Origin of the sequence: Bradyrhizobium sp. CCBAU 11434 (genome assembly GCF_028128895.1) — a bacterium.
GTDB classification, from domain to species: Bacteria; Pseudomonadota; Alphaproteobacteria; order Rhizobiales; family Xanthobacteraceae; genus Bradyrhizobium; species Bradyrhizobium zhengyangense.
This window is the reverse complement of the sequence record NZ_LBJX01000011.1, coordinates 1-461,373: the sequence shown is the minus strand read 5'-3', so window position 1 is coordinate 461,373 and position 461,373 is coordinate 1. Positions and strand designations below refer to the sequence as shown.

The 461,373-nt window shown below is 63.8% G+C and carries 398 protein-coding genes, 5 pseudogenes and 2 riboswitches (1 of these 405 only partly in view); of the genes and pseudogenes, 158 read left to right on the top strand and 245 right to left on the bottom strand.

All coding sequences use genetic code 11. The features are described from left to right. Nucleotides 1–184 carry the 3' portion of a branched-chain amino acid ABC transporter ATP-binding protein/permease gene (locus XI06_RS09620; protein ID WP_271605150.1) on the top strand. The gene continues 2,357 nt to the left of window position 1, outside the view, so 184 of the gene's 2,541 nt are visible here — the last part of the coding sequence; the start codon falls outside the window, past its left edge; its stop codon occupies nt 182–184. A gap of 169 nt (nt 185–353) precedes the next feature. Here XI06_RS09620 and XI06_RS09615 read toward each other — a convergent pair whose 3' ends face one another. The 8 genes from XI06_RS09615 to XI06_RS09580 all read right to left on the bottom strand — a co-directional run bounded on the left by XI06_RS09615 (nt 354) and on the right by XI06_RS09580 (nt 8,869). Next, nucleotides 354–1,091 (bottom strand): ABC transporter ATP-binding protein, encoded by a 738-nt coding sequence (locus tag XI06_RS09615; protein ID WP_237858877.1) that lies wholly within the window; start codon nt 1,089–1,091, stop codon nt 354–356. Then, on the bottom strand, nt 1,081–1,821 hold the full coding sequence (locus tag XI06_RS09610) for an ABC transporter ATP-binding protein (protein WP_237858878.1): 741 nt from the start codon (nt 1,819–1,821) through the stop codon (nt 1,081–1,083). The genes XI06_RS09615 and XI06_RS09610 overlap by 11 nt, the downstream gene beginning before the upstream one ends. Beyond that, nucleotides 1,818–2,777, bottom strand: coding sequence for a branched-chain amino acid ABC transporter permease (locus tag XI06_RS09605; protein ID WP_237858879.1), 960 nt, complete (start codon nt 2,775–2,777; stop codon nt 1,818–1,820). Before XI06_RS09605 ends, XI06_RS09610 begins: the two co-directional genes overlap by 4 nt. After that, on the bottom strand, nt 2,774–3,655 hold the full coding sequence (locus XI06_RS09600; RefSeq protein ID WP_271605149.1) for a branched-chain amino acid ABC transporter permease: 882 nt from the start codon (nt 3,653–3,655) through the stop codon (nt 2,774–2,776). The genes XI06_RS09605 and XI06_RS09600 overlap by 4 nt, the downstream gene beginning before the upstream one ends. Nucleotides 3,656–3,767: 112 nt before the next feature. Further along, complete coding sequence (locus XI06_RS09595) at nt 3,768–5,051, bottom strand: amino acid ABC transporter substrate-binding protein (RefSeq protein ID WP_271605148.1); 1,284 nt, start codon at nt 5,049–5,051, stop codon at nt 3,768–3,770. Between the two features lie 64 nt (nt 5,052–5,115). Then, the gene (locus tag XI06_RS09590) at nt 5,116–7,509 is read right to left on the bottom strand and encodes a xanthine dehydrogenase family protein molybdopterin-binding subunit (RefSeq protein ID WP_271605147.1); all 2,394 of its coding nucleotides are present in this window, start codon (nt 7,507–7,509) and stop codon (nt 5,116–5,118) included. Next, a complete protein-coding gene (locus XI06_RS09585) occupies nt 7,506–7,991 on the bottom strand; it encodes a (2Fe-2S)-binding protein (protein ID WP_271605146.1) in 486 nt (161 codons plus the stop codon). The genes XI06_RS09590 and XI06_RS09585 overlap by 4 nt, the downstream gene beginning before the upstream one ends. Next, nucleotides 7,988–8,869 carry an FAD binding domain-containing protein gene (locus tag XI06_RS09580; protein ID WP_271605145.1) on the bottom strand — a complete coding sequence of 294 codons (882 nt, stop codon included), beginning with the start codon at nt 8,867–8,869 and terminating at the stop codon, nt 7,988–7,990. The genes XI06_RS09585 and XI06_RS09580 overlap by 4 nt, the downstream gene beginning before the upstream one ends. Before the next feature lie 171 nt (nt 8,870–9,040). Here XI06_RS09580 and XI06_RS09575 point away from each other — a divergent pair, with 171 nt between their 5' ends. Further along, entirely contained in the window at nt 9,041–10,147 is a 1,107-nt protein-coding gene (locus XI06_RS09575; RefSeq protein ID WP_271605144.1) for an LLM class flavin-dependent oxidoreductase, read from the top strand. A 5-nt stretch (nt 10,148–10,152) separates the two neighbouring features. Then, a complete protein-coding gene (locus tag XI06_RS09570) occupies nt 10,153–11,028 on the top strand; it encodes a polysaccharide deacetylase family protein (RefSeq protein WP_237858887.1) in 876 nt (291 codons plus the stop codon). A 58-nt stretch (nt 11,029–11,086) separates the two neighbouring features. On the opposite strand, the gene XI06_RS09565 is transcribed toward XI06_RS09570, so the two are convergent. The 7 genes and pseudogenes from XI06_RS09565 to XI06_RS09535 form a co-directional block, all read right to left on the bottom strand. Further along, nucleotides 11,087–12,085, bottom strand: coding sequence for an FAD:protein FMN transferase (locus tag XI06_RS09565; protein ID WP_237859423.1), 999 nt, complete (start codon nt 12,083–12,085; stop codon nt 11,087–11,089). Between the two features lie 11 nt (nt 12,086–12,096). Continuing rightward, on the bottom strand, nt 12,097–12,624 hold the full coding sequence (locus XI06_RS09560) for a nitrous oxide reductase accessory protein NosL (RefSeq protein WP_377802685.1): 528 nt from the start codon (nt 12,622–12,624) through the stop codon (nt 12,097–12,099). Between the two features lie 20 nt (nt 12,625–12,644). Beyond that, nucleotides 12,645–13,472 (bottom strand): ABC transporter permease subunit, encoded by an 828-nt coding sequence (locus tag XI06_RS09555; RefSeq protein WP_237858891.1) that lies wholly within the window; start codon nt 13,470–13,472, stop codon nt 12,645–12,647. Continuing rightward, nucleotides 13,469–14,380, bottom strand: coding sequence for an ABC transporter ATP-binding protein (locus XI06_RS09550; RefSeq protein ID WP_237858892.1), 912 nt, complete (start codon nt 14,378–14,380; stop codon nt 13,469–13,471). Before XI06_RS09550 ends, XI06_RS09555 begins: the two co-directional genes overlap by 4 nt. Continuing rightward, nucleotides 14,377–15,738, bottom strand: coding sequence for a nitrous oxide reductase family maturation protein NosD (locus XI06_RS09545; RefSeq protein WP_237858893.1), 1,362 nt, complete (start codon nt 15,736–15,738; stop codon nt 14,377–14,379). The genes XI06_RS09550 and XI06_RS09545 overlap by 4 nt, the downstream gene beginning before the upstream one ends. A 13-nt stretch (nt 15,739–15,751) precedes the next feature. Next, nucleotides 15,752–17,702: pseudogene (gene nosZ, locus XI06_RS09540) on the bottom strand (TAT-dependent nitrous-oxide reductase). Nucleotides 17,703–17,719: 17 nt separating this feature from the next. Beyond that, the gene (locus tag XI06_RS09535) at nt 17,720–19,981 is read right to left on the bottom strand and encodes a NosR/NirI family protein (protein WP_271605448.1); all 2,262 of its coding nucleotides are present in this window, start codon (nt 19,979–19,981) and stop codon (nt 17,720–17,722) included. 164 nt (nt 19,982–20,145) lie between these two features. Between XI06_RS09535 and XI06_RS09530 the strand changes: the two genes are divergently transcribed. After that, a complete protein-coding gene (locus tag XI06_RS09530) occupies nt 20,146–21,021 on the top strand; it encodes a hypothetical protein (RefSeq protein ID WP_271605143.1) in 876 nt (291 codons plus the stop codon). A gap of 169 nt (nt 21,022–21,190) precedes the next feature. Here XI06_RS09530 and XI06_RS09525 read toward each other — a convergent pair whose 3' ends face one another. Together XI06_RS09525 and XI06_RS09520 are read right to left on the bottom strand one after the other, a co-directional pair. Next, the gene (locus XI06_RS09525; protein WP_271605142.1) at nt 21,191–21,403 is read right to left on the bottom strand and encodes a DUF6894 family protein; all 213 of its coding nucleotides are present in this window, start codon (nt 21,401–21,403) and stop codon (nt 21,191–21,193) included. A gap of 186 nt (nt 21,404–21,589) precedes the next feature. Beyond that, complete coding sequence (locus XI06_RS09520) at nt 21,590–21,769, bottom strand: hypothetical protein (RefSeq protein WP_237858897.1); 180 nt, start codon at nt 21,767–21,769, stop codon at nt 21,590–21,592. A 176-nt stretch (nt 21,770–21,945) separates the two neighbouring features. Between XI06_RS09520 and XI06_RS09515 the strand changes: the two genes are divergently transcribed. Beyond that, nucleotides 21,946–22,284, top strand: a complete 339-nt coding sequence (locus tag XI06_RS09515; RefSeq protein ID WP_271605141.1) for a hypothetical protein — start codon at nt 21,946–21,948, stop codon at nt 22,282–22,284. A gap of 77 nt (nt 22,285–22,361) precedes the next feature. Here XI06_RS09515 and ftsH read toward each other — a convergent pair whose 3' ends face one another. Then, the gene (gene ftsH / locus XI06_RS09510; protein ID WP_271605140.1) at nt 22,362–24,164 is read right to left on the bottom strand and encodes an ATP-dependent zinc metalloprotease FtsH; all 1,803 of its coding nucleotides are present in this window, start codon (nt 24,162–24,164) and stop codon (nt 22,362–22,364) included. Nucleotides 24,165–24,411: 247 nt separating this feature from the next. Between ftsH and groL the strand changes: the two genes are divergently transcribed. Further along, nucleotides 24,412–26,034 carry a chaperonin GroEL gene (gene groL / locus XI06_RS09505; protein WP_271605447.1) on the top strand — a complete coding sequence of 541 codons (1,623 nt, stop codon included), beginning with the start codon at nt 24,412–24,414 and terminating at the stop codon, nt 26,032–26,034. Nucleotides 26,035–26,200: 166 nt separating this feature from the next. Continuing rightward, nucleotides 26,201–26,722 (top strand): Hsp20/alpha crystallin family protein, encoded by a 522-nt coding sequence (locus XI06_RS09500; RefSeq protein ID WP_237858905.1) that lies wholly within the window; start codon nt 26,201–26,203, stop codon nt 26,720–26,722. Between the two features lie 215 nt (nt 26,723–26,937). Here XI06_RS09500 and XI06_RS09495 read toward each other — a convergent pair whose 3' ends face one another. Both XI06_RS09495 and XI06_RS09490 read right to left on the bottom strand, forming a co-directional pair. After that, nucleotides 26,938–27,120, bottom strand: a complete 183-nt coding sequence (locus tag XI06_RS09495) for a hypothetical protein (RefSeq protein WP_237858907.1) — start codon at nt 27,118–27,120, stop codon at nt 26,938–26,940. A gap of 25 nt (nt 27,121–27,145) precedes the next feature. After that, entirely contained in the window at nt 27,146–27,967 is an 822-nt protein-coding gene (locus XI06_RS09490; RefSeq protein WP_271605139.1) for a universal stress protein, read from the bottom strand. A gap of 229 nt (nt 27,968–28,196) precedes the next feature. On the opposite strand from XI06_RS09490, the gene XI06_RS09485 reads away from it, so the two are divergent. Then, a complete protein-coding gene (locus tag XI06_RS09485; RefSeq protein WP_237858910.1) occupies nt 28,197–28,883 on the top strand; it encodes a CBS domain-containing protein in 687 nt (228 codons plus the stop codon). Nucleotides 28,884–28,944: 61 nt separating this feature from the next. Continuing rightward, on the top strand, nt 28,945–31,356 hold the full coding sequence (gene ppsA / locus XI06_RS09480) for a phosphoenolpyruvate synthase (RefSeq protein WP_271605138.1): 2,412 nt from the start codon (nt 28,945–28,947) through the stop codon (nt 31,354–31,356). A 16-nt stretch (nt 31,357–31,372) separates the two neighbouring features. On the opposite strand, the gene XI06_RS09475 is transcribed toward ppsA, so the two are convergent. After that, nucleotides 31,373–32,713 (bottom strand): agarase, encoded by a 1,341-nt coding sequence (locus tag XI06_RS09475; protein ID WP_237858912.1) that lies wholly within the window; start codon nt 32,711–32,713, stop codon nt 31,373–31,375. 185 nt (nt 32,714–32,898) lie between these two features. Between XI06_RS09475 and XI06_RS09470 the strand changes: the two genes are divergently transcribed. The 4 genes from XI06_RS09470 to XI06_RS09455 are packed head-to-tail and all read left to right on the top strand — an operon-like array spanning nt 32,899 to nt 37,264. After that, complete coding sequence (locus tag XI06_RS09470; protein ID WP_271605137.1) at nt 32,899–34,233, top strand: GH1 family beta-glucosidase; 1,335 nt, start codon at nt 32,899–32,901, stop codon at nt 34,231–34,233. Then, nucleotides 34,230–35,204: a glucokinase gene (gene glk, locus XI06_RS09465; protein WP_237858914.1), complete on the top strand. Its 975-nt coding sequence runs from the start codon at nt 34,230–34,232 to the stop codon at nt 35,202–35,204. The genes XI06_RS09470 and glk overlap by 4 nt, the downstream gene beginning before the upstream one ends. A gap of 1 nt (nt 35,205) precedes the next feature. Next, a complete protein-coding gene (locus tag XI06_RS09460) occupies nt 35,206–36,156 on the top strand; it encodes a 1-phosphofructokinase family hexose kinase (RefSeq protein ID WP_237859427.1) in 951 nt (316 codons plus the stop codon). After that, nucleotides 36,149–37,264: an SbmA/BacA-like family transporter gene (locus XI06_RS09455; RefSeq protein ID WP_271605136.1), complete on the top strand. Its 1,116-nt coding sequence runs from the start codon at nt 36,149–36,151 to the stop codon at nt 37,262–37,264. The genes XI06_RS09460 and XI06_RS09455 overlap by 8 nt, the downstream gene beginning before the upstream one ends. Nucleotides 37,265–37,317: 53 nt before the next feature. Here the strand turns inward: XI06_RS09455 and rhaI are convergent, their stop codons facing one another. Together rhaI and XI06_RS09445 are read right to left on the bottom strand one after the other, a co-directional pair. Continuing rightward, a complete protein-coding gene (rhaI, locus tag XI06_RS09450; RefSeq protein ID WP_271605135.1) occupies nt 37,318–38,616 on the bottom strand; it encodes an L-rhamnose catabolism isomerase in 1,299 nt (432 codons plus the stop codon). Beyond that, on the bottom strand, nt 38,613–40,709 hold the full coding sequence (locus XI06_RS09445; RefSeq protein ID WP_271605134.1) for a bifunctional rhamnulose-1-phosphate aldolase/short-chain dehydrogenase: 2,097 nt from the start codon (nt 40,707–40,709) through the stop codon (nt 38,613–38,615). Before XI06_RS09445 ends, rhaI begins: the two co-directional genes overlap by 4 nt. A gap of 184 nt (nt 40,710–40,893) precedes the next feature. Here XI06_RS09445 and XI06_RS09440 point away from each other — a divergent pair, with 184 nt between their 5' ends. The 6 genes from XI06_RS09440 to XI06_RS09415 all read left to right on the top strand — a co-directional run bounded on the left by XI06_RS09440 (nt 40,894) and on the right by XI06_RS09415 (nt 47,825). After that, entirely contained in the window at nt 40,894–41,706 is an 813-nt protein-coding gene (locus tag XI06_RS09440; RefSeq protein ID WP_237858918.1) for a DeoR/GlpR family DNA-binding transcription regulator, read from the top strand. A 2-nt stretch (nt 41,707–41,708) separates the two neighbouring features. Further along, nucleotides 41,709–43,250, top strand: coding sequence for a sugar ABC transporter ATP-binding protein (locus XI06_RS09435; protein ID WP_271605133.1), 1,542 nt, complete (start codon nt 41,709–41,711; stop codon nt 43,248–43,250). 5 nt (nt 43,251–43,255) lie between these two features. Continuing rightward, nucleotides 43,256–44,233, top strand: a complete 978-nt coding sequence (locus XI06_RS09430; protein WP_442869423.1) for an ABC transporter permease — start codon at nt 43,256–43,258, stop codon at nt 44,231–44,233. Continuing rightward, entirely contained in the window at nt 44,230–45,222 is a 993-nt protein-coding gene (locus XI06_RS09425) for an ABC transporter permease (RefSeq protein WP_237869677.1), read from the top strand. Before XI06_RS09430 ends, XI06_RS09425 begins: the two co-directional genes overlap by 4 nt. Nucleotides 45,223–45,271: 49 nt before the next feature. After that, a complete protein-coding gene (locus tag XI06_RS09420) occupies nt 45,272–46,387 on the top strand; it encodes an autoinducer 2 ABC transporter substrate-binding protein (protein WP_271605131.1) in 1,116 nt (371 codons plus the stop codon). 76 nt (nt 46,388–46,463) lie between these two features. Further along, nucleotides 46,464–47,825 carry an FGGY-family carbohydrate kinase gene (locus XI06_RS09415; RefSeq protein ID WP_271605130.1) on the top strand — a complete coding sequence of 454 codons (1,362 nt, stop codon included), beginning with the start codon at nt 46,464–46,466 and terminating at the stop codon, nt 47,823–47,825. Nucleotides 47,826–48,717: 892 nt separating this feature from the next. Here XI06_RS09415 and XI06_RS09410 read toward each other — a convergent pair. From XI06_RS09410 to XI06_RS09385, 6 genes are all read right to left on the bottom strand, one after another. After that, nucleotides 48,718–49,296 carry a histidine phosphatase family protein gene (locus XI06_RS09410; RefSeq protein WP_237858925.1) on the bottom strand — a complete coding sequence of 193 codons (579 nt, stop codon included), beginning with the start codon at nt 49,294–49,296 and terminating at the stop codon, nt 48,718–48,720. A gap of 10 nt (nt 49,297–49,306) precedes the next feature. After that, a complete protein-coding gene (locus XI06_RS09405) occupies nt 49,307–50,395 on the bottom strand; it encodes an ABC transporter ATP-binding protein (RefSeq protein WP_271605129.1) in 1,089 nt (362 codons plus the stop codon). 9 nt (nt 50,396–50,404) lie between these two features. Next, nucleotides 50,405–51,238: a carbohydrate ABC transporter permease gene (locus XI06_RS09400; RefSeq protein WP_237858929.1), complete on the bottom strand. Its 834-nt coding sequence runs from the start codon at nt 51,236–51,238 to the stop codon at nt 50,405–50,407. Between the two features lie 9 nt (nt 51,239–51,247). Next, nucleotides 51,248–52,165 carry a carbohydrate ABC transporter permease gene (locus XI06_RS09395; RefSeq protein ID WP_271605446.1) on the bottom strand — a complete coding sequence of 306 codons (918 nt, stop codon included), beginning with the start codon at nt 52,163–52,165 and terminating at the stop codon, nt 51,248–51,250. 165 nt (nt 52,166–52,330) lie between these two features. Next, nucleotides 52,331–53,593, bottom strand: a complete 1,263-nt coding sequence (locus tag XI06_RS09390) for an ABC transporter substrate-binding protein (protein WP_237858931.1) — start codon at nt 53,591–53,593, stop codon at nt 52,331–52,333. 1 nt (nt 53,594) lies between these two features. Then, complete coding sequence (locus XI06_RS09385; protein WP_271605128.1) at nt 53,595–54,539, bottom strand: N-acetylmuramic acid 6-phosphate etherase; 945 nt, start codon at nt 54,537–54,539, stop codon at nt 53,595–53,597. Nucleotides 54,540–54,632: 93 nt separating this feature from the next. Between XI06_RS09385 and XI06_RS09380 the strand changes: the two genes are divergently transcribed. The 5 genes from XI06_RS09380 to XI06_RS09360 are packed head-to-tail and all read left to right on the top strand — an operon-like array spanning nt 54,633 to nt 59,530. Continuing rightward, nucleotides 54,633–55,511: a BadF/BadG/BcrA/BcrD ATPase family protein gene (locus XI06_RS09380; RefSeq protein ID WP_237858935.1), complete on the top strand. Its 879-nt coding sequence runs from the start codon at nt 54,633–54,635 to the stop codon at nt 55,509–55,511. Further along, nucleotides 55,502–56,257 (top strand): GntR family transcriptional regulator, encoded by a 756-nt coding sequence (locus XI06_RS09375; RefSeq protein ID WP_237858937.1) that lies wholly within the window; start codon nt 55,502–55,504, stop codon nt 56,255–56,257. Before XI06_RS09380 ends, XI06_RS09375 begins: the two co-directional genes overlap by 10 nt. Beyond that, nucleotides 56,254–57,279 (top strand): SIS domain-containing protein, encoded by a 1,026-nt coding sequence (locus tag XI06_RS09370; RefSeq protein ID WP_271605127.1) that lies wholly within the window; start codon nt 56,254–56,256, stop codon nt 57,277–57,279. The genes XI06_RS09375 and XI06_RS09370 overlap by 4 nt, the downstream gene beginning before the upstream one ends. Next, complete coding sequence (gene nagA / locus XI06_RS09365; protein WP_271605126.1) at nt 57,279–58,412, top strand: N-acetylglucosamine-6-phosphate deacetylase; 1,134 nt, start codon at nt 57,279–57,281, stop codon at nt 58,410–58,412. The genes XI06_RS09370 and nagA overlap by 1 nt, the downstream gene beginning before the upstream one ends. Nucleotides 58,413–58,432: 20 nt before the next feature. Continuing rightward, nucleotides 58,433–59,530 (top strand): Gfo/Idh/MocA family protein, encoded by a 1,098-nt coding sequence (locus XI06_RS09360; protein ID WP_237858943.1) that lies wholly within the window; start codon nt 58,433–58,435, stop codon nt 59,528–59,530. A gap of 28 nt (nt 59,531–59,558) precedes the next feature. Here XI06_RS09360 and XI06_RS09355 read toward each other — a convergent pair whose 3' ends face one another. Together XI06_RS09355 and XI06_RS09350 are read right to left on the bottom strand one after the other, a co-directional pair. Next, a complete protein-coding gene (locus XI06_RS09355) occupies nt 59,559–60,335 on the bottom strand; it encodes a cyclase family protein (RefSeq protein ID WP_237858945.1) in 777 nt (258 codons plus the stop codon). 37 nt (nt 60,336–60,372) lie between these two features. Further along, nucleotides 60,373–61,362, bottom strand: a complete 990-nt coding sequence (locus XI06_RS09350; RefSeq protein ID WP_271605445.1) for a fumarylacetoacetate hydrolase family protein — start codon at nt 61,360–61,362, stop codon at nt 60,373–60,375. Nucleotides 61,363–61,500: 138 nt separating this feature from the next. On the opposite strand from XI06_RS09350, the gene XI06_RS09345 reads away from it, so the two are divergent. The 5 genes from XI06_RS09345 to XI06_RS09325 are packed head-to-tail and all read left to right on the top strand — an operon-like array spanning nt 61,501 to nt 65,438. Then, entirely contained in the window at nt 61,501–62,397 is an 897-nt protein-coding gene (locus tag XI06_RS09345) for an ABC transporter substrate-binding protein (protein ID WP_333909318.1), read from the top strand. Nucleotides 62,398–62,408: 11 nt separating this feature from the next. Then, entirely contained in the window at nt 62,409–63,113 is a 705-nt protein-coding gene (locus XI06_RS09340; protein ID WP_237858948.1) for a GntR family transcriptional regulator, read from the top strand. Further along, entirely contained in the window at nt 63,110–63,916 is an 807-nt protein-coding gene (locus XI06_RS09335) for an ABC transporter ATP-binding protein (RefSeq protein ID WP_271605124.1), read from the top strand. The genes XI06_RS09340 and XI06_RS09335 overlap by 4 nt, the downstream gene beginning before the upstream one ends. Further along, the gene (locus XI06_RS09330; RefSeq protein ID WP_271605123.1) at nt 63,913–64,677 is read left to right on the top strand and encodes an ABC transporter permease; all 765 of its coding nucleotides are present in this window, start codon (nt 63,913–63,915) and stop codon (nt 64,675–64,677) included. Before XI06_RS09335 ends, XI06_RS09330 begins: the two co-directional genes overlap by 4 nt. Further along, complete coding sequence (locus XI06_RS09325) at nt 64,674–65,438, top strand: ABC transporter permease (protein WP_237858951.1); 765 nt, start codon at nt 64,674–64,676, stop codon at nt 65,436–65,438. The genes XI06_RS09330 and XI06_RS09325 overlap by 4 nt, the downstream gene beginning before the upstream one ends. Here the strand turns inward: XI06_RS09325 and XI06_RS09320 are convergent, their stop codons facing one another. Genes XI06_RS09320 through XI06_RS09305 form a run of 4 tightly spaced genes read right to left on the bottom strand, consistent with a single transcriptional unit; the run spans nt 65,439 to nt 69,608 of the window. Beyond that, nucleotides 65,439–65,867: a RidA family protein gene (locus XI06_RS09320; RefSeq protein WP_271605122.1), complete on the bottom strand. Its 429-nt coding sequence runs from the start codon at nt 65,865–65,867 to the stop codon at nt 65,439–65,441. Nucleotides 65,868–65,885: 18 nt separating this feature from the next. Beyond that, complete coding sequence (locus tag XI06_RS09315; protein WP_271605121.1) at nt 65,886–67,064, bottom strand: acyl-CoA dehydrogenase family protein; 1,179 nt, start codon at nt 67,062–67,064, stop codon at nt 65,886–65,888. Nucleotides 67,065–67,080: 16 nt separating this feature from the next. Continuing rightward, a complete protein-coding gene (locus XI06_RS09310) occupies nt 67,081–69,399 on the bottom strand; it encodes a bifunctional salicylyl-CoA 5-hydroxylase/oxidoreductase (RefSeq protein ID WP_271605120.1) in 2,319 nt (772 codons plus the stop codon). Between the two features lie 53 nt (nt 69,400–69,452). Then, entirely contained in the window at nt 69,453–69,608 is a 156-nt protein-coding gene (locus XI06_RS09305; RefSeq protein ID WP_271605119.1) for a hypothetical protein, read from the bottom strand. Between the two features lie 47 nt (nt 69,609–69,655). Between XI06_RS09305 and XI06_RS09300 the strand changes: the two genes are divergently transcribed. Further along, entirely contained in the window at nt 69,656–70,162 is a 507-nt protein-coding gene (locus XI06_RS09300; RefSeq protein WP_237858955.1) for a MarR family winged helix-turn-helix transcriptional regulator, read from the top strand. Between the two features lie 12 nt (nt 70,163–70,174). Here the strand turns inward: XI06_RS09300 and XI06_RS09295 are convergent, their stop codons facing one another. From XI06_RS09295 to XI06_RS09265, 7 genes are read right to left on the bottom strand one after another with little or no spacing between them, the layout of a single operon-like run. Continuing rightward, on the bottom strand, nt 70,175–71,830 hold the full coding sequence (locus XI06_RS09295) for an ATP-dependent acyl-CoA ligase (RefSeq protein WP_442869416.1): 1,656 nt from the start codon (nt 71,828–71,830) through the stop codon (nt 70,175–70,177). 14 nt (nt 71,831–71,844) lie between these two features. Next, nucleotides 71,845–73,002, bottom strand: coding sequence for an ABC transporter substrate-binding protein (locus tag XI06_RS09290; protein ID WP_271605117.1), 1,158 nt, complete (start codon nt 73,000–73,002; stop codon nt 71,845–71,847). Nucleotides 73,003–73,059: 57 nt separating this feature from the next. After that, on the bottom strand, nt 73,060–73,842 hold the full coding sequence (locus tag XI06_RS09285; RefSeq protein WP_271605116.1) for a cyclase family protein: 783 nt from the start codon (nt 73,840–73,842) through the stop codon (nt 73,060–73,062). A gap of 35 nt (nt 73,843–73,877) precedes the next feature. Beyond that, nucleotides 73,878–75,119, bottom strand: coding sequence for an SDR family NAD(P)-dependent oxidoreductase (locus XI06_RS09280; RefSeq protein WP_271605115.1), 1,242 nt, complete (start codon nt 75,117–75,119; stop codon nt 73,878–73,880). Then, the gene (locus XI06_RS09275; RefSeq protein ID WP_271605114.1) at nt 75,116–76,294 is read right to left on the bottom strand and encodes a thiolase family protein; all 1,179 of its coding nucleotides are present in this window, start codon (nt 76,292–76,294) and stop codon (nt 75,116–75,118) included. Before XI06_RS09275 ends, XI06_RS09280 begins: the two co-directional genes overlap by 4 nt. Nucleotides 76,295–76,316: 22 nt before the next feature. Further along, on the bottom strand, nt 76,317–76,742 hold the full coding sequence (locus tag XI06_RS09270) for an organic hydroperoxide resistance protein (RefSeq protein ID WP_237859433.1): 426 nt from the start codon (nt 76,740–76,742) through the stop codon (nt 76,317–76,319). A gap of 20 nt (nt 76,743–76,762) precedes the next feature. Continuing rightward, on the bottom strand, nt 76,763–77,545 hold the full coding sequence (locus XI06_RS09265; protein WP_237858962.1) for an aspartate/glutamate racemase family protein: 783 nt from the start codon (nt 77,543–77,545) through the stop codon (nt 76,763–76,765). Nucleotides 77,546–78,180: 635 nt separating this feature from the next. Here XI06_RS09265 and XI06_RS09260 point away from each other — a divergent pair. The 7 genes from XI06_RS09260 (at nt 78,181) to XI06_RS09230 (ending at nt 85,658) form a co-directional block, all read left to right on the top strand. Then, nucleotides 78,181–79,329, top strand: coding sequence for an ABC transporter substrate-binding protein (locus XI06_RS09260; protein WP_237858963.1), 1,149 nt, complete (start codon nt 78,181–78,183; stop codon nt 79,327–79,329). A 43-nt stretch (nt 79,330–79,372) separates the two neighbouring features. Further along, nucleotides 79,373–80,416, top strand: coding sequence for a branched-chain amino acid ABC transporter permease (locus XI06_RS09255; protein ID WP_271605113.1), 1,044 nt, complete (start codon nt 79,373–79,375; stop codon nt 80,414–80,416). Then, complete coding sequence (locus tag XI06_RS09250) at nt 80,413–82,182, top strand: branched-chain amino acid ABC transporter ATP-binding protein/permease (RefSeq protein ID WP_271605112.1); 1,770 nt, start codon at nt 80,413–80,415, stop codon at nt 82,180–82,182. The genes XI06_RS09255 and XI06_RS09250 overlap by 4 nt, the downstream gene beginning before the upstream one ends. Then, the gene (locus tag XI06_RS09245; protein WP_271605111.1) at nt 82,179–82,892 is read left to right on the top strand and encodes an ABC transporter ATP-binding protein; all 714 of its coding nucleotides are present in this window, start codon (nt 82,179–82,181) and stop codon (nt 82,890–82,892) included. Before XI06_RS09250 ends, XI06_RS09245 begins: the two co-directional genes overlap by 4 nt. Nucleotides 82,893–83,395: 503 nt before the next feature. Beyond that, entirely contained in the window at nt 83,396–84,565 is a 1,170-nt protein-coding gene (locus tag XI06_RS09240; protein ID WP_271605110.1) for a hypothetical protein, read from the top strand. Between the two features lie 12 nt (nt 84,566–84,577). Next, entirely contained in the window at nt 84,578–85,318 is a 741-nt protein-coding gene (locus tag XI06_RS09235; protein ID WP_271605109.1) for a hypothetical protein, read from the top strand. Further along, a complete protein-coding gene (locus XI06_RS09230) occupies nt 85,311–85,658 on the top strand; it encodes a hypothetical protein (RefSeq protein ID WP_237858972.1) in 348 nt (115 codons plus the stop codon). The genes XI06_RS09235 and XI06_RS09230 overlap by 8 nt, the downstream gene beginning before the upstream one ends. Nucleotides 85,659–85,780: 122 nt before the next feature. On the opposite strand, the gene XI06_RS09225 is transcribed toward XI06_RS09230, so the two are convergent. Then, the gene (locus XI06_RS09225; protein ID WP_271605108.1) at nt 85,781–86,449 is read right to left on the bottom strand and encodes an NAD(P)-dependent oxidoreductase; all 669 of its coding nucleotides are present in this window, start codon (nt 86,447–86,449) and stop codon (nt 85,781–85,783) included. 58 nt (nt 86,450–86,507) lie between these two features. Beyond that, nucleotides 86,508–86,980: pseudogene (locus tag XI06_RS09220) on the bottom strand (SRPBCC family protein). A gap of 348 nt (nt 86,981–87,328) precedes the next feature. Here XI06_RS09220 and XI06_RS09215 point away from each other — a divergent pair. Then, a complete protein-coding gene (locus XI06_RS09215) occupies nt 87,329–87,682 on the top strand; it encodes a cupin domain-containing protein (protein WP_036024830.1) in 354 nt (117 codons plus the stop codon). Here the strand turns inward: XI06_RS09215 and XI06_RS09210 are convergent, their stop codons facing one another. Further along, nucleotides 87,683–88,063: a DUF4267 domain-containing protein gene (locus XI06_RS09210; protein ID WP_237858975.1), complete on the bottom strand. Its 381-nt coding sequence runs from the start codon at nt 88,061–88,063 to the stop codon at nt 87,683–87,685. A gap of 94 nt (nt 88,064–88,157) precedes the next feature. Here XI06_RS09210 and XI06_RS09205 point away from each other — a divergent pair, with 94 nt between their 5' ends. Next, nucleotides 88,158–88,727, top strand: a complete 570-nt coding sequence (locus XI06_RS09205; protein WP_237858976.1) for a TetR/AcrR family transcriptional regulator — start codon at nt 88,158–88,160, stop codon at nt 88,725–88,727. Nucleotides 88,728–88,808: 81 nt separating this feature from the next. After that, nucleotides 88,809–89,699 (top strand): LysR family transcriptional regulator, encoded by an 891-nt coding sequence (locus XI06_RS09200; RefSeq protein WP_271605107.1) that lies wholly within the window; start codon nt 88,809–88,811, stop codon nt 89,697–89,699. 9 nt (nt 89,700–89,708) lie between these two features. Here XI06_RS09200 and XI06_RS09195 read toward each other — a convergent pair whose 3' ends face one another. The 5 genes from XI06_RS09195 to XI06_RS09175 all read right to left on the bottom strand — a co-directional run bounded on the left by XI06_RS09195 (nt 89,709) and on the right by XI06_RS09175 (nt 93,942). Next, entirely contained in the window at nt 89,709–90,317 is a 609-nt protein-coding gene (locus XI06_RS09195; protein WP_271605106.1) for a hypothetical protein, read from the bottom strand. 98 nt (nt 90,318–90,415) lie between these two features. Next, nucleotides 90,416–90,853, bottom strand: a complete 438-nt coding sequence (locus tag XI06_RS09190) for an acyl-CoA thioesterase (RefSeq protein ID WP_271605105.1) — start codon at nt 90,851–90,853, stop codon at nt 90,416–90,418. After that, nucleotides 90,853–91,761, bottom strand: a complete 909-nt coding sequence (locus XI06_RS09185; protein ID WP_237869692.1) for a fumarylacetoacetate hydrolase family protein — start codon at nt 91,759–91,761, stop codon at nt 90,853–90,855. Before XI06_RS09185 ends, XI06_RS09190 begins: the two co-directional genes overlap by 1 nt. A gap of 45 nt (nt 91,762–91,806) precedes the next feature. Then, the gene (locus XI06_RS09180) at nt 91,807–92,913 is read right to left on the bottom strand and encodes a cupin domain-containing protein (protein ID WP_271605104.1); all 1,107 of its coding nucleotides are present in this window, start codon (nt 92,911–92,913) and stop codon (nt 91,807–91,809) included. Between the two features lie 15 nt (nt 92,914–92,928). Further along, nucleotides 92,929–93,942, bottom strand: a complete 1,014-nt coding sequence (locus tag XI06_RS09175) for a carbon-nitrogen hydrolase family protein (protein ID WP_237869694.1) — start codon at nt 93,940–93,942, stop codon at nt 92,929–92,931. Nucleotides 93,943–94,071: 129 nt separating this feature from the next. Between XI06_RS09175 and XI06_RS09170 the strand changes: the two genes are divergently transcribed. Genes XI06_RS09170 through XI06_RS09155 form a run of 4 tightly spaced genes read left to right on the top strand, consistent with a single transcriptional unit; the run spans nt 94,072 to nt 98,787 of the window. Then, the gene (locus XI06_RS09170) at nt 94,072–96,231 is read left to right on the top strand and encodes a thiamine pyrophosphate-dependent enzyme (RefSeq protein ID WP_237869695.1); all 2,160 of its coding nucleotides are present in this window, start codon (nt 94,072–94,074) and stop codon (nt 96,229–96,231) included. Further along, complete coding sequence (locus XI06_RS09165; protein WP_271605103.1) at nt 96,228–97,793, top strand: indolepyruvate oxidoreductase subunit beta family protein; 1,566 nt, start codon at nt 96,228–96,230, stop codon at nt 97,791–97,793. The genes XI06_RS09170 and XI06_RS09165 overlap by 4 nt, the downstream gene beginning before the upstream one ends. A 17-nt stretch (nt 97,794–97,810) precedes the next feature. After that, nucleotides 97,811–98,305, top strand: coding sequence for a MarR family winged helix-turn-helix transcriptional regulator (locus tag XI06_RS09160; RefSeq protein WP_237858987.1), 495 nt, complete (start codon nt 97,811–97,813; stop codon nt 98,303–98,305). 56 nt (nt 98,306–98,361) lie between these two features. Then, the gene (locus tag XI06_RS09155) at nt 98,362–98,787 is read left to right on the top strand and encodes a MarR family winged helix-turn-helix transcriptional regulator (RefSeq protein ID WP_237858988.1); all 426 of its coding nucleotides are present in this window, start codon (nt 98,362–98,364) and stop codon (nt 98,785–98,787) included. On the opposite strand, the gene XI06_RS09150 is transcribed toward XI06_RS09155, so the two are convergent. From XI06_RS09150 to XI06_RS09100, 11 genes are all read right to left on the bottom strand, one after another. Continuing rightward, nucleotides 98,784–99,512 (bottom strand): SDR family NAD(P)-dependent oxidoreductase, encoded by a 729-nt coding sequence (locus XI06_RS09150; RefSeq protein ID WP_271605102.1) that lies wholly within the window; start codon nt 99,510–99,512, stop codon nt 98,784–98,786. The genes XI06_RS09155 and XI06_RS09150 overlap by 4 nt on opposite strands. A 15-nt stretch (nt 99,513–99,527) precedes the next feature. Then, nucleotides 99,528–101,144, bottom strand: coding sequence for an ATP-dependent acyl-CoA ligase (locus tag XI06_RS09145; protein ID WP_271605101.1), 1,617 nt, complete (start codon nt 101,142–101,144; stop codon nt 99,528–99,530). A gap of 7 nt (nt 101,145–101,151) precedes the next feature. Continuing rightward, nucleotides 101,152–101,628 carry an aromatic-ring-hydroxylating dioxygenase subunit beta gene (locus tag XI06_RS09140; protein WP_237858995.1) on the bottom strand — a complete coding sequence of 159 codons (477 nt, stop codon included), beginning with the start codon at nt 101,626–101,628 and terminating at the stop codon, nt 101,152–101,154. Further along, nucleotides 101,625–102,965 carry a Rieske 2Fe-2S domain-containing protein gene (locus XI06_RS09135; protein ID WP_237858997.1) on the bottom strand — a complete coding sequence of 447 codons (1,341 nt, stop codon included), beginning with the start codon at nt 102,963–102,965 and terminating at the stop codon, nt 101,625–101,627. Before XI06_RS09135 ends, XI06_RS09140 begins: the two co-directional genes overlap by 4 nt. An 18-nt stretch (nt 102,966–102,983) precedes the next feature. Continuing rightward, entirely contained in the window at nt 102,984–103,934 is a 951-nt protein-coding gene (locus XI06_RS09130) for a PDR/VanB family oxidoreductase (RefSeq protein ID WP_271605100.1), read from the bottom strand. Between the two features lie 192 nt (nt 103,935–104,126). Beyond that, a complete protein-coding gene (locus XI06_RS09125; protein ID WP_271605099.1) occupies nt 104,127–105,176 on the bottom strand; it encodes a LacI family DNA-binding transcriptional regulator in 1,050 nt (349 codons plus the stop codon). Continuing rightward, the gene (locus tag XI06_RS09120) at nt 105,173–105,817 is read right to left on the bottom strand and encodes a ThuA domain-containing protein (protein ID WP_237859003.1); all 645 of its coding nucleotides are present in this window, start codon (nt 105,815–105,817) and stop codon (nt 105,173–105,175) included. The genes XI06_RS09125 and XI06_RS09120 overlap by 4 nt, the downstream gene beginning before the upstream one ends. 10 nt (nt 105,818–105,827) lie before the next feature. Beyond that, entirely contained in the window at nt 105,828–106,925 is a 1,098-nt protein-coding gene (locus XI06_RS09115) for a Gfo/Idh/MocA family protein (protein WP_271605098.1), read from the bottom strand. Nucleotides 106,926–106,947: 22 nt separating this feature from the next. Then, on the bottom strand, nt 106,948–107,796 hold the full coding sequence (locus XI06_RS09110; protein WP_237859005.1) for a carbohydrate ABC transporter permease: 849 nt from the start codon (nt 107,794–107,796) through the stop codon (nt 106,948–106,950). Next, the gene (locus XI06_RS09105) at nt 107,789–108,718 is read right to left on the bottom strand and encodes a carbohydrate ABC transporter permease (RefSeq protein WP_249798035.1); all 930 of its coding nucleotides are present in this window, start codon (nt 108,716–108,718) and stop codon (nt 107,789–107,791) included. Before XI06_RS09105 ends, XI06_RS09110 begins: the two co-directional genes overlap by 8 nt. Nucleotides 108,719–108,732: 14 nt before the next feature. Further along, nucleotides 108,733–109,992: an ABC transporter substrate-binding protein gene (locus XI06_RS09100; protein ID WP_271605096.1), complete on the bottom strand. Its 1,260-nt coding sequence runs from the start codon at nt 109,990–109,992 to the stop codon at nt 108,733–108,735. 164 nt (nt 109,993–110,156) lie between these two features. Between XI06_RS09100 and XI06_RS09095 the strand changes: the two genes are divergently transcribed. Beyond that, nucleotides 110,157–110,915: an SDR family NAD(P)-dependent oxidoreductase gene (locus tag XI06_RS09095; protein ID WP_237859008.1), complete on the top strand. Its 759-nt coding sequence runs from the start codon at nt 110,157–110,159 to the stop codon at nt 110,913–110,915. A 39-nt stretch (nt 110,916–110,954) separates the two neighbouring features. Here the strand turns inward: XI06_RS09095 and XI06_RS09090 are convergent, their stop codons facing one another. The 3 genes from XI06_RS09090 to iolD are packed head-to-tail and all read right to left on the bottom strand — an operon-like array spanning nt 110,955 to nt 114,529. Further along, nucleotides 110,955–111,728 carry an SDR family NAD(P)-dependent oxidoreductase gene (locus XI06_RS09090; protein WP_271605095.1) on the bottom strand — a complete coding sequence of 258 codons (774 nt, stop codon included), beginning with the start codon at nt 111,726–111,728 and terminating at the stop codon, nt 110,955–110,957. Nucleotides 111,729–111,772: 44 nt separating this feature from the next. After that, complete coding sequence (gene iolE / locus XI06_RS09085) at nt 111,773–112,672, bottom strand: myo-inosose-2 dehydratase (RefSeq protein ID WP_271605094.1); 900 nt, start codon at nt 112,670–112,672, stop codon at nt 111,773–111,775. A 15-nt stretch (nt 112,673–112,687) separates the two neighbouring features. Next, the gene (iolD, locus tag XI06_RS09080) at nt 112,688–114,529 is read right to left on the bottom strand and encodes a 3D-(3,5/4)-trihydroxycyclohexane-1,2-dione acylhydrolase (decyclizing) (protein WP_271605093.1); all 1,842 of its coding nucleotides are present in this window, start codon (nt 114,527–114,529) and stop codon (nt 112,688–112,690) included. 227 nt (nt 114,530–114,756) lie between these two features. Between iolD and iolG the strand changes: the two genes are divergently transcribed. From iolG to dinB, 6 genes are all read left to right on the top strand, one after another. Next, nucleotides 114,757–115,749: an inositol 2-dehydrogenase gene (iolG, locus tag XI06_RS09075; RefSeq protein WP_271605092.1), complete on the top strand. Its 993-nt coding sequence runs from the start codon at nt 114,757–114,759 to the stop codon at nt 115,747–115,749. Nucleotides 115,750–115,751: 2 nt separating this feature from the next. Further along, complete coding sequence (locus XI06_RS09070) at nt 115,752–116,534, top strand: inositol monophosphatase family protein (protein ID WP_271605091.1); 783 nt, start codon at nt 115,752–115,754, stop codon at nt 116,532–116,534. A gap of 93 nt (nt 116,535–116,627) precedes the next feature. Beyond that, the gene (locus tag XI06_RS09065) at nt 116,628–117,662 is read left to right on the top strand and encodes an ABC transporter substrate-binding protein (RefSeq protein ID WP_377802676.1); all 1,035 of its coding nucleotides are present in this window, start codon (nt 116,628–116,630) and stop codon (nt 117,660–117,662) included. 23 nt (nt 117,663–117,685) lie between these two features. Then, the gene (locus tag XI06_RS09060) at nt 117,686–119,866 is read left to right on the top strand and encodes an ABC transporter permease (protein ID WP_271605090.1); all 2,181 of its coding nucleotides are present in this window, start codon (nt 117,686–117,688) and stop codon (nt 119,864–119,866) included. Between the two features lie 8 nt (nt 119,867–119,874). Beyond that, the gene (locus tag XI06_RS09055) at nt 119,875–120,921 is read left to right on the top strand and encodes an ABC transporter ATP-binding protein (protein ID WP_271605089.1); all 1,047 of its coding nucleotides are present in this window, start codon (nt 119,875–119,877) and stop codon (nt 120,919–120,921) included. Nucleotides 120,922–120,979: 58 nt separating this feature from the next. After that, nucleotides 120,980–122,080, top strand: a complete 1,101-nt coding sequence (gene dinB, locus XI06_RS09050; RefSeq protein WP_237859021.1) for a DNA polymerase IV — start codon at nt 120,980–120,982, stop codon at nt 122,078–122,080. A 23-nt stretch (nt 122,081–122,103) separates the two neighbouring features. On the opposite strand, the gene XI06_RS09045 is transcribed toward dinB, so the two are convergent. Further along, entirely contained in the window at nt 122,104–124,263 is a 2,160-nt protein-coding gene (locus XI06_RS09045; RefSeq protein WP_271605088.1) for an exonuclease domain-containing protein, read from the bottom strand. A 397-nt stretch (nt 124,264–124,660) separates the two neighbouring features. On the opposite strand from XI06_RS09045, the gene XI06_RS09040 reads away from it, so the two are divergent. From XI06_RS09040 to XI06_RS08945, 20 genes are all read left to right on the top strand, one after another. Further along, nucleotides 124,661–125,911 carry an ABC transporter substrate-binding protein gene (locus XI06_RS09040; protein WP_237859024.1) on the top strand — a complete coding sequence of 417 codons (1,251 nt, stop codon included), beginning with the start codon at nt 124,661–124,663 and terminating at the stop codon, nt 125,909–125,911. A 131-nt stretch (nt 125,912–126,042) separates the two neighbouring features. Continuing rightward, complete coding sequence (locus XI06_RS09035; RefSeq protein WP_237859025.1) at nt 126,043–126,870, top strand: helix-turn-helix transcriptional regulator; 828 nt, start codon at nt 126,043–126,045, stop codon at nt 126,868–126,870. A 196-nt stretch (nt 126,871–127,066) separates the two neighbouring features. Next, nucleotides 127,067–128,077 carry a branched-chain amino acid ABC transporter permease gene (locus XI06_RS09030; protein ID WP_271605087.1) on the top strand — a complete coding sequence of 337 codons (1,011 nt, stop codon included), beginning with the start codon at nt 127,067–127,069 and terminating at the stop codon, nt 128,075–128,077. Nucleotide 128,078: 1 nt separating this feature from the next. Beyond that, nucleotides 128,079–129,167 carry a branched-chain amino acid ABC transporter permease gene (locus tag XI06_RS09025; RefSeq protein WP_271605086.1) on the top strand — a complete coding sequence of 363 codons (1,089 nt, stop codon included), beginning with the start codon at nt 128,079–128,081 and terminating at the stop codon, nt 129,165–129,167. Further along, the gene (locus tag XI06_RS09020; RefSeq protein WP_237859028.1) at nt 129,160–129,942 is read left to right on the top strand and encodes an ABC transporter ATP-binding protein; all 783 of its coding nucleotides are present in this window, start codon (nt 129,160–129,162) and stop codon (nt 129,940–129,942) included. The genes XI06_RS09025 and XI06_RS09020 overlap by 8 nt, the downstream gene beginning before the upstream one ends. Continuing rightward, complete coding sequence (locus tag XI06_RS09015; protein ID WP_237869716.1) at nt 129,935–132,151, top strand: ABC transporter permease; 2,217 nt, start codon at nt 129,935–129,937, stop codon at nt 132,149–132,151. Before XI06_RS09020 ends, XI06_RS09015 begins: the two co-directional genes overlap by 8 nt. Nucleotides 132,152–132,154: 3 nt before the next feature. Continuing rightward, on the top strand, nt 132,155–132,988 hold the full coding sequence (locus tag XI06_RS09010; protein WP_237859031.1) for a phosphoenolpyruvate hydrolase family protein: 834 nt from the start codon (nt 132,155–132,157) through the stop codon (nt 132,986–132,988). Nucleotides 132,989–133,014: 26 nt separating this feature from the next. Then, entirely contained in the window at nt 133,015–135,921 is a 2,907-nt protein-coding gene (locus tag XI06_RS09005) for a flotillin family protein (RefSeq protein WP_237859032.1), read from the top strand. 10 nt (nt 135,922–135,931) lie between these two features. After that, a complete protein-coding gene (locus XI06_RS09000; RefSeq protein WP_015686997.1) occupies nt 135,932–136,369 on the top strand; it encodes an SRPBCC family protein in 438 nt (145 codons plus the stop codon). A 5-nt stretch (nt 136,370–136,374) separates the two neighbouring features. Next, nucleotides 136,375–136,818 carry an SRPBCC family protein gene (locus XI06_RS08995; RefSeq protein WP_271605085.1) on the top strand — a complete coding sequence of 148 codons (444 nt, stop codon included), beginning with the start codon at nt 136,375–136,377 and terminating at the stop codon, nt 136,816–136,818. Continuing rightward, nucleotides 136,819–137,637, top strand: coding sequence for an FAD binding domain-containing protein (locus XI06_RS08990; RefSeq protein WP_271605084.1), 819 nt, complete (start codon nt 136,819–136,821; stop codon nt 137,635–137,637). Between the two features lie 5 nt (nt 137,638–137,642). Further along, nucleotides 137,643–138,119: a (2Fe-2S)-binding protein gene (locus XI06_RS08985; protein WP_183243641.1), complete on the top strand. Its 477-nt coding sequence runs from the start codon at nt 137,643–137,645 to the stop codon at nt 138,117–138,119. An 11-nt stretch (nt 138,120–138,130) separates the two neighbouring features. Continuing rightward, nucleotides 138,131–139,726 carry a xanthine dehydrogenase family protein molybdopterin-binding subunit gene (locus XI06_RS08980; protein WP_271605083.1) on the top strand — a complete coding sequence of 532 codons (1,596 nt, stop codon included), beginning with the start codon at nt 138,131–138,133 and terminating at the stop codon, nt 139,724–139,726. Then, nucleotides 139,727–140,749 carry a xanthine dehydrogenase family protein molybdopterin-binding subunit gene (locus XI06_RS08975; protein ID WP_237869719.1) on the top strand — a complete coding sequence of 341 codons (1,023 nt, stop codon included), beginning with the start codon at nt 139,727–139,729 and terminating at the stop codon, nt 140,747–140,749. It begins immediately after the preceding gene. A 12-nt stretch (nt 140,750–140,761) separates the two neighbouring features. Further along, a complete protein-coding gene (locus XI06_RS08970; protein ID WP_271605082.1) occupies nt 140,762–141,643 on the top strand; it encodes an AAA family ATPase in 882 nt (293 codons plus the stop codon). After that, the gene (locus XI06_RS08965; RefSeq protein ID WP_271605081.1) at nt 141,640–142,761 is read left to right on the top strand and encodes a vWA domain-containing protein; all 1,122 of its coding nucleotides are present in this window, start codon (nt 141,640–141,642) and stop codon (nt 142,759–142,761) included. Before XI06_RS08970 ends, XI06_RS08965 begins: the two co-directional genes overlap by 4 nt. After that, nucleotides 142,758–143,642, top strand: coding sequence for an amidohydrolase family protein (locus XI06_RS08960; protein WP_271605080.1), 885 nt, complete (start codon nt 142,758–142,760; stop codon nt 143,640–143,642). The genes XI06_RS08965 and XI06_RS08960 overlap by 4 nt, the downstream gene beginning before the upstream one ends. 31 nt (nt 143,643–143,673) lie before the next feature. Continuing rightward, on the top strand, nt 143,674–144,522 hold the full coding sequence (locus XI06_RS08955) for an MBL fold metallo-hydrolase (protein ID WP_057758792.1): 849 nt from the start codon (nt 143,674–143,676) through the stop codon (nt 144,520–144,522). 20 nt (nt 144,523–144,542) lie between these two features. Further along, a complete protein-coding gene (locus XI06_RS08950; protein ID WP_237859041.1) occupies nt 144,543–146,120 on the top strand; it encodes an isochorismatase family protein in 1,578 nt (525 codons plus the stop codon). 3 nt (nt 146,121–146,123) lie between these two features. Beyond that, nucleotides 146,124–146,750, top strand: coding sequence for an FMN-dependent NADH-azoreductase (locus XI06_RS08945; protein WP_237869725.1), 627 nt, complete (start codon nt 146,124–146,126; stop codon nt 146,748–146,750). Nucleotides 146,751–146,759: 9 nt separating this feature from the next. Here XI06_RS08945 and XI06_RS08940 read toward each other — a convergent pair whose 3' ends face one another. From XI06_RS08940 to deoC, 8 genes are all read right to left on the bottom strand, one after another. Continuing rightward, nucleotides 146,760–147,851 carry an ABC transporter ATP-binding protein gene (locus tag XI06_RS08940; RefSeq protein WP_237859043.1) on the bottom strand — a complete coding sequence of 364 codons (1,092 nt, stop codon included), beginning with the start codon at nt 147,849–147,851 and terminating at the stop codon, nt 146,760–146,762. Between the two features lie 122 nt (nt 147,852–147,973). Then, nucleotides 147,974–149,413, bottom strand: a complete 1,440-nt coding sequence (locus XI06_RS08935) for an extracellular solute-binding protein (RefSeq protein WP_271605444.1) — start codon at nt 149,411–149,413, stop codon at nt 147,974–147,976. A 49-nt stretch (nt 149,414–149,462) separates the two neighbouring features. Continuing rightward, a complete protein-coding gene (locus XI06_RS08930) occupies nt 149,463–150,500 on the bottom strand; it encodes a carbohydrate ABC transporter permease (protein ID WP_237859044.1) in 1,038 nt (345 codons plus the stop codon). Continuing rightward, a complete protein-coding gene (locus XI06_RS08925) occupies nt 150,497–151,372 on the bottom strand; it encodes a carbohydrate ABC transporter permease (protein WP_237859045.1) in 876 nt (291 codons plus the stop codon). Before XI06_RS08925 ends, XI06_RS08930 begins: the two co-directional genes overlap by 4 nt. A 7-nt stretch (nt 151,373–151,379) precedes the next feature. Further along, nucleotides 151,380–152,303 (bottom strand): ribokinase, encoded by a 924-nt coding sequence (gene rbsK, locus XI06_RS08920; protein WP_237859046.1) that lies wholly within the window; start codon nt 152,301–152,303, stop codon nt 151,380–151,382. Nucleotides 152,304–152,308: 5 nt separating this feature from the next. After that, nucleotides 152,309–152,764 (bottom strand): RbsD/FucU family protein, encoded by a 456-nt coding sequence (locus XI06_RS08915; RefSeq protein ID WP_237859047.1) that lies wholly within the window; start codon nt 152,762–152,764, stop codon nt 152,309–152,311. 78 nt (nt 152,765–152,842) lie between these two features. Beyond that, nucleotides 152,843–155,230: an aldehyde dehydrogenase family protein gene (locus XI06_RS08910; protein WP_271605079.1), complete on the bottom strand. Its 2,388-nt coding sequence runs from the start codon at nt 155,228–155,230 to the stop codon at nt 152,843–152,845. A 2-nt stretch (nt 155,231–155,232) separates the two neighbouring features. After that, the gene (gene deoC, locus XI06_RS08905; RefSeq protein ID WP_271605443.1) at nt 155,233–156,150 is read right to left on the bottom strand and encodes a deoxyribose-phosphate aldolase; all 918 of its coding nucleotides are present in this window, start codon (nt 156,148–156,150) and stop codon (nt 155,233–155,235) included. Between the two features lie 334 nt (nt 156,151–156,484). On the opposite strand from deoC, the gene XI06_RS08900 reads away from it, so the two are divergent. Then, complete coding sequence (locus tag XI06_RS08900) at nt 156,485–157,279, top strand: DeoR/GlpR family DNA-binding transcription regulator (RefSeq protein ID WP_237859049.1); 795 nt, start codon at nt 156,485–156,487, stop codon at nt 157,277–157,279. Between the two features lie 81 nt (nt 157,280–157,360). On the opposite strand, the gene XI06_RS08895 is transcribed toward XI06_RS08900, so the two are convergent. From XI06_RS08895 to XI06_RS08820, 16 genes are all read right to left on the bottom strand, one after another. Next, nucleotides 157,361–158,512 carry a substrate-binding domain-containing protein gene (locus tag XI06_RS08895; RefSeq protein ID WP_237859050.1) on the bottom strand — a complete coding sequence of 384 codons (1,152 nt, stop codon included), beginning with the start codon at nt 158,510–158,512 and terminating at the stop codon, nt 157,361–157,363. A gap of 103 nt (nt 158,513–158,615) precedes the next feature. Further along, complete coding sequence (locus tag XI06_RS08890; protein ID WP_271605078.1) at nt 158,616–159,608, bottom strand: ABC transporter permease; 993 nt, start codon at nt 159,606–159,608, stop codon at nt 158,616–158,618. After that, nucleotides 159,605–161,185, bottom strand: a complete 1,581-nt coding sequence (locus XI06_RS08885; RefSeq protein ID WP_237859052.1) for a sugar ABC transporter ATP-binding protein — start codon at nt 161,183–161,185, stop codon at nt 159,605–159,607. The genes XI06_RS08890 and XI06_RS08885 overlap by 4 nt, the downstream gene beginning before the upstream one ends. Before the next feature lie 470 nt (nt 161,186–161,655). Beyond that, nucleotides 161,656–162,645, bottom strand: a complete 990-nt coding sequence (gene dhaK, locus XI06_RS08880) for a dihydroxyacetone kinase subunit DhaK (RefSeq protein WP_271605077.1) — start codon at nt 162,643–162,645, stop codon at nt 161,656–161,658. Between the two features lie 36 nt (nt 162,646–162,681). Continuing rightward, on the bottom strand, nt 162,682–163,113 hold the full coding sequence (locus XI06_RS08875; RefSeq protein WP_237859054.1) for a hypothetical protein: 432 nt from the start codon (nt 163,111–163,113) through the stop codon (nt 162,682–162,684). Next, a complete protein-coding gene (ptsP, locus tag XI06_RS08870) occupies nt 163,110–164,708 on the bottom strand; it encodes a phosphoenolpyruvate--protein phosphotransferase (protein WP_271605076.1) in 1,599 nt (532 codons plus the stop codon). Before ptsP ends, XI06_RS08875 begins: the two co-directional genes overlap by 4 nt. 3 nt (nt 164,709–164,711) lie before the next feature. Then, nucleotides 164,712–165,026, bottom strand: a complete 315-nt coding sequence (locus XI06_RS08865; protein ID WP_237859056.1) for an HPr family phosphocarrier protein — start codon at nt 165,024–165,026, stop codon at nt 164,712–164,714. Then, nucleotides 165,019–165,405, bottom strand: a complete 387-nt coding sequence (gene dhaM, locus XI06_RS08860; protein WP_237869733.1) for a dihydroxyacetone kinase phosphoryl donor subunit DhaM — start codon at nt 165,403–165,405, stop codon at nt 165,019–165,021. Before dhaM ends, XI06_RS08865 begins: the two co-directional genes overlap by 8 nt. After that, on the bottom strand, nt 165,402–166,016 hold the full coding sequence (gene dhaL, locus XI06_RS08855) for a dihydroxyacetone kinase subunit DhaL (protein ID WP_237859061.1): 615 nt from the start codon (nt 166,014–166,016) through the stop codon (nt 165,402–165,404). Before dhaL ends, dhaM begins: the two co-directional genes overlap by 4 nt. Next, entirely contained in the window at nt 166,013–167,020 is a 1,008-nt protein-coding gene (locus XI06_RS08850; RefSeq protein WP_237859062.1) for an ABC transporter ATP-binding protein, read from the bottom strand. Before XI06_RS08850 ends, dhaL begins: the two co-directional genes overlap by 4 nt. Next, nucleotides 167,013–168,110 (bottom strand): ABC transporter ATP-binding protein, encoded by a 1,098-nt coding sequence (locus XI06_RS08845; RefSeq protein ID WP_271605075.1) that lies wholly within the window; start codon nt 168,108–168,110, stop codon nt 167,013–167,015. The genes XI06_RS08850 and XI06_RS08845 overlap by 8 nt, the downstream gene beginning before the upstream one ends. Nucleotides 168,111–168,116: 6 nt before the next feature. Further along, nucleotides 168,117–168,329, bottom strand: a complete 213-nt coding sequence (locus XI06_RS08840) for a hypothetical protein (protein WP_237859064.1) — start codon at nt 168,327–168,329, stop codon at nt 168,117–168,119. After that, entirely contained in the window at nt 168,326–169,279 is a 954-nt protein-coding gene (locus XI06_RS08835; RefSeq protein WP_271605074.1) for a carbohydrate ABC transporter permease, read from the bottom strand. Before XI06_RS08835 ends, XI06_RS08840 begins: the two co-directional genes overlap by 4 nt. Continuing rightward, entirely contained in the window at nt 169,276–170,235 is a 960-nt protein-coding gene (locus XI06_RS08830; RefSeq protein ID WP_237859066.1) for a carbohydrate ABC transporter permease, read from the bottom strand. The genes XI06_RS08835 and XI06_RS08830 overlap by 4 nt, the downstream gene beginning before the upstream one ends. Nucleotides 170,236–170,337: 102 nt before the next feature. Continuing rightward, nucleotides 170,338–171,681, bottom strand: coding sequence for an ABC transporter substrate-binding protein (locus XI06_RS08825; protein WP_237859067.1), 1,344 nt, complete (start codon nt 171,679–171,681; stop codon nt 170,338–170,340). 265 nt (nt 171,682–171,946) lie between these two features. Beyond that, nucleotides 171,947–172,936: a Bug family tripartite tricarboxylate transporter substrate binding protein gene (locus XI06_RS08820; protein ID WP_237859068.1), complete on the bottom strand. Its 990-nt coding sequence runs from the start codon at nt 172,934–172,936 to the stop codon at nt 171,947–171,949. Between the two features lie 376 nt (nt 172,937–173,312). On the opposite strand from XI06_RS08820, the gene XI06_RS08815 reads away from it, so the two are divergent. After that, nucleotides 173,313–176,150: an ATP-binding protein gene (locus tag XI06_RS08815; protein WP_271605073.1), complete on the top strand. Its 2,838-nt coding sequence runs from the start codon at nt 173,313–173,315 to the stop codon at nt 176,148–176,150. Between the two features lie 83 nt (nt 176,151–176,233). Here the strand turns inward: XI06_RS08815 and XI06_RS08810 are convergent, their stop codons facing one another. The 3 genes from XI06_RS08810 to XI06_RS08800 form a co-directional block, all read right to left on the bottom strand. Further along, nucleotides 176,234–177,172, bottom strand: a complete 939-nt coding sequence (locus tag XI06_RS08810; protein ID WP_271605072.1) for an aldo/keto reductase — start codon at nt 177,170–177,172, stop codon at nt 176,234–176,236. A gap of 93 nt (nt 177,173–177,265) precedes the next feature. After that, complete coding sequence (locus XI06_RS08805) at nt 177,266–178,762, bottom strand: MDR family MFS transporter (RefSeq protein ID WP_271605071.1); 1,497 nt, start codon at nt 178,760–178,762, stop codon at nt 177,266–177,268. After that, entirely contained in the window at nt 178,759–179,817 is a 1,059-nt protein-coding gene (locus XI06_RS08800; RefSeq protein ID WP_237869747.1) for an HlyD family secretion protein, read from the bottom strand. The genes XI06_RS08805 and XI06_RS08800 overlap by 4 nt, the downstream gene beginning before the upstream one ends. 227 nt (nt 179,818–180,044) lie before the next feature. Here XI06_RS08800 and XI06_RS08795 point away from each other — a divergent pair, with 227 nt between their 5' ends. Then, nucleotides 180,045–180,704 carry a TetR/AcrR family transcriptional regulator gene (locus tag XI06_RS08795; protein ID WP_271605070.1) on the top strand — a complete coding sequence of 220 codons (660 nt, stop codon included), beginning with the start codon at nt 180,045–180,047 and terminating at the stop codon, nt 180,702–180,704. 158 nt (nt 180,705–180,862) lie between these two features. Here XI06_RS08795 and XI06_RS08790 read toward each other — a convergent pair whose 3' ends face one another. The 6 genes from XI06_RS08790 to XI06_RS08765 form a co-directional block, all read right to left on the bottom strand. Continuing rightward, nucleotides 180,863–181,156 carry a DUF1330 domain-containing protein gene (locus tag XI06_RS08790; protein ID WP_237869749.1) on the bottom strand — a complete coding sequence of 98 codons (294 nt, stop codon included), beginning with the start codon at nt 181,154–181,156 and terminating at the stop codon, nt 180,863–180,865. A gap of 2 nt (nt 181,157–181,158) precedes the next feature. Next, nucleotides 181,159–181,674, bottom strand: coding sequence for a peptide-methionine (S)-S-oxide reductase MsrA (msrA, locus tag XI06_RS08785; protein WP_237859076.1), 516 nt, complete (start codon nt 181,672–181,674; stop codon nt 181,159–181,161). 88 nt (nt 181,675–181,762) lie between these two features. Next, nucleotides 181,763–182,185 (bottom strand): OsmC family protein, encoded by a 423-nt coding sequence (locus tag XI06_RS08780; protein ID WP_128952631.1) that lies wholly within the window; start codon nt 182,183–182,185, stop codon nt 181,763–181,765. 162 nt (nt 182,186–182,347) lie between these two features. Then, nucleotides 182,348–183,661, bottom strand: coding sequence for an epoxide hydrolase family protein (locus tag XI06_RS08775; RefSeq protein ID WP_271605069.1), 1,314 nt, complete (start codon nt 183,659–183,661; stop codon nt 182,348–182,350). 258 nt (nt 183,662–183,919) lie between these two features. Continuing rightward, nucleotides 183,920–184,609, bottom strand: a complete 690-nt coding sequence (locus XI06_RS08770; protein ID WP_271605068.1) for a VOC family protein — start codon at nt 184,607–184,609, stop codon at nt 183,920–183,922. A gap of 129 nt (nt 184,610–184,738) precedes the next feature. Then, on the bottom strand, nt 184,739–185,410 hold the full coding sequence (locus XI06_RS08765; RefSeq protein WP_271605067.1) for a sensor histidine kinase: 672 nt from the start codon (nt 185,408–185,410) through the stop codon (nt 184,739–184,741). Between the two features lie 337 nt (nt 185,411–185,747). Between XI06_RS08765 and XI06_RS08760 the strand changes: the two genes are divergently transcribed. From XI06_RS08760 to XI06_RS08750, 3 genes are all read left to right on the top strand, one after another. Further along, the gene (locus XI06_RS08760; protein ID WP_271605066.1) at nt 185,748–188,585 is read left to right on the top strand and encodes an ATP-binding protein; all 2,838 of its coding nucleotides are present in this window, start codon (nt 185,748–185,750) and stop codon (nt 188,583–188,585) included. A gap of 118 nt (nt 188,586–188,703) precedes the next feature. After that, nucleotides 188,704–189,411 (top strand): hypothetical protein, encoded by a 708-nt coding sequence (locus tag XI06_RS08755; protein WP_237859085.1) that lies wholly within the window; start codon nt 188,704–188,706, stop codon nt 189,409–189,411. A gap of 199 nt (nt 189,412–189,610) precedes the next feature. Continuing rightward, nucleotides 189,611–190,603, top strand: coding sequence for a helix-turn-helix domain-containing protein (locus XI06_RS08750; RefSeq protein WP_271605065.1), 993 nt, complete (start codon nt 189,611–189,613; stop codon nt 190,601–190,603). A 152-nt stretch (nt 190,604–190,755) separates the two neighbouring features. Here XI06_RS08750 and XI06_RS08745 read toward each other — a convergent pair whose 3' ends face one another. The 7 genes from XI06_RS08745 to XI06_RS08715 form a co-directional block, all read right to left on the bottom strand. Next, nucleotides 190,756–191,736: an ABC transporter ATP-binding protein gene (locus XI06_RS08745; RefSeq protein WP_271605064.1), complete on the bottom strand. Its 981-nt coding sequence runs from the start codon at nt 191,734–191,736 to the stop codon at nt 190,756–190,758. Then, a complete protein-coding gene (locus tag XI06_RS08740; RefSeq protein ID WP_271605063.1) occupies nt 191,733–192,722 on the bottom strand; it encodes an ABC transporter ATP-binding protein in 990 nt (329 codons plus the stop codon). The genes XI06_RS08745 and XI06_RS08740 overlap by 4 nt, the downstream gene beginning before the upstream one ends. A 15-nt stretch (nt 192,723–192,737) precedes the next feature. Then, nucleotides 192,738–193,661 (bottom strand): ABC transporter permease, encoded by a 924-nt coding sequence (locus XI06_RS08735; protein WP_271605062.1) that lies wholly within the window; start codon nt 193,659–193,661, stop codon nt 192,738–192,740. Continuing rightward, a complete protein-coding gene (locus tag XI06_RS08730; RefSeq protein ID WP_271605061.1) occupies nt 193,658–194,599 on the bottom strand; it encodes an ABC transporter permease in 942 nt (313 codons plus the stop codon). Before XI06_RS08730 ends, XI06_RS08735 begins: the two co-directional genes overlap by 4 nt. A 17-nt stretch (nt 194,600–194,616) precedes the next feature. After that, nucleotides 194,617–196,221 carry an ABC transporter substrate-binding protein gene (locus tag XI06_RS08725; protein WP_271605060.1) on the bottom strand — a complete coding sequence of 535 codons (1,605 nt, stop codon included), beginning with the start codon at nt 196,219–196,221 and terminating at the stop codon, nt 194,617–194,619. Nucleotides 196,222–196,400: 179 nt separating this feature from the next. Beyond that, a complete protein-coding gene (gene hydA / locus XI06_RS08720; protein ID WP_271605059.1) occupies nt 196,401–197,870 on the bottom strand; it encodes a dihydropyrimidinase in 1,470 nt (489 codons plus the stop codon). A 45-nt stretch (nt 197,871–197,915) separates the two neighbouring features. Continuing rightward, nucleotides 197,916–198,848, bottom strand: a complete 933-nt coding sequence (locus XI06_RS08715; protein ID WP_237869764.1) for an N-carbamoyl-D-amino-acid hydrolase — start codon at nt 198,846–198,848, stop codon at nt 197,916–197,918. A 679-nt stretch (nt 198,849–199,527) separates the two neighbouring features. Here XI06_RS08715 and XI06_RS08710 point away from each other — a divergent pair. After that, nucleotides 199,528–200,664 carry an MFS transporter gene (locus XI06_RS08710; protein ID WP_271605058.1) on the top strand — a complete coding sequence of 379 codons (1,137 nt, stop codon included), beginning with the start codon at nt 199,528–199,530 and terminating at the stop codon, nt 200,662–200,664. Nucleotides 200,665–200,671: 7 nt separating this feature from the next. On the opposite strand, the gene XI06_RS08705 is transcribed toward XI06_RS08710, so the two are convergent. Both XI06_RS08705 and XI06_RS08700 read right to left on the bottom strand, forming a co-directional pair. After that, nucleotides 200,672–202,114 (bottom strand): PepSY domain-containing protein, encoded by a 1,443-nt coding sequence (locus XI06_RS08705; RefSeq protein WP_271605057.1) that lies wholly within the window; start codon nt 202,112–202,114, stop codon nt 200,672–200,674. A 12-nt stretch (nt 202,115–202,126) separates the two neighbouring features. Next, nucleotides 202,127–204,484, bottom strand: coding sequence for a TonB-dependent receptor (locus XI06_RS08700; RefSeq protein WP_271605056.1), 2,358 nt, complete (start codon nt 204,482–204,484; stop codon nt 202,127–202,129). A 116-nt stretch (nt 204,485–204,600) separates the two neighbouring features. After that, nucleotides 204,601–204,802, bottom strand: a riboswitch (cobalamin riboswitch). 72 nt (nt 204,803–204,874) lie between these two features. Between XI06_RS08700 and XI06_RS08695 the strand changes: the two genes are divergently transcribed. After that, a complete protein-coding gene (locus XI06_RS08695) occupies nt 204,875–205,447 on the top strand; it encodes a histidine phosphatase family protein (RefSeq protein WP_271605055.1) in 573 nt (190 codons plus the stop codon). On the opposite strand, the gene cobT is transcribed toward XI06_RS08695, so the two are convergent. Genes cobT through cbiE form a run of 7 tightly spaced genes read right to left on the bottom strand, consistent with a single transcriptional unit; the run spans nt 205,440 to nt 211,612 of the window. Continuing rightward, a complete protein-coding gene (gene cobT, locus XI06_RS08690; protein ID WP_237859104.1) occupies nt 205,440–206,492 on the bottom strand; it encodes a nicotinate-nucleotide--dimethylbenzimidazole phosphoribosyltransferase in 1,053 nt (350 codons plus the stop codon). The two genes, XI06_RS08695 and cobT, sit on opposite strands and share 8 nt — an antisense overlap. 10 nt (nt 206,493–206,502) lie before the next feature. Then, nucleotides 206,503–207,252, bottom strand: a complete 750-nt coding sequence (gene cobF / locus XI06_RS08685) for a precorrin-6A synthase (deacetylating) (protein WP_237869776.1) — start codon at nt 207,250–207,252, stop codon at nt 206,503–206,505. Next, nucleotides 207,249–207,980, bottom strand: a complete 732-nt coding sequence (gene cobA, locus XI06_RS08680; RefSeq protein WP_237859106.1) for a uroporphyrinogen-III C-methyltransferase — start codon at nt 207,978–207,980, stop codon at nt 207,249–207,251. The genes cobF and cobA overlap by 4 nt, the downstream gene beginning before the upstream one ends. Next, nucleotides 207,977–209,287: a cobyrinate a,c-diamide synthase gene (locus XI06_RS08675; RefSeq protein ID WP_237889740.1), complete on the bottom strand. Its 1,311-nt coding sequence runs from the start codon at nt 209,285–209,287 to the stop codon at nt 207,977–207,979. Before XI06_RS08675 ends, cobA begins: the two co-directional genes overlap by 4 nt. Beyond that, complete coding sequence (gene cobM, locus XI06_RS08670; protein ID WP_237859108.1) at nt 209,287–210,069, bottom strand: precorrin-4 C(11)-methyltransferase; 783 nt, start codon at nt 210,067–210,069, stop codon at nt 209,287–209,289. The genes XI06_RS08675 and cobM overlap by 1 nt, the downstream gene beginning before the upstream one ends. Beyond that, on the bottom strand, nt 210,066–210,434 hold the full coding sequence (locus tag XI06_RS08665) for a cobalamin biosynthesis protein (RefSeq protein WP_237859109.1): 369 nt from the start codon (nt 210,432–210,434) through the stop codon (nt 210,066–210,068). The genes cobM and XI06_RS08665 overlap by 4 nt, the downstream gene beginning before the upstream one ends. Then, nucleotides 210,431–211,612 (bottom strand): precorrin-6y C5,15-methyltransferase (decarboxylating) subunit CbiE, encoded by a 1,182-nt coding sequence (gene cbiE, locus XI06_RS08660; RefSeq protein WP_271605442.1) that lies wholly within the window; start codon nt 211,610–211,612, stop codon nt 210,431–210,433. The genes XI06_RS08665 and cbiE overlap by 4 nt, the downstream gene beginning before the upstream one ends. 10 nt (nt 211,613–211,622) lie before the next feature. Between cbiE and XI06_RS08655 the strand changes: the two genes are divergently transcribed. Continuing rightward, nucleotides 211,623–212,369, top strand: coding sequence for a cobalt-precorrin-6A reductase (locus tag XI06_RS08655; protein WP_237859110.1), 747 nt, complete (start codon nt 211,623–211,625; stop codon nt 212,367–212,369). On the opposite strand, the gene cobJ is transcribed toward XI06_RS08655, so the two are convergent. Genes cobJ through XI06_RS08620 form a run of 7 tightly spaced genes read right to left on the bottom strand, consistent with a single transcriptional unit; the run spans nt 212,345 to nt 220,249 of the window. After that, nucleotides 212,345–213,079, bottom strand: coding sequence for a precorrin-3B C(17)-methyltransferase (gene cobJ / locus XI06_RS08650; protein ID WP_271605054.1), 735 nt, complete (start codon nt 213,077–213,079; stop codon nt 212,345–212,347). The genes XI06_RS08655 and cobJ overlap by 25 nt on opposite strands. Then, nucleotides 213,076–213,807: a precorrin-2 C(20)-methyltransferase gene (locus XI06_RS08645; protein ID WP_237859112.1), complete on the bottom strand. Its 732-nt coding sequence runs from the start codon at nt 213,805–213,807 to the stop codon at nt 213,076–213,078. Before XI06_RS08645 ends, cobJ begins: the two co-directional genes overlap by 4 nt. 2 nt (nt 213,808–213,809) lie before the next feature. Continuing rightward, nucleotides 213,810–214,439: a precorrin-8X methylmutase gene (locus XI06_RS08640; RefSeq protein ID WP_237869786.1), complete on the bottom strand. Its 630-nt coding sequence runs from the start codon at nt 214,437–214,439 to the stop codon at nt 213,810–213,812. Then, nucleotides 214,439–215,599 (bottom strand): precorrin-3B synthase, encoded by a 1,161-nt coding sequence (gene cobG / locus XI06_RS08635; RefSeq protein ID WP_271605053.1) that lies wholly within the window; start codon nt 215,597–215,599, stop codon nt 214,439–214,441. The genes XI06_RS08640 and cobG overlap by 1 nt, the downstream gene beginning before the upstream one ends. Continuing rightward, entirely contained in the window at nt 215,596–218,844 is a 3,249-nt protein-coding gene (cobN, locus tag XI06_RS08630; RefSeq protein ID WP_271605052.1) for a cobaltochelatase subunit CobN, read from the bottom strand. The genes cobG and cobN overlap by 4 nt, the downstream gene beginning before the upstream one ends. Next, complete coding sequence (gene cobW / locus XI06_RS08625) at nt 218,844–219,878, bottom strand: cobalamin biosynthesis protein CobW (protein WP_271605051.1); 1,035 nt, start codon at nt 219,876–219,878, stop codon at nt 218,844–218,846. The genes cobN and cobW overlap by 1 nt, the downstream gene beginning before the upstream one ends. Next, nucleotides 219,875–220,249, bottom strand: a complete 375-nt coding sequence (locus tag XI06_RS08620) for a DUF1636 domain-containing protein (RefSeq protein ID WP_271605050.1) — start codon at nt 220,247–220,249, stop codon at nt 219,875–219,877. Before XI06_RS08620 ends, cobW begins: the two co-directional genes overlap by 4 nt. Before the next feature lie 96 nt (nt 220,250–220,345). Further along, nucleotides 220,346–220,563, bottom strand: a riboswitch (cobalamin riboswitch). Between the two features lie 40 nt (nt 220,564–220,603). Between XI06_RS08620 and cobO the strand changes: the two genes are divergently transcribed. Together cobO and XI06_RS08610 are read left to right on the top strand one after the other, a co-directional pair. Further along, the gene (cobO, locus tag XI06_RS08615) at nt 220,604–221,263 is read left to right on the top strand and encodes a cob(I)yrinic acid a,c-diamide adenosyltransferase (RefSeq protein ID WP_271605049.1); all 660 of its coding nucleotides are present in this window, start codon (nt 220,604–220,606) and stop codon (nt 221,261–221,263) included. Nucleotides 221,264–221,268: 5 nt separating this feature from the next. Continuing rightward, nucleotides 221,269–222,717: a cobyric acid synthase gene (locus XI06_RS08610; protein WP_271605048.1), complete on the top strand. Its 1,449-nt coding sequence runs from the start codon at nt 221,269–221,271 to the stop codon at nt 222,715–222,717. Here XI06_RS08610 and cobD read toward each other — a convergent pair. Both cobD and cbiB read right to left on the bottom strand, forming a co-directional pair. Further along, nucleotides 222,706–223,671 carry a threonine-phosphate decarboxylase CobD gene (cobD, locus tag XI06_RS08605; RefSeq protein ID WP_271605047.1) on the bottom strand — a complete coding sequence of 322 codons (966 nt, stop codon included), beginning with the start codon at nt 223,669–223,671 and terminating at the stop codon, nt 222,706–222,708. The genes XI06_RS08610 and cobD overlap by 12 nt on opposite strands. Before the next feature lie 11 nt (nt 223,672–223,682). Next, nucleotides 223,683–224,624: an adenosylcobinamide-phosphate synthase CbiB gene (gene cbiB / locus XI06_RS08600; RefSeq protein WP_237859127.1), complete on the bottom strand. Its 942-nt coding sequence runs from the start codon at nt 224,622–224,624 to the stop codon at nt 223,683–223,685. A 121-nt stretch (nt 224,625–224,745) separates the two neighbouring features. Between cbiB and cobU the strand changes: the two genes are divergently transcribed. The 3 genes from cobU to bluB are packed head-to-tail and all read left to right on the top strand — an operon-like array spanning nt 224,746 to nt 226,667. Next, complete coding sequence (gene cobU, locus XI06_RS08595) at nt 224,746–225,249, top strand: bifunctional adenosylcobinamide kinase/adenosylcobinamide-phosphate guanylyltransferase (protein WP_237859128.1); 504 nt, start codon at nt 224,746–224,748, stop codon at nt 225,247–225,249. Next, the gene (gene cobS / locus XI06_RS08590; protein ID WP_271605046.1) at nt 225,246–226,031 is read left to right on the top strand and encodes an adenosylcobinamide-GDP ribazoletransferase; all 786 of its coding nucleotides are present in this window, start codon (nt 225,246–225,248) and stop codon (nt 226,029–226,031) included. Before cobU ends, cobS begins: the two co-directional genes overlap by 4 nt. 3 nt (nt 226,032–226,034) lie before the next feature. After that, the gene (bluB, locus tag XI06_RS08585) at nt 226,035–226,667 is read left to right on the top strand and encodes a 5,6-dimethylbenzimidazole synthase (RefSeq protein ID WP_237859130.1); all 633 of its coding nucleotides are present in this window, start codon (nt 226,035–226,037) and stop codon (nt 226,665–226,667) included. Between the two features lie 7 nt (nt 226,668–226,674). On the opposite strand, the gene XI06_RS08580 is transcribed toward bluB, so the two are convergent. The 3 genes from XI06_RS08580 to XI06_RS08570 all read right to left on the bottom strand — a co-directional run bounded on the left by XI06_RS08580 (nt 226,675) and on the right by XI06_RS08570 (nt 254,064). Beyond that, nucleotides 226,675–228,369 carry a ShlB/FhaC/HecB family hemolysin secretion/activation protein gene (locus XI06_RS08580; protein WP_271605045.1) on the bottom strand — a complete coding sequence of 565 codons (1,695 nt, stop codon included), beginning with the start codon at nt 228,367–228,369 and terminating at the stop codon, nt 226,675–226,677. Between the two features lie 7 nt (nt 228,370–228,376). Then, complete coding sequence (locus XI06_RS08575) at nt 228,377–253,231, bottom strand: leukotoxin LktA family filamentous adhesin (protein ID WP_271605044.1); 24,855 nt, start codon at nt 253,229–253,231, stop codon at nt 228,377–228,379. 71 nt (nt 253,232–253,302) lie between these two features. Beyond that, nucleotides 253,303–254,064 carry a hypothetical protein gene (locus XI06_RS08570; RefSeq protein WP_237859135.1) on the bottom strand — a complete coding sequence of 254 codons (762 nt, stop codon included), beginning with the start codon at nt 254,062–254,064 and terminating at the stop codon, nt 253,303–253,305. Nucleotides 254,065–254,351: 287 nt separating this feature from the next. On the opposite strand from XI06_RS08570, the gene XI06_RS08565 reads away from it, so the two are divergent. Next, entirely contained in the window at nt 254,352–255,395 is a 1,044-nt protein-coding gene (locus XI06_RS08565; RefSeq protein ID WP_271605043.1) for an ABC transporter substrate-binding protein, read from the top strand. Next, the gene (locus XI06_RS08560) at nt 255,392–258,094 is read left to right on the top strand and encodes a hybrid sensor histidine kinase/response regulator (protein ID WP_271605042.1); all 2,703 of its coding nucleotides are present in this window, start codon (nt 255,392–255,394) and stop codon (nt 258,092–258,094) included. Before XI06_RS08565 ends, XI06_RS08560 begins: the two co-directional genes overlap by 4 nt. A gap of 643 nt (nt 258,095–258,737) precedes the next feature. On the opposite strand, the gene XI06_RS08555 is transcribed toward XI06_RS08560, so the two are convergent. The 3 genes from XI06_RS08555 to XI06_RS08550 form a co-directional block, all read right to left on the bottom strand. Beyond that, nucleotides 258,738–259,196 (bottom strand): hypothetical protein, encoded by a 459-nt coding sequence (locus XI06_RS08555; protein ID WP_237859139.1) that lies wholly within the window; start codon nt 259,194–259,196, stop codon nt 258,738–258,740. 189 nt (nt 259,197–259,385) lie between these two features. Then, nucleotides 259,386–259,670: a CPCC family cysteine-rich protein gene (locus XI06_RS43705; protein WP_442869415.1), complete on the bottom strand. Its 285-nt coding sequence runs from the start codon at nt 259,668–259,670 to the stop codon at nt 259,386–259,388. Nucleotides 259,671–259,701: 31 nt separating this feature from the next. After that, a complete protein-coding gene (locus XI06_RS08550) occupies nt 259,702–260,589 on the bottom strand; it encodes a LysR family transcriptional regulator (protein ID WP_271605041.1) in 888 nt (295 codons plus the stop codon). Between the two features lie 130 nt (nt 260,590–260,719). Here XI06_RS08550 and XI06_RS08545 point away from each other — a divergent pair, with 130 nt between their 5' ends. Both XI06_RS08545 and XI06_RS08540 read left to right on the top strand, forming a co-directional pair. Continuing rightward, on the top strand, nt 260,720–261,658 hold the full coding sequence (locus XI06_RS08545) for a ring-cleaving dioxygenase (protein ID WP_237859141.1): 939 nt from the start codon (nt 260,720–260,722) through the stop codon (nt 261,656–261,658). Beyond that, the gene (locus XI06_RS08540; protein WP_237869818.1) at nt 261,655–262,275 is read left to right on the top strand and encodes an alpha/beta hydrolase; all 621 of its coding nucleotides are present in this window, start codon (nt 261,655–261,657) and stop codon (nt 262,273–262,275) included. The genes XI06_RS08545 and XI06_RS08540 overlap by 4 nt, the downstream gene beginning before the upstream one ends. Before the next feature lie 146 nt (nt 262,276–262,421). Here XI06_RS08540 and XI06_RS08535 read toward each other — a convergent pair whose 3' ends face one another. Together XI06_RS08535 and XI06_RS08530 are read right to left on the bottom strand one after the other, a co-directional pair. Beyond that, entirely contained in the window at nt 262,422–263,399 is a 978-nt protein-coding gene (locus tag XI06_RS08535) for an ABC transporter substrate-binding protein (RefSeq protein WP_271605040.1), read from the bottom strand. A 529-nt stretch (nt 263,400–263,928) separates the two neighbouring features. Continuing rightward, on the bottom strand, nt 263,929–264,864 hold the full coding sequence (locus XI06_RS08530; protein WP_271605039.1) for a LysR family transcriptional regulator: 936 nt from the start codon (nt 264,862–264,864) through the stop codon (nt 263,929–263,931). Between the two features lie 107 nt (nt 264,865–264,971). On the opposite strand from XI06_RS08530, the gene XI06_RS08525 reads away from it, so the two are divergent. Then, nucleotides 264,972–265,385 (top strand): hypothetical protein, encoded by a 414-nt coding sequence (locus XI06_RS08525; protein ID WP_271605038.1) that lies wholly within the window; start codon nt 264,972–264,974, stop codon nt 265,383–265,385. Nucleotides 265,386–265,447: 62 nt separating this feature from the next. On the opposite strand, the gene XI06_RS08520 is transcribed toward XI06_RS08525, so the two are convergent. From XI06_RS08520 to XI06_RS08480, 9 genes are all read right to left on the bottom strand, one after another. Beyond that, a complete protein-coding gene (locus XI06_RS08520; RefSeq protein ID WP_271605037.1) occupies nt 265,448–267,109 on the bottom strand; it encodes a methyl-accepting chemotaxis protein in 1,662 nt (553 codons plus the stop codon). A gap of 80 nt (nt 267,110–267,189) precedes the next feature. Continuing rightward, nucleotides 267,190–267,510, bottom strand: a complete 321-nt coding sequence (locus XI06_RS08515; protein ID WP_237859148.1) for a plastocyanin/azurin family copper-binding protein — start codon at nt 267,508–267,510, stop codon at nt 267,190–267,192. Between the two features lie 19 nt (nt 267,511–267,529). Further along, nucleotides 267,530–268,615: a cytochrome-c peroxidase gene (locus XI06_RS08510; RefSeq protein ID WP_237859149.1), complete on the bottom strand. Its 1,086-nt coding sequence runs from the start codon at nt 268,613–268,615 to the stop codon at nt 267,530–267,532. Nucleotides 268,616–269,084: 469 nt separating this feature from the next. After that, complete coding sequence (locus XI06_RS08505) at nt 269,085–270,578, bottom strand: ABC transporter substrate-binding protein (protein ID WP_237859150.1); 1,494 nt, start codon at nt 270,576–270,578, stop codon at nt 269,085–269,087. A gap of 58 nt (nt 270,579–270,636) precedes the next feature. Then, nucleotides 270,637–271,644: an ABC transporter ATP-binding protein gene (locus XI06_RS08500; protein ID WP_271605036.1), complete on the bottom strand. Its 1,008-nt coding sequence runs from the start codon at nt 271,642–271,644 to the stop codon at nt 270,637–270,639. Next, nucleotides 271,641–272,648 carry an ABC transporter ATP-binding protein gene (locus XI06_RS08495; RefSeq protein WP_237859154.1) on the bottom strand — a complete coding sequence of 336 codons (1,008 nt, stop codon included), beginning with the start codon at nt 272,646–272,648 and terminating at the stop codon, nt 271,641–271,643. Before XI06_RS08495 ends, XI06_RS08500 begins: the two co-directional genes overlap by 4 nt. A gap of 2 nt (nt 272,649–272,650) precedes the next feature. After that, nucleotides 272,651–273,544, bottom strand: a complete 894-nt coding sequence (locus tag XI06_RS08490; RefSeq protein WP_237889750.1) for an ABC transporter permease — start codon at nt 273,542–273,544, stop codon at nt 272,651–272,653. Then, nucleotides 273,541–274,491 (bottom strand): ABC transporter permease, encoded by a 951-nt coding sequence (locus XI06_RS08485; protein WP_237859157.1) that lies wholly within the window; start codon nt 274,489–274,491, stop codon nt 273,541–273,543. Before XI06_RS08485 ends, XI06_RS08490 begins: the two co-directional genes overlap by 4 nt. Nucleotides 274,492–274,579: 88 nt before the next feature. Continuing rightward, nucleotides 274,580–276,001 (bottom strand): amidase, encoded by a 1,422-nt coding sequence (locus tag XI06_RS08480; RefSeq protein ID WP_271605441.1) that lies wholly within the window; start codon nt 275,999–276,001, stop codon nt 274,580–274,582. Between the two features lie 123 nt (nt 276,002–276,124). On the opposite strand from XI06_RS08480, the gene XI06_RS08475 reads away from it, so the two are divergent. After that, nucleotides 276,125–277,012 (top strand): LysR family transcriptional regulator, encoded by an 888-nt coding sequence (locus XI06_RS08475; RefSeq protein WP_237859448.1) that lies wholly within the window; start codon nt 276,125–276,127, stop codon nt 277,010–277,012. A 10-nt stretch (nt 277,013–277,022) separates the two neighbouring features. On the opposite strand, the gene XI06_RS08470 is transcribed toward XI06_RS08475, so the two are convergent. From XI06_RS08470 to XI06_RS08400, 15 genes are all read right to left on the bottom strand, one after another. Continuing rightward, nucleotides 277,023–277,955: a carbohydrate kinase family protein gene (locus XI06_RS08470; RefSeq protein ID WP_271605035.1), complete on the bottom strand. Its 933-nt coding sequence runs from the start codon at nt 277,953–277,955 to the stop codon at nt 277,023–277,025. A gap of 18 nt (nt 277,956–277,973) precedes the next feature. After that, nucleotides 277,974–279,620, bottom strand: a complete 1,647-nt coding sequence (locus XI06_RS08465) for an FGGY-family carbohydrate kinase (RefSeq protein WP_271605034.1) — start codon at nt 279,618–279,620, stop codon at nt 277,974–277,976. Nucleotides 279,621–279,659: 39 nt separating this feature from the next. Beyond that, nucleotides 279,660–280,433, bottom strand: coding sequence for an SDR family NAD(P)-dependent oxidoreductase (locus tag XI06_RS08460; RefSeq protein ID WP_271605033.1), 774 nt, complete (start codon nt 280,431–280,433; stop codon nt 279,660–279,662). A gap of 20 nt (nt 280,434–280,453) precedes the next feature. Further along, complete coding sequence (locus XI06_RS08455) at nt 280,454–281,461, bottom strand: ABC transporter ATP-binding protein (protein WP_237859161.1); 1,008 nt, start codon at nt 281,459–281,461, stop codon at nt 280,454–280,456. Between the two features lie 15 nt (nt 281,462–281,476). Beyond that, on the bottom strand, nt 281,477–282,307 hold the full coding sequence (locus tag XI06_RS08450) for a carbohydrate ABC transporter permease (RefSeq protein ID WP_237859162.1): 831 nt from the start codon (nt 282,305–282,307) through the stop codon (nt 281,477–281,479). A 4-nt stretch (nt 282,308–282,311) separates the two neighbouring features. Then, nucleotides 282,312–283,184 (bottom strand): carbohydrate ABC transporter permease, encoded by an 873-nt coding sequence (locus XI06_RS08445; protein ID WP_237859163.1) that lies wholly within the window; start codon nt 283,182–283,184, stop codon nt 282,312–282,314. A 149-nt stretch (nt 283,185–283,333) separates the two neighbouring features. Further along, nucleotides 283,334–284,587: an ABC transporter substrate-binding protein gene (locus tag XI06_RS08440; protein ID WP_237859450.1), complete on the bottom strand. Its 1,254-nt coding sequence runs from the start codon at nt 284,585–284,587 to the stop codon at nt 283,334–283,336. A gap of 324 nt (nt 284,588–284,911) precedes the next feature. Beyond that, on the bottom strand, nt 284,912–285,862 hold the full coding sequence (locus XI06_RS08435; protein ID WP_237869839.1) for a sugar-binding transcriptional regulator: 951 nt from the start codon (nt 285,860–285,862) through the stop codon (nt 284,912–284,914). Between the two features lie 15 nt (nt 285,863–285,877). Continuing rightward, complete coding sequence (locus XI06_RS08430; RefSeq protein ID WP_237859166.1) at nt 285,878–286,531, bottom strand: HAD family hydrolase; 654 nt, start codon at nt 286,529–286,531, stop codon at nt 285,878–285,880. Nucleotides 286,532–286,611: 80 nt separating this feature from the next. Next, complete coding sequence (locus XI06_RS08425; protein WP_271605032.1) at nt 286,612–288,531, bottom strand: nitric oxide reductase activation protein NorD; 1,920 nt, start codon at nt 288,529–288,531, stop codon at nt 286,612–286,614. A 3-nt stretch (nt 288,532–288,534) separates the two neighbouring features. Next, complete coding sequence (locus XI06_RS08420) at nt 288,535–289,344, bottom strand: CbbQ/NirQ/NorQ/GpvN family protein (protein ID WP_271605031.1); 810 nt, start codon at nt 289,342–289,344, stop codon at nt 288,535–288,537. A 63-nt stretch (nt 289,345–289,407) separates the two neighbouring features. Further along, nucleotides 289,408–290,754, bottom strand: a complete 1,347-nt coding sequence (locus XI06_RS08415) for a cbb3-type cytochrome c oxidase subunit I (protein WP_237859169.1) — start codon at nt 290,752–290,754, stop codon at nt 289,408–289,410. A gap of 38 nt (nt 290,755–290,792) precedes the next feature. Then, nucleotides 290,793–291,245: a c-type cytochrome gene (locus XI06_RS08410; protein WP_237869843.1), complete on the bottom strand. Its 453-nt coding sequence runs from the start codon at nt 291,243–291,245 to the stop codon at nt 290,793–290,795. 114 nt (nt 291,246–291,359) lie between these two features. Next, complete coding sequence (locus tag XI06_RS08405) at nt 291,360–291,620, bottom strand: cytochrome C oxidase subunit IV family protein (protein WP_237859452.1); 261 nt, start codon at nt 291,618–291,620, stop codon at nt 291,360–291,362. After that, nucleotides 291,620–292,198, bottom strand: a complete 579-nt coding sequence (locus tag XI06_RS08400) for a cytochrome c oxidase subunit 3 family protein (RefSeq protein WP_271605030.1) — start codon at nt 292,196–292,198, stop codon at nt 291,620–291,622. The genes XI06_RS08405 and XI06_RS08400 overlap by 1 nt, the downstream gene beginning before the upstream one ends. 173 nt (nt 292,199–292,371) lie before the next feature. Here XI06_RS08400 and XI06_RS08395 point away from each other — a divergent pair, with 173 nt between their 5' ends. After that, complete coding sequence (locus tag XI06_RS08395; protein ID WP_271605029.1) at nt 292,372–292,527, top strand: hypothetical protein; 156 nt, start codon at nt 292,372–292,374, stop codon at nt 292,525–292,527. On the opposite strand, the gene XI06_RS08390 is transcribed toward XI06_RS08395, so the two are convergent. The 17 genes from XI06_RS08390 to XI06_RS08310 all read right to left on the bottom strand — a co-directional run bounded on the left by XI06_RS08390 (nt 292,453) and on the right by XI06_RS08310 (nt 310,894). Beyond that, entirely contained in the window at nt 292,453–292,872 is a 420-nt protein-coding gene (locus XI06_RS08390; RefSeq protein ID WP_271605028.1) for a sensor histidine kinase, read from the bottom strand. The genes XI06_RS08395 and XI06_RS08390 overlap by 75 nt on opposite strands. Before the next feature lie 328 nt (nt 292,873–293,200). Continuing rightward, complete coding sequence (gene mmsB / locus XI06_RS08385; RefSeq protein WP_237859178.1) at nt 293,201–294,391, bottom strand: multiple monosaccharide ABC transporter permease; 1,191 nt, start codon at nt 294,389–294,391, stop codon at nt 293,201–293,203. Then, nucleotides 294,388–295,965: a multiple monosaccharide ABC transporter ATP-binding protein gene (gene mmsA, locus XI06_RS08380; protein ID WP_237859455.1), complete on the bottom strand. Its 1,578-nt coding sequence runs from the start codon at nt 295,963–295,965 to the stop codon at nt 294,388–294,390. Before mmsA ends, mmsB begins: the two co-directional genes overlap by 4 nt. A 63-nt stretch (nt 295,966–296,028) precedes the next feature. Beyond that, the gene (gene chvE / locus XI06_RS08375; protein ID WP_271605027.1) at nt 296,029–297,102 is read right to left on the bottom strand and encodes a multiple monosaccharide ABC transporter substrate-binding protein; all 1,074 of its coding nucleotides are present in this window, start codon (nt 297,100–297,102) and stop codon (nt 296,029–296,031) included. 74 nt (nt 297,103–297,176) lie between these two features. Continuing rightward, on the bottom strand, nt 297,177–298,055 hold the full coding sequence (locus XI06_RS08370) for an SMP-30/gluconolactonase/LRE family protein (RefSeq protein WP_237859458.1): 879 nt from the start codon (nt 298,053–298,055) through the stop codon (nt 297,177–297,179). After that, nucleotides 298,055–299,131: an aldose epimerase family protein gene (locus XI06_RS08365; RefSeq protein WP_237859179.1), complete on the bottom strand. Its 1,077-nt coding sequence runs from the start codon at nt 299,129–299,131 to the stop codon at nt 298,055–298,057. Before XI06_RS08365 ends, XI06_RS08370 begins: the two co-directional genes overlap by 1 nt. Before the next feature lie 2 nt (nt 299,132–299,133). After that, nucleotides 299,134–300,060: a Gfo/Idh/MocA family protein gene (locus tag XI06_RS08360; protein WP_237859180.1), complete on the bottom strand. Its 927-nt coding sequence runs from the start codon at nt 300,058–300,060 to the stop codon at nt 299,134–299,136. Next, a complete protein-coding gene (locus XI06_RS08355) occupies nt 300,057–300,824 on the bottom strand; it encodes a FadR/GntR family transcriptional regulator (protein WP_237859181.1) in 768 nt (255 codons plus the stop codon). The genes XI06_RS08360 and XI06_RS08355 overlap by 4 nt, the downstream gene beginning before the upstream one ends. Continuing rightward, nucleotides 300,821–301,801, bottom strand: coding sequence for a galactofuranose ABC transporter, permease protein YjfF (gene yjfF, locus XI06_RS08350; RefSeq protein WP_271605026.1), 981 nt, complete (start codon nt 301,799–301,801; stop codon nt 300,821–300,823). The genes XI06_RS08355 and yjfF overlap by 4 nt, the downstream gene beginning before the upstream one ends. After that, on the bottom strand, nt 301,798–302,790 hold the full coding sequence (locus tag XI06_RS08345) for an ABC transporter permease (RefSeq protein ID WP_237859183.1): 993 nt from the start codon (nt 302,788–302,790) through the stop codon (nt 301,798–301,800). The genes yjfF and XI06_RS08345 overlap by 4 nt, the downstream gene beginning before the upstream one ends. Beyond that, on the bottom strand, nt 302,787–304,328 hold the full coding sequence (locus tag XI06_RS08340) for a sugar ABC transporter ATP-binding protein (protein ID WP_237859184.1): 1,542 nt from the start codon (nt 304,326–304,328) through the stop codon (nt 302,787–302,789). Before XI06_RS08340 ends, XI06_RS08345 begins: the two co-directional genes overlap by 4 nt. Before the next feature lie 117 nt (nt 304,329–304,445). Further along, complete coding sequence (ytfQ, locus tag XI06_RS08335) at nt 304,446–305,411, bottom strand: galactofuranose ABC transporter, galactofuranose-binding protein YtfQ (protein WP_237859186.1); 966 nt, start codon at nt 305,409–305,411, stop codon at nt 304,446–304,448. 313 nt (nt 305,412–305,724) lie between these two features. Continuing rightward, nucleotides 305,725–306,897, bottom strand: coding sequence for a fumarylacetoacetate hydrolase family protein (locus tag XI06_RS08330; RefSeq protein ID WP_271605025.1), 1,173 nt, complete (start codon nt 306,895–306,897; stop codon nt 305,725–305,727). 133 nt (nt 306,898–307,030) lie between these two features. Next, the gene (locus XI06_RS08325) at nt 307,031–308,008 is read right to left on the bottom strand and encodes a HEAT repeat domain-containing protein (protein ID WP_237859189.1); all 978 of its coding nucleotides are present in this window, start codon (nt 308,006–308,008) and stop codon (nt 307,031–307,033) included. A gap of 2 nt (nt 308,009–308,010) precedes the next feature. Then, on the bottom strand, nt 308,011–308,244 hold the full coding sequence (locus tag XI06_RS08320; RefSeq protein WP_008141081.1) for a 4Fe-4S dicluster domain-containing protein: 234 nt from the start codon (nt 308,242–308,244) through the stop codon (nt 308,011–308,013). Nucleotides 308,245–308,275: 31 nt separating this feature from the next. Further along, the gene (locus XI06_RS08315) at nt 308,276–310,018 is read right to left on the bottom strand and encodes a fumarate reductase/succinate dehydrogenase flavoprotein subunit (protein ID WP_271605024.1); all 1,743 of its coding nucleotides are present in this window, start codon (nt 310,016–310,018) and stop codon (nt 308,276–308,278) included. Nucleotides 310,019–310,120: 102 nt separating this feature from the next. Then, the gene (locus XI06_RS08310; protein ID WP_237859191.1) at nt 310,121–310,894 is read right to left on the bottom strand and encodes a ferredoxin--NADP reductase; all 774 of its coding nucleotides are present in this window, start codon (nt 310,892–310,894) and stop codon (nt 310,121–310,123) included. Nucleotides 310,895–311,093: 199 nt separating this feature from the next. Between XI06_RS08310 and XI06_RS08305 the strand changes: the two genes are divergently transcribed. The 5 genes from XI06_RS08305 (at nt 311,094) to XI06_RS08285 (ending at nt 315,616) form a co-directional block, all read left to right on the top strand. Beyond that, nucleotides 311,094–311,390: a gamma-butyrobetaine hydroxylase-like domain-containing protein gene (locus tag XI06_RS08305; protein ID WP_237859460.1), complete on the top strand. Its 297-nt coding sequence runs from the start codon at nt 311,094–311,096 to the stop codon at nt 311,388–311,390. A 72-nt stretch (nt 311,391–311,462) separates the two neighbouring features. Further along, the gene (locus XI06_RS08300; RefSeq protein ID WP_237859192.1) at nt 311,463–312,236 is read left to right on the top strand and encodes a Crp/Fnr family transcriptional regulator; all 774 of its coding nucleotides are present in this window, start codon (nt 311,463–311,465) and stop codon (nt 312,234–312,236) included. A gap of 181 nt (nt 312,237–312,417) precedes the next feature. Further along, entirely contained in the window at nt 312,418–313,839 is a 1,422-nt protein-coding gene (locus XI06_RS08295; protein ID WP_237869861.1) for an ABC transporter substrate-binding protein, read from the top strand. After that, nucleotides 313,836–314,747 carry an ABC transporter permease gene (locus XI06_RS08290; RefSeq protein ID WP_271605023.1) on the top strand — a complete coding sequence of 304 codons (912 nt, stop codon included), beginning with the start codon at nt 313,836–313,838 and terminating at the stop codon, nt 314,745–314,747. The genes XI06_RS08295 and XI06_RS08290 overlap by 4 nt, the downstream gene beginning before the upstream one ends. Then, nucleotides 314,744–315,616, top strand: coding sequence for an ABC transporter ATP-binding protein (locus XI06_RS08285; protein WP_237859196.1), 873 nt, complete (start codon nt 314,744–314,746; stop codon nt 315,614–315,616). Before XI06_RS08290 ends, XI06_RS08285 begins: the two co-directional genes overlap by 4 nt. Before the next feature lie 139 nt (nt 315,617–315,755). Here the strand turns inward: XI06_RS08285 and XI06_RS08280 are convergent, their stop codons facing one another. Next, nucleotides 315,756–316,814, bottom strand: coding sequence for a YeiH family protein (locus XI06_RS08280; protein WP_271605022.1), 1,059 nt, complete (start codon nt 316,812–316,814; stop codon nt 315,756–315,758). A 130-nt stretch (nt 316,815–316,944) separates the two neighbouring features. Then, entirely contained in the window at nt 316,945–317,163 is a 219-nt protein-coding gene (locus XI06_RS08275; protein WP_237859198.1) for a hypothetical protein, read from the bottom strand. A 259-nt stretch (nt 317,164–317,422) separates the two neighbouring features. On the opposite strand from XI06_RS08275, the gene XI06_RS08270 reads away from it, so the two are divergent. Next, on the top strand, nt 317,423–319,333 hold the full coding sequence (locus XI06_RS08270) for a flavin-containing monooxygenase (protein ID WP_271605021.1): 1,911 nt from the start codon (nt 317,423–317,425) through the stop codon (nt 319,331–319,333). A 10-nt stretch (nt 319,334–319,343) separates the two neighbouring features. Here XI06_RS08270 and ald read toward each other — a convergent pair whose 3' ends face one another. Further along, the gene (gene ald, locus XI06_RS08265; RefSeq protein WP_237859200.1) at nt 319,344–320,459 is read right to left on the bottom strand and encodes an alanine dehydrogenase; all 1,116 of its coding nucleotides are present in this window, start codon (nt 320,457–320,459) and stop codon (nt 319,344–319,346) included. Nucleotides 320,460–320,595: 136 nt separating this feature from the next. On the opposite strand from ald, the gene XI06_RS08260 reads away from it, so the two are divergent. The 3 genes from XI06_RS08260 to XI06_RS08250 all read left to right on the top strand — a co-directional run bounded on the left by XI06_RS08260 (nt 320,596) and on the right by XI06_RS08250 (nt 324,107). Next, nucleotides 320,596–321,075, top strand: a complete 480-nt coding sequence (locus XI06_RS08260) for an Lrp/AsnC family transcriptional regulator (protein WP_237859201.1) — start codon at nt 320,596–320,598, stop codon at nt 321,073–321,075. A gap of 90 nt (nt 321,076–321,165) precedes the next feature. Next, the gene (locus XI06_RS08255; protein ID WP_237859202.1) at nt 321,166–323,532 is read left to right on the top strand and encodes an Orn/Lys/Arg decarboxylase N-terminal domain-containing protein; all 2,367 of its coding nucleotides are present in this window, start codon (nt 321,166–321,168) and stop codon (nt 323,530–323,532) included. Further along, complete coding sequence (locus XI06_RS08250; RefSeq protein WP_237859203.1) at nt 323,529–324,107, top strand: GNAT family N-acetyltransferase; 579 nt, start codon at nt 323,529–323,531, stop codon at nt 324,105–324,107. The genes XI06_RS08255 and XI06_RS08250 overlap by 4 nt, the downstream gene beginning before the upstream one ends. Before the next feature lie 3 nt (nt 324,108–324,110). Here XI06_RS08250 and XI06_RS08245 read toward each other — a convergent pair whose 3' ends face one another. The 3 genes from XI06_RS08245 to XI06_RS08235 form a co-directional block, all read right to left on the bottom strand. Beyond that, nucleotides 324,111–324,323, bottom strand: a complete 213-nt coding sequence (locus tag XI06_RS08245) for a hypothetical protein (RefSeq protein ID WP_237869869.1) — start codon at nt 324,321–324,323, stop codon at nt 324,111–324,113. Between the two features lie 130 nt (nt 324,324–324,453). Further along, entirely contained in the window at nt 324,454–324,894 is a 441-nt protein-coding gene (locus XI06_RS08240; protein WP_237869871.1) for a flagellar basal body rod protein FlgC, read from the bottom strand. A gap of 107 nt (nt 324,895–325,001) precedes the next feature. Then, the gene (locus XI06_RS08235) at nt 325,002–326,051 is read right to left on the bottom strand and encodes a hydroxyacid dehydrogenase (protein ID WP_237859209.1); all 1,050 of its coding nucleotides are present in this window, start codon (nt 326,049–326,051) and stop codon (nt 325,002–325,004) included. Nucleotides 326,052–326,291: 240 nt separating this feature from the next. Between XI06_RS08235 and XI06_RS08230 the strand changes: the two genes are divergently transcribed. The 3 genes from XI06_RS08230 (at nt 326,292) to XI06_RS08220 (ending at nt 327,894) form a co-directional block, all read left to right on the top strand. Beyond that, nucleotides 326,292–326,849, top strand: coding sequence for a thiamine pyrophosphate-binding protein (locus XI06_RS08230; protein ID WP_237859211.1), 558 nt, complete (start codon nt 326,292–326,294; stop codon nt 326,847–326,849). Nucleotides 326,850–326,857: 8 nt separating this feature from the next. Next, on the top strand, nt 326,858–327,454 hold the full coding sequence (locus XI06_RS08225) for a thiamine pyrophosphate-dependent enzyme (protein ID WP_237869873.1): 597 nt from the start codon (nt 326,858–326,860) through the stop codon (nt 327,452–327,454). Nucleotides 327,455–327,531: 77 nt separating this feature from the next. Beyond that, nucleotides 327,532–327,894, top strand: a complete 363-nt coding sequence (locus XI06_RS08220; RefSeq protein WP_237859215.1) for a VanZ family protein — start codon at nt 327,532–327,534, stop codon at nt 327,892–327,894. A 57-nt stretch (nt 327,895–327,951) separates the two neighbouring features. Here the strand turns inward: XI06_RS08220 and XI06_RS08215 are convergent, their stop codons facing one another. The 8 genes from XI06_RS08215 to XI06_RS08180 form a co-directional block, all read right to left on the bottom strand. Continuing rightward, complete coding sequence (locus XI06_RS08215; RefSeq protein WP_128952734.1) at nt 327,952–328,335, bottom strand: DUF1236 domain-containing protein; 384 nt, start codon at nt 328,333–328,335, stop codon at nt 327,952–327,954. A 111-nt stretch (nt 328,336–328,446) separates the two neighbouring features. After that, nucleotides 328,447–329,334: a 2-hydroxy-3-oxopropionate reductase gene (locus tag XI06_RS08210; protein ID WP_237859216.1), complete on the bottom strand. Its 888-nt coding sequence runs from the start codon at nt 329,332–329,334 to the stop codon at nt 328,447–328,449. A gap of 12 nt (nt 329,335–329,346) precedes the next feature. After that, nucleotides 329,347–330,132: a hydroxypyruvate isomerase gene (gene hyi, locus XI06_RS08205; protein WP_237859217.1), complete on the bottom strand. Its 786-nt coding sequence runs from the start codon at nt 330,130–330,132 to the stop codon at nt 329,347–329,349. Between the two features lie 11 nt (nt 330,133–330,143). Then, nucleotides 330,144–331,934: a glyoxylate carboligase gene (gene gcl / locus XI06_RS08200; RefSeq protein ID WP_271605020.1), complete on the bottom strand. Its 1,791-nt coding sequence runs from the start codon at nt 331,932–331,934 to the stop codon at nt 330,144–330,146. 152 nt (nt 331,935–332,086) lie between these two features. Further along, nucleotides 332,087–333,889 (bottom strand): adenine deaminase C-terminal domain-containing protein, encoded by a 1,803-nt coding sequence (locus tag XI06_RS08195; RefSeq protein ID WP_237859219.1) that lies wholly within the window; start codon nt 333,887–333,889, stop codon nt 332,087–332,089. Between the two features lie 85 nt (nt 333,890–333,974). Continuing rightward, the gene (locus XI06_RS08190) at nt 333,975–334,775 is read right to left on the bottom strand and encodes an NYN domain-containing protein (RefSeq protein WP_237859220.1); all 801 of its coding nucleotides are present in this window, start codon (nt 334,773–334,775) and stop codon (nt 333,975–333,977) included. A 107-nt stretch (nt 334,776–334,882) separates the two neighbouring features. Continuing rightward, nucleotides 334,883–335,731: an IclR family transcriptional regulator gene (locus XI06_RS08185; RefSeq protein WP_237859222.1), complete on the bottom strand. Its 849-nt coding sequence runs from the start codon at nt 335,729–335,731 to the stop codon at nt 334,883–334,885. A 194-nt stretch (nt 335,732–335,925) separates the two neighbouring features. Then, nucleotides 335,926–338,055 carry an acetate--CoA ligase family protein gene (locus XI06_RS08180; protein WP_237859224.1) on the bottom strand — a complete coding sequence of 710 codons (2,130 nt, stop codon included), beginning with the start codon at nt 338,053–338,055 and terminating at the stop codon, nt 335,926–335,928. Nucleotides 338,056–338,399: 344 nt separating this feature from the next. Here XI06_RS08180 and XI06_RS08175 point away from each other — a divergent pair, with 344 nt between their 5' ends. The 3 genes from XI06_RS08175 to frc all read left to right on the top strand — a co-directional run bounded on the left by XI06_RS08175 (nt 338,400) and on the right by frc (nt 342,236). After that, nucleotides 338,400–339,095 (top strand): GntR family transcriptional regulator, encoded by a 696-nt coding sequence (locus tag XI06_RS08175; protein WP_164933761.1) that lies wholly within the window; start codon nt 338,400–338,402, stop codon nt 339,093–339,095. A gap of 63 nt (nt 339,096–339,158) precedes the next feature. After that, entirely contained in the window at nt 339,159–340,892 is a 1,734-nt protein-coding gene (gene oxc, locus XI06_RS08170) for an oxalyl-CoA decarboxylase (protein ID WP_237859226.1), read from the top strand. 66 nt (nt 340,893–340,958) lie between these two features. Then, complete coding sequence (frc, locus tag XI06_RS08165; protein WP_237859228.1) at nt 340,959–342,236, top strand: formyl-CoA transferase; 1,278 nt, start codon at nt 340,959–340,961, stop codon at nt 342,234–342,236. Nucleotides 342,237–342,514: 278 nt separating this feature from the next. On the opposite strand, the gene XI06_RS08160 is transcribed toward frc, so the two are convergent. The 7 genes from XI06_RS08160 to XI06_RS08130 all read right to left on the bottom strand — a co-directional run bounded on the left by XI06_RS08160 (nt 342,515) and on the right by XI06_RS08130 (nt 351,978). Further along, on the bottom strand, nt 342,515–344,920 hold the full coding sequence (locus XI06_RS08160) for a tetratricopeptide repeat protein (protein WP_271605019.1): 2,406 nt from the start codon (nt 344,918–344,920) through the stop codon (nt 342,515–342,517). Nucleotides 344,921–344,953: 33 nt separating this feature from the next. After that, on the bottom strand, nt 344,954–345,406 hold the full coding sequence (locus XI06_RS08155; protein ID WP_237859232.1) for a DUF2721 domain-containing protein: 453 nt from the start codon (nt 345,404–345,406) through the stop codon (nt 344,954–344,956). Between the two features lie 34 nt (nt 345,407–345,440). Continuing rightward, nucleotides 345,441–346,814 carry a DUF1254 domain-containing protein gene (locus XI06_RS08150; protein ID WP_442869422.1) on the bottom strand — a complete coding sequence of 458 codons (1,374 nt, stop codon included), beginning with the start codon at nt 346,812–346,814 and terminating at the stop codon, nt 345,441–345,443. A 113-nt stretch (nt 346,815–346,927) separates the two neighbouring features. Continuing rightward, the gene (locus XI06_RS08145) at nt 346,928–347,146 is read right to left on the bottom strand and encodes a hypothetical protein (RefSeq protein WP_237859235.1); all 219 of its coding nucleotides are present in this window, start codon (nt 347,144–347,146) and stop codon (nt 346,928–346,930) included. Between the two features lie 81 nt (nt 347,147–347,227). After that, nucleotides 347,228–348,706: a DUF1254 domain-containing protein gene (locus XI06_RS08140; protein ID WP_271605017.1), complete on the bottom strand. Its 1,479-nt coding sequence runs from the start codon at nt 348,704–348,706 to the stop codon at nt 347,228–347,230. A gap of 219 nt (nt 348,707–348,925) precedes the next feature. Continuing rightward, nucleotides 348,926–349,207, bottom strand: a complete 282-nt coding sequence (locus XI06_RS08135) for a hypothetical protein (RefSeq protein ID WP_271605016.1) — start codon at nt 349,205–349,207, stop codon at nt 348,926–348,928. A gap of 80 nt (nt 349,208–349,287) precedes the next feature. Next, nucleotides 349,288–351,978: an arylsulfatase gene (locus XI06_RS08130; protein ID WP_271605015.1), complete on the bottom strand. Its 2,691-nt coding sequence runs from the start codon at nt 351,976–351,978 to the stop codon at nt 349,288–349,290. An 878-nt stretch (nt 351,979–352,856) separates the two neighbouring features. Here XI06_RS08130 and XI06_RS08125 point away from each other — a divergent pair. The 3 genes from XI06_RS08125 (at nt 352,857) to XI06_RS08115 (ending at nt 356,189) form a co-directional block, all read left to right on the top strand. Further along, nucleotides 352,857–353,906, top strand: a complete 1,050-nt coding sequence (locus XI06_RS08125) for a SphA family protein (RefSeq protein ID WP_271605014.1) — start codon at nt 352,857–352,859, stop codon at nt 353,904–353,906. Nucleotides 353,907–354,321: 415 nt separating this feature from the next. Beyond that, the gene (locus XI06_RS08120) at nt 354,322–354,693 is read left to right on the top strand and encodes a hypothetical protein (protein WP_237859239.1); all 372 of its coding nucleotides are present in this window, start codon (nt 354,322–354,324) and stop codon (nt 354,691–354,693) included. A gap of 218 nt (nt 354,694–354,911) precedes the next feature. Then, nucleotides 354,912–356,189, top strand: a complete 1,278-nt coding sequence (locus tag XI06_RS08115; protein WP_237889768.1) for an MFS transporter — start codon at nt 354,912–354,914, stop codon at nt 356,187–356,189. Nucleotides 356,190–356,249: 60 nt separating this feature from the next. Here XI06_RS08115 and XI06_RS08110 read toward each other — a convergent pair whose 3' ends face one another. Further along, nucleotides 356,250–356,951: an alpha/beta fold hydrolase gene (locus tag XI06_RS08110; protein WP_271605013.1), complete on the bottom strand. Its 702-nt coding sequence runs from the start codon at nt 356,949–356,951 to the stop codon at nt 356,250–356,252. Here XI06_RS08110 and XI06_RS08105 point away from each other — a divergent pair. The 3 genes from XI06_RS08105 to XI06_RS08095 are packed head-to-tail and all read left to right on the top strand — an operon-like array spanning nt 356,934 to nt 358,798. Next, complete coding sequence (locus tag XI06_RS08105; protein ID WP_271605012.1) at nt 356,934–357,476, top strand: hypothetical protein; 543 nt, start codon at nt 356,934–356,936, stop codon at nt 357,474–357,476. The two genes, XI06_RS08110 and XI06_RS08105, sit on opposite strands and share 18 nt — an antisense overlap. 33 nt (nt 357,477–357,509) lie before the next feature. Further along, entirely contained in the window at nt 357,510–357,899 is a 390-nt protein-coding gene (locus XI06_RS08100) for a GntR family transcriptional regulator (protein WP_237859245.1), read from the top strand. A gap of 5 nt (nt 357,900–357,904) precedes the next feature. Then, nucleotides 357,905–358,798: a slipin family protein gene (locus tag XI06_RS08095; RefSeq protein ID WP_237859247.1), complete on the top strand. Its 894-nt coding sequence runs from the start codon at nt 357,905–357,907 to the stop codon at nt 358,796–358,798. A 103-nt stretch (nt 358,799–358,901) separates the two neighbouring features. On the opposite strand, the gene XI06_RS08090 is transcribed toward XI06_RS08095, so the two are convergent. The 3 genes from XI06_RS08090 to XI06_RS08080 form a co-directional block, all read right to left on the bottom strand. Continuing rightward, nucleotides 358,902–360,206, bottom strand: coding sequence for a TAXI family TRAP transporter solute-binding subunit (locus tag XI06_RS08090; protein WP_237859249.1), 1,305 nt, complete (start codon nt 360,204–360,206; stop codon nt 358,902–358,904). Nucleotides 360,207–360,578: 372 nt separating this feature from the next. After that, a complete protein-coding gene (locus XI06_RS08085; protein WP_271605011.1) occupies nt 360,579–361,709 on the bottom strand; it encodes an alpha/beta hydrolase family protein in 1,131 nt (376 codons plus the stop codon). A gap of 25 nt (nt 361,710–361,734) precedes the next feature. Next, nucleotides 361,735–362,568: an alpha/beta hydrolase family protein gene (locus XI06_RS08080; protein WP_237859251.1), complete on the bottom strand. Its 834-nt coding sequence runs from the start codon at nt 362,566–362,568 to the stop codon at nt 361,735–361,737. 374 nt (nt 362,569–362,942) lie between these two features. Between XI06_RS08080 and XI06_RS08075 the strand changes: the two genes are divergently transcribed. Further along, complete coding sequence (locus XI06_RS08075; protein WP_237859252.1) at nt 362,943–363,386, top strand: SRPBCC family protein; 444 nt, start codon at nt 362,943–362,945, stop codon at nt 363,384–363,386. Between the two features lie 80 nt (nt 363,387–363,466). Here XI06_RS08075 and XI06_RS08070 read toward each other — a convergent pair whose 3' ends face one another. The 6 genes from XI06_RS08070 to XI06_RS08045 all read right to left on the bottom strand — a co-directional run bounded on the left by XI06_RS08070 (nt 363,467) and on the right by XI06_RS08045 (nt 368,696). Then, nucleotides 363,467–363,715 carry a DUF3551 domain-containing protein gene (locus XI06_RS08070; protein WP_237870035.1) on the bottom strand — a complete coding sequence of 83 codons (249 nt, stop codon included), beginning with the start codon at nt 363,713–363,715 and terminating at the stop codon, nt 363,467–363,469. A 75-nt stretch (nt 363,716–363,790) separates the two neighbouring features. Next, nucleotides 363,791–364,150 (bottom strand): hypothetical protein, encoded by a 360-nt coding sequence (locus XI06_RS08065; protein ID WP_237859253.1) that lies wholly within the window; start codon nt 364,148–364,150, stop codon nt 363,791–363,793. 91 nt (nt 364,151–364,241) lie between these two features. Beyond that, on the bottom strand, nt 364,242–365,567 hold the full coding sequence (locus tag XI06_RS08060; protein WP_237889780.1) for an Hsp70 family protein: 1,326 nt from the start codon (nt 365,565–365,567) through the stop codon (nt 364,242–364,244). A 101-nt stretch (nt 365,568–365,668) separates the two neighbouring features. After that, entirely contained in the window at nt 365,669–366,154 is a 486-nt protein-coding gene (locus XI06_RS08055) for a flavin reductase family protein (RefSeq protein ID WP_271605010.1), read from the bottom strand. Between the two features lie 5 nt (nt 366,155–366,159). Beyond that, nucleotides 366,160–367,749, bottom strand: coding sequence for a 4-hydroxyphenylacetate 3-hydroxylase N-terminal domain-containing protein (locus XI06_RS08050; RefSeq protein ID WP_237859256.1), 1,590 nt, complete (start codon nt 367,747–367,749; stop codon nt 366,160–366,162). Between the two features lie 116 nt (nt 367,750–367,865). Next, entirely contained in the window at nt 367,866–368,696 is an 831-nt protein-coding gene (locus tag XI06_RS08045) for an IclR family transcriptional regulator domain-containing protein (RefSeq protein WP_271605009.1), read from the bottom strand. A gap of 134 nt (nt 368,697–368,830) precedes the next feature. Here XI06_RS08045 and XI06_RS08040 point away from each other — a divergent pair, with 134 nt between their 5' ends. The 19 genes from XI06_RS08040 (at nt 368,831) to XI06_RS07950 (ending at nt 389,436) form a co-directional block, all read left to right on the top strand. After that, nucleotides 368,831–370,159: an ABC transporter substrate-binding protein gene (locus XI06_RS08040; RefSeq protein WP_237869921.1), complete on the top strand. Its 1,329-nt coding sequence runs from the start codon at nt 368,831–368,833 to the stop codon at nt 370,157–370,159. Nucleotides 370,160–370,181: 22 nt separating this feature from the next. Continuing rightward, a complete protein-coding gene (locus tag XI06_RS08035) occupies nt 370,182–370,898 on the top strand; it encodes an ABC transporter ATP-binding protein (protein ID WP_237859260.1) in 717 nt (238 codons plus the stop codon). Between the two features lie 3 nt (nt 370,899–370,901). Then, a complete protein-coding gene (locus tag XI06_RS08030) occupies nt 370,902–371,600 on the top strand; it encodes an ABC transporter ATP-binding protein (RefSeq protein WP_237869925.1) in 699 nt (232 codons plus the stop codon). Nucleotides 371,601–371,607: 7 nt separating this feature from the next. After that, nucleotides 371,608–372,474, top strand: a complete 867-nt coding sequence (locus XI06_RS08025) for a branched-chain amino acid ABC transporter permease (RefSeq protein WP_237859466.1) — start codon at nt 371,608–371,610, stop codon at nt 372,472–372,474. An 8-nt stretch (nt 372,475–372,482) separates the two neighbouring features. Further along, the gene (locus XI06_RS08020) at nt 372,483–373,556 is read left to right on the top strand and encodes a branched-chain amino acid ABC transporter permease (protein ID WP_271605008.1); all 1,074 of its coding nucleotides are present in this window, start codon (nt 372,483–372,485) and stop codon (nt 373,554–373,556) included. A gap of 171 nt (nt 373,557–373,727) precedes the next feature. Next, nucleotides 373,728–373,865 carry a hypothetical protein gene (locus tag XI06_RS08015; RefSeq protein WP_237859263.1) on the top strand — a complete coding sequence of 46 codons (138 nt, stop codon included), beginning with the start codon at nt 373,728–373,730 and terminating at the stop codon, nt 373,863–373,865. Between the two features lie 247 nt (nt 373,866–374,112). Then, nucleotides 374,113–375,402 (top strand): oxalate/formate MFS antiporter, encoded by a 1,290-nt coding sequence (gene oxlT / locus XI06_RS08010; protein WP_237859264.1) that lies wholly within the window; start codon nt 374,113–374,115, stop codon nt 375,400–375,402. A 261-nt stretch (nt 375,403–375,663) separates the two neighbouring features. Next, complete coding sequence (gene oxlT, locus XI06_RS08005; RefSeq protein ID WP_237859265.1) at nt 375,664–376,995, top strand: oxalate/formate MFS antiporter; 1,332 nt, start codon at nt 375,664–375,666, stop codon at nt 376,993–376,995. Between the two features lie 194 nt (nt 376,996–377,189). Then, complete coding sequence (locus XI06_RS08000; RefSeq protein WP_237859266.1) at nt 377,190–377,618, top strand: CBS domain-containing protein; 429 nt, start codon at nt 377,190–377,192, stop codon at nt 377,616–377,618. Between the two features lie 98 nt (nt 377,619–377,716). Continuing rightward, nucleotides 377,717–378,736 (top strand): 2-dehydropantoate 2-reductase, encoded by a 1,020-nt coding sequence (locus XI06_RS07995; RefSeq protein WP_271605007.1) that lies wholly within the window; start codon nt 377,717–377,719, stop codon nt 378,734–378,736. Further along, nucleotides 378,736–379,521 (top strand): fumarylacetoacetate hydrolase family protein, encoded by a 786-nt coding sequence (locus XI06_RS07990; RefSeq protein WP_271605006.1) that lies wholly within the window; start codon nt 378,736–378,738, stop codon nt 379,519–379,521. Before XI06_RS07995 ends, XI06_RS07990 begins: the two co-directional genes overlap by 1 nt. Before the next feature lie 225 nt (nt 379,522–379,746). Next, a complete protein-coding gene (locus XI06_RS07985) occupies nt 379,747–381,144 on the top strand; it encodes a hypothetical protein (RefSeq protein ID WP_271605005.1) in 1,398 nt (465 codons plus the stop codon). A gap of 57 nt (nt 381,145–381,201) precedes the next feature. Next, on the top strand, nt 381,202–381,918 hold the full coding sequence (locus XI06_RS07980; RefSeq protein ID WP_271605004.1) for a hypothetical protein: 717 nt from the start codon (nt 381,202–381,204) through the stop codon (nt 381,916–381,918). Between the two features lie 171 nt (nt 381,919–382,089). Beyond that, on the top strand, nt 382,090–382,293 hold the full coding sequence (locus XI06_RS07975) for a hypothetical protein (RefSeq protein WP_057753092.1): 204 nt from the start codon (nt 382,090–382,092) through the stop codon (nt 382,291–382,293). A gap of 60 nt (nt 382,294–382,353) precedes the next feature. Then, nucleotides 382,354–383,016, top strand: coding sequence for a hypothetical protein (locus XI06_RS07970; RefSeq protein ID WP_271605003.1), 663 nt, complete (start codon nt 382,354–382,356; stop codon nt 383,014–383,016). A 322-nt stretch (nt 383,017–383,338) separates the two neighbouring features. Further along, entirely contained in the window at nt 383,339–384,334 is a 996-nt protein-coding gene (locus tag XI06_RS07965; protein ID WP_237859273.1) for an NAD(P)H-dependent flavin oxidoreductase, read from the top strand. 25 nt (nt 384,335–384,359) lie between these two features. Further along, the gene (locus tag XI06_RS07960; protein ID WP_271605002.1) at nt 384,360–385,328 is read left to right on the top strand and encodes a quinone oxidoreductase family protein; all 969 of its coding nucleotides are present in this window, start codon (nt 384,360–384,362) and stop codon (nt 385,326–385,328) included. A gap of 177 nt (nt 385,329–385,505) precedes the next feature. Beyond that, complete coding sequence (locus tag XI06_RS07955) at nt 385,506–386,879, top strand: cation-efflux pump (protein ID WP_237859276.1); 1,374 nt, start codon at nt 385,506–385,508, stop codon at nt 386,877–386,879. 226 nt (nt 386,880–387,105) lie between these two features. After that, nucleotides 387,106–389,436 carry a PAS domain-containing sensor histidine kinase gene (locus XI06_RS07950; protein ID WP_237859277.1) on the top strand — a complete coding sequence of 777 codons (2,331 nt, stop codon included), beginning with the start codon at nt 387,106–387,108 and terminating at the stop codon, nt 389,434–389,436. A gap of 3 nt (nt 389,437–389,439) precedes the next feature. On the opposite strand, the gene XI06_RS07945 is transcribed toward XI06_RS07950, so the two are convergent. Beyond that, nucleotides 389,440–390,333, bottom strand: a complete 894-nt coding sequence (locus XI06_RS07945) for a LysR family transcriptional regulator (protein ID WP_237889789.1) — start codon at nt 390,331–390,333, stop codon at nt 389,440–389,442. A gap of 224 nt (nt 390,334–390,557) precedes the next feature. On the opposite strand from XI06_RS07945, the gene XI06_RS07940 reads away from it, so the two are divergent. Genes XI06_RS07940 through XI06_RS07920 form a run of 5 tightly spaced genes read left to right on the top strand, consistent with a single transcriptional unit; the run spans nt 390,558 to nt 396,529 of the window. Further along, nucleotides 390,558–391,034: a formate dehydrogenase subunit gamma gene (locus XI06_RS07940; protein WP_237859279.1), complete on the top strand. Its 477-nt coding sequence runs from the start codon at nt 390,558–390,560 to the stop codon at nt 391,032–391,034. After that, the gene (locus XI06_RS07935) at nt 391,031–392,587 is read left to right on the top strand and encodes a formate dehydrogenase beta subunit (RefSeq protein WP_271605001.1); all 1,557 of its coding nucleotides are present in this window, start codon (nt 391,031–391,033) and stop codon (nt 392,585–392,587) included. The genes XI06_RS07940 and XI06_RS07935 overlap by 4 nt, the downstream gene beginning before the upstream one ends. A gap of 10 nt (nt 392,588–392,597) precedes the next feature. After that, nucleotides 392,598–395,471 (top strand): formate dehydrogenase subunit alpha, encoded by a 2,874-nt coding sequence (gene fdhF, locus XI06_RS07930; protein WP_271605000.1) that lies wholly within the window; start codon nt 392,598–392,600, stop codon nt 395,469–395,471. Between the two features lie 4 nt (nt 395,472–395,475). Continuing rightward, nucleotides 395,476–396,306 carry a formate dehydrogenase accessory sulfurtransferase FdhD gene (gene fdhD / locus XI06_RS07925; RefSeq protein WP_271604999.1) on the top strand — a complete coding sequence of 277 codons (831 nt, stop codon included), beginning with the start codon at nt 395,476–395,478 and terminating at the stop codon, nt 396,304–396,306. Beyond that, on the top strand, nt 396,293–396,529 hold the full coding sequence (locus tag XI06_RS07920) for a formate dehydrogenase subunit delta (protein WP_237859283.1): 237 nt from the start codon (nt 396,293–396,295) through the stop codon (nt 396,527–396,529). The genes fdhD and XI06_RS07920 overlap by 14 nt, the downstream gene beginning before the upstream one ends. Here XI06_RS07920 and XI06_RS07915 read toward each other — a convergent pair. The 16 genes from XI06_RS07915 to XI06_RS07840 all read right to left on the bottom strand — a co-directional run bounded on the left by XI06_RS07915 (nt 396,495) and on the right by XI06_RS07840 (nt 416,849). Then, complete coding sequence (locus tag XI06_RS07915; protein WP_237859284.1) at nt 396,495–399,473, bottom strand: bifunctional [glutamine synthetase] adenylyltransferase/[glutamine synthetase]-adenylyl-L-tyrosine phosphorylase; 2,979 nt, start codon at nt 399,471–399,473, stop codon at nt 396,495–396,497. The two genes, XI06_RS07920 and XI06_RS07915, sit on opposite strands and share 35 nt — an antisense overlap. After that, nucleotides 399,470–400,930 carry a sensor histidine kinase gene (locus tag XI06_RS07910; protein WP_237859285.1) on the bottom strand — a complete coding sequence of 487 codons (1,461 nt, stop codon included), beginning with the start codon at nt 400,928–400,930 and terminating at the stop codon, nt 399,470–399,472. Before XI06_RS07910 ends, XI06_RS07915 begins: the two co-directional genes overlap by 4 nt. A gap of 338 nt (nt 400,931–401,268) precedes the next feature. Next, a complete protein-coding gene (locus XI06_RS07905) occupies nt 401,269–402,783 on the bottom strand; it encodes a S8 family serine peptidase (protein ID WP_237859286.1) in 1,515 nt (504 codons plus the stop codon). Between the two features lie 230 nt (nt 402,784–403,013). Continuing rightward, nucleotides 403,014–403,595: a hypothetical protein gene (locus XI06_RS07900; RefSeq protein ID WP_271604998.1), complete on the bottom strand. Its 582-nt coding sequence runs from the start codon at nt 403,593–403,595 to the stop codon at nt 403,014–403,016. Nucleotides 403,596–403,937: 342 nt separating this feature from the next. Further along, complete coding sequence (locus XI06_RS07895) at nt 403,938–404,618, bottom strand: response regulator transcription factor (protein ID WP_188099318.1); 681 nt, start codon at nt 404,616–404,618, stop codon at nt 403,938–403,940. A 283-nt stretch (nt 404,619–404,901) separates the two neighbouring features. Continuing rightward, the gene (locus tag XI06_RS07890; protein ID WP_271604997.1) at nt 404,902–406,482 is read right to left on the bottom strand and encodes a Do family serine endopeptidase; all 1,581 of its coding nucleotides are present in this window, start codon (nt 406,480–406,482) and stop codon (nt 404,902–404,904) included. A gap of 210 nt (nt 406,483–406,692) precedes the next feature. Beyond that, complete coding sequence (locus tag XI06_RS07885; protein ID WP_237859289.1) at nt 406,693–408,036, bottom strand: methyl-accepting chemotaxis protein; 1,344 nt, start codon at nt 408,034–408,036, stop codon at nt 406,693–406,695. Between the two features lie 109 nt (nt 408,037–408,145). Next, complete coding sequence (locus XI06_RS07880) at nt 408,146–408,628, bottom strand: cytochrome c-type biogenesis protein (RefSeq protein WP_237859290.1); 483 nt, start codon at nt 408,626–408,628, stop codon at nt 408,146–408,148. A gap of 3 nt (nt 408,629–408,631) precedes the next feature. Beyond that, nucleotides 408,632–410,614 (bottom strand): heme lyase CcmF/NrfE family subunit, encoded by a 1,983-nt coding sequence (locus XI06_RS07875; RefSeq protein ID WP_237859292.1) that lies wholly within the window; start codon nt 410,612–410,614, stop codon nt 408,632–408,634. Next, entirely contained in the window at nt 410,611–411,102 is a 492-nt protein-coding gene (gene ccmE, locus XI06_RS07870) for a cytochrome c maturation protein CcmE (RefSeq protein ID WP_237869947.1), read from the bottom strand. The genes XI06_RS07875 and ccmE overlap by 4 nt, the downstream gene beginning before the upstream one ends. Nucleotides 411,103–411,139: 37 nt before the next feature. After that, complete coding sequence (gene ccmI, locus XI06_RS07865) at nt 411,140–412,255, bottom strand: c-type cytochrome biogenesis protein CcmI (RefSeq protein ID WP_237859295.1); 1,116 nt, start codon at nt 412,253–412,255, stop codon at nt 411,140–411,142. A 131-nt stretch (nt 412,256–412,386) separates the two neighbouring features. Further along, nucleotides 412,387–412,656 (bottom strand): hypothetical protein, encoded by a 270-nt coding sequence (locus tag XI06_RS07860; protein ID WP_237859298.1) that lies wholly within the window; start codon nt 412,654–412,656, stop codon nt 412,387–412,389. A 99-nt stretch (nt 412,657–412,755) separates the two neighbouring features. Then, on the bottom strand, nt 412,756–414,159 hold the full coding sequence (locus tag XI06_RS07855) for a hypothetical protein (protein WP_237859300.1): 1,404 nt from the start codon (nt 414,157–414,159) through the stop codon (nt 412,756–412,758). A 148-nt stretch (nt 414,160–414,307) separates the two neighbouring features. Further along, nucleotides 414,308–415,684, bottom strand: coding sequence for a sensor histidine kinase (locus XI06_RS07850; protein WP_237859302.1), 1,377 nt, complete (start codon nt 415,682–415,684; stop codon nt 414,308–414,310). A 94-nt stretch (nt 415,685–415,778) separates the two neighbouring features. Continuing rightward, the gene (locus tag XI06_RS07845; protein WP_014496705.1) at nt 415,779–416,453 is read right to left on the bottom strand and encodes a response regulator transcription factor; all 675 of its coding nucleotides are present in this window, start codon (nt 416,451–416,453) and stop codon (nt 415,779–415,781) included. Between the two features lie 240 nt (nt 416,454–416,693). After that, nucleotides 416,694–416,849 (bottom strand): hypothetical protein, encoded by a 156-nt coding sequence (locus tag XI06_RS07840; protein WP_200299342.1) that lies wholly within the window; start codon nt 416,847–416,849, stop codon nt 416,694–416,696. Nucleotides 416,850–417,083: 234 nt separating this feature from the next. Between XI06_RS07840 and ku the strand changes: the two genes are divergently transcribed. The 7 genes from ku (at nt 417,084) to XI06_RS07805 (ending at nt 423,313) form a co-directional block, all read left to right on the top strand. Beyond that, entirely contained in the window at nt 417,084–418,073 is a 990-nt protein-coding gene (gene ku / locus XI06_RS07835; RefSeq protein WP_237859305.1) for a non-homologous end joining protein Ku, read from the top strand. Nucleotides 418,074–418,131: 58 nt separating this feature from the next. Further along, entirely contained in the window at nt 418,132–418,368 is a 237-nt protein-coding gene (locus XI06_RS07830; protein WP_237859307.1) for a hypothetical protein, read from the top strand. A gap of 187 nt (nt 418,369–418,555) precedes the next feature. After that, the gene (locus XI06_RS07825; protein WP_237859309.1) at nt 418,556–418,738 is read left to right on the top strand and encodes a hypothetical protein; all 183 of its coding nucleotides are present in this window, start codon (nt 418,556–418,558) and stop codon (nt 418,736–418,738) included. A gap of 185 nt (nt 418,739–418,923) precedes the next feature. Then, nucleotides 418,924–419,088, top strand: coding sequence for a Flp family type IVb pilin (locus XI06_RS07820; protein WP_237859468.1), 165 nt, complete (start codon nt 418,924–418,926; stop codon nt 419,086–419,088). A 162-nt stretch (nt 419,089–419,250) separates the two neighbouring features. Then, entirely contained in the window at nt 419,251–420,792 is a 1,542-nt protein-coding gene (locus XI06_RS07815; protein ID WP_237859470.1) for a thymidine phosphorylase family protein, read from the top strand. Beyond that, nucleotides 420,789–421,721 (top strand): ribose-phosphate pyrophosphokinase, encoded by a 933-nt coding sequence (locus tag XI06_RS07810; protein ID WP_237859310.1) that lies wholly within the window; start codon nt 420,789–420,791, stop codon nt 421,719–421,721. The genes XI06_RS07815 and XI06_RS07810 overlap by 4 nt, the downstream gene beginning before the upstream one ends. Further along, a complete protein-coding gene (locus XI06_RS07805) occupies nt 421,718–423,313 on the top strand; it encodes an MBL fold metallo-hydrolase (RefSeq protein WP_237859312.1) in 1,596 nt (531 codons plus the stop codon). Before XI06_RS07810 ends, XI06_RS07805 begins: the two co-directional genes overlap by 4 nt. 28 nt (nt 423,314–423,341) lie before the next feature. Here XI06_RS07805 and XI06_RS07800 read toward each other — a convergent pair whose 3' ends face one another. Continuing rightward, nucleotides 423,342–425,870 (bottom strand): cation-translocating P-type ATPase, encoded by a 2,529-nt coding sequence (locus tag XI06_RS07800; protein ID WP_237859314.1) that lies wholly within the window; start codon nt 425,868–425,870, stop codon nt 423,342–423,344. 446 nt (nt 425,871–426,316) lie between these two features. On the opposite strand from XI06_RS07800, the gene XI06_RS43455 reads away from it, so the two are divergent. From XI06_RS43455 to XI06_RS07785, 3 genes and pseudogenes are all read left to right on the top strand, one after another. Then, the gene (locus XI06_RS43455; RefSeq protein WP_333909316.1) at nt 426,317–426,505 is read left to right on the top strand and encodes a hypothetical protein; all 189 of its coding nucleotides are present in this window, start codon (nt 426,317–426,319) and stop codon (nt 426,503–426,505) included. 141 nt (nt 426,506–426,646) lie between these two features. Further along, nucleotides 426,647–428,290: pseudogene (locus XI06_RS07790) on the top strand (thiamine pyrophosphate-requiring protein); the annotation flags it as partial. A 17-nt stretch (nt 428,291–428,307) separates the two neighbouring features. After that, nucleotides 428,308–429,996: an alpha/beta hydrolase gene (locus XI06_RS07785; RefSeq protein WP_271604996.1), complete on the top strand. Its 1,689-nt coding sequence runs from the start codon at nt 428,308–428,310 to the stop codon at nt 429,994–429,996. A gap of 5 nt (nt 429,997–430,001) precedes the next feature. Here XI06_RS07785 and XI06_RS07780 read toward each other — a convergent pair whose 3' ends face one another. Together XI06_RS07780 and XI06_RS07775 are read right to left on the bottom strand one after the other, a co-directional pair. After that, nucleotides 430,002–431,591, bottom strand: coding sequence for an MDR family MFS transporter (locus XI06_RS07780; protein ID WP_237859321.1), 1,590 nt, complete (start codon nt 431,589–431,591; stop codon nt 430,002–430,004). A 162-nt stretch (nt 431,592–431,753) separates the two neighbouring features. Further along, nucleotides 431,754–432,269, bottom strand: coding sequence for a YcgN family cysteine cluster protein (locus XI06_RS07775; protein ID WP_237859324.1), 516 nt, complete (start codon nt 432,267–432,269; stop codon nt 431,754–431,756). Nucleotides 432,270–432,563: 294 nt separating this feature from the next. On the opposite strand from XI06_RS07775, the gene XI06_RS07770 reads away from it, so the two are divergent. Genes XI06_RS07770 through XI06_RS07760 form a run of 3 tightly spaced genes read left to right on the top strand, consistent with a single transcriptional unit; the run spans nt 432,564 to nt 436,024 of the window. Beyond that, nucleotides 432,564–434,855 (top strand): transglycosylase domain-containing protein, encoded by a 2,292-nt coding sequence (locus XI06_RS07770; protein ID WP_237859326.1) that lies wholly within the window; start codon nt 432,564–432,566, stop codon nt 434,853–434,855. A gap of 9 nt (nt 434,856–434,864) precedes the next feature. After that, entirely contained in the window at nt 434,865–435,443 is a 579-nt protein-coding gene (locus XI06_RS07765; protein WP_237859327.1) for a DUF1214 domain-containing protein, read from the top strand. Beyond that, nucleotides 435,440–436,024 (top strand): DUF1254 domain-containing protein, encoded by a 585-nt coding sequence (locus tag XI06_RS07760; RefSeq protein ID WP_237859329.1) that lies wholly within the window; start codon nt 435,440–435,442, stop codon nt 436,022–436,024. Before XI06_RS07765 ends, XI06_RS07760 begins: the two co-directional genes overlap by 4 nt. 284 nt (nt 436,025–436,308) lie before the next feature. Here the strand turns inward: XI06_RS07760 and XI06_RS07755 are convergent, their stop codons facing one another. From XI06_RS07755 to XI06_RS07715, 9 genes are all read right to left on the bottom strand, one after another. Further along, nucleotides 436,309–437,289, bottom strand: coding sequence for an alpha/beta hydrolase (locus XI06_RS07755; protein WP_271604995.1), 981 nt, complete (start codon nt 437,287–437,289; stop codon nt 436,309–436,311). Nucleotides 437,290–437,626: 337 nt separating this feature from the next. Beyond that, nucleotides 437,627–437,962 carry a helix-turn-helix domain-containing protein gene (locus tag XI06_RS07750; RefSeq protein WP_271605440.1) on the bottom strand — a complete coding sequence of 112 codons (336 nt, stop codon included), beginning with the start codon at nt 437,960–437,962 and terminating at the stop codon, nt 437,627–437,629. Nucleotides 437,963–438,650: 688 nt separating this feature from the next. Beyond that, the gene (locus XI06_RS07745) at nt 438,651–439,829 is read right to left on the bottom strand and encodes an MFS transporter (protein WP_271604994.1); all 1,179 of its coding nucleotides are present in this window, start codon (nt 439,827–439,829) and stop codon (nt 438,651–438,653) included. Between the two features lie 85 nt (nt 439,830–439,914). Further along, nucleotides 439,915–441,270, bottom strand: coding sequence for an NAD(P)-binding domain-containing protein (locus XI06_RS07740; RefSeq protein WP_271604993.1), 1,356 nt, complete (start codon nt 441,268–441,270; stop codon nt 439,915–439,917). A 48-nt stretch (nt 441,271–441,318) separates the two neighbouring features. Then, nucleotides 441,319–441,636 (bottom strand): ArsR/SmtB family transcription factor, encoded by a 318-nt coding sequence (locus XI06_RS07735; RefSeq protein WP_237870039.1) that lies wholly within the window; start codon nt 441,634–441,636, stop codon nt 441,319–441,321. A gap of 391 nt (nt 441,637–442,027) precedes the next feature. Continuing rightward, on the bottom strand, nt 442,028–442,453 hold the full coding sequence (locus XI06_RS07730; RefSeq protein WP_237869972.1) for a hypothetical protein: 426 nt from the start codon (nt 442,451–442,453) through the stop codon (nt 442,028–442,030). Between the two features lie 235 nt (nt 442,454–442,688). Continuing rightward, nucleotides 442,689–442,970 carry a hypothetical protein gene (locus XI06_RS07725; RefSeq protein ID WP_271605439.1) on the bottom strand — a complete coding sequence of 94 codons (282 nt, stop codon included), beginning with the start codon at nt 442,968–442,970 and terminating at the stop codon, nt 442,689–442,691. A gap of 130 nt (nt 442,971–443,100) precedes the next feature. Beyond that, on the bottom strand, nt 443,101–443,577 hold the full coding sequence (locus XI06_RS07720) for a hypothetical protein (protein WP_271604992.1): 477 nt from the start codon (nt 443,575–443,577) through the stop codon (nt 443,101–443,103). Next, on the bottom strand, nt 443,578–444,204 hold the full coding sequence (locus tag XI06_RS07715) for a LysR family transcriptional regulator (RefSeq protein WP_237873614.1): 627 nt from the start codon (nt 444,202–444,204) through the stop codon (nt 443,578–443,580). Between the two features lie 143 nt (nt 444,205–444,347). Here XI06_RS07715 and XI06_RS07710 point away from each other — a divergent pair, with 143 nt between their 5' ends. Then, on the top strand, nt 444,348–444,740 hold the full coding sequence (locus XI06_RS07710; RefSeq protein WP_237892172.1) for a RidA family protein: 393 nt from the start codon (nt 444,348–444,350) through the stop codon (nt 444,738–444,740). A gap of 39 nt (nt 444,741–444,779) precedes the next feature. Then, entirely contained in the window at nt 444,780–445,472 is a 693-nt protein-coding gene (locus XI06_RS07705; protein WP_271604991.1) for an L-2-amino-thiazoline-4-carboxylic acid hydrolase, read from the top strand. A gap of 32 nt (nt 445,473–445,504) precedes the next feature. Here the strand turns inward: XI06_RS07705 and XI06_RS07700 are convergent, their stop codons facing one another. Then, on the bottom strand, nt 445,505–446,332 hold the full coding sequence (locus XI06_RS07700; RefSeq protein WP_271604990.1) for an MBL fold metallo-hydrolase: 828 nt from the start codon (nt 446,330–446,332) through the stop codon (nt 445,505–445,507). A 94-nt stretch (nt 446,333–446,426) separates the two neighbouring features. Between XI06_RS07700 and XI06_RS07695 the strand changes: the two genes are divergently transcribed. Beyond that, on the top strand, nt 446,427–447,278 hold the full coding sequence (locus XI06_RS07695) for a LysR family transcriptional regulator (protein WP_271604989.1): 852 nt from the start codon (nt 446,427–446,429) through the stop codon (nt 447,276–447,278). Nucleotides 447,279–447,285: 7 nt separating this feature from the next. Here the strand turns inward: XI06_RS07695 and XI06_RS07690 are convergent, their stop codons facing one another. Genes XI06_RS07690 through XI06_RS07675 form a run of 4 tightly spaced genes read right to left on the bottom strand, consistent with a single transcriptional unit; the run spans nt 447,286 to nt 452,135 of the window. Further along, on the bottom strand, nt 447,286–448,050 hold the full coding sequence (locus XI06_RS07690; RefSeq protein ID WP_271604988.1) for a hypothetical protein: 765 nt from the start codon (nt 448,048–448,050) through the stop codon (nt 447,286–447,288). Between the two features lie 2 nt (nt 448,051–448,052). Continuing rightward, a complete protein-coding gene (locus XI06_RS07685; protein ID WP_237859476.1) occupies nt 448,053–448,247 on the bottom strand; it encodes a hypothetical protein in 195 nt (64 codons plus the stop codon). Continuing rightward, entirely contained in the window at nt 448,247–448,690 is a 444-nt protein-coding gene (locus XI06_RS07680) for an Ig domain-containing protein (RefSeq protein WP_237859356.1), read from the bottom strand. Before XI06_RS07680 ends, XI06_RS07685 begins: the two co-directional genes overlap by 1 nt. A 25-nt stretch (nt 448,691–448,715) precedes the next feature. Continuing rightward, a complete protein-coding gene (locus tag XI06_RS07675; protein WP_237873621.1) occupies nt 448,716–452,135 on the bottom strand; it encodes a CHAT domain-containing protein in 3,420 nt (1,139 codons plus the stop codon). A gap of 94 nt (nt 452,136–452,229) precedes the next feature. On the opposite strand from XI06_RS07675, the gene XI06_RS07670 reads away from it, so the two are divergent. Next, nucleotides 452,230–453,204 carry a dienelactone hydrolase family protein gene (locus tag XI06_RS07670; protein WP_271604987.1) on the top strand — a complete coding sequence of 325 codons (975 nt, stop codon included), beginning with the start codon at nt 452,230–452,232 and terminating at the stop codon, nt 453,202–453,204. Between the two features lie 9 nt (nt 453,205–453,213). Here XI06_RS07670 and XI06_RS07665 read toward each other — a convergent pair whose 3' ends face one another. Further along, complete coding sequence (locus XI06_RS07665) at nt 453,214–453,975, bottom strand: hypothetical protein (RefSeq protein WP_237859359.1); 762 nt, start codon at nt 453,973–453,975, stop codon at nt 453,214–453,216. 15 nt (nt 453,976–453,990) lie between these two features. Beyond that, nucleotides 453,991–454,179: a hypothetical protein gene (locus XI06_RS07660; RefSeq protein WP_100177693.1), complete on the bottom strand. Its 189-nt coding sequence runs from the start codon at nt 454,177–454,179 to the stop codon at nt 453,991–453,993. 255 nt (nt 454,180–454,434) lie between these two features. Here XI06_RS07660 and XI06_RS07655 point away from each other — a divergent pair, with 255 nt between their 5' ends. After that, complete coding sequence (locus XI06_RS07655) at nt 454,435–455,412, top strand: DUF2336 domain-containing protein (protein ID WP_271604986.1); 978 nt, start codon at nt 454,435–454,437, stop codon at nt 455,410–455,412. A 97-nt stretch (nt 455,413–455,509) separates the two neighbouring features. Here XI06_RS07655 and XI06_RS07650 read toward each other — a convergent pair whose 3' ends face one another. The 4 genes and pseudogenes from XI06_RS07650 to XI06_RS07635 form a co-directional block, all read right to left on the bottom strand. Beyond that, nucleotides 455,510–455,854, bottom strand: a complete 345-nt coding sequence (locus XI06_RS07650) for a DUF1491 family protein (protein ID WP_237863871.1) — start codon at nt 455,852–455,854, stop codon at nt 455,510–455,512. A gap of 53 nt (nt 455,855–455,907) precedes the next feature. Continuing rightward, nucleotides 455,908–456,117 carry a hypothetical protein gene (locus XI06_RS07645; RefSeq protein ID WP_237873625.1) on the bottom strand — a complete coding sequence of 70 codons (210 nt, stop codon included), beginning with the start codon at nt 456,115–456,117 and terminating at the stop codon, nt 455,908–455,910. 153 nt (nt 456,118–456,270) lie between these two features. Further along, a pseudogene (locus XI06_RS07640) lies at nt 456,271–457,016 on the bottom strand (peptidoglycan-binding protein). Continuing rightward, entirely contained in the window at nt 457,009–458,874 is a 1,866-nt protein-coding gene (locus XI06_RS07635) for a PAS domain-containing sensor histidine kinase (protein WP_237873628.1), read from the bottom strand. Before XI06_RS07635 ends, XI06_RS07640 begins: the two are co-directional and overlap by 8 nt. A gap of 387 nt (nt 458,875–459,261) precedes the next feature. Between XI06_RS07635 and XI06_RS07630 the strand changes: the two genes are divergently transcribed. Beyond that, nucleotides 459,262–459,708 carry a DUF5330 domain-containing protein gene (locus XI06_RS07630; protein WP_271604985.1) on the top strand — a complete coding sequence of 149 codons (447 nt, stop codon included), beginning with the start codon at nt 459,262–459,264 and terminating at the stop codon, nt 459,706–459,708. A 69-nt stretch (nt 459,709–459,777) separates the two neighbouring features. Next, nucleotides 459,778–460,206: a SufE family protein gene (locus XI06_RS07625; protein WP_237863866.1), complete on the top strand. Its 429-nt coding sequence runs from the start codon at nt 459,778–459,780 to the stop codon at nt 460,204–460,206. A gap of 119 nt (nt 460,207–460,325) precedes the next feature. Here the strand turns inward: XI06_RS07625 and XI06_RS07620 are convergent, their stop codons facing one another. Next, nucleotides 460,326–460,742, bottom strand: a complete 417-nt coding sequence (locus XI06_RS07620; protein ID WP_237863865.1) for a MucR family transcriptional regulator — start codon at nt 460,740–460,742, stop codon at nt 460,326–460,328. Nucleotides 460,743–460,905: 163 nt separating this feature from the next. Beyond that, nucleotides 460,906–461,373, bottom strand: a pseudogene (locus tag XI06_RS07615) (DUF308 domain-containing protein); the annotation flags it as partial.

The window sequence follows — 461,373 nt, the reverse complement described above, 5'->3', positions numbered from 1 at the left end:
GTTCAAAGTTTTCGACCAGCTCCGCCGACAGATGTCGATTGTGATCGTCGAGCACAATCTCGATCTCGTGCTCGCACTAGCCGACCGCGTCTTCGCGCTGGAACACGGCGCGGTGTTCCACCAGGGCCCCGCTGCGCCGCTGCTCACCGATCTGAGCTACCGCAAGCAAATCCTGTGGCTGTGAGGGCTTACTCCTAGTTGACTTCGACACTAATTGCCGCTGCGCAAACTCCTCATCTTCCCTTGATTCCGGCGCATATCGAACCCCACCTTCGACTTTACTGCGTGGTAGGGCCCGGGACGCGATGCTGCGCGCAAAAACGGCGCGTGAGTTTGCCTCGATCAAGCAACAATCACGCGGCGCCGCTAAGATAGAGCCGCTTGACGATATCGTTGCCCCGCAATTCGTCCACCGAGCCGGCCGACACAACGATCTCACCATGGACAATGATATAGCCACGGCTGGCGATCCGGATCGCCTGATTGAAGTTCTGCTCCGCCATCAGCACCGTCAGGCCGAGATGCTGATTGAGCTCACCTATCTTGGTGATCGTCTGCGAGACCAGGAGCGGTGAGAGACCCACCGAAGGTTCGTCGACCAATAACAACCGTGGTGATGACATCAGGGCACGTGCAATCGCCAGCATCTGCTGTTGCCCGCCCGACATGGTGCCCGCCAGTTGCCCTTGCCGCTCCTTGAGAACGGGAAACGTCTCGAAAGCGACCGCCAGGTTGCGGTCGATATTGCGCCTGGCGGCCTTGCGGAACGCACCGAGCATCAGGTTTTCCAGCACGGTCAACCGAGGGAACAACCGCCGGCCTTCTGGAACCATCGCTACGCCGAGGTCGACGATGTCTTCGGTCGAAAGACGGGACAGATCGTGCGCGGCTCCGTCAATCGTCAATGAGATGACGCCACGTTGCGACCGCACCAGGCCCGCGATGCACTTCATGAGCGTGCTCTTGCCGTTGCCGTTGGTGCCGAGCAAGGCAACGGTTTCGCCGGCCTCAACATGGAGCGAAACGCCGCGCAGCGCCTTCACAGCGCCGTAACCCGCATCGAGGTCATTGATGGCAAGGCTAAGTGCCAAGATAGGCCTCCTGCACCCGTTTGTCGGCCATGACTTCGGACGGCGCTCCGATTGCGATGATCCGGCCGGCATCAAGACACATGACACGCTCAGAGAAGCGCATCACTGCCTGCATGATGTGCTCAATCATGATGATGGTGATGTCCCGGCTTGCAAGGCTCAACAGCAGGTCCAACACCTCGTCGACTTCCGAGCTGGAAAGACCCGCCATGGCCTCGTCCGAAATCAGCAGCTTGGGGTGCGTTGCCATCGCACGCGCGAGCTCCATCTTGCGCAATTCCACCTGACTGAGCTGCGTGGCCAAGACGTTGACCTTCGACCCTAGCCCCATTTGATCCAGGATCGACATCATGGTGTCCCGGCGCTGCGTCACAGACACGTGCTCGTGCGCGGCGAAGTCGAGTGCGACCATGAGATTTTCGGCAACCGTCATGCTCCGGAACGGCCGCGGAATCTGGAAGCTGCGGGCAATCCCGCGGCGCGTGCGCAGGTGCGGCTGGAGCGGCGTAATGTCCTCATCGCGAAACAGGATGGTGCCGGGTTCAGTGCGAAACGCCCCGGAAATGCAGTTGATCAGGGTTGTCTTGCCCGAACCATTCGGACCGATCAGGCCGAACCGCTCGCCGGGCCGAATATCGACGCTGACACGGTGGAGCGCTGTGAACCCGCCAAAGCGCTTCGTGAGCGCGCAAATCCGTAGCAGCGGCGCCTGGGTCTCGGAGAGGGTCATATCTCACCCTCCTTTCGGTGGCCGCGCAGCTTATTGATCAGGCCGACGATACCCTCCGGGGCGCCCACGACGAACAGGACCAGCATCAAGCCAAGCACCAGCAAATTAACTTCCGACGAGATTGTGACGGTCAGCACTTGCTGCGTCGTGCCTAGCAGGATCGCACCGATGATGGGTCCTGCCCAATGCGCGGTTCCACCGATCAGCGACATCGCCAACGTCGTGACGGAGTAATTGAGATTGAACGCCGACCCGGGGTCCGCGTATTGCAGGTACATCGCGGCGGGGGCGCCGATGGCGCACATCAGCGCCCCTGAGATCACGCAGGCGAGCAGCTTCAACCGCAAGGTCGGCACGCCCGAGCATTCGGCCGCAAGTTCGTCGTCCCTGAGCGCCTGCAAGCCGCGGCCGATCCACGAGTTCTGGATGTAGCGCGAGATCGCAACCGCCAGGACCACGAGGACGGCTTGGACGAAGAATAGCATCTGCACATAGCTGTCGAACGGCGAAGTCACCGCTGGCCGCTGGATCTGAATACCCGCCGCTCCACCGACATATCGCCAGTTCGTGATCGTCGTCTCGATGACGATCGTCAGCGCAATCGTCGCGATCGAGAAGAAGATGCCCTGCATGCGAAGCGTCAGAAGACCGAGCGCGAGCCCCATGAGCGCGCCGACCGCGGCCCCCGTCAGGATCTGAAGGGGAAGCGGCGCGCCAAAGGCACTCACCATAAACACCGAAGCATAGACACCAACGCCGTAAAACGCGCTAGTGCCGAAATTCACATAACCCGCATAACCGCCAAGGATACTCCAAGCGACGGCGAGCGCGATGGACTGCAGGATGACGTAGCCCGCGAAGAACGGATATTGGTTTGCGACGACCTGCGTCATCACAAGGACGGCAGCGAGAAAGACGACCGCTCCGATCCAGAAAGCAATGTCGTTGCGTTTCATGATCGCCTGCCAAACAGGCCCTGTGGCCGTACAGCCAGAATGCCAAGCAACATTGCAAAGGATATCGCCGGAGCCCAGGAGGCGCCGAACAGGGTAAGGACAATCGACTCGGCAACGCCCAGAATGATGGCGGCGACGAGTGTGCCTCCGAGGCTGCCGAGCCCCGCCATCACCACGACGCAGAATGTTCGTCCGATATAGGCGCGGTCGAGCGTCGGATCGACAGGAGCGACGATGATGAGCAACGCACCGGCGATCCCGAGCACGGCCGTGGCGATGCCGAAGGCCCACTGCTTGACCTTGATCGGGTTGGCGCCCATCAACCGCAGCGCCTCCTGATCTTGCGCCACCGCGCGGATGGCGCGGCCCATGAAGGTCCGCGACAGATATAACGTGAGCAACATGGTCAATGCAGTCGCGACAGCGAAGGCAACGAGAAGCCGGTACGGAACGCGGATATCACCGAGCCGCCATGCCTTGCCGATATAGCTGGCGGTGACGGAGCGTTGATCGACGCCGAATTGCAGAATGATCAGCACTTCGATGATGAAGGCGATGCCGAAGAAGAAGGCAATGCCGCGCACGCTGGCGTCGCTGCCCCGCTTCTCGAACGTCTCGTAGTACAGGCGATACGCCGCAAGCCCTAGCAGGAAGAATATCGGCGTGATCAGCAGCCCGGCAACCAGTGGATCAACCGCATAGCTCTCGTTTAGGAAATACACCGCATAGGACGCCAGCACCAGAAACGCCGGATGCGCGACATGGGGAACATCGAGCAATCCAAACGATACGGACAGCCCGAGGCTGACCGCTCCGTAAAAGCAGCCGAGCAGCACCCCGATCACCACCGCATCGAGCAGCAGATCCAGTGAAAACAATTGCGGTCCCCCTTAGCCCGGCTCAAGAAGCGCTCCCGAACGGCCCGCGCTGGAGTATTCGAACTTACGAGCCCGGGACGACATTTTCCCGGGCAGCCTCGACATGCGTCGCCTATGTCCGCGCCGCCTCAAACGGAGCCACCAGCTCGCCGGACTTTAGATTGTCAGGAAACAGGATCACCTGTTTGCCCGCGCTACGAAACTGTTCGATGTTCTTGTCCACGATGCCACGGAACTGAGCCTGCAGCACTGCTGTTTCCTTACGCTCGCCATCGGCCGAAAACGCGATCGGACCGACGATGGTCTTGTGTGTGTTTTCGCGCAGATGCTTTGCGAGTGCTTTTTGATCCAGCGATCCCACGGCACTGATGGCCTGCTCGGTGAGCTGGCCGCTGGCATAGCCGAACGGCGCCAGATAATAGCCGAGCGGGTCGATCTTCGCTTCCACAGCCCGCTTGGTGTACTTGTCGAAGAACTCCTTGGTTCCCTCAAAGTACATGCTTTTCTCGGGAAGCCAGGTGTTGTAGTTGACAACGCCGTTGAGCAGCGAGCCCATATTCTCCATCACGGCGCCAAACTGAAGGCCGACCATGCCGCCGCCGAAAACCTTGACGCTGTCGCCGATGCCGATCTCGTTGACGGCACGCAGGATGCCGGTCGAGTCCGGCGGATAGGACGCGACGTAAACGATGTCGGGCTTGGTCGCCTTGAGCGCGCGGATGATGCTGGAAAACTCAACCGTGTTTGGCGGATAGGCCTGGTCGAACACAATCGGCAAGTTGCGCTTGGTCGCGACCTCGCGCGCGGTCTTCGCCAGATTCTGCGCGAATTCCTGGTCAGCCGAAAGCAGCGCCATGGATTTGCCGCCGGCCTTCTGGCCGATATCGAGATACGAGGTCGCCCAGCTGTCAGCTGGTCCCCACGGGGCATTGTTGAACCACATATCGTGGCCGACCTTGCTGTTGACCTGGAAAGAGAAGTTGCCGATCAGCAGAAGCCCACGCTGTTTGACCATCGGCATGATCGGCGCCGTCGGTACCGTCGCGTAGGGCGCGAACAAGAGATCGACCTTGTCGATATCGATCAGCTTCGAATAGATCGCTGGCGTCTCCGAGGCGCTCGACTTGTCGTCATAGACCACCAACTCCACCTTGCGGCCGCCAAGCAGCCCACCTTTGGCGTTGACGTCGTCCCGCCAGATCTCGATGCCGAGCAGCGACGCCTTGCCGCCGCCCGCGAGGCCACCGGTTTGCGGCATGCTCATGCCAATCTTGATCGGAGCCGCTTGCGCCTGCAACAGGTTTGCACCGAGCGGCGAAGCAGCAATCGCTGCACCCGCGGACGCCAACAGGCGACGACGCGAGATCGATCCTGGCTTGGACACCTTCTTCGACATAAGCAGTTTCCTCCCTGGTATATTGTTGTTTGGCGTGATCCTGTTTGGCCAGCAGCGCCCCTCGTCAGATTTTCTTCAGAGCCGTCAGGATAACCTGCGGTGTCAGGGGAATCTCGGTAATTATTGTTTCGAACGGTGTGAGCGCGTCGTTGACCGCGTTGGTCACCGCCGCTGCCGCCCCGGCGGTGCCCGCCTCGCCCGCGCCCTTGGCGCCGAGCTCGGACTCGCGCGTCGGCGAGACCACATGGCCGACGTCGATATCGGGCATTTCGCCGGACATCGGCACCAGATAATCGGCCATGTTGGCATTGGTGAGCTGTCCGCGATCGTCATAGATGCATTTTTCAAACAGCGCCGCGCCGAGCCCCTGCACCACTCCGCCCCTGATCTGCTCGTCGACCAGTTGCGGGTTGATGATGGTGCCGCAATCCTCGACCACCCAATGCCTCAGCAATTTGACGAAGCCGGTGTCGGTATCGACCTCGACCCAGGCTGCCTGAACGCCGTTGGTGAAGGCAAACGGATACTCCCGGGGAACGAAGTGCCTCGTCGCCATCAGTTCGGGCTGGATGCCTGGCGGCAAGGTGTCGGGACGGAAATAGACGATGCGCGCGAGCTCGTTCAAATCGATGCGCGGCGTACCGTCGCTAGCGCTAACTACTACATTGTTCACGATATCGAGCTCGGCCGGGCTCGCTTGCAGGATGGCGGCGGCCACATCGAGGATATTTTGGCGCAGGACCTTTGTCGCCTGCAACGCCGCCTCGCCGCCAATGCCGGCACCGCGCGACGCCCAGGTGCCGCCGCCGTAAGGCGTCATGTCGGTATCACCGAGGACGACGCGGACGCGGTCCATGGAAACGCCGAGTACACTGCCCACGATTTGCGCCGTGAGCGACTCCGAGCCCTGCCCCTGTTCGGTGATGCTAGTCAGGCAGATCACCGAGCCTTGTGCATCTAACCGCACCGCGACGCCGTCCTGGGATGATATCCTGGCTCCGCCAACCCCGTAGAACGCAGCGCTCGGATTGGTCACCTCAATGAAGCTCGCTATGCCGATGCCGCGAAAGATGCCGTCCTTGCGCAACCTGGCCTGCTCGGACCGCAGCGCCTGGTAGTCCATCATCTCGACGATCTTGGTCAGCGACGCGTGATGCGACAACTGCTCGAACCGCAGCCCCGATGGCGAGGTACAGGGGTAAGCGTCGTCAGCGATCAGATTGCGGCGGCGGATCTCCACCGGGTCCATGCCGATTTCCAGCGCGGCAAGATCGACCAGCCCCTCCGTCACCGAACAGGCAATGGGATGGCCGACCGCACGGTACTGGCACATCACATTCTTGTTCTGAAATACCACCCGCGCCCGCGCTCGATAATTCTTGTTGCTGTAGGGGCCGCCGACGAGGTTAACGACCTGGTTGGCCTCGATGGCGCTGGTGCGCGGATACATCGAATAGGGACCGATCCCGGTCAAATCGTCGATCTCGAACGCCGTGATGGTACCGTCGCGCTTAATTCCGATCTTGCCCTTACAGCGATGATCGCGGGCGTGGATGTCGATATTGAAGCTCTCGACGCGATCAGCCACGAATTTGACGGGGCGACGTAGCATCTTCGCCAGCGCATAGGTCGCCATCTCGTCGGCGTAGATGTGCACCTTGATGCCGAAGGAGCCGCCGACATCCTTGCAGACGACGCGAACCTGAGAATCCCGCAGCCCCAGATGCAGCGCCGCGATGTTCTGCACCATGTGCGGGGCCTGGGTGCCCTGATGGATCGTGAGCCGCGCTTCGGCGGCATTCCAACTGGCAACGACGGACCGCGGCTCCAGTGTCACGCCGGTGTGCCGGCCGAAGACGAAATCGGCTTCCACCACCGCATCGGATTCGGCAAAGGCCTGATCCACGGCGCCTGCCTCGTGAATACGCTCGAACGCGAGATTGTCGCCGAGCGAAGCATGAATGATCGGTGTCGCCGGATCCAGCGCCGTGCGCATGTCGGTGGCAGCTTCGAGCTCCTCGTACTGGACCGCAACATGTTCCGCGGCATCCTCGGCCGCCGCGCGGCTCGTCGCCACGATGGCCGCCACCGCCTCACCCTGCCAGCAGACCCGACCGACGGCGATCGCCGATTGCGGCGCGGATTTCAGGCCCTTGAGATGCGAGAGAACGCCGACCCAAGGCGTGATGACGGCGGCAAGCTCCTCGCCCGTCACGACCGCGATCACGCCCGACATCTGCTTGGCCGGGGCGACATCGATGTTTACGATCTTCGCATGTGCATGCGGCGAGCGCAGGAACACGACATGCGCCATTCGCGGCAGCTCGAGATCGCTGACATAGCTGCCGCGTCCCTGCAGAAGCCGGTCGAGATTCGGCCGCGGCACCGTCTTGCCGATATAGGAGTTCGGCCGGTCCAGCACCGACAGCCTTTCGGGATTGGTGCGGATCGAGCTCATACCTTCAGCTCCATCCGCATCTGCGCCGCCGTTTCGACTGCGTCGATGATAGCCTGGTAACCGGTGCAGCGGCAGTAATTGCCCGAAAGATGCTCACGGATTTCGTCGCGTGCGGGCATCCGCTTCTCGCGCAACAGATCCTGCGCCGCCATCAGCATGCCCGGCGTGCAAAAGCCGCACTGCAGTGCATTGCGGTCGCGAAACGCCGCCTGCAGATCGGCGATCTCGCCGGAATCGGACAAGCCCTCGATCGTCTCGACTACGGTGTCGTTCGCTTGCACCGCCAGCATCAGACAGGAACGCACGATCTCGCCGCCGACGCGGACCGTGCAGGCGCCGCACACACCATGCTCGCATCCGAGATGCGTGCCCGTCAGTTTGAGATGCTCGCGCAGGAAATCCGCAAGGTTGAGCCGCGACGGGACATGCGCTTCGACGCGCTCGCCGTTCACCGAGAGCGAGATCGCTACGGGAGCCGTCACGCAACGCCTCCAATTTGGAGATCCGGACGTTTCAGCAGCGAAGCCACACACCGCGTCAGCAATATTCGTGCGAGATGCCGGCGCATGGCCGGCGTCGCCTGCTGATCCTCATGCGGATCAAGCTCGTCTGAAAGCGCATCGGAGGCCTCAGCCAGTAGCGCCGGCGTGACGGTAACACCAGTCAGTTTGCCAGCGGCCTCCGCCAGAACGGGCCTGTCGCCGACGGCGAAATAGCCGAGCCGGAGGGCGGCGAACCGGTCGCCCTCCAGCACAGCCTGCGCCGCAAGGCCCGTGATCGCATAGTCGCCGTGCCGCCGGGCAAACTCCTGGAAGAAATGCGCCGAGCCACTGTCGGCCACCGGCAGTTCTACGGCGACCAGCAGGTCCTGCGGGGCGAGCTGCGTCTCGTAAATCCCTCTGAAAAACTCCTCCGCGGCCATCCGCCGCTCGCCGCCGGGACCGCGCACCACGATGGAGGCGCCCAGCGTCAGCATGCAGGCGGGCAGCTCGGATGCCGGATCGGCCTGCGCAAGGCTGCCGCCAATGGTCCCCCGGTTGCGAATTGCGGGGTGCGCGATATGCGCCACCGCGGCGGCGAGAAGCGGCGCGCATTTCACAATGTCGGATGATTTCAGGAGGTCGGCATGGCGGGTCAGCGCGCCGATGACGAGCGTCTCGCCCTCGATCACGATCCCGCGCAATTCGGCGAGTCCGCCGATATCGACAATCACCTCCGGCGCGACCAGCCGCAGATTCATTGCGGGAATCAGGCTTTGCCCGCCCGAAAGCACCCTCGCCTTCTCACCGTGGACGGCAAGCAGCTCCAGCGCATTAGCAACACTGGTCGCGCGTGCGTATGCGAAAGCCGAGGCTTTCATTCAGGCAAGTCCCTCCCCGGCCCTGCTCTTCTGCTTTTCACGAATTAGAGGGTCGGACTTTACAAAGGTCAAGCTACTTGATTTTGCAGTCCTATCGACTTTCGGACTTGCCCTGTTCGAGCTGCCGACGCACGCTCACGCCAAACAAGAATGTCGGGGAGCCGCAGAAACATGAAACTCGGGTTCTTCACGATGCCGATCCATCCCCTGGACAAGGATTGGCGGCAATCCTTGCAGGAGGACCGGGAAGCCTTCCTGCTGGCAGATGAGCTCGGATTTTCGGAAGCCTATGTCGGCGAGCACGTCACCGATCGCGCCGAAAACATCACGTCTTGCATCGCTTTCATCGCCTGGCTTGCCGCCGCCACCAAGCAGATCAAGCTCGGCACCGGCACGGTCAACATGCCGAACAGCCATCCGGCCGCAATTGCCGCCTCCATCGCGATGCTCGACCACATGCTTGACGGCAGGCTGATCTTCGGCATCAGCCCGGGCGGCCTGCTGTCGGACGCCGAGCTGTTCGGTAATCTCGAGGCCGATCGCAATGCGATGTTCTTAGAGGCGATCAACCAGGTGCTGGCGATCTGGGACAGCAAGCCACCCTATAATCTCGCGGGGAAATACTGGAACATCTCGGTCGAAAAAACCCTGATCGAGGACATCGGCCAGGGCTTTATCGCAAAGCCACTGCAGCGCCCGCATCCGCCGATCATGGTCACGGCCGTCGCGCCCTTCTCCAAAGGCGTCACCGAAGCGGCAGCACGCGGCTGGGAACCGATTTCCGCCAACTTCCTGATGCCGGCCTGGGTGAAGAGCCACTGGCCGAAATATATCGAGGGCTGCGAGCGCGTCGGCCGTCCGGCCGATCCCGCCAACTGGCGCGTGGCCAAAAGCGTCTTCGTCGCCAAGGACGCCGCGACCGCCAAGGCTTATGCCACTGATCCGAACGGACCTTACGTCTATTACTATCGCTCGCTCTTTACCAAGCTGAAGCGAAATGGGCGCATCGAGCTGTTCAAGACCCGGCGCGACCAGCCCGACGACGAAGTGACGCTGGAGAGCATCTGCGAAAAACTCATTATCTACGGCACACCGGAGAGCGTCGCCGATCAATTGCTGGATTTCCAGGAAGAAGTCGGCAGCTTCGGCACATTCCTCTACGCCGGCAAGGACTGGCGCGACCGCGAGCTCGGCCGCCGCTCCATGATCCTGATGGCAGAGCAAGTCATGCCGCGCGTCAACGCCGCCTGCGCCCGAAGCCGCGACGCCGCAGGTTGAGCGCAATGGCTATCACCGATCGGATCCCCTATCTGGCGCAGGTCGATCGCCCGAAACTCAAGTTGCCCGGCGGTAAGCGGCTCGCCGTCTGGGTCATCCTCAATGTCGAGGAATGGCGGATCGAAAACGCCATGCCTCGTACTGTGCTGTCACCACCCATGGGGCAGCCGCTGTTGCCCGATGTGCCGAACTGGTCTTGGCACGAATACGGCATGCGCGCGGGTTTCTGGCGCCAGTTCAAGGCGCTCACCGAGCGTAATATCCCGGTAACGCTCGCCATCAACGGCAATGTCTGCAACTCCTACCCCCGTATCGCCGGCGCCGCGCTGGAAGCAGGCTTCGAGTTCATGGGCCATGGCTTCCTGCAGGGGCCGATGCACAAGCTCGACGACCAGGCCGACGCGATCAAGCGTGCGGTCGATACCATCTCCAAGTTCGCCGGCAAGCCGCCGCGCTCATGGGAGAGCCCGGGCCTCACTGAGACCGAGGCAACGCTCGACCTGCTCCGCCTTAACGGCATCGAATACGTCGCGGACTGGGTGATCGACGATCTGCCGCAGGAAATCGCCACTCCACACGGCACGATCACAACCATCCCCTATTCGGTGGAGACCAACGACATTGTCATTCATGCGCTACAGCATTTGCCGTCCGAGCAGTTTTTGAAACGCTGCACCGACCAGTTCGATCGCCTTTATCTCGAGGGCGCCGAGAATGCACGGGTGATGGCGATCTCGATCCATCCTTACATCACCGGCGTGCCACACCGGATCAAATATCTGGAGGCGCTGCTCGACCATGTCATCCGCCATGATGGCGTAGCCCTGATGACCGCAAGTGAAATCGGCGACTGGTACCGCGCCGAGATGGCGAGGACATAGCGCTGGTCGAGTTCGACTGGCTCGGATCCGGGGTCGTTCCGTGGCCTGAAACGATGTCTCACGCGCCACATACGGTCATACGACCATCTGCATCGATCAGGCGCGCCTGGACATTCGGACGGGCCGCGACGATATCCATAATTCGAGGAATGGCCATCAGACTAAACGCGGTCGAGAGGGCGTCTGCTTCGGTTGCGCTCGGCGCAACCACGCTGACCGTTCGATAGAGGGACGGACTGCATCCCGTTTTTGGGTCGAAGAGGTGCGTAAACCGACCGGCGATGTCGAACCGGAATCCAGCGCCGGCCGTTGTCGCGACGGCGCGGTCGACGAGATCAATCGTCTCAGTGAGCGCGCCAGGTCGGTCCGGGTCTGCGAGACCAACACGCCACGGCGCGCCCTCGGGTCGCCGCCCGATTGCGCGTATTTCTCCCATATTGACGAGGGTCGTCGACAAGCCCGCCATTCGCAGTTTCTCGACGACTTTGTCGGTCGCAAATCCCTGCGCGATGCCGTTCAGAGTAACCGCAGCGCCACGTTGCGTCAGAGCAATGCGATCTGGCCTCACCAGCAGCCCGCGGTGGCCGACCCTTGCCATCACTTCAGCAAGCTTCTCCTGCGGCGGGCCGCTCGGATCCGAATGCTCCGAAGAAAAATGGTCGGCATAGAGCCGCCATAGCGGTTGAACGGTTGGATCGAATGCGCCGCCGGTCAACTCGCCAAAGGCCAACGACGCATCCAGCAAAGCTACCATGTCCGGATCCGGCGCGACGAGAATGCCGGTGCGGTTGAGCGTGCATATCGCGGAGTCTTGACGATACAAGCTGAATTGCTGCTCCAGCCGGCGCACGTCGAGAAGACAGCTTTCGACCAATCGCGCGGCTTCGACACGGTCCGGATGATATATCTCCATCGAGACTTGAGCCCCGAGCGCCGAACCGTGCCAGCTGACCGCCTCTCCTGCTCGAGCGGTGCGGGAGCCGCTCACGAAAGCCGAACCGAGCGCCGTCGCCGTGATTGCTATCATCCGCCGCCGCGTGAGACCTGGATTGTGCATCATCGAGATCCTCAGTTGAGCCTGACATCGCCGCGATCATGTTCGACGGAGCCGCCCACTGTGTCACTCCCCAGCACGTAGGCGCCAGGAATTTCAGCGAGCGTCACCACTCGCCCACCATTGTCGGCAGCGAACCCATCGGCTGCCGAACGGTTGCCGAACGGCACCGCCTCCGCCGCACCCATGCCGCCTTGCTTGTGGCTTTGGATCACGAAAAACGCTTTCCGCGCGTCGATCCAGTTCGTCGCGCCGGGGTCGTCCCAACTCGCCGCGTGGCCCATGTCCGAGACGTAGATCGCCCGGATGTCACGCGGCTGATCCGGCATCAACGTGAACGCCACGGTATCGCGAACGGAGGTGAACCAAAACGGATCGATGCGACCCGCCGTGATGATCTGCCCCTTAGGTCCGGGATGCTCCATCAGGTTCATGCCGCAAAAGACGCCCATCGCATCACGGGTCAGGGGGAATGGTGCCGGCATGCTGGTGTTGCCCGCGTCCCGATTGCAGCCAACGAGAAGCAGCGCAGCGACGATCATCGCACCCACGGATCTTCGGGTCATAATTCCCTCCGTGCGAAGAAGGTTGTCGCAAGTCCGAGCGGCGCCACGATCCAGACCAGCAGCCCGAGCAACAGCGCCGTAATGCCGGTAGTCGCCGATCCAGACAGCCCGGCCATGCCGGAAAACTGGCTCACATTGAAGCCGGTGAGATTCGCCAGACGATAAAGATCAGTAGGATTGAGAAACAGAAGCCATTCCAGGACCGTTGCCGAGATACTCTGTCCCTGGTCGATCACCAGGATGCCAAGCAGCGCCATGTCGAACACCAACACCATCAAAAGCCAGATTCCGACCGACAGGCCCGCGGCGGTGCCGCGGTCACGGACCAGACTGCTGATCAGATATCCTATCGCCACGAATACGGCCCCAAGCATGATCGATGTTCCAAGCATCGAAGCGAAGGCGTACCAGCTTGCCGCTAGTACAGAGGCGCCGGTGATCGCGAGCGCGGCTGCGGCCGCGCCGTAACCGAGGATCGTCGCGAAGGCGAGGATCAGAACATGGCCGCAGAATTTGCCGAGAATGACCTGGCCGCGACCTACCGGGTAGCTCAGCAGCAGGATCATCGTGCCCCGCTCCATTTCGCCGACCACTGCATCGTGCGAGATTAGAAGTGCGATAAGCGGCAACAGAAAGATCGTCAGGCTGGACAGGCTGACAACCACCACGTCGAGGGCGCCGGCGCCTACATTGCCGGTCGGAGCGCTGCCGAGAAACGTCAGCGATAAGGCAAGAGCGGCCAGTAGCAGCGTGGTCGCCAATACCCAGCGGTTCCGCAGGCCTTCCTGGATCTCCTTGAAAGCGATGATTGCGACCGTCCTCATGCGGCCCGCTCCTGCGTCTTGAGAAAGTGTGCGTAGAGATCATCGAGGGTCGGCACCGCAATTTCGATATCTTTGACACGAGGATCGTTCGCAACCGCGCGCAACAGATCCATCTTCCCCTTTTCGTCAGCCACCAGCACGGTCCTGCGGCCCGCGGCTGAAATGGTTTTGTCCCCAATCGGAGCGGCAATTGCGTTATCGGTGCCGGCTGCTAGATCGAGCGAGACCCGGATCGGCAACTGCGAGAGCGAGCGAAGCTCCGCCAATGTGCCTTGCACGACCAGCCGGCCGCGGTTCATGATTAGAACATGCTCCGCGCGATCTTCGAGTTCGTTGAGCGCATGAGACGAAATCAGGACGGTGGCGCCCCCGTCCCGCAATTCGCTCAGAATCTCGTAAAATGTCTGCCGCAGTGCCGGATCGAGCCCCGTGGTCGGCTCATCGAGCAGCAGCACGCGTGGCTGCCCGAGCAGCGCTTGGGCCAGACCTAATCGCTGCCGCATGCCCTTAGAATAGGTTCCGACACGACGATCGGCGGCATCACTCAATCCGACGCGGTCGAGCAGCGCCCATGCCGAGGCCGGCCTGATCCGCTTCAGACGCGCATAGAACGCCAGCGTCTCGCGCCCCGTGAGGGCCGCGTTGAACGCGACGTTCTCAGGAAGATAGCCTAGAAGCTGGCGTGCCGAAAACTCGCCCGCCGCTGGATCCTGCCCCATCACGCGAATTTCGCCGCGGTCGGAGCGGATCAAACCGAGCATCAATTTGATCAGCGTGGTCTTGCCAGCGCCGTTGTGGCCCACAAGCGCACTCAGCCGCCCGGGGACGAGAGCGAACGAGACGTCGCGGAGCGCACGCACGTTGCGATAGCTTTTGTCGACACCGGTCACCGACACGGTAGCGGTCATCTGGGACTCCGTTCGGGCGAGGGCTTCGGTGGCGGCGCGACCAGCGGATGGCTATCGACGACACCGCCGGGATAAAGGGCCGGGAACTGCGCCTGCGCCCAGCGCAAGACCTGCACCGCCGGGCTGTTGATCAAGACTTTGGCGGACGGCGCCGTCCACAGCACGCGATCGACCAGATCATTGGGCCGATAAGCGGTGTCGGCAATCCCGTCACCGTTCAGGTCGAACGCCGGGTTGTCGCTCCAGTAATTGCCGCGACCACCCTTTGACCAGTCGAGATCGCGCGTACCGACGTATTTCACCTGGTTGCGATTGCCGACGAAGGCATTGCCGGAAATCTCGTTACCTTCCGAGCCGGCGGTGAAGTGGACGCCGATGCCGCAGTGTTCGAACCAGTTATTGCGGAACTTGTTGTGGTTGGTGTTGTAGATGAACACACACTTTTCCGGCCCGCTGCGGACGTCACGCGTCGGCGTTATGTCGAGGACCATCTCCTTTTCATCTGGCGCACCTTCGCTGCTGACTGCAACATTATTTTCCAGCGGTCCGCCAACGACTCGGTTGCCGTCGATCTCGGCGTAGTTGGCGTAGTTGAACAGTATCCCGTAGTCCCGGTCGCGATCCGAGATGTTGTTCCGGATCACCAGTCGGTTCGAATACATGATGGCATAGCCCACGGTATTACGGATGGAAACGTTGCCGAGGACCTCGCTGTCGTTGGTGTACATGTAGTGCACCGCGAAGCGCACCTGCTCGAAACGGTTGTTGATGAAATGGTCCTTGCGGCTGCTGATCGTGAAGATGCCGTCTCGGCCATAACGGAAGGTGTTTTCCGCGATGGTGACGTCAGGCGCGTTCCAGAGCGACACGCCATTCCCGCTCTCGCTGCGGCGGCCCTCGCGCAATCCTTCGATGACGTTGCGCTCGACGCGAGAGCCTGCTGCGCCGTGAACATAGATGCCGAACAGGTTTCCTTCCAGGCGGTTGTTTTCGATCACCGCACGCTCTGCGGTCTTCTCGAGAAATATCCCTGAATTCATGGCCTGAAGATCGCGGCCGGAGTCCCTGATGGTGATGCCGCGGATGGTGACTTCCGGTGCGGCCACAGTAATGACATTGCCGGAACCGACACCACTGAGTACGGCATCAGATCCTCCAGTCAAGACGAGCCGACGGTCAATCGTGATCCCACCCTTGTAAAGGCCGGGCTCTAGCTTGACGACGTCGCCTTCCTGCGCGCGGTCCAGCACCGCCTGGAGCGGCTGGTCCGCGACAGCTTTCAGCTCCGCCGCGGTGGCGGAACCAAGAACCCCGGCGGCAACGATAGCCGCCGGAATGAGTCGTTGCAGGAGGCGCACGTTCTGTCCTCGTTCAGACCATCTTGGGTTCGACAAACATCCGGCCCTTCATCTCCATATGCATGGCATGACAGAACCAGGAGCAGTAATACCAGTACACGCCGGGCCTATCCGCGGTTGAACGAGACCGAGGCTGTCGCCATCGGCGCAACCTCCATCTGGATGCCGTAGTTCACGATGCAGAAGCCGTGAGTCAGGTCCTCTACGGCGTCGATGTTGGTGACATAGACGGTCACCTGATCGCCCTGCTTGACCTGGAAGGTCTCGAGGCCGAACGCGGGCGCGGTCGACGTCATGTAGATACGGACCTTGTTGCCGTCGCGGACCACCTTGGAGTCAGCTTCGAGATCGACCCCGTCGGCCTTCGCCTGCTTCACCGCATCCGCGAACATCGGATCGGCTCGGTCCCAGATCGAGATCGGGTTGATCTTGGAGCGATGAACGATCGTTGCATCGTGCGGCTCGGCGAAGCTCGGACCGTCGTGGACGAGAATCATCTTGTCACCCGATATGTCGATCAGCTGATCGTTCTCCGGCTTCAGCGGACCGACATTGAGAAAGCGGTCCTTGGAGAACTTGTTCAGGGAGATGAGCCACTTTCCGTCGGCTTCCTTGGTCTGGCCCATGGAGGAGTGGTTGTGGCCAGGCTGATAGTGAACGTCGAGCTTCTGGATGATGGGATCGACCTTCTCGCCCTTGAAGGCGCGTTTTGCGAGGTCGATGTTCCACTTGCAGACTTGGCTGTCGAGGAACAGCGTCGTGTAGGCGTTGCCTTTGCCATCATAGGCGGTATGCAGTGGTCCGAGGCCAAGTTCTGGTTCGGCCACGACGACGTCGCGCGGCTTGATCTTGTCGTCGAACAACTGATCGAACAGCCGGACGTCCATCACCGTGACGGTCGGCGACAGCTTTCCAGCCGCGACGATATGGATACCATCGGGCGCGGTGTTCATGCCGTGCGGATTGTTCGAGACCGGGACGTAGCGCGTGTAGGGCGAGCCCTTGCGGCCATCGAGCACCGGAACGCCGTTCATTTCCTTGAAGTCGCCCTTTTTTACGCCCTCTTCGATCCGCTTGAGGTTGAAGATAACGACCCAATCCTGCTCCTTGGCCGTCATCTCGGCCAGATTCACGCCTTCCTCCGAATTGTAGCAAGTCGAGAATGCGTATTTGCCCTGGTAGTCGGCATCGACGTTGTCGAGATTGCCGTCGACGATCACCTGCCAGGCCACTTTCATGGTATCGCCGTCCAGAGCCGTGAAGATCGCATGGTATTCCTTCGGCTTGTCGAGCACCTTGCCGTCGTTCGGGAGCGGTACGCCGTCCTCACCGTTGCAGAACACGTATCCTGTGCGGGGATACTTTTGCACTCGAAGACCATGGACGGTATGCTGGTTAGGCAGCTCAATGATTTTGTCGCACTTCATCACGTCAAGGCGCACACGCGCGACCCGGGTATTGGCCTTGTCGTTCATAAAGGCGTATCGGCCGTCATAGGTACCATCGGTAAACGAGATATGCGGGTGATGCAGATCGCCGTTCATGAACGTGCCGCCGCGGTTCTTGAGCAATTCGCGGGTCGTTGGCTGCAACCCTTCAGTCAGCACCTTCAGACTTTCATTGGTCAGTCCCCATCCCGTAGCGCTGCAGCGATTGAACACGGGAACGCGCATCAGTTCGCGCATCGAGGGCAAGCCAACGATGCGCATTTCGCCGGATTGGCCGCTGGAAAAGAACACGTAGTATTCGTCCAATTCGCCTGGCGCCACCTCGGTCTTTTGCACCGCGGTCCGCGCCGCCGGCGCCCTTGGTGCCGCGTTGGTCTGCGCGTCCGCAGCCGCAACGAGGCCGCGGCCGTCGCTCGACAGGCCGACCCCGCCTGCAATGCCTACACCGGCAGCCGCAGCCGTGGTCCCCAACAACGTGCGTCGGCTGACGGATTTTCCATTCTTGTTCTCACTCATGATAGCCTCCTGGGTCATCAAGTTGGCGGTGGGGTGATAGCTTCCACGCGCGGCAGCTCGACCGGCTTGCCGCCCGCGGTGATGATCGTGCTCGGGCCTTTGCCGCCACTGCGCATCGACTGAGACGAGAGTGCTTCGCGCTTCTCGCGCTTCAGCCGCACCTGGATCATGTGCGGGCAGCGGTGGTCGTCGAAGTAGAGTTCCTGGCAGTGCATGCAGTAGATGCATTCATTGACGTTGATATGCCCTTCAGGATGGATCGCCTGCACCGGGCAGTCGTTGGCGCAGCGCTGACAGGGCGAGCCGCATTCAGGCCAGCGGCGCAGCCATTCGAACATGCGGATACGCCCCGGAATCGCCAGTGCCGCACCAAGCGGGCACATGTAGCGGCAGAAAAAGCGCTCGACGAACAATCCGGCCGACAGAAGTGTCAGGGCGTAGATGACGAACGGCCATTCGCGCGCGAACTTCAGGATGATCGCCGTCTTGAAGGGCTCGACCTCCGCAAGCTGCTCGGCGAATGCGGTCGAATACAACGACATGCCGAAAAGGGCGAGGAAGATGATGTACTTGAGTGGCCACAGCCGCTCATGAAGACCCCATGGCAATCGATATTGCGGTATCTTCAGCGCTTGTGCGACGTTGTTGATTAGTTCCTGCAACGCGCCGAACGGACACAGCCAGCCACAGAATGGACCGCGCCCCCAGAACAGAAGGCCGGCAGCGACCGAGCACCACAGCAGGAAGATCAGCGGTGCGGAGAGGAAGTATTCCCAGCTGAAGCCTGTCAACAGTGAATTGGCGAACGTCAGAACGTTGACAACCGACAGCTGAGCATTCGCATACCAGCCCAGCCAAACCAGGATGAACGCGAGGTAGGCCCGGCGCACCCAGGTGTAGACGTTTGGGCGCCGCACGAGTTGATTCTGAAAGAAGAAGATCAGCGTGAGCGCGCCCAGTGCGAAGACCGTCACGCCGATCTTGACGATGTTGCCTCGCCAGATCTTCATCCACAGCGGCTCGTCTTCGGCAGGCGGAGGAGCAGCACCGCGCCGATTTGCAGTCGCTTCCGGTATCTTTGCCGGCGATGCGGCGGGCGGTTGCGCCACCGGCTCGCGCTTTACGTAGGCGTCGGGCAGCGCATATCCCAGTTCAAAGGTTACCCATGCCTTGTCACGCGTGCCCACCACGCGCTGCACGAGCAGTTGCAGCGTCCATGGTTCGGTTGGATCGAAATTGAACTCAGCCGGCACGACGAAAAGGGCGATCTCCGGAAGGTCGGGTGCGCCCTCGGCTTCGAGGCTCCCCAGCCGGGTGTGGTCGCGATCGCGAAATCGGGTGCTGTTGGTCTCCTGGATCAACTCGATCCGATCGAATATCCCACCGCGCACGTAGGCGGCTCCCTTGAAGGAGTAGCGGCCTGTCCCAGCAACGACGAGAGCCTGCTGGCCCGGCTTGAGCCTTGCAGTCAGGCGCTCGTATCCATCTTTGCCGAGCAGGCTGCGGCCGATCGTCGGCACCGCGACGTCGGCAACATAGAGGTCGATGAAGATGTTGCCAGGATCTCCCTCTTCGGGATGGGCCACCGCGCCCGCGTTGCCGGATTTCTCGAAGGCCTGGTTGACATCGGCAAGGGTCAGGGTCAGGCGGCGAACTGAGCCGTCACCGAGCAAGCCTTGCCAGTCTCGGGTCTCGCTCTTACCGGGATCAATCGTCTTGGTAGACTGGGGCGCAGTGCCGGCCTGCGCATTGCCTTGTGTACCGAGACGACCGCTCTTGATGAGCTTCGTCGCGGAGCGGACGATGCTGTCCCCCATCACCAGAACAGTGACCGTCGCGCCACTCACAATATCGACCTGCGGCGCGGGGACCGCCCCGCGCACGACAGGTTCCATGTCGGTGCCGATCAATTTGTTGACGGCTTCCAGGATGCGCTTTTCCGGAATGCCCACCAGGACGATGGGCTCCTTGTGCTCAACCAGCTTCAGGCCGGTCAGCACACCCCTCGGGTTGATCCCGATCAGGAGCTGAATCGGTTTGCCGGAATACCCGATTGCGTTGGCGAAGTCCGAATTCAGGTAGACGAACCCGAGAAGCTGGTCATCTTTGTATGCCGGTGCGATCGCCGGATCGCCCTGCATCGCTCCCAGCCTGTTCGCACCGGGAACCAGTTCGCCCGGCTGCGCCTTCGACAGATAGTCGCTCAACCTACCAGCGGCGTGAGCCGGACAGCCGAAGCCGATCCAGCCAACAATGGCCAAGGCAAACCCTAAGAACAGACGGATGTTGAAGAATTCACGCAAGGGCGCTGCTTTCAGTTAGCAGAACGCCGTTGTTCTGAGTCCCACTCCTTCTAACAAGCGCGACTGGGCTCGATTTTGAGCTATCTCAAACTGACGCGATCCAGATCAGGTCAAACTTTACAATCTGATTGGAACTGAAGATGCGCAGCGAACCCCTATTGGCAATAGAACCGCCCGCTCCCGTCCGGAACATCGGCGAACTCTATGCGATCGCACTTACACTGACCGAAAGAGCTGCGCAGCGTTATGGCAAGCTCGCCGCAGCCAGCGACGAGGCCTTCGCGCCCGTCCGTCGCGTGTTCGAAGCGTTGAGTCAACGCGAAGAGGAACGCGCCGAAGCAATCGAAAAAGCCTGTATCGCGGCTATCGGACGCGCGCCGGCTCAGGCCGATCTCCGCTGGATGCCGATGGAGCTGGTTCTCGCGGAAGAGCTTTCAGACATCGAGAACTCGCTTCTCTCGGCCACCTATGGCGCATGGGCCCTGGCGGTCCGGCACCGCGAACGTGCCTTCATATTTTGGACTTATATTGCAGCACGCGCTGACATCGGAATCGTACGTACCGCCGCTGAGAGTATGGCTCGCGAGGCGCTGCGCGATGGTAATCTGCTTCGACGCGAACGCCGATTGGCATGGCGGGCTGAGCGAAGAGACGCTCTTGCGGGAGACGCGCCCGGAGCCACCGAGCTGTCTTCGGCGGCGCTGCTTGAAAGCCTTCTTCTCAAGGACATCTTTCGATGGTCGCAGGACGCACCCGCGCCGCAGCGAAGACACCTCCTGTCCCTGATTGGGGACGGCTCACAGATGTCCGAGGAAAACGACGCATTGCCGCGCGCTGAAGCGTTCGACGAGATCAAGCGTCGCGCGCTTCGCCGCGCGGAGCAATTGTCCTCGATTTATCTGGATGAGGCCGACAAAGCCGTCGACCCGTCGCGATTGGAGCTGGCCCAGCAGCTTGCGGCCCACTCCATCGCTCGGCTGGCAGACCTTCGGACCATCGCATCAACACCTGAATGATAGAGAACGAACATCTCCGCAGTGCGCTAGCTATTCGGAGTCTCGACGTAGTCGAAAAAAGACGGCGGTCTCCACCCATCAGAAGTGATCGTGGCCATTGGTAGCGCACAGCGTCTCGAACCCTCGACCAAAATCTTCTGATGAGCCACGGCCGCAACAGTCGCACTGGTCACCGCGGATAGACGTGTTCGCGGTGGACCTCTCGGCCGCTTTCATCGATAACGACAATCCGAAGATCCGGATTCCCTAAGGGTTTTTCTTTGCGCACCTTGTCCGCAAGACACTTGCTGTGTGCAATGGCCGCGCCATCACTCACCAGCGCCAGGCCGGCTTCGTCCCGAACCGGAACGCCGTCCTTCATGTCGAAGTAGTACATGCGCATTATATCAGTCCTGCGGCTGACGGCGAAACGGGTTATCCCATCCCAAGAAGCAAAAAGGCCGCCGAGAGCCTTGGGGAATGGGCCTCGGCGGCGGCTTGGAGGCGTAGTCGTGGGCCAGTTACGCCAGAAGATACTAGGCACCTCTCCCAGGCTCGGCTTGATCGGGATCAACGGACATCTCGATCATCATCTGCTCCGGACATCGCGCGACAATTCACCTGTCGACACATTGATCAAATGAATCCGCGCGCAAGCCGGGCAATCCACGACCGCGACCGCGCCGGCGGACGTGCCTGAGGCGGGCTCACTGATGGGACGTTGAACGTTCATGCCCGTATTGGGGCAGCGAAACAGGATGTTGGACATGGAAGCTCCGTTACACAGACCTGTCTCTCCCCCGCCCGAACATCAACTCAGGAAGATCACGTAGGTTGCCGGAGCCAATTCCGCATCATAATACCGCCATCTACACCTGATCCGATTTAGCCGCCCCATCCGTTGGTGGTAACATTTAACAGTTGCGCGTAGCGGGGGAGCACACCATGCATAGGTACGTCGCCCGGGCAAACGTCGATCACTACCTGGAGATTTTGAAAGACACGAACCTCACGACGCAGCGCCGAAGTACCACTATCGCACTGCTTATCGCTGAGTTCGACAAGCTCGGCGAGGACGGCGAACATCTGGAGTTTGCAGAAACCAAAGTTGCAGGGAGCCGCCAATTGGTCGCACAAGCAGCCTCCCGCCGCGATTCTCTCGCCCTCGGCACGTCAGAGCGGGAAGACGCGGAAAGACGCCTGATCCACCTTGAGAATGTTCACACGGTACTGGATGATTTCTGCCACCGCCTTCGCCACAGAATCGGATCACGGCCCGCTTGAGAGGGGACGGAAGTCGCGCTGGCAACGTGACACCAAGCTGCGAACTGCTGAGTAGATGGTGGCCGGGTCGGTTGCGATCAGGCAGCGATGGATTCGTTCTTTTCGATGCTCTTGCCGAGTAGCGGCGTAAACTGCTCTGCGGTCACGGTTTCATTTGTAATCAACAGTTCGACACCGGCGTCAAGGTCGGCGCGGCGTCGCTGCAGGATATCGCGGGCACGACGATCACCATCCTCGATCAAATTGCGCACAGCAAGATCGATCTCGCGGCCGGTGGCTTCAGCGGCAGTAACGACCGCATCCTGGGCCGCGAGAAATGCCTGGGGTTTGGGGGCATAGGTGCGCTGCCCGACCGTCTCGTCCATGCCGTATTTGGTCACCATCTCAATGGCCACCTCGGTCGCACGTTGAAGATCGTCGGCGGCCCCGGTCGAAATCGCACCATCGAAATTCAGGCGCTCCGACGCACGTCCACCCATCAGCACCGCGATACGGTTCTTCAGCTCTTCAATCGTCAGCAAGAACCTGTCTTCGGTGGGACGTTGAATGGTGTAGCCCAGCGCACCGATTCCGCGCGGGATGATCGATACTTTCTGCACCGGATCGACCCCCGGCAGGCTCGCTGCCACGAGAGCATGGCCCATCTCGTGATATGCGACCCTACGCCGCTCCTCCTTGCCGAGCACCCTGCTCTTCTTTTCCACTCCGGCGACGATCCGCTCGATCGCGGCGACGAAATCAACGAAAGAGACCTCGGCGGCGCCCCGCCGGGTCGCAGCTATCGCGGCTTCATTGACGAGATTGGCAAGATCAGCTCCGGTAAAGCCGGTTGTGAGGCCGGCCACTTTCTCCAGATCGACTTCCTCGCCCATCCGGATCTTGCGGACGTGCACCCTGAGAATGGCAATGCGCCCCGTCTTGTCCGGCCGGTCGACGAGGACCTGCCGGTCGAACCGTCCTGCCCGTAGCAGTGCGGGATCCAGGATTTCGGGACGATTGGTCGCTGCCAGCAGGATCACGCCGACGCTCGGATCGAAGCCGTCAAGCTCTGACAGGAGCTGGTTGAGGGTCTGTTCCTTCTCATCGTGGCTCGAGAACGACAGCAGCCCGCGGCTACGTCCAAGCGCGTCGAGCTCGTCGACGAAGATGATGCATGGGGCAGCCTTACGGGCTTGCTCGAACAGGTCCCGCACGCGCGCGGCGCCCACGCCGACGAACATCTCAACGAATTCGGAGCCCGAAATCGAGAAGAACGGAACGCCAGCTTCGCCCGCAACAGCGCGGGCCAGTAACGTCTTGCCGGTTCCAGGCGGTCCCACCAGCAGAATGCCCTTCGGCACATGCGCACCCAAGCGGCCGTAGCTCCCGGGATCCCTGAGGAACGAAACCACCTCCTGAAGCTCGAACTTCGCGTCATCAACCCCGGCGACGTCGGCGAAGGTCACCTTGATGTCCTTCTCGGCATAGACTTTGGCGCGCGATTTACCGATCGCCATGAGTCCGCCGAACCCTTGCCGGCCGGTCATGCCGCGTCCGATCCAGTACCAGATCACGACAAAGACGACGACCGGGAAGATCCAGGACAACAGGCTTTGCAATGCTCCGCTGCCGGGAACGCCAGTGACGCTCACGCCCTTCTGCGCCAACTTATCTGCCAGGGACATATCAACTCGCGCCGTGACGAACGCGGACTTTCCGCTCGCGAGCTGCTCCTTCAGTTTTCCCTGGATGGTATCCGGCCCCACGGATACCTCGGCGATCTTCTCCTGGGCGAGCAGCTGCTCAAACTGGCTGTAGGGAATAGTCTCGATCGAATTATAGGTTGCGAAAAGGAATTGCAGGGCAACGAGCAACATGCTGCCGGCGAAGATGATGGCCATCGCGACGGTCTGCTTCCGCGACCCTTGACCTGACTCCAACTGTCCCTCCCGTCAACATCAGCTCACACTCAATTGGTAATGGGAGACGGCTGCGTCGGATTGATTCAGGTCAACTCGGTCACCAACACGGGTGGAAACCACAACATCGACATTGCCCCCTGTTGACCGAGATCAATCGCTGCCAAATACAGTCGTACACACTGTGCCGCGAAATATCCGCAAACCGCAGCACACCCGAGGCATTTCAATGGCACACAAACAAGTTCTGTTCCATTCAGCCGCGCGCGAGAAGGTCCTGCGCGGCGCTTCCCTCCTCGCGGACGCGGTGCGCGTTACGCTCGGCCCGAAGTCAAAATCTGTTCTGATCCAGAAAGGATGGGGAGCGCCGATCGTCTGCAACGATGGCGTCACCATCGCGAAGGAGTTCGATCTCAAGGACGCCGAGGAGAACCTTGGCGCCCAGGTTCTTCGCCAGGCCGCCGAAAAGACGGGTGATGTCGTCGGAGATGGCACCAGCACCTCGACCATCCTTGCGCATGCGATCTTGTCGGATGGAGTTCGTAACGTTGTTGCCGGCGCGAGCGCGATCGACCTGAAGCGTGGCCTGGATCGAGGCACACAGGCCGCGATCGCGGCGCTGCGCGCGATGGCAAAGCCGGTGAAGACGAGAGCCGAAAGGGCTCAGGTCGCGACGATTTCGGCCCACAACGATACCTCCATCGGTGAGCTGGTCGCCGACGCGATCGAAAAGGTTGGCGGTGATGGTGTAATTTCGGTGGAAGAATCCAAGACAACCGAAACCCTCCTCGACGTCGTCGAAGGGATGAAATTCGATCGTGGCTTCCTGTCCCCTTACTTCGTCACCGATGCCGACCGGATGGAATCGGTGCTGGAGGATCCGTACGTCCTACTCTGCGACCACAAGATCGGAGCACTGCGCGACCTCGTTCCCGTCCTCGAGCAAGTTGCCAAGAGCGGCCGATCGCTCCTGATCATCGCCGAAGACATCGAGGGCGAAGCTCTGGCGACTCTCATCGTCAACCAGCTACGTGGCGTGCTCAAGGCCTGCGCGGTCAAGGCACCTGGGTTCGGCGATCGGCGCAAAGCCATGCTGGAAGACATAGCGATTCTAACCGGCGCACAAGTGATCTCGGAAGAGATCGGCTTGAAGCTCGAAAGTGCTACCCTGCAGCAGCTCGGCCGCGCCTCGCGCGTGGTTGCCGACAAGGAGAACACCACCCTGATCGGCAGCGGCGGCGATCGTTCGCGCATCGACGCGCGGGTTGCGCAGATTCGGGTCGAAATTGAGAAGACCACCAGCGACTACGACCGGGAGAAGCTCGAGGAACGTTTGGCCCGGCTGTCCGGCGGCGTCGCCGTGATCCGGGTCGGGGCACCGACCGAAGCCGAGATGAAGGCGAAGAAGGAGGCCCTCGACGATGCCATCAGCTCCACCAAGGCAGCGGTTGCAGAAGGCATCGTACCTGGCGGCGGACTTGCGCTGCTTCGAACGGTTGCGGCCATAGCCAAGGAAGAAGCTGCTTGCGAGGGAGACGAACGCACTGGTGTTCAAATCCTGAGGCGAGCACTCGAAGCACCGGCCCGTCAGATTGCCGAGAATTCTGCTACCGACGGCGGCGTCGTGGTCGCGCGGATGCTCGGCAGCGAGGGAAATTTCGGTTTCGATGCTGCCCGCAAGGTCTATGTCGATCTCGTCGAATTCGGCATTGTCGACCCCGTCAAAGTCGTACGGACCGCGCTTGAAAACGCCGTCTCGGTGGCAAGCGTCCTGCTTCTGACGGAAGCGACGATGACGGAACTTCCGGAACCGAAGCGTGAGCGCTTGGCAGAGCACGACATGGCGATGTAGGGCACGCCCCAGCTACATCATTTTTCAACGCCGGAAGATCGACAATACGATCATCTGGAACTTGCCGGAATTGCTGTAGACTTTTGAGGGAAATCAACCAGCGCGCCACAGCCATGACTATTCTTTCCGGTGACCGATATGGTCAACCTCTCAGGAGAAGATGATCATGGCAACCGAGACCAAGCTACCCGTCACCAAGACATCCACTGCGCCCGCAGCTGCTGGCACGGCATGGCAGCCGTTTCAGGCGCTGAGAAACGAAATCGATCAGATCTTCGACGACTTCGGCAACGGCTTCTGGAAGCGGCCATTCCCGTCGCTCGCTCGGCTGGAGCGTGATCTGTCCAAGAACTTCAACGCACCAGCCGTCGATATTGCCGAGAGCGACAAGGCTTACGAGATCACGGCGGAGCTTCCCGGTCTCGACGAGAAGAACATCGACGTCAAGCTCGTCAATGGCGGTCTCACCATCCGCGGCGAAAAGAAGGAAGAGACTGAAGAGAAGAAGAAGGACTATTACGTCTCCGAGCGCCGCTATGGCTCCTTCGAGCGTTACTTCGCACTGCCGGACGGCGTCAATGCCGACAAGATCGAGGCGACGTTCAAGAACGGCGTGCTCAAGGTTGTCTTGCCGAAGACCGAAGAAGCCCAGAAGCCGGCCAAGACCATCAATGTAAAAGCCGCCTGAACGCCTCCGCCGAGGTGAGGCTGCGACTGTCGCAGCCTCGCCGACGGTGATGAGCACGAGCGGGTCACACGCGCGGTCAACGCCACCGACAGGCGGCCGATCGGAATTGAATGCACATCCGCAGCCTCGAGGCGACCACGCTTGGATGGCTCGTGCAACGACCGCTTTCTTCGAAGGGCATTTTCGACGCGTTCTCTCGGGGCTGCGGTCGCGGCCTACAGATGCTTGCCCCGGTTATACAGCTTCAGCATTTCACGCACCTCGTCGTCTTCCAGGGCTTCCTTGATCGCGCGATCCTCCTGCCCAGTTACGATCACCTGCTCATCACGATTGGATGCGGGTAGCTCTGGTTTCTGCTCAGCCGCGCTTTCCTGCGCCGTTTGACGATTCTTGTTCATCACGCACTCCCCTGTTGCGCTGGTCTCAATGCGACATCAGCAGGCAGACCGGCGCCTGTTGCAACAGGCTCAGTGTCATGCCTCCAAAGATCCATTCTCCCAATCGACTATGTCCATAGCCGCCGGTGACAATAAGGTCGGCGCCAAGCTCGGACGCCAACCGAACGAGATAGCCTCCGTCCGGCTCCGCCGTATGAACACGAATCTCGTGCTGGCACTGCACTCCATGCCGCTGAAGATAACCAGCCACGTCGCGTACGCGCTTACGAGCCGCATCCTGATCGCTCGGCGTGCAGATTTCCGCGATTGTGACCTGCGAAGCCCTGGTCAGAAATGGCATCGCGTCGCGAACAGCGAGGCGCGCCTCCCGTGTATCCTTCCAACCGACCACGATGCGGTCACCGGACAACTCCGTTACGCTTTCCGGCACCCATAACGTCGGTCGTCCCATCCGTAGCATGGCGCCGGCGGGATCGAAAAAATGAGAGTGGCTTGACGTGTGCGGCCTGCGCTTGAGGATCACCAGGTCCGCCGCGCGGGCCTGCTCGACCAAAAAGTCGGTCGGATAATCGAGCGCCCAGCGCCATTCGGCCGTCTCACCCGCCGTGCCGAGCACCCTCTTGAACCAAGCCTCTTTTGCGGAAAGCGTTGCTTTTATGCGCTTGATGTCTTCCTCGGCGGTCTGCTCGATGATGACACCTTCCGCCACAAAGGGAGGCTCCACAGCCACCGCGGAAACACCCAGGACGGCCGCTTCGAACGTCCTCGCGATACCCCTCGCAACGGCGACTTGTCCTGCCTCCTGCTGTTCCGAATCGACGTAGACCATGACGCTTGCGACAGACATGATAATGCTCCGGCAAAGTATGCGACGCCCCTTTATCGGCCCATGATCGGCGAGACGATTGACTGAAATCAAACAAGCCGGTTTCGCCTGCCGCCGATGTGACAGGCGACGGGGGTGGTCGTCTCCGCTCCTTTCGCCTGGCAGGCTGCGCCGCTTGATCCCGATCAAACCAGGCGACTCGCGATCCGACAAGATCGTCCAGACCTGTACGGCGATATGGAGGTTTGCCATGCAAGCACGAGACGTGATGGTATCACCGGTAATTACCGTGGGACCGACCGCAACCGTCCGCCAAGTCGCGCAAATGCTGCTGGAGCGTCGGATCAGCGCCGTACCGGTCGTCGATGCCGACAACAAGGTTCTCGGAATCGTGAGCGAAGGCGATTTGCTGCACAGGGCCGAGAGCGCGACCGAACGCTCTTCCTCCTGGTGGTTGCGCCTGTTGATCGGCGACGCCCAACTCGCGACCGACTATGTCAAATCGCACTCGATCAAGGTACAGGATATCATGACGCAGGATATAGCGACTGCTGCACCCGAGACGCCCTTGTATGAGATCGCGATGCTTCTCGAAGAGCGTAAGATCAAACGCGTTCCTATCGTCAACGGGGAAGGCCAGCTTATCGGAATCGTCAGCCGAGCCAACTTGCTCCAGGCGGTCGCAAGCGCCAGGCCAAAGCTCGAAATATCGCTGCCGGATTCAGCCATCCGAAAGCGATTCTTCGAGGAAATCAGGAAGCAGCCATGGGCACATACATTCAATTTGAATGCGACCGTGCAGAATGGTGTGATCGATATTTGGGGCTTCGCGCCATCGCTCGCCGAACGTACGGCCGTTCGCGTTGCCGCAGAGGCGATCCCAGGCGTGGTGGCGGTGAATGACCACCTGCTGGAAACTCCCGCCTTCGTCTATTGACCTGCGGGGACAACTTGACTTGGCTCAAGCCCGGAATGCTGCGACATGATCTGCTGCCTTCATGACCGGGTATATCAGATCGTTTCATGAGATCGGCTTGGCCGACGTGGGCTTGGTCGGAGGCAAGACCGCCTCCCTGGGCGAACTGTACTCGGCGCTCTCGTCCCAGGGAATTGCGGTCCCGAACGGCTTCGCGATCACCGCCGACGCCTATCGCGAAGCGCTGGCGCGCGACAACGTTGCCGGCGATCTGCATCGGCTCCTCGATGCGATCGACAAGAGCAACATCAGACAGCTCACCAAAAACGCGGCGAAGGCTCGTGCGCTCATATACGAGGCGATGGACACACCCCTCCTTCGCAAGCAGGTCGTGGACGCCTACCAGCAGCTCGAGCGCGAAGCCGGGGCGGAAATTGCCGTCGCCGTGCGCAGTTCTGCGACCGCCGAGGACCTGCCGACAGCGAGCTTTGCAGGGCAGCATGAAAGCTTTCTCAATGTACGCGGGCCAGACGACTTGTTCGAAGCTTGCCGCCGCTGCTTCGCCTCCATCTTCACCGATCGCGCGATCTCTTACCGGATCGACAACGGATTCGATCATTTCAAGGTCGCGCTTTCGGTCGCCGTGATGAAGATGGTTCGATCCGATCTGGCGGCCAGCGGCGTAATCTTCACGCTCGATACCGAATCCGGATTTCGTGACGTCGTCTTCGTCACGGGCTGTTACGGTCTCGGCGAGACCATCGTGCAGGGCCAGGTCGATCCGGACGAATTTTACGTCCACAAGCCGACGCTACGCGAGGGATACCGCCACGTGCTGCGGCGCCGGCTCGGAGCCAAGCAGATTCGCATGATCTACGGCAAACGGGGCGCTGATCATGCAACCCTCACCCGCAAAGTTTCGCAATCTGAGCGCCAAAAGTTCTGCATCTCCGACCCGGAAGTGCTCAGCCTTGCCGAGATCGCCGTCCGGATCGAGGCCCACTACTCCGAACACGCCGGCGCGGCGATGCCGATGGATATCGAATGGGCTAAGGATGGCGCTGACGGAAAGCTTTATATCATTCAGGCGCGACCTGAGACCGTTGCCTCGCGGCGTTCGGCGGACGTGTACGAGATTTATAATCTGAGGGAACGCGGCTCGGTCATCGTCGAGGGGCGAGCGGTCGGAGAGAAAATCGCTTCAGGACGTACACGCCGCGTCGTGTCTGCGCGCGATCTCGCTGCCTTCAGGCCGGGCGAAATCCTGGTGGCGTCCGCCACCAGTCCCGATTGGGAGCCGGTCATGAAGATTGCGGCCGGAATCATTACCGATAAGGGCGGACGGACCTGCCATGCGGCGATCATCGCCCGGGAACTGGGCATTCCCGCCGTGGTAGGAGCCACTCTCGCGACAGAAAGGATCAAGAGCGGAACCGAGGTTACGATCTGCTGCTCCGAAGGCGATGTGGGACGCGTCTATCAGGGAAAGGTTGCGTTTGACGTGACCAAGACGTCCGTGAGCGAGCTTCGGCAACCGCGCACGGCCATCATGGTGAATGTCGGAACGCCTGAGATGGCGTTCCGCACGGCGATGCAGCCACAGGCAGGAGTTGGCCTCGCCCGGATGGAGTTCATCATCAGCGCGCATATCGGCGTCCACCCCATGGCATTGCTCAAGCCGGACAAGATAAAATCAGCCAAGGCGCGGGCCGAGATCGTGCGCCTTGTCAGGGGTTTCAAGACTCCGGCGGACTTTTTTGTTCAGCGCTTGGCGGAAGGCATCGGTACCATCGCCGCAGCCTTCTATCCCAAGCCGGTGATCGTACGGCTTTCCGATTTCAAGACCAACGAATACGCCAGGCTGCTTGGCGGGGACAATTTCGAGCCCAGGGAGGAAAACCCCATGCTGGGCTTCCGGGGGGCCTCCCGCTACAGTCATCCCGCCTATCTCGAAGGTTTTGCCTTGGAGTGCGCCGCGCTGCGCCTCTTGCGCAAAGAGATGGGCCTTTCCAATCTCCGCGTGATGGTGCCGTTCTGCCGAACCGTCCAGGAGGGCGAACGCGTGATCGCGACGATGGCTGTCAACGGACTGAAGCGCGGTGAAGACGGTCTCGAGATTTACGTTATGTGCGAGATCCCAAATAATGTCATCCAGATCGACGCGTTTTCCCGGTTGTTCGACGGCTTTTCGATCGGCTCCAACGACCTCACCCAGCTCACGCTGGGGGTGGACCGGGATTCCGATATCGTGGCCTTCGACTTCGACGAACGCGATCCCGGAATGCTGGAGATGTTCCGGCTGGCGATAGTCGGCGCGAAACGCAACGGTCGCCATATCGGGATTTGCGGCGAAGCGCCTGCGAACTATCCGGAGATCGCGAGATATTTGACCCGGCTTGGGGTCGATTCGATCAGCGTCAATCCTTCGAGCGTGTTTCGCACCATGGCTGTGGTGGCGGACGCCGAAGCCAATCCGCCAAAATCCGCGACGTGACGCATCGCCGGGCGGTTCAGACCACGGCCGGAACGGCAGCGGAATGAATACGCTCTGCGGCAGCGTTCACCTCGATCATCGTCTTCGTCAGCTCGTCATAGACTTGGTCGTCGATGGTCACCGTTCCGAAATTCGAATCCTCACCATCAAAGCGCCCTTGTGCCGGCTGATCGGCATGCTCGAACCAGTGATAGCCGACCACATTCGGCTTGCTGAGGGCGGCCGCAACGTAGCCCTCGAAAGCCCGGGACCGATCGAGCTGAGTAGCGAGCCTTGGCCCCGCCCCTTTGGTATTTGGCAGGCCCGCGTCATCACCCCGGAAGGAGAATTCGGAGATCAGGCATGGCTTGCCGGTGGCAGCATAGGCGTCAACGAGCGGTCCGGGGTCGAGCTCGTAGCAATTGAAGGAGATCACGTCGAGATGGCGGCCGGCTGCTGCAATAACGCCAGCCGGCGGTTGATAGCCGAATCGGGATCCGAGCACGAGATGATTGGGGTCGGCCGTTTTGATTGCCGAGACGCACAGTTCGAAATACTTGTCCGCCACGACGGCCACGAAGGCATCGCAATCCGCTGAGAATGCCTCGCGGGCAGGATCTGCCAGATTGGCCTTCGTCTCGAGCGCGTCGTTCAGGACGCCGGGTCGAAGCCTGACGAACGGCGCCACAACATGTTCGATCCGGTCGAGCTCGTCCCATGATCGCGCCTGCGTACGCCATATCGCATTGAACTGAGCAAAATCCCGATAATGCGCGTGCAGAGCCGAGATGGCGGCGACCCGGCCTGGTCGGCGAAACGGCAGGTTCAGGAACAGCGTCAGGAGCTCGTCTGTGCCTCGCCAATCGGGCGACCAGTAGAGTTCGTTGTCGATGAAGGTGCCGAGCAAGCCGGGATCATTGCGCCGGTGCCTGCAACGAAGATCGGCGCTTGCGTGGATATGCGCCGAAAACTCCGCATCGAAGACATCCGGAAAGATCTGATCGCGACGATGCAGGCGAAAGGATGCGCCGAGCTCCGCGGTCGGCGTGGTCGCCAGCAATTGCGATCCCGAACTGGCGACGAGTTCGTCTGACCAGCAGCCGACCGTGTTGAATCTCCAGCTTGCCAACCGATCAGACACAGCGGCGCGCCAGATCTGCAGGCTGCCATACTTGGCGCGACAAGCCTCGGCGTAAGGCACGCGGTCGGTGCGGCCGATGCGATCCTGATCGAAACGGACTGTATTGACCCCCTTTGAGAGGAAGCGACCGCCGTCAGGATCGACGAGCCAGAATACGCCACCACGCTCGACCACGCGGAAGAAGCCGTTTCCGCTGAGATCGTCGTCGATGACCCCTCCCCATCTTGTTCTTTGCAAGCGCGCCCCCGCAACGGTCCAAGAGCTCAAACCCATCGCACAGTCCGGGCGAGGCTACTTGAGCTATCTCAATACCGCCCCGAACCGGCGCGGTACCAATGTCGCAGGGGAGCAACCCGCCCGAGCGGTGGCTGGCGAGGCAGCATAGTCCCGTCGCCAATCTTGCAGGGCCAAGCAGGTCGTTCATGCCGACAACTCAATTGCCGAACACCTCTTGTCTGCGCCCCGATTTCATCTGGGGCGTTTCGACCTCCAGCTTCCAGATCGAAGGTGCAACGCAGGAGGATGGGCGCGGACCAAGCATCTGGGACGTCTATTGTCGGTCCGGTGAAATCAGAACTCACGATACCGGTGACGTCGCCTGCGACCACTATCATCGCTACCGAGAGGACGTCGGCCTCATGAAGACGCTCGGCGTACAGGCGTACCGGTTCTCGGTCGCCTGGCCGCGCGTCCTACCGCTCGGACGCGGGTCCGCCAATGAAGCCGGCCTCTCATTCTATGACCGGCTGATCGACAAGCTCCTGACCGCCGGTATCGAACCGTGGCTGTGCTTGTATCATTGGGACCTTCCGCAGGCTCTGGAGGAGCATGGCGGCTGGCTCAATCGGGACTCGGTCTTCTGGTTCGCCAACTATGCGAGTCTGATCGCCAGGCGACTTGGCGACCGGGTCAAGCGCTTTGCGACATTCAACGAGCCGTCGATGTTCAGCCTGTTCAGCCGTTCACTCGGCAAGCCGGATCGCGGCTGCGAGGATAAGCTCCACCTCATGATCCATAACGTCAATCTCGCGCACGGAGCGGCAGTGGATGCGCTCCGCGCCAACGTGATCGACGCCTCGATTGGCTGTATCCACAATCGACAGCCATGCCGGCCTTCCAGCGCAAGCGAAGCCGACGCAGCGGCTGCGCGACGCCTGGATGTGTACTGGAATGCGGCCTTTCCGGATCCGCAATGCCGTGGCACATATCCAATATCGATGCGAGGGGCGATCGAACCGCATATGCAGCCAGGCGACCTGGCGCGGATTTGCCGTCCGCTCGATTGGTTTGGACTGAACCACTACAGCCCGGTCTACGTGAAGGCGCGACCGGATTCGATGCTCGGCTACGATTTTGGCGACAAGCCGCCCGCCGTTCCTTTGACCCCGATCGGATGGCCGATCGAGCCCGACGCGTTCCGTAAGACGCTGCAGGAGGCCCACACAAATTATGGCCTGCCCATCTACGTGCTCGAGAATGGCTACGGCGATTTCGGCCAGCCTGACCAGACCGGCGCGGTGGTCGACCCGGGGCGGATAGATTTTTTGAGGGCCTATATCGACGCGATGAACGATGCCGCTTCCAGCGGCGTCGACGTTCGCGGCTATTTCGTCTGGTCGCTGCTCGACAATTTCGAATGGGACTTCGGGTACAGCAACAGGTTCGGCCTGACATACGTCGACTATGCTTCGCTTCGGCGAACCCCGAAATCGTCTTTCGGCTGGTATGCCGGGCTGATCAAGGCGACGCGGCCATGATGAAAGCAACCACGCCAGGCCGAGTTCTGCTTGCAGATGTTGGAGGGACCAATGCCCGCTTCGCGCAGCAAACTGACGGCGAGCTCAGCGCGATCACTCACATGGCCGTTAGCGACTACGACACCTTTCAGGAGGCGCTCGCTACCTACCTCGGCGCTGTGGCAACGGCCGAACGACCGGTTCACGTAATCCTTGCCGCCTCCGGTGTGGTTCATAATGGGCGCTGCGCGCTCACGAACAATTCCTGGGTGGTCGATGCAGAGGAACTGCGCCGAGTCCATGAATTCTCGACCGTACGCCTGATCAACGACTTCGAAGCGGTCGCGTGGGCCCTGCCTCGCCTTGGCCCGAGCAGTCTGCTGCAGCTGGGGGGACAGCAGCGCCAACCGGGAGCGCCTCTCGCTGCAATCGGCCCCGGCACTGGCTTGGGAATGGCCATCAGCATACCGCACCCCGGCGGGCAAATCGTATTATCCAGCGAGGGAGGCCATTCCACGATGGCAAGCGGCTCTTTGCGCGAGGATGCCGTTATCGAGCACTTGCGCCGCCGCTTCGGACATGTGTCTGCCGAACGCATCTTGTCGGGCGCAGGGCTGGAAAACCTCCATGACGCCCTGGCCACGATCGAGGGCGCGAGCCTGCCAAAGCGTCGGGCCGCCGACATCACACGGGCCGCCATTGAGGGGACTTGTGCGATCAGCCACAGCGCCGTTGACATGTTTTGCGCGATGCTGGGGTCCGTCGCAGGCAGCCTGGCGCTCGCGCTGAACGCGCGAGGCGGGATATTCATCGGCGGCGGCATTTTGCGCCACATGCCCGACTATCTCGCCGCTTCCCAGTTTCGCCGACGCTTCGAGGAGAAGGGGCGGCTCCGAACATTCCTCAAACCGATCCCGGCCTATCTGATCCTTGACGACGACGTCGCATTCGTCGGCCTTCGTAACCTGATGGAGGTGGAAGGCCTTGTCTGACATGCCGCACATCGTGACCTTGACGATCAACCCGGCGGTCGATCTGTCGACCTCGGTCAAGAAGATGGTGCCCTACACGAAGATGCGCTGCGCCGAACCTCAGCGCGATCCCGGCGGTGGTGGAATCAATGTCGCCCGGGTCCTGAAACGGCTCGGCCTTGACGCAACCGCAGTCTATCCCGCTGGGGGTACAACCGGGCAAACCCTGACGGCACTGGTTGAACGCGAGGCCGTGCGCAGCATCGTGATCCCGATATCGAACGATACGCGCGAAGACATCACCGTTTTCGACGAAACCAGCAGGGAGCAATTCAGGCTGGTGTTTCCGGGCGCTTGCCTGAGCGATTTTGAATGGCAGCAATGTCTCGACGCAATTGCGCGTCTCAGTCCACAAGTTGCGTTTGTCATCGCGAGCGGGAGCCTGCCGCCCGGCGCACCGGCCGATTTCTACGGCAGAGTAGTCCGGGCATCGAAAGGGGCCGCCAAGGTCATTGTGGATACGTCCGGCGCATCGCTCAAACCAGCGCTGGAAGCCGGCGTCTATCTCATCAAGCCCAACCTTCGGGAGTTTCAGGAGCTTGCCGGGATCAGCCGCACCGACGAGCTCTCGCTGGTGGATGCGGGCCGCCGCCTGCTCCAAGGCTATCGAATCGAGATCATTGCTCTCTCGATGGGCCCCAGCGGGGCCCTGCTCATCTCGCGCGACGTCGTCTTGCGTGCGAACGGCCTTGTTATGGAGCCCGTCAGCGTGTCCGGAGCAGGTGACAGCTTCCTTGGGGCGATGGTGTCGCGCCTCGCAAACGGCGACAAGCTCGATAGCGCGCTGCGCTATGGCGTTGCCGGCGGTTCGGCGGCGCTGCTCAGCCCCGGAACAGGACTTTGTCTTGGTGCGGACGTTCATCGTCTCGCAGCCAGCGTGAACGTCGCAAGCGTTGCTGGCTATCATGCCTAGCAACGTGGCACGCCACTCGCCGGGTGAACAGCAGTTGCTGGTGCGCTTCTGGAAAAGTGCCCGCGGCTTTTGGGCTGGCCGGTCGGCGGGTTGGGCCTGGCTGCTCACCGTGTCGCTCATTGCAACGGTTCTCCTGCAACTGCTGACCCAGTATTCGCTGAACTTCTGGAACCGCGATTTCTTCAACGCGATCGAACGCAGGGACGGAAAGGAGCTTCTAAGCCAGGCGATACGATTCATCCCCCTTGCCGCGGCCAGCCTGTCGCTCGTCGTTTTCTCGGTCTGGGGCCGGATGACACTGCAGCGGATGTGGAGAGCATGGCTCAGCGACGAACTTTACTGGTACTGGCTGGAGCGGAATCGCTTCGTGCGACTGAACTCCGTGACAGGAGATTATCAGGCTCCTGAATATCGGATCGCCGAGGACGGCAGGCTGGCGACGGACCTTCCGGTCGACCTCGTTCTAGGGCTTATTGCCTCACTCCTGACAGGGACGACCTTCATCGGGATCCTCTGGGTGGTTGGAGGCAGCCTCGCAATCGACGTGGGGACCTTCGTTGTGACCATTCCCGGATATCTCGTCGTCGCCGTCATTATCTATTCGATTGTCGTGGCAGCCATGACGATACTGATCGGTCAGCGGCTGACGCACGTACTTGAGGAGAACAAGCGGGCTGAGGCGCAATTGAGGGCCATCGGGACTCATGTGCGCGAACGCGGAGAGGGCGTGGCGTCCGAAACCGAAGGCGAGGATGGACTCCGCGCCATTCGCCTTGCCCTCAAGGCGGTGATCGCCGCGTGGCTGGATTATTGCTGGCAGCTCATGCGCCTGACAGTCATAACCCACACAAACTCTCTGGTGACGCCAGTCATTGGATTGTTGCTCTGCACGCCGAAATACGTTGCCGGCACGATGCTCCTCGGCGAGGTCGTTCAGGCTGCTGCGGCGTTCGTCGTGGTCCAAAGCGCCTGCAGTTGGTTCACGGACAACTATCCGCGTCTGGCAGAATGGGCCGCGTCGGCCAACCGCGTTGCGTCGCTGCTGCTCGCGCTGGACAAGATCGATCAGTGTCATAGACACGACGAGTCAGCGCGCACAGGCAGTTGATCGGAGCGCGCAGGAACGTAGCCACAATTCTGGCAAGACGAGAGACCACCTTCCTAGACGATGCCAGCCGAAGTCCCACCGACGATGGGACGTTCCCTCGCCTTTCGCGCCCGGTAGCCGGATGCGCGATAGGCAGCAATTGGGGCGATGGCCCCGCCGGCCCGCATGCGGGCGACGGCAAGGAGCGGCGAGACATCTGTGGTGAAGGCGCGTTTCAATTCGAGATGAGCACCGAGCGCGTCGTTCGCGTCCTGCGCCGCTTCGATGGCGGCGCGATCGACGATCAGAGCCTGCGCATAAGCGCGCTGCAGCTCGATCGCCGATTGCATCAGACTCTCGATAGGATCGGTCACGTTGTGCGACTGGTCGATCATATAGGCAGGCGCGAAACCTTCCACTCTGCGACGCTCGGCGTCGATCAGCTCGTTGAAGACGAGAAACAGTCGGAACGGCTCGACTGAGCCACTGTCGAGATCGTCATCGCCGTATTTTGAATCATTGAAATGAAAGCCGGCGAGCTTGTTGAAGCGAACGAGCCGAGCCACGATCTGCTCGATATTCACGTTCGGCGCGTGGTGGCCGAGATCGACGAGGCAATGCGCCTTGGGCCCGAGCTCCTGCGCGACCGCAAAACTCGTGCCCCAATCCGAGAGCACGGTCGAGTAGAACGCCGGTTCGTACAGCTTATGCTCGAGGAACACCCGCCAGTCGGCAGGTAGTGCCGCGACGATCTCACGCATCGCGTCGATGTAGCGGTCGAGCGCCCTGGTCAGATTCGACTGGCCGGCAAAATTCGAGCCGTCGGCGATCCAGACGGTCAGGGCCTTCGAGCCGAGCTTGCGGCCGATCTCGATACATTCGACGTTATGGGCGATGGCCTGCGCGCGCACCCCCGCATCGGTATGCGACAGCGAGCCGAACTTGTACGAAAGCTCTTGGCCCGGCTGATCCTGGAAGGTGTTCGAGTTGACTGCGTCGAAGGCCAGGCCGTGACCCGCGGCCTGTTCGCGCAAGGCGGCATAATCGTCGACCTTGTCCCACGGGAAGTGCGGCGAGATCGTCGGGGTTGCCCGGGCCAGCCGCTGGATCACGGCGCAATCGTCGATCTTCTCGACAACATTGCGCGGCTCGCCCGGCCCCGGAAATCGCGCGAACCGCGTGCCCCCTGTGCCAACGCCCCAGGTCGGAATGGCGACGCTAAAGGCCATGACCTTCTGCACCAGGGCGTCCGCGTCGATGCCATGCCGCGCCAGCGCGCGCTTCAGGGCGTCATAGTCTTCGCTGATCGCACCTTCGAGCCGCGCATTGTGCTCGGCGACGAACTCCGCACTGATCGAGAACGAGGGGCTCATCGCGTGAAGGCCTGGGCGTTGCCGGCATCGACATTGAGAATGTTGCCGGTCGACTTGGCCGAAAGGTCGGACGCGAAGAAGTAGATACCCTCGGCGATATCCTCAGGAAAGACCGACAATTTTAGCATCGAGCGCTGGCGGTAGACTTCCTCGAGTTGGTCCTCCGCAACCTTGTTGGACGCCGCACGCTGCTGGCGCCACTCGCCCTCCCAGATCTTCGAGCCGCGCAACACCGCGTCCGGATTGACCGTGTTGACGCGGATGCCATGCACTGCGCCTTCCAGCGCGAGGCAGCGGGCGAGATGGATCTCCGAGGCCTTGGCGGCGCAATAAGCCGAGGCGCCGGCCGAAGCGGCAAGGCCGTTCTTCGAGGCCACGAAGATGATGGCGCCGCCGATGTTTTGGCGCTGCATCAGCCGGAATGCCTCGCGCGAGACGAGGAAATAGCCGGTGGCGAGAATGTCCATGTTCTTCTGCCAGAGCCCAAGACTCGTATCCTCGACAGGCGAGGCCGAGGCGATCCCGGCATTCGAGACGACGATGTCAACGCCGCCAAAGGCGCGCGCGGCCTCTTCGAACGACGCCACCACGGCCGCCTCGTCGGTCACATCGAGCTTCACGCCGATCGCAGCATCCCGGCCATGGCGCTTCGTGATCGCCGCAACCCGCTCGCTGAGCGCCTTCTCGTCGATGTCGGCAATGACGAGGCAGGCACCCTCGCCGAGCAGCCGCAGTGCGGTTGCCCCGCCAATGCCGCCGGCGCCGCCTGTGACATAGGCGATACGCCCCGCAAGCGATTTCGGCTTGGGCATGCGCTGGAGCTTGGCCTCCTCCAGCAGCCAGTATTCGATATTGAAGGCCTCCTGCTCGGCAAGGCCGACATAGGCGCTGACGCCTGAGGCGCCGCGCATGACGTTGATCGCGTTGACGTAGAACTCGGCCGCGACGCGCGCCGTCGCCTTGTCCTTGGCAAAGGTGAACATGCCGACCCCCGGCACGAGATACACGACCGCATTGGGATCGCGCATGGCCGGCGAGTCAGGGTGCTTGCAGCGCTCGTAATAGGCGGCGTAGTCGTGCCGATAAGCGGCGAGGACGTCGTCGAGACCGGCGACCACCTCATCAAGATTGTCGCGCCCGGGATCGTAGGGCAACAACAACGGACGGATCTTGGTCCGAAGAAAATGATCCGGACACGAGGTGCCGAGCGGCGCCAGCTTCGTAAGCGCGTTCGAGTTGACGAACTCCAGCACCTCGGGCGCATCGGTGAAATGGCCGATCTTGCGCTCATCCGCAGAGATCTTGCCACGGATCAGCGGCATCAGCCTCGCCGCGATCGCGCGGCGCCTGTCCGGTGCGGCCGTCTGGACCTTGGCGCCGCCGAAGGCCGGCTTCTGCTCATGTGCGGCAAGCCAATCCGCGGCCTGCTGAATCACCCGTAAGGTCATCTCGTAACAGGCCTTCGACGTCTCGGCCCAGGTGAAGAGCCCGTGCCCGCCGAGGACCACGCCGACATAGTCGGGATGACGCGCCGCCATCTCGCCCAGCTTCAGGCCGAGATCGAAGCCGGGCCGCTGCCACGGCAGGAAGCCGAGCTTGCCGCCGAACACCTCGCGAGTCAGACGCTCGGCGTCTTCTGAGGCAGCGATGGCGATCACCGCATCGGCATGGACGTGGTCGACGTGCCGGTGCGGCACAAAGGCATGCAAGGGCGTATCGATCGACGTCGCGCGCGGATTGAGATCGAAGGTACAATGATTGAACAAGGCGACCATCTCGTCCTCATGAGCGAGGCCGCGATAGAGGCTTTTCAGGCCCTCCAGCTTGTCGAGGTACAGCGTCGAAAAGCCGTCGCGCTTCATCGAGCCGATGTCGCCGCCTGAGCCCTTGACCCAGAGCACGCGCACGCTCTCGCGCGTCAGCGGATCCTTCATCTCGATCTTGGCCGAGGTGTTGCCGCCGCCGAAATTGGTGATGCGCAGATCGGCCCCGAGCAGGTTCGAGCGGTAGAGCAATTGACCGGCCTCATCGAGCCCGGCGGCGCGCGCGTCGTCCCACAGATTTGGCAGGGGCGTGGCCGCAACCTCGCTCATGACGCATCCTCCCTGTGCTGGATCTTCGAGCAGCTTAGGCCGGGGATTCAATCAAGGTCAATCACTCACACTCACAACCGCGACGCAATATGATTGATGCAGCGCGATATTGAGCGAATATGACGGTTTGCAGTTGACCGTCGCGCGAGAGCGTGACCTATTTACCGGCAAAAGGGAGGGCGACGTGCACGAGCGGGAACGCTGGCAGGTCATCAAGGCACTGTTGCGCGAGCGGTCGCTGGTGCGCATCGCCGACGCTTGTCGCGCGACCGGCGTCTCCGAAGCCTCGATCCGGCGCGACTTTGCCAGGCTCGCCGAGCAAGGTGTCGCGATCAGAGTGCACGGCGGGCTCGAAGCCCTGCCGGAAACCGCCAACGCACCGGGCGACGTCGTTTCCCTTGCCACGCGCTCCTTCGACGTCAGCCAGACACTCAACATCGACGCCAAGCGTGCCATCGCGAAAGCGGCCGTCGCCCTCTGCGCCGACGGCGACACCATCATCATCAACGGTGGCACGACCACCTATCAGATGGGCGAGTATCTGCGCGAGCGTCGCCTGAAGGTGTTGACCAATTCCTATCTCCTCGCCGACGCGCTGATCCACACATCGAAATGCCGCGTCGCCTTGCCGGGCGGCGAGGTCTACCGGGAGCAGGGTATGATCGTCTCGCCTTTCGACGAGGATGCGATTCAGCACTATTCGGCGACGCGGATGTTCATGAGTGCGATCTCGATCGGACCTCTCGGTGTAATCGAAGGCGATCCCCTGCTGGCGCGCGCCGAATCCAAGCTGCTGAAGCGTGCCGACAAGCTGATCGTGCTTGCCGATTCCTCGAAATTCGTCTCGCGCGGCAGCCTTGTCGTCTGTCCACTCTCGCGCATCGACACGCTGATCACCGATGCCGACGCGCCAAACGACGCACTCGACATGCTGCGCGGACACGGTGTCCGCGTCGTTGTTGTCGATGCGAGCGCTCAAACCACTGCGGCGGCGTGACCATGACAACGGACACGCATCGTGAAACGCCAACAGCACCGCTCCTGTCGGTGCACGCGATCGAAAAGTCTTTTCCAGGCGTGCGGGCCCTGTCCGGCGTCTCGTTCGAGGCTGCCAGGGGTGAGGTCCACGCCTTGCTCGGCGAGAATGGCGCCGGCAAGTCGACACTGATCAAGATCGTCTCCGGCGTGTTCCCGCCCGACCGCGGCGAGGTGCTCGTGGACGGCAGGCCGGTCGACCTCGCGCGGCCGGACGATGCCAGGCGCGCCGGCATCGCCACGATCTATCAGGAGCTGCTGCTGTTTCCGGAGCTCACGGTCGCCGAGAATATCTTCATGGGGCATGCGCCGCGCGCTCGCCTTGGCCGGATCGACTGGCGGGCGATGCGCGAGAAGACCAATGCCCTGCTTGCTTCGCTAGAGATACATGATCTGCAAGCCGACCGTATCGTCGGCTCCCTCAGCGTCGGCAATCGCCAACGTGTCGAAATCCTGCGCGCGCTGTCACAGGATGCGCGCATCCTGATCATGGACGAGCCGACCGCGGCCCTGACCGAATACGACGTGACGCGGCTGTTCGATATCGTGCGCAAGCTCAAAGCCCGCGGCGTCGCCGTGATCTATATCAGCCATCGGCTCGATGAGATCTTTGCGATCGCCGATCGGGTCACCGTGCTGCGCGATGGCGCCCATGTCGCAACCAGGCGCGTCGCGGATACGGACGCAGCCGGGCTCGTGCAATTGATGGTCGGCCGCAGGATCGAAAGCCTGTTCCCGAAGGTCACGGTTCCGATCGGCAAGCCGGTGCTCGAGGTGAAGGGCCTCGAACGACGGCCGCTGACAAGGAGCGTCTCGCTCACGGTGCGCGCTGGCGAGATCGTCGGCCTCGCCGGCCTCGTCGGCTCGGGCCGCAGCGAGCTCGCGCAAACCATTTTCGGCGTCACACCGGCCGATGGCGGCGAGATCCGGATCGACGGGCAGCAAGCCGACATTCGCTCACCCGCCCAGGCGCGGTCTTTGGGCGTCGCCTACGTTCCTGAAGATCGCGGCACGCAAGGCCTGGTGCGGCCGATGACGGTGCGCGAGAACTTCAGCCTCGCCGCGCTGGGCAAGGTCGCATTCGGCGGCTTCATCGATCGCGGCGCCGAACGCAAGCTCGCCGGCGATGGCGTCAAGCGCTTTGCCGTCAAGACGAGCTCGCTCGAGCAGATCGCGGGCAAGCTCTCCGGCGGCAATCAACAGAAGATCGTGCTTGGCAAATGGCTCGCCAATGGGCCGAAACTGTTGATCCTCGACGAGCCGACGCGCGGCATCGATGTCGGTGCCAAGGCGGAGATCCATCGGTTGATGGGCGAGCTTGCGGCCCAAGGGCTCGCTATCTTGATGATTTCGAGCGAACTGCCGGAGGTGCTCGGCATGAGCGACCGCGTGCTGGTGATGCGCGAAGGCCGTATCGTTGCCGAATTTCCGCGCGAAGAGGCAACCCCGGAGTCGGTTGGCGCAGCAATGATGGGCAGCCATGAAAGCGCGGAGAAAGCGGCATGATGGCGATGACCTTGGCCGGTGCCGGGGCTGATCCGCGATGGCGGCTGAAGGTGCTTGCCTCGCAGGAGGCTTTGCTCGCGATCGCTGTGATCGGCCTTGCCATCGCCGTCGGGCTTTACAATCCGCGCTTTCTGGCGGCACGCAATCTTGCCGACGTGCTGCTAGGCAACGCCTATATTGCCGTCGCCGCAGTCGGCATGTCGATGGTGATCGTATCCGGCAACATCGATATTTCCGTCGGCGCGCTGATCGGCGTCCTGGCGACGTTCAGTGGCACTTTGGCCGTGAATGGCGCACCGATCGTGGTCGCCTGGCTGGCAGCACTCGTTGCCGGCGTTGTGGTGATGGCCTTGCAGGGCGTCATTATTGCCTATCTGCGCATTCCGGCGATCGTGGTGACGCTCGGTATGTTGTCGATCCTCAAAGGCGGCCTGATAAGCGTCACCGGAGGCAAATGGATCACCGATCTGCCCGACAGTTTCCATCTCGCCGATATCGAGCTATTCGGCCTACTGCCGTTCCCGGTCTTTCTCATGATCCTGGTGACGATCCTGGCCGCGTTGTGGATGCGCTATTCGGCCTCGGGCCGTGCGATCTATGCCGTCGGAGGCAACGCCGAAGCGGCACGGCTCTGCGGCATCTCGCAACCGCGCACGATCGTCATGGTCTTCGCGCTCCACGGACTCTTTGCCGGAGCGGCCGCCCTGCTCTACGCAACGCAACTGCGCGTCATCCAGTCGACCGTACCGCCCAATCTCGAATTGACAATCATCACTGCGTCGGTCGTCGGTGGCGTCAGCATTCTTGGCGGCGTCGGCACAGTCGTCGGCTCGACCCTTGCGGCCGTCCTGATCGCCGAGATTGCCAGCGCGCTCGTCTTCATCGACGTCTCGCCCTACTGGATCCGCGCGGTGCAAGGCGTTCTCATCCTCGTGACCGTGATCGCCGACATCTTGCGGCGCCGGCGCATGGCCGGAGCATGAGCGCCATGAGCGAGATCCCTCTCCCCCAGGTCGCCAAGCGCGTCGTGCCCTGGTGGCTGCTGCGCCACGAAACCATGCTCGCGGTGATCCTGCTCGTCGCATTGATCGTGCTCGGGGGCTTGAACAGCCGTTTCCTCACGCTCGACAATCTGCTCAACCAGGGCCGGCTGACGACCGAGGTCGGGCTCATCGCGCTGCCCATGACCTTTATCATCATCACCGGTGGCATTGATCTCTCGGTGGGCTCGATCGTCGGCCTCTGCGCGATCCTGCTCGGCTATTCCTGGAAGGTTTTCGGCCTTCCTCTGCCGCTGGCAATCTGCTTCTCGTTGTTCGTCGGTGCAGCAGCGGGGTTCCTAAACGGAATCGTCATCACCCGAGTGAAAGTGCCGCCGCTGATCATGACCATCGCGACGCTCGCCCTCTACCGCGGCCTCGCCGAGGGGATCAGCCAGGCGCGTTCGGTGCGCGGCTACCCTGAATGGTTCTATTTCGTCGGACAGGAAAACCTCTTCGGTGTCCCGGCGCAGCTCTGGCTCTTGCTGATTGCGATCGTGGTCACGGCCATCGTTCTTGACCGCACCACTTTCGGCCGGACGCTTTATGCGATCGGCAACAACGAGACTGCGGCACGCTTTTCCGGCTTGCCGGTCGATCGCGTCAAGCTGATCATCTACACGCTATCGGGCCTGATGGCCGGCCTTTCCGCCTGTGTTCTGGTCTCGCGCGTGACCACCACCCGCTCGGACATGGGGATCGGCTATGAGTTGGACGTGATCGCGGCGGTCGTGCTCGGTGGCACCAGCATATTCGGCGGCGTCGGCACCATCTGGGGTACCGTGGTCGGCCTCGCGATGATCCAGCTGTTGAAAAACGGGCTGGCCCTGACCGGCGTCAAGGGTGACGCGACAATCGTCGTCATCGGCACGGTTCTCATCCTTTCAACTCTTGTGGCGAGTTCGCTCCAGCGGAGACGCGAGGGCGTTTGACGGCGTGTCTAGCCGCAAGAAAGCGGCATCAACATGGGAGGAAAACAAAATGAAGCTCGGATTAGCTGCTGCATTCCTCGGCGCGACGCTGCTGGCCGGAACGGCCTCGGCGGCGGACAAGAGATGGGACGGCGCGGACGACCTGCCGGTCAATCCGCTGGCCTGTTCGGCTGGCGAGGCGAACGCCGCGCCCGCGGCCAAGCCTTATGATGGTGGCAAGCCGGCAAATGCGACCGACAAGGCCGGCAAATCGATCACACTGGTCGACGTGCCGAAGCTGATTGGCATCGGCTATTTCAATGCGACCTCGAAAGGCATGCAGGAGGCCGCCAAAGCGCTCGGCAACGTCACGGTAAAGACCGACGGCCCGACCGAGGCCAAGATCGACGAACAGATCAAGTTCATCGACAATTACATCACCAGCGGCGTCGACGGCATTCTCTTCGCCGCCAACGATCCGGTGGCGATCGCGCCGGTGCTAAAGAAGGCGCTGTCGAAGGGCATCCATGTCGTTGGCTACGACGCCAACTCGTCGCCGGACGCGCGCGAATGGTTCGTCAACCAGGCCGAGTTCAACGGTATCGCCAAGTCGATGGTCGACTCCATGGCCAAGGAGGCCGGCGAGGACAAGAGCTTTGCGATCGTCACCTCGACCTTCACGACGCCGAACCAGGCACGCTGGATCGCCGAAATGTGGGCCTATGCGCAAAAGTGCCATCCCAAGCTGAAATGGCTCGAAACGGTCGAGGCGCAGGAGGACAACAACCTGTCCTTCAACCAGGCGACGACGCTGATCAACAAGCATGGCGACAAGCTCGCGGGCTTGTTCGGCATGACGTCGGTCGCGACGCCCGCTTCGGCGGAAGCCGTCACCAAGGCCAAGCTCTGCGGCAAGGTGGCGGTGGTCGGCCTCGCGACGCCGAACGCGATGAAGCCGTATGTCAACGCGGACTGCGTCAAGTCGGTCGTGCTGTGGAATCCGGTCGATCTCGGCTATGCCGCAACCTACGTGATGCGTGCCGTGGTCGACGGCAGCCTGAAGCCGGGCGCGACCTCGGTCGACGCGGGCAAGCTCGGTAAGCTGAACGTGGTCAATGGCAGCGAGATCCTGCTTGGTTCTCCCTTTGTTTTCACCAAGCAGAACATCAAGGACTTCGATTTCTGATCTGAACTCGTCGCCCGGCCGCCGAGCGCGGTCGGGCGACGCTTATCGAAATCGCCCTCTTGCCGTGAGCTTGACGATGAGCCAGACGGTCGCGGTGCTCGACATTGGCAAGACAAATGTAAAGCTTGCCTTGTTCGACGAAGGCCGCCTTCTCTGGGAAAAGTCGGCGCCCAATCGCGTTCTGCCGGGACCGCCATATCCGCACGAAGACGTCGAGAGCGCATGGAGCTTCTTCCTCGATGCGCTTCGCGAGGCCGCACGCACGCATCGGATCGGCACGATTGTTCCGACCGCGCATGGCGCAGCCGGCGCGTTGATCGGCGAGAGCAACCTCGCGGCTCCGGTCATGGACTACGAGTTCACAGGCATAGACGAGATCGAGCCCGACTACGCCAAGCTGCGACCACCTTTTTCGCAGAGCCTGTCTCCGAAACTGCCCGCTGGCCTCAATCTTGGGCGGCAGCTGGCCTATCAGAAATGGCGCTGTCCGGATCTCTTCGCCAAAGCGAAGCATTTCGTTGGCTATCCACAATATTGGACCTGGCGCTTGAGCGGCATCGCGGTCTCGGAAGTCACCACGCTCGGCGCCCATGGTGATCTCTGGCTACCGCGGCAGGGACAGGTCTCGAGCCTCGTCGGCGCCCTCGACGTCGGCCACTTGCTGCCGCCGATGCGCCGCGCCTTCGACCCGCTTGGTCCGATTCAGCCTGACATCGCTGCCGCGGCCGGGCTCGCGCCCGAAACTCCGGTCTTTTGCGGAATCCACGATTCCAACGCTTCACTTCTGCCCTACCTCGTCTCGCGCCAGGCGCCGTTCACGGTGCTGTCGACGGGCACCTGGGTGATCCTGATGAGCGTGGGCCTTTCGCTCGACCAGCTCGATCCTCGCGACGACACGCTCGCCAACGTCGACGTGCTGGGTCGTCCGATCGCCTGCGGACGCTTCATGGGCGGACGCGAATACGCCGTCATCGCAGGCGGGGGTGGCAACCCGGATATCGACGCGATCGAGCGCGTGATCGCCTCGGGCACGATAGCCCTGCCCTGCTTCTCCGGTCAGGGCGGGCCTTATGCGACGACCGAGGGCGTGGTCCGCGGCGAGGTCGCAGCGCGAGATCGGGCCGCACTTGCGACCCTCTATTGCGCGCTGGTCAGCGATCTGATGCTGACACGCATGGGAGCGACCATCGGCGATCTCATCGTCGAAGGAACCTTCGCTCGTAATCGTCCCTTCTGTCAGACTCTTGGCGCGCTACGACCGACGCAGCGTGTCTTCGGGGCTGAGGATGCCGCGGGCACGGCACGCGGCGCGGCAATGCTCGCGCAATGGCCGCCCTCTTACCTTATTGCGGAGCCGAGCCCGATCGCTCCGATTTCGATTTCCGGCCTGGATTCTTATCGCAAGGCCTGGACGGCAACAGTCGACAGGATCGTATGACCGGGCCAACCCGAGAGGCCGCGGTGCAGTTCCTCCGCGAATCTCCGCCAATCCAACCCCCACGCTCAGGACTCGCGTTCGCATTCTCGCGGCGCAGTGCGCCCGAGCTTTGCATCGTTCTCACCCTCCTCTGAAAGAGGGCGCAGGGAAGACCGGGTGCCAGGCTGGCACCCGCGGTCCACTGTGCGATATCTGCGCTATAACAGGCTGCGCAGCGGCATACAGGTGAAGCCGAAACATCCGGCCTTCCCTGCGTAGTGGTTGAGGGCTTATGTCGTGATCTCCCCGGGGAGCGATGCACTATTGCCCCGTCGTCTCGCAGATGACTGATGTGCACGCCCGGTTGGACATCGCACATCACCACGAGCCTTGGCGCACAGGCTCCGGGCGCCAGGACCACACGGTTTTGCCCTACGCGGATCACACCGGTCGTTTGCGCGAGGTCTTCGCTCACGGTTGCCCGCCTTGCAAAGCCCTTCGCGCCGATGTGATCCACGCCCGCCGCCGTCCGGCCCGCGTCGTGACGATCGCGATACGCCCTCTTCCTGGGGCCAGGTTGCGTAACGCATACGCCATTTCCGAATTTCGGCAAAGTGGAATCCTTTTGATGGCGGATATTGCCCCACACCTCGCGTGTTTTGCCCGTCGGGCGACGCGAGGTCTTGTAGCCCGTCCATCGAACCAAAACCGCCTGATGGCGTTAACCCCGGCACCGCCGGGTGACAACCGGACAAAACAGGGAACGATGGACGTGGCGCATTTTTCCGGTTTCTGCCCACGACATCAACGTATCGGTACGCGCTGACATCTAACCTGTTCCCGGCGCGTGCAGCCTTTCCGCCGCACGCGCCAACCAGCCCTCGCTATTGCCTCGCCGTGCCTGCTAGGACAATCACAGCTCTTCGAGGCGGCGCCAGCCATGCAGCACGCGGCGTCCATGCGAAGTGAATGCGAAGCAGCAGCCGCCGCCAGCAAGCTGGTCATGGACGCGATCAATCGCCAAACCGGAGTAATGGCAAAATAAGAGAGTCCCAACGCCACCGTGGCCGACAAAGAGCACGTCGCCAGGCGTGCCGCGAGCCAGCACATGCTCGACCTCGCCGACGATGCGCAGTTGGGCGTCAACCGCGCGTTCCCAGCCACGAATGCTGACGTGGGGTTGCCCGAAAAACTGATTGGCCATCGCCTCGAACTCGTCGGGAACGAGGAAGCCTGTGGCCGATCGATCGTTCTCGTGCATTGCTTCGCGCACCTCCACGTCGATCCCCAGCTTTGCCGCGATGATCTCAGCGGTCTCGATCGCCTTTCGCTCTCCACTGGAGATGACCTGCGTGGTACCTGACAGCGGCCCAGTGGCCATCACGGTTTCCGTACGCGCTCTGCCGACCTCACTCAGGCCCCAACGCGGAACGGGAATCGACGGATCGATATTGACCTGAGGATGGGTCAGATAGCGGACGACATTCGTCATGGGTGAATGATCACCGGGTTTCTGTCGCAACACGCAGGCCAGAGGCATCGAAGACGTGGACATCGGGACTCGCAGCAACGAGTGTCACCGTCTCGCCCGGCGCCGGCGTCTGGCGGCCACGAACCTCCGCAACGAACATCTTGCCGTCGACGCGGCGCAGATAGGCGAAGGAGGCCTCGCCGAGCCGTTCGACCAGCTCGACGATGCCTTCGGCGGTGAAAGCACCGGCTTCTCCCCGGACAAGATGCTCCGGGCGGACGCCGACCGTCAGCCTGTCGCCGACCTTCAGCGATGCCGCTGATATGTCAAGGGTGCGAAATGCGGCACCGGTGACGCGCGCTCGTCCGCCCTCGATGCCTTCGACCTCAGCTTCGAAGAAATTCATCGCAGGCGAGCCTATGAAGCCGGCAACGAACAGATTGGCGGGTTCATAATAGAGGTCGAGTGGCTTGCCGACCTGCTCGATGCAGCCCTTGTTCATCACGACGATGCGGTCGGCAAGCGTCATCGCCTCGACCTGATCGTGCGTGACATAGACGATCGTCGATTTCAGCAGCCTGTGCAAATTCGCGATCTCGACGCGGGTCGAGACACGCAGGGCCGCGTCGAGATTGGAGAGCGGCTCGTCGAACAGGAACACTTCAGGCTCGCGCACGATCGCGCGGCCGATCGCAACCCGCTGACGCTGGCCGCCGGAGAGATCGCGGGGATAGCGCTCGAGCAGCTCCTCGAGCCGCAGCATGCGCGCCGCTTCCGTGACGCGCCGCTCGCGCTCGGTCGGCTGCACGCCAGTGAACTTCAAGCCGAACGTCATGTTCTTGCGCACATTCATGTGCGGATACAGCGCGTAGGACTGGAACACCATCGCGATGCCGCGTTCGGCCGGCGCGAGCGTATTGACAAGCTTGCCGGCGATATGGATGTCCCCGCCCGATGCACCATCGAGCCCGGCAATCATCCGCAGCAGGGTCGACTTGCCGCAGCCCGAGGGACCAACGAGAACGACGAATTCGCCGTCCTCGATGCTCAAATTGACGTCGTTGAGCACCGTCGTCGCGCCATAGCGCTTGTTGAGGTGCTCGATGCTCAGATTGGCCATTCTGACAACCTATTTGACCGCGCCGGAGGTGAGGCCTGCGATGAGTTGGCGCGAGAGGATGACGTAGATCACGACGACCGGCAGGATCGCCATCGACAGTGCGGCGAGCACGGAATTCCAGTCGGTAATGTACTGGCCGAGAAACTGCTGCACGCCGAGCGTCACCGTATGGGTTGAATCGCTCGAGGTCAGGATCAAGGGAAACCAGAGGTCGTTCCAGATCGGCACGATAGTGAAGACAGCGACCGTGGCAATGGCCGGTCGCAGCAGCGGGGCGACCACCTCGAAGAAGATGCGGGTTTCCGGCACGCCGTCGCAGCGCGCGGCGTCGCGCAAATCCTTGGGAATCTGCTGGATGAACTCGCTCAATATGAAGATCGACATCGGCAGGCCCTGCGCGACATAGACCAGGACCAGGGCCGTCAGCGTGTCGTTGAGGCCGGCGGACCGCATCATGTTCAGGATTGCGACGGAGCCAAGCCGGATCGGCACCATGATGCCGATCGACAGGAACAGCGCCAGCGCCGTCGAACCCCGGAAACGGTACTCGGTCAGCGCCCAGGCCGCCATTGCCCCGAACAGCAGGACGAGCGCCATGCTGACGAGAGTCACGATCAGCGAGTTCGAATAGTACAAAAGGATATGCGATGACCGGAACACCTTCTCGTAGCCGATCAGGCTGAAGGTTGATGCGTCCGGCGGCGTCAGCGGACTGCCGAATATGGCGCTGCGCACCTTGAACGAATTCATCACGACGAGCAGGATCGGACCTACCGCCAGAAGGCTATAGGCAATCAGGACGAGATGGACACCGATGCTCCTTGCGCGCTGATCCCTAGTCATGCCTCCCCCTCAGAATGCGTAACGGCGAATGCGCCGCTGCACGAGGAAGAGATAGAGGCAGAGGCCGAGAAGGATGATGAAGAACATCACGGTCGCGACCGCAGCGCCCATCGTCGGATTGCCGAGCTGGAGCTGATTACCGAAGAAGGTGCGGTAGAAAAACGTGCCAAGGATGTCGGTGGCGAAATTCGGCCCCGCAAGCGCGCCCTTGACCGAGTAGATCAGATCGAAAGCGTTGAAATTGGCGACGAAAGTCAGGACCGAGACCAGGCTGATCGTCGGCAGCACGAGCGGCAGCTTGATGTGGAAGAAAATGCGGAACTGTCCGAGCCCATCGACCCGTGCCGCGTCGATTAGCTCTTCGGGGATGTTGAGCAGCGCGGCGTAGATCAACATCATCGGGATGCCGACGAATTGCCAGACTGAAATGAGGGACAGGGTGACGAGCGCGCTCGATTCGAGCCCGAGCCAGGGGGCAAAGAGCGAGCCCAATCCGACCGCCTTCAGGGCGCCGGAGGCCACGCCCCAGAGGGGCGAAAGGATCAGATTCCAGGAGAAGCCGACAATGACAACCGACAACATCGTCGGGAGAAACACCACGGTGCGATAAAAGCCTTTGAGCCTCACATCCGGCAGGCTGAGCAATCCAGCGAGCGCAATACCGACCGGATTCTGCACGCACATATGCACGACGAAGAATATCAGGTTGTTGCCGAGCGCATTCCAGAATGGCTTCGACCAAAGCGCATCGCCGAGCAGCGTTTGGAAATTGGCGAGGCCGACGAAAGATCGGGCTCCGGACGTATCGCTCGTATAAGTCGAGAGCGCCATCGTCGCGACGAGCGGGTAGATCGAAAACAGGGTGTAGATCACGACCGCAGGCCCGAGAAAGAACAGCAGAAGGCCCGCGAGCTTTACGCGGGGCATCTGGGCCGTGACGTGCGAGACCGGTTCAGCCATGACGGGGAAAGAACAAACCTAACATGCGTTATCGCCGCTGTTTGCTGGTGCCATCTCCTGGCGAAGCGTGCAGCAACTATCGACCAAGAACGGTCCCTCTCCCCGCAAAAGCGGGGAGAGGGAGACCTCATATCACTTGGCGGGCTTGTACCACTTGTCGAGACCATCCTGGAGCTGCTTGCCGGCAGCTTCGGGCGTCAGCTTGCCGTTGACCACCTGCGCGGATACGTTCCAGAGTTCGTTTTCGAGATTCGGCGTTCCGCGCGACAGGATCTGATACGAATTGCGGATCGTCGACTTGCAGGTCTGCCGCCATCCGACCATCGTTGCAGCGACGTCGTCCTCGACCTTCACCGGAGTCTTGGCGAGGGGGAAGAAGCCGGGAAGCGCGTTGGCGTAGATCGTTGCGAATTCCGGCGTCGTCAGCCATTCCAGGAATTTCTTGGCATCCTCCTTGTTCTTCGAGGCTGCGTTGATGCCCATCGCGATGTCGGTGTGATCGGAGATATAGCAATCCGTCGTGCCGGCGGGTTGCGGCGGCGGGAAAGCACCCATGGCGAATTTCGCCTGGCCCCTGAACGTCGAGATGTCCCACGAGCCGGCGGCATAGATCGCGCCCTTGCCGAGCGAGAACAGGTTCTGACTGTCGGCGTAGGTCTGCGCCTGGAAGCCCGATCCGAGATAGGGTGCCCAGCTTGCGATCTCCTTGAAGGCCGCGACGTATTGCGGGTCGGTGAGCTTCTCCTTGCCGGCAATCAGATTGGCCCGCCCTGCCTCGCCTTTCCAATAGTCGGGACCGATGTTCTGGAAGCCCATGGTTGCGGCCTCCCACTGGTCGGCCGTGCCCATCACCAGCGGGACATAGGTCCCGTCCTTCTTGAACTTCTCGAGCACGGCGTGCAATTCGTCGAGCGTCTTCGGCTCGGTCACGCCGACCTTGGCGAAGGCTTCCTTGTTGTAGATGAACCCGGCGATGACGGAGGCGATCGGAACACAGAAAGTGGTCTTGCCGTCGTCGGTTTGCCACGCGGCCTTTGCGACATCGGAGAAATTGTCCATGCCCTTGATGGCGTCGACGCTATCGAGCTGATGCTTCTGATAGAGCGCGAGCGAGGCGTCGAACGGACGGCAGGTGATGAGGTCGCCGGCGGTCCCGCCATCGAGCCGCGCATTGAGGGCGGCATTGTATTCCTTGGGCGCCGAGGGCGCGAATTCGATCTTGATGTCGGGATAGTGCTTGTTGAAGGCGGGAATGATCTTGGAGTTCCAGATGTCGGCGTCGTCATTGCGCCAGCTCTCGATCTTCAACGAGCCCGCCTGGGCCGACGCCAGCCCCGCGAGCAACGCCAACGCGGCAACCTCAGCTCCCAATCCGGCCTTGAATGTCCGTCTCATGCTACGCTCCCTTGTTCGGGCCTTCGCCCTTGATTCCGTTACCCCTTGCGCGGCGCAATGCGTCGTCGATGCGGCCTTCAGCAGCGGCGAGCCAATTGACGGCTTCACTCATGCTGGGGATGCCGCACGCAATCAACACCGCCGGCTTGACGTGTCCGTCAGCCTCACGCAACGCCGCTGCCGCTTTGGCATCGCTGACATCAGCAATCGCCGCGACGATCCCGCGCGCCCGCTCGCGCAACTTGGCGTTATCGGCCTTCAGATTGACCATCAGCCCTTGATGGATGTGACCGAGCTCGAGTCCCATCAAAGATGAGAGCATGCCAAGCGCGGCCTTCTGCGCGGCTCCGGCCGCGAGCCGCGTCGAGCCCCGCAGCGCTTCCTCCCCGCTTTCGAGCAGGATCGACGCGTCGGCGCCAACGAGCAATTGCGAGGCGGGACGATGCGCGATGCCAATCACGAAGGCGCCGCGGCGACGCGCCTCTGCGGCCGCGGCCACAGTGAACGGCGTCGAGCCGCTCGCCGATACAGCGATCACGGCGTCGCCGGAGAGATCACCAAGCTCGGCTATCGAACGCTCACCGGCTGCAGCATCGTCCTCGGCCGCGCCGTCGATGCGAAATGGCTCAACGGCTCCGCCAGGCAGGACAATCGCGATACGGCTCTGGTCAAGGCCGAACGTCCCGGGAAGCTCGGCGGCATCTTCGGCCGCCGCAAGGCCCGACGACCCCGCGCCGGCATAGACCAGACGTCCGCCGGCTCGCCAAACGGCGGCGAGCCGAAGTGCCGCCATACGGATATCACTGGAAACAGCCGCGACCGAAGCAATCGCTCGGCGATAGGAGGCGAGCATTGCCTCCGCAAACATCGCCTCATCGGTCGTCACGACGTCGGCGGTGTCGCCGCACCTCTCTCCGACCGTCTCTCCACTCGGCAGTACCAGCATCGTGAATACCAATGGTAGATACCTCTTGTATTCGTTTTAGACACGTGACATACCACTTGTCTAGAGCCGTTAAGAATTTTTTTAGGAGGCCCCTTGGCGACAGCCCGGTTCTTTCTCGGAGTAGACGGCGGCGCCACCCGTTGCCGCGCGAGATTGCGGGACTCGTCCGGCCGCGAACTCGGGCGCGCCGTAGGGCCGGCTTCGAACATCTATCTCGACTTCGACGAGGCGATGCTGGTCGTGCGCGACACCATCGAATCCGCGATCAGCGCCGGCGCACCGCGGCAGGAGATCGCCCTCGGCCTCAGCCTTGCCGGTCTTTCGGACGACAATGAAGCGGAGCGTGTCTCCGCCGCCCTGCCCGGCTTCGGGCGGGTCGTCGCCGTCAATGATGCTGTCGCCGCTTGCGTCGGCGCCAACGGCGTCGGCGATGGCGGCCTGATCATCGCGGGCACGGGCTCGGCGGGCATCGCGCGCGTAGGGACCCGAACGACGATCATCGGCGGACGCGGCTTCTGGCTCGGCGACGACGGATCCGCCGCGCGCCTCGGCGAATCCGCGCTGCGCGCGACGCTGCGTGCGATCGACGGCCTGGAGCCGATGAGCGGACTGGCACAGGCGCTCGGTCGACATTTTGATGACGATCCATTGCGGATGAGCCGCTGGGCAGCGGACGCCAGACCCAGAGACTACGGAGCCTTCGCGCCCCAGATCCTTGACGTCGCAAGGTCCGGAGATATGCGCGCGCGCGAAATCGTCGCGGAAGCAGCGTCCGCGATAGCGGCTCTCGCGAACGCGCTGAACGCGCTCGGCGCCGAGCGCATTGCGCTGGCGGGCGGCTTCGGAGAGCCCTTGCGCCCCTTCCTGCCGCCCGATGTGGCCAAGCGTCTCGCCCAGCCGCGACGCGACGCCGTCGACGGTGCGATCCTTCTTGCCGGCGGAACGCTCGCGGAGGACGCGGCATGTCCATGACGGTCGAGACGGCGCCCGGCCAAAAGCTCTATCGTGCCGTGGTCGATGCGCTTCGGCGCGAGATCGAGACCGGACGCTTCGCGGAGACGCAGCTGCTTCCGGCCGAGCGCGTGTTGTGCGAGCTGCTCGAGGTATCGCGCACGACGCTGCGCAAGGCGATCGCTGATCTGATCGCCGAAGGCGTGCTGTTTCACCGTCACGGCGCCGGCACCTTCATCCATCGTGCAACGCCGCGGGTCGAACAGCCCTCCTCGCGTTTGACGAGCTTCACCGAAGACATGCGGCTGCGCGGATTGGAGGCGAGCTCGCGCGAGCTTGAACGCGGCGTCTTCCTGCCGACGCCGGAAGAGGCGATGATGCTCGGTGTACGGCCGAACGACCGCGTGTTCCGGCTCGGACGCCTGCGCCTGGCCGACGGTTCGCCCATGGCGATCGAACGCGCTGCCGTGCCGATACGCTTTCTTCCTGAGCAGGAATCGGTCGGCGATTCGCTCTACGAGGCGCTCTCCGCAAGGGGCTTCAGACCAACCCGGGGCCTGCAGCGCTTGCGTGCGACCCTCCTCGATCATGCGGATGCCGAACTGCTTGGCGTCGCGCCTGACAGCCCCGCGCTCTACATCCAGCGCATCGCCTACCTCGCCGACGGGTCCTGCGTCGAGTTCACGAAGTCCTGGTACCGCGCCGACGCCTATGACTTCGTCTCCGAACTCACGCTGTCGCCCCCGGCCCGAAAGACGCAGCGATGACGACCCACATGCTTCAGGAGATCGGCGAGGCGGGTGAAGCGGCTGCGCGCCAGCTTGGTCAGAATGCTGATCGGCTTGCTGAAGTCGGCGCCCGTCTGCGCGCGCTCGATCCGCCGCTCGTTGCAACCATCGGCCGCGGCTCGTCGGATTGCTGCGCGCTCTATCTGAAATATCTCGTCGAGATTCTATCGGGGGTGCCTTGCGCCTCGATCGGCCCCTCCATTGCGACGCTTTACCGGACGCCGATGCGGCTCAAAGGCAGCGTTTCCGTCGCGATCTCGCAATCGGGGCGCAGCCCTGACATTGTGGAAATGCAGCGCGCCGCGCGCAGCGGCGGTGCGCTGGCCCTCGCATTGGTCAATGACGTCGCCTCGCCACTCGCGCAAGAGGCTGAAATCCTGCTGCCGCTCTGCGCCGGGACGGAACGTTCCGTCGCCGCGACCAAGTCGATGGTGGCCGGTCTTGTCGCCGGGGCAAGCCTCGTCGCCGCCTGGCGCGAGGATCGGCAGCTCGCAGACGCCCTCGCCGGCCTCCCGGACGTCCTGCGCGCCCAGGCAACGCCGCCGCCCGCGGCGATGCTGGACAGACTTGCAAATGCCCGCAGCGCTTTCGTGCTCGGTCGCGGCGCGACGCTTGCGATCGCCGCGGAAGCGGCGCTCAAGCTCAAGGAAACGTGCGCGATTCACGCCGAGGCCTACTCCGCGGCCGAGGTGTTGCACGGCCCGGCCGAACTCGTTGCTTCGGGCTTCCCTATCATCGCCTTCCTGCCGTCCGATCCGGCGCGCGAAGGCATGCTGCCGGCGCTCGCGGCGCTGGCCGACGCCGGCGCGACGGTAATCGCAATCGAAGCCGGCGGCGACGATGAGCCGGATCGACTCGCGACCGCACGAGTCGAGGCGCCCCTGTTGGAGCCCATCGTCATGATCCACCGCTTCTACCGGCTTGCCGAAGCGCTCGCGCTCCGGCTCGGGCGCGATCCCGACCGCCCGCGCAATCTGCGCAAGGTAACGGAGACCGTCTGATGATCGTTCTGTCCGGCGCGCGGATCTTCGATGGCGAACGCTTTCTCGATGACCATGCGGTCGTCGTCGACGGCGCGCGCATTGCCGCAATCGTTCCCCACTCGCAGAGACCTGACGGCGCCGTGCGGGATCTCGGCGGCGGCCTGCTTGCGCCCGGCTATGTCGACGTTCAGGTCAATGGCGGCGGCGGCGTCCTGTTCAACGAGGACCCGACGCCCGAAGGCATCGCCCGCATCGCGGCCGCGCACCGTGACCATGGGACCATCGGGCTGCTGCCGACGCTGGTGACCGACACGCCGCAGGTGATGGCCACCGCGATCGCAGCGACGCGCGAGGCGCGGCGTCTGACCCCTGCGGCACTTGGCATTCACCTGGAAGGCCCTTTCCTGGATCCGCGCCGCAGGGGCGCGCATGAACTCAACTACATCCGCAATCTCGAACCCGACGACATCGCGACAATCGCCAAGGCGGAATGTGGCGCGATCATGCTGACGCTCGCGCCCAACCGGGTCGGAGCCGAGAGCATCGCCGAGCTCACGCGGCAGGGCGTGCTTGTCTCGCTGGGCCATTCCGACGCAACCTACCAGGAGGCGCGCCGGGCCGTGGAAGCAGGCGCGCGCGCATTCACCCATTTGTTCAACGCGATGAGCCCGCCGACGGGACGCGAGCCGGGCATGGTCGGTGCCGCACTCGATCTGGACGATGTGTTCGTCGGCCTCATCGCCGACGGTCATCACGTCCACGAGGCGAATTTGCGCGTTGCGCTGGCCGCCAAGCGGCACGATCGTTTCATGCTGATTACCGACGCGATGCCGCCGGCGGCCGGCGGCCCCGATCATTTCGATCTTCAGGGCCGGCGCGTGACGTCCGTTGACGGTTGCCTGCGGCTCGACGACGGGACGCTCGCCGGCTCGGTTCTGACCATGGATGAGGCGGTGCGCTATGCCGTCAACGTCCTCAGGCTTCCGCTCGCCAATGCCCTCGCAATGGCGTCGCGCATTCCGGCGACGTTTCTCCGGCGCGATACTGACCTCGGCCGTATCGCACCAGGCTATCTCGCCAGCCTCGTGCATCTCGACGACGAGCTGCGCGTGCAGGAAACCTGGATCGAGGGCTGCCCCCTTAACACCTGATTGAAGGACGCGATCGAGCCATGTCCTCGCTCTCCGTTTCGTCCCCACAGAAGATCCGCGTTCTCGTGGTTGGCCTCGGCACCATGGGAACAAGCCATGCCCGCGCCTACAGATCGATCGAGGGTTTCGAGCTCGTTGGTCTTTGCACCTCTCGCGCGGCCGATCGCGACGATCTCGAGGCCGAGTTTCCTGCTCTTCCGCGCTTCGAAAGCTACGAGGAGGCGCTCACAAATTTGCGTCCCGATGCGGTCGCGATCTGCACTTACACCGAGCATCACGCCGCCATGGCGTTGCGGGCTTTCGCCGCCGGCGCGCATGTTTTCTGCGAAAAGCCGCTGGCCGATACGCTGGATGCCGCGCGGCACGTCGTGAGCGCTGCACACGCGGCCGGAAAGGCGCTGCTGGTCGGCTATATCCTGCGCGTCCATCCCGCATGGTCGCGGTTCGTCGAAATCGGGCGAACGCTCGGAAAACCGCTCGTGATGCGCATGAATCTCAACCAGCAGTCTGCGGGCTCCTTCTGGGAGGTGCACAAGAGACTCATGCGGTCGACCTCACCGATCGTCGATTGCGGCGTCCATTACGTCGACATCATGTGCCAGGTGACGCGAGCCCGCCCCGTCGCGGTTCACGCAGTCGGGGCGCGACTGACGAGCGAGATCGCGCCGGCCATGTACAATTACGGCCATCTCCACATCATGTTCGACGACGGCTCGGTCGGCTGGTACGAGGTCGGCTGGGGTCCGATGATGAGCGAGACCGCCCATTTCGTGAAAGACATGATCGGCCCTGATGGCAGCGTGTCGATCGTCGCGAAAGAGAGCGGCGATGCGGGCGCCGGTTCGGCGGAACATGACTCGCATACACGCACCAACGCGCTTCGCGTCCATCACGCGGCGCGTGACAGCGAAGACCGCTTTGCCAAGCCGGACGAAATAATCTCGACCGCCGATGAGCCCGGCCATCAGGAACTCTGCGAACGCGAGCAGCTGATGTTTCTGAGTGCGATCCGTGGCGAAATCGATCTGTCCGAGCATCACGAGGACGCGATCAACTCGCTCCGCATCGTCTTTGCCGCCGACGAGAGCGTTCGAACGGGGGAAGTCGTACGCCTGTAGATCCACACCGATCGAACGCTTGCGACCTCTAGCCGTCAACGATGGCCACCGCCCGCGTCCAGCCCGCGGATGCCCGCTCGATCTTCACCGGGAAGCACGACACCATGAAGCCGGTCGAGGGCAGAAGCTCGAGATTGTGCAGCTTCTCGATGTGGCAATAGCCGATGTGGCGTCCGGCCTTGTGACCCTCCCAGATCAAACTGGCATCCCTGGTCTCGGCATATTTCTTCGCGGTGTAGACAAAGGGCGCGTCCCAGCTCCAGCCATCGATCCCGGTCAGCCGCACGCCGCGTTCGAGCAGATACATGGTCGCCTCATAGCCCATCCCGCAGCCCGAGGTGACGTAGTCCTGCCGCCCGTATTTGGCGCCGGCGCTGGTATTGACGACGACGATCTCTAGCGGCGACAGCGTATGCCCGATCCGCTTCAGCTCCGCCTCGACATCGCCTGCAGTCGCCACATATCCGTCGGGCAAATGGCGGAAGTCGAGCTTCACGCCGGGCTGGAAGCACCATTCCAGCGGCACCTCGTCGATCGTCCAGGCGCGCTCGCCACGGTTCATCGTGGGATGGAAGTGCCAGGGAGCATCGAGATGGGTGCCGTTATGGGTGGACAGATTGACCATTTCCACCGCCCAGCCCTGACCGTCGGGCAGATCCTCCGCCTTCAGCCCATCGAAGAACTGGAGCATGCGCGGCAGGCCCTGTTGATGATCGATGTATTGAATGGTCGGGTGGTTGCCCGGCGGATCGGCCGGCACGTCGTTTTGCAGCGGTACGGAGATATCGATCAGTTTGCGCGCCATGGTGTTTCCTCGTTGATTTTTTCTGTCCGTTGCGAGCTCAGGCGTCCTGCCGCTCGACCCTGTTCCTCAAGACGCCGATCTTCTCGACTTCGAGCTCGACGGTGTCGCCATGCTCGAGATACCAGCCGAGCTCGAGTCCACAGCCATTGCCCACCGTGCCTGAACCGATGAATTCACCCGGCATCAGCGTCTCGTCCTGCGTGACATGGGCGATGATCTCTTCGAACGAGAACAGCATCCCGTCTGAGACGCCGGTTGAACGGGTCTCGCCGTTGACACGCGCTTCCATCTTCAACTTGTAGGGATCGCCGATCTCATCCGGCGTCACGATCCACGGCCCCATCACATTGCCACCATCGAAGCTCTTGCCCTTGGCGGGGCCAAGCCGTCCTTCCATCTCGATGCGCTGCGCGTCGCGCGCCGAGAAATCGTTGAAGATGGTGTAGCCGAAGATGTGATCCCTCGCCTTCGCCGCAGGGATATTCGCGCCCCTGTTCTTGGTGATGATGCCGAATTCGAGCTCGTAGTCCATCACCTTGCTATAGCGCGGCCATTTGACGGTGGTGTTGGTGCCGCGAACGCTGAAGCGGTTGGTGATGTAGAAGATCGGTTGCTTGCGATAGACCTCGGGCAATTCGCCGAGCGGCTCGGCGTCGACCCGCGCCAGCTCCTCCATGTCGCCTTTGGCGCGCGCCGCGAGCTTGCGCTGCCCGCGCGGCGCCTGGAGGATGTGCAGCGGGAACGACATGCCGTCGCGCATCTGCCGGGGCTCCGGCACCGGCGCGAGGATGTCCACCGCTGATGTCGCCGAGGACAGCGCCGGATCCGCGCCGTGCTTCTCGAACAGCGCCGCCGCCTGCTCCAGCGCGCCGGGCCCCGCGTCGATCAGCGCCAGCATCGAGGCGAAGGCCGGATGATCCTGACCATCGCGCGCAGCGGACGCGGCGATGTCGAATATCCGACCGTCCTTGGAATGCACGATGCCGATCTTGTCCTGACCAGCCGACCTGAATGTAGCGAGTTTCACCTTGGACACCCCTTGCTCTGATTGAAAATATATGATCGAATAAAATATCGATAATCAAGATAAAAAAATGCGCCTTGGGAGGATAGTTTGAAGAGGCAGTTGGCAAGATTGGCGATCACGCTCGGAATTTCGCTTCAGATGGCTTGCGCATTGGCGGGCTCGGCGGCGGCACAAGCGAAAATCCAGATCGGTTGCACGGCCACCTCCGACTGTGCGTCCGCCATGGTCGCGGTCGACGAAGGCATTTTCAAAAAGCACGGGCTCGACGTCGAGATGACGCCGATCGCCATCAACTCGAACATCCCTGCCGCGATCCTGTCGAACTCCATCCAGATTGGCGGGCCGACCTCGACCGTCTTCCTCCAGGCGGTTGACGGCGGCCTCGATCTGGTCGGCATCGCAGGCGCCTCCGTGATGAACACGACGTCGAACAACGCCATCACGGCTTTCGTCCGGAACGGCATCACCATCAACGAGCCCAAGGATTTCGTTGGCAAGAAAGTCGGCGCACCGGGACTGAACGCCTTCCTGCATGTGCTGTTCGTGAAGTGGCTGGTGGAGAAAGGCGTCGATCCCAAGAGCGTCAAGTTCGTCGAGGTGACCTTCCCGACGATGGCCGACATCATCAAGTCCGGCGGCGTCGATGCCGTTCTCACCGCCGAGCCATTTGTCACCCGCATGACCAATGCGGGCCTCGGCTCGGTCGGCGCACGCTACGCCGTCGAGCTCGCCCGCACCGACCCGATCATCTTCTACGCGGCCTCGCGCGAATGGGCGGAGAAGAACGCCGCGACCGTGACCAAGTTTCGCGATGCGATCGCGGAAGCGGCCGTGATCGTAAACTCCGACCGCGAGAAGGCCTCCGCTTCGATCGCAAAGTTCACCAAACAGCCGCTCGATCTCGTCAAGGCGACGCCTCCGAACCGGTCCGAGCCGCGCCTGAAGCCGGAGAACCTCATTTGGTGGATCGAGGTGATGTCGTCGCAGAAGATGCTGCAATCAAAGCTCGATACAAGCAAACTGGTGCTGAACTGAGGACCCCTGCGATGCCGGCTTCCGAACGCCCTGTCGAACGTCCGAACGGCGAAGCCGGCACCTTGAGCGAGCGCGCGGCTACCCTCCTCGAGCAAGACATTCTCGCCGGACGCCTGGCGCCGGGGTCGCGGCTTGGCATCGTCGATCTCGTGCAGCGCTATGAAATCGGCGCCACGCCGCTCCGCGAGGGTCTATCGCGCCTGATGTCACGCGGATTGATCGTAGGCATCGGCCAACGTGGCTTTCGCGTCGCCGACGTCAGCCGCGAAGACCTGGCCGACATCACCTGCATGCGCACCGCCGTCGAGAAGGAGGCAATCCGGCTGGCCATCATCCATGGGGATGACGCATGGGAGGCCGGCATCGTCAGCGCGCTGCACCAGATGCGTCGCCACATCGAGCGCACCGGCAACGAATTCCGCGAGGGTGCCGCCGATTTCGACCGCCTGCACAAGGGCTTTCACACCGCCCTCCTCGCGGCTTGCGGTTCGGGGCGGATGCTCGGCGCGCATTCCGACCTCTACGACCAGGCTTATCGCTACCGCCGCGTGATGATGAGCGGAATTGACAGCGGTGCGGACTTCATCCGTAGCCATCAAATGCTTGCCGACCGCGTGCTGGCGCGAGACGTGCCAGGTGCACAAAAGATGCTGGAAGCACACCTACACTCGACCATCAACTTCGTCTATCCGCCCGCCAGCGAGAGCAACCGATGATCCTTCTTGCAAGACTTGACGACGCAAAGGCGGCGCGGCAGCAAAAGCCATTGATCAGCTTCAATGGCGCAACGCTCCGGCTTGGCGGCAAGACCATTATCGAAAATCTCGATCTCACGGTGCGTCCCGGCGAATTCCTCTGCATTGTCGGTGCCTCCGGTTGCGGCAAGACCACTGCATTGCGGCTCGCGGCGGGCCTCTATCGTCCGACGGGCGGCGCCGTCACCTTCGATGGCCGGCCGATGCTCGAACCGCGCCGCGAGGTCGCGATCGTATTCCAGGACTACGGCAAGGCGCTGCTGCCCTGGCGAACCGCAGCCGGCAACATCTCGCTTGCGCTGGAGGCCTCTAGGATTCCCGCGCGCGAGCGACCCGACCGGATCGCGGCGTTGCTGCGCAAGGTCGGCCTGCCCACCCATGCCGAGAAATATCCGGCGGAAATGTCCGGCGGCATGCAGCAGCGACTGCAGATCGCGCGCTGTCTCGCACAGGAGCCGACCACGCTGTTGATGGACGAGCCGTTCGGCGCGCTGGATGCGATGACGCGGCAAGGTCTGCAAGACGAGGTGCTGTCGTTGACGTCGGCGAGCAACACGACCGTCATCTTCGTGACCCACGATCTCGACGAGGCGATCTATCTCGGCGACCGGGTCATCGGCCTGCTGCCGCATCCGGGGCGGATCGGAATCGAGCTGGACGTGAACCTGTCGCGCCCGCGCGACCAGCTTGCCACCCGCGAGCACCCGGAATTCCTGCGGCTGCGCCGGCAACTCTTCGACTTCATCAAGGCGACCGAACATTGAGCCTCGCGCGCACCAAGCCGCTGTTGCTGCCGCTGGCGGCACTTCTCGCCTTCGAGCTCTGGATCCGCCTTGCCCATTTGCAGAGCGACAGCTTGGCGCCTCCGAGTGCGGTCCTCGCCGCTCTGGTCGCAGCACTCGCCGACCTCACGATCCCGATTGCCACCCGTGACACTCTGCTGGCGGCGTTTGCGGGGCTCGCGATCGGCAGCATCATCGGGCTCGGGCTCGGGATCGCTTTCGGCGTTTCGAGCATGCTCGATCGTCTCATGGAAGTGACCGTCGAGGCGATCCGGCCGATTCCGTCGATCGCGCTGCTGCCGATCGCACTGATCGCGCTCGGCTTCGGCTATCGCATGGAGATCGTGATTGTCACCTTTGCCTGCGTCTGGCCGATGTTGATCCTGAGCCGCACCGCCGTCCGCGGCATCGAGCCACGGTTGATGGAAGTGTCACGCGCGCTGCGCCTGACGCCGGTGCAGCGGACCATCAAGATCATCATTCCGGCCGCGCTGCCGCGGATCTTCGTCGCGTTCCGGCTGTCCGCCGGTATTGCACTGATCGTCGCGGTGACGGTCGAGATCGCGATCAATCCGCTCGGCCTCGGCGCCGGCATCATGCTGGCCCAGCAGGCGCTGCGACCCGATTTGATGCTCGCTTATCTCGTCTGGATTGGTACCATTGGCTATGGACTCAACCTCGCTTTGATCGTCGTCCAGCACCGCTTGTTCGGCCGTGCAGCGACCGCCGGAGCCGGGTCATGAGCGCCACCGCAATGATCTGGCGCATGGCAAGCTTTGCGGTCGCCGCCGGCTTTGTCGGTCTTTGGCAGCTCATCGCCAATCTCAAGCTGGTCTCGCCTGTGTTTCTGCCCGGCCCGGACCGCGCCTGGACCGCGCTAGTACGTGGCTTTGCGAGCGGCGATCTCGCAAGCAAGCTCGTCGGCACGCTGGAGCACATGGCCTATGGCTGGCTCGCCGCCTCGATCGCGGGCATCGCGCTCGGCGCTCTGATCGGATCGTCTCGCCTGATGCGCACCTACATCGCGCCATCGCTGGAATTTCTGCGCCCGCTGCCGGTCTCCGCGATCATCCCCGTCGCGATCGCGCTGTTCGGCCTGACGGAGGGCATGGCCCTGTTCGTGATCGCCTTCGGTGCGATCTGGCCAATCATGCTTGCGACCATTCACGGTTTTGCCGCCGTCGAGCCGCGCCTCTACGAAGTCGCGCGCGCGTTGCAGATGTCGCGGCCCGCGGTCGTCTTCAAGATCGCGTTGCCGTCAGCCCTGCCCGACATCCTCGCCGGCATGCGGCTGAGCCTCACCGTCGCGCTGATCCTCTCGGTGGTGTGCGAGGTGCTGGCCGGGCTCGACGGCCTCGGCCATTGGGTGTTGCTGTCAGCGCGCGCATTCCGCTCGGCTGATCTTTTTGCCGGCGTGATCCTGCTCGGGGCAATGGGCTATGTGACGTCGGTTGCCATGTCCCTGGCTGAGCGCAGGCTCTTGGCCTGGCAGTCGATGCGCTGATCAGCGCGAGACGACGGCGGTCGCTTCGATCTCGAGGCGCGCCGAGGGCTCGACGAGACGCACGACCTGCACCAGCGCCATGCTTGGATAGTGGGTGCCGATCACCTCGCGATAGGCCTTCCCAAGCGCCTTCAGATTCGTGACGTACTCGTCCATGTCGACGACGTACCAGGTCAGGCGCACGAGATGGTGTGGCTGCGCGCCACCCTCGGCCAGGATCGCGACGATGTTTTCGAGCGTCTGGCGAACCTGCGCGACGAACCCGTCGGCAAACCGCCCCGCGACATCCCAACCGACGACACCACCCGTCACGACAAGGCGTCCCTCGGCCATGATGCCGTTGGCATATCCCTTCGGTTGCGGCCAGCCGCTGGGCTGGAGCACTTGCAGACCGGTCGCGACAGCTTCCGGTTTTCTCATCGTACTCATGCGGAACTCTCTATCTTCTCAGCGCGGCTTCAACAGCTCGCGAGCGACAATCAGCTTCTGGACCTCGGTCGCGCCCTCGTAGATGCGCAGCGCCCGGATTTCGCGGTAGAGGCTTTCGACGACCTCTCCTTTGCGCACGCCGCGACCGCCGAACATCTGGACAGCGCGATCGATGACGCGCTGCGCGGTCTCGGTCGCGGTCAGCTTCGCCATGGCGGCTTCGCGCGTCGTCGGAAGTTTCTGGACGTCGCGGCGCCAGGCCCCGCGGTAGGTCAGCAGTGCGGCGGCATCGGTGTCGGTTGCCATGTCGCCGAGCGCGGCCTGGGTCAGCTGGAGATCCCCCAAGGTCGCACCGAACATGTGCCGGCTGCGCGCGTGCCACAGGGCTTCGTCGAGCGCCCGCCGGGCGAAACCGAGAGCCGCGGCCGCGACCGAGGCGCGGAAAATATCCAGCGTCTGCATCGCAAGCTTGAACCCGCCGCCGGGCGCGCCGAGCCGACGGCTCGCCGGAATCCGGCAATTGGTGAAGCGCAGCGTGGCCAAAGGATGCGGCGCGATGACATCGATGCGCTCGGCGATGCCGAAGCCGGGATCGTCGGGAAAGACGACGAAGGCCGAGATGCCGCGGGCGCCCGGCGCCTCGCCGGTTCGGGCAAACAGCGTGTAGACGTCGGCAATGCCGCCGTTGGAGATCCAGGTCTTCTCGCCGTCGATGACATAATCGTCGCCGTCGGCGCGCGCGGTGCAGGACATCGCCGCGACGTCAGACCCCGCCTCCTTCTCGGACAGCGCGAAGGCCGCGAGCCATTCGCCGGAGCGAACTTTTGGCAGCACTTGCTTGCGCAGCTCAACTGAGCCGCCGAGCGCAATCGCGCCGGAGCCGAGCCCCTGCATGGCGAAGGCGAAATCGGCAAGGCCATCGGCATAGGCGAGCGACTCGCGCGACAGGCAGATTGAACGCGAATCGATCGTGGTCGCATCGCCATCGGGTGGCGCGACCGCGCAATCGAGCAGCCCCGCCTCGCCCATCGCGCGCACGAGGCTGCGGCAGGCGCCGTCGACATCATCGTGGTCGACCGTGTCGAGCGCCCCCGATTGCACGAAGCGATCGAGCTTCTCGCCGATCGTGTGGTGGCGCTGTTCGAAGAACGGCCAGTCCAGCCAGTCGCGCCTGATGACCTTCGCAACGGAGCTCATTTGTCATCTCCTCCGTTCACGGGGCGGCCGCCGCGGCGGCGCGTGCCAGGTTGGTTTCGTACTGCCCCTTGGCGGACAGATATTGCTTCGGCCAGCTCACCGCGGTGATGCCGATACGCGCGGCTTCGTGCAGCGTCCAGGCCGGATCGGCAAGATGCGGCCGCGCAATCGCGCAGAGATCGGCACGGCCGGCAGCTAGGATCGAGTTGGCGTGATCGGCCTCGGAGATCGCACCGACGGCGATCGTCTCGATGCCGACCTCGTTGCGGATCAGATCGGCGAAGGGCGTCTGGAACAGGCGTCCATAGATCGGCCGCTCCTCCTTCCAGACCTGCCCCGAGGAACAATCGATCACGTCCACCCCCGCTTCCTTGAACATCGCGGCGAAGATCGCCGCGTCGGCCGGAATGTTGCCGCCGTCGGTCCAGTCATGGCACGACAGACGCACCGACATCGGCCGATCGGAGGGCCACGCCGCGCGCATGGCCTTGAACACCTCCAGTGGAAAGCGCGCCCGGTTCTCGTGACTGCCGCCGTAGTCGTCCGTGCGGCGGTTGGTCAGCGGCGAGAGGAAGCTCGACAGCAGATAGCCGTGGGCGCAATGCAGCTCGAGCCACTCGACGCCGGCGGCAGCGGCACGATGTGTCGCTGCGACAAAATCGTCGCGCACACGGTCCATGTCGCTGCGGTCCATCGCCCGCGGCAACTGGCTGTTGGGCAGATACGGCAAGGCCGAGGCCGACATCAGGGGCCAATCTCCTGATGCCAGCGGCTGATCGATTCCTTCCCACGGCACTCGGGTCGCGCCCTTGCGCCCGGCATGGCCGAGCTGAATCCCGACCTTCGCATGTCCAACACTGTGGACGAGCTCAACCAGGCGGCGCCATTGCTCAGCCTGCGCATCGTTCCAGAGCCCGAGACATCCCGGCGTGATCCGCGCATCCGGCGAGACGCAGGTCATCTCGGCAAAGATCAGCGCCGCGCCGCCCATGGCGCGCGCGCCGAGATGGGCGATGTGGAAGTCGTTGATGAGCCCGTCCTGCGCCGAATACATCGCCATCGGCGAGACCATGATGCGGTTCGCCAGCGACAGGCCGCGCACGCGGTGCGGCGTCAGCATCGGCGGCGGCACCCGTTCGCCGTCCTTGAGTGCGATCCCTGCGCGCGCAGCAAACCAGCGCTCAAAGCCTTCCAGCCAGGTGCGGTCGCGCAGACGCAGGTTTTCGTGGCTGATGCGCTGCGAGCGCGTCAGCATCGAATAGAAGAATTGCGGCGGCTCGAGCGTGTCGGCATAGCGCCGGCCGACCACCTCGAACCATTCCATGGCGTTGCGCGCAGCATTCTGGATGCGCGCGACATCGACGCGGCGCACCTCTTCATAGGCCTCCAGAACAGTCGGGATGCCCTCGCGACCCTGACCATGGCGGTCGAACTGATTGGCGAGCTCGATGGCGTCGTCGAGCGCGAGCTTGGTGCCCGAGCCGATGGCAAAATGCGCGGTGTGCGCGGCATCGCCCATCAGAACGACATGCGACTTGCCATTGAAGACGCTCCATTTGCCGCAGATCAGGCGGCTGAAATTCAGCCAGGCCGAGCCGCGCAGATGGCGTGCGTTGGTCAGGAGTTTTGCACCGTCGAGCGTCCCGGCGAAGATCTTCTCACAGAACTCGATCGACCCCTGCTGATCGAGTTCGCCAAGCCCGTGGGCGTTGTAGGTCTCTTCCGTGGTCTCGACGATGAAGGTCGAGGTCTCCGCATCGAACTTGTAGATGTGCGCCTGGAACCAGCCATGCTCGGTCCTCTGGAAATCGAACGTGAAGGCGTCGAACGCCTTCTTGGTGCCGAGCCAGATGAAGCGGTTCGGCCGGATCACCATGTCTGGCTGGAATTGCTCGGCATAGCGGGCACGAATCCTGGAATTGACGCCGTCACAGGCAACGATCAAATCGGCGTCAGGAAATTCGAGATCGGACTCGACCTCGCGCTCGAACACGAGCTCGACACCCAGCGCCTCACAGCGCCTCTGGAGAATGTTGAGCAGGTGCTTGCGGCCAATGCCGATGAAGCCATGGCCACTGGTACGCTGGCGAGTCCCCTTGAAGACCAGCTCGATGTCGTCCCAGTGATTGAAGGCATCCTCGATCTCGGCGGCGCTCTCGGGATCGGCAACGCGCATCGCCAACATCATGGCGTCGGAGAACACGACCCCCCAGCCGAACGTGTCGTAGGGCTTGTTGCGCTCGACGACCGTGATGACGTGCTCTGGATGCCGACGCTTCATCAGCAGGCCCAGATAAAGGCCGGCCGGGCCGCCGCCGATACAGACTATGCGCATGATCCCTCGCTTTCGCGCGTCGCGCCGTGTGTCGAGCTCTCACTCAAATTATTTTAAGCATAAAGTATTTCGTCGGCGCGTGCATTGTCAAGGCGGTTCTGCGATGACCCGACGCGGCAGCTCAAAGCCGCAGCAGCGGCGCCGATTCCGAGACCCTCGGGCTCCGCCTTGAATTTACTTTTGGCACGAACTATCTTGCCCATGTCCATGAGAGCTGCTCCAGCTTTCAAATGGCCACGAAGCCCGGGAGATTCGATTGGCACTCGCGAAGGAGCCCACGCCTGTTTCGGCCAAGAATGGGGCGGATCAGGAAGCCGAGTACAGGGCTCAAACGCGAGTTTGGCTCCGGCTGCTCGCCTGCACGACTCTGATCGAGGGCGAGCTGCGGCGCCGGTTTCGCGAAGAGTTCGATTTCACGATGCCGCGCTTCGATGTTCTCGCCCAACTCGACCGTGAGCCGAGCGGGCTTGTGCTGGGAGAGCTGCCCAAGCGCCTGATGGTCTCGGCCGGGAACCTGACGCCGATCGTGGACCGACTGGTCGCGGATGGATACATCACCCGCACGCCGTCAAACCTCGACCGCCGCGTACAGATTGTCTGCATGACGGTCGAAGGCCGCAAGACCTTCAGGCGAATGGCCAAGAGCCACGGCGCATGGCTTGCCGAACTGCTGGCGGATTTCCCGGCGGACCGGTTCGACGGATTGATCGGCGAGCTCGACGAGCTCAAGAGCGCCGTCAGGGACGCGCTACAGAAGCCCTGAGCCGGCCGATGCTCAACGCCGCAACTTCACGCCGGCCGCCTCGCGATCCCATGTATCCGCGGTGACGCCCTCATCGCGCAGCACGCCCTTCTTGATCTTGCCGTTTTCCGTCAGCGGCAGCTGGCTCAGAATGCGCACATAGCGCGGGATGGCGAAATAGGCGATATGGCCTTCGCAGTGCCTGACAATATCGACGGGCTCCAGCGATCGGCCCGGCTCGAGCAGGATCGCCGCCGCAACTTCGTCCTCTCCCAATTCCGACGGCAGCGGGTAGATCGCGCAAGCGGCGACCGCGGGATGGGACTGGATGGTCTGCTCGACCTCCCATGAAGATACGTTCTCGCCACGCCTGCGGATCGAATCCTTCATGCGATCGATGAAGCGATAGTGTCCGTCAGCATCCCGGACCACCCGATCGCCAGAGTGGAACCACAGGTTGCGCCAGGCCTCGACCGTCTTCTCCGGCATGCCGAAATAGCCGGTGGCGAAAGCAAAGGGCTCGCTGGCGCGAAGCACGAGCTCGCCGGCCTCGCCATCAGGAAGTGCGGAATCATTCTCGTCGACGATCCGCGCTTCGATGCCGTCGGCCAGATAGCCCATCGTCCCCGGACGATCGGACGGGATGGTGCCGGCGAACACGAAATTAGTCTCGGTCGACCCGTAGCCGTCGACCAGCGGCACGCCAAACCGCTGCAGGAACGGAGCGTGGATCTGCGGCGGCACGCCGCCGCCAAGCGCGACACGAAGCCGATGCGTCTTGTCGTTCGTCGTCTCCGGCTGCGCCAGAAGCATCGATGCCATCGCACCGAGTAGATAGCCGACCGTTGCCTTATGCCGTTGCGCGGCGGTCCAGAAGCCAGAGGCGGAGAATTTCGGCTCCAGCACGTAGGTGCAGCCGTTCAGCAGCGCCTGATAGAACGCGTTCAGCGCGTTGGTGTGGAACAAGGGCAGTGTCGTGAACAGCACATCGCCTTCGCGGATGCCCAGCGCCCGCGCCGAATAGATGCCCCACCAGAACAATTGCGCCTGCGGACAGCACACCCCCTTTGCCGGCCCCGTAGTGCCTGACGTGTAGAGGATCGCAACGGTGTCGCCGGGACGCACGGCGCCGGCCGGCGCGGAAGCGCCAAACGCCGGCAACGGCACCGCGGACAGCCTGGCATCGAATGCTTCGTCGGCTGCTCCGATGATCCAGGTTCGGGGCGGCAGCTCGACACCGGCCTCGACGCTGTCGATCGCGCCAGCGAACTGAGCCTCAACGACAAGAAGCGCGGGACGCGAGTTGCGGAAGATGTGGGAGAGCTGGAAGCCACGCAGCGCCGTGTTGATCGGGACCGCGATGGCGCCGAGCCAGGCACAGCCGAGATAGACCTGCAAGAACTCCGGACGGTTCGAGCACATCAACGCGACCCGATCGCCCGGCTTGATGCCGGCATCGACAAGCGCCTGGGCCGAGGCAGCCGCGATCGCCGCGGCCTGCGCAAAGGTCCAGCGCGTCTCGCCCGCGACCAGCAGGACGCGGTCGCCATAGCGCTCGGCCTGTCGCGTGAGGATGGTGGACAGAATCCGGTCCGACGGCGGAAACAACGTTACCACGCGCGCCCAGGCCGGCGTGGGACTACCGTCCCCGACCGCGCCACCGCTCTGCGCATGCACGCTGCCCTCCATCGCTCTTGCCTCGCTCAGGGCAACAGCTTGTATTTGCCGTCCTCGATCCGGACCATGATGCGCGAGCGGTCGTCGACGCCATGTCGATCCGCCGGCGTATAGGTGTAAACGCCCTGGGTCCCCACAACCTCCTTGGTGGCGAACAGCGCCCGGCGAAGCGCGATACGGAATTCCGGCGAGCCGGGCTTGGCGCCTGATGCCATCGCACGCTTGGCGGCATCGGCGAGCACCAGCCAGCCGTCGAAGGAGTAGGACGAAAACGAATCCGTCGGCGCCTCGCCGTTCGCCTTCTCGAAGGCCGCGCGGAAATCCAGCGCCACCTTCTGGATCGGATTGCTGGCCGGAAGCTGCTCCGCCGCGGTCACGGGTCCGGTCGGGCAGATGATGCCGTTGGCCGCCTTGCCGGCGAGGCGCAGGAAGTCGGCGCTGATCATGCCGTGATTGCCGTAGAGGGGCCCCTTGTAGCCGCGCTCGGACAGCGCGATCACCGGCAGCGCACCGGGCGTTCCCGTTCCACCCAGCATGATCGCATCGGGATGCGCGGCGACGACGCGTAGCACCTGCGCTGTGACGGAAGAGTCCGAGCGCGCGAAGCGCTCATTGGCAATGATCTTGATGTCGACCGTCTTCGCACTTTGTTCGAGCGCGTTGTACATGAGGTCGCCGAACGCATCGGAGAACCCGATGAAGGCAACGGTCTTCAGACCTTTCGCCTTCATATTGTCAACGATCCCTTGCACCAGCAGCGGCGTCGGTTGGGGCGTCTGGACGACCCATGGGCCACCATCGCCTGATGGCACCGGCGCGATCGGCGACACTGCGATCATCGGAATCTTCATCTCGATCGCCGCCGTCGCCATCGCGAGCGTCTGGGGTGCGCCGGACGTGCCCATCAGGACATCGACTTTCTCCTGCTCGACCAGCTTGCGCGCATTGCGAGCGGACGCGGTTGGATCAGAGCCATCATCCAGCTGGATGACCCGGACCTTCTCGCCGCCGATCTCGCCGAGATAGGCTTGGCCCGCCGCAATCCCCTTCGCGTTGGGAATTCCAATCGACGACACCGGCCCGCTGAGGCCGGTGACGAATCCGACGAGAATCTCGGCCTGCGCTGCTTGCGGGATGGCAAGCAGCACTGCAGCGGAAGCGAGCAAACTCTTGATCAAGTTCATGGCACCTGTCTTTCGTGAGAATTTCTTGTTCTGATTGGCAAGTGCCATGAATAGGGCTCAGGTCGACGCAACCAGCGCGATGACGCGAAGCGGACTGCCGGAGCCGTTCTGAATCTTAAGTGGCGAGGCCACAATGACGGCGCCGGTGGGTGGCAACTGATCCAGGTTGCACAGGCATTGCAGACCATAGCGCCCTGCGCCGTGCAGGAAGTGATGCGCCGGATAAGGCGGATCGAAATGCCCGGCCTGCCCCGCATCGGTTCCGATGGTCTCGGTGCCAAACCCGATGACGCCGCGCTCCTCCACCAGCCATTTCATCACGGCCGGATTCGGGCCCGGCGTATGCGCGCCGTCATCCCTGAGATTCGCGTAGTCGCGCCACCCCTTCTTCGACCAATCGGTGCGCAACAGAACCCAGTGACGAGCGGGGATCCGTCCGTGCTTCGTCTCCCATGCTTCGACGAGCGGGACGGTCAGGACGAAGTCCGGATCCTGCGCGGCCTGTGCTGAGCAATCGATGACGCAAGCCGGCGCGATCATGTCTTTCGGCGGCATCGTGTCGACGGCATTGTTTGGCAGATCCTTGCCGGTGAACCAATGAATCGGCGCGTCGAAATGCGTGCCGGTGTGCTCGCCGAAGGTGACGTTGTTCCAGTACCAGGCCGGACCGCGACCGTCATATCGCGAGATTTCCTGGATACGGACAGGAGCTGCCTGACCGAATTCGGGCGGAAGGACGATGACCGGAAAATCCGGACTGAGCGTAAAGGTCAGGTCGACGACGCGCACAGCGCCGGAAGAAATCGCACTCGCCAGCTCCAGGAGATTCTTGCTTTGCATTGTCACGTCCTCCAGCTTGGTTGAATTGCCGCTTCTTACCTGTCGAGTTCGCGCTCCAGCGCTTTTGGATTGGCCGCGAGACGCTGCCGAATCTCTTCGGCGACGTCTCCGACATACATCTCCTCGAGCCCAGCCTTAAGCCCGGATACGATCGCCTGCGCGATCGCGCGCGGCGCGACCTTCGGCGGTGGGACGGTCTGGAACCATTCGGTGTCGACGGGCCCAGTGAACAGATTCATCACCTTGACGCCGCCCGGCCGCAGCTCGGCGCGCAGACAATGCGAAAGCGACAGGCACGCTGCTTGCGAGGCCGAGTAGGCGCCAAACGCAGGCCAGTTCGCCAGTGCATAGACCGAGAGAATATTGACCCATGCGCTACTGCTATTGATGCCGTCGGCACCTCGCATTCGCATCGCAGGCCCAAAGGCCTGCGCGAGATTGATGAAGCCGAGATAGGCCTGGTCGATCTCATCGCGTGCAATGCTCGTGCCCCTGCGATCGAGCAGACCGCCCGGCCGCACATATTCCGTCGTGTTGACGAGGATATCGACCTTGCCGCCGACATCGGCGGCAAGGTCGGTGGCCGATTTCTCGTCGGCGGCATCGAGGGTCACGATCTCGATCCCATCCTGACCGCGCAACAGATTCTCGCCGGCGAACGGCCGCCACGGTTCGGCGACGCCGACGAACACGGTCTTGGCGCCTGCCGCCTTCAAGGCCGCGACGGCTTCCTGGCCGATCACAGTGCGGCCATTGGTCACGAGCACCCGCCGGAATTTCGGATCGGCCGTCATTTCCCGGTACTGTTTGTCGTCCGACATGTTCGGAGTCTCCCCCTCGGGATGGGCAAAGGCCACCGCCTGCCCGCTCTTGTCGAGTTGCAACGACATGCGGACGGCTGCGCCCTCTACGCAATCGCCATGAAGATGCGCGACAATTGTCGGACCGCAGTCCATCTTGACGAGGCCGATACGCCACGGCGCACGTTCGCGGAAATAGACATCGCTCGGCACGCGTGCCGTCGTCTCGGCGAGCAGCAGGCCTCGGCGCGGCGCATCGACGAAGGGAAGGTCGGACGACAAGCAGGACGGACATGCCTCACGCGCTGGATAAGCAAAAGAGCCGCAGGCGTCGCAGCGTTGCAGCATGAAGCGGCCTTCGGCGGCGGCCCGCGTGAATCCGTGCGACGTCCTGCTGCGCGCTCGCGGGGGCGACGCGGGCAGCCGCGTCCGCAGCAGCGGGTTCTTGCGCCGGGGCGGCTTGATCGGGTCAATCATCGCGAAGGCCCTGCAAGAATCGCGGCGCCAGAGGCGAGACCACGATCATAGTTGATCATCCCGAACCCCGAGGCCAGAGCGAGGCTCGCATTCCTGACCTGCGTGGGACCCGCAGTGCCCAGAACCTGCCGCAGCCCCTCGACGAGACCCAGATAAGCGCCGGCGGCGCCGGCCTGCCCAACCGAGAGTTGTCCGCCCGACGTGTTGTGGGGGAAGTCGCCGTCAATGGTGAGATCGTGCTGGCGCACGAATGCGGCACCTTCGCCCTTCCTGCAGAAGCCGAGATCCTCGAACTGCATCATGGTGATGATCGGATAGTCGTCATAGGTCTGCACGACATCCAGATCGTCAGGCTTCACGCCGGCCATCGCGTAGAGTTCGCCCACGTCCATCGCCCAGCCACCGCGCACCTGCATCGGATCGTCGGCAAAGGCATTGTGCCGCTCGATCGTCGACAGCAACCGCGCCGCAGGTAGACCCAGCGATGCCGCAGTCTCGTCGCGCATCACGAGGAACGCTTCCGCGCCGGCGCATGGCATCACGCAATCGAACAGATGAATGGGATCGGAGATCGGGCGGGCGGCCAGATATTGCTCCATCGTCAGCGGCACCTTCATCAGCGCGTGCGGATTGCGCAAGGCATTGGCGCGCTGGGCGACGGCGATCTTGCCGACATCCTCACGCGTGACCCCAAAGGTCCGCATGTAGTTGCGTGCAATCAGCGCAAAACTCGAATTGGCCCCGCCTGCGCCATAGGGATAGACGGCATCCTGGTTGAAGCGCGAGAAGTTCTCGAGCGTCAGCCTGAACGAATCGACGTGATTGGTGTCGCCGGCGACGCACGCCACGATGTCGGCGTCGCGCGCCTGAACCGCGCGCGCCGCCTTGCGCAGGCCTGCGATGGCGCTCGCGCCGCCGAGCGGGATCGTGTCGAGCCACCGGACGCACAGTCCGAAATGCTGCGTCAATCCAACTCCGCTGTCAGTCCCCATGGTGAAGCTGGAGACGCACAAGCCGTCGATGTCGGAGGCCTTGATGCCGGCCTGCGCAACGAGCGCATTCAGGGCACGGCCGATCCACCATTGCGCGCTCTCGATGGAGTAGCGCACATAGGGGATTGTGACGGGAGCCGCAATTACGACGCCGTCATACGGTGCGCGCAAGGAATTGGTCACCGACCGCCCTCGTTCATCCGCCTCAGACCACCGTCAGTTTCACGGCAATATTGCCGCGGGTTGCGTTCGAATAGGGGCAGCGCTCATGCGCGCCGGCAACGACCTGTTCCGCCACCGCCTTCTCGACGCCGGGCAGATTGACCTTCAGCTCGACAGCCAGCGCGTATCCGACCGGCACGGGCCCCATCGCAACCTTCGCAGTCACTGACGGCTCGGCAGAGGGCACCACCTTCCGCGTACGCGCGACGAGCTTGACCGCACCGAGAAAGCAGGCGGCATAGCCGGCAGCAAAAAGCTGCTCGGGATTGGTGCCTTCGCCCCCGGGGCCACCTAGCCCTTTCGGCACCGACAGCGACACCGACAACAGACCGTCGGTGCTGGCGGCCTTGCCATCCCGACCTCCGGTCGCCGTCACCTCGGTCTCGTACAGGATCTTTTCGGGAGTCATCACGATGGGTTCTCCAGGATTTAGCGGCTGTCACGGGCCAGCATTGCGCGGAAATCGATGCGCGCCTGGGCGCTGGCACGCTTGAAGCTCGGCCCGCGGCTGGGCTCGGTGCCGTTGAGCCTGCGGAGCTGCACCCACATCTCGGCGCTCTTCAGCGCCACGGCCGCACAGTTGACCACCGGCGCATGACCGACCTTCAGGCCATGCTCCTTCCCGACCAGAAGGCCCGGCAGCACGCCGGCCGGGATCACGACATCTGCGCCGCGCTCGACCAGCGGAAGGGCGCAGGCGACGAAATCCTTGATCATGCGGGCTTGCGCGGCGGCGTCGCCAGCGAATGCATCGGCAAAATCCTCCGGCTTGCAGCCGAGGCCGGTCACGTGGACGATGCGATCTCCGAGGCCGTAGCGCTCGGCTTGCTCATAATGCCAGACCTCGAAGACGGGATCGAGCGTCACAAGACCGAGACGCCGGCCGAGCTGCGAGGCCGCCAGCAACGTCGCCTCGCCGGTCCCGATCACGGGAATGTCGAGCGCTGAGCGCAGCTCGTAGAGGCCCGGATCCTGAAAATGCCCCATGACGAAGGCATCGAAGCCGCCCTCCTCCGCCGCGATGCCGTTGTCGATCGCCTGGACTGCGCAGCGTAGTTCCGCAAGCCGGCCGAACTCGCGGTCCGGCGGGCTGATGCCCTCGACGTGAACCGTCGTGCCTGGTGCAGCGATGTTGTTGAGGTATTCCGACAGCCGCGCCATGTAGGGCGCGTTCGCGCTCGCATCAACGAAGCTCTGCCAGAAGATGCGCATCGTCCTTCTCCTCAAACGTTGATCGGAGGATCGGTCGTCGGCTGCCGATGAATATATTTCAATCATAAACTAATTCGCGCGTCAAATGCGCGCGACGGCGACCTCAAGGCTCGCCTTTCAGAACCAGGCCGCACGACCTTTTTGCTCAACCGGACCGTCAAGAAGCGCCGCACACTGACGAAATTGTATGCAACAACATTTTTTTCTGACAGCCCCATGACACGTGTTGACGGCGCCACAGACGATACTTTAGGCTTTAAGTAATTCATCGCCGGCCAGAGACCGGCGGCCATGACAATGAATGTTGCAGGGCACCGATTTTGAGAGACTCGATCGTGTGGACAGTCGCCGGGCTCGAACAGCCGGCCGTAGCAGCAGCATCGCCGGCCGCGCATCGCGGCCGCACCGACGACCTTTCATCGCTCCGCAAAAGGCCCGCTTGCATCCGCCGGTGGGTTCGACGTTCACGCGACAAGCATCACCATGACTGCTGAGCGCCGGGGCGAACAAACTCTCTTCGGTCGCGCCCGGGATTTGGCGCCGCAGCAATGTTTTCAATCGATAGTTCGTCGTTCGGGGTCCCCGCGCGGCAGCTTCACGGCATTCCTATCCAGCATCAACGGAGGAGAACGCATATGCGCAAGACTCTGAGCTTCCTTGCATTCGCCGTCGGCATCGTCGCCGCCCCGGCTGCGCATGCCGACATCACGATCGGTTTCGTCACCTCGCTCAGCGGCAACGGCTCGTCGATCGGCATCCCCTACGGGCGCGGCATCAATGCGGCCTATGAATACAAGAAGACCATCAACGGCGAGACCATCCGCCTGATCCAGCTGGATGACGGCTCCGACCCATCGGCCGCGACCCGCAACGCACGCAAGCTGGTGGAAGAAGAGAAGGTGGACCTCCTGATCGGCACGGCTACTGCGCCCTCGACCATCGCCATGGCGGCGGTGGCGAGCGAGTTGAAGGTGCCGATGATCGCGGTCTCGCCGATCGGCAAGCTGCCTGATACGCCCGAGCAATGGGTGGTGTCCGTGCCGCAGCCGGCCTCCCTCCTCGTCAAGATCGTCGCCGATCGCATGAAACGCGATGGCATGAAGAACATCGGCTATATCGGCTTCTCCGACGCCTGGGGCGATCTCGTCTATAACGGTGCCAAGGCGGCCGAAGCCGCTGGCGACATCAAGATCCAAAGCAACGAGCGCTATGCCCGTACCGACACCTCGGTGACCGCGCAGATCCTCAAGGTCCTGGCCGCGCGGCCGGACGCCGTGCTGGACGGCGGCTCGGGAACGCAGGGCGCGCTGCCTCTCCTCAGCCTCGCCGACCGCGGCTTCAAGGGAAACACCTACGGCACGGTGGCTCTGGTCAATCCGGACTTCGTGAATGTCGGCGGCAAGGCGGCCGACGGCATCCAGGTTTCCGCAGGTCCCGTGATCGTCGCCGAGCAGCTGCCTGACGACCACTTCGCCAAGAAGATCGCGCTGGAATTCCGCAGTGTCTACCAGAAGGTCCACAACATCCCGACCACCGACGGCTTTTCCGCCTATTCCTTCGACGCCTGGCTGATCTTCGCCAACGCCGCGGAGCGTGCGCTGAAGACCGCGAAACCGGGCACAGTGGAATTCCGCGCGGCGCTGCGAGACGCGATCCTCAGCACCAAGGAGCTGGCCGGCGTGCATGCCGTCTATAACTTCAAGCCAGGTTCGGTGACCGGCGTCGACGAGCGTTCGCTCGTCGTGGTGCGCCTGAACGGCGGCGCCTGGAAGTACGCGCCGTAGCCGGACGGCGGCTGGCCAGCACAACAAGGGGACGGCGTTCTCAATGACGAGCGACATCGCAGCCATTCTTGCGATCGACGGGATCGCCACCGGCGCGGTCTATGCGCTGGTGGCGATCGGAACCGTCCTCATCTTCACGGTGACACGGGTCATCTTCATCCCCTTTGGCGACATCGCTGCCTTTACGGCGCTGACGCTGGCCGCCCTCGATGCGAAGCGCTTTCCGGGCACGGGCGCGTTGGTCGTGATCCTGGCGTGCCTCGCGACCCTGATGGAGATCATCTCGCTGGTGCGCGCGGGCGAGCTTCGGCTGCTTCCGCGGGCGCTGTTTTTCTATCTCGTTCTGCCGCTGGCCGTGGTTGGCATTGCCTGGCTGACGATGCGCGCCGATCCTCCTCTCGCCGTCAGGCTCTTGCTCGCCTTGATGCTGATCACGCCGATTGCCCCGCTCTTGGACCGGATCGTCTTTCGTCCCATCGCGGACGGAACCGTGCTGTTGCTGCTAACCGTCTCGGTCGCGCTACACTTCGCGCTGGTCGGCCTCGGGCTCCTCTTCTTCGGCCCCGAAGGTGTGCGAACCGAACCGCTGACCTCGTTCTCCACCGAATTCGCCGGCGTGTTGATCTCGGGCCAGACCATGCTGATCGTGATTGCTGCCCTCGTCTTCTCCGGCCTGCTCTATCTCTTCTTCGACTTCACGCTGGTCGGCAAATCGTTGCGCGCCACCGCGGTGAACCGGACCGGCTCGCGCCTGATGGGCATCCGCCCCGCCCGCGCCGGCACCATCGCTTATCTCCTGGGCTCGCTGATGGCCGGCGTCTCCGGCATCCTGATCGCACCTGTCAACACCGTATTCTATGATTCCGGCTTCCTGATCGGCCTCAAGGCCTTTGTCGGCGCCATCGTCGGCGGCATGACCAGCTATCCCGGAGCCGCAATCGGCGCCGTCGGCGTCGGCATCCTCGAAAGCTTCGCCTCCTTCCAGAGCAGCGCGCTGAAGGATGTCATCGTATTCTCGCTGCTGATCCCGATCCTGATCTGGCGATCGCTCGCCTCGCTGCATTCCGAGGAGGAGATCGAGGAATGACGCGCCTTCACGTTCAGCTCGCGGCTGTGGCGGCCGTTGTATGTCTCGCGCTCGCGCCGCTGGTGCTCAGCCCGTTCAGCATCACGCTGATGAACTATATCGGCATCTATTCGCTGGTCGCGATCGGCCTTGCGCTCCTCACCGGCGTCGGCGGCATCGTGTCGTTTGGACAGGCCGCTTTCGTCGGTGTCGCCGCCTATGCCACCGCCTGGGTCTCCGCGCTGAACGGATACTCGCCGTGGCTCGGCCTCGTCTTCGGCGTGGCGCTGACCTGCTGCGTCGCTGGCATCCTTGGTGTAGTCACCTTGCGGCTGCAGGGCCATTTCCTGTCGCTCTCGACTGTCGCCTGGGGCCTCGCCATCGGCTTCCTGTTCGGCAATGTCGACGGGCTCGGCCGCTTCAACGGCATCTCGTCGATCCCGCCGATCAGCGTCGGATCATTCGCGCTTGTGTCCAGCGTCCAGATCTATTTCCTGATCTGGGGCATCGTCGCCGTGGTCCTCTTCCTCGGCTACAACCTCTTGGACTCCCGGCTCGGCCGCGCCATGCGCGCGCTGCGCGGCGGCAACATCCTGGTCGAGAGCCTCGGCATCAATGCCTTCCGGATCAAGCTCGTCACCTTCGTGATCGCGGCGTTCCTCGCCTCGCTCTCCGGCTGGCTTTACGCCCATATGAGCCGCTTCATCAGCCCGGGGCCGTTCGACGCCGGCATGGGCATAGAATATCTGATGATGTCGATGGTCGGCGGCGCCGGCAGCTTGCTTGGCGGCGTCGTGGGGGCTGCCATCGTCACGCTTCTGAAGAACAGCGTGCAGGACTATCTGCCACTGATCGCCAAGGGCGCATCCGGCCAGCTCGAGATCGTCGCCTTCTCCGCGCTGTTCATCCTGTTCCTGCAATGGGCCCGCCAAGGCATCGTGCCGTTCGTCGCGCGCTATCTGCCGAAGATCAAGCGCGAGCGGCCGCCGGCCGCGCCACCCCTGCCCCGCCGCCCGCAGCCGACACCGGGCGAGTTGCTTCTGAAAGTCGACGGTGCCGAGCGCCGGTTCGGCGGCCTCGTCGCGGTGAACAATGTCAGCTTCGAAGTCCGCTCCGGCGAGATCCTCGCCGTCATCGGCCCGAACGGCGCCGGCAAGAGCACGATGTTCAATTGCCTGACCGGCGCGCTTCGCGTGAACAAGGGCGAGATCGTCTTTGCCGGGCGCCCGATCACGCGCGATCCGCAGTCCCGCATCGCCAAGGCCGGCGTCGCCAGGACGTTCCAGCATGTGAAGCTGCGGCCGCGCATGAGCCTGCTCGAGAACGTCATGCTCGGCACCTATGCGCGCACCCGCGCCGGCCTGTTCGCCGGCGCCTTCCGCCTCAACCGGCGCGAGGAGGCGAGCATCCGGCACGAGGCCTTGATGCAGCTCGAACGCGTCGGGCTCGGCGACAAGCCGTTCGAGCTTGCCGGCAATCTTCCGCTCGGCAACCAGCGCATCCTCGAGATCGCCCGCGCGCTCGCCGCGGATCCGGCGCTGCTGGTGCTCGACGAGCCGGCCGCCGGCCTGCGCCGCCAGGAGAAGCTGCGGCTGGCCGAGCTGCTACGGTCACTGCGATCGGACCATCTCACCATCCTGATCGTCGAGCACGACATGGAGTTCGTGATGTCGCTGGTCGACCGCATCGTGGTGCTCGATTTCGGCTCGAAACTTTGCGAAGGCGCGCCCGCCGCGATCCGCAGCGACGAGCGCGTGCAAGAGGCCTATCTCGGAGGCGTCGCGTGACCGAGATGTTTTCGATGACTGACGTCACCGTCTGCTACGACAATGTCGAAGCGGTGCGCAACGTTTCGCTGTCGGTCGAGGAAGGGCAGATTGTCACCGTGATCGGCCCGAACGGTGCCGGCAAGACCACGCTCTTGATGGCAGCGATCGGCCTGCTCGCTTCGCGCGGCCGCCTCGTCTTTCAGGGCAATGACATCGGCAGGATGTCGGTCGAGGATCGCGTCGAGCGCCGGCTGTGCCTGGTGCCGGAAAAGCGCGAGCTGTTCTCCGACATGTCGGTCGCCGACAATCTCCTGCTCGGCTCCTACAGCCTGCGCGATCGCTCCGGCGTGCAGAAGACGCTCCACGAGGTCTACGACCGCTTCCCGCGCCTGAAGGAGCGGCAGCGCCAGGCCGCCGGCACCCTCTCCGGCGGCGAGCGCCAGATGCTCGCGCTCGGCCGCGCGCTGATGGCGAAGCCCAAGCTGCTGATGCTGGACGAGCCGAGCCTCGGCCTTGCGCCGCTGATCGTGCGCGAGATCTTCCGCACCATCGCCTCGCTGCGCGATCTCGGCGTCTCCATCCTGCTGGTCGAGCAGAACGCCCGCGCCGCGCTGGAGACCGCCGACTACGGCTACGTGCTGGAGACCGGCGAGATCGTGCAGTCGGGTCCCGCGAAGGATCTGATCCACGATAAGAGGCTGATCACGGCCTATCTCGGCGGGCATTGAGGCCGGTCCGACCAGAACAGCCGAAAACAACCCCATGCACAGTAGCCGGTAGCATCGACGTCAATGGCTTAGTCCTCTCTTGCGGATTTTGCGAAATTCGCTTGTTCCGTCGGGCAAAACAGTGGCATAGTGTCATCATCCCGCTCGTGACCCAAGCGCTAACACTTGCGTCCCGGGCGCGCACGCAAAGGCGAATGCCGGGTTCGGACGGCCACGCGGAAGTCTCAAGGTCAGCCAAAGCGTTATGCGCGCCCCCCCCGGGGGCCGGCGTCGTTCAAGCCAGAGGCATGCCGAATCCGGTTTTGATAGCGGATTGAACCGACGGCAATTCACCTCACTGCTTTACCTAGCATAGTGTGAAGTACATCATATTAAACCCCTGCGTGCAGTGCTCTACTTAGCGAATATTCGACTGCACGACGATCAATTCGAAATGAAGCCCATGCTCGTCGACACCAAAGGCTCGCGAGCTAAGCCATGTCCTGCCGAGGGAGGCTAACTCCATGGTGTGGCTACTGATCGGTTGGAAGAAATATTATGAGACACCAGTTGACGAGTCCGGCGCCGCGGTCGGTCCCGCGCGACTCGTTCGCGAGGAACCAATCTACGCAGATTTATCTCCTCAAGAGCTAGAGCGATACCACGCCTTATCCGACGACCAAGAACGACAGAAATTTTTAGAGGGCGTCACCACCACCACTTCCAAGCCTCCGGACTATGAGCCTTCTGTTGAGTCCTTGCGGGACTTGACGCGCGAACTTTCTGACCTGGCAACAAAGATCCAGGTCCGTTCAGAAGGCAGTCGTGCACATAATCGCGCCGCTGCGGAGACGAGCGTCAATGCACAGGATAGTTCTGCTGAACCAACCGGTCGAGTGACGTCCAATCGCGCCGCTGGGGCGCGTCCCCGAACAACGTCCGAGAATCGTTCAACAGATGGAGCAACTGGCGGCGCCATCAAAGCCTTGGGGAGACTCATTCGCGATCGCGCCTCGAGAAGCGGCGCAGAAATCACGGCCAGCCCGGAGGCTGAAACGGATGCCGCAAGCGCTGACCCGGATCCATTTCAATCTCCGTTTTCATGTAACGTGGTCGCGACTTTTGACGAATTTTGCAAAAAGGCGAACTTCAACCCTCCTACTCCCCTCGCCTTCGACACGCTGCGCCTCTTCAAGGAGTTCGAAAAGGAAAAACAGCCGCAGTTACCAACTGAAATGCGGCTAGCGCTATCAGCGGAACGAAGGAGATTGGAGAGCACGATTGCCCAACATCAGTGGCGATTGGAGGCCGTCAAAGGAAAGCTCGGTACATTGCCTTGGCGCGCACTGGCGATCTCTTCGTCTGGACTGAAGCGAAAGAGAAGGAAGAGCCGTGAGCTGTTGCTCCTCGACGAGCTCAACGTGCGGGGTGCTGCCTGGACAAAATTGGGCCAAGCGAAGGTCAGTTTTGACCCCGACCCGATTGGTAAAGCTACAAGACAAAAGATCAACCAGGCTGCGCGCCTTCTCGCTTCGGATTGGTCGGACAAGATACGTGTAGAAGATCAAGGCGTATTCTCTGTCTACCAGGACACTGAAGAGGGCCAGACAATTATTCAATTCGCATCGGGACAAGCGGGCAGTGTTTTCGTTACCTTGCCGGGCCTTCTCGATCCGACAGACGTCGCAAGATAGGTCTTGGAGGCAATGCGAGGCGCGCTGGCCGATGGACTTAATCCATCGGATCCGGTGGTCGTTCTAAATGGTGCGTTCCCAGAAATAAACATGAAGGAAATAATATCCGGGCGAGTTGTCGTGAGATCGCGATCCGATCAGGCCGAGCCGATAATGCAACGGATTGGGATGCTCTATGACAGGGCTCCACTCACACCAGAGAACACGTCAATTCTTTCGGCAATGCCAGAATCGGCGGAGGACCTCGCCCGCTTAGGTCTCGATTCTGCGGATTTTGATCTTTGGGAAGCATTACCTCAAGCCTACGGGCAAACGATAGCTGACCGCGGTTTCTCGCCTGCCTCTACCACACATGCGACAGCGTCAGAGTTCTCCCGCGCGCTGCGGAGCAAGGAGAACGTGATCGTCCTGGTTGCTCACGCAGAGAGCGACTGTCTCTATTTCCCGGACGGATCGCAAGTGCGGCCTGCCGATATCGAAGCGATGCGCGACGAGATCGATCGCAACAAGCCGGTTGTCTATCTCTTTTGTTGCGAGACGGCACAATACTCAATGGTGGAGTCCATTTCTCAAACCCTGTTGCGGTGTGGTGCGGCGGCCGTAGTGGCCCCTCAGGAAACCATTCGGCCGGATCTATCGCGACCGTTGTTCTCCAACTTCCTTGCGCTGGCCTCGGGACAGCCCCCAATTACGGGTCTTCGTGACGCTGAAAATGCTACCGGCAATTACAGTATGGAGACGTGGCTTGGCTAACATCATCAACTACTTTTCACTTTGGACTACGGTCCCCGAACTCGGCGGTTCGAGCGGTCAAAGCCGTGTGCGACAACCCTTGATCCTCTTGGGTGTCTTGCTCGGCGCGTTGGCCAAGGTCGTCTACGACTGGCTGACTTCTCAGGCATCCGCTTCGCTCAGTTGGTCATCTTTTGCTGTGGCGGCGATTGCCGGGCTCGTTGCCTTTCCTTACCTATACGAGAAGGCTGGTCTCAACCGCGGGCAGCTCACTTTGGCTAAGTGGTTAGTAGCATTTCAAAATGGCTTCTTCTGGAGCGTTGCAATGGATGCGATATCCAAGCTCCACGGGCACGGTTGAAAGCGCGGGCTCGGCCCTATGATTTTGGAGTCATCTTTCCAATTTGCAAACACACCCGGCGAGATTCTCGCGCCGTTTCCATCCACCATCGCCCTCACGGGAGGAAGCAGAGGCCTCGCCCCTCACCCCGTGATCAACGGAGCACGATGCAGCCAATCATCGCTGCGCAGTTGATCAAGAACGAATGTCGCGACGTCCTGTCGGGAGATGCTGCCGCCGTGCAAATCAGAGAGATCCGTCAGGGCCCGTACCGAGCCGCGGCCTGGCTTGTCGTTCAGAACAGTGGGACGAATGAGGACCCAGTCGAGCCCGCTCTCCCTCACGATGGCTTCCTGCCTGTCCTTGTCGGCATACACCTTATTCAAAAGCAGCGGGAAGATCAGGCGATCGAAGAGGAAGCCGCCGTGCCCGCGGCTGTCGCCGGCGCCCATCCCCGTGATGGCCACCAGACGAGAGACGCGCTCGGCCGTCATCGCCTGGACGAGCGCGCGCGTCGCGGTCGTGAGCAGCGTCACCTCGCGGAAGGGACTTGCCGGCGTGCCGAGCGCGCTGACGACGGCGTCCTGTCCCCTGAGCACTTCGCGAAGCACCTTCTCGTCGCGCACGTCGCCGACAACGAGCCGGGCGCCGTTCAGATCGCCGGCCTTTTCCGGTGACCGCGCCAGCGCGGTGACCTGATGGCCGCGAGCCAGCGCCTGCTTGACGATCTGGCGACCGGTGCCGCCGGTTGCGCCAAGAACCAGGATATTCGTTGCGGATGTCTTCGCGTTGTTGTCCGTGAGCGTGTTCATTGTTGCCTCCATGAATGAGAGTGATCAGGGACCAGATTGCTCGGCGTAATGGGATTGGTCAGAGCGTGCCGTCGGCCAGCAGCTCGCGGGTGCGCTTGAGCGTCGACAGCAGCGCGGCCCTGTAGCCCTTGTCGCTGTCGGACTGCGCCGCTCGGCCCGCTCCTCGGGACCATCAGGCCGCTTTCCGCGCAGGCCGACGTAGCAGTAGAACCTGAGCTGCAGCTCGCCGGCGTCGTTCTCGACGATCTCGTTGACGATGACGCCTTCGCGCGGGCCGGTGGCCTGGAAGAACGTGACCTTGCTCTGAGCTTCGAGCGTGATGATCTCGCGCAGATCCGCGCCGGCGATCGTGGCTTCGCGCACCAGGTGCGTTGCGCTCCCCTCGACGACGTCGCAGCGCGTGCAGAGGCCGGGCGGCAGAAAAAGGCGGGCGTCGCGCGCCTTGAGCTCCAGCCCTTTCCAGACCTGCTCGCGGGTCAGCGTGGCTTCGCCCTCAGGGTTCACGGGGACGGTGGCGGTCGAATAGATCATGACGATCGTCCTTGTCGCTGTGGTTGACGTTCGGCCGCGTCAGCGGTGTCGACCGAGTTCGTAGCCACGAAACTAGCGATCCAAATCAATCACGATAGCCGACGATTTTGGACAGTTCGTCTCACTGGTGGAACGGTCGCTTCCGAGAGCGAGCGGCCGTCAGGCCGGGCGCCCGCAATCGCTTGAGCACCGGCAGGCTCGTCATGGTTCCGGCTATGGCGATGCGGAACTCGTGCGCCTCTCGGCCATGCCTAAGTCGCAGCAGTCTCGTTCCGTGATTGAGCTCGTGCTAACCAGCACGCCCCCGTCTTGCAAACGTGGACCAGACCGCTCGCTCAAGGAAACGCCATGAAAGCACCCGCAAATCTCGCCGAGAAGCTCGCAACATTCACCGACCGTTTCTCTCCGCGCACGGTCGCGACTTACAACGACAATGACATTATGGTGGCCAAGCTCGAGGGGCCCTTTCATTGGCACAAGCACGAGGATACGGACGACTTTTTTCTCGTGCTCAGCGGGACGCTCGACATCGAACTTCGGGATCGCACGGTCACACTCAACCCGGGCGAGGTTTTTGTCGTCCCCAAGGGCGTTGAGCACAGGCCCGTGGCGCGGGGCGAAGTGCACATCCTCTTGATCGAACCGACGGGGACGCCGAATTCGGGTGACAAGGCCACCGCGGCGCCTCGTATCCTCGTCTGATCAACCCGCGTTCGCGATCAGAGGGATCGCCGCCAGGATCATCAGCGCCGCGGTGAGGCCATGGACACCCAACGCCCTCGCCGTCGAGCCCTTCGCGGCGAGGATGAGCGACATGTCACCCACGGGGATGATCGCTTCGATCAGCAGCACCACGCCGAGCATCCGCGGGCCGCCCCACGCCATCAAGGCGAGCACGACCAGTCCCGAGACGACGTCGCGCACGCCCTTGAGCCGCAGCCACCAGGCGACGTTCGGCCCCTGCTCGGGAAGCGGCAGGCCAAAGCTCTGCGTCGCGGCCCGCGGGTTGGTCAGGTACATGACTCCGATGGCGATGATGCCGAGGGCCGCTAGCCACGCCACAGCGATTGAAAACCAGGACATAGACGTCTCCTTCTTTCGTTGCTAACTATTCTAGCATTGCTAGATTATCAAGTATCGCTATTATGTCTGATCATCACGGTTTGGAGATCAGGTCTTGGGTGTCGCCGAGAGGAAAACCAGGGAGCGGGCCGACCGGGAGCACCGCATCACGGCGGCAGCTCGGCTGATTGCCGAGCGGGAGGGATGGCCTGCCGTCACGATCCGGCGGCTTGCCGACGAGATCGAATACAGCCAGCCTGTGGTCTATTCTCACTTCGAGAACAGGGACGCGATCGTGACAGCGGTCGCGCTCGAAGGGTTCGGCGAACTCGCCAAAGCGCTTCGAAAGGCCGCGCACCGATCGGGAGATCGAGGAAAAGCGATCGAGAACGTCGCAATGGCGTATCTCACCTTTGCGCGCCAGCACCCGGCGCTCTATGAGGCGATGTTCACTCTGCCGACCAGCCTCCGCTTCGCGGAAGCCGACACCAAGCCGGAGTTGAAGGACGGTTTTGCGGCGCTGGCTTCCGTGGTCGCGCCGTCGAGAGGCGACGTCGAGGTCGCGACCGAGACATTCTGGGCGGCTCTTCACGGATTGGCCGAGCTCGAGCGCTCCGGTCGGATCAGGAAGAGTGCGCGAGATCAGCGAATAGCGTTGGTGGTGCGCGGACTTCTTGACTCCTGAGCAAGACAAGACGACCGCGCAGTCAACCGCGATCAGCCCGGCGGCGCGGCCGGGTCGCTCACCAAATCACAGGTGGACCGTATGGATTTGCTTGCCCTCACCGATTTCAACCTGGTTGCACGACATGGAGGCTTCGGGAAAGCCGCCCGAGCCTCTGGACGGCCGAAGGCAACGCTCTCTCGCCGGGTCTCCGAGTTGGAGAGCAGCCTTGATCTGCGCCTGTTCGAGCGCGGCGCGCGGACCGTCAAGCTCACCCAGGAAGGACGAGCGCTTCACGAGCGGACGGCGGCACTCCTCACTGATCTCGAACAGACAGCAGTGGCGATTGCGTCCGGCGGCGACAAGCCGCGCGGAAGGTTGCGGGTCAGCGCACCGCTAGTGTTTTCGCAGACCGCGATGGGAAAGCTGGCTGCCGGCTTCGCGCTGAAATATCCTGAGGTCCGCCTCGAGATCACGACGGAAGACCGTTCCGTCGACATGATCGAGGAAGGCTATGATCTCGTGATCAGGGTCAATCCGGATCCGGATGAAACGCTGGTCGGACGAATTCTGATGCGCGATCGGCTGGTGGTGGTGGCGAGCCCCGACCTGAAGCGTCCGAAAAGCGATCGCGCCGTTCCGACCGTGGTACGGGGCGCGGGCGATCTGGGCCCTGGCTGGGACGTGACTGCACGCGGCCGGAAAATTCGGATCCCGACCGATCCGGTGCTTCGCCTGTCATCGCTCATCATGGTCCGCGACGCCGTCCGCGCCGGCGTGGGTGCCGCGCGCCTTCCCGTGTCGCTCGTCAGTCACGATCTCAGTGCCGGCAAGCTCGTCCATTGGGGCGATGTCGACGGGCCGCCGATCGCGCTCTGGGCACTCTATCCATCGCGCAGATTGCTGAGTGCCCGGGTATCGGCCTTCCTGGATTTCCTCAAGGCAGCCTTCCCCTCGGGTACGCCTGAGGAACTCGCCGCCTTCATCGATTAGGCGACCGCCTCATATCCTGTCTTTCCTCACCACCCGCGTCAGCATCGGAAAATGCTTGTTGCCGCCTGCGAATGGCGGGAATTTCACGAAGTCGGCGCGCATGTGCTTGATCACGTCGGAGCCGAGCGCGTGCGCGAGGGCCTGCGGGCTGTCGAACACCAGCTTGTTGCGCTGCATGTGCTCGACGCGCTGCGACGGCAGGCGGTCGATCCAATCAATGCGGGTGTAGATCTCGATCTGGCGGACATCAGGGAAGGTCCGCATGATCGATGGGTGATGCTCGAGATAATGCAGGTTCCAGGCGTTCATGTCCTCGGCCGGGCCGGGATAGTGGACGAGGTAGCTGCACGGCGTTGTCGTCCCTGCCGGATGATCCGCGACATCGACGGGGAATGCGCGTGTCAGCATCACCTGGTGCGTAACGTCGAGCCCGGTGAGGCCGGCGTGTCCGGCCCCTATCGCGAGGCAGGCAAGGATGCTGCCGCCGTCCATCGCCGCCTCGCAGGCGAACAGGTCGGGAAAGCGCAGTTGAAGCGCAAACACGGGGCCTGAGCCGTCGGCCTTGTAGGGATGATCGACCGACTGTTCGAGCGGCGTGAACAGCAGGGCCTCGGTCATGTCAGGGATCGATCCGACCAAGTCCGCCGCGGCGTCCACCTCGTCAGGGCGTACTCGCCGTTGACCCGTGGAATCGGAGAATGTCATGAACAGCGAGATCATGCCGGTGTTGCCTCGGTCCCCTCACCCGCGGTCACATGGGCCATGAGCGCAGCTCTGATGTCGTCGGGCCATGGGATCGCATGATGATCGACCAGCGAGGTCGCGGCCAGGATCTGGCGCGCGCGCCAACGCGGGCCGTTCGCGCCTGATATGACATGATCCAGATGGAGCGAGGAACCGCCGACCTTGATGATACGCAGATTGAAGATCAAGAGATCGCCGAACATCGACGGACGCGAAAAGTCGCAGGCGAGATGCACCGTCGGCGTCCCGATCTTCCTGATGGTGATCAGCTCCGGCCATGGAAAGCCGACTTCAACCCAGAAGTCCTCGACGACACCGTTGAGGATGTTCAGATAGGACGGGAAGTACGCGATGCCCGAGGGGTCGCAGTCTCCGAACCTGAGCTCGCGATCGAACGAGAAGACCGTCATCAGATCGCAACGACGGGATGCCTGAGGACGCCGACGCCGTCGACCCCGGCCTCGACCACGTCGCCCGGCCACAGCCATTCCTGCGGGCTCATGCCGGCGCCGACGCCTTCAGGCGTCCCTGTCGCGATGATGTCGCCCGGCTCGAGCGTCATGCCCGACGAAATGTCCGAGATCAGCACCGGGATGTCGAAGATCATGTATTTGGTGTTGGAGTCCTGCTTCATGACGCCGTTCTTGGTCAACCACAGCCTGAGATCGTGCGGATCGGGAATCTCGTCCGCGGTGACGATGCAGGGGCCGAACGGCGCATAGGTGTCCATGCCCTTGGAGAATATCCACTGCCCGGCGCGGCGGTTGTCGCGCGCGGAAATGTCGATCATCACGGAATAGCCGAACACGTGGTCCATCGCCTTGTCGGTGGAGATGCGCGTTGCGGTCTTGCCGATGATGACGGCGAGCTCGACCTCCCAGTCGAGCTGCTGCGTCATCTTGGCATTGTGATGGATCGCACCGCCCGGTCCGACGACCGATGTCGGCGGCTTGGAGAAGACGACCGGCTGCTTCGGCAGGTCCTTGCTGGTGTCGAGGCTCTTGGCCGACTCCGCCACGTGCGCGCGGTAGTTCAGCCCGATGCCGAAGATGTTTTTGCGCGGACGCGGGATCGGAGCTTGCAGCCTGACGTCCTCGACTGCGACGGCAGAGCCAGCCGGAAAGCGGCCATTGGCGTCCTCCAGTGCCTCCTTAAGCGCAGGCAGCAGGGTCACGCTGTTGTCGATGAACGACAGCATATCATCGGGCCATGTCACGCCGCTGGACGCACCGAGGTGCTCGACATCGACGACCAGTCCGCCCGCAAGAGCTCCAAGACGGGCACCGCTGTTGCCCAAGGTGTAGGTGACGAGACGCATGAAAGGCTTTACCCGGCTGTTCTGGTTGAATTTTGCAAAGAGATATCAGGCCGCGACCGATTGGTAGCCGCCATTGTCGCCATAAGCCTCTTCCCGGTAGAGCCCGAGGCCTTCGATGACAGGCAGATCGTTGAAGCAGAACAGGCAGGCATCCTCGCTCGCGGAGGCATTGCCGTGCTCGTGCCAGGCCCAGGAGGGAACGCAGAAGATGTCGCGCTCCTCCCATTCGAGCCGCTTGCCGCCGATGATCGAATAGCCGCGCCCCCTGGCGACCTGGTAGAGAAAGCTGCCGGTGTGCCGGTGCGATTTTGTTTTTTCGCCGGGCCGCAGCAATTGCATGCTGGCGCCGATCGTCTGCATGACGTGACCGCCGGTGATCGGATTGACGTAGTTCATGAGCGTGCCGTCGTAAGGCGAGCCGTCCGTCGCCGCGGCGTATTTCTGCAAGGACTCGTAGGTCGGCTCCCACTCATATTTGAACATGGGGGAATAGCCCTTCGCCCATTTCGAGCCGGCTGGACGAAGACCGGGATTGCCCCAGGTCTTGGTCATGTCGTCGACGGGATAGCCTGACGGCTCCTGCTGGAGCTTTGGATGCACGACGAAGAAATTGGCTTCCAGCGCATTGACCAGCGGAATGTCGAGGCCATCCTGCCAGATGCACACCGAGCCGTTGCCCTCGACGCCGTGCTCGTGCCAGGTGCCGTTCGGCGTCAGCACGAAATCCCGCGCGCCCAGCGTCATCTTGTGGCCGTCGACGACGGTGTAGGCGCCCGCGCCTTCCATGATGAAGCGCAGGGCCGAGGCCGAATGGGCATGGGCCGTGGCGACCTCGCCGGGATGCATGACCTGCAATCCCGAATAGAGCCAGCCGACCGCGGCGGACACATCGCGCCTTCCAGGATTGTTGAGATAGATCACCCGCCGCCCGGCCTTCTCCGGCGAGACCAGCTCGACCGAGCGCAGCACATGCTCGCGCAGATCCTTGTAGCGCCAGAGCACGGGGACTGAGGCAGATTGCGGCGCCCACGGCTCGATCTTGTTGGCGACAGTCCAGAGCGCGCCGGCCTCGTACTTTTCGAGATCCTTGTAATAGGCCTTGAGCTCGGGCGTATCCTCGACATTGGCCCGACCGATCACGTTCTCGCGCATGCTGTCCTCCAAAGTCTATTCCGATCTCAGCGGGATCGGCGTAAAGCTCTGCTCCGCGGCGTCGCCCTCGCCTGCGATGCCCAGCGGCGCCAGGGGACGCCTGTTGACCCGCAAATCAAAGACGTCGAACCGGTTGTAGTGACCGACGATGTCGTGCATCTGCTTCGGCTGAATGCAGCGCTCGAGATCGATGTCGGCATAGACGATTCCTTCGTCGTCGATCAGCGATGCGCCGACCACGCGCCCGTCGGGGCCGATGATGCCGGAGAATGCGCTCGATTTGCGCTGCAGCCGTGCACGCGCGTCGGGAACGATGGTCTCCATCGCGGTGATGATCTCCTCCGAAACGGTCGAGCAGGAGACGATGGTAAAGATCTTGCCTTCGAAGGAATGGGCGATGGCGCGCAGCTTGATCGCCTCCGCCATGTCATAGTCCGGCGGCGCGACGGGAAGCGAGATGTAGCTGGCGACGTGCACGAGCTCACCCTGGCCGAGCAGCGCAAAGCGCGCGAGCGTGTTGGTGTTCTCGCCGCAGGCAAGGCCGCCGAGACGCCCGATCTCGGTATCATAGACGCGCAGGCTCGATCCGTCACCGCCGGTCCAGGTCAGCTTCTCTGCCCAGGTCGGCACCAGCTTGCGATGCTTGCCGAGCAGTGCGCCATCCGGCCCGATGAAAACAAGCGTATTGTAGATCGCGCCGAGCGAGACCGGGCTGCGCTCGTTCACGCCGAGCACAACATAGCAACTGCAATCGCGCGCGGCCTTCCTGACGACGTCGACCTCCGGGCCCGGCACCAGCACCGAGACCTTTGCGAGCTTCTCGAACCACGCGCTGCCGGTGACGGGATCGGTGATCCAGTTCCAATAGGGGTAACCGGGCACGAATACTTCGGGGAACGCGACGAGTTTCGCGCCGTTGGCCGCGGCCTCACGCACCAGTGAGGCGGCTTTGTCGGCGGTCGCGCTCGCGTTGAGATAGACTGGTGAAGCCTGGACGGCGGCGGCTCTAAAGCGAGGCAGCTTCAGCATCGGCCCTACCCTGTCGGCTCGCTCATGACCGCCTTGCCGAAAGAGACCATCCGCAGGCGTGATAGCATGGCGCGGCGTTGACTTACTTCACATGTAAACGTATGCTATCGCATATTTCTGGAGGGTGCAATGGCTGAACGTTCCTTTGCTCGTGAGGTCGAGGATCTCCGGCTCGGCGACGGCGACACCTTCCGCGGCGAAGGCATCCTCGCCATCACCAAGGCGCTGCTGCAATCCGGCGTCGCCTATGTCGGCGGCTACCAGGGCTCGCCGATCTCGCATCTGATGGACGTGCTCGCCGACGCCAAGGACGTGCTCGACGATCTCGGCGTCGTGTTCCAGAGCTCCGCCAACGAAGCGGCCGCCGCGGCGATGCTGTCGGCCTCGGTGATGTATCCCCTGCGCGGCGCGGTGGCGTGGAAATCCACCGTCGGCACCAACGTCGCCTCCGACGCGCTCGCCAATCTCGCCTCGGGCGGCGTCACCGGCGGCACCATGATCATCGTCGGCGAGGATTATGGCGAGGGCTCCTCCATCATGCAGGAGCGCACGCATGCGTTTGCGATGAAGTCACAGATGTGGCTGCTCGATCCTCGTCCCGAGCATGAATGCATCGTCAATCTCATCGAGAAGGGCTTTGAGCTCTCCGAGTTCTCCAACACGCCCGTCATGCTCGAGGTGCGCGTGCGCGCCTGTCACATGCACGGCAGCTTTGCCTGCAAGGACAACCGCAAGCCGGCGCACACCATCAAGGACGCGCTGAACAATCCCAAGCGTGACGTCAACCGCATCGTGCTGCCACCGGCGGCCTATGAGCACGAGCAGGAGAAAATCAAGACGCGGATGCCCGCGGCCATCGGCTTCATCCGCGACAACAAGCTGAACGAATGGATGGGACCGACGCAGGGCAAGGTCGGCATCATCATGCAAGGCGGCATGTACAACAATGTCATCCGCGCGCTGCAATATCTTGGGCTGTCAGACGCCTACGGCAACACGCAAGTGGCGCTCTACGTCATGAACGTCACCTACCCCGTGATCGACACCGAGGTCGCGGAGTTCTGCGCCGGCAAGGACGCCGTGCTCATCGTCGAAGAGGGACAGCCGGAATATCTGGAGCAGGCCATCAACACGGTGCTGCGCCGCAAGGACATTCAGGCGCGCGTTCACGGCAAGGATGTGCTGCCGATGGGCGGCGACTATACCGCGCAAGTGCTGCTCGGCGGCGTCAGGGAATTTCTGGAGAAGACCGAGCCGCGGCTGCTCGGCAACCGGCCGCCGGCGCCGGATGCCGCGCCCGTGCTCAATCACCCCGCGGTCGAGAAGCTCAAGCAGGTGGTGCCGGCGCGCCCGCCCGGGCTCTGCACCGGCTGCCCGGAACGGCCGATCTTCGCCGCCATGAAGCTGGTCGAGGAAGAGCTCGGCCAGCACCACGTCTCCGCCGACATCGGCTGCCATCTGTTCTCGATCCTGCCGCCGTTCAACATCGGAGCAACCACGATGGGCTTCGGCCTCGGCCCGGCCTCGACCTCGGCCTTCAACGTCAAGGCCGACAAGCGCTCGATCGCGGTGATGGGCGATGGCGGCTTCTGGCACAACGGATTGACCAGCGGCATCGGCAATGCCGTGTTCAACAAGCATGACGGTGTCTTCGTCATCGTCGACAATTTCTACACTTCGGCGACCGGCGGTCAGGACATCCTGTCCTCGCGCGCGATCAACAAGCGGCGCGACACCAACAATTCGATCGTCAAGGCGGTGAAGGGCATCGGCGGGCAATGGGTGCGCCAGCTCGACCGCACCTACGACGTCGCCAAGATGCGCGACATTCTGAAGGAGGCGCTGACGACCAAGGACGAAGGCCCCAAGGTCATTGTCGCCTCCTCCGAATGCATGCTGAACAAGCAGCGCCGCGTGAAGCCGCAGATCAACAAGGCGATCAAGGACGGCGTGCGCATCGTCAAGGAGCGCTTTGGCGTCGACGAGGATGTCTGCACCGGCGACCACGCCTGCATCCGCCTCTCCGGCTGCCCGTCGCTGTCGGTGAAGCAGCTCGACGATCCCCTGCGCGACGATCCCGTCGCGGCGATCGACAATTCCTGCGTCGGTTGCGGCAATTGCGGCGAGGTCTCGGAGGCCGCCGTGCTCTGCCCCTCGTTCTACCGCGCCGACGTGATTCACAATCCGACCGGCTGGGACAAGTTCAAATCGAAGATCGCGATGAACGTGATCGGCTGGCTGCAGCGGCGGCGCGACCGCCGCCGGCCGGCGCTCGAGGCACTGGCATGAGGGACGAGACGGTCCGGCTGGCCCTGCCCGCTTCAGGCGAAGCGACCGAGCGGCCGATCTCGATCGCGATCGTCGCGATGGGCGGCCAGGGCGGCGGCGTGCTGACAGACTGGATCGTGCAGCTCGCCGAGAACCACGGCTGGGTCGCGCAATCGACCTCCGTGCCCGGCGTTGCCCAGCGTACCGGCGCCACGATCTATTACATCGAGGCGATGCCGCCGCTTGACGGCCGCAAGCCGATCCTGTCGCTGATGCCGACGCCCGGCGATGTCGACGTGGTGATGGCGGCGGAGTTCATGGAGGCCGGCCGCTCGATCCTGCGCGGCCTGGTGACGCCTGACCGTACCACGCTGATCGCGTCCAATCACCGCTCGTTCGCGGTTGGCGAGAAGATCGCGCCGGGCAACGGTATCGCCGACAGCGGCGCCGTCACCGGCGCCATTGGCATTGCGGCGAAGACCGAGATTATCTTCGATCTGAATGCGCTCGCGATCGCGCATGGCAGCGTCATCTCGGCCGCGATGTTCGGCGCGCTCGCCGCGGCCGGTGTGCTGCCGTTCAGCCGCGACAGCTATCTCGACGTGATTCGCGCCGGCGGCAAAGGCGCCAAGGCCAGCGTCGAGACGTTCGAGGCTGCCTTCGCGCGGGTCAAATCCGGTCCGGCCGAGGTTGCAGCCCCGACGCAAGCGATACCGGTCAGCAAGATCCCCTCGTCCGCAATCTCAGATCCGCAGCTCAGCGCACTGATCGCAAGATTGAACCAGGAACTGCCCGCGCCTGCGCTTGCCATGGCGCGCGCGGGCTTGCGCAAGGTTGTCGACTTCCAGGACGTCGCCTATGGCGGCGAATATCTCGATATCCTCAAGGTCCTGCACGCGGCCGACCGAAGCGCTGGCGGCGGCGCGCACGCCTATGCCTTCACGGAGGTCGCGGCAAAGTACCTCGCCAACGCCATGAGCTATGACGACGTGATCCGCGTCGCCGACCTCAAGACCCGCGCCGGTCGCCGCACGCGCATCGAGAACGAGCTCGAGATGTCGGACGGAGAGGTGCTGCAGACCACGGAATTCATGCATCCGCGCATGGAGGAAGTGATGGGCATGCTGCCCGTGGGCGTCAGCCGCTGGCTTGGCGCGCGACCGCGCCTGCTCGGCTGGCTCGATCGGCGTGTCAACAAAGGGCGCCGAGTGAAGACCTATTCGCTGCCCTGGTTCCTGGCGCTCTATGTCGTCGGCGGGATGCGCGGCTTGCGCCGCCGCTCGCTCCGTCACGCCGTCGAGACGGCGCACCGGGATGCCTGGCTCAGGGCCGCGACCGACGCTGTCGCCAACAGTTACCAGCTCGGCGTCGAAATCCTGCAATGCCGCCGCCTCGTCAAAGGCTATTCCGATACCCACAGCCGCGGCTTGTCGAAATTCGACAGGACGCTCGCTGCGATCAAGCTGGTCGAACGCCGCGAGGATGCCGCCGACTGGGCGCGCCGATTGCGCGAGGCCGCGCTGAAGGACAGCGCTGGCACGGCACTCGACGGCGTAATCCAGACCATCAAGACTTTCGCATGATTCAAACGGACTGGGCGATGCCGGCAGCACTCAAAGAGAACGTTGTTCCCGTGCCCGGGCAGATCGAAACCCGGCTCTGGCTGCAATTGCTGTCGTTGCATGGCGAACTCTTCGCCTCGCTCAATTCGATGCTGAACTCCGAGTTCGGCCTGTCGCTGGCAAAATTCGACGTGCTGGCCCAGCTCGATCGTTACAGGGATGGTCTCGCGCTCGGCCAATTGTCGCAAAACCTGAAGGTCACCGGCGGCAATGTCTCCGGCCTAGTGCAGCGCCTGCTCGCCGACGATCTCATCAGCCGGGAGATGTCGAGCGAGGACCGGCGGTCCTTCATCGTCCGCCTGACGCCGAAGGGCGAAGCACTTTTCAGGAAGGCGGCCGAAATCCACAAGAAACATCTCGCCAAACGGTTCGAGAACGTCCCGGCCCGGGATCTGGACAGCGCGCTGTCCGTGCTGAAATCGCTGTCCTCAAATGATCATACCGAGAGCAAGAAGCAAAGTCGCAAGAGATAATGGCCAGAGAATCCAAGAGCAGATGGAAATCGGGTCCGCCGCGGACGCGGGACCAGTTGCAAACCTACATACCGTATCTGTTCAACCGGCTCGCCAATCGCTGGAACCTCGATCAGAACCGCGACCTCAGCGAGCACGGCATCAACAATGTCGTGTTCCGGACACTGTCGGTGCTGTTCATCTACAAGACCCTGACAGTCAACGAGGTCGCCGTGCTCGCGGTGACCGAGCAGTCGACGGCAAGCCGCATGGTCGAGTCCATGGTGTCATCGGGCCTCGTCAAGCGCGAGATCGCCGAGGAGGACCAGCGCCGCCGCGTCGTCGGGCTGACACCTGACGGAGAGGCGCTGCTGCGCAAGATCTGGCCGATCATGGCGAACAATTACGACAGGCTGATCGAAGGCATCGACCCTGACGACATCGAGGTCTGCGCGCGCGTGCTGGCCAAGATGGTCGAGAATATCAGGCAGAACCAGATTTAGGGGCCAAGGCCGACGAGGCTGGTGCCGCCGCAGACATAGAGCACCTGGCCGGTGACGAAGTCCGAGCGCTCGTCGAGGAAGAACGAGATCGCGTGCGCGACATCCTCGCGCGAGCCGAGCCGGCCGACCGGGACGTTGCGCGCCATCCGCTCCTGCTGCTCGGAGCCTTTCGGGATGATGCCCCAAAAATTGTCGGTCAGGATCGGCCCGGGCGCGACGACGTTCACGGTGATGCCGCTCGCGGCGAGCTCCAGCGCCCAGGTCCGCGCCATGCCGTGCACGCCGGCCTTGGTGGCCGAATAGGCCGATCGCGTCGCCGCCCCCATCGCGGCACGCGACGAGACGAACACGATACGCCCGAAGCGACGCGCGAGCATCCCGTCCAGCGCCGCCTGGGTCAGCAGCATCGGGGCGCCCAGATGCAGCTGCGCCAACATCAGGATGTCTTCCGGCCTGGCATCGGGCAGCAGGTTCGGCAGGATCACGCCGGCATTGTGCACGAGGCGATCGATGGCATGGTCGCGGCAAATCTCCTGCGAGATGGCGCGTGTCTCCTCAAGGTTGGAGAGATCGGCGCAATAGGCTGCGAGCAGTTCGTGCGTCCAGCTCGGCTTCTCCAGCCCGACCGAGACCACGCGCTCCCCGCGCGCGACGAGCTTCTTCGCCAGTGCCTCGCCGATCCCCGAATTGCCGCCGGTGATGAGTGTGGTGCGGATCTCGACCATGATCAGACTCCTCGATCAGACTTGCCGCTTCTTGAGGTCGCGCAGGTCGAAGAACGCACCGTCATGCATCAGCTTGATGACGAAGTCTTTCAGGCCGCCGCGCTGGATCTTCTCGGTTGCCGTCAGCGGCAGGCTGTCGACGAAAGCGATCCAGCCCGGCGCCTTGTAATAGGCCATCTGCTCCAGGCTCCAGCGCACGATCTCCTCGGCGAGCGCACGATCGGCGCCAGCTTGTTCGGCGATGATGACAGCTGCAACCTCATCGCCACGCACCTGATCGGGCGTCGCCGCAACCGCGGCCTGCCGGATCGCAGGATGGCGGTTGAGGACGGATTCGACTTCGACCGCGGCGATGTTCTCGCCGGAGCGACGGATCACGTTCTTCTTGCGGTCGACGAAATGCAGGTCGCCATCGGCATCGCGCGAGACGATATCGCCGGTGTGCAGCCAGCCACCGGCCCACGCCTCGGCGGTGGCGGCCTCGTTCTTGAGATACTCGCGGAAGAAGCCGTATCGCGGGTCCGCGCCGGCGCGCCGCACCAGCAGCTCGCCGGGCGTGTCGCTGGGGGCGTCATTGCCGGCATCATCAACAATACGCACCTCGACCTCGGTGGCCGGGCGGCCGAAACAAGACGTGCCGACCTTGCGCGGCTCGACATTGGCGGCGATGACGCCGCCGCTGCCCGTTTCTGTCATCGCCCAGGCCTCGAGCAGCGGAAAACCGAAGCGCGCCTCGAACGGTGCATGGAGCAGCTTGTCGACACCCGCGCCGAAGCCGAAGCGAACGCTGTGCGCGCGATCTTGCGCCGAAGGCGGTGCGCTCATCAGCATCGAGGGCATCACGCCGAGATAGTGCAGGCAGGTCGCGCGGCTGTCGCGCACCGACGCCCACCAGCTGCGCGGATGGAAGCGATCAAGCATGGTCAGGCAGCCGCCGACCGACAGCATCGCCATCAGCGATACCGCCATCGCATTCATGTGGAACAGCGGCAGCGGCGTGATCATGCGCTCGCCGTCGCCCTTGAGATCGATCAGCCCGCCGACATCGCGATACCAGTTGCCGGAATGCAGGAAATAGCTGTTGGTGAGCACGCAGCCCTTGGGCTGCCCCGTCGTCCCCGAGGTATAGAGCAGCGCGCATTCGCTCGCCTCGGTTCCGGCCGTCGCCGGCCGCACGCCGCCGAAGGGCGCGGGAACGTCGCTCTCGTCCGTCACGACTGGAATCGGCCGGCCGGCCCGACGCGCCGCCGTCTCGACTTCCTCGCGCCGATCGGCAAGGACAAAGGCCGCATTCATCTCAGAATGCGCGATGATGTATTCGAGCTCGCTGAGTCGCAAATCCGGATTGATCGGCACCACGGAGACGCCGAGCGCGTTGAGCGCGAACCACAGCTCGACGAAGACGGGCCTGTTCTGGAGCAGCAATCCGACCCGGTGGCCCTCGCCGTATCCGCGCTCTGCGAACGCCGCGCGCCAGCGTTCGACCCGATCCAGCATGGCGCGGTAGGTGATCTCTCCGGCGGCGATGCCGTAGATCCCGGCGGTTTCCGGCAGCACGTTGAGGAAACCCGCCTCGCCCCGGCGGAGCGCGGTCTCGCGAAAGCGGTCGTAGACTGTGGTCGCAGTAGTCAAAGCAGTCTCACATGAAAAGCTGGATATTGCCGAACGGCGCGTCGAAATTGACGAGATCGACGCGCTTGAGCTTGATCTTCAGGGCATCGCCGACCCGGACAAGATCATGCGAGGCCCAGCCCGAATACCGCTCCAGATTATCGCCGCGCGTCTCGGTGTAGATATAGGACGTCCGCGCCTTGAACACGCCGGCAGCCGGGTCGCACGCCACGATCCGGGGCGACTGGAGCAGATGATGGCAGCGGCTCTTCGGCTTCTGGCTGAAGGTGCGCTCGCCGGCGAGCCGCTCGACCCGGACCTTCAACAGCAGCAGGTCCTCATACATCAAGGACGGCTGCAGCACCGGGTCCTGCTGCTGCCATTCCAACGGCATCCAGTAGCGCCCCTCCGGGTGAAACAGATCGAGCCAAGCCTGCCACTGCATCGTGTCAAGCAGCTCGGCCTCTTCGTAAATGAAGTCCGTGATGGTCTTCTCGCTGATCATTCCGCCGCCTCGATGCGCTTGTCCATGTCCATGGTCATGAATTTCGCCCAGGCGTGGAACTGGTTTCGCATCTGCCGTTCGGACGTGCCGTTGATCACGGCCGTCACGTCCTGCTCTTCATGGCCGTCGTAGAGCCGCCGCAGATTGACCCATTGATTGCCGTTTGACTTCAGCCCTTCCTGGGCCCGCTCGTACATTTCGAGATCGTCGTGCCCGACAATCGAGGTCGGCGCATTGATGAAGCGGTTGTACATCAACGCGCGCTCGTAGAGCTTGTCGGGCGCGCCAACCAGGCGATAGACCCAGCTTTCGACCAGCGTCTTGTCGACCGCTACAGGGATGAAATTGCGCAGGATCTGCACCGCGCCCTTCACCATGATGTTCGGGAAGTACACCGTGTTGTGTCTGACCTCGCCGAGGATCTCGTGGGCCCGCTGCTCGCCATAGGCCGCGACCATCTGGTCGAGATATCCAGGGATATCCTGATAGTTCGAATGGATCGAGTTGGCGACGCCGGTGTGGCCGTGGCCGTTCGGCCAGATCCTGATGCCGCTCTGCTCGTAGAACTCGTACGGGCTCATGAAGGGACCGTAGAGCTGCACCGCCATCGGCGTCTCCGTGGCATCGCCCTGCTCGCGCTTCCAGACCTTGACGGCGGTGCCGGCCGAGCTCTCATGCGCGACCATGGGATGGCAGGTGTCGGTCTGGTTCTCGACCAGCATCTTCCAATTGCAGGTGTGCATGTAGCGGATCGGCGTCGCCTGGACTGCGAGTTTCCCCTCCGGCGAGCGGTCGACCATGTTGTCGATGGTCGAAAGGCTCTCGCCGAAATAATCCTCGAAGGACACGCCTGAATCGCTGAGGCGGGCGAAGATGAAATCGCGGTAGATGACGACGTTCCTGACCTTCGACAGCCCCTCATTCGCCTGGGTGTCGCCGAAGCCGGTGCCCTCATAGCCCTTCTTCAAGGGGATCGCGAGCAGCGAGCCGTCGGTCTTGAACGACCAGGCGTGATAGGGGCAGCGGAAGAACTTTCCGGTGTTGCCGCAGGGTTCCGAGGCAATCTTCACGCCCTTGTGCGGGCAGCGGTTGTAGAAAACGTGGATGGAGCCGTCGGTGTGGCGGCTGGCCATGACGGGCTGCCGGCCGATATTGGCGGTGATGAAGTCGCCTGGCTTTGCCAGCTGGCTCGCATGCCCGACATAGATCCAGCTGTTCGGGAACAGATGCTCCATCTCGAGCTCGAAAATCTCGGGATCGACATAGACGTCGCGGTGCACCTCGGCCTCGCGCACCAGCGCCGCAATCGCCCCGGCATTGCCTCCGTATTTGTTCATGGCGTCCTTCGCCTCCCCCTAGAGATCCAGCACCAGACGTTCCGACTTGGCGCGTGACACGCAGATCTGCATGACCTTGTTGGACGCCTTCTCGTCGTCACTGAGGATGACGTCGCGATGATCAGGCACTCCTTCGATCACCCCGCATTGGCAGATGCCGCAATCGCCACGCTGGCAGTCGTAGAGGACGTCGAGCCCGGCCGCTTCCAGCGCCTGGATGATGGTCTGGCCGGCGGCAACGCCGATGACCCGCCCGGTCGATTTCAGCTCGACCTCGAACGGCCGATCGGGCGATGACGGCTGCTCGGCTTTGAAGAGTTCATAATGAATGCGGCCAGCCGACACGCCGGCGGCAAGCGCGGCGACCTTCACGGCATCGATCATGCCTGAGGGCCCGCAGGCGTAGACGTGGGCGTCTGCGGCGGCATCGGCGAGCGCTGCTGCAATGTCGAGGCGAGACTCGTCGCTGTCGTAGTGGACGGACAGGCCCTTGGCGCAGATCTCCTGCAATTGCGGCAGGAACGCCAGCAGTCCTTGGGTGCGACCCGCATAGTGCAGGCGATACGGGCTACCTCGCGCCGCGAGCTCCGCGGCCATCGACAGGACAGGCGTGATGCCGATGCCGCCGGCAAACAACAGCGCCGGCGCGCTGCCCTCGTGCAGGTGAAAATTGTTGACCGGCGCGCTCGCCTTCACGACATCGCCAACCTTCAGCGCGTGCATGAATTGCGAGCCGCCGGTCGAAGCCTCCTCGCGCAGCACACCGAGCGCCAGCGCATCCTCGGCCAGACCCGGCAACGCCATCAGCGAGTACGGCCGGTCCCCTCCATCAGGAAGCGCCACGCGCAGATGTGCGCCGGCCTGCCAACGCGGCACCATGCCGTCCTCCACGCCAAACACAAGGCTCCGTACGAACGGCGTCTCCGCGACATACGACCTGACCTTGAGCTTGAGCGGATGCGCGTCCATTCAGCCGTCTCGTGAATTATATGAATTTGCATATTTTTAGACATGTAATAATTGGCTGTCAATCGTCGGCGCGGGACAGGCCCGGCAGGGCGCACATGGCGCCTCTAACTAGTTGGGAAGATGAAGCTCTTGGCGCGTTGCGCGTGTGCCGGCCTGAACAGCCCCGCGCGCGCCCCCGACACCATCAGACCGCTACGGCAGATTGTCGCGCAGGAAAATGTCGATCCGGATGCGCTCCTGATCGGGGCTGATCGGCTCTTCCATGCAGTGCGCCAGCAGCACCCGCGCGGCAGAGCGCGCCTCGTGGCCGGGGTCCTGGTTGATGATCGCATCGAGCGTGCCGCGCACCAGGAAGCGCCGCGTATGCTGGGTCAGCTCATGGGTGATCCAGACCACGTCGCGCGCGCGGCCGGATGCCTCGAGTGCCTCGGCAATGCCGCGATTGCCGGCGCCGCAGCAATAGATGCCGCGCAGGTCGGCATGGCGTTTCAGCAGCGCGGCGGTGAGCTCGCGCGTGCGCGCGCTGTCGTCGCGGCCCTCGATGACCGGCAATGTCGCGAGGTTCGGATACTCGCTCGTCAATATCTGATGGAAGCCGAACTGCCGCTCGGTGTGATCGCGCAGCGACAACGATCCCGCGATGACGGCAACCTTGCCCTCGCGGGCGGCAAGAAAGCGCCCCATCAGCGTTGCCGCGGTTCGGCCTGCGGCCGGATTGTCGATGCCGACATAGTGCAGACGGCGCGAGCTTGGCGCGTCCGACACGAGGGTCACTACGGCGACCCCGCGCGCGGTGAGTTCGTCGATCGCGTCGCGTACCTTCGGATGGTCGAGTGCGACCACGGCGACCCCCTGATAGACCGGCGACAAATCATCCAGCGCGCCGGCGAGGACGTCAGGATCGAACACGTCGACGTGGAGGATGTCGATGAAGCCGCGCTGGCCGGCAAGCCAGTCGGCGGCGCGCTGGACCTGCTCGGACAAATTGGTCATGAAGCTGTTGCTGCCGGTCGGCAGCACGAAGGCGAAACGAAACGACTGTCCGCGGGCGAGGCGCGCAGCAGCGACGTCGGCACGATAGCCGAGTTTTGCCACCGCCGCCTCGACACGCGCGACGGTCTTGGCGCGCACGCCCTCCCGCCGGTTGACGACGCGATCGACGGTGGCGAGCGAAACCCCCGCGGCGCGCGCGACATCCTCGAGCGTGGCGCGAACCATGGGCTGGGTCGCGCCTTCAGTCATTCGCGCGCCGCCCACAGCATGCCGCGGGTCATCAACGTCCGGATCTCCGGCACGTCGAGCTCGTAGGCGCGATGACCGAGCGAGGAATAGAACACCCTGCCCACGCCATATTGCTTCTTCCAGACCACCGGCATCACCACGCCATCGATCCAGGATGCGTGCTCGCCGGTAAACGTCGTCGTCGCCAGCACCTCAATCGCGGGGTCGACATGCATGTAATACTGCTCGGAACGATGCTCGAAGCTCTTCAGGCCCTTCATGATGGGATCATCAGGCTTGGTCACGTCGACCTTGTAGTCGATGATGTTGCCGGGATGCGCGACCCATTGCCCGCCGCACATGAACTGGTAGTCGACGGAGTCACGGAACGCGTCGCACATGCCGCCATGATGACCGGCGAGCCCGACGCCGCTTCGCACCGCGGCGCAGAGATTGAGAGCGTCCGCCTTCTCGATCTTCGACATGGTGTAGATCGGGATGATCAGCGAGAGATCATGAATCCCGGGATCGCCGAATGCCTCGGTCGTCGTCTCGATCTGGACTTCGAAGCCTTCCGCCTTCAGCCAGCCGCGGATCATCGAGGCGCACAAATCCGGATCGTGTCCCGGCCAGCCGCCCCATACAATCAATGCCTTGCGCATGCTCATTCCCTCAGTCGATCTGTCCGGTTTCACGTCCGGCCGGCAGCATCGCCGGCCGCTCGACGCGGTTTTCGATCTCGACCCGCCGTCCCTCGTCCGCCGAGATCTGGAACGCCTCCATCACCTCCAGCACATGGAAGGCCAGCGCGCCGCTGGCGCGGTGCGGCCGGTTGTTCAGGATCGCGGAAGCCATGTCGGCGACGCCGATCGAGCGGAATTCGCCTTCGACATGACCGTGCGTCAACGGCATCGTCTCGAATTCGCCGCCGGTCTTGGCGACCTGCACTTCGCCGCCGAAGCGGTTCGGGTCGGGCACCAGCATGCTGCCCTTGTCGCCATAAATCTCGATCGGCGCGTGGCGGTGCTTCGGCACATCGAAGCTCATGGTGATCGAGACGACGGCCCCGCTCTCGAATTCGAGTGTGCCCGCGACGTGGGTCGCCACCTCGACCGGAATCAAGGCCCCGTTCATCGGCTGGCTGGTGACCAAACGCTCGGATCTCGGGCGCGCGGTCGAGCCCATCACACTGGCGACAGGCCCAAGCAGCTGCACGAGATCGGTGATGTAATACGGTCCCATGTCGAGCATCGGCCCGCCGCCGCGCAAATAGTAAAAGCCGGGCGCCGGATGCCAGCGCTCGTGGCCGGGGCAGCCGAAGAAGGCGCTGCCCGCCACGGGCGTGCCGATCGCGCCGTCGTCGACGAGCTTGCGCGCGGTCTGGTGCCCACCGCCGAGGAACGTGTCGGGCGCACAGCCGACGCGAAGGTTCTTCTGCGCGGCGAGATCCATCACCTTGCGGGCTTCCGCGACGTTGATGCCGAGCGGCTTCTCGGAATGGACGTGCTTGCCGGCGTTCAGCACCGCGAGGCTGACATCGGTATGGGCGAGCGGCACGGTGAGATTGACGACGATCTCGACGTCGTCGCGCTTGAGCAGCTGGTCGACCCGCATCGCCGGCAGGTTGAAGGCGGCACCCTGGCGCTCCGCGACATCGCTCCGCATGTCGGCGAGCGCCCTCACCTCCATGACCGGAAAGCGCTGTGCTGCCTTGAGGTAAGCGGTGCTGATGACACCGCAGCCGATGATTCCGACGCCGACTTTTCTCATTTTTGTCTCCGTGAAGTCTTGTTCATCCCTTGACTGCGCCTGCCGTGAGGCCGGCGACGATATGCTTCTGCGCCAGCAGGAACAGAATGATCGTCGGGAGGATGGTGAGCGTGATGAAGGCGAGGATCAGGTGCCACTCGGACGAATATTCGCCCTGGTAAACCATGATGCCGAGCGGCCAGGGATAGAGCGCATCGGTGTTGAGCATTACCAGCGGCAGCAGGTAGGCGTTCCAGCTGTTGACGAAGGTGATGGTGCCGACGGTCGCCAGGATCGGCCGCGACAGCGGCAGCGTCACGTAACGAAAGAACTTGATGTAGCTGCAGCCATCGACCAGCGCGGCCTCCAGCAGTTCATAGGGAATGTCCTTGAAGAAGCGGCGCAGCAGCAGCACGCTCATGGCAAGGCTGAAGGCCACCTGCGGCAGCGCAACGCCGAAATAGGTATCGAGCAGGCCGAGATCGCGCACCTTGATGAACAGCGGCAGCACGGCGGTCGCCGCCGGAAACAACAGGCCGAGCGTCAGATAGCTCAGCAGCATCGACGAGCCGAAGAACCTGACGTGGGCGAAGGTGAACGCCGCCATCGAGGCGACGATCAGCGTCAATGTCACCGTGAGGGTCGAGATGATCAGCGAATTGCGCAGGAGCTGCCAGTAGCGCCCCGAGAACAGGATGTCCGCATAGTTCTGCCACTCCCAATGCTGCGGCAGGCCGAACGGATTGACGCGTAATTCGCCGAGCGATTTGAAGCCGCCGAGCAAGGTCGCAAGCAGCGGCACCAGCACGAAGATGGCAACGATCCCGAGAAATGCCGCCTTGAACAGCACGGCGGGGTCGAACGGGGCGCGGGCAGTCTCGGCACTATTCATCGCGCATGAACCATCGCTTGTAGGTGAAGGCAAAGGTCACGCAGATCGCGAACAGGATGACGCCGATGGCGCTGCCATAGCCGACCCGCATGCGCGAGATGCCGTTGTTGTAGAGGAAGCTGACCATGGTGTTCGAGGAATCCGCCGGCCCCCCGCGCGTCAGCGGCATCACGAGATCGAACAGCTGCAGCGAGCCGACGATGGCGAAGAACACCGAGAGCCGGATGGTCGGGTAGAGCAAGGGGATCACGACATGGCGCAAGGTTTGCGATCGCGTTGCGCCGTCGATCCGCGCCGCCTCGACCAAGGTCTTGTCGAGGCTCTGCAGCGCCGCGATGAACAGCATCATGTGGAAGCCGAAATACTTCCACACGATCACGATCAGCACCGCCAGCATCGCCGTGTCGGTCGAGGCCAACAGATGCGGCGGCTCGGCACCGAAGGTGCGCCAGATCGATGCGACAAGTCCGTAGTCGCCGTCGTAGACGAAGGAGAAGATCAACCCGGTCGCGATCTCCGCCAGAATGTAGGGCATGAAGAACAGCATGCGCAGCGCCACCGCGCCGCGAAACTTCTCGGCCAGCATCAGGGCCAATGTCAGCGCCAGCGGCAGCTGGACCGCGAGCGAGACTGCGATGATCAGCCCGTTGTTGCGCAGCGCGAGCCAGAACGCGCGCGTTTCCAAGACGAAGCGATAGTTATCGAAGCCGATCCAGTGGGTCGGCCTGCCGAAACCGTTCCAGTTGAAGCCCGAGTACCATGCCGCCTCGCCGATCGGCAGCACCACGAACAGCGTGAACAGCAGCAATGCCGGCGGCAGGAACAGGATCAGAACGGTGAAACGACTGTCCCAATGCGGGCCGCGGACCGCGGCCTGAGGAGCCGCCTCGCCGGCAACGCCGACCGGCGAGGTGATCGCCATCCGTCGCTCCACCGTCAGTTACCCTGCTTGAACGCCGCTTCGATCGCTTTCGCCGCGTCCTGCGGGCTCATGCTGCCGCCGGCAATCTCCGCCGAGACGTCGTTGACGACGCGGCCGACCGAGGGGCCGAGGCTCTGGTCATAGAAGTTCTGGTGGTAGTTCGACTTTGCGAGATTGGACGCGATCAGCTTCATGAAAGAATTGTTGAGACCGGCGTCCGCACCCTGCACCACGGGGATGATGTAGCTGCCCGCGGCAAGTTTCGTCTGCACGTCCTTGGAGATGAAGTATTTGAGGAAATCGACCGCCTCCTTCGGCGAGTCCTTGGTGACCAGCCAGCCTGTGATGCCGCCGAGCGTATCCGTCGGCGCGCCCTTGCCGCCGGGCACGACAGGGAAATCGAACCAGCAGATCTTGTCCTCGCTCAATCCGACCTTGTCGGCGGCCAGCGCGCGCTGCAAATTATAGACCGAGCTAATTGCGAGCGACATCGCAGCCTTGCCATCGCCGAAATAGCCTACCGCCTGAGGGTTCTTGAAGCCGAGGAAGCCGTTCTGGAACGGCTGGAGATCAACGAGCTGCTTGAACAGCTCGCCGGATTTCTGGAAGGTTTCGCCGGCGAAGCCGCCATTCTCGCCGCGCAATGCAGCGTCGAAGGCTGCCTTGCCACCGATCCGAACTGCAAGGTGGGTCCAGTAGAAGTGCAGCGGCCATTTGTCGGCGCCGCCGACCACGATCGGCGTCACGCCGGCTGCCTTGAGTGTCTTCACTGCGGCGAGCAGATCGTCCCACGTCTTGATGGAGGCGGGATCGACCTTCGCCTTGGCCATCAGATCCTTGTTGCAGATGAAGCCGACTTGCGACAGCGAAATGGGCAGGCCATAGACGTGGCCATTGCTGGTGAAGGCGGCGAGCGCCGCGGGCGTGATGCTGTCGCTATAGCCCTTCACCTGGTCCGTGATGTCTTCAAGAACGCCGGCGTCGATCTGCGTCTTCAACACGCCGCCGGCCCAGCTGTAGATGATGTTCGGCCGATCCTTGGATTGCAGGATGGTCGGCAGCTTGGCCTTGTAGGCCTCGTTCTCGAGGAACTGCATCTCGACCTTCACGCCGGGATGCGAGGCCTCATAGCTGCGCGCGACCTCCTCCCAGATCTTCACCTGGGCCGGATTGACCTCGATGTGGAGCCATTTCACGGTGGTGTCGGCTGCCGCGACATTTGCGCCTAGCAGGCATGCAGCGAAGGCGAATCCCAGCTTCCCGAGCAGTCTCATCACAACCTCCCAACGGCTTTTATTCTTTGGGCGCAATCCTGCCTTCAGTTTTTGAGGTACGCAACTAAAATTCTGACATATGGACCTCACGAGAGGAACGGTTAAGTTCCTGCGAAAGAATCGGGGCGGCCTTCGCCGCCCATAACAAACTGAAAGGTTCCCCCATGGCCGCCATCTATTCCGACCTCTCCGGCAAGGTTGTGCTCGTCACCGGAGGTGCCGCGGGAATTGGCGCTGCGATCGTGCGGCGCTTCGCGGAGCAGAAATCCAAGGTCGTGTTCTTTGACATCAAGGTCGAGGAGGGTCAGCGCCTGGCGCGCGAGCTGTCGGATCAAGGGCTGGCCGCGCATTTCCAGCGCGTCGACCTGACCGACATCCCGGCCCTGCGCGCCGGCGTCGAGGAGGCGCGCAAGGCACACGGCGCGATCAACATTTTGGTCAACAACGCCGCCCATGACGAGCGGCACGCGACCGAGGAGATGACGCCCGAATATTGGGACGACCGCATCGCGGTGAACCTGAAGCATCAGTTCTTCGCGTCGCAGGCCGTGTTGCCTGACATGAAGGCGGCCAACGCGGGCGCCATCATCAATTTCGGCTCGGTGTCATGGATCGCCGGACAAGGCGGCATGGCAGCCTACACCGCCAGCAAATCCGGCGTGATTGGGCTGACGCGCTCGCTGGCGCGCGACTACGGTCCCTACAACATCCGCGTGAACGCGATTGCACCGGGATGGATCATGACCGAGCGCCAGCTCGAGAAATGGATGACGCCGGCCGGCGAGGCCGAACTGCAGCAGCGCCAGTGCCTGAAGCGCCGGCTGGTGCCTGACGAGGTCGCGAAATTCACCCTCTTCCTCGCCTCCGACGAAGCCTCTGCCTGCACCGCCCAGCACTACATCGTCGACGGCGGCTGGGTCTGAGACGCTTGCCGCGCCCTGCGCACTCCGGCGAAAAGGCCGCTAGGACCGGGGCAGCGCGACGCCCGTCAGCTCGCGCAGCCTGTCGACCAGAGCGTCCTGAAAGGCGGGGTCCATGGTTTCGCGGGCCGGCTCCTGCTGCTGCATATGATGCCAGTAGCGGCCGCTGACGAGCGCCGCGGGATCGTCGCTGACGGCGAGCCAGGTTTGCGTCTTCTGTCCTGTCGCGATATCGACCGGGGCGCCAGAGCCGCCCATCCTTGTCCGCGCCCAGCCGGGATCGACCGCGTTGCTCAGGACCTGCGGCCAGCGTCGCGCCAACGCGAACGCGAGTGCGACGATTTGAAGCTTGCTCTCGGCGTAAGCGGTTGCCGAATCCCACGGCCTCTTCGCCCAGTCGAGGTCATTCAGCGACCGCTCTCCGCCGCGATGCAAGCCGCTGCTGAGATAGATCAATCTGGCGGGGCGCTCGATCAGCGCGGTCAACATATAGGGCGCAAGGGTGTTGATCGCGAATGTCGTCGCATGGCCTTCCGGAGTGGAGCCGCGACTCCGCTGTGCATAGACACCGGCGTTGTGGATGACCGCATCCATGCGCCCGATCGCGTTCACTTGATCCGCGACGCCCTTCGTCTCGGCGCCGCTCTGGAGATCGCCGATCGCAACGCCCTCGGCGCGCGAGGCGAGGTCCTCGAGCGCCGCAGCGCGATCGACTGAGCGCGCGTGCAGCACCACACGGTGGCCCCGATCAAGGAGCGATTGTGCCGCCGCGCGGCCAAGCCCGTCCGTGCTGCCGGTGATGAAAACCATGGCCATGTCGTGCTGCTCCGGACGTTTCAGAACTCAACAGCGTCCGCGTATCAGGCCAGCCCCGCCGCCATCAGGCTCTGCTTCAGATGGGCAACACCCTTTTTGGCATAGGTCAGCGGGTGCGCCTTCTGCGGGTCCTGCTCCGCTTCGACGACGATCCAACCGGAATAGCCCTTGAGTTCGCGGAAGACGGCGGGGTAGTCGACCATGCCGTCGCCGGGCACGGTGTAGACACCGAGCGCGCTGCCCTGCCCCAGCACTGCATCGAGGAAGCTCCAATCCTCGCGCCGCGCCTGCTCCATCACCGCCCGGCGCACGTCCTTGGCGTGGACATGGCTGATGCGGGCGCGATATTTTCGAGCCAGCGCGGCCGGATCGGCACCGCCCCAGGTGGCATGGCCGGTGTCGAGCAGGAGATGTGCGGCCTCGCCCGTCGACGCCATGAAGGCATCGATATCATCGGCGCTTTCGACGATGGTGCCAATGTGATGATGGTAGACCAGCCTGACGCCTTCGGCGAGCGTACGCTCCGCGACTTCAGTGATGCGGCGACCGAACTCCGCCCAGTCGCCTGCCTTCATCACCGGCCGCTGCGATAACGGCTTGCTGCGATCGCCATGGATCGCATTCGAGGTCTCGGCGAAAACGAGGACTGATGATCCCATCGCCTTCAGGAGATCGAGATGCGGGCGCAGATGCCGCATCTCCTCGTCGGCATCGCGCCTCAGGAGTTCAGCCGAATACCAGCCGGAGATGCAGGCCATCCCGAAAGGCGCGAGCGCAGCCTTCAGGGCCTGCGGCTCGCGCGGAAATTTGTGGCCGAGCTCCATGCCCACAAAGCCCGCCTCGCGTGCCTCGGCGAGGCACGTTTCGAGCGGTGTGTCGCCGCCGATCTCCTGGAGATCGTCGTTCGACCAGCCGATGGGGTTGGCGCCGATACGGATTGGCATGTCGTCCTCACTCGATCAGATATTGCGACGCGCGAGCGCCTCGATGTAGCCGCGCCTTGCGGCCTCGACTTCGGTGCGCTCCGAGACCTCCGGCACCGCCACCTCCCACCAATGGCCACCGGCATCGGTCGAGCGCAGCGGGTCGGTGTCGATCACGACGACGCTGGTTCGATCGTGACCTCGCGCCTCCTCGAACGCCGCCTCCAGCTCGACGATGCCAGCGACCTTGCGCGCGATCGCCCCCATCGAAGCGGCATGGGCCGCGAAATCGATCTCGGGCAAGGTCTCGTGGCGAGCATCGCGCAAGAGGTTGTTGAAAGGGGCACCACCGGTGGCGTTCTGGAGCCGGTTGATGCAGCCGAAGCCGCGGTTGTCGAGCACCACGATGATGAGTTTCGCACCCAACATCACCGACGTGGCGATCTCGGAATTCATCATCAGGTAGGATCCGTCGCCGACCATCACGATGACTTCGCGCTTGGGATCAGCTAGCTTGACGCCGAGCCCGCCGGCGATCTCGTAGCCCATGCAGGAATAGCCGTATTCCATGTGGTAGCCGCCGGCTGCGCCCGGCTGCCAGAGCTTGTGCAGCTCGCCGGGCAAGCCGCCGGCGGCGCAAAGCACGATGTCGCTTGGCCGGCTGTGGCGCTGAACGGCACCGATGACCTGGGCATCGCTTGGCAAGGCTTCGTTGCCTGACGCGGTGTAGCGTGCGGCCGTTGCCTGCCAGGCCGTGCGGCCAGCCTTGGCCTGCCCGCTCCAGACAGCAGGTGCCGTCCACCCCCGAAGGGCGGCGCCGAGCTCCGCTAGTCCGACCTTAGCGTCAGCCACGAGCGGCTGCGCACGATGCTTGCCGGCATCAAAGCTCTGCGTATTGAGGCCGACGATCCGGCAGGCGGGATCGGCGAACAGCGAGCGCGAGCCCGTGGTGAAATCCTGCAAGCGGGTGCCAATCGCGAGCACGACATCGGCCTGTCGCGCCGCATCGTTGGCGGCACCGGTGCCGGTGACGCCGATCGCGCCGAGATTGAGCGAATGATCATGAGGCAGCGCGCTCTTGCCGGCCTGCGTTTCCGCCGCCGGAATGCCGTGCGCCATGCAGAAGGCGGCGAGATCAGCTTCCGCCTCGCTGTAGAGGACGCCGCCACCGGCGACGACGAGCGGGCGCTTCGCGGCCTTGAGCAGCGCTGCGGCTTGCGCCATTTGCGCCTCGTCGGCGCGCGGGCGGCGCGGCTGCCAGACGCGCTCGGCGAAGAACCAGTCGGGATAGTCGAAGGCTTCGGTCTGCACGTCCTGGCAGAGCGCGAGCGTCACGGGCCCGCATTCGGCCGCGTCGGTCAAAACCTGCATCGCCCGCTCGAAGGCGGGCATGATCTGTTCAGGCCTTGTGATGCGGTCGAAATAGCGCGAGACGGGCCGGAAGCAATCATTGGCGGAGACAGTGCCGTCGCCGAAATCCTCGATCTGCTGCAGCACCGGATCAGGACGGCGTCCGGCGAAGACATCACCCGGCAGCAGCAGCACCGGCAGGCGATTGACGTGAGCAACGGCTGCTGCCGTCACCATATTGGTCGCACCGGGGCCGATCGAGCTCGTCACCGCCATCATGCGTCGACGGCGCGAGGTCTTCGCGAAAGCGATTGCGGCATGCGCCATCGCCTGCTCATTATGCGCGCGCAAGGTTGGCAGGCGGTCACGCGCGGCATACAGCGCCTCGCCGAGGCCTGCGACGTTGCCATGTCCGAAGATCGCCCAGACACCGGCGAACAGCGGCTGGGTCTGCCCGTCGATGACAGTCCTTTGCGCGGCCATCGCGGCGACCAGCGCCTGCGCCATCGTGAGCCTGATCGTCGCCATCACTCGCTCCCGCTGAACCGCCCGGCGCAGACCGGCCTGTCAAGATGTTCCATCATTGCGCTGACCGTGCGCGTATGCTCGCGCAACTGTGTCGCGAATGTGTCGTCGCTCGATCCGATACGATATTGCGAGGCGGTTGATGACATCGAGAAGTGCAGGCTCCGACCTTGACTGGGCGGCGCAGAGAATGGAATGCTTATTCGAATAGTCAAGCAGTGATGATGACAATGCGGTTTGGACTTCTCGGCGCCGGCAGGATCGGGCGCATTCACGGTCTCAATGTTGCGGCGCGCGGCGATGCGCGGCTCGTCGCGGTGGCCGATGCCTCGAACGAGGCCGCGTCCTCGCTGGCGCAGGCGACAGGCGCAAAAGCGGCCGACGCGGATGCGATCATCGGCGATGCCGGCATCGACGCCATCCTGATCTGCACGCCGACCGACACGCATGCCGATCTGATCGAGGCTGCCGTCTCGGCCGGCAAGGCGGTGTTCTGCGAGAAGCCGGTCGATCTCGATTCGGACCGCATTCGCCGCTGCCTGGCCACGGTCGAGAGGTCGGGCAAGGCTCTGATGATCGGCTTCAACCGCCGCTTCGATCCGAATTTTGCGGCGCTGGAGAAGCGGTTGCGCGGCGGCGAGGCCGGCGAGATCGAGATCGTCAGCGTTATCTCGCGCGATCCCGGACCGCCGCCGGTCGACTACGTGAAGCGTTCGGGCGGCCTGTTCCGCGACATGATGATCCATGATTTCGACATGGCGCGCTTCCTGCTGGCTGAGGAGCCGGTCGAAATCTTCGCACTCGGCTCCGCGCTGGTGGACAAGGCCATCGGCGAAGCCGGCGATGTCGACACCGCCGCCGTGCTGATGAAGACGGCGAGCGGGCGCATCGCGCAGATCTCGAATTCGCGCCGCGCCACTTACGGCTACGATCAGCGCATCGAGGTGCACGGCTCGAAGGGCATGCTGAGGGCCGGCAACATCCACGAAACGACCCTCGAGATCGCGACCGGCCAGGGCTTCCGTGCCGACCCGGTGCAGAACTTCTTCCTCGAACGCTATGCCGCCGCCTATCGTGCCGAGCTCGCGGCCTTCATCGATGCCTGCACCGGCAAGGCGGCGCCCTCTCCGACCGGTCTCGACGGGCTCCGCGCCCAGATGCTCGCCGACGCGGCGACCGAGTCGGCGCGCACCGGCCGCCCTGTCACCATCAAGTCCGCCTGACCATGACGCCAGCCGAACTCATGCTGCGCCGCTATGCGGCCCAGGGCCTCGCCGCCGAGGCCGGGCGCATCGCGCTCGACTATTTCGGCCGCAGGGAAAGCCTCGGCGTCACGATGAAGGGGACGCAGGATTGGCTCACCGTCGCCGACGGCGCGGTGGAGGATTTTCTGCGTGCGCGGCTGTCGGCGCTTTTCCCTGGTGACACTGTCATCGGCGAGGAAGGCGGCGGCGAGGCCAGCGATGCGGTCTGGATCCTCGATCCGATCGACGGCACTGCGAACTTCGCCCATGGCGATCGCAACTGGTGCATCTCCATGGGCTTCCTGCTCGACCGCCAGCCGACGATCGGCATCGTCAGCGCGCCCTCACTGGGCGAGCTCTATGTCGCGCAGCGCGACGAGGGCGCGACGCTGAACGGGCAGCACATTGTCGTCTCTGGTGCCGACGACATCAGCCGCGCCTGTATCGAACTGGGCTGGTCGCCCCGTATTCCCTCGCAGCGCTATCTCGACATGATCAGCCGCGGTTATGCCGCCGGCTGCTCCATCAAGCGCGCGGGCTCCGGCACTTTGGGCCTCTGCAATGTCGCCAACGGGCGCACCGAGGGCTACGCCGAACTGCACATCAACGCCTGGGACGTTGCAGCCGGCATTGTGATTGTTAGCGAAGCCGGCGGCTGGGTCAGCGACTTCTTCGCGGGCGACGGCATCAGCAAGGGCAACCCGATCCTGTGCTGCGCACCGGCGCTGGCATCGCAGCTCAGCGACATCACCGGGATTACCTAGTCGACTTAATAGTTGTTGCTTTGGAGCTGAAGAGACGCCACCGTCACAGCCAATTACAGAGAACATCAAGTTCTCGTTCTGGGGAGGTGGACCATGGTTTCGAGATCCCTGACTGTCAGGGCGCTGTTCGGTGCCGGTATCCTGATCGCGGGCGCGGCGCCGGCGTCGGCCGAGGGCTCGCTCGTCATGTATTGCGGCGTGCAGGAAGAATGGTGCCGCGCGATGTCCACCACTTTCGAGAAAGAGACCGGCATCAAGGTTTCGATGACGCGGAAATCCGCCGGCGAGACCTATGCGCAGCTCAGGGCGGAGGCCTCGAACCCGCGCGGCGACATCTGGTGGGGCGGCACCGGCGATCCACATCTTCAGGCGGCCGACGAGGGGCTGACGCTCGAATACGAATCTCCCGCCAACAAAGATTTGCACGACTGGGCGCTGAACCAGTGGAAAGCGGCGAAGCAGCGCTCGATCGGCATCTATGCCGGCGCGCTCGGCTTCGGCTACAACACCGAGCAGATCAAGGCCAAGGGTATCCCGGAGCCGAAATGCTGGGCCGACCTGCTCAACCCCAAGCTCAGGGATGACGTGCAGGTCGCCGACCCGAATTCGTCCGGCACCGCCTATACCCTGCTTGCCACGGTCGTGCAGCTGATGGGCGAGGACAAGGGCTTCGATTATCTCAAGGCCCTGCACAAGAATGTCAGCCAGTACACCAAATCAGGCGCAGCACCAGCCAAGGCAGCGAGCCTCGGCGAGACCGCCGTCGGCATCGTCTTCATCCACGATGCCGTCGTCTTCGCGGTTCAAGGCGATCCGATCAAGCCGGTCGCGCCGTGCGAGGGCACAGGCTACGAGATCGGCTCGATGTCGATCATCAAGGGCGCACGCAATCTGGAGAACGCCAAGAAGTTCTACGATTGGGCGCTGAGCCCCGCCGCACAGGCCCTCGCCGCCCCCGCGAAGTCGTATCAGGTGCCATCCAACAAGAACGCGACGGTGCCGCCGCAGGCGCCGAAGATGAGCGAGATGAAGCTGATCAACTACGACTTCGTCAAATACGGCTCGTCGGCCGAGCGAACGCGGCTGCTGACAAAGTGGGACAAGGAGGTCAAGGCGCTGCCGAAATAGCAGCAAGGCTGCGGAGATATCGGATGCGCCCTTCGACACGGCTTGCCCTGCTGCTCGGCTGGTTGGGCTACATGCTCGTGCCCTGGTACCTGCCGGAAGGTTGGGACCTTGCTGGCTATCCGTTCGGGCGGGCCGGCACCGCGCTGGTGCTTGCGACATCAGGCGCAGCGCCTTGGCTCTGGCCGATCGGCATCGCACTCCTCGCGCCGACGTTCCTCGCCGTCCGCGCCGAGTCCAGCCTTAGCAGCCCGGCGTTGATCGTCGCCGGGCTGTTCGGCCTGGTCGCGTTCTTCGCACAAGGATTTGCGGTGACGCTGCCTGGCCAGGGCATTCCCTGGCTCGCCGCGCTGCTGGGCGGCGCGGGCAGCGCGCAGCCCGGCATGGGTTTCGGCGCGCTGCTGACCCTGTTCTCGCTTCTCCTGCTGCTCTGCCACGGCCTCGACTATCGCGGGTTCTGTCGGGGCGATCTCTTCACCACGTCCACCATCGGCGTCGTGGTGCTGCTGATCGGCCTCTTCATCTTCCTGCCGGTGGCGACGATCCTGCGCAGCGCGCTGGTCGATGCCACCGGCGGCTGGGCGCTGGGCGAATTCGCGGACCGCCTGCTGTCCTCGACGATCTGGGGCCTCGGCTGCGCCGGCGGCGGCATCGCCTGCGGCGTCGCCTGGAATACGCTGATCCTCGGCGTGCTGACCGGCCTCATCACCACGCTGCTGGGCCTCGCCTGCGCGCTGCTGGTGTTGCGCACGGCGATGCCGGGCAAGCGGCTGATGCGCGCGATGACGGTGCTGCCGATCATCACGCCGCCCTTCGTCATCGGCCTTGCGCTCATCCTGCTGTTCGGCCGTGCCGGCGTCGTCACCGGCTTGATGTCCGACTGGTTCGGCATCCCACGCTCGCGCTGGATCTACGGTCTGCCGGGCGTGCTGTTGGCGCAGGTACTGGCCTTCGCGCCGATCGCCTTCCTCGTGCTGATGGGTGTGGTCCAGGGCATCGCACCGAGCCTCGAAGAGGCGTCCCAGACGCTTGGTGCCAGGCATTGGCAGACGTTCCGCTCCGTGACCTGGCCGCTGCTGCGACCGGGGCTCGCCAACGCCTTTCTGCTCGGCTTTGTCGAGAGCCTGGCCGATTTCGGCAACCCGCTCGTGCTCGGCGGCAATTTCGAGGTGCTCTCGACCAAGATCTTCTTCGCCGTGGTCGGTGCCGCACACAATCAGGGTCTGGCGGCCGTGCTCGCGATCGTGCTGCTCGTCTTCACGCTCGGCGCGTTCTGGCTGCAGCAGAGCTGGCTCGGCGGCAAGAGCTACACCACGGTCTCCGGCAAAGGCGACGCCGGCATTCCGGCGAAGCTGCCGACCTCCGTCACCGTGCTCTCCGCCGCGGTCATCATACCCTGGGTCGTGCTGACGGCGGTGATCTACGCGGTGATCCTGATCGGCGGCTTCGTCAAGACGATGGGCCGCGACCATACGCCGACGCTGGAGCATTACCGCACCGGCTTCGCCGTCGATTTCAGCCACGGCCTGTTCTTCGAGGGCGCGGCCTGGCCATCTTTGTTCACGACACTGAAGGTCGCCGCGATCTCCGCACCTCTGACGGCGCTGATCGGCCTGCTCACCGCCTATCTGCTCACGCGGCAACGCTTCGTCGGCCGGCAGCTGCTCGAGTTCACGACCATGCTGAGCTTCGCCATTCCCGGCACCGTGCTCGGGGTCGCCTACATCCTAGCCTTCAACGTACCACCGATCGAGATCACCGGGACCGGCCTCATCCTCGTGCTCGCCTTCGTCTTCCGCAACATGCCCGTCGGCATACGCTCGGGCATTGCGGGACTGGCCCAGATCGACAAGAGCCTCGACGAGGCCTCGACGACCCTGCGGGCGCGCAGCTTCACGACGCTGCGCCGTGTGGTGCTGCCGTTGCTCAAGCCCGCGCTCGCCGCGGCGCTGATCTACAGCTTCGTGCGCAGCATCACCTCGGTCAGCGCCGTGATCTTTCTCGTGTCGGCCGAGTACAACCTCTCCACCGCCTACATCGTCGGACGGGTCGAGGCCGGCGAGTTTGGCCTCGCCATCGCCTATTCCTCGGTGCTGATCGTCGTCATGGCAGCAGGCATCGCGCTCATCCAATTCGGCGTCGGCGAGCGCAAGCTCGGCCGCAGGCCCGTCGCGCTCGCGACCTCGGCCGCCGAGCCCGCCAAATAGGATCTCCCATGCTCAAATCAGGTCCCGCCTCCGTCGAGTTCAGACATGTCAGCATGCGCTACGGCAATGTGACGGCGGTGGACGATGTCAGCTTCACGATTCACGCCGGCGAGCTCGTGACGTTGCTCGGCCCCTCCGGTTGCGGCAAGACGACGACCTTGCGCATGATCGCCGGCCTTGAGATCGCGAGCGAGGGGCAGATCCTGATCGGCGGCAAGGATGTGACGCGGCTCTCGGCGGCGGATCGCGACGTCAGCATGGTGTTCCAGTCCTACGCGCTGTTCCCGCACATGAATGTGCTGGAGAACGCGGCGTATGGGCCGACGGTGAAGGGGCTGGGCAAGGCGCGGGCCGAGGCGATGGCACTTGAGAAGCTCGCCCTGGTCGGGCTGAAAGGCTTCGAGAAGCGCTATCCGGCCGAGCTGTCCGGCGGTCAGCAGCAGCGCGTCGCCGTGGCGCGCGCCCTCGTGCTGGAGCCGCAGGTGCTGCTGTTCGACGAGCCGCTGTCCAATCTCGACGCCAAGCTCAGGCGCAGGGTGCGGCAGGAGATCCGCGAACTCCAGCAGTCGCTGAAGCTCACCGTCGCCTATGTCACGCATGACCAGGAGGAGGCGCTCGCTGTCTCCGACCGCATCATCGTGATGTCGAATGCGAAGATCGCGCAGCAGGGCTCGCCCCGCGACCTTTATGAAGCCCCGGCGAACGGCTTCGTCGCTGATTTCATCGGCGATGCCAATCTCGTGGAGGTGACGATCGAAGCGGTGCATGACGGGCAGGCCCAGGTCATGCTGGGACCTCTCCGCCTGACGCTTCCGGCGCGCGGCCTCACGCCTGGGCAGGCAAAAGCCGCCATCCGGCCCCACGGCATCATGCTCGGCGATGGCCTCGCCGGAACCGTCAGAAAATCCTCTTACCTCGGCGATCACGTCGAGATGATCGTCTCGACGCCGATCGGCGAGCTTTTTGTCGTCAGCCGGCAAACCGATGAGATTCCGGCTGAAGGTGCCGCGATCAGGCTGTCATTCGCCCAACAATATATTGCTCTCGTTCGGTGACGGTCTCGTATCCGCATACTCCCTCGCGATTCCTGCAGGCCGATTGTATCATCGAGGCATGAGCGAGTCCGATGCCGTGGACGGCGACGCGCCGCGCGTTCGCAAGATCATCCATATCGACATGGATGCCTTCTACGCATCCGTGGAACAGCGCGACAATCCCGACCTGCGAGGCAAGCCCGTCGCTGTCGGTGGTTCGGCCGAGCGCGGCGTGGTCGCGGCGGCGAGCTATGAGGCGCGCAAATTCGGCGTTCGGTCCGCGATGGCGTCTGTGACCGCGAAGCGGCAATGTCCCGACCTGATTTTCGTGAAGCCCCGCTTTGAGGTCTACAAGGCGATCAGCCGGCAGATCCGCGAGATTTTTGCCGAGCACACCGAGATCATCGAGCCCCTGTCCCTCGACGAGGCCTATCTCGACGTGACGGAAAACCTGCAAGGCATCCCGCTTGCCCGTGATGTCGCGCTGCGGATCCGCGAGAAGATCAAGGCCGAGACCGGCCTCAATGCGTCGGCGGGCATCTCCTACAACAAGTTCCTAGCAAAGCTCGCTTCCGATCACCGCAAGCCGAACGGCCAGTTCGTGATCTCGCCCGAGATGGGGGCCGCCTTCGTGGAGACGCTGCCCGTCGGCAAGTTCCACGGGATCGGACCGGCAACGAGTGCAAAGATGAATGCGCTCGGCCTGTTCACCGGTCTCGACATCCGCAACCAGACGCTCGAGTTCATGAACGTGAATTTCGGCAAGTCGGGCGCCTATTATTACTGGATCTCGCGCGGCGTCGACGAAAGGCCGGTGCGGGCCAACCGGATCCGCAAGTCGATCGGCGCCGAGACCACGTTCTCGACCGACCTTTCCGATTTCGAGGCGCTGGCCGTCGAGCTGCGCCCGCTCGTCGACAAGGTCTGGCGCCATTGCGAGACATCAGGCAGCCGGGGCCGCACCGTGACCTTGAAGATCAAGTTTGCCGACTTCGAGATCATCACGCGGAGCAGGTCCGTGGCCACACCGGTCGCAGGCCGGGACGAGCTCGTTCGCCTCGCCTGCGGCCTGCTCGAGCTCGAGATGCCCCTGCCCAAACGGGTCAGGCTTCTGGGCGTCTCGCTGTCATCGCTCCAGGTCGGAGACGATGCGGAGCCGCAACTCACTTTCGAAATTTGATCCAGTCGCCAGGATTCGAAGGATTACGCTGCGATCTCTTCCGCCCTGCTCTCGAGCTCGTCGCGCTTCGCGTTGATCAAATTGAGCAGATGCGCGGCGGCGCGGGCGTCGCACAGGGCGCGGTGGTGGTCCTTCAGCTCGATATTGTAGGCCCGGGTGAGATTGCCGAGCCCGTAAGACTTGTGACCTGGGTAATGCCGGCGCATGCTCGCGCAGGTGCAGAGTTTTGGAAAGCGGAAACGGCGTTCGAGGCGCTCGTATTCCGCAGTGATGAAGCCGTAGTCGAAATTGACGTTGTGAGCGACGAAGACGCCGTCACCCATGAACTGCATGAAGCTGTCCGCGACCTCCGCGAACAACGGCGCGTTGCGCACCATCTCGTTGGTGATGCCGGTCAACGCGACGATCTTGGCGGGGATCGACCGCTGCGGGTTGATCAGCGAATGCCACTCCGCCACGACCTCGTGGTTGCGGATCTTGACGGCGCCAATCTCGGTGATGCGATCCCCGGCGGTCCAGCCGCCGGTGGTCTCGATGTCCACCACGACATAGTCCTGGTCCGGATCGAAGCGGAAATCGGCGCGGCCGATCACCGAAGGGATGCCGGCGTTGCCGAGCTGGCGAAGCCGCGTCAGCTGGTTGCGCCTGATGACGTCGCCCTCGGCCTTCACTTCCATGAACGAGACGGCGCCATCAGCCACAAGCATGAGATCGGGGAAGCCATCGCGCATCGCGCGATAGTCCTCACACATCAGGCGGAGGATCGTGGCGAGACCATCGGCACTTGCGCCCGCAAGCAGCGCGCGGATCGCGTCGATATCGACATGGTCCCAGGCGAACACGCCGTTCGGCTTGCCCCATTTCGCGGCAACGATCCGCAGGATCTGGGGCAGCGCGGAGCTGGAGGCGACGGCCGCCAGCTTCGTCTCGATCTGGGACGAGAACATCTGCGCAAAGGTTCTGTCCTTCAGGCAATGCGGCATCCAGTCGAAGCCGCTGTGCAGCTGTCCGGATTCGAACAGCTCGTCCCAGAACAGCAATCCGAACAGGCAGTGCCAGAGCGTATTTTCGGCGTGGAAGACCTCAAGGCCCTGCCGGCGCAGAACGCCCGCGATCCCGGCCTCCGGGCTGCCGCGCCAGGTATCGTCGACCCGAAGCGTTCGTCCGGCCCGCAGCAGCTCGGTGCATAATCCCGTCCGGCGCCCGTCGAACTTCCGGGCATAAAAGTCGCTCGCGAAGACGAACTCGTCGTCGCTGGCGGGATCGTCGATCATGCGCCGCAGCAGTTCCTCGGCCGCGTCCTTGTCGCCTTCGGCATAGAGAAGCCGTGCGAGCCGTTCGCGGCATTCGGCCGAGGAGCCGGCGCCATAGAGCTGCACCGCGAGTGCGGCTTCGCCCTTCTTCTCGAAGTGCAGACCCGCTTTGTGGGCCGCGCGGCTGCGCAGATCGATGGCGTAATCCGTCGGGCAGACAGGACCGCCGAGAATGTCGGCAACGGACCTGCGATACACCTCGTCAGATTTGGCCTCGAGGTGGCGCAGCAGGCGCGCGTAGTGGAAGCAGGCCCTCGCCTCGTCCGCATCGGCAAACCGGGCGCTGAAATCCGCCTGGTCGTTGGTGCGCAGGATGCCGAGATCGCGCAGCGCGAAATTCTTGAGGTTGTTCTCGGTCTTGCCGAAATAAAGATAGAGCAGGAACTCCAGCGGCTCGGTGTCGCCGAGCGCGATGAAGGCATCACCACCGCAATGCCGGAAGGCCGTGCCGAACGACAGATTGGCGAGATAGTACTCCGATAGCTTGGCCTTGGGCCACGACGCCCTGACATCGCTCATGCCGGCTGCCTTGGCGCCGTCGAACAGGTCAGGCTTTGCAAGGCACGCCAGGAACGCAGCGTAGTCCTGTTCGCTCAGGCCTCGAACGTAACCGGCGATGCCAAGCTCCCCCAGCGCACCGACAAGGTCAGCGATCTCAGCGTATTTGAACGTGGAGGGATTGAAGACCGTACCGTTCCGGTTGACCATCCGGATGAACAGGCACTGGGCGTCCTTCGACAGCGACGAGAAGCGAGCGACAAAACCATGATGCCTCTCGGCCAGCACCGGACCGTAGGTCTCGCAAACGAAGCTCAGCATCTCCGTGAAGTGGTCGTGATAATAGTAGACCGGCAGGACAGGCAGCGTCATCCGTGCGTCGCCCTCGGCGCAGCGTAGCGCGACCCCGCTCTGGTCGAAGTTTCCCGTGATTCCCTGGAGTCCATGTTCGACTTCTGTTCTTTTCGCCAGACAGTGTCAAGCTGGGAACTTCACGACCTCGCGCTATCCCGAGGCCGGGTTTCAGCGACAACCACGGCGCGTGGGCCCGCGCCTATTGCACCGCGGGACGAATTGCGACGCACCATTCAAAATGAGACTGCCTGTTAAGCCGCGCGCAGCTCCGACGCGTGCGCCGCATGCGAGTTCGGCTAGCTTTCATCCCAAGAAATCGTCGAAGACCCGTTGAGCTTTGCAAGAACGTCGCACCGCGCGGCGGACGCGTGAGGCGCGGTGAAAAACAGCGACAAAACGCACAGGGAGGAGAGCAATGTTGAAAGGCAGTCTAGGACTGATTGCGTTGAGCAGCCTGCTAATGTCGGGCACCGCATTTGCACAGGAGAAGATCAAGGTCGGCGTCACCGCCACCCTCGAAGGCACCTACACCGTGCTCGGCGAGGACGGCATCCGTGGCTTCCAGACCGCGTTGAACGTGCTCGGCAAGAAGGTCGGCGACAAGGAGCTCGAATTCGTCATCGCCTCGACCGACGCGACACCGGACTCCGCGGTGCGCGCGGTACGAAAGCTGATCGAGCAGGACAAGGTGCAGATTCTGCTGTCCCCGCTCTCGGGCGACGAGGGCATCGCGGTCAAGAACTTCGCGAAGACTCATCCGGAGCTGACCTTCATCAACGCAGCCTCCGGCGCGCAGGAAACGACCTATGTCGATCCGGCCCCGAACTTCTTCCGTTACAACATGGACGGCGCGCAGTGGCAGGTCGGCCTCGGCAAGTACGCCTATGAGACCAAGGGTTATCGCAAGATCGCGACCGTCGGCGAGGACTATTCCTTCATCTACACCCAGGTGTTCGGCCTCGTGCTCGAGTTCTGCGGCGCCGGCGGGCAAGTCACCAACCGGCAATGGGTGCCGCTCGGCACCAAGGATTTTGCCTCGGTCATCGCCGCCCTGCCCGACGATGTCGACGCGATTTATCTGGGCCTCGGCGGTGCCGACGCCGTCAACTTCCTCAACCAGTACCAGCAGGCTGGCGGCAAGGCGCATCTGATGGGCGGCTCGATCATGATCGACCAGACCATCCTGTCGTCCAAGGGCAACGCCAAGAACGCGCTTGTCGGCACGCTGGCCGCCAGCGGCCAGGCCGACACCTGGGAGGATCCGGGTTGGCAAAAATTCGTGAAGGACTATCAGGACGCCTTCCCGCCGGCCAAGCGCTTCCCGAGCCCGTCGCTGCTCGCCACCAACTATTACGGCTCGACCATGGCGCTGATCCTGGCGCTGCGTCAGGTCAATGGCGATCTCAGCGACAATCAGTCGAAGTACAAGGCTGCGCTCGCCAAGATCGAGCTCGATGCGCCCAACGGCAAGATCAAGCTCGACTCCAACCGTCAGGCGATCGGCACCAATTTCGTCACCGAAGTGGTGGATGACGGCAAGGGTGCGCTGTTCTCGAAGGTCGTGAAGGTGATCCCGAACGTGAACCAGACGCTGGGCTACGACCCCGCCGTGTTCGCCAAGATCGGTTTGCCCAGTCGTACAGTACCGGAATGTAAGAAGTACTGACGTAGTCGCATCAGCGATGTGATGACTGACCGGGGAGAGATTTGCAAAGCGCGCGACACGCACGCCCTTGCATTCTCTCCCCGGTTGTTGAACGCTATCAAAAAAAGTCAAAGGCTTCCGGGAGGGAAGGCATGAGCCGGGCGCTCGCCGTCTTCCATGGCCGTTTCGGCCGGGCGACGGTCTATCAGTTGAACCGCCCCTTCAATATCCACGCGCATCGCGAAGGTCATTTGATCTTCCATGTCGGCGGGCGTTCCGCATGCATCGATGTCAACGACGGACGCTACGACCTCACCGAAGGCTCCGTCGTCGCGGTCAATCCATGGGAGCCGCATAATTTCCTTCCCACCGACCTCGACGGCGGCGCGGTCTTCTTCGTGCTCTATGTCAATCCGGAATGGTTCGCACCCGATGCGCCCGGCGCCGACCGCCTCCGCTTCGGCCGCACCCAGTTCGCGCGAACGCCGGCGCTGGACAAGCACATCAGGCACGCGGCCGCCCTTGTGTGCGGCGCACCCTCGCTAAACAGCCTCGACGGCGAGCTGCGACGGCTGATCGATATCTGCTACGACGAAAGCTGGCAGCAGGCCGAGACCGCGCCCGATCTGCGCGCGAATGGTTCCATCACCGATTTTCGCGTTCGCAAGTGCATCAAGATGATGTCGGAGAGCCCCGGCGCGGAGATCGAGCTCGACACCATCGCGCGCGAATCCGGCCTGTCGCGGCCGCATTTCTACCGGCTGTTCCGCACCCAGACCGGCGTCACGCCGCACCTCTATCTCAACACCCTGATGATGGAGCAGGCGCTGGAGGCGCTGGTGGCGAGCGAGGCGCCGATCGCCGATATCGGCTTCGACCTCGGCTTCTCCTCGCAGAGCGGTTTCACCCGCTTCTTCGCCGCCAATGTCGGGATGGCGCCGACCGATTATCGCCGCGCCGCCAAGGTTTTGCGCGGCTGACGGACGCGCGAAAAGATACTCACGATCAAGTGCCTCTCTCGCCGCCCCACTAGGATGGGCGGAACGCGATCCCTGCAAGAGGATCGCATGTCCGGGGAGGACGCAAATCCATGGCGCGGTACGCAGCCTGCACAAGGCTGTCCGACCTGCATTCGAGGTGTGATGGTGGCCATCGCAAGCGGAGCGAGGTGACGCCATGACCCGCTTTGTCGAACGCCATCCGGCCTGGGCGTTGATCGTCATCATCGCGGTCGCGGTAGTGCTGTGGCTGATCTTTGCGGTCTGGCCGCCCGGGCTTGAAGACGCGATCGGTCGCAAGCGGGTTTTCCTCAACGCACTCTTCAACGGCATCACGCTCGGCGGCCTCTATTTCCTCGTCGCCAGCGGCTTCACCCTGATCTTCGGCCTGATGCGCAACGTCAACCTCGCGCACGGCTCGCTCTATCTGTTCGGCGGCTATGTCGGCTACGCCATCAGCGCCTCGACCGGCTCGTGGATCCTCTCCTTCATCGTCGCCTTCATCCTGACGGCGCTGGTCGGCGTCCTGCTCCAGGTGCTCGTGTTCCGCCGCATGGAGGGGCAGGATCTGCGCCAGACCATGGTGACGATCGGCCTCTCCATCGTGTTCGCCGATCTCATGCTGTGGGCCTGCGGCGGCGACTTCTACCAGATCCAGACCCCGAACTGGCTGATTGGCCCGATCGATCTGCCGCTCATCACCGCGGTGAAATCGTCGGGCGAGCCGGTTTACTTGCGCTATCCGCTGGTCCGGCTCGTAATCTTCCTGGCTTCCGTGATCATCGGCATCGCGATGTGGCTTGCGCTCAACCGCACCCGGATCGGCATGATCATCCGCGCCGGCGTCGACGACCGCGACATCCTTGCTGCGACCGGCGTGCGCATCCAGGCCGTGTTTGTGCTGGTCTTCGCGCTCGGCGCGGGCCTTGCCGGCATCGCGGGCGTGGTCGGCGGCACCTTCCAGTCACTGTCGCCCGGCGAAGACATTCGCTTCCTGCTTGCTTCGCTCGTCGTCGTGATCGTCGGCGGCATGGGCTCGATCCCCGGCGCCGCGCTTGGCGCACTCATCATCGGCCTCGCCGAGCAACTCGGCTCGGTCTACATCCCGACATACGCCATCGTCGTGACCTTCCTGATCATGGTGCTGGTGCTGGCGCTTCGGCCGCAGGGCCTGCTGGCGAGGCGCTGACATGTCCGTTACTCACGATACGCGCATTCAGATCCGCAGCCCCGCCTCGGCGGCGCAGCGGCAGGCTGCTCGCTCCTGGCCCGACCTCAACAATCCCGCCGCCTGGGTCGTAGCGATCATTCTGCTGATCATGCCGCTGATCGCCAATGGCTTCTTCCTGATCGAGATCTTCGCAACCACGCTGATGCTCGGCACCATCGCGCTCAGCCTGATGTTCCTGGCCGGCTATGGCGGCATGGTCAGCCTGATGCAGCTCACCATCGCGGGCTTTGCCGCCTACATGGTCGCGGTGTTCGGAACCAGCGACAACGCCAATATCAGCCTGGGCTGGCCCTGGTGGTTGGCGGTGCCGATGGCGCTGACGCTCGCGACCATCTTCGGCACGCTCGGCGGTGCGCTCGCCGTGCGCACCGAGGGCATCTACACCATCATGATCACGCTCGCGATTGGTGCGGCGTTCTACTACTTTACCAACCAGAACTGGGCGATCTTCAACGGCCATACCGGCATCAACAACGTCGCGACGCCGCATTTCTGGGGCGTCAACTGGCGGGCGGACATTCCGTTCTACTATGTCGTGCTCGCGGTCGCCGCGCTTTGCTATTTCGCCGTCGACTACATCTCCCGCGCGCCGTTCGGCCTTGCGCTCCAGGGCGTGCGCGACAATCCGCGCCGCATGGCGGCGCTCGGCTTCAATGTCAATGCCCACCGCGTTGCGGCCTACGCGGTGGCATCTTTCATCGCGGGCCTCGCCGGCGTGCTCCAGGTCTGGAACTATCGCCAGATCTCGCCGGGCTCTGTCAGCGTCGGCGCCTGCATCGACATCCTCATCATCGCCATCGTCGGCGGCATCACGCGGCCGATCGGCCCCTATATCGGCGCGCTGGTGTTCGTGCTGTTGCGTACCTTTGCGCTCGACTTCCTGGTCAAGATCGGGCTCGACGGCAACCGCTTCCGGCTGCTGATCGGCCTCGGCTTCCTCGCGATCGTATTCTGGTCGTCGGATGGCGTGATCGGCCTGTGGCAGCGCTGGCGGCGGAGCCATCGTCCGCAGTCGGATCGCCCGGGCGGAGGGCGCGGTCATGGATAGCGTCGCGCAGCGCCTCTCCGCCGTCGGCGCCGGTGCAGCCCTGGAACTGCGCGGCGTCACGCGGCTATTCGGCGCGCTGGCGGCGCTCACCGACGTCACCATCACCGTGCGCCCCGGCGAGCGGCGCGCCGTGCTCGGCTCCAATGGCGCCGGCAAGACCACGCTGTTCAACTGCATCACCGGCGACTTCCCGCCGACCTCAGGCACGATCCGCTTCTTCGGCGAGGACGTCACGCACTTCCCGCCTTATGAGCGTATCCGTCGAGGGCTCAGGCGAACCTACCAGATCTCCGCGCTGTTCCCCGGCCTCACGGTGCAGGACAACGTCTATCTCGCCTGCCGCGGCGTCTCGCGCGGACGCTTCTCGTTCCTGCGGCCCGGTCAGAATGATGCGCTGATGCACGCCGCCGACAATCTGGTGCAGGCGGTGCACTTGAGCGCGGTCAGGGACCAGCGCGTCGCCGAGCTCGCGCACGGCCAGCAGCGGCAGCTCGAGATCGCGCTGGCGCTCGCCGGCGCACCCCGCTTCGTGCTGTTCGACGAGCCGGCCGCGGGCCTGTCGCCGACCGAGCGCGCCGAGTTGGTCGAGATCCTCACCTCGCTACCGGCGCATATCGGCTACATCATCATCGAGCACGACATGGACGTGGCCTTACGTGTCGTCGAGAGCGTGACGATGATGCACAACGGCCGCATCTTCAAGGAAGGCGTGCCGGAGGAGATCCAGTCCGACCCCGAGGTGCAGGAGCTTTATCTCGGAGGCGGCCATGAGTGAGGCCCGCCGCAGCGCTGCAGCGCTCGAGGTCCGCGGCCTCGACGTTTACTATGGCCATTCGCACGCGCTGCAGGGCGTCGACCTCACGCTCGATGCCGGCGTGTTCTCCGTGGTCGGTCGCAACGGGATGGGCAAGACCACGCTGTGCAAGGCGATCATGGGCTTGGTGCCCGTGAGCGGGGGCTCGATCCGGATTCGCGGCGACGACATCACGCGGCGGCCGCCCGCGAATATCGCGCGGCTCGGCGTCGGCTATGTGCCACAGGGCCGCCGACTCTGGCGCTCGCTCAGCGTCGACGAACATCTGCGGCTCGCCGGCGGCATGCGCTCCGGCCCCTGGACGGTCGAGCGCATCTACGACACCTTTCCGCGGCTCGCCGAGCGCAAGGACCACGGCGGCGGCCAGCTCTCGGGCGGCGAGCAGCAGATGCTCGCGATCTCGCGCGCGCTGCTGACCAATCCGCAATTGCTGATCATGGACGAGCCGACCGAAGGGCTTGCACCCGTCATCGTCGCCCAGGTCGAAGAGATGCTGCTTCAGCTCGGCGAGGACGGCGACATGTCCGTGCTCGTGATCGAGCAGAACATCGGCGTCGCCACCGCGATCTCGCGCAACGTCGCGATCATGGTCAACGGCCGCATCAACCGCATCATCGATTCAGCTCGGCTGTCCGCCGACCGGGAGCTCCAGCAACGCCTGCTTGGCGTCGGACTGCACGCCGAACTGGAGCCCGATCTCGATGTGCCTTCTACCGACGGCGAGGCCAAGCCAGCTGCTCAGCTTCCACGCACCAGCGGTCCGATCCGGGTCTACATTTCCAACCCCACTCCGCCGACGCGCTGGTCGCAGCCGGTCCCGATCGGCCGTATCGAAGCCGCCGCGCGCACACTGTCGACGCAGGTCTCGCGCCTCGACGAGCCCGCACGGCGCAAGCGCGAGCCGGTGACGACGCAGACGTCAGGGCCCCCAGCGGTTCTGGTCGTCGGCACGCTCGACACCAAGGGTACTGAACTTCGCTTCATCCGCGACATCATTGGCGAGAGCGGGCTGCGCACGCGGCTCGTCGACGTCTCCACAAGCGGCAAGCACGCCACATGCGACGTCTCCGCGCAGGAGATTGCGCTGAACCACGGCCGCGGCGGCTCGGCTGTGTTCGGCCCGGACCGCGGCGCCGCTGTCACCGCGATGGCGGATGCGTTCGCCAATTGGATCAAGCGCCAGGGCAACATCGCCGGCGTCATTTCGGCCGGAGGCTCGGGAGCGGCATCGCTGGTCGCCCCTGCCATGCGCACCCTCCCCGTCGGCGTGCCAAAGCTGATCATCTCCTCGGTCGCCTCGGGCGACGTCGCGCCCTATGTCGGTCCTGCCGACATCACCATGATGTATTCGGTCACCGACGTGCAGGGGCTGAATTCGATCTCGCGCGCGGTGCTGTCGAACGGCGCCAATGCCATCGCCGGCATGGTCAAGGCGCGGCTCGACCCGCGTAAAGCGAAGGAGCGCGCTGCGAGTGCCGGGTTGCCGTCGATCGGCATCACCATGTTCGGCGTCACCACGCCGGCGGTGCAGAAGATCACAGCCGAGCTCGCCGACGATTTCGAGTGTCTTGTTTTCCACGCCACCGGCGTCGGCGGACGATCGATGGAGAAGCTGGTCGATTCCGGTCAGCTTGCCGGCGTGATCGATCTCACCACCACCGAGATCTGCGACCTCTTGATGGGCGGCGTGTTTCCGGCGACGGAGGATCGCTTCGGCGCTGTTATCCGCACCCGCCTGCCCTATGTCGGCTCGGTCGGCGCGCTCGACATGGTCAATTTCGGCGCGCCCGACACCATCCCCGAGCGCTGTCGCGGCCGCAAATTCCACGTCCACAATCCGCAGGTGACCTTGATGCGCACCACTGCGGACGAGAACGAACGCATGGGCCGCTGGATCGGCGAACGGCTGAACCAGATGGACGGGCCAGTGCGCTTCTTCCTGCCCGAGGGTGGCGTTTCCGCGCTCGATGCCCGCGGCCAGCCGTTCTGGGACCCCGAGGCCGACGCTGCCCTGTTCCGCGCGCTGGAGCGCACGGTACGGCAGACCGGCAACCGGCAACTCATTCGCGTCAAGCAGAACATCAACGATCCCGAGTTCGCCTCGATCATCGTGAGCGCGTTCCGAACCCTGTTCGGACGCGCCGGGGCACGCCGGAGAGTAGCGAGGTGACCGATGGCCCGGTTTGAACGCGCAGCACTCCTGAAGCGGTTCCGCGAGATGGCGAAGCGCGGCGAGCCGATCGTCGGCGGCGGCGCCGGCACCGGCCTGTCGGCCAAATGCGAGGAGGCCGGCGGCGTCGATCTCATCGTCATCTACAATTCCGGCCGCTATCGTATGGCTGGGCGCGGCTCACTTGCCGGGCTGATGCCTTATGGCGATGCCAACGCGATCGTCGTCGAAATGGCCGGCGAAGTGCTGCCGGTCGTCAGCAAGACGCCGGTCCTCGCGGGCGTGAACGGCACCGATCCGTTCCGCGACATGGATGTGTTCCTCGACCAGCTCAAGACACTCGGCTTCGCCGGCGTGCAGAACTTTCCGACCGTCGGCCTGATCGACGGCGTCTTCCGCGCCAATCTCGAAGAAACCGGCATGTCCTACGCGCTGGAGATCGACATGATCGCGAAGGCGCGCGAGAAGGACTTGCTGACGACGCCTTACGTCTTCAGCGAGAAGGAAGCGGCGGCGATGGCGATCGCCGGCGCCGACATCATCGTCTGCCATCTCGGCCTCACCACCGGCGGCACGATCGGCGCGCAGACCGCGCCCAAGCTGAAGGACTGCCCGGCACGCATCGACACCTGGGCATCCGCGGCGCTCAGCGTCAACCCTGACATCCTGGTGCTCGCCCATGGCGGCCCGATCGCGGATCCCGCCGATGCCGATTTCATCATGAAGAACACGCGTTACTGCCACGGCTTCTACGGCGCCTCCTCGATGGAGCGGCTGCCGGTGGAGCGGGCTTTGACGGAACAGGTCCGCAAATTCAAGGCGATCGGCGCGCCGTAACGCCTGCAAGATCGAGGGAGGGAAACATGTCAGGGATCCTGGTCGGCGAGCTCATCCTCTGGCTGATCGTCGCCATCATCGTGATCGTGGTTGGCGTCTACATCGTCAACTGGCTCTACCATCGCTCCTCCAAGGAGGTGTCGTTCGTCCGCACCGGTTTCCTCGGCGAACGCGTCGTCATCAACGGCGGCGCGTTCGTGCTGCCCTTCATCCACGATTACACGCCCGTCAACATGAACGTGCTGCCGATGGGCATCGTGCGCTCGCGGCAGGACGCGGTGATCACCCGCGACCGCATGCGTGTCGACATCGAGGCCGACTTCTATGTCCGGGTCCAGGCCACCCGCGAAGCGGTCTCGATCGCCGCCGCCACGCTCGGCCGCCGCACCATGGAGCCGGAACAGCTCCATGCGCTGCTGGCCGGCAAGTTCATTTCAGCGATCCGCTCGGTCGCATCCGAAATGACCCTCGAAGAGATGCACGAACGACGCGGCGACTATGTCACACGCGTCAAGACCAATGCGGCCGAAGCCCTCGCCCAGAATGGTCTTGAGCTCGAATCCGTCGCCATCACCGATCTCGACCAGACCGACCTTGAATTCTTCAATCCCTCGAACCGGTTCGACGCCGAAGGCTTGACCCGGCTGATGGAGGACATCGAGGCCCGGCGCAAGCTGCGCAATGACATCGAGCAGGACTCGATGATCAAGATCCGCACCCGCAATCTTGAGGCCGAGCGGCAGGCGCTCGAAATCGAGCGCGAGAGCGAGACCGCGCGGCTGGAGCAGGAACGCGACATCGAGATGCGCCGCGCGCTCCAGCGCACTGAAGTCGCCCGCGAACGCGCGCTGCGCGAGACCGAGGCCGAACAGGCCCAGATTTCTGCGCGTGAGGCGATCGAGCGCTCGCGGATCGCCAATGAGCAGGCGATTGCGGAGGCCCGCATCGCCGCCGAACGCGAGACGCGCCAGAAGGAAATCGAGCGCACCCGCACCATCGAAGAAAAGGAGTTGCTGGCGCGCGAGGAGATCGAGAAGACCCGAATCGCCAATCAGCGCTCGATCGACACGACGCGGATTGCCTCCGAACGTGATGTCCGCCAGCGCGAGATCGAACGCATGCGCACTGTCGAGGAAGCCGAGATCGCGGCACGCGAGGCCATCGAGAAGGCCCGCATCCAGCAGGACCGTGTCGTCACCGACGCCCGCATCGCCAATGAGGAGGAGACAAAGCGCCGCGAGATCGAGCGCACCCGCGCCGTCGACGAGGCCGAGATCGCCGCCCGCGAAGCCACCGAAAAGGCCCGCATCGCCCAGACCTTGATCGTGAATGTCGAGCGCATCTCCTCCGATGAGCGTACCCGCGCGCTGGAGATCCAGCAGGTCCGCACCATCCAGGAGGCCGAGATCGAGGCGCAGCGTGCGGTCGAGGCCGCCCGCATCGGCCGCGAGCGGACGCTGGCCGCTGAGCGGATCGCCGCCGAGCAGAGCACGCGGCAACTGGAGATCGAGCGCAACCAGAGCCTCGAAGTCGCCGGGATCGCCGCGCGCGAGACCACGGAAGCCTCGCGCATTGCCCAGGAAGAGCGCGTCCGCTCGCTGGAGATCGCGCGCAACCGGGCCGTCGAGGAGGCCGACATCGCCTCCCGCGAGGCGATCGAGGCGGCCCGCATCGCCCAGGAGAAGGCGGTCGCGGCCGAGCGCATCCAGGCCGAGCGCGACACGCGTTCGCTGGAGATCGAACGCACCGGCATTCTGGAGGCCGCCGAGCTGAAGCGGCGAGATGCCATCGAGCGGCAGCGCATCACGGTCGATCTCGCGCTGGAGGCCGAGCGGATCAACTCGTCCAAAAAGCGCGAGGTGCTCAATATCGAGCAGAAGAAGGCGATCGAGATCGCGGACGAAGACCGCGTCATCGCGCTCTCCGCCAAGAAGTCCGAGCGGATCGACGCCGACCGCCAGGTTCGGCAGGCCGAAATCGTCGCCCGCAAGGAGGTCGAGACCACCGACGTCTCGCGCGAGCAGGCGCTGGAGGCCGCCCGCCTCGAGCGCCGACGCGCAATCGAGCAGCTCGAGGTGGCCCGTGTCCAGTCACTGCAGGAGGCCGAGATCGCCTCCCGCGAGGAAGTCGAGCGCGCCCGCATCGCGTCCGACCGCGGCCTCGACGAGGCTCGTGTCGGCCGCGAGCGCGAGCTGCGCAAGCTGGAGGTCAACCGCGAGAAGGAGGTCGAAACTGTCTTGATGGAGAAGGCGATCGCCATTCATCAAAAGTCGCTGGAAGAATCGGCCGCGAAGGCGATGGCGGAGGAAGCGCGGATGCGGGCCACCGAGGCCGCCGAACGCGTCATCACCGCGCGCGAGAGCGAGATCGCAAAACGACGCAAGACGGTCGAGGTGCTGCTCGCCGAGAAGCAGGCCGAGGAGACACGGATCGCCGCGGACGCCGAACGTGTGCGTGCGGCCGTCGAAGCCGAGGCGCAGCGGATGCTCAACGAGGCCGAGAACGTGCTGACGGACCAGGCTCGCTACTCGCTGTTCCGTCGAAAGCTGCTCGACAAGATCGAAGGTATCGTGCGCGAGAGCGTCAAGCCGATGGAGAAGATCGAGGGCATCCGTATCCTCCAGGTTGACGGCCTCCATGGCAACGGCGGCGGTGGCAATGGCGGACGCAGCGCCACCGACGAGGTGATCGACTCCGCGCTGCGCTACCGCGTGCAGGCGCCGCTGATCGACTCCCTTCTGTCGGACATCGGCGTCGAGGGTGGCAGCCTTGCCAAGATGCCGGGCCTGATCCGCGAAGCTCGCGACATGCAGGGTATCAAGGAGTCCGCACGCAAGAGCGGCGGTGGCGGCGACAAGCCCGCGGCCTCCCCGCCTGCGGCCGAGGGCGGCGGCGAACCGCCGGCCGAACGCGGTCCGCGGAAGAAGAGCTGAGGTCTGACCCATGCCCCGCGTCTACGTCTCCACCGTCGTCAATGCGCGCAACGATCGCGTCTGGGCGCGCGTGCGTGATTTCAACGGCCTGCCGAACTGGCACCCGGCGATTGCCGAAAGCCGCATCGAGGGCGGCGAACCCTCGGACAAGATCGGATGTGTGCGCGACTTTCGCCTGCGCAATGGCGACCGCATCCGCGAGAAGCTGCTCGGCCTCTCCGACTACGACATGTTCTGCACCTACTCGATCCTGGAATCCCCGATGGGCGTCGAGAACTACGTCGCAACCTTGCGCCTGACGCCGGTCACCGACGGCGACCAGACCTTTGTGGAATGGACCGCCGAATTCGACTGCGCACCGGAGCGCGAGACCGAGCTCGTCGGCAATATCGGCGGCGGTGTGTTCCAGGGCGGGTTCGATGCCCTGAAGCGCGTGTTCGGAGGCTGATATCCGTGCCGCATATCGTCAAAAGCACGATCCTGGACGCACCGACCGATGCGGCGTGGGCGATGCTGCGCGATTTCAACGGGCACGACCGCTGGCATCCGGCAGTGGCGACCTCCTCGATCGAGCGCGCGCATGCCTCGGACAAGATCGGCTGTATCAGGCGGTTCAAGCTGAAGGACGGCGCGGAGCTGCGCGAGCAATTGCTGGCGCTATCCGACCTCGAACAGAGTTTTAGCTACTGCCTGCTCGATACACCGATCCCGATGTTCAACTACGTCGCCCATGTCCGCCTGCTGCCTGTGACCGACGGCGACCGCACCTTCTGGCACTGGGAGTCGCGCTTCACGACCAGGCCGGAAGACCGCGACCGCATCACCCACATGGTCGCCGAAGACATTTACCAGGCCGGATTCGATGCGATCCGCCGGCATCTGAAGGAGGCCGCCTAGATGGCCGTGACAGTGAAGACTTTTGCGAGCGCCAGCGAGGCGGCGGGGGCACTGTCCTCGGATCGCAGCGCGCGCTATCTCGGCGGCGGCACGCTGGTGATGCGAGCGCTGAACGAGGGCGATGTTGCGATCTCGACCGTCGTCCGCGCCCAAGATCAGGCATTGACCCGGATCGACGCATCCGGCCCGCGCATCACGCTGGGCGCCGGCGTCACCTTCGCGCGCATCCTCGCTGACCGCGATCTTGGCTTCCTGCACGCCCCTGCGCGTTCGATCGGCGGCCCTGCGGTACGCAACATGGGAACAGTCGGCGGCAATCTCTTTGCGCCGAATCCTTATGGAGATTTCACCGTCGCGCTGCTCGCGCTCGATGCGACCGTCGCCGTCGCGGGCGGCTTTGGCGCGCGCGACATCGGAGTCGAAGAATTTTTGCAGGCGCGCGACCGGCAGCCCGGAACGCTGGTCTTGTCGATCTCCTGCACCCGGCCTGTAAGCAGCGAGGCGTTCCGCTATCGCAAGATCGCGCGTATCAAGCCGAAGGGCGGTTCGGTCATCACGCTCGCCGCGCATCTGCCGATCTCAGGCGGCCGGATCGCAGGCGCGCGGATTGCGCTGGGTTCGATGGCGCCGACACAGATCCGTGCCCGCGCTGCCGAGCGGGCACTGGAAGGACGCTCGCTGGACGCGGCGACCATCGCCGCCGCGGCGTCCGCTGCGACCGAAGGAACGTCACCCTCCGACAATGCGCTCGGCAGCGCCTGGTATCGCCGCGAAATTGTCGGCGTCCACCTGCGCCGCCTGCTGTCCGGACAGGAATAGACCGCATGTCCAAAATACCCCTGCAATTTCGTCACAACGGCCGCGACGTCGCGATCTTCGTCGACGGCGGCACCAATCTGCTGGTGGCGCTGCGCGAACTGATCGGCGACATGACGCCGAAATTCGGCTGCGGCCAGGGCGGCTGCGGCACTTGCAGCGTGCTGATCGACGGCGAACTCCACCTCTCCTGCCTGACGCTGGCGGAAACAGTCGCGGGCCGCTCCGTTGAGACGCTCGACGGCATGAAGCAGGGTCCGAACCTGCATCCGCTCCAGCGCGCCTTCGCGGACAATTTCGCCGCCCAGTGCGGCTATTGCACGCCGGGCATGTTGATGGCTGCAAAAGCCCTGCTCGACCGCAATCCCTCGCCCAGCCGCGACGAGGTCATCGAGGCCATCTCCGGCAATATCTGCCGCTGCACCGGCTATGAGCCGATCATCAATGCCATCCTCGCCGCCGCCGGCGGCCGGGTCAGCGCCTGAAGGACGTCGCCATGCTGGAATTGCGCAAGGATATTTTCGCCGACGAGCGCGACGATAATTTGAAGGAAATCGGCAAGGGCACCCAGCGCCAGGACATGCTCGGCCATGTCACGGGCACGTCGAGCTACTTCAACGATCACAAGCTGCAAGGCATGCTGCATCTGAAGGTCGTGCGATCGACGCAGGCACATGCACGCATCCGCCGCATCGACACTTCGGAGGCCGAGCGTTCGGCCGGCGTGCGCCGGATCATCCGCGGCGCCGACGTGCCGGTCAATCTCAACACGCTTTTGAGCCTGATCAATTTCGGCAAGGACGACGAGCCGTCGCTGGCGGTCGACAAGGTCCGCTACAAGGGCGAGCCCATTGTCGCCATCGTCGCCGACAGCGAGCGCGAGGCCTTTGAGGCCATCGCAAAGGTCAGGATTGACTACGAGCCGTTGCCGGCGGTATTCGACGTCGAGGACGCACTGAAGCCCGGCGCGCCCGTGGTCAACGAGACCTATCCGAAGAACACTTTCACCTATCACGAGACCTATGACCACCAGCGGCTTCGCTTCGGCGATGCCGATGCGGCGCTGGCGACGGCCGATCACGTGCTGGAGCAGCGCTACCAGATGTCGCCGATCGAGCACGCGCCGACCGAGACCAATGGTGCAATCGCTGCCCCCGACACCAACGGCCGTTTCGTCGTCTACACCTCGACCCAGGCGCTGTTCTTCTCGGTCGATACCTGCGCCAAGATTTTGGACGTCCCTTCCAACACCTTCCACTTCATCGGCGGCACCGTCGGCGGCGGGTTCGGCGGCAAGGTTGATACGCTGACCGAGCCGCTCGCCATTCTCGGCGCGATGCTGACTGGAAAACCCGTGCGCTACGTGTTCGGGCGCGAAGAGGAGATGCAATACGGCCCGCCGCGCGGCGCCGAGCGCATCTACATCAAGGACGGCGTGATGCGTGACGGCCGCATCGTCGCGCGCAAGATCCTCGCCTATTTCGACAGCGGCGCCTATACGCGACTGTCGAGCTACGCCGCGGTGAAATGCGCAGCGCATCTGCCGGGCCCTTACACCATCCCGAACGTCTATGGCGACGTCTATTGCGTCTTCACGAACCGCACGCCGGCGACCGCCATGCGCGGCTTCGGTGTCACCGCGATGGACTTTGCCATCGAGTGCCAGATGGACAAGCTGGCGCACCTCATCAACATGGACCCGATGGAGTTCCGGATCCTCAACGCCTATCGCGACGGTGACATGAAAGCGCACCGGCGCGAAGCCAAGAACACGGCGCTGATCGAATGTGTGCAGGTTGCGGCCGAAAAGGCAAAATGGCCGCTTCGCGAGGAATTCAAGCGCGCATCGTCGCGCAAGGACGGCGGCGGCAGTCGCGCCGTAATCCCGCCGACACCGGCGGATGCTTCGCGCGCACGTCCCACCGCTCCGGCTCAGCAGCGCACCAGCTACGACAGGCTGCCACCCACTGTCACGCGCGAACCGCCGCGCGAGCCGCCTCCACCGGTTCCTCCGCCGCCCTCGCCGCGGCCACCTGCACCGTCGCATGGTGCGACCCGCTTCTCCTCCGTCTTCGGCACCAGGAGGCGCTAGATGACCCGGCATCGCGGACGCGGCATCGCGTCGATCAACTATCCCATCGGCATGAATCTCGGCGGTGATCCCAGCCAGGCGCTGGTGCATTCCAACCCGAGCGGCAAGTTCACGGTGGCGCTGTCGTCGATCGATCTTGGCCAGGGCATGAAATCCGTCACGCGGCAGATCTGCGCGGAGACGCTCGGCGTGCCGGTCGAGGATGTCTATGTCGACACGGCCGATTCCGACACCGGCCCGCATTGCATGGGCTCGTTCGCCTCGCGCGGCACCCATCGCGTCGGCAATGCCGTGATGGCGGCGGCGCGCGAGGCGCGCGGCGTGATGATGGAGGCGGCCGCCGAGGAGCTGGAGGTCAACGCCGCCGATCTCGAGACCGACGGGCGCGGCAATATCCATGTCAAGGGTGCGCCGCACCGCTCGATCTCGACCAAGGACGTCGCGATTGCCGCGCAGTTCAAGCAGGGCAAGACCATCTCGGGTCGCGGCATCTTCCTGGTGCCGCTCTCCGAAGTGAATCCGGAGACCGGCGAGATGTCGCCGGCGACATGCTACGCCCATGCCTGCCTCGTCGCCGAGGTCGATGTCGACGACGAGACCGGCGAAGTAGCGATGGTGCGAATGGACTCGGCCTATGAACTCGGCCGTGCGCTCAATCCGCGCCTGGTCGAGCAGCAGCTCGTCGGCGGCGCCTGGATGGGCGTCAGCCACGCGCTCTATGAGACGCCGGAGCCTTACTATCCAGAGCCCGTGCATGGCCCGCGCGACTTCGTTGAATATCTGATGCCCGGCCCCGGCGACATCTGCCCGCATGACATCGCGGTGCTGGAGCGCCCTGCCCCGGATGGTCCATTCGGCGCCAAGGGCCCCGGCGAGATGTGCGCGAACCCGGTGCTGCCGGCGGTGGCCAATGCGATCTTCAACGCGGTCGGCGTGCGCATCGATGATCTTCCGATCACCCCTGAGAGGGTGCTGCGCGCAATCAAGGCCCAGGGCGGCGCGCGGCCGCAGGCGCGGCGCTAGAGGTTTTGGTTCATGGCGGTCCGCAGCAACATCGTCGGCATCGACAGCCCGGAGGCGCTGGAGAAGGCGCTGCGCGCGGCCTATTACCTCGCCGACGAAGGCCTTGCGACCGCGGCCTATCTCGGCCTCGCGCTCGGTAAGCCGCTGCTGCTGGAGGGTGCGCCGGGCGTCGGCAAGACGGAAGCGGCAAAGGCCATCGCCGCCGTGCTCGGCCGCCGGCTGATCCGCCTGCAATGCTATGAGGGCATCGACGCCTCCGCGGCGCTCTACGAATGGAATTACCCTCGTCAGATGCTCGCGATCCGCCAGGCCGGCGATGAGAGCATCGACATCTATGGCGAGACGTTCCTGATCGAGCGGCCCATGCTGGCGACACTGCGTGCGCCTGATTCCACGGTGCTCCTGATAGACGAAATCGACCGCGCCGACCAGGAGTTCGAGGCGTTTCTGCTCGAATTCCTCTCTGACTTCCAGATTTCGATCCCCGAGCGCGGCACCGTGCGCGCCGCCGAGCGTCCCGTGGTGGTGCTGACATCGAACCGGACGCACGACCTGCACGAAGCGCTCCGCCGCCGCTGTGTCTATCACTGGATCGACTATCCGACCGAGGAGCGCGAGGCGCGCATCGTGATGCTGCGAGCCTCAAGCGTCGCCGAAGCCACTGCGCGGGCGGTCGTCGCGGCGGTCGGCAAGCTCCGGCGCGAGCCGCTGAGCAAAGCGCCCGGAATCGCCGAAGCTGTCGACTGGGCCGAGGCCGCAACGCTGCTGCACAAGGGCGGTGCGCGTTGGCCCGACGCCTTCAAGCGCTCGATCGGCGTGGCGCTCAAGGACGAGGAGGATCTGCACTTCATCGCGCCCCGGCTCGACGCAATGCTCGCGGAGGCCACCGCATGAGCACCGAGCTTCAACTTCCGCGCGCCGCCCGCGTCTTCGTCTCCTTTGTCGCACTGCTGCGCGCCAACAGTTTTGCTGTCGCGCCGGAGCAGACCACTGCGTTCCTTACCGCGATCGAACTGCTGGGCCCGCGCGACCTCGGGGATATCAGGCAGGCCGCTCTGGCCACCCTCGCCCCGCCACCCGAGCGCCGCGTGACCTTTGACCGGCTATTCGACCTTCATTTCCGCGGCAGTGAGGCAATCGAGCATGCCGATGACGGCAAGGATGACGAGACCGTTCGGCTCCAGGAAGAAGGCCGCGGCGACGAGGAGCCGCTGTTCTCCGACGACGCCAACGAGTCCGGCCTGACAGCGACCCGTACCGAGGCGCTGGTCGAGCGCCGCTTCGCGCAGCTGTCCACCACCGAGGCGCTCCGCCGTTTGTCCCGCGAGGCACCACAGCGCCTGCCGCAGCGACGTGGTCACCGTCGTATGCGCGCCCGCCGCGGACCGTTTGCCGACCTCCGTCGCACCTTGCGCGACTCCGTCCGCAGCGACGGCGAGATCCTGCGGCTCGGGCATCTGAAGCGGCGCCAGCGCCCGCGCAAATTCCTGCTGCTGATCGACGTCTCCGGCTCGATGAAGAGCCGCACCGAGGAAAACATGAAGCTGGCGCATGCACTGGTGCAGGCCGCGCCCAATGTCGAGGTCTTCACCTTCGGCACCCGGCTGACCCGTGTCACCCGCGCGCTGCGCGTGAAGCGCCGCGAGCAGGCGCTGAGCGCGGCCGCGCATCTCGTCAGCGACTGGGACGGCGGCACCCGCATCGGCGATGCGCTGCAAGCCTTCCTCGCGGTGCCGCGCTTTGGCGGCTATGCCCGCGGGGCGGCCGTGGTCGTCGTCTCCGATGGGCTGGAGCGCGGCGAGCCCGATGCCCTGCGCGATGCGGTGGCCAAACTATCGCAGCGGGCCTGGCGCGTGAGCTGGCTGACGCCGCTGGCGTCCGGACCCGGCTTTCGGCCGCAGACCGAGGCGCTCGTTGCGATCGAGCGCTTCGTCGACGATCTCGTCGACGGCGGATCGAGCGCGTCGATCGTCGCGCATGTCCTCGCCTTGGGACGAAGGAGAGTTGCGTGACCGAGATGATCGACGGGCATCATCATATCTGGCGGCAGGCCGATCTGCCCTGGCTGGTCGGCCCGATGCAACCTCGCATCTTCGGACCCTACGAGGCCATCCGGCGCGACTATCCGATCGAGGAATTTCTCGACGATCTCAAGGGCAACGGCGTTACCCGCTCGGTTTACGTCCAGACCAACTGGGCCAACGATCGTTTCGAGGACGAGGCGGCCTGGGTGCAGCGGACCGCCGACGAGACCGGTTGGCCGCACGCCATCGTCGCCTATGCCAATTTCGCCGTGGACGACGTGCGTCCGCAGCTCGACCGCCTCAAGCGCTATTCCCTGGTGCGCGGCGTGCGCATGCAGCTGCACTGGCATGCAAACCCGCTCTATCGTTTCGCGGCCAAGCCCGATCTGTGCATCGATCCCGTGGTCCGCCGCAACGTCGCGCGGCTCGCCGATTACGGCTGGAGTTTTGATCTCCAGGTCTTCACGCCGCAGATGCCGGATGCCGCACATCTCGCCGAATCCTGCCCCAAGGTGACCTTCATCCTCCAGCATGCCGGCATGCTCGAAGACCTTTCGCCAGCAGGCCGCGCCGCTTGGCGCGCGGGCATGGCGCGGCTTGCGACCTGCCCGAATGTCGTCTCGAAGCTCTCCGGGCTTGGAACCTTCATCCACCGCAATGATCCCGCGCACATCGCCGCGGTGGTCATGGATACCGTTGCGATCTTCGGCACCGAGCGCTGCCTGTTCGGCTCGAATTTCCCGATCGAGAAATTGTGGACCAGCTATCGCGCGCTTGTTGACGCATTTCGCGCAGCCGCCGCTTCGCTGAGCGCCGAGCAGCGGGATGCGATCTTCCGAGGCACCGCAACACGCGTCTATCGGCTTTGAAAGACAAGAAAGAACACGAGGAGGGAAACGAATGGCGCTGGAGATCAAGATCCTGGACTACGGGGATATCGAGCTGGAATCGAGCTTCCTGGTGCTCGGTCGCGACTGCGGCCGCACCCGCCGCGTCCTTACGCTGGGCTTTCTGATCCTCGGCGGCAAATATCCTGTCGTGGTCGACACCGGCTATCGCTCCAATCAGATCATGGAGACGCTGGGCATGCGGGGGCTGCAATACCACGAACACATGATCGAGAACCAGCTCGCCCGCCACGGCGTGCGCATGGGCGACGTGCGCTTCGTCTGCCACACCCATCTGCACATCGACCATGCGGGCAAGGACGATCTGTTCCCGATGAACACGACGGTCGTTCTCAACCGCAAGGAGCTGGAATATTCAGTCTCCGGCCTGATGCATCCGCAATATCCGGCACCCGACATCAAGCATTTGATCGACCGCCTGCACACCAAGAGTGCGCTCCGCTTTCTCGACTTGGAGATCACCGGCCCGATCGAGCTGATGCCCGGCGTCTATTGCGATGCCGCCAATGCCCATACCGAGGGCTCGATGAACATCATTGTCGAGACCGCCGACGGAATCGCCACCATCTGCGGCGACGTGATCTACGATTTCAACGACCAGATCGTCACGCCCTTCCACGAAATCCATGACTGGGAGCCGCGCACGACGGGCAACCACGGCACCAGCAAGCGTGCGGAGAAGGCCGCAATCAAGAAGCTGCTCAGCAACTCGCGCTATCTGCTGCCAGTGCACGACCGCCCCGCCAAGATCGAAGGCGGCAATGTCGTGGGGCGTCTGCACGATCAGGTGCCCGGACCAATCGTGCAGTCCCTGCCCGCACGCAACTGGTTTCCCGCGTAGCACGATGTGAGGACCGACCGATGACGCACGTCACCTTACGTTCTGAATTCGAGACCCTGATCGATCCTTACGCACCCGTTGCCCAGGTCGGCACAGGCTTTGAGTTCACGGAAGGGCCGATCTGGCATCCGATCGATCATTATTTGCTGTTCTCGGACATGCCGGGCGACGTGCGCCGGCGCTGGGATTCGCGGCGCGGTGTCGCCGAGGTCAAGCGTCCGTCGAACAAATGCAACGGTATGACCTACGATGCCGAGCTCAATCTGATCGTCTGCGAGCATGCGACGTCGTCGCTGATCCGTGAACGGCCGGATGGACGGCGCGAGGTGCTGGCCTCGCACTTTAGCGGGCAGGAGCTCAACAGTCCCAACGATGTCTGCGTGCACTCCTCGGGCGCGATCTATTTCTCCGACCCCTGGTATGGCCGCATGCCGGTCTACGGCGTCGAGCGACCGCGGCAGCTCGGCTTTCAGGGCGTCTACCGTGTGATGCCTGGCGGCGAACCGAAGCTGGTGGTCGATCGAACGTTGTTCGACCAGCCGAACGGGCTTTGCTTCTCGCCCGACGAGAGACTGCTCTATGTCAACGACACCGTGCAGGCGCTGATCCGCGTGTTCGACGTCAGCGGCGACGGTTCGCTGTCGAATGCTCGGGTGTTCGCGAGCGGCATCAAGTCGGAGCTCGAGCCTGGCCTGCCCGACGGCATGAAATGCGATCAGCACGGCAATGTCTGGGTCACCGCGCCCGGCGGCGTCTGGGTCTATTCGCCGCGGGGCGAGCTGCTCGGCAAGGTTCGCGTGCCCGAACTGGTCGCCAACCTCGCCTGGGGTGGACCTGATTTTCGCACGCTCTACCTGACCTCGACGCATTCGGTCTACGCGATCCCGACCAGGACCGGACCGCGCCACGAACCCTATATGAGCGGCAGGCGCAGCAGCGGTGGCGCCGCGAGCCCCGGTCCTGCAGCTGCGGCGCCGATCCTTGCCGACGGCGAGCTGCGCCTCGATCCGCAGCGCTGCGCCATGATCATCCAGGATCTCCAGAACGACGTCATCATGGATGGCGGCGCCTTCGCTGACTCCGGTGCGCCAGGCCATGCCAAGCAGCAGCACGTCGTCGAGAACGTCCGGCGCCTGGCGGAGACGGCGCGAGCGCGCGGCGTTGCCATCATCCATGTCTGGTTCGTGGTCGAGCCAGGAGCGCCCGGCGTGACGCTGAACGCGCCGCTGTTCGAAGGGCTTGTCGACAGCAAGGCGATGGTGCGCGGCAGCTGGGGCGCCGCGCCGGTGTCAGGCCTCGAGCCGCGGCCCGGCGATTACGTGGTCGAGAAGATGCGGATGAGTGCCTGGGAAGGCACCAAGCTGGAGACGATCCTGAAAGCCACCGGCCGCGACATGATCATCAACACCGGTGCCTGGACCAACATGTCGGTCGAGCACACCGCGCGCACCGGCGCCGACAAGGGCTATTTCATGATCGTGCCGGAGGATTGCTGTTCGACCATGAATGCGGACTGGCACTCGGCCTCGATCAATTTTGCCATGCAGAACGTTGCCGTCGTTACCAGGGCGGATGCCGTCATCAGAGCGCTGGGATGAGCGGTGGCAAAGCTTCTGCATCTCTCCTGCTCGCCGCGCCCCGATTCCGAGTCGAGCGCCGGCGCGGCCGTCTTCCTTGACGGCTTTCGCCAGGCCCGCCCCAATTGGGACATCGATGTCGTCGATCTCTGGCGCGAACGGATGCCGGAATTTGCGGGACCCATCGTCGAGGCCAAATATGCGCGGATGACGGCGCAGGCCTTCAATGACGCGCAGCGGGACAGCTTCGCCGAGGCCGAACGGATGGCGCTGCGCTTTTCACTAGCCGACCGCGTTCTGATCTCGACGCCGATGTGGAATTTCGGCATCCCCTACAAGCTGAAGCAGTGGTTCGACATCATCATCCAGCCCGGCCTGACGTTCCGCTTCGAGCCCGCGCAGGGCTATCTTCCATTGCTGAAGGATCGTCCGACCATCGTTATCCTCGCCTCCGGCAGCGACTTTGCCACCGGCATGAACCGCGGCCGCATCGACATGGCTACGCCATATTTGCGCGAGGCGCTCCGCTTCATCGGTGTCAGCGACGTGCGCTTCGTGCCGATCGGACCGACCGCGGGTCCGACTGAGCCGATCCGCGCCGCCCGCGAGACCGCGCATCGCCGCCTCGCGGAGATGGCGAAGCGGTTCTGAGCCGCGTTGTCAGGTGATTGCTTTCCCCGACGCCTTGTCGAACAGATGGGTCCGCTCCAGATCGAGCGCGACGTCGATGAAATGATCCGGCGCCGCAGCCACCCCCACCGGCATCTGCGCCGTGAACGGGAACGCGCCGACGGTGCCGATCACGAGCGTATGCGGCCCGAGCGGCTCTACGTCCTTCACCATGATCCGAACGGACGAGCCAGCCGGGGCGTCTTGCCGCAACACATGGTCGGGCCGCACGCCAAGCACGACAGGCTTGCCGACGCTGCCTGCATAGGCCGCCTCGCGGGATTTCGGCAGTTTCAACGCCGTCCCCGACGGCTCGGTGAAGACCAGCGCCCCATCGCGCGCGGCGATTTCGCCATGGATGAAGTTCATGCTGGGGGCGCCCATGAAGCCCGCAACGAAGAGATTGCTGGGCTTTTCATAGATCGTGATGGGATCGGCCGCCTGCTCGATCCGGCCGCGATTCATCACCACGACGCGATCGGCCATGGTCATGGCTTCGACCTGGTCGTGGGTGACATAGACGATCGTCTTGGCGAGACGGCGGTGCAAGGCCTTGATCTCGGTCCGCATCTCGATGCGGAGCTTGGCGTCGAGGTTCGATAGCGGCTCGTCGAACAGGAACACGTCCGGGCTGCGCACGATAGCGCGGCCGATCGCGACACGCTGCCGCTGCCCGCCGGAGAGCTGCTTGGGACGACGGTCCAGATATTGCTCGAGGTCGAGCACCCGGGCCACGTCCTGGACCGCTTTCGCGATGCTGGCGCGCTCCTCGCCGCGCACCTTCATGCCGTAGCCAATATTCTCGCCAACCGTCATATGCGGATAGAGCGCGTAGCTCTGAAACACCATCGCGCAATTGCGCAGGCCCGGACGCAGCTGCGTCACATCGCGATCACCGATGCGGATGCTTCCGCTCGTGACCGTCTCCAGTCCTGCAATCATGCGCAGCGTCGTGGTCTTGCCGCAGCCCGACGGGCCGACGAGCACGACGAACTCCTCGTCAGCCACGTTCAGATCAAGCCCCTCGATGATCTCATAGGGCCCGTATGCCTTGCTGACGTTCTCGATCTCGACGCGCGCCATGGAATCCTTTTCCCGTCCCCTAGATCGACGGTCAACAAGACCCGGATGACGCTGACGCGTCATCCGGGGAAGTCTCAGCGGAGGTTAGTTCTCAGGTTAGTTCTTGGCTTTAGTTCTCGGCTTTAGTTTTTGGGCGGCAGGCCCATCGCCGCGCGATAGGCGGCGAGCTGTTTTGCACGACCGAACTCGTCAGTCAGGCGATTCCATTCCTTTGCGACCGTGTCCAGCGCGGCCTGCGGCGTGGTCTGCCCGGCCAGTGCCTTGCCAAGCTCGATCTCCACCACCTCGGTGTAGGAGAAATAGCCGGGCAGACGCATGTCGAGCGCGACGTTCTTGCCGTTGATGGAGTCGGCCTGCGCGCCGAGATATTCCTTGGCTTCCTGCGGCGAGAAGATCTTGCTCCACAGCTCCAGATTCGCGGTGTGCGACTTGCGGTACGGGTTGACACCCGTGCCGCCGGTAATGGCAGCCTGGCCGGAGACTTCGGGGCTGGTCAGCGTCTTGATGAAATCCCATGCCGCCTGCTGGTTCTTGCCGACCTTCGGCACGGCAATCTGCCATCCACCGAAGGCCATGAAGGGCGCCGGCAGGACGGCCGGGAACTTGTCCCACTTCTTGGTCTTGGCGTTCCAGATCTCGTCAGAGCCAGGCAGCACCGCCGAGCCGACCTTGCCTGAGATCTTCGACTGCTTGGGATCGGCCGCGATCACGCCGGTGTCGCCCCAACCGATCGATTCCGCGACCTGACCGCCCGCCACGGCCGCGTTGACCTCACCGAATGAGAAGTTCAAGGCGTTGGGTGGGCCAAGCTTGGAGGCGCGGATATATTCTTCCAGTCCCTTCACCCAGCCCGGATTGTTGATCTGGGCATCCATCGTTTCGGGGTCGAAGAACATCGCGCCCGGATAGTTCGGGTTGTTGGTGTAGGCTGCCGCGTGGCTGAAGAAGAACCAGAACTGCTGGCCGCCACGACGGAAGGCTTCCGCGGTGCCCCAAAGTCCCTTGTCGGGACGTTGGAAGAACTCGGCGATGTCGAGATATTGCTTCCAGGTCTTGGGCGGCGCCAGATCGTAGCCGTACTTGGCCTTGAAGGCGTCCTTCTCCTTGGGATCGTTGAACAGGTCGGTGCGATAGGTGTAGGTGTGGACGTCGCCGTCCATCGACTGCGAATAGATCTTGCCTTCCCACACCATCAGCCGTTCGCGGTAGGCCGGCTCGATATCATCCCAGTCCTTGCCTGACTGCATCGCCTTCGGCATCTCGCTGAGATAGGGCACGAAGTCCGGCAGCCAAGCCGGCGCGAAGCTGACGAGGTCGAAGGTCGCGTCCGATGCGGTCAGCGACGTCACGATCTTCGGGTAAAGCTCCGACCACGGAAACTCGACGACATTGACCTTGCCGCAGGTCTTCTTGGTCCATTCATCCGCGCCGAGCTTGAGCGCGGAGGCGATATAGGGTCCGGTCTGCGATGCCACCGTCAAGGTGACACCGGAATAATCCGGGCTACAGGCCGCGTTCGCCTGGCTCGCAGCGCAAGCCACGGCGAGCGAGGTGGTCAGCATCAGAAACGTCCGTCGCAACATCGTCCAGTCCTCCCTAGATCAGTTTTTGCTATTTGATTGCCCCGAGCAGCAGACCCGACCGCATCATGCGGCTGAGCAGGCCCGCCATGATCATCATCGGAACGATGGCGACGAGCGCCGCGGCCGAGATCGCCCACCATTCGTCGCCGCGCTGGCTGTTCTGTCCGGCCACCAGGATCGGCAGCGTCTGCCATTTGGAATTGGTCAGGAACAGCGCGAACAGGAACTCGTTCCAGACGAAGGCCAGCGTGATCATGAAAGTCGCCAGCAGCCCGTTCATCGACATCGGCACCACGATGCCGAGGAAGATGCGCCAGCTCGGCACGTTGTCGACCATCGCGGCTTCCTCGACCTCGATCGGGATCGCCTCGAAGAAATCGCGCATCAGCCAGACCACGATCGGCAGCGAGAACGCGACGTAGCACAGCGTCAAGCCGACAAAGCTGTCGATCAGCTGGAAGCCGAGCCGGCCGATTTCGCTGTAGAGCAGATACAGAGCAAAGGCCGTGACAATCGGCGGAAACATGCGCTGGCTGACGAACCAGAACAGGATGTCCTCATTGCCGAGGATCGGACCCGGCAGCGGCAGGCGGTTGGCGACGATGGCAACGACCAGCGCGATCGGAAACGCGAGCAGCAGCGCCTGCGCGCGAGTGAATCCGAGATTGTTGTTGAAGAGCAGATATCCGCCGAGCGCGAGCAGGAAGAAGATCAGGCCGGCGCCAAATCGCACCTTGAATTCGAACCTGACAAGCGCATAGGCCGCCATCGCCCCGATCGCGGTCGCGATCGCTGCCGCGGACAGCCCGACGATGGTCGAGTTCAGGAAGGTGTGGAAGAATTCACCGCGGATGCCCTGGTAGAGATCGATGAAGGGCTGAAGCGTTGGCGTGAAATCGACGAAGGGAATATAGGTCGGACCACCGACCACGCCCGGCGGCGTCTTGAAGGCTGTGACCACCACCCAATAGAGCGGGAACGCCGTGATCAGGCACCAGGCGAGAACGCCTGCTGCGATCAGGCGGCGGCTCCAGGTCGACAGTCCGGTGAGGCCCTGCCCGCTCATCGGCGCTTCTCCAGATGCGGACGCAGCAGCGCCAGATAAGTCACGCCGATGATCGTGATGGCGATCAGGAACAGGAAGCTCAGCGCCGAGGTGTAGCCGAGATTGAACTTCTTGAAGCCCTCCTGATAGGCGAACAGGGTCAGCGTCTCGGTGTCGACGCCCGGTCCGCCGCCCGTCATCACGAACACGGTGTCCATGATCTTGTAGCTCTCGATCAGGCGGATGAAGACGACAGCGGCAGAGATCGGCAGCATCATCGGAAAGGTGATGCCCCAGAACTGCTGCCACGCGCTGGCGTTCTCGAGTTCGGCAGCCTCGTAGACGTCTTCTGGGAGCGTTTGCAGGCCGGCCAGCATCATCAGGACCACAAAGGGCGTCCACTGCCAGATCTCGACCGCGATGATGCAGCCGAGCGCCCAATGTCCATTGGTGAGGAACGGCAGGTTCGCGAGGCCAAACATGGAGAGAAACTGGTTGAGCGGACCCATGGTCGGATTGAAGATCATGCGGGCCACAAGCGCGACGGCAACCGGAGCCAGCAGCATCGGCAGCAGCAAGGCCACGCGAAACAGCCGTTCGCCCGGCACGCGCGCGTTCAGCGCGAGCGCAACGCTAAAGCCGATAACATATTGCAAGCTGACCGCGATGAAGGCGATCAAGGTCGTCGTGAGGATCGCGTTCCAGAAGCGCGGCTCCTGCAACAGGGTGACATAATTGCCGAACCACACCACACGCGGCGGGATCGGCGGAATCAGGCGATAGCTGAGGAAGCTCGTGGTGAGGGAATAGATCAGCGGAAAGATCGAAATCGCCAGCACGACGAGCACCGCCGGCCAGATGAAGACATGCTTGATCGGATCGTTCCGCATCATCGGTAGATCAAACCTTCAACAGGGCTTCGATCTCGGCGCGCCGCGGCATCGCTGGCGCAGTGCCGGCGCGCGTCACGGAAATCCCCGCTGTCGCCGAGCCGAAGCGTGCCGCGTCCAGCGGATCGGCGCCGCCCGCGAGCGCTGCCGCAAAGCCGCCGACGAAGGCATCGCCCGCGCCGGCCGTCTCGACCACTTTGCCGGCAGCGAACGGCGGCACGTGCAGCGAGCGATCGCGTCCATGAAACAGTGCCCCACGCTCGCCGAGCGTGATCAACGCGGTGCCGGCGCCCTTGGCCAGCAGCGCCTCGCCCGCACGGCGAGCACCGGCGAGATCGCCGACCGCGATCCCGGTCAGCGCTTCGGCCTCGGTCTCGTTGGGGACGACGTAGTCGCACAAGGCGAACAGGCCATCGTCGAAGACGCCCGCGGGCGCCGGGTTGAACACGGTGATGCTGCCGGCGGCGCGCGCGATCTCGAGCCCGCGCTGCGCGGCGGCGACCGGCTGCTCCAGCTGGGTCACGAAGACGCGGCTAGAGCGGATCGCCTCCGCGGCCGCGTCGACATCATCAGGGCTGAGGCCGTCGGCCGCCCCGCTCACCACGATGATGGCGTTGTCGCCACGCGTCTCGTGGACGTAGATGAAGGCGGCGCCGGTCGGCGCCTCCTTGGTCCTGGCGACGCGCGGCCTGATGCCTTCGGCTTCCCAGGTCTTGATGGCAAGATCACCGAAGGCGTCGCTGCCGATCCGGGAGATGAAGGTCACGTCCGCGCCCGCGCGCGCCGCGGCGACGGCCTGGTTCGAGCCCTTGCCGCCCGGCCCCATGGCAAATCCCGAGCCTGCGATGGTTTCGCCGATCGCCGGCATGTTGCCGGCCCGGAAGGCCAGGTCGACGACGAAGATGCCGAGGACTGCGACGCCAGACTTGCTCATGGTCATCACTCTCCGTCCGGCGCGATGACGCCTTTGGAGAAGATGAAGCAGCCGTAGAAGCGCCGCTCGCCGGTCGCGATCACGCAATAGGCCGTCTTGGCCTTCTCATAGAAGGCGTGGCGTTCGACCCCGACCAGCGGCCAGGAGCGCCCCTCTGCGCGGTCGATCACGGCCTGCACCTCGTGCTGCACCGGCGGCACCTCCTGAGGCTTGCCGACGATCTCCATGCGCATCGCCGCATCGTCCACGAACGTATCGAGCGGCATCACCGAGAGAATGGCTTCGATCGCCCTTGCCGTGCTGACATTGTCGATGCGCAGCAGCTCGCCGAACACGGTCTGACGCGCGATCGAGTCCGCCGGGAAATTGGTGTCGCACACGACGAGGCGATCCCCGTGCCCCATTGCGCGCAAGGCATAGAGCACGTCGGCATTGAGCAGTGGGTTGATGCCCTTGAGCATGTTGTGTCCTCCCTTCTTCAAAAACGACCGGACTCTGATGGTCCGGATGCCCATTCATATCACCGCCAGGTGACGTCTCTAGTCACCATAGGGAATCCAGATGTTCTTCACCTGCACCGCATGGCGGAGCAAGATCGGCCCCTCGCTCGCTGCCCTGTCGTACCAATCGAGCGCCAGTCCATGGTCGACCAGCGTGCGCTTGAGATTGCCGACCGAGAGCCGCTCCGCCGCAGTCGAGGCCTCCTGCGAGCCGAACACCCAGAGCGCATCGACGTCGTCATGCTCGGCAAGGACCTTGGCAAGCGCATCGCGCTCGCCCGTCACGATGTTGACGACGCCGGCCGGCACGTCCGACGTCTCCAGCACCTGGTAGAAATCGGTCGCAGCCAGCGGATGCCGCTCGCTCGGCACTGCGACGACGCGGTTGCCCATCGCGATCAGCGGGGCCACCAGGCTGATGAAGCCCAGCAGCGGAGCTTCGTCCGGACAGGCGACCCCGACGACGCCGATCGGCTCGTGCATCGCAAGCGCCACGCCGCGCAGCGGCGGCGCATGGATCGTCCCCTCATATTTGTCGGCCCAGGCCCCATAGCTGAACAACCGCTCGATACTCGCCTCGACCTCGGCGCGCGCCTTGGCAGGCGAAACGCCGGTCATATCACTGATGCGCCGGGCGAACTCGTCGCCGCGCGCTGACAGATTCTCGGCAAGGTAGTAGAGGATTTGGGCGCGATTATGCGCCGTCGCCCGCGCCCAAGCTTCAGCCGTACGCGCGGCAGCCACCGCGTTGCGGATGTCCTTGCGATTGCCCTCGCCGACCTCGCCAAGGTGTTTTCCTTTCGGCGACAACACGCTGCGCGAATAATTCCCGTCGGGGCGGACCTGCTTGCCACCGACGAAAAGCTTGGCGGTTCGGTCGATCGACGGCGTGCCGAATCCAGCGCCCTCGGTCGCGGCTTCAGGCAGTGGCGGCAGCTTGGCTCGCGCTTTGCGGCCGGCCCATGCTTTCGGCTTGAGATATTCGAAGAGACCTTCCCGCCCGCCCTCGCGGCCGAAGCCGGACTCGCGATAGCCGCCGAAGCCGACGCTGGCATCGAATAGATTGGTCGCATTGACCCAGACCACGCCGGCTTGAAGTTTTGGCGCGATATCGAGCGCGAGGCCAATGGTCTCGCTCCAGACGCTGGCGGCAAGCCCGTAGCGCGTGTTGTTGGCGAGCATCACGGCCTCATCAGGCGTGCGGAATGTCATTGCGACCAGCACGGGCCCAAAGATCTCCTCGATCGCCACGGTCGAGGACGGATGGACGTTCCAGAGCAAGGTCGGCGGATAGAAGCAACCTTCCGCGGGGATCGCCCCGGACGCCTGATACTTCTCGGCCCCCTCCTTCACACCTGTTTCGACCAGCGCCTTGATCCGCTCGAGCTGGACAGGCGCGACCACCGCGCCCATGTCGATCGCCTTGTCGAGTGGCGACCCGACGCGGAGCGTCTCCATGCGGCGGATCAGACGTTTGCGGAAGGTCTCGGCGATACCCTCCTGCAACAGCAGCCGCGATCCGGCGCAGCAGACCTGGCCCTGGTTGAACCAGATCGCATCGACCACGCCTTCCACGGCGCCATCGATATCGGCATCGTCGAACACGATGAACGGCGACTTGCCACCGAGCTCGAGGGTCAGCGACTTGCCGCTGCCTGCGGTCGACTGGCGGATCAATCGGCCGACCTCGGTCGATCCTGTGAAGGCGATCTTGTCGACACCGGGATTTTCGATCAGGAGCGCGCCGGTGGCGCCGTCGCCGGTCACCACATTCAGCACTCCGGGCGGCAAGCCGGCTTCCGCCGCGAGCTCAGCGAACAGCAGCGCGGTGAGCGAGGTGAACTCCGCCGGCTTCAGCACCACGGTGTTGCCAGCCGCCAGCGCGGGCGCGATCTTCCAGGCCAGCATCAGCAGCGGAAAATTCCAGGGGATGATCTGGCCGATCACACCGACCGGAACGTGGTCGGCGAATTCGCGCTCCTGCAATTGCGCCCAGCCGGCGTGATACAGGAAATGGCGCGCGGCCAGTGGCACGTCGAGATCCCGGGTTTCCCTGATCGGCTTGCCATTGTCGATCGCTTCCAGCACCGCGAACAGTCGCGCATGACGCTGCAGCATACGCGCCAGCGCGTAGAGACGGCGGGCGCGACCGTGACCACCGAGCTTCGCCCACGGTGCCTGCGCCGATCGGGCTGCGGTGACGGCAGCCTCGACATCGGCAGCGACGCCTTGCGCGATTTTAGCGAGTGACTTGCCGGTGGCCGGCTCGATCGTCGTCAGATGCTTGCCCGAAGCTGGGCTCACGAACTTGCCGGCGATGAAATGCGCGAACGTCGCCTCATGCCGCTTCAGCCAGGCGCGCGCCTCGCCGTCCGCCTCGGGAGCTGGACCATACTCCATGGTCTCGTAGTAATGTGCGATGCTCATGCTCAGCCCACGGGATGGCGGTTGAAGGCCGAGTAGCGGCCGGTGACGTGATGCTCGAGCTGGCGCTCGATATCGGCGAGCAGGCTCGAGGCGCCGATCCGGAATAGATCCGGTTCGAGCCAGTCGCGCCCCAACTCCTCCTTCATCAAGAACTGATAGTTGAGCACGTCCTTCGCGGTCGAGATTCCACCGGCTGGCTTGAAGCCGATCTTGAAGCCGGTGCGCTCTTCATAGAGCCTGATCATGCGCAGCATCGCCAGCGTCACCGGCAGCGTGGCGTTGACGCCTTCCTTGCCGGTCGAAGTCTTGATGAAGTCGGCGCCGGCCATCATGCAGACCATCGAGGCCTTGGCGACGTTGCGCAGCGTCTTGAGATCGCCGGTCGCCAGGATCGTCTTGAGATGCGCTTCCCCGCAGGCGGCGCGGAAATCCCGCACTTCATCGTAGAGCGCGCGCCAATCGCCGGTCAGCACATGCTCGCGCGTGATGACGATGTCGATCTCCCGCGCGCCGTCCCTGACGGAAGCCTCGATCTCCCTGAGCTTGAGATCGTGGGGGATGAGGCCCGCAGGAAAACCGGTCGAAACCGCAGCCACCGGAATGTCGGATCCTTCGAGCGCTTCGACGGCGGTTGCGACGAAGCGGTGATAGACGCAGATCGCGCCCGTGTGCAGCGTGCGCCCGGCAAAGCCCACGGCCTCGAGGAGATCGCGCCGTAGCGGCGCCCGCGCCTTGGCGCAGAGGCGCTTCACACGCTCGGTCGTATCGTCGCCGTTGAGTGTCGTCAGATCGATGCAGGTGATTGCCTTGAGCAGCCACGCCGCCTGCGCGTCCTTCTTGACGGTGCGTCGGCCGGGCAGGCTCGCGACGCGGCGCTCGGCGGCGGACAGATTGATCCTGATCTCGTCGACCCAGTCCATCTCGAGCGCGCGGCCGGTGTTGCGCGCGATGGCATGAGTGTGATTGTGATCCCGTGCATGTGGCTGCACCGGCACCGCGGATGGATTTGATATCAAGACGCCCTGCGCCATCGGTACGCGTGCGGTGCTAGCGAATCGGCGGAAGCGACAGATAGACTGGTGCCGATTGCAACATGCGATCCTCCCATCCCTTGCCCGTCGGAGCTTCCGTTGCCTGCCATCGCTGACAGGACCGCCCTCCGGACTAGATGTTATTATTGTAACAAATTGACGTTGCTAAACTCACATCATTGTAAGATCATTGTCAACCGGATAAGCAAGCTCGGTGACGAAAATGGCTGAAACACCGACCGCACGCTCCAGCGAGACCCGCGTCCAGCGGCTGCAACGGCTGCGCCGCGCCGTCGAAACCAGCGGCGCGCTGCATCTGAAGGACGCCGCTGACTTGCTGAAAGTGTCGGAGATGACGGTGAGGCGCGACCTCGCCGGTCCGGACGGTACGCTCGCCTTGCTCGGCGGCTACGTGGTCAATGCGGCCTCGCCGACCGGTATCAAGTACACGTTCGAGCAGGAGATCGACCAGCACACGCAGGACAAGCGCCTCGCCTGCCGTTCCGCTGCCGCCTCGATCAGGGAAGGCGACACCATCTTCATCGACTGCGGCACCACCATGCAGTCGCTGGCGGATTGCCTGCCCGAGGACATGCCGCTCTCGGTGATCTGCTATTCGCTGAACGTTGCCACGATCGTCACTCACCGCCCGGCAACGCAGGTGATGCTGATGGGCGGGCTCTACCATCCATCATCGCAATCATTCTCGTCGGATGACGGCCTGTCCTATCTGCGGCGGCTCGGGGTCAACAAGGCCTTCATCTCGGCCGGCGGCCTGCACTGGACCCGCGGCGCCAGCTGCTCGAATTTTCACGAGGTCGCTATCAAGCAGGCCGTGATCGCGACCGCTATGGAGAGCATCCTGGTGGTTGATGCCAGCAAGCTCGGCAGCCTCAAGCCGGCCTTCTTCTCTGACGTCGGCTCATTCTCGCGGATCATCGTCGGCGGCGCAGTGCCACCAGACACGCGCAAGCACTTCCGCAACCTTCCCGTCGAATACATCACCAGCGCAGCCTGATCCGGATGGGGGCTGGTCCGCCCGGATCAGGCCTGCTGGACAATGCGTGGTCCGGTAGAACCACGCATTGTAACCGCGAGCTCAATTACAAGCGGGCTTCGCCTTGTTGCAGGCATCCGTCAGCTCGGCCGGCGGGTCTTTCTTGAAGACGGTCTTGTAGGACTCCAACACGTTCGCCTGCGTCACCGGCAGCGACTGCACACCGACCCAGCCGGGCGTTTCCTTGCCCAACAGCGCGTTCATCATCGCCATCGCCTCGGCGACGCCCTGGTCATAGGGACGCTGCGAGCCGGTCGCCTTCAATGGACCGCCCTTGGCAATCTCGATCGCCGATTGCAGGCCGAGATCGACCGTCGTCATGGGAATGTCGATGCCCTGGGCGCGCATCGAGCTTAGCGTATCCAGTGCCGGCTGATCCCACACCGCGTAGAGTCCTTTGACGTCGGGATTGCCGGTGAGGAAGTCGCCCGCGATCTGCGAGACCTTTGGCGGATCAGTGAAATCGACCTGCTTCATCTTGATGTCGGGCCGGTTCGCCTTCATCCACTCCCGCACCCCCTTGGTGCGCTCGTTAGTGCTGAAATAGTCGACGCCGAAATTGACGAGACCAATGGTGCCGCCCTGCGGCATGCAGGACGCCAGGATCTGCGCTGCGATTTGGCCGTTGCCCTGGCTATCCGCCGAGACCATCGTGGCATATTCCTCGGGATGCTTCAGGCCGGTCGGGATGCTGTCCATCAGCACGAGCTTGATGCCGGCCTTGGCGATCTTCTTGTAGGTCGGCGCGGTCGCGGTGAAGTCTACCGGGATCGAGATGATGCCATCAGGATGCTGCTGGATGGTGTTCTCGATATCGGCGATCTGCTTGTCGACCTGATATTCGGCGGAGGCGACGCCGGTCACCGTCACGCCGTACTTCTTCAGCGTGTCGGTGATGCCCTGGATCTGGAGCTGCGACCAGTCGAGGTTGACGGTCTGCATGGAGATGCCGACCTTGAAGTGCTTCTCCTTGATCTTCGCAACGTCGGCCTCCGACAGCGCGAGCACCTCGGGCGAAGCCGCCTTCTCGCCGTGGGGGCCCTGGCCGACGATCGATTTTGGTCCGAGCGTTGCGAGATCGACGCCCTTGACGCAGGTCGCGGGCACTTCAGCGCGGGCCGACGGGATCGTCGCGACGGCCGCAGTGGCCATCAACACGGTCAAAGGCAAGGCGTGTCGCAAGATTGGTTTCATTTGTTTCCTCCATGTTGGTCGCCGATTACCGGAGGGCCAGCGACCTTGCCCCTACCCACGCGGCGCAATGAACCAGTGGCTCATGCGCCGCGCCTGACTCTGGCTAGCGTTTCGTGAAGGCAACCGCGGCCACGATGATCGCGCCCTTGATCACGAGCTGCATCGGCGAGCTCACGCCGAGCAGAACGAGGCCGTTATTGAGGGTGCCGATGATCAGGCTGCCGAACAGCGTTCCCAGGATGTAGCCGCGCCCGCCGAACAGGCTGCAACCGCCGAGGATCACGGCAGCGATGACGTCGAGCTCCATGCCCTGCACGACATCGGGTCGCGCGGCATGTGAGCGTGCGGACAGCACCAGCGCGGCGAGGCCCGCGAGCGTGCCGGTGAGGACGAAGGCCGCCGTCGTGATCCGCTTGGTGTTGATGCCGGAATAGAGCGCCGCAGTCGGGTTGCCGCCGACCGCATAGATGCGACGGCCAAACACGTTGTAGTGCAGCAGCAGGATGCCGACGATCATCGCCGCCAATGTCCAGGCAATCGGAACCGGGATGCCGAGGAACGTGCCTTCGCCGAAGATCGCGAAATAGGTTTCGTTGGTGATGATGACGGGCTTGGTGTTGGTCACCATCATCGCCAGTCCCCGCGCCATGCTCAATGAGCCCAGCGTCACCAGGAAGGATGGAATCGACAGTTGCGTGGTCAGGATGCCGTTGATCAGCCCGACCAGCGCGCCGGTGCCAAGCCCGGCGACGGCGCCGACGATCCAGCTGTTGTTGATCTGGCTCATCGCCAGAGCCGCCGCCATGCCTGACAGCGCCAGCGTCGATGCGACCGACAGATCGATCTGACGCGCGATGATAATGAAGGTCATGCCGACTGCGATGATCGACACCAGCGTGGTCTGCCGTCCGATGTTCAGGAAGTTGTCGACCGAGAGGAACCAGGGCGAGGACAGGCTGAACACGACCAGCAGGATCACGAAGGCGATGTACAGCATGTACGGCCTCTCGCCCCGCAGCAGATTCTGGACAATTCTACGGCGCCGGTCGGACCGGGTCGACGAAGCGACGACGTTGGGAGCGGTCAGTTCGGTCATGCGGACAACTCTTGCGATGTGCTCAGCCCGGAGGCCTGGTAGATTTGGAGGAGATGGTGCAGCTCTTCGGCGTCATCGATCTCGCCGCGCACCAGCGTTCGAGCGACGCGCCCATTGACGATCACGGAGATGCGGTCGCAGAGCTCGATCAATTCGACGAGGTCGGACGAGACGACCAGAACGCCGCTGCCGTCGCGGGCGGCATTCCGGATCACGGCGTAGATCTCCTCACGCGCGCCGACGTCGACGCCAACGGTCGGTTCGTCCAGCAGCAGCACGCGCGGCCGCGGATCATTCCATTTTCCGAACACGACCTTCTGCTGGTTACCGCCCGAGAGCGTCCTGACCAGGCTGGAGGCGCCTTGCGCTTTCACCGAAAGCCTTGCGACCGCACTTTCCGCACGCCTGGCTGCGGCGCGTTGCTGCATCCAGCCCCAGCGCGAGAAATGCGGAATCCGCGGCAAGGTGACGTTTCGTTCGATCGAATGATCGAGGACCAGGCCCTGCACGTGCCGGTCCTCCGGCACCAGCGCGACGCCCTGCTCGATCGCATCGGCCGGCCCGGCCGGCAGCCAGCGGCGGCCTTCGATTTCGATTGCGCCGCTCTCGAGCGGTCGCAGGCCGAACACCGTCTCCAAAATCTCCGTGCGTCCGCTCCCGATCAGCCCGGCAAGACCGTGGATCTCGCCCTTCCGCACGGACAAATCGACCGCGCGAAGCCGGTCGTTGGATACGTTCGACAGCGACAAAACCGGCGACGGATCCAACTCACGCTTCACGGCAGGCTCAGTGCGCGAGCCTGTCAATACCGATCGATCTGACCCGACGATGGCGTTCACCAGCCGCTTCATGTCGGTCTCGGCGGTGATGAACGTGCCGGCGTTGGCGCCATCGCGCAGCACAGTGACGCGCTGCGAGATCTCGAAGACCTCGTTCAGCCGATGGGTCACATAGATCACGCCGACGCCGCGGCGCGTCGCCTTCCCGATCGCGTCGAACAGGATCCGGACCTCATCCGATGTCAGCGACGACGTCGGCTCGTCGAGGATCAGCAGCCGGACCTCGCCCATCAGCGCCTTTGCGATCTCCGTCATCTGGCGGTAGGCGAACGGCAGCGAGCCGACAGTCGCGCGCGTATCCAGGGGAATGCCCAGCTCTTTCAGGAACGCCTCGGCCCTGACCATCAGCGCGCGCTTCCGGACAAAGCCGAAAGCTGTGCGCGGCTCGCGACCGAGCAGCAAATTGTCCGCAACACTCAAGGATTCGACGAGGCTGAGGTCCTGGTAGACAACGGCGATCCCCGCCTCGCGCGACTTCGCCGGGCTGTCGAATTCCACGGGCTTGCCAGCGATCTCGATCGTGCCGCTGTCGAGGCTATGAACTCCACTGAGGATCTTGATCAGCGTGGATTTTCCGGCGCCGTTCTCGCCGAGCAGCGCATGCACCTCGCCGGCGCGAACCTGGAGGTCGACGTCGCGGAGCGCCCGCACGCCGCCAAAACGCTTGTTGATGGCACTGACCATCACAAGCGAGGTCGACGGCAGGGATTCTGCTGCAACCGAACCCGACAATTCCAAACTTTCCTCCCGTCGCCCCCGCGAGATGCTGGTACGATGGTGACATATTGTTATTTTTGCAACTTATCTTGTTATAATTCTATCATCCCGGGCGACCTGTCAATGGGAGATCCCGCCTTCCCGAGCCGGTTCGAACGGCCGCTGGCGCCGTCCCAGGTCGTCCGACTGCGGCGGCGGCAAGGGCGGCCGGTGCTTTCAGGGAATTTGCCTAGAGTGGAGGACGGGGCACGATTGCTCCGACGCCAGGTTCCTCGTCCAGCGACAGAAATTGCTTCCGCAACCAGACGCCCGCGGGTCGCGCACATCGTGCGAGGCTGGCCAAAGCCAGCTCATACCGACTGCGATGAGCTTCTATTGAAGCTCCCGTGCACGCATCGTGCACACGCTATCTTGCAAGACCAACCCTCGCCCCAATCCGTCATCGAGCGACGTGAGCCATGTCGTTGGTGATCGAGCCTGGTTTCCGCCAATCACATGCGCCAGCGAAGCGCGGCGGTATGCACCGGCGCGTCCCACAATTCCTTCGACTGGCCATCGAGCACGGAGACGGTGATCGAGGCACCGGCCATGTCGAGGGAGGTCACATAGGAGCCGATAAGAAAACGCGTGGCCGTAACTCCCGCCCCGTCCAGGATGCGCTTGGCGCTATTGGCCATCAGATAGAGCTCGATCAGCGGCGTCGCACCGAACCCGTTGATCAGAAGCAGGACTTCGCTGCCTTTGCTCGGTTCGAGATCATCCAGGATCGCGCCAAGTATGTCGGCTGCAATCGCATCGGCAGAGGCCAGCGGCACCCTGCGTCGCCCCGGCTCGCCGTGAATGCCGACGCCCATCTCCATTTCGTTGTCGGCCAGCGTGAAGTTCGGCCGGCCCACCGCCGGCACGGTGCACGGCAACAGCGCGACGCCCATCGAGCGGGTGCGCCTGTTCACATCGTCACCGAGCGTCTTGAGCGCGGCGAGCGGCATGCCCTTTTCGGCCGCAGCGCCAACCATCTTTTCCACAATCAGCGTGCCCGCGACGCCGCGACGACCAGTCGTGTAGGTCGATTTCTCGACCGCGACGTCGTCATTGGTGACCACGCTTGCAACCTCGCGCCCGGCCATCTCGGCGGCCATGGTGAAATTCATCACATCGCCCTCGTAATTCTTGACGATGAAGAGCACGCCTGCCCCGGTATCGACGGCCTCCGCCGCCTCGATCATCTGATCCGGCGTCGGCGAGGTGAAGACCTGCCCCGGACAGGCAGCGTCGAGCATGCCGTGGCCGACAAAACCCGCATGGAGCGGTTCGTGCCCGGAGCCACCGCCCGAGATCAGCGCAACCTTGCCAGGCTTCAGATTGCGGCGGCGCACGAACTTCCTGTCAGCACCGAGCAGCAGGATATCGGCATGGGCTGCCGCCAATCCGTCGAGACTCTCTTCGAGCACCGTGTCGGCGCTGTTGATCAGCTTTTTCATGGCGTCCTCCCGGTTATCTTTTGCGTTACGAATTCGTCAGCCGATGCTTTCGGCGTAGCGGGCGAGCTGGGCAGCGAAGTCGACGATGAGCTGCTCGAGCGCACGATTTTTCTTGTCGTCACCGAGATCGGGCACCGTCACCGTCACGACGCGCGTGCGCGCCTCGCGATGGGCGCCGCGCAGCCGCCCCGGATGCGCGCGCCCATAGGCTTCGAGGAACGCCGCACGCTCAGAGCCGGAGAGATGGCAGACCTCGAAAATGATCGCGACATGCTTTGCAGGGATCGGCACCAGATAGGCCGGATTGGTGATCTGGCTGACGAAGGAGCGGTTCTTGCCGAGCGCGGCCGCGAGCTTCAACCGCGTCCCCGAGGGCCGGTTGTCGAGCGCCCGCCGCAGGATGAGCTTGTAATCCGCGACGTTGCTGTCGCCCGGCCGGCTCGCGTCTTCGCCTGCATCGTCACTCATGCGGTCACCCCGGCGATGGCAGCCTTGAGCCGGGCTACAGCGATCGGCGAGACCGAGAGGATCGTCAGGCCCGTCGCCAGCAGCGCATTCGTCAAGCGCGTATCGGCGGCGGCATCGCCGCAGAGCGAGACCTCGACGCCACGCTTAAGCCCGGCCTCGACCGTCCGCGCGATCAGCGCCAGCACCGCGGGATGGCCGGCGTCGTTGAGATCCGCGACAGCGCCGATGTCGCGCGCCGCGGCCATTGTGTACTGAGTGAGGTCGTTGGACCCGATGGAATAAAACGCCGCGTCGAAATCGTCGGCGCAGAGTGCGGCCGAGGGGACCTCGACCATGATGCCGAGCGGCGGCCGGGCGCAGGCAATGCCCTCTGCGCTGAGAGCCGCAAACTCTGCGTCCAGCATGGCGTTGGCGCGGTCGAGCTCGGAGGGGACAGCGACCATCGGCAGCATCACCTTCAGTGTCCCATGCACGGCCGCGCGGCAGAGCGCGCGCAACTGCACGCGAAACACCTCCGGTCGCGCCAGAGAGAGCCGGATTCCGCGCAGGCCCAGGAATGGATTGCGCTCGCCATCGACCGTCACGCCGGGAATCGGCTTATCGCCGCCAGCGTCGAGCGTGCGAATCGTCACGGGCCGCTCCTCGGCCCATTCGAGAATGCGCCGATAGACCTGATATTGCGCGTCCTCGCCCGGAAGCCCTCTCGATCCCTCGAACAGAAACTCCGTCCGTACGAGGCCAATGCCGTCGCAGATGGCGGGATCGAGACTCGCCAGCTCTTCCGGCGCGGCGACATTGAGCATGACGGCGATGCGCTTTCCATCGGCGGTCAGCGCGGGTTTGAGGCGACCAGCATCGACAGCAATCTGCGCGGCAGTCGCGGCTGCCATCCGGTGCTCGAACAGGCGGCGCGTTTCAGGCTGGGGATCGAAGATCACGGTGCCGGCGTCACCGTCGACCAGCGCCAGTGACGGCGGCTGTCCGTTCCATGGCAACGGCCCCAACCCGACCACCATCGGAGCGCCCCGCGATCGCGCGAGCATCGCAACATGCGATGACGGCGATCCGCTGGCGAGCGCAATTGCGCCGCCGCGGGTCCAGTCGACAGCGAGGAACGTCGATGGCGAAATATCATCACCCGTGACGATGGAATCGCCGGAAATCTCAGAGATCGTGTTTGCACCGTTCAGGCCCGCGAGGACGCGATCGCGAATGTCGACGAGATCGGCAGCACGCGCCCGAAAATATTCCTCGTCCGCCGCGCGATAGCCTGATATCTCGGCTTCGAGCGCCGCGCGCCAGGCCTCATCGGCGGCCGTACCGCCCGCGACGGCCTCGTAAGCGCCTTCTGCAAGCGCATCATCGCCGAGCATCGCAACCTGGAACTCCAGGATCTCCGCGGCCTCGCCGTGAACCGTCGCGATCAGATCGGCGAGCTCCGCTGCTGCACCTTCAATCGCTGCCTTCAGCGCCGCGGCCTCCTGTGCCGGATCGCCCTTCTCAGCCCTGCCCGCCACTTCTGTCGTCAGCACCGCGACCGGCCCGATGGCGAGGCCGGGCGAAGCGGGATGGCCGGTGAGATGGATCTCGTCCACGACTTACGCCTCGCCGAAACCGTCATGCACCAGCGCCAGCATGGCCGCGAGCGCGGCCTCGGCATCAGGACCGTTGACGCGGAAATGGAGCGTTGCGCCCTGCGGCGCCTTCACACGCATGACCTTCACAGGGCTCTTGGCGTCCGTCCAGGGTCCCTCCGCCGCAAGCGCAATTTCGATCTTCGCGGTAAAGCCCTTTGCCAGTTGCGTAAGCTTCACCGATGGTCGCGCGTGCAGGCCGACCGGGTTGACGAGAACCGCGGAGGCGGTCAGCGGCGCGAACGACTGAGCCGCACGGTTGGCGTTGGCATCATGCATAGAATTCCTCCGCGCTGCGCTTGACGGCGGCAAGCGATGAGCCGCCCGAAGATTCGGTCGCAGCAATCACCGCCCCCTCGACCACCGGGGCATTACAAACCAGCACGCGCGCGCGACGATCTTCGGGGAGCATCTCCACCGCCATCTCCGAATTGGTCTCGGCGCCGCCGAGATCGACGAGGATCGCAACACCCGCCGGCGACCAGGCGGTCTCAATCGCCTCGAGGATTCCGGCAACGTTCGTACCTAACCCGCCATCGACATCGCCGCCGGTCCAGGCCAGCGGCACTGCTTCACCGACCATCTGGCGAACCATATCGGCCGCGCCTTCCGCGATCTTCGGCGAATGCGACACGATGACAATTCCGACGTTGCTCATGGATTGACCTCGAATTCCAATATCTCAACTGCCGCGCCGATCAGAAGGGATGCCGAGCGCGAGCCCGGGTCCATATGACCGATGGAGCGTTCACCAAGGAACGATGCGCGGCCGCGAATCGCCAGCATCGGCGTGGTGCGATCGGCCGCCTGCACAGCTTCAGCCGCAATGGCCTTGGCATCACCGCCGCCTGCCAGAATGGCGTGAACCGGTACCAGGACATCCAGCAGCGTCTTCTGCCCCGCCTCGGAACGACCGCGCGCCTTGACGGCCTCGATCGCCTTGTCCGTCGCCGCGACCAGATCAGACCGGCTCGGCTGTTCCGGAAGAGACTTACCCAGCTCCATGAAGAAAGTTCCGACCAACGGCCCTGACGCACCGCCGACTTTCATGACCAACGTCATTCCAATCGCCTTCAGCATGTCGGGCAGCGACTTGTCGGCAAGGCCCGGCAATGCCGCGAGCACCGCCTCGAAACCGCGCTTCATGTTCAGCCCGTGATCCCCATCGCCAATCGCCTGGTCGAGGCTCGTCAATTCGTCCGCGTGCTCGATCACTGAACATGCCAGCGCTCGCACCAGTCTTTCCCTGGCTACCCGATCAAGGCTCATGCCGCCACCCTCCAGCCATTCGCATCGAAAAACAGCGGCTTGTTCAGACGGAGCGACACGACATCGCCGGCGCCAAAGCCCGCCTCGGGATCCGCCAGGGTCACAACCGGTCGGCCGGCAAGGTCGAGATGGAGATGGCTCTGGTCGCCGAGATGCTCGACCCGCCTGACGGTTGCCGAGACATCGCCGCCGCCGCGCGCAATCGTCAGATGCTCGGTCCGAGCGCCGACCGTCTCGGCACCGGCAGGCGCGCGACCGAACAGGGCCGCTGGCAGCAGATTGATCGTCGGCTGGCCCAGCCTTGCGGCGACATGCGCGTTGATCGGGTTCTCGTAGATCTCGCGCGGCGAGCCGATCTGCAACAGCCGTCCGCCCTCGATCACGCCGATGCGCGAGGCCATGGTCATCGCCTCGGTCTGATCGTGGGTGACATAGAGGATCGTCGCGCCGAGATCGACCTGGATCCGCTTCAGCTCGAGGCGGAGTTCGCCGCGCAGCTTGGCATCCAGCGAGGACAGCGGCTCGTCCATCAGATAGATCGAAGGCGAACGCACCAGCGCCCGACCGATCGCGACGCGCTGCATCTGCCCGCCCGATAGCTGCGTCGCCTTGTTGTCGAGCTTGGTCTCGATATGAAGCAGACGCGCGACCTCCTGCACTTTCGTGCGGATATCGGCTTCGCCTACGCGGCGGGTTGGCGCCCGCAACGCAAAGGCCATGTTCTCAAACACGGTGAGATGCGGATACAGCGAATATTGCTGGAAGACGAAGGCAACGTCGCGGTCCGCGGGAGCATCGCCGGTGACGTCGCGCCCGTCGATGCGGATCGAGCCGCTATCCGGCTGCTCCAACCCGGCAATCAAACGCAGCGCGGTGGTCTTGCCGGCACCGGTCGGCCCGAGCAGTGCGACGAATTCGCCGTCACCTATCGTCAGCGACAAGTCGCTCAGCGCCTGCGTCTTGCCGAAGGCCTTGGAGACGGAGATGATCTCAACCTCAGCCATGCACAACTCCTTCGTGCAGCGCGGTGCGAATGGCCCGACCCGACGCCTTGTCGAAGATCGACAGCGTATCGGGCCGGAAGTCGAGCCCGACAGTCTCGCCCGTCCGAAACGATCTGCTGCTGGGTGAGCGGGCCTTGAGCGCGCCGTAGCTCGTCGCCACCGTCACGATCTGCGTCGTGCCCAGATATTCCGTGCCATAGACCTCGCCGCGCACCATGCCGCGATCCGTGAAACGTACGTGCTCGGGCCGCACCCCAAGCACGAGCTCGCTCTCCGCCATCGCCTCGCGCGCAGCCGGAATCGCAACGTCCCGTTCGCCGAGTCGGATCGCCTCCGCACCGGTCTGCAAGCCGCCACGGAACGGCAGGAAGTTCATCGGCGGCGAGCCGATGAAGTCCGCGACGAACAGCGACGCCGGCCGGTCATAGATGTCACGCGGGCTTGCGACCTGTTCGACCACGCCATTGTTCATCACCGCAATCCGGTCGGCCATCGCCATGGCCTCAAGCTGGTCATGGGTGACGTAGACGGTCGTGGCGCCGAGCCGGTCATGCAGAGAACGCAGCTCATGAATCATGGCCTCGCGCATCTCGGTATCGAGCGCGCCGAGCGGCTCGTCCATCAGAAAACATTTTGGCTTGCGCACGATCGCCCGCCCCAGCGCCACGCGCTGCCGGTCGCCGCCCGCAAGGCCCGAGACGGAACGGTCGAGCAGATGCGAGATCCGCAGGATGCGCGCGGCCTCGACCACCCGCCGGTTGCGCTCGGCCGCACCCATGCCCTCGCATTTCAGGGGAAAGCCGATGTTGCGCCGGACGTTCATGTGCGGATAGAGCGCGAAGAGCTGGAACACGAAGGCGATGTCGCGGGCCGACGCGCGATTCATCGTCACGTCTTCGCCGTCGAGCCGGATAGTCCCTGCCGTCGGCAGCTCCAGTCCCGCGATCATGCGGAGCGTCGTGGTCTTGCCGCAGCCGGAAGGCCCGAGCAGGCAGAGAAACTGGCCATTCTCCACAGTGAAGCTGGCGGACTTGACTGCATGAAACGCACCGAAAGATTTGTCGAGCGCCTCGACCTTGATCTGTGCCATCGCGCCCTACTCCCGCACCTTGGACACGATGGTGAACATCACCGTGCCGAACAGGGTTGTCGCAAACGACCAGGAATACAGTGTCAGCGAGAACGGCTGCATCAGCATCACGACGCCGGCGGCGATGATTGTCGTCGCGATGGCTTCGAGCGGGCCGCGACGCAGAACACGGTCGGCGAGACCACGACGTGCAATGGCTGGGGTGACATCGAGGCTCATTTGCGGACAGCTCCAAAGGTGATGCCGCGCAACAGATGCTTGCGCAGAAGCACCGTGAACACCACGATCGGCACCAGGAACAGCGTCGTGCCGGCGGCCACTGCGGGCCAGTCCTGTCCGCCCTCGCCGATGATGATCGGAATGAACGGCGGGGCCGTCTGCGCATTGCCCGAGGTGAGAAGCACCGCGAAAGCGTATTCGTTCCAGGCGAAGATCAGGCAGAAGATCGCCGTTGCCGCGATTCCCGTGGTGGCCTGCGGCAGCACCACCTTCACGAAGGCCTGGAAGCGGGTATAGCCGTCGATCATCGCGGCTTCCTCGTATTCGCGCGGAATTTCGTCGATGAAGCCCTTGAGCAGCCAGACCGCGAGCGAGACGTTGACCGAGGTATAGAGCAGGATCATTCCGAGCCGCGTGTCCGACAGACCGACGGTGCGATACATCAGATAGATCGGGATCGCGACCGCGATCGGCGGCATCATCCGGGTCGACAAAATGAAGAACAGCAGATCATCCTTCAGAGGCACGCGGAACCGCGAGAAGCCGTAAGCCGACAAGGTGCCGAGCGCGACAGCGAGCACGGTCGAGCCGAACGCGATGATCAGCGAGTTGATGAAGCGCGGCACATAATTCGAAGGACCGGCGACCACCATGTTGCGGTCGCGCGCGATGCTGTCGCACATCCCCTGCGGCGGTCCCAACGAGCGGATGAACTCGGGCGTCTGGCGCGAGCGTGTCGTAAACAGATTGCAGAAGCCTTCGAGCGACGGCCTGAACAGCACCTTGGGCGGATAGGAGATCGCATCGTCAGGCGACTTGAACGCGGTGAGCATGATCCAGACCAGCGGGATCATGGTGATGACAGCGTAGAGCACGACCAGCGAGCCGGCAAAACGCCGCGTCGTGGCCGACGGCTCGACGACAGAATGGGCTGTGGTGGCTGATGTCATCGGCTTTTCACCCTGTTCAGCGCCTTGACATAGATGTTGGCGAGACCGAACACCGTCACGAACAGGATGATCGCGAAGGCCGAGGAGTAGCCGGTACGCCAGCTCTCGAACGCTGCTCGCTTGAGTGTGATCGAGGCAACTTCCGTGGTCGATCCCGGCCCGCCGCCGGTAAGCAGGTTGACCATGTCGAACATCTTGAAATTCTCGATGCCGCGGAACAGCACCGCCAACATGATGAACGGCAGCGCCATCGGCAGCGTGATCGACCAGAACTGCCGCCATTTCGACGCGCGATCGACTTCGGCGGCTTCATAGATGTAATCCGGGATCGACCGCAGGCCGGCGAGACAAATCAGCATCACATAAGGCGTCCACATCCAGGCATCGACGATGACGATGGCCCAGGGGCTCAGCGTGACGTCGCCGAGCATCTGGAAGGACGAGGCCGCGCGTCCCGTGAAAAAGGCGACCACATAATTGAACAAGCCGATCTGGGGTTGGTAGAGGAACGTCCAGAAATTGCCGACGACCGCGGGCGACAGCATCATCGGTAGCAGGATGATCGTGGTCCACATGCCGTGGCCGCGGAATTTCTTGTCGATGAGGTAGGCAAGGCCAAATCCGAGAACGGTCTCGATCACAACAGTCCAGATCACGAAATGCGCCGTGACCTGCATTGCCGCCCAGATGTCCGGATCGGTCAGGATCGACTGGTACCAGTCGGCACCCAGCCAGATGGTCGGTACATTGGCCCGGTTGGCGCGATAATTCGTGAACGACAGATAGATCGTCCAGAGCAGCGGAAAGATATTGATCGCCAGCAGCAACACGATCGTCGGCGTGATGAAGAGCCAGGCGAGTGTCTTGTCCGACAGGCCGCGGACACGACGCGCCACACTGGGCCGGACCATGACGGCCCGATAGGTGATCCGCGAAGAGGCACTCAATTCATTCATTGCAGCGACCGATCCTGGCACCCGGGCCGTCGCGTGGCGACAGATCCCGGTCATCTCGAAGGAAAGCCCGGAGCGCGAGCGCACGCGCTCCGGGTATCAACCTCAGAACTTCTTGCCTTCTTCCTTGAAGATCGCCTTCCAGTCCTTGACCAGACCGTCGAGCGCTTCCTGTGCGGTGCCCTTGTCGGCCACCACATAATCATGCACGCGCTTCTGTTCCGCCTGCAGCAGCTGGGCGTAGGACGGCTCGGCCCAGAAGTCGACCACCATGCCCATCGACTGCAGGAACTCCTTGGCAAAGGGCGCGCTACCAGGGAAGCTCGGATCGTTCAACACGGACTTGGCGCAGGAATAGCCGCCGAGCGCCCACCACTTCTTCTGGACGTCGCCGCCGGAGAACCACTTGATGTATTGCAGCGCCTCGGCCTGGTTCTTCGAGTAGGAGACCACCGAGATGCCCTGTCCGCCGAGTTGCGTCGCCTGCGCGGCGGGACCGGCCGGATTGACGAAGAAGCCGATCTTGTCGCCGCCGACATTCGGGTCCTTGTAGAGGCCCGGGAAGAACGCGAAGAAGTTCATCTGCAGCGCGACCTGACCGGACTTGAAGGCGTCAAGCCCTTCCGACATGTAGGAGTTGGAGGCGCCGGGCGGCGTGCAGCACTTGTAGAGCTCCTTGTAGGCTTCGAGTCCCTTCACCGCATTGGCCGAGTTCACGAATCCGTCCATCGCATAAGGCTTCTTCGGATCGTCGTATTTGAAGCCGTAATCGTAGAGGTAATTCGAGACGCCCATGGTGATGCCTTCCGAGCCACGCTCGGTATAGATCGAGGCACCATAGACCTTCTTGCCGTCGATCTCGCGGCCCTGGAAGAATTGCGCGATGTCCTTCAGCTCGGCAAGCGTCTTCGGCACGCCGATCTCGCGACCGTACTTGGCCTTGAAGTCCTTCTGCACGTCAGGCCGCGCGAACCAGTCCTTGCGATAGGTCCAGCCCACCGCATCGCCCATCGCGGGCAACGCCCAATAGTTCGGCGTGTTCTTCGGCCACTCGGAATAACCGACCACCGTCGCCGGCATGTAGTCGTCCATGCTGATTCCTTCCTTCTTGAAGAAATCGTTGAGCTTGACGTACTGGCCGTTCTCCGCGGCGCCTCCGATCCATTGTGAATCGCCGATGATGAGGTCGCACAGCGAGCCATGCGAATTGAGTTCGTTCAGGAAGCGATCGGCGTAATTGGTCCACGGCACGAATTCGAACTTCATACCGATACCCGATTTGGCGGTGAAGTCCTTCGACAATTCGACCAATGCGTTGGCGGGGTCCCATGCGGCCCAGCACAGCGTAATGGTCTTTCCTTGCGCGTGCGCGGGCGTGGTGCCCGCTCCGACACTGAGCGCGGCGGCGACTGCCGCGCATGCCACTACAAGCGTCTTCGTTCGTTTCATTACACGTTCCCTCCGAGTGGGCCGGCCATCGACATGGCGCGGCTTTCCTACCCGCTCGAATGCTTCGAGCAGAGCGACACAGTCCACGACGAGCTGAGTAACTAAACTGGTGTTTCCTCGCGCCACCCGGATTCTATAGGCCCGGCAGGCTCGATTTGTTTAGTAATGCACGGTTTACTAAACATTGCAAGCGCAGTTCGTGGGCCACCGGCATCGGGCCCGCAGAGATTGTACGACGCCTCCAACACACGAAACGCCGGCGCACTTACAGCGCTTGAAGTCCGATTGATTTGATCACCGGCGCAAGACTTGCCGAAGTGGCATCGACAGTCTGCTGGAATTTCTCCGGACCCGAATCGCTGTCGGGCTCCATCCCCTGCGCGCGATAATTCGCCAGCAGTGCCGGATCGGCCATCGCCACCCGTGTTGCCTGCGCGATGCGATCGATGATCGCGTCGTCAGTCTTTTTCGGAGCGAAAAGACCGAACCATCCCTCGTAGCTGAGATCAGGCATGCCGGACTCGATCGCGGTCGGAATCTCCGGCGCGCCGCTCAACCGTCTGTCGGTCGTGACCGCAAGCAACCTCACCTTGCCGGCCCGGCCCAGTTGCTGCAATTGAACCGACATGACGGCAATGACGAGAGATATCTGACCGCTCACGAGGTCGTTGGTGGCCTGTGCGATGCCGCGATAGGGAACGTGGACGATATCCAGGGCTCCGGCCTGCTGCTTGAACAGTTCCCCCACGAGGTGATTGCCGGTGCCGATGCCCGGAGTTCCATAGGACAGCGTACCCGGTTTGCTCCTGGCATAGGCGATCAGGCCTTGCAGGTCTGTGGCAGGCAGCGATGGATGGACGGCGAAAACCAGCGCACTGCTGATCAGGCGATAGATCGCCCGGAAATCCCCGACGGAATACGAGGGATTTGGCGTCGTCAGGGGGATGATGACCTGCGTGCTGCCGTTTCCCAGCAGCAGCGAATAGCCATCGGGCTTCTCGCGCGCCACCGCTGACGTCCCGATCGCGCCGCCCGCACCGCCGACATTGTCCACAAACGTCGGGCCAAGTTGAGATGACATCTTCTCGACCCAGGGGCGCCCGATCTGATCGCCCGAGCCGCCGGCCGCATAGGGAATCACAAGCCGAATGGGGCGCGATGGATAATCAGCGGCTTTCCCGCCGCGCGAAAGTCCGGCGAGCGCAACGGCAAACGTGGCCGCATTGACGAAATCTCGTCTCGAGGGCGAAGACATGTCCTGTTCCGAACGTCGTAAGCTTTGATCAGAGAAGGGACCGGCTCCCAAGCCTCCATACGCAGCAGCAACCGGCCATCGTCAACGGCACAGTCGATCAGCGCGGCATTCGCGGTTCGTGCGCAAAATGAGAGTGTCCATCCGTTTTTCGACTACGATCCCTGCGCAAGACGGACAGCTAAGCGAATGACCAACCTCATCCACTAGCCTAAACCGTTCATCTGACAGCAATATTTCAAAATGCCCCAGATCCAGTCAATGCAACAGCGCGCGCACCTCAAGCCGCTCCCGCTGCTTTCGTCCAGTTTACTGTACGCTTCGTTCTGATAGGAAAAAGTCAAACAATTTTGACTCCCCGCAGCGGGGGCGATGGCGCGTGTCAGACAACAACCAGGACTCGGCCATTTCTTTTGGGCCATTTCGTCTATTTCCAAGGTCGCGACTCCTGGAAAAGGACGGCGCGCATCTTCATGTCGGCGGCCGCGCGCTCGACATCTTGATCTTCCTGGCCGAGCGGCCCGGCGAAGTCGTCGACAAGCGCGAGCTCGTCAAGCGAGTCTGGGCAGACGTGAATGTCGACGATGGCAGCCTCCGCTTCCACATCGCAGCCTTGCGCAAGGCACTCGGCGACACCGGCAAGTCGGCCCGCTATGTCGTCAACGTCCCCGGGCGCGGCTATTGCTTCGTCGCATCTCTCACCCAGGTTGCTCCCGCCCCTCCTGCTCGCCCGACTGATATCCCTCTACCGCGTTTCCTTCCCGCCCCGCTCGCGCGCGTGATCGGGCGAGACGACGTCATCGAGAAGATTTCGACCGGGCTCGCGATGCATCGTTTCGTGACAGTGGTCGGCCCCGGCGGCATCGGCAAGACCGCGGTGGCCGTGACCGTCGGCCATCGCCGGCTTGCCCATTTCGACGGGCATGTGTTCTTCGTCGACTTCGGACCGGTGCGGAAGCCTGAACTCGCAGCAATCACCATCGCATCGACGCTCGGGCTATCCATCAATGCGGAGGATCCGGTCCCGGCGCTGCTGACGCACCTGCAGACGAAACCGACGCTGCTGATCTTCGACAGCTGCGAGCACGTGCTGGAGACGCTCGCGCCGCTGGTCGAGCGCCTGGTTCGCGAAGCACCGCGACTGCATGTGCTGGCAACCAGCCGGGAATCCTTCCGCAGCGAAGGCGAACGGATCTTTCGGCTGTTCCCGCTGGATTGTCCGCCCCGGCGTGACGACCTCGCCGTGGCCGACGTCCTTGCCTATCCGGCGGCCCAGCTCTTCGTCGAACGTATCGCGCAGAGCTCCGGACCATTTCAGCTGAGCGCAGAAGAAGCACCGCTGGTGGCTGACATCTGCCGCCGCCTCGACGGCATCGCGCTTGCGATCGAGCTCGCAGCAGGGCGCGTCAACGCCTATGGCATCGCCGGCACGGCATCCCTGCTCGACAGCCGCTTTTCGCTGCAATGGCGCGGGCGGCGCACGGCCATCCCGCGACATCAGACGCTCGGCGCCGCGCTCGACTGGAGCTACGACCTGCTTCCCGCATCCGAGAGCGCCATTTTGCGGAGACTTTCCGTGTTCGCCGGGCCGTTCACGCCGGAGGCGGCTGCTGCCGTCGCCTCGGGCGACGGGCTCAGCGCCGCCGCGACCATGGAGGCGATCGACAATCTCGTCACAAAGTCGCTGATCGCACCATCAGGTGCGCGAACATTGCGCTATCGCCTGCTGGACACCACGCGCACTTATGCGCTCGGCAAGCTGAGCGAAGCCAATGAAGCGAAGCGGATCGCACAGCGGCATGCCGAATATTTTCACGGCCTGTTCGAACGCGCTGAAGCCGAAACCTCCTCCCCATTGTCGGACTGGCTTGGCGCCTACGGCGCCGAATTGGACAATTTGCGCGCTGCGCTGGACTGGGCCTTTTCGCCTGAAGGCGATGCACGGCTTGGTATCGCCCTGACGGCGGTGGCCGTGACGCTCTGGATTCGGCTTTCGTTGTTCGCAGAGTGTCGCGAGCGCGCCAGGACCGCGCTTGCCGCGCTGGCAGACCATGACGAGGAGCGCGTACGCATGCAGCTCCTGGCAGCGCTCGGCTGGTCGCTGATGTATGGCGAAGGCCGGGCACGCGAGGCCCGCCCGATCCTCGAGTCCACGCTCGAATTGGCCGAGAAGCTCGACGACAAGGATTTCCGGTTACGGGCTCTCTGGGGCTTGTGCATCGATCAGTTCAACAACGGGGCGTTTGGCAAGGCGCGCGCGCTCGCCGATCGTTTCACCGAAGCCGCCGCGAATTCGTCCGACAAGACTGATCTCATGCTGGCGGACCGGTTGATGGCCGTCGCACTGCATTATCTCGGAGACCAGAGCGAGGCACGGGTCCGTATCGACCGGGTCAATGCCTCGCTGCATGTATTGGCCGAGAAGCCCAAGATCTTCCCGCTCGATCTGCGGATATCGACGCAATACTTTCGCGCCCGCATCCTGTGGCTGCAGGGTCATGCCGATCAGGCTTTGGCGTTGGCCGAACAGAATATCCACGAAGGTCGGGCCAACGGCCATGCGCTGACCTTCTGCAGCGTGCTGGGACAGGCCGCCTGCCCGATTGCCTTCCTGGCTGGCGACTACGACGCCGCCGAGCGCTACGGGACCGAATTGCTGGAGCATGCTGATCGCCACGCCATCCGGCTCTGGGGGCTATGGGCCCGCGCGTTCAACGCGCTGGTCGCTGCAAAGCGCACAGACGTCGAGACCGGCTTGCCGCTGTTGCGAGACGAGCTCAATCGCGCCGGCGATGCCCGCTTCCTGCCGCGCTTCCTTCCCCTGCTTGGCGAACTAGCCGCCTGCTTCGGACAAGCCAATCAGGTTCATCATGGCTTCGACACGATCGAGAACGTGTTGGCGCGCTGCAACGACAGGCAGGAGCGTTGGTATCTGCCGGAGCTACTCCGCATCAAGGGTGAGCTGTTGCTGAGGGAGTCACCGCAATCGGAAGCCGCCGACGCCTGCTTTCACGAAGCCATGGATCTAGCAACACAGCAAGGCGCGCATTTCTGGCAGCTGCGCTGCGCGATCAGCATTGCGCAGCTCAGGATCGGACAAGGCCAGCGCGCTGAGGCACGCGCGGTTCTGGAGAAGGCATGCAATGCGATGACCGAAGGATCCGGGATCGCCGATATGCGGTTCGCGCGCGACCTGATTGCGGACCTGCAAACATGATCCGAACGCATCTCGCTCCGGAGATTCCGATCCAAAAAGTCAAAGCTGATCGTGGTCATGGAACGCGGCTCAGGTCATTCCGTTCATTCGGCCCTCGGAATAAAGCCGGGTACACCGGTCTCAACTACCGAGTTGAACCTGATGTTCGTCTTGATCTGCTCTTTTATCTCCCGCATGGCGTCCTCAGGTAGAGCCGAGATATCGAAGTTTTCCCGGATGCGCCGAGGATTCGTCGAGGTGGTCAGGAAGGCAGAGCCGCGTTGTACGGCCCACGCGAGCGCAATCTGAGCCGGCGTCTTATGCAGGCGCTCCGCGATAGCTGTGATCACAGGATCGGCCAGGACGTTCGGCTTCATGGCGTGTCCAAGTGCCGCAAACGCTTGCAGCACAATTCCATGCTCGCGGCAGAAGTCGAGCAACTCCCATTCCGGCAAATACGGATGGGATTCGACCTGCACCATGGCGGGCCTGATCCGCGCGACTGCGACGATCTCGCGCAGCTTCTCCAAAGTGATGTCCGAAAGGCCGATCGACCTGCAGTGGCCCTCGTCAACGAGCCGCTCCATTGCCTCCCATGTCTCCGCCAACGTGACTCCAGAGTCATAGATGACCCGCCCGCGCTCGTCCCTCGGGTCCTGCTCGTCGCCAGGTTGAAAGGCAAAGGGCGTGTGAATGATGTAGCAGTCGATGTCGTCGAGTTTCAGCCGCCTGCGGCTCGCGTCAAATGCGGGTTTCACCCGCTCCGGCCGATGGTTGGTGTTCCATAGCTTGGTCGTAACGAAGAGGTCCCGACGCCGAAGCTTCTCCGTTGCGAACACCTCCTGCATCGCGTCGCCGACCGCTTCTTCGTTGCGGTAGCGCTCGGCGCAATCGAGATGTCGAAACCCCGCCTCCAAAGCAGCCTTCGTGGCCTGCCTCGTCACGACCGGATCCGGGATCAGCGTGCCAAATCCCACGGCGGGGATGGAGCCGGACGCGTGTGTGGGAATCCTCGTGTCACGAAGCGAATCGGACGTCGTCATGCTGATACTCCTTTGCTTGTCCCCGACTCCCGCACCTGCGCGGGACGAAATGATTGAAGTTGAAGATGAGATGCGACTTTCTGTCTCGCGCCCTTAACCGGAGGGCCGAGGCTTGCGGAGAAAGAAGACCAGCGGGATCACGGCGAGCATGGCGAACATCAGGATCTCGAACTGATCGATAACTGCAACGGTGGCCGCCTGGCGCGTGACAATGCCATTGAGAGCGGCGAGGCTCGGCTTCGCGATCGAACCTACCGTATTCGCCGCCACACGGAACGGTGTGAGGTGCTTGGCGAGGGCTATGTGCACGGCCTGCGTGTTGGCATAGAAGAACAGCTGGACCACGGCAATGCCGATGGTGCTGCCATAGAGCCGCGACAGGTTGATCAGAGCGCTACCTTCAGGGCGAAACTTCGGATCAAGGGTTCCGAACGCCGCTCTCGCGAGCGCCGCCAGCGACATGCCGAGACCTGCACCCTGAAGGAAACCGGCTTCGACAATCGGCCGCCAATCCATCCCCGGCGAATAGCCGAGCATCAACCAATTGGCATAGACCACGAGCACCATTCCACCCATGAGGAACGGCCGATAGTCTAACTGGCTCGGAGCAAGGCTCGTCAGTACCAGGGCTCCCACCAACGCCACGCCGCGGGGAACACTCATGTAGCCGGTGGTGTCGACTGGGTAATTGAGCAATTCCTCCAGCATCGGAGACGTCAATGCCAATGTCGGCAACAGGACGAAACCGAGCACGAAGGAAATCACCGTCGCGAGGAGAAGATTGCGGTCCCTGAACAGCACCGTGCGCAGAAAATGCTCCTTTCTCGTCAAAACGTGCACGGTGAAGAGATAGAAGCCGAGAACCGCGGCGATCGCTTCGACCCAGATTTCCTTCGAGGCGAACCATTCCAGGCGCTCGCCTCGATCAAGCAGCATCTGTAGCCCGATCATGCCAACGGAAAAGGTCGTCAGCCCGAAGAAGTCGAACGCCTGGCCTCGGTCTTGACGCTTCTCTCCCAGCAACTGAGCCATCGTCACGAAGATGATGGCCGTCATCGGCACACTGACGTTGAAGATCGACGGCCAACCGTAATATTCGCTGAGCCAGCCGCCAATCGCGGGACCCGTACTGATGCCGAGCAGCGAGCAGGCCGTCGCGGCCAGACCCATGCGCGCACGCCGCTCTGCCGGCGTCACCTCGAGCAGAATTGCCAATGAGAGCGGCACCAGCGGCCCGCTCGCCGCTCCCTGGAGAATCCGGGCCAGCACGAACTGGATCGACGTCGTCGCCAGCGTATCGAAGACGAGACCTAGCCCGAATGCGATCAGCGCCGCCTGATATATCGCCTTCCGCCCATACCGTCCCGCCAGCCATTGTGTGATCGACATGGTCACGGCACTTGCAGCGATATACGAGGAGAACACCCAGCCGACCTCGTCATTGGCCATCGAGAGCGTCGCCTGGATGTGCGGTAGCGCCGCGTTCGGCAGGGAAATGTTCACCGCCTGCAAATAGGTTGCCATAAGGGCCGCCGCGGAGATTGCATAACGACCGCCGGCCCCCGATGTCGATGGGATGGGCGTACTCATTTGACCTCCGTCGCGCTCGCGGGTTGGAGCAGTTGTATCCAGCTTCGGCGACGGCCCGTGTCGACGCGCGCCGTCACGCTGATGCCGGAGAACAATGGTCGGCTCGGATCGGTATCGTCGAGTTCCAGACGCACTGGCAGTCTTTGGACCACCTTGACCCAGTTGCCGGTCGCGTTTTCCGGCGGCAGAACCGAGAAGTCCGACCCGGTGCCGGGACTCATGCTGACGATATGCGCCTCGAATTTGCGGTCCGGATAGGCGTCGACATCAATCATCGCCGCCTGGCCCGGACGCATGTGGGTCAGGCCTGTCTCACGGAAATTGGCTTCGATCCACACGTCCCGGCTCGACATCAGCGAGAACGTGGGCGCCCCCGCGGAAACGAACCCACCAACCTGCAGGTCGTCGACCTTCGTAACGACACCGTCGTCGGGCGCCCTCACGGTCGCGTAGGAAAGATCGAGCCGTGCACGGTCGAGCTGCGCCTTGGCCGCACGAACCGTCGGGTGGCGGTCGATGTCGGTATCAGGATCGCCATTGAGCGCGACGACCGTGTTTGCAATCTGCTGTTCGATCGACGCCGTGCGTTGACGCGCGACCTTGAGATCGGTTTCAGCCCGCTCGTAGACCGCGCGCGGCGTGAAGTCGGAAGCGACCAGCATTTTCTTGCGATCGAACTCGTGCTCGTCGAAGGCAGCAGCGTCCCTCGCCGATTGCAGTTCAGCCTGCTGCTGGCGGTAGGTCGCCTTGAGCGATTCGATCTGGAGCCGCGCGCTGGCGAGCCGGGCCTCGGCCTGGTCGACGGCAATCTGATAAGGCTCCGGATCTATCCGAAACAGGACCTGGCCCTGCCGAACGCGCTCGTTGTCGTGCACGGCGATCTCGACCGCCTGACCGGACACGCGTGCATTGATGGTCACTTTCGCGGCGCGCACGAATGCGTCATCCGTCGAGATAAAGCGTTCCTGCACCAGATACATGTAGGCGCCGAACATGGCAGCCGCGGCCGGCAGCACAACCATCAGGGGCAGGCGCAGCCGCTCGGCAAGATCCATTCCGAACAAAGGCTCAGTTGCTCCGCTCCCGCGGGAGCGCCTGCGATCACCCAGCCAGCCGGTGATTGGCGCAAAGTTCAGACTCATAGACGTTGTCCTTATCTCATTTAATAACGTTCGTTACAAATATTGTACCTCCATATGGTGATCAAGATGGCCCGCCATTGATTTTTATAACGATCCATACAAATATACGTGTAGACCGTCGCAACCAGGATCATGCTGACATGGCACGGAAGAAGAACGACACGAGCCCGTCGCGCCGCGGACGCCCCCCCGCCTACGACGCAGAAACGGCCCTCAAACGGGCCACGGAAGCGTTCTGGAGGACCGGCTATTCCGGCACATCTCTCGACAAGGTCGCCGCCGTGACCGGCATGAGCCCGCCGAGCCTCTATGCGGTGTTCGGTAACAAGCACGCGCTCTATCTTGAAGCGCTCGCGCACTATTGGGAGACGAGCCTGGCCGCCACGCGCGAGGCCCTCGCAGGGGACCATCCCTTGGACGAAGCCTTGATGCTGGCCTATGAGGCAGCGCTCTCGATCTATTTTTCCGGCAGGGGAACCACGCGCGGCTGCTTCGTGGTCGGAACCGCCGTAACCGAAGTCGCGGAAGATGCGGAGATCCGCAACAGCGTCTCGGCCGGACTGCGCGCAATCGATGCCGATTTCGAAGCTCGCTTCCGCCGCGCGCGGGACGAGGGCGAGCTGAAACCGGACGTCGACCCTGCCGCACTCGCAATCCTTGCTGCTGCCACGATGCAGACGATTGCCATTCGCGCGCGTGCTGGCACCCGCCGCGCCGAACTGCGAGAACTCGCCCGGAAGGCCGTCGACGCGATCTGCGGATGCCGGCCGCAGGCGCGCCAAGACGCGACGCCCGCCTGAGATCAAGCCCTTTACCGGCCGAGCCGGTTGGCAACCAACGCTGCTGGCAATGCGGCGAGGATGGCTTGCGCATTTCCGCCCGCGTTCTCGTTAGAGTTTAGCGACCGTTCTCAAATCAAGCACCAGCGCGATTCGGTTCGAGTTCGCACCGCCGCCCCTCACTCCAGTCCTTCGATGATCCGGACATCCCGCTCGCAGGCATTGCCGAGCGTCTTCAGCGCCTCCTGATAGGCAGGGCTGTCGTGTGCCGCCACCGCCAGTTCGAGGCTGTCAAATTCGGTCACCGTCGTGCGCTGGGCGATGCCCTGCTCATAGACCTTCGCAGCAACGCCGCGGGCGAGGAAGCGACCACCGTGGGCAATAATCGCGGGCCCCGCGAGCTTCGCGTAGGCCGCCAGCGCCTCTGGATCGGAAATCGAACGATAGAGGGTGATCCAGTAGCCCTTGGCCATCGCTAGCCTCCGGCGACGGCCGCGCGCCGCGGCAGTTTCCAGTTCGGCCGAATGAAGTGACACGTGTAGCCCTCAGGGTAACGCTCGAGATAGTCCTGATGCTCGGGCTCGGCTTCCCAGAATTCGCCGGCTGGAGCAACTTCGGTCACTACCTTGCCGGGCCACAGGCCAGACGCTTCGACATCTGCAATGGTATCTTCCGCTGCACGCTTCTGCTCATCTGACGTGTAGAAAATCGCTGAGCGGTAGCTGGTCCCCAAATCATTGCCCTGGCGATTGAGCGTCGTCGGATCGTGAATCTGGAAGAAGAACTCCAGCATGGTCCGGAAGGTGGTCTTCGCAGGATCGAAGATGATCTCGATCGCTTCGGCATGGCCATCGTGGTTACGATAGGTGGCGTTCTTCACCCGTCCGCCGGTGTAGCCTACGCGCGTGGAGATCACGCCCGACTGCTTGCGGATGAGATCCTGCATGCCCCAGAAGCAACCTCCCGCCAAAACCGCGCGCTCTGTCGTCATTTGTCAGCTCCCGTCATGCTAGGGACGTCCTTCCGGTTTCAGCCTCTTGGCGAAGGACCGGATGGCCAATCTATTCGAAGCGGTCCGACTAGACCAGCTTGGCGTCGAGGCTGATTTCGGCATTGAGAACCTTGGAAACCGGACAGTTCTTCTCGGCCTCGCCGGCAATGCGGGCGAAGCCGGCATCGTCGAGATTAGGCACCTTGGCGCGCAGCGTGAGAGCGGACTTGCTGATCTTGAATCCCTTGCCTTCCGGTTCGAGCGAGACTGCGGCCTCGGTCGACAGCTCCGTCGGCGTGAACCCGGCGAGCTGGAGGCCGAACGCCAGGGCCATGGTGAAGCAGCCGGCATGTGCGGCCGCGATCAATTCCTCGGGATTGGTGCCCTTCTCGTTCTCGAAACGGGTCTTGAACGAATAAGGGGTCGCGGCGAGCACGCCGGATTCGCTCGACAGATGACCAGTGCCATCGCGGCCCGTGCCCTGCCAAACTGCCTTTGCCTTGCGGATCATCTCACTTCTCCTTGTTGGGGGCGGATTGACCAGCGGCGCTCCGCACCGGTGGAAGGGCGGCGCCGCTGGCATTGCGTGGGACACTTCAGGATTTGCACCGCCGAAGTGTCTTTTGAAGGGCGGGACACGCCTTGCCGGCCTGCCTCAACTTGCCGGCCTGCCTCAAATCGACTGGCGCAACGAGCGGAACGCGGTGCGCACCTCCGCGCAGAACAGCACGGGCTGTTCCCATGCCGCGAAGTGGCCGCCCTTGTCGAGCCGGTTGTAATGGATCAGCTTGGGATAGGCTTTTTCGGCCCAGCTGCGCGGCGCGGCATAGATCTCGTCGGGGAAAACGCTGACAGCGACCGGAATCTTCACGTGCTTGGGCGCGAAGAACGCCAGCTTGTTCTCCCAGTACAGACGCGCCGAAGACACCGCCGTGTTGGTCAGCCAGTAGAGCGTGATGTTATCGATGACATCATCGCGCGACAATCCTTCGGACTTGCCGTCGAAGGCTCGTGTAATCATCGCTGTGCTGCGGGCGTCGTGGTCGAGCATCCAGGACGCCAGACCTGCCGGCGAATCCACGAGGCCATAGAGCGTCTGCGGCCGGTTCGACATTTCGATCGCATAGCCGAGGCCATGTTTGTAGAAATCGTCGAGCTGATCGTAGGCAAGGTTCTCGTCGGCCGTGAGGCCCGACGGCTTTGCCCCACCGGGCTGGAGTGCCTCGGCGATCTCGTCCGGAACGGTCGCGGGCATATTGGTGTGGATGCCGAGCAACTGCGGAGGCGCCAGCAGCGCCATTTGCTCCGTGATCGCGTTACCCCAATCGCCGCCCTGGGCGACGTACCTGCTGTAGCCGAGCCGCTCCATGAGCACGACCCAGGCCCTTGCAACACGCTGCGGATCCCAGCCAAGGGCCGCGGGCTTGCCGGAGAAGCCGTATCCCGGGAGCGACGGGATCACGAGGTGAAACGCATCTGCGGCTGCTGCGCCATGCGCGGTCGGATCGGTCAGCGGACCGACGATCTTCATCTGCTCGATGACCGAGCCGGGCCAGCCATGCGTGACGATCATCGGGAGCGCGCTGTCATGCTTCGAACGCACGTGGATGAAGTGAATATCGACGCCGTCAATCTCGGTGACGAATTGCGGGAGCGCATTCAGGCGGGCCTCTATCTTGCGCCAGTCGTAGTCTGTCTGCCAGTGGCGAACGAGCTGCTGGACGGTCGACAGCTGCACGCCCTGCGACTGATCGGCGACAATCTCGCGATCCGGCCACCGCGTCGCGGCGAGACGGCGGCGCAGGTCGAGTAGATCCTCCTCAGGCACGCTGACGTGGAACGGGCGGATTGCATCGCTCGCGGCGGCCTTGACCGAACCCGCCGGAAACAGGCTCGCCGTGCCTGCAGCAACAGCCATCATCGCGGCCTGACCCAGCAATTGGCGGCGGTCCGGGTTGATGATGTCGACTCGTGTCTGCGTTGTCATTACGCATCTCCCTGGTTCTGGTCCGTGACGTTGACCGAAACTCGAAATCGAGATCGGCTCGTCCTTGATCTAGATTGGCTCAGAGACAGTCCATTGGCTCGTTATGGATTGTTAGGGCGCGTTAGCCTTTGCGAGTTGTCGCGACGCAAGCTCGAAAGGTGAAGTATGATCATCACAAGACGCGCCGCGCAAACGCGTTACGGCGCGCGGTCGGCTATCGCGCGCCGTGAATGCCGACCCATCGGCTAAGGTCGTAAGTCAGGTCGGCAGCGGCTGACCGGCTTGCTCGCGCACGATGTAATCGGCGTACCAGGCCGGCCAGTTCTCGTCGTGTCCGCCAGTCAGCTTCTCGTGTTCGCCATGCGCCGCTGCCGCGCGCCGCAGCGCGCCTGCAAGTTCGCTTGACGAGGTGAACGTGGTGTCCGTGGCCTCGATCCGACCCGGCAGCCGCGTCGTGATCTCCTGAAACAGCCAGCCGTTGCCATCTGGATCTCTGAAGGAGGCAAACGAGCTGTAGCTGCCGCGTTTTGGATCAGCACCGTTGAGCCTGATACTGCCGAACAGGTATGGCTCGTCCGTGCCGGCGTGAACATCGCCGCCACCGTGAAAGGGTTCGCTGATCTTGACGCCACGCGCGAGCAGATCCTGTCGTGCAGCTTCGAGGTCGGAGACGATCAGATACAGGCCTTGCGCCGAGCCGGGCTCCGCTGACGTGATGTTCTTGCCGAAGATCACCGAACAGGCTGAGCCCGGCGGTGTGAACTGAATGACGCGCCAGCCGTCGGCAGAGGCGAAATCCGCATCCAGCCTCCAGCCAAGACTGGCATAAAATGCCTTGGCGCGATCCACATCCGACACGGGGATCACGACGACCTCGAGCTTGAGGTCGACGGCACGCGATTTCGCCGGGTTGGCGGCGGCTGTGTGATTCATCCCGGCGATGGTCATGTCGCACTCCCTGATTTGAGATACGGGCTCGGCACCGAGACCGTTTGTGACACCACGAGTTTTGCGCGAACGATGAAATAGTGCTCGCTATCGGTTGTTATGCTTCGTTAGCGAATGTGCGCCACTTCCTCACGCAGCAGCGAGCGGCATGGCGATGGTGACACGTGTGCCGCCCTGCCCGGCTTCGCCATGCATTCGGGCACGGATGCTGCGCGCCAAGCCTTCCAGGATCCGGCTGCCGGCCCCTTGAAGCGGTCCGGTCGCGCCAACGCCATTGTCGGCCACCGCGCAGAGCCAGCTGCCCTCGCGGTTCACAACCTCGATGCGGATCAGCGCGCCGTTCTTGCATGGAAAGGCATGCTTTGCCGCATTCGTAATCAGTTCCGTCAACATCAGCGCGAGCCGGTGGCACTGCCAGGCCGGCAGCGTCCCGCTTTCGACCGACGCTTCGCAGCGGATGCCGGCCGGTTCCAGCACCGCTTCGGAAAGCGCGCCACAGAGCTTTTCGAAGAAGGCCCCGACGGAGATCTCCGAGAGATCGTCATTATCGGACAAGAGCTGATAGAGCCTGCCGAAGGCGACGATCCGCCGCTCCAGCCGGTCTACCGCGACCGACATGTCTGGGCCTCCGGCCCGCGTGAAGTCGCGACGGACTGACGCGCCCAGCAGCGTCAGCGTGTTTTTCATACGATGGTGAGACTCACGCAGGACGAGTTCCCAGTCGCGCGAGACGTCGTCCAGATTGGCGACATAATGTGATCGAACGCCCCTGTCGTTCGGCCGAGCGCTGATATCGGGCATCATAGCTTCCCCCATTGAAATTGGGCCTAACTCGAAGCCTATACTGATGCAGACCCGCCGCTCACGCTCGTTAGACGTTGCAAGATTGTGTTATGATTGCATGGCGCGTGATATCTTCGGGCCATGGCACAAGCTTCAGCCTGAAGCACTCTGATATTTCCCGCTTCCCGCATAAGCCGTTCGCGTTTAAACAAAATTCGCGGCGTTTCATCCCAACGCTTTCGACCCGGTCCTATGCCTGTTGCTCGATTTCGCCGCTTTCGGCCGGTTTACTCTCGGTAACGTTCTGGTAGATCAAACAGACAGCAGCTCTTTCCTTTCGCTGGAACCATGGCGCGTGCCGGACACTAACGACCAGGACTCAGCCATTTCCTTCGGGGCCTTCCGGCTGTTTCCGCGGTCCAGGCTGCTCGAAAAGGATGGCGTGCCGCTGCATCTCGGCGGCCGCGCGCTCGACATTCTGATCTTTCTCGCCGAGCGTGCCGGCGAGGTCGTCGACAAGCGGGAATTGGTCAAGCGGGTCTGGGCCGATGTGAATGTCGATGAGGGCAGCCTGCGATTTCACATCACGTCGCTTCGCAAGGCGCTGGGCGATGCCGGCGAAGGCTCCCGCTATGTGGTCAACGTGCCTGGCCGGGGCTATTGTTTCACGGCGCCGCTGCTCCGCGCGGCACCTGCAGAGATCAGGACCGGCGCGGTTGTTTCCGCACTTCGCTCCCTGCCCGCCCCGCTTGCGAAGATGATCGGCCGCGACGACGCGGTCGAGAAGATCGGAGCCGAACTTTCCCTGCATCGGTTCGTCACCATCGTCGGCCCCGGCGGCATCGGCAAGACCTCCGTCGCGCTCGCCGTGGCGCATGGCCAGTATGCGGCCTTCGACGGCCAGGTCTGCTTCGTCGATTTTGGCGCGCTGACGGACCCTCAGCTCGTCCCTGGCACGATCGCCGCAGCCCTTGGCCTGACCGTCAGTTCCGACGACCCGCTACCGGGGCTGCTGCAGTCGCTGCGCAGCCGCCCGATGCTGCTGGTGTTCGACAGCTGCGAGCATATCATCGACGAGCTCGCCCCCCTGGCAGAGCGCATCGTGCGGGAAGCCCCTGAGCTGCATATTCTCACCACCAGTCGGGAATCCTTCCGCACCGAAGGCGAACGGGTATACCGGCTGTTTCCGCTGGATTGTCCGCCGCAACGCGACGGACTGAGCATGGCCGACGTCCTTGCCTATCCGGCCAGCCAGCTTTTCGTCGAGCGGATCGCCGAGAGCCTCAGCGAATTCGAACTCAGCGAGGAGGATGCGCCTCTCGTCGCCGATATCTGCCGGCGCCTGGACGGCATTGCGCTCGCGATCGAGCTTGCAGCCGGACGAGTCAATGCCTACGGCATCGCCGGCACGGCATCGCTGCTCGACAGCCGTTTTTCGCTGCTTTGGCGGGGACGTCGCACCGCTATACCCCGGCACCAAACGCTGAGCGCGGCGCTGAGCTGGAGCTACGATCTTCTCCCCGTGGCGGAGAGCGCGACCTTGCGCGGATTGTCGATCTTCGTCGGACCATTCACGCTGGAAGCTGCACTCGCGGTCGCCGCAAGTCAGAGCATCGACGAAGCCGAGGCGGTCGAAGCGATCACTAATCTGCTCTCGAAATCTCTCATTGCGACCTCGCCTGCGGAACGTCGGCTGAGATACCGCCTGCTCGATACGACTCGCGCATTTGTCGGCGACAAGCTCGTCGAGAGCGGAGAATCGGCCCGCGTCGCGCGCGCCCACGCCGAATATTTCCGCGATTTCCTGCACAACATCTCGGCGAAATCGACGGGCATGCAGAGCGCGGGCGGTTTCCTGCCCTATGCCGATCATCTGCCCAATGTGCGCGCCGCGCTGACGTGGAGCTTCTCGGAAAGTGGCGACCGCACGGTCGGCGTGGACCTGGCCGCGTCAGCCGCGCAGTTCTTCCTCGAGCTGACCTTGCTGACGGAATGCCATAGCTGGACCCAGCAGGCGCTTGCATCTGCGGATACCATCGACCGCCGCAAGGAAATGGCCTTGCAGGCGGCCCACGGCGTGTCCGTGATGTTCACCCAGGGCAATGCGGAAGGGGTCCGCTCCGCATTCACGCGCAGCCTGCAACTGGCCGAGGAACTCGACGATCTGCACTGGCAGCTCTGGCTGTTGCGCGGGCTGCATATCTATCTCACCCGGGTCGGCGATTTTCACGGTGCGCTCGGCACCGGCGAACAAGGCCAGGCCGTCGCCAGGAAGCTGAACGACCCGACCAGCACGCTGAACGTCGAGTGGATGCTGGGGGTGGCCCATCATCTGATCGGCAACCAGGACAAGGCTGTTCAGTTCTGCGAGAGCGCGATGGTGGACAATCCGGGCTCACAGCGGCTGAATATCGGCCATCTTGGCTATGACGACCGCATTGTCGCGCTGGTGGCTCTGGCGCGAGGGCTCTGGCTCAGCGGCCGGCCCGATCGCGCCATCGAGGCGGCGCGCTACACCGTGAAGGAAGCCGAGCAGCTCGAGCAACCGCTGACGCTCGGCATTTCCCTGATCTGGACCATCTACGTGTTTCTGTGGGTCGGTGACTGGACCAGCGCCGAGAGCCTGATCGAGCGGCTGATCGATCACGCCGCGCGGCATTTTCTCGGCCCCTATCACGCGGTCGGTATCGGCCAGAAGGGCGAGCTTCTGCTCCGCCGCGGGGATATCGCCGGAGGCATCGAGCATCTTCGCCGCAGCCAGGCGACCTTGTACGCCACGCGGCACCGGATCATGACGACGGTGTTCGCAACGGCGCTCGCGGAGGGGCTTGCGGCCCAGAACCAGGCTGATGAGGGGTTGCGCACGATCGATGAGGCCATCGCCCAGATCGGCGATCACGGCGAATCCTTCGACATGCCGGAAATGCTCCGGGTCAAGGCGGACATTCTGGTGCAATCCGCCCGGGCGACGGAAGCCGAAGCCTGGCTCCAGCAATCGCTCGCCTTGTCGCGCCGGCAATGCGCGCGCGGCTGGGAGCTGCGGGGGGCGATGAGCCTCGCTCGCGTCTGGCTGCAGGCCGGTCGAAAGAGCGACGCCCAGGCCCTGCTGGCGCCGATCGTCGCGCACTATCAGGAAGGCCTGTCGAGCCGCGACCTGGTCGCCGCCAAAGGGCTGCTGAGCACCCTGAATTAGAAGCGTCTTCAACGGGATACCGCAAAATCACGTTCTTGCAACTCCTAACAACTTCTAACACGCCAAGCCGCCCGCGCCCCGCCATGGTGACGACAATTCATGGTGGATGCAGTGAGACATGGCACTTCTTGATGATGCGATCGACGCCTGCGGGGGACTGGCCCGCTGGGACAGCTTGAGCCGGTTCACTCTGCATCTGTCGGTCGGCGGTAGCCTGTTTTCCGACGCCGGACATGCCCGCGAATTCAAGGATGTGACCGCGGAAGGATCGACGCGCACACAATCGGTCCGTTTCACTGGAATCACCGGCGGCGAGCAGTCCGGCGCCTTTCAGGCGGACGCGATCACGATCGAGAGCCTGGATGGCCAGGTGCTGCGAACCTGGCGAAACCCAAGCCTTGACTTCCCGACCAACGGCACGCATGCGCTGGCGGACGAACTGCATCTGGTGTTCTTCTGCGGCGTCCAGATCTGGACCTATCTCACGACACCATTCCTCCTCGCCCGTCCTGACGTCGTGGTGGAGGAGCTGCCGCCCTGGCAGGAGAACAGCGAGACGTGGCGATGCCTTCGCGCGCAATTCCCGTCGAGCCTCATCAACCTTGCGTCCGAGCAAATCTTCTATTTCGACGAGAACGCCTTGCAGCGACGAGCCGACCACGATCTCCTGGGCGCGCGTGTCGCGCACTATTCGTGGGCCCACGAGAATTTCTGCGGCATCGTGGTGCCAACCCTCCGACGCACATTGACGCGACAGCCTGACGCGGCCGTGATTGCCAAACCCGTGCTGATCGACGTCGAGATCTTCGATGCCGTCTTCGAGTGACCGATAAGTCCCTGACATATTGGCTTAAGTTGAGGTCGCTGCGACTGGCCGCGGCATCCGATCCTCCCCCACATAATCTAACAGATCCTAATCACCCCTAACGGGCGTCCGAGCCTGCCCAGGCCTATCCTGTGAGCATGCCGAGGATGCGTCTCCACCGATCCTCGCGAACGATCGCGCAGCTCAGAAGGAACAGGCAATGCTGACCGAATTGCAGAGGGCCCACGCCCGGATCAATCTTCCGGCCGGTCGGGGGAATCACGAAGCGCCCCGCGCGGCCAAGGCGATCACCCGGGAAAACGAGTGGCGTCAGATCGCTTGCAGCGCGCAGACCGAGCTAGACGACATCACGATTTCGCGGTGGGAGAATTCCCGCGAGACCTCCTGGCATTCAGCGACGACGCCGTCCGATCGCTATTTTGTCGGCATTGCGCTGAAGACGACGCGGGCCACCTTGACCAGGGGCCGCCGGATCATCTTCGACGGCACCATGCCGTCAGGCACGCTATTTGTCAGCGCGCCGTCGCGGCAACTGAGCGCACAATTCCAGTCGCCTTGCGCCTTCCTGCACCTCCACATCTCCGCCGAGCATTTCCCGACGCGGTGGTCCGTAGCCGCAGCCGAAGGTCTCGACGACCTCATTCTGCTGCGCGATCCACTCGCTGCGGGACTGGCCAGAGCGCTCGCCGAGCAAGGCGACGCTGCCGGACATCAATTCGCGCATTGCATTGGCCAGATTCTGGCGATGCATCTGGCCCGGCCCGAATTGCCGCGCGCCAAGGTCAATGCCTTGCCAAAATGGCGCCTGCGGCGCGTCGAACAACACATCGCCGCTCATTTCGAACGCGGCATCAGCCTGTCCGAGCTCGCCGGCGTCGCGGGCCTTTCCAGGATGCATTTCGCCGCGCAGTTCCGTGCAGCGACCGGATATCGTCCGCGTGAATATCTGCTCAATCATCGCATCGAACAGGCGAAGTCGCTGTTGACGACGACCGAGAGACCGTTGGCGGAGATCGCTCTGGCAGTCGGCTTCAGCACGCAGGCGCACTTTTCGACCGTCTTCAAGCGCATCAGCGGCAAGACCCCGGCGCGCTGGCGTGCGGCCAGCAAGAACCACCGGCCTGACGTTGAAGCGATGCCACGACGACGCCCGTCATGGGATCAGGACCACATCGTGAGCACGGCTGCATGACAACACCGTCGATACCGCTCTTCGCGTAAGTGCCCTGCCGCTTGCGCCGGCTCGCGCCCTCCTCCTCCCGGGCCTACGAGCCTCTTGGGGCCGCCCTGCCCCCAACAGGACGGCCCCTTTTTTATGGCTGCGTTCAGCATCACGACTGCGCCCTATCCCGCCGGCAGCGCATCCAGATGACAGGCGACCCATTGCTCGCCTTCTGAACGAAGCTGCGGCTCTTCGGTCCGGCAACGATCGAACACAAACGGGCAGCGCGTATGGAAACGGCAGCCTTTTGGAGGATTGATCGGGCTCGGCACGTCCCCGCCGAGAATGATGGGACTGCGCTTGGCCCCGGGCTCCGGCAGCGGCACCGCCGAGAGCAGCGCTTTGGTATAGGGATGTCGGGGTGCTGCAAAGATCTCACGGCGCGGCGCAATCTCGACGATCTTGCCGAGATACATCACCGCGACGCGGTGGGTCATGTGTTCGACGATTGCGAGATCATGGCTGATGAACAGCAATGCAAGGCCAAACTCGCGCTGCAGATCCTGCAGCAAATTGACGATCTGCGCCTTGACCGAGACGTCGAGCGCAGAGACAGCCTCGTCGCAGACGATCAGCTCGGGCTCAGCCGCGAGCGCCCGGGCGATGCCGATGCGCTGGCGCTGGCCACCGGAGAACTCGTGCGGCCTGCGGTTCAGCGCCTCGCGCGGCAGGCGCACCGTGTCCATCAGCGCGGTCACGCGCGTCTCGAGATCGGTTGCCGATTTGGCGAGGCCGAAATTTCGGATCGGCTCGGCCAGAATGTCGCGCACCCGCATGCGCGGATTGAGGCTGGAGAACGGATCCTGAAAGACGACCTGAATGCGTTGCCGCAGCTGGCGCATCGTGCTCGGATGTGCGTCGTCGATACGCTGACCGTCGAGGACAACCTGGCCCGAGGTCACATCGAACAGCCGCAGGATCGCGCGGCCGACCGTCGACTTGCCGCAGCCGGATTCGCCGACCAGCGACAGCGTCTCGCCACGCGCAATCTCGAACGACACGCCGTCCACGGCATAAACGAATTCGGTTTGTCGCCCGAACAGGCCCTTGTTGACTGGAAAATGTTTCTTGAGGTCGTTGACCTGGAGCAGAGGGACACTCATGCCGCGACGGCTCCCTTGGCTGCGTAGTGGCAGGCCGCGATATGGCCCGGGCCCTTCTCTTCGAGGCCCGGCGCGTATTGCCGGCACAGATCGGTCGCCAGCGCACAGCGGCCGGCGAAGACGCAGCCGGCGATCGGTTTGCGCAGATCGGGCACTTGCCCTGGAATTTCAGCGAGCCGCGTCGTGGTGCCGGCGAGCGACGAACCGAGCTTGGGCACCGCGCCGAGCAATCCTTGCGTATAGGGATGGCGCGGCGAGCGGAACAGCTCGGCGACCGGCGCCTCCTCGACCTTGCGGCCGGCATACATCACCATGACGCGCTCGGCGATCTCGGCAACGACGCCGAGATCGTGGGTGATCAGGATGATCGCGGCGCCGACACGACGCTTCAGATCGAGCATCAGCTTGAGGATCTGCGCCTGGATGGTGACGTCGAGCGCGGTGGTCGGCTCGTCGGCGATCAGGAGCTTTGGATTGCAGGCGAGCGCAATCGCGATCATCACGCGCTGGCGCATGCCGCCGGAGAGCTGGTGCGGATATTCGCGGACGCGCCGCTTCGGCTCGGGAATGCCGACGAGCGTCAGCATCTCGATCGCGTGCGTCTCTGCCGCCTGCTTATCCAGGCCCTGATGGATCATCAGCGTCTCGCGGATCTGGCGGCCGACGGTCAGAACCGGGTTGAGGCTCGTCATCGGCTCCTGGAAGATCATCGAGATGTCGTTGCCCCTGATGGCCCGCATCTCGCGGTCGGACATCCGCAGCAGATCCTTGCCGGCGAAGCGGATCGCGCCCGCGATCCTGCCCGGCGGCTCCGGGATCAGCCGCATCAGCGACATCGAGGTAACCGACTTGCCGCAGCCGGACTCGCCGACAATGGCGAGCGTCTCGCCCTCATTGACATGAAAGGACACACCGTCCACCGCGCGGTTGATGCCGCTGGGGGTACGGAAATGGGTCTGGAGATTTTCGACCTCTAACAACGCCATCGCGATCAGCCCCCGTCAGAGACGCTTGGCCATGCGCGGATCGAGCGCATCGCGAAGGCCATCGCCGAGCAGATTCACGGCGAGCACGGTGATCGACAGGAACGCCGCCGGGAAGAACACGATGTAGGGCTTGACCTGCCATAGTGCGCGCCCCTCGGCCATGATGTTGCCCCAGGACGGAATGGTGGGTGGCGTGCCGGCGCCAATGAAGGACAGGATCGCCTCGGTGATCATGGCGCTGGCGCAGATATAGGTCGCCTGCACCAGCATCGGCGCGACCGTGTTGGGCAGGATGTGGCGCAGGATGATCATCGGCGCGCGCGTGCCGCATGCGACCGCAGCATCCACATAAGGCTGCTCGCGCAGTGACAGCACCACGCTGCGGACGAGGCGCGAGACGCGCGGAATCTCGGCGACGGTGATTGCCAGGATGACGTTGCCGACGCTGCCGCGCGTCAGCGCCATCAGCGCGATCGCGAGCAGGATCGGCGGGATCGACATCAAGCCGTCCATGAAGCGCATCAAGATGCCGTCGGCCCAGCGGACGAAGCCCGAGACCATGCCGATGGCAAGACCGGCCGCGGAGGCGAAGATCGCGACCGACAGCCCGACCGTCAGCGAGACCCGTGCGCCGAACAGCACGCGTGAATAGATATCGCGGCCCAGCGCGTCGGTGCCGAACCAGAAGACTGCCGACGGCGCCCTCGTGCGCTTGGCAGGCGCGAGCGCAGTCGGGTCGACCGTCCACAGATACGGCGCAAAAACCGCGATCAGGACGAGCATCAGCAGCAGCACGCCGCCGATTGCGACGGTGGGATGGCTGCGCAAGAACCCGATAAAGCCACGGCGGATCGTGACCGGCCGGAGGATGTCAGGCAATTGCGGAGCAAGCACGAGGCCGGCCGGCAGCACCTGCGGATTGACGGTCGTGTCGGTCAATAGCGGATCCTCGGGTCAACGAGCGTGTAGGTGACGTCGATCATCAGATTGACAAGGACGTAGACAAAGCTGAACAGCAGCACGATGCCCTGAATGACCGGATAGTCGCGCCGCAGGATCGCATCGATGGTGAGGCGGCCGAGGCCTGGGATCGCGAACACGCTCTCGGTCACGACCGCGCCACCGATCAGTAGCGCGATGCCGATGCCGATCACGGTGACGATCGGTACCGCAGCGTTCTTCAGCGCGTGAATGAACAGGATGCCACCCTGCCCGAGGCCCTTCGCCTTGGCGGTGCGGATATAGTCCTGCTGCAATACTTCGAGCATGGCGGCGCGGGTGATGCGCGCGACCAGCGCGATATAGACGCAGCCGAGTGCGATTGCCGGCAGGATCAAATTCTGCAGCCAGGGCCAGAAGCCCTGGTTGAGCGGCGTATAGCCCTGCACGGGGAGCCATTCGAGCTGGAGCGCGAAGACATAGGCGAGGACGTAGCCGACGACGAAGACAGGCAGCGAGAAGCCGAACACGGCAAAGCCCATGATGGCCCGATCGATGAAGCTGCCGGCCTTCCACGCCGCGACGACGCCTAGCGGCACCGCGACGACGATCGTGAGCAGCAGCGTGACCATCATCAAAGACAGTGTCGGTCCGAGACGCTGCCCGATCATCGTGGACACCGGCAGGTTGGTGAAGATCGAGGTGCCGAGATCGCCGTGCATAAGACGCCACACCCAGCTTCCGAACTGGATCAGGAACGGCCGGTCGAGGCCAAGGCTCTGGCGGATGCGCTCCACATCCTCCGGGCTCGCCTGGTCGCCCGCGATCACCACGGCCGGATCACCCGGCGCGATGTAAAGCAGGCCGAACACGAACAGTGCGACAATCGCCATCACCGGCAAGGTGGCGACGATGCGCCGGAGGATGTAGGAGAGCATCTGGCCTCAGCGCAGGATCATGCGGTCTTCGACACGCCCCAGAAGAACGGCAGCGGCCCCTTGGTGACACCGGACACGTTCTTGCGCCACGCGGTGTAGCTCAGGAAGAAACCGGTCGGCGCGTAGACGACGTCATCCATCGCCGCCTTGTTAAGACGGCCAATTGCGGCCTTCTCCTCGTCGAGATTCTTGGCTTCGAACCAGGACGTGACCTCCTTCTCCGTGCCGGCACTGGTCGGCCAGCCGAACCAGGCCTTGTCGCCATTGGCCCGAATGGCGGTGTAGGGCGCAGGATTGATGCAGTCCGCGCCTGCATGCCAAGTGTGGAACATGTTCCAGCCGCCCTGTCCCGGCGGCGTCTTCTGTGCGCGGCGCGAGCCGACCGTGCCCCAATCCGTCGCCACGAAGTCGACATTCATGCCGAGCTTCTTCAAAAGATCGGCCGTCACATCGCCCATCGCCTTGGTGATCGGCTGGTCCTGCGCGACGAGACACGTCACCGGCTGACCGGAATAGCCGCTCTCCGCAAGCAGCTTCTTGGCGGCATCAAGGTCACGCTTGCCCTTCAGGATGTCACCGCCCATTTCGGTGTAAAGCGGCGTACCTGGCGTGAAGAAGCCGGGCAGCGGCTTCCACAGCGAGTCGTCGTCGCCAACGAGCGCACGCATGTAGTCTTCCTGGCTCATCGCCATCAGCACGGCGCGCCGCGCGCGCACGTCGTTGAAGGGCGGATACAGGAAGTTCATGCGGAAGGAGCCGATATTGCCGAGGGGGTCGCCGATATCGACATTGATGTTCTTGTTCTTCTTCAGCACCGGAACGAGATCGGCGATCGGGTTTTCCCACCAGTCGATCTCGCCATTCTGCAACGCCGCCGCTGCGGTTGCCGGATCCGGCATGATCACCCATTCGACGCGATCGACCAGGATCTGCTTGCCGCCCGCGAGCCAGGACGCTTTCTCTTGCCGCGGCGCATAATCGGCGAATTTTTCGAACACCGCTTTCGCGCCCGGCACCCACTCGCCCGTCAAGAACTTCATCGGGCCGGAGCCGACATAATCCGAGATCTGCTTGAACGGATCGGTCTGCGCGATGCGCTCCGGCATGATGAAGGCGCAAGGCGAATTGTTCTTGGCAAGCGCATAGAGCATCTTCGGAAAGGGTTGCTTCAGGACCCATTTGAAGGTGCGGTCGTCGACGGCCGTGAGCTCCTGCTGGATCGCCTTGAGCATCAGGCCCATGGGATCGCGCGCAGCCCAGCGATTGAGGCTCGCGACGACGTCCTTGCTCAGCACCGGCTCGCCGTCATGGAATTTCAGGCCCGAACGCAACTTGAACGTCCAGGTCATGCCGTCGTCGGTCACTTCCTCGGATTCGACCATCTGGCGTTGTGGTACGAGCGAGGAATCGACGCCGTAGAGCGTGTCCCAGACCAGGGCCGCCGCATTGCGCACGACATATTGGGTGCCCCAGATGGGATCGAAATTGGCGAGATTGGCCTGCGGCACGAAACGCAGGGTGCGGGCTGAGGCGCCTTGCGCGATCGCCGGAGCCGAGAGGCGACCGGTCAACGCCAGACCGCTCGCGCCGGCCAGTCCCTTCAATACGGTCCTGCGATCCATAAAATCCTCCCAATCATGCCGTGATGCCGGCCGTTCATTGGCCAAAGCGAGGTGAAACAGAGCCCATTGGCTTGCAAATGGTATGCCAGCAACCGTTCCTCGCTAGCAGGATATTGGCGACTTCCGGCTGTCGCTGCGCAGCTGCACGGATAACAATCTTCATCGCGCGGGGCGCGCGATCACAGCAGTCTGGCTCCGAAATTCCGCTCCGGATCCATGTCCGCGACGAGCCGGCCGGTCGGCTTTGCCGCCTCGCCGCCGCTGCGCGCCAGGAATTGGCCACTGCCCGCACTGGCGAGGCATTTGCCGCCGTCGACGATCAGCCGGCCGCGTGACAGCACCGACACCGGCCAGCCTTTCAGCTTGCGTCCAGCGAACGGCGTGTAGCCGGCGAGATCGTGCATCATCTCGTCGGCGATGACGGTCTCGCGATTGGGATCCCAGATCGCGATATCGGCATCGGCGCCGACAGCGATCGAGCCTTTGCGCGGATGCAGATTGTAGATCTTGGCGGGCGCCGTCGCGGTCAGCTCGACGAATTTTTCGAGACCCAGGCGTCCTTTCGAGACCATCGCGTCGAACAGCAGCGGCAAGCGCAGCTCGAGTCCCGGCAGGCCATTGGCGACCTGCTTGAAGTTCGGATTGGGGCCGGCGCGCAGCTTGCCGGTCTCGTCAAAGCGATACGGCGCGTGATCCGACGAAATGGTCTGGAGATCGCCGAGCGACAATGCCTGCCACAGCGCTTCCTGGTCGGCATGCGTGCGCGGCGGCGGGCTGCACATCCACTTCGCGCCTTCCGCGCCGGGCTTGTCGAGATCGCCAGCGGTGAGGAACAGATATTGCGGACAGGTCTCCGCAAACACCTTCAACCCCTGCCCGCGCGCATCACGGATCACCTTGGCACCCTCGGCGGTCGAGACATGGAAGATCATGATCGGCTGGTCGAGCAGCGCCGCCATGCCGATCAGCCGCGTGAAGGCTTCTGCTTCCGACACGCGGGCGTGGCTGACGGCATGGTATTTCGGCATCGTGTAGCCGCGTGCAAGCAGGCGCTTCACCATCCAGGCGATGATGCCGTGGTTCTCCGCATGCGCACACAGCATCGCGCCGGACTGGCGCGCCGCCAGGAGAATATCGAGCAGCGGCTCGTCATCGACCTTGAGCCGGTCATAGGTCATGAAGATCTTGATCGACGCATGCCCCTGCTTCACCAGCGCGGGAATGTGCTCTTCGACCGTTTCCTTGGTCGCGTCCGCGATGATCATGTGAAAGGCGTAGTCGATCACGGCGCCCTTCCTGGCGAGCGCGTGATAGTCCTCCACCACCTGCGGCAGCTTCATCCCGACGTGCTGGGCCGCGAATGGAATCACCGTGGTGGTGCCGCCAAAGGCTGCCGATACGGTCGCGCTCTCAAACGTGTCGGCATTCATGATTCCGGCCGCAGAGAGCTGCTCGATATGCGCGTGGCTGTCGACGCCACCCGGCAGCACCAGCTTGCCCCGCGCATCGATCTCGCGCTTGGCTGGCGGCAAGCCGCGGCCCATCGCAGCGATGGCCCCGCCGGAGATGGCGACGTCGGCCTCGAACACGTCGGTCGTGGTGGCGACGCGCCCGCCGCGGATGATGAGGTCGTAGGTGGGTTCTGTCACGGGGCACTCCATCGTGGTCGTCAGCTTGCGGGAAGACCGGTGGCGTCACTTCGCCGGTGGCGGCACCGCGCCGGTCCGGCTGGTGATCAGGCCGTAATGCTCGATGCGGCGGTGCCGGGCGAAATCGAAGATCGTGGTCTTGCCGAAGGTGGTGGCATCGAGGTCGCAAGCATGGACCAGAACCTCGTCACCGTCGGTCTTTGCTTCAGCGACGATCTCGCCATTGGGATCGACGATCAGGCTGCCGCCGAACAGCGCATGCCCGTCCTCGACGCCGGCCTTGGCGACGGCAACCACCCAGGTCGCGTTCTGATAGGCGCCGGCCTGCACGGAGAGGCGGTTGTGAAACAGGCGCTTCTCGACACCCTCCTCGCCTCGCTCCGCATTCACCGACGGCGTGTTGTAGCCGATCAGCACCATCTCGACGCCCTGCAAGCCCATGACGCGATAGGTCTCGGGCCAGCGGCGATCGTTGCAAATCGCCATGCCAATGATGCCGCCGAGCTCGCGCCAGACATTGAAGCCGAGATCGCCCGGCTCGAAATAGCGCTTCTCCAGATGCTGATGCGATCGATGTGCCTCGTATTCGACATGACCGGGCAAATGGACCTTGCGATATTTGCCGACGATCTTGCCGGATTTGTCGGTCAGAACGGCCGTGTTGAAGTGGTGGCCATCGGGCGTCAGCTCGGCATAGCCGAAATTCATCGCGATTCTGTGCTGCGCCGCGCGCTCGAACAGCGGCTTGGTCGCCGCATTCGGCATCTCGCGCTCGAACCAGTTGTCGAATGCCGCGCGGTCCTCGACATACCAGCGCGGGAAGAATGTCGTCAGCGCCAGTTCCGGATAGACGATGAGATCAGCACCCCTGGCTTTCGCCTCGTCCATCAGCGCGATCATGCGCTTGACCACGGCCTCGCGGCTGTCGGCCTTCTGAATCGGGCCCATCTGGGCGGCGGCAACTGTGACGAGACGCATCAGCGATATCCTGATTTCTTGACGACTTTTTTTGGCGAGGCTGACGATCGCAGCTTCAATGGCGGGTCGGCGCGCAGCATAACGTGGCCGAGCGACGCTTTTCCAGCCAAGCAGCTTTCATGCCGTCCGCCTTTCCCGTTTGGCACCTGCAGCCGCACCACAATAAACCCTCGGGCGCGGAGATGATGATGCACGCCTAGAAGGTGCGGCTCGCGACCATCACGGCGGGCCGAACTGCCCGCGGAATGAGCACGCAAGTGTAGGGAGAAACGTGCAGCGCGCCACGGATTTTTCCGTGCGAATAGCGACTTTCGCCGCGCTGCACTCGGAGCAAACGAACCGTTTGGCTAATTTGCAGGCGCTCGAATCGCGATATCCGATCGTCGGATGCCTACGAGCTATGCACAGCGGTCAGCGCAGCTTCCATTTATTTGTGCCCCTAGGGTCCATCACCGCCATCCGCGGCTCGCGCGACGGCCGATATATGCGACAAATCCGAACTTCGGTAAAATGGAATGTTCTGATGTGCGGGGGTTGACCGAGCAGGTGACCGCGCAAGGAACGACATCACAATGATACAAAACGTCAACTCACCGCGCTGCCGGAACTCTGGCCTTCGCTTCCCGTTGATGATCTAAGCACACCCCTCACCCGCGCGCTTCCCTCCCGGAGTCCATCGATGACCTCAGCCGACCGGCCAGCGACGCGGCTCGCCACGCGCCTCTCGTTCCTGGTCGCCGGATTTGGCCTTGCGTGCTGGGCGCCGCTGGTCCCGTTCGCGAAGGCGCGGCTCGCGGTCGACGACGCCGTCCTCGGCCTGCTGCTGCTCAGCCTCGGCATCGGCTCGGTCCTCGCGATGCTCGCGACCGGTATCCTGAGCGCACGTTACGGCACCAAGCCGATCATCATCGCCGGCGGGATCGGCCTTGCCCTGATCTTGCCGCTGCTGGTCGTCGCCGGCACGCCCGTGGCATTGGCGCTGACGCTGCTCGCGTTCGGTGGTGCGCTCGGCTCGATCGATGTCGCCATGAACATTCATGCTGTCGAGGTCGAACGCGCGGCGAGCGAGCCTTTGATGTCGGGCTTCCATGCACTCTTCAGCATTGGCGGCTTCGCCGGATCCGCGGTGATGACGGCGCTGTTGTCGCTGCATCTTGGGCCGCTCGGAAGCGCCCTGATCTGTTCCGCGCTGATGCTGATCGCGATGGCGACAACCTGGCCGCGCCTCCTGCGAAGGGCTCAGGCGCAGGAAGGCCCGCTATTCGTGCTGCCGCACGGCATCGTGCTGTTGCTGGCGCTACTCGCGGCCGTCACCTTCCTGATCGAAGGCGCAATGCTCGACTGGGGCGCACTGCTCGTCATCGACGCAGGCCTCGTCAGCGAGGCGCGAGGCGGCATCGGCTACATCGTGTTCTCGATCGCGATGACCACCGGCCGGCTTGGCGGCGATGCCGTCGTGGCACGGATTGGCGATCGGGCGACACTGATCGGGGGAAGCCTGCTTGCGGTCGCGGGCCTTGCCGTGCTGCTGCTGGCACAGAACGCGTCCGTTGCCATCGCCGGCTTCCTGCTGATCGGCCTCGGCGCGTCGAACCTCGTGCCGGTGCTGTTCCGCGGCGCGGCGCGGCAAACGGCCATGCCCACCGGGCTCGCGGTGGCGTCGATCACCACCGCCGGCTATGCCGGCGTTCTGGTTGGCCCTGCCGGCATCGGTTTTGTCGCCCATGCCGTCGGATTGCCGGCGGCGTTCTGGATGCTCGCCGCGCTGATGTGCGTCGTTACGCTGTCGGCGCGCGCCGTGACCAGAAACACTTAATGGCGCGTCATGCCGCTTTGGTCGCAAATGTCGCCCGCAAACGCCGCCAGCCGATCGCGATGCCGGTGACGGAAAACACCAGGCCCAGTGCGCAAAGTCCGACGATCAGGCCATCGCGCAGGCGCGGATGCGCCATGAGAACGGGGAGATCGAGCGTGTGCAGCGCGCTGTAGGCCCAGCGATAGGCCCGCCGCGAGGCATCGAGCCGCTGCACGATGCTGCCATCGGCACCATCGATGTCGAACCAGAGATCGCCGCAGCGGGAGCGATAGACGGGCGCACCGGGGACGATGGGACGGGCGGGATAGGCGTCGTTGTCGGCAAGAACGGACGCCGCGTCACATCCGGCCGCCAAACGTGGTGTCAGGCTGGAGACGTCCTGCTCCTCCAGGAATGCCATCTGCCGATCGCGGGCTGGCTCGCCTGCTTTGATCAGGGTCTGGCTGCCAAGGTCTGTCCGATCGCGCCGATAGGCGCTGCCATTGAAGGCGAACCATTCGACTTCACGGGATGACGTCGATAGCGGCCGCTGATCGAAAGATGAAGCCGCGCGCCAGTCCGGCACCGCATTCGTCACGCTCGCCTCAGCCGCGGTCAATTGCCCGCGTGAGAACAGCCGGCCGTGATCCATGGAGAGCCAGCCGCTGAAAATCCAGGTCAACACGAAGACGGTCGCAACGAGGCCGATGATGTGATGCAAAGCGTGCCAGCCGCGGTAAGGCGACGAGATAAGGCCGCCGCGAATCCTGGTCCTGATCGCACCGAGCACCGCGCCGAACATTGCCGCGATCAAGGCCAACAGCGACAGCGTCCAGATCACGCGATCCCACAGCGCCCAGTTGCTCCTGAGAACCGTTGGATAGATCCAGTGCAGGACGCTGCCGACCCAATTCCAACCACGCTCGCTGCGGGTTGTGTCCAGTACGACCTCACCGGTGCGCGACGACACGTAGACCTCCGTTCCGGCCGCATCGCCGAGAGCGATGCGGAACAGCGGCCGGTGGCGATCGAAGCCGTTGGCGACGCTCCATTGATCGTAGTCCGCGCGCGCAACGATCGTGGCGCGTACGGCATCGAGCCCGCGTCGGCGGGCATGGTCTTGCGCAATGGCGAGCGCGGCATCGGGAGATTCCACCGAGGCGTCAGCACCGTCCGACGCATGGATCGCCCGTACGCGCGAGGATCCCGACACGACATAGACGGGCCCGTCGCCGCGCTGGATCAAGCGAACGCGCGTGGCGTCGGTGATTCCGCTCGCGGTCACGGCATCGGCAACACCCATGACGGTCGCTCCGCGCTCTGCCGGCGCGAGCCCAGCAAAGCGTTCCGCCTCCGTCAACGACGGAAACAGAACGAAATGCATCACCATGCCGCTCGCGAACCACATCGCGAACATCAGGCAGAACGCGATCCCAAGCCAGCGGTGCAAGAGGACAATCGCGGCCATCATGCGTTTATGGCCTCACCATTTGAACGCAGCGGAGATCTCGTAGGTCCGCGGTGCGCCCAAGAGGATCTGGTCGGGATAGAACGGGTCGCCCCAGATCGCGTAGTGCTTGTCGGTGAAGTTACGCACCCGGAAGGTCAGGCGGGCCTGGTCGACGGCATTGAAGACCGCCTTGGGAATATCGACGAAGGCGTAGAGGTCTCCCACCGTGTACGCATTCATCGTCACGGTGTTGGCGTCGCTGTTGGTGCGATCGCCAACATGACGACCGGTGATGCCGATCTCCACCGGCCATGGCGTGAGGAACCGCCAGGACGCGCCGGCATTGGCGACAATGCGCGGTACGTTCGGCGGCGTGTTGCCCGAGAACGAGCTGCCGACGAAATCATAGTCGGCATAGCGCGCATCGACATAGGCGATGTTGCTCCACAGACGCAAAGGCTCGATCGGGCGGATCGATCCGGCGAGCTCGACGCCCTTTGAGTCCTGCCGTCCCGCGATGTTGAGCGTCTGGCCGCCGGCTGCGGCATAGACATTTTTGCGCACGATATCGTAGGCCGAGAATGACCACTCCGCCCTGTTATCCCAGAGCACATGCTTGACGCCGGTCTCATAGGTGCGCGCGGTGGTGAGGTCGAGCGGTTGGGTCGGTCCCAGCAGGAAGATGTTGTTGGCCGAGATGTCGGCGCCGGTGGCGTACTGGCTGAAGAACGTCAGGCCCGGAACCGCTTCCCAGGTGTAGCCGATGCGCCCCGTGACGGGTGCCCACGATTTCGAGAACGGAAAGCCGGCGTTCTCCAGACCGACGACGTCGGTCGAGTTGCGATCGAGCCCGATATGCTCGACGCGCAGGCCGCCGATCAGCGCAAAAGTCCGTGTCAGCTTCAGCCGGTCCTCGAACGACAGGGCCTCGTTGTCGATACGCGCAGTCTGCTCTTTGGTCGTAAGCAGGCCGTATAAGCCGCGATCAGGATCGACGAGATCGACGGAATCGCCAGGAAAATTGGCCGCACCGGGCCGGACAAAATCGAGATAGCTCGACGAGAGCGTCGTGACGAGACGATTGTCGAGGCCAGCAATGTTCGAGTCCCAGGTCAGGTCGGTGATGTTGCCGACCAAGCGCTGGCTGTGCGCGACATAGAAACGGCTGCGATCCACTGTATTCGTCGTGGCGTTGAACGCCTCGACCTCATTGTTGAACCACGATCGCTCCGCGCCGTAAGCATAGGCCTGGCTCTCTAATGTCAGGTCGGGTGCCAGCTTCAGCTCGAAGCCGCCGCGCAGCCAGACTTCCTGTGCCACGTTGCGGTTGTCGAGCACGTTGTAATTGGTATTTAAGGTGCGATCATCGATCGTAACGGGGCCGAGATTGGTTCCGTTGAAGTTCGAGACATAAGTGCCCGAGACGATGCCTGCCGTCGCATGCGAGCTGCTAAAGGCCACGGGTACTAGCGGCGCGCCCCAATAGGCCTTGCCGCGGTCCTCGCGATACTCGATCGCGCCCCAGACCTTGAGGCTGTCGGAGATGCGGTAATTGAGCTGGCCCGAGACGTCGAACGTCTTGGTGTTGGTGTCGTCGGCAAAGCCGTTGAGCGAGGAACGGCTGACGTCGAAGCGATAGTCCAGCCCCTGCACATTGGTGCTGCCGCCCGAGCCGTAATGCGCGCGGAACGAGTTCAGCGAGTCGTACGAGAAATCAGCTTCGTTCCGGATCGGCCCCGTGTGCGGCTGCTTGGTGACGAAATTGATTGCGCCGCCGGCGGCACCCTCGCCCGATATCAGAGAGGCCGGGCCTTTGAGAATCTCCACGGCTTCAAGGTTGGCCGTGTCCATGATCCGCGAAGTCATGTTCTGCGGGCCGATCTTGATGCCGTTGTAGAGCGTGTTGATCTGGCTGTTGGTGAAGCCGCGCATCGAGAAGGCCGAGGGCTCGGCAGGATTGTCGCCGGCGGTGACGCCGACCGCGCCTTGCGCAACGTCGGAGACGGTGCGGTAGCCCTGCTCGCGCATGGTCTCGGCGGAGATCACCTCGACGGTCGCAGGCGTCTGCCGCACCGTCAGGCCGAGGCGCGAAGCGCTCTCGGCAACGGCGTTGCTATTGAGCGGCGTCGGCACCGCAGCGTTCGGCGCAACTGGCTTTGCCACCGCCGCTACGGCGACAGGCCTGCGCGCAGTCGCGCGGCGTCCGCTTGCCGCGTCCCGCGCCGGCGGTTTTGCCTGCTTGCGGGATTGCGGGGGCGACACCTCCACCGGTGGCAGAGATTGGCCGGCCTGCTGCGCGAGCGCAGCGGGCATATCGGCGGCGGCAAGAGATGTGAGAGCGGCGGACGCCAGCAGAAAGCGGCGCGGTCGTACGATACGGATGGAAGACACGGTCCTGGACCTCGGTGTGACGTCAGTGGCACGTCACCGCGAACCAAGGTCCCATCATCAGGCTATAAGCCCTCCGATGAAGCCGAATGTCTGTACTCCCCGACCGACATCTTCGCGTGTGACCACGGCTGACGGCAGGTCTCCTGGCTCGCGGGTCGTGACCGCTTCGTCGCCTTCCCGGGACCGAGGACCCAGTGGCTTGTGACGAAGGATTCACCGCTTACAGTTGCGGGGGCAGCTGCGGCGTTGGGGACAACGTCCCCGCACCGCATTCCCTTTTCATCCTCTTTCGGGGAAACCGTCGCGAGCATCTAGGATTACGGCAAAGACAGAGTCAATGTGCCGATGCGGCGATATTGCCGCAGCGGCCAATTTCCCCGGGAGATCTGCATGGAAGGCGAGACCTTCCTCTGGCTGATACGGCATGCCCCCGTCGACGGCATCGCAGGGACCATCCACGCCAATGACGCGCCCGCCGACCTCGGCGATCACGCGCAGCTGGAGGCGCTGCGTCTGTGCCTGCCGCGCGATGCGGCGAGCTATGCGAGCCCGGCCCGACGCACGGTCGAGACGGCGCGCGCGCTGGGGCTCGCGCCCGAGCTGGTGGCTGAATTCAGCGAGCAGGATTTTGGCGATTGGACCGGCCGGCGGCATGACGAGCTCGCTCGCAGCGGTGGCGAGGCCTATGCGCGGTTCTGGAGCGATCCAGCGCGCGGACGGCCGCACGGTGGCGAGAGTTTTGAGGACCAGGTCGCGCGCGTCCGGCTGGGTCTCGCGCGGATCGGCGCGGGTTCGGCAGCGCTGGTCGTGCATTCCGGCACCATCCGCGCCGCGCTCTGCATCGCGCTCGACCTGACGCCGCCAGCCGCCTTGCGCTTCGTGATCGATCCGCTGTCGCTGACCAGGATCGACCGGCTCGCGACCGGCTGGCGTGTCGTGTCGGTCAATCAGCGGGTCAGCTAGGCCTGTCCGGCACATTGGCCTGCGCGAACGTTGCCATGTCGTTGTGGAGCGCGCAGGCCGATCGCACCAGCGGCAACGCGATCGCGGCGCCCGAGCCCTCGCCAAGCCTGAGATCGAGGCTGATCAAGGGCTGCACGTTCAGTGCGCGCAGCACCAGCCGATGCCCCTGCTCCGCCGATTGATGCGACGGCAGCAGGAACGGCTGGCACGACGGGTTGAGCCGCACTGCTGCCAGTGCTGCGACCGAGACGATGAAACCGTCGATCAGCACGGGAATGCGCGCCTGCGCGGCCGCGATGATCGCGCCGGAAATGGCCGCGATCTCGAGGCCGCCGACGGCACACAGGATCTTTTCGGGCGAGGTGCCCGCCACGCCATGACGCGCGATCGCGGCCTCGATCACGCGCACCTTGTGCGCGCGGCCCGCCGCATCGACGCCGGTACCACTGCCCGCGATCTCCTCGGCGCTGATGCCGAGCAGGCTTGCGGCCATCGCCGCAGACGTTGTGGTGTTACCGATGCCCATTTCACCGAAGATCAGCAGATCGGGCTGACTGGCCTTCGCCCGCGCTACTGCGCGCTGGCCGGCCTCGAAGGCAAATGCCAGCTCCGCCGGCGTGAGCGCAGGCTCAACGCTGAAATCGCGCGTGCCGTGGCGCGGCTTGTCGGTGACGATGCCCGGCAACGCGTCCTCGGCCAGCGTGCCGGCGTCGACCACTTCCAGGCTGGAGCCCAGCTCACGCGCCAGCACCGAGATTGCAGCACCTCCGGACGCAAAGTTCGCCATCATCGCGATGGTAACGGCTTGCGGATAGGCCGACACGCCCTGTGCGACGATGCCGTGATCGCCGGCGAAGATGATGATCGGCACGCGCGTCGCGCGCGGACGTTCGCTCGCCTGCAGGCCCGCAAGCTCGATCGCGAGCTGCTCGAGCCGGCCGAGCGCCCCGGTCGGTTTCGTCAGTTGCGCCTGCCGCGCGATGGCCGCCTCGCGATGATCAGCGGAGATCTCGGGGCATTTCTGGGTGATCCATTCGGGGAGCATGCTGCCTCGCTTATGGCCTGCGCTTGAGAATGTAGCTGTCCATGATCCAGCCATGACGCTCGCGCGCGTCTTGCCGCGCGGCAACGATGCGCGAGCCCACTTCGGCCAGCGTGCCGGACAGAATGATCTGGTCGGTCATACCGAGATAGGCACCCCACCAGATGTGAAGGCCTTCAGGATCCAGCGACTGAAACGCCGTGCCGCCGTCGAGCATCACAACGACGGTATCGACGCCTTGAGGCCAGCCGCCTTCGCGCAAGCGCCGCCCCGTCGTCACCAGAAATGGCTCGCCGATATCGTTGAGCGGCAGCGCATGCGCCGCGCACAGCGCCTGGATCGAGGTGATGCCCGGCACGACCTCGATGTTTGGCAACGGATTGAGCCGCCGCGCGATGCGCAGCGACGAATCGTAGAGCGAGGGATCGCCCCAGATCAGCAGCGCGGCCTTGCCCTCACCGCCGAGATGATGGGCGATCGTCTGCGACCAGCTCGCGGCGACCGCGTCGTGCCAATCGTCCACGCCCTTGCGGTAGTCAGCCTCGCTGGCGTCACGCACAGGAAGATCGAACTCGGCGATCCGCGTGGTGGCGTTGGTGAGCACATCGGCGCAAATTGTTCGCCTGAGATCGGCGAGATCGGATTTTGCGGCGCCCTTGCGCGGGATCAGGACCAGATCTGCCGCGTTGATCGCGCCAATCGCAGCCTGCGTGAGCTGCGCGGGATCGCCGCAACCGATGCCGATCAGAGACAGCTTCATCATGACGATGCGCCCTCCGCCAGCGCGCCGAACATGATGACCGCGGCCGTGGAGGCCGCACCGCCGCGGCTCAGCTGATCGGCCAGCTCGACAATAGTGGTGCGGACCAGACGCTCATCGGCACGGCCGAGAGATTCCGCGAACAATGCCGGCGTGCTCGGCGAGAGGCCATGCTCGATCAGCTTCGCGACCAGCGCCGGAAAGGTTCTCCGGCCCATATAGACCACGGTCGTCGCATCGGGATCGGCCAGCGCGGTCCAGTTCAGATTTGGGGGCAGCTCGCCGGTGACATCGGCACCGGTCATGAATTGCACCCGGCGCGAGGTGTGACGACGTGTCAGCGGGATGCCAGCTTGCGCGGCGGCGACGCAGGCCGAGGTGACGCCGGGAATGATCTCATAGCCGACGCCGGCCTCGCGCAGCGTCTCCAGCTCCTCCTCAAGTCGACCAAAGATGCCGGCATCGCCCGATTTCAGCCGCACGACGCGGACGCCCGTGGCTGCGTAGTCAACCAGCAGGCGGTTGACATGATGCTGCTTCGTCGACGGCCGCCCTGCCCGCTTCCCGACAGCGACGAGGTTGGCCCCGGGTCGCACCAAATCGAGGATCGCGCCGGAGACAAGATCGTCATAGAGCACGACATCCGCCTCGCGCAGCCGCGCAGCGCCCTTGAGCGTGAGCAATTCAGGATCGCCGGGGCCGGCGGAGACGAAGGAAACAAAGCCGCTCACCGGTCCTCCGCGATCAGATGAAAGAACGTTCCGGTGGCGTGGCCGCGCCGCGAACCGGTCTCGGCGATGACCGCACCCGTCGCATCGCGCACGACCGCCAGCGGCGTGTCTGGCTGGGCCAGGATCGTCGAATAGTGAAATTCATGGCCGCGCAAACGCGCGCCAACCTGATGCCCCGGCATCGGCGCCGCGAGCGCGGCAAGGCGATAGCCCAGATGCATGCGACGCTTGGCAAAGCTCGTCTCCAGTCCGAGCAGGCCCGCCATCTCATGACGGATACCCTCGGCATCGGTCAAAGCAGTGCCGAGCACCATATACCCCCCGCATTCGCCGTGCACGGGCCGCGTCTCGGCGAAGGCGCGCAGGCCGCTGCGGAAGCGCATGTTCGCCGCGATCTTTCCGGCGTGAAGCTCGGGATAGCCGCCGGGGAGCCAGCACACATCGGCGCTGGCGTCGGGCTCTTCATCCGCCAGCGGCGAGAAGGTCGATATCTCCGCGCCGGCCGCGCGCCAGGCTTCCAGCATGTGCGGATAGACGAAGGAGAACGCGGCATCGCGGGCGAGCGCGATGCGTTGGCCGGGCGGCATCACGTTCAGGCCATTCGTTACGCCTTGCGGCGACCTGGAAGCCGCCGACCGCAGCACCGCATCGAGATCCACATGCTCGGAGACAAAGCGCGCGGCCTCGTCGATCAGCTTGCCGATCTCCGCCTGCTCCTCGGCCTGCACAAGGCCAAGATGCCGCTTCGGCAGGCTGATCTCCGCATGGCGCGGCAGCGCGCCGAACACGGCGATGCCGGCCTCGTTGAGCGCGCGCCGCACAAGGTCTTCGTGACGCGGGCTGGCGACGCGATTGAGCACGACGCCCGCAAGGCGCACGCCGGCGCGATAATCGCGAAGACCCGCGGCGATCGCCGCGGCCGTCTGCGCCTGCCCGGAGGGATCGATCACCAACACCACCGGCCAGCCCAGCATCTCCGCGATATCAGCGGTGGCGCCGGTGCCGGTGACACCGCGCGCGGCGACGCCGTCGAACAGGCCCATCGAGCCCTCGGCGAGCACGATGTCGGCGTCGCTGCCACGGCTCACCAAATGTTCGATCGTCGCGCGGTCCATCGCCCAGCTATCGACGTTGACCGAAGCACGGCCTGTGGCGGCTGCGTGGAAGGCCGGATCGATATAATCTGGGCCGCTCTTGAAACACTGCACGTTCAAGCCGCGATGGCGCCAGGCGCGCGCGAGCGCCAGCGTCAGCGTGGTCTTGCCGACGCCGGAGGCCGGCGCGGAGATGACAAGGCCGGCCGCCATCACGACGCCTCCGGAAAGCGCGGCTCAGCGCCGACGGGCCGGTAGCGCCGGTCGTATTCAGCAGCATAAAGCCGGCTCTCGTCGAAATCCGCGGTGCCAAGTGTCCTGCCGACCAGGATCAGCGCGGTGCGTTCCATCTCGGCAGCTACAATGGCATCGAGCGTTGCCAGTGTGGCGCGGACGATGCGCTGGTCCGGCCAGCTCGCGCGCCAGACGATCGCGACCGGGCAATCCCCGCCATAATGCGGGGTGAGTTCGGCAACGACCTTGTCGAGCAGATGAATCGACAGGTGAATGGCGAGCACGGCGCCGGTCGCGGCGAAGGCCGCGAGCTTCTCGCCCTCGGGCATTGCGCTGGCGCGGCCCGGTGTGCGCGTCAGCACGACTGACTGGGCAAGACCGGGCAGTGTCAGTTCGGTTTCGAGCGCCGCGGCGGCCGCGGAGAAGGACGGCACGCCGGGCGTGACCGTGACCGGAATGCCGAGCGCGCGCAGACGGCGAAGCTGCTCGCCCATCGCCGACCAGATCGAGAGATCGCCGGAATGCAGCCGTGCGACATCCTTGCCCTCGGCATGGGCGGCGGCAATCTCGGCCATGATCTCGTCGAGCGACAGCGGCGCGGTGTTGACGATACGCGCACCCGGCGGGCAATGCGCCAGCACGCCCTCGGGCACCAGCGAGCCCGCATAGAGGCAGACCGGACAGGACGCGATCAGATCGCGCCCCCGCAGCGTGAGAAGATCGGCTGCGCCCGGCCCGGCGCCGATGAAGTGCACCGTCATGGGCCGTCTCCTTCCGCGATCGCGGCGGTCGCGGTGCGATCCTGCGAGATCGCGCGCGTCGCGATCAATCGCGCGCGGACGCCGGCGGCCGCGAGAGCTGCTGCCTCGGCGACCGATCCTGTGCCGAACGTTTCGGTGATCCGCTTCGATTGCGTCGGCGTTTCGATGGATGCCAGCACGTCGGCTGGCACAGCCTTGATCGGAACGCCACACTCGTGCGCCAGCTGTTTCAGCACCTCCGCGTCAGCCTTGTCGCTGATGGTCGCCACGGCCGCCAGGCCGCCTGGGCCGCCTGCGGCCACGAGCGCTTCGCGCAATGAGGCCAGCGTCGCTTCCTTCTTGAATCCGAGCCCGGCGACCTTCATCGGACCGCACTCCATTGCACCACCGGACGCGTCGTCTCCCACGCGCGGTAACGGCCGAGCGGAGCGGCATGCGCAATCTCGACCCGCATCAGCTCGCCGCCATGCTGTTGATGCAGTTCGCCGAGCAATGCCTCCGTCTCCAGCGTCACGGAATGTGCAACCAGCCGTGTCCCCGGCGCAAGTCGCGACCAGACGGCATCGAACATTGCGCGATCGAGACCGCCACCAATGAAAACAGCATCCGGCGCGTCCAAGGTTGCGAGCGCTTCGGGCGCAGTGCCTGCGATGACCGTGATCTTGTGTTCCAATCCGAACGCTTCCGCATTGCTGCGGATGTTGGCGGCACGATCCTCGCGCGCCTCGACAGCGATCGCAGACCCGCCGCCCAATGCCCATTCCACCGAGATTGATCCAGAACCCGCACCGATGTCCCACAACCTCCTGCCAGGACACGGCCCGAGCACTGAGAGCGCCAAGGCGCGCACCGGCCGTTTTGTGATCTGACCGTCGTGGGCAAAAAGAGCGTCCGGGAGGCCTGAGCCGCGAGACAGCCCGTCCGCCCCCCTCGCCTCGAAGGCGACAGCAACCAGATTTACAGTGGAAGCACGCGTATAGGTCTCCGCGTGATACTTGCCGACTTTTTCATGGGGTCCGCCAAGCGCGGCGAGAGTCCAGAATGGCGAGACACCCCATCCGCGCTCCGTCAGCCATCGCGCCAGATCGCCGGCAGCTTTGCCGTCTCGCACGAGACAAATGATCCGAGCGCCGTCCGCCAGATGCGGCACAAGACGTTCGAACGGCGCAGCATGAAGACCGAGGCAGATGACGGATTCGAGCCGCCAGCCCAGCCGCGCGGCGGCGAGCGAGAAGGTCGACGGTGCGGGATGTGCGATCCACTCGCCGCCGCCGAGTTTTTCGGCGAGGCCTGCACCTGCGCCGTACCAGAAGGGATCGCCGGAAGCCAGCACCGCAGTCGGCCGGCCGCGGCAACTGAGCACGACATCAGCATCAAATGGCACTGGCCAGGTGCGGCCACGGCTCCCCGCATTCGCGAGCGCTAGATGGCGCTCACCGCCGAACACGGTTTCCGCGCCAGCAAGCGCCTTTCGGCTTGCTTCCGACAGCCCGGCAAGGCCATCTTCGCCGATACCGATGATGGTCAGCCAGGGATCAGCCAAGGAATCAGCCATGATGCGCGCCCTTATTCTGGGCGGGATTGCCGATGCGAGCCTGCTCGCCGCGGAGATCGCGCGCGCAGGGATTGATGCGGTGTATTCCTACGGTGGGCGCACGCGCGCGCCTGCCGATCAGCCGCTGCCGACCCGCATCGGCGGCTTTGGCGGCGTGAGCGGACTTGCTGATTATATCCGTAGCGAACGCATCACCCATGTGATCGACGCGACGCATCCCTTTGCCGCCGAGATGAGCCGTCATGCCATCGACGCGTGCGCGGAGACCGGTACGCCGCTGATCGCGCTGGAGCGCGCTTCTTGGGTGAAAGCACCCGGCGACATCTGGATTGAAGTCGGCGATGTCAACGCAGCGGCCGCCGCGCTGCCCGAGGCGCCGGCCAACGTGTTTCTCGCCATCGGCCGTCAGCACATCGCGCCGTTCGCAACGAAGCCACAGCACGCCTACACGCTGCGGTTCGTCGATCCGCCCGAAGCGCCCCTGCCCTTCGCCGCGGATGTGATCGTATCGCGCGGACCGTTCACGCTTGACGGCGAATTGGAGATGATGCGCACGCGCGGCATCGCCTCGATCGTCGCCCGCAATTCCGGCGGCGACGGCGCCCGCGCCAAGATCGATGCGGCCCGCATCCTCGGCCTGCCCGTGATCATGATCTCGCGACCAAAGCTGCCTGAACGGCTGCGGGTGGAGAGCGTCGCTGAGGTGATGCAGTGGCTCGGTCATCGGACCTGCCTCGGCGCATAGACCCAGCGGCCGACGCGCCGCGTCTGGGAATTGCCGACGATGACCAGCGTGCGCATATCGGCCATCTCAGGCGTCGCGTCATTCAGCGTCACGGTCGCGATCTTCTCGTCGGAAGCGCTGATCGCGCGCGCGAAGATCACGAGGCGCTCGCCGCAACCAGCCTCCTTCAACACGGCCAGCGCGCGGCCAAATCCTTCCGGCCGGCTCGCCGAGCGCGGATTATACATCGCAATCGAAAAATCCGCTTCCGCGGCAAGCCGCAGCCGCTTCTCGATCACCGTCCACGGCTTCAGATTATCGGAGAGATTGATCGCACAGAAATCATGGCCCAGCGGCGCACCGGCGCGCGCGGCGGCGGCCAGCATCGCGGTGATGCCAGGCAGCACGCGGATCGGCAGATCCTGATAGTGCGGCGCCCGTTCGAGCGCCTCGAACACGGCCGAGGCCATCGCGAAGACGCCGGGGTCGCCGGAGGAGACGATAACGACCTGGCCGCCTTCGGCCGCGAGCCTTAATGCTTCAGCCGCACGCTGGAGCTCCTCGCGATTGTCGGAGGGATGCAGGGTGAGCCCGGGTCGCGCCGGCACCCGCGCAACATAGGGCGCGTAACCCAAGATATCGGTCGCGGCAGCGAGCGCGGCGGACACCTCCGGCGTCACCAGCGCCTCGCTACCCGGGCCGAGGCCCGCGATGGTCAGCGTGCCCGTCATTCGGCGGCGTCCGGAAGCCGGCCCTTGCCGTGCACCAATACGATCGCGAAGTAAGGACACTCAGCGGCGTCGATCTCCGCAAGCCGCGCGACGCGCTCGCCCGGCATGGTGCCGCGCTCGACCAGCCAGGCATCGTTGAGCCGCCCGGCGGACGCGAGCGCGCGCCGCACTTTTGCAAGATTACGTCCGGTCTTCATGATCACAACCGCATCGGAATCGCGCATGCGGCGTTCGAGCTCGGCTTCAGGAAGCGTGCCCATCAGCACCGTCGTCACGTCGTCGCCGAGGGCAATCGGCTGGCCGACGCCATTCCAGCAGCCGACCATGCCGGGAATGCCGGCAATCACCTCGATCTCGACGCGGCCCTGCAGGCGCGTGTGGAGGTGCATGAAGGAGCCGTAAAAATAGGGATCGCCCTCGCAGAGCACGACCACGTCGACGGCACGCGAAAGCCGCGCCAGGCGCTCCGCCCATTCGTCGTAGAAGCCGGCGAGAAGCTGGACATAGTCCGGGCTGTCGAAGGCAATCTCGGTCGTGACAGGGTATTCCATGGGATATTCAGTGACGTCGCCAGCCAGCATCCCCTCGACAATGCGCCGCGCCTGCCCGGGCCGACCCTTCTTGCGGAAATAGGCAACGTGCTTGGCGCCACGCACCGTGCGATCGGCGCGCACGCTCATCAGATCAGGATCGCCAGGGCCGAGACCGCAGCAGATGATGCGTCCCATGGCTATTCGCTCCGGTTCGCCAGTGCATTCACGGCAGCGACCGTGATCGCGGAGCCGCCGAGGCGGCCTTCAACGGTGAGTGCCGGCACTGGCGGATCAGCCATCAACGCGGCCTTTGACTCAGCCGCGCCGACGAAGCCGACGGGACAGCCGATGATCGCCGCCGGCCGCGGACAGTCGCGATCTTCAAGCATGTTGAGCAGATGAAACAGCGCGGTCGGCGCATTGCCGATCGCGACGATCGCGCCGTCGAGATGCGGCCGCCACAACTCCAGTGCCGCGGCCGAGCGGGTGTTGCGCATGGATCGCGCCAGCGCGGCAACGGTCTCATCGGCAAGCGTGCAGATCACGGCATTTGCCGCAGGCAGTCTGGCGCGCGTAATTCCCTCAGACACCATCCGCGCATCGCACAGGATCGGCGCGCCCTTCTGCAAGGCCGCGCGCGCGGCGATTGCCATGCCCGGCGTGAAGCGGATATGCGCCTCGAGGCCGACCATGCCGGCGGCATGGATCATCCGCACCACGACCTGCTCCTCCTCAGGCGTGAAGCGCGCCAGATCGGCCTCGGCCCGTATAGTGGCAAAGGATTGTCGGTAGATCGCCGCACCATCGGTCTCGTAAATATGCGGCATCAGTGCCCTCCCATCAGAATGGAGGGATCGCGAACGATGTCGTCGCGGTCGAGCCCGCGCAGGATCGGCTCGTCGCGCGTCGAGCCGCCGCGCACGAGATCGAATCCCTTGGCCGTCGCGACCAGCGTGATCGCGGCCGCGCCGGAATGGGCGCAGCCCTTGGCGCAGCCCGAAACGTGAAGCTGCGCGGCCCCACCGATGTTTTGCGCAAGCGCCGCCGCCAGCCCCCGCGTATCGGCATGGGCCTCGCGGCAGCGTGGTGCGCCGCTGCAGGCAATGACACGCAGCGCCGGATCGTAAGGCTCCGTGAGCAAGCCAGAGGCCGATGGCATTGTCCGCTTGCCCTCGCTCAAAACCATCCGCCACGGCGTCATCCGCAGCGCAAGCCCGCAAGCAGAGAGCTGATTGAGCGTCGTATGCGGCATCTGACCGAAGGCGATGCCGACCATGGCGCCTTGCGGATAGAGACCAGGACGCGCGGCGGCCATGATCGGCGCAGGCTCCGCCTGGCCGCGCAAGCCCTCAGGCATTTTTGCCCCGGCCGCAAGATGCGTTGCCATGCGCCCGCGCCCATCCCTGATACTTGATGCGACGAACCAGCGTGCGACAGCAAGTGCGGTGCTTACAGCCTCGCCACGCGCGACGCTGCGACCGAGCCTGACGCCATCCGCGCGCACGAGGAGGCCACCGGCAGCGTCACGTTCGATCCGCACATCAGCGGAATTTCCGGCAAGCACGCGCGAGGTGCCGTCATCGATGGCGAAGCCGAATTTCGTCGGCAGCTCGAGCGCAGAGCCCGCCAATGCCTCTTCGAGCTCGGCGGCGAGGGCCTGGGTCTCATCGCCCTCGCGCCAGAACGGCGTGACCAGGATGTTGCGCCGGGATTCAGTCTCGGCATCGGGATCGAGCAGCGTCAATTGTGCGAGCCCGTCGACCAGCAGCCGGTGGCTGGCCTCGCTGACGCCCCTGATCTGGAGATTGGCGCGGCTGGTCACGTCGATCAAACCATTGCCGTGGCGCTCGGCGAGGTGCGCGAGCCCGGCGGTCTGTGCGGCATCGAGCCGGCCGCCGAACGGGCGAACGCGGACCACGAGCCCATCGCCCGATTGCATCGGCCGCAGCGCGCCGGGACACCAGCCCTTCACCGACGCCGCGCTCATGACGCCTCCTTCAGCGCCGCCGCAATCGAATTGCGGCGCGTCCGCCAGAGCGAGGCCTCGTGCAGGCGCGTGAAGCAGGTTTCCATTACGGCAAGCGCCGCCGGATTCTCGCGGGCCAAGAAGGCGCGGACATCGCAGTCGCCGAGCGTCGCATCATAGTAGAGATCGAACAGATGCGGCGGCACGGCGCCGGCGAGATGAGCAAAGGTGGCCATATGCTCCAGCGTCGCTGATATCTCGGCTGCCCCGCGAAAACCGTGGCGCATCATGCCGGCGATCCAGGCCGGATTGGCCGCGCGGGCGCGGACGACGCGGGAGATTTCCTCGGTCAGTGTACGCGCCTGCGGCTGATCTGGCCGCGTCGTGTCGAGATGATAGAGCGATGGCCCTGTTGCACCGAGATGCGCGGCCGCTGCAGCGACGCCGGCTTCGTGCGCAGCATAATCGGCGGCAAGCAACAGATCGGTCTCGGGTAGATCCTGCGTGTGGACGAACGCATCGGCAGACGCGAGCCGCTGCTCGATACCGGTGCGATCCGGCCTGATCTCGCCATCGGCGGAGAACGCCCACGACGATGCCGATAGCCAGGCTTCGCCGGCCGCATCGCGCGTCTCCGATGTGAACGCATCGGGGATGGCCGAAAGGCCGACGCCGTATTGTCCGGGGCGCGGCGCGAACACACGGGAAGCGCGATGGCGATAAGGATTTTCGTCGCCCTCTTCCTCGCGCGATGCGAGCGCTTCGGAAGCAGCTTCGAACAATTGCGCCAGGCCCGCGAATACATCGCGGAACAGGCCGGACACGCGTAGCGTCACGTCGATTCGGGGACGGCCGAGCTCAGCCGGCGCGATGATGTCGTAGCCGGTGACGCGGCCGGAGGCATAATCCCAGTGCGGCGCGAGGCCGGCCAGATGCAGCGCCATCGCGAACTCCTCGCCCGCGGTGCGCATCGTCGCCGAGCCCCAGAGATCGACCACGAGGCCGTTCGGCCAGTCGCCATGATCCTGCAAATGACGACGCAGCAGCTCTTCGGCGAGCTTGATGCCCTGCGCATGCGCTGAGGGCGTCGGCACGGCGCGCGGATCGACGGCGAAGAGATTGCGTCCCGTCGGCAGCACGTCCTGGCGTCCGCGATAGGGCGAGCCGGACGGGCCCGGCGCCACGCGTTGTCCTGCGAGCGCGATGCGTAGCGCATCCCGCTCAGCATCGCCACAGGCCCCGCGGCCGAACACGTGCAGGCCCTCGCCGAACTGGCTTTCCTTGAGATCGCAGACGAAGCGATCGATCCGCGGGATGGCTTCGGCTGGCGCAGCCGAGGCTACAATACCAAGATCGTCTTCGAGGCCGGCCGCACGCGCCTCGTCGCGGATCGCGGCGATCAGGCGCTGACGGCGGGCGGGGTCGAGACCATCGGCGGTCGAATATTCGTCGAGCAGGCGTTCGAGCCGGCGAAGGCCTTCCGGTATCGCGGATTGTTCGAGCGGCGGCGGCAGATGGCCGATGGTGACGGCGCCGATCCGCCGCTTGGCCTGCGCAGCCTCGCCGGGATCATTGACGATGAAGGGATAGATCACAGGGAGATCGCCGATCAGCGCTTCCGGCCAGCACGCGGATGAAAGGGCCACGGATTTCCCCGGCAGCCATTCCAGCGTGCCATGCGCGCCCATATGCACAACAGCATCGATCCCCTGCCCGCGGAGCCAGAGATAGAATGCAACATAGGCATGGCGCGGCGTGCGGGCGAGATCGTGATAGTCGCCATCGCGTGTCGCCGCATCGCCCCGCTCGGGCTGGACCGCGATGATCGATCGGCCGCTTGCGATGGCTGCGAAGTGGAAAGCGCCATCGCGGCAGCTCGGATCGTTCTCCGCCGCGCCCCAGGCTTGCGCGAGATCGTCCTGCAAACCTTGCGGAAGCTGCGAGAGCGCCGCGCGGTAGTCTGCGACACTCCATGTCAATTTCTGCTTCAGCAACGTCTCGCCGAGTGCATGCACCGGCGCAACATCAAAGCCGGCCTCCCCGAGATCGGCCACCAGCGCTTCGACCGACGCCAGCGCATCGAGACCGACCGCATGTGCGATCTGATGCGGACGCCCGGGATAGTTCGACAGGACGATGGCCAACCGCTTCACGGCCGCCGGCTTCCAGGCAAGCCTTCGCCAAGCAGCGACGCGGGCGACAACCGCTTTCACACGCTCCTCATCCGGCCTATGGGCCAGATGCGAGATCTGCAGATCGGGATCGCGTTCCGCGGCCGACTTGAAACTCACCACGCCGGCGAACAGGCGGCCGTCGACCTCAGGCAGCACTACATGCATGGCGAGATCGCCAGGCGACAGGCCGCGCAGCGATTCCGCCCAGTCCTCGCGCCGCGCCGAGGAGAGCGCGACCTGGAAGATGGGACACGGCGCAGCGTCGAACGGCGTCGTGCCGTCGTCGCCCATCGCCGAGAACGCCGTCGCGTTGACGATCGCGGCTGGCGGATTTTGCGCGAGATGCGCGCGAAGCCAATCTCCGACGCCTGCCGCCTTTAGCGACGTGACGAAGGCCCCATAGGCGTCAAAACCCTTCTCGCGCAACGCGGCGATCAGCGTATCGACGGGACCGGTGTCGGCAGCCGTGAGATAGGAGCGATAGAACGTCACGAGCGTGAGGGGCTTCCGCTCGCGCGGCGTCGGCGCGGCAATGACACCACGCGCAGGGTCGTAAAAGCCCATTTCGGGCACGTTCATCTCGCCGACAACAGGCCCGGCATAAAGGCCTGAGGCCAGCGCGAGCTGCGCAATCGCGGCTTGCGCCGCGACGGGACCGCCTGTGTCGCAGAGCGCTTTGAGCCGGCGCAGCGTCGAAACCGGCAAGGTCGAGTACGCATCCAGCCTGATGTCGTCGCGGCCGTCGGCCGGCAGCACGGCGAGAACGATATTGCGGTCTTTGGCCAGTTGCTGGAGCGCCGCCAGCCCGTATGGCCAGTAGGATTCACCGCCGATGAGGCGCACCAGAATGCCGCGCGCCTGCGACAGCGTGCGCTCGATATAGGTGTCGACCGAGAGAGGATGACGCAGTTCCGCGAGATTGGCGAGCCGCAGCGACGGCAGGCTGTCCTGGCCACGCCGCCAGCCCGCCGCGAACGCCGCAAGGTCGGAATCCGAGAACGAGAGTACCACGAGATCGGCCGGGTCCTGGCCAATGTCCCTTGGCGTCGTGGTCTCCTCGAGACCGCGGCTCTCGCGGAAGACGACGTGCATTAGACTCCCAGTCCCGCTCTAATCGCGACCTCGTCAATATCGCCGTGCTCGCCGATCACGACGAGCTTTGATTGCCTGTTGCCTGCACCCCAGGGCTTGTCGAACTGGTGGCGCACGCGTTCACCGACCGCTTGCAGCAGCAGCCGCATCGGCTTGCCCGCGACGGCGATGTAGCCTTTGACGCGAAGCACGTTTTGCTCGCGCGAAAGACGCTGCACCGACGCGACCAGCACATCGATGTCGGTGACCTCTGGAAGATCGATCACGACGGAGGCAAAATCGTCGTGCTCGTGGTCGTCCTCACCATCATGATGCGAGGGACGCGCGGCGAGATCGTTCTCGGCGGCAGCGCCGAGGCCGAGGATCACGCGCGCGTCGATGGCACCGTCAGTGATCGACAGCATCGGCACGCGGCGCGGCATCTCGGCGGTGATCAACGCCTTGGCGGCCTCGATGCCCGCGGCGCCTGCGAGATCGGCCTTGGTTAGCAGCACGATATCGGCGCAGGCGATCTGGTCCTCGAACACTTCTGACAGCGGCGTCTCGTGATCGAGATTCCCATCCGCCGCGCGCTGCGCTTCGACGGCAGCCGGGTCCGGCGCGAAACGACCGGCGGCCACCGCCTCGGCATCGGCCAGCGCAATCACGCCATCGACCGTGATGCGCGAGCGAATCTCCGGCCAGTCGAACGCCTTCAGCAGCGGCTTTGGCAGCGCCAGGCCTGAGGTCTCGATCAGGATGTGATCGGGCCGCACTGGCCGTGCCAGCAGCTTCTCCATGGTCGGAATGAAATCGTCGGCAACGGTGCAGCAGATGCAGCCATTGGCGAGTTCGACGATGTTCTCCTCCGGGCAGTTCTCATCGGCGCAGGACTTCAGGATCTCACCATCGACACCTTCGCTACCGAACTCGTTGACAAGCACGGCGAGCTTCATGCCATTGGGATTGCTGAGCAGATGCTGGATCAGCGTCGTCTTGCCCGAACCGAGAAAGCCGGTGACCACGGTCACAGGAACTTTTGCAAGCGAGTTCATTCGGCGGCCTCCGGCAACACGGCGATGGGGGGAATGCGCGCAAGCGATTGCTTGCGGAAGATTTCGGGGCGGCTGCGCCAGGGCACGAGGCCATCGGGCGCGGCAGCATAGGCGGCAGCGCCCGCAACCACGTCCCGCGCGTTGGCATCCGACAGGCGGCCATAGACATAGGACCAGCGACCGGGCGCGCTGAGCGCGACCGAGCAGCCCTGGCTGCATGCAGACAGGCACTCGACGGGAACCACGCTGACGCCCTCGGGCACGCCGGCTTCGAGAATCGCGCCGTGCAGGCGCTTGCCGGGCGTGGTCTCGCCTTCGCCCAGCGTCTGGCCGGCGCGGCAGGTGATGCAGACGTGCAGTGTGACAATCATCGCCTCTTCCAGAAGTATCAGCGGGAGGCGAAGAGGCTCACGGACCTTGCTTGCGACGGTCCGTTTCCCCGTCGCGGAACACCCCGTCCGCCGGTCCAAACATCGTCCGCGCTGGCAGGTCTCCCGGCTTGCGGAGCAGGGTTTCCCCTTCGATCCCCGCCTTCCCGATCCCTGGGGGATCAGTGGCTTTGGGCATCTCTCCGGTCACGGTCGCGGGGGCGGCTGCATTTTGGACCCAAATCTTGCCGATTCGGACCCTATCGCATTCCCTCTTCGCCTGTCATAGGACAGGAACCAACGCCGGGCCACCATTTGCCCCCGGCCGCCTCTTGTCAAGCCGAAGGACCGGATACGATGACGACTGAACCGGAGACCCAAACGGCCGACGAAACCGACGCCAAGAATGACGCCAAGACTGACGCAAAGCACGCCGCCAAAATGGCGAAGATCAAGGTCGCCCGCGACAAGATCATGGCCACCAAGAGCGGCGAAAAAGGCCTCATCATCGTCCACACCGGCGCCGGCAAGGGCAAGTCCTCCTCCGCCTTCGGCATGATCGTGCGCTGTGTCGCCCATGGCTTCCCCTGCGCCGTGGTGCAGTTCATCAAGGGCGCCTGGGATACCGGCGAGCGGCGCCTGCTCACCGGCCATTTCGGCGAGCTCTGCCAGTTCCACGCCATGGGCGAAGGGTTCACCTGGGAGACGCAGGACCGCGCCCGCGACATCGCGGCCGCGCGCGCCGGCTGGGAGAAGGCCAAGCAGCTGATTCTCGATGAGAGCCTGCACATGGTCGTGCTCGACGAGATCAACATCGCGCTGCGCTACGACTATCTCGACATCGCCGAAATCGTCGATTTCCTGAAGACCTCGAAGCCGCCGATGACGCATGTCGTGCTCACCGGCCGCAATGCCAAGGACGAGCTGATCGAGATCGCCGACCTCGTCACCGAGATGACGCTGGTGAAGCATCCGTTCCGCTCCGGCATCAAGGCGCAGCCCGGCGTCGAGTTCTGAGATCAATGACACGCGCGCTGATGATCCAGGGGGCCGGCTCGGACGTGGGCAAGTCGCTCATCGTCGCCGGTCTCGCGCGGGCCTTCACACGGCGCGGATTGCGCGTGCTTCCCTTCAAGCCCCAGAACATGTCGAACAATGCGGCCGTCACCGTCGATGGGGGCGAGATCGGCCGCGCCCAAGCGTTGCAAGCGCTCGCCGCCGGTGTCGAGCCGCATACCGACATGAATCCGGTGCTGCTGAAACCCGAGACTGATGTCGGCTCGCAGGTCATCGTGCACGGCAAGCGCATCGCAACCGCACGCGCGCGCGAATATGTGGCGATGAAACCATCGCTGATGGGCGCGGTGCTGGAGAGCTTTGAACGGCTGAAGGCGCGCGCTGATCTGGTGCTGGTCGAAGGCGCCGGCAGCCCGGCCGAGGTGAATTTGCGCAAGGCCGACATCGCCAATATGGGCTTTGCCCGCAAGGCCGACGTTCCGGTCGTGCTGGTCGGCGACATCGACCGCGGCGGCGTCATCGCACAGCTGGTCGGTATCAAAACGGTGATCGACCCTGATGATGCCGCAATGATCCAGGGCTTTGTCATCAACAAGTTCCGCGGCGATCCCACACTGTTCGACGACGGCTACAAGCTGATTGAACAAAAGACTGCATGGCGCGGCCTCGGCGTGCTGCCGTGGTTTCCGCGCGCCGGCGAGCTACCGGCCGAGGATGCGCTGGGCCTGAGCGACGCGCGCAAGCCCGGCCAGTGCAAGATCGCCTGCCTCGCGCTGTCGCGGATCGCCAATTTCGACGATCTCGATCCGCTCAAGCTCGAGCCTTCAGTCGATCTCGTGATGGTGCGCCCGGGCGAAGCGATCCCCGGCGATGTCAGGCTCGTCATCATCCCCGGCTCAAAGTCCACGCGGGGCGATCTCGCCTTCCTGCGCGCGCAAGGCTGGGACATCGATCTCATCGCGCACCGCCGCAGGGGCGGCCATGTGCTCGGCCTCTGCGGCGGCTATCAGATGCTCGGGCGCAGCGTTGCTGATCCGGCCGGAATCGAAGGTCCTGCCGGCGATACACAGGGTCTCGGGCTACTGGACGTGACGACCGTGATGAGTCCGCAGAAGACGCTGACGCGTGTGGCAGCCGTTCACGCGGCGACTGATCAGCCGATCCAGGCTTACGAAATCCACATAGGCCGCACTGATGGACCCGACCGCACGCGGCCGTTCGCGAAGTTGAACGGCGAGCCGGAGGGTGCGATTTCACGCGACGGGCGCGTGCAGGGCAGCTATCTGCACGGCCTGTTCACGTCGGACGATTTCCGCAAGGCATATCTGGCAAAGCTCGACATTCCCGCAGGCGAGGAGCCGTATCACGCCAGGGTCGAGAGCGCGCTCGAGGCCCTCGCCGATCACATCGAACGGCATCTTGACGTCGAAGGCCTGCTCGCGCTAGCGCGCTAGAATTTTGGCCAAGCGCGTCCATTCGGCCTCGGCGCCCGGAAGGCCGAGTCGCAGCCACGTCGGCTCTTTCGCAAACACCCGCGACCAGATCTGGCCGCCCGCGAGCTTTTCCTGCGCAACAAGCGCGTCAGGCGTTTCGTAGAGACGGAACAATGATGCGCCACCGACGAGCCGCCAGCCCTGCGCCTGCACCATCTCGTCGAGGCGCGCACAGTCCCGCACGAGCCGCGCTGACGTCGCCTTCGCCCAGGCATCATCATGCAAGGCGCGGCAGCCGATCGCGATCGCAGCGCCCGAGACCGGCCATGGACCTGATGCCGCCGCGAGCTTGCCGATGTCCTCCGCTTCGCCGATCGCGAAGCCGAGCCGCAGGCCGGCAAGACCATAAAACTTGCCGAACGAGCGGAGGATCAGCAGCCCCGGCTGACCGGCTTCCGAGGCGAGCGAGAGCTCGGGAACGGCGTCGGCAAAACTCTCGTCGATGACAAGGTGTCCAACGCGCGGCAACAGCGCGAGCAGGTCGTTCGGGTCGTGACGGCGGCCGTCGGGATTGTTGGGATTGATGACGATGGCAAGGTTCGCGCCCGCAAGCGCGTCGATCTCCTTCACCTCCTCGACCTGCCATCCCCCGGCTGAGAGAACGGACGCATATTCGTTGTAGGTCGGAGCGAGGATGCGGGCCAGGCCGCGCGGCGCGAGCTGTGGCAACAATTGAATGGCGGCTTGTGCGCCACCCATCGCGACAACAGGCGCTGATGTGCCATAGGCGTGTTGGGCAGCCCGATGCAGCGCCTCGATCTCGGATCGCGACGGCAGCGCCTGCCAGTGATGCGCTGATATCTTGCCCACGGGATAAGGCAGCCGGTTGATGCCGGTCGACAGATCCATCCAGTCTTCTGCGCGCCCGCCAAAACGCTGCCGGGCCAGATCGAGATTTCCACCGTGCTCGCGCATGTCCCGTTCTTTCACGCGAAGGCCAGGATCGCAAGCAGGCCCGCGAGCAACATCATGGCGCGGCGGTAGATCGCCAGTCCCCCGGCGATGTCGGCCGCAAGCGGATCGCGTGCGCCCTGGTTGAGCCAGGGCTCGTTCGTGACGCTGCCGTGATAGGTCCGGGGACCACTGAGCCGCACACCCAGCGCGCCGGCCATCGCCGCTTCCGGCCAGCCGGCATTGGGCGAGCGATGCCGGCGCGCATCACGCGTCATGCACGACAGCGCCTGGGAGCGCTGCGGTGCGAGCAGCACGAACAAAAATCCGCTCACGCGCGCCGGAATGAAGTTCGCGACATCGTCGATACGCGCGGCTGCCCAGCCAAAGGCCTCGTGCCGTTCGCTGCGATGGCCGATCATGGAATCCAGCGTATTGATGGCCTTGTAGCCGAGGATTCCCGGCAAGCCGAACAGCGCGCCCCAGAACACCGGCGCGACGACGCCGTCGGAGGCGTTCTCGGCGAGGCTCTCGATCGCCGCGCGTGCGATGCCGGCCTCATCGAGCGCGGCGGGATCGCGGCCGACGATGCGCGAGACCGCCTCGCGCGCGGCGGCGATGTCGTCGTCCAGCAGGGGCCTGGCGACAGCAGCAACATGATCATGCAGCGAGCGCAGTGCGACCAGCGGCCAGGCCAGGATGCCGATCAGCACGATCCGGATCCAGCCTGAGGGAAGCAGAGACTGAAGCAGCCAACCAAGCGCGACCGTGAGCGCAATCACCAGAAGCGCGCCGACGACGCCGGCGGCGCGGCGAAACGCTGGCGGGTCGGACTCGCGATTCCAGCTGGCGTCGACGGCTGCGATCAACCGGCCCAGCCAGGTCACGGGGTGGCCGAGCCGCGCGAACAGCCATGACGGCCAGCCCGTGAGGGCATCCACCGCCATCGCCACCACCATCGCGCCCGCAAAGCCCACATCCGCCTCCTGTCCCGCCCCTGTTGCGCAAAGCCAGGGGCAAGCGCAAGCCCCTGATCGGCTGATTTCGGCTTTGTCTTTGGCCGCGATTGGTGATTAGTCAGGCCCACAGGAGACTTTGATGGCCGTCATCTTGATCACGGGCGGAGCGCGATCGGGCAAGAGCAAGCGTGCGGAAACGCGCGCGCGTGCGTTTCCCGGGCAGCCCGTCTATGTCGCGACGGCCGAGGCGCTTGATGCCGAGATGGAGGCGCGCATCGCAAGACACCGCACGCGGCGCGGAACCGACTGGATCGAGCGGGAGGTGCCGCTCGATCTCGTGCCCGCGCTGATCGCAAGCGATGGCGGCGGTGCGCGGCTGGTGGATTGCCTGACGCTGTGGCTCTCCAATCTGATGCATGCCGAGCGCAACTGGGAGCACGCGGTGAGCGAACTCGCCGCCGCCCTGTCCCGTCTCAAGAGCCCCGTTGTCTTCGTCACCAACGAGGTGGGACTTGGCATCGTCCCCGACAATGCGCTGGCCCGCAGCTTTCGCGACGCTGCCGGCATCATGAACCAGACCATTGCAGCCGCCGCCGACGAAGTCGAGTTCGTGGTCGCCGGCCTGCCGATGAAGCTGAAATGACGCCGCGCGCCGACATTCTGAAAGACGTCGTCGCCGATCTCAGGATCGCGGCGTCCTTCGTCACGATCTTCCCCGTTGCCTCGTCGAAGCCATCTGGCGAAGGCACCGTCGCGCGCGCGACCTGGGCGCTGCCGGTCGCGGGATTGCTGGTTGGGTTTGCGGGCGCCTTCGTCTACAAGATCGCCATTGGCGTTGGACTGGCGCCGAACCTCGCCGCCCTGCTCGCGCTCGCGACGACCACGCTCATCACCGGCGCGCTCCACGAGGACGGGCTTGCCGATACCGCCGACGGGCTCGGCGGCGGCCGCACGCGCGAGCGCAAGCTCGAGATCATGCGCGACAGCCGGATCGGCAGTTATGGTGTCTGCGCACTGATCCTTTCATTCGGCCTGCGCTGGAGCGCGCTAGCGGCGATCGCCAATCCCTGGGCCGTGATGCTCGCACTCGTCTCCGCGCATGCGGCAGCGCGCGCGGGCTTGCCGGCCTTCATGTCGCTGGTCGCCCCGGCGCGCGCCGACGGGCTTTCGGCGAACGCAGGAGCGCCGCCTGGCCGCAGCGTGGCCACGGCGTTCGGTCTCGGAACGCTCGTGCTTGCGCTGGCGCTCGGGCCGGCCAAGGCTCTGGTCGGCCTCGCGCTGCTGTCAGCAGCCGGATTGATCCTGGCGCGACTTGCCATTCGCCAGATCGGCGGACACACCGGCGACATCCTCGGCACGTTCGAGCAGGTCGGCGAGATCCTGATCCTGCTGGTCGCGGCAGCCTTCCTCCACGGCGGAGGATGAGCCATGGTCGAGTTCGACGATACCTTCCGCCGGCAATTGCGCGAGCTGTTCGTGTGGCGCCGCGACGTGCGCCGCTTTCGCAACCGGGCGCTGCCTGACGGCGCCGTGGAGCGGCTGATCGACACCGCCTGCCTGTCGCCGTCCGTCGGCCTGAGCCAGCCGTGGCGCTTCGTCATCGTCGATGATCCCGCGCGGCGCCGCGCCGTGATCGACGACTTCAAGACGTGCAACGCCGATGCGCTCGGCTGCTATTCCGGCGAGCGCGCCGCCCGTTATGCCACGCTCAAGCTCTCGGGTCTCGAACAGGCACCTTGCCACCTCGCAATCTTCGCCGAAAAGGCCAGCGACATCGGCCACGGCCTCGGCCGCGCCACCATGCCGGAGACCTTGGAATATTCCGTGGTCGCGGCCATCACCGCGATGTGGCTCGCCGCGCGCGCCGAGGGCATCGGGCTCGGCTGGGTCTCCATCCTCAGCCCGCAGCGCATCCACGGCGTGCTCGACGTGCCCGCCTCCTGGAAGTTCATCGCCTATCTCTGCATCGGCTACCCCGAGGCCGAGTGCGACCAGCCCGAGCTCGAGCGGGCGAAGTGGGAGCATCGGCGGGACGCGAGCGAGTTCACGCTGCGGCGCTAGAGAGGCCTTACGACTTGCTCTTGTCTGCAACAGCCGCCACAGGCGTGGCGGTGTGCTGCTTCTCGAACATCAACAGCGGGCGAAAGATGACGCGGCCATACGCCTCGTAATGGTGCTGGGTCGAGACCGCATTCTTCAGCGGTGTCGCGTAATTGGCCTCGAACGTCATGAACTGCGCATAGGTCCAGGAGAAGCCGACGCCGACGGAGGCCATTTCGGTGATGCCGGGGGCTGTCGAATACACCGCACCCCAGTCGGTGAAGATGTAGGTGTCAAATCCCCGCAGCCATTGCGACCAGTTGTAGTGCAGCTCGGCGTTGAAATAATAGCCGCTGTCGCCGGACGCCGCGTTGGACGGATAGCCGCGCACCGTCGTCGGACCACCGATTGTAAAAATCTGGTCGCCCGGCAGCAGCTTTTCCTGCGTGTACTGCCAGCTCGCCAGCACATTGGTGCTGAAATTGGGGGGACCGGCCGCGCTGGTCGCACTCAGCGAGCCGGTATAGGTGTTGAACGTGCGGTTGTTGCCGAGCACGTGGTCCTGCCATTCGATGTAGTTCACGGCGGGCGAGACCGTGATCGAATAGGTGTTGCCGGAATTGGTCACGGAGACGCCGGCCGTGGCCTTGTCATAATGGTCGTCGGTCACCGCAACCGTCGAGAAGCGGCTCACCGTCTTGCCCTCGGTCTCGGCGGCGTTGAGCAACACCAGCCAGTTCTGCGTCGCCCAGACCGGTTGGCTGAAATTCACCGCGGCCTGGCTCGACCGCCCGGTGACGTCGAGCGCAACGAACGGCCCCTCGATGATCTTGATCTTGCCTTCGGTATAGCTGACGCCGACGCGTCCGCCCCAGGGATTGACCGGCACGCTGTAGGCGACATTGCCGTTGAGGTTGCCGTCGGAGCGGACGCCGTAGAAGGTCAGGCGGTCGTCGACGCCGAACAGGCCGTGGCGCTTGTAGAAAGTGCCGCCCTCCCAGCGCCCGGTGTTTTCGGAGCCCTGGTTGTCGACGAAGAGCTGCCAGGTGTCGACCGGCGGCTCGATCACCGCGAACTGGAGATCGGTCAGGCCGAAGCTCGTGCCGGGCTGGAGCAGCGCCTTGATCTGCACGTCGTTGGTCCGGTTGAACCAGGTCACGTCGCGATTGAGCTTGGGAACGTCGAGGACCTCGCCTTCCGGCTCCTGCACCCGCTGGAGGATATAGTCGGTCCGGGTCTGCTGGTTGCCCTCGACGGTGGTCTTCTGCAGCCGGCCTTCGGTTAGCTTGATCTTGACCGTCCCGTCCTTGGGATCCTGATCCGGCAGCGTCGCGATGCCGGTGACGATCCCACGCTCCGTATAGATCGCGTTGATGTCCGCGACGATCTGCAACAGCGTCGCGATATCGACATTCTTGCCGACATATTTCTTGGCGATCTCATCGAGCTCGGCCTGCGTGATGAACTTGGACGGGTCGAACTCGAGCTTGCGCAGGCGGAATTTCGGGCCGCCCGGCCTCATCAGCGGGGACTTTTCCCTTTGGCCACCGACCACGGCGGGACCGTTCAGCTTGGGCGGCGCGCTCTGCTGTTCGAACTGGCGGCGTTGCCGGTCGACGTCGTTCTGAATGGCGCCGGGATTGATCGAGGGCACCTGCGCGCGCGCGGCGACGATGCTCGACGCCGCAAGCCCGATCCCCAGTGCCGCCCCCAGAATCCGCATCCCAGACCTACCACGCCTCCGCAAGACGGCTTGTCGCCGGCTTCGTCACGACACCCGCTGCGGCATCTTTCCAGCCTGGGCGCCCCGTGCGCTGCCCGTGGCGGCGCAGCTTGCGCATGTCGCTGAGCCCCTCGATGTTCACTGCAGGACCGGACCCGATGGTCTCGACCGGACGCGGCGACAGCAATGCGTCGAGCCGCGCATGGCCGGAGAGACCGAGCTGGTAGAACGTCCCCACGCTCTTCTGCGCCAACCAGGTGTCGATGCTCTCATAGCCCTCGCCGTCGACCGCAATGTTCCGCATCATGCTGGCGCCGGTGTAGTCGGTGCAGCAGGTGTGGGTTGCCCCATAATTGGTAACCGTCGCCGACATGTCGCCGCTGTAGAACACCACATAGGCGTTGCTGACATTGGCGTTTGCGACCTGGCTCATCGTGAAGACGCCGCCCGGCTGGTAGAGCTGCAGCGAGGGCCAGTTGGTCGGCGCCGGCGACCGGTTGTTCAGCAGCACCTGCTCGGTCGCCGTGATGAGAATGAGCTGACCCGGCACATAGCCGTTCAGGATCGACACCGCGCGCGCATCGGTCAGGAAGTTGGCATCCACCACCTTGAACTGATTGATCATGATGCTGTCCGGATCGAGCGAGATGTTGGCCGATGTCGCCGTCCCGCCGTTGTAGCCGGTCACGTTCATGATCAGCGGAATGGGCGGCGTCGAGCGGATCTGCTCGCCCTTGACGTTGATGGTGTTGGCGGCGAGGTCGAGTTCCCTCATCACGCTGACGAAGCCGATCGTCAGGTCGCCGCGCGAGGACAGCTTGATCGTGCTGCCCCTGATACGGTCGAGCGCGATCGGGCCGGCTGTGTCGAAATGCGTATCGCCGTTAGCGCTGATCGATCCGCCGCGAAGCGCGCCGGTGTCGGACGTGAGGTTGATGTCGCCGGCATCGCCCGGGATTCCGGTGGTGGTAAGCTGGTTAAAGACGATGTCGGTCACGGCGTGCAGCGTCTGCGTGCCGCCGCTGACGGCCGTTCCGAGATTGATGCCGCCTGATGTCGCGCTGATACCGAGCGAGCCGCCGACGTTGAGGTTGTCCCAGCGGACCACCGTGCCGCGCAGGATCGCATCGCCTGTGGTCGTCGTGAGATTGTGCCCGGTGTTGGACAATGCCGCGATCAGCGTTGCCGAGCCATGGGCTGCCACGGAGCCCTGCGTCACGGCACCGCCGGCCGTCACCGTCTGCGCCAGGATGAAGCCGTTGTCGGCGGTGACGTTGATGTTGCCGCCGTCGCCGGTGATGCCGGTGGCCGTCAGTGCGTTGAACGTCACGGCGTCATGGGCGTGGATGGTCTGCGTCCCGCCGCTCTGAGCGGTCTGGACGGCGATGCTGCCCTGGCTCGCTGTCGCACCGAGCGTCGTGCCGACATTGAGACCGTTCCAGTTGATCGGACCGCCTGCGGTCAGGAGCCCCGAGCCGGTCGTCGCCGCAAGCGTGTTGCCCGTGATGGTCGTGCCGGCAACGAGCGCCGCCGAGCCATGGGCCGCGACCGAGCCCTGTGTCCTCACGCCGCCCGACGTCGCCGTCTGTGCCAGGACGAAGCCGTTGTCGGCGGTGACGTTGATGTCGCCGCCGTCGCCGGTGATGCCGGTGGCCGTCAGTGCGTTGAACGTCACGGCGTCATGGGCGTGGATGGTCTGCGTCCCGCCGCTCTGAGCGGTCTGGACGGCGATGCTGCCCTGGCTCGCTGTCGCACCGAGCGTCGTGCCGACATTGAGACCGTTCCAGTTGATCGGACCGCCTGCGGTCAGCAGGCCCGAGCCGGTCGTTGCCGCAAGCGTATTGCCTGTGATGGTCGTGCCGGCAACGAGCGCCGCCGAGCCATGAGCCGCGACCGAGCCCTGCGTCGTCACGCCGCCCAACGTCACCGTCTGCGCCAGGATGAAGCCCTGGTCGGCGGTGACGTTGATGTCGCCCACGTCGCCGGTGATGCCGGTCGCGGTCAGGCTGTTGAAGGTGACATTCTGCCTCGCATGAATCGTCTGCGCACCGCCGCTGCTGGCGGACGCCAGCGTGATGCTGTCGGCCGTCGAGGTCACACCCAGCGTCGTTGCGGCCGTGAGCGAGGTCCAATCGACCAGGCTACCGCCGGTGATCGAGGCTGAGCCGGTGGTGGCCGTCAGCACCCTGCCCGTGTTGGTCGTGCCTGAAGTCAGCGAGGCCGAGCCGTTGGCCACGACCGAGCCTAGCGTTGCCGTCCCGTTCACAGGCACCGTCTGCGCCAGCACGAAGCCGTTGCTGGCGACGACCGTGATGTTGCCGGCATCGCCGGTGATGCCGGTCGCGGTCAGGCTATTGAAGGTGACGTTCTGGTTGGCCCGGATCGACTGCGAGCCACCGCTGCTCGCTGACGCCAGCGTGATGCTGTCGGCCGTCGAGGTCACACCCAGCGTGGTTGCGGTCGTGAGCGAGGTCCAATCGACCAGGCCAGCGCCGGTGATCGAGGCCGACCCAGTGGTGGCCGTCAGCACCCTGCCCGTGTTGGTCGTGCCTGCGGTCAACGAGGCCGAGCCGTTGGCCACGACCGAACCTAGCGTTGCCGTCCCGTTCGCAGGCACCGTCTGCGCCAGCACGAAGCCGTTGCTGGCGACGACCGTGATGTTGCCGGCATCGCCGGTGATACCCGTCGCGGTCAGGCTATTGAAGGTGACGTTCTGGTTGGCCCGGATCGACTGCGAGCCGCCGCTGCTCGCTGACGCCAGCGTGATGCTGTCGATCATCGAGGTGACGCCGAGCCCAGCCGCCGCATCGAGCGTTCCGCCGTTCACGGCGGCGTAGGCGGTCAGCCCGATGGCTCCAGCCGTGGTGCCAAGCTGCGTGAAGCGAAGGGCGCCGGCGCTGTCGACCGTCATGTAGCCACGGCTCGTCGCGGTCCCAATGACGACGTCGCCGGTATGCGTCAGCGTTTTGGCGGTGATGGTACCGCTCGCGCCGATGGCCGTGCCCGCCAGGACGTTGTCGAGCGTCAGCTTGCCGCTCGAGACGATATCGACCGACCCGTGGATTGCCGACAGCTCGACCGCATCGAGATCGGCGACCGAGCTCAGATAGATGCCTGCAGTAGAGGCGGTCGCCGTCAGCAGCGACGCATTGACGCTGAGCCTCTGGCTCGAGGTGCCCACGCTGTTTGCGGCGAGCGACGCTTCGGCGTTCGCCGCCGTCGCCGTGAGGTTGGTGTGACCATCGCCGTTCGCCGTGATGGTGCCGCCGGTGCTGTTGACCGTGATGACGGTCGCGGTCGAGGACGGGCTGGCGGTCGAGATCAGCTCGCCGAGCACGATGTCGCCGGGCGCGGTCAGGCTGATCGATTGTCCTGTCAGGATCGAGGCATTCGCACTCATCGTGATCGATCCGCCGACCGCGGTCGAACCGGTCAGGCACGGTCCAGAGCAGACCGTGACCGATCCCTGCGACGAACCCGCGGCGCCGCTGAACGAGATGCCGGCATCGCTGATCAGTGTCAGTCCGTTCGCGGCTGTCAGGTTGCCGACGTTGAGCGACACCGGATTCTGTGTCGCCAGCGTCGGGCTATAGAAGAAGCCGGATCCGGCGATCGTACCGCTCAACAGGCCGGTGGCGCCGACCTGAACCGTGAACGGTGTGTTCTGTGTTCCGACATCGCCCGACGCGTTGAGGATGATGTTGCTGGCGGCCATCGTGACACCCGCCAGATAGCTGTCGATATTGCCGTTGGTCGCGGTGAGCGAGACGGTGTTCGTGGCAAACACCTTGCCGAAGATGGCGTCGCCACCGGTTGCAGTCAGATAGGCGTCGGTGCCGGCCTGCGCCGAGACCAGCTTGCCGTTGATCTGATAGGTGAACGCGTTGGCGGCCGAACCGATCGCGTTCGTGGCGGCCATCGTCAGGTTGCCGATCGCACCGTTGACCGGATTGATCACCACCTGGTTGGCATACAGCGCCGCGCCGGAGGAATTGGTCGCCGCCAGAATGCTCTGCGGCGCCAGCAGGGTGACATCGCCGCCGGCCGTGATCTGACCGACCGTCAGGCTCGCGACCGGATGTCCCTCACTCGCGGCCGCCTGGACGTACAGCGCTGTACCCGCCGTCGCGTTGAAGGTGCCGCTGGCGTTGACGTAGAGCGGCGCCGTCTGCGCCAGCTCGACGGAGTTCAGATCGTTGACCGTGACGCCGCTCGGCAGGTTGCCGAGCGTCAGGCCGCTGAGCGTGTTTCCGTTGACGGTGACGCCGGCCGGAAGATGAGCGAGGTCGATCCCGGCCAGAACCTGGTTGCTGACCGTCGCGCTGAACGTGATCGAACCCGGCGTGGTCGCAACCGACAGCGCGGCCTGCTGTGTCGTCGTGATCGTGCCGTCCTTCAGATCGGTCAGGCCGATCGAGACGCTGGGCGCCGTGCTGCCGACGCTGTTGCCGGCATTCAGCGTGACGTTACGGCCGACAACGCTGGCCGTGACATTGGTGCCCACGGTCCCTGCCGAGGGCAGCAACGCGGCATTGCTCAGCGTGGAGACGATCTGTCCCGTCGAGTAGACCGAGTTGGCCACCAGGCTGAGGATGCCGGTGCTCACCTGCGGCGTGCCGTTGACCGTGAGGGCCTGGTACTGCGAATTGCCGTAGGCCTGGATCGTCGTCACGTTCGCCTGGTACTGTGTGCTGGCGTAGTTCTGGATGGTCTGGACGAGGCCCTGATACTGGGTGTTGCCGTAGGTGCTGATCGACGTTGCGTAGGACTGGTACTGGGTCGCGGCGTAACCCTGGATCGAAGCCAGATCGCTCACATAGGACTGCGCTGCGAAGGCCTGCACCTGCGCATTGGTCGGATTATATCCGAGGAAGGCTGCAGCGGCGGCCGCAACGTTGGTGATGCCGGCCGAGGTCAGCGTCAGCGTGCCGTTCTGGATCGTGCTGTTACCCGCCCCGACGATCGCCTGGAACACCTGATAGGACTGATTCAGGATCGACGAGGTCGACGCCGGGTTCGAGTAGTAGCTTTGCAGCGCCGCCGAATTCAGCGTCAGCGTTCCGTTCTGCACGTTGCCCTGCCCGAGCATCGCGGTGAAGCTGTTGTAGTCCGCGGTCGATATCGTGCCAAAGCCGTTGCCGAATGGATTGTTGACGTTCGTGCCCGAGTGCGCCTGCTGCGCCCAGTCGGCCAGAACCGCATTGGTGATCGGCGCCGGCGCGGAGCAATTATTGTACTGGCAAGTCCCGCTGAAATCGAAGCTGGTGCGGTATGTGCCGCTCGGCAGGTCAACCACGATGTTGAGGTTGTTCGCGGCGTAGTTCAGCACCTCCTGCTGCAACGGCTGGTACTGACCGTTGGCGTAGGACGAGAACGTGCTGCCGTAGCTCTGATACTGCGAATTGGCGTAGGTCTTGATGGTGGTCGCGAAGCCCTGGTACTGGCTGTTGGCATAGGCCTGAACCTGTGCCGCCGTCGGAGCCGTCGTGCCCAGGTGCAGCGCCGCAGCCGTCGCCGCCGAGAATTGCGCGATGCCCGCGGCGGACAGCGTCAGCACGCCGTTGACGACCTCACCATTGGCGCTCGCAGTCAGCCCCTGGAACGTCAGGTAGTTCGCGGCCGTCAGCGCCGCCGCAGCATAATAGGACACGCCGGGATCGCTGAGAACGAAGCTCGGGGTCGAGACCCCGTTCACCGTCGTGGTCTGGACCGAGCCGCTCGCCAGAAGCTGCTGCAAGGGATTGCTGCCCAGCGCCGTCGACGCATTGGCCAGGATGCCGGCGGTGTTGAACTGGAACAGCCCGGACGCCGCGCTGCCGCCGGTCGCCAACGTCTGAAGATTCTGCAAAACGGCCGCCGAGCTGAGCACGAACTGTCCGCCTTGCAGCGAGCCCGTGCTCAGGAGCGAGCTGAAGGCGGTCGCGAGCGGCGCGGAAAGCACCTGCGCGGACACCGGTGCGAGACCGGCCGCATTCAGCGTCAGCACGCCATTGGCGACCGTGCCGTTGGCGGTGAGCGTCTGATAGTTCTGCAGGTCAGTGCCGAACAGCGCCTGACTGGCATATTGCGCAACCTGGGCATCGGTGGCGGAGGTCTGCCCCGGAGCCAGGATCGGGCCCGAACAGCCGCCAAAGCCACTGCAGCCCTGCTGATCATGCTGCTGCAGGTAAACGAAGACCTTGTGGGCCAGATCCGTGTACTGCCCCTGGGCGCCGGAGCTGATCGACTGTGCGTACGACTGGTAGATCGGGTTGGCGCTGCTGAACAGCGAGTTCTGGTACTGCTGGTTGGCGTAGGTCTGCACCTGCAGCGCCGTCGGGTTGGCGATGCCCAGCGCCGCCGCGGCAATCGGCGTGTAGGCCGACAGGCCGCTGCTCGACAGCGTGAACACGCCGTTGACGACCGAGCCGTTGGTCATCAACTGCTGGAACGAATTATAGGCGGCGGTCACGCCGGCCTGCGCGTTGGCGAACACGCCCGCGCTGCTGAAGACGAAGTTACCGCTCTGCAACGAGCCGTTGGAGGTGAGATTGACGTAGGACTGGTAGTTCGGCGTCAGCTGGGCCTGCGCCATGCCGTTCAAGCCAGCCGGCGACAGGGAGAGCACACCGTTCGACAACGTGCCGGAGGCCAGCAGCGCGGTGTACGCACTGAAGTTGGTGGCGCTCAGTCCGGTCTGGGCATAGGACGCGACGTTGTTGAGCACGAAGGTGCCGTTCTGAATCTGCCCGAGCGCCATCAGGCTCGCAAACGTCGTCCTGTCAGCGGTAGGGAGCAGGAACGCAAAGGTCTGCAGGAACTGCATCGCATTGGCGGCGGTGTATGTCGCCGTCGATCCGAGCAGATCGGTGATCGCGATCGGGTTGTTGGGGTTGTACTGATTGTATTGCGCCAGCAATTCGGCGGCGAAGTTCCGGTACGCCGTGCTTGCCGCGGTCGAGATCGACGTCAGGTAGCCCTGATACTGCACGTTGGCCGCGCCGTTGATGTTCGCCGCATAGGACTGGTACAGCGCATTGGCATAGGCCTGCACCTGCGCGTCGGTCGGGTTCGGATTTTGTGTCGTCGCTGCCGCCTGACGGAAGGCTGCGATGCCCGCGGCCGTCAGCGTCCAGACCCCGTTCACCAGCGAGCCGTTGGTGTAGAGCGTCTGGAAGTTCTGGTAGTCCTGCGTCAGCGCCGTCTGGGCCAGCGAGGAGACGCCGCTGGCCGTGAGCTGGAACGTGCCGCCGCTCAAGCTGCCGTTGCTGAGCAGGTTGGCGAACTGGGCGTAGTTGGTGCTCGACAGCGCGCTCTTTGCGTAGCTCAGGATGCCGCTGTTGGTCAGCACGAAGGTGCCGTTCTGCAGCGAGCCGCTGGCGCTCAGCAGCGAGAACGCGACCGCAGGCGTGGCATTGAACGTCGTGGCCGTCTGCAGCGGCTGGTACAGGCCGGTGGCGTAGGTCTGGATGGTCCCCGCATAACCCTGATATTGGCCGTTGGCGTAAGTCTGGATGGTCTGCGCAAAGGTCTGGTACTTGGCGCTGGCGTAGATCTGGATCGTCTGCGCATAGCCCTGGTACTGGCCATTGGCGTAGGTCTGGATGCTCTGCGCGTAAGCCTGGTACTGCGCATTGGCATAGGCCTGAACCTGCGCCTGTGACGGCGAGGTAACATGCAGCGCCGCGGCTGCGGCGGCGGTGAAGAAGGTGACCCCGGCCGGGGTCAGCGTGAGCACGCCATTGCTGACGGATCCGTTGGCGGCCGAGGAAAGGTTCTGGAACGCGGTGTAGCCGGCGGACGCCGATCCGAGCGCGGCCGAGGCGTAAGCGGACAGGCCCGCCGAGGTCAGCACGAGGGTGTTGCCGCTGACCGTGGCGTTGGTGTTCGAGGTCAGCGCCTGGAAGGCGGTGTAGGCCGTCGACCCGAGCGCCGCCGAGGCGTTCGCCGCAACGCCGGCCGCGGTCAAGGTCAGAACGCCGGCGGTGCTGACGGTCGAGCCGTTCGCGGTCAGCGCCTGGAACGTCGTGTAATTGGCGGAGCCCGATCCGAGCGCGGACGACGCATAATACGCAACGCCGGCTGCCGTCAGCGTGAGAACGCCATTGCTGACCGAGCTGTTCTGCGCGGACGTCAGGGTCTGGAACAGGCCGTATTGCGTCGACGTCAGCCCGGCGGACGCGTAGTTGGCGACGGCGGCGTCGCCGATCGCGCCGGTGCCCAGCGTGAACACGCCATTGACGACGCTGCCATAGGTGTTGAGCGTCAGCAGTGCCGACGAATTCGCCGCATAGCTTGCGACCTGCGAATTGGTCTTCCAGTTCGACCCGTAGGCTTGTCCGAACACGGTGGCGATCGGCAGGTACAGCGTCGGCGCGTAGGCCTGAATAGTGGTCTTGAAGCCCTGATAGGCCGTGTTGGCGTAAGTCTGCGTCGTCTGCGCATAGCCCTGGTATTGGCCATTGGCGTAGGCCTGGATGTTTTGCGCGTAGGCCTGGTATTGCGCATTGGCATAAGCCTGCACTTGCCCTGCCGTCGGCGAGGCAACATTGAGCGCCGCGGCCGCGGCTGCGGTGAAGAAGGCGATGCCAGTCGCGTTCAGCGTGAGCACGCCGCCGCTGACGGATCCGTTCGTGGCCGAGGTCAGATTCTGGAACGCGGTGTAGCCCGGAGACGCAGCTCCGAGTGCGGACGAGGCGTAGGCGGAGAGGCCCGCCGCGGTCAGCACGAGGGTGTTGCCGCTGAACGTGGCGTTGCCGCTCGAGGTCAGTGTCCGGAACGCGGTGTAAGCCGTCGATCCCAGCGCCGCCGAGGCGTTCGCGGCAACGCCGGCCGCGGTCAAGGTCAGAACGCCGGCAGCGCCGAGGGTCGCACCGTTCGAGGTCAACGTCTGGAACGTCACATAGTCCGCAGCCGACAGGGCCGTCGGCGCATAGGTCGCGATCGACGCGAGGTCGCTCGCCAGCACGTAGGTGCCCTGCGCATTGGCGTAGCTCTGGATCGCCGTTGCAAAGGCCTGGTACTGGCTGTTGGCGTAGCTCTGGATCTGCGCCGATGTCGGGTTGGCGATGCCGAGTGCGGTGGCCGCCGCCGCCCTGAACTGGCTGATGCCGTTCGCCGTCAGGGTCAGGGTGCCGTCCGATCCGATCGTGGCATTGGCTGCGGCTGTGAGGCTCTGGAACGTGGCGTAATCGGTCGAGCTCAGCACACCGACGGCCAGATGCGCGATTCCGGACGCGTTCAGCGGCGCCGAACCGGCCTGGATCGTGCCATGCTGCAGCAGCACGCTATAGGCCACGAGATCGCGGTTCACCGTATTGGAGAACGCAATCACGCTCGCAAGCGCGGTATCGTTGGCACCATCGAGCGCAGTCAGGTGCAAGGCCGAGGAGACCGCCGCGACCTGAGCCGATGTCAGCGTTTGCGACGCGGTCTGCCCGCTCGCGTCGCGGATCGTGCCATAGGGCACGTTCAGCAGCACGTCGCCGCTCGCCGACGCGATCAGGCCGACCCTGAGATCGCTGGAATAGGCCGAGGACGCTGCCGTCTGGGTCAGGCCGATGTCGCCATGGGCGACGACGTTGACGATGCCGCCGCTATACGAGCCGTCGGCCTGCTGCGACGCGTTGGCGCTGATCGAGAGCGGATTGCTGGTCGAACCGACGGCACCGAGCGTGCTGATCAACGAGATGTTGCGGCCGGTGACCTGCGCATTAGCCCCCGCGATCAGATCGCCCGTCGCGGTGATGTCGACGTCGCCGAAGCCGGTGTTGCTGTTGCCCGACGACACCTGCCCGAGCGTCGCGCCCGAACCAAGGTTCAGGTAGACGCCGCCGACGCCCGCCTGCGCCGACAGGGCACCCGGTGCCGATCCGGTATTGGACAACGTCGCGTTGATCGGGGCCGCCTTCGAACCAATGGCTCCCGAGGCAGTGAAGCTTGCGCTCTGCGTCAGGATCGAGCCGGTCGAGGTCTGCGAGATGCTGCCGCCGGTCGTCGTGTTGAAGAGCTGCTGCTGCGAGGACGAGCTCACCGACAGCGCGCCGTTCGGATTGACGATGCCGCCGGTGAAAATCACGTTGCCGTTCGAGGCGATGTTCACCGTGCCGCTGGCGTTGCCGCCGAAATTGATCCCGAACCGGTTGTCCGCCTTCACCGACGAGGTGAGGGTCAGCGTGCCCTGGTCCGCCAGATTGTAGTTCCAGTCGGCGTAGTTGCTACCGTTCTGATAGAAGAAATAGCTGCAGGTGTGCCCGTCACAATTGCCATATTGGACGTTGGTCTGGGCGTAATGATCCACCCTCCCGGTGATGGTCTCCTGGAATACCGGCAAGCTCGTGGAATTGCCCGTCGTGATCTGTCCCTGCGGGGTCGATGACAGCGTGCCGTTCGCCGCGACGTATGACCACGGCTGATTGACGTCGCCGGTGAATTCCCAGTCCGAGTAGGCCCCGATGACGTTCGTGACCACGTGGGTGATCGGATCGGTGGTCAGAGTGCCACGACGGATCGAGGCCTGTTGCATCCACTGGAAGCGCAGCCCCGAAACCGGATCGTAATATCCGTCCGAACCAGAGGTCGTGGAGCAGTTATTGGCCGCAGTACAGCCGGCACTGGTGACGGGTGGCGCGCCGTTCGCGGTCTTGTAGAGGTTGATGGCGTTGGTCGCCGGCGAATAGACGTAGGTCGAAGTGTTGTTGCCGGACGTGATATTGCGATCGACCAGGGTCACGGTGCTGGTCAACGCTGCGGCCGCAGCCGTGTTGCCGGTGTTGACGCCCTTGACCACGAGGTCGAGGCCGGTCTGGTTGTTGATGCTGACGCTGCCGTAGCCGCCGTTGACGTGAATGTTGCCGAGCTGGTTGGTGCTGATGATCTTGCCGTCGAGCAGCACGCTGCCGCCGCCAGACGACGCGTTGATGTTGGCGACGGTGATTTGGTTGGTTGCGGCATTGTAGGTCGCCAGCGGGGCGCCGAACTGATCTGTGACCAGCGTCATCAGCGCGTTGACGGTCGGATTGGTCAGGATGGCCTGCTGATAATTGTACTCGAACACGGAAATGGATCCGCCCGAGACGCTCGTGTTCGTCACCGTCGTCGCGCAGCCGGTTTGGAAGAACATGCAGCCGAACGAGTTGTCGTTGCCGACGGCCGTCGTCGTCGTGGTGACGACCGCGGGCGCGGACAGGCTCGAGTCCAGGTTGATGCTGTAATTGGTCTGGCGTCCGGCCGTGATCCTGCCGTTGACGTCGATGATGCTGGCCTTGATTGCGACCTGGGAGCCGTAGATCTGGAAGCTCGCGAGGCTGCCGCTCAGGTTCGCCTGCGCATATTGCTGGGAGACGCTCAGGCTCGCATCGGTCGACTTGGTCAGCGGCTGGAAGTACGTGATGTACGGCTGCATCGCGTCGGAGTTGTTAACGTTGAAATCGTAATTCTGCGACTGGCTGACGGCCCCGTTCCAATTGGACGTGTACCGGTCGTGGAACTGGATGCAATTACCATTGCCGGAATACATGATGCAGTTGCCGAACAGGATCATGCTGATATTGCCCGGGGGGTGGTCGCCGACTTCGCCGTAGAGGTCCCTGTTCAGCGCGGCAGCGCTAGTGGCGTCCGGATACAACGTATTTGCCAAAACCGCGGCTGCGATGTTGCCGACCGGCGCGCCGCTCGCAGGGTTGCCACCCGGGAACACCATGAAGCTCGACCATTCCGAGAATGGCGAGCCGCCAGCGATATACATGCCCGAATCATCATTCGCCGAGACCGCAACCGCGCCGTTCGGCACGGTGATCTGGACCTGCTGGCCGGTCAGATTGGCCGACAGTCCGTAGGATCCGAGCGTGTTGTTCACGGTGACGAGGCCGTTGACGTTGGTGACGTCGCCGAGGATCAGCAGCGTCGGACCGTTGACGCTCAGATCGTAGTTTGGCGGATTGTACGAGTTGTTGATCGCGATCGTGGCGATCCCGCTGGTGTTCGCGTTGGCGTGAAGCGTCGCCGTCGATCCGCTCGCGAAGCCGCTCGCCGCGCCCGTGAAGAAGATGTCGCCCGCCGCAGCGATGCCGATATAGGCGCCTGTGAGAATCAGATTAGCGTCGCTCTGGTTGTTCACCGAGATCGTCGGCGCACCCCTGGCGGTGACGGTGCCACTGCCGGTGATGTGGTCGGCGTTCAGGGTGACGGTGCCACCCGAAGCAAACAGCTGACCCAGTGCGAACGCGTTCCCCGACGTGCTCAGCCCGGCGAGCAGGGTGTGGCGGACCTCCTGGTCGAAATGGCTGTTGATCAGCGTGGTGCCGTCGAAGGCATTGGTGTAGCTGAAGCTGAACGGCGCGCCGCCAGGCGCCACGCTGAGACAGCTGGCGCTGTAGTCGCAGGAAATGGTGATCAGCAGAGAGTTGTAGATCCCGGCCGTCAGCGCACCGTTGACCGTCAGCTCGGCATGGGCGTTGTTGCTGGGGTCGCTGTGGCCGTCGCTGGCAGGAATGAATCCGAGCTCGTAGCCGTGGCCGCTGCCGGTCGCGGTCGCGTTCACCACGCCGGCATAGCCGCCGGCGATGATGTTCTGGCCGCTGTTGACCGATGCGCCGGCCGCGATCGTGACGCTGGTGTTGTTGGTGAGCGTCGAGGACGCGCGCGCGTCCGGCACCGCGATGAGTCCCCTCGCGAAGCTGATCGCAGACGCGTCATCCTGCATGGTGGTCGGGCTCGACCCGTCGGGGCTCCGACCGGCTGCGAGATCGATGTTGTCGAACGCCGTCAGCACCGACGAGCCGACCACGATGTTCTGGTTGGTGGTGATGTCAGTGTTGGCGAAGGCCGCGGCGGCGACGAACGCGACGCCATAGGTGTTGGCGTTGGACGAGGTGTTGGCCGACGACATGGTGTAGGTGCCGGCTCCGATCGTGCCGAACGAAGTGATCCATACCTGGTCGGCCGTGGCCGCAGACGGCGACGTCAGCGCGCCGGCATCGAACGCCGCTGCCGAGCCGATATTGATGTTATTGTCGACATTCGCGGACAGCGACGACGAGACGCCGGCACCTTCGATGCCGCCGCCGGTGACCAGGGTCACGCGGTCGGTGCCGGTGATCGTGCTGGTGGCGAGCATCCTCACATTGCCCGGGTTCAGCACCGTGTCGGTGCCCGCGGTGATGTGCGTGTTCTTGCCGATATTGACGGTCGCAACGCCCACGAGCGTGATGGCGCTGGTGGCGCCGACGCCGTTGATGCCGCCACCGGCGCCCGCATTGGCACTGGAACCGGTGCCGACCTCATTGAAGATGTTGTTGGCGGCGATGGTCAGGTCGGGGGCGCAATCCGAGACGTCGCAATGGCCGGGATTGGTGCCCCTCACCCCGATCGTATTGTTGATGCCGATCCCCGCCGTCACGACGGAATTGGCGCTGTGTGTCGAGGCCGCGCCGCTGGCCCCGAGGACCGCGGCCTGCGCCGAATCGGCGATCGTCGTGTAGTTGTCGGTGTGGGTGGCGAGGATCGCCAGCGAGGCGACCGAGATGAAGTTGTCGGAGCCGGAGGGTGCGGCGCCGCGGTTGCCGTTACCAATGCCGGCATTGACGGTCGAATTATCCGACGTGTTCGCCGAGGCGCCGTTTCCGGCAAAGGTGCCGCCGCTACCGGAAATCGCATGGGCATAATTGTTGTCGGCACCGATGGCTGAAATCTGCATCACGCCGGTGTTGGAGGCGTCCGTGTTATCGCCGATCGTGGCGACGGTCCTCGTGCTCGAGGTCGCGTTCACCACCACCACGCCAACCGCCAGGATACCGCCTGCCGCGATACCGGTGGCATTGGCGCTCTGGCCGGTCGTGTTCTGGGCGAGAACGGTCACGTTGCCGGAGGACAAAGTGACGTTGTCACCGATCGTGGCCGCGACGCTGGAGTTGTTGGAGGCGAGCGATGCCGTTGCCTGAACCCCGAGAAGAGCGCCGCCGGAGGCACCGATTGCGTTGGTATAGGCCGCGTTGCCACCGTTCTGGACTTTCTCGTAGGCGGCGACATTCACGCTACCCGTCAGCGCTGCACCACCAAGCACTTCCGACGTCACCGTGGAGCTGACGGTTGCGGTCGCAACCGAGGCACCGACCGCGGCTCCGCCGGCGACAACGCCGAGCGCATTGGCTTCCGCATCCGGCGTATCGGTCGCGGTCATCGTCAGGCCGCTGCTGCCGCTGGTCGTGACGATGGCGTTGGATCCGACCCGTGTGGTGACGTTCGCAAGGTCGGTCGCAAAGGCGGTCGATCCGTTGCCGCTCAGGATGCCGCCTGAGACCGCGACCGAATAGGCCCAAAGCATGCCGGCGTTAGAGGCGTTCACGCCGAGCGAGGCGGCCGTGATCTGGGCACCATGCAGCACCTGGGCCGTCACCAGGCTGGTCTTCTGCGCCGTCGTAACCGATGCGCCGATTGCGGCGATGCCGACCGATGCGCCTTCGGTCTGGGCGCGCTGCGAGGAGGTGTCGCGGGCGCCGACATTGATGGCGGCGTTGGTTCCCGAGATCTGCCCGCCGATTTGCGCCGTGACCACATTGCCGATCTCACCCTCGGCAACGGCGGCATCGCCGCCGAAATAAAGCGCGCCACCACCGGCGATCGACTGAATGTCGATGGTGCGGCCGGGATGCGAGCCACTGCTCGCATCCTGGACCGTCGCCAGCACGTTGATGGTGGGCGCCACCGCCGTGACGGGATTGAGGCTGGCAAGGACATTGCTGCCGACGGTGGCAAAGCCGACCGCGGCACCGACGCCGGCATTCTTGCCGAAGCCGGCGCCGAGCAGGAACATCTGTGCGCTGGTCGCGCTGGTCGCTCCCACGTCGATTTCGTTGGCGGTGACTGAGCCACCGTCGATCTGCGCGGTCACGCCGTCAGCACCGCCGTTCAGCGCCCCGCTGACATCGTATCTCGAACTGGCATGCGCGCCCGACGGAGAGCCGGCCGTGCCGCTCGCGACAGCATTGCCGCCCTGGTCGGAATTGGTTCCTGAATTGGTCGCATCGAGGGTGCCGCCGAGCTGTCCCATTTGCTGAGCGAACACGGCGCCATCGGCGAGATTAACGCCGACATTGATGACGCCGATCGTTGCGGCAAGTCCGGCCGACCCACCGATGCCGGCGGTCACCGCGTAGGACTGGACCTCTCGCGTGCTCTGGCCGACGACACTGACCGTGCCTGACGATTTCAGGGTGCTGCCACGTGCCTCCGCAACGGTCGAACTCTCGAAGGAGATGACGTTGGCCGCCGCGCCGACGCCGACCCCTGCCCCAGTCGCCGCGATCGACAGCGCGCCGGCGATCTCCATGATGTCGACGGTTTCGGTGCCGTTGATCGAAATCGCGCCGACCGTACCGCCGGTCGCTGTCTGCACATTGGTGTCGTAAAGTCCCGCGATCGTCGTGTTGTTGGCGATCTCGATATTCGCCATCCCGGCGATGGCGGCGGTGCCGCTCGAGACCGCCCCGCCGACCGAGTAGGCCTTGAAATTGTCCGTGGTCGACGCCGCAACGTCGAGGGTTCCGGTGCTGGCGAGCGTGATCGCGGTGGTATGCCCCGTCGTGCTGTCACCGCGATAGAAGAATTCGTCGCCGACATAGGCCTCGGTCTTGTTGGCGCTGACCTGGACCAGGAACGCGGCACCGATCGCCGCCTGGCTGCCATAGGCGCCGCTGCCATTGGCCGAAGCGATCCCCGTGCTGTCGGTGGCATGAACGGACAGCGACGTGGCGTTGAGCGCGCCGCCATCCACATAGGCCTCGGTGGTCGCCTTGAAGACGTTGAGCCCGACCGAACCGCTGTTGAAGCCGAGCGCGATCGAAGATGCGTCCTGCTCGGCATTAGCCTTGACGGTGACCGCGCCGACCGCGGGCGCGCCGCCAATCATGGTGCCGATCGTCGCATTGGTGATGGTGGCATACGTGCTCCGCGCCATCGTCGTGCTGACGATGGTCGCGCCGCCGCCGACACCGCCGCCACCGGTGACCATCGCGACGCCGACGCCGAACGTGCCCGAATAGGAGAAGCTGCTGGCCGCGACGTCGATTTGCGGGAACGGCTGTGTCGCCGGCGACGAATTGGCGAGGCGCGTGTCGATGCTGGCTTTGTCGATATAAGCCTTCGTCGTGCCCTGCATCACGTTCACGATCGGGTTGATCATGATGGCGATGCTGCTTCCTGCGGCGAGACCTGCGACGTTGGCGACCACCGCCTGATGCGAGCTGGCGACGACGGCAAGGCCCTTCACCGATTCCTGCGTCTCGCTGAGATCGGGAATATTGTCGGTCGGCGCGCTGAAGCCGCCGATATTGAAGGCGCGCGTCAGCGTTCCGCTGTTGACCGACAGGGTATCCGACGAGCTGGTTCCGAGCGCATCGACCAAGGTGGTCTGGCCGCCGATGAACGCCGAGGTGCTGCCGTTGATCGAGTTGGTGACCATCGAGCCGCCGCCGCCGGCCGCGCCCTTCGAGATGGCGAAAGCGCCGGCGAACACGGCGACGCCATCGGTGTTGTTGGCGAGCACGCCGACATTGTTGCTCGCGAGCACATCGGCGCCGCCGGTGATGCTGGCGGTGACGTTGGTGCCCATCACATTGGTCGCGACCGATCCCGCAAGGCCGATCTGCGAGGACAAGGCCACGCCGACGGCGACCGTCGAGATCGTGGCGTTCGAGGTGGCACTGACCGTCGCGTCGCTGCCGGCGACGATCTTCGCACCGGTCACGCTGGCGTTGAGCTCGTTGCTGATCTCGCTGTAGACGATGGAAAGGCCGCCGGCGCTGCCCTGGGTAGAGGCTCCCGCAACCGCCGCCGTCGAGGTGATCGCGGAATTGTCGCGCGCCTGGACGGTCACATTGCCGGCGTTCACCACCGTATTGGTGGGGGTCGAGTTGCCGTCGCCAATCGCCGCCGAAACGTCGTTCCTGATGGTGCTGACGACGACGCCGCCCTGCCCGGCGAACTGCCCGGTCGACAAGCCGAAGCCGACCGCAACGGACTGGATCTTCGAGGAATCTTCCGCCGCCACCAGCACGTTGCCGGTCGTCGCAGTCATCAGCGTCTGGGTGACGTAGGCCGAGTGCGTGGTGGAAATGGCATCGGCGACGATGGCGACGCCGACGTTGTTCTTGCCGGCCTCGACGATGCCGGCGACCGACATGATCGCAGCGCCCGGCCCGGCGCCGACGCCACCGTTGAGCGCGGCACCACTGAAATCGACGCAAGCCTGCGAGCCGCTCGAGGTCGGGCAATTGTCATGCGCGGCCTGACCGCTATTCGTGCTCTCGACGAGGATGGCGAGCGCGCCATCGAGACTGGAGGAGTCGACGCTTTCCGCACTGACAGTGATGGTGCCGCCGGCCGACATCGTAATAGTGCTGCCGCTGATGTAGGCAGTGGTCGTCGGACTGATCACGTCGACCACGATGGCGCCGGCCAGGCCGTTGCCGCCCAGTCCGACCGAAGCCGCGCCGGCCGCAATCACGGCCGTGTCGTCGCCGATCACGGTCAGCGTATTGAAGCCGTTGACTTGCGAATTGGTGATGTGGGCATCGACGGCCTTACTCCCGCCGGGATCGCGAATTTCGGCATAAGTCAGCGCCAGCCCGACGCTGCCGCTGCTGTTACTGGAGCTGCCGGACACATACAGGGAGCCACCGCCGATCGCGATGTTGCTGGTCTGGTAGGCATTGACGTTGAGCGCGTTCGACGTTCCCGCCGCAACACCGGTCATGTTCGAATTGTCGATATAGGCCGTGGTGCTGTCGGAGATCAGGGCGACTGAGGCCGCGACCGAGGCCGCAATACCGGTGCGGGTCGCGGTCAGCCCGAGAGCGACAACGGTCTCCGAACCGCCGGTCAGCGCCGTGACGCTGGCGCTGGCTTCGTCGCCGAGCGTCGTGTTGGCGATGAAGGCGGTCGTTGAATTCTGTGACATCGCGACCGCGATGGTGCCGTCAACGGCGGCGCTCGGATTGCTGCCGCCGGCAAGATTGAGCGCGGCGGCGCCGGAACCGTTGTCCAGAATGGTGTAATTCAGCGCCTGAACCTGCACGAACGGCGCAGCGGCAGCCGCGTAGGGATTGCCCTGATTGATCGTGACGCCGGAAATAAAGGCCGTGGTGTCGATCGCGGTCTGCGAGACCGCCGAACTGCCGGCGATATCGATGCTGAAGCTCGGCGACTTGCCGGACTTGGAGGCAGCGGCCGCAGCGGCCCGGTTAAGTTGGCTGGCCACGGAAGTCCCGAACACGCCGGTTGATCCCGACAGGATCGACTTTGCCTTGGTCACGGAGCCCACTTGGGCAAACGGATCCGATTCCACCACGGCCACCGAAGCAACCGTCAGGCGGCCGGCAGTCGCCGCGAGCACTGTCAGCGCACTGCTGGTGATATTGCCGCCGTCAGCCGACATGGCGCCGCTGTCGTCGCCGCTGAACGTCCTGACGTCGCTGTGATTGTCGCCGATATAGGCGGCCGTGTCCGTGTTGGCCGTGAGGTACGCGACCGCGAGACCAACGCCGGAGGTGGTGCTGAGCTGGATCGCGCCGGCGAGCGACAGCACCGAGATGTTCTGGTAGGCCTCGACGTTGATCGTCGGCGCCGTGACCGTGGCACCCGAACTGATCGAGGCGTGGGTTTCGTTGTTGATGAAGCCGAGCGATGTCAGACCGTTGAGCGCGATGCTGCCCGACGACGACCCGGACGACGGCGCGATCGCAAACATCAGGTCGGTCGTGACGGCCGTGACGGCGATGTCCTTGGCGCTGAGCGTGACGCCGTTGGAAACGCCGGCGTTGGTATTGCTGGTCGAAATGATGAGGTTGAGCGAGCCGCCGGCGGCCACTCCGCCGGAATCCGCTCCCGGCAACAGCACCAACGGTCCGAACACGCCGCCGATATTGATCGAGTTGTTGGTCGCTGTCGCCGCTACGGTGATGTTGCTGGCAAAATTCGCCGTCAGGCCATTCTGGCTGCCGTCGGCGACCTGCGTCGACCAGCTACCTGTCGTAGTCTTGTTCGACGTCAGGGTCGCGCCGCTCGCGATCCACGCCGTGGTGTTGTCGGTATTGCCGAAATAGGCGAATGAGCCGGAAACGCTGGCCGAGCTCCCGCCGCTCGCGGTCGCGTCGGCATAGGTGGTGACGATGTTGTTGACCACGCCGAAATTCGCGTTGAGATGGCTGAGTGTCTCGTTCAGCCCGTCCCACTGGCCCCAGGTATTGGTGTTGGGCAATTGGGTATCGGCCGACACCGCGATCCGTGATGCGGTGATAATGACACCCTGACCGACATAGGCGTTCGAATTGTTGGTGTAGGTTCCATAGGCAACCGCCGCGGCGATGGTTGCCGCTTCGGGCTTGCTCGGATTGCTGACCGTGACCGAGGACGACGAATTGTTGCGGATCCGGTCGTCGACCAACCGGCTGACCACGCTGACATCACCCGAGGAATAGATCGCCGGACCACTGCCGCCGCCGGTCGCGGTAATCTCGGCATTTGCCGACTGGTTGCTGGTGGCAAGGGACAGCGAGCCTGCGACCTTCAACGGAAACTCGATCGATACCAGCGGCGACATCAGCGCGCCGATAACGCCAGCCGACACCTTGCCAAGGCCAGCGACGCCAGAGACGATCCCGCCGACCAGGGCCGGCTGTCCCAGCGTCACCGAAGCACTGACCGCGTTCTTGCTGGTATCCGAAAACGCCGAGACCTGCACCGGGCCTGCCGCCGCCACGCCCAAGCTGCCGACGTTCGCGCCGAGAATCGCTGTTGCCACGCTGCTGACGTTACTGACCGCAACGACACCGCCGACGCCACCGGAACCGCTCGTCGGGTTGAAGGCGAACGCGGTCGCGCTGGTCGAGAACGAGTTGCCGTTCCGCGCGGTGACGCTGATGCCGCCGGCGCCGGCGCTGATATTAGCGCCACTGTTCACGACCGCCTGGGTCTGGATGTCGGCAAGGCCAACGGCTGCGGTCGTGACGAATTGCCCCGCTGTCGTGATAGTCAGCGCCGAGACATCCAGTATGGCATCGTTGGCCGCAGCAATCCTCAGCGATCCACCGGCGGCGACCGTTGCCTGGTCGGCGATGGTCACCGAGACATTCGCCTTGACGCTGCCGACCACGGCGGAGGCGCCGAACGGCGAAATCGCGCTAATGGCGATGACAGGGTCTGCCGCCGTCTCGGACCCCGTTGCCGTGATCGCGATGTTGCCGGATCCCGAGATATTGGCGTGTGAGTTGATCGCCACCGTTGCGTTCGATTCGCCGGCAACGTAACCGCCATTGACGCCGAGCCCGGCGAGCAAGATGCCGATCGTAGCCAGATACCCAAAGGCGTTGCTGGTGAAATTTGACGACGCCGACGAGTTCGCGGCGATGGTGATGTTGCCGCCCGTGATCGTTGCCGCATCGACCGTAATGCTCGTGGTCGAACTTGCGAGGCCGGCGATGAGGCTCGTGCTCCAGGCCGCGGACAGCGTGACGTCGCCGTCGGTAAAAGTGCTGCCGCCGGAATTGATCGCCCTGGCCAGGATCTGGGCGCCGGTCGCAACCTTGATGATCGGCGCATCGAGTTCGATGCCCAGCGCGTTGTGTGTGGAATGAGACTGGGCATTCAGGAAGCGGGTGTCGATGATGCCCGACGCCGCGACGTCGACCTCCTTGTTCGCCGAAATCGTCAGCTTGGTCGCGTTGGCCGACGCGAGAATGAGCGCCGCGATCTGGCTGTTGCTGACGAATGCGTAGTTCGGCGTGTTGGGGTTGCTCGCCGCGATGACAATGTTGTCCTCGTTGAAGCCGAACCCGACCGTGACTGCATTGATGGACGCGCCGGTCACGACGTTCAGCGAGGCGCCCGACAGGGCGACCGCGATGCCGTTGCCCGCCGTGATGGATGCCGTCGATGCCAGCGTCAGGCCGTGGGTACCGGCCGACAGCGCGAAGGTGCCCGCGCTCATGGCGCCGACATAGTTGGTGATGACGTTGTTCGACAGGATGCCGCCGGTACCGTTGCTGCCCGACGTATTGTTGACCGTCAGATCCTCGTCGAAGGCGAAAATCACGGTGCCACCAGGGCCCGCCGAGAGCGTCGCTCCATTCGCAACCGTGATGAGGTTGGAACTGAGCAGAACCGTTCCGCCTTTGACGGTGCCGCCAACGCTGACAAGACCTGAACCGCTGCCGGCTGCGTTCAGGGTGACGGTGCCGGACGTGTAGCTGGTGCCGCTGTTGACCGCGAACGCCGTCACCTTGCCCAGTGCGGCGACCGTAATCGACGGCGCAGTCAACAGCAGGTTCACCGAATTTCCGGTGGACACGTTGTTGCTCATCTGGGTGCCGTCAACGACGCCGGTGCCGTCGACCGCGATCGAGGACGAGGCCGACAGTTGCAGCGTGCCGATGCCGTGCATCGCGGTGACATAGCGGGCAACGGTCGTGTTGGAGATGAAGCCAGCCGCGGAATTGTTAGTCGACGTGCTCGCATCGCCGACGAACATGGCGGCTGCACTGGTCAGGTTGATCTGCGAGGCCGTCACTTGCAGCGGCGTTTGCGCGCTGATCTGCGCCCCGGTGCTGGAGGCGGCATTGATGTTGATGACGCCGGCACTCCCCGCGTTCAGGAGGACGGTGTTGCCGCTTACGGTGCTGTTGGCCGCGAAGGAAAGTGTCGGCGCAGAGAACGTCAGATTGCGGGAATTTCCACCAGCGATGACGGCGCCGCTGTCGATCGAGATCGAGGTGCTTGCGGAAAGCCTGAAGGAACTCGATCCACCGAGCGCGGCGAGGTAGCTCGCGATCTGGGCATTGGAGAGGAAGCCCGCGTTGCCGGCGTTCGTATCGCCGGACGGCCCGACATAGATCGCGCTCTGTCCGTCGTTGAACGTCACGACACCGCCGTTCAGGGTTCCGGCCCCGACCGTGATGTTGGACGAGGTCAGCGTGATGTCGCCGGCCGTATAGAACGTGCTGCTGGTATTGACGACATCCGAACGTATGGACGCGCCGGTGGCAATGCTGATGGTCGGCGCGGCAAGGACGATGTTCGCCGACACTCCATTGGTGACCCCTCCGCTCTGATGGCGGAGGTCGATAATGCCGCTGGCATCGACCGCGATCGACGATGCGCCTGAGATCTTGAACGTCCCGATCGGACCCGCGGTGAGATAATTCGCGATCGTGGAATTCGTCAGATTGACGGCGGCATCCGCACTGGGATCGCCGACAACGACGGCGGCGGCGCTGTTGGTGAGATTCAACGTGAGCGCGGACAAGTGCAGCGGGGTCACGGACGAAATCTGGGCGCCGCCGGTCCGGCTGGCGTCGATATTGAGGTCGCTGCCGGCCAGCAGAGACACGGCATTGCCGCTGACGCTGCTGCCGCCGGAGAGCGTGATCGACGGTGCGCTCAGCGCTACGTCCACATTGCCGCCTGTGATGGCGCCGGCCGAGCCGACGACCAGCGAGACCGTCGAAGACAATGTCATCTTGCCGCTGCCGTTGAGCGCGGCGACGTACTGCTGCACGGTCGCGTTCGTCGCGGAATCGTTGACCGAGAATGCCGACTGCAGATTGTAGTTGACCACCGCCCCCGCGACTGGGTCGCCGCCGTAGACGCCCGGCGCCGAAAATGCTGCGCCCGCGGCGACCGAGATGTTCGGCGCCTGCAGCGTAATCGCTGCCGTACCCAACGGAACTGATGCGGCGATCGTGGCCTGCGGGCCGACATTGACGGTTGAACCGGCCCAGAGGTCGACATTGTCGCCGACAATCGCGCCGTTGGCCGCGACGACGCCGCTCGACGAGCTCGTCGCGTCGAACCTGACGTTGCCGCCGACATAGGTCGTCGTGCTGTCGGCATTGACCGCACCGGCGAGAATTTGACTGCCCTGCGATGCGATAATCGACGGGGCGTTCAACACGACGTTTTGCGAGCTCGCGGCGGCAAAACCATTGGAATCGCGAATGCGGGTGTCGATGACGGCCGTTGTGCCCAGCGTGACCGAGGCGCCGGCCCGGAGCGTGGTGACGCCGCCAGCCAGCGTACCTGCCAGCGAAACGGTGCCGGTCAGCACGCCGGTGGCATCAAGGGTGATGTCGCCGGTCGTGAAGGCCGAGTTGGAATCGTTGACCGCCTTGGTCAGGATCTGGCCGCCGTCCTGAACGATGATGGTCGGCGCCTTCAGCGTCACGCCGAGTGAGCTGGCGGTGGAAAGGCCGTTGCTGATCCCGCGGGTGTCGACGATACCGGTGGCGTCCACCGTGATGGAGGTTGCCGCACTCACGGTCAGGTCGCCCGCCCCGTTCATTGCGGCGGCGTACCTGGCAATCGTCGCATTCGAGATGAATCCCGATCCGGATCTGTTGCCCGAACCGGTGCCGTCGCCGACGAACGCGGTGGCAGTGCTGGTCAGCATCAGGTGTGCGGCGACGAATTGCAGCGCCGTGTTGCTCACCAGCTGGGCACCGCCGTTGGCGGCAGCGTTGACGTTGATGGTGCCGTTCGCGCCGGAATCCAGCAATACCGTATCACCGCGCACGTAACTGCCGGCCAGCAGGGTCAACGTCGGCGCGCTCAAGGTGACGTTGACGCCGCTGGCGCCGGCGTCGACCCGGCCATGCTGTTCGATCGTGATCGAATTGCTCGCCAGCAGCGTGAAGGTGCCGGTGCCGTTCAACGCCGCGATCGCGGCCGCGACCGTCGCGTTCGACATGTTGACATTGGCATCGCCAGCGCCGCCGATGACGATGTCGACGGGATCGAGGACCAGCGTGCCCTGCTTGCCGTTCGGCGCCGCCAGATTGATCTTCACCTTGTCGCCGACATCGAACTTGCCATCGGCGCTGAGGTCGACCACGCCGCCATTGCCCTTGGCGGAGCTGGCATTGATCTTCGCGCCGCTCTTGACGGTGAGGTCCCCCTGGGTCTTCAGCGTGACGTTGCCGGCATCGCCGGTTCTGCTCGCCGTGACGAGCCTGGCGTCGTTGCCGACCTCGATGCCGTTGCCGGCGGTGACGGTGATGTTGCTGGGCGTCGTCGTCTTGCTGCGCGCCGTCAGGCGACCGTTGACCGTCGCCTTGTTGACGGCGCCGATATGGATCGAGCCGTTGCTGACGGTGATGGCGCTGGCGCTGTGCAGGCCCTTCGAATTGACGGAGGCTGCGAACTTCGCGGCATGATCGAGATTGGCGATGTCGCGCTGGCTGGCGCCGCCGACAAGAACGTTCTGCCCGGTCAGGCGAACGCCGTCGACGGCATTGATCCGGCCGTAGATCCTGACATTGCCGTCAGGCGAGACCGGGAACGAGCCCGCCATCAAATTGCCGACCGCCGTGCCGTTGATCGCTCCGCCCGGGCCGATCAGGCTGTCGGTGAACTCGCGCGTCGGCGTCGAGACGTTGAGGCTGCCGACATTCACCGTGCCGCTGCGGCCGACGACAAAGCCCTTGGGATCGGCGAAGTAGACGTTACCCCCGATCGCCCCGTTCATGTAGGAGTTCAGCGTGCCGTTGACATAGACAGGCGCGTCGCGGACGACGTTGACGAGGTTTTGCGTACCCCTAGGCAGCTGCAGATTGACGGTGTTGCCCTGCCCGACGTTGAACTGCGAGAACGAGTTGAAGGCGTTCGCACCCGCCACCGTCGAGGTCGTGACGTTGGTGACGCTGCCGGACGTGTGCAAGGCGGTCCCGGTGCGTCCGTCCGGGACGATGACGTTCGCCGTCTGCGCCTGGAGACGGACGCTGAACACCGGCAGGAAGACCATCTGCATCGCGCAAAGCAGCGACATCGAACGGAAGCGTGCAAGGCCTTGCAGCATCCGTTCGTTGTTGGCTCGCCTCGCAGACGGTCCGCGCATTTCAGATCCTCTTCATCGGCATTTGCGCCGATCCACAACCGGGTGGGAGAACGACGTGAGAAAGTTCGGGATCAGAACTGGCCGGGCGGAAGCTTGAAGACATCAGGGCTCTTGGCGTCGGCAACGTAGAACAGCAGCAGGCTCGTCGGCGTGAGCACGCGCTGGTTGTTCTCCTTGTTCTCGAACGTGCCCTGGAGCAGCAGGATCACCGAGCGATCCTTGGAATCGCTGCCGCGGAACATCACGATGCCGCCGTTGACCGGCATGTTGACCGCGATGGAATCGGGCTTGAAGCCCTCGCTGAGGAAATGAGCGCGCAGGATGTTGGCGTTGGAGAACAGCTTCTCCGGCGTCATGGCCGCATCGGTCGACTTGGACCAGACCGCGCCGACCTGGATCAGCGACTTGGACTTGTAGCCGAACACGTAGGAGAGCTCGGCGGTGCCGCCGTTCTGCAACAGATCCGGAACGGACATCAGCACGCTGTGGGTCAGCTCGGACGGATTGTCCTGGGCCTTGATGGCGTCGGCCTTCGGGTTGAAGTCCTTGGTTATCGCCGCGCGCACGTCGGCCTCGTTCATGCCGAACTTGGCGGAGCGGAAACCGTCGATCGCCTTGGTCTTGTCGTCGGCGGTGGCGCCCTCGCTCGGGGCTGGCTGTACGGCGGCGCCAGGGGCGGCCGCGGCCGGCGGCGCACCTGCCGCGACCGCCTTCGGCGCGGCCGCGGCCTTTTGCTTGGCAGCCGCGCCTTGAGCCCCCTGGGCCATCAGCGGCCCGGCCGCAACAGTGGTGAAAAGGCCAACCAGGGCCGGCACGAGATAGATTTTGCGCATCGTAGACCTTCGAAAACAAACCTGAAACAACGGCTCAAAAATCGGCAGTTCGCTCAATCGGTTTTCCCGAAACACCGCCTCGTCAGGAAGGGAGATGTTGCAATGCCAGAAGGCTTTGCAAGGCATCACGGACCGGACTTCGATCGAGCCAGCGATTTGCGTAGCAATACGGTATCGGGCTGCCCGTGGCTGCGAATGAACATTCACACGCGCATTTTTTCATCAATTGTGGTTGTTGTCCTTTCGCGTTATGCACATCGCCAGGGACAACTTTTGCGAAACATTTCATGACTGTGCGGCCTGCTCCTGCCTGTGTCGTGGCGGCGGTCGCCCGCCGCGATTTCATCCGGCTTGCGGGCGCAACTGCCGCAGGTTTTTTTGCGCTCGGCGCAACGCCGGATCGCATGCGAATCGTCGCCTCGATCACGGTCCTGCCGCTCGACGACGAGCTGACCAAACGCAACATGAGCGAGAGCTCGACCTCACGCCTCGGTGCGTTGATCGCAGGCTTGCGACAGCGCGGCTGGGTCGAAGGGGTCAATTATCGTTTCGAGGTCCGTTCGAGCTTCGGCGGCCCGGACAAGATGAGAACCGCAGTGCAGGAGCTCGTCGACCTCAAGCCGGACGTTATCCTGACCGGCTCGACCGTCGAGACCGCGGCCGTCATGGCGGCCACCACCACGATCCCGATCGTGTTCGCGACCTCCAACGATCCCGTCGGCAATGGCTTCGTTCAAAGCCTCGCCCACCCCGGCGGCAATGTCACGGGCTTCACCAGCGGCGCCCCCGAGATGGGCGGCAAATGGCTTCAGCTGATCAAGGAGGCGGTGCCTGACATCCAGCGCATCGGCGTCCTGTTCAATCCGGCGAGCACGCCGCGCGCCGGGCGCTATTATCTCGATTCGCTCGAGCAGGAGGCGGCGACATCGGACGTCAAGGTGGATCTTGCGCCCATCGGCACGGCAGCGGAAATCGACGGCGCGATCGCGCGCTTCGCCGAGCCTCCGAGGGCAGCCATGATCTCGCTCGTTGACAGCTTCCTGGTGGTCAATCGGCAAGCCATCGTCGCGACGACGGCGAAGTATCGCGTGCCCATGATCTATCCGTTCCACTACTTCATGGATGCCGGCGGGTTGATGAGCTACGGGCCGACGCTGGAGGTGCGCTCGGCCGACTACGTCGACCTCATCCTGCGCGGCACCAAGGCCGGCGACCTGCCGGTGCAGTCGCCGCGCAAATACGAGCTGTTGATCAACCGCACCGTCGCGAGCGCGCTCGGATTGAAGATCCCGTATACGCTGCTGGCGCGCGCCGACGAGATTCGCGAGTGAATGAACAGGTCGACCAGGGACAATTGCGGACGCCTCCCGGACGGCTGTTCCGCAAATATCTCTACTCGATCGTCGCGCTTGCCTTCGCTGCGCTCGCCATCAACACCGGCTTCGACGTCTGGTTCTCCTATCGCGAGCAGAAGCTGCTCCTCGCAGCAACCCAGCGCGAGCAGGCGGCAAGCGCCGCAATCCAGATCGGCCAGTTCATCGGCCAGATCGAAAACCAGATCAGATGGCTCGCCCGTCTGCCTCCGGAGCTCTCGACCAACGAAGATGAGCGCCTGAACGCCATCCGCCTGCTGCGTCTGTCGCCCGCGATCGCCGAACTGACCGAGCTCGACGCACAGGGCCGCGAGCAGGTGCACGTGTCGCGTCGTGTCGCCGACAGGGTCGGCAGCAAGATCGACCGCTCCTCCCTTGCCGCTTTCCGGGGCGCCAATGAAAGCCGAGCCTATTACGGACCGGTCTACTTCTTTGCCGACACCGAGCCCTTCATGACGATCGCCCTGCGCGGGACCGGCCGCGAGCCCAACGTGGTGATCGCCGAGGTCAATCTGCGTTTCATCTGGGACCTCGTCGCCGGGATCAGGGTCGGCAATACCGGCAAGGCCTATGTGGTCGACCGCCTCGGCGTGCTGATCGCGCATCCCGATCTGTGGCCGGCGCTGCGCCGCAGCGATCTCTCCGGCCAACCTGACGTGCGCGCCGCTCTCGACGGCGTCGGGCCGCCCTCGGGCGGCCTGATCAAGGAAGATCTGTCCGGTCAGCGCGTGCTTTCGACCTATGCGACGGTCCCCTCGCTCGGCTGGCTTGTGTTCGTCGAGCTTCCGCTCAGCGAAGCCTATGCGCCGATCTACGCCTCGATCGGACGCTCGACGTTCCTGCTGATCGTCCTGCTCGCTGTCGCGGCCCTGGTATCGCTCTGGCTCAGCCGGCGCATGACCGTGCCGATCCAGATGCTGACCCAGGGTGCACGGCGAATCGGCAGCGGCGATCTCGAACAGCGGCTCGCCATCAAGACCGGCGACGAGCTCGAGGCGCTGGGCGACCAGTTCAACCGGATGGCGGCGCATTTGCGCGAGTCCTATGCAACGCTCGAGCGCAAGGTGATCGAACGCACCTCCGAGCTCGAAAAGGCGCGCGATCACGCGCTTGCCGAGCACGATGCGGCCGAGCGCGCGCGCAGCGTCGCGGTTGCGGCCAACGAAACCAAATCGCGCTTCCTCGCCGTGGTCAGCCACGAGCTGCGCACGCCGCTCAACGGGGTCATGGGCGTGCTGCAGCTGCTCGACGACGGCAGGCTCAGTGAAGTCCAGCGCCGCCACCTCGCGACCGCCGCCGCCTCGGGCGAAACACTGATCGCACTGGTGGATGCCATTCTCGAATATGCCCGCCTCGAGGCCAGCGCCGAAACACTGGAGACGCGCGACTTCCGCCTCGACCAGCTGATCGAGACGGCGGCCGATCTGATGCGTCCGCAGGCGTTCGGCAAGGGCCTCTCCTTCGACCTTTCCTGCGATCCGTCAGTCAGCACGTCAGTCCACGGCGACCCCGTCAGGCTCAACCGCATCCTGCTCAATTTGATCGGCAACGCCATCAAGTTCACCCCGAGCGGCGGGATATCCATGCGTGCAACGATCGAGCGCCGTGACGACCAAGCGCTGCTGCGCGCCGTCGTTCGCGACACCGGCATCGGCATTGCGCCCGACATGCACGAACGGATATTCGAGGACTTCGTGCAAGCCGACGACAGCATCGCGCGGCGGTTCGGCGGCACCGGCCTTGGCCTTGCGATCGCGCGCCGGCTGACGCGGCTGATGCGCGGCGACTTGACGGTGGAGAGCATGCCGGGCAACGGCAGCGTGTTTACGCTTGTCGTGCCGCTTGGCGCCGCGGGAAGCAGCATTGTGCAGGGCGCGTTGCCGCCGCCCTCGCGACCGCTGCGCGTGCTGCTGGTCGACGACGACCCCGTCAATTGCGAGGTCGGCGAAGCGATTTTGATCAGGCTCGGCCACCGCGCCGCAATCGCAAGGAATGGCGCGGCCGCCGTCGCGCTCGCCGGAAGCCAGCCGTTCGACGTCGTCCTGATGGACCTGCACATGCCCGACATGGACGGCGTGGAGGCGGCCACGCGCATTCGGCAGCTTCCCTTGCGGCCCATGCCACGGATCATCGTCGTGACCGCCGACGCGTCGCCCAGCACCCGCGAGCGGCTCGCAAGCGCTGATATCAACAAGGTCGTCAGCAAGCCGATCCTGATCAATGCGCTCCGCGAGGCGATCGAGGACGAGCCCGAACACGGCGCGACCGACGCGCCGCTCGTATCAGGGGCGTTGATCGATCGGCACTTTCTCGACGACCAGAAGGAACTGCTCGGCACCAGCCAGATCACGAAGCTGCATCATCTGCTGAGAGAGACCAGCGAAAAGCTGATTGCCGACATCAAAGCGGCCGCCGCGGCCGCCGATCCCAGGCAGCTCGCGCGATCCGCGCACCAGCTCGGCAGCGCCGCGAGCGCGCTCGGCCTTGTCAGCCTGTTCGAGCGCTGCCGCGAGATCGAAGAGGCAGCGCCGTCGATGTCCGCGCCCGACTGCCAGAGCGCCGCGCGCGAACTCGCGGCGCTGCGCGAGGTCTCGATGTGCGCGCTGGACAATATGCTCGCGCCAGCAGAGCAGCGTTCGGCCAGCCGGAACTCGTAGGATGGGTTGAGCTCTTGCGAAACCCATCGCACTTGTTTCGTGATAACGTCGCGCCCTGACAATCTGGCGGAGCGCTATCAGTGGGATGATGGCCGCGGTTGCGGCGATCGCAAGAGATGGGTTCGCAAGGGCTCAACCCATCCTGTGAGCTCCTGTTGGACTCAACAACCGAGGAAGAACCATCATGCATCTTGTTAGGGCAACGACGTGGATCGTTCTCGCAATCCTGACGTCCGCGTCAGTTTCGACGGCTGCGAACGCCGAGACTGACAAGAGGGCAGTCAAACCCGCAGGCGAGGCATGCCGCTCGGCTTGCGAGAAAGATCTGAGAGCCAAGGGGCTCTGGGAAAAGCTGCCTTACGGGACCTGCAGGAAGCGTTGCGGAATGCCGCTCTGAGCGGCCTGTTCTGCAATCAACGGCGACCGGGGGGAGTCCAGAGGTGCGATATGTCTCTCAGTGCGCGAGTTCATCGACGGGAAGAAGTAGAAGCCTGTAGGATGGGTTGAGCTCTTGCGAAACCCATCGAACATTTTTCGTGATGACGTCGCGCCATGAGAATCTGGCGGAGCGCTATCAGTCAGATGATGGCCTGCGGCGATCGTGAAGAGATCGGTTTCGCAAGAACTCAACCCATCCTACGAGCTACGCGGTCGCAAGCGCTTTGGCCGATGCACTGGCGTGATCTCGTTGCTCGATGAACCTGCGAGCGCGAGGGACCGGATCGTGTAGATACTGATCTGGTCCTCGCATCTTTCGCTTGTTCAATTCAGCTGTCGAGAGAAGGTCGAAATCGACTCTCTCGATTGCACAGAACCAGCCGCCATGTTGGCTCGTCCAGACCCGCCTGTGATGTTCCAGGAGCCGGTCGCGGATGGAATAGCCGTGACAATCGAATACGATGACGCCGTTGGTCATGTAGACATGAAATCCCAGGAAACCTTCCGCCGGGATAATTCGCTCGGCGTAAAAACCGGGAAGCGGAGGTTGATCCAGGAAAACGCCAGCAAGGATATGACAGGCGCCGTATCCAAAGAAGATGCGGTCCGGCAGCGACCACTGCCGATGCGGATCCCCCTTTATGCCCTGCTTGAGGATATACATCGCGGCCGCTCAACCCTGATTCGTGCTGAGGCAGCGTAGCAGCTCGCAGGATGGGGTTGAGCTCTTGCGAAACCCATCGCACATTTTTCGTGATAGCGTCGCGCTATGACAATCTCGCGCAGCGCGATCAGTCAGGTGATGGCCTGCGGCGATCGCGAAGAGATGGGTTTCGCAAGGGCTCAACCCATCCTACCAGCTAGCGCTCTTCTTCTGTGGGAGGTCGAACAGACGCGCGATGTCCGCATCTGAAGCACCGCATTGCTTAAAGTTTTGTCGCGCTCTGATAAGCGATAACGAACCGTTGGGACCACCTCGGACATTGCCTGCATCGTGATCGTCCTGCCCATCGTCCTCCCAGAAGCACACAGGGCAAATCTCAAAGCCGCCCCGCTCGTGCAATGTCCGGAATTGACAGCACGGACACCTGTACGCGGCAGTCGCAGAGTAGGGTTCAATTGTGTTGCGGAATGTCATCCCTGACGACTGCATGTCGATGCGAGACCTGTCAACGCGGTCCAAACCGTTCCACCAGAAAATCGATGAACAGCCGCACCTTCACCGACAGATGCCGCGTCGGCGGATACACCGCGTAGAGCGCGAGCGGCGGCGCGGAATAGTTGTCCAGCACCGTCCGCAGTTCGCCCTTCCGCAAAGCCTCCGCCGCGATGAACTCCGGCAGCAGCGCGAGCCCCCTGTCCTTGATCGCGGCGTCGCGCAACACCTCGGCGTTGTTGACGCAGAGCCACCAGGCCGGCTGGATCCAGTGGTCGCCGTCGGCGCCTGAGAGCTTCCACTGATTGCCCGTCAGCAGGAAGCCGTAGGTGAGCGAGGCATGCGTCCGTAGATCCTGCGGATGCTTTGGCGTGCCGTGGCGCGCGAGATATTCAGGCGAGGCGCAGATCATGCGCGGCACCGGCATGATCTTCCGCGCGATCAGGCTCGACGATTCCAGGTCCGCGATCCGCAGCGTCACGTCAAAGCCGTCCTGCACGGGATCGAGCAGATCGTCGCTGAGCACGATCTGGAGCTGCAGCTCGGGATATTGCGCCATGAAGTCCGCGAGCACGGGCCCGAGCCGCATCGTGCCGAACGACATCGGCGCGTTGACGCGCAGCAGTCCCCGCGGCGCCGATTGGGCCTGCGTCACCGCCTGATCGGCCGCCTCGATCTCCGCGAGGATGACGACCGCGCGCTGGAAATAGCGCTGGCCGTTCTCGGTTGGGCTGGCGTGTCGCGTGGTCCGGTTCAAAAGCTGGACGCCGAGGCTCTCCTCGAGGTCGGCGATGTATTTGCTGATCGCCGAACGCGACAGCCGCAGCTGCCGCCCGGCTTCGGCAAAGCTGCCGCTTTCGACCACCTTCACGAAGGCCCGGAGGCTGGCGACCTTATCCAAGGACCGCCCTCGGCGATTGTTTCCAAATCGTAGACATAGCCGTCATATTTGCATGGATTGTCTCCAATCCAAAGCGGAACAATATTTCCACCCAGAGCAAGACCGCTCCCCGAATTTTTGGAGGACGACAATGTCTGGACTGCACCATGTCACCGCGATTGCCGGCGACCCCATCCGCAATTTCGGCTTCTACACCAGGGATCTCGGCCTGCGCTTCGTCAAGAAGACGGTCAACTTCGACGATCCCGGCACCTATCACTTCTATTATGGCGACGAGACCGGCCGCCCCGGTACCATCCTGACCTTCTTCCCCTGGGCCGGCGTGTCGCAAGGGCGCCGCGGCGTCGGCGAGACCCATCAGACCGCGTTTCGCGTGCCGCAGCGCTCGCTCGGCTATTGGACCCAGCGCTTCATCGAGAAGGGCATCGCCTACGAGGCGCTCGAAAAGCGCTTCGGCGAGTCCGTGCTGCCGTTCACCGATCCTGACGGCATGGCGCTGGCCCTGGTCGGAATTCCCGGCGCCGAAAACGAGCCGGGCTGGAGCAATGGCGACGTGCCTTCAGAGCATGCGATCCGCGGCTTCCACGGTGTGACCTTGCTGCTCGACAGCGCGGCGAAGACGGCTTCCGTCCTCACCGACGTGTTCGGCTTCAAGGAGACGGGCCGCGAAGGCTCCGTGATCCGCTTCAAGGCGCCGGGCGATGCCCAAGGCAGCGTGGTCGACATCTATGAAGCCAAGGGCTTCCTGCGCGGCCATCAGGGCGGCGGCTCGGTGCACCACATCGCCTTCCGCGCGGCTGATGATGCCGAGCAGGGCAAGATGGCGCAAAAGCTTGTCAGCAATCACGGCCTGCATCCGACCGAGCAGCGCGATCGCAACTACTTCCGCTCGATCTATTTCCGCGAGCCCGGCGGCGTGCTGTTCGAGATCGCAACCGACATCCCCGGCTTCGCCGTGGACGAACCCGTCGCGACGCTCGGACGCGACCTGAAGCTGCCGAGCTTCCTCGAACAGCACCGCAAGCAGATCGAGGGCGTGCTGCCGAGCCTGGAAGCGACCGCATCATGACCGAGTTCATCCATCGCTTCGAGCCCGCGACCAGCGCGGGCTCCCCGCCTCTGTTGCTGCTGCACGGCACCGGCGGCGACGAGAACGACCTGCTCGGGCTCGGCAAGATGATCTCGCCAGGCTCCGCCCTGCTCTCGCCGCGTGGCCGCGTGCTCGAGCACGGCATGCCGCGCTTCTTCCGCCGTCTCGCAGAAGGTGTGTTCGACGAGGACGACGTGCGCCGCCGGGCGCTCGAGCTCGGCGACTTCGTCACCGACGCGCGCAAGCAATACGGCATCGCCGCGCCCATCGCGGTCGGCTTCTCCAACGGCGCCAACATCGCAGCCGCGCTGTTGCTGCTGGAGCCCGACGTGCTGGCAGGTGCAGTGCTGCTGCGCGCGATGGTGCCGCTGTCGGATCCGCCCAAGGCCGAGCTCGGCGGCAAGCCCGTTCTGTTGCTGTCCGGCCAGGCCGATCCGATCGTGCCGGCCAGCAATTCGGCCAGGCTTGCGGCGCTGTTGTCGGAAGCAGGCGCGCGTGTCGATCACAAGGTCCTGCCGGCAGGCCACCAGCTGTCGCAGGCCGACGTCACGCTCGCCCGCAACTGGATCGGCAGCGTCGAGGCGAAGGCGGCATGACGCGAGAGGCGGCGCATCGTCTTTGGACGATGCGCCGCTTCGCATCTCCAGAGCTGCGCATCACGAGGCCCATGTTCCTACGAGAGCCGACGTCGAAGGTGCACGGGCGCATGCCTGCTAAGGGCCGCGAGTGGAAATCATTGTGCTCACTCAATAACCTTGTCTGCCCGAGCCAAAACGGTATCCGAAAAGGTCAGACCGAGCGAAGCGGCAGTCTTGAGATTTAGAATAAGTTCGAAAGTTACCGGCTGTTCGACGGGAAGTTCGGCCGGATCCGCTCCTTTGAAAATCCGATCGCAATATTGGGCCGCCTTGCGATAAATCCCCTCTATGCTGGGGTGGTAGCTTGCTAGCCCCCCTAATGGCATGTAGGGGCTGGATTGGTAGATGGCTGCAATTTTTGACCTCGCGGCCAAAGTTACAATCGCAGGCCTCGTTACATCCCCGAGCACTAACAAGGCGTCGCAGTCCTCTTTTTTCATAGTCCGAAACGCTTGCTCAAGATCATCCGGCGTGGGTGCCAAAACTGGTATCGGTGTGAGGCCCAAGCTTTTTGCGGCAGCTTCCGCCATCCCGTAATGCCATGGATGAGAGGGATTGTTGGACATGAGAACGGCAACCCGCTTTGCAGATGGCAGAATGTCGTGAAGAAGCTCCACGGCCTTCCCAACAGCATCGCCAGCCATGGCGGCCATACCAGTAATGTTCCCTCCTGGATGAGCCAGGCTCTTGATGAAGCCCGAGCCAATCGGATCGACAGATGGAGCCATGATGATGGGGATCGTTGACGTCGCCTTCTGAGCAGCCGCTATGGCCGGAGTTGTGATCGCCACGATGACGTCCGGTCGAAGACCAATCAGTTCGGTCAAAAACGACGGCAACCGTTCAAGCCTTCCCTCGGCACTTCGGTCATCGATGACGAGATTGTTGCCTTCAACGTAACCTAAGCGCTTCATCTCTGCGCGAAAAACGTCAAATATCGCGTGGTCAGCAGGATTTGCGAGAGAGCCAGGATATAGATAGGCAATTCGCCATACCTTGGAATTTGATTGTTGCGGTTTCGCAAGCGAAGGCCACGCAAGCAAGCTGCCGCCGATAATCCGCATGAAGTTGCGCCGCAGCATCTGTCTGCTCTCAAAATCAGCCGATTGGAAATGGGCAAAGCGACACGATTTTGAGCAGAAGGCGAGAATATTTGCAATGTTCGCTGGCACACGTCAGCATGCCTAGGGAAAGCCACGTGTCCGGTCACCCCAGCCGAGCAGATATCCGAGTTTACCTGCTCTGTGTCCGGTACCTGCTCATCGACAAGCTCGGATAAATGTAGCGCGTAGGATGGGTTGAGCCCTTGCGAAACCCATCAGACTTTCGTCCTCTCAATCGGATGGCATCGACGAGGCTCCGACCGTCAGGCATGGGTTTCGCAAGAACTCAACCCATCTTCAATCCGACGTCCCGCACCATATCGAAGAACGCGCTTGGACTGATCGCCCGTCATCCCTCGGGTAGCGAGTGAGATCGAAGTGAGCGTGAGACGAAGACGACGCCCAATTGCGCACGCGCTTCTCAGAGTGTGCTTGACCGGAATGGCACGCGATCATGATGGAAACAAGAACGATGAGTTTCGCAAGGGCTCAACCCATCCTACGCGCTTCACACCGCCTTGTCGCCGAACGCAGCGGGAAGCGTGGCAAGGAACGACATGACGCGCTGTGTGCGCAAGGGTGGGCGGCCGCCGGAGGTGCGCAGCATCCATAGCGGTTCGCCAGACGCGCGCCAGGGCGCAAGCACTTCGACCAGCCGGCCGGCGCGAAGGTCTTCGTTGACGAGCCACGCTGGCCCCCAGCCGACCCCAAACCCATTCACGATCAAAGCGAGCGAAGCGTGCGCGTCGTCGCAAATGTGCTTGGGCTTGGGCGTGACGCGAATGGGTCCCTTGCCGTGCGGGTCGGTGAAACGCCAGGTCAGGATCTGACCGCTCGCGGGATTCCGGAAGCCGACGTGGTCGTGCGCAGAAAGCTCGTATGGACTCGTCGGCTCGCCACGCGCCTTCAGATAGGCAGGCGAGGCGCAAGCGATCCAGGAGAACGTGCAAAGCCGCCGCGCCTTGAGGCCGGGTGCGCGGTCGAGGGGCCCTGAGCGGATTGCGACGTCGACGCCTTCCGCCGCGAGATCGAGAATCTCGTTGCGGAATTTGACTTCGATCTCGATTTCCGGCCGTTCCCGCAGGAACGCGGGGAGTCGCGGCAGGATGCAAGCGCGCGCGAACGAGGCAGGGGCAGTCACGCGCACCCGTCCGCCGTCGTCGCGCGCAACTTCGCCAAGCGCGGATTGGACACGGGCGAGACTTTCGAGCAATGCGCGTCCCGCCGCCATCAGCCGGTCGCCCTCTTCGGTCAGCGCCAACGAATGGGTGGAGCGATGCAAAAGCCGCAACCCGCGAGCCTTTTCGAAGCGGGCGACCGCCTTGGACATCGCAGAGGTGGTCGTCCCCGCCCGCCGCGCGGCCTCAGCGAAGGAGCCCGCCTCGACGACACGGACAAAGGCGAGGAGACGCGAGACGTCGGGAGGCAATGTCGTTGTGGACATAGAGTCCACATAATCATGGCTATGTGGTCACTACAAGAGCCGGCCCCGAACGGCTAGACAGGCAGCGCTAGCGCGCATTCTGCGACGCTGGAAAAGCGGGAAGTCCCATGAACCTCGTCGAAATCACCCTGCAAGCTCTTGACGAAGCGGAGCGCGCGATTCCACCCGGCCAGCCGGTTTATATGCTCAATCTGCTGTGTTTCCGCGCGTATGCGCGTTACGAGGACGGGTTCGACGCCGCGCCCTGCTCGGGCCGCGAAGCCTTTCATGAACGCTATAGGCCGGCATTCCGGCGTCTCGCCGCCGGTAAGCCGCTCGTGCGGATATTTTCCGGACCAGTCCTAACGGGCCTCGTTGGCTCGCCGAGCGAGCGCTGGGACGAAGCGGCGATCAATGAATACGGCGATTTCGCCACCTTCCGCGCGATCGTCGACACCGAGACTTATCGGCGCGAAGTCGCCCCGCATCGGCACGCAGCTCTCGAAGATTTCCGGCTGTTCGCGCTCGCCAAAGCGATGTGAACGCATTGAGGCGACGGCATTTGCATTCGCCTCACCACGGCCGGACTCCTTTGGAGGGAGGCCTACGCCGCCACGTTCGACAGGAAGCGATCCACCGACGAACGCAACTGCGTCGCCTGGCTGGAGAGGTCGTGCGCCGTGGCAAGAACAATGTCGGCCGTGCGGTTGGCGTTGTCGGTCGCCTCCGCCGTCCCGGCGATGCTGCGCGCGACCTGCGCGGTGCCGGAGGCCGCCTGCCCGATATTCCTGGAGATCTCGCCGGCCGCCGCATTCTGCTGGTTGACCGCGGCCGCGATCCGACCGGTGAAGCCATCGATATCGCCGATGATCGACGCAATGGCGCCAACATTGTCGACCGCCTCGCGCGTCGCCGACTGCACCTCGGTGATCTGGTTCGAAATCTCCTCGGTCGCCTTCGCCGTTTGCGTCGCCAGCGCCTTCACTTCGGAGGCAACGACCGCAAAACCCCTGCCCGCTTCACCGGCCCGCGCCGCTTCGATCGTGGCGTTGAGCGCGAGCAGATTGGTCTGGCCGGCGATGGTCCTGATGAAGCCGACAACTTCGTCGATCTGCTGGGCGGCACTGGCGAGCCTGCCGATTGTCTGGTTGGCCGCCTCCGCCATGCCGGATGCGCGCTGCACGATGGTGGTCGCATCCGCCAATTGCGACGTGATCGCCTGGACGGATTGGCCGAGCTGACTTGCGGCTGTCGCCACGGTCTGGACGTTGGCCGAAGTCTCCTTCGCCGTCGAAGCCGCTTCGTTCGATTGCGTGCCGGCATTGCGTGCGACGGAGGCGAGGCCCTGTGCCGTATCCGTCAACTCGCCGGTCATGCGCGCGGTGTTGCTCATGACCTCGCTGAAGGCGGACCGGAAGGCATCGATCTCGGCTTCGAGACGCCGCCGGTGAACGGCCTGCTCTGCACTGCTCTGGTCCTTGGCGGCGATCAGGGCGTGATCGTCATCGGCGCGGGTCTTCAGGCTCGCCTGCATGACGGCAAGCGACTTCAGCAGACGGCCGAGCTCGTCGCGGCGACGCACCGCAATGTCATCGGTGAAATTGCCCGCGGCTACGCGCTCGGCAACACGCACAGCCGCGGAGATCGGCCGGCTCATCGAGTACGAGAACGCAAGCGCGATCAACAGCCCGATCGCAACGGTTCCGACGGCGACCGACAGCATCGTGGTGCGGGCCGCCTCCACGTCTCTCTCTGCCGCCATGCGATATTCATAGCCGTACGCCGCCACGAGCTCGACGAGATCGTCGATCGACGCCATCAGCCGGTCGCCCTGCTGCGCAAGCAAGAAGCTGGTCGGGATCTCCGTCGCGCCGCCGGGCGACGGCTTCAGGATCTTGAGCGCGGCGGTCGACCAATCCTTGAGCTCTTTTTCGGCCTTCTCGCGCGCGGCGGCAACGTTCGGCGTTGCGGCGCGCTCACGCACCACTTTCAGGTCCTCGACACTGTCGCGGATCAGCCCCTCGAACTTCGCGACGGTTTCGCTGGAGCTGCCGGCGACAAGGGCACGCTGGAGCACCAGCCGCGCGTCGTGCAGCGCCGCGTGAGCGGAGCGCGCGTGATTGATTCCCATCAATGGGCCGTCATAGAGACGGACCACCATGTCGCCGGAATTGCCGATGGCGCGGATACCGTAGAAGGCGATGCCGCAAGCCAGCAGAAGCACGACGCTGAAGGCACCGAAAATCTTGTAGCGTATCGACATCATCAATCTCCGGCGCTTCGGTAGAGCGTTCTCGAGCGAAATGGATACCGGTTCGCGTGAAGAAAACGCGTCAAACGACAACCCTAATCCGTCACCTTGACCATCATCTTCATGCGCGGATGAATGGCGCAGATCACCTGCACATCGCCCGGCTCCTTGAAGGACACGTCCGTCGAGGTGCCCGGTGCCTGCGATCCCAGATTGAACTCGTTGCCCTTGCTGGCCGACATGATGTTGTGCGGCACCGTGTCGTCGTTCAGGAAGGTGACGGCCTCGCCCTTCTTGACCGTGATGCTCTCGGCGGAGAAGGCGCGGCCTTGCTGATGGATGATTTCGGTCGCGGCATAGGCGCCGACCGAAAAGCCGGCAACGATGACACAGGTGAAGAGAGCGATTGTGCGCATGTGAGAAAACTTTCGAGGGTTAGCGTGGAAGAACCGGCACGGCCGTCGGCCCGAGCTCACTGGTCAAAGTCTTGAGGAATGCGACAAGGTCAGCCTTGTCCTGCGCGGACAGGTCGAGCGGACGCATGAGGTCCGATCGGCTGGGCCGGTCGACACCGGCATGGTCATAGTGATCGATGACCGCTTCCAGCGTGGGGAGCGAACCGTCATGCATGTAAGGGCTGCGGCGAGTGATCTCGCGCAAGCCCGGCGTCTTGAAAGCGTGCTGCATCTTGATGACCCCGGGCAGATATTCGCCGCGGCCGACGTCGGTGCTTGGCAGGCCGATGTCCTGAAAACCCTCGTTGGTGAAGTTCCAGCCCTCGTGGCAGGCCGCGCATTGCGCCTTGCCGTTGAACACGGCGAAGCCGCGCTTGGCCTCTTCGGAAATCGCCTTCTCGTTGCCTTCGATCCAGGCGTCGAACGGTGCCCGTTCCGAGACGACCGTACGCTCATAGGTCGCGATCGCCTGCGCCAGCGTCCTCGGCTTCATGCCTTCGCCCGGGAAGGCTGCGTCGAACATCGGCTTATATTCGGGAATGCTTGCGAGCCGCGTCATGAGCTGGTCGAGCTTCATGTTCATTTCGCCGGGTGACTGGATCGGGCCCAGCGCCTGGTCTTCCAGCGTCGGCAGACGGCCATCCCACATGTAGATCGCGCTCCAGGCCGCGTTGACAATGGTCGGCGAACGGCGACCGAGCTTTGCCATGCCGTGACCGACACCGACCGCAAGCCCGTCGCCCCAGCCGAAACCCGGGCTATGGCAGCTCGCGCACGACTGCGCCGATGTCACCGAGAGGCGCGTGTCGAAATAGAGCTTCTTGCCGAGAGCAGCCTTCTCGGGCGTGAAAGCATTATCCTTGGGGAACGGGATCGTCGCCGGCCTGCGATACAGCGCCTTGAGCGCATCGACACCACCAGGTGCCTTCTGCGTGATCTCGACCTTTCGGCTTTCGCCGACCACAGCGGCGCCAAAACCGATCGTCGCGAAACCGAGAACGCCGAGTGCGGCAGATGCGACAGTCGCAGCGAGCAGCCGCGACCGATGGGAGCCCTGCGTCGGCATGCGAATGTTCCCCAGGAAGGGTGTCATTTGCGACACCGAAAAAAAATTGAAGTAACGCGCGATGAGTTATCGTGATGAAAATACCGGCAATTCGTTAAACAGATCGTACCGGCCACTTTGTTCCACTATCGTTTTTCGGCATTTCAGCAATCAGAAAGTGCGGGAAGAATCAGCAGCCAACGAAGAGTTGCGCGAGCAGCCGTGGAACCGCTCGCGCACCGGCTCGCCACTAACAAATGTTAGTGGGGTCGCGCAGTTCGGAATTTCCTATTGTGGCATTATGCCGGTGTTTTGCCCGACGGAGCAAGCAATTTCGTCAAGTCCGAAATTTTACCAACCCTTTCAAACCCGTCTCTACGGTGCATGGGGTTGTTTTCGAACGATGGTTTGGCGGGCCAAACGAAAGGCCTCTTCCCGCGGGGGAAGAGGCCTTTGCAAGAAGCGACAGCTTCGACTGCCGACGCGGTCGCTACTCCCAGGACCAGGCTGAGAAATCGTTCTCGAACTGCGGAACTTCCTTCCAGACGCCCTTCAGCTTCTTGTTGATGACCGTCGGCCATTGCGGCTGGAACAGGAAGCCGGCCACCGCATCGGTCGCCAGCATCTTCTGGGCATCGCCGAGCAGCTTGGCGCGGCCGGCCTCGTCAGGCGTCGACACGATCTGCTTGTAGAGCGCGTTGAACGCCTCGTTGTTGTAGCCGAGATAGAAGTCGGGTTCGGTCAGCTTGACGAGATCGAACGGCTCGACATGCGAGACGATGGTGAGGTCGTAATTGTGCGGACCGTTCGGCGCGAACGCCTGCGACAGCCACTGCGCCCACTCGACGTTCTCGATCTTGGCGTTGATCCCGACCTTGGCGAGCTGGGCTGCCAGGATCTCGCCGCCCTGCCGCGCGTAAGGCGGCGGCGGCAGCTTCAGGCTGAGCTCGAGCGGCGTGGTGATGCCGGCCTCCGTCAGCAGCTTCTTCGCCTTCTCGGGGTCATAGGGGTTGATCGCGGTGGTGTCGACATAGCCGAGCGAGCCCGGTGTGTAGAAGCTGCCGATCGGCGTGCCGAAACCTTCGACTGCGCCGTCGATCATCGCCTTGCGATCGATGGCGGCGAGGATCGCGCGGCGCACGCGGACGTCGTCGAGCGGCTTCTTCTTCTCGTTGATGGCGACGATGGTCTTGGCCTTGGAGCCGCCGATCAGCACGGTGAAGCGCGGATCGCTCTTGAATTGCGCAACGCCGCGGGTGGTGACGCGCGGGAACGCATCGACGTCACCGGACAGCAGCGCAGCGATCTGCGCGGCGGGATCGCCGATAAAGCGGATCGTCACCTTGGACAGCTTGATCGCCGAGGCGTTGCGATAATCGGCCCATTTGTTCAGCGTGAGCGAGGAGCCCTTGACCCAGGCGCCCAACTGATACGGCCCGGTGCCGATAGGCTGCGTCACGTTGGTGGCCGCGCTCTTCGGCTCGACGATGGAGGCGCTCGCCTGCCCCATCAGGAACGGCAGGTTCGGCTCGGGATATTTCAGCGTGAGCGCGACGGTGTTGGCGTCAGGCGCGTCGATCTTCTCGATCGCCTGGAACAGGCTCTTGTCCTTGTTGGTGCTGTTCGCGGCCGCGTTGCGCTCGAACGAGAACTTCACCGCGGCGGAATCGAAGGCCTCGCCGTTCTGGAATTTGACGCCCTTGCGCAGCTTGAACGTATAGGTCTTCAGGTCGGGCGATGCGGTCCAGCTCTCGGCGAGCAGCGGCGAGACCGAGCCGTCCTCGTTGATCTTGGTCAGGGTCTCGTAGATGTTGTAGAGCGTGACCTCGGCGATCGCGGCGGCGGCCGCGTTGGTGGGATCGAGCCCCGGCGGCTCCAGCGTCATGCCCATGACGACGCTGTCCTTCTTGCTCTGCGCCAGCACCGGCAGCGGCGCCGCAGCCAACGCTGCGGCAAATGCGACGATCGATAGCTTCTTCAACATGCCCAACTCCCCGGCCTTCTTCTGTGCTTTTGAGACTACGCCAATTCCGTAGCCGACACTAACCTTCCATGGCCGCCTGCGGCAATGCCATCACGGCCTCCGCCTTGTGGCAGGCGGCGAGATGTCCCTCGCCCACCCTGCGTAGCAAGGGCGGAACCTCGCGGCAATGCTGGTCCGCGAGCGGACAGCGCGCCACATAGGGGCATCCGGTCGCAGCCGCCGATTGCGAGGCGATCGCCTGGGCGCCGCGCCGCCGCCGGCCGCCACCGGGTCGTGCCCGCGGCACGGCATCCAGCAGCGCCCGCGTATAGGGATGGGCGCAGCGCTCGAACAGATCCTCCGGCCGCCCCTGCTCGACGACCCGGCCGAGATACATCACCGCGACCTCGTCGCAGAGATAATCGACCACGGCGAGGTCGTGGCTGATCAGGATGTAGCTGAGGCCGAACTGCTCCTGCAGGTCCTGCATCAGGTTGAGGACCTGTGCCTGCACGGAGACGTCGAGTGCGGAGACCGGCTCGTCGGCGACAATCAGCTTGGGTTGCGTGATCAGCGCCCGCGCAATGGCGATGCGCTGGCGCTGGCCGCCGGAGAATTCGTGCGGATATTTGTCCATGTCCGCATCGCGCAAACCTACCTGCTTCAACACCGCGGCAACGCGGGCGCGGAACGTCGTGCGGTCGGCATCGTCGAGCACCGTAAGCGGCTCGGCGACGATGCGCGCAATGGTCTGCCGCGGGTCGAGCGATCCATAAGGGTCCTGGAACACCATCTGGAAATCGCGCCGGGCACGGCGCAACTCGTCAGGAGAGATGCGGTTGAGATCGCGGCCGAGCAGCGTGACCTCGCCCGCAGTCGGCCGCTCGAGCGCCATCACCACCCGTGCCAAGGTGGACTTGCCCGAGCCGGATTCGCCGACAATGCCGAGGCTCCTGCCGGCCTGGACCTGCACGCTGACGCCGTTGAGCGCACGCACTTGGCCGGGCGGACGGAACAGGCTTTCACGCGGCAGCGTGTAGCGCTGCTCGAGATCCTTGACATCAAGAAGCGGTGCGGCGGCGGTCATGCGGAGAGCGCCCCGACATTCGCAGCCATGGAGACATCAGTCCTGGTGCAGCGCACGACGTGACCGGCCCCGACCTTAATCATCGGCGGCATCGCGGCGCGACACTGATCGATTGCCAGTGGACAGCGATCAGCGAAGGCGCAGCCGACAGGCAGATCGGCGAGCTCCGGCACCGTGCCCGAGATCGTCGTCAGCCTTGTCCCCTTGCGCGCGCCGAGCTTTGGGCGGGCGCGGAACAGGCCCTGCGTGTAGGGATGGCCCATGCGGCGGAACACCTCGTCGGTCGGCCCGCTCTCGACGACCGTGCCGCCATACATCACCATCATGCGCTGCACGTTCTCGGCGATGACGCCGAGATCGTGCGAGATCAGGATCATCGACATGCCCCGCTCCTCGACGAGGTCGGCGATGAGGTCGAGGATCTGGCCCTGGATGGTGACGTCGAGCGCGGTGGTTGGCTCGTCCGCGATCAACAGATCGGGCTCGCACGCGAGCGCCATCGCGATGGTGACACGCTGGCGCTGGCCGCCGGAGAACTGGTGCGGATAGGCATCGATGCGTTTTGCGGGATCGGGCAGCCCGACGCGGTCGAGCAACGCGATCACTTCCTTGCGCGCCTGCGCGGCGGAATATCTCTTGTGCCGCCGCAAAGGTTCTGCAACCTGATGGCCGATCGTGTGCATCGGGTTGAGCGCCGTCATCGGCTCCTGGAAAATCATGCTGATGCGATTGCCGCGCAGCTTGCAATAGTCCGCATCCGGCAGCCGCGCGAGCTCGTTGCCATCAAGCTTGACGCTGCCGGTGACAACTGCACTCTCAGGCAGCAATCCCATCAGCGACAGCGCCGTCACCGATTTGCCGCAGCCGGATTCGCCGACAAGCCCGAGCGTCTCGCCGCGTTTCAGCGCAAAGCTGACACCGCGCACGGCCTGTGCCGGGCCGCGGCTGGTGTTGAGGCGGACGCCGAGATTGTCGACCTCGATCAGGCTTGCGGGATCAGCCATCGTCACCGCTCCCGCGCCAGCCGGGGATCGAGCAGATCGCGCAATCCATCGCCGAGCAGATTGAGGCCGAGCACCGCGATTGCGATCGCCGCGCCCGGATAGACCGCCAGCATCGGCGACTGGAACAGCATGGTCTGCGCATCGTTCAGCATGCGGCCCCAGGACGGCTGCGGCGGCTGCGTGCCGAGGCCGAGATAGGACAAAGCGGCTTCAGCAAGGATCGCGAGCGCGAACTGGATGGTCGCCTGCACGATCAGGATCGAGAGAATATTCGGCAACACATGCTCGATGGTGATGCGGAACGCCCCCTTCCCTGAGGCGCGCGCGGCCAGCACGAATTCGCGCGCCCAGATCGCATTCGCCGAGCCGCGCGTCAGCCGGGTCAAGGTCGGGATCTGGAAGATGCCGATCGCGATGATCGAGGTCACCATGCCCGGCCCTGCGACGGCGGCGAGCATGATCGCCGAAAGCACTGCCGGAAAGGCAAAGGTGAAGTCGGAGAAGCGCATGATGATCTCTTCGGTCCATCCACGCTTGGCCGAGGCGATCAGGCCGAGACAGACGCCGAAGGAAAGACCGATACTGACCGCGATGATGCCGACCAGGATGGTCGAGCGGGCGCCTGCGAGCAGCAGCGAGACGATATCGCGGCCGAAGGAATCGGTGCCGAGCCAGTGCGCCGACGACGGCGGCCGGAGCTTCGAGGCGATGTCGATCTCGTACGGCGACCACGGCGTCCACACCAGCGAGACCAGCGCCGATACGACTACCAGGAGGCTGAGCGCTCCGCCCAGCACGAAGCTGCGATGGCGCAGCGCACGGCCCCAGAAGCCTCTCGCCGCCAAGGGGCGCGTTGCGACCGGCGCATCAATGGATGTGGTCAGGGGCGAGCTCACAGGTCGTGCACCTTGATGCGGGGATCGATAAAGGCATAGAGCACGTCGACCACGAAATTGACGATGACCACCATGGCCGCCAGCAGCATCACGCAATTGCGCACCACGATGAGGTCGCGGTTGGCGATCGACTGGAAGATCAGCCGGCCGAGGCCCGGCAGGTAGAACACGTTCTCGATCACAATGGTGCCGGCCAGCAGGTTGGCGAATTGCAAGCCCATCACCGTCATGACGGGGATCATGGCATTGCGCAGCACGTGGCTCCACAGCACCTCGCGCTTGCCGAGTCCCTTCGCACGTGCCGTTCGGACGAAATCTTCGCGCAACACTTCGAGCACGGCTGAGCGGGTGACGCGGGCAAGGATTGCGGCCTGCACCACGGCCAGCGAGATCGACGGCAGCAGCAGCGATTTGACGCCAAGCCAGATGCCGTCGTCCCAGCCGGCAAAGCCGCCTGCGGAGAGCCATTGCAGCCGCACAGCGAACAGCAGCACCAGAAGGATCGCGAACCAGAAATTCGGCAGCGCGATGCCGATCTGGGTCAACGACATCACACCGACATCGCCGAGCTTGTTGTGATTGGCGGCGGTGTAGATGCCGGCCGAGAGCGCCAGCACCACCGTGATCAGCATCGACATGATCGCGAGCGGAATGGTCAGCACCAGCCGCTCAGCGATCAGGCTGGCGACCGGTGTGCCGTAGACATAGGAATTGCCGAGATCGCCGACGACGAGCCCTTTGATCCATTGCAGGTAGCGGACCGCCAGCGGCTGGTCGAGCCCGAGCTTGACAGTGAGCGCGCGGACCGCGTCGGCCGACGCATCTGCGCCCATCAGCATCTGCGCGGCATTGCCCGGCAGCGCATCCAGCACCAGGAAAATGATCACGGATGCGCCGACCAGCGTCGCCAGCAGCGTCAGGACACGTCGGAGGACAAATACGCTCATGCGCGGTGGTCGGGCTCAGGGCTCATCAGCGGCACGATCAACATGTCCGGACGCCGGACGCAAGTCCTTTGCTCGCCGGCGCATGCCGTCATTCCGGCCGGCGGGCGAGAAGATCGTGCGAGGCCTCGAACAGCGCGCTCGCCCGCAGCAATTCCGCATCGTCCCGGAAGCGGCCGACGAGCTGAAGCCCGATCGGCAGCCCGTCGCGGCCGAAGCCGCAGGGCAGACTGATCGCGGGGTGGCCGGTCATGTTGAACGGCATGGTCCAGGGGAACCAGTGCGGCCGGACGCTGTCAAATTGCACCCCATCGATCTCGATTTTGCCGAACAGGTCCTGGTCGATCGGCAGCGCGGTGCGGGTGATCGTCGGCATCGCCAGCAGATGCCCGCGCGCAAGCAGGGATTGCACCCGGCGGAACAGCGCCGTGCGCGCGAACATCGCCTCCTGATAGGCGACGCCGCTGACATTGGTGGCAAGTGCGACCTGCTTGACGAAGGCCTCGCTGAGCACTTCGCCATGCTCGGCCACGAGCTTGGCGAAACGCGTGCGCCAGACCGTGTGGTTGATGGCACGCCAGATCGGCTCGATATCAAAGCCCGCGCCGGAGAATTCCTCAAGTTCAGCCCCGAGGCCAGCGAGTCGGTCGAGGCTAGCCTTGAAGGCGGCGGCGACATCGATGGATACTGGACGTCCGGGCGGCGAAGCGCTGAACAGGATCTTCTGTCCGCGCAAATCGCCGCGCGGGGCAGCGGAGCCGATGAAATCTGGCACGGGCATGCCGATCGACCAGGGATCGCAAGCATCCTCACCGGCCATCGCCTGCATCATCAGGGCGGTGTCGGCGACCGTGCGCGTGGTCGGCGTGACATAGGTCTGGTTACCGAACACGTCCAGCGCCTGGCTGTGCGCGATCACGCCGTTGCTCTGCTTCAGGCCGACCACGCCGTTGCAGGCGGCGGGAATCCGCGTCGAGCCGCCGCCATCGGTCGCGATCGCCAAGGGCGCGATGCCACTCGCGACCGCCACAGCCGCGCCGCCGCTAGATCCGCCGGACGAGCGCTCCGCGCTCCAGGCGTTGCGGGTGCGGCCGAACAGGGGGGAATCGGTCAGGCACTTGCTGCCGAACTCTGGCGTCGTCGTCTTGCCGACCAAGATCGCGCCTTCGCTGCGCAGCTTTGCCACCGCGACGGCATCCTCGGCGGGCACATTGTCTTTGTAAGGAACAGCCCCGAAGGTGGTCTTCACGCCCTTGGTGTTGACGATGTCCTTGACAGTAACAGGGATACCATGAAGCAGGCCAAGCGGCTCGCCTGACATGACCTTGCGCTCGGCCTGGCGGGCTGCTTCCATCGCTTCGTCGCCGCATAGCGTGATGAAGCAGTTCAACTTGGGCTGGAGCGCCTCGGCGCGCGCAAGCACGGCGCGGGCGACTTCGACGGGGGAAATCTGCTTATTCGCAATCAGCGGACGCAATTCGCTTGCGGACAGCAGGCAGGGATCGCCGTTCATCGTCACATCATGCTCCGAAGCGGACCGCCGTTGGCCCAATGCATTGACATTGAGAATGACAGTTTTGTTAACTCGAGGTCCAATACGTTTTTGGTGGTCAACCCATACGATTTCGGTATGCCTATGGATCTTCGCCGGCTCCGCTATTTCGTCGCCGTGGCCGAGGCGCGCAGCGTCGGCAAGGCCGCCGAACGGCTGCGGATGGCGCAGCCGCCACTCTCGGTCCAGATCCGCAAGCTCGAAGCCGAAATCGGCGCGCCGCTATTCCACCGCGGCACGCGCGGCATGGACCTGACAGAGGCGGGCCAGGCCCTGCTGACGCGGGCCGGCGAGGCGCTGGCGCTTGCGGCCGACGGCATCGAAGCCGCGCGCGCGGTCGCGGCCGGCCGGCGCGGCAGGATCTCGGTGGGTTACATGTTCGTGCTGGCCAACGCTGTGCTGCCGCGGCTGATCCCGGAGTTGCGGCGATCCATGCCCGGCGTCGATCTCGACTTCGTCGACCTCACCGCATCGACGCGCGAGGCGCGGCTACTGGATCGCAGCGCCACGGTCGCACTGTGCATGCCAGCGATCCACCATCCCGAAATCCAGGTTGCACGGATCGGTGCCCAGCGCTTCATGCTTGCGCTGCCGAACCGCTCGCCGCTTGCGCGGATCGGCGCCGTGCCGATGGCACGATTGCAGGGCCGTCCGCTGATTGCGCTGCCGCCGCCGGAGCGCGATCCCGCCTCCTCCGCAGTCGCAGCCCTGCTCCGGCGGCATCAAATCGTAATGCCGATCGCAAGCCGGGTAGAGACGGTGAATTCGGCAATGAGTCTGGTTCTCGCCGGTGAAGGTCTTGCGATCCTGCCGGCCTGCGCCAAGCTCGGCGCGCCACGCGGCATTGTGTTCCGGCCGCTGCGCGATGCCACAGATACCATCGACATCGCCGCGTGCTGGCGGCGGGATTCGCAGAGCCCGCTGATCCCAAGGTTTCTGAAATGTGCGGAGAAGGTCGTCGCGCGCCTGTAACGCGGACTAATCAACTCCAGCTGATCTCGTGGCTCCAGGGCGGATCGGCGCCCGGACGGGTGCAGGTCAGGCCGGCGCACTTGGCGGCAAAGGACAACGCCCGACGAAGCTCGTCGGTGCTGATGTCCTTGAGTTGCTGTCTGGCGAGACGGCCCTGTTTGTACAGCGCGAACAGCAATGCGGCTTGAAAGCTGTCACCGGCGCCGATGGTATCGGCGACCACGACCTTCGGCGCCTCGACCTCGATCTGACCCGTCTTCGCATGCCAGGCGATAGCGCCGTTGTTGCCGCGGGTGATGACGACAAGGCTCGGGCCCTGCCCCAGCATCGCGCCCGCGCGCTGCTGATACGGCTCCTCGCCGAAGAGATAGGAGAAGTCGACATCCGACATCTTGATGAGATCGGCGCTGCCTGCGAACTCCGCCATGCGGGCGAGATAGGCCGGCTTATCCTTGACCAGATTGGGCCGGCAGTTCGGATCGAAGGAGATCGTCGACGTCGCCCTCGCGTCCGCAATTAAAGCTTTGGTCTCGGCGGCGCCCCGATCGTTGACAAGCGTGGTTGAGCCGACATGAACAGCTTCCACCGTGTCGAACGGAATGGTCGCGCGCCGAAACGTCCAATTCCGCGTCGCGGTCTCGGCGTCGTAGAAGGCATAGTGCGACTCGCCGGCGACGATGCGGACAAAAGCGAGGGTGGTCTGGTGATCGCTGCGCGTGGCGAAACCAAGCTCGACATTCGACCCGGTCGCATGGTCGGCGATCATACGCCCGAACATGTCGTTCGAGATGCCACCGACAAAACCGGTCGGGGCGCCGAGCCGCGCGATCCCGATCGCGACGTTGAGACAGGAGCCGCCGACCGCTGGCATCACCGCTTCGCGGCCGTCGGCATTTTTCGTTGGCACAAAATCGATCAGTGCATCGCCGCAAGAAATCAGCATGTCTCTCAACGCGTCCTTCTAACTTCTGGCGATGTCGCGCATCACCGCCCGGCTGCCGCGATCGACCTCGCGCAGCAGCTTGTACACTTCACGCTTCCTGATGTGAAATGCGGCCATGTCGGGCGCAGTCGGTTCGCTCTTACGTCCCAGCGCCGACATCTTTGCCATGGTCTCGCCAATCGAGGCATAGGCGCCGCCGGCGACTGCACCGAGCATCGCGGCGCCCAAGAGCACCGGCTCCCTGGTTTGCGGCAACGCGACGGTGAGGCCAGTGGTATCAGCCATGATCTGCCGCACCAATGGGCTGCGGCTAGCGCCGCCGCCCATGATCATGATGCCGGCATGAACGCCATGCGCGGCAAAGGCTTCGATCACCTCGGCGAGCCCATAAGCGAGTCCGCACAGGCCGGCGACGAATAACCGCTCCATCGAGCCGACATCGGTGTCGAGATCGAGGCCGGCGATCACGGCGCGTGTATCGGGATCGGCGTAAGGCGAGCGGTTACCGATAAATTCGGGGAGCACGTGAACGTCGCGGGCGAGCAGCGCTGCGCGGCTGGCATCGCCGGCGCGCGCGATGATGCGGCGCTCGAGGAACTCGATGAGGTCAACGCCCTCGCTGCGCGCCGCCACACTCGCCTCGGCGTGGCCTGGATGCGATTTGAGCAGATGGTCGATCGCCGCGCCCGCGGCCGATTGGCCGCCCTCGTTGAGCCAGAAGTTCGGCACCATGCCGGAGTAGTAGGGACCCCAGACGCCAGGGACGAAGCACGGCTCCTTCGTCGTCGCCATGATGCAGGCCGACGTTCCCATGATGTAGGCCATGCGATCGGTGACGTCAGTCGTTCCGCCCGGTCCGTCGCGTCCGCCAATCGCGCCGATGCCGCCGGCATGGGCGTCGATCAGGGAGGCGCCGATCGGAATCCCCGGTGGCAGGCCGAGATCGGCGGCAGCCGCGCGGGTGAGGCCGGCGCCGAGCCGCGTGCCGGGGGCGACGATCTCGGTGCCGATGCGGGCGTATCTTTCGTTAACGAAGTCGGAGAGGCCGATACGCTTGAAGAACGGCGCGCTCCAGCCGCCGCCGTCATGCGCGAGATAGTTCCATTTGCAGGTGACGGTGCAGGTCGAGCGCTGGAGCGATCCGGTCGCGCGCCAAGTCAGATAGTCTGCCAGATCGAAGAAATGCCCGGCGGCATCGAAGCTCGCGCGCAGATGACGCTTGAGCCACAACAGCTTAGGCATTTCCATCTCGGGTGAGATGGAGCCGCCCACATAACGCAGCACATTATCGGCGGTCTGGTTGATAAGACGCGCTTCGGCGACGGCACGATGATCCATCCAGACAATGACGTTACGCTGCTTTTCGCCGGAGGCACTGACCGTGACCGGCTCGCCCTCGCGGTCGAGCACCACCAGGGAACAGGTCGCGTCGAAACCGATACCGCCGACACTGTCGGGTGCGATGGCCGCCTCCGCCATCGCCGCCCGCACAGATTTGACACAGGCCTCCCAGATGTCCTGAGACGACTGCTCGACGATGTCGCCGGCCTCATGCCAGATCCGAATCGGGTGCTTGGCGGTCGCAAGCAGCGTTCCCGCCTCGTCAAACACCCCTGCCCGCGTGCTCGTGGTCCCTACATCGACGCCGATATACGCTCGCGGCATTGTCGCTCCCGGTGGCTTCCGTCAGTTTTGACGGCAAGCCTACCAGCAAGTGTAGCCGCCATCCACCAGCACGATGCTGCCGGTCATCAGGCTCGCGGCCTCGGATGCCAGGAACAGGACGACCGAGGCGATCTCCTCGACCTGCCCCATCCGCGCCATCGGGGTTCCACCGATCCAGGCGTCGTACATTTTCGGGGTGCTTTTCACGAAGGCGTTGAGCGGCGTGTCAATGTAGGTCGGCGCGACCGCATTGACGCGGATGCCGCGAGCGCCCCATTCAGCGGCCAGCGACTTGGTCAGATGGTGCACGCCGGCCTTGGAGGCATTGTAGAAGCACTGCTCCTGCGGCTTGTTGACGATGAAGCCGGACATCGATCCGACATTGACGATGGCGCCGCTCTTGGCCTTGAGCATGTGCTTGCCGAACTCGCGGCAGCACCAGAAGGTGCCGTTAAGGTTGACGTCGATGACGTTGAGCCAGTGCTCGTCGGTCACGGTCTCGGCCGGGGTTTCGCTACGCGCAATGCCGGCGTTGTTGACGAGGACGTCGACCTTGCCGTGCCGGGCGACGAGATCGTTCGCCACCTCCGCGACGCGCTTGGTATCGGTGACGTCCATGATGGCGGTCTCGACGTCAAAACCCTTCGCCTTCAGGCTGGCCTTGGCGTCGCCAGCGACCTTGCTATCGCGGTCGCCGATGATCACCTTGGCGCCGGCCTCGGCCAGCGCTTCCGCGCAGGCGAGCCCAATGCCCTGCCCTCCGCCGGTGATGAACGCGGTCTTGCCGCTCAGCTTGAATTTTTCCAGGTACATGGTCGTATTCCCGTTTCTTGTCAGTTCCTGATCGCATTGCCGCTCGCGTCGAAGCGGTGGATGCGCGCGGGGTCCGGCACCAGCGACACGCGGTCGCCGGCATGCAGGCTCAATTCGCCGATGTAGCGCGCGGTCAGCATCCCGAGCGGCCCGGCATCGACATAAAGAAATGTGTCGCTGCCGAGGTGCTCGGCGACCGCGATCGTGCCCTGCCAGCCGCCACCGCCGTCGCGCTCGATCTTGAGATGCTCCGGCCGTACGCCGATCGTAGCGGCGCCCCTCTGCGCGGCACTGTCGCCGGTGACAAAATTCATCTTGGGCGAGCCGATGAAGCCGGCAACGAAAAGATTGGCAGGCCGCTCATAGAGCTCCAGCGGCGAGCCATATTGCTCGATCTTGCCGGCGTTGAGCACGACGATCTTGTCGGCCATGGTCATCGCCTCGACCTGGTCGTGCGTCACGTAGATCGCCGTGGTGCCGAGCTGCTTCTGCAGCCGCGTCACCTCGATGCGCATCTGCACGCGCAGCGCGGCGTCGAGATTGGAGAGCGGCTCGTCGAACAGGAACCCCTTGGGCTCGCGGACGATGGCGCGTCCGATCGCAACGCGCTGGCGCTGGCCGCCGGAAAGCTCGCGCGGCTTGCGGTCAAGATAAGGCGTCAGGTTCAGCGTCGCAGCGGCCGCCTCGACCTTGCGGTTGATCTCGTCCTTGCGCAAACCTGCCATCTTCAGGCCGAAGCCGATATTGCCGCGCACGCTCATGTGCGGATAGAGCGCGTAGGACTGGAACACCATCGACAGCCCGCGCTTGGCCGGCGGCGTGTCGACGACGTTCTTGCCGTCAATCAGGATGGCGCCGCCGGTGACGTCCTCGAGGCCGGCGATCAGCCGCAGCAGCGTGGTCTTGCCACAGCCGGAAGGGCCGACGAAGACGACGAAGGAGCCGTCGGCGATGTCGAGATCGGCGCCCTTGATGATATGCACGGGGCCGAAGGATTTCTGCACGCCCTGAAGTGTGATCTGACCCATGATCCGGCAGCCCCTTTATTTCACCGCGCCGAAGGTGAGCCCGCGCACGAGCTGCTTCTGGCTGAACCAACCGAGGACGAGAATGGGCGCGATCGCCAGCGTCGAGGCCGCCGACAGCTTTGCCCAGAACAATCCTTCCGGACTTGAATAGGAGGCAATGAACACCGTCAGCGGTGCGGCCTCCGAAGTGGACAGGTTGAGCGTCCAGAACGCTTCGTTCCAGGCCAGGATAAGATTGAGTAGCATGGTCGAGGCCAGCCCCGGGATCGCCATCGGCGTCAGCACGTAGATGAGCTCGCGGCCGATCGTAGCGCCGTCCATGCGCGCGGCTTCCAGGATGTCGCGCGGGATTTCCTTGAAATAGGTGAACAGCATCCAGATCACGATCGGCAAATTGCCGAGGCAGAGGATGAAGACGAGGCCGATGCGGGAATCGAGCAAGCCAAAGGTCTTGTAGATCAGGTAGATCGGCACCAGCACGCCGACCGGCGGCATCATCTTGGTCGAAAGCATCCAGAGCAGGATGTCCTTGGTACGCTTGGTCGGCGAGAACGCCATCGACCAGGCAGCGGGGACTGCGATCAGGAGCGCAATCAGCGTCGAGCCGCCGGCGATGATGATCGAGTTCATCGCATGGTGGAAATAGTCGCTGCGCTCCTGCACGGTCGCATAGTTTTCCGTGGTCCAATGGAAGAACAGGAAGGATGGCGGGATCGCGAAGGCTTCCAGCTCGGTCTTGAAGCTCGCCAGCACCATCCACAAGATCGGGAAGAAGATCAGAAAGCCGAAGAACCACGCCCCGATCGTCGAGATCACCACCCGCTGCGTTGTTGACTTGCGCGCCATGATTTCAGGCTTCCAGGTTGCGGCCGACGATGCGGACCAGGAAGAAGGCGACGATATTGGCGATGACCACCGCGACGAGGCCGCCCGCCGAGGCGCTGCCGACGTCGAACTGGATCAGCGCCTGCGAATAGATCAGGAAGGCGATATTGGTGGTTTGCAGGCCCGGTCCGCCGCCGGTGGTGACGAAGATTTCGGCAAACACCGTCAGTAGGAAGATGGTCTCGATCAGGATCACCACGGTGATCGGGCGGGCCAGATGCGGCAACGTGATGTAGATGAAGGTCGAGATGGCGCTGGCACCATCCATCTCGGCCGCTTCCTTCTGCTCTTCGTCGAGCGATTGCAGCGCGGTCAGCAGAATCAGCGTCGCAAACGGCAGCCATTGCCAAGCCACGATCAGGATCACCGAGAACAGCGGCACGTCGTTGAACCAGTCAACCGGCGTCAGCCCGACCAGCTTGGCCAGCCAGGCGAACAGGCCGGAGACCGGATGCATCAACAGGTTCTTCCAGACCAGCGCGCTCACCGTCGGCATCACGAAGAACGGCGCGATCACCATCAGGCGCACGAAGTTGCGACCGACCACAGGCTGGTCCATCAGCAGCGCCAGGGGAATCCCGAGCAGGATCGTCAGCGCCAGCACCGAGCCGACCAGCACCAGCGTGTTCTGGAGCGAGGCGAGAAAGGCCGGATCGGTGAGGAAGTAGCGGAAGTTTTCAAGCCCGACGAACGATTCCGAACCGGGATCGAGCAGGCTGTAATGCAGCGTCGAGAAATAGATCGTCAGCGCGAGCGGAACGATCATCCAGATGAAGAGCAGTCCGACGGCCGGGGTCAGGAGCGATCGCGCAAGAAACTGCGTCTGCCGGGTTGCCATCCTCGGGATCTCCCTCAGAGCGCTTTCGAGCGAAGTGGCGGCGGCTTCGCGGAAAGAAAACGCGTCAAAATAAAACTTCGGGAAGAAGGCGGCCATCCATCGCGCAAGGAGTGGATGGCCGCAAGTTTGAGCTCAGGGAGAGCTCGGGTTCACTTGATGTAACCGGCGCGCTTCATCTCGCGCTCGGTGGCAGATTGGGCCGCAGCCAACGCCGCGTCGACCGTCATCGATCCCGCAAGCGCAGCCGAGAACTGCTGCCCGACTTGCGTGCCGATGCCCTGGAATTCGGGGATCGCGGCATATTGCACGCCGACATAGGGCACCGGCTTCACGGTCGGCTTGTTCGGGTCGGCAGCGTCGATCGAGGCCAGGGTCATCTTGGCGAAGGGCGCCGCCTTCACATACTCGGGGTTCTGGTAGAGCGAGGTACGCGTACCCGGCGGCACGTTGGCCCAGCCCTCCTTCGAGGCCACGAGCTTGGTGTAGTCCTTGCTCGTTGCCCAGGCGATGAACTTCTCGGCGGCGTCGGCCTTCTTGGAGCCTGCGGGAATAGCCAGACTCCAGGCCCACAGCCAATTGGCGTTCTTGCCGAGCCCGGTGTTGGGCGCCAGCGCAAAGCCGACCTTGTCCGCAACCTTCGAGTCCTTCGGGTTGGTGACGAAGGACGCCGCGACCGTCGCGTCGATCCACATGCCGCACTTGCCGGCGTTGAACAGCGCGAGGTTCTCGTTAAAACCGTTCGAACTCGCGCCGGGAGGGCCGGCGTCCTTCATCAGATTGACGTAGGTCGTGAGCGTGGTCTTCCATTCCGGCGTGTTGAACTGCGGCTCCCATTTCTCGTCGAACCAGCGCGCGCCATATGAATTGGCCATTGCCGAGAGGAACGCCATGTTCTCGCCCCAGCCGGCCTTGCCGCGCAGGCAGATGCCGTAGACACCACCGTTCTTGTCGGTGAGCTTCTTGGCGGCATCGATGATGAAATCCCAGGTCGGCTTTTCCGGCATCTTCAGGCCGGCCTTGTCGAAAAGATCGGTGCGGTACATCACCATCGAGCTCTCGCCGTAGAATGGCGCGGCATAGAGCTTGCCGTCGACGGAGACCGCGTCCCTGATCTTGGGCAGGAGGTCGGCAACGTCATAATCGGCGCCGAGATTGGCGAGCGGCACCAGCCAGCCCTTCTTGGCCCAGATCGGCACCTCGTAGGTGCCTATGGTCAGCACGTCGAATTGGCCTCCCTTGGTGGCGATATCGGTGGTGACCCGCTGGCGCAGCACGTTCTCCTCCAGCGTCACCCATTTCACTGAGATATCAGGGTTTGCCTTGGTGAATTCACCGGTCAGCCCCTGCATGCGGATCATGTCGCCATTGTTGACGGTGGCGATCGTCAGGGTCGTTTCGGCCATCGCAGGGACGGCAAGCAGTACGGACGCGCCGCAGACGGCGCCCAGAAATCGTTTCACGGTGTCCTCCCTCAACTCGCGTGTTGAGCATATGCCCACGCGTTGGGCGTATGTTCGGCTGAGGTGCCGCGCTTGTCAAGCAGGCCCGCGGGCGTTTCGGCAACTTATGAGTGCTGCGGTGCGACAAACCTTCCCCATCATGCCCCGCGAAAGCGGGGCATCCAGTACTCCGTCAATCGGCTGGTTTGCCTTAAGGGGGGCCGCGGCGTACTGGATCGTCCGCTTTCGCGGACGATGACGGCGGCGCAAGTAGCGAGATCGGGCGCCCTACCGCTCCAGAATCGCCCTTGCGGTGGCCTCGTCCGTGATCAGGCCGTTGATCAGGCGCCCGTTCAGCGCCGCTGCGATCGCGGACACTTTGGCCGCACCGACCGCCGCTCCGATGGTCGTGGTCTTCGCCGGCACCTCCGGCGGGATACTGGTGAGGCGCTTGTTGGTGCCGGCCTTGAGCAGGCGGCCCTTGGAATCATAGGCCCAGCCGGTGATCTCGCCGATCGCGCCCTGCCGCATCATCTCGAACAATTCATCGCGCGTGACGAAACCATCGACATGGACCTGAGCCTTCTGGTCCATCTGGCCGATACCGACGAGACGCAGATCCGCCTTGGCGGCGACCGCCTTGACCTTCGCGATCGGCTCGATGCGAACCATCTTATTGCGCTCGTCCTCCGACGACATCAGGAACGGCAGCGGCATCGGATAGTGCCGTGCGCCTGTGCGGTCGGCGAGCCGGCCGACGGTGTCGTAGAAGCTCGCCGAGCCGTCGGCGGAGATGTTGCCGACCAGCGAAACGATCTGGTGGTTGGGCCGGTCGATCGGGGTGACGCGCTCGACCGCGGCGCGCACTGCCCGCCCCGTGCCGAGCGCAACGATCACGGGCGTCTCCGAGCGCAGCGTCGCATCGAGCAGATTGGCACAACGCTCGGCAATCCCGGCGTTGGACTGCGGCGCGGCTAGATCGGTAGGCACGACCTCGCAGTGGCCGAGATCAAAGCGCTCCTTCAGGCGCGCCGCCAGCTCCATGCAGGCCGCGATCGGATGTTCGAGCCGGAAGGTAATCAGCCGCTCGGCGAGGCACAGCGAGACCAGCCGCTGCGCCGAGGCGCGCGACACCTGAAGCATTTTTGCGATCTCGTCCTGGGTGTGGCCGGCAATGAAATAGAGCCAGCCGGCGCGCGCCGCGTCGTCGAGCCTGGATTTTTCGTTCTCGGCGGCCATGCGGCCTCACGCCCCCTAGAAATCGCTCATCTGCGCGAAGACCCGATCGGCCCCGGCGGCGGACAATATAGCGCGACCGTCGCGGCTCCGATAATGGGCACCGCCGACAAATCCCCAGACCATCATCCCGGCTGCCTTGGCGGCCTGGACGCCGCTGACACTGTCCTCGATTACCAGCGTGCGAGAAGGGCTGGCCTGCATCTTGCCCGCCGCATGGAGAAAGAGATCCGGAGCCGGCTTGCCGTGCCTGACCATCTGCGCGGTGTACAGCCGGTCGCTGAAATGCGGCGCGAGACCGGTAACATCCAGCGACAGCGAGACCCGGTCGAGGTCGCTCGACGATGCGACACAGCTTGGCGTCTTCAATTCGGACAGCACTGTGCCGACGCCGGGGATCGGCTGCAGTGCCTCGGCAAACGTCTCGAGCACGCGCGCCTTCAGTCGGAGGAGGAATTCGCTGGGCAGAACCTGGCCGAGGTCGCGATAATGCTGCTCGATCGCCCTCGTGCTGCGTCCGAGAAAGAGCTGGAGCGCCTGCTCCACACTGAGCTGAAGGCCGAACTCCGCCAGGACCTCGGACAGGCAGCGACAGCTCAGCAGCTCACTGTCGACGAGCACGCCGTCGCAATCGAAGATGATCAGATCGGGTTTTGGCCGGCCCAGGTCCATCCGGTCATTCGATCATATACCCACTAGATGAGCAATAGTTCACAGAGGGAACATGATGCCTCGATGGTTGTCCTGCGACCTCAGGACACCACCTGCCGGTAGAATGCCGGCAGCGCGGCGGGCAGCCGCCTGATGTTGCCGACGATGGCGTAGCCGCCACGGCCGAACAGCGTCGGGAAATAAGATTGTGCCGTGGCATCCACCGTCACGCCGAAAACAGAGCTGCCAAGCCGGCGCGCTTCCTGCACGGATTTGCGGGTATCCTCGAGCGCAAAGCGCCCCTCATAGTGGTCGACGTCGTTCGGCTTGCCGTCGGTGAGGACGAGCAGCAACTTCTTGCGCTGTGGCTGACGGGCTAACTCGGCCGAGGCATGGCGCACCGCGGCGCCGATCCGGGTGTAATAGCCGGGCTTCAGTGCGCCGATGCGGCGCTCCACTGTCCCGCTCATCGGCTCGCCAAAGGCCTTGACCGTCTCGAGCCGCACCCAATTGCGACGGCGCGAAGTGAAGGTGAGAATGCTGTGGTGGTCGCCGCAGGCCGACAGCCCATGGGCGAGCACCAGGAGTGCCTCCTTCTCAACGTCGAGCACGCGGTACCCGTCGACCCAGGCATCCGTCGAGAGCGAGACGTCGACGAGCAGCGTAACGGCGAGATCATGGCCCTGCGGTCGCATCGCCATGTGGACGCGATCGATACCACCATTGCTGCTGCCCGCACGCAGGTCGCACCGCGCGCGCACGAGCGCATCGAGATCGAGGTCGTATCCGTCGGTCTGGGCGCGCAACAATTCATGACGCGGCCGCAACACTTCGAAATGGCGACGCACCTGGCGGACGCGCCGGCGCATGGCATCATCCGGCGCCCAGCTTTCACCTTGCTCGGAGGCCGTCCCCGCGAGCACGCGGCAATGATCGGGCAGATAGGATCCGCTGCGATAATCCCATTCGGGATAGGTCAAGTCAGCGCTCAATGGCAACGCATCAAGCGCTTCCGGCGGCAGGTCGAGATCGAATTTGAAGCGGCTTGCCGGCTTGCCGCTGCGGCGGCTGAGCATGATTTCCTCGAGGTCGTCGGCAGCCTTTTGCGCGTCCTCGTCGTCGTTATCGTCGTCCGGACGGTCGACGTTGACCATCTCGGCCATCGCCAGGATCTTCTCGAAGCGGTTGAGCACGAAGGGATCGCGGCGGGTGGTATTGTCCTCGCGTTCGCGCACGGCAAAGCGCTTGCGATTGTCCTGGGTTGCGGCCTCCGAGGCAGCTGCGCACTCGTCGTCTCCGGAATGCACGGGCGAGAGCTCGCGCGTCCAGCAATCGCCCCAGAGCGGACACGGCAGAATTGAACGATAGCCCGGCGGCGCCTTGTCCGGCAGCGGGCCAGTTCCCATCATCGCCGGCCACAATCTGCCTGCGGGTGCCTTTCCGGCCCCGAGCAGGGCCAGCACGATCTGCTCGACCTCCTGCTCGACGCGCGGCAGGGGGCGCTTCGGCCGGGCAGCCGCGGTTGCCGCGGCGAGTTGCGCATAGTCGGCGATGAGCCCGGGAAATTGCGTGAGCACCCAGACAGCCGTCTCGCTCGCCCGACGCAGCACCAGAAGATCCCGCCGCAGCAGATCGTCCTCCGCAATCACCTCGACCGGCGCGGCGGCGAACCATACAGCGAGCCAGCGATAGAGCACGGCGTTCAGCGCGCGGTCGGCAAAGATCGCGATGCGATCGGGCAGGAAGATGGTTGCGGCGTCGCGGCCCGGCTGCTCCAGACGCTCATCGCCGAGGCCGATGCGTTGCCGCCAGCCGAGCCGATGCCCGGACTTGCGCGCACCGGCGCTCGCGATCTGCACGCCCGTCTCTCCGCCGAGCGCGCGGAACATGACCGCGATCCGGCCCCTCACCTCGCTGAGCGAGACCGCATCATCATCGTGGACTGGATAGCTTGCGGTGCCGCCGACCATCCGGTGCCAGGCACGGCCGACCGTCTCCTCCAGTTCGAGGAAGTCGAGCATGAGTCACCCGATCACGGCACGCGCGACGTCCAGCAGTGCCGCCTTGACGTCGGCGTCATCGGTCAAAGGCTCGATCATGCCGGCAAGGACCGCGTCGGCGACCGGCGTGCCCGCGGCGATCAGGGTCGCGCAATAGATAACGAGCCGGGTCGAGACGCCCTCTTCCAGATCATGGCCCTTGAGCGCACGCAGCCGCCCGGCCAGCGTGACCAATGGCCGTATGCGATCCAGCGGCAGCCCGCTCTCGGCGGAGACCACGGCAATCTCCTGCTCGGCCGGCAGGAAGCCGAACTCGATGGCGACGAAGCGCTGCCGCGTCGACGGCTTCAGCGCCTTGAGCAAGGTCTGATAGCCGGGATTGTAGGAGACCACGAGCATGAAGCTTTTGGGGGCCGCAAGCTCCTCGCCGGTGCGCTCCAGCGGCAGGATGCGCCGGTCGTCAGTCAGCGGATGCAGCACCACGGTGACATCCTTGCGCGCTTCAACGACTTCGTCGAGATAGCAGATGCCGCCCTCGCGCACCGCGCGCGTCAGCGGACCGTCGGTCCACACGGTGTCACCGCCCTTCAGCAGATAGCGCCCGGTGAGATCGGCAGCGGTGAGATCGTCGTGGCAGGCGACGGTGTGCAGCGGCAGCCCGAGGCGCGCTGCCATGTGCGCGACGAAGCGCGTCTTGCCGCAGCCGGTCGGCCCCTTCAACAGTACCGGAAGCTGATTTCGCCAGGCATGCTCGAACAATGCACATTCGTTGCCGCTGGCGACATAGGCCGGGAGCACGGGGACCGAGCTTACGGTGTGAAGGGCAGGTTTCATGACGTCTCTCCGGGCTTTCCAGGAAGTGGGCGGCCGCGGCGAACTGCGGCCGCCGTTTCTCGTTTATTCAGCCGGTTGCAGCGCAGCCGGAATGACCGCCCGCTTCTCGCGACCGGGCACCAGCACCGCCCAGACGAACATCAGCGCGGAGATGGCGACGAACACACCGGAGCCGAGCCGGACCCAGTAGAACATCGCGAGCTGGTCCTGCACGTCCATGTAGCTCTGGCCGAGCACCCGCTGCAGATGAACCTGGACCACGCCGGCGAAGGTCAGCGCAAAGGTCATCACCATCATGGCCGTGCACATGATCCAGAAGCTCGTCATGGACAGCCACTGGTTATAGGGCGCACGTCCCTTGATCTGCGGGATCGCGTAGGCCATCACCGACAGGTTCAGCATCACATAGGCGCCGAAGAAGGCGAGATGGCCGTGCGCAGCGGTCACCTGCGTACCATGGGTGTAGTAGTTCACCGAGGACAGCGTGTGCAGGAAGCCCCAGACGCCTGCGCCCAGGAACGCCATCACCGAACAGCCGACCGACCACAACAGCGCAGCGCGGTTCGGATGCTTGCGGCCGGCCTTCCAGGTCATCTGCACCGTGAAGATCACCATGGTGAAGAACGGTGCGACCTCGAGCGTCGAGAACAGCGAGCCGATCCACTGCCAGTAGCCAGGGGCGCCGATCCAATAGAAGTGGTGGCCGGTGCCAAGGATGCCGGAGAACAGCGCAAGGCCGATGATGACATAGAGCCACTTCTCCACGACCTCGCGATCGATGCCGTTCAGCTTGATCATCAGATAAGCGAGGACGGAGGCCATGATCAACTCCCAGACGCCCTCCACCCAGAGATGGACGACGTACCACCAGTACATCTTGTCGACCGCGAGATTGGCCGGGTTGTAGAAGGCGAACAGGAAGAAGATCGCGACACCCCACAGGCCGAACAGCAGGATGTTGGTCACCGTGGTCTTGCGGCCCTTGAGCGCCGTCATGGTCACGTTGAACAGGAACATCAGGCAGACCACGACGATGCCGACCTTGATGATGAAGGGCTGTTCGAGGAATTCGCGGCCCTCATGATAGTGGAAGAGATAACCGACAACCGCCACGCCTGCGGCGCCGAAGAACATCCAGAACTGGATCTTCGCCAGCAGCGGGCTGTACAGCTCGGTCTCGGTCTCCTCCGGCAGCAGATAGTAGGTCGCGCCCATGAAGCCGATCAACGACCACACGATCAGCGCGTTGGTGTGGATCATCCTGACGATGTTGAACGGCAGCAGCACCGACAGCGTATTGGGCAGGACGTAGATCGTCCCGGCGAGCAGGCCGAACAGCACCTGGGCCATGAACAGGGTCAGCGCGCCGTAGAAATACAGCATCGCGACTTTCTGGGTCTGATATTTCATCTCGGGTTCTCTCTGTCTTGAAAGAAGAAGCAGCGCGCTCAGCCGGCCTGGTTCGGCGGCCAGCTCTGACGCTTGATCGTCGAGGTCCATTGCAGGAAGTCGGCGAGATCGTTGAGCTCCTGGTCGGTGAGATTGAACTGCGGCATTTGCCGCCGCCCCGGCGCGCCCGAGGGCTGCGACTGCATCCAGGCCTTCAGCGTCTCGCGGGCGGCGGCCGGATCCTCCTTGCCGCCCCAACGATCCCAGACATTGCCGACTTCAGGAGCGAAATAGGCACCCTCGCCCAGCAGCGTGTGGCAGTTGATGCAGGAATTGCGCTCCCAGACGTGCTTGCCGCGGGCGACCGACGCCGTCAGCGTCGTCGCGTCCGTAGAGGTCGTGGTCATGTAGTAATGGCTGTGCGCCGTCAGTCCGATGAAGATGGCGAAGAAGAAGGCCGAGCCGCCGTAAAAGACGTTTCGAGCGGCCGACTTGGTCAGGCGTTCAGCCATTGCCAATCCTTTCCGTTTGAGTCCTGAAGAAATGCGATCGTGTGATTTATTGCCAATTGCCACCGATCGCTCTTTGACGAAGAGCAAGTAGCGCGTCGATGCGCGGCATCGCGGTCAAACCAGGGCGACGATCGCGGATGCGAGCCAGGCGAACAGCACGACGATGAGGACCCAGGCGCTGACGAGACCGCGCCAGAGCGCCGGCGCAGCTCGAAGATCGAAGAAGTCGAGCACGATACGGCGTCCCTTGAGCGCAGCGAAGATCAGCAGAAGGGCATTGCCGAGCAGCGGGCGTGCGACGAGCGGCGGAACCAGAAGGGTTGCAAGCGCGAGGCCGAGCAGCACAATCCAGGCGATGTCGATGCGATCCGGAATCACTGCTGCACCAGATAGATGATCGGGAACATGACGATCCACAGCAGATCGACCATGTGCCAGAAGGCGGCTCCCGTCTCTACGCCGGTCACGCTGGCGCTCCGGGAAACCAAGGCCAGAATCACGATGCCGAGGCAGACATGCATGAGATGGAAGCCGGTCAGGAGAAAATACAGCGTGAAGAACGGGCTGGTCTCCAGACCATTTCCGAGCGCGATCTCGCCGGCATATTCGAACAGCTTGGCCGCGATGAAGAAAGCGCCAAGCGCCATGGCTGCGAACAGCCAACCGCGCGCAGCCTGCCTGCGGGAAGCGCGCGCGGCGGCCGTGGCACGCGCTGCGGCCCAGCCGCTGGTCACCAGAACCAGCGTATTGAGCCCGGCGAGATGGGAATCAAGAGTGGCCTGCCCCGCCGCAAACATCGCGGGATGGATCGCCCGGGCGATCACGAAGGCGCCGAGAAACAAGCCGAAGGTGGCGAGCTCGCTGAAGATCAACACCCAAATCATGGGATCCCCGGGAAGACCTTCCAGGATGCCCCAGCCGGTCTCTCCTTGCTCGCAATCCGTCGTCGACATCTGATTTCCGCATCAAGACGCCGAATCGATATCTCACCGGCGCGGTTTTGACTTTGTCGCCGCACAAACAGTGCAACCAGCCGGAGCCGCGTTTGCGCTACCGCAACGTTGCGCGGGTCCCTCCATAATATCGTGAATCGATATGACGACTCCGAACAACGGCTGATGATGACATGAGTGAAGCACAACTCGGACTGATGACCGCGACGCCGATCATCATCGTCTTTGCCATCGCGCTGCGGCGCATGGGGGTGCTATCGACCGTTGCGACCATATCGGCGGTGAGCCTTTCCGTCGCGATCGCGACAGTGCTGTTCACGACACAATAATCCGGACGCCGCGGATCGGGGGGCGCGATCAGCTCGCCCGGGATCGCCGATCGGGCGCCGTCTCGGCAGGACTAACCGAAACCGCGAGCCTTCACCGGGCTTGCTTTCGAGTCGGAGCTGTCCGCCCAATCGATCCACGACGATGCTGTGCACGATGTGCAGGCCAAGGCCACTCGCGCCGTCATGCCGGCGCGTGGTGAAGAAGGGATCGAAGGCCCGCCGGTCCACGTCGGGCGCCATGCCACAACCGTCGTCGGCAAACAGCAGCTCGATATGTCCATGGCCTGCTGCGCGGAGCGAGACATCGATCTTCCCTGTTTCGCCACCAGAGAAGGCATGCGTCATCGCGTTAATGGCTCTGGCGTGAATCGCCTCGCTCAAAACAGAACAAAGGCGCCGATCAACAAACCTGCAGCGAAGGAGCAGAGCCCTAAGGTGCAGACGGAAACGATGCGCAAGAGGATGCGAAGCCGCCCCTCAAATTCATCGTCTGTCATCTCGTGGATATGAGCCGCCACTGGTGCTGCCCTGCCCGTGCCCTGCTCGGCACCCCCCGGATTTAGACTCCAAATCATGGTCATCGCGAGGCACTGGTTCTAATCGCGACGCCGTGATCGAAATTGACGAAAATTGTAGCGGCGCCGGAGCCTCCCCCCGCGAGGTGATTTTGCGCCTACCGCCGCTGGTTATAGACGTCGATGCACACGGCTCCGAGCAGCACCAGGCCCTTGATGACCTGCTGGTAGTCGATGCCGATGCCGAGGATGGACATGCCATTGTTCATCACGCCCATGATCATGGCGCCGACCACGGCACCGCCGACACGGCCGACGCCGCCATAGGCCGAAGCGCCACCGATGAAGCAAGCGGCGATGACGTCGAGCTCGAAGCCGAGGCCGGCCTTCGGGGTCGCGGTGTTGAGGCGCGCAGCGAAGACGAGACCGGCGAGCGCGGCGAGCACGCCCATGTTGACGAAGGTGAAGAACGTCAGCCGCTCGGTCTTGATGCCCGACAGGCCTGCCGCCTTCGCATTGCCACCCACGGCATAGATCTGGCGGCCAATCACGGTACGGCGGGTGACGAAACCATAGAGCGCGATCAGGACGCTCATGATCACGAGCACGTTGGGCAGGCCGCGATAGGTCGCGATCAAATAGGTGAAATAAAGCACGGCACAGGCGAGCACGACACTCTTGCCGAGGAAGAACGCGTAGGGCTCAACCTCGATGCCATGCGACACCTCGCGCGCGCGGCTCTTGGCGCTGGCGTAGACCAGACCAAGTGCCAGCACCGCACCGATCAGCATCGAGGTGGGATGCAGCGTGCCGGCCTCCGGCAGCACCTCCGGAATGAAGCCCGACGACAGCTTTTGGAAGGTCGACGGGAACGGCCCGAGCGACTGGCCCTGCAACACGGCAAGCGCGAGGCCCTTGAACACCAGCATGCCCGCCAGGGTCACGATGAAGGATGGGATCTTGAAATAGGCGACCCAATAGCCCTGCGCCGCGCCGATAGCCGCCCCGACCGCGAGACAGATAAGGAAGGCGAGCGTGTAGTCGACCTTGTATGTCACCATCAGAAGAGCGGCGACCGCACCGACGAAGCCCGCGACCGATCCGACCGAGAGGTCGATATGGCCGGTGACGATCACCAGCAGCATGCCCAACGCCATGATGACGATGTAGCTGTTCTGGAGCACCAGGTTCGTCAGGTTCAACGGCTGCAACAGCGTGCCGCTGGTCATGACCTGGAAGAACAGCATGATCGCAATCAGCGACATCAGCATGCCGTAGTTGCGCAAATTGTTTTTGATGAAGCTGCCGTGCCGGCGCTCCTCAGGCAGCGACACCGTCTTGTCGGTCATAGCTGCGATCCTCCCATCTCAGCGGCCTTGGCCGCGCCGTTTCCGTTGCTTCGTTCGTTGCGCATGATAGCGCGCATGATGCTTTCTTGTGTCGCCTCAGCGCCCGGGAACTCGCCGACGAAGGCGCCGTCGTTCATGACGCAGATACGGTCGCAGATGCCGAGTAGCTCGGGCATCTCCGAAGAGATCACCACGACGCCGCGGCCGGCCTCCGCCAGTTCGTTGATAATACAGTAAATCTCGTATTTGGCACCGACGTCGATGCCCCTTGTCGGCTCGTCCAGGATTAGCACCTTTGGGTCGGTCATCAGCCATTTCGACAGGACGACCTTCTGCTGGTTCCCGCCGGAAAGCTGGCCGGTCTCCTGGTAGACGTCGGAGCAGCGAATCCGCATCCGGTTGCGGTAGTCGCTCGCGACCTTCAGCTCGGCGATGTCGTCGATCACCCGCCCCGGCGCGACCTGGTCCAGGCTTGCCAGTGTAATGTTCTTGCGGACGTCGTCGGCCAGGATCAGGCCGAGCTGCTTGCGGTCCTCGGTGACATAGGCAAGGCCGGCGTCGATCGCGGCGGCGACGCTCGGCAGCACGATCTCATGACCCTCAAGGGCAATGCGGCCGCTGATATTGGTACCCCAGGAGCGACCGAATAGGCTCATGGCGAACTCGGTGCGACCGGCCCCCATCAGCCCGGCGATGCCGACGACCTCACCGCGCTTGACGCCAAAATTGACGTTCTTGATCACCTGCCGTTCCGGATGGATGGGGTGATAGACTGACCAGTTCGAAACCTGGAGCACGGGCTCGCCGATCTTGGCGCTGCGCTCGGGGAAACGATGGGCAAGGTCACGGTTGACCATGCTGCGGATGATGCGGTCTTCCTGGATCGGCTCGGCGCGGCAGTCGATACCGTCGACGGTGCGTCCGTCGCGCAGCACGGTGATGTGGTCGGCGACGCGGGCGACCTCATTGAGCTTGTGCGAGATCAGGATCGAGCCGATGCCCTGATCGCGGAACTTCATCAGGCGCTCGAGCAGTGCCGCGCTATCGGCTTCGTTCAGGCTCGCGGTCGGCTCGTCCAGGATCAGCATCCTGACGCGCTTGGACAACGCCTTGGCAATCTCGACCAGCTGCTGCTTGCCGACGCCGAGATCGGTGATCAGCGTATCCGGCGATTCCTTCAGGCCGACCTGCGCGAGCAGCTCGCGCGTGCGCCGGTAGACCTCGTCGCGATCGATCACGCCGAATTTTGACGGCGGATGCGAGAGAAAAATATTCTCCGCGATCGACATCAGCGGAATCAGGGCCAATTCCTGATGGATGATGATGATCCCGAGCGCCTCGGAATCGTTGATGTCGCGGAACCGGCGCTCCTCGCCCTCGAAGACAATGGTGCCTTCGTAGCTGCCCGCCGGATAAACCCCGCTCAGCACCTTCATCAAGGTTGATTTGCCGGCGCCATTCTCGCCGACGAGGGCATGGATCTGCCCGGCTTCGACCGAGAAATTGACGTCACGCAGCGCCTGCACACCGGCAAAGCTCTTGCTGACGTTGCGCATTTCCAGCATGGCGGTCATCGCATTGCGTCCCATCCGTTACGTCCCTCCCCCCGCGAACGGGGAGAGGGAAACTTGAGAGTCTTACTGGAACTGCGACTTCTTGTAGTAGCCGCTGTCAATCAGGGTCTTCTCCCAATTGTCCTTATACACCACGACCGGCTTCAGCAGATAGGAGGGTACGGTCTTGGCGCCGTTCTCGTAGGTCTTGGTGTCGTTGACCGTGACCTGCTTGCCGGCCAGCGCGGCATCGACCATGTCGGCGGTCACCTTGGCGAGATCGCGGGTGTCCTTGAAGATGGTCGAATACTGGTCGCCCCGCAGCATCGCCTTGATCGACGGCACTTCGGCGTCCTGTCCCGAGATGATCGGCATCGGCTGGTCGGCGCTACCATAGCCTACGCCCTTCAGCGAGGAGATGATACCGATGGAGATGCCGTCATAGGGCGACAGCACCGCATTGACCTTCTTGTTGCCGTAGTAGGCGCTGAGCAGATTGTCCATGCGGGCCTGGGCGGTGGCACCGTCCCAGCGCAGGGTTGCAACCTTGTCCATGCCCATCTGACCGGAGGCGACGACCAGCTTGCCGCTGTCGATATACGGCTTCAGCACGCTCATCGCGCCGTTGTAGAAGAAGAAGGCGTTGTTGTCGTCGGGCGAGCCGCCGAATAGCTCGATGTTGAACGGACCCTTGCCTTCCTTCAGGCCAAGCCCCTTCTCGATCGATTGCGCCTGGAGCACGCCGACCTGGAAATTGTCGAAAGTCGCGTAATAGTCAACGTTCGGCGTACCGCGGATCAGGCGGTCATAGGCGATCACGGTGATGCCTTTCGCCTTGGCCTGCTTGAGCACGTCGGACAGCGTGGTGCCGTCGATCGCGGCGATCACCAGCGCGTTAGCTCCCTTCGTCACCATGTTCTCGACCTGCGAGAGCTGGTTCGGAATATCGTCCTCGGCATATTGCAGGTCGGTGTTGTAGCCACGCTCCTTCAGCACCTTCACCATGTTGTCGCCGTCTGCAATCCAGCGCGCCGAGGATTTCGTCGGCATGGCGATACCAACGGTCTTCTTGTCCTGTGCGGAGGCGGTGAGACCTGTAACCATCGTGGCGGCGCCGGCCAGTGCTATCGCAAGAAATGTCGTCTTCAATTTCAACATGCTTCACTCCCTTTGGGTGTCAGACTGTTTGTTAGTGTCGTGCAGTACATCGGTAAAGGTCGGTTTCGGGTCTCCTATGCGAGCTTGACGTCGGGCTCCGCGCGACCGCGCGCGGATGCTTGTAACACAAAAGTGCAGCCGGCCTGTGGGTCGGCGGCGCGCGCCTCTGCGTCCATGTCCTGCCAGGCCGAAGTGACCAGCAGGCGCGATAGATCAGGACCGACGAAAGCAGGGCAGCTTGCCTGCTTGGCCGGCACATGCAGCGAGCGCACGCGCTCGCCTTGCGGAGAATAGACATCGACGCGACTGGCGCCCCAACAGGCATTCCAGATCTGTCCATCCGCATCGCACACCGAGCCGTCAAGGCCGCCGACGCCGGAGTGGCGCAGCAACACCTCAGGCTCGCCGCGCGGCAAGCCCGTGTCGGGATTGAGCGGCACCGCATAGAGCACGGCGCGCGCGGTGTCGGTGAAATATCCCATGGCGCCATCCGGCGAGAAGCAGATCGAGTTCGGGATGCTGATGCCCGGAAACAGCGTCGAGATCTTGCCGCGGTGGAGCGCATAGATCGCCCCCAGACCTCGTTCGGCATTGCGTCCCATCGTCCCGATCCAGAACGTGCCGGATTGATGCACCCGGCAATCATTGGAGCGTGTCGCGGGATTGTCCGGTTCGAGCGGGCAGAACAACGTCATGGCGCCATCGGCGAGTGTGCGGATGTAACAGCCATCCTCCGCGACAACGAGCTGGCGCTCGGCATCGATCCGCCCCAGTGCGCTCGCCATCCGGCCCAGCGCGTGGATTCGGATCGCGCCGCTGCCGAGGTGAGCCTCGAAGAGCTTCCCCTCGCGAATGTCAAACCACCAGGCGGTGTCGGTGGCCGCGTCATAGGTCGGGCCTTCACCGAGATGACACTGCTCGCCGGAGAGAACGGTCGTCGGCACCTCTTCCATCATGGCGCCCTCACCGCGAAGCGATAGACGGTGTGATGTCGATAGACGCTGCCGGGATCGAGGCGCGGGCTCGGAAAATCCGGCCGGTTCGGCGAGTCGGGCCACATATGCGGCTCCAGGCACAACGCGTCCGATTGCCGGATCAGCTTGCCGCCCTTGCCCGAGATCGTGCCGTCGAGATAGTTGCCGGAATAGACTTGCAGGCCGGGCTGGTCGGTGAACAGCTCCATGATCCGTCCTGAAAGCGGCGCTTCCAGCCGGGCAGCAAGCGCGAGCTTGCCGTCGCGCGCGAGGCAATAGGTGTGATCGTAGCCCCTGCCGTTCTGCAATTGCTGATCGCCTTCGCGGATGCGCGCACCGACGGCGTGAGCCTCGCGGAAATCAAAGGGCGTGCCGGCCACGCTGCGCGGCGGCTCCGGCAGCGGGATGGCGGTGGGATCGATAGCGAGGAAGTGGTCGGCATTGACCGTTAGCTTGTGATCCAGAGTGGACGCACCCGAGGTCGCGCCTTCCAGATTGAAGAAGCTGTGATTGGTGAGGTTCACGATTGTCGACCGGTCGGTTCGTGCCTCCATGATCAGCGACAGCTCGGTCGGGCCTGTGACGCGATAGGTCAGGCGCACATCGAGTTTGCCGGGGTACTTCTCCTCGCCATGCGGACTCGTATAGGTCAGCGTGACCGCAGGGCTGGCGCCGTCGTCGATCTCAGCAATGTCCCAGAGCTTGCGGTCGAAACCATCGAGGCCGCCATGCAACGCATTGGGGCCGTTGTTGACGGGAAGCTGGAAGGCCTCGCCATCCAACGAAAACCGGCCGTTGGCGATGCGGTTGGCGTAGCGGCCCACGGTGGCGCCAAAGAACTTCCGTTCGGCGAGATAGCCGGCAAAGGTGTCATGGCCGAGCACGATGTCGTCGGTGCCGCCTTTGGCATCCGGTGCGATCAGCGTCTGGATCACGGCGCCATGGGTGATGATGCGGACCTCAAACCCGCCCTCCCCACGCAGCACGACACGCTCGACACTGCGTCCATCCGGCAGTGTTCCGAACACGTCCTTCGCTATTTTCGCACCAGCCATATCTAGTCCACAAACGGTTCGACGATACTACGCTTGCCGAGCAGGAAAGAGTCGGCGACGAGGCGAAGCGGTGCCAGGTCGACGTCGCTCGCGCCTGATGCCGCGAGCTTGACGAAGTGACGGTAGAGCTCTCGATATTCCTCATCGGGCGCGTCGGCAACAACCTTGCCGTCCACCGCCATGATCCTTCCACCGCGGGACAAAGTCATCTGGCCCTGATCGGTTTCCGCGACGATATCCCAGCTCTGCGGCCCGGTCTGACGAAAATCGAACTCGGCCCTGATAGGCAGACCGCCGATGTCGGTCAGCGTCAGGTTCGCCGCAATCGGTGACTGGCAATTGGCCGGGAAGGCAAGCTCGGCCGCGGTGACGAATACCGGCCTTGGCAGGATGCGGGTCAGGATCGAGAGCGCATTGATGCCGGGATCGAACACGCCGAGCCCGCCTGGCTCCCAGATCCAGGTCTGGCCGGGATGCCAAACGCGGACGTCTTCCTTCCAGATGATGTGAACGGACTTGATCCGGCGCGTCGCCAGCCATTCGCGGGCGGGCTCGACCGCCGGGGCGTGGCGCGAATGCCAGGTCGCAAACAAGGTCCGCTTTGCATCGGCCGCCATTGAGACCAACGGATCGAGTTCGGCAACGCCGATGCCGGGCGGCTTCTCCAGCATGACATGCTTGCCGGCGGCGAGCGCCGCCGCAGCCTGGGCGCGGCGCACCTGCGGCGGTGTGCAGAGCGACACCGCGTCGATCTCCGGACCCTTCTCCAGCAGTTCCTCGACGGTCGCAAAATGCGGCAAACCCGGCAGCGAGGCGTTACGACTGGCCACGGCGGCAAGCACGGCGCCCGGCGTCGCGGCGATCGCGCCGACATGCTGGTCGCGCGCGATCTTGCCGAAGCCGACGATGGCAATACGAAGAGCTGTCACGGATGTTCTCCAGATTCTGCAGGCGCGGCCGGTGCTGTCTCGGCCGCCGTGCCCTTATGCCGGCGCATGCCGTTGTGAATGACGAAGGCCATGGCCTCGGCCGCCGCGTCGGCGTCACCTTCTGCGATCGAATCGACGATCTTCTGGTGCCAGAGCAAGGTAATCTCGCGGTCTTCCGTCCCCGCAGGTGCACTGAGCATGAACGCCGTACGCAAGGCAGCCTCGATCACGTGACCGATGGAGCGCATGAACGGATTGCCGGATGCGCGCGCCACCGCAAGGTGCAAGGCGAGGTCCGCTTCGGCAAAGTCGACGGACTCGGACGTCTCCTGCCTCATGCGGTCCATGCTGCGCTGAAGCTCGGCGATGTCTTCTTCTGAACGGCGCCTGGCCGCGAGCGCCGCCGCGCGCGGTTCGACCGCAAGACGTATCTCCGCGAGGTCGTTGAGAAAGCGCCGGTCGATGCCGGCGTCGAGATGCCAGGCCAGCACATCGGCGTCGAACATGTTCCAGGCGGCGCGCCCGCGCACGACGGTGCCAACCCGCGCCTTGGTCGTGAGCAGGCCCTTGGCGACCAGCGTCTTCACGCTTTCGCGCAACACCGGCCGCGACACGCCGAACATCGCCGTCAGCTCGGCATCGCCCGGAAGCCGCACCCCTTCCGCATATCGGCCGGCGATGATGTCGACGCCGATCGAGCGGGACACCTCCGCGTGGTTGGAATGGGCCCGTCGTGTCGGGATGACGACGATGCGCGAGGTCATGAGGCTACTCCCGCGCGCGCTGCCGTCGGCCGGCGCGCCAGCGCGACAAGGCCCTGTTGAAGAGCGATGAAGGCGAACAGCAGAATGCCGGTCGCGATCTTGGTCCACCAGCTCGACAGCGTGCCGTCGAAATTGATGTAGGTCTGGATCATGCCCTGGATCAGCACGCCGAGGAAGGTACCGATCACCGAGCCCTGCCCGCCCGTGAGCAGCGTGCCGCCGATCACCACGGCAGCGATGCTGTCGAGCTCCACGCCGACAGCGGAGAGCGAATAGCCAGCGCTGGTGTAGAACGAGAACACGATGCCGGCAGTGCCTGCGAGCAGGCTCGAGAGCATGTAGATCTTTATCGTCATCTTGCCGACCGCAACGCCCATCAGGCTCGCGGTCGCCCGGCCGCCCCCGAGTGCATAGACATTGGCACCGAACCGGGTGAGACGCAGCAACAGGATGCCGCCGATCAAAATCACGAGCATGATGATCGCGATCGCGCTCAGCCGTCCGCCCCCAGGCATCCGCAACGCAAAGTCTGACACGGTCGAATAGACAGGCGCGGTGATCGGCACCGATTCCGTCGAGAGCAGGAAGCCGGCACCGCGCGCCAAGAACATGCCGGCCAACGTCACGATGAAGGGCGGCAGGTCGAAAACGTGGATGACCGCTCCCATCGCCGCTCCGAAGGCCGCCGAGAGCACGAGGATGGCGACGAATGCGACCAGCGGCGGCACGCCCCAGCGTTCGATCGCCAGCGCGACGAACACAGTGGTGAAGCCGATCACGGAGCCGACCGAGAGATCGATGCCGCCGGAGATAATGACGAAAGTCATGCCGGTCGCGACGATGCCGAGGAAGGCATTGTCGGTGAGGAGATTGCCGACCACGCGCGTGGAGGCAATGTTGGGAAATTGCACCGCGCAGAGCGCGAAGCCCACGACGAGCACAATGGCCGTGATCAGGACGGGCGGGAGGCCTTTCATGGTTTCGTCCTCCGCAGCCGCGCCATGATGCCGGCAAAGCCGGGCAGCTTTGGCGATTGCAGCAGCAGCACCGCGAGCACCACCACGGCCTTGACCAGCAAATTGAACTCCGGCGGATAGCCCGACAGCAAGATGCCGGTATTCATGGTCTGGATGATCAGCGCACCCAACACGGCCAAAACGAGGCTGAAGCGGCCGCCGAACAGCGAGGTGCCGCCGATCACGACCGCAAGAATCGCATCGAGCTCGAGCCAGAGGCCGGCATTGTTCGCATCTGCCCCCATGATGTCGGCCGCGGCGATCACGCCCGCGAGCGCGGCGCAGACGCCGCACCAGACATAGACCGCCAAGATCATCGCACGGGTGCCAACGCCGGCAAGCTCGCTCGCCCGCGCATTGCCGCCCGTTGCCTCGATCAGGAGGCCGAGCGCCGAGCCGCGGACCACCGCGCCAGTGAGGATCAGCATGCCGAGCGCAATCGCGATCGGGACCGGGACGCCGAGAATGGCGCCGTTACCGAGCCAGACCAGGTCCGGTGAGGTAAAGGTCACGATCCGTCCCTCGGTGATGAGCTGGGCAATCCCTCGCCCTGCCACCATCAGGATCAGCGTCGCCACGATCGGCTGCATGCCGAGCACGGCGACAAGGAAACCATTCCACAATCCGCAGACGAGGCCGGCGCCGAGCGCGGCCGCCAGCACGACCGGCAGGCTGTGACTGTCGGCAAGGCTCGCGGCGATCGCTCCGCAGATGGCCATGACCGCGCCGACAGAGAGATCGATGCCACGCGTTGCGATCACGAGCACCATGCCGAGCGAGAGCAACGCCACCGGCGTGCCGCGATTGAGCACGTCGATCAGGCTGCCGAACAGGCGGCCGTCCTGGAGACGGAGGTCGAAGAATTGCGGCGATACCACGCGGTCGACCGCGAGGATGACGATCAGCGCGAGGATCTGGGCCAGGCCGCGACGCGGCAACAGCATCGTCATGCCCGAGCCTCTTGCATCGCTGCGCCATCGGCGGCGATGGCCGCGAGGATATTGGTGACGTCGATGGTCTCGCCCGCGAGCTCCTCGACATGGGCGCGATCGCGCAGCACGACTACGCGATCGGAATAGGTCACGATCTCGTCGAGCTCGGAGGAGATCACGAGCAGCGCCAGCCCGTCGTCGCAGAGCTCGCGGATCAGGCGGATGATCTCGGCATGCGCGCCGACATCGATGCCGCGCGTAGGTTCGTCCAGCACGAGGAGCCGCGGCGAAGTCGCGAGCCAGCGCGCCAGTAGCGCCTTTTGCTGATTGCCGCCGGAGAGCAGGCCCACCGGGCGCTCGGGATCGGGCGGGCGGATGTCGAGCATTTTGACGTAGCGTTTCGCGATCTCGTCCTGCTCACGGCGCGACAGCGGCCGATGCAGGCCGCGCTTGGCCTGAAGCGCGAGCACGATGTTCTCGCGCACGGTGAGCTCGGCGACGATGCCGTCGGTCTTGCGCTCCTCCGGGCAATAGCCAAAGCCGTGACGTACGCCGTCACGCGGCGACTGCAGTCGCACGGGGGCGCCCTCCACCCTCGCCTGCCCGCCATCGGAGCGCTCGGCGCCGAACACCAGCCGCGCCGTCTCGGTGCGGCCCGATCCGAGCAGCCCGGCAAGGCCGACGACCTCGCCATGGCGCAGCTCGAGATTGAACGGCGCGACATAGCCGGCCTTGCCGTAATTCTCGAAACTCGCACAGACCTCGCGTGGCGGACGGTCGCTCGCCGTCGCCCGCGCGCCGGTGGTCTCGGCGAGCTCGCGCCCGAGCATCATCCGGATCAGCTCGAGCCGCGGCAGCGAGGCCGTCTCGCGCTCGCCGACCAGGCGGCCGTTGCGCAGCACCGTGATCCGATCGGAGATCTCGTAAACCTGATCGAGGAAATGGCTGACGAAGACAATGCCGATGCCGCGCTTGGCAAGCTGGCGCATGATGCCGAAGAGGATCTCGACCTCGTGACGGTCGAGGCTCGCGGTCGGCTCGTCCAGAATCAGCACGCGTGCGGAAAGATCGACGGCGCGCGCAATCGCGGTGACATGTTGGATGGCCACCGAATAATTGCCGAGCGGCGCTGCGACATCGATGTCGAGGCCGAACTCGGTCAGCAGCGCTTTGGCGCGGCGACGCATCTCGCCTTCGCGCACGATGCCGAAGCGCATCGGCTGGCGGTCGAGAAACAGGTTCTGCGCCACCGACAGGTTCGGCAACAGATTGACTTCCTGATAGACGGTGGCAATGCCGGCCTCGAGTGCTGCCTTGGACGAACGCGGCGCAACCTCGTCGCCGCCCAGCCTGACAACACCGGCATCGCGCGGGAACACGCCGGTAACGACCTTGATCAGCGTGGATTTGCCGGCGCCGTTCTCACCGAGCAGCGCATGAATCTCCCCGGCGCGAAGCGTGAAGTCGACCTCCTGCAACGCGCGCACCGCACCAAAGCTCTTGCTGATCCCGCGCACCTCCAGGAGGGGCGGAGCAGGATCAAGGCTGTTCTCCATAACGACGTCACTCCCACCGGCGCCCGCTTATGTTGCGGACGCCCAGCCTATTCGTTCGCGCGACGGTTGCGAAGGGGGTTGCCGGACCACAACGTGTGGTCCGGCAAGACGCCCGCCTCAGTAACCGAGGCCCTTCTTGCTGTCGTATTCCTTCTGGGGATTGTCGGTGGCGGTAAGCAGCCTGGATTCGGTCTGGATCCACTTCGGCGGAACCGTGCCCTTCTCCTTGAAGGCCGCGACGGCGTCGAAGGCCGGGCCGGCCATGTTCGGCGTCAACTCGACGGTGGCATTGGCCTCACCGGCAACCATCGCTTTGAAGATGTCAGGCACTGCGTCGATCGACACCGTGAGGATGTCCTTGCCCGGCTTGAGGCCCGCTTCCTTCATCGCCTGGATCGCGCCGACCATCATGTCGTCATTGTGGGCGTAGACCGCGCAGATGTTCTTGCCACCGCCCTCGGCCTTGATGAAGCTCTCCATGACTTCCTTGCCCTTGGCGCGGGTGAAGTCACCGGTCTGGCTACGCACAATCTTCAGATTGGCGTGCTTGGCGATCGCGGTGTCAAAGCCCTTCTTGCGATTGGCGGCGACGCTGGCGCCGACCGTGCCCTGCAATTCGACGATGTTACAGGCCTTGTCGCCGACAGTCTTGGCCAGCCAGTCGCCAGCGACCGCGCCTTCATGGACGCTGTCCGAGGTGACGGCGGTGAGATAGAGGTCCTTGCCCGAGGGATCGATGTCGCGGTCGAGCAGCACGACCGGAATCTTGGCTTCCTTGGCTTCCTTCAGCACCGCGTCCCAACCGGTCGAGACGACAGGGGCGAGGAAGATCGCATCGACATTCTGCGCGATGAACGAGCGGATCGCCTTGATCTGGTTTTCCTGCTTCTGCTGCGCGTCGGCAATCTTGAGATTGACCTTGCGCTTGGTGGCCTCCTGCTTGGAGACCGAGGTCTCGGCTGCGCGCCAGCCGGATTCAGATCCGATCTGCGAGAAGCCGACGGTCAGTTCTGCGGCATTCGCCGGCAGTGCAAGCAACAACGCGGCGGTGGCGCTGGCCGCAAAAAGGGCTTTGAGGGTCATGAGGCGTGTGTCTCCCAAGTGTTATCAGGGGCGTCCACGGTATCATGACACCCTCAGGCCGGCCTTTAGCGCGGCGGGAGGGACTATTTCACGGAAGCCGGCGTCCGTATAGTCATATTATTTGACTATTTGGAGGAATGATGTGGATGCAAGAGAGCTACACGTCCTGCGCTATTATCTTATGTTATACAATCTAAAGACGACATCCTTTTGACAGGGCGGCGTTGTCATGGCCGGGCCCGTCCCGGCATGACGATTTCATGGAAATTCGCGTCTGCGATCGGTCGCCGCGGGCAGCAGGCAAGCGAAAAGGCTAGATCAGCTTCCGCTGCGCGAGGTTCTTCATCAGCGCCCCGATGCCGAAGGTCCAGGGCTCGCACTCGTCGCTGGTCCGCATGCGGTTGACGAGCTTGCCGAGTTGGGGAGCGGCAATGGTAACGATGTCGTCGCGCTTGTGGGTGAACCCCTGCCCCGGCGCATCGCGATCCTTGACCGGCGCGAACATCGTGCCGAGGAACAGCACGAAACCATCGGGATATTGATGCACCTTGCCGATGGTCTGCGCGACGAGATCGGTCGGATCGCGACTGATCTTGCTGATCGAGGAATGGCCATCGAGGACGAAACCGTCCGTGCCGGTCACGTTCAGGCTGATGTCGAGCTTGCGCGCGTCATCGAGCGTGAAGGTGTCGTCGAACAGACGGAGCAGCGGACCGATGGAGCACGAGGCGTTGTTGTCCTTGGCCTTCGATAGCAGCAGCGCCGAGCGGCCCTCAAAGTCGCGCAGGTTCACGTCGTTGCCGAGCGCGCCACCGACAATCTTGCCGCGGCTCGAGACGAACACCACGAGTTCCGGCTCGGGATTGTTCCAGGTCGACTTCGGATGCAGGCCGGCATCCATGCCGGTGCCGACGGAAGACATGGTCGGCGCCTTGGTGAAGACTTCGGCATCCGGGCCGATGCCGACTTCGAGATATTGGCTCCAGGCGTTCTGGTCGATCAGCACCTGCTTTAGATGCATCGCCTGGTCAGAGCCAGGCTTGAGCTTCGATAGATCGTCGCCGATCAGCCGCGTCACTTCCTTGCGAATGGCTTCGGCCGAGGCCGGGTTGCCCTTGGCGCGCTCCTCGATCACGCGTTCCAACATCGAGATCGCGAAGGTGACACCGGCCGCCTTCAGGGTCTGGAGATCGACAGGCGCGAGCAGCCAGGGCTTCTTTGAATCGCGTCCATCAGGCGCTGTATTGGCGACGATGGCTTCGAGATCGCCGATCCGCTCGCCCTTGGTCGCGGCAAGCGCCTTGGCCGGATCGTCCTCCTCGCAGAGGGCGCTGACGGTCGGAAATTTTGCGGTGACGTCGAAGACGCCGTCAGCGCGCACCGCGACCACGGCCGGACCGTTCGCCTCCGGCAGCCAGACGCGGCCGACCAGCGTTCCCTTCGTTCCATCCTCGGGGAGAAGGTCTTTAACCGTCAAATTCGTCATGGCCGGCGTCCTCGCTGTTTTTCGGATCGGTCACTTTCGCAAGTGGCCGATCCCATTGGCGAAGACAAATAAACGTCTGGCGGGGGAAGTCCATAGCGGCAGGTGCCCCGCCGCTATGTCCCTGCGCTCGCCTTTATGCGCCTGCGCGCGCCTTGCGGGCCGCGATCTGCTGCAGTGCCCAGCGTGCGTTCTTGCGGACATCAGGATCCGCATCGTCGGCGATGACGGCCAAAAAGGCCTCACCGTCGGGATGGGCGATCTCGCCGAGCGCGGCGGCCGCCTCTTTCCGCAAATTCGCCTGGTCATGATTGACGCAATTGCCGATCGGACGCACCGCGCGCTCGACCTTCATCCTGCCGAGGCTGCGGATCGCCTTCAGCCGCACCTGCCAGAACTCGTCGCCGAGCGCGCCAACGAGCTGGTCTGCTGCGAGCGAACCATTGGTGTTGAGACCCAAAGTCTCGGCCGCCATCTCGCGCACCATCCAGTCCGAGTCCTTCAGTGCGCGAGTGATCATCTCGGCAGCAGGCTTCATCTGCGAGAACGCCAGCGCGCTCACCGCAGCGCGGCGCACATGCGCGTCGGGATCGTTGATCAATGCCGTCAGCGCGGGGATGGATTCTTCCAACTTTAGAAAGCCGATCACGCCGATCGCCTGCACGCGAACGGCAGCATCCGGGTCCTGAAGCGCTTCCAGCGCGGGCTTGAGCGTATCCTTGCAGCGCAACTCCTTCAGCGCACGCAATGCGCCCATGCGCACGAAGGCGTGGGCATGCTTGACGAGCGGCAGGATGACATTGGCGCAGGCGGTATCCTTGAACTCGGCCATGCTGTCGGCGGCGGCCGCCGCGACGATCCTTTCCGGATCGACCAACAGCTTCACCAGCGCACCTGCCGCTTCCGGTCCATCGAACTCCCCGAGTGCCATCGCCACCTGCTGGCGCACGCCGGCGTCGGGATCAGCCACCATATTGGCGAGATGCGCAACGGCTGCGGGATCGCCGGAATGGCCGAGCGCGATGATGGCGACGCGGCGCTCAGCGGGATCGGCGGCCTGGAGCCGCTCGTCGGCATCTTCGAGATCGTCGTAAGATTCGAACGGGCTCGACATGATCACCTCAACAGATAGGGAATGTTGACGGTGACGGCGCCCGTCGGACAATCGGCCTCGCAAGGCATGCAGTACCAGCACTCGTCATAGGCCATGTAGGCCTTGCCGGTCATGTCGCTGATGCGCAGCACGTCGAGCGGGCAGACGTCGACGCAGACGGTGCAGCCCTTGTCCGCGATGCATTTGGCGTCGTCGACGACCACCGGAACCGATGTCTGATAGGATGCGAGAGGCATTTGATGTCTCCTGTTGCTCTTGTGCGGTGGATCAGGCGGTGGCGCGGATGCGCTGCTTATCGTAGAGATCCTTCTCGTCGTCGGCGATCGGAACGACGTAGGGCTCCACCGCACGCTTCTCGCTGGTCATCTTGCCGTTCTGCTTCGACAGCAGCGTGTGGCAGAACCAGTTCTCGTTGTCCTTCTCCGGGAAATCAGTGCGCCAGTGATAGAGGCCCCAGCGGCTCTCCTCGCGATAGAGCGAGGCATGCACGGCCATATCGGCGCAATCCATGATCGACTGCACTTCGAGCGCGCGGAGCAGCTCATGCGCGTTGCGCGCGATCATACGCTCCTGCATGTCCTGCCGCGTCTCTGCGAGGCGGCGCATGCCGAGCTCGTATTTGCGCGTGACTTTCGGCGGTTGGAGATAATCATTCACCAGGCGGCGGGTCTTGTACTCGACCTGGTTTGGCGGAATGCCGTCCTCGCGCTTGGTCGGTGCCAGCACGCGGTCGCGCTCCCTGGCGACGTCAGCGGCATCGAACTCGGCAAAGTTGTGATTGTCGGCGAACTCCATCGCGTCGATGCCGGCGACCGAGCCGTTGGTGAAGGCGCCGAGCATGTAATTGTGCGGTACGCTCGCCATGTCGCCGGCGGCGTAGAGGCCGGGGACGGTGGTGCGCGCATTGTCGTCAACGAACACGCCCGAGGCGCTGTGGCCGGAGCAGAAGCCGATCTCGGAGATGTGCATCTCGATCGACTCGCTGCGATAATCGACCCCGCGCCCCTGCTGGAACAGGCCGCGCGTCGGACGCTCGACCTTATGCAGCGTGGATTCGATCTCCGAGATGGTGTCGGGATGGAGGTGCTTGAGCTGGAGGAAAACCGGCCCCTTGCCGGACAGGAGTTCGTTGTAGAATTCCAGCATCATCTGCCCAGACCAGTAATCGCATTCGATGAATCGCGAGCCCTCGTTGTTCGCGGTGAAGGCGCCGAAGGGACCGGCGACATAGGCGCAGGCCGGGCCGTTATAGTCCTTGATCAACGGGTTGATCTGGTAGCATTCGAGGTTCGCGAGCGCAGCGCCGGCGTGATAGGCCATGGAATAGCCGTCACCGGAATTGGCGGCGTTCTCGTAGGTGCCGAACATGTAGCCGGAGGTCGGCAGGCCGAGGCGACCGGCGGCGCCCATACAGAGGATCACGGCCTTGGCCTTGATGACGAGGATCTCGGCAGTGCGGGTGTTGACGGAGATCGCGCCGGCGATGCGACCATCGGACGATTTCAGCAGCCGCGTCGCCATGTAGCGGTTGGAGATCAGGATACGCGCGCGGCGGAGCTGGCGATAGAGCGCCTTCTTCACGGTCTCGCCGTTCGGCATCGGCAGAACATAGGTGCCGATGTGATGCACCTTCTTGACGGCATAGTCGCCGTTCTCGTTCTTCAGGAAGCGGATGCCGAAACTGTCGAGCTCCTCAATGATCTTGTAGCAGTTTTGCGCGTATTTATAGACCGCCTTCTGGTCAACGATGCCGTCATTGGCGATCGTAATTTCCTTGGTGTACTGCTCCGGCGTCGCATAGCCGGGGATGACCGCGTTGTTCAGCCCGTCCATGCCCATCGAGATTGCGCCGGAGCGCTTGACGTTGGCCTTTTCGAGCAGGACGACATTGGCCTTCGGGTTCTTCAGCTTCGCCTTCAGCGCCGCCATCGGGCCCGCCGTGCCGCCGCCGATGACCAGCACGTCGCAGGAAACCTCGGAAAGTCCGTCGACGATCTGATCTAGTGCCATCACTTGCTCCTGGTTCGCCGGTGTCCGGCGCCTTTGCGTCAGATTTGTTCAGCTGGTCGTCCGGCGATAGCAATTAGTTGTCGCCGGGACGCGATTTGCGCCTCAGCGCTCGACGAAGGCCTTTTCGATCACGAAATGGCCGGGCTGGCTGTGATTGCCCTCAACGAAGCCGCGCGCGGTAAACATCGCGGGGAGTTCCTCAAGCATCGCCGGGCTGCCGCACAGCATGATCCGATCCGTCTCGATATCGAGGCCTGTTAGCCCGAGATCGTCGAACAGCTGGTTGGACGCGATCAGGTCGGTGATGCGGCCGCGATTGCGGAACGGCTCGCGGGTGACGGTCGGGTAATAGACGAGCTTGTCGCGGATCAGCGGCCCGAAGAATTCGTGACTGCGCAGGCCGTCGACGACGTGCTCGCCGTAAGCAAGCTCGGAGACCTGGCGGCAGCCATGGGCGAGTACGATAGTCTCGTAGTTCTCGTAGACATCTGGATCCTTGATCAGGCTGGCGAAGGGCGCAAGGCCCGTGCCGGTCGAGAGCAGCAGCAGGCGCTTTCCCGGGATGAGGTTGCCGGTGATCAGCGTACCCGTCGCTTTGCGGCCGACCAGGATGACGTCGCCTTCCCTGATCTTCTGGAGGCGCGAGGTCAGCGGACCGTCCTGCACCTTGATCGAGAAGAATTCGAGCGCCTCTTCGTGATTGGCGCTGGCCATGCTGTAGGCCCGCATCAACGGCTTGCCCTCGACTTCCAGCCCGATCATCGCGAACTGGCCATTCTGGAAACGGAAGCCGGGATCACGCGTTGCGGTGAAACTGAATAGTGACTCGGTCCAGTGCCGGACCGACAAAACCGTTTCCTTCTGAAATGCGCTCATGGTCTCTCCTTCGTGATTGCGCACAGGTTCTCGGAGAGAGCAGAGTCCGGCAATTCGGAAGTGAAACTCCCGGTCGATTAGTTTCACATTTCGCGAGTGGTGATCGAAGATCAGGCACGCGGTCCCGTATGCGCCGGCAATTAGTTGCTATTCGCGCGCGCCCGCGCGTGTAGAACGAAGTCGGAGGTTCGTCATGACCATGACCCTGGTGGTACCGACCGTGGCCGACTATGAAGCAAGCGCCGATCTCGCGACGCTCCTCGTCCGCACCGCGCAGGACGATGCGCTCAGCGTGCCCGCCGAGGCACTCCGCCTCTCCTGCAAATGCGCCCACTGCACCCGCGCCCGCTTCGACGGTCGCTTCCCGGACGCGTTTCCGGGGATCGCGATCACCGAGATCGGCGATCTCGGCTACGGGCTGAACATCTCGTTTTCGGATGGGCACAACAGGGGGATTTACCCTAAACCCTATCTGCTGAGCCTGGCCGGGCGGTAAGCGCCCGTTTGCCCGCATCTGGCACGGACATTGCTCCTCTTTAGAACGATTTGAACGTTCCGGAGGCAGATAATGTTGCAGGCGGCAAGTGCAGTGCGCGGGACCGTCCCCCCGGCAGTTCGGCCTGCGGGCAGTTCCTCGCTGCTGCTGACCGAGAACCAGCAATGGATCGGCGGGCCGCCGCCGCTGATGGACAAGCTCAGCCCCCGAGAGCGGGAGCTGGTGCTAAAGCAGGGCCGGCGAAAGGTGCTCAACCGCGGCCAGACGCTGTTCAGTCAGGGCGGCAAGCATGACGGCATCTGGCTGATCGAAAGCGGTCGGATCCGCGTGTTCTACACCTCCCCGCTCGGGCGTGAGATCACACTGGCCTACTGGCATGTCGGCAATTTCGTCGGCGGGCCCGAAGTGTTCGAGGGCACCGTGCACCAATGGTCCGGTGTCGCGTCCAGCAATTGCAGCGTCGTGCACCTTCCCGGAAAGGAACTGCGGTCCCTTGCCTCAGAGATCCCAAGCCTTGCGATTGGGCTGATCGAGGGCCTCACCTTCAAGGGCAAATGCTATTCGGCGCTGGCGCAGATGCTGGGAACGCGCTCGATCACGCAGCGCCTCGCACATCTGCTGCTGCACCTCGTCGAGCTCTATGGCGTCGAGGATGTCGACGGCCGGGTGATTGCCGCGGCGTTCACCCATGCCGACATTGCCCACATGGTCGGTGCCACCAGACAATGGGTCACGATCAGCCTGAAGCGGATGCAGGAAAAGGGAATCGTCCTGACCAAGCGCTCGCAGATCGTGGTCTGCCGGACCGACGTACTGGAGGAAATGCGGGGCCACGCATCCGACTAAGGGAAATTGGGAGCAAGGCCGGTGCACAGGCAAGCGGCTTTATAGTGCAGGACTGCCCAAGGAGTATGCAATCAACTTTTCCCGGCAACTAATCGACTGCGGTGCTCATTCCGGGTTTGCCCAGCCGATGCCCTCACCCAATCATGGCAACCACAGCACATCCAACCGAATGAGGATGAGAATGGCCCGCCATCTTCCCACACTCTCAATCGCGATGTCGGTGACGTCGCTTGCGCTCTTAACTGCGCATCCGGCCTCGGCGGAAACCGTCACCCTCGGCATCGGAACGCAGGATACCACCACCAACACGGTGACCGCCGGCGTCGTGATCCGGCAGCTTCATCTGCTCGAAAAATATCTGCCGAAGGACGGCAAATATTCAAACATCAAGTTCGAGCTGGAATGGCAGAACTTCACGTCCGGCCCGCCCGTCACCAACGCGATGATGGCCAACAAGCTTCAGATCGGCATGATGGGCGACTATCCGCTGATCGTGAACGGCTTCACCTTCGAGAGCAATCCGGAGAGCAAGAGCCGATTGGTCGGCGTCGCCGCCTACAGCCTCGAAGGCTCCGGCAACGGCATCGTCGTCCACAAGGACTCGCCCTACTACGAACTCGCCGATCTCAAGGGCAAGCTGGTCAGCGTGCCGTTCGGCTCTGCCGCGCACGGCATGGTGCTGAAAGCGATGCAGGACCGCGGATACGGCTCCGACTTCTTCCAGCTCGTCAGCCAGAGCCCTGAGGTCGGCTCCACCAATCTCCAGGAAAAGAAGATCGACGCGCACGCCGACTTCGTCCCGTTCGCCGAGCTCCTGCCCTTCCGCGGCTTCGCGCGCAAGATCTTCGACGGCGTCGAAACCAATCTGCCGACCTGGCACGGCGTCGTCGTGCGAACCGACTTTGCGGAGAAATATCCCGAGGTCGTGGTCGCCTACTTCAAGGCGCTGATCGCCGCCAACCAGTGGCTGCGCGACGATCCCAAGCTCGCGGCCGAGAAGATCCAGGAATGGACCGGCATCAACAAGGAAGTCGTCTACATCTTCCTCGGGCCGGGCGGCAACATGACCACCGACCCAACGATCAAGCCGGCTCTGATCGATGCGGCCGCGACCGACGTCAAGGTACTCCAGAAGCTCGGGCGCATGAAGGAGTTCGATCCGAAGAAGTGGGTCGATGACAGCTACATCCGCAAGGCCTATGCCGAGATGAAGCTCGACTATGACGCGCAGCTTGCCAGCACCAAGAATTACGAAATCTCCGGTGAAGACAGCTTTTGCAAGAAGCCGATCACCGATCCGCGCAAGGCCGGCGAGGTCTGGGTGGATGAGGCCGGCATCCTGCCGTTCTCGTCCGCCGCCTGCACGCTTGGCGCCTATGCCGACTTCAAGGCCAAGGGCAAGAAGATCAACGTTGCTTACGTCTTCGACACCACCCGCGGCATCAAGCTGTTCGCCGACCAGGCCTTCTTCGCAGTCGGCAATGGCGACGTCGCGCCGTTCCTGCTGAAGAAGGACGCGGAGGCTTATGCCGCCAAGATCAGCGGCAAAGTGCTGGGTTTCGACGACGCGGTGAAGGCGGCCGTCAGCGGAGGCAAGACGTGAGCAGTCCCGCCCTCGTCAGACATCCCGAGGACAGCATGCCGGCAACAGCCATCGCCGAGGCGGGCCCTGCGCCCGCCGTCACACCCCCGGTCACACCGCCCTCTTTCGGCACGCTTACATTGCGCTGGTACCGGCTGAACCAGGGCCGCCTGCGTGCGACCGCGATCGGCGTGATCTCGCTGATTACCTTCCTGCTGGTCTGGCACCTGCTCACGACCTATCGCGTCGTGTTCTTCGTGCGCTTCACGAACGTGCCTTCGCCGCTCGCGGTCTATGCGAGCTTCGCCAAGGCGATCCACGATCCTAAATTCCTGATGCACATCGTGCTGAGCTGCCGGCGCATCTTCATCGGCTTTTCGCTCGCCGCTGTTGTCGGCGTGCCGCTCGGCCTGATCATGGGCCGCTTCAAGTTGGTCCACGAGATCATCTTCCCTGTGGCCGAAGTGCTGCGGCCAATCCCGGCGATCGCCTGGGTGCCAATGGCGATCATGCTGTGGCCAACCAACGAGCAGAGCATCGTCTTCATCACCTTCCTCGGCTCGTTCTTCCCGATCCTGGTCAATACGCTGCACGGCATGTCGCTGGTCGATCCGGTGCTGGTCCGCGCGGCGCAATGTCTCGGCGCGCGCGAGCGCTCGATCTTTCGCGAGGTGTATTTTCCGGCCTCGCTGCCGCACATCTTCACCGGCCTTACCATCGGCATGGGCGTCGCCTGGGTATCGCTGATTGCGGCCGAGATGATCTCGGGCCAGTACGGCATCGGCTATTTTACCTGGGAGGCCTATTCGCTGGTTCAGTACGCCGACATCGCGCTCGGCATGATCGCGATCGGCGTGCTTGGTCTCGGCTCGAGCCTGCTGATCCGGGGCGCGGGACATCTGGTGATGCCGTGGAGGTCGACGAGATGAGCGAGATGCTTGCGAGCAAACCGAAGGGCCATATCGAGGTCAGAAATTTCTCCCTCAGCTATGACAGCATCGAGGGGCCGGTTCAGGCCGTCACGGATACGCAGATCCATGTGAATCCCGGCGAATTCGTCTCGATCGTCGGCCCTTCAGGCTGCGGAAAATCGACGCTGCTCAATGCAGTCGCGGGCTTCCTCAAACCCACCACGGGCATCGTCACCGTCGACGGCGAGCGCGTGAACGGCCCCAGCGCCGAGCGCGGCATGGTGTTTCAGCAATACTCGCTGTTTCCCTGGAAGACGGTGCGGGAGAATGTCGAGTTTGGCCTGAAGATGCGCGGCATGGCGCGCTCGCAGCGCGAACGGGCGGCGCGCACGCTGCTCGGACTCGCAGGCCTCGAAGCCTTCGAAAAGCATTATCCGGAGAAACTCTCCGGCGGCATGAAGCAGCGCGTCGGCATCGTCCGCGCGCTCGCCACGGGGCCGAAGGTGCTGCTGCTCGACGAGCCCTTCGGCGCGCTCGACGCGCAGACCCGGGTCATCATGCAGCAGATCCTCACCAATATGTGGCAGCGCCTGAAGATCTCGGTGCTGTTCGTCACCCACGACATCGACGAGGCGATCTTCCTGTCGGATCGCGTCTACTGCATGACCGCGCGCCCGGGCTCGATCAAGGCGGAGATCCCGATCCCGCTGGAACGGCCGCGGCAGCAATCGATGATGATGTCGTCGGAATTCCTGGCTCTGCGTCGCGGACTGATGTCGCTGATCCGCGAGGAGAGCCTGAAGGCGATGGGCGGCGAGATCAACGACCTGGGTATGCAGGGGCTCAACATCGAGCTGCACGGCCATTCGCTGGCGGATGTGATTTGATTTAGCTCGACCTGCCTGCGGAAATGACGGTTTCGTAGGGTGGGCAAAGCGAAGCGTGCCCACCACCTTTCTCAATCAGAACCGATCGTGGGCACGGCGCTTTCGCGCCTTTGCCCACCCTACGGCAGTGTCGCCTTGATCACTTGAACCAGTGCACCAGCGCGATGCTGATGCCGAGCAGCAGCATCAGCGACAGCGTCACCGCGGCCGTCACCCGGCCGCCGACATTGGCGAGCACTTTCACATCGACGCCGAGGCCAAGCGCAGCCATCGACACCACCGTCAAAAAGCTCGTGATCTTCGTCACCGGTCCCACCACCGTGGTCGGCACGATCTCGAGCGAGCGCAATGTCGCCAGCGCAAGAAAGCCGAGGATGAACCAGGGGACGAGGCGGAAGAAGCCGACATTGGTCTTCTTGGCGCCGGTCTGCCAGCGCGAGGCGACGAGCGAGAGGCCGACGACCACGGGACCGAGCATCAGCACGCGCATCAGCTTGACCAGCGTGCCGATCTGCGTGGAGATCAGGCCGGCCGGCACCGTCGCCGCGAGCACCTGTGGCACGGCATAGACGGTTAGCCCTGCGAGAATGCCGTACTGCGTGGCGGAGAGCTGCAGCAACGGGATCAGCAGCGGCAGGCCGAGCACCATCATCACGCCGAGGATGGCGGTAAAGGAAATCGAGGATGCGATCTCGTCGCTGTTTGCGCCGATGATCGGCGCAACCGCGGCGATCGCGGAATTGCCGCAGATGGAATTGCCGCAGGCAATCAGGATCGACAGCCGGGTCGACAGCCCGAGCATGCGGCTCAGACCGAAGGAGACGCAGAGCGCGATCACCACGACTGCGGCGATCGAGGCGAGCAGCGCAATGCCGGAGGCCGCGATGGCGGCAAAGCTGATGGACGCGCCGAGCAGCATGACGGCGACTTCAAGCAGCTGCTTGGCGCTGAAGGCGATGCCGGTCTGCCAGCGCGGCGCCGGCTTCCAGAAACTGCGCAGGGCCATCCCCAGCAGGATTGCCATCACCAGCGCCTCGACATAGGGGTGCTCGAACACGCCGAGTTCGGCCCGCTCCAACAGGGCCGAGACACCCGCCACGGCGATGCACAGGAGAATGCCGGGAATCAGCGCGACGACGCGGCTAGCAGCAGTGGTCGGCTTGGCGTCGGCCGGGCTGGATGCTTGATTCTGCGACACAAATCTCTCCCTGAGGAGAAAGATTTATACGCAGCACTGCTCGGTTGGGGAATAAGTTTTCGACATATCAGGGCCGAGGTAAGTTTGATCCTCGACGTGGAATAATCTGGCTCAGAACAGCAGGTCGGTCTTAGAAGAGCAGATTCTTGGCCAGCGAAGCCACGTGGCTGAAGCTGTCATAGACGCCGGGCTCGAAGAACGCCGCACGCGCAAGCACGATGCCTGCGACCAGCGTCCAGAACACACCCGTGCCGGCCCGCAGCAGCAGCTTTGACGCGCGGGACTGCGGCTGGCTGTCCGTTGCGGACACCAGTTGCTCGCCGAAGGGCTCAAATCCAGTGCGTTCCATGGCCGTCAATCCACCAATTTCTGGATGGAATGTCGTCGTTTCGGCCCAAAACGGCAATGGAAGCGATTGGCGTTTTTGACCCCTTGAGGGGAAACTCCTTCCGCCGGACCATCCTGCGGCAATAGTTTTCTTCTTTCGCCCTATTTGGGCACCGGAGCCGGGGCCCCGAGGTCGGCCGCGTGGACGATTCCATCCGTGTCGACTAGCCTGCCGTCGCCCGCAGGTCCGTTGCTGGATCGCCGGAGATCAGAAGAAGACGATGAACATCGAGTCTCCCCGCAAGCCCCTCGACCTTGCCTCGGCCATGGCGGAAGCCGACATCCGCTGCCTCCTCATGGTGCTGGTGCACATGACCGGGGACGAGCGCTGGCTCGGACCGCCGTACCTGCCCAAGCGCGACATCCGCTTGATCCCCGATCCCGAGGCTGGCGTCCCCCGGGAGATCCAGGACGAGATCCGCGCCGCCGTGGTCGCGCTCTTTGCCGACGGCACGCCCACACCCGTCATCACTGATCCCGGCGAAGAGATGCTGCTCAAGATGATGCGTGCCTGTCTCGGCGAGAACGTCGCGCCGGAATATGCGCCGCTGATGCGCGAGGAGATGGGCTTTGTGTCGCGCGAGGCCCGATGGACCAAGCGGCCAGCGGACGAAAAGCTCACGGCGCAGCATGTGCTGGTCGTCGGCGCCGGGGTCTGCGCCATCGCGCTGGGAGTGGCGCTCGGCCATCTCGGCATCCCCTACACCATCGTCGAGAAGAATGCCGAGCTGGGCGGCACCTGGTGGATCAACCGCTATCCCGGCTGCGGCGTCGATACGCCGAACCACTCCTATTCCTACTCGTTCGGCTCGGGCAGTGCCTGGACGCGCTATTTCTGCCAGCGCGAGGAGCTGCTCGGCTATCTCCTGAAAGTCGCCGATGAATACGGCATCCGCGAGCATCTGCGCGTCAACACTGAGCTGACGGCATCGCGCTGGGATGACAACAAGCGGCGCTGGATCTCGACGCTCAAGACAAGCAACGGCGAAGAAACCTTCGAATCCACCGCGCTCGTCTCGGCCATCGGCCAACTCAACGATCCCTCGCGCGTGCACTTCAAAGGCGAGGAGGGGTTCAAGGGAACGATCCTGCATTCGGCGCTATGGTCCGATAACATCAACCTCGACAGCAAGCATGTTGCTGTGATCGGCACAGGCGCGACGTCGATGCAGCTGGTGCCGACGATCGCTGATCGCGTCGCCTCGGTCACGGTGTACCAGCGCAGCGCGCAATGGGCGCGGCCGGTGAAGGGCTATGCCGATCCGATCACCGAAGGCGCACGCTGGCTGCTCGCACATCTGCCGTTCTATGTTCAATGGTACCGCTTCAACATGTTCTGGCGCTACGGCGACGGCCTGCTGCCGTTCCTGCGCAAGGACCCGGCCTGGCCGCATCCGGAGCGCGCCGTCAACAAGGGCAACGACCGGCACCGTCAGGAGCTGACCGACTTCATCCTTTCAGAGCTGAAGGACCGGCCCGACCTGATCGCAAAATGCGTGCCGACCTATCCGCCCTATGGCAAGCGCATCCTGCTCGACAACAACTGGTTCAAGACGTTGGCGCGAGACAATGTCGAGCTGGTCACCGATGCGATCGACCACATAGACGAAAGCGGCATTGTCACTGTTGACGGCACGCACCGTCCCGCCGACACCATCGTGGTCGCCACGGGTTTCAAGGTGACGGAGATGGCGGCGCGCCTTAATATCACCGGCCGCGACGGCAAAAATTTGCGCCAGGCCTGGGCCAACGACAACCCGACCGCGTTTCTCGGCCTCACCGTGCCCGATTTTCCCAACTTCTTCTGCATGCTCGGGCCCAATTCCGGCCCGGCGCATGGCGGCAGCGTCATCTTCCAATCGGAATGCCAGAGTCGCTACATCTCGGCTTGCCTCGTCAAGATGATCGAGAACGACCTCGCCGCGATGGACGTCCGCCGCGAGGTACTCGACGACTATGTCAGCAAGGTCGATGCCGAGCACGAGGCAATGATCTGGACCCATCCAGGCATGAGCACCTACTACCGCAACTCAAGCGGACGCGTGTTCTCGGCGATGCCGTGGCGGTTCGTGGACTACTGGCGCATGACACACGATCCGGACATACGGCAGTACAGACTGACGAAAGCGTAGGGTCGCGGCTCTACGCCGCGAGCCCGCTTCCCACCGGCGCAAATTCCAGCCCGAGGCTTTCCGCGACCGCCTTGTTGGTGATACGGCCGCGATGCACGTTCAGCCCGTTGCGCAAATGCGGATTTTCCAGCACCGCGGCAAAGCCCTTGTTCGCCAGCATCAGGCCGAACGGCAGTGTCGCATTGTTCAGGGCCTGGCTCGACGTCACCGGCACCGCGCCTGGCATGTTGGCCACGCAATAGTGCACGACGCCGTCGACCTCATAAGTCGGCTCCGCGTGCGTCGTCGCATGCGAAGTCTCGAAACAGCCGCCCTGGTCGATCGCGACGTCGACCAGCACCGCGCCCGGCCGCATCGATTTCAGCATCGCGCGCGTCACGAGCTTCGGCGCGCTCGCGCCCGGTACCAGCACCGCGCCGATTACGACGTCGGCGCTGAACACTTCCTCTTCGACGGACTCGATCGTCGAGAAGCGCGTGCGCACACGTCCGGCGAAGAGATCGTCGAGCTCGCGTAAGCGTGGAATCGAGCGGTCGATTACCGTGACTTCGGCTCCGAGGCCTGCAGCCATCCGTGCGGACTGCGTTCCCACCACGCCGCCGCCCAGCACGACCGCGCGCGCCGGCTGCACGCCGGGCACGCCGCCAAGCAGCAGGCCACGACCGCCGGCCGACCGCTTGAGCGCGGCGCCGGCGGCCTCGATTGCGAGGCGGCCGGCGACTTCGCTCATCGGCGCGAGCAGGGGGAGGTGGCCGGCCGCGTCGGTGACGGTTTCATAGGCGATCGCAGTGCAACCGGAGGCGAGCAAGCCCTTGGCCTGTTCCGGATCCGGCGCGAGGTGGAGATAAGTGAACAGGATCTGGCCTTCGCGGAGCTGGGCCCATTCGCCCTTCTGCGGCTCCTTCACCTTCACGATCATCTCGGACTTGGCGAAGATGTCGCTTGCGCTCGCCGCAATGGAGGCCCCTGCCCGCTGGTACACCTCATCGGACGCGCCGATGCCACTGCCGGCGCCGGTCTCGACCGTCACCTGGTGCCCGGCCGCGATATATTCGCGGACGGCGCCCGGGGTGAGCCCGACGCGATATTCCTGCACCTTGATCTCCTTGGGCACACCGACACGCATCCTGCTGGCCTCCTTTTGATTCCTTTTGAGATCGTAGCGAGGTGGCCGGTTTGGTTTCGTGCAAATATCCGCTAGCTTGGACCTTCCCGCGCCGGTTTCGGTCGCGGAAGTGCCCATTCACGCCGGAAACGAAACCTTGGCCCTCGACCGCAAAGACCTCGCCATTCTCGCGGAACTCACGACCAATGCGCGCGCCAGCCACACCGAGCTTGCCAACAAGGTGGGCCTGTCAAGCACAGCGCTCGCGCGACGGCAGAAGGCGCTGGAGGATGACGGCTACATTCAGGCCTATCAGGCCGCGCTCGACCTTACCCAGTTCGGCCTCACCACGACGGTGCTGGTCCGCATCGCGCTGGAGAGCCAGAGCGACGAGGCGCTGAAGGCGTTCGAGGCGGAGGTGGTGAAGTGCCCTTCCGTTGTGCGTTGCTTCCTGATGTCGGGCACCGACGACTACATCCTGATCGTGCTCGCCCGCGACATCCAGGATTTCGAGCGCATCCATCGCACAGAGCTGTCGCGCCTGCCGCGCGTCGCGCGGGTGCAATCGAGCTTCGCACTGCGCGAGGTCGTCAACCGCGCCGTGCCAACCGTGGTGTTCGGCGAGACGAAGCGATAGAGCACGTCCTGCGCTCGATTGCCGCCACTGTCATAGAACTGTCATCGAATGTGCAGAGACCTGTCTGTCTCTGCACATTCGGGACATGCCATGGACTATTTCAAGCGCTTCAACTTCCTGTTCGCCGCACCTGTGTTCGACGCCGACGACCTGGAAGGTCTCCGCTTCAACCAGATCATCGAGGAGATCCAGCGCTCGGGCTTCGAGGTGGTCCGGGCCCGCAAGCTGGAAGACGCCGAGATCGCGGTGCAGACCGATGCCGCGATCGGCTGCATGGTGGTGGACTGGGGCAAGAAGGGTCTTGAGGGCAAGACCTCGGCGCTGATCAATTTGATGCGGCGGCGGGGTCTCGATTTCCCGATCATTCTTTTGATCCGGCGCAAGCGCTTCGAGGATTTGCCGGTCGAACTGCTCGACTTCATCGATGGCTATGTCTTCCTGTCGGAAGAGACCCCGCCCTTCATCGCCAAGAACCTGATCAGCCGGCTGAAACAATATGCCGAGACGCTGAAGACGCCGTTCTTCGGGGCGCTGGTCGATTATGCCGAGGAAGGCAACCAGCTCTGGACCTGTCCGGGCCACAATGGCGGCGTGTTCTACAACCGCAGCCCGATCGGCCGGGTGTTCGTCGAGCATCTCGGCGAATCCGTGTTCCGCGACGACCTCGACAATTCTGTGCTCGACCTCGGCGACCTCCTCACCCATGAGGGACCGGCGCTGAAGGCGCAGAAGGAGGCGGCGCAGATCTTCGGCGCGGAAAAGACCTATTTCGTGCTCAACGGCACCTCGACCTCGAACAAGGTTGCGCTCGGCGCGCTCGTCACCGACGGCGATCTCGTGCTGTTCGACCGCAACAACCACAAGGCCGCCCATCACGGCGCGCTGATGATCGGCGGCGGCATCCCGGTCTATGTTCCCACCATTCGCAATGCCTGGGGCCTGATCGGCCCAATGCGCTGGGATATGCTCGACGAGAAGGCTCTGCGTGAGACCATCCGCAATCACCCGCTGGTGACGGACAAGGACGCCTGGCGCAAGGAGCGGCCGTTCCGCGTCGCTGTGGTCGAGCAGTGCACCTATGACGGCACGATCCACAATGCCGAAATGATCCTGAAGCGCATCGGCCATCTCTGCGAATACATTCTGTTCGACGAGGCCTGGGCCGGCTTCATGAAATTCCACCCGCTCTATACCGGCCGTTTCGCCATGGGTCTCGCCAACCTTCCGCCGGAGGCGCCCGGCATCATCGCGACGCAGTCGACCCACAAGCAGCTCGCGAGCTTCTCGCAGGCCTCCCAGATCCACATCAAGGACCGCCACATCCGCGGCCAGAAACGGCGCGTCGAGCACCGCCGCTTCAACGAAAGTTTCATGCAACACGCCTCGACCTCGCCGTTCTATCCGCTGTTTGCCTCGCTCGATGTCGGCGCGCAGATGATGAAAGGCCGCTCCGGCGAAGTGCTGTGGGACGACACGATCCGCCTCGGCATCGAGCTGCGGAAAAAAATCCGCGCGATGCGCCGCGAGTTCGAGGAGAAGGAGCAGAATTGGGACCGGCGCTGGTTCTTCGAACCGTTCGTGCCGGATCGAGTCGCCATCCCCGATGTCAGTCGCCCAGGCGCTGCGCACAACGTCGCCTGGGAGACGCTGTCGACCGACGAGCTCGCCACCAATCCCGCGCTCTGGCAGCTCGGTCCCGACAGCACCTGGCACGGCTTCCCCGGTATGGCCGAGGGCTTTGCCATGACCGATCCGAACAAGCTGACGCTGCTCACTCCCGGCTTCGACCGCACCACCGGCGCCTATGCCGAGCACGGCATCCCCGCCCCGGTCGTCGCGCAATACTTACGCGAAAACCGCATCGTGCCCGAGAAGAACGACCTCAACTCCCTCCTCTTCCTGCTGACCCCCGGCGTCGAGGCGAGCAAGGCTGGCACCTTGATCTCCGGTCTCGTCGCCTTCAAGAAGCTACACGACGACAATGCGCTGCTGGGCGACGCGATTCCGGAATTCTACCAGCGGCGTCAGGCGCGCTATGCCGGCGTGCGGCTACGCGACCTCTGCGCCGAGATGCACCGCTTCTTTCGGGATGCCAATGTCAGCGCCCTCCAAGCACGACAGTTCATGCCCGAGCACATGCCTGAGATCGCCATGTCGCCGCGCGATGCTGCCCGCTATCTGTTCAAGAACGACGTCGACTATCTGCCGATTGAGGCAATCGCCGGCCGCATCGCCACCACGCCTTTCGTGGTCTATCCGCCCGGCATCGCCACCATCGTCCCCGGCGAGCGGCTGACGGAACGGGCCAAGCCCATGATCGATTATCTCAAGATGTTCGAGACCTGCTTCAATACCTTCCCAGGCTTCGATGTCGAAATCCAGGGCGTCTACAAGGAGATCGATGCCAAGGGCCGCATCGGGCTCTATACCTACGTCGTTGCCGAGCCGAGCCGATGAACGAGACAGCGATTGCACGCACCGACGACGAGCCGGTCCTGATTCGGCCGTCACGCGAGAGCGATGTCGAGGCGATGCTGGCGATCTATCGCCATCACGTCCGCAATGGCGTGCCCCGCGACGTCGAGGGAACCGGCGCGCCGGAGCCCGACGATCTTCGCGACCGGCGCAGGAATTTGAAGCAGACCCGCCTGCCGCATCTGGTCGCCACCTGGCGCGGAGAGGTCGTCGGCTATGCCTATGCAGTGCTGTTTCGCAAGCGCCCGGCCTATCGCTACACGGCCAAGCACTCCATCTACGTCCACCACGACCATCTCGGCCGCGGCGTCGGACGGCTCCTGCTCGGGGCAATGATCGATACGTGTGCTGCGGCGGGTTTCCGCCAGCTGATCGGCTATATCGATGCTGACAACGCACCCTCGCTGGCATTGCACGAAAGGTTCGGTTTCGGGCGCGCTGGGCTGCTCTGCGGCGTCGCCTATCGCCACGGCCGCTGGTCCGACACCGTCATGGTGCAACGTTCGCTCGGCGCGGGGACGACGGCACCCCCGCCTGTCACGGCACCGGGCCGCTAGCCCTCACGACGGAAAATCGGACGGTCTGACCTGGATGCGATCGGCATGCAGCGACCAGTGATGCAACGCCTGGTCCTTGCAGAATTTTGCCTTCGCCCGCTCCGTGGCCTCGATCTCGTCGATAGCGTCGATCTCGAGCGTACCCTGACAAACTTCGCTCTGCCGGCCGCACTCCCCGAGCACGTCCTTCATGAACCTGACGACAAAAGTTGACATGGGACCTCCTGCTGCCCCGGCAGCACTTTAATCCCATTTAGGCCGGATGGGGGAGGAAGATTTTGAGCTGGATCAAGGCAACGCGTCGGTTCCTGCCACCGATGCGTCCGTCGATACCGTCCGTCAGCAATCACGCCATGATGTCGAGCAGGGACTTTTCCGTCTCGGAATAGGCCTGAATGACCTTGGCGTTGGCCATGAAGCTGTATTTTGCGGTCGCCAGCTGGACGAATTGGTCAGCAAGATCGACGTCAGGCGCAGCGACCAGGCCGTCCTGGTTTGCGAAGGGAGCGCTTGGGTCGGATTGTGCGGCATAGCTCGGCGACACCGTCGACACGGTCGCGGCAGTACCGCCCGGCGTCGAGCCGCTCGATTGAGAGACCTGATCGACTCGCAGCGGCACATAGGCTGCGGGATAAGTCGAACTCGTGCTCGAACTGCCGCCACTGCCCGAACCGCTTGACGCGGGCAGCGGCCCAGTCGTGCGGACATTGGCAATGTTGCTCGCGGCTACGTTCGCGCGCAGGCTCGCCGCAGACAGTCCTGACGTCGCAATCGAGAGGATGCTCATGGACCCTGATCTACAGGACAAGTCATACGCGTTCACTGACGTAATCGGTAAAATCCGTCGCGTTCTGTTGTCATCCAGGTAACCTGCGCCGGCAGCGCTTCACGCCCCTACCCCGGCGTCACGCCAAAGGCCTGCCTGAAGCGCTCGGCATAGACGGGCCAGACCTCGGGATTGATGATGCGCGGCGGGCGTTTGCCGTCGAGCGTCTCCAGCACCTGCTCGGCCGCGATGCGACCCATGTTCTGGCGCGCTTCGATCGTCACACCCGCGGTGTGCGGGCTCGCCAGCACGTTGTCGAACTGCAGCAGCGGATGCTCCGGCGGCGGCGGCTCCTTGGACCAGACGTCGAGACCGGCACCGGCGATGCGCTTGTCGCGGAGCGCCTGGAGCAGCGCATCCTCGTCGTGGATGAAGCCGCGCGCAGTGGTGATGAAATAGGCGTGCGGCTGCATCAGGCCGAATTCGCGCACGCTGATCATGTTGCGGCTGCCCTTGTTCAGCGGGCATGAGATAGAGACGAAATCGGCCCGACGCAGCAATTCGTCAAGCTCGACCTTCTCGCCGCCCCGCTCGGCCATCACCTCCTTCGAGAGGTAGGGATCGTAAGCCAGCACCTTCATGCCGAGCAGGCCCTTGCAGAGCGCGGCGATGCGGCGGCCGACATTGCCGAGACCGATGATGCCGACGGTCTTGTGCTCGACCTCGTTGCCGACGAGCTCGTTCCGATTGACATTGGCCTCGCGGCGCAGCCGGCGATCCGACTGGATGATACGCTTGGACAGGGTCAGCATCATCGCCAGCGCATGCTCGGCCACCGAATGCGCGTTGCCGCCGGACTGGTTGACGACCAGCACGCCCGCATCCGTGCAAGCTTCGACGTCGACAGGGTCGAAGCCCGCGCCGTTGCTGGAGACCAGGAGCAGGTTTGGGGTGCGCTTCAGGAGGGCGGCGTCGACATGGAAATGCGGCGCCAGCTCGTCGCGCGCGGCACCGATCTGATACACATGCGCCGCGCCCAGGATCGGGGCGTAAAAATCCTCGGGGCTCTCGTTCTCGATGCGGTCGAGCCGCACGTCGGACCGCGCCTTCAGGATGTCGATGTACACAGGGTTGGCCAGGTATTTGACGTAGAAGACACGCTTGCTGTTGACCGACATCAGGACCCTTCCGGCTCTCTCACGGAGGTTCGCAAGGTCAGCGCCACGCGCGCCCCTCTCCTGGCGTTCCTCCTGTTCCTCATTATCCCGCTTATGGCATGGCGATGCCGGCCACGGCAGCCCGTCTGGCGCAGATCACGGTGCTGGCCTGGACATGTTGACAATCCCGTCCGCTCCGTCAAGTTCGACAAACGCCACGACGGCCAAAGAAGAAGCATGCGCGGCGCAAGGGAGAACGCAATGGCTGGTGCGGAGCAGCATAGTTCGATGCAGGCATCCGGCGACAAGAGCTGGCATGGCATCGTCCTGCAAACCCTGAAGCGGAACGAGATCAGCCTGATCCCCTACGTGCCCGACCGGGTGTTGACGCCGCTGATCAAGAATCTGCACGCCGATCCTTTCTTCACGACCTTTGCCACCGCCCGCGAGGAAGAGGCCGTCGGCATCGTCTCGGGCGCCTGGATGGGAGGCCGGCGGGGCGCAGTGCTGATGCAGACCTCGGGCTTCGCAACGCTGGCCAACACGCTCGCCTCACTCGCGGTGCCCTACCAGATCCCGCTGATCATGTTCGTATCCGAGCGCGGCACGCTTGGCGAATTCAATTACGGCCAGTCGCTGGTCTGCCGCACCATGCGCCCTGTGCTGGATTCGCTGGCGCTGGAGCACCACACCATTACCAGGCTCGACGAGCTCGAATTCATCGCCGACCGTTCGATCAAGCAAGCCGTCACCACACAGGCACCGGTGGCGCTGATCCTCAACCCGCTGCTCACGGGCGGCAAGGTCTTCGACAAGTGAGCGCCGCCATGGACACGCGCAACACCAAAGTGATGAACCGGTTCGACATCACCTCGCGCCTGATCGCAAAACTAAAGCACGAGGAAGCGGTGATCGGCGGCATCGGCAACACCAATTTCGACCTCTGGGCCGCCGGCCATCGTCCGCAGAATTTCTACATGCTGGGCAGCATGGGGCTCGCCTTCCCGATCGCGCTCGGCGTGGCGCTGGCGCAGCCCGATCGACGCGTCTTTGCTTTGGAAGGTGACGGCTCACTGCTGATGCAGCTCGGCACGCTCTCGACGATCGCGGCCTTGAAGCCGAAGAACCTCATCATGATCGTCATGGACAACGGCATCTACCAGATCACTGGAGCGCAGCCGACGCCGGCTGCGGGCGTCGCCGATCTGGTCGCGATTGCACTGGGCTCGGGACTCACCAACAGCGCATGGGCCGCGGACGAAGAGGATTTCGAACGGCTGGTCGACCAGGCCATGTCGGTTGACGCGCCGAGCCTGATCGCGCTGCGCATCGACGACAAACCCGGCGTCGGCACCACCCGCCGGGATCCCGTGCAGATCCGGGAGCGCTTCATGCACGGCCTCGGCGTGCGCGAGCCGCTTTAACATTTCGTCATTAACTACACGGCGATCTGATCCGCATCCCGAGACAGGCCTCGGCCGATCCGTGCTAAGCGGTACGGATGTCCATTCTTGTTCGCGCCTTTGCCTGGCTGCTCGCCGCCGCCGTGACCTTTGCAACGCTCGGGCCTCCGAGCCTGCGTCCCCATTCCGACCTCAGCCAGGACGGCGAGCATGCGCTTGCCTTCCTCCTGGTCGGGCTGGCCTTCGGCCTCGCCTATCGGCAGCGCCGCCTGTCAGTGGCGGCCGTCGCGGTCGTGCTGATTGGCTTGCTCGAACTGATGCAGCTCTGGGCGCCCGGACGCCATGCGCGGCTGGAGGATTTTCTCGTCGATGCCGGCACTGCCTGTATCGGCTTCGCGCTCGCGGCCGTCATCGATTGGGTCATGACCCGGTTTCGGGCAGGCTCGGCCCTGACAAGTTGAGGCCCTGCACAGCGACGCTCCGCAGGGCCCTTTTTCTTCAAAATCCTTATCGCGCCATCAGTCGATGATCTTGATCACCCGGCGTGTGCGCGGCTCGACGATCACGCGGCGATCATTCACCACGGCGTAGCGATACTGGGTGTAATTCGGTACCGGACGCAGCACGACGGTCGGGGGTAGCGGCTCACCTACCACGACGCGCTCCTGGACCACGACAGAATCATCGCGCGGGATGCCGCCGAGGATCGCATTCGGAATTTCGAGGCCAGCGCCGACTGCCGCACCCACGGTACCGCCAACCATCGCGCCGATTGGGCCGCCGACTTCGCCGCCCGTGCGTGCGCCGTTCCTGGCGCCTTCTTCGGTCGTCGACTGAGCAAAGGCTGCACTCGACGCCAGCAGCGACGCAGCAGCCAACGAGATCACAAGACGGGTCTTCATATCCACGCTCTCCAGTGTTGTTGTGCGCCATCAACCGCGGGGCCGGAGCATTGTTCCGGTTCCCGCGTGATGAAACCCACATCAACACCGCGACTGTTACCGCGTAACAATTCAGGCTGCGGCGATCTCGTGACCCGCCATCAGTTCCAGCGCCCGTACCATGGCCGAATGATCCCAGCCCTTGCCGCCATGCGCGGTACAGGACGAAAACAATTGCTGCGCGACCGCCGTGCTCGGCAGTGAGAGGCCGAGAGCGCGCGCGCCTTCGAGCGCAAGGTTCAGATCCTTCTGGTGCAGTTCGATTCGGAAGCCCGGATCGAAATTGCGCTTCACCATGCGCTCGCCATGCACTTCGAGAATCCGCGACGAGGCAAAGCCGCCCATCAGCGCCTTGCGCACCAGCGCTGGATCGGCACCGGCCTTGGAAGCGAACAGCAGCGCTTCGCTCACCGCCTCGATCGTCAATGCCACGATGATCTGGTTGGCGACCTTGGTCGTCTGGCCGTCGCCATTGGCGCCGACATGCGTGACGTTCTTGCCCATCTTGTCGAAGATCGGCTTCATGGTGCCAAAGGCGCGTTCGGGTCCGCCGACCATGATGGTGAGGCTCGCCGCCTTGGCGCCGACCTCTCCGCCCGACACCGGCGCGTCAAGATAATCCGCGCCGAGCGCCTCGATCTTCTTCGCGAACTCCTTGGTCGCCAGCGGCGAAATCGAGCTCATGTCGACGACGATCTGGCCCTTGGAAATGCCGCTCGCGACACCGTCCTTGCCGAACAGCACCGCCTCCACATGCGGGGTGTCAGGCACCATGATGATGACGACATCCGCCTCCTCCGCGACCTCCTTGGCCGATTTGCAAGGGACGCCGCCAGCCGCGATCAGCTCCGGCCCGACTGGCGCGACGTCATGCAGGAATACGCGATGGCCCGCGGCCAAGAGATGGCCGGCCATTGGCCGCCCCATAGTGCCAAGTCCGATGAAGCCGATGTCGATCATGTCTTGATATCCTCAGGTCTCAAATGTCTGCGCGGCGTGCCACGACAGGCCTTCCAGCGTCGTGGTGCGCGGCTTGTATTCGCAGCCGATCCAACCGCGATAGCCGATCGCGTCGAGATGGCGGAACAGGAAGGGATAGTTGATTTCCCCAGTGCCGGGCTCGTGTCGGCCGGGATTGTCGGCGAGCTGGATGTGGGCGATCTCAGGCAGATATTCCTGCATGGTGCGGGCGAGATCGCCCTCCATGATCTGCATGTGATAGATGTCGTACTGGACGAACAGATTGTTCGACCGCACCTCGGAGATGAGCTGGATCGCCTGCTCGGTGCCATTGAGGAAGAAGCCGGGGATGTCGAGCGTGTTGATCGGCTCGACCAGCAGCTTGATGTTCTCGCGGGCCAGCGTCGAGGCGGCAAAGCGGAGATTGCCGACCAGGGTCTCCTGCAGCTCACGCGGATCGGCGTCGACAGGCGCAATGCCGACGAGGCAATTGAGCTGCTCGCAATCGAGCGCCTTGGCATAGTCAATGGCACGGAACACGCCATCGCGGAATTCGGAGGTGCGATCGGGCATGATCGCGATGCCGCGCTCGCCGGCGGCCCAATTGCCGGCGGGCAGATTGTGCAGCACCTGGCTCAGTCCGTGAGCCTCCAGCTGTTCGCGGAGCTGCGCCTTGTCGAAGTCGTAGGGAAAGAGATACTCGACCCCGGCAAAGCCTGCCGCCTTCGCCGCGGCGAAGCGGTCGATGAACGGCATCTCGTTGAAGAGCATGGTGAGGTTGGCCGCGAATTTCGGCATGTTACTGTCCCCTATTCTGCCGGCTGCAAAACGCCGGGCCGCGTAGCCCCGACCTCATCGAGCGGCAAGTCCAGCACTTCCTCGAACTCGACGATGTTGTCGATCTCGGTGCCCATCGCAATGTTGGTGACGCGTTCGAGGATGAACTCGACCACCACGGGCACGCGATGCTTCTTCATCAATTCGCGCGCGGTCGCGAACGCGGCCTGCGTGTCCTTGGGATCGGTGACCCGGATCGCCTTGCAGCCGAGGCCTTCGGCGACCGCGACATGGTCGACACCGTAGACGCCGATCTCCGGCGCGTTGATGTTCTCGAACGAGAGCTGGACATGATAATCCATCTCGAAGCCGCGCTGGGCCTGGCGGATCAGGCCGAGATAGGAATTGTTCACGACGACGTGGATATAGGGCAGATTGAACTGCGCCCCGACCGCGAGCTCCTCGATCAGGAACTGGAAATCGTAGTCGCCGGAGAGCGCGACGATGTTACGATCCGGACACGCCGCGCGCACGCCGAGCGCTGCCGGCAAGGTCCAGCCGAGCGGCCCCGCCTGCCCCGCATTGATCCAGTTGCGCGGCTTGTAGACACCGAGGAACTGTGCGCCGGCGATCTGCGACAGGCCGATCACGGTGACATAGGTGGTGTCGCGGCCGAACGCCTTGTTCATCTCCTCGTAGACGCGCTGCGGCTTGATCGGGACGTTGTCGAAATGGCTCTTGCGCAGCATGGTCTTCTTGCGGTCGCGGCAGGCCGCGGGCCACGCCTGGCGCTCGCGGAGCCTGCCGGAACGTCGCCACTCCCTGGCGACGGAAACGAAGAGTTCGAGCGCGGCCTTCGCGTCCGAAACGATGCCGAGATCGGGGTTGAAGACGCGGCCGATCTGGGTCGGCTCGATATCGACATGCACGAAGGTGCGGCCCTTGGTGTAGGTCTCGACCGAGCCGGTGTGCCTGTTGGCCCAGCGATTGCCGATGCCGAGCACGAAATCGGACTCCAGCAGCGTGGCGTTGCCATAGCGATGGCTGGTCTGGAGGCCGACCATGCCAGCCATCAGCACGTGATCGTCGGGGATCGCGCCCCATCCCATCAACGTCGGCACGACCGGGACATTCGCGATCTCGGCGAACTCGACCAGCAGGTCCGAAGCGTCGGCATTGATGATGCCCCCGCCCGCGACGATCAGCGGCCGCTCGGCGGCATTGAGCATCTCCAGTGCTTTCTCGACCTGCTTGCGCGTGGCGGTGGGCTTGTACACCGGCAGCGGCTCATAAGTTTCGTCGTCGAACTCGATCTCGGCGAGCTGCACATCGAGCGGCATGTCGATCAGCACCGGCCCCGGCCGGCCCGAGCGCATCACATGAAAGGCCTGGCTGAACACACGCGGCACCAGTGCCGGCTCGCGCACGGTCACTGCCCATTTCGTCACCGGCTTTGCGATCGACTCGATGTCGACGGCCTGAAAGTCTTCCTTGTAGAGCCGCGCGCGTGGCGCCTGTCCGGTGATGCAGAGGATCGGAATGGAATCGGCGATCGCCGAATAGAGCCCCGTGATCATGTCGGTGCCGGCCGGCCCCGAGGTGCCGATGCAGACGCCGATATTGCCGGCCTGGGCCCGCGTATAGCCCTCAGCCATGTGCGACGCACCCTCGACATGCCGCGCCAGGATGTGGCGGATAGAGCCGCGCTTCTTCAGCGCCGAGTAAAGCGGATTGATCGCAGCCCCGGGAACACCGAAGGCGGTCGAGATACCCTCCTTCTCCAGGATTCGCACGGCTGCATCGACGGCTCGCATCTTCGCCATATCGGACCTCGCTTAAGTTGCGTCAGCGAGCGAGATCATCGGGCGCGCGGGATGCGATCTCAACGAGATCGATTTTATTTTCCACGATGCGGCAGCCGCTGGAAAAACACGGCGGTCTCAATCGGTTAGATCGAGCCATGCGTGAAAGCTGCTTACTCGAACAGCGGCGCCAGCTCCATCTGCGGTACCAGCACGAGGCCCTTGTCGGTGATGCGAATTTCCGGAATGACCGATAGCGGAATCAGATTGAAGCCCATGTAGGGAATGGTGCAGCCGGCCTCGGCCCATTCCTTCTTCAACACCTTGACCTCTTCAGCCACTTCGATAACGCGCTTGTCGGATAACAGTCCCGCGATGGGCAGCGGCACCAGCGCCCGCACCTCGCCGTCGGCGACGACGCAGACGCCGCCCTGCTTTTCCTCGATCGCCGATATCGCCACCTGCATATCGGCCTCATTGGTTCCGGCGACGATGAGGTTGTGGCTGTCATGGCCGACGCTGGAGGCGACCGCGCCGCGCTTCAAGCCGAAATCCTTCAGCAGGCCGTAAGCGACGTTGCCGGCCGACTTGCCGTGGCGCTCGACCACGGTGACGAAGCACATGCCGTAGCGCGCGAACAATTCTGGCCAGTCCTTGGCGGGCTCGATCGCGACCTTCTCATGGATCAGCGTAATGCCCGGCAGCGCGGTCTTGATGGCGTTGACGGTGCAGGCCTTCGCCGGCAGCTCCGGCGTCAGCCTGATTTTCCTCGGCAGCTTCACGGTCGCGTAGGCCGCCTTCGGATATTGATAGCGCTGCGATAGCGCCTGATCGAGACGCGGCGTGATCTTGCGGTTCTCGACCACGAGTTCGCCGCCATACCAGGTCGATTGCGGCGTGAGATTGTCATCCATCAGCACGAGATCGGCGCGGCGGCCGCCGCCGAGCCCGCCGATATCTCCCTCCATGCCGAAGCGGGTGGCGCCGTGCAGCGAACCCATCGACCAGGCCTGCTCCGGCGACATCCCCGCCTTCACCGCCTCGCGCACCACCCAGTCGAGGCCGAACAGCAGAAGGTCGTCGGCGTCGCGGTCGTCGGTGCAGACGGCGGTGCGCTTGTGCGAGGCCCCGAGTTCGGTGATCGTGCGGATCGCCTGCGGCAGCGAATGCCAGGGCGTTGTCGGCGGCCCGCCGCGCAGGAAGATCCAGACGCCTGCATCGAGCAGATCGTCGGCGATGTCGCGGTCGATCGCCTCATGCGTATCGGTGACGCCCGACGCCGCGTAGGCCGCGACGAATTCGCGGCCATAAACATGGCCGGACACCGGTCGTCCGCGCTTCAGGGCCGCCGCCAGGATCGCGTGGCTGCGCTCGTCGCCCATCGTGACAGGCACGAAATCCATCTTCTCGCCGAGCGCGACCGCTTCAGGCCAGCGGTCGAACAGGCCGGCGATCTTGTCGGGCGTGAGGTCTCCCCCGGCGGTCTCCAGCTCCGCCGAAGTCGCCGGCACCGTGCTCGGCACCGTCAAGAAGATCGACAGCGGCGCCTCGCGCGCGTCCTCCAGCATCGCCTCGACGCCGGCGACGTCCATGACATTGCCGATCTCGTGGCTGTCGCAGAATATCGTGGTGGTGCCGTTCAGCAAAGCGGCCTCGGCATAGGCACAGGCCGTCACCATCGAGGATTCGATGTGGATGTGCGGATCGACCAGGCCCGGCGCGATGATGCCGCCGGCGGCGTCATACAGCGGCACGTCGCTCCACGTCTTCTTCGCCGTGCCTGACGGCTTCACCGCTGCTATGCGGCCGCCGGAGATCCAGACCTCCCGCCCCGGATGGATCCGCTCCGAATAGGTAGAGAGCACCCGCGCACCTGATATGACGAGGTCGGGCGCCACGCGGGCGGAGGCGACGTCGGCGAGACGGCGTGTCATTGCGTGCAGCGGCGCAACGGCAAATCGGGTGAGTTTGGACATCGGGGCTCTCGCGTAACGTTACGGCCCAGCGATGGTTACGCCCTGCGAAACGCCGGGCAAGCCCAAATATAACGGCACGCCCTGCTTACGCCTTAGGCGGCGAGCCGCCTGCCGTCCGCGACCTTGCGGCTCTGCGCGGGTTCCGCGTTCTCGGCGGTGTTGCGGCAGCGGGCTTGACCCGAATCCGCATCGACCGGCCTTTCGGCTCATCGATTTCGAACGAATTCGTCTTTCGCACAAGGTCGCTCAGCTTGCGGAAGCCAAAGGTCCTCGGATCGAAATCGGAGGCCAGGTTTGCGAGCTGCCGGCCAACTTCCCCAAGGGTGACCCAGCCGTCTTCGCTCTCCATCTGGGTGATGACCTTCTTAATAATGGGCGCAGCCGCATCAGGGGGCTGGAGCGGCGTGGATTTCGAGGCGGCATCCTGGGAGTTCGCCGCGCCAGCAAGCAGGTTCTCCGTGTAGACGAACCTCCGGCAGGCCTGCCTGAAGCTTTCCGGCGTCTTCTGTTCGCCGAACCCAAAAACATCGACGCCCTGCTCCCGGATGCGGGCGGCAAGCCGGGTGAAGTCGCTGTCGGACGACACCAGGCAAAAGCCATCGAACCGGCCGCTGTGAAGCAGGTCCATCGCGTCAATGACCAGGGTTATGTCCGACGCATTCTTTCCCGTCGTATAGGCGAATTGCTGCTGCGGTATGATGGCGTGCTTCGACAGGATGTCGGCCCAGCCTCTGGATCGCGCATTGGAGAAGTCGCCATAGATGCGGCGAACGCTGGCCTCGCCGATCTTGGCAATCTCCGCGAACAGTCCATCCGCGATCTTTGCGGAAGCATTGTCGGCATCGATCAGGACAGCGAGACGGGGCGAACGGAGCTCGGAAGGCATGACATTCCCCAAAAGGACGCGACAACGGTGGATTGGTATACCGATGTCGAGGCCCCCGCCGCCAGAGCTGATTTCCTTCAACGGGCACGGTGGACCACCAACCCAGCTTAGGCCGGTTTCACCACCGGGGTGACACCCCCGAGCGCAACCGTCAGTTCCGCCGCGACTTCGCGTACGACGCGTCCGATCTCGGGCAGGCGAGCGTCGCTGACGCGGCTGGTCAGGCCGGATACCGAGATCGCGGCGAGCGGCTCCGCAAGCGCGTTGTAGACCACGGCCGCGACGCAGCGCAGCCCCATCTCGGCCTCTTCGTCATCCACCGCGTAACCTTGCTTACGGATCGTTGCCAGCTCCTTGAAAAGATCGCTCGGCCGTACGATGGACTTTTCCGTGAGTCTCGGCATGCCGTGATGACGGATGACGGCGCCGACGTCATCGTCGGAATAAGTCGCAAGGACCGCCTTGCCGACGCCTGACGTCACCATCGGAACGCGACCGCCGACCTTGGTCAGCGAGCGCATGATCTCGCGGCTTTCCATGCGGGTCAGCACGATGATGAATTCGTCGTCGACCACGGCAAGGTTGGCGGTCTCGCGGGTGAGATCGCGCAGCTTGCGCAAATAGGGAATTGCCTGCGCCGTGAAATTGCGGCGCCGCGCAAAGCTCGCGCCGACGGTGAAGCTGCGGACGCCGACATGCCATTTGGATTCGGCGCGGTCGAACTGCACAAAGCGGCGGCTCTCGAGCGTCGCCAGCAAGCGGTGCACGGTCGAGGCCGACAGCCCGGTGCGGACCGCGAGATCGCTGAGACGATAGCCTTCGTCGTCCTCAGCCAGTGTTTCGAGTATCGACAGCGCGCGGCCGACAGACTGCACGCCGCCGTCACGCGCGTCGGGCTCGGCCTCCGATGGAGAGCGAGGCTCGAGCGATTTGCGCCGGATCACGTTCTTGCTCATCGCGACCTGACCGTTCTCCCTCGCCCCGCTTGCGGGGAGAGGATCGGGGTGAGGGGGAGCTTCCACGCGGACGGTGACAAAGAAACTCGCGGAGAGTCCCCCTCACCCGAATTGCTTCGCAATTCGACCTCTCCCCGCGTACGGGAGAGGCGAACAACCATCCGCTCCGGATCATGCCGAAGCGGCATCTCGTCTCAGAGCAGGCCCGCCCCGCGCGCCCACTTGTACTTGGCGCCAAGCACCTCAACCGGAAGTTCGGTCGAGTAAGCATAGGCCGGGATGCCGTTCTGGTAGAGATATTCGGCCGCTTCCTCGACTTCGACGTCGCCGGCGAGGGAGGCGACGATCGGCTTCACAAAGCCCTTCGCTTCCATCTCCTTCTTCACCTCGACCATATTGCGGGCGAACACCATCGGCGGCGTGACGATGGTATGCCAGTAGCCGAGGATCAGCGAGTGGATGCGCTCATCCGACAAACCGAGCTTCACCGTGTTGACGTAGGTGATCGGCGGCTCGCCGCCGGTGATATCCACAGGATTTCCGGCCGCGCCAAACGGCGGGATGAACTTGCGGAAGGCCGCGTCCAGATCCGGCGGCATCGACATCAGCGACAGGCCGTTGTCGACGCAGGAGTCCGACAGCAGGACGCCCGAGCCGCCCGCACCGGTGATGATCAGCACGTTCTCGCCCTTCGGCGTTGGCAGCACCGGCACGCCGCGAGCGAATTCGAGCAGCTGCCGCAGGCTGCGGGCGCGGATCACGCCGGACTGCGCCAGCACGTCCTCATAGATCTTGTCGTTGCCGGCGAGCGCGCCGGTGTGCGACGAGGCCGCCTTAGCGCCGGCCGAGGTGCGGCCGGCCTTGAGCACGACGACAGGCTTCTTCTTGGAAACGCGCTTGGCGGCTTCCGCGAAGGCGCGGCCGTCCTTGAGGTCTTCACAGTGCTGCGCGATCAAGTTGGTGTTCGGATCCTGCTCGAAGAAGGCGAGCAGATCGTCCTCGTCGATATCGGACTTGTTGCCGAGGCCGACAATCGCGGAGACGCCCATCTTGGCCGAGCGCGAGAAGCCGATGATGGCCATGCCGATGCCGCCCGACTGCGACGACAGCGCCGCGTGGCCCTTCACGTCGTAGGCCGTGCAGAAGGTCGCGCAGAGATTGGCGGGCGTATAATAGAAGCCGTAGATGTTCGGTCCCATCAGGCGAATGTCGTACTTCTTGCCGACCTCGACGATCTCGGCCTGGAGCTCCGGCGCGCCGGCCTCAGCGAAGCCCGACGGGATCAGCACCGCGCCCGGGATCTTCTTCTCGCCGCATTCGGTGAGCGCCGCGGCCACGAATTTCGCGGGAATCGCGAACACAGCCGTGTCGATCACGCCAGGCACGTCCTTGACGCTCTTATAAGCCTTGTAGCCAAGGATCTCTGAGGCCTTGGGGTGGATCGGATAGATCTCGCCCTTGTAGCCGCCGTTGATGAGGTTCTTCATCACGGAGTTGCCGATCTTGCCATCCTCGGCGGAAGCGCCGACTACGGCGACGGCCTTCGGCTGCATGATGCGGCTCATCGCCGCAACAATCTCTTCGGTCGGGCGCGGCTTCGGCTTGGGCTTGTAGGCGAAGTCGACGACGATGCGCACGTCGGCCGCAATCGCGTCCTTGGCGGTGGCGAAGACAGGGTTGAGGTCGAGCTCGACGATTTCGGGGAAATCGGTGACGAGCTGCGAGACCTTGACGATGACGTCGGCCAGAGCGGTGCGGTTCACCGGCTCGCCGCCGCGCACGCCCTTCAGAATCTCGTGCGCCTGGATGCCGTCGAGCATCGACAGCGCGTCTTCCTTGGTCGCCGGAGCGAGGCGGAAGGTGATGTCCTTCAAGACCTCGACCAGCACGCCGCCGAGGCCGAAGGCGACCAGCTTGCCGAACGAGCCGTCGGTGATCGAGCCGACGATGACCTCAGTGCCTCCGGCCAGCATCTGCTGCACCTGGATGCCCTCGATCTTGGCATCGGCCTTGTACTTCTTGGCGTTGCCGAGAATGGTCTCATAGGCCTTCTCGGCATCCTCCGCCGTCTTGACGCCGACAATGACCCCGCCGGCCTCGGTCTTGTGGAGAATGTCCGGCGAGACGATCTTCATCACGACAGGGAAGCCCATCGACGACGCCATCTTGCCGGCCTCGCCGGCCGACTTCGCCACGCCCTCTTTCGGCACCGGAATGCCGTAGGCGTCGCAGACCACCTTACCTTCGGGGGCGGTCAGGCTGGTGCGTTTGTCGGCCTTGACCTGGTCAAGGACCTTGCGGACGACGTCTTTGGAATTGGACATGAGCTTCTCCCTTGACCTTCAGTTCTTGCTTTGCAAAGCGCGCATATGCGGCTGCCCGTGATACTTGCCATCGCCGCGCTCTGTTCCACCTAGCGGAACGGAGCGGCGAAAGGCCTTGATTACTCCGCCAGCTTGGATCAAAAATGGCTAGCGATGGCATTTGGTATGCCAGAAGCCAACTTGTCAAGCCAGAGCAGGACCGATAACGCCGTAAAAAATAGCCAGCTTGACATTCTGGCATGTGGTATGCCAAAAACTTTCCAGTAAATATTCCTGTAAAAGACGACTCCCATCAGAGGAGAATCGTCGTGTCACTGCGGAAACCAACCAAGGCGTTGCCGAACATGGCCGAGGCAGACATCGCAATCGTTCGTATTGCCCCGGAGAGCAGCTTCAAGAACAAGGCGTATGACGCCTTGAAGGAAGCCATCCTCAAGATGGACATCTATTCGACGCCCGAGCCCGTCATGCTGGACGAGCGCGCATTGTCCGAACGTCTGGGCGTCAGCCGCACGCCGATCCGCGAAGCGATCGCGATGCTCGAGCAGGACGGTTTCGTGAAGACCGTGCCGCGCCGCGGCATCATGGTGGTGCGCCGGACCAAGAGCGAGATCGTCGACATGATCCGCGCCTGGGCGGCGCTGGAGAGCATGGCGGCCCGCCTCATCACCACCACCGCGCGCAAGAAAGACATCACGGCGCTGCGCGACTATTTCAAGGATTTCGGCAAGGACCGCTTGCCCGAGGATCACGTCGAGGAATATTCGAAGGCCAACATCGCCTTCCACCAGGCGTTGATCTCGCTGTCGGAATCCCCCGTGCTGGTCGATCTCACCAACGACCTTCTGCTGCACGTGCGCGGCTATCGCCAGCTGACGATCGGGCGCAAGGACCGCACTGCGACCTCCCTGCCCGAGCACCTCGGCATGATCGAAGCACTGGAAGCGCGCGACACCGAGCTCGCCGAGAAGCGCGCCCGCGACCACACCCTTGGCCTCGCCGCTTACGTCGAAGCGCACGGCCAGGAACTCTTCACCTAGCAACATTCACCAGAAGGGCGAACCATTCGCCCCACCTACCTTGAGACCAGGGAGACAAGGCCCATGCTGAACACCGCGACCAAGTCCGAAGCACCGGGCACCGAGCAGGAACTGACGGATGGCTTCCATCTCGTCATCGACGCGCTCAAGCTGAACGGCATCAACACCATCTATAATGTGCCGGGCATCCCGATCACGGATTTGGGCCGCATGGCGCAGGCCGCCGGCATTCGCGTGATCTCCTTCCGCCACGAGCAGAACGCCGGTTACGCCGCAGGCATCGCCGGCTATCTCACCAAGAAGCCTGGCGTCTGCCTCACCGTCTCCGCGCCCGGCTTCCTCAATGGTCTCACCGCGCTCGCCCACGCCACCACCAACTGCTATCCGATGATCCTGGTCTCGGGCTCCTCCGAGCGCGAGATCGTCGACCTGCAGCAGGGCGACTACGAGGAAATGGACCAGCTCGCGATCGCGAAGCCGCTGTGCAAGGCGGCCTATCGCGTGCTGCACGCCCAGGACATCGGCATCGGCTTTGCCCGCGCCATCCGCGCTGCGGTCTCGGGCCGTCCGGGCGGCGTCTATCTCGACCTGCCGGCCAAGCTGTTCGGCCAGGTGATGAACGCCGAGGCCGGCCAGAAGTCGCTGGTCAAGGTGATCGATGCGGCGCCCGCGCAGATCCCTTCGCCCGCGTCGGTCAAGCGCGCGCTCGACGTGCTCAAGAGCGCCAAGCGTCCGCTCATCATCCTCGGCAAGGGCGCGGCCTATGCGCAGGCCGATGAAGAGATCAAGAGCTTCGTCGAGAAGAGCGGCATGCCGTTCCTCCCCATGAGCATGGCCAAGGGCCTGCTGCCCGACACGCATCCGCAATGCGCCGGCGCGGCTCGCTCGACCGTGCTCAAGGATTCCGACGTCGTCATGCTGATCGGCGCGCGGCTGAACTGGCTGCTCTCGCATGGCAAGGGCAAGAGCTGGGGCGATGCGCCGAAGAAGTTCATCCAGGTCGATATCGAGCCGAAGGAAATGGACTCCAACGTCGAGATCGTCGCGCCTGTCGTCGGCGACATCGGCTCGGTCGTCTCCGCCTTCAACCAGGCGATGGGAACGGGCTGGACCGCGCCGCCGGCCGAATGGACCAAGGCCATCGTGGCCAAGCGCGACGAGAACGTCGCCAAGATGGCGCCGAAGCTGATGAACAACAAGTCGCCGATGGACTATCACGGCGCGCTCGGCGTGCTGAAGAACGTGATCAAGGATCACCCCGAGGCGATCCTCGTCAACGAAGGCGCCAACACGCTCGACCTCGCCCGCGGCGTCATCGACATGTACCGCCCGCGCAAGCGTCTCGACGTCGGCACCTGGGGCGTGATGGGCATCGGCATGGGCCAGGCGATCGCCGCTGCGCTCGAGACCGGCCATCCCGTGCTGGCAGTTGAAGGCGACTCGGCCTTCGGCTTCTCCGGCATGGAGGTCGAGACCATCTGCCGCTACAACCTTCCGATCTGCGTCGTCATCTTCAACAATGACGGCATCTATCGTGGCACCGACGTCAACGGCGCGAACTCCGATCCCGCGACCACCGTGTTCGTCAAGGGCGCGCGCTATGACAAGATGATGGAAGCCTTCGGCGGCGTCGGCGTGAATGCGACCTCGCCGGACGAGCTCAAGCGCGCCGTCAACGAGGCCATGGCATCCCGTAAGCCGACGCTGATCAACGCGGTGATCGATCCGGCCGCGGGCTCGGAGAGCGGCCGCATCGGCAACCTCAATCCGCAGAGCGTTCTGCAGAAGAAGAAGTAAGTCCACCCCCTCAACCCTTATTCCCTGTGGTTCGCAGGGGCAGACACAGAGTACGGAGCATAGACGATGACCAAAGCGCTCGAGGGCGTTCGCATTCTCGACTTCACCCACGTCCAGTCAGGACCGACCTGCACGCAGCTGCTGGCATGGTTCGGCGCCGACGTGATCAAGGTGGAACGCCCGGGCGTGGGTGACATCACCCGCGGCCAGCTGCAGGACATCCCGAACGTGGACAGCCTGTATTTCACCATGCTCAACCACAACAAGCGTTCGATCACGCTCGACACCAAGAACCCGAAGGGCAAGGAAGTCCTCACCGAGCTGATCAAGAAATGCGACGTGCTGGTCGAGAACTTCGGACCTGGCGTGCTCGACCGCATGGGCTTCCCCTGGGAGAAGATCCAGGCGATCAACCCGAAAATGATCGTCGCGTCGATCAAGGGCTTTGGCCCGGGACCTTACGAAGACTGCAAGGTCTATGAGAACGTCGCGCAGTGCACCGGCGGCGCCGCTTCCACCACCGGCTTCCGCGACGGCCTGCCGCTGGTCACCGGCGCGCAGATCGGCGACAGCGGCACCGGCCTGCATCTGGCGCTCGGCATCGTCACCGCGCTCTATCAGCGCACGCATTCGGGCAAGGGCCAGCGCGTCACCGCCGCGATGCAGGACGGCGTGCTCAACCTCGCCCGCGTCAAGCTGCGCGACCAGCAGCGCCTCGCCCACGGCCCGCTCAAGGAATACAGCCAGTTCGGCGAAGGCATTCCGTTCGGCGATGCCGTGCCGCGCGCCGGCAACGACTCGGGCGGCGGCCAGCCCGGCCGCATCCTGAAGTGCAAGGGTTTTGAGACCGATCCCAACGCCTACATCTACTTCATCACCCAGGCCCCGGTCTGGGAGAAGATCTGCGACGTGATCGGCGAGCCGACCTGGAAGACCGATCCGAACTACGCCAAGCCGGCGGCCCGCCTGCCGCGCCTCAACGAGATCTTCGCCCGCATCGAGCAGTGGACGATGACCAAGACCAAGTTCGAGGCGATGGAAATCCTCAACAAGGACGACATCCCCTGCGGCCCGATCCTGTCGATGAAGGAGATCGCCGAGGACCAGTCGCTGCGCGCGACCGGCACCGTGGTTGAGGTCGATCATCCCACCCGCGGCAAGTACATCTCGGTCGGCAACCCGATCAAGCTGTCGGATAGCCCGAGCGACGTCACCCGCTCGCCGCTGCTCGGCGAGCACACCGACGAGATCCTGCGCGCCGTGCTCGGCTTCTCGGACCATCAGGTCGCCGAGATCCACAAGTCAGGCGCGCTCGATCCGCCGCAGAAGCAGGCCGCCGAGTAAGCGGCAGCACAACGCTTGAAACGAAAGGGCGCCCATCGAGGCGGCCCTTTTGCGTCAGCAGGACCGTGCGGCTGCGAGCACAAGCCAAAAAACCAAAAACAACCCCATGCACAGTAGCCGGCCGCGTCGGCCCAAGAGCAAATTTCGTCTTTAGCGAATTTTTCTTGTGACGTCGGGCAAAACAGGGGTAGTATGTCATCATCGCGGCGTCCATCGGCAGTGACGCCTGCAGTCGGCTCGACATTCCCGCAGGCGTGGATACCCAGGGCTCCTGTCTGCTATCGCTTCAACTCCTTGACAAGATCGGCCAGACGCGAATCGTCCGGCATGAGCTTCGATAGTCGCTCGGCATAAGCGAGCGCGGCCACGACGTCTCCCTTCTCGCGGCTGAGGTTCAGCGCAGCGGACAACAACTCCGGACTATTGGGGTGCGCACGCAAACTTTCCTTCAGCACCGCAAGCGCGTCGTCGCGCCGGCCATTCGCGCTTAGCCCGACGGCATAGACGTAAGCGTAGTGCGCCTGACCCGGAGCCAGCGACGCGGCCTGACGCAGTTCATCGAGCGCGGCCTCATTGCGCTGCTTGCGTACAAGCGCCAGACCAAGTGCATGGTGAAGTGATGCATCCTGCGCCGACGTGGCGAGGGCCTCGCGCAAGACCTGCTCACAATCGCTTTCGCGTCCAAGTTGCCGATAGAGGTCAGACAGGTTGACGGCGGCGGCTGTGAACGAGGGATCCAGCCGAAGCGCAGCACGATATTCGATCTCCGCCTCGCTGGCATTGGCTTGACGGGCAAAGAAGCCCCCGAGTGCGGTACGGGCGTCAGGCCTGTCTGCGTTCAGCCTCTGTGCAGCCACGAACTCGGCCGCGGCCCACGCGAACTTATCGCGATCGGCTGCTGGTTGCCGTGCTGATGGCACCGCGGCAAGAAGATCGGCCGCGCGAATGCGCACGCCGCGCACGGGATCGCTGAGCCGCAGGGAGGCGAGCGACCAGAGCTGTTCGGGCGATACCCCTTCCAGCCCGTCGAGCGCACCAAGTCTCACAAGCGGATCGGGATCGGACAGCGCGCGCCGGATCAGGTCGAAATCCGGTACCGGAAGCTCGGCGAGTGCGCTGGCGCGGACGATGCCGGGAGCGTCGCCCGATCCGGCGATTGCGGCGAGCAGCGCCTGGGCATCGGCGGCTTCGCTCCAGACGGCATGAAAGGCCGACGCCCAGGTCTGGTGGCCGCGCCCCTGCATGCCTAACCAGGTTTCGACTTGCCGGGCCGCCCACATCGCAGACTTGTCGCGGTGACACTCGTTGCATGCATTCGGTGTGCCGATCTGCACGGAGAGATCGGGACGCGGAATGCGGAAGCCGTGATCGTGGCGGCGATCGACGACCATGTAGCGCCGCTCCGGCATATGGCAGGACGGACAGCCGGGCGGCGGCGAGACGTCGGCGTGGTGTCGATGCGCAGTCGATTGATACTTCTCGGGTGCATGGCACTGCGCACAGACGCCATCCCCGGGGGCCTTCAGAGTCGCGCTGTGCGGGTCGTGGCAGTCGCTGCAGGTCACGCCTTTGGCGAACATCCTGCTCTGCTTGAAGGGCGCGTAATTGTATGTCTCCTCGTCATCGCGCATCTGGCCGTCGGCATGAAAATGCTGGCGATCGAGCAGCGCGACCTGGTGGGTTTCCGAGAGCGGCCGTCCTGGCGTCCAGTCTTCCGAAAGTTGACCGCGACGAGCATGACAGCGCCCGCAGGTCTCGACCTCCTTCCGCAGCGCCGCTGGCGGCGCACTGCGTGTCGGCGTCATTGTTCCAGCCAAGGCCGACCAGGTGATGCCCGTGCGCTCGTCAAAGGCGACAAGCAGGCCGTCGTCAACGCCGCGCGACGCCGGCTTTCCGCGCGCCCAGGCGACATGACGCGAGCCGGCACCATGGCACGCCTCGCAGCCAACGCTGATCTCGGAGAATGTGGTGGCGAACGTATCCTTGCCGGCATCGTAGCCCTTGAGTACGCCGGTCGAGTGGCACTCGGCGCACATGAAATTCCAGTTCTGGTTCAGCTTCGTCCAGTGCAGCGGATCGTCATGCGTAATGGCGCCGTCCGGATAGAGGTGAAACCAGCGCTGACCGCCCTGCTCCTTCGGCCGCGTGTCCCAGGCGATGGACAGGGCCTGGACGCGACCGTCGGGAAACGCGATCAGGTACTGCTGCAGCGGATCGATACCGAAAGTATATTTCACCTCGAAAGTCGCGAGCTTGCCGTCCGGGCCGTCTGTCTCGACCAAAAATCTCCCGTCCTGCCGGAAGAAGCGCGAGCGCGTGCCCGCATATTCAAAGGCCGCGTCGTTGAAGTCGCCACGGACGGACGTGTCGTTCGCGTGATCCATGGCGTGACGATGTTGCGAGCTTTGCCACAGCCGCGTCTCCGCCTGGTGGCAGCCGCTGCACGCCTGGCTGCCGACAAAGCTCAGCCCTGCCTCGCGGGTCGGCTGAGAGGTGCCGGACGTCTTGAACCAGGACAGCCCGCTTGCCAGCAGAAAAAATAGCGCGCCGGCGCCGATTGCCAGCAGCGCGGCAGTTCGCCATCGGAAAGTTGGCGCGGGGCGTTGAGCAGGAGCCGAGCGGTCTTGTTCGGGCCGGGCCTGGGCCTTCTGACGCCTGCGGCTCTTCCGAGAACCTTTCGTCACGTCCAACCACCCCACGCACTGCCCCCGGAAGACTTACACGCGCAGATCGTTGTCGTGAAGCGCAATTCGGGTTTCGCGGGCGAGGTCGATGAGAGAGGCGCAGAACGTCAGCAGCGCGGCCATGAACAGCAGTGCGACGCCATATTCATGGGCGACATTGAACAGCGCACTGATGAAGGCAACGATGATGATGAGCGCCGTGAGGATCGCAGAGAGGATGGAGCAGAACAGCGATCTGTTCAAGAGCAACGCCCGGTGTCGCAGCCGGGGAATATCCGCCTTGAGGTAAGCCTTTGAGGCATCATCATCGGTGATGTCGTGAAGCAACTGAGCCCGGTCGACGACCCGGTTGATGCGGGAAATCAGGACCGAGATGAAGGACGCGACGGCACCCAGCAGGAAAGCCGGGGCCGCCACGTTGCCGATGATCCGTGCCAGTTGGTCGATTGAAGGCGTTACCGGCACCAACTGGATTACGTTCTCCATCGTCGCTCGATTCTCCCGGTGGCCCGAATGAAAACTAAACGGTCCGCTGCATCGGAGGCTGCTTCCACGTCCCTTCGAGCGCCTCAGCTTTCGGCCAGTAGAGACGCATAACGACAAAGAAGCCCCCTTTGGGTGCGGGTAGCCAATTGGGCTGCTTGTCTGCTGCCGGAGCCTCGTTTTGGATATAGAAAGTAATTCCGCCGTCCCCGTCGCGCTTGAACTCTGACAGCATCGGCGAATTGAGCAAATAGCGGTTAATCGGATTGGCCGTGAGCAGGCTCGACGGCAGTTCGTACATGGTCAGCGACCAGAAGGCATTCACCGGTGGCAACTGGCCCGGTGCAAAGCGGACGGTGTAACGGTTCGCCCCGTCGAATTTCCTGCCGTCCGCATCTACAAGATACATCGGATACATCGCTTCCTGCTTGGAGTTGCCGTAGATTCCGAAAACGGCAGCGGCCATGCGGTAGAGATAATTGTTCTTCAAATATGCGCGGGTGCCGAAAGTGTCCCCGCTGGTCACTTCCCCGGCATCCATTCGCTTCTGCAATTGGGCCAATGCCTGCCAGGCATCGGCCATACCCTGTTCAATGGCAGTTTTCAGTTCGGGCGTGAGATTGCCCGCGTTGAAGGTCTTGCCAGCACCAACGCCAATCTTGGCGAACCGCGCCATCAGCTCCTTCTCGGAGGGGTTCGTCGTACAGAACTGCAAGAGGAAGTTGACGATGTTGAAAAACTCAAGCGAGGTCTTTTCGGTCTCGGGCGTCAGCGGTTTGATGAAATCAATCGCCGGCGCGGCCTTCGGCGCTGGCGCGCCAAGGAAAGCCGAAAGCGTCTGCACCCTGTAGCCGGCTTGCACCTTCTTCACGTTGTCAATGTCAGCGGGATTGAAAAGTTGCGTGCGGTACGCGGCCAGCGCAATTTCGGTCTCGGCACGTATCACCTTCGTCACACCCTTCGGGGGTGAGCCGTTCCAATGAGGTCCAGCGATGAGGAAGCTGCCGCCATTGTTGCCGGTGCTGCGACTACCGATGTAGTCGAAGTTGAACGTGTAGGCGTCAATGAGCTGAATGCTGAAATACCGTTCCTTTTCGATGACCGGAACGGTCAGCACGATGGGCTCTGTACGCAAGTCCATACCGAGAAACGAGTAGGGAGTGTCCGAATTCGGCGTTTGGACCGCCTTGTCTTCCGGCGTGAAGACGCGCGAGAAGTTGCGAAGCTGGTTCCATGGCGCCTTATATTCGGGGCCATTCGCATCGACGAAATAGGCATATTGAATGCGGTAGCTGTCCACCATTGGGAAGCCGTAGATATAGGCTTCCTTGGCAATCGCGCCGGCTTCGGTGGGACTGACGGCGGTCTGCGCGCGCGCAAGCGCCGGACGGAACGACGGGAGCAGGGCCATCCCGCAGGCAAAAGCTCTCCGTGTTATGGATTTCATCGTCGCAATTCTCCTGTCCGAAAAGCCAGGATGGCCGCAGCGTGGACGGCCGGGATGACCTCGACCGACGCGCTCTGTCAGCGGCAGACGCGCACCCCGTTTACAATCGCGCATGCCGGGCGCACCACGGGTGCGACGACTGGCGCCGAGACGGCCGGACGGGGGGCGACAACCGCGCCATTGGGACCGGCACATCCCGCACGAACCACACCGCGTGCACAGACGACAGCATTGGCCTCGCTCGCAACACCGAGCGTGGCCAGGATCAGCAACAAGCCAGCGCATATCTTGGTCATGTTCCATAGCTCCATTTCGGTCGCGGTTCTAATTCCGAGCTGGCCAGGACAAGTCCTCGCCGGCCTTAGGCTCGACGTCGTTCAGCTGCTCCGGACGCGCCGAATAGGCGGGATCTTGAACGTGCCGTCCTTGAGGGCCGTCTTGGGCTGATAGACCCTGACACTGAGATTGAAGGGCAGGCTCGGCGGACACGGCAGCCAATTGGTTTCCTTGTCCGCGCCTGGCGATTGCGCCTGGATATGGATATCGAGCGAGCCGTCCGGATTGTATTTGATCGGCATCGCCGAAGTTATGCCGTAGCGGTTGATCGCGTTGCGAACATAGAAATTCTCGCGATAGGGCGAGATCGACCAAACCCCGCTTTCGGAAGGGAATATCTCGTCCTTCTCGAGATGGAGAATATATTTCGCCGCGCCGTCCAGCACGTTGCCGTCGCCATCGACAAATGCGGTTGGATAGACCGCATCATCCGACGTCAGCGCGCCCAATCCAAACCAGGCGATGAATGCCCGCGTGGTGTAGTCGGTACCGAAGCGACCGATATTCAGTGCGCCCTGCCAGCCGTTCACGGTCGGCGCAGTGTAGGGGCCTGTTTCCAGCTTGTACCAGACCTCGGCCGGCGCCCGGTTGATTCCACGCAGAACGGCCGGATCGATCTTGGACGGGTCGAAGTCCTTGCCGACCTCGATCCCGATGCGCTTGAGTTTGTCGATGGTCTTGGTGTCGTCGGGGTAGGGCGCATTGTCCTTCAACGCTGCGGCGAGGTGCTTGAAGAACATCTCGCCGGTCATGAGCCGCACCTGATCATACGGCGTCGCCGTTGTATCGACACTGGTGTCGATCGGTACGTCCGAAGGCGGCGTGTAGGGCTTGCCCCAGGCGCTGAGCGGCGTCAGCTGCAATTGATCCTGCAGCTTGTTGATCGCAGCAAACTCCGCGGGGCTATGGCACGCGATCTGGACCAGCACCGAGGCGTAGCGGGTTGTCGAACGAAACGTCTGCTTGATGCCGTTGGGCGCGACACCATTCCATGTCGGGCCGGCGATGAGGAAGTCTCCGGCGCCGGTCCCCGTCGTCCGGCTGCCCACTGAGGCGAAATCGTCGGTCCACATGTTGAGTGCCTGCATGACGATGTAGCGCCCCTGGGTGTCGGGCTGCGAATAGACGAAAGGCTCCTTGTCCAGGTCGATGAACGAAAACGCCCAGAGAGAATTGACGCTGATGCGGACGCAATCCTTGAAATCCGGATCGACATAGGTCCGTATCCTGCCGAACTGGTTGATGGGCGCCTTGTACTGCTCGGACTTCGAGGTGGCCGTCATCACGGCTCGCGTTGCATCCATCATGACCAGCGGAAAGCCATAGACATAGCATTCCAATGCAAGAACATACGCCAGCTCTTCCTCGGCATCGCCCTTCAGCTCGCCGAGCCCGTGCAGCAGCGGGCCCGCCGCTTCGCTCGTTGCTGGCGACAATGCCGCGCCCAGCCCGGCACCGAGCGCGGTTGCGATCAGATTGCGGCGACGAAGGGAAATCGGTCCCTGTTCGGTAGAAAGCATAACTGACCTCCACATCTTTGCGACCGCGCGCGGGCCGGTCATGAAAACCGAAGCGGCGGAAGTTCTGAAAGCCTCCGTTGGTGCCGAGTAGCGGCGCAGGGGATCTGTTCCGCGACCTGAATGACAATCACTCACGCGCAGCGGCGGCCTGCCGCGCCTTCTCGAGCTTCCGGATATCGGCGACATCCGCTTTGCAGTTCCCGCCTGAGTGGTGCTTTCTCATGGGACGGGTTCGACCTTTGCTGCCATGTCGGGCGCACGGCTGATCCGGTAGGTCGCATTGCCGCACGTCAGAGTCCATACGGCGTGGTCGGGCCTGGAGCGCTTCTTGTCTCTCAGCGCGCCGAGCGCCTTGTCGCAGACAAAGCCCTGGGCGCGAATCTGCGCGGCGAGCATGGTTTGCAGCGTTTCGTTTGCAACCGTTGCCTGCTGCGCTTGAGCCGCAGCACTGAACAATACCACTACGGCGGTCAGCGGCGCCGAAGCCATCGGTTTGAACATGACGTTCGTTGCTCCGCTTTTGGGACGCGATCGGGTGCGGGGAGTTGATGAACTCCCCGCGCCGTCTTACAGCCGCGGCCTCACTTCATGCAGTTTCGGACGAACTGGATCCTCTCGATCATCCCCACACCCAGCGCGTCTGCCTGTTTGTGACAGCCCTCGCGCTTATCGAGGCGCAGCTCGACCTTTTGCAGCACGCTGAGGCCGATATCGCCCGAGACTTGCGGCGCAGCGCCCTCGGCAGCAGCTTTGCCGGCATCGGCGGAAGGCCCATCCCCCGCGGCCCTTGCTGCGGCTTCAAGACGCTTGATGTCTTCCGGACTCAATTTCGGCCGGTCGATATTCAGCGAGATCTTGTTGAGCGTGCCGGTGAAGGTGAACGGCGTGCTGTAGTCGTTGTCGTCGACCGGGGTGCCGGTGTCGGCCCCGATGTCCAGCGCCTCATCCCACTGCAGGATGAAAGGAAGCGTGTGCTCCATCGTCTCGGTTGCGACCGCATTGCCGTCGACTTTGAGGACGCCAGTGCCACCGCGGCCGATACCGCTATAGTCGCCAAAGGCCATCGTTGCCGCACCGAGACCGTCATACTTGAAATCGAACTCGATGACATGCTTGCCCGGCGTCAGCTCCGGTCCCTCCCAGCGCACGCGCTTGAGGTCGACCAGGTTCCACGTAAACACCGGTTTGTTCTTGAGAATATAGAAACCGTATCCGCCGAAACGTCCGCCCTGGGTGATCAGCATGCCTTCGGCGCCGCCCGGCGGTATCTCGACATCGATCTTGAAATTATAGGAGGCGTTGAGGACGCTCGGCGCGTCACCGTTCGGCGTGCCCGTGAGCGGCCGCGTCCAGGTGAAAGAGGTGCGGCCCGCACTTAGGCTCGGCCGCGGTATGACCAGCCGGCCAGCCACCGAGGAATCCAGCGGCAGGACCTGATATTTCTGCGCCTCTTTCCAGAACAAATCCTGCATCTCCTTCAGCTTGGCAGGATTCTTGGCCGCGATATCTTCATACTGCGTCCAGTCGTTCTTGAGATCGTAGAGCTCCCAGGGATATTCGGCCGGGTCCGGCAGCTTGATTCCAGCCGTCACCCACGGCGGCCGCAATACCTTGGTGCTGGCGATCCAGCCGTCGTCATAGATCGCGCGATCGGCGAACATCTCGAAATACTGGGTCTTGTGCGTCGAGGGTGCGTTCGCGTTGGCCTTGTCGAAGGTGTACATCATGCTGACACCCTCGATCGGGCTCTGCTTGATGCCGTCCACTATCTCGGGCTGCTTGATGTGCGCGGCTTCGAGAATGGTCGGCACGACGTCGATGACATGGTGGAACTGGCTGCGAATGCCGCCCTTGTCCGTGATGACCTTCGGCCAGGAGATTGCCATGCCTTGGCGGGTGCCGCCGAAATGCGACACGATCTGCTTGGTCCAGGAGAACGGCGTGTCGAACGCCCAGGCCCAGCCGATCGACATGTGGTTGTAGGTGCGGTCGGTGCCCCAGGCGTCATAAAAATACTTCAGCTGCTCCTCGACCCCGGGATTGGCTCCGTTGAACATCGCGACTTCGTTCGGCGTGCCGTTCGGCTGGCCTTCGGCGCTCGTTCCGTTGTCGCCGTTGATGTAGATGATCAGCGTGTTGTCGAGCTTGCCGAGGTCGTCGATCGCCTGGATCACGCGGCCGATCTCGTTGTCGGCGTAGGCGACATAGGCAGCGAAGATTTCGACCTGCCGGATGAAGAGCTTCCTTTCGTCGGCGTTGAGCTGGTCCCACTCCTTGATCAGGTCTTTCGGCCAGGGCGTCAGCTTGGCGTCCTGCGGAATGACACCGAGCTTCTTCTGGTTGGCGAAGATCGTCTCGCGCAGCTTGTTCCAGCCGGCATCGAACAGCTTCATTTCGCTGATCTTCTGGACCCATTCCTTGGTCGGATGATGCGGCGCGTGGGTGGCGCCCGGCGCGAACTTGATCAGAAAGGGCTGGTCCGGCGAGAGCGCGTTGATGCGGTTGACGTAGTCGATCGCCTCGTCGGCCATCGCCGTCATCAAATTCCAGCCGGGCTTGCCGACGTAAGGATAGATCGGCGTGGTATTGCGGACGAGATTGCCTGGCTCCCACTGATTGGTGTCGCCGCCCATGAAGCCATAGAAATATTCAAAGCCCATGCCGGTCGGCCACTGATCGAACGGTCCGGCCTGGCTTGCCTGGTATTCCGGAGTATTGTGGTTCTTGCCGAACCACGCGGTGTGGTAGCCGTTTTCCTTCAGGATGCGTCCAATCGTGGCCTTGTCTTTGGTGATGACGCTGTCATAGCCCGGATAGCCGGTCGCCTGTTCGGCAACGACGCCGTAGCCAGCCGAATGATGATTGCGGCCGGTGATCAGTGCCGCACGGGTTGGCGAACACAGCGCTGTCGAATGGAAGTTGGTATAACGCAGGCCGTCCTTCGCGATCCGATCGAGCGCCGGGGTCGGGATCACTCCGCCGAACGTCGACGGCACGCCGTAGCCGGAATCGTCGGTGATGATCAGAAGAACGTTCGGCGCGCCTTTGGGCGGAACGACACGCGCAGGCCAAAATGGTGTCGACTTCGTCGCATCGCGTTCGATCTTGCCACCGAATTTTTGCGGCGGTGGTGGAAGCTGATCGCCGGGAATGGTGATGGTTGCTGCCGGCGAGCCCGGCGGCGGCGTGGTCGGTTGCGCTTGCTGAGCAAACGCAGGGGCGGATAGCGCCGATGTCAAAAACAGTATGGAAGCAATCACACGAAAATTCATTGCAGCCCTCCCGTGAGGCGCGCGCAATCACGCAGATGTTCATCACTCTCAAGGACGATGCAAGGATCGACGTTGACGCAGATCAACCTATGCAACGAAAGGTACCTAAGGGCAGATTGGATCGCCTGGCTGCGCGATCCGGCGGCGCACGCTCATCTTTCCAATATTGAAGAGCGGAACACGCTCTCACACTCGTCATCATGCTGCACGGAACAAGTCGAACAACGGACCTTGAGCGAAATCAACGGGAAGAAATGTCTGGAGCTCACACTTCAAATAACGAGCTTCCGGGTCTTCACCTTGGATCGACAGCATGCTCGCTCACAAGCTCAATCATCCGGTCGCCGGCGCCGTGCTCGCGATCACCTTGGTCGCAGCAATTTCACTGGTTCCTTGGCCGAAGCTTCCTGGGAAGCCTAGGCTTGGGATCAAGAGCGATCGTCTGGAGCAGAGCGATCGCCGTGAGTTGGGGAATGGCTGTACGCAGACTGCGTGGCCCTATGGATGTGGTTGGCAACTGCCGCGGGAAAGACGAGAGACCAAAGGACATTCACCCAAACGGCGGCAAGGACTGTCTTGGTTTCTCTGATGATCAAGCTCGAGGTGTTCCTGCCCACCGCTCGGCGTGAAGTTCAGTAAAGGAATAATCGGTATCTAGCGGCTCTCAAAATCACAGCGACAGGATTTTCCCGTAGGATGGTACCCGCACAAGCGATAGCACAGCGTGGTATTGTGCCCCTTTTGCTACATCTGGTTGCCAAATATTCCCGCCATCATGACGGCTATCGCCCGGCGCGGCGCGCCCTGTCATATTGTCAGCATCATATTGGGCGCGCACGCGAGCGAGGCTCGTGGTTCGGCGGGGGATTGCCATGCGAATGACGAGAGCATTTGCCGCCATTGCATTTGCGGCCGTTGCAGCAGCACCAACGATCGTCGCGGCCGATGAGAGCGGCATCAGCTTCTGGATTCCGGGCACATTTGGCAGCCTCGCTGCCACGCCTCAGCAGCCAGGCTGGACGGCAGCCGCGATCTACTATCACACCTCGGTGTCCGCCGGCGGCGACGTGGCGCGCGCCCGCGAAATTCAGATCGGCCGCATTCCCGTGAATTTGACGGCGACCTTGAGCGCAAACGTCAATGCGAACGTGGATCTCGGGTTGTTGAACGCGACCTACGTTTTTTCAACGCCGGTGCTGGGCGGTCAGGCGTCTGCCAGTCTCATAGGAATCTATGGCGCAAACACCACCTCGCTTAACGGAACGGTGACAGGAACGCTGACGCTGCCGGGCGGCGGCACGATTCCCTTCTCGCGCGCCGATTCCATCAGTGATTCCGTGATGGCCTTCGGCGACCTGATCCCACAGTTCGCGTTGCGCTGGAATGCCGGTGTCAACAACTACATGACTTATGTCATGGGCGACATCCCGGTCGGCGCTTACCAGTCGACCCGCCTCGCCAATATCGGGCTCGGGCATGGGACAATCGACGCTGGCGGCGGTTATACTTATTTCAATCCGCAGACGGGGCATGAACTGTCTGGCGTGCTCGGCTTCACCTACAATTTCAAGAACACCGACACGCAGTATCAGAGCGGCGTCGACATGCATTTCGACTGGGGCGCCTCACAATTCCTGACCAAGCAAGTCCAGGTCGGTCTCGTAGGTTACGTCTACAAGCAACTCGGTTGCGACAGCGGCTCCGGCGATCGCGTCGGTTGCTTCCGCTCGCAGGTCGCGGCCGCGGGCCCGCAGGTTGGCTTCATCTTCCCGGTGGGCGACATGCAGGGCTATCTGAACCTGAAGGCTTACAAGGAGTTCGCCGCGGAAAACCGGCCCGAGGGCTGGAATGCCTGGGTGACCTTTGTCATCTCGCCTGCAGCACCGCCCCCGGCGGTGACGCCGACAAAGCACGTCATCACGAAGTGAGAGGCGCGGCATCGCCAGGCGTTGTTTGGGTTGATCTGCATCAACGTCGATCCCGAAATACCGTGGCTCCCTGCGCAGGACCCATATTGGTTGCAGCGTCCGGGCGGCGCGGGCACTGTCAAGCGATCCGCCCCTTATTCTCGATCGTTGAGTACAGCCATGACAAGCGTTCGCTTTCTTGCCGTGCTTGCGACTTTTCAAATTGGGCTCGCTCCGCCAGTCCATGCGACGGACAATCACGATCGCCTAACTGGTGCAAAGGCTCAGGTCTTGCGTTCACCGTCCCCTGCCTCTCCAGCCAGGCGCGGCTTCGTGTTGCGACAGGATCTGTTTGATCGTGCCAATCCAAACAATCTCAGGTCCGATTGGTCCTCACCGCCCGCGCAACCGGGGCAATTCTAGCAAGGAGACACAGATGAACAGCGCCCTGCTTTCACTTGCACTGCTTGCGGGTTCAATGGCCATACCGGCTTCTGATCGCGTTCCCGAACTGAAGGTCGAAGCGCTTTGCAAGGCGACGTCGGAAACGGACAAGTCGATGGGACTGGCGTTGGCTCAAAGCTTTACCGATTGCATGCGTGATGAAACGACAGCGCAGCAGCAACTCGGCACCGTGTGGTCGTCAGCCAAGCCCGCTGTCCGCGACGCCTGCGAAGGTGAGGCCACAGCAGGCGGAACTCAAAGCTATGTCGATTTGCTCACCTGCATCCAGATGACCGAGACCGCAACTGCGCTGGCATCGACGCCGCCGCTCAGAGGGGCCAGCAAGAACCGAAACAAGCAATAGTGGGCGGGCAGACCGCTCGTTGACCGGGCCGGAGCCACGCCAGTCGCTTGGCATGTCCGGCCCGAAGAAAGCAAGTTCGAAAAGCCGCCGGTTTCGGCGGCTTTTTTGTTGGCCCCGGGGCTGGTCTCCTCTACCCTTGGTTTCACCTTGAGCGGGACCAGCCCAGGCCTGGCCTTCGGCGTTTCCAGAGAATTCATCTTTACCGAAGGGATTTGGCCTTGCTTGCTGAGTTCATTGCGCGACAGGCCACGGCCCGGAACATTCACTATGGCTGGGTGATGGCCGCGCTGGGATTTCTCTATGGGCTGTTTGCGAGCTCGGCCCTCGGTGTGCCCAGTGTCCTGATGCGAGACATCGCGGCTGACCTCCACGTCAGCATGAGCGAGCTGTCTGCGTCGCAAGGACTTCGTTTTGCACTATTCGGATTGGTGGCACCGTTCGCCGGCGGCATGATGCTCCGATATGGCCCCAGGGTGATGCTGGCGATCGCCGGCACGATGACTCTCGCAGGATTGCTGCTCACGATCGTCATGACCAACCGCTTCGAAATGTGGCTGGGACTCGGGCTCATTCTCGGCATCGCGCCGGGGCTCACCGCCCTGCAACTCGCCACGATCATTTCGGTGCGCTGGTTCACGACCCATCGTGGATTGGTCGTCGGTCTCCTGAACGGATCGGTCGCAACCGGCACCTTGATCTTCGTGCCGATGGGCGCATGGATCACCGAGCATTGGGGCTGGCGCCTCGCGCTTGTTCCGTCCGGACTTGGTCTTCTTCTCGCACTCATCCTTTTTCTGTTGCTCGGAAAGGACCGTCCCCAGGAATTGGGACTGGCGTCACTCGGCGAGACGGCAATGGCGCCAATCCCCGCGGTGCCGCGACGGAATTTTGTGGCGCTCAGCTTTCACGGCCTGCGCCTGGCGTCGACCCGCCTGGTGTTCTGGGTGTTGGCTCTGACGTTCCTGATCTGTGGCGTGTCCAGCTACGGGCTGACATCGACCCACTTCGTGCCCTTCTGCGGCGATCTCGGCTTGCCGGCCGTGACATCGGCAGGCCTGCTCGCCATGATCGGCGTGTTCGATCTGATCGGCACGGTCGGATCGGGATGGCTGTCCGATCGCTTCGACAACAGATGGCTGCTCGCAATCTATTACGGTTTTCGTGGGCTCTCCTTGATCTGGCTCGTAGAATCCAACGCGACGATCGTGACGATGAGCGCGTTCGCGATGCTTTACGGGCTGGACTTCATCGCAACGGTTCCGCCGACGGTCAGATTGACGGTTGGGACGTTTGGACGGGAGATGGGGCCGGTGGTGTTCGGTTGGATCTTTGCCGCTCACCAGCTCGGCGTCGGCCTGATGGCCTTTGCCGCTGGCGTCAGCCGAGATGCGCTCGGGACTTATGTGCCGGCTTTCCTTTTCGCCGGGGTCCTCTGCCTGTTGGCCGCTGCGGCCTTTACGCTGGTGAAGCGTCCAGGGGTGCCGGCTCCGGCTTAACGGGGGCTCGACTTCTTTTTCGTCGCCCAATAGCGGCCTGATGTCCCCTGTTGGCCGCTTCTAGTGGCTGGCGATGAAGGAAAGCACGGCCTCGTCGTAGGCTTGAGGGGCTTCTCCCGGCACCGTATGGGATGAGCCGGAAATCTCCACCCGAGTTCGCCGAGGCAGGCATCGTACCAATTCGTCGACGATGCGATGGAAGAATTCCGGACTGTGATCGCCGTTGGTCACGAGCGTGGGTGCCGAGATGCGCTTCGCCATGTCGCAGGTAAACATCGGGCGCGGGCGGGTCGCTATTGCATCCGCAACGGCCGACAACGCGTTGTCCGCCATCATCTTGCGCTCGCTCTCGGACCGCCGATCGTAGGTGCCTGGCCCGCCGACGGCTTCTGCAAAGAACCGCAGCCCTGCATCGAGATCGTCCTTTTCGAAGGCTTGCCGCGCGGGAGCAAACCTCGCGCCCCATTGCTTCAGAACATCATTCCCGCCGGGAGCTCCGGCGAGCAACGCCGCGGCAGGAGGCTCGTTGATGACGAGCGTTCGCACCGCCTCGGGGTGGTTGGCGGCGAAGAACAGCGCAGCATGCGCGCCGGAGGAGTGGGCGACAATGTGCGCGCTCGTAATGCCAAGCGCGGCCAGCAAGGCGGCCAGGTCCTCGCCATGCACGTCTGCGGCGCCATCGGGCAGACCGTCCTTGCTCGTCGCGTTCGGAAAATGGTTCTGCCGACTATAGGCGATGACCCGATGGCTTTTGGCGAACACCGGAAGATGCGAATTCCAGAAGCGGTAATCCTGAAGCCCACCGTGCACCAGAACAACGGGATCGCCCTGCCCGGCCTCGACGTAGGCGAATTGCTTTCCGTTGACGCTGACCTGCTTGACATCGGCGCCGATGGCCGGCGCCAAATTCAACAGGCACAGAACGAGGCCAGCCATCAGGATCTTGGCTTTGAAGTTCATGGCACCCTCCCGCGGATCGACAAAGTGGCTCGAGACAACGTAGTCGACCTCGCCGCGTGCGATGGCGATGTCCTGAAGCTCCCGGTCATCCAGGGCGCACAGATCCCTGCGCAGCTTCCCGCGCCTGCGCCACTCCTGAAACTCGTCACGATATCTTCCGAAGAGGCTGATGAGATGCCGCCTCATTCGGGTCGTCGCGGAAAAGGCGGTCGTGCTGAAGGTCGTGGTCATTGCAGCGCCTCCTTGACGAAGTGGTTCGTCGTTTCGGAATTCGGCACGGCAGCAGCGCGAAATGTCCGGGCTTCGCGCGGACGAAACAGGCATTGACGGCATAGTAACTAATATGTAGTGTACTAGTCAATGCATACACTACTAGAATCGCTTCGTCTCGATAATTCGGGTGTTCCGATCTACATCCAGCTTCGGGACCAGATCCTGCGCAATCTCGGCGCGGGCGTGCTGGCTCGCGGCGACCAGATGCCGACGATGCGCGAAGTCGCAGTTGCCCTGAAGATCGACCTCAATACCGTCCGGCATGCCTACGACGAGCTGGAACGAATGGGCGCCATCACCCTGGTTCGGGGCCGGGGTAGCTTTGTCGCGGAGCCCCCGCCCGCAACCAGCGTACGTGAACAAGCCAAGCAGATTGACGGTCTGGCGAAACAGACGCTCGCTACGGCCGCCGCCGCGGGCATCGATCCCGTTGCCCTGGCCGATCGGATAAAGGCCCTCGCAAGACAGAAGGAATAGTCGTCATGCACAACTATTTTAAGGCAAGCGGCGGAAGTCGATTCTCTCTACTCCTTGCAGCAGTGGCTCTCGCAGCTGCGGCGCTCGTCGCCTCGCTCGCCTACGACGGAGGTTCTCGCGGCCTCTATGCCGTCGCGGCTGGCCTCGTGATCGTCGCATTCCTGATTCCACAGGCCGTCCTGGTTGCAGGCCAGTGGGAGCGCGCGGTCGTGCTTCGCCTCGGCAAGCTGTCGGCAATTCGCGGCCCCGGCCTGTTCGTGATCGTACCGTTCATCGACGAGGTGGCCTCATGGCTCGATCAGCGCATTCAGACCACGGAAATCAATGCCGAGAAGGCGCTGAGCAAGGACACCGTGCCGGTGAATATCGACGCGATCGTATTCTGGCAGATCCATGATCCCGAGCGTGCCGCGCTCGAGATTGCGAACTACCGTCAGGCCATCACCCAGGTCGCACAAACCTCATTGCGCGAAATGGTGGGATCGTCGCTGCTGTCGACGCTGCTGGCCGAGCGCAAGCAGGGCGATCAGTTGCTGCGCGATGATATCGGGCGCAAGACCGCTGATTGGGGCGTAGCCGTGATCTCGGTCGAGATCAAGGACATCGGCGTGCCGCCTGGATTGCAGGACGCGATGAGCCGACAGGCGCAGGCCGAGCGAGAGAGACTGGCGCGCGTGCTGCTCGGCCAGGCCGAACAGGAGATAGCCCAGAAATTCGTGGAGGCCGCCGACATCTACGCGCGTAGTCCGGCAGCACTTCAGCTGCGCGCCATGAACATCATCTATGAGACGACCAAGGAGCGTGGCGCCACGATCCTCATTCCCACGGCGATGATCGATGCCATGAATCCCGGCACGGCAATGGGCATCGTTGCTGCCGCGCAGCAGGCGCCAGGTTGAGCCGGGTGGCAAGAGGCCGTACCGCAACTCGGGTTGACTGCTGCGGGGACATGACGAAAAGCCGTCGACGGCGCGCCCGCGAACAGGTTCAGATCCACCCAGGCTATGATACCCTGATAACCTCCGGCTGCACGGCGGGCGATGAGTGGCCCCGCGCGATGATGGCGCGACGAACCAGGCGGATGTGCTCACGGAGCGTATAGGCCTCGCTCGCGAAGCCGGCCGGCGTGCGTATTCTGGCAACGGCCTCTTCGATGCGGGCGAGGTCAGCCTCCCACTTGTCTCTCGGCAAATCGCCTGTGCGCGCGGCGACATCCCGCTCGAGCAGAGCCAGCTCGCCGTACCACCGGTAGATGCGCGAGCGGACATGCCAGCGGACCAATTGAGGCAAATAGTGGAAAAGCGGCAACAGGATTGCCGCCAGAGGCAACAATATGATGATTGCACGCTCGCCCCACGCCGCGATCCAGAACGGCAGATATTGGTAGAGGATCGTGCGGCCGAAGCGTCGATGCTGATCGGCATCGGTCGAAACAGGCAGATCCACCTGGGCGGTGCTTGGAAATTCGCCTGCCTCCTCGAAAAGACCTTGCCGACCGTGGATCTCCCTTGCGGCGTCGACCAATAAATGTGTGATGGCCGGATGGAGATCCTCGCGCGTTGCAAGCATCACCTTGGTCCCGATCAGGTCAATATCCTTTTCCGGAAGGTGGTCCGCCAGGTCGATCACACCCGATGGCAATTTGAGCGTGCTGATGAAGTTGAGCCGTCGTCGATAGGCCTCGGCTCTCGCGAAGCTCAGCACGCTCAGGGTCGGATCGCGCAGCGCGTTCCAGACGGCAGGATTGTCCGCACCGTCGACAAAGACGACGGCGTCCAGCTCGCCCGCGCGCAGCGCAATCAGCGCCGGCAGATTGCTCAAGGGCTCCATCGTGACATTGTCGGGCGTCAGACCGTTGAGCGCGAAAACGGACTCACTGAACGAACGTGCCCCGCTGCCGGGAACACCGACGGCGACCTTGCGATTGCGCAATTCATCGACGTAGTTCAGCGGCTCTGATTTGCGGTAGAAAATCCACAACGGCACATAATAGAGACTCGCAATCATGACCACGCCCCTGGCGTCGGACGCCTGCGACAGGCCGCCTTGAGTGAAGCCTATGTCCACGCCGGACTTCGGATCTCGCAACAGTGCCAGATTGTCTTCTGCACCGCTGGTGATCCGCTCTTCAACCGTGACGCCGGAACGTGCCAGAATTTCGATGTAGCGTTTGGCATATTGGTGCAGAAGGCCGTCTTCCAGACCGGACGCCAGGACGATGTGGCGCGACGGAGCGGTCTGCCAAACATGCACCACCGCCCAGATCGTCGCAGCGATCGATGCCAGGACGACGATCGCGAGGCTCAAGCGGCCACGTGGCGAGAGATGTGCGAGGTATTCGGTCCTCACAACGGACGCTTCAGTGACGGGCGAAAGAGCGGCAGGCGCGCATGACGTCGGACATGCATCGCTCCTGCGACATAGGCAGCGGCACACCGCGCATGTTCATGAGCCTGCGGAAAGTCAGGAGTAATTTCATTGCACGCCGCCTTCCGTTCATGAAGAAGCCCTCCCTTTTGGGGAGCTCGCACCATCAAGCGCTTGACATAGGTCAAGGCCTCGCGACGACCTCGACGGCGAACGGCGGATCCGTCAGCACCAGCCGAGGAACGGATTTTGCCAAGCGGCGAATGTTGTCCGGCCGAACGGACCACCAAATGCCATTCATTTCGTTCCGATCTACCCCGGGGCCACAACCTGCCCGACCGCATAGAGCGAGCATTCCTTCCAGGCAGCCACGCATTGCCGCAACGCCTCGTTCTTCGCATCATCGACGGTTCGCTGCGCAGCGGTAACCGACGTACAATGACCATCGCGATTCCAGGCATAGGCCTTGGCGTCGGTCCATGCCTTCACATAGGCATCGAAATAGCCGGCGCACGCCGCGTTGAGCGGTGTCGGCGGCGGAATTGCTGCGGGCGACGGCAGATCGACCAGCACTGATGTCGGCAGATGCAACTGCTTGAGGAAACTCTCCACCGCGGGCCACCAAAGATCAGCAGGGCCCATCGGCACCATGGCGTGCCCGTCGACACCGAACGGCGGCAAGATCTGAAACTGCGCTGGCGCACCTGACGCGACGTAAGCATCGAACATGCGACGGCCCAGCGCCGGCGGCGCACTGCGATCGTTTTCCGCATAAAGCCAGAGCGCCGGAATTCGCGCAGTGCGGCCAAAGAAGCCGGCGTCCGCGACGAGATGATCCGGACTGCATGTGCGACCCGGGATGGAACCGTGAGCCGCCTCGAAATTGAGAACACCGATGACGCCCGCTGGATTGTCCGCCGCCGTCGCGGTCACGGCAAAGCCCCCGGTGGAATGCCCCATCAGCACGATCTGATCAGGCTCGACCCAGGCCTCGCCGCGGAGCGCGGCGAGAGCGCCGGTGACGTCCTCGGCCGCGATCCGCGCGACGGCGAGATAGTCGCGATCGTCGCAGGATCCGGACAGCGTCTCCGCAAACGGTCCGCTTGAATGTCCAAACCCCCGGCGCATGATCGATGCAACGGCATGGCCACGTTGGGCAAACGCCACGGCCGGATTAAGGAGACTGGTCGGCGTTTCCCGCGCCAGCGCTGCGCGAAAGGCATCGCCAGTGCCGGGAATTGTCCCGTGAACCAGCAGCACCAGCGGAAACCGCCCCGGTCGATCCGGCCGTAGGATCATGGTCTCGAGCCTGACTTGACTGCCATCAGCAAGCGTGATCGGCACCATCAGATCCTGCCGAACGAGGCCCGGCAGCGCGGGATCGGCCGCGGCCGGAGACAGCAGAAGTGCAAGCAAGCCGATCACGCAGCCAAGTTGCCTCATCCCCGCCTCCTCGCGAACGTGAAGCTCACTGATCTCCGCCGGCGAGCTGCTCATGAAAGAACTTCACCACCGCCGCATTGAACTCGCGGTGAAAACCTGCCCGGTCGAACTCCGTCGGCGTATCGGTGCAGATGCGCGGGACGGCCGCGGCCTGCTCCGGCGTGCACGGGGCGAGGTAGGCGAAGTGGCCGGCCGGAACGACGTGCATCTCGGGCTTGCCCTCCAGCCAACCGGCGACGCGCGCCACGGGCGTGCCGTCGCCCACGCCGGGACCGCCGAACTGCGACCGCCAAAACTGGAAAGGGATTTTGACCGCGGCAAGATTCTTGCGGGTCAGAACCGCCGGTGCGGGATCGACGATCACCGCCGTGCGGATTCGAGCGTCCTGCGACGGGTCAGGCAGCGTTTCTCCGTTGTGGAGCTGGGCACATGTTCCTGATGTCTCCTTGCAGTGTTCGGCGAGCCAGGTGAAATCCGGCTTGAGGCCCATCAGCGCCAGACCGGTATAGCCACCAAGCGAGAAGCCGAAGAAGCCGACCTTGGCCGGATCGATCACCGCCCTGTCCTTCCAGTCCTTCAGCATGAAATCGAGCAGGCGAACCATGTCCGCCGGGCGCGATCCCCACACCGGCAGCGTATCGCGCCGCGACGAATCGTTGGTGGTGTCACCGGGATGATTGATGGCGGCGACGATGAAGCCGGCCTCGGCCAGCGCCTCCTCCGTGTCATGGTTTGCACCGAACCACCCGCCCCGGCCGTGCGAGAAGATCACCAGCGGCAGCTTGGCGCCCGTCACCGGACAATCCTTCGCGCCCTTCAGGTCGAACTCGGCGCCCACTGAAAGCTTGCCCAGCGCCACATGCGTCGGCTCGGTCGCGCAAGGATACCAGATCGCGCCTGACAGCGCCGGATCGGAATCGAGAAGCTGAATGCCTGCGGCCCTGGCCGGCACGCCAAGACCCGGTACGCCAAGACCCGGTACGCCAAGACACAGCAGCGCGATGGCGGAAGCCCAAATCGTCCTGTGCAAAGGAAGTCCCCCCGATTTCGCGCAGGAGTTGAGCGGGCAACGATAGCGGAATTGTGGCTTCCATCGACCAGACGTAGAGACGCGCCGCAGAGGCTCGCCAGAAAATCCGGGACGGCATGTCGGGTCTTCGACGCCTCGTTCGTCCTCGGGCCATGATCGGCCCCTAGACCTCGACGGCCCGTCAGTTCATGAGGATAACAACCATGCCCAACACTGTCCGCCTGCACCGCGTTCTCGCCACCAGCCCCGAGAAGGTCTATCGGGCCTTCGTTGAGGCTGATGCGTTGGCGAAATGGCTTCCGCCCAACGGCTTCACCTGCACCGTCCACCATCTGGAAGCCAAGGTCGGCGGCACGTTCAAGATGTCGTTCCGGAATTTCACGACGGGCAACGGCCATTCGTTCGGCGGCGAATACCTCGAGCTCGTCCCTGGCGAACGTCTTCGCTATACCGACAGGTTCGACGATCCGAACCTGCCGGGCCTGATCGAGGTGACCGTGATCCTGAAGAAAGTCCTTGTCGGCACCGAGGTCGACATCACACAGGCCGGACTTCCCGACGCGATCCCGCCGGAGGCCTGCTATCTCGGCTGGCAGGAATCGCTGCGCAACCTTGCGCGCCTCGTCGAGCCCGAGATCAAGCCGTAACTCCCTGCTCCGGCCTCGCGATGGGCGGCTCGACGCATCAGTGGAGCGAGCCGCCTCTTCGCACCTTTTGGGATCACGCTCTAGCTGGGACCGCCTTGTCGTCGCCTGGAGTTGCGGCCAGACGGTCCCTGCCAATATGGATTCTCCTGGCACATGGCCGAGAGTCCCGAAGCCGTCACTCGACATTCATCGATCGAATGATAGCTGCAGTCGAAGGTGATGAGGCCCCGCTCGTGCCATCTCTGCAGGCACACCGGAAAGCGCGGATCGTAACGTTGAGCCGTGGCCGGGACAGCGCCGAAGAGCGTTGTCGCACCCACCAGGATCATCCAGCGCAGCAGACGCATCTTTTGGCCTATCCTGAATCTCAAGTCGACCCGCCAGTGCGAGCAACGCATAATCGCTTATTCGATCGTTGCGTTCACCGTGATGACCGACCGTCCCGAGCCATACGGACCTTTTCCTGATCCGTAGATGGAAAACGTATCGCTGCCCTTGTAGCCGCGCGGAGCCGTATAGGTAAAGGTCGTGATGTTGACCTGCCTCAGCGTTCCCTGCGCGGGCTTTTGCGCGATGCCTGAAGCCGTCATCATGCCGGGAATTCTGATCGGAAACTTGCAGGTTTCACCGGATCTGACGGCAAAGAAAGCGACCATGTCCACGCCAAAAGCGGATGGATCTCCCGTGACTCGACAATCGGCCGCGCGCGCCGGATCGGCGACTACACCGAACGCAATCACGATCAGGACGAAGAACCGATGCATCGCTGACCTTCCGTAGCGACAGGGAAAGTCAAAGTCGGATCCGATCGATCACCATTGATCTGCGTCAACGGTTCGCAACGCCGACAAAAGGTTATGCGCGCGCCTTCAGCCCGCCATCGGCGGTCCAGCGATCCGGCTCGGGACTGTGCCCGATCAGCGCGAGGCCGTAGGCGATCGACTCGAACTGGTCGCCCGACATCAGCCGCTCGTTGCCGAACCTGTCGGCGAACAGTTTTCGCACCGCCGGCACGAACGAGGTGCCGCCGGTCAAGAACACCTTCTCCACCTCGCGCGCGGTGATGCGGGCTTCGCCCAGCACCTTGTCGACGGTGGCGCCGAGCCGCGCGATGTCGTCGGCGATCCAGGAATCGAACTTCTTGCGCGTGATGGCCGAACCGATGTCGACGCCGCCGCCCTTGAAGCGGAAATCCACTTCGTCCTTGGCCGACAGCGCGACCTTGGCGTCGGAGACTGCGCGATACAGCGAAAAGCCGAGGTCGAGGTCGACGATGGTGATGAAATCCTCGAGCTGATCCGGCTTGAGCGCGGTGCGCGCAAGCTCGCGCAACTCGCGCAGGTCGCCATTGCTCTTCATCAGTGCGAGCTGATGCCAGCGCGCGAGGTTGGTGTAGTGGCTGTTCGGGATCGGCAGCACCTTGTCGAACGAGCGGAAGCTCGAGCCCTTGCCGAGCCGCGGCGAGACGACGTGATCGACGATGCGGTAGTCGAACGTGTCGCCTGCAATGCCGATGCCGGCGTGGCCGAGCGGCTCGGCGCGCAGATGGCCTCCGGCGCGGGAAAAGCGCATCACCGAGAAATCGCTGGTGCCGCCGCCGAAATCCGCAACCAGCACGGTGGCATCGCGCTCGAGCCTTCGGGCGAAGGAGAAGGCCGCACCGACGGGCTCGTAGACATAGCGGGCATGACCGGCACCGAGACGCTCAAAGGCGGCGCGGTAACGCTGCATGGCGAGATCATCGTCGGGATTGCCGCCGGCAAAACGCACGGGACGGCCGACGGTGATGTTCGCCGCCTCGAAGCCGAATTTGTCGCCGCCATGGCGCGCCAGCGTGCGCAGGAACGCCGCCAGGATATCCTCGAACTTGAAGCGCTGCCGGAACACTTGCGTGGTGTTGAAGCTCGAGCTGGCCGCGAAGGTCTTGAAGGACTGCAGGAAGCGATAGACGTGGCGCCCTTCGAGAAACTGCTCGATCGCCCACGGCCCGCCCTCGGCCTGGGCGCCGGCGCCCGGCCGGTCCTCCCAGAAGCACAGCGCCGAGACGTAGGTGCTGTGGCGCTGTCCGCCGTGCTCGAAGCGGATGGCCTCGACCCGGCGATCGTCGGCCGCGAGGGCGACGACGGTATTGCTGGTTCCAAAATCGATGCCGATCGAGACGGCGGGCGAGGCGCTCGACATGAACCACGCTGACAGTTGGGTGAAAGGGGGCGCACCACTAACGGCTTTGCATAGCGCTGGCAAGGCCTTGATCCGCCGCGCCGGCCCCCTTCCTCATCGCCTCAAGCGCGTTGAAAGCTCCCGTACGCCCCCTTGTGGAACACGAGCGGATTGCACATGGACTCCTCGCCCGAGATCACCTCGCCCAGAATGATGTCGTGATCGCCAGCCTTGTGAACGGTGGCAACGCGACAGCACAGCCGGGCCGCTGCACCCTGCAAGAGCGGCAGGCCGTCGGCGCTGAACGCCGGGGCCAAATCATCGAAGCGGTTCTTCAACTGCCCGGTAAAGCGATGGGACAGTTCGGATTGATGCTGACCCAGAATATTCACCGAGAACAGGCCGCGCCGCCGGATGGCGGCTCCCGTCGCACTCCCCTCATTCGTGCAGAACAGCAGCATACAGGGGGCGAGCGAGACCGATGTCAGCGAATTGATCGTCGCGCCGAACAGTTCGCCGTTCCATTCGGTCGCGATGATTGCGACGCCGGTCGGAAATGTTCCCATCATCGACCGGAAGCGCTTGGAATCGACGGCGCCGCTCAGCATCGATCTCACTTTCGCAGCATGTGATAGCTGAGCTCGCCGGGATCGGTGAGGTCAGGCACCTTCCAGCCGTCGAGGTCGTATTCGGCCATGCAGTCCTCGGCAAAGCCCTTGAACCGATCGGCATTGCCGGAGGCTTGGGCGCCGAACAGGCAATAGCGGCGTATCTCCTCGGTCGAACCGCCATAGTTGATTTCGTAGAGCTCGTGGCGACCGCCGAACTCGCTGCCGATGCAGTCCCACAACAGTTTGAGCAGCTTGACCCGCTCCTCGGCCTTGTAGCCGTTGGAGCCGCGCAAGTATCGATCGAGATAGGGGCGGATCTCGGGATTCTTGAAGTCGCTGGAATGGCTGTTGAGATAGATCAGGCCGGAGGCGACCGTCTGTTCGATCAGGTACTTCACCTTGGTGTAGGCCATGGTGGCGATGATCTGGTAGGCGTTGCCGGGATCCATGTTCGGCAGCACGTAGTCGCCGATCCATGGCTTGGGATCGCGCACCATCGCGTCCGACAGGCTCCAGAACAGGTTTCGCCAGGCGATCACTTCGCCGACATTGGCCTGCACGCCGCGATAGTCCTTGGTGCCGGCGGCCTCAGTTGCCTTGAGCAGCAGCCCGCTGATGAAGTCGAGCTTGACCGCGAGGCGCGTGCAGCCATGCACGACGAAGCGAGGAAGGAAGCCGGTGCGCGGGAAGAAATTGTTCGCCTTCTCGATGTCGCCGTAAACGAAGACGTTCTCCCAGGGCACCAGTACCTTGTCCATGATGAACACGGCATCGTTCTCGTCGAGCCGGCTCGAGATCGGATAGTCGAACGGACTTCCCATCACGCTCGCGCTCATCTCATAGGACGTGCGGCAGATGAACTTCACGCCGGGCGCGTTGGTCGGCACCATGAACACGGCTGCGAACTTCTTGTCCTGCAGCGGGATCAGGCCGTGATGCGCGACAAAGGTGTAGTTCGTCAGCACGGATCCTGTTGCCACCACCTTGGCACCCGACACGATCAGCCCGGCGTCAGTCTCTTTCTCAATATGACAGCAGACGTCGGCGACCTCGTTCGGCGGGCGGTCGCGATCAACAGGCGGATGGATGATCGCGTGATTGATGAAGGGCACGCGCTCCTGGCTGAATTTGTACCAGCGCTTGGCGTTCTCTTGATACGGATCGTAGAAATCGGCGTTCGCGCCCAGCGTCGCGAGGAATGCGGCCTTGTAGTCGGGCGCGCGGCCCATCCAGCCATAGGTGATCTTGGCCCATTCCGCGATCGCATCACGCCCGGCGATCAGATCCTGCATCGACTTCGGCGCCTTGAAGAAGGCGTGCGTCATGCTGCCATTGCCGGTGTCGGTCGGCAGCAGCAGCTTGTCCTTGTGCTTGTCGTCGTGCAGCGCGTCGTAGAGGCGGGCCACCATGCGCGCAGTGTTGCGAAAGGCGGGGTGCGTGGTGACGTCTTTCACCCGCTCCCCGTAAATGTAGACCTCGCGATCGTCGCGCAGCGAGTCCAGGTATTCCGCGCCGTTTTGCGGACGCGTGACTTTGACGTTGCCGGTGTGCTCCGGCGGAACGGCCCCGACGCCCTGCGCCTTGCCTGCCATCGTGCAATCTCCCCTCAATTTGTTCGATTATCGAACTCATGTCCGTATTTCGAACTTGATGCGACGATACGGCCGCTCCTGCTGAATGGCAAGGGTCGGAAGCCGGGGTGTGCGCCTCAGATGGTCATCGACGAGATCTGCTCGCTGATGCGGTTGAGCTCGGGCAGGAAATGCTCGCGCATTTCGTTGCGGGTCGTTCGCGTCGAATGCGTCGAGAGATTGATGGCGCCGACGATCTGGCCGCTGCGATCGAGCACCGGCACGGCAAGCGCGCGAAGACCGCGCTCGAGCTCCTCGTCGACGATCGAGAATCGTTGGGCGCGGTCGGCGCGGATACGGTCGAACAGGGCTTGCAGGTCGGTGATGGTCTGCGGCGTGTAGGCCTCGATCCGCCGCGACTTGAGCCGCCGCCAGATCTCCTCCTCGTCGAGATAGCCGAACAGGACGCGCCCCAATGCGGTGTGTAGCGCGGGCAGCCGGCTTCCGACCGACAATGCGGCGGACATGATGCGGCGCGCCGGCACGCGCGCGACATAGACAATGTCCGCGTCCTGGAGGATGGCCGCCGAGCAGGATTCGCCGAGCCGCTCGCTGAGCTCGCGCATCAGAGGCAGGGCGCGGTCGATCCAGCTCTGCGTCGATAGATAGGCAAAGCCGAGGTCCAGGATCTGCGGCGACAACGCAAAGGTGCGGCCGTCCTGTACGACGTAACCGAGCAGGGTCAGCGTGCGCAGGACCCTGCGTGCGGTGGCACGCGACAGATCTGCGACGCTGGCGGCCTCCGACAAAGTCATGGTCGGGCGCTGGCGACCGAAGGCTCCGAGCACGGCCAGCCCCTTGGCCAGCGTGGTCATGAACTCCTTATCGTCGGGCTCGCTTTTGCGATGCCCGGGCTCGCTTTTGCGATGCCCGGGATCCGCCTTGTGGCGTTCTGATGCCTGCGTCATGCGGCGGCCTGTTGACTCCGTTTGGGCGCTAGAAGACACTGGTCGAATTACGAACGTATGTTCGAATATCGAACGCCGGCCGGTGTGTCAAATCACGTTGAGAATCCGGTGCATCCATAGGGGAGGACGCGCAGATGACTCGCAGCAGGATCAGCTTGGCTGATCGTCATTCCATCAATCGCCGCACGCTCCTGAAATATTCGGCCGCGACCGGGGCCGCGCTCTCGGTCGGATTGAAGTCGCCGGCGATCGCCCAGACGCGCGCGATCAAGCTCGGCTACGTCTCACCGCTGACCGGTCCCCTCGCCGCCTTTGCCGAGGCCGACAATTTCATCCTCGCCAATTTCAAGGAGGCGACCAAGGCGGGCATCAAGGTCGGCAACGCCACGGTCCCGGTCGAGGTGATCGTCAAGGACAGCCAGTCCAATCCGAACCGCGCCGCAGAGGTCGCCAAGGATCTGATCGTTCAGGACAAGATCGATCTCATGCTGGTGGCATCCACACCGGAGACCACCAATCCGGTCTCGACCCAATGCGAGATCGAAGAGGTGCCGTGCATCTCGACGGTCGCGCCCTGGCAACCCTGGTTCATCGGTCGCCAGGAGAATCCCGGTGGCGGGCCGCCGGCGTGGAAGGGCTTCAACTACACCTATCACTTCTTCTGGGGTCTCGAGGACGTCATCGCCGTCTTCACCAACATGTGGAGCCAGGTCGCGACCAATAAATCCGTCGGCGGACTGTTTCCCAACGATGGCGACGGCAACGCCTGGGGCGACAAGGTGGTTGGATTCCCGCCGGCGCTCGACAAAGGCGGCTACAAGCTCACCGATCCAGGCCGCTACCAGAATCTCACCGACAATTTCTCCGCGCAGATCGGCGCGTTCAAGTCGGCCAATTGCGAGATCATCACCGGCGTCGTGCTGCCGCCGGACTTCACCACGTTCTGGAAGCAATCGTTGCAGCAGGGCTTCAAGCCCAAGGTTGCATCGATCGGCAAGGCGATCCTGTTTCCGGTCGCCGTCGAGGCACTGGGCAAGGACGGTCACAATTTGTCCTCCGAAGTCTGGTGGACACCGAACCATCCCTTCAAGTCGTCGCTGACCGGCATGAGCGCGAAGGATCTCGCGGGCGCCTATGAAAGCGCCACCAAGAAGCAATGGACGCAGCCGATCGGCTTCGTCCATGCATTGTTCGAAGTCGCCGTCGACGTCCTGAAGCGCGCTCCTGATCGCGACGGAAAAGCGATCGCCGCAACGATCGCCGCTACCAATCTCGACACCGTCGTCGGCAAGCTGCAATGGGGCTCTTCGAGCCTGCCGCCCTTTGCCGCCAAGAACGTCGCCAAGACGCCGCTCGTCGGCGGTCAGTGGCGGTTCAAGGACGGCAAGTACGACATCGTCATCACCGACAACAGGACGGCGCCGGCAATTCCCGCTGGCGGCAAGATGGAGCCGATTGCCTGATCGCGCGGCGCGCTGAAGACCCATGCTGCTGGAAATCGCCGGCCTCAGAAAGAGCTTCGGGGCGATCGTCGTGGCCGACGATCTGGACCTGACCATCGCGCATTCCGAGGCCGTCGGCATCATCGGGCCCAACGGCGCCGGCAAGACCACGCTGTTCAACCTGATCGCCGGCGGCTTGTCGCCGAGCGCCGGCCGCATGCGCTTCGACGGACGCGACCTTGCGGGCCTGCCGCCGCAGGGACGCTGCCGCGCCGGTATTGGTCGCACACACCAGATTCCGCAGCCGTTCGAGAATCTCACCGTGTTCGAAAATCTCCTGGTCGGCGCCGTTCACGGCCGGCGCAAGAGCGAGCGCGAGGCCGCACAGGCCTGCGGCGAGATTCTCGACCAGCTTGGCCTGCTCAAGCGTGCGAACGTGCTCGCGGGCTCCCTGACACTGCTCGAGCGCAAGCGGCTGGAAATGGCTCGCGCGCTCGCCAGCACCCCAAGGCTGCTGCTGCTCGATGAGATCGCCGGCGGACTGACCGAGGGCGAATGCGCCGAGCTCGTCGCGACGATCGGCGAGATCCGGAAATCCGGTGTCGCGATCCTGTGGATCGAGCACGTTGTGCATGCCTTGTTTGCCGTCATCGATCGCCTCGTCGTACTCAACTTTGGACGCAAGATCGCGGAAGGACCGCCAAAGGAGGTCATGCAGCGACCCGACGTGCACCAGATCTATATCGGCATCGAGGCGTGACGCATGCCGTTGCTCAGCACACACGATCTCACGGCCTTCTACGGCGACTTCCAGGCACTTTACGGCATCGATCTCAGCTTCGATGCGGGCGAGACCATCGCCATCATCGGAGCGAACGGCGCGGGCAAGTCGACCTTCCTGAAGGCGATCGCAGGCCTTATCCCGTCTCGCCCGGACAGCGTGCTGCTCGACGGCCATCCGATCGGGGCGAAGCGTGCTGCCGAGATCGTCAAGCTCGGAATTGCGCTGGTGCCGGAGGGGCGACGGCTGTTTCCCTCGCTGACCGTGGAAGAGAACCTTCTGATCGGCGGGCACGGCCGCAAGCTTCCTGGACCCTGGACGCTCGACCGGGTCTATGGCCTGTTCCCGATCCTGAAGGAGCGGCGGGCGTCGGCCGCACCGATTCTTTCGGGCGGCCAGCAGCAGATGGCCGCGATCGGCCGCGCCCTGATGTCCAATCCCCGCATCCTGCTGTGCGACGAGATCAGCCTCGGGCTCGCGCCGATCGTCATCGCCGACATCTACGCCGCACTTCCGCAGATCAAGGCCGAGGGCACCAGCGTCGTGCTGGTCGAGCAGGACATCGTCCAGGCGATGAAGGCCGCCGATCGCGTCTACTGCTTCCAGGAGGGGCGGGTCTCGCTCGAAGGCCGCCCCGGCGAACTCTCGCGCGATCAGATTCACCGCGCTTATTTCGGATGATGCAATGATCGGCCTTCTCGACGCGATCATCCAGGGAATCCTGCTCGGCGGCCTCTATGCGCTCTTCGCGACCGGGCTCTCACTGATGTTCGGCGTGATGCGGCTGGTCAATCTTGCCCACGGCGACCTCATCGTGCTCGCAGCCTTTGTCATTCTGGCGGTGACGGAAAAACTCGGCGTCGATCCATTTGCCGCAGTGCTCCTTGCAGCCCCGATCCTGTTTGCGATCGGCTTCGGCCTCCAGCACGTGCTTTTGAATCGGACGCTGGGACGCGACCTTCTGCCGCCGCTGCTCGTCACTTTTGGACTCTCGATCATCATCCAGAACGGGCTGCTGCAGACGTTCTCCGCTGACAGCCGCCGCCTGCGGTCCGGTGCGATCGAAACCGCGTCTGTGTCGCTGGGCGGAGACATCGCGGTGGGCGTCGTTCCACTGCTGACGCTGGTGTCCGCGATCGCCGTGATCGTGGCTCTCAACTTCATCTTCTATCGGACGTCGATCGGCCGGGCCTTTCGGGCAACCTCTGACGATCTCGACGTCGCGCAGCTCATGGGGATCGACGTCAACCGCACATTCGCGATGGCAATGGGCATCGCGTTCGTCGTCATCGCGATCGCGGCACTCTATCTGGGCCTGCGGGCGAATTTCGATCCCACCATCGGCCCGGCGCGACTGCTGTATGCCTTCGAGGCCGTGATCATCGGCGGGCTCGGCAGCTTCTGGGGCACGCTTGCCGGCGGCATCATTCTTGGCCTCGCCCAGACCATCGGCGCGCGCATCGATCCGGAATGGCAGATCCTGTCGGGCCACCTCGCGTTTCTCCTGGTGCTGGTGATCAGGCCGCGCGGACTGTTTCCGCGCGCGATCGATTGAGGCGCGGAATGATGGATCCAGGCACGGCCAAGCCGAAGCAGATCTTTCGTATCGCGACCGCGCACGGCGTGTCGCGCCCGGCCGCGGCCATCGCCTGCATTGTCCTTCTCGGGCTCGTCCTGCTGCCGACCTTCGCCGGCCGCAATCTCATTCAGGATCTGATCTTCCTGTTCTACATGCTGGCGTTGGCGCAATGCTGGAATCTGCTCGCGGGTTATGCCGGCCTGATCTCGGTCGGCCAGCAGGCGTTCGTCGGATTGGGCGGCTACGTCCTGTTCGCGCTGACGCTTGTCGCCGGCCTTAATCCACTGCTCGCGATTCCGGTCGCGGGCATCGTGTCGGCGGCACTCGCCTTGCCGACGGCGCTGATCGTCTTCCGCTTGCGTGGCGCCTATTTCGCGATCGGCACATGGGTCGTGGCCGAGGTCTATCGTCTTGGTTTCGCGCAAGTGAAGGCGCTTGGCGGCGGCACCGGGACCTCGCTTACTCCATCCGTCACCGCGTCCGTGCCTGGGATTGAGTGGATCAAGACATTGCTCGACGTGCGCACGCCGGCCGCGCGTGACATTGCATCGTACTGGCTGGCGCTGGCTTTGGTGGTCGGCACACTCGCCTTCGTCTATTTCCTGCTGCGTTCGCGCCAGGGCCTGGCGCTGGGTGCGATCCGCGACCGCGAGGCTGCGGCCGCGAGCCTCGGCGTCGACATCACCAGCATCAAGCTCGCCGTCTATGTTGCGACCGCCGCCATGACCGGCATGATCGGTGCCCTGATCTACCTTCAGAAGGCGCGCATCTCTCCGGACGCCGCCTTCTCGGTGCTCGATTGGACCGCCTATGTCATCTTCATCACGGTGATCGGGGGCATCGGGACGATCGAGGGCCCGATCATCGGCGCCGTCGTCTTCTACCTGATGCAGCGCTACCTCGCCGATTTTGGTGCGTGGTACCTCATTCTTCTGGGCACCCTCGGGATCCTCGTCATGCTGCTCGCTCCTCGCGGGCTCTGGGGCCTTCTTTCCCGGCGATATGATCTGACGCTGTTCCCGACCCGACGCCGGCTTGAGACGGAACCAGACGAATAATGGCCGAGCCTTAGGTCTTAGGCCCAGAACGGCCGCACGCATCATTATGCTGCAATGCGGTATCATCCATGCTGCTATGCGATGGCATGCATGGACATTGGCATCTGGTATACATAGAACAACCTTCGAAATGAGACAGCAATACTGACCGTCTCGAGAAAGGGAATTCCGATGTCCAAGACCGCTTCCGTCGCGCTGGCGCCCTCCGCCTCGCTGTTCGCCCGCTTCATGGCCGCCGTCGACCGCTTCCTGATGGCCAGCGCGGAGATCTCCAACCAGAACGGCGACCTGCCCCGCTTCGGGCTGTAAGCGCCATCTGAGGTCGCCGCGCGTCGAATTGTCGCGCCGGTTGTAATTTCTGCGAATTCCTACTTTTGAAGAATGGCTCCGCGCTGCGGAGCCATTTCTATTTGGGATCAGGCACATTCGTGCAGCCTCGCCAACGAGGTTGCGTCATAAGCGCACAATGGGCCTCGCGCGCTTGATGCTTGGCATAATGAATACAAGAATGCCGCCAACGCTCGCTTAAAAAACAGAAGCGCTCATTGGAGGATTCATGACGGACATGGTGCAGGCCACAACAGCCCCTTCAGCCGCACGCGTCAGCGATACGTATCGCTGGGCACAATTGGCAATCGGCGTGGCGGCGATGGTGATGATCGCCAACTACCAATATGGCTGGACGTTCTTCGTCCCCGACATCCAGAAGACATTCGGTTGGGATCGCGCCTCGATCCAATGGGCCTTTACGTTGTTTGTTTTGTTCGAGACCTGGCTGGTGCCGGTCGAAGGATGGTTTGTCGATAAATACGGTCCGCGCATCGTCGTGCTGGTCGGCGGCGTGCTCTGCGCGATCGGCTGGGCGGTCAACGCGCAAGCCACCACGCTCAACGGCTACTATCTCGGCATGATCATCGCGGGCATCGGCGCCGGCGGCGTCTACGGCACCTGCGTCGGCAATGCGCTGAAATGGTTTCCCGACAAGCGCGGTCTTGCCGCGGGCATTACCGCCGCCGGTTTCGGCGCCGGCTCTGCGCTCACCGTCGCGCCGATCCAGGCGATGATCAAGGATAGCGGCTTCCAGACCACCTTCCTCTATTTCGGCCTCGGACAAGGCATCATCATCTGCATTCTCGCCTTCTTCCTGCTGGCGCCGAAGCCGGGCCAGGTGCCGGCGGTGGTGGCGAATGCGGCTCTTGCGCAGACCCGGCGCAACTACCAGCCGACGGAGGTTTTGCGTCAGCCGATCTTCTGGCTGATGTACTTCATGTTCGTGATCGTCGGCGCCGGCGGGCTGATGGTGACGGCAAATCTGAAGCCGATCGCGGTCGACTGGAAGGTCGACGCCGTGCCCGTGACGCTGATCGGCATGACCATGACCGCGGTGACCTTCGCAGCGACCATCGACCGCGTGCTCAACGGATTGACGCGTCCGTTCTTCGGCTGGATCTCCGACATGATCGGCCGCGAGAACACGATGTTCATCGCCTTCGGCATGGAGGGCTTCGGCATCTGGATGCTCTACCTCTGGGGCCACGATCCGATCTGGTTCGTGATCCTCTCAGGCTTCGTGTTCTTTGCCTGGGGCGAGATCTACTCGCTGTTTCCCTCGACCTGCACCGACACGTTCGGCGCGAAGTTCGCGACCACCAATGCCGGCCTGCTCTACACCGCCAAGGGCACGGCCGCGTTGCTGGTGCCGCTGGCGAACTATGTGCAGCAAAGCTCCGGCCATTGGGACAACGTGTTCATCCTAGCTGCCGGCGCCAACATCCTGGCCTCGCTACTGGCGCTCTTGGTGCTGAAACCCTGGCGCAAGGTCGTGGTCGCGCAATCGACCATCTGACCTCGCACCCGCAACATTGACATCGCGCCTCACGCCCGGCCTCACCGCCGGGCGTTTTCGTTTTCCCGAATACACCTTAATACCGCAAACCCGAAGGAACCCTGCACTTTTCTTGAGCTTGATCCGAAGATAGGGCTTGCATTCTGGAATATGGTATACCAAGCTGCGCGCCGCGCTTGCGACCATAAGCCACAAGATTTGCGACACTCCGTCATATAGGCGGCAGACGTCGCCACCAGACAAGCGCTTGGGAGGTTGTTGATGATTTCAGGCACGGATGGCGCCGTCACGGCCGCGCCTCTTCGCACAGGTTTCCGTTGGCTCCAGCTCGGCATGGGCATCGTCTGCATGGCGATGATCGCCAACCTGCAATATGGCTGGACGCTGTTCGTCGATCCGATCGACGCGAAGTACCATTGGGGTCGCGCGGCGATCCAGCTCGCCTTCACCATCTTCGTCGTCACCGAAACCTGGCTGGTGCCGGTCGAGGCCTGGTTCGTCGACAAATACGGCCCGCGCATCGTCATCATGTTCGGCGGCGTGATGATCGCGTTGTCCTGGTTGCTCAACTCCTACGCCGATAGCCTTCCCCTGCTCTATACCGCGGCTGTGGTCGGCGGCATGGGTGCAGGCGCGGTGTACGGCACCTGCGTCGGCAACGCGCTGAAATGGTTTCCTGATCGCCGCGGCCTCGCCGCCGGCGCGACGGCGGCCGGCTTTGGTGCGGGTGCAGCTCTCACCGTGGTGCCGATCGCGGCCATGATCGCATCTTCAGGCTATCAACACGCGTTCCTCACCTTCGGCATCGGCCAGGGCGTGATCGTGTTCGTGCTCGCCTTCTTCATCCAACCGCCGCGACTCTCGATCCCGCCGAAGAAGAAGCAGCTTAATCTGCCGCAGACCAAGATCGACTTCACGCCACCGCAAGTACTGCGCGCCCCTATTTTCTGGATCATGTATCTCGTCTTCGTCATGGTCGCCTCCGGCGGCCTGATGACCGCGGCCCAGATCGCGCCGATCGCGCACGACTTCAAGATCGCCGACACGCCAGTCTCGCTTGCCGGTTTCCAGATGGCGGCACTGACCTTCGCGATCTCGCTCGACCGCATCTTCGACGGCTTCGGCCGCCCGTTCTTCGGCTTCGTGTCCGACACGATCGGTCGCGAGAACACCATGTTCATCGCCTTCGGCACCGCCGCCTTGATGCTGCTGACGCTATCGGCCTACGGTCACGTCCCGCTCGTGTTCGTGCTCGCGACCGCGGTCTATTTCGGCGTGTTCGGCGAAATCTACTCGCTGTTCCCCGCCACCTGCGGCGACACCTTCGGCTCGAAGTTCGCGACCACCAACAACGGCATGCTCTACACCGCGAAGGGCACCGCCTCCTTGCTGGTCCCGCTCGCCAGCGTGATCTCGACCGCCTATGGCTGGAAGGCCGTGTTCGTGGTGGCCGTGGCACTGAACGCGACGGCCGCGCTGATGGCGCTGTTCGTGATCAAGCCGCTGCGCCGCTCGTTCATCCTCGGCAACGAGGCCGAGAGCACCAGTCCCGCAACGAACGCCGAGACGCGTGCCAAGACCGGGACGGCGTAAGCCGCCACGCGTTGGTACGACGGTTAAAGAGGGGCGCAGCGATGCGCCCCTTTTTCTTTGCCGCGTTCTTCTGCTGGCAGCGACAAACGTCAGCATTGCTGCCGCAAGATTTTTCGGATCAACCAAATCCAGCGCTTGACGATTGGCATTATGTATACCACACTTCTCCCATCGTTCACCCCAGGGAGGTTGCCATGCTGGTCGGAGACATTCTGCGCAAGAAGACGCCGCGCGTTGTCACGGTGCGAATGAACGAAACGGTGGGTATTGCCGCCAAGCTGATGCGGGCCAACAACATCAGCGCGCTGGTAGTGAAGGACGTGGTCCGCTCGGAAGGAAACACTGCGGTCGGCATGTTCACCGAGCGTGACGTGGTGCGGGCGGTCGCCGAGCACGGCGCGAACGCCGTCAACGTCAAGGTCTCGCAACTCGTCTCGGTGCAGCAGCTGGTCTCCTGCACCTCCTCAGACACGATCGAGCATGTCCGGCATCTGATGAACCGGAATCACATCCGGCACCTGCCCGTGATCGACGACTACAGCCTCGTCTCCGTCATCAGCATGCGCGACATCGCCGCTGCCGTTGACGAGGCCCTCAACGGCGCGCCGCAAGCGGCAGCCTAAACGTCTCACTTCCCCTGCGACTACCGGCCCCGGCTCGGACGCATCCGAGCCGGACCGGATCCTTCGTCCCAAAATTCCGGTACCCCCGGGAGGATTTCATGAAGATCTGCATCTACGGCGCCGGCGCGATCGGCGGATATCTCGGCGTGCAGCTGGCACGCGCAGGCGCCGATGTCAGCCTGGTCGCGCGCGGCGCGCACCTCGCTGCGATGCGCGAACGCGGCCTGACCTTGCTCGCCGGCGAGGAGATACACACCGTCCATCCCCGCTGCACCGACAACGCGGTCGAGCTCGGCGTGCAGGACTATGTCATCGTCACGCTGAAGGCGCATTCGATCACCGGCGTGATCGAGAAGATGCAGCCACTGCTCGGGCCGCACACCCGCATCGTCACCGCGGTCAACGGCATCCCCTATTGGTACTTCTACAAGCACGGCGGCGCGTATGAGAACGCGACCTTGGAGAGCATCGATCCCGGCGGGCGGCAGTGGCGCGAGATCGGGGCCGAGCGCGCGATCGGCTGCATCGTCTATCCCGCGACCGAGATCGAGGCGCCCGGCGTGATCCGCCACGTCTATGGCAACAATTTTCCGCTCGGCGAACCTTCCGGTGAAATCACCGCCGACGTGAAGCGCCTCGCCGACCTCTTCGTCGCGGCCGGCCTGAAGGCGCCGGTGCTCGACCGCATCCGCGACGAGATCTGGCTGAAGCTCTGGGGCAATGTCTGCTTCAACCCGATCAGTGCGCTGACCCACGCAACGCTCGACGTGATCTGCACCGATCCCGCCACGCGGGCGCTATCGCGCGCGATCATGGTGGAGACGCAAGCCATCGCCGAAACCTTCGGCGTCAAGTTCCGCGTCGATGTCGAGCGCCGCATCGAGGGCGCCCGCAAGGTCGGCGCGCACAAGACCTCGATGCTGCAGGATCTCGAGCGTGGCCGCCCGATGGAGATCGACCCGCTCGTCACTGTCGTGCAGGAGATGGGCCGCCTGACCAAGATGCCGACGCCTGCCCTCGACTCGGTGCTGGCGATGGTGACCCAGCGCGCGCGCATCGCCGGCCTCTATGACGGCATCTCCGCGCCCAGGGATCCTCGCGCGCTGGCGGTGGCGTGATGAGTACCGAGACGACAAAATGGCTGCGCTTCCGCCACGCTGGCACCACCGGCTTCGGCACGCTGGAATCGTCAGGCATCAGCGTGCATGAAGGCGAGATGTTTGGCCGCAACGCGGCGACCGCCAGGACGCTTGCGCTGTCGGAGGTCGAGCTGCTGGCACCCTGCGCGCCCAGCAAGATCGTCGCGCTCTGGAATAATTTTCACGCGCTCGCGGCAAAGCTCAATCAGCCCGAGCCACTGGCGCCGCTCTATCTGCTCAAGGCCACCACCACCATCACGACACCAGGCGCGGTGATCCGCCGTCCCTCCTACTACGACGGCAAGACCACCTATGAGGGCGAGCTCGGCATCGTCGTCGGCAAGACCTGCGCCCGCGTCTCGCCTGATGAGGCCGACCGCTTCATCTTCGGCTACACCTGCGTCAACGACATCACCGCCAACGACATCCTGACCAGCGACCCCACCTTTCCGCAATGGGCCCGCGCCAAGGGCATCGACGATTACGGCCCGTTCGGCCCCGTCATCGCGACCGGCCTCGATCCGGCCAAGCTCACGGTGCGCACCATTCTGAACGGCGCGGAGCGACAGAACTATCCGATCTCTGACATGATCTTTTCCGCGCAAGCCCTGGTGAGCAAGATCTCCCACGACATGACCCTGCTCCCCGGCGACCTCATCGCGGTCGGCACCTCGGTCGGCGTCGGCGTGATGAAGGAGCCGGTGAATATTGTGACGGTGGCGATCGACGGCATCGGCGAGCTGACGAACGAGTTTCGGCTGTAGCTCCCCGCCATTCCGGGGCGCAACAAAGTCGCGAACTACGGTGCGCAATTGCGCACCGTAGCTCGGCGCTTACGCGCCGCCCCGGAATGACGATGGAGGATATCGATGCGCCCGGCTGTGGATGGCGCCTTCTGACGCGTCCGGCAGCCCGCGCGCCCCTTGATCTCGGTTGCGCTCTCCAATAGCAATTATGGCGAAAATGTGCGCGGGCGTGAGGGCGTCGGCATGTGGCTGTTTTTCCTGGTTGCCTGGTTTGTCCTGCTCGCCGCCATCGCGTTCCTCGCCCCGCAGGCGTTTGGTTACGACGTCACCCATTTGCCCGCCGCCTTCATCGCGCTGCCGGTGCCGCAGCGCATCGCGGCCGGCGCGATCGTCGTGCTCGGACTGGCGCTGATCGGCGCCTCGGTCTTTCGGCTCTCACGCCAGGACCGCCGCCTCGACAGCTTGCGCGACCGCCTCAAGAAGACCCGGGAAGACGTCGTCGTCGCGCACGCCCTGCAAAATCACCTCGACGCCACCGTTCAGCACCTGATCGAGAGCGATCCCAGGGAGGCTGTCTCCGCACTGCACGACAAGCTTGGCGAGACCGAGCAACGCGCGCTGCTCCAGCAGGGCCGCAACCAGTCCACCGACATGCAAGATCAGCTGGCCGAGATCCGCCGCCGCCAGCAGACGGTGCGCGAGATGGTCGGCAAGGTCGCCGATCAGCGCCGCGCAGTCGAGCCCGTCTTCACCGAGATCCGCGACCGCCAGAACCAGCTCGAACGCGCGCTGCTCGACCTCGAAACCGACGACCGCAAGAACAACCTCGCCGACCGGCTGAAAGATATTGCGCGCGACGTATCGACGCTGCTCGGCCGGGTGAACGCAGTGCAGGGTACGTTCGCGACACTCAACCAGTACAAGGAAGATCTGGCGAAATCCCATGCCGAGCTGGTGCCGCTGCGCTCGTCCGACGCCGGCATCAACGCCCTGATCGGCGAGCTCGGCCTCAGCCACGATCGTCTCGCCAAGACCGTCGACGAGATCGAGACCGGCGGCGAGGCCCCGCTCAACGCACGCGTCGAGACGCTGTCGAAAAACAAGAACGAGATCGAGCAGCGCCTCGCCCGCATCGACGACAGCGCCAACATCCTGAAAAGCATCCGGCTCGATTTCGAGGAGCTCGGCCAGCGCCAGGCCCAGCTCGAACGCTCGCTCGCGGAGGTCGAGACCGATACTGACGGCAGGACCCTCGTCGACCGCCAGAACGCGCTGAACGATTTCGTGCTCCAGTCGCGCCAGCGTCTCGGCGCCTTGCAGGAGACGCTGAACGCCTTCAAGGCGGAAATGTCGAAATCGCAGGCCGATCTCGTGCCGCTGAAGGCGCCGGTGTTCGGCATCGAGGCCATGATCGCCGAGGTCAGCGCCACCCGCGATCTGCTCGCCAAGACCGTCGGCGAGATCGAGGCGAGCGGCGATGTCACCCTCACCTCGCGCGTCGATGCGCTGACCAAGAGCAAGCGCGAGGTCGAAGACCGCCTTGCCCGCATCTTCGACAATTTCAACGCCCTCGACGCCTTGCGCAAGGACATCGGCGGCATCTTCTCGACCATCCGCAACAGCCTGAACCGGATCGGGTGAAGGCTGAAATGACTGTCAGGTTCGAACCGCGATAAATCTGCGCGCGACCAAGTGCACATGCGCATCATTCTCGGCATCCTCTCCGGCCTGCTCGGCGCACTCGCCGGCTGGTCCGCCCTGGCTGCCCTGGTGGTCATGCTGGCGGGACCGGACCGCGACGGCGGCATCGCCATGGGGGCCTTCTTCGACATCGGTCCGATCGGAGGCGTGGTCGGCCTGATCGCCGGCGTCTGGCTGTTCGTGCGCTTCGGCCTGGTCCGCAACACAGCGCCGGCACCTGCTGGAGAGATCCCGGATGCGGCGCCTCCCGGCGCCACCCGGCTCTCCTTCCCGTTCGCCGTCACCGTGCTGCTTGTCGTGGCTGGGCTGGGCTATTGGGGATGGTACGAGTTGATCCGCTCGCCCAATCTCAGCCACGGCTTCATGACGCTCCAGGTCGAGTTTCGGCTTCCCCCGGGCATGACCCTGCCGGACAAGGAAGAGGACGTGCACATCGAGGTCGAGGAAGCGTCAGGCTATGCCAACGCCATGTTGCCGCCGAACTGGCGCGCGCATGACGGTGACCGCAAAGCGATCATTTCCACTGTTCCGCTGATGTACAAGACGCGCCACCGCGCCGTTAGCCTGACACTGCCTGATGTGCCCACGCAACGCTGGTCGATCGATCTTCCGTCCGATCCGGATCCCACGCCCGGCTTCTCGCCGTGGCGCACTGGAAGCGAGCCATCGCCGGCAAAGATCGAGATGCATTTTCGGCTGAGCGCCGATCGCTGACGATTGCGCGGCGCGCCCGAAACATTCCGACCCACATCACATCTGCGCGCGCCCAGGAGATGCCGCCAACATGTCGCTGATGTGCCGCAACTTGGTCGCATTCGGCCGCCCATGTGGAAGGCGTGTCTGGGGGCACGGCTCGGCCGTGTTTGGACCAAACCTGCTAGGGGTATGACTGTGAAGAAGATTGTATTTGTTCTGGGTGCGACGCTTGCTCTGGTGACGGCTGCAAACGCTGCGGACCTGCCTCGCCGCCAGCCCGTGCCGGTCTATCCGGCCGAGCAGGCCCCGATCGGCAAGATGCCCATCGGCAAGGGCCCTGTTGGCAAGGCCCCGATCGGCAAGGCGCCGGGCCCGGTCGCTGCGCGCTACTGAGGCGCCCAGCGAACCACGCGCAAGATTTGCGTAAGCGGCCGACAGTCGAAGGGGCGTTGCGTGACCAACAAACGTGATCGATCGGGATCCTGCATCCTTGCGGGCCTCGCGCTTGCGACCATGATCGCATGCATGGTGCCGCAGGCTTCGGCCCAAGAAGCGAAACACGAATCGAACAAGCGCATGGCCGATGCCAGTGCGCTTGTCTCGACCGACACCGCATCGCGCTCCACAGCGCAAGCGACGCGGCGCTCGGTCACGCGGGCGGAGAAAGGCCCCTACTACGTCGACTTCCGCGCGCGGACGGCGGCGAGCTGGGGCCATGCCTTTGTGTGGTACGGCAAGACCAGCGAGCGCGCCGTCGAGGTCGCTGGCCTGACGCCGGCCGGTGACACCTGGTCCTACGTGCTCGGCTATTTCACCTGGGTGCCATCAGAGACCGGCGCGAGTTACGGCGATCTCGACCCTGACTATCTGACCGCGAGCTATCGCGTCTACCTGAACGAAGCCGACGCCAAGCGCGTGTTCGCCCACATCGAGAAGCTGAAGGCAAGCTCGCCGGTCTGGAATGCCGAGACCACCAATTGCACCGGCTTCATCGGCGACATCGCGGAGTACATGGGCCTCAAGGTCCCCAACCGCTGGCAGCGCCCGGAAAACTTCGTCAACAGCCTGAAAGAGATGAACGGCGGCCGGCAGATGGTGCGGCTGTCGGCGGAGTAGCTGTTCGCTCCATACCTCCATACTCGGTGTCATTGCCCGCGAAAGCGGGCAATCCAGTATCCAGAGGCCGCGAGGCTAGAAGCGAGAAGCCGCAGCGTACTGGATACCCCGCTTTCGCGGGGTATGACGACCGTGTGCGAGGAAAGAGCTCGCACCAAAAGGCACCGGATCTCCAATTGTCCGCCCTGCGGAATCACCCTCATCGCCTGCATGCCGCCCCGCCCTCACCGCACGCCCCGCCGATAGACATTTCCCGACCTCAGCGGCATCCTTCCGTCATCAACCGATAACAGAGCCTGCGGGCCACCCAGGGGGAAACGTCATGCTGCAAACACGGTTCACAAAACTCGTCGGCGTCGAGCACCCGATCGTCCAGGGCGGCATGCAATGGGTTGGCCGCGCCGAGCTGGTCGCCGCCGTCGCGAATGCCGGCGCGCTCGGCTTCATCACCGCGCTGACCCAGCCGACGCCGGAGGATCTGACCAAGGAGATCGCGCGCTGCCGCGACCTCACCGACAAGCCCTTTGGTGTCAACCTCACCATCCTGCCGGCGATCAAGCCGCCGCCCTATGCCGAATACCGCGCCGCCATCATTGAGGCCGGCATCAAGGTGGTCGAAACCGCCGGGAATAAGCCGCAGGAGCATGTCGACGAATTCAAGAAGCACAGCGTCAAGGTCGTGCACAAATGCACCAGCGTGCGCCACGCCCTCTCGGCCGAGCGCATGGGCGCCGATGCCATCTCGATCGACGGCTTCGAATGCGCCGGCCATCCCGGCGAGGACGACACCCCCGGCCTGATCCTGATCCCGGCCGCCGCCAACAAGGTCAAGATCCCGATGATCGCCTCCGGCGGCTTTGCCGATGCCCGCGGCCTCGTCGCCGCGCTCGCGCTGGGCGCCGAGGGCATCAACATGGGCACCCGCTTCATGGCGACCAAGGAGAGCCCGATCCACCAGCTCATCAAGGAAAAGATCGTCGCCAATGACGAGCGCGAGACCGAGCTGATCTTCCGCACCATGCGCAACACCTCGCGCGTCGCCAAGAACGAGATCTCGACCAAGGTCGTCGCGATGGAAAAGGAAGGCGCCAAGTTCGAGGATATCCGCGAGCTCGTTGCGGGAGCCCGCGGCAAGATGGTCTATGCCACAGGCAATTCAGACGAAGGCATCTGGTCGGCCGGCCAGGTGCAGGGCCTGATCCAGGACATCCCGAGCTGCGGCGAGCTGATCTCCCGCATCGTGCGCGAAGCAGAGGCGATCATTCGCGGCCGACTCGAAGGGATGATCGTCCAGCCACAGCGCGAAGCGGCGGAATAGTCACTGCAAGAAGCGAGAGCAATTCATGAAGGCTTATGTCTACGGTGCTGAAGGCGCTCGGATTTCCGACGTCGCTCAACCAAAGCCTAAGGGCACGCAGGTCCTCGTCAAGGTCCGTGCCTGTGGTCTCAACCGCGCCGACACCGGCATGCGCAAGGGTCACGCCCACGGCGCGGCCGGCGGCGCCGGCACCGTGCTCGGCATGGAATGGGCTGGCGAAGTGGCCGAGCTTGGACCTGATGCGAAGGGCTTACAGGTCGGCGACCGCATCATGGGTTCGGGCGGCGCGGCATTCGCGGAGTACACGCTCGCCGACCACGGCCGGCTGTTCCGCGCGCCCTCGAACATGAATTTCGAGGAAGCCGCCACGCTGCCCGTCGCGCTCGCCACGATGCACAATGCCGTCGTAACCGTGGGCGGGGTGCAGCCCGGGCAGGCCGTGCTGATCCAGGGCGCCAGCTCCGGCGTCGGCCTGATGGCGATGCAAATTGCAAAGCTCAAGGGCGCAAAGCTCGTGATCGGCTCCTCGACCGATCCCTATCGCCGCGGCCGGCTGAAGGACTACGGTGCCGACCTTGCGGTCGATTCTTCCGATGCCAACTGGGTCGAGGAGGTGCTGAAGGCGACTGGCGGCGAAGGCGTCGATCTCATCGTCGACCAGGTCTCGGGCAAGGTCGCCAACCAGAACTTGGCTGCAACGAAGATCCTGGGCCGCATCGTCAATGTCGGCCGGCTCGGCGGCACCCATGCCGACTTCAACTTCGACCTCCATGCCGCCCGCCGTATCTCCTATATCGGCGTCACCTTCCGCACCCGCAGCATCGAGGAGGTCCGCACGATCTTCGAGGAGGTCAGGAAGGACATCTGGGGCGCAGTGGAATCGCGAAAGCTCCAGCTGCCGATCGACAAGGTGTACGCCTTCGACGACATCGACAAGGCGTTCGAGCACATGGAGGCCAACAAGCATCTGGGGAAGATCGTGGTGAGCGTGTAGGATCATGTCATTCCCGGGCGATGCGAAGCATCGAACCCGGAATCTCGAAATTCCGGGTTTGCCTGCGGCGTCCCGGAATGACGGGACTTCAGGGCGCATTCGCTCCTGCAACTCACTCGCGACTACGTCTGTGGATCGTCGCTTGATGTTCGCGAATGCCCTGCTAAATCCTGCGCCATGAGCGGACAGCATGACAAGACATCGGTCGCGGCCATCTCGATCCTCGCCAGCGGCGGCATGGCGGCGGCCAAATTCGTGGTCGGCATTGCGATCGGATCGCTGGCGCTGATTTCCGAGGCGCTGCACTCCTCGATCGACCTGGTCGCGACCATCATCACCTGGGCGGTGGTGCGGGTGTCGGACAAGCCGGCCGACGACGAGCATCATTACGGCCACGGCAAGCTCGAGAGCATCTCCGCGCTTGGCGTGACCGCGCTGCTCTATGTGCTGGCCGGCGGCATCCTGGTCGAATCTTACAGCCGGCTGCGCGAGGGAACTCCGCCGCCGACGATCTCGGCCGTGCCGTTCGTGGTGCTGGTGATCGACATCCTCGTCAACCTCTGGCGCGCCCGCGCCCTGCACCGCGCCGCGCGAGAGACGAGGAGCGAGGCCCTGGCTGCGGATGCGCTGCACTTTGCGTCCGACGTGATGGGCTCGTGCGCCGTCATCGTCGGCCTCGTTCTCGCGGCCTTCGGCTTCTGGTGGGGTGACGCGGCCGCCGCCGCGGCCGTGGCGGTGATGATCGCCCTGCTCGGCCTGCGGATGGCAAGCTCAACGGTGCACACGCTGGTCGACCGCGCCCCGGAAGGGGCACAGGAAAAGGCCACCGCCGCGATTCGCAGCGTGCCCGGCGTGATCGACGTCGACCGGTTGCGCGTGCGCATGGTCGGGGCGACCACCTTCATCGACAGCATCGTCAAGGTACCCAGGACCTACCCGATCGACCGCGTCGAGGAGATCAAGCGCAACGCAGAGGCCGCCGTCAGCAAGGCGTTCGACGATGCCGACCTCACCTTCACTGCGGTGCCGGTCGCGCGCGACAACGAGACCGTGCGCGATCGCATCATGGTGATCGCACATAATTCAGGCCTCGCCATCCACCACGTCACGGTGCACGATCTCGGAGCCAAGCTGATCGTCAGCATCGACCTCGAGGTTGACGCCGGCATGCAGCTCGAGGCCGCCCACGACATCGCCAACACGCTGGAACGCAGCATCCAGGAGGAGTTCGGCGCTGACGTCGAAGTCGACGTCCATATCGAGCCGCTGGAACCGGAACTGCCGTTCGGCGTCGATGCCGTGACGGAGCGGGTGCAGACCATCGCCGCCGCGCTGACCGAATATGCCGCCGGCGGCGAGATCCACGACATCCATAATGTGCGTGTCCGCAACACCGACGCCGGCGAGATCGTCAACTTCCACTGCCGCGCCACGCCGTCGATGAGCGTGATCAAGGTGCACGAGCATGTCGATGCGATCGAGCGCCGCTTGCGCCGTGCGTTCCCGAGCGTGAAGCGCGTCATCAGCCACGCCGAGCCGCCGCGCGCGTGAGGCGGAACGCGCGAGGAGTCACACGTTCTCGTTTCGGACTCCCGATGCACGTGAGTTTGCGGAGTAGAACGCGCGCAAACTCTGCATTGGATAAGAATTATTTCGCGTTAACCTTTCGTTGACTCTCGACAGCCTGCGCAAACTGGATTCAAATCGCTGTGATTCGAAAGCGTTGTGGGGCTGCTTTCGAACTTAGTTGCAGACAGGTTTTCAGGGGGCCGAAGGCATGGCGCGTGCAGACGCCGCGAACGCGTGCGTCCAATCCGATTCGATCAAGGGATTGGCGCAATCGATCGCGAAACCTGCCTATCATCGGCTCCTGATCGCGGAGCCGGCGCTACGTCGCGCCGTGCCGACGCTCATCATCGCTTTCCTCATCACGATCTGCCTCGGCGCGTTCGTTCAGGTCGTCGACCAGACGCGCCAGAAGCGCTTGGTGATCCAGAACGACATCTCGATGCTCGCCGAACTGCTCGCCGAGCGGATCGACCGCGCCGCCTCTGTCCGCGCCGAGCGGCTGAAGACCATCGAGAACCTGCCGACGCTGCTGCCCGACATGATCCCGACGAAGTCCAGGCTCTCGGGCCGCCATGTCGTCGTCACCTCGGCCGGCGTCAACGGCCGCATCCTCGCCCGCATTCCGATCGACAGCGATCCAGCCGGCAACGACCGCCTGCTCGATGCGATCACCACCGCACAGCTGCTCGCGGCGCCGCCGCGCGACAACAACGTCGTGGACATGACACTGCCCGATGGCAATGCGGCGCTGGCGACCTCGCGGCCGATCAAGTCGCTGCCGGGTCTCGTCACGGTGATCCAGGAGCGCAACGAGCCGATCTGGGGTTCGGACGCGGCGCTGTCGGTGACGCTGTCGGCGACGACAGGCTTCGTCGTTCTGATCCTCGGCTTCGCATTCCACTGGCAGTCGACCCGCGCCAGGGAAGGCGACCTGATCAACGACGCGGTGCGCGGCCGCATCGACACCGCGCTCAACCGTGGCCGCTGCGGCCTGTGGGACTGGGACCTGTCGCGCGGCCGGATCTTCTGGTCGCAATCGATGTTCTCGATGCTCGGCCTCGACGGCCGCAACGAGCTGCTCACCTTCGGCGAGGTCAACGCGCTGGTGAAGTCCGACGACATCGACCTGTTCGCGATCGCCGACCAGCTGATCTCCGGGAAGATCGACCACATCGACCAGACCTTCCGCATGCAGCATGTCGACGGCCACTGGATCTGGCTCCGCGTCCGCTGCGAGCGGACCCGCGGCGCCAGCGATGCCGGCATGCACCTGATCGGCATCGCAGTCGACATCACCGAGCAGAAGAGCCTCGCCGAGCGCACCGTGGAAGCCGACCTTCGGCTGCGCGATGCGATCGAGACCATTCCGGAAGCCTTCGTGCTGTGGGACGCCAGCGACCGCCTCGTGCTCTGCAATTCGCACTTCCAGCGCCTGCACAAGCTGCCTGACACCGCGGTGATCCCCGGCACCTCCTACGAGACCGTGCTGGAAGTCGGCCGCATGCCCGAGGTCCGCACCCGCCACAACGAGAACTCGAGCCAGGGTCCGGGCGCCCGCACCTTCGAGGCCCAGCTCGACGACGGCAGCTGGCTGCATATCAGCGAGCGCCGCACCAAGGACGGCGGCTACGTCTCTGTCGGCACCGACATCACCCGCATCAAGGAGCACGAGCAGAAGCTCGTCGACAACGATCTGCGCCTGCGCGCCACCGTCATCGACCTCAAGCGCTCGCAGGCGGCGCTGGAGCGCCAGACCATCGAGCTTGCCGACCTCGCCGAGAAGTACCAGCGCGAAAAGACCCGCGCCGAGGAAGCCAACCAGACCAAGTCGAAGTTCCTCGCCAATATGAGCCACGAGCTGCGCACGCCGCTCAATGCCATCATCGGCTTCTCCGAGATCATGGGCTCGGGCATGTTCGGCGAGCTCGGCAGCGAGAAGTATCAGGAATACTGCCACGACATCCTGACCAGCGGTCACTACCTGCTCGAGGTCATCAACGACATCCTCGACATGTCCAAGATCGAGGCCGGCCGCATGAAGCTCGACATGGAAGAGCTCGACCTGTCGCGGACGCTGGCCGAATCCTTACGCGTCGTCGCCGGCCGGGCCCAGGACAAGAACCTCACGCTGGATGCGGACATCGAGAAATCGATCGCCGTCGTCGCCGACCGCCGGGCCACCAAGCAGATCGTCGTCAACCTGCTCTCCAACGCCGTGAAGTTCACGCCCGACGGCGGCCGCATCGTGGTGCGCAGCCGGCAGCTCGAGGACAGGATCGTGCTAATGATCGCCGACACCGGCATCGGCATCGCGCCGCACTCGCTGGCGCGGCTCGGCCGTCCGTTCGAGCAGGTCGAGAGCCAGCTCACCAAGACCTATCACGGCTCCGGCCTCGGGCTCGCAATCGCCCGCTCGCTGGCACAGCTCCATGGCGGCTCGATGAAGCTGCGCTCCAGGCTGGAAGTCGGCACCGTCGTCCGCGTGACGCTACCGCGCGACGCCATCAAGGCGGCGTCCGGGATATCGGCGGCGGCCTGAATCTTACGATTGCAACGTCGGCGCCACTTCGCGGGCGATATTGACCAGTGCTGCAATCAGCGGCGTCATCGGATCACGCTGCGGGATCACCAGGCCAATGCTGTAATTGACCTCGGGGTCGACGATCGGGATGGTGCGCACCTTGTCGGACAGGCCGAGCGTCTCGGCGAGCTTGGCCGGCATCACGCTCGCCCACCGCCCGGTCTTGACGTGGGTGAACAGCACCAGCAGCGAGTTCGAGGTCAGCGTCGGCGTCGCCTCGGCGCCGACCGAGCGCAGCGCACGGTCGATGATGCGGCGGTTCTGCATATCAGGCGTCAGCAGGCACAGCGGCACCTGCCCGACCTCGGTCCAGGTCACCGTCTCGCGGTCCCCGAACATCCCGTCGGGCGCGGTGAGCAGGCGATAGCTCTCGTTGTAGAGCGGAATGGTGCGCACCTTGCCGATCGGCTCGTTCTCGATATAGGTCAGCCCCGCATCGACCTCGAGATTTTCGAGCAGTCCCAGCACCTCCGATGAGGTCGTCGAGCGGATGCTGAAACGCACCTCGGGATGCCGCGCACGGAACGGCGTCGTCAGCGACGCAACCATGCCGAGCGCCGTCGGGATCGCCGCGATGCGGATCTCACCGGAGAGCTGATGCTTCAGGCCGTTGATCTCGTCGCGCATGGCGCGAGCATCGCCGACGATGCGCCGCGCCCAGTCGAGCGCTCGCTCGCCCTCGGGGGTGAAACCCTGGAAACGGGAGCCGCGCTGGACCAGCATCACGCCGAGGATCTCCTCGAGCTGCTTCAGCCCGGTCGACATGGTCGGTTGGGTGACGCCGCAGGCTTCTGCCGCCCGTCCAAAATGCCGCTCCTTGGCCAGCGCCAGCAGCAGTTCAAGCTTGTCGATCAACCGTCCGTCCTCTCGAATTCCATCGTGGCATGCAAGCTATCACGCCGGGCCTGCGCCAACACGCAAAAACCGGCACTCGATACAAGTTTCATTACCCGATCGTATCGATCGATTGCACTTTCCAATCGATCTGAATTCGCAATCGCAGCATGAGACAGCTTTATTGATCTTCGAATGATTCCAAATAGTTTGCGCGGAAGGGACGCTCAATCTGAGAACGAAGAATGACAGCGGTTTTTGAACCTTGGGACGAGACGCGCGGCGCGGAGATCATCGCCGAACATGCCAGCCAGGAAGGCGCGACGCTGGTGATTCTGCACGCTCTCCAGGAAGCATTCGGCTTCGTGCCGGAGGCCGCGATTCCCATGGTGGCGCAGGCGCTGAACCTGTCGCGCGCCGAGGTTCATGGCGTCTTTACGTTCTATCATGACTTCCGCCACAAGCCGGCCGGCCGCCACGTGCTGAAGCTGTGCCGCGCCGAGGCCTGCCAGGCCGCCGGCGGCGATGCGCTGGCCGCGCGCGCTGAATCGAAGCTCGGCGTTTCGCTTGGCAACACCACAGCGGATGATCGGGTCACGCTGGAGCCGATCTACTGCCTCGGCCTGTGCTCGACCGCGCCGTCGGCGATGCTCGACGGTCGCCTCGTCGGCCGGCTCGACGAGAAGCGCCTCGATGCGCTGGTTGCGGAGGCGCAGCGATGAACATGAAGATTTTCGTTCCCCGGGATGCGACGGCCGTTGCAGTCGGTGCCGATGAAGTCGTCACAGCGCTCGAACAGATCGCGCAGCAGCGTGGCTTGTCGATCGAGATCATCAGGACCGGCTCGCGCGGATTGCATTGGCTGGAGCCGATGATCGAGGTGGCGACGCCTGGGGGCCGCGTTGCCTACGGCCCCGTCGGCACCGAGGACGTCGCCTCCGTGCTTGAATCCATGGCGAACAATGGTCCGCACGCCCTGCGGCTCGGCATCGCCGACAAAATCCCCTGGCTGAAGCGCCAGACCCGCCTCACCTTCGCCCGCTGCGGCGTGATCGATCCGCGCTCGCTCGACGACTACCGCGCCCATGGCGGCTACAAAGGTTTTGAGCGCGCGCTGTCGCTCGGCCCGGACGCGATCCTCAACGAAGTGACGGCGTCGGGCCTGCGCGGCCGCGGCGGCGCAGGCTTCCCGACCGGCATCAAATGGAAGACGGTGGCGCAGGCCAAGGCCGACCGCAAATTCATCGTCTGCAATGCCGACGAAGGCGATAGCGGGACCTTTGCCGATCGCATGATCATGGAAGGCGATCCCTTCCTGGTCATCGAGGGCATGACCACCGCCGGCATCACCGTCGGCGCCACCAAAGGCTACATCTACATCCGCAGCGAATATCCGCATGCGGTCGAGGCGATGAATGCCGCGATCAAGGCAGCGCGGCGTGGCGGCTATCTCGGCGACAAGATCGGCGGTTCGACCTATAGCTTTGACATGGAAGTGCGCGTCGGCGCCGGCGCTTACGTTTGCGGCGAGGAGACCTCGCTGCTGGAGAGCCTCGAAGGCCGTCGTGGCCTGGTGCGCGCAAAACCGCCGCTGCCGGCGCATTACGGCCTGTTCGGCAAACCGACCGTCATCAACAACGTGCTGTCGTTCGCGGCCATCCCCTTCATCCTCGCCGAAGGCGCCAAGGCCTATGCCGATTTCGGCATGGGGCGCTCGCGGGGCACGATGCCGATCCAGCTCGCGGGCAACATCCGCCACGGCGGCTTGTTCGAGACGGCGTTCGGCGTGACGCTGGGCGAGCTCGTCGACGACATCGGCGGCGGCACGTTCACGGGACGCCCGGTGCGCGCGGTGCAGGTCGGTGGCCCGCTCGGTGCCTATTTCCCCCGCGCCCTGTTCGACACGCCGTTCGACTACGAGGCCTTCGCGGCGCGCGACGGCCTGATCGGCCATGGCGGCATCGTCGTGTTCGACGACAGCGTCGACATGCGCAAGCAGGCACGTTTCGCCATGGAATTCTGCGCCGTCGAATCCTGCGGCAAGTGCACGCCCTGCCGGATCGGCTCGACCCGCGGCGTCGAGACCATCGAGAAGATCATCAACGGCGAACGCGTGGCTGAAAACCTCGCGCTGGTCGAAGACCTCTGCAACACCATGAAATTCGGCTCGCTCTGCGCACTCGGCGGCTTCACGCCCTACCCCGTGCTCAGCGCATTGAAGCACTTCCGGGAAGATTTTATCCCGGCCCCGACCACGCTTCAGGCCGCGGAATAGGAGAACGACAATGTCTCTGATCGAAGAAATCGACTTCGGCACGCCGCGTTCCAAATCGACCACGATGGTCACGCTGACCATCGACGGCAACGAGGTCACGGTGCCCGAGGGCACCTCGATCATGCGCGCCGCGATGGATGCTGGCCACCAGATCCCGAAACTCTGCGCGACCGACATGGTCGACGCGTTCGGCTCCTGCCGGCTTTGCGTCGTCGAGATCGAGGGCCGCGCCGGCACGCCGGCCTCCTGCACCACGCCCGTGATGAACGGCCTCGTCGTCCACACCCAGAGCGAACGGCTGAAGAGGCTGCGCAAGGGCGTGATGGAGCTCTACATCTCCGACCATCCGCTCGACTGCCTCACCTGCGGCGCCAATGGCGATTGCGAATTGCAGGACATGGCCGGCGCGGTGGGCTTGCGCGAAGTACGCTACGGCTATGAGGGCGAGAACCACGTCTTCGCCAAGACCAATGGCGAGGTCAATCCCGCCTGGATGCCGAAGGACGAGTCCAACCCCTACTTCACCTACGATCCCTCGAAGTGCATCGTCTGCTCGCGCTGCGTCCGCGCCTGCGAAGAGGTGCAGGGCACCTTCGCACTGACCATTTCTGGCCGCGGCTTCGACAGCCGCGTCTCGCCCGGCATGAGCGAGAGCTTTCTTGGTTCCGAATGCGTGTCCTGCGGCGCCTGCGTGCAAGCCTGCCCGACCGCAACGCTGACGGAAAAATCCGTGATCGAAATCGGCCAGCCCGAGCACTCCGTCGTCACCACCTGCGCCTATTGCGGCGTCGGCTGCGCCTTCAAGGCGGAGATGCGCGGCGAGGAAGTGGTGCGCATGGTGCCGTACAAGGACGGCAAGGCCAATCGCGGCCATTCCTGCGTCAAGGGCCGCTTCGCCTGGGGCTATACCAACCACAAGGAACGCATTCTCAAGCCGATGATCCGCGAGCGGATCGAGGATCCCTGGAAGGAGGTGTCCTGGGACGAGGCGTTCTCGTTTGCCGCCGCCAAGATGCGCGGCATCCAGACGAAGTACGGGCGCGATGCCATCGGCGGCATCACCTCATCCCGCTGCACCAATGAAGAAACCTATCTGGTGCAGAAGCTGATCCGCGCCGGCTTCGGCAACAACAACGTCGACACCTGCGCCCGCGTCTGCCACTCGCCGACCGGCTATGGCCTGTCCCAGACCTTCGGCACCTCGGCCGGCACACAGGACTTCGACTCGGTCGAGGACACCGACGTTGCCGTCATCATCGGCGCCAATCCGGCCTCGGCTCACCCCGTGTTCGCCTCCCGCCTGAAGAAGCGGCTGCGCCAAGGCGCAAAGCTGATCGTGATCGATCCTCGCCGCACCGAGATGGTGGAATCGCCGCATGTGAAGGCGCTGCATCTTCCGCTGATGCCCGGCACCAACGTCGCCGTCGTGACGGCGCTGGCACATGTCATCGTCACCGAGGGGCTGGTCAACGAAGCCTTCGTGCGGGAGCGCTGCGACTGGAGCGAATTCGAGGAATGGGCCGCCTTCGTGGCCCAGCCCAGGCACAGCCCGGAAGCGACCGCGATCCTGACCGGCGTCGATCCGAACGTGCTGCGCGAAGCCGCCCGCATCTACGCCACCGGCGGCAACGGTGCGATCTATTACGGCCTCGGCGTCACCGAGCACAGCCAGGGCTCGACCACCGTGATCGCGATTGCGAACCTCGCGATGGCGACCGGCAATATCGGCCGTCCCGGCGTCGGCGTGAACCCGCTGCGCGGCCAGAACAACGTGCAGGGCTCCTGCGACATGGGCTCGTTCCCTCACGAGCTGCCCGGCTATCGTCATATCTCGGGCGATGCCGTGCGCGACCAGTTCGAGGCGCTCTGGAACGTCAAGCTCAACCCGGAGCCGGGCCTGCGCATTCCCAACATGTTCGATGCTGCTATCGAAGGCACGTTCATGGGCCTCTATGTGCAAGGCGAGGACATTCTCCAGTCCGATCCCAACACCAAGCACGTCGTGGCGGCGCTGTCGGCGATGGAGTGCGTCATCGTCCACGACCTCTTCCTGAACGAGACCGCGAACTACGCTCACGTCTTCCTGCCCGGCTCGAGCTTCCTCGAGAAGGACGGCACCTTCACAAACGCCGAGCGCCGCATCCAGCGCGTGCGCAAGGTGATGACGCCGAAGAACGGCATGGCCGACTGGGAGGTTACCATCGGCCTCGCCAAGGCGATGGGCTTCGAGATGAACTACAGCCATCCCTCCGAGATCATGGACGAGATCGCGGCGCTGACGCCGACCTTCACCGGTGTCTCCTACGCCAAGCTCGACGAGCTCGGCTCGGTGCAGTGGCCCTGCAACGAGAAGGCGCCGGAAGGCACGCCAGTGATGCATATCGACGGCTTCGTCCGCGGCAAGGGCAAGTTCATCGTCACCGAATATGTCGCAACCGACGAGCGCACCGGCCCCCGCTTCCCGCTGCTGCTCACCACGGGCCGCATCCTCAGCCAGTACAATGTCGGCGCGCAGACAAGGCGCACCGAGAACGTGGTCTGGCATGGCGAGGACCGGCTCGAGATCCATCCGCACGACGCCGAGCTGCGCGGCGTGCGCGACGGCGACTGGGTGCGTCTGACGAGCCGGGCCGGCGAGACCACGCTGCGCGCTGAAATCACCGACCGCGTCTCGCCTGGCGTCGTCTACACCACCTTCCACCACCCGGACACGCAGGCCAACGTCATCACCACAGACTATTCGGACTGGGCCACCAACTGCCCGGAATACAAGGTCACGGCGGTGCAGATCTCGCCCTCGAACGGGCCGTCCGATTGGCAGAAGAGCTACGACGAGCAGGCCCGGCACTCCCGCCGCATCGCGCCCGCTGAGGCCGCGGAGTAACCGCATGCACGTGCCGGTCCAGGCTATCGACCGCGAAAACTGGCGCGACGGTGTCACGTCGGAAGGGACACGGCTGGTCCCGGAGGAGACGCCGCTGGCGCTGACCTATAATGGCGGCACCTATGCCGTCATGATGGGGACGCCGCAGAACCTCGAAGATTTCGCCGTCGGCTTCAGCCTGGACGAAGGCATCATCAAATCGGTCGACGACATCAAGTCGCTCGATGTAGTCCGTCTCGATGACGGCATCGAGCTGCGCATGTGGTTGGAGTCAGAGAACGCCGCGCGCATCAGCGAGCGCCGCCGCCACATCGCAGGTCCCACCGGCTGCGGCATCTGCGGCGTCGAGTCCATCGCCGAGGCCATACGGCCCGCGGCGATCGTGCGAGAGGGCCAGATATTCACGCCGCAACAGATCATGATTGCGATGCAGGCGATCGCTCCCCTTCAATCGATCAACATGCAGACCCGCGCGGTTCACGCCGCCGCGTTCTGGTCGCCGCCGAACGGCATCGTGGCGCTGCGCGAAGATGTCGGCCGCCACAACGCACTCGACAAACTCGCGGGCTCGCTGGCCCGCAGCCGCACGGATGCAAGCGCCGGCATGGTGTTGCTGACGAGCCGCGTCTCGGTCGAGATGGTGCAGAAGACGGCTGCGATCGGTGCGCCTGTGATGGTCGCGGTCTCCGCACCGACCGCGCTTGCGGTCCGCACCGCGGAGGCTGCCGGCATCACGCTGATTGCAATTGCCCGCAGCGACGGGTTTGAAGTGTTCACGCGCCAGGGCCGCGTCGCGGCTCATTGTGCTCAGGAGATCATCGATGTCGTCGCCTGACCGCCTCGTCTACATGGCCAACCAGATCGGCACCTTCTTCCGCAGCCAGGGCCACGACAAGGCCGTGCCAGGCATCGCCGACCACATCAAGAAATTCTGGGATCCCCGGATGAAGCGCGCGATCTTCGCACATCTCGATGCCGGCGGCGCGGGCCTGGAGCCGAACGTGCTCGAAGCCCTCACCTCGCTCAAGCAGACGGCTTCCCTTCCAGAAGCGCACTGAACACGCTCCGCACCTCGCTTTGCGTCTCCTTCACGCGCGCCTCCAGCGAGGAAAAATCCGGCGCATCGCCGGCGCGCGCCATCACGCGCTGAAGATCGGTGCCCGCCGTTTCCGGCTTGAAGCGGTCGCTGACGCAGAGCCGCAGGATCTGCGTCAAATCGTGGTAGAGCCGCGCGGCCGCCCGCAGGATCTCCGCTTCCGACTGCGGCAGAACGCCGAGTCTGGCTGCATTCTCCAGCACCTGCACCGTCGAGACATCGAGAATGTCAGGCTTGTCGTGGGCATGGACGAGCTGGAGATATTGGGCGATGAAATCGATATCGACCATGCCGCCCGACGCGTACTTCAAGTCCCAATAATCGGTCTCGCCCTTCTCCTGCGCGATCGCGCGGCGCATGTCGGCGACGTCGTTGGCGGTGGTGACCGGATCGCGACGGCGGGTCAGGACGTCGCGGATGATGCTCTCGATGCGCGCCGTGAATTCTCCCGACGCCGACACCACGCGCGCGCGCGTCAATGCCATGTGCTCCCAGGTCCAGGCCTCATTGGCCTGGTAGTCCGCGAAGGAGACAAGGCTCGATGCCACGGGACCTGCGCGCCCCGAGGGCCGCAGCCGCATGTCGATCTCGTAGAGCACGCCGTAATTGGTGCGGGTCGTGAAGGCGCTGATCAGGCGCTGGGTGAGGCGGGCGAAATAGTGCGCGCCCTGCAGTGACCTCTCGCCGTCCGAGTCCGGATTATCGCTGTCGAAATCGTACAGCAGGATCAGATCGAGATCCGATGACGCGGTCATCTCGCGGCTGCCGAGCCGGCCCATGGCGATGATCGCCGTCTCCTGCCCCTTGATCCGGCCGTGCTGGGCAGCAAAGCGATCGGCGACGAGACCGTGCACGGTGTGAACGATGCCCTCGGCGACGTCGGCAAAAGCCGTGCTCGCCTGCTGCGCCGAGACGGTGCCGGACAAGATGCGCGTGCCGATCAGGAACAGGCTCTCTTGTCCGAACAGGCGCAGCCGATCCAGAAACTCCTCATAGGAGCCCGCGTCCTGCACCGTGGTCGCAAGCCGTGCCGACAATTCCTGACGATCCGGCATAGCGCCGAAGAAGCGCGGATCGATCAGACCGTCCATCAACTGCGGTTGCCGCGCCAGCATCTCGCCGAGCCGGGGCGCCGCGCCAAGCACCAGCGCCACCAGCGCGACGAGATCGCGGTTCTGGCTCAGCAGCGTGATCAGCCTGCCGCCGCGCTGGAGCGCCCTCAGGAAGTGATCGAATGCCGTCACCGCGCGGTCCGGCTCCTCCGCATGCGCCAGGCCCTCTATCAAAGCCGGCACGAACTCGACGAAAGCGCTGCGCGTCTGCTTGTTGCGGAATACGCGATAGTCGCCGGTGAGCCAGTCGCAGACGGTCTGGGCCACGGCAGCGGGCTTCTTGAAGCCGAGCGTCGTCAAGTGCTGAAGCAGGCGCGGATCATCGGGACCGGCGCGATAGTCGATCGCCGGCAGGCTTGCCGTGCCGGTGGGATCATCGCCCTCGAACAGCTTTTCGTAATGCCCCTGGACGATCTCGAGCTGGCGCAACAGGTCGCGCGCGAAGGCCTCGCGGCTGGCATAACCGAAGAACCAGGCGAAGCGCTCGACCGCCTCCTTGTCCTCCGGCAGCGCATGGGTCTGCTCGTCGGCGATCATCTGGAGACGATGTTCGACCCGGCGCAGGAATTCATAGGCCGTGGTCAGCTCGTCGCGGGCCGCAGAGGTGATCCAGTTGCGAGCGGCGAGGATATTGAGCGCGGCCAGCGTCGGCCGTACCCGCAGCTCCGGATGGCGGCCGCCCGCGATCAGCTGCTGGGTCTGGGCGAAGAACTCGATCTCGCGGATGCCCCCGCGGCCGACCTTGACGTTGTGACCCTCGACCGCGATCTCGCTCTGGCCGCGATAGGTCTGCATCTGGCGCTTCATGTCGTGCACGTCGGCAAGCGCAGCGAAGTCGAGATGCTTGCGCCAGACGAAGGGTGCGATTTCGGCGAGCAGCGCCTCGCCCGCTCTGGGGTCGCCGGCACACGCCCGCGCCTTGATCATCGCGGCGCGCTCCCAGGTGCGCCCTTCCCGCTCGTAATAGTTCAGCGCGGCGTCGCGCGAGATCGCGACTTGCGTCGAGGATGGATCGGGCCGCAGCCGCAGATCGACGCGGAACACGTAACCGTCATAGGTGCGCTGCTGGAGGATGCGCGCCATGCCTTGCGTCACCCGGACGAAGAACGGCTGCGGCTCGATATCGGGCACAAGCGTCGTGGCATCGGGGTCGAAGAACACAATAAGATCGATGTCGCTGGAATAGTTCAGCTCGCCGGCGCCCATCTTGCCCATGGCGAGAACGATCAGGCCGCAGCCGACCTCCGGCGCTTCCAGATCGGGCGGCAGAATTTTCCCGCGTGCGGCTTCCTGACGCAGCAGGTACTGGAGCGCCGCCTGCACCGAGGAAACCGCGAGATCGGTCAATGCCGCCGTCACCCGCATCACCGGCCAGACCCCGCCGATATCGCACAGCGCGATCAGCAGCGCGGCCTCCGCCTTCATGCGGCGAAGCAGCCGCATCACCTCGGCCTCGTCAGGTGCGGCAATCACGGCACCCCTCGCCTCCGCGATCAGCGCGGCGAGATGCGCATCCGGATCGCATTCGAGCAATCGGATCAGGCGGATCGGATCGGCGCGCACCAGATCGAACAAATAAGGCGAGAATTCCGCGATGGCGGCGAGAATAGTCCGGACAAGCGGATGGACCAGCAGCGCGTCCAGACGGGCTGATGGTGCCGGCTCGAGCCCGGCCAGCCAGCCTTCAAAGCGTCGTTCGTCTGATGCGGAAGCGGCAATATGGGGAGCCTCCGCGAAGCGCGCGGCCAGGCTCTCACCATGCTTGTCCGCGTTTCCCGGCGCGGAGTGGTTCATGCCACCTTCTGTGGCACATCCGCTACTGGAGGAGCAACCCTGTCGCCGGCCCCCGCGCGTGCCGGCAGCACCAGCGTGGCGACAAGACCGGGCTGGGCATCGCTCAGCCGCAATTCGCCACCGTGCAATGTGGCCACGGCAGACGCGAGGCTGAGGCCGAGGCCGGAGCCGGGCATGGTGCGGCTCGCTTCCAGCCGCACGAAGCGCTCGACGACGTGCTTGCGATCGCCTTCCGGAATTCCGGGGCCCCGATCGGTGACGCTGAGTAGCACCTGATCGCCTTCGCGCCTCGCCTCGATCGTGATCTGCCTCGAGTCCATGCTAACCACTGACCCCGCCGGCTGCGCGGCCGGCTTGCCGTACTTGATCGCATTCTCGACCAGATTGGCGAGCGCCTGGCTGATCAATTCGCGATTGCCGTGGATGGGCGCTGCTTCCGTCTTGACCTTCAAGGTCATGCCGTCGTCCTCGGCGAGCGGCTCGTAGAGCTCGTGAATGCCGCCTGCGACGTCGGCGGCATCGAAATCGTCCATGTTGCCGCGCGCCTGACCGGACTCCGCGCGTGCGATCATCAGAAGCGCGTTGAAGGTGCGGATCAGCCCGTCGGACTCCTCGATGGTCCGCTCCAGCGCGGCGCGATAGTCGGCCTCGCAACCGGATTTCGCCAGCGCCTCCTCGGCGCGGTTGCGCAACCGTGTCAGCGGCGTCTTGAGGTCATGGGCGATGTTGTCGGAGACCTCCTTGAGCCCCGACATCAGCGCCTCGATCCGCTCGAGCATGGCGTTGAGGTTCTCGGCGAGGCGGTCGAGCTCGTCGCCGCTGCGCCCGACCGGCAGGCGCTCGCTGAGATCGCCGATCATGATGCGGTGCGCCGTGCCGGACATCGCGTCGATGCGCGTCAACACCCTGCGCGCGACGAAGACGCCGCCGCCGAGGCCGAGCACGACGACGATCAAGATCGACCATTGCGCGGCCTTGGCGACGATGCCGAACAGCCGCCGCCGCTCGGCGAGGTCGCGGCCGATCAAAAGGCGAAAGCCATTTTCCAATTCGGTGACCCGAACGAGCGCGCGATGGTCGCGGTCATCCGTATCCTCGATCCGCCGATAGGCGGTCTCGGACCAGCCAATGGTCGCCATCACGCCCGGTGCCAGCGAGCCGACATTGCCGGCGATCGCCTGGCCGGTGGGCGAGGTCAGGAGGTAGAGATTGGCGCCCGGCCGCAACGACCGGTACTCGATTGCACGCGCGACGAAGAACAGGCCGCGACGGCCGTAGATCTCGTTGATCTCCGAGGTCTCGGCATTCACCGTCTGCGTGATCTCTTCGGTAATCAGCCGCCGCGTATTCCAGGCGAAATAGCCGAGCAGCGAGGCCGCGAAAATCGCGAACAGGAACAGGTAGACCAGCGTCAGCCGGAATGCCGTGGTGCGGACGAGTTTACCGAATGCCGTCACGATTATACATCCGTCCAGAACCCGATGCGACGACAGGAAAGCCGGCGCCCCAATTTCCGACTTTGTTTCAATGATTTAGTCTCGCTAATTATGCCATACAGTGTTGCTGGGCTCTAACCAAATTAAATCGAAGAAAGCTGGCGCCCTACTCTGGTCGCGCCGCCCCTCTAACCAGCAGTCCGGAAAAGTGGCGGGTGCGGGGGACCGCCACACTTGAAGAATGCTTACCGCAGATGCCGCCTTGTCCTCGGCCGCGGCTCTGGCGTTCGTAAGCCAAAATCGGCAAAGCTGATCGGAATTGAAGGAACGCAACGGTGCGGGTTACGGAGTACCGCAATTTAGCTCTTCTGCTTATGGTATCCAAACCGAGGATTCCAATTCGGCAATGCCTTAAGTCCGTAGGTCTCGACCAGTAACGTAGCAACATCCGTGCACTTTGAACGCTTGGCCGAATTAAGCGTCACGACAGCATCAGCGCATGCACGAGGACTCGCAAAGCTGGTTCCATATTCTCCTCCGGCAAGATCGGCCAGGTGCGCCATGTAAGGAGACCCGGTAGGATTTCGCGTTCTATCATACTCGGCCGACGGCCCTCGGGATGAACCTTCCCACATTTGACCGGAAGCCCGCAGGCCAGCAACGCTAAGAACCTTTTCCTCTGTAGCAGGCACCGAGATGCTTCCCTCCGGTCCCCCCTCCACAAATGCTGTAACGCCAGAAGCATCCTCCGCAATCACGATCCAGCTATTGACCGCAACATCCTGTGTCGCTTCCAACTTGAAGCGCACCAACATCTGGGGCAATGCTGACGCTAGTCCTATCGCGCTCAGGGCGAAAGCAATGCAACTGAAATTGTTTTGGCATTTCGCCGTGAAGAGGGAGTGCGTCGCGAGCGTTCCTGGAAGGCCAATCGAAGCAGTGGTGAGAAGCGAGCCTGCGATCGACCCATCGATCGTCAGCGTGCCATGGTTGATGGGCGAACCACCTCCGACGATTTCATAGATATCGGCGTCGATCGAAACCCCCTTGGCCGAAGATTCATCCCACCAAAATTCGACAAGGACTTCCTTGCAATTCGCTGCGATGCGTAGCGGGAGATACTCAGGCTCATTTGCTAATATTGTCCGCTTGCCGGAGCATCCCTTGCCCCCCTCATTACCGGCAGCAGCGACAACGTAACGATCGGATGTGACGAATGTCGTGGCTATGTAATCTTCAAGCGGTGAAGAGCCATTGTGCGGCCCTACGTGAGTGCCTAGCGACATATTGACGGCAACGGGAATCCCGTCCGCGGTCAGTTGAGGCTCGAGAGCCTGCAAGGCGCTAAGTACTTCTGGCGTGCAGGCTTGATCGAAGCATGGACGCCCAAGTCCGATCTGATGCGAAGGAGGTTTGACCAGGGCGCAGCTTATCGTTGTATCCTTCAAATCTCCTTTGTGATCCAGGCGATCCAGCAGGACGGAAAGCACTTTTTCCGCGTGGTCCGAGAGCTCAACTCCTGAAGTCACCGCATGCCGCAGTTTTCCGCCATAGTCATCGGGCGCGACGAGCGACGTAACCCCCATATCAACTATGGCAGCGCCAACTTTCGCAGGACGTCCGCCAAGATTGCTTGGCGAATCAGCAGCTTTTCCCAGTAAGGCGCGACAGCGCTGATCATATGTTGAGCCGCTACCTAACGCACGAACCGGCGTGCCCAGGTCGAGATATTCGGTATCAGAAGGAACCGCGTACGACGATGCAAAAAGATCGCTGAGCCGATCGAGCGGCACCCGTCCCCAAAAGAACTGTCCTGTCTCAAATCTCCGATACTCGATAGCACCTTTTGTAGCGCTTCCAAGCAACTCTTCCACGGAGCGAGTCGTACGACCATTGACCGGAAGCGCGGGCCATGGACCCGGTCTGTGGCGAATAACGGACAGCAGCTCTTTAGCTATTTCTTCCAACGAACACCGAACCAAACACTTCGGCTTTGGAGAAATTGGAAATGGCAGAGGGAACAGAGATTGCTCGCTTGATCCCGGCCCAAGACTGTGAATCATCATAGAGATGAGACTGGGACTGAACATCGCCGTTCCGTCCCTCAGTCTGGCTGCCAACCAAATTTGAAATTTCGCGATTTAAATCTTATGAGATCTCCCTCTCGCTCAATCATATCGACGTCGGACAATTTTTCCAGGACCTTGTCCATCCATTTTCCTTGCCTGGCTTGGCTAGCTCGAGCGAAGCGATCAGCGGATATGCGGAGATACCAGGAGAGTTCATCGCGATTTTCTCCATGATCCAGCAAATCGTTCACAGCCGACTCTAGCTCGGCTTGGGTCATGCCAGCAGGTTTTTGCGAGAGAACTATGTAGGTGACGTAGTCGATTGGACGCATCGTCTGAACAAGCGACTCAAGAATCGTGTGCGCCGCGCTGATCGATTCCACTCCAATCTCTAGCATTGTCGCCAAATCGGGCGCCGTATAGAGGGCAAGTTTGACTTTGGTAGCGATCTTTATCGTCTCCCACGTGGCTTGGAGAGCTTTCAAAAGGTCAAGCCGTAAGTTGACCCCGCGAAATGCCGCCTTCTCTGGACCGGCTGGCGTACTTTCGGTGATTGCAGCGCCAGACCAAGCTCGCTGGAGCGAATTCTTTTCCTCAACAGTTATTGAATCCAACATGCGCATACTCCTGATCGGAGAAGCAAATAAACGACTGGCTATTTCGAGCCGCGCCCACAATTGTTCTTCGGGTTACATCGGCTGCAAAATCAGCCGGTGAACTGATCTAACGGGAGCTGCCCTTCAAACAAAACGGGGACGTAGATCAAATCTAAAATCGCCCAACAATAGCAGCGAGCGTCATACAACTTCAAGGGGTATGTTTTACTTTTCTCAAGTAGACCGCCCCTGACCGCAATGGCAATTGCGGTTTCAGACCATGCTCAACCACCGAGACGCAGCAGCCCACCGACGAGCACATGGGCGCAGGAATGCAGTGCGCCGCAGCGGCGCTCAAGGCTTCTATCGAATGCCATCTCTTATCATGTACCCGGCGCCGCGGATCGTGTGCAGCAGCGGCCGCTCGAAGCCCTTGTCGATCTTGGAGCGCAGCCGCGAAATGTGCACGTCGATCACGTTGGTCTGCGGATCGAAATGATAGTCCCAGACGTTCTCCAGCAGCATGGTGCGCGTCACCACCTGGCCGGCATGCTTCATCAGATATTCGAGCAGGCGGAATTCGCGCGGCTGCAGCGTCAGCTCGTCCTTGCCGCGGGCGACGCGGTGGGAGAGCCGGTCCAGCTCGAGGTCGCCGACGCGATAGAGCGTGTCCTCGGCGGGTCCGCCGCGACGGCGCGACAGCACCTCGACGCGGGCGAGCAGCTCGGCGAAGGAATAGGGCTTTGGCAGATAGTCGTCGCCGCCGGCGCGCAGACCCTTGATGCGGTCGTCGACCTGACCGAGCGCGGAGAGAATCAAAACCGGCGTCGTGTCGCCCTTGTCGCGCAGCGCGCCGATCAGCGACAGCCCGTCGCGCTTGGGCAGCATGCGATCGACCACCAGCACGTCGTAATCGCCGCTCTCGGCCATGGCGAGGCCTTCCTCGCCGTCAGCGGCGTGGTCGGCAATGTGCCCGACCTCGCGAAACGCCTTCACGAGATAGTCGGCGGATTCGCGGTCGTCTTCGATGATGAGGAGGCGCATCGTGCGTTCGGCGGCGGTCAAGGAGGTCAACCTTCTCTAAACATGGCGCGAGCGGCAATCGCATGCAAGCCGAGTGAACGAGACCCGGGTAGTCAAAAAGGCGGGCGGTGAAGCTGGGGGGACCTCACCGCCCTAGGCCTTCCGACGGAGGGGGGCGTATTTCCACCGGAAGGTAGGTAGGGGGAGCAAGCGTTGCGCTGCTCCCCGGAAGAGTGCCGGCGGCGGGGGCGACTGATGCCGGCGACACCCTTCACGTCGTAAGCTTCCTGAGGCTCAGCCCTCGTTAACCCTTGGCGATGGGCACTGCGACGAAGCGCGACTGGCCGCCGCTCTTCACGCGCATCAGGACGCTGTTCTTGTTGTCGGTCCGCGCCGTGTTGATGGCGTCGCGGACGTCGCCGGCGGTGCTCACGCTCTTGCCGCCGACTTCGAGAATCACGTCGCCTTCCTTGAAGCCGCGTTCGGCCGCGGCGCTCTTCGGATCGACTTCGGTGACCACGACGCCGTCCTTGCCGGCGCCGGCCACGGAGTTGGCGGGCGCAACGGTCATGCCGAGCTTCGGCACGTCGGTGCCCTTGCTGGCGCCCTTGCCGTTATCGTTATCGGTGTCGGCCTTGGCCTCGACCATGTTCGGCAGCTGGCCCAGGGTGAGGTTCACGACCTTGTCCTGGCCCTTGTGCAGCACGTTGAGCTTCACGGACGCGCCGGGCGCCATGCCGCCGATGGTGCGGGCGAGCTCGCGCGCATCCTTGACGGAGTCGCCGTTGACCGACGTGATCACGTCGCCGGATTCGATGCCCGCCTTCGCGGCCGGACCATCCTTCTGAGGCTCCGCAACCAGCGCGCCTTCGGCCTTCTTCATGCCGAGGCTGTCCGCGATATCAGAGGTGACGGGCTGGATCTGCACGCCGATCCAGCCGCGGCTGACCGAGCCCTTGTCCTTGAGCTGAGCGACGACGCTCTTCACCGTGGCGGCGGGGATCGAGAAGGCGATGCCGACGCTGCCGCCGGAGGGCGAGTAGATCGCGGTGTTGACGCCCATCACCTCGCCGTTGGTGTCGAACGCCGGACCACCGGAATTGCCCTTGTTCACGGGAGCGTCGATCTGGATGAAATCGTCATAGGGGCCGTTGCCGATGTCGCGACCGCTGGCCGAGACGATACCCGCGGTAACGGTACCGCCGAGACCGAAGGGATTGCCGACCGCGAGCACCCAGTCGCCGATCCGCGGCTTGCTGTCCGCGAGCTTGGCGAACGGGAAGTTCGAGCCGCCCTCGACCTTGATCAGCGCGAGATCGGTCCGCTGGTCGGTGCCGATCACCTTGGCGCTGTAGGTCTTGCCGTCATCGGTGGTGACCTCGACCTTGTCGGCGCCGTCGACCACGTGGTTGTTGGTCACCGCAAAGCCGTCAGCCGAGATGAAAAAGCCTGAGCCCTGGCCTTGCACAACGCGGCCACGACCACCGCCCTTCAGGCCGGGAATGCCATCCGGACCGCCGAAGCGGCGGAAGAAGCGCTCCATCGGCGAGCCCGGCTGGAACGGCGACTGCGCGTCGTCGCCATCATCGTTGCTCGCGGCCTTCTCCTTGATGTTGACCTTGACCGAGATCACCGAGGGCTTCACGCGCTCGACGATGTCGGCGAAACCGATCGGACGCTCGACCTTCTTGACCTCGTTGTTGACCTGCGCGTGCGCCGGGCTCGAGAACAGGTCCGCAGGCGACGTCGACGGGCTGAAGCCGTGGACGGCGATGCCGAGACCGGCGACGACCGAGGCCATCAGCGCGATCCTGCGGGCTGACAACACCGAGCGGCGGGGCTGCCGGTAGGAGGGAAGGTTCGTGAGGTCGGGACGGTCGGTCATGCAGGTCTCCAGGGCCTAGAAATCCATGTGGTGCCTGATGGCGGCACCTTTACGGACCTGAACATGGGGACTTGCGCCTTACCGCGCGCTGACGGGCGGGTTAAACTTTTGTAATAAACACCGTGCCGGCATGCGGCAGTTTAGCGCAGACCGAAAATCGTGATCTGACAGGAACTTAACACGGTTCCGGAGATCGGCGCCGAAGCGCTCTCAGCTCGCCCGAACGCTGGCGATGAATTCATCAACTTCACGCTTCAGGGTTTCGGCCTGCTGCGACAGGTCGACGGCGGAATCCCGGGCCTCGGCAGCCATGCGGCCGGTCTCCGCCGACGTCGAGGTGATCTGGACGATGTGGTTGGAGACGTCGAGCGTGCCGCGCGCGGCGTCCTGGACGCTGCGGCTGATGTCCTGCGTGGCGTTGCGCTGCTGGGCTGTGTCGACCTCGATCCCGGACATGATCGACGAGATCTCCGACAGCGTCTTCGAGATGGCGTCGATCGCGCCGCGCGTCTCCGCGGTGATGCCCTGGATGCTGGCGACGTGCGAGGTGATCTCCTCGGTCGCCTTGCTGGTTTGGTCCGCGAGGCTCTTCACTTCGGAAGCCACCACGGCAAAGCCCTTGCCGGCCTCGCCTGCACGCGCCGCCTCGATCGTGGCGTTGAGCGCGAGCAGATTGGTCTGCGATGCGATCGCCTGCACGAGCTGAACGACCTCGCCGATCTTGTCGGCGGCATCCGAGAGCGCGTGGATGGTATCGCGGCTCTTTCCGGCCTGGGTTGCGGCGCCCTCGGCGCGCTGGGTCGCATCCGTGACGCGCCGGCTGATCGTGCCGATCGAGGTCGTCATCTCCTCGGCCGAGCCCGCGACCGTCTGCACGCTGGCGCTGGCCTGGCTCGCACCGCTCGCGACCGCATTGGCCTTTGTGCTGGTGTCGTTGACAGTCTGCGACAGCGTCTCGGCATTGCGCTTCAGGTGCACAGCCGACGATGCCACGCTGTCGACCACGCTGGCGACGAGTTCGTTGAAGCGCTTGATCCGCGCGTCCAGGAATTTCGACCGTTCGGCCTGGTGCTGCGCTTCGTGCAATTGCTGCTCGGTCAGACGCCGCCGCTCGAGCCCGTTGGTCTTGAACACCTCGAGCGCTCCGGCGAGCAACCCGATCTCGTTGGTGCCGCCGAGGCCCGGAACCGGTGTCTCAAACTTCTGGTCGGCGACCTCGCGCATGGCATGCACGATCGCCGCCAGCGGATTGAGGATACCGTTTCGCACGGCGAACCATGTGGTGAAGCAGATCGCGACGGCGATAATTGCGATCATGCCGCAGGCAACCAGGAACCAGGAGAACGCGGTCTGCGCCTGCTGGTAGATCTGCATCGCGTGGTCGCGCACAGGGCCGCTCAGCGCGGCAAAGTCAGATGACAGGCTGGTGATCTCGTTGTTGAGATAGAGCACGGCGACGAAGCCGGTGCCGCCGCCGATGCCCAGCAGGAACAATAATGCAGCGACGACGGCGCCAACCAGAAAGCGGATCGTCAGATTGCTGTTCGTGAACATGGCTTGAGGACTCAAGATCTGGAATCGAATCTTGCGACAAGCTTCCAGACAAAGGTCAACAGAGCATGAAACGCGCTCCGCCCGAGACCCTACGTATCACTACGTAGACTCAAGAGGACTTCGCGTCTTCGGACATCAACGCGGCGAGCTTCGCCTCTTCGTCCGGTGTCAACGGCGGCGTCGGTACATCCGCACCGTCCCGCGCGCGACGGCGGTTTTGCCGCCACAGCGCAAAGCCACCACCGGCGAGCAGCAGCGGCGCAAGCAGCCAGAGCAGCATGGTCTGCCGTTCGAAACGCGGCTTCAGCAGCACGAACTCGCCGTAACGCGCGACCAGGAAATCGAGCACCTGCGAATTGCTGTCGCCGGCTGCGATCCGCTCCCGTACAAGCAGCCGCAGGTCGCGCGCGAGCGGCGCATCGGAATCGTCGATCGACTGGTTCTGACAGACCATGCAGCGCAGCTCGCGCGACAATTCTCGCGCGCGGGCTTCCTTGACGGGATCCGACATGATCTCGTCGGGCTGCACGGCATGCACCGCAGGAACTGCCAGCAGCATCAGTGCGACAATTGCGGCCACCATCCGGCGCATCGATCACTCCGCCGGTTGCAGGCGCTGCTTGGCCCGCGCCGGCTTCGGCGCGCCGACACGCAAGCGCCGATCGGACAGCGACAGCATGCCGCCGAACGCCATCAGCACCGGCCCCCACCAGATCAGGAGCACGAACGGCTTGTGATAGATGCGGACCGCGATCGCGCCGTCAGCGGTGACGTCACCGAGCGAGATGTAGAGCTGGCTCGCGCCACGAGTCAAAAGCGCAGCCTCAGTGGTCGAGGAACCGCGCGTGGTAAAACTACGCTTCGACGGCGTCATGACGCTGAGCGCTTCGCCACCGCGGCTGACGTTGAACTGCGCGACCATCTCGCGGTAGTTCGGCCCCTGACGCTCGAGCAGGCCGTCGAGCTTCAGATCATAGCCAGCGACCTGCGCCACGTCGTTCGGTTTCATCGTCGCGATATATTCGCTGTTCCAGGTGGTCTCGCAGACGATCCCGATCAGCGCGACGCCGAGACCGGCATGCGCAAAGGCGGTGCCCCAGGCCGAGCGCGGCAGGCCGCGCGTACGGTGCAGCGTCGTGGCAAACGGCAGGCGAAACAGGCCGGTTCGCTCAGCCATATCGGTCACGGCGCCGGCGATGACGAAGACCCCAAGCCCGATCGCGAGCGGCGCCAGCGCGCTGCCGCCGCGCGTCCAGGCCCAGACGATGGCGATCACGACAAGGCCGGCGACGCCGGCCGCCAGCAGCCGCTGGGTGACGCCGAGCAGATCGCCGCGCTTCCACGCCAGCATCGGCCCGAACGGCACCGCGAGCAGCAGCAGGACGAACAACGGCGCGAAGCTGAGATTGTAGAAGGGCGCACCGACGGACATCTTGAAGTCGGCGAGCACTTCCATCGCCAGCGGATAGAGCGTGCCGAACAGCACGACGGCGCAGGCCACCGTCAGCAGCAGATTGTTCAGCACCAGCGCACCCTCGCGCGAGATCGGCGCGAACAGGCCGCCCTGCTTCAACGAGGTCGCGCGTCCGGCGAACAGCGACAGGCTGCCGCCGATGAACAGGCAGAGGATCAGCAGAATGAAGACTCCGCGGGTCGGATCGTTGGCGAAGGCGTGCACGGAGGTGATGACGCCCGACCGCACCAGGAAGGTGCCGAGCAGCGAGAGCGAGAAGGTCAGGATCGACAGAAGGATGGTCCAGACCTTCAGCGCGTTGCGCTTCTCCATCACCAGCGCCGAATGAAGCAGCGCGGTGCCGGCGAGCCATGGCATCAGCGAGGCATTCTCGACCGGATCCCAGAACCACCAGCCGCCCCAGCCGAGCTCGTAATAGGCCCAGTAGGAGCCCATCGCGATGCCGAGCGTCAGGAATATCCAGGCGACCAGCGTCCACGGCCGCACCCAACGCGCCCAGGCCGCGTCGATCCGCCCCTCGAGCAGCGCCGCGATCGCGAAGGAAAACGAGATCGAGAAGCCGACATAGCCCAGATAGAGCATCGGCGGATGCACGGCGAGACCGATGTCCTGAAGCACCGGATTGAGATCGCGTCCCTCGATCGGCGGATTGGCGATGCGCAGAAACGGATTCGAGGTGATCAGGATGAAGAGATAGAAGGCGCTCGCGATCCAGGCCTGGACGGCCAGCACATGTGCACGCAGCGACAGCGGCAGGTTGTTGCCGAAGGCCGCGACCAGCCCGCCAAACAGGGCGAGGATCGACACCCAGAGCAGCATCGAGCCTTCATGGTTTCCCCACACGCCGGTGATCTTGTAGATCAGCGGCTTCATGGAGTGCGAATTCTCGTAGACGTTCGCGACGGAGAAATCCGAGTTCACGTGCAACGTCACAAGCGCAATGAACGAGGCGCCGACGAACAGCAGCTGCGCCAGAGCGGTCGACCGCGCCACGTTCATCAGCGCGGGATCGCGCAAGCGCGCGCCGATGACAGGCACGAATGACTGGATCAGCGCCAGCGCGAGCGCCAGCACCAGCGCGTAATGTCCGGCTTCCGCGATCACCGCACTGCTCCTTGCGAATTGCCCTGCGCCGTCGTCGCCGCAGGCTTTCCAGCGTAATCGTCTTTCCAATGCCCCTGCTTCTTCAGGGCATCCGCGACATCCTTGGGCATGTAGGTCTCGTCGTGCTTGGCCAGAACGGTGTCGGCCTTGAACACGCCGTGGGCATCGAGCGCGCCCTCGGCGACGACGCCCTGCCCTTCGCGGAACAGATCAGGCAGGATGCCCTTGTAGGCGACGGGCAGCTTGGCGCCGCCATCGGCAACCTCGAACGTCACCGCGAGATTGTCGCCGCGCTGGAGCGAACCCGGCTGCACCAGGCCGCCAAGGCGAAAGCGCTTGCCGGGAGCGACATGCTTTTCGGCCACCATGGTCGGGGTCGAGAAGAACACGATGGAGTCGCGCAAGGCATTGAGCACCAGCGCGGCGGCGAGCGCGAGCACGGCGAGCGAGCCGCCGATGATGGTCATACGTCGCTGCTTGCGCGTCATGGCGTATCCGTTCTCCGCTCGGCTCGCGCTGCGACAATCATCCGTCGAGCCCGAGATTCTTGAGGCCTTCGTTGAGCTGGCGCAGCCGCTCGGCATCCTTGGCGACCGCCTGGCGGGCGTCGGTGGTGGCACCAAGCGCCTTGTCGCGATCGCCCATTACAAGATAAGCGCGCACAAGGCGCAGCCAACCCTCGACGTCGTCGCCGTTCTGCTTGAGACGCGTGGCAAGACGTTCGACCATGCCGCGGATCATCGCGTTGCGATCGCCGTCGTTCATCTCCTTTGATGCCGCGACGGTCTCGTCGGATAGTGCCGGCATCGTCACGCCGCCACCGCCAACCCGCGCCAACGAGGCCTGCACCAGCGGCCGCCACGGCGCATCCGCAGGCGCTTTCGCCAGCAACACGCGCCAGATATTGGCTGCGTCATCCTTACGGCCGTCCTGCTCGGCAGCGAGGCCGAGGAAATAGTTCGCCTTGGGATCATCAGCGCTCAGCGCATGCGCGCGCTCGAACTCGGCCTTGGCTTCCGCCGTCACCACGCCGTTGGCAGCGGCCGTGATCGCCTCACCGAGATCGGAGCGGCGCTCCGGGCTCTCGCCATTGTAGGTGATCGAATTGCGATAGGCGCGCACCGCCTCGTCGAAGCGGCCGAGCCGCTCCAGCACAGGTGCAAGCACGTTCCAGCCGCGGCCGTCGGTCGGATTCTTCTCCAGATGCTGCTGAACCTGCACGACGAGATTCTCGAGCGACTGCGCCATGCCGGGCCCCGTGCCGCGCTGTCGTTGCGCCAGCGGGAAATCACGAAGCGCGGGCGAGCCAAGCGGGACGTAGATCGCGACCGCCACCAAAGGCAGGCCGACGAGCGCGAGAACGGATGCCGCACGGCGCCATTTCAGGCTCGAATTCGGCGCGAGCGAGGTCTCGCTGCTGTCAGCGGCAAGCAGCCTGCGGCTGATCTCGATTCGCGCGGCCTCGGCTTCCGGCGCGGCGATCAGTCCCGCGGCAAGGTCACGCTCGATCTCTGCCAGCTGGTCCTTGTAGACCGCGACCTCGCTGCCCTGATTGTCGGGACGCCCGCCACGGCCGAGCGGCCAGAGCACGGCGAACATCGCCGCGACCGTCATCAGCGCGAACACGAACCATAGCGTCATCAGGCAAGCTTCCGGCAGCGCGCGAACCGCGCCTGTACGTGGCTTTACACCACGGCCGGACGATGCGGCAATTGACAATTGTCAATTCAGCGCGAGCGCACACCGTCCCGAACTGGTGAAAATCCAACGGCTTAGCCGATCTCGAAGTCGGTGCTCTGAGCCGCGTCCTCGCCGTGCCCGTTGAAGGCCCTCAGGAAGTATGTTCCCGGCTCGATGGCGTCAGGCAATCTGATCCGCAAGGCCCCGACGGGAACAGGCGACGCAACCCGGGTGACCGTCTCAGACAGTTGCCGACCGCTCGCCTTTTCGACCAGCACGACCTTCGCGCCGACCATCAGCCTCTGATACTTGGCAACAATGACGCGGTTCTCAATTTCGATGGAGCTGATAATGGGTTTCATGCGCCCACAAATAGAATTCCAAAAACTTGCACGGTGAGCGTAGGGCTCACAACGCGCACCGTCAACTACAAATTGTGATCACGAAAGGATGCGCTTGAATCAGCTTGCGCGCGTCGATTTGCGCTCGCCAGTCGCGGCGTTCTCCGCGGCGCGGCTCATCAGCGAGGCGTAATCATCGCCGAACAGCACCTGGCAGAAGCGGATCGCGGCCTGCACCTGCTGCTGCCGATAGGCGCGGACCTTGTGATCTGCACCGCGCAGCGACTGCACCGCCTGCTCGGTCGAGCGTTCGACATATTGCTGGAGGTCGGAATAGGTGCGCAGCGTCACCTCGTTGATCGCAAGTTCGCTGGCATAGTTGCGGCAGGTCGCGACGAAATCGATCAGCGCCACGGTTTCCTCGACTTCGGTGGTGTCGATCCGTGCTCCGGGCGGGATGTCCTTTTCGGGGCGCTGGCGCAGGATACGGCGAACCCGGCCGGGAACGCTGTCGATCTCCGATTGCAGGGCATTGGAGATGTCGGCCCGGATCGAGGTCAGCTGCTTGCCCCAGGGGGAGTCGTTGCGCAGGTCGAGCTCGGTGCGCAGGCCGCGGACGCCGTCGTGCAGCGTCTTCAGATTGTCGGCGACGGTCTCGAAATGGCCGCGCTTGATGTCCATGCGCAAATTGGCGGCAACGCGGGACAGATCGTGCAACGCCATCGTGACCGCGACGCCATACGGGGTCGCCGCGACGCGGATCTCGTCGTCGGACGCAGCGATCTTGATGGCGAGGCGAATGATCTGCCACGGCGCGGTCATGCGCTGGACCACCACGGTCAGCGCAAAGGGCAGCATTTGAGGCGTCTGCAGCACTGGAATGTTGAGCGCAGCGGTCACCGAGGCGATCTGGGGATCGCCGAACGCACGCAGGAAGCGCGGCAGCTTTTCATTGAGCGTGCCCAGGGCCTCGCGAACGGCGAGCACTGCGCCGATCGAATAGAGGTCCTCGATCACGTTGGGCGGACCGACGCGGGCGAGCGCACGTGACTTGTCGCCGCCGCCCGGGCCCGTTAGCTCGAAGATGGCGTCCGCGGCCACGGCCTGGAGCTTGAGTGCCAGGGCTTCGACCTGCCCTGAACTGTCCGTCGCCGGCATGCGCGCCAGCGCCGCCTCGAATTCGCTGATCTTGTCGGGGACGCCATCGCGGCCAAGCCATTGCCAGATCGGATGCAGCGAGGAGCGGCGAATTTGGCCGACCCGGATCGGAACGCCAGCCTCCACCAGGAACGGTTCCAGCACCTGGAACAGCAACCGTGACAGATCATCGGTTCGTGGCGGCGGGGCTTCGTCGGCTTCGCTCTTGCGCACGATCCTGCGCAACTGATCGAGCACGAGGGTCGCGACAGCCGTGTCCTGGCCGCGCTCAAGCGCGCGTTCGAACTCCCGCATCAGCAGCGCCTGCGCCTGCGGCGGGAGCTGCGCGAGATATTCCCTCAGCCGCTCGATCGATGTCTGGCTCATGCGCCCGGGTGATGCACGGTAAAATGGCAGACGTGAGATGCGTCCTCCCCGATCATAGGTGGGAGCGCCTTAAGAAGCCGTTGAGGAAGTCGCTTCGAAACCCTTGGGTTCCTGCCGGAAACCCAAATAATCGTGGCAAATCAGAGGATTAAATTCCGGGCAGCACCAGCTCGGCCCGCAGGCCCCCGATCGGCGCGCTGCCAAGTGAGAGGCTGCCGCCGTACAGCGCGGCAAGGTCGGTCACGATCGAGAGCCCGAGCCCAGAACCCGGTTTCGATTCGTCGAGCCGCTGGCCGCGCCGGGAGACCTGGGCGCGTTCGGCCTCCGAGAGGCCGCGCCCGTCGTCATCGACGATCAGCCGCAGCCTGGGGCCGGCGCCCGCCTGATCAGGCGGCTCGACCAAAACCTCGATGAAGACCCGCGAGGCGGCCCATTTGCAGGCATTGTCGACGAGATTTCCGACCATCTCCTCCAGATCCTGGCGCTCGCCCCGGAATTTCGCCGACGGATCGGCCTTGGCCTCGACCGCGATGCCGCGGCCGCGATAGATCTTCTCCATGGTCCGCCGCAGCGCCTCGATGGCGGGGGCAACCTCCGTCACGGTGCCGACGATCGAGACCCTCGCCGCGATGCGGGCCCGCTCCAGATGATGCGCGAGCTGGCTGCGCATCACGTCCGCCTGCTCCATCACCTTGGCCGCGAACGGATCCGCCGCGTGCGTGCCGGCCTCGTTGACGATCACGGACAGCGGCGTCTTGATCGCATGGGCGAGATTGCCGACATGGGTGCGGGCGCGCTCGACGATCTCCCTGTTGGCATCGATCAGCGCGTTGGTCTCACGCGCGAGCGGCGCAATCTCGACCGGGAATTCGCCCTCGAGCCGCTCCGCTCGCCCGGAGCGAATGTCGGCGATGGCTTCCGAGATGCGCTTGAGCGGTGCAAGACCGAAGCGGACCTGGAACACGGTGGTCAGCAGCAGCACGATGCCGAGCGCGGTGAAGGTGCCGCCGAGGTAATAGTCGAAACTACGCGTTTCGTCGAAGATCTCGGTGGAATCGCCGGCGACGCTGACGAGATATTTGCCGTCGGCGCCGAGATCGACCGGACGCTCGACCATACGCAGATTTTGGCCCTCCGGCCCGTCGACATAAGCGAGGCGAATGCCGGCGGCCGTGAGCTCGGTGCCCTGATCTTCCAGCTTCGGCAGCTTCTTGTCCCACAGCGAGCGCGAGGAGCGCACCTCCGGCTTCTCAGTGTCAGTGCGGGTGATCTGCCAGTACCAGCCCGACAGCGGCAGCTCGAACAGAGGCTCGCCGAGCGACTGGAACTGGCGATCCGGCGGCTCGTCGGGAGTGGCGACCTCGGCGATCAGGGTGCGCAGATAGAGGTTGAGCCGGCGGTCGAAGGCGCGCTCAGTCGCGTTCTTGTAGACCGACGACAGCACCACGCCTGTGATGGCCAGGATCACCACGAGCCAGGCGGTCGCCGACAGGAACAGGCGGTTCGCAAGCGAGCTGGCGGGCATCGGAATGATCCCGGAAGCGCGAGGTGGTGGCATGGCGTCGGCGGTCATGTCAGGACCAAGGCCCGTGTCGGGCCGCCCGTCAAGCCCACACGCCTCAGGCGCCAGGGGCCGGCGGCGGGGTCAGGAGATAGCCGAGGCCGCGGACGGTCTGGATGATGTCGACGTCGAGCTTCTTGCGGATGCGGCCGACAAAGACCTCAATCGTGTTGGAGTCGCGGTCAAAATCTTGGTCGTAGAGATGCTCGACCAGCTCGGTGCGCGACACCACGCGCCCCGAATGGTGCATGAGGTAGGCCAGAAGCCGATATTCGTGCGAGGTCATTTTCACGGGATTGCCCGACACGCTGACCCGGCCGGTGCGCGTGTCCAGCGTGACGGGTCCGCAAGAGAGCTCGCTCTGGGCGTGGCCGGTCGAGCGGCGCAGCAGCGCGCGGATGCGTGCCAGCACCTCCTCCAGATGGAACGGCTTTGGTACATAATCGTCGGCGCCGGCATCGAAGCCCTGCACCTTGTCGCTCCAGCGGTCGCGCGCGGTGAGGATCAAAACCGGCATGGTGCGGCCGTTGCGGCGCCAGGCCTCCAGCACCGAGATGCCGTCCTTCTTCGGCAGACCGATATCGAGCACCACGGCGTCGTACGGTTCGTTGTCGCCGAGATAATGCCCCTCTTCACCGTCGAAGGCGCGATCGACGACGTAGCCGGCGTCCGTCAGCGCTTTGGTGAGCTGGCGATTGAGATCAGGGTCGTCCTCAACAACAAGCAGGCGCACGCTTCTCTCCAGAAATAGGCCGCATCAACATCGCACCAGATGAGCAATTCCGGCGTGAACTGAATATGAACGCGGGGAACCGCCCGCGTTACTTTTTGGTCATATACCGATGGTCTCAGTCAATGCGACTGCGCCCGTCAGGCCACCGGACCAACCGGCGGCGTGACGGGCGCAATCTGCCGCGTATCGCGGCTATTCGGAAGGTCCGCCCTTCCTGTCAATTTGCCATCGACATAGCCGTCAGGTCCGGAAGAACACGAACCAGATGACGGCAAGGATCAGGATCGCAAGCCCGGTCGAAATGGCGAGCAGCGCGGCCACCGACGGCCCAGGTTCGGCCTGACGTGCCTCGGTCGCTGTTTCGACGATCTGACGGTCCTCGCGCGTGGTTGCCATGGTGACCTCAATCCTGGATGTCGCCTCCGATGGCCGCGACCTCCTCACGGCCCTATGTCCCGAGCCAACGCCCCATCCGATTTGATGTTCCGGCTTTTAGGACTGGATCGGCCCGATCAGCTGGGATGAGCGGCTGGTTAACGCAGTTGCAAGATTCCGACCGAACCTCTGTATGATTCGGTGTTCCCCGATGGTATTCTCATAGGTCTGTCCCTGTTGCGTTTGGAGTAGCCCATGGCCCCCCGCGCCAATTGGAAGGGTTTTCTGCGTCTCTCGCTCGTGACCTGCCCGGTCGCGCTGTATCCGGCCACGTCGGATACCGAGAAGGTCTCGTTCAACCAGATCAATCGCAAGACCGGCCACCGGATCAAGTATCTGAAGGTCGATGCCGAGACCGGTGACGAGGTGACCTCCGAGGACATCGTCAAGGGCTACAAGGTCGACACAGACACCTATATCGAGGTCACCAAGGACGAGCTCGACGACATCGCGCTGGATTCGACCCACACGATCGAGATCGACGAGTTCGTGCCGAAGGCCGACATCGACAACCGCTATCTGATCCGCCCCTACTATCTCGTGCCCGACGGCAAGGTCGGCCACGACGCCTATGCTGTGATCCGCGAGACCATCCGCAGCATGGACAAGGTCGCGATCGGCCGCGTGGTGCTGACCAACCGCGAGCACATCATTGCGCTCGAGCCGCTTGAGAGCGGGCTGATGGGCACGCTGCTGCGTTACCCCTACGAGGTGCGCAGCGAGACCGAATATTTTGACGACATCCAGGACGTGAAGCTGACGAAGGACATGCTCGACCTCGCCAAGCATATCGTCGAGAAGAAGTCCGGCGCGTTCGAGCCCGAGCTGTTCGAAGACCATTACGAGACCGCGCTGATCGATCTCATCAACAAGAAGCGGGCCGGCACGCCGATCGCGGCCAAGGCCGCGCCGAAGAGCGGCGGCAACGTCATCAATCTGATGGACGCGCTGAAGAAGAGCCTCGCAAACGAGAAGGACGCAGCGCCCGCGGCGAAGGTCGCCAAGGAGACCGTCAAGGAAACCGCAAAGGCCAAGAAGCCGAAGAAGCGCGCCGAGGGCCAGCGCGAGATGTTGCTGCCGATCTCCGGCAAGGGCGGCAAAGACGCAGCGGCGAAGGAAGCCCAGCCGAAGAAGGTCGACAAGCCGGTGCGCGCGACGACGGCACGAACCAAGAAGGCCGGCTGACCGCATCACATCGCCGGCCGCGCCGTGACGTCTTCCCTTTCTGATCGAGCGGCCTGACATGCCCTGGTCGACGCCGTTCGCCGACCCGATCGGCTTGCGCGGCGGACGCAGCCTGCGCACGCTGCAGGAGGCCGCTGACTTCATTATGCGGCTGCCCGAGGACGAGCAGCAGGAGCCGCGCTGGCAGACCGCAATCGAGATGCTGATCAACGCAGCGGAGACCGGCGGCGGCTGGCTGCTGTTCGCCCGCATCGGCATGTTGCGCGCGTTGAATCCGGACCGAAGGCGCGATTGAGCCGTGATCGGCATGCTTGCCGACCGGTTGACGAACAGCCTCAACAAACCCTTAAGCGGCGGGGTCATGTTTGGCACGACGATGCCATCTTGCCGCACCGGGTATTCCTACGGGATACGAAATTAACCGCTGATTGCCTTTGCGGGCACCATGGTTCGCCATCGATTGAGCCAGGGTTCGCACCTCCGTGCCGCAGCAGGACGCAAGGAAGAACTACATCGGCATCGTGAGTGACACGGCCGAGGAAGAGCGCATCGCCGATACGGTGCTGCGGACGCGGCCGCATGTCGTGCGCGATCTGTTCGGACGCCTCGCGGCAGCGCTGGGACGTCCGCGCAAAGGTGCGCCGGGACACACCACAAGCAGCTGAGGCCGGGCTGCTTCCGCTCATTTGAAGCGGATAATGAAACCTTCGTTTAACGGCTGTTACGTTAAGACATTGCAGGCTGGCTCGGCCGGCCCTGCAGTTTGACGCGCGACAAGCGCCTCATCGATCGCTTTACCAGTTTGATAACGACGCGCGCCTACATTGGACCGGATGAACAGGAGTTGGCGATGATTGTGCTCAGGTCTTTTCTTGCCGATGAGAAGGGTACCACTGCGATCGAGTATGGCCTGATTGCCGCCGGTATCGCACTCGCCATCATCACCGTCGTGACCAACACCGGCAGCGTTCTCCTGAGCAACAAATTCGACTCGATCAGCGCGGCCACGAAGTAAGGCCACGTCTCGTCATCACGTCTCGCCATTGTTAGCCACCGGTCGCGCAAGGCGCGGCCCCGTTGGCTCGCAACGGGCAGCCGATCTCGCGGACCATGATCTGAGTCAAGCCCGTCGAGACGGCGGCAGCTAAGCATGACGGACCCAGCTTGCGGTCCGTTCATGAATCCCGATCTGTCACCCTCCCCGCTCAAAATACGCCGTGTCCATCTCGATACGGGCCGCGAGAACGTCGTCGTCATTTCCAGGCGATCTAAGGCGTTGCGTGCCGATATCTTTCGCGGCTTCAGCCGCGTCGAGCTTCGGCTGGACGACAAGGCGCTGCTCGCAACGCTGCTGATCACCGATGACGACGCATTGGCGGCCCAGGACGAAATCGGCCTTTCCGAGCCAGCGTTCCACCGCTTCGGCAAGCCGGTCGGCGCCCTGGTCACGGTCGCGCCGGCATCGCCACCAGAAAGCCTCGAGGCGGTGCGCGCGAAGATCCGCGGTCGAACACTGGACAAGGCGGAGATCAGCGCGATCATCAACGACCTCGCCCATTTTCGCTATTCCGACATGGAGATCGCCGCCTTCCTGATCGGCTCGGCGAGCTTCATCACCAGTGACGAACTGCTGGCCCTCACCGGCGCCATGGCCCAGGTCGGCACGCAGCTGGTGTGGCCGGACCCGATCGTGGTCGACAAGCATTGCATCGGCGGCATTCCCGGCAACCGCACCTCGATGGTCGTGGTGCCGATCGTCGCGGCCCACGGCCTGCCGATCCCGAAGACCTCCTCGCGCGCCATCACCTCGCCGGCGGGAACGGCCGACACGATGGAGGTGCTGGCGCGGGTGAATGTCGGCGTCGAGGAGATGAAGTCGATCGTCTCCTCCTGCAACGGATGCCTGATCTGGGGCGGGCACGTGAACCTGTCGCCGGCCGACGACGTGCTGATCTCGGTCGAGCGCCCGCTCAGCCTGGACACCCGCGAACAGATGGTCGCCTCCATCATGTCCAAGAAGATCGCGGCGGGATCGACACATCTGTTGATCGACATTCCGGTCGGGCCAACCGCGAAAGTCACCACCGCGATCGACGCGATGCGGCTGCGAAAGCTGTTCGAATTCGTCGGCGACCGGTTCGGCCGCTCGGTCGAGGTGATCACAACCGACGGCCGCCAGCCGATCGGCAACGGCATCGGGCCGGTGCTCGAAGCCAACGACGTGATGGCAGTGCTCGGCAACGAAGCCGATGCACCGCGCGATCTGCGCGAGAAATCGCTCCGCCTCGCCGCCCATCTGCTGGAATACGATCCGAAGCTGCGTGGCGGCGCCGGCTATGCACGTGCGCGCGAACTGCTGGAGAGCGGCGCCGCGCTGAAGCAGATGCAGAAGATCATCGACGCCCAGGGCCCCTCGAAATGCAGCACCGACCTCGGACCCATCAGCTTCGACGTCAAGGCGGCGCATGACGGCGTGGTGTCCGCGATCGACTGCCTGCGACTGAACCGCCTCGCCCGCACCGCGGGTGCGCCGCTCGACAAAGGGGCCGGCATCCGCCTGTTCAAGAAGATCGGCGACCGCGTCGAGCAGGGTGAGCCGCTCTATCGCGTCTACACGTTCGACGGGCCCGAGCATGATCTGGCCGCATCGGCCGCCCGGCAGGAGAGCGGCTACATCCTCAACGGTCATGAGGCGCTCCAAGGCAGGGCGCAGTCGTGAGCACGATCGCCCTTCAAGCCCTGCCCTCCGGCGCCAGCGCGGCAAAGCGGCTTGCGGCGCGGCTTGGCGTTGGGCTTGGGCTCGCCTGCGACGAAATCGCCCTGCACCGCTTTCCGGACAGCGAGCTGCGCGTCACGGTCGCGCCGGCAGCAGACACCACCATCCTTTTTGCCTCGCTCGATCAACCCAATGACAAGCTGATCGCCCTGCTGTTCGCCGCGGAGGCGCTGCGGCGCGATGGCGCCAGGCGGCTGGTACTGGTCGCGCCCTACCTCTGCTACATGCGGCAGGACATCGCGTTTCATCCCGGCGAAGCCATCAGCCAGCGCGCCATGGGCCGCCTGCTCGCAACGCTTGTGGACCGCGTCGTCACCGTGGACGCGCATTTGCATCGTACGCCCGACATCAGGTCCGTATTTCCCGATATCGAGGCGGAGAACCTGTCCGCCATGCCGGCGATCGCGGATGCCCTCGCCGCTGATGGCATCGATCCCGCGACGGTCCTGATCGGTCCCGACGCCGAGTCCGAGCCCTGGGTGAACGATCTCGCGGGCCGGCTGCGGCTGCAGCATACGGTGGCCCGCAAGACACGGCATGGCGATCGCTCCGTCGACATCGATTTCGCCGATCCGATGCTGCTCGCGGGGCGGCCGGCGCTGATGGTCGACGACATCGTGTCCTCGGGAGCGACCTTAGCGGTTGCAGCGCGGGCGCTGCGGGCGATGGGCGCAACGGCCATCGATGCGGTCGTGACGCACGCGCTGTTTCCGGCCGCAATGGTCACCGCATTCAACGACGCCGGCATCCGGTCGATCCGTTCGACCGACAGCGTGCCGCATCCAACCAATGCGATCGCGCTCGACGAGGTTCTCGCCGCCGCCTTGCGGTCCGAACTCGGCACGACACGTTCGCGGGAGACGACGAGATGAGCATCACCGTTCGCTTCTGCGGGGCTGCCCGCACCGTGACCGGCTCCAGCTATCTGTTCCAGACCGCCGCGGGCCGCTTCCTGGTCGATTGCGGCCTGTTCCAGGGACAGAAGACACTCAAGGAGCTCAATTACGGCGCATTCCCGTTCCGTCCTGCCGATATCCGGACGGTCCTGCTCACGCACGCCCATATCGACCACAGCGGCCTGCTGCCGAAGCTCGTGCGCGAAGGATTTGCGGGGCCGATCCTGGCGACGCGTGGCACGATCGACCTCTGCTCCTACATGCTGCCGGACGCCGGCAGCATCCAGGAGTCGGAAGTCGCGCAGCTGAACCGGCGCAACAAGGCCCGCGGTCGCAAGGAAGTCGAGCCGATCTACACACAGGCCGACGCGGTCGCATCGCTACAATCGTTTCGCGCGGTCGATTATGAACACTGGATCGACGTGATCCCGGGCGTCCGTGCGCGCTACTGGAATGCCGGCCATTTGCTCGGCTCCGCCTCGATCGAGCTCGAAATCGCCGAGCAAGGTTCGCCGCGCCCGCTTCGCGTGTTGCTTTCCGGCGATGTCGGGCCGGAGGCCAAGCTGCTGCAGCCCGATCCCGAAGCGCCTGCAGACCTCGACTATGTCATCGCCGAATCCACCTATGGCGACCGCTTGCGAGCCGCCACGACACCTGCGCTCCGCCGCCAGCATCTTGCCGCCGAGGTGCGCGAGGCCGCCGCGGGTGGAGGCGCACTGCTGATCCCGGCCTTCGCGGTCGAGCGCACCCAGGAGCTGATCGTCGACCTGGTCGACCTGATGGAGCACGGCGAGATTCCGACCGCGCCGATCTTCCTCGACTCGCCGCTGGCGATCCGGGCCACCGAAGTCTTCCGCCGGAACGCCGCGAGCCTCGACCCGAGCGTCGACGCCGACCGCCTGCTCAACTCGCCGCATCTCAAATTCACCGAGACCGCCGACGAGAGCAAGGCGATCATGCGGCTCAGCGGATTTCACATCATCATCGCGGCCAGCGGCATGTGCGATGCCGGACGCATCCGCCATCATCTGAAGCGCTGGCTCTGGAACGAGCGCGCGACCGTGCTGCTCGCCGGTTTCCAGGCCAGTGGCACGCTCGGCCGCTTTCTGCAGAACGGCGCGAAGGCCGTGCGCATCCAGGGCGAGGAAATCCGGGTCGCGGCACGGATCCGCATGATCGATGAATATTCGGGACATGCCGACGGCGCGGGCATGGCTGGCTGGATCGCGGCACGCCGCCCCATTTCCCGCGGGCTGTTCCTGGTCCACGGCGAGGAAAGCGCCATCGCGGGCCTGGCCGAGCGCGTCGGCGAACGCATCATTCCGGCGGCAAAGGTCTACCAGCCGATCCTGGACGACATCTATGAACTGGCCGCCCCCGAACCGCGCGTGATCGACGTCGATCATCGCCGGCGGCTCGCGCCCGAGGCCGTGACCCGGCTCGACTGGCACAACGAGATGTCGGAGCTCACGCTCGACATCAACGACAGGCTTGCAGCGGCCGCCGACGACCGCGCCCGCGGCGTCATCATCCGACGCCTCCGCCGCGCCCTGGACGAGAAGGCATAGCGTGCCCTGCGCATCCGGGCCACGCTGCTCAAGCCGCCCCTGAAGTCGGCGCGCGGCGACGCAACGGGTATTTCGACAGCTCCAGCAACACGAGGCAGACGAACGCGACCACGGCCGTGACGGCGAGATCATCCACATGCAGGGGACCAAAGCGGAACAGGTCCGCCGCACGCGGCCACACCAGGCTCAGGCCAAGCACCGACATCACAAACATGACGATGACGACGAGCGTGCGGTTCGGCCGGGTGAACGCTTCGACGAGCGAGGTCGAGAACGAGCGGTTGACGAAGATCAGGCTTACGATCACCAGCACTAGCGAGAAGAAGGTCAGCGCACGCACCTCGTTCGCCGGCATGCCGTAGCGGTTTGCCGTCACCATCACGCCGCCGGTGAGAACCAGAGCCAGGCCTCCCTGCAGCAGCGACCAGACCAGCAGCGACCTTGGCAATAACGGCTCGTCAGGCGAACGCGGCGGCCGCTGCATGACGTCCCACTCCTCGGTCTCGGCTTCGAAGACCAGTGAACAGACGGGATCGATGATCATCTCGAGAAACGCGATGTGAACGGGGCCGAACAGCAGAGGCATCCCTGTGAGCAGCGGCAACAGCGCAAGTCCTGCGATCGGAATGTGGACCGCGAGGATGAAGCTCATCGCCTTGCGCAGATTGTCGTAGATCCGGCGGCCAAGCCGGATCGCCTTCACGATCGAGCCGAAATCGTCGTCGAGCAGAACGATCGAGGATGCTTCGCGCGCCACATCGGTGCCGCGACCGCCCATGGCGATGCCGATATGGGCAGCCTTCAGCGAGGGAGCATCGTTGACGCCGTCGCCCGTCATGGCGACGATCTCGCCGGTGTCCTTGAGCGCATTGACGATGCGCAGTTTCTGGGCCGGCGCTATTCGCGCGAAGACGGCCCGTCCGCGCGCCGCGCGGGCGAGTTCGGCATCGGCCATGGCTTCGACATCCGCTCCTGTCACGACACGTTCCGGATCGAGGCCCGCCCGCATCGCAATCGCCGACGCGGTCGCGGGATAATCGCCTGTTATCATGACCACGTGGATGCCTGCGGAGCGGCATTCGGCAATGGCGTCCTTGACTTGCAGTCGCAGCGGATCGGCAAAGCCGATCAGGCCGCAAAAGCCAGAGGAAAAGCCGCGTTGCGTCTCTGGAAGATCGCCGCCCGCCCAACTCGCCCGCGCCACACCGAGCACACGGAGCCCTTCCTGCGCAAGCGCGTCGACGCGCGCCCGCAATTCAGCCAGCTCTTCCGCGCTCATTCCGCAAAGCATGCCGATCGTCTCGGGCGCGCCCTTCGCCGCAACGACGCATTCGTTGCCGCTGCCGCACCACACATTCGACATGGCGAGCAGGTCGGGACGCAAGCCATAGCTCTGTACGAGCCGCCGGCCCGCGCCGGCGTCAGAGGCCAGCAAATGCAACGCCTTCTCCATGGGATCGAACGGCTCCCGGACGCAGGCCAGCACGCCGGTCTCGATCAACGGATCGAACGCGGGCGCCGCGCGCACCGCGGTATCAGGCGTGTATTGCGCACCGTCGGGCAGTACCAGGCGTGCAACGGTCATGCGGTTTTCCGTAAGCGTGCCGGTCTTGTCCGTGCAGAGCACGGTCGCGGCGCCCAGCGATTCAATGGCCGAGGCGCGCCGCGTCAACACGCGCGCCTGGGAGATGCGCCATGCACCCATGGCGAGGAACACCGTCAGGACGACAGGGATTTCCTCCGGGAGCATCGACATGCCGAGCGCGATGCCGGCTAGCACGCCCTCCAGCCAGCCGCCGCGATAAAGCCCATACAGAAGCACGGTCAACCCGATCACGAAGGCGCTGGCGATGGCGAATGTCGCCACCAACCGCGTCGTCTGCTGTTGCAGGCGGGGCGCTTCCGCCGCCAGTGAATGCAGCGATTGTCCGATCTTGCCGATCTCGCTCAGGACGCCTGTCGAAGTCACTTCGGCCATCCCGCTGCCGCGAACCACCAGCGTGCCGGAGAACACGAATGGCTGGTCGTCGCCACCGGCATGCGGCGCTATCAATCCTTCGGGTGACGGCAAGGCCTGTTTTCTGACCGGAACCGATTCCCCCGTCAGCAGCGATTCATCCAGCAGGAGATCGATGGATCGAAGGACGGTGGCGTCAGCTGCCACGCGATCCCCCTCGGAGAGCACAATCAGGTCGCCGCGAGCGACCTCGCGACCGGGAATCCGGATGCGTTCGCCGCCACGGATCACCAGCGCGCGCGGGCTGGTCAGATCGCGCAACGAGTCGAGCACACGCTCGGTGCGCGCCTCCTGCACGATCGTGATGACGATCGAGATCGATGCGAATACAAGAAGCAGCAACGCCTCACCGAGATCACCCAGAACGAAATAGATCAGGCCGCCCGCCAGCAGCAACAGCAGCATGGGCTCGCGCAGCACCTCGATGACGAGGCGCAGGATCGTCCGCCGGCCCGTGCGTGGCAGCTCGTTGAAGCCTTCGGCCTTCAGCCGGGCCTGTGCTTCGGACGCGGTCAGCCCGAGCATCGCCGACGATCTCATGGAGGTTCCTGGGAGTCCCTGTACGATGAGGACGCATCATCTCGTCACCACCATCATCATGCCATGTTACAAGCAGCTGCCGGCTTGACGTGGGTCAAACGTTGCCGGCGACAAGGCGACATCCCGCTCGGCTTGCTCCCATTTCCGTCAAGTTTGACGAGCATGTCACTGCTGATATTGTTCCCGGCGCGGCTCGATGACCCCTGCCCGTCGCTCGTTGAACCAAGGCCATTTGAAAGATGCACACGAGACGCGCGTTGCTCCTGGCTTTCAGCCTCACCTTGATCGGCGCCTGGTCACAAGATAGCGCCAGAGGACAGAACTCGGCCACGCCGCCGGTTTCGTTGACTCCGCCCAGTGCCTCGTCGCCGCATGCCGGGACGAAGAATTCGCCGAGAACGTCCGCCAGCGTGCCGTCGACTCCGGCGACCAGCGGGCTTCCACAATTGCCGAGCCCTGCAGCCGCCGCCGACTACGACGGCTTCAGCGTCGGCACTGACGACCACGACGCACCAAGCCAGGTGACGCCGCCTGCGAGGTCACGCGCCGCAAACGGCCTCGACGCGCAGTCATTGGTCGATCAGGAAGACGAGGCGTTGAAGCGCAAGCTGACGATTTGCAAGAACTGCAAATAGGACGGTCGCCAAGCTTGGTAGCCCGGATGGAGGGCACTGCATGGCTGACCTACCGCGAACGTCCCCCGCCCGCGCTTTACCCTCCCGCAATTTCCTGATCCTCTCTGCCCAACAGCCGGAGCAACCGGCCAGCCTGAGGAGAGAGACGCCATGAGGCTCGGCACCGCGATTGCGGAAATCATGCGGCGCGAGGGGATCGAGGTCCTCTGCGGTTATCCCGTCAACCATCTGATCGAGCACGCGGCAAAGGCCGAGATCCGCCCCGTGATGGTGCGGCAGGAACGCGTCGGCGTGCACATGGCGGATGCGATCTCGCGCGTCACGTCGGGGCGTACGATCGGCGCGTTCTGCATGCAGCACGGGCCCGGCGCGGAGAACGCGATGGGCGGCGTCGCCCAGTGCTTTGGCGAATCCGTTCCCGTGCTGGTGCTGCCGATGGGCTATCCGCGCCGGCTTGCGCATATCGAGCCGAACTTCAACTCCAGCGAGGCGATGAAGCCGTTTGCGAAATCGTCCGAGCCGATCATCCTCGCCGCGGAAGTGACCAACATCTTTCGCCGCGCCTTCACCAAATTGAAGAACGGCCGCGGCGGTCCCGTGATCGTCGAGATCCCCTCCGACATGTGGAACGAGGAGGTGCCGGAGCCGCTGAACTACACGCCGGTGCTGCGCACCCGCTATGGCGCGGACCCCGTGCATATGAGGGAAGCGGCCGCCCTGCTCGTCAATGCCAAGCGTCCGGTGATCTATGCCGGCCAGGGCGTGCACTACGCGCAGGCGTGGCCGCAATTAAAGCGGCTGGCGGAACGGCTGGCGATTCCTGTCACCACCAGCTTAGGGGGCAAATCGTCATTCCCCGAGACGCATCCGCTCTCGCTTGGCTCCGGTGGCCTCGCCGTGCCGCGCGCGGTGCCCAAATTCCTCGCCGAGGCCGACGTCATTTTCGGCGTCGGCTGCTCCTTCACCGAGACGAGCTTCGGCATCGCCATTCCGAAGGGCAAGACCATCATCCACTCCACGCTCGACCCGAACCACCTCAACAAGGATGTCGAAGCCAGGATCGGCCTCGTCGGCGATGCCGGCCTCGTGCTCGATGCATTGCTGGAGGAGATCGGCAAGACCGTCACTGCCGACCGCGATGCCTCTGCGGTCGCAGCCGAGATCGCGGCCTCGCATAAGGAGTGGCTGGCGAAATGGATGCCGAAACTCACCAGCAATGACGCGCCGCTCAGTCCCTATCGCGTGCTATGGGACTTGCAGCACACCGTCGACATCGACAACACCATCATCACCCATGATGCCGGCAGCCCGCGCGACCAGCTCTCGCCGTTCTGGAAGGCGGTGACGCCGCTCTCCTATCTCGGCTGGGGCAAGACGACTCAGCTCGGCTACGGCCTTGGCCTTGCGATGGGCGCTAAGCTGGCAAAGCCCGACAAGCTCTGCATCAATGTCTGGGGCGATGCCGCCATCGGTTTCACCGGCATGGATTTCGAGACGGCGGTGCGCGAACGCATCCCGATCATGTCGATCCTGCTCAACAATTTCTCGATGGCGATCGAATTGAAGGTGATGCCGATCTCGACCGAGAAATACCGCTCGACCGACATTTCCGGCGACTACGCCGCGATGGCGCGCGCCTTCGGCGGCTATGGTGAGCGCGTGACGAAGCCTGATGATATCATCCCCGCGATCAAGCGCGGCATCCAGAAGACCAGGGAAGGCGTGCCCGTGCTGCTGGAGTTCATCACCAGCAAGGAAACCGAGGTGTCGCGGCCGGGGACGTGAGCCTGACAGAGACTTTGATGACTCTCGCGCGCTTCATTCGGCGGCAATTGCTTTCGCTGTCCGGCGTCGGCCTCATGCTGGGTGCGCTGTTCTTCGCGGCAGCGCTGACGCCGACGTTGATCCCGCGCAGCTATCTGACGCAAGGAGCGCTGGCTGGCGGCTGCTTTGCAATCGGCTATTTCGCCGGCGTGCTGTGGCGGCGGCTGTGGCACTATCTCGAGCTGCCCGAGCCGTCGGCGCGTGCAAGATCCCTCGCGAATGCGCTTGTCGCCGCCAGCTGCCTGCTCGTCGTCCTCGCGGCGCTCTGGCGCACGACCGCATGGCAGAATGCGATCCGTGACGTGATGAAGATGGCGCCGGTCGAGACGGCCTATCCGCTCAAGGTCTCCATCATCGCCCTGGTCACGTTCGTGGTGCTGCTGGTGCTTGGGCGATTGTTCGCACTTCTGGCCCACATCCTCGCTGTCGGCACACGGCGCGCCATTCCGCGCAAGCTCGCCAACGTCATCGGCGTCATCGTCGCAGGTCTGCTGTTCTGGTCGATCGCGAGCAACGTCCTGATCCGCATCGCCTTCAACGCACTCGATTCTTCCTTCCGCGAGCTCGACGTTCTGTTCGAACCCGAGCGCCCGCAGCCGACCGCGGCCGACAAGACAGGCGGTCCGGCATCCCTGGTGAAGTGGACGGAGCTCGGGCGCATGGGACGCCGGTTCATTGCCTCAGGCCCGACCGCTGCCGAGATCAGCGCTGTCACGGAACGCCCCGCGCTGGAGCCCGTGCGCGTCTATGTGGGCCTTGCGGCCCGCGACACGGCGCAGGCTCGCGCCAGGCTTGCGCTCGACGAGCTCAAGCGCCAGCACGGTTTTGAACGCAAGGTCCTGATCGTCATCACGCCGACTGGCACGGGCTGGATCGATCCGGCCGCGATGGATACGGTCGAATATCTCCACCATGGCGATGTTGCCAGCGTCGCGATGCAGTACTCCTATCTCAACAGTCCGCTGTCGCTGTTGTTTCAGCCCGAATACGGCGCAGAAGCTGCGCGTGCCCTGTTCGCCGAAATCTACGGCTACTGGACGACGCTGCCGAAGGAGCGGCGGCCGAAGCTGTATCTGCATGGGCTTAGCCTCGGCGCCATGAACTCGGAGACGTCAGCAGAGCTGTTCGAGACGATCGGCGATCCCATTGCGGGCGCGCTGTGGAGCGGTGCGCCGTTCGAGAGCCGCATCTGGCGCTCGATCACCGACAACCGCAATCCAGGCTCGCCGGCCTGGCTGCCGCAATTCCGCGACAGTCGCTTCGTGCGCTTCATGAATCAGAATGGGCCGACGGTGCCGCCGGATACGCCCTGGGGACCGATGCGTGTCGTCTATCTGCAATATGCCAGCGACGCGATCACGTTCTTCGCCTACCGCGATGCCTATCGGGCCCCAGCCTGGATGAACCCGCCGCGCGGGCCCGACGTGTCACCGGAGCTGCGATGGTATCCAATCGTCACCATGCTGCAACTCGCGCTCGACATGGCGGTCGCAACCCACACGCCAATGGGCTTTGGCCATGTCTACGCGCCCGAGCATTATGTGGATGCCTGGGTCGCGGTCACCGATGTCAACGATTGGTCGGCTGAAGCGCTGGCGAAGCTCAAGAGCTATCTTGCTGCCAGAGCACGACAGGCACCCGGCGACGATCCCGATCGCGGCGGATAGAGCGCCTACTCCGCCATCTCGACCGGTTGCGCCTTGGAGGGACCTGCCAGCGGCCGCTCCTCCATCATGATCAGGCAGAGCGAGGCTGTCGTCATCAGCGCGGTCGCCGCCGCGAAGACATAGCGGAACGCGTGACGCATGTCCTCGGCCGGGATCGCCGGAATGCTGCCTGCGGCGTGATGCTCGCCGGCCAGCGGAATGTCTGCGCCGAGCGCGATCAGCAGGATGGCGGCGAATGCTGCGACCGTGAACGAGGACATCAGCGAGCGGAAGAAATTCATCGCGCCGGTGATGGTGCCGACCAGCGGACGGGCGACGGAGTTCTGCAGTGAGACCACGCAGACCGGAAACGTCGTGCCGAGGCCGAGCGCGAACGCGGCCATCAGCGTCAGGAGGCCCCACAGCGGCAGCGTGGTGACCGTGAGACCCAGCGCGCACAGCGCGGCCCAGGACGTGCCGATGATGGCGACCCGCTTGTAGTGCTTGGCGCGCGCCATGGTGCGACCGGCGACAGCCGCTCCTATGGTCGAGACCGCTGCGAGCGGGATCAGCGCAAGGCCCGCCTCGCTGGCGCTGAGGTGATAGACCGACTCGTAATAGAGCGGCAGCTGCACGGTGAGGCCGGTGATGGCGCCGAGGCCGCAGCCGCCCGCGGTCAGCGCAAAGGGCGCGACCGATCCGCCAAGCAACGGCAACGGCAGGAACGGCTCGTCGGCGCGGCGCGCGTGCCAGACGAATGTGAACGCGAGCGCGACGGCGCCGCCCACCATCGCCAGCACCGTTGGCGAAAGCCAGGGATAGCGCGTGCCGCCCCAGGTCAGCACCAGCATGAAGACGACGGCGGAGGCCATCAACAGCACGCCGCCGAGCCAGTCGACCTTGCGCTTGCGGTGGAACACCGGGATCTTCTTCATCTTCGGCAGCAGCAGCGCCAGCGCTGCGGCTGCGAGCGGCAGGTTGATCCAGAAGATCATCGACCAGTGCAGATGCTCGGCGAACACACCGCCGATGACAGGGCCGAGGATGCCGCCGACCATCCAGACACTGGAGAAATAGGCTTGATATTGCCCGCGCTCGCGCGGAGAGACGACGTCGGAGATCACGGTCTGCACGACGGGCATGATGCCGCCGCCACCAAGCCCCTGCAGGCCGCGCGCGAGAATCAGCATCGGCATGCTCGGCGCGATCGCGCACAGGATCGAACCGGCGATGAACAGGCTCAGCGAGACGATGATCATGGCCTTGCGGCCGTAGATGTCACTCAGCGTGCCGAAAACCGGGGCGACCGCAGTCGAGGCGAGCAGATAGGCGGTGATCACCCAGGACAGGTTAGAGACGTCCTGGAACTGGCGGCCGATGGTCGGCAGCGCGGTGGCGACGATGGTCTGGTCGAGAGCGGCCAGGAACATCGTCAGCATCAGGCTGATGACGATGGTGCGGACCTCATCCGAGGTCAGTGCTGCCGGCGGCGAGATCGGGGGCGCGTCGCCGACGCTGATGACCTCGCCCGGAAGACGGGTCAGTTCCTCGGCGATATCGTCGGGCAATGTCTGAATATCGGCAGCTTGCTTGCTCTGCCGTGTGAACTGGTTCATCTCGGACTGTCAGATCGGGCGTGTTGCGGCGCAAAGCCGCGAAGGATTCGTTCTATCCTACCAATCTAAACAGCAACCTTCTTCTCAGGCAGGCACCACGGCGCATGGGTGCATCCCGCACCATGGTCATCCCGATGATGTGATGAGAAGAGGGCCGGCCGATCAGTCCTTGGGACGTCGCTTCAGGCGTGCCCGCTTCGGCACCTGCCCCGGCCATTGCACCAAATAGTGCTCGAGCTCGGTGTCCGGGATCTCGTCCTCGGTGCCGGCGACCCGGCCACGCACGGAGACGCCAGCCTCGTGCACCGTATTGGGATCGCCCGATATCAGCGGGTGCCACCAGTAGAGATCGCGGCCTTGCGCGACCAGCCTGTAGCCGCAGCTCGGCGGCAGCCAGGACAGGGTGCGGACCTTTTCTGGCGTCATGACAACACAGTCCGGCACGAAGTCGAAGCGATTCGCGTAGTCCTTGCAGCCGGCCGTGCAGGAATCGAGCATCTTGCAGCTGACATCGGTGAAGTAGATCTCGCCGGTATCCTCGTCTTCGAGCTTGTTCAGGCAGCAGCGGCCGCAACCGTCGCACAGGCTCTCCCATTCGGCCGTCGACATGTCCTCCATCTTCTTGGTTTTCCAAAAGAATCCATCCTGGTCCGAAGGTGGTTTGCGTGCTGCGGTCATGCGGCTGATACTGATCCAAAGAGCTAGGGCCAGCGCCATCTAGGGCGCGCGGCCGTCAGACTGCAAGGAACACCCCTGCGAGGCCCGTATTGAACCGGGGTTCAATTAGGCCTGTTGTTCAAAATTGCGAGCCTGGCCATTGGTTTATAGGCCCCGCTCGGCTAGAAGAACAGCAAGTCCCCTCTGGTGCGCGGAACGGGCGCCTTGGGTTTGCCGCAACAATCCCGCAAGACGTCTCGATGCCGCCCCGGCCGGGTGCTTGAACGCTTTCGAACCGAGCCTCAAGGGTTCTAGGTGGTCCAGAACACACCATCCAACTGGAAGAGTCGTATCAGGAACTTCTTCCTCGACCTCGATGCACGCATCGACTCCTCGCTGTTCTCCTCGGCGAAGGGCATCCGCGAGCTCTACGAGCGCTACTCGACCTTCATGGACCGCTTCTATGTCGGGCGTTGGAAGCGCTGGGTGTTCATCGAGCCGCTGTCGGAAGCCGCGACCATCGGCCTCGGCGGCATGGTGCTGATGCTGATCCTCGCCATCCCCGCCTTCCGCGAAACCGCGGACGAGGACTGGCTGAAGAAGTCCGACCTCGCGGTGACGTTCCTTGACCGCTACGGCAACCCGATCGGCAGCCGCGGCATCAAGCACAACGACTCGATCCCGCTGGAAGATTTTCCTGACGTGCTGATCAAGGCGACGCTGGCGACCGAAGACCGCCGCTTCTACGAGCATTTCGGCATCGACATCGCCGGCACCGCCCGCGCGCTCGTCACCAACGCGCAAGCCGGCGGCGTTCGCCAGGGCGGCTCCTCGATCACGCAGCAGCTCGCCAAGAACCTGTTCCTGAGCAACGAGCGCACCATCGAGCGCAAGATCAACGAGGCATTCCTCGCGGTCTGGCTGGAATGGCGCCTGACCAAGAACGAGATCCTCAAGCTCTATCTCGACCGCGCCTATATGGGCGGCGGCACGTTCGGCGTCGACGGCGCGGCGCATTTCTACTTCAACAAGTCGGCGCGCGACGTGACGCTTGCCGAGGCGGCGATGCTCGCGGGCCTGTTCAAGGCGCCGACGAAATACGCACCCCACATCAACCTGCCTGCCGCGCGTGCCCGCGCCAACGTCGTGCTCGACAATCTCGTCGATGCCGGCTTCATGACCGAGGGCCAGGTGTTCGGCGCCCGCCGCAACCCGGCCTTCGCCGTCGATCGCCGCGACGAGGCTTCGCCGAACTATTATCTCGACTACGCCTTCGACGAGATGCGCAAGCTGGTCGACACCTTCCCGAAATCCTACACCGAGCGCGTCTTCGTCGTTCGCCTCGCGATCGATACCAACGTGCAGAAGGCTGCCGAAGACGCGATAGAGAACCAGCTGCGCCAGTTCGGCCGCGACTATCACGCGACGCAGGCCGCGACCGTCGTCTCCGATCTCGACGGCGGCATCCGCGCCATGGTCGGCGGCCGCGATTACGGCGCGAGCCAGTTCAACCGCGCCACCGACGCCTATCGCCAGCCCGGCTCCTCGTTCAAGCCTTACGTCTACACCACTGCGCTGTTGAACGGCTTCACGCCGAACTCGATCGTGGTCGACGGGCCGGTCTGCATCGGCAATTGGTGTCCGCAGAACTATGGCCATTCCTATTCCGGCGCGGTGACGCTGACCCAGGCGATCACGCGCTCGATCAACGTCGTGCCGGTGAAGCTCTCGATCGCGATCGGCCAGAAGGAGCAGCCGAAGGCGCCGAACCCCGCCAAGCTCGGCCGCGCCAAGATCGTCGAGGTCGCGCGCCGCTTCGGCATCAAGGCTCCCTTGCCCGACACGCCGTCGCTGCCAATCGGTTCGGACGAAGTCACCGTGCTCGAGCACGCCGTCGCCTATGCGACCTTCCCGAACCGCGGCAAGGCCGTGACGCCGCATTCGGTACTGGAAGTGCGCACCGGTGCTGGCGATCTGGTCTGGCGCTGGGACCGCGACGGCCCGAAGCCGCGCCAGGCCATTCCTGCGAATATCGCCGCCGACATGGCCGGCATGATGAGCCACGTCGTCAGCGAAGGCACCGCGCGCCGCGCCGCCCTCGACGGCATTCCGACCGCGGGCAAGACCGGCACGACGAACGCGTATCGCGACGCCTGGTTCGTCGGCTACACCGGCAATTTCACCTGCGCAGTCTGGTACGGCAATGACGACTACTCGCCAACCAACCGCATGACCGGCGGCTCGCTGCCGGCGCAGACCTGGCACGACATCATGGTCGCGGCGCATCAGGGCGTCGAGGTCCGGGAGATCCCCGGCGTCGGCATGGGCCAGAAGCTGCCGCGCGAGCCGCTCGCGAACGCGCAGGCGAATGCAGGACCGAAGGTGCTCGAGACCAAGCCCGGTCCGCCGCCGGTGCTGACCAAGCGCGGCGCCGACATCCTGGTGCGCGTCGAGAAGCTGCTCGACGACGCGGCCAAGACCGCGACCAAATCGACTGATAACAACAGCCAGCCGGCCAAGCCGGCGTCGTCGACGAGCGCGCTCGCCTTCCCGCAGAATTATGCGGCGGAGGAGAACGCGAACGCATCCACCCCGCGCAAGAACTGATCTGATCCCGTGCGGCTGCTCCTGATCACATTGACGGCCCTGCTGCTCGCGACCGTGGTCGGCGTCGGCGCCACCTGGATGACGACGACGCGCGGCACCGAGATCGGCGCGCTGACCATCGGCGCCTGGACCGCGCGCCCGCGCACCGGCACCGCCGACGTCGATCCCTATTCGCGCGCCACCATCGTGCGCAACGGCGAACTGCCGATCGGCACCGGCGACGGCGTCGCCTTCACCGCAACGACCGACGACAAGAAGAAGGCGCTCGACGGCCGCTGCGACGTCGTCGTGTCAGGCGTGACCCCGCCGGCGCGGTTCTGGACGCTGACGTTGTACGACCGCAAGGGCCACCTCGTCGCCAATTCGTTGCAGCGCTACGGCTTCACCAGCCAGGAGATCCTGCGCCAGTCCGACGGCTCGTTCGAGATCCACATCGCCGCGCGCTCGCGCGCCGGCAACTGGCTGCCGACCGGCGGCATCGAGCGCTATGCGCTAATGTTCCGCCTCTATGACACGCCCGTGGGCGTGGCGACGCGCACAAAGCGCGACGCGCCGATGCCCAGCATCTCCACGGTGGGCTGCTCATGATCCGCCTGGTGTTCACGATTGTTGCCGGTGTGGTGCTGGGCCTCGTGGTCCACCTCGTCAGCGTGCTGGCCTTGCCGCGCATTGCAACGCAAGATGCCTATTCGCGGCTGACGCCGATGACCAAGCTCAACGGCGTGACGCAGCTGCCGCTGGCCGATCCCAACACCTCGCCGATGCCGTTCATGGACCCGGCCTTCGCGCTCGCGATCTGCCGCTATGATCTTTCGGGCGGGCCGATCAAGCTCACCGTGCCGGTGAGCCAGGCCTATACGTCGGTGTCGTTCTACACCCGTAACGAGATCGCCTATTACGCCATCAACGACCGCTCGGCCGGCAAGAAGGTGATCGAGCTCGACCTGATGACGGAAGCGCAGCACAACGCGCTGCCCGAGGACGAAGAGATCACCGCGGCCGACCGCCTGATCATCGACTCCCCCAGCACGACGGGCCTGATCGTGATGAAGGCGCTCGCCGCCGAGCCCGGCCTGATGCCGCAGGCGCAAGGCTCGCTTGCCGCCGCGACCTGCGCGCCGCAGACCGAAGCGCCCGCCAAGGCCGAGACGCCGCGCGGCCGACGCTAAAGCGCGGGCGTTGAGGCGCCTCAAAGCAAAGCGCGCGAAAACAACCCCATGCACAGTAGCGGGGGCATTGAAGCCACTGGCAATTTCGACGTCGCGCCGAAGCAGGCGCTTGCAGGGTCGCCGCATCGGCCCGCCCGCCGCATTTTTCCGCTTTGACACGTCGGGCAAAACACTGGCAGAATGGCATCGTCGAAAGATCGTCGCGCCCGCGCGGAAAAATCCGCTGCGGGTTTTTTCATGTCGGAGTTCAGATGATCGCGACCGCTCGCAGCGACGGTGGCCGCTCAGCGTGCGAGATGGCTACGGATACCGTCGACCGTCTGGCGGATCGCGGCTTCCGTCGAGGGAAGTTTGCGCAGCGCGTTGAGCAGGACGAAGTCGTGAATTGTGCCGTTGTAGCGCACGGCATCGACGCTCACTCCCGCCTCCTTGAGCTTACGCGCGTAAGCCTCACCTTCGTCGCGAAGCGGGTCGTTCTCGGCGGTGATGACGAGTGCCGGAGGTAGATCTTTCAGATGATCGAGGCTGGCGCGCAGCGGCGAGACGTAGGGATTGTCGCGGGTCTTGGCGTCGCCCGCGTAGCGATCCCAGCCATATTTCATGAAGTCGCGAGCAAGGAAGCGATCCCTGTCATAGGCGAGATACGATTGGCTATCGACGCTGGCGTCGGTCGCCGGAATGAGCAGCACCTGATAGCTGATCTTCGGCCCCTTGCGGTCCTTGGCCATCAGGGTCAGCGCCGCGGTCATGTTGCCGCCGACTGAATTGCCGGCGACTGCGATCCTGTCGCCATCGGCGCCGAACTCCCCGGCGTGCCCGGCTACCCATTGCAGGGCGGCATAGATCTCGTCTAGCTGGGTCGGGTAGACGGCGGCCGGCAACGACGTGTATTCGACGAACACGCCCACCTGCCCCGATCCGACCACGAGGTCGCGCAACAGCCGCTTGTGATTGTCGAAATTGCCGGCGATCCAGACGCCCCCATGGATAAAGAGCAGCACGCCTGGCTTGCCGGTGATATGCTCGGGCTTCATGACATAGAGCTTCACATGTCGACCAGCCTCGGTGATGGTTCGCTCGGTCGTGGCAACCCCGGACATGTCGACCGGCGTCTGGTCCTGCAGCCCACTCAGGATGTCCTGCGGCCTGGGCTGGGGCAGCTCCCAGAAGGGTGAAGCATCCTTGTTGATCTGCACGAGGAACGCCCTGACCTGCGGATCGATGGCAGGATCTGTTGCGACATCGGTCGCGGCACGCGCGGTCATGGCTGTTGCTCCCAGTAGCAAAGTTGATAGTAGCGTCGTTATGCGCATCGGTTTCCGCTCGAACGTTCATAGAGGTGGTGGCCCCAAACTATTCGAGTAGCGCGCGCGGAGGCTTTTGCATTTCGTCCGTCTTATTGAAAAAGGCGCACCTTTTGCGCGGTCCTGCGCTGCAGGCGTGCACTGCCTGCAAGCGCCAACTCGGGAAGAGGCCAGGCAAAGACGAGTGAGATCGCGAGGCGCTGTTTGGCCCAGCTAATGCCCGCGATTGCGGATGCACGCCTTGGCGCTCGCCATCATCGCGCTCGGTGAAGGGCGATGCGCCGAAAACGGCAGGCAGTCATTTCGCGTATTCGAGCCGCCAGGCGCCGGGCGAGGCGCCAACGGCCCTTCGGAAGGTCGCGGCAAAATGGCTTTGGTCGGCAAAGCCACATGCGAGCGCGATGCTGGCGAGGCTCATTTTCCCGTCGATCAGATGGCGCTTGGCCGCTTCAATGCGCTGCAAGATCAGGTATTGATGCGGCGGCAAGCCGGTCGACTGTTTGAAGGCGCGGGCAAAATGCTTGGCCGTGAGTCCAGTCAACTCGGCCAGATCGTCCAACCAAATGTCGTTCGCGAGATGTTCGGCAATGAAGTCGCGGGTCTGCTGCAATTGGCGCGGAGACAATCCGCCCATCCGAGACGTAGCGTGTCGATGCGGCCAATGATGCAACCGTATCAGCCAGTCGACCAGCAGGAGCGCGCGGCCTTCCATCTCGAGCGAAGTGGCGGGAATGCGCGAGTCGAATGCCCGCCGGAGATACTCGAAGGTCAAAGCATGCAGTGTCTTCTCCGGCACGAACGACAGGTCGTCGCGAAGGCGTGCGACGAGCGCCGGAATGTTTTCTGCATCGGAAGCCCTACCAAGCAGAGCATCCGGCAAGAACACTTGTCCGAACTTGATGCTTCCGTGAGCCAGATAGCGCGTCCGGGCGCCTCTTGGTTGAAGGGTCAAATCGCGGCCGGGCCCACTGGTCCGGACGACCCTGCGATTGTGATCTTCGACGGCCGCGCCGTGGAGACGCAGCCCGATCACCGTCTCGGGGGAGGTCGTCCAGCTCGATTCCTCGATGCCGGTGGAGCAATTGTGCAGAAGCGCCGGCGCCAGCCATCGTTCTCGCGCGCCCTTGACTCGAACGATTCCAACGCTGCTGCCCGCAAACGCCAAAATGTGCGGGTTGGCTTCGTCGGACGCTTCCGTCGGGACTTCACTCTCGTGGTCTTGCGCCATGTGCAAACTTCGGGCTTTTGCGTCGATAGAACGACTTTAGTCGACGTGGCGGCCTGAATGCCTGACGAAGCCGTGAACGAGCGCGCACTCGCGCTCACGATATTTGGCGCTTCGGCGGAGCCGTTCGCGCCCAGGCCAGGGCGAGCGGTCCGACCGCAATTCCGGCCGCGAGCACGACGAACACCAGCAGCCAGCCCCGCGCACTCTGCGGTCCGCCTGCGGCGTCGAGCGCCGCGCCAGTGCCCCAGGCTCCAAGCGCGGACAGTCCGAAGCCGACAGTGGAATGCAGGGCCAGCGTGGCGCCACGATGCTCGGAAATGGCCGCAGCGGACATGCCGGCCGTTAGCGCGCCGGAATCGGCCGGCACCGTCAGGCCATAGATCATCAGCAACAACGCGACCAACCACGCCGGTGCGGTCGCGTTGAAACCGATGACGATCGCGACGCAGGCCGACGCGAGCATCACCACCGTGATGGCGCGATGTCGTCCGAATTTCAATGCGGCCTCGTTGCCGAGGATGCTGGCGGGCATCGAGATCACCGCGAAGCAGAAGCTCATCAGCACGGGCGTCAACCACGAGGGCGCGCTTTGATGCGCAACGACGAAGGTCCAGAAGCCGACCAGCCAGGTGCGGATGCCGTAGAGCTCGAAGCAATGCGCGCCATAGCCGAAGATGTATCCGAGCGCCTCGCGGTTGGCGAAGACGGGGACGAAGTTGAGCAATCGTCCTGCCTTCGGGACAGGGCGCTGCTCCCGCATCAGAAGGCACGCCACAACCATCGCGATGGGACCGAAGCCGGTCACGACGAAAGCGGTCCGCCATCCCCAGCGATCGGCGGCGACTTGCGCCACCAGGAACGACAGGCCGACGCCAACCGAAAAGCTCGACGTGTACAATGTGACGGCCCGCGAGCTGTCGCCGGCTGGCAGCCGGTCCGTCAACGCCTTCAATCCCGGCATGTAGGCGCCGGCAAATCCGAGGCCCGCAATGCACCAGATCGCAGTCGCCGACCAGAACCCTTGCGCGAAGATACCAAAGGCCACGGTCGCAAGTCCGCTGACGACCGAGCCCCAGAGCAGCACAAGCCGCGCATCGATGCGATCGGTCAGCGTCGTCAGCAAGGGCACCGCGAGCATGTAGCCGAACGCGTAACCGCTCGCCATCAACCCGCCCTCCGCTGCGGAGAGGTCCCATGCGGGCATCAGATGCTGCGCGAGATTTGCCGACAGCGTGACATGCGGCAACAGATTGCCGACCTGTCCAATGCACATCACCGCGATGAGAGACCGACCGCTCAGACTACGAATAGCTTCCCCCCTCTTACGACCAAAACGACGGGGCCCGAGCCGCCACGGCTTAGGCGCAACCACAGCCGGATGCGCCGGCCTTCTTGGCTGTTTCGTCGGCGGCACAGCAGGCCGACGCTTCTTCCTTCGCCGCCCCCCCGCAACATCCTGCGTCCCCGGCGCTCTCGACGCCGCCACGCGTGCAGACGCCGGTTTCCGGCAGCACAAGTTCGACTCTCGCCGCGGCCTTCTTGTCGCCGGCGATGTCGGCCGCGATCGAGCGGACTTGCTCATAGCCGGTCATCATCAGGAAGGTCGGCGCGCGGCCGTACGACTTCATGCCGGCCAAATAGAAGCCCGGCTCATCATGCGCGAGCTCGCGTGCGCCGTGTGGGCGCACGGTGCCGCAGCTGTGCTCGTTGGGGTCGATGAGCGGCGCCAGCGCGACCGGCGCCTCGATGGCCGGATCGAGCCGCAGGCGCAGTTCGGACAGAAACGAAAAGTCGGGACGGAAGCCGGTCGATACGATCAGTTCGTCCACGACCACGCTTCGCGTACCGGCCAAAATCTTCAGGCGGCCTTCGGACTCAGAGAGATGCGTGACGCCGAATTCGGTCTCGACGCCGATTTTTCCGGAGGTCACGAGCGCGGCAAAGGCACTGCCAAGCGCGCCGCGCGCGGCAAGCTTGTCGTTGCGGCCGCCGCCGAAAGCTTTTGCCGGATCGGCGCCGCGCACAAGCCAGACGGGCTGCGTCCCCGGCACCTCGTCGGCGAGACGTGCAAGATCGATCAGCGTGCCGACCGCGGAATGGCCGGCGCCAAGCACAGCAACTTTCTTGCCGGCATATCTGGAACGTTGGGCGCCCCACACGTCGGGCATGCCATAAGCGACGCGGTTGGCGCACTCAGCCTCGCCGATCGCCGGCAGGCCGTTGCTGCCGGCGGGATTGGGGGAGAACCATGTGCCTGACGTATCGATCACGGCATCGGCGCGCAGAACCTCCGGCCCCTTGCCGTTCTGATAGCGGATTTCGAAAAGCGCCTGCTCTCTGCCCTTCGTCTTCGCCTTGTCGAAGCCGACGCGGCTGATGGCCGAGACCCGGCTGGACGTGCGGATCACGTCACGCAAGGGCGTTCGCGTCGCGAGCGGCTTGAGATATCCCTCAAGCAGCTCGCCACCGGTCGGATAGGCCTGAGGGTCCGGCGAATTCCAGCCCGTCGGCGCGAGCAGACGCGCTGCGGCCTTGTCGACATTGTATTCCCACGGCGAAAACAGCTGGACGTGCTGCCACTGGCGGATCGCATGTCCCGCCTCCGGCCCGGACTCCAATACGATGGGTGACATGCCGCGTTCGAGCACGTGTGCAGCTGCTGCAAGGCCGACAGGCCCCGCCCCGATGATCGCTACCGTCTTTGCATCGCTCATGTCGTTACTCCCATCATTCTAGAATCATCGAATAAGCTCGCAAAAAAATCAGGCGGCCGATTGAGCGCCCCCGCATCCGACTTCGTCCGCGCAGCACTCCGCCGCCAGGAAATCCACTAGCCCACGCATCGCGTCGAAGTTCGCGTGACAAACGAGGGTCGTGGATTCGCGGACCTGGCTGACAAGCCCGACCGCGACCAGCGACTTGATGTGGTGAGACAGCGTCGATGCCGGGATTTTCAGCTTCTCTTGCAAGCGGCCGACCGGCATGCCGGAGTGTCCTGCCCGAACCAGGGCGCGATAGATCTGGAGCCGGGTCCGGTTACCCAAAGCTTCCAGGCGCGCTGCTGCATCGTCGATCTTCATGACGAGCAACATGCGCCCGTCCCGATCAGCTTGTCAACGGTATTTCTAGAATGTTCGAAATATTGGCGCGGCGCCCGATTTCAGAATTGTCGATCCAGGAAGCTGGTGCTCATGCTGATGCCAGCTTCTGCCCCTGTCGGTCGGGCCGATCCAGGATCACCCGACAGCACGGGTTCCAGGAACAACTTGATATTTGTTAAGTTGATACTGCGCCATCGCAAGGGGGCGCGCTATGCAAGAAGACGATTTATCCGGCAAGGCAGAGCGGGCGCTCGTGACGGTTGCACTGGGCACCGCGATGCTCATCATCTGCCTTGGGTCCTTGCTGTACAGATAAGCCGCGCTCTCGCGGATGGATGACCTCGCGACCGGCCGCCTGCGCCATGTCATCCTACCGCTCCTCGGTTGGATGCACCCATTTGTACGGCGTGATGCTTCGCGTTTCCGTCAGCTTGATCATGTGGACGGGCGGTGCGGTCCGTCCCTTGCGGCATGACCGGCACTTCAGCGACGCCTCCAGCTTCCAGATCGGCGTATCGCGGGGACGGCGGATCGCATCGAGCGGCAGGCTCGCGCGTGCCTTGCACCTAATGCACTCGACCTCGAGCCAGCCAAGGCCGCCGTTGAGACATTGCCCGATCGTCGGTGATGGCTGCGAGGGACCGCCGTAACCTTCCATGCGCACCGACCAGGCCTCGGCCTCGGCACGATCGGCCTCGCGCACCGCCTTCTTCGCCTCCTCGCGGGCATGCTTGGCGGAAATCTCCGCCCCCATGATGCGGCCGCTCCAGATGACCTCGCGTGATTTGGTGCTCATGCCGCGATCAAAGCAACGTGACAGCGCGCTTGCAAATTATCGATTGCTAGTGGGTCAGATCTATTCGTCGCTACTGCGTGTCGTGGGTGTGGACAAGTGGCGGCATCGATTCCATGGCGAAGCCGATCTCGAAGACCCATCAACACCGCAGCCGCGTGATGGCCTGCGGCAGCGACGCCAGCACGCGCGCGATGCTTCGGTTCACAATTGATTGTGCACGCGTGAAAGGACGCCATCACGCGTGAGGCAGAACGGTCGTGATCTCGTAGATCGCCACCGCCGTTCCGAGACAGCGCCGCCAGGGATTGACGCCGCGGACGATCTCGTCGGCCGCCCAGAGGAGAAGTCCACCTTTGATGATAACGGTCAGCGCAACGCTGGCTTGACCTGAGGGCGGCCAGAGCCACCGGAGAAGGGTCGCTGCGATCACGATCCACAGAACCAGATTGGGCGCCTGAACAATCGTGATAGCGCCTGTTTCACGATTCCGGAAAAACCAGTTCAGGAGCTTGCGCATCATCGCGGGCTGAGCGGTTGCAACGACGGGACTGGCTTCGTGGTCGTCCAGGAGATAGAGGTGCGCGGCTTTCCGCTCATACAAAACCGCCCCTGACACGAGTCAAGGGCGGTTTCCGGATCGGGCCGGATCAGTGACCGGTGCCCGGCTTGGTGGTTTTCGGCGGCTTGCCGTCTTCCATACGACCTTCGTTGCGAAGATCACGGCCCTCCTGGGCCTTGCGCTGGCTCTTCGGATCCTTGTCGTGCTCGTTCATCTCTTCCTTGATGTAGCCGGCGCCTTCCTTGATCTTACCTTCAACACTCATGACGTCCTCCTTCGATATGGGAGGTAATGCGCTGGCGAGCCCGACGTTCCGGCGCTGGACGTCCGTCTGGCATAGGAACGCAAGGAACTGCCCTGCGTTACGGACCAAATGAGTCAGGTCCGACGAAGAATACGGCAGGAAAAGACGTTGAGCGAAAGGCTCGCTGAAGCTGCGCGCGAAGCCCGCGCGCAGGTGCAGCCCCTGCCGGATGGACAGTTGCGAGACGTCCGCCTGGAAAAGGCTCGCCAGTACGAGGCGCAAATCCCGCTCAATGCATTTCTGGGACAGCGCCGATAACAATCAGCTCCCGACGCCGCCGACCAGCCGCGGCCGGCGGCTCGCGCGCGCCCTCTCATCCATCACGGTACGCAGCCATTCGCGAAAGCTGACGATCTCCGGACAATCCACGGTGCCCTCGGGCGCGATCAGCCAATCGCCGAGACCTGTCCCCTCGGTGACCCTGTCGCAACGATAGCCGGGATGATGGCCGAGGCTGCGGGCGATCAAGAGATCAACCTTGCCCTCGACAAGCTCATGCAGGCCGGCAGGCTGGAGCACGCGCAAACCGATCTCCGCATGCGCACTCCGAAACGCCGCGAGATCAAGGCGGCGCAGATCGAAGCTGGCATGGACGCCCAATTGCAGCAGCACGACACCTTCAGGCTTCAACTGCGAGGTCGCCTCCGCGATGTGGCGAAAACCCTCGGACACCCCCGGCAGATAGGCCTGACCTGCCGCGGTCAGGATCAGCTGCTTGTGCAACCGCTCGAACAGCTGCACGCCGAGGCGCGCCTCCAGCGCTTTCACCTGCTGCCCGACGGCAGCGGGGGTCACGTGAAGTTCGTGCGCGGCCAGCTTGAAGCTGAGATGGCGCGCAGCAGCCTCGAAGGCGCGGAGCGCGTTGAGTGGCGGAAGGGCGTAGGTCATCGCGCATCAGTTTGACACCGATGGACCGCCGTCTTGCAATAGATTTTCTTACGCTGAACCGCAGGAATGATGCTTTGCGCGGCAGTGATGTCGCCGGATAGGGTCGGTTCGCAATCCGGAGACAGGTCATGCCCCAAGTTCTCATGCCCCAAGTTCACATCGTCAGTCACAATCCCAGAGCGGTTCACCCTCCCGCCGGCGGCTACAGCCTTGGGCTTGAAGTGACGCAGCACCGCCGCCTGCTATTCATCAGCGGCCAGGTCCCTGAAAAGTCCGACGGCTCCGTGCCCGAAGGGTTCGAGGCGCAATGCGAGCAGGCCTGGCGTAACGTCATGGAGGTGCTCACTGCTGCCGGTCTTGGCGTTGAACATCTGGTCAAGGTCACCACCTTCCTGACCGACCGCAATCAGGTCGTAACCAACCGCACCGTTCGCCGCAGGATGCTCGGGGAGCATCAACCCGCGCTGACGGTCATGATCGCCGAGACTGTCGACAGCAAATGGCTGCTGGAGATCGAGGCGATCGCCGCCGAGTGAAAACAGCTTCAGAATTTTTCCAAATCCCTCAGGTGCCCCATGCCTCAAGCCATCCATCCCTTCTACGAGGCCCATCGCGACGCCATGGAATCCGCCATGCGCCAGCGCCTCGACCTGGCCGAGCCAATGCTGCGCGAGCGCGCGCATCTCACCGACGTCGACGCCATCAGGCAGGAAGTGATGGACGAATTCGCCATCGTGCTCACCCAAATGCCCTATGTCGGCGGTGCCGCGAGCCGCATGAGCGATTTCTTCATGCGCCTCACCGGCTTCATGGCCATCAGCCGCGTGCTGCGGCGGCACGGCGTGCCGGTGCCCGTGATCGGCGAGATCGAGCGGGAGATCTACAAGGCGCAGCTGCTCACTGAGCCCGAAGCGGATCGTCTCGCCGCAGGGGATCACTTCATGTCGGCGGAGAACCAGATTTTGCTGCGCGAACAGGCGGCGAGAAGCGTCACAGAGAGCCATCAGGCCGAATTTCCGGAGGATTTCGCCTACGATTTCGTCGAGCCCGGTCCGAATGACAGCTTTGAATTCGGCATCAACTACAAAGCCTGCGGCTTCTGCAAATTCGCCGGCCGCCACGGCGACAAGGAGATCCTGCCCAACATTTGCGGCCTCGATTTCGACGCCTATGCAACCCGCGGCATCCGCCTGGAACGGACGCAAACGCTGGCCGGCGGCGCGAGCCATTGCAATTTCCGTTTCTCGCGATTGCAACGTGACGGATGACGTCGCGCGGGGGCGCCTGCTCGCAAGCTGCGCTAATGCGCGCCGCACCGGCAGTTCTCGTAGTCCACGGGATCGTGGCTGTTGAAAATCGCCACACGCTTCCCATGGTTCAGCTTCAGCTCCCGCAAGCGCGCCTGGTTGGCGATGCGGGCGTTGCGGTCCATGTCGACCTTGCGCTGGAAATAGCGGAGCATCAGCGGCGCGCGTGGCGATGCGTCGAGCTGGCCGTGATGGAAGTAGCTGTCGCCGGCGTGCAGCAGCCATGTGCCACTGGTGCGGACCGCGATGCCACAATGGCCAAGCGTGTGGCCGGCGAGCGGGATCATCAGGATATCGGCCTCGCGATCGCCGAGCGCGCGCACGCCCTTGAAGCCGAACCAGTCTTCGCCGGTCTCACCGTAGAAACTCCAGCTCGGTCCGTGGCTCCATTGGCCCGTGACGTAACGCCCTTCGGGCGGCGCCGGCTTGCGCAGCACGGCCATGTCGTATTCGGCGCGATGGACGTGGATCGCGGCATGGGAAAAGTCGGGCACGCCGCCGGCATGGTCGCGGTCGAGATGCGTCAGCAGCACGTGACGCACGTCATTGGGCGAATAACCGAGCGCCCTCACCTGCTGCACGGCCGTCTCTGCCGGATCGAGCTTCGGTGCGGTCTGGCGCAACCATCGCCGCCCGAGCCTTTCGGGCGCGGCGATATCGCCGAGCCCGATGCCGGTGTCGACCAGCGCGAGGCCGTTATTGGTCTCGATCAGCAGGCAATGGCAGACCATGCGGGCGCGCTGGAACAGGCCGCCGGTGCCGTTCACGAGCCGGCGGCCCATCGGGCACATCGTGCCGGTGTTGAGGTGATGAATTTTCATGGATGACGCTCGCCTGTTGTGGACAGCGCCTTCTTGTCATCCTCGAATCCATAGGTAAAATATTGAATATTGATGATATCTCTAGGCACATCCTATGGACATCCGCGAGCTCCGCTACTTCACCGCCGTCTACCGTGAACGCAACCTCACCGCTGCGGCTCGCACCTGCTTCGTGTCGCAGCCGTCGATCTCGACCGCGATCACCAATCTGGAGGCCGAGCTCGGCACCACGCTGTTCATCCGGCACAAGAAGGGCGTCGCGCCGACGGCCTCGGCCGAGCAGTTTCATACCGTCGCCCGCCGCATCATCGACGAGGCCGACGCCGCGCGAAAGCTGTTCCGCAAGCCCAGCACCAAGACCACCGTCACGCTCGGCCTGATGCGGACGCTCGACGTACACAGGACGATCGCGCTGCTGAAGCCGTTGACCGCACGAAGCGACGTCGCGCTGCGGCTCGTTGGCAGCGACGAACGCGCCGATGCTCGGATCATCTCGAAAAGCATGTTGCGCGACGAGGAGCATTTCGTGCCGCTCTGGAGCGAGCGTTACGTCGCGGCGCTGCCGCCGTCGCATCCGCTGACGCTGAAGGACAAGCTCAGCACCGCCGATCTCGCCGACGTGCCGATGATCGACCGCTGCCATTGCGAGCAGAGCGCGTTCTTCGGCCGCGCGGCGCGGCGGCGCCAATCCGCGGCGATCGCGCAATCGGAGGATTGGGCCATGGCGCTGGTCGCGGCCGGCGTCGGCATCGCCGTCGTCCCGGAAGGCGTAGCGAAGGGCGTTTCCGATGTCGCCATCAGGCCAATCGAGGTGAAGATCAAGCGCGAGGTCGGGCTCGCCTATCGCGCATCCGCGCCGCTGGCGGACGCGTTGAAGGATTTTGTCGGGAAGCTGCAACGCGTGCGCGCAAAGCCTCGCAACAACTCCAGCCGCCGGCACGACTGACGACAAGCTATCCGAGCAAGCCCTTCAGGCCGGCATAGATCGAGCCCACCGCGGTCGCGGCGACACCGGCCAGCGGGCCGACGGTCTGCATCAGGTCCTGAATCAAGCGGGCACGGCGGCGGAGCTGTTCCTCGCCCACATGCTGCCCGAGCAGGCGCGCCATTCTGAAGGCGAAAGCATTGGGCTTGCCGCCCTGGCCCAGAACGCGCGGCAAGACCTGGAAGATCACGACTCCCAATATGTTTCCGGACACGAAGGCGAGCAGGATGCTCGCACCGTATTCGAACACTTCGCGCCATTCGACCCACACGGTGGGCAGGATAGGAACATCATCGTGGAATCCGGTCACCGTCAGCATCGCCTGGATGCTGACGCTGGCGAGCAGCAACGCCAGCACGAACGCTCCCAATGTCGAGACCCGATGCAGGGGATAGGCTGCAAACCCGAACAGCAGCGGGATGACGATCGAGGCGATGCGGAGCGGAATTGGCGAGAGATTGAAGGTGATGGTGACCAGAACATGCGCGAACGTCAGCAGGACCGACGGAATGACGACGTAGAGAACGGCATGCGTCCCGTAATAGCGCAGCGGATTCTTGTACCGCTCGAGCCGGACATTGACGCGGTCGAGATCGCGCCTCAGCTTGTCCAGCTCGGCGACGATGTCGTCGATCTCGAGCAACGTCGGCCGCACCACGCGCAGATCGCGCGAGCAGTGCTTGCACGCGATGGCTTCGTCCTTGATCGTCTCGGCGCAGAATGGACACTCCATCGTCAGCGCGACGTCCTGCGCCGCATGATGGTCTCGACCTCGTCTCTGGCCCGCGCCAGCTCATCGCGCAACTGGTCGCGCTTGCGCAGGAGATCGTCGCGCTCCGCAATCAGCGTTGCGGGAACGGCGATGTCTCGCGAACAGGATGCGCAGACCAGCGCGCGATCCGCATTCTCGGCCTGGCAGTAGGGACACATCACTTGGGTGCGACCTTGAGGGTGAAGATGGCCGTGCCCGGCCGCCCGTCGCTGTCCTTGATGTCGACGCGCACGGTGTATTCGCCGGGCGGCAGTTCCGCGTCCTGCATGTTGATGCCGTCAGCCTGGACGAACGGCTTGATCCTCGACGTCAGATCGACGTTGGGCGAGCGGAGGAACACCATCTTGACGGATTCGGGATCGATCTTGGCGCCCCCGAACGACTCGAACTTCAATTGCAGCCGCATAGGCGAGGACACGGCATCGCCCGGCGAGATGAACTCCACCTTGGGACCGCGCAGGATGCCGCGCCGGTCAGCCGCGACCGCGCCCTTCGGTGGCGGCAGCTTGGCCTCCTCTTCCGTGATCAATTGTGTTGCCCGCGACGCTCCCGAAAACAGGAGACCAGCCGCAACCAGCCCGAGCAAGATATTCCGCATCATTGGCCTTCCAACCTTCCCAAATCAATCATCGTACGCCGCCATCACCGATGATCGTGTACGGCGCCCAGAACAGCGGATGCGCGTAGGCGAACTCGGTCTTGCCCTCGCCGTTCAGGTAACCGGGACCATCGACCAGGGCCATCATCGCCTGCCGCAGCGCTTCGCTCCGCGACAGTTTTGGATCGTCGGCCTGGCGCTTGAACAGATCGGTCACGAGCTGGCGAGCCGATTGCGAATGCACCGACCAGTTGGTCACCAGCAAGGCGCGCGTTCCGGCATAGAAGAACGCGCGGCCAAGACCGGAGGCCGCCTCGGCGCCGGCGCCGGCGCCAGCGCCGGTGTTGCAGGCGGACAGGATGACCCAGTCGGCGTCAAGCTTCAGGCCCAGAATTTCCTCCATGGTGAGGAGGCCATCTCCGCCTTCGCCAGTCACCGCCGGCGACGACAGGGCGAGGGCCGGCTGCGTCAGGCCGTTGAGCTCGCCCGGCACAAGACCGTGCGTAGCGAACGCCAGAATCCTGAAGCCGGAGAGATTCATCGTCTTCACTGCGCTTTCGGTCGCATTCTTGCCGAGGAACAGCACCTTCGAGGGATCTGCCTGCAAGGCCAGCGCGATCGATTTGAGCTCGTCGGCGGTATCGGGGAGACGGGGCAAGAGGCCGAGCTCGGCGCTGTCGACGCCTTCGAGCTTCGGGCTGCTGCGACGCTTCAGGGGCATGCCGCGGGTGACGTTGCCGCCGACATCGGCGACCTGCACTTTGCCGTCGGCGCTTTCTGCCTCGGCCTGCTGATCCTTGTTGAAATAGGGATCGCCGAACGCCACGAGATCGCCGCGGCCGGGCTTGCCGGGCGGCAACTGCCGCAACGTGCGCAAGGCCGCGGCCGAAGGCACCGTCGAGACGGCATGGGTCCGCGCCAGCCACGGCACGTTGCGATAGCCGACGAACAGCGGATCCTCGTCCGCCGCCACTTCTGCCGGTGCGGTCGGCAGCAGCGACAGCGGCAGCAGGCCGAGCGCGCCGTTGGTCACCACGATCAGGTTCTTGGCCGGCTTCCATCCGCTCTCGACCGGTTTGAGCAGCAGCTCGTAGAGCTCGTAGCCGAGCTTCAGGTCAAACGGCGGAATGTCCGAGATCATTGCGGCCTGCGGCTCAAGCGCCTCGCGCAGCTTGCGGATCTTCGTCTCGATATCGCCGCTCCTGGCATTGACGGCGGCGAAGGCCACCGGACCCGATTTCGGCACGGCCCAGACGAAGCTGCCGTTCTGGCCGAAATAGAATGACAGCATCGCTTCATTGTCCGACAACGTCGCGCGGATCTCGGCAACGCTCGGCGGCTTCGGCGAAACGAGATCGGCATAGACAGGGAATTTCTGCTTGATCTCTTGGCGCGCCTTGTCGCGTTCACCGCGCAAGGCCGTGATCGACGCCTGGATCTGCTGCACCCCCTTCTCGTCGCGCTCCGCCGAGGGAATGGCGAGGACGTTGTTGAGCGTGCCGAGCTGGGCGTTGACCTGTTTTGTCAGGTCCTGCTCCTTGCGGACGAGCTCGGCGAGCGCGGGATCCTTTGCCGCGGCACGCGCGCTGGAGGCTGCGAGCGCCTGCTGCACGGAGTGGCCGCGGATGGCATCGGCCAGGCTGAAAGTCTCCTCACCGACGGCGCCGCCGGTGCCCTCGGCCCGCGCCAGCAGCAGGAGGTAGCTCTCGACGATGGTCTGGAGCCGTTGGCTGCGCGCGGCCACCACGGTCGTGTTCTCGTCGTCGGCGTTCTCATTCGCATTCGCCATCATGATCGGAATGGCGGCCTTGAATTCCCTGATGGCATCGGCATCCCGCCGCGCCCGCATCAGGCCGATCGCCAGGGTGCCACGCGCCGACGCAGCGTCGAAATGGTTCTCGCCGACCCGCCCGATCTGCTTCTTGACCAGTTGCTCGGCGGCGGCGATGCCGGCGTCGAGCTGGCCGGAATTATAGAGCGCGAGAATGCGCGCCGGGTTGAGCTCGATGACCTGTCGGCGCTGCGGATCCCAATTGGCGACGGCCTTGTCGATTTGCGCAAACATCTCGTTGGCCTCGGCATTCTTGCGCCGCAGGTTGAGAATGCCGGCGAGATGAGAGAGCAATTGCACGGTCGATTGCGAGTCATCAGGCACGCCGACCGTCTTGTTGATCTCGAGCGCGACGCGGCCGAGCTGTTCGGCTTCCTCGTAGCGACCCTCGTCGACCAGGATGCCTGCCAATCCCATCACATAACGCGGCATCACCGGATTGTACTTGCCGGTGTCCTTCAGGCGCGACAACAACGCCCGGCGCGCGTCGACCTCCGCTTCGGCAAGTCGGCCTTGCCGTGCCTTCATGCGGGCCTGACTGAGCACGAAATTGTCGATCGCCTGCAGCACGACGGTTTCAGCCGGCGGATTGTCCGAGTCCAACAGGGCCTTGATGGCGGCGCGTTTGCGTTGCTCTGCCACGCGATAGGCGGCCTCGGCCTCGACGAACTGCCCGCGCGCCTCGAAGATCAGCGCCCTGGTGCCTTCGAGATCCGCCTCCCAGCTCTGCCCCATGCGCGCATAGGACGTGCGCCAGCCCGGAAGACCGCTGGTTCGCGCTTCTTGGATGGCACTCATGGTCCGGCGCAGATAGGCCTCGGCCTGGGCGATGTCGCCCATCTGGATGAGAATGCCGACAACGGACCTATTGGCGCTGAGTTGATATCCCTTGGCGCCAGGCAGGCTCGCGGTGTCGCGCAACAGCCGCTGCATGACTTCGAGCGACCGTTTTGGATCGCCGGCCGCGGCATATTGCAGCGAGAGGAGCTGCATCAGGCGGCCCATCATGTTGGGCTCCACCACACCGCGGCCGATCTCGACGGCCTTGCTGGCGTCGGCGGTGGATTCGGCGAGCCGACCGAGCTGCGAACGCGCGTTGGCGCGGTCGAAATAGAATTGCGCGAGATCGCCGCGCGATTCCTTCCCCGTGGGCGTCGCCTCCGCGTCCGATTTCAGCTCCGCGATGAGCTTTGCGTCGGGCTTTTCGCTGTCGAGGATCGCGGTGATGTCGGCGATGGTGCGGGGCGGAGCGATGAAATCCTTCGGCAGTGCCGTGCCGGGGTCGAGCTTGGGCGCAGCTTCCTTGGGAAGCTCGACAGCGACATTGGCGCGGCCATTGGCTGCGTTCAGAGCTGCCATCACGCAGGCCCTGACCTGCGGCGAGGCCTTGGCGCGGCACCCCTCGATATCGGCACCGGCCTTGCGGCCACCCTGCGCCTGCATGCAGGCTTGCACGATCGGCTTGCCCACCGTCATCCGGCAGTTCTCAAGTGCCGCCTCCTTGGTCAGCGCGGCAGCCGAGCCTGATGATCCCAGAAGAACGGCGAGGGCCAGCAGTTTTCGCGGCAGGGTAACATCCAGACGGCTCTTAACCGGACTTGCGGCGTTGAAGCGCATCGCGAAGGACCTTTGGATGAAAATCACTTGAAGAAACGGGCCAATCCTACCCCTATTACCCGGGAGGACAATCACCAATCGGTAGGGTGGCGGGATGCCTGGAAGGGTTAGCGGCAGCGGTCGGCACCGATTCCTCGGGCGGCCGGGCCACAGGGGGCGGCGCCGGCTGATCGTGCTGGTTGTCGGGCTGATCGCTGGGTATAGCCCCGCAAGCGCGGTGGACGGGCCGGAATGGAAGGCGGCGGTCTGGGATGCCGAGGCGATCTATCGCGGAGCAACAATCGCCCCGGACCTCGTTCTCCCTGAAATCGTCGAGACGGTCGACCGGCTGACGTCACCACGGATGGCATTGATCAAGCCGCCCGGCTCAGGCCCGTTTCCAGCCATCGTTCTCATGCACCAGTGCAGCGGGCTGAACGTTGCCGTTGCTACATGGGCTCGCGCCGCCGCCTCGCGCGGCTACGTCGTCCTGCTTGTCGACAGCCTGGAGCCGCGTGGCGTCAAGAGCGTCTGCTTCGGTCCAAAGAACGGCGTGAACTTCTTTCGGGGCGCGCGCGATGCGCTGCAAGCGGCCGAACATTTGCGACGAATGCCTGATGTCGATGCGCAACGAATTGCGCTTGTCGGTTTCTCATGGGGTGCGATGGTGGGCTTGCTGGCAGCCAGCCCGCACTACGTCGATGCCTTGAAGTCGGGCCCGGGATTTGCGGCCGTCGCAAGTTTTTATCCCGGATGCTTCCGCATCACGCCGCAACAACGGCCGCCATACGATCTTGTCAATCCAGATGTGTCGCGACCACTTCTGGTCTTGATGGGCGATGCCGACACCGAGACGCCCGCGCAGGAATGCCTCGACCGGCTCGACGTCCTGAAGCAAGCCGGCGCCCCCGTCGAATGGCACCTCTATGCCGGCGCGACGCATTGCTGGGATTGTCAGCAGCTGGACGGGCTTAACAAGATTGACGTCCGCGGCGATCACGTCGCCTATCATTTTCGCCAGGACGTGACCGACGATTCCCGGCGCAGGCTGTTCGAGTTCCTGGACCGGGTGATGCCCAGACGACCCTAGCGGCCACGCTCAGCCCTTGGACACCACCGCGCGACCGTAAGGCGGCTGCGAGATAACAGGCGGATTGGCGGTTTGTGCGGCGAGCTCGCCGATCAGGCGATCGGCGTCGGCGGCCATGCCGTCGGGTGCCTGGATCACCAGCCGCTCCAGCGCCCAACGATAGGACGAGACGCGCTGCTCGAGGCTTTGCTGCACCCACTGGACGATCAGCGAGTTCTCCTGCATGCGCGCGACGGCGTCCGCCTTTTCCTGTGGCGACAGTGCGGAGACCCGCGCCATGCTGGCGTCACGCTTCCTGTCGAGATCGATGACGCGGATCGCGCATCCAAAGAACGGCTCGAAGCGGGTGACGTCGTTGCGCACGTCCTCGATCAGCTGCGCATAGCGCGAGGAGTGCGAGCGATGCGGCTCGTCGATCAGCGTGCGCCCGTACATGGTGCGATCGAACACGACCTTCTGGCGCCACGGTGCCGGCAGGGCCTTGTAATCGCCGAACACGCTCTTCCAGGCCGGCCGGGACAGCGGCGGCTCGATCATGGGATAGGCAAGGTCGCGGAGCTGGCGCTCCTCGTCGGTCAACTGGAATTGGGAGGACTTCAGGCCGAGGCTGCCGGTGGCTTCAACGCCGAGCCAGCTGTGCATGTCGTCGCTGCGCATGTCGGCGCGGGTGCGGCCAAAATCACCGCCGCTGCAGCCAGCGAGCGAGGCGCCTACAGCCGTGAGCAGAAGGGCCGATAGAACGGTGCGGATCTGGCGAATTGATTCCGGCATTGCAAGAGCCGCAATTCAGCGGCGACGACGACGGCGCCCCGGCGCGGTGCCCTGCTCCGGTCCGCGGTCGCCGCTGGTTTCGTCGCTCTCGCGCTCGATGCGGATGACGGGAAGGATCAAAATCGTTCCCATGTCCGCGCGCGGTGTGACGTCCCCCGACGAGCCCACCCGGCGACCGGCCGGAAATTCGATGATGGTCCCCATGTCAGCTCTCTCAACTACCGCGCGCCCGAACGCGCCCCGGCAACATGGGGGTCATTAGGATCAGTTTATGGTTAACGGGGTGTAAACATGGCCATTGGACCGTAACCGCACGGACCGTTGCCTCGCCGTCCCGCAGCGAGACGAGATGGCTTGAATTGAGTGGGTTTGCTTCACATCTCGTTTTCCTTAACGAGCCTTTAAAGGAACTCTTGATAGGCTGAGACAACAGTTCTTTTCCGAGTTGCGTACGCCTCCATGACCAAGTCGCTGTTTCCCGGATTCGACGGGCTGATGACACTCTCCCGCCGCGAGGGCGTCGATGTACGCCCGACCCTGCTGCGCGTGTTGACCGATCTCTACGTCCAGGCCAGCACCCACACCGAGGATGAGCAGCGCCAATTCATCGAGCTTGCAACGCGGCTGATCGATCAGGTCGACGATGCGACGCGCGCGTCCGTCAAGGCGAAGCTTGCGATCTATCCGCACACGCCCGTGCCCGTTCTGCAGAAGCTCGGGCTGGTCGCGGCGCAGGAAGGCCGCCGCGTGCCGCTCGCGCGCACAATCCCGCAGCCCACGCCCGCCCCCTCGCCTGTTCGCACGCCGACGGACGCGGAAGCGCGCATGGCCGCCAACATGGCGATGCAGCCGAAGGAAGCGGCCGAGATCCACGACATGTTCTTCGGCGCCGATGCAAGCCAGCGCGCGCTGATCCTGCAAAATCTGGCGCAGACGCCGCTGAAGGCCGCGCCGCGGATTCCGACCGCACATGCCAAGCGCGCGATCCAGGTTCTGGAGATGGCGGCGATCGCCGGCGACGTCGACAGCTTCGCCTACGAGCTCGGCGACACCCTGATCCTGCCCTCGCGCGTCGCGGCGCAGATCGTCGACGATAGCGGCGGCGAGGCACTCGCGGTTGCCGCGCGCGCGCTCGACATGCCGAGCCCGAATTTCCAGCGCATTCTGTTGTTTTTCAAGCCCGCGATCGGCAATTCCGTGAACGAGGTCTACCGGCTGGCGCGGCTCTATGACCGCATCAGCGACCGCTCGGCGCTGGTGATGCTGGCCGCCTGGCGCGGCTCGACGCTCGCCGTCACGCGCGCAAAATATCAGCCGTCACTGCACGACAGCGAGCGCCAGCGCGCACGCGCCGCGGCCGGCCAGTCGCGGCCGAGCGTACAGCCCGGCTCGAGCCCGGTGGTGCGCACCGGCAGCGGCGGATCATCGAATCGCTAAAGCGCGATGAGATTGGGTTGAACCGTCATCGCGCTTTAGCTCTCTGTTTGAGCATGATCTTTTCGGAAAACCGCTTCACACTTTTCCGGATCATGCTCTAGGTCTTCGCCAGTTCCAGGAAATGCCGCCCCGCGCGGTCTTCGGTCTCGACGATCCAGGCATCCGGATCGAAACGAAGCTCCTTGGTCAGGCGCTCCTCGACGGCTGGCTCCGGCATCGGCTGCGGCGCGGCGGGCACGAAGAAGCGATCGACCGGGCGATCGTCGTCATAAGAGGTCTGTGGGGCCGGCACGTAGAGCAGGGCGTTGCCGTCGAGCAGCGACACTTTGACGAACACCGCGCCCGCCTCTTCGGCGCCGCGATGGCGCACCGCGCCGAACACGCCCTCGGTCTGGCACCGTCGCAAATAGGCCGCGACCCATATGTTGGATTTCAACCGCATGAGTCGGACGATAAGCCAGCGCGACGTGCACCGCCAGTGTCAGCTCGGAATTGTCATGCCTTGCCGACGCCTTGCCCGCCACCGATCTGGCGCGCAACGAGGTATGACAGTGGCATTGCGAGCGCAAACCCCACGGCGACTGCGTACGGGATGTTCCTGATGGCGTCGGCGGCAAAGCTCGGCACCATCAGCACCACGACGAGGCTGACGCCCGCCAGCACCGTGCCGAGCATGATCCAGACGACAATCGAGACCTTGAACATGACGACCTCTCTGCCTTGATGAGATGGACGATCATGTTCTTCGAGGCTTCCCGCCGTCATTGATCCCACGCAAATCGCGCCTGCGCGATTGCGGCCTGTCACGCCGACGTGCGGTCCGCAGATTGATTGACGTCAATGACAGCGGAGGTTCGACTATTCGACGGGATGACCGATCGCGGCGGCGAGCTCGCGCAGCAGGCGATCCGTCACCTGGCCGGTGACGGGCAACTTGTGCTGGCGTTCGAACGTCTGGATCGCAGACTGGGTCTCGCCGCTCATCGTGCCGGTGATCTTCAAATTGCCGTAGCCGTACTCAGACAGCGCGCGCTGCCCCCCCCCCCCCCCCCCCCCCCCCCCCCGAGGCGGCGCGCCGCCGGGCTCTGCTGCGGGATCGGCGCCGGCGGCCGCGCGACGGCGACCGCGGACGGTGCCGGCGTGGGTGCCGTGGCCTTGATCACCAGATTGGTCATGGGATCGCCCGAGCGCAGCGTCGAGGCCGTCGTTTCAGTGGGCTTCTCCGGCGCCTTTTCGGCGGGCTTCTCGGCCGGTTTGGGCTCGACGCGAAACTCGGTCGCCTTCGGCTCGAGCGGCGAGGTATCGGCGCCGACGGGGCGCGGGCGCGGCATGGGGCTGGACAGCGACGCGGGCGACGGCGCGGGAAGATTGATCACGGTGCCGAACATCGGCGCCGGATGCCGGCCGGTCTGCAGGAACAGCGCGTTCGCCACGATGGCGCTTATGGCCGCGGCAGCGACGAGGCCGGCCAGCGTGTCCTTGGGGCTATGCAAGAGCACGCGCATCACCAGGTTGCGCTCGGTCTCGACATCGATGACCGCAGCCTTGGCCTTGGCGCCACGGCGGCGCGGAGCGGCTTCGTCGTTGGCAGACTTTCTAGGCACTTTTCTTCACCAGAGCAGGTTGGTCCTGAACGTCATGACGGAGCACCGGCGTCAACGTCGCGATCTTGCTCGCCGCCGGCTTTGCTTGCGGCGGCGTGTAGACGAGCGGCAGCTTGACCGTGACGGCGGTGCCCTCACCGAGCTTGCTTTGTACCGTCAATTCGCCGAGATGCAACGCCACGAGGCTCTTCACGATCGAAAGACCAAGGCCAGTTCCTTCGTGCCGGCGCTCATAGGTCTTGCCACACTGGAAGAACGGCGCGCCGATGCGCTTGAGATCGTCGGGCCCGATGCCAACCCCGGTGTCGCTGATGCGCAGGGTCAACTGCGAAGCCGATGCCGACGCTGACACCGTGACCTGGCCGCCGCGCTCGGTGAACTTGACGGCGTTGGCGACGAGATTGAGCACGATCTGCTTGAAGGCGCGGGGATCGCCCGTCATCACGGGCAGATCCTGCGGCGCGTCGGTGATGAGGTCGATGCCATTCTCGCGCGCCTTCAGCGCCAGCAGATTGCAGCAATGCATCAGCGCGGCGCGCGGCGCGAAAGGTTCCGATGCAATCTCGAAATTGCCAGATTCCATCTTCGACATGTCGAGGATGCCGTTGACCACGGACAGCAGATGCTGGCCGGAGGCGTTGATCAGCTCGGCATATTCCTTGCGCTGGGAGGCGGCCAGCATCAGGGTCTGCTCCTGCGCGATCATCTCGGAGAAGCCGATGATGGCGTTGAGCGGCGTGCGCAGCTCATGGCTCATGGTGGCGAGGAAGCGCGTCTTGGCGGCGTCGGCCGCTTCCGCCGCGCTGCGGGCCTGGTCGAGCGCCTGCTCCGACAGCTTGCGATCGGTGACGTCGCGCATCACCGCGACGACTTCGAGATCGGCGGTGACGTCACTGTAATGATTCTGGTGGCGCTGGTCCTGGTCGAGCGGCCGGCAGCGCATCTCGACCCAGATGAAGTCGATCTGGCCGCGCTCGGAACCGATAAGGTCGCGCCGCAGCCGGAATTCGACGCTGCGGACCTCGCCGCGCGCGGCGTCTGACAGTGCGGTGAGATAGGCCGGACGATCGGCGACATGGACGCGATCGAACAGGCCGTGGCCGAGCAATTGCGCGACCGGCATGCCGAGCATGGCTTCCGCCGCCGGCGAGATGAACTGTACCGCGCCGTTGCGCTGATGCCGCGAGATCACGTCGCTCATGTTGCGCGCCAGGAGGCGATAGCGCTCCTCCTCGCGCGACAGCAGCGCGACGCTGGTGCGTGCAAGCGACTCGGCGCCGAAAGCAAGGCCCGCGGCATAGAGCGTTGCGGAAGCGACGCCGAACGCCATCATCATGCCGCGCCCGGTTCCGCTGAATTCGCCAGCCGGCAGCCAGCCAAGTTGGCTGAGCAGGATCAACAAGCCCGCGCATGACAACGCGAGCAGAGAAGCAAAGGCCGCGACACGGCGCGAGGCCGACAGTGCGGCCTCCAAGGGAACCACGACCAACCAGATCGCGGCGAATGATTCGATACCGCCGGTCGTGGCCGCGATCGCCATGATCAGGCCGGCGAGCGCCAGCGACGACAGCACATGCGCGCCTTCATAGCGCCCGGTGCGCGACAGGAACCAGGACAACAGGATCGGCGCGATCAGCCAGGCGAAGGCCGCGACCTCGATCGCGCTCGGCACGCCACGCAGGACCAGATAAACGGGAAATGCGGCAAAGGCGGCCAGGCTTCCGAGAAGCCGCGGCGCCATGAAGGCCCGATGCCGCGCACGCGTCAGCGCATCGTAACGCGCGGAGGGATGCAGCAGTGCATCGAGACAATCGCGGATGATACTCAAAACTGTCACGGGTCTCGCGCTTCGGCTCATTCGTCAAAAGACGCGCCGGAACGCCTCCTTGTCGTTGAGCCACCGTGTCAGAGCGACCTTAAACGAGTGCTAAGGCGGATCGGCCGGCCCCCGAACAGCATGTCATCGCAGAGGTTTTTAGGCGATTTGGCGATGTCATCATCACAGATGGTGAACACAGGGTTTCGCCGTCCCGCTCATGGTTTCGAATTGGTGGATGCGCCGGGCCGGACTACCACGTAGGCCGGCATCAATCGAAAATTTACGAGACCGCGTCTTGCCAAGATTTTCGCGTAAATTTTCTGCGAATTAAGCTCAAGGCAATCACTTGCGATTTATCGAGAGTTGCTAGGTCGCTGGCGCCGCGCGGAGATCGCCGCGGGCCAGATCTAACTACAGGTCGATAAGATGCGCTTTCTGCTCCGCATCACATTCTGGCTCGGGCTGGTGCTGGTGCTCCTGCCGCGGGACAAGACGCCCGAATCGGACAAGCTGCCGAACATCGGCGCTGCCGACGCGGTGCAGGCTGCGACCGCGGCCGTCTCCGACATGAGCCAGTTCTGCAAGCGCCAGCCGGCGGCCTGCGAGGTCGGCGGACAGGCCGCAACCATCATCGGCCAGCGGGCGCAGGACGGCGCGAAAAAGATCTACCAGATCATCAACGACAAGAAGGAGCAGATCACCAACGAGAAGAACGAGAAGAACGAGAAGACCGACAAGAAGACGCCCGACCATACCGGCTCGATCACGGTGGCCGGCGAAGGCGATGCCACGGCGAGCGACGCGCCGCACGACACGCTGACCCAGGACGATCTCGCGCTGGAATGGCGCGGCCCCGAGGCGACGGCGAATTAGGGCCCAAATCCTATCGATTTCGACGCTTCGCATGCCTATATTGGCCTGAACGGGAACCACAGGCCATCAATGACTTCGATTGACGACATCCGCGAGAATTTCGAGCTTCTGGACGATTGGGATGACCGCTATCGGTACGTCATCGAGCTCGGCCGCACCCTGGAACCGATGCCCGAGGCAGAGCACTCCGCCGCGAACAAGGTGAACGGCTGCGTCAGCCAGGTCTGGCTTCAAAAGCTGGTCGATCGCGGCAATGGCGCGCCGATCCTGAGATATCGCGGCGACAGCGATGCGCATATCGTGCGCGGGCTGGTCGCGATCGTGCTCGCGCTCTATTCGGGCCGCACGCCGCAGCAGATTCTCGATACGGATGCGATTTCCGTGTTCAACGAGTTCGGCTTCCGCGACCATCTGACGCCGCAGCGCTCCAACGGCCTGCGCTCGATGGTGGAGCGGATCAAGACGGATGCGAGAGAGGCGTTGGCGGAAGCGTCGTGAGGACACTTCCGCAGGGTGAGCAAAGGCGCGAAGCGCCGTGCCCACGAATCTCTCATTGATCGCACTCAGAACGTGGGCACGCTTCGCTTTGCCCACCCTACGAGATCTTGAGCGCGGCTCTACTTCCCCTTCTTCCGCTGCTGCTGACCCAAGCCCATCTTCTTAGCCAGCTGCGAACGGGCCACCGCGTAGTTCGGCGCGACCATGGGATAGTCGGCCGGCAGGCCCCATTTCTCGCGATATTGCTCGGGCGTCATGTTGTACTGGGTTCGCAGATGGCGCTTCAGCGATTTGAAGCGCTTGCCGTCTTCCAGACACACCAGATAATCGGGCGCGATCGACTTCTTCAGTGACACCGCTGGCTTTGCCGGCTCGTGCGGCGCCTCGACGCGGCCCGACGACACCCGCGTCAACGCCCCGTGCACCTGGCTGATCAGGTTCGGAATCTCGCCGGCCGGCGTCGGGTTATTGCTGAGATAGGCCGAGACGATGTTCGCCGTCAGCTCGATGAAATTCTTGCCCGCGGCATCCGACATGGGCGCGCCCTCTCTCCAATCCGGCTCCGTCGCGCTGCATTGGCGGCGGTGAAGTATTCTCTGTCAACAATACGTTTGGCCGAAATACGACGACTGGCGAACATGAACCGATTACTGATCTCGCGACAATAGCGGCGAGACTTTACTTGAACGCGAGAGGTCTTCAGCCTCCGCGCTGGTCGAGATGGGCGCGCAGCTCGTCGATCGAGGCAAAGCGCATCATGCCTTCAGGCATCTGCGCCTCGATCGAGCCGTCGGAATAGAGCGAATAGGCCATGCCGTCGACGATGCCGGATTTGAGCACCGTCACCTGCGGCTGTTCGGCCGGCGGCAGCTCGGGCGAAGGTACGGTGGGCGGAGGCGCAGCAGGCTCGAAGGTCGATGACGGGCGCGGTGGCGGTGGCGGTGGCGGCGGTGGACGACGCGCCGCCGGTGGCTCCGGCGGCCGCGCGCGGTCGGGCTTCGGCCAGGCATCGTCGAAGCTCGCATGCGGCGCTTCCGGCGCGGCGGGTTCTGCGGGAGCCTGCGGCGGCTCGGCAGCTTTCGCCTCGGCACGCTCACGCTCCTTGCGCGAGCTCGAGGCGAACATCAGGTTCCGCTTGCGCGGTGGTTCCGGCACGGCGGGCGGCGG

Bases quoted from the DNA above. Each gene is read 5' to 3' on its own strand.
- XI06_RS09610 (WP_237858878.1), bottom strand. From the start codon at position 1,821: ATGACCCTCTCCGAGACCCAGGCGCCGCTGCTACGGATTTGCGCGCTC.
- XI06_RS09605 (WP_237858879.1), bottom strand. From the start codon at position 2,777: ATGAAACGCAACGACATTGCTTTCTGGATCGGAGCGGTCGTCTTTCTC.
- XI06_RS09595 (WP_271605148.1), bottom strand. From the start codon at position 5,051: ATGTCGAAGAAGGTGTCCAAGCCAGGATCGATCTCGCGTCGTCGCCTG.
- XI06_RS09590 (WP_271605147.1), bottom strand. From the start codon at position 7,509: ATGAGCTCGATCCGCACCAATCCCGAAAGGCTGTCGGTGCTGGACCGG.
- XI06_RS09580 (WP_271605145.1), bottom strand. From the start codon at position 8,869: ATGAAAGCCTCGGCTTTCGCATACGCACGCGCGACCAGTGTTGCTAAT.
- XI06_RS09575 (WP_271605144.1), top strand. From the start codon at position 9,041: ATGAAACTCGGGTTCTTCACGATGCCGATCCATCCCCTGGACAAGGAT.
- XI06_RS09570 (WP_237858887.1), top strand. From the start codon at position 10,153: ATGGCTATCACCGATCGGATCCCCTATCTGGCGCAGGTCGATCGCCCG.
- XI06_RS09565 (WP_237859423.1), bottom strand. From the start codon at position 12,085: ATGCACAATCCAGGTCTCACGCGGCGGCGGATGATAGCAATCACGGCG.
- XI06_RS09560 (WP_377802685.1), bottom strand. From the start codon at position 12,624: ATGATCGTCGCTGCGCTGCTTCTCGTTGGCTGCAATCGGGACGCGGGC.
- XI06_RS09555 (WP_237858891.1), bottom strand. From the start codon at position 13,472: ATGAGGACGGTCGCAATCATCGCTTTCAAGGAGATCCAGGAAGGCCTG.
- XI06_RS09550 (WP_237858892.1), bottom strand. From the start codon at position 14,380: ATGACCGCTACCGTGTCGGTGACCGGTGTCGACAAAAGCTATCGCAAC.
- XI06_RS09530 (WP_271605143.1), top strand. From the start codon at position 20,146: ATGCGCAGCGAACCCCTATTGGCAATAGAACCGCCCGCTCCCGTCCGG.
- XI06_RS09525 (WP_271605142.1), bottom strand. From the start codon at position 21,403: ATGCGCATGTACTACTTCGACATGAAGGACGGCGTTCCGGTTCGGGAC.
- XI06_RS09520 (WP_237858897.1), bottom strand. From the start codon at position 21,769: ATGTCCAACATCCTGTTTCGCTGCCCCAATACGGGCATGAACGTTCAA.
- XI06_RS09515 (WP_271605141.1), top strand. From the start codon at position 21,946: ATGCATAGGTACGTCGCCCGGGCAAACGTCGATCACTACCTGGAGATT.
- ftsH (WP_271605140.1), bottom strand. From the start codon at position 24,164: ATGGCCATCATCTTCGCCGGCAGCATGTTGCTCGTTGCCCTGCAATTC.
- groL (WP_271605447.1), top strand. From the start codon at position 24,412: ATGGCACACAAACAAGTTCTGTTCCATTCAGCCGCGCGCGAGAAGGTC.
- XI06_RS09500 (WP_237858905.1), top strand. From the start codon at position 26,201: ATGGCAACCGAGACCAAGCTACCCGTCACCAAGACATCCACTGCGCCC.
- XI06_RS09495 (WP_237858907.1), bottom strand. From the start codon at position 27,120: ATGAACAAGAATCGTCAAACGGCGCAGGAAAGCGCGGCTGAGCAGAAA.
- XI06_RS09490 (WP_271605139.1), bottom strand. From the start codon at position 27,967: ATGTCTGTCGCAAGCGTCATGGTCTACGTCGATTCGGAACAGCAGGAG.
- XI06_RS09485 (WP_237858910.1), top strand. From the start codon at position 28,197: ATGCAAGCACGAGACGTGATGGTATCACCGGTAATTACCGTGGGACCG.
- ppsA (WP_271605138.1), top strand. From the start codon at position 28,945: ATGACCGGGTATATCAGATCGTTTCATGAGATCGGCTTGGCCGACGTG.
- XI06_RS09470 (WP_271605137.1), top strand. From the start codon at position 32,899: ATGCCGACAACTCAATTGCCGAACACCTCTTGTCTGCGCCCCGATTTC.
- glk (WP_237858914.1), top strand. From the start codon at position 34,230: ATGATGAAAGCAACCACGCCAGGCCGAGTTCTGCTTGCAGATGTTGGA.
- XI06_RS09460 (WP_237859427.1), top strand. From the start codon at position 35,206: ATGCCGCACATCGTGACCTTGACGATCAACCCGGCGGTCGATCTGTCG.
- XI06_RS09455 (WP_271605136.1), top strand. From the start codon at position 36,149: ATGCCTAGCAACGTGGCACGCCACTCGCCGGGTGAACAGCAGTTGCTG.
- rhaI (WP_271605135.1), bottom strand. From the start codon at position 38,616: ATGAGCCCCTCGTTCTCGATCAGTGCGGAGTTCGTCGCCGAGCACAAT.
- XI06_RS09445 (WP_271605134.1), bottom strand. From the start codon at position 40,709: ATGAGCGAGGTTGCGGCCACGCCCCTGCCAAATCTGTGGGACGACGCG.
- XI06_RS09435 (WP_271605133.1), top strand. From the start codon at position 41,709: ATGACAACGGACACGCATCGTGAAACGCCAACAGCACCGCTCCTGTCG.
- XI06_RS09430 (WP_442869423.1), top strand. From the start codon at position 43,256: ATGACCTTGGCCGGTGCCGGGGCTGATCCGCGATGGCGGCTGAAGGTG.
- XI06_RS09425 (WP_237869677.1), top strand. From the start codon at position 44,230: ATGAGCGCCATGAGCGAGATCCCTCTCCCCCAGGTCGCCAAGCGCGTC.
- XI06_RS09420 (WP_271605131.1), top strand. From the start codon at position 45,272: ATGAAGCTCGGATTAGCTGCTGCATTCCTCGGCGCGACGCTGCTGGCC.
- XI06_RS09415 (WP_271605130.1), top strand. From the start codon at position 46,464: ATGAGCCAGACGGTCGCGGTGCTCGACATTGGCAAGACAAATGTAAAG.
- XI06_RS09410 (WP_237858925.1), bottom strand. From the start codon at position 49,296: ATGACGAATGTCGTCCGCTATCTGACCCATCCTCAGGTCAATATCGAT.
- XI06_RS09405 (WP_271605129.1), bottom strand. From the start codon at position 50,395: ATGGCCAATCTGAGCATCGAGCACCTCAACAAGCGCTATGGCGCGACG.
- XI06_RS09400 (WP_237858929.1), bottom strand. From the start codon at position 51,238: ATGACTAGGGATCAGCGCGCAAGGAGCATCGGTGTCCATCTCGTCCTG.
- XI06_RS09395 (WP_271605446.1), bottom strand. From the start codon at position 52,165: ATGCCCCGCGTAAAGCTCGCGGGCCTTCTGCTGTTCTTTCTCGGGCCT.
- XI06_RS09390 (WP_237858931.1), bottom strand. From the start codon at position 53,593: ATGAGACGGACATTCAAGGCCGGATTGGGAGCTGAGGTTGCCGCGTTG.
- XI06_RS09385 (WP_271605128.1), bottom strand. From the start codon at position 54,539: ATGCTGGTACTGCCGAGTGGAGAGACGGTCGGAGAGAGGTGCGGCGAC.
- XI06_RS09375 (WP_237858937.1), top strand. From the start codon at position 55,502: ATGTCCATGACGGTCGAGACGGCGCCCGGCCAAAAGCTCTATCGTGCC.
- XI06_RS09370 (WP_271605127.1), top strand. From the start codon at position 56,254: ATGACGACCCACATGCTTCAGGAGATCGGCGAGGCGGGTGAAGCGGCT.
- nagA (WP_271605126.1), top strand. From the start codon at position 57,279: ATGATCGTTCTGTCCGGCGCGCGGATCTTCGATGGCGAACGCTTTCTC.
- XI06_RS09360 (WP_237858943.1), top strand. From the start codon at position 58,433: ATGTCCTCGCTCTCCGTTTCGTCCCCACAGAAGATCCGCGTTCTCGTG.
- XI06_RS09355 (WP_237858945.1), bottom strand. From the start codon at position 60,335: ATGGCGCGCAAACTGATCGATATCTCCGTACCGCTGCAAAACGACGTG.
- XI06_RS09345 (WP_333909318.1), top strand. From the start codon at position 61,501: ATGGCTTGCGCATTGGCGGGCTCGGCGGCGGCACAAGCGAAAATCCAG.
- XI06_RS09340 (WP_237858948.1), top strand. From the start codon at position 62,409: ATGCCGGCTTCCGAACGCCCTGTCGAACGTCCGAACGGCGAAGCCGGC.
- XI06_RS09335 (WP_271605124.1), top strand. From the start codon at position 63,110: ATGATCCTTCTTGCAAGACTTGACGACGCAAAGGCGGCGCGGCAGCAA.
- XI06_RS09325 (WP_237858951.1), top strand. From the start codon at position 64,674: ATGAGCGCCACCGCAATGATCTGGCGCATGGCAAGCTTTGCGGTCGCC.
- XI06_RS09320 (WP_271605122.1), bottom strand. From the start codon at position 65,867: ATGAGTACGATGAGAAAACCGGAAGCTGTCGCGACCGGTCTGCAAGTG.
- XI06_RS09315 (WP_271605121.1), bottom strand. From the start codon at position 67,064: ATGAGCTCCGTTGCGAAGGTCATCAGGCGCGACTGGCTGGACTGGCCG.
- XI06_RS09310 (WP_271605120.1), bottom strand. From the start codon at position 69,399: ATGCGCATAGTCTGTATCGGCGGCGGCCCGGCCGGCCTTTATCTGGGC.
- XI06_RS09305 (WP_271605119.1), bottom strand. From the start codon at position 69,608: ATGGACATGGGCAAGATAGTTCGTGCCAAAAGTAAATTCAAGGCGGAG.
- XI06_RS09295 (WP_442869416.1), bottom strand. From the start codon at position 71,830: ATGGAGGGCAGCGTGCATGCGCAGAGCGGTGGCGCGGTCGGGGACGGT.
- XI06_RS09290 (WP_271605117.1), bottom strand. From the start codon at position 73,002: ATGAACTTGATCAAGAGTTTGCTCGCTTCCGCTGCAGTGCTGCTTGCC.
- XI06_RS09285 (WP_271605116.1), bottom strand. From the start codon at position 73,842: ATGCAAAGCAAGAATCTCCTGGAGCTGGCGAGTGCGATTTCTTCCGGC.
- XI06_RS09280 (WP_271605115.1), bottom strand. From the start codon at position 75,119: ATGATTGACCCGATCAAGCCGCCCCGGCGCAAGAACCCGCTGCTGCGG.
- XI06_RS09270 (WP_237859433.1), bottom strand. From the start codon at position 76,742: ATGACTCCCGAAAAGATCCTGTACGAGACCGAGGTGACGGCGACCGGA.
- XI06_RS09265 (WP_237858962.1), bottom strand. From the start codon at position 77,545: ATGCGCATCTTCTGGCAGAGCTTCGTTGATGCGAGCGCGAACGCGCCC.
- XI06_RS09260 (WP_237858963.1), top strand. From the start codon at position 78,181: ATGCGCAAGACTCTGAGCTTCCTTGCATTCGCCGTCGGCATCGTCGCC.
- XI06_RS09255 (WP_271605113.1), top strand. From the start codon at position 79,373: ATGACGAGCGACATCGCAGCCATTCTTGCGATCGACGGGATCGCCACC.
- XI06_RS09250 (WP_271605112.1), top strand. From the start codon at position 80,413: ATGACGCGCCTTCACGTTCAGCTCGCGGCTGTGGCGGCCGTTGTATGT.
- XI06_RS09240 (WP_271605110.1), top strand. From the start codon at position 83,396: ATGGTGTGGCTACTGATCGGTTGGAAGAAATATTATGAGACACCAGTT.
- XI06_RS09235 (WP_271605109.1), top strand. From the start codon at position 84,578: ATGCGAGGCGCGCTGGCCGATGGACTTAATCCATCGGATCCGGTGGTC.
- XI06_RS09225 (WP_271605108.1), bottom strand. From the start codon at position 86,449: ATGAACACGCTCACGGACAACAACGCGAAGACATCCGCAACGAATATC.
- XI06_RS09215 (WP_036024830.1), top strand. From the start codon at position 87,329: ATGAAAGCACCCGCAAATCTCGCCGAGAAGCTCGCAACATTCACCGAC.
- XI06_RS09210 (WP_237858975.1), bottom strand. From the start codon at position 88,063: ATGTCCTGGTTTTCAATCGCTGTGGCGTGGCTAGCGGCCCTCGGCATC.
- XI06_RS09200 (WP_271605107.1), top strand. From the start codon at position 88,809: ATGGATTTGCTTGCCCTCACCGATTTCAACCTGGTTGCACGACATGGA.
- XI06_RS09195 (WP_271605106.1), bottom strand. From the start codon at position 90,317: ATGACCGAGGCCCTGCTGTTCACGCCGCTCGAACAGTCGGTCGATCAT.
- XI06_RS09190 (WP_271605105.1), bottom strand. From the start codon at position 90,853: ATGACGGTCTTCTCGTTCGATCGCGAGCTCAGGTTCGGAGACTGCGAC.
- XI06_RS09185 (WP_237869692.1), bottom strand. From the start codon at position 91,761: ATGCGTCTCGTCACCTACACCTTGGGCAACAGCGGTGCCCGTCTTGGA.
- XI06_RS09180 (WP_271605104.1), bottom strand. From the start codon at position 92,913: ATGCGCGAGAACGTGATCGGTCGGGCCAATGTCGAGGATACGCCCGAG.
- XI06_RS09175 (WP_237869694.1), bottom strand. From the start codon at position 93,942: ATGCTGAAGCTGCCTCGCTTTAGAGCCGCCGCCGTCCAGGCTTCACCA.
- XI06_RS09170 (WP_237869695.1), top strand. From the start codon at position 94,072: ATGGCTGAACGTTCCTTTGCTCGTGAGGTCGAGGATCTCCGGCTCGGC.
- XI06_RS09165 (WP_271605103.1), top strand. From the start codon at position 96,228: ATGAGGGACGAGACGGTCCGGCTGGCCCTGCCCGCTTCAGGCGAAGCG.
- XI06_RS09160 (WP_237858987.1), top strand. From the start codon at position 97,811: ATGCCGGCAGCACTCAAAGAGAACGTTGTTCCCGTGCCCGGGCAGATC.
- XI06_RS09150 (WP_271605102.1), bottom strand. From the start codon at position 99,512: ATGGTCGAGATCCGCACCACACTCATCACCGGCGGCAATTCGGGGATC.
- XI06_RS09140 (WP_237858995.1), bottom strand. From the start codon at position 101,628: ATGATCAGCGAGAAGACCATCACGGACTTCATTTACGAAGAGGCCGAG.
- XI06_RS09135 (WP_237858997.1), bottom strand. From the start codon at position 102,965: ATGAACAAATACGGAGGCAATGCCGGGGCGATTGCGGCGCTGGTGCGC.
- XI06_RS09130 (WP_271605100.1), bottom strand. From the start codon at position 103,934: ATGGACGCGCATCCGCTCAAGCTCAAGGTCAGGTCGTATGTCGCGGAG.
- XI06_RS09125 (WP_271605099.1), bottom strand. From the start codon at position 105,176: ATGACTGAAGGCGCGACCCAGCCCATGGTTCGCGCCACGCTCGAGGAT.
- XI06_RS09120 (WP_237859003.1), bottom strand. From the start codon at position 105,817: ATGCGCAAGGCATTGATTGTATGGGGCGGCTGGCCGGGACACGATCCG.
- XI06_RS09115 (WP_271605098.1), bottom strand. From the start codon at position 106,925: ATGAGAAAAGTCGGCGTCGGAATCATCGGCTGCGGTGTCATCAGCACC.
- XI06_RS09110 (WP_237859005.1), bottom strand. From the start codon at position 107,796: ATGAATAGTGCCGAGACTGCCCGCGCCCCGTTCGACCCCGCCGTGCTG.
- XI06_RS09105 (WP_249798035.1), bottom strand. From the start codon at position 108,718: ATGGCGATCACCTCGCCGGTCGGCGTTGCCGGCGAGGCGGCTCCTCAG.
- XI06_RS09100 (WP_271605096.1), bottom strand. From the start codon at position 109,992: ATGAGACTGCTCGGGAAGCTGGGATTCGCCTTCGCTGCATGCCTGCTA.
- XI06_RS09095 (WP_237859008.1), top strand. From the start codon at position 110,157: ATGGCCGCCATCTATTCCGACCTCTCCGGCAAGGTTGTGCTCGTCACC.
- XI06_RS09090 (WP_271605095.1), bottom strand. From the start codon at position 111,728: ATGGCCATGGTTTTCATCACCGGCAGCACGGACGGGCTTGGCCGCGCG.
- iolE (WP_271605094.1), bottom strand. From the start codon at position 112,672: ATGCCAATCCGTATCGGCGCCAACCCCATCGGCTGGTCGAACGACGAT.
- iolD (WP_271605093.1), bottom strand. From the start codon at position 114,529: ATGGCGACGATCAGGCTCACGATGGCGCAGGCGCTGGTCGCCGCGATG.
- iolG (WP_271605092.1), top strand. From the start codon at position 114,757: ATGCGGTTTGGACTTCTCGGCGCCGGCAGGATCGGGCGCATTCACGGT.
- XI06_RS09070 (WP_271605091.1), top strand. From the start codon at position 115,752: ATGACGCCAGCCGAACTCATGCTGCGCCGCTATGCGGCCCAGGGCCTC.
- XI06_RS09065 (WP_377802676.1), top strand. From the start codon at position 116,628: ATGGTTTCGAGATCCCTGACTGTCAGGGCGCTGTTCGGTGCCGGTATC.
- XI06_RS09060 (WP_271605090.1), top strand. From the start codon at position 117,686: ATGCGCCCTTCGACACGGCTTGCCCTGCTGCTCGGCTGGTTGGGCTAC.
- XI06_RS09055 (WP_271605089.1), top strand. From the start codon at position 119,875: ATGCTCAAATCAGGTCCCGCCTCCGTCGAGTTCAGACATGTCAGCATG.
- dinB (WP_237859021.1), top strand. From the start codon at position 120,980: ATGAGCGAGTCCGATGCCGTGGACGGCGACGCGCCGCGCGTTCGCAAG.
- XI06_RS09045 (WP_271605088.1), bottom strand. From the start codon at position 124,263: ATGACGCTGCCTGTCCTGCCGGTCTACTATTATCACGACCACTTCACG.
- XI06_RS09040 (WP_237859024.1), top strand. From the start codon at position 124,661: ATGTTGAAAGGCAGTCTAGGACTGATTGCGTTGAGCAGCCTGCTAATG.
- XI06_RS09035 (WP_237859025.1), top strand. From the start codon at position 126,043: ATGAGCCGGGCGCTCGCCGTCTTCCATGGCCGTTTCGGCCGGGCGACG.
- XI06_RS09030 (WP_271605087.1), top strand. From the start codon at position 127,067: ATGACCCGCTTTGTCGAACGCCATCCGGCCTGGGCGTTGATCGTCATC.
- XI06_RS09025 (WP_271605086.1), top strand. From the start codon at position 128,079: ATGTCCGTTACTCACGATACGCGCATTCAGATCCGCAGCCCCGCCTCG.
- XI06_RS09020 (WP_237859028.1), top strand. From the start codon at position 129,160: ATGGATAGCGTCGCGCAGCGCCTCTCCGCCGTCGGCGCCGGTGCAGCC.
- XI06_RS09015 (WP_237869716.1), top strand. From the start codon at position 129,935: ATGAGTGAGGCCCGCCGCAGCGCTGCAGCGCTCGAGGTCCGCGGCCTC.
- XI06_RS09010 (WP_237859031.1), top strand. From the start codon at position 132,155: ATGGCCCGGTTTGAACGCGCAGCACTCCTGAAGCGGTTCCGCGAGATG.
- XI06_RS09005 (WP_237859032.1), top strand. From the start codon at position 133,015: ATGTCAGGGATCCTGGTCGGCGAGCTCATCCTCTGGCTGATCGTCGCC.
- XI06_RS09000 (WP_015686997.1), top strand. From the start codon at position 135,932: ATGCCCCGCGTCTACGTCTCCACCGTCGTCAATGCGCGCAACGATCGC.
- XI06_RS08990 (WP_271605084.1), top strand. From the start codon at position 136,819: ATGGCCGTGACAGTGAAGACTTTTGCGAGCGCCAGCGAGGCGGCGGGG.
- XI06_RS08985 (WP_183243641.1), top strand. From the start codon at position 137,643: ATGTCCAAAATACCCCTGCAATTTCGTCACAACGGCCGCGACGTCGCG.
- XI06_RS08980 (WP_271605083.1), top strand. From the start codon at position 138,131: ATGCTGGAATTGCGCAAGGATATTTTCGCCGACGAGCGCGACGATAAT.
- XI06_RS08975 (WP_237869719.1), top strand. From the start codon at position 139,727: ATGACCCGGCATCGCGGACGCGGCATCGCGTCGATCAACTATCCCATC.
- XI06_RS08970 (WP_271605082.1), top strand. From the start codon at position 140,762: ATGGCGGTCCGCAGCAACATCGTCGGCATCGACAGCCCGGAGGCGCTG.
- XI06_RS08965 (WP_271605081.1), top strand. From the start codon at position 141,640: ATGAGCACCGAGCTTCAACTTCCGCGCGCCGCCCGCGTCTTCGTCTCC.
- XI06_RS08955 (WP_057758792.1), top strand. From the start codon at position 143,674: ATGGCGCTGGAGATCAAGATCCTGGACTACGGGGATATCGAGCTGGAA.
- XI06_RS08950 (WP_237859041.1), top strand. From the start codon at position 144,543: ATGACGCACGTCACCTTACGTTCTGAATTCGAGACCCTGATCGATCCT.
- XI06_RS08940 (WP_237859043.1), bottom strand. From the start codon at position 147,851: ATGGCGCGCGTCGAGATCGAGAACGTCAGCAAGGCATACGGGCCCTAT.
- XI06_RS08935 (WP_271605444.1), bottom strand. From the start codon at position 149,413: ATGCTGACCACCTCGCTCGCCGTGGCTTGCGCTGCGAGCCAGGCGAAC.
- XI06_RS08930 (WP_237859044.1), bottom strand. From the start codon at position 150,500: ATGAGCGGGCAGGGCCTCACCGGACTGTCGACCTGGAGCCGCCGCCTG.
- XI06_RS08925 (WP_237859045.1), bottom strand. From the start codon at position 151,372: ATGATGCGGAACGATCCGATCAAGCATGTCTTCATCTGGCCGGCGGTG.
- rbsK (WP_237859046.1), bottom strand. From the start codon at position 152,303: ATGAGCAAGTCTGGCGTCGCAGTCCTCGGCATCTTCGTCGTCGACCTG.
- XI06_RS08915 (WP_237859047.1), bottom strand. From the start codon at position 152,764: ATGCTCAAGGGCATCAACCCACTGCTCAATGCCGACGTGCTCTATGCC.
- XI06_RS08910 (WP_271605079.1), bottom strand. From the start codon at position 155,230: ATGAGCATCGCACATTACTACGAGACCATGGAGTATGGTCCAGCTCCC.
- deoC (WP_271605443.1), bottom strand. From the start codon at position 156,150: ATGGACTGGGTCGACGAGATCAGGATCAATCTGTCCGCCGCCGAGCGC.
- XI06_RS08900 (WP_237859049.1), top strand. From the start codon at position 156,485: ATGGCTGAAACACCGACCGCACGCTCCAGCGAGACCCGCGTCCAGCGG.
- XI06_RS08895 (WP_237859050.1), bottom strand. From the start codon at position 158,512: ATGAAACCAATCTTGCGACACGCCTTGCCTTTGACCGTGTTGATGGCC.
- XI06_RS08890 (WP_271605078.1), bottom strand. From the start codon at position 159,608: ATGACCGAACTGACCGCTCCCAACGTCGTCGCTTCGTCGACCCGGTCC.
- dhaK (WP_271605077.1), bottom strand. From the start codon at position 162,645: ATGAAAAAGCTGATCAACAGCGCCGACACGGTGCTCGAAGAGAGTCTC.
- XI06_RS08875 (WP_237859054.1), bottom strand. From the start codon at position 163,113: ATGAGTGACGATGCAGGCGAAGACGCGAGCCGGCCGGGCGACAGCAAC.
- XI06_RS08865 (WP_237859056.1), bottom strand. From the start codon at position 165,026: ATGCATGATGCCAACGCCAACCGTGCGGCTCAGTCGTTCGCGCCGCTG.
- dhaM (WP_237869733.1), bottom strand. From the start codon at position 165,405: ATGAGCAACGTCGGAATTGTCATCGTGTCGCATTCGCCGAAGATCGCG.
- dhaL (WP_237859061.1), bottom strand. From the start codon at position 166,016: ATGAGCCTTGATCGGGTAGCCAGGGAAAGACTGGTGCGAGCGCTGGCA.
- XI06_RS08850 (WP_237859062.1), bottom strand. From the start codon at position 167,020: ATGGCTGAGGTTGAGATCATCTCCGTCTCCAAGGCCTTCGGCAAGACG.
- XI06_RS08845 (WP_271605075.1), bottom strand. From the start codon at position 168,110: ATGGCACAGATCAAGGTCGAGGCGCTCGACAAATCTTTCGGTGCGTTT.
- XI06_RS08840 (WP_237859064.1), bottom strand. From the start codon at position 168,329: ATGAGCCTCGATGTCACCCCAGCCATTGCACGTCGTGGTCTCGCCGAC.
- XI06_RS08835 (WP_271605074.1), bottom strand. From the start codon at position 169,279: ATGACATCAGCCACCACAGCCCATTCTGTCGTCGAGCCGTCGGCCACG.
- XI06_RS08830 (WP_237859066.1), bottom strand. From the start codon at position 170,235: ATGAATGAATTGAGTGCCTCTTCGCGGATCACCTATCGGGCCGTCATG.
- XI06_RS08825 (WP_237859067.1), bottom strand. From the start codon at position 171,681: ATGAAACGAACGAAGACGCTTGTAGTGGCATGCGCGGCAGTCGCCGCC.
- XI06_RS08820 (WP_237859068.1), bottom strand. From the start codon at position 172,936: ATGTCTTCGCCCTCGAGACGAGATTTCGTCAATGCGGCCACGTTTGCC.
- XI06_RS08810 (WP_271605072.1), bottom strand. From the start codon at position 177,172: ATGACGACGTCCGATTCGCTTCGTGACACGAGGATTCCCACACACGCG.
- XI06_RS08805 (WP_271605071.1), bottom strand. From the start codon at position 178,762: ATGAGTACGCCCATCCCATCGACATCGGGGGCCGGCGGTCGTTATGCA.
- XI06_RS08800 (WP_237869747.1), bottom strand. From the start codon at position 179,817: ATGGATCTTGCCGAGCGGCTGCGCCTGCCCCTGATGGTTGTGCTGCCG.
- XI06_RS08795 (WP_271605070.1), top strand. From the start codon at position 180,045: ATGGCACGGAAGAAGAACGACACGAGCCCGTCGCGCCGCGGACGCCCC.
- XI06_RS08790 (WP_237869749.1), bottom strand. From the start codon at position 181,156: ATGGCCAAGGGCTACTGGATCACCCTCTATCGTTCGATTTCCGATCCA.
- msrA (WP_237859076.1), bottom strand. From the start codon at position 181,674: ATGACGACAGAGCGCGCGGTTTTGGCGGGAGGTTGCTTCTGGGGCATG.
- XI06_RS08780 (WP_128952631.1), bottom strand. From the start codon at position 182,185: ATGATCCGCAAGGCAAAGGCAGTTTGGCAGGGCACGGGCCGCGATGGC.
- XI06_RS08775 (WP_271605069.1), bottom strand. From the start codon at position 183,661: ATGACAACGCAGACACGAGTCGACATCATCAACCCGGACCGCCGCCAA.
- XI06_RS08770 (WP_271605068.1), bottom strand. From the start codon at position 184,609: ATGACCATCGCCGGGATGAATCACACAGCCGCCGCCAACCCGGCGAAA.
- XI06_RS08765 (WP_271605067.1), bottom strand. From the start codon at position 185,410: ATGCCCGATATCAGCGCTCGGCCGAACGACAGGGGCGTTCGATCACAT.
- XI06_RS08755 (WP_237859085.1), top strand. From the start codon at position 188,704: ATGGCACTTCTTGATGATGCGATCGACGCCTGCGGGGGACTGGCCCGC.
- XI06_RS08750 (WP_271605065.1), top strand. From the start codon at position 189,611: ATGCTGACCGAATTGCAGAGGGCCCACGCCCGGATCAATCTTCCGGCC.
- XI06_RS08745 (WP_271605064.1), bottom strand. From the start codon at position 191,736: ATGAGTGTCCCTCTGCTCCAGGTCAACGACCTCAAGAAACATTTTCCA.
- XI06_RS08740 (WP_271605063.1), bottom strand. From the start codon at position 192,722: ATGGCGTTGTTAGAGGTCGAAAATCTCCAGACCCATTTCCGTACCCCC.
- XI06_RS08730 (WP_271605061.1), bottom strand. From the start codon at position 194,599: ATGCTCTCCTACATCCTCCGGCGCATCGTCGCCACCTTGCCGGTGATG.
- XI06_RS08725 (WP_271605060.1), bottom strand. From the start codon at position 196,221: ATGGATCGCAGGACCGTATTGAAGGGACTGGCCGGCGCGAGCGGTCTG.
- XI06_RS08715 (WP_237869764.1), bottom strand. From the start codon at position 198,848: ATGCGTCTCGTCACAGTTGCCGCCGCCCAGATGGGCCCGATTCAGAAG.
- XI06_RS08710 (WP_271605058.1), top strand. From the start codon at position 199,528: ATGACCTCAGCCGACCGGCCAGCGACGCGGCTCGCCACGCGCCTCTCG.
- XI06_RS08705 (WP_271605057.1), bottom strand. From the start codon at position 202,114: ATGATGGCCGCGATTGTCCTCTTGCACCGCTGGCTTGGGATCGCGTTC.
- XI06_RS08695 (WP_271605055.1), top strand. From the start codon at position 204,875: ATGGAAGGCGAGACCTTCCTCTGGCTGATACGGCATGCCCCCGTCGAC.
- cobT (WP_237859104.1), bottom strand. From the start codon at position 206,492: ATGCTCCCCGAATGGATCACCCAGAAATGCCCCGAGATCTCCGCTGAT.
- cobF (WP_237869776.1), bottom strand. From the start codon at position 207,252: ATGATGAAGCTGTCTCTGATCGGCATCGGTTGCGGCGATCCCGCGCAG.
- XI06_RS08675 (WP_237889740.1), bottom strand. From the start codon at position 209,287: ATGGCGGCCGGCCTTGTCATCTCCGCGCCGGCCTCCGGCGTCGGCAAG.
- cobM (WP_237859108.1), bottom strand. From the start codon at position 210,069: ATGACGGTGCACTTCATCGGCGCCGGGCCGGGCGCAGCCGATCTTCTC.
- XI06_RS08665 (WP_237859109.1), bottom strand. From the start codon at position 210,434: ATGAAGGTCGCCGGGCTCGGATTCAAGAAGGAAGCGACGCTGGCCTCA.
- XI06_RS08655 (WP_237859110.1), top strand. From the start codon at position 211,623: ATGATGCGCGCCCTTATTCTGGGCGGGATTGCCGATGCGAGCCTGCTC.
- cobJ (WP_271605054.1), bottom strand. From the start codon at position 213,079: ATGACGGGCACGCTGACCATCGCGGGCCTCGGCCCGGGTAGCGAGGCG.
- XI06_RS08645 (WP_237859112.1), bottom strand. From the start codon at position 213,807: ATGGGACGCATCATCTGCTGCGGTCTCGGCCCTGGCGATCCTGATCTG.
- XI06_RS08640 (WP_237869786.1), bottom strand. From the start codon at position 214,439: ATGCCGCATATTTACGAGACCGATGGTGCGGCGATCTACCGACAATCC.
- cobG (WP_271605053.1), bottom strand. From the start codon at position 215,599: ATGAGCGCGGCGTCGGTGAAGGGCTGGTGTCCCGGCGCGCTGCGGCCG.
- cobN (WP_271605052.1), bottom strand. From the start codon at position 218,844: ATGCACGTCGTCTTCCGCGAGAGCCGCGGTCTCGAGGAGACCACGACG.
- cobW (WP_271605051.1), bottom strand. From the start codon at position 219,878: ATGAACTCGCTTGCAAAAGTTCCTGTGACCGTGGTCACCGGCTTTCTC.
- XI06_RS08620 (WP_271605050.1), bottom strand. From the start codon at position 220,249: ATGATTGTCACACTGCACGTCTGCATCACCTGCCGCGCCGGCCAGACG.
- cobO (WP_271605049.1), top strand. From the start codon at position 220,604: ATGACGACTGAACCGGAGACCCAAACGGCCGACGAAACCGACGCCAAG.
- XI06_RS08610 (WP_271605048.1), top strand. From the start codon at position 221,269: ATGACACGCGCGCTGATGATCCAGGGGGCCGGCTCGGACGTGGGCAAG.
- cobD (WP_271605047.1), bottom strand. From the start codon at position 223,671: ATGCGCGAGCACGGTGGAAATCTCGATCTGGCCCGGCAGCGTTTTGGC.
- cobU (WP_237859128.1), top strand. From the start codon at position 224,746: ATGGCCGTCATCTTGATCACGGGCGGAGCGCGATCGGGCAAGAGCAAG.
- cobS (WP_271605046.1), top strand. From the start codon at position 225,246: ATGACGCCGCGCGCCGACATTCTGAAAGACGTCGTCGCCGATCTCAGG.
- bluB (WP_237859130.1), top strand. From the start codon at position 226,035: ATGGTCGAGTTCGACGATACCTTCCGCCGGCAATTGCGCGAGCTGTTC.
- XI06_RS08580 (WP_271605045.1), bottom strand. From the start codon at position 228,369: ATGCGGATTCTGGGGGCGGCACTGGGGATCGGGCTTGCGGCGTCGAGC.
- XI06_RS08575 (WP_271605044.1), bottom strand. From the start codon at position 253,231: ATGCGCGGACCGTCTGCGAGGCGAGCCAACAACGAACGGATGCTGCAA.
- XI06_RS08570 (WP_237859135.1), bottom strand. From the start codon at position 254,064: ATGCGCAAAATCTATCTCGTGCCGGCCCTGGTTGGCCTTTTCACCACT.
- XI06_RS08565 (WP_271605043.1), top strand. From the start codon at position 254,352: ATGACTGTGCGGCCTGCTCCTGCCTGTGTCGTGGCGGCGGTCGCCCGC.
- XI06_RS08555 (WP_237859139.1), bottom strand. From the start codon at position 259,196: ATGTATATCCTCAAGCAGGGCATAAAGGGGGATCCGCATCGGCAGTGG.
- XI06_RS43705 (WP_442869415.1), bottom strand. From the start codon at position 259,670: ATGACATTCCGCAACACAATTGAACCCTACTCTGCGACTGCCGCGTAC.
- XI06_RS08545 (WP_237859141.1), top strand. From the start codon at position 260,720: ATGTCTGGACTGCACCATGTCACCGCGATTGCCGGCGACCCCATCCGC.
- XI06_RS08540 (WP_237869818.1), top strand. From the start codon at position 261,655: ATGACCGAGTTCATCCATCGCTTCGAGCCCGCGACCAGCGCGGGCTCC.
- XI06_RS08535 (WP_271605040.1), bottom strand. From the start codon at position 263,399: ATGCTGCGGCGCAACTTCATGCGGATTATCGGCGGCAGCTTGCTTGCG.
- XI06_RS08530 (WP_271605039.1), bottom strand. From the start codon at position 264,864: ATGTCCACAACGACATTGCCTCCCGACGTCTCGCGTCTCCTCGCCTTT.
- XI06_RS08525 (WP_271605038.1), top strand. From the start codon at position 264,972: ATGAACCTCGTCGAAATCACCCTGCAAGCTCTTGACGAAGCGGAGCGC.
- XI06_RS08520 (WP_271605037.1), bottom strand. From the start codon at position 267,109: ATGATGTCGATACGCTACAAGATTTTCGGTGCCTTCAGCGTCGTGCTT.
- XI06_RS08515 (WP_237859148.1), bottom strand. From the start codon at position 267,510: ATGCGCACAATCGCTCTCTTCACCTGTGTCATCGTTGCCGGCTTTTCG.
- XI06_RS08510 (WP_237859149.1), bottom strand. From the start codon at position 268,615: ATGCCGACGCAGGGCTCCCATCGGTCGCGGCTGCTCGCTGCGACTGTC.
- XI06_RS08505 (WP_237859150.1), bottom strand. From the start codon at position 270,578: ATGTTGAAGAAGCTATCGATCGTCGCATTTGCCGCAGCGTTGGCTGCG.
- XI06_RS08500 (WP_271605036.1), bottom strand. From the start codon at position 271,644: ATGACCGCCGCCGCACCGCTTCTTGATGTCAAGGATCTCGAGCAGCGC.
- XI06_RS08495 (WP_237859154.1), bottom strand. From the start codon at position 272,648: ATGGCTGATCCCGCAAGCCTGATCGAGGTCGACAATCTCGGCGTCCGC.
- XI06_RS08485 (WP_237859157.1), bottom strand. From the start codon at position 274,491: ATGAGCGTATTTGTCCTCCGACGTGTCCTGACGCTGCTGGCGACGCTG.
- XI06_RS08480 (WP_271605441.1), bottom strand. From the start codon at position 276,001: ATGAACGGCGATCCCTGCCTGCTGTCCGCAAGCGAATTGCGTCCGCTG.
- XI06_RS08475 (WP_237859448.1), top strand. From the start codon at position 276,125: ATGGATCTTCGCCGGCTCCGCTATTTCGTCGCCGTGGCCGAGGCGCGC.
- XI06_RS08470 (WP_271605035.1), bottom strand. From the start codon at position 277,955: ATGCTGATTTCTTGCGGCGATGCACTGATCGATTTTGTGCCAACGAAA.
- XI06_RS08465 (WP_271605034.1), bottom strand. From the start codon at position 279,620: ATGCCGCGAGCGTATATCGGCGTCGATGTAGGGACCACGAGCACGCGG.
- XI06_RS08460 (WP_271605033.1), bottom strand. From the start codon at position 280,433: ATGTACCTGGAAAAATTCAAGCTGAGCGGCAAGACCGCGTTCATCACC.
- XI06_RS08455 (WP_237859161.1), bottom strand. From the start codon at position 281,461: ATGGGTCAGATCACACTTCAGGGCGTGCAGAAATCCTTCGGCCCCGTG.
- XI06_RS08450 (WP_237859162.1), bottom strand. From the start codon at position 282,307: ATGGCGCGCAAGTCAACAACGCAGCGGGTGGTGATCTCGACGATCGGG.
- XI06_RS08445 (WP_237859163.1), bottom strand. From the start codon at position 283,184: ATGGCAACCCGGCAGACGCAGTTTCTTGCGCGATCGCTCCTGACCCCG.
- XI06_RS08440 (WP_237859450.1), bottom strand. From the start codon at position 284,587: ATGGCCGAAACGACCCTGACGATCGCCACCGTCAACAATGGCGACATG.
- XI06_RS08435 (WP_237869839.1), bottom strand. From the start codon at position 285,862: ATGGCCGCCGAGAACGAAAAATCCAGGCTCGACGACGCGGCGCGCGCC.
- XI06_RS08430 (WP_237859166.1), bottom strand. From the start codon at position 286,531: ATGGACCTGGGCCGGCCAAAACCCGATCTGATCATCTTCGATTGCGAC.
- XI06_RS08425 (WP_271605032.1), bottom strand. From the start codon at position 288,531: ATGCTCGACTTCCTCGAACTGGAGGAGACGGTCGGCCGTGCCTGGCAC.
- XI06_RS08420 (WP_271605031.1), bottom strand. From the start codon at position 289,344: ATGAAACCTGCCCTTCACACCGTAAGCTCGGTCCCCGTGCTCCCGGCC.
- XI06_RS08415 (WP_237859169.1), bottom strand. From the start codon at position 290,754: ATGAAATATCAGACCCAGAAAGTCGCGATGCTGTATTTCTACGGCGCG.
- XI06_RS08410 (WP_237869843.1), bottom strand. From the start codon at position 291,245: ATGGCTGAACGCCTGACCAAGTCGGCCGCTCGAAACGTCTTTTACGGC.
- XI06_RS08400 (WP_271605030.1), bottom strand. From the start codon at position 292,198: ATGTCGACGACGGATTGCGAGCAAGGAGAGACCGGCTGGGGCATCCTG.
- XI06_RS08395 (WP_271605029.1), top strand. From the start codon at position 292,372: ATGAGTGAAGCACAACTCGGACTGATGACCGCGACGCCGATCATCATC.
- XI06_RS08390 (WP_271605028.1), bottom strand. From the start codon at position 292,872: ATGACGCATGCCTTCTCTGGTGGCGAAACAGGGAAGATCGATGTCTCG.
- mmsB (WP_237859178.1), bottom strand. From the start codon at position 294,391: ATGACCGACAAGACGGTGTCGCTGCCTGAGGAGCGCCGGCACGGCAGC.
- mmsA (WP_237859455.1), bottom strand. From the start codon at position 295,965: ATGACCGCCATGCTGGAAATGCGCAACGTCAGCAAGAGCTTTGCCGGT.
- chvE (WP_271605027.1), bottom strand. From the start codon at position 297,102: ATGTTGAAATTGAAGACGACATTTCTTGCGATAGCACTGGCCGGCGCC.
- XI06_RS08370 (WP_237859458.1), bottom strand. From the start codon at position 298,055: ATGGAAGAGGTGCCGACGACCGTTCTCTCCGGCGAGCAGTGTCATCTC.
- XI06_RS08365 (WP_237859179.1), bottom strand. From the start codon at position 299,131: ATGGCTGGTGCGAAAATAGCGAAGGACGTGTTCGGAACACTGCCGGAT.
- XI06_RS08355 (WP_237859181.1), bottom strand. From the start codon at position 300,824: ATGACCTCGCGCATCGTCGTCATCCCGACACGACGGGCCCATTCCAAC.
- yjfF (WP_271605026.1), bottom strand. From the start codon at position 301,801: ATGAAAGGCCTCCCGCCCGTCCTGATCACGGCCATTGTGCTCGTCGTG.
- XI06_RS08345 (WP_237859183.1), bottom strand. From the start codon at position 302,790: ATGACGATGCTGTTGCCGCGTCGCGGCCTGGCCCAGATCCTCGCGCTG.
- XI06_RS08340 (WP_237859184.1), bottom strand. From the start codon at position 304,328: ATGGAGAACAGCCTTGATCCTGCTCCGCCCCTCCTGGAGGTGCGCGGG.
- ytfQ (WP_237859186.1), bottom strand. From the start codon at position 305,411: ATGACCCTCAAAGCCCTTTTTGCGGCCAGCGCCACCGCCGCGTTGTTG.
- XI06_RS08330 (WP_271605025.1), bottom strand. From the start codon at position 306,897: ATGACGAATTTGACGGTTAAAGACCTTCTCCCCGAGGATGGAACGAAG.
- XI06_RS08325 (WP_237859189.1), bottom strand. From the start codon at position 308,008: ATGTCGAGCCCGTTCGAATCTTACGACGATCTCGAAGATGCCGACGAG.
- XI06_RS08320 (WP_008141081.1), bottom strand. From the start codon at position 308,244: ATGCCTCTCGCATCCTATCAGACATCGGTTCCGGTGGTCGTCGACGAC.
- XI06_RS08315 (WP_271605024.1), bottom strand. From the start codon at position 310,018: ATGGCACTAGATCAGATCGTCGACGGACTTTCCGAGGTTTCCTGCGAC.
- XI06_RS08310 (WP_237859191.1), bottom strand. From the start codon at position 310,894: ATGAGCGCATTTCAGAAGGAAACGGTTTTGTCGGTCCGGCACTGGACC.
- XI06_RS08305 (WP_237859460.1), top strand. From the start codon at position 311,094: ATGACCCTGGTGGTACCGACCGTGGCCGACTATGAAGCAAGCGCCGAT.
- XI06_RS08300 (WP_237859192.1), top strand. From the start codon at position 311,463: ATGTTGCAGGCGGCAAGTGCAGTGCGCGGGACCGTCCCCCCGGCAGTT.
- XI06_RS08295 (WP_237869861.1), top strand. From the start codon at position 312,418: ATGGCCCGCCATCTTCCCACACTCTCAATCGCGATGTCGGTGACGTCG.
- XI06_RS08285 (WP_237859196.1), top strand. From the start codon at position 314,744: ATGAGCGAGATGCTTGCGAGCAAACCGAAGGGCCATATCGAGGTCAGA.
- XI06_RS08275 (WP_237859198.1), bottom strand. From the start codon at position 317,163: ATGGAACGCACTGGATTTGAGCCCTTCGGCGAGCAACTGGTGTCCGCA.
- XI06_RS08270 (WP_271605021.1), top strand. From the start codon at position 317,423: ATGAACATCGAGTCTCCCCGCAAGCCCCTCGACCTTGCCTCGGCCATG.
- ald (WP_237859200.1), bottom strand. From the start codon at position 320,459: ATGCGTGTCGGTGTGCCCAAGGAGATCAAGGTGCAGGAATATCGCGTC.
- XI06_RS08255 (WP_237859202.1), top strand. From the start codon at position 321,166: ATGGACTATTTCAAGCGCTTCAACTTCCTGTTCGCCGCACCTGTGTTC.
- XI06_RS08250 (WP_237859203.1), top strand. From the start codon at position 323,529: ATGAACGAGACAGCGATTGCACGCACCGACGACGAGCCGGTCCTGATT.
- XI06_RS08245 (WP_237869869.1), bottom strand. From the start codon at position 324,323: ATGTCAACTTTTGTCGTCAGGTTCATGAAGGACGTGCTCGGGGAGTGC.
- XI06_RS08240 (WP_237869871.1), bottom strand. From the start codon at position 324,894: ATGAGCATCCTCTCGATTGCGACGTCAGGACTGTCTGCGGCGAGCCTG.
- XI06_RS08235 (WP_237859209.1), bottom strand. From the start codon at position 326,051: ATGTCGGTCAACAGCAAGCGTGTCTTCTACGTCAAATACCTGGCCAAC.
- XI06_RS08230 (WP_237859211.1), top strand. From the start codon at position 326,292: ATGGCTGGTGCGGAGCAGCATAGTTCGATGCAGGCATCCGGCGACAAG.
- XI06_RS08225 (WP_237869873.1), top strand. From the start codon at position 326,858: ATGGACACGCGCAACACCAAAGTGATGAACCGGTTCGACATCACCTCG.
- XI06_RS08220 (WP_237859215.1), top strand. From the start codon at position 327,532: ATGTCCATTCTTGTTCGCGCCTTTGCCTGGCTGCTCGCCGCCGCCGTG.
- XI06_RS08215 (WP_128952734.1), bottom strand. From the start codon at position 328,335: ATGAAGACCCGTCTTGTGATCTCGTTGGCTGCTGCGTCGCTGCTGGCG.
- XI06_RS08210 (WP_237859216.1), bottom strand. From the start codon at position 329,334: ATGATCGACATCGGCTTCATCGGACTTGGCACTATGGGGCGGCCAATG.
- hyi (WP_237859217.1), bottom strand. From the start codon at position 330,132: ATGCCGAAATTCGCGGCCAACCTCACCATGCTCTTCAACGAGATGCCG.
- gcl (WP_271605020.1), bottom strand. From the start codon at position 331,934: ATGGCGAAGATGCGAGCCGTCGATGCAGCCGTGCGAATCCTGGAGAAG.
- XI06_RS08195 (WP_237859219.1), bottom strand. From the start codon at position 333,889: ATGTCCAAACTCACCCGATTTGCCGTTGCGCCGCTGCACGCAATGACA.
- XI06_RS08190 (WP_237859220.1), bottom strand. From the start codon at position 334,775: ATGCCTTCCGAGCTCCGTTCGCCCCGTCTCGCTGTCCTGATCGATGCC.
- XI06_RS08185 (WP_237859222.1), bottom strand. From the start codon at position 335,731: ATGAGCAAGAACGTGATCCGGCGCAAATCGCTCGAGCCTCGCTCTCCA.
- XI06_RS08180 (WP_237859224.1), bottom strand. From the start codon at position 338,055: ATGTCCAATTCCAAAGACGTCGTCCGCAAGGTCCTTGACCAGGTCAAG.
- XI06_RS08175 (WP_164933761.1), top strand. From the start codon at position 338,400: ATGGCCGAGGCAGACATCGCAATCGTTCGTATTGCCCCGGAGAGCAGC.
- oxc (WP_237859226.1), top strand. From the start codon at position 339,159: ATGCTGAACACCGCGACCAAGTCCGAAGCACCGGGCACCGAGCAGGAA.
- frc (WP_237859228.1), top strand. From the start codon at position 340,959: ATGACCAAAGCGCTCGAGGGCGTTCGCATTCTCGACTTCACCCACGTC.
- XI06_RS08155 (WP_237859232.1), bottom strand. From the start codon at position 345,406: ATGGAGAACGTAATCCAGTTGGTGCCGGTAACGCCTTCAATCGACCAA.
- XI06_RS08150 (WP_442869422.1), bottom strand. From the start codon at position 346,814: ATGGCCCTGCTCCCGTCGTTCCGTCCGGCGCTTGCGCGCGCGCAGACC.
- XI06_RS08145 (WP_237859235.1), bottom strand. From the start codon at position 347,146: ATGACCAAGATATGCGCTGGCTTGTTGCTGATCCTGGCCACGCTCGGT.
- XI06_RS08140 (WP_271605017.1), bottom strand. From the start codon at position 348,706: ATGCTTTCTACCGAACAGGGACCGATTTCCCTTCGTCGCCGCAATCTG.
- XI06_RS08135 (WP_271605016.1), bottom strand. From the start codon at position 349,207: ATGTTCAAACCGATGGCTTCGGCGCCGCTGACCGCCGTAGTGGTATTG.
- XI06_RS08130 (WP_271605015.1), bottom strand. From the start codon at position 351,978: ATGAATTTTCGTGTGATTGCTTCCATACTGTTTTTGACATCGGCGCTA.
- XI06_RS08125 (WP_271605014.1), top strand. From the start codon at position 352,857: ATGACGAGAGCATTTGCCGCCATTGCATTTGCGGCCGTTGCAGCAGCA.
- XI06_RS08120 (WP_237859239.1), top strand. From the start codon at position 354,322: ATGAACAGCGCCCTGCTTTCACTTGCACTGCTTGCGGGTTCAATGGCC.
- XI06_RS08105 (WP_271605012.1), top strand. From the start codon at position 356,934: ATGGCTTTTGGCGAACACCGGAAGATGCGAATTCCAGAAGCGGTAATC.
- XI06_RS08100 (WP_237859245.1), top strand. From the start codon at position 357,510: ATGCATACACTACTAGAATCGCTTCGTCTCGATAATTCGGGTGTTCCG.
- XI06_RS08095 (WP_237859247.1), top strand. From the start codon at position 357,905: ATGCACAACTATTTTAAGGCAAGCGGCGGAAGTCGATTCTCTCTACTC.
- XI06_RS08085 (WP_271605011.1), bottom strand. From the start codon at position 361,709: ATGAGGCAACTTGGCTGCGTGATCGGCTTGCTTGCACTTCTGCTGTCT.
- XI06_RS08075 (WP_237859252.1), top strand. From the start codon at position 362,943: ATGCCCAACACTGTCCGCCTGCACCGCGTTCTCGCCACCAGCCCCGAG.
- XI06_RS08070 (WP_237870035.1), bottom strand. From the start codon at position 363,715: ATGATCCTGGTGGGTGCGACAACGCTCTTCGGCGCTGTCCCGGCCACG.
- XI06_RS08065 (WP_237859253.1), bottom strand. From the start codon at position 364,150: ATGCATCGGTTCTTCGTCCTGATCGTGATTGCGTTCGGTGTAGTCGCC.
- XI06_RS08060 (WP_237889780.1), bottom strand. From the start codon at position 365,567: ATGTCGAGCGCCTCGCCCGCCGTCTCGATCGGCATCGATTTTGGAACC.
- XI06_RS08055 (WP_271605010.1), bottom strand. From the start codon at position 366,154: ATGCTGAGCGGCGCCGTCGATTCCAAGCGCTTCCGGTCGATGATGGGA.
- XI06_RS08050 (WP_237859256.1), bottom strand. From the start codon at position 367,749: ATGGCAGGCAAGGCGCAGGGCGTCGGGGCCGTTCCGCCGGAGCACACC.
- XI06_RS08045 (WP_271605009.1), bottom strand. From the start codon at position 368,696: ATGACGCAGGCATCAGAACGCCACAAGGCGGATCCCGGGCATCGCAAA.
- XI06_RS08040 (WP_237869921.1), top strand. From the start codon at position 368,831: ATGACTCGCAGCAGGATCAGCTTGGCTGATCGTCATTCCATCAATCGC.
- XI06_RS08035 (WP_237859260.1), top strand. From the start codon at position 370,182: ATGCTGCTGGAAATCGCCGGCCTCAGAAAGAGCTTCGGGGCGATCGTC.
- XI06_RS08030 (WP_237869925.1), top strand. From the start codon at position 370,902: ATGCCGTTGCTCAGCACACACGATCTCACGGCCTTCTACGGCGACTTC.
- XI06_RS08020 (WP_271605008.1), top strand. From the start codon at position 372,483: ATGATGGATCCAGGCACGGCCAAGCCGAAGCAGATCTTTCGTATCGCG.
- XI06_RS08015 (WP_237859263.1), top strand. From the start codon at position 373,728: ATGTCCAAGACCGCTTCCGTCGCGCTGGCGCCCTCCGCCTCGCTGTTC.
- oxlT (WP_237859264.1), top strand. From the start codon at position 374,113: ATGACGGACATGGTGCAGGCCACAACAGCCCCTTCAGCCGCACGCGTC.
- oxlT (WP_237859265.1), top strand. From the start codon at position 375,664: ATGATTTCAGGCACGGATGGCGCCGTCACGGCCGCGCCTCTTCGCACA.
- XI06_RS08000 (WP_237859266.1), top strand. From the start codon at position 377,190: ATGCTGGTCGGAGACATTCTGCGCAAGAAGACGCCGCGCGTTGTCACG.
- XI06_RS07995 (WP_271605007.1), top strand. From the start codon at position 377,717: ATGAAGATCTGCATCTACGGCGCCGGCGCGATCGGCGGATATCTCGGC.
- XI06_RS07990 (WP_271605006.1), top strand. From the start codon at position 378,736: ATGAGTACCGAGACGACAAAATGGCTGCGCTTCCGCCACGCTGGCACC.
- XI06_RS07985 (WP_271605005.1), top strand. From the start codon at position 379,747: ATGTGGCTGTTTTTCCTGGTTGCCTGGTTTGTCCTGCTCGCCGCCATC.
- XI06_RS07980 (WP_271605004.1), top strand. From the start codon at position 381,202: ATGCGCATCATTCTCGGCATCCTCTCCGGCCTGCTCGGCGCACTCGCC.
- XI06_RS07975 (WP_057753092.1), top strand. From the start codon at position 382,090: ATGACTGTGAAGAAGATTGTATTTGTTCTGGGTGCGACGCTTGCTCTG.
- XI06_RS07965 (WP_237859273.1), top strand. From the start codon at position 383,339: ATGCTGCAAACACGGTTCACAAAACTCGTCGGCGTCGAGCACCCGATC.
- XI06_RS07960 (WP_271605002.1), top strand. From the start codon at position 384,360: ATGAAGGCTTATGTCTACGGTGCTGAAGGCGCTCGGATTTCCGACGTC.
- XI06_RS07955 (WP_237859276.1), top strand. From the start codon at position 385,506: ATGAGCGGACAGCATGACAAGACATCGGTCGCGGCCATCTCGATCCTC.
- XI06_RS07950 (WP_237859277.1), top strand. From the start codon at position 387,106: ATGGCGCGTGCAGACGCCGCGAACGCGTGCGTCCAATCCGATTCGATC.
- XI06_RS07940 (WP_237859279.1), top strand. From the start codon at position 390,558: ATGACAGCGGTTTTTGAACCTTGGGACGAGACGCGCGGCGCGGAGATC.
- XI06_RS07935 (WP_271605001.1), top strand. From the start codon at position 391,031: ATGAACATGAAGATTTTCGTTCCCCGGGATGCGACGGCCGTTGCAGTC.
- fdhF (WP_271605000.1), top strand. From the start codon at position 392,598: ATGTCTCTGATCGAAGAAATCGACTTCGGCACGCCGCGTTCCAAATCG.
- fdhD (WP_271604999.1), top strand. From the start codon at position 395,476: ATGCACGTGCCGGTCCAGGCTATCGACCGCGAAAACTGGCGCGACGGT.
- XI06_RS07920 (WP_237859283.1), top strand. From the start codon at position 396,293: ATGTCGTCGCCTGACCGCCTCGTCTACATGGCCAACCAGATCGGCACC.
- XI06_RS07915 (WP_237859284.1), bottom strand. From the start codon at position 399,473: ATGAACCACTCCGCGCCGGGAAACGCGGACAAGCATGGTGAGAGCCTG.
- XI06_RS07900 (WP_271604998.1), bottom strand. From the start codon at position 403,595: ATGTTGGATTCAATAACTGTTGAGGAAAAGAATTCGCTCCAGCGAGCT.
- XI06_RS07895 (WP_188099318.1), bottom strand. From the start codon at position 404,618: ATGCGCCTCCTCATCATCGAAGACGACCGCGAATCCGCCGACTATCTC.
- XI06_RS07890 (WP_271604997.1), bottom strand. From the start codon at position 406,482: ATGACCGACCGTCCCGACCTCACGAACCTTCCCTCCTACCGGCAGCCC.
- XI06_RS07885 (WP_237859289.1), bottom strand. From the start codon at position 408,036: ATGTTCACGAACAGCAATCTGACGATCCGCTTTCTGGTTGGCGCCGTC.
- XI06_RS07880 (WP_237859290.1), bottom strand. From the start codon at position 408,628: ATGCGCCGGATGGTGGCCGCAATTGTCGCACTGATGCTGCTGGCAGTT.
- ccmE (WP_237869947.1), bottom strand. From the start codon at position 411,102: ATGACGCGCAAGCAGCGACGTATGACCATCATCGGCGGCTCGCTCGCC.
- ccmI (WP_237859295.1), bottom strand. From the start codon at position 412,255: ATGACGCTATGGTTCGTGTTCGCGCTGATGACGGTCGCGGCGATGTTC.
- XI06_RS07860 (WP_237859298.1), bottom strand. From the start codon at position 412,656: ATGAAACCCATTATCAGCTCCATCGAAATTGAGAACCGCGTCATTGTT.
- XI06_RS07855 (WP_237859300.1), bottom strand. From the start codon at position 414,159: ATGAGCCAGACATCGATCGAGCGGCTGAGGGAATATCTCGCGCAGCTC.
- XI06_RS07850 (WP_237859302.1), bottom strand. From the start codon at position 415,684: ATGCCCGCCAGCTCGCTTGCGAACCGCCTGTTCCTGTCGGCGACCGCC.
- XI06_RS07840 (WP_200299342.1), bottom strand. From the start codon at position 416,849: ATGGCAACCACGCGCGAGGACCGTCAGATCGTCGAAACAGCGACCGAG.
- ku (WP_237859305.1), top strand. From the start codon at position 417,084: ATGGCCCCCCGCGCCAATTGGAAGGGTTTTCTGCGTCTCTCGCTCGTG.
- XI06_RS07830 (WP_237859307.1), top strand. From the start codon at position 418,132: ATGCCCTGGTCGACGCCGTTCGCCGACCCGATCGGCTTGCGCGGCGGA.
- XI06_RS07820 (WP_237859468.1), top strand. From the start codon at position 418,924: ATGATTGTGCTCAGGTCTTTTCTTGCCGATGAGAAGGGTACCACTGCG.
- XI06_RS07815 (WP_237859470.1), top strand. From the start codon at position 419,251: ATGAATCCCGATCTGTCACCCTCCCCGCTCAAAATACGCCGTGTCCAT.
- XI06_RS07805 (WP_237859312.1), top strand. From the start codon at position 421,718: ATGAGCATCACCGTTCGCTTCTGCGGGGCTGCCCGCACCGTGACCGGC.
- XI06_RS07800 (WP_237859314.1), bottom strand. From the start codon at position 425,870: ATGAGATCGTCGGCGATGCTCGGGCTGACCGCGTCCGAAGCACAGGCC.
- XI06_RS07785 (WP_271604996.1), top strand. From the start codon at position 428,308: ATGACTCTCGCGCGCTTCATTCGGCGGCAATTGCTTTCGCTGTCCGGC.
- XI06_RS07780 (WP_237859321.1), bottom strand. From the start codon at position 431,591: ATGAACCAGTTCACACGGCAGAGCAAGCAAGCTGCCGATATTCAGACA.
- XI06_RS07775 (WP_237859324.1), bottom strand. From the start codon at position 432,269: ATGACCGCAGCACGCAAACCACCTTCGGACCAGGATGGATTCTTTTGG.
- XI06_RS07760 (WP_237859329.1), top strand. From the start codon at position 435,440: ATGATCCGCCTGGTGTTCACGATTGTTGCCGGTGTGGTGCTGGGCCTC.
- XI06_RS07755 (WP_271604995.1), bottom strand. From the start codon at position 437,289: ATGACCGCGCGTGCCGCGACCGATGTCGCAACAGATCCTGCCATCGAT.
- XI06_RS07750 (WP_271605440.1), bottom strand. From the start codon at position 437,962: ATGGGCGGATTGTCTCCGCGCCAATTGCAGCAGACCCGCGACTTCATT.
- XI06_RS07745 (WP_271604994.1), bottom strand. From the start codon at position 439,829: ATGTGCATTGGACAGGTCGGCAATCTGTTGCCGCATGTCACGCTGTCG.
- XI06_RS07740 (WP_271604993.1), bottom strand. From the start codon at position 441,270: ATGAGCGATGCAAAGACGGTAGCGATCATCGGGGCGGGGCCTGTCGGC.
- XI06_RS07735 (WP_237870039.1), bottom strand. From the start codon at position 441,636: ATGAAGATCGACGATGCAGCAGCGCGCCTGGAAGCTTTGGGTAACCGG.
- XI06_RS07730 (WP_237869972.1), bottom strand. From the start codon at position 442,453: ATGAGCACCAAATCACGCGAGGTCATCTGGAGCGGCCGCATCATGGGG.
- XI06_RS07725 (WP_271605439.1), bottom strand. From the start codon at position 442,970: ATGCGCAAGCTCCTGAACTGGTTTTTCCGGAATCGTGAAACAGGCGCT.
- XI06_RS07715 (WP_237873614.1), bottom strand. From the start codon at position 444,204: ATGACCTACGCCCTTCCGCCACTCAACGCGCTCCGCGCCTTCGAGGCT.
- XI06_RS07710 (WP_237892172.1), top strand. From the start codon at position 444,348: ATGCCCCAAGTTCACATCGTCAGTCACAATCCCAGAGCGGTTCACCCT.
- XI06_RS07705 (WP_271604991.1), top strand. From the start codon at position 444,780: ATGCCTCAAGCCATCCATCCCTTCTACGAGGCCCATCGCGACGCCATG.
- XI06_RS07700 (WP_271604990.1), bottom strand. From the start codon at position 446,332: ATGAAAATTCATCACCTCAACACCGGCACGATGTGCCCGATGGGCCGC.
- XI06_RS07695 (WP_271604989.1), top strand. From the start codon at position 446,427: ATGGACATCCGCGAGCTCCGCTACTTCACCGCCGTCTACCGTGAACGC.
- XI06_RS07690 (WP_271604988.1), bottom strand. From the start codon at position 448,050: ATGGAGTGTCCATTCTGCGCCGAGACGATCAAGGACGAAGCCATCGCG.
- XI06_RS07685 (WP_237859476.1), bottom strand. From the start codon at position 448,247: ATGTGTCCCTACTGCCAGGCCGAGAATGCGGATCGCGCGCTGGTCTGC.
- XI06_RS07680 (WP_237859356.1), bottom strand. From the start codon at position 448,690: ATGATGCGGAATATCTTGCTCGGGCTGGTTGCGGCTGGTCTCCTGTTT.
- XI06_RS07675 (WP_237873621.1), bottom strand. From the start codon at position 452,135: ATGCGCTTCAACGCCGCAAGTCCGGTTAAGAGCCGTCTGGATGTTACC.
- XI06_RS07670 (WP_271604987.1), top strand. From the start codon at position 452,230: ATGCCTGGAAGGGTTAGCGGCAGCGGTCGGCACCGATTCCTCGGGCGG.
- XI06_RS07665 (WP_237859359.1), bottom strand. From the start codon at position 453,975: ATGCCGGAATCAATTCGCCAGATCCGCACCGTTCTATCGGCCCTTCTG.
- XI06_RS07660 (WP_100177693.1), bottom strand. From the start codon at position 454,179: ATGGGGACCATCATCGAATTTCCGGCCGGTCGCCGGGTGGGCTCGTCG.
- XI06_RS07655 (WP_271604986.1), top strand. From the start codon at position 454,435: ATGACCAAGTCGCTGTTTCCCGGATTCGACGGGCTGATGACACTCTCC.
- XI06_RS07650 (WP_237863871.1), bottom strand. From the start codon at position 455,854: ATGCGGTTGAAATCCAACATATGGGTCGCGGCCTATTTGCGACGGTGC.
- XI06_RS07645 (WP_237873625.1), bottom strand. From the start codon at position 456,117: ATGTTCAAGGTCTCGATTGTCGTCTGGATCATGCTCGGCACGGTGCTG.
- XI06_RS07635 (WP_237873628.1), bottom strand. From the start codon at position 458,874: ATGAGCCGAAGCGCGAGACCCGTGACAGTTTTGAGTATCATCCGCGAT.
- XI06_RS07630 (WP_271604985.1), top strand. From the start codon at position 459,262: ATGCGCTTTCTGCTCCGCATCACATTCTGGCTCGGGCTGGTGCTGGTG.
- XI06_RS07625 (WP_237863866.1), top strand. From the start codon at position 459,778: ATGACTTCGATTGACGACATCCGCGAGAATTTCGAGCTTCTGGACGAT.
- XI06_RS07620 (WP_237863865.1), bottom strand. From the start codon at position 460,742: ATGTCGGATGCCGCGGGCAAGAATTTCATCGAGCTGACGGCGAACATC.